Origin of the sequence: Halobacteriovorax sp. YZS-3-1, assembly GCF_047084945.1 — a bacterium.
Lineage (GTDB): Bacteria > Bdellovibrionota > Bacteriovoracia > Bacteriovoracales > Bacteriovoracaceae > Halobacteriovorax_A > Halobacteriovorax_A vibrionivorans.
Genome location: NZ_JBKIYI010000001.1, coordinates 1397225 through 1858597 on the forward strand (window position 1 = coordinate 1397225; position 461373 = coordinate 1858597).

General features: G+C 36.1%; 423 protein-coding genes, 2 tRNA genes, 1 pseudogene and 1 riboswitch (1 of these 427 running past the window's edge). Of the genes and pseudogenes, 221 read left to right on the forward strand and 205 right to left on the reverse strand.

Annotated elements, in window-relative coordinates; all coding sequences use genetic code 11:
* Positions 1–132: 132 nt before the first annotated feature.
* The 4 genes and pseudogenes from ACMAZI_RS06720 to ACMAZI_RS06735 form a co-directional block, all read left to right on the forward strand.
* Positions 133–1578 (forward strand): annotated as a pseudogene (locus ACMAZI_RS06720) (FumA C-terminus/TtdB family hydratase beta subunit); the annotation flags it as partial.
* A 27-nt stretch (positions 1579–1605) separates the two neighbouring features.
* Entirely contained in the window at positions 1606–3534 is a 1929-nt protein-coding gene (locus ACMAZI_RS06725) for an acetoacetate--CoA ligase (RefSeq protein ID WP_412473505.1), read from the forward strand.
* Between the two features lie 107 nt (positions 3535–3641).
* Positions 3642–4343, forward strand: coding sequence for a hypothetical protein (locus ACMAZI_RS06730; protein WP_115363378.1), 702 nt, complete (start codon positions 3642–3644; stop codon positions 4341–4343).
* Positions 4344–4347: 4 nt separating this feature from the next.
* The gene (locus tag ACMAZI_RS06735) at positions 4348–6519 is read left to right on the forward strand and encodes a hypothetical protein (RefSeq protein ID WP_412473504.1); all 2172 of its coding nucleotides are present in this window, start codon (positions 4348–4350) and stop codon (positions 6517–6519) included.
* On the opposite strand, the gene ACMAZI_RS06740 is transcribed toward ACMAZI_RS06735, so the two are convergent.
* The 3 genes from ACMAZI_RS06740 to ACMAZI_RS06750 form a co-directional block, all read right to left on the reverse strand.
* Entirely contained in the window at positions 6514–7083 is a 570-nt protein-coding gene (locus ACMAZI_RS06740; RefSeq protein WP_412473503.1) for a hypothetical protein, read from the reverse strand. The two genes, ACMAZI_RS06735 and ACMAZI_RS06740, sit on opposite strands and share 6 nt — an antisense overlap.
* Positions 7084–7185: 102 nt before the next feature.
* Entirely contained in the window at positions 7186–8313 is a 1128-nt protein-coding gene (locus tag ACMAZI_RS06745) for a hypothetical protein (protein ID WP_115363372.1), read from the reverse strand.
* Positions 8313–8672, reverse strand: coding sequence for a response regulator (locus tag ACMAZI_RS06750; RefSeq protein WP_115363369.1), 360 nt, complete (start codon positions 8670–8672; stop codon positions 8313–8315). The genes ACMAZI_RS06745 and ACMAZI_RS06750 overlap by 1 nt, the downstream gene beginning before the upstream one ends.
* 205 nt (positions 8673–8877) lie before the next feature.
* Between ACMAZI_RS06750 and ACMAZI_RS06755 the strand changes: the two genes are divergently transcribed.
* Genes ACMAZI_RS06755 through ACMAZI_RS06765 form a run of 3 tightly spaced genes read left to right on the forward strand, consistent with a single transcriptional unit; the run spans position 8878 to position 14299 of the window.
* Complete coding sequence (locus ACMAZI_RS06755; RefSeq protein WP_412473502.1) at positions 8878–12987, forward strand: proline dehydrogenase family protein; 4110 nt, start codon at positions 8878–8880, stop codon at positions 12985–12987.
* A complete protein-coding gene (locus ACMAZI_RS06760; protein ID WP_412473501.1) occupies positions 12987–13802 on the forward strand; it encodes a pyrroline-5-carboxylate reductase family protein in 816 nt (271 codons plus the stop codon). The genes ACMAZI_RS06755 and ACMAZI_RS06760 overlap by 1 nt, the downstream gene beginning before the upstream one ends.
* Positions 13802–14299, forward strand: a complete 498-nt coding sequence (locus tag ACMAZI_RS06765) for a PaaI family thioesterase (RefSeq protein ID WP_115363363.1) — start codon at positions 13802–13804, stop codon at positions 14297–14299. The genes ACMAZI_RS06760 and ACMAZI_RS06765 overlap by 1 nt, the downstream gene beginning before the upstream one ends.
* 1 nt (position 14300) lies before the next feature.
* On the opposite strand, the gene ACMAZI_RS06770 is transcribed toward ACMAZI_RS06765, so the two are convergent.
* The 3 genes from ACMAZI_RS06770 to ACMAZI_RS06780 all read right to left on the reverse strand — a co-directional run bounded on the left by ACMAZI_RS06770 (position 14301) and on the right by ACMAZI_RS06780 (position 18786).
* Complete coding sequence (locus ACMAZI_RS06770; RefSeq protein WP_115363361.1) at positions 14301–15068, reverse strand: Nif3-like dinuclear metal center hexameric protein; 768 nt, start codon at positions 15066–15068, stop codon at positions 14301–14303.
* Positions 15069–15089: 21 nt separating this feature from the next.
* Positions 15090–16313 (reverse strand): tetratricopeptide repeat protein, encoded by a 1224-nt coding sequence (locus ACMAZI_RS06775; protein ID WP_120405026.1) that lies wholly within the window; start codon positions 16311–16313, stop codon positions 15090–15092.
* 211 nt (positions 16314–16524) lie between these two features.
* Positions 16525–18786, reverse strand: a complete 2262-nt coding sequence (locus tag ACMAZI_RS06780) for a hypothetical protein (RefSeq protein WP_412473500.1) — start codon at positions 18784–18786, stop codon at positions 16525–16527.
* 234 nt (positions 18787–19020) lie between these two features.
* On the opposite strand from ACMAZI_RS06780, the gene ACMAZI_RS06785 reads away from it, so the two are divergent.
* Positions 19021–19476, forward strand: coding sequence for an acyl-CoA thioesterase (locus tag ACMAZI_RS06785; RefSeq protein WP_115363357.1), 456 nt, complete (start codon positions 19021–19023; stop codon positions 19474–19476).
* A gap of 68 nt (positions 19477–19544) precedes the next feature.
* Positions 19545–19823, forward strand: a complete 279-nt coding sequence (locus tag ACMAZI_RS06790; protein ID WP_115363355.1) for a hypothetical protein — start codon at positions 19545–19547, stop codon at positions 19821–19823.
* Here the strand turns inward: ACMAZI_RS06790 and ACMAZI_RS06795 are convergent.
* Together ACMAZI_RS06795 and ACMAZI_RS06800 are read right to left on the reverse strand one after the other, a co-directional pair.
* Positions 19820–20518 carry a M15 family metallopeptidase gene (locus ACMAZI_RS06795; RefSeq protein ID WP_115363353.1) on the reverse strand — a complete coding sequence of 233 codons (699 nt, stop codon included), beginning with the start codon at positions 20516–20518 and terminating at the stop codon, positions 19820–19822. The two genes, ACMAZI_RS06790 and ACMAZI_RS06795, sit on opposite strands and share 4 nt — an antisense overlap.
* 16 nt (positions 20519–20534) lie before the next feature.
* The gene (locus ACMAZI_RS06800; protein ID WP_115363351.1) at positions 20535–22484 is read right to left on the reverse strand and encodes a hypothetical protein; all 1950 of its coding nucleotides are present in this window, start codon (positions 22482–22484) and stop codon (positions 20535–20537) included.
* Positions 22485–22614: 130 nt separating this feature from the next.
* Between ACMAZI_RS06800 and ACMAZI_RS06805 the strand changes: the two genes are divergently transcribed.
* The gene (locus tag ACMAZI_RS06805; RefSeq protein ID WP_115363349.1) at positions 22615–23208 is read left to right on the forward strand and encodes a YiiX/YebB-like N1pC/P60 family cysteine hydrolase; all 594 of its coding nucleotides are present in this window, start codon (positions 22615–22617) and stop codon (positions 23206–23208) included.
* Positions 23209–23211: 3 nt separating this feature from the next.
* Positions 23212–23844: a class I SAM-dependent methyltransferase gene (locus ACMAZI_RS06810; protein ID WP_115363347.1), complete on the forward strand. Its 633-nt coding sequence runs from the start codon at positions 23212–23214 to the stop codon at positions 23842–23844.
* Here ACMAZI_RS06810 and ACMAZI_RS06815 read toward each other — a convergent pair whose 3' ends face one another.
* From ACMAZI_RS06815 to ACMAZI_RS06830, 4 genes are all read right to left on the reverse strand, one after another.
* On the reverse strand, positions 23845–24213 hold the full coding sequence (locus ACMAZI_RS06815; protein ID WP_115363345.1) for a hypothetical protein: 369 nt from the start codon (positions 24211–24213) through the stop codon (positions 23845–23847).
* Positions 24214–24448: 235 nt separating this feature from the next.
* Positions 24449–24661 (reverse strand): (Na+)-NQR maturation NqrM, encoded by a 213-nt coding sequence (nqrM, locus tag ACMAZI_RS06820; protein WP_115363343.1) that lies wholly within the window; start codon positions 24659–24661, stop codon positions 24449–24451.
* Positions 24662–24683: 22 nt separating this feature from the next.
* Positions 24684–25712, reverse strand: a complete 1029-nt coding sequence (locus ACMAZI_RS06825) for an FAD:protein FMN transferase (protein WP_334678363.1) — start codon at positions 25710–25712, stop codon at positions 24684–24686.
* Positions 25712–26104 carry a nucleoside triphosphate pyrophosphohydrolase family protein gene (locus ACMAZI_RS06830; RefSeq protein ID WP_115363339.1) on the reverse strand — a complete coding sequence of 131 codons (393 nt, stop codon included), beginning with the start codon at positions 26102–26104 and terminating at the stop codon, positions 25712–25714. Before ACMAZI_RS06830 ends, ACMAZI_RS06825 begins: the two co-directional genes overlap by 1 nt.
* A 176-nt stretch (positions 26105–26280) precedes the next feature.
* Here ACMAZI_RS06830 and ACMAZI_RS06835 point away from each other — a divergent pair, with 176 nt between their 5' ends.
* Genes ACMAZI_RS06835 through lpdA form a run of 3 tightly spaced genes read left to right on the forward strand, consistent with a single transcriptional unit; the run spans position 26281 to position 31693 of the window.
* Positions 26281–29007, forward strand: coding sequence for a 2-oxoglutarate dehydrogenase E1 component (locus ACMAZI_RS06835; protein ID WP_412473499.1), 2727 nt, complete (start codon positions 26281–26283; stop codon positions 29005–29007).
* 20 nt (positions 29008–29027) lie between these two features.
* Positions 29028–30260: a 2-oxoglutarate dehydrogenase complex dihydrolipoyllysine-residue succinyltransferase gene (gene odhB, locus ACMAZI_RS06840; protein WP_412473498.1), complete on the forward strand. Its 1233-nt coding sequence runs from the start codon at positions 29028–29030 to the stop codon at positions 30258–30260.
* Between the two features lie 29 nt (positions 30261–30289).
* Positions 30290–31693: a dihydrolipoyl dehydrogenase gene (gene lpdA, locus ACMAZI_RS06845; RefSeq protein ID WP_412473497.1), complete on the forward strand. Its 1404-nt coding sequence runs from the start codon at positions 30290–30292 to the stop codon at positions 31691–31693.
* A gap of 85 nt (positions 31694–31778) precedes the next feature.
* On the opposite strand, the gene ACMAZI_RS06850 is transcribed toward lpdA, so the two are convergent.
* Positions 31779–32753: a hypothetical protein gene (locus ACMAZI_RS06850; protein WP_412473496.1), complete on the reverse strand. Its 975-nt coding sequence runs from the start codon at positions 32751–32753 to the stop codon at positions 31779–31781.
* Between the two features lie 151 nt (positions 32754–32904).
* Between ACMAZI_RS06850 and ACMAZI_RS06855 the strand changes: the two genes are divergently transcribed.
* Positions 32905–34395 carry a PilZ domain-containing protein gene (locus tag ACMAZI_RS06855; RefSeq protein ID WP_158536913.1) on the forward strand — a complete coding sequence of 497 codons (1491 nt, stop codon included), beginning with the start codon at positions 32905–32907 and terminating at the stop codon, positions 34393–34395.
* Positions 34396–34485: 90 nt separating this feature from the next.
* Here ACMAZI_RS06855 and ACMAZI_RS06860 read toward each other — a convergent pair.
* A tRNA-Leu gene (locus tag ACMAZI_RS06860) sits at positions 34486–34572 on the reverse strand.
* Between the two features lie 32 nt (positions 34573–34604).
* Here ACMAZI_RS06860 and ACMAZI_RS06865 point away from each other — a divergent pair.
* Both ACMAZI_RS06865 and ACMAZI_RS06870 read left to right on the forward strand, forming a co-directional pair.
* A complete protein-coding gene (locus tag ACMAZI_RS06865) occupies positions 34605–35948 on the forward strand; it encodes a hypothetical protein (RefSeq protein ID WP_412473495.1) in 1344 nt (447 codons plus the stop codon).
* Between the two features lie 7 nt (positions 35949–35955).
* The gene (locus tag ACMAZI_RS06870; RefSeq protein WP_115363325.1) at positions 35956–37485 is read left to right on the forward strand and encodes an NADH-quinone oxidoreductase subunit C; all 1530 of its coding nucleotides are present in this window, start codon (positions 35956–35958) and stop codon (positions 37483–37485) included.
* 75 nt (positions 37486–37560) lie between these two features.
* Here the strand turns inward: ACMAZI_RS06870 and aat are convergent, their stop codons facing one another.
* From aat to ACMAZI_RS06890, 4 genes are read right to left on the reverse strand one after another with little or no spacing between them, the layout of a single operon-like run.
* Positions 37561–38265, reverse strand: coding sequence for a leucyl/phenylalanyl-tRNA--protein transferase (aat, locus tag ACMAZI_RS06875; RefSeq protein WP_115363323.1), 705 nt, complete (start codon positions 38263–38265; stop codon positions 37561–37563).
* Positions 38252–39352 (reverse strand): arginase family protein, encoded by a 1101-nt coding sequence (locus ACMAZI_RS06880; protein WP_412473494.1) that lies wholly within the window; start codon positions 39350–39352, stop codon positions 38252–38254. Before ACMAZI_RS06880 ends, aat begins: the two co-directional genes overlap by 14 nt.
* Before the next feature lie 14 nt (positions 39353–39366).
* Positions 39367–40320: an NAD(P)-dependent oxidoreductase gene (locus ACMAZI_RS06885; protein WP_412473493.1), complete on the reverse strand. Its 954-nt coding sequence runs from the start codon at positions 40318–40320 to the stop codon at positions 39367–39369.
* Between the two features lie 32 nt (positions 40321–40352).
* Positions 40353–41960 carry a YiiX/YebB-like N1pC/P60 family cysteine hydrolase gene (locus ACMAZI_RS06890; protein ID WP_412473492.1) on the reverse strand — a complete coding sequence of 536 codons (1608 nt, stop codon included), beginning with the start codon at positions 41958–41960 and terminating at the stop codon, positions 40353–40355.
* Between the two features lie 159 nt (positions 41961–42119).
* Here ACMAZI_RS06890 and map point away from each other — a divergent pair, with 159 nt between their 5' ends.
* Together map and ACMAZI_RS06900 are read left to right on the forward strand one after the other, a co-directional pair.
* Positions 42120–42890, forward strand: coding sequence for a type I methionyl aminopeptidase (gene map / locus ACMAZI_RS06895; RefSeq protein WP_115363315.1), 771 nt, complete (start codon positions 42120–42122; stop codon positions 42888–42890).
* 3 nt (positions 42891–42893) lie between these two features.
* Complete coding sequence (locus ACMAZI_RS06900; protein ID WP_412473491.1) at positions 42894–43592, forward strand: (2Fe-2S)-binding protein; 699 nt, start codon at positions 42894–42896, stop codon at positions 43590–43592.
* Here the strand turns inward: ACMAZI_RS06900 and ACMAZI_RS06905 are convergent.
* The gene (locus ACMAZI_RS06905; protein ID WP_412473490.1) at positions 43585–44184 is read right to left on the reverse strand and encodes a hypothetical protein; all 600 of its coding nucleotides are present in this window, start codon (positions 44182–44184) and stop codon (positions 43585–43587) included. The genes ACMAZI_RS06900 and ACMAZI_RS06905 overlap by 8 nt on opposite strands.
* A gap of 82 nt (positions 44185–44266) precedes the next feature.
* Here ACMAZI_RS06905 and tatC point away from each other — a divergent pair, with 82 nt between their 5' ends.
* The 5 genes from tatC (at position 44267) to ACMAZI_RS06930 (ending at position 47665) form a co-directional block, all read left to right on the forward strand.
* The gene (tatC, locus tag ACMAZI_RS06910) at positions 44267–44998 is read left to right on the forward strand and encodes a twin-arginine translocase subunit TatC (RefSeq protein ID WP_233500283.1); all 732 of its coding nucleotides are present in this window, start codon (positions 44267–44269) and stop codon (positions 44996–44998) included.
* A gap of 16 nt (positions 44999–45014) precedes the next feature.
* Positions 45015–45533, forward strand: coding sequence for a DUF4149 domain-containing protein (locus ACMAZI_RS06915; RefSeq protein ID WP_120405008.1), 519 nt, complete (start codon positions 45015–45017; stop codon positions 45531–45533).
* Entirely contained in the window at positions 45530–46510 is a 981-nt protein-coding gene (gene rfaD, locus ACMAZI_RS06920) for an ADP-glyceromanno-heptose 6-epimerase (protein ID WP_120405007.1), read from the forward strand. Before ACMAZI_RS06915 ends, rfaD begins: the two co-directional genes overlap by 4 nt.
* Positions 46500–46925 carry a FliG C-terminal domain-containing protein gene (locus ACMAZI_RS06925; protein WP_412473489.1) on the forward strand — a complete coding sequence of 142 codons (426 nt, stop codon included), beginning with the start codon at positions 46500–46502 and terminating at the stop codon, positions 46923–46925. Before rfaD ends, ACMAZI_RS06925 begins: the two co-directional genes overlap by 11 nt.
* A gap of 236 nt (positions 46926–47161) precedes the next feature.
* On the forward strand, positions 47162–47665 hold the full coding sequence (locus ACMAZI_RS06930; protein WP_120405005.1) for a TraR/DksA family transcriptional regulator: 504 nt from the start codon (positions 47162–47164) through the stop codon (positions 47663–47665).
* A 107-nt stretch (positions 47666–47772) separates the two neighbouring features.
* On the opposite strand, the gene htpG is transcribed toward ACMAZI_RS06930, so the two are convergent.
* On the reverse strand, positions 47773–49698 hold the full coding sequence (htpG, locus tag ACMAZI_RS06935) for a molecular chaperone HtpG (protein ID WP_412473488.1): 1926 nt from the start codon (positions 49696–49698) through the stop codon (positions 47773–47775).
* Between the two features lie 172 nt (positions 49699–49870).
* Here htpG and ACMAZI_RS06940 point away from each other — a divergent pair, with 172 nt between their 5' ends.
* The 6 genes from ACMAZI_RS06940 (at position 49871) to ACMAZI_RS06965 (ending at position 54695) form a co-directional block, all read left to right on the forward strand.
* Positions 49871–50407 (forward strand): asparaginase domain-containing protein, encoded by a 537-nt coding sequence (locus ACMAZI_RS06940; RefSeq protein WP_120405001.1) that lies wholly within the window; start codon positions 49871–49873, stop codon positions 50405–50407.
* A 20-nt stretch (positions 50408–50427) separates the two neighbouring features.
* The gene (locus ACMAZI_RS06945) at positions 50428–51108 is read left to right on the forward strand and encodes a hypothetical protein (RefSeq protein ID WP_115363294.1); all 681 of its coding nucleotides are present in this window, start codon (positions 50428–50430) and stop codon (positions 51106–51108) included.
* A gap of 205 nt (positions 51109–51313) precedes the next feature.
* Positions 51314–53191: a hypothetical protein gene (locus ACMAZI_RS06950; RefSeq protein WP_412473487.1), complete on the forward strand. Its 1878-nt coding sequence runs from the start codon at positions 51314–51316 to the stop codon at positions 53189–53191.
* 59 nt (positions 53192–53250) lie between these two features.
* Entirely contained in the window at positions 53251–53661 is a 411-nt protein-coding gene (gene mce, locus ACMAZI_RS06955; RefSeq protein ID WP_115363290.1) for a methylmalonyl-CoA epimerase, read from the forward strand.
* A gap of 9 nt (positions 53662–53670) precedes the next feature.
* Positions 53671–54408: a rhomboid family intramembrane serine protease gene (locus ACMAZI_RS06960; protein WP_115363288.1), complete on the forward strand. Its 738-nt coding sequence runs from the start codon at positions 53671–53673 to the stop codon at positions 54406–54408.
* A gap of 110 nt (positions 54409–54518) precedes the next feature.
* A complete protein-coding gene (locus ACMAZI_RS06965) occupies positions 54519–54695 on the forward strand; it encodes a hypothetical protein (protein ID WP_162929634.1) in 177 nt (58 codons plus the stop codon).
* Between the two features lie 52 nt (positions 54696–54747).
* On the opposite strand, the gene ACMAZI_RS06970 is transcribed toward ACMAZI_RS06965, so the two are convergent.
* Positions 54748–55650: a LysR family transcriptional regulator gene (locus ACMAZI_RS06970; RefSeq protein WP_412473486.1), complete on the reverse strand. Its 903-nt coding sequence runs from the start codon at positions 55648–55650 to the stop codon at positions 54748–54750.
* A gap of 152 nt (positions 55651–55802) precedes the next feature.
* Here ACMAZI_RS06970 and ACMAZI_RS06975 point away from each other — a divergent pair, with 152 nt between their 5' ends.
* Entirely contained in the window at positions 55803–56225 is a 423-nt protein-coding gene (locus ACMAZI_RS06975) for a Kazal-type serine protease inhibitor family protein (protein ID WP_115363284.1), read from the forward strand.
* 82 nt (positions 56226–56307) lie between these two features.
* On the opposite strand, the gene fliL is transcribed toward ACMAZI_RS06975, so the two are convergent.
* Positions 56308–56778 carry a flagellar basal body-associated protein FliL gene (fliL, locus tag ACMAZI_RS06980; RefSeq protein ID WP_412473485.1) on the reverse strand — a complete coding sequence of 157 codons (471 nt, stop codon included), beginning with the start codon at positions 56776–56778 and terminating at the stop codon, positions 56308–56310.
* 170 nt (positions 56779–56948) lie between these two features.
* On the opposite strand from fliL, the gene ACMAZI_RS06985 reads away from it, so the two are divergent.
* The 3 genes from ACMAZI_RS06985 (at position 56949) to ACMAZI_RS06995 (ending at position 59483) form a co-directional block, all read left to right on the forward strand.
* Positions 56949–57095, forward strand: coding sequence for a hypothetical protein (locus ACMAZI_RS06985; protein WP_158536911.1), 147 nt, complete (start codon positions 56949–56951; stop codon positions 57093–57095).
* A 126-nt stretch (positions 57096–57221) separates the two neighbouring features.
* Entirely contained in the window at positions 57222–58373 is a 1152-nt protein-coding gene (locus ACMAZI_RS06990; protein WP_120404997.1) for a hypothetical protein, read from the forward strand.
* Complete coding sequence (locus ACMAZI_RS06995) at positions 58374–59483, forward strand: lipase family alpha/beta hydrolase (protein WP_120404996.1); 1110 nt, start codon at positions 58374–58376, stop codon at positions 59481–59483.
* Here the strand turns inward: ACMAZI_RS06995 and ACMAZI_RS07000 are convergent.
* Positions 59473–59751 (reverse strand): barstar family protein, encoded by a 279-nt coding sequence (locus tag ACMAZI_RS07000; RefSeq protein WP_115363276.1) that lies wholly within the window; start codon positions 59749–59751, stop codon positions 59473–59475. The genes ACMAZI_RS06995 and ACMAZI_RS07000 overlap by 11 nt on opposite strands.
* 50 nt (positions 59752–59801) lie before the next feature.
* Between ACMAZI_RS07000 and ACMAZI_RS07005 the strand changes: the two genes are divergently transcribed.
* The 5 genes from ACMAZI_RS07005 to ACMAZI_RS07025 all read left to right on the forward strand — a co-directional run bounded on the left by ACMAZI_RS07005 (position 59802) and on the right by ACMAZI_RS07025 (position 66095).
* The gene (locus tag ACMAZI_RS07005) at positions 59802–60161 is read left to right on the forward strand and encodes a hypothetical protein (protein ID WP_115363273.1); all 360 of its coding nucleotides are present in this window, start codon (positions 59802–59804) and stop codon (positions 60159–60161) included.
* A gap of 97 nt (positions 60162–60258) precedes the next feature.
* Entirely contained in the window at positions 60259–61683 is a 1425-nt protein-coding gene (gene gltX / locus ACMAZI_RS07010; RefSeq protein WP_120404994.1) for a glutamate--tRNA ligase, read from the forward strand.
* Positions 61683–62948 carry a tyrosine--tRNA ligase gene (gene tyrS / locus ACMAZI_RS07015; protein ID WP_120404993.1) on the forward strand — a complete coding sequence of 422 codons (1266 nt, stop codon included), beginning with the start codon at positions 61683–61685 and terminating at the stop codon, positions 62946–62948. The genes gltX and tyrS overlap by 1 nt, the downstream gene beginning before the upstream one ends.
* A gap of 20 nt (positions 62949–62968) precedes the next feature.
* A complete protein-coding gene (locus tag ACMAZI_RS07020; RefSeq protein WP_120404992.1) occupies positions 62969–64435 on the forward strand; it encodes a sensor histidine kinase in 1467 nt (488 codons plus the stop codon).
* A 205-nt stretch (positions 64436–64640) separates the two neighbouring features.
* Positions 64641–66095, forward strand: a complete 1455-nt coding sequence (locus tag ACMAZI_RS07025; protein ID WP_120404991.1) for a sensor histidine kinase — start codon at positions 64641–64643, stop codon at positions 66093–66095.
* A gap of 14 nt (positions 66096–66109) precedes the next feature.
* Here the strand turns inward: ACMAZI_RS07025 and ACMAZI_RS07030 are convergent, their stop codons facing one another.
* The 4 genes from ACMAZI_RS07030 to ACMAZI_RS07045 form a co-directional block, all read right to left on the reverse strand.
* On the reverse strand, positions 66110–68278 hold the full coding sequence (locus ACMAZI_RS07030; RefSeq protein ID WP_115363262.1) for an APC family permease: 2169 nt from the start codon (positions 68276–68278) through the stop codon (positions 66110–66112).
* Positions 68279–68357: 79 nt separating this feature from the next.
* Positions 68358–68627, reverse strand: a complete 270-nt coding sequence (locus ACMAZI_RS07035; protein ID WP_115363260.1) for a hypothetical protein — start codon at positions 68625–68627, stop codon at positions 68358–68360.
* A 61-nt stretch (positions 68628–68688) separates the two neighbouring features.
* Entirely contained in the window at positions 68689–69315 is a 627-nt protein-coding gene (locus ACMAZI_RS07040) for a hypothetical protein (protein WP_115363258.1), read from the reverse strand.
* Between the two features lie 40 nt (positions 69316–69355).
* Positions 69356–71110 (reverse strand): NAD+ synthase, encoded by a 1755-nt coding sequence (locus ACMAZI_RS07045; protein ID WP_412473484.1) that lies wholly within the window; start codon positions 71108–71110, stop codon positions 69356–69358.
* Between the two features lie 114 nt (positions 71111–71224).
* On the opposite strand from ACMAZI_RS07045, the gene trmFO reads away from it, so the two are divergent.
* From trmFO to ACMAZI_RS07065, 4 genes are read left to right on the forward strand one after another with little or no spacing between them, the layout of a single operon-like run.
* Positions 71225–72592 (forward strand): methylenetetrahydrofolate--tRNA-(uracil(54)-C(5))-methyltransferase (FADH(2)-oxidizing) TrmFO, encoded by a 1368-nt coding sequence (gene trmFO / locus ACMAZI_RS07050; protein WP_120404989.1) that lies wholly within the window; start codon positions 71225–71227, stop codon positions 72590–72592.
* Positions 72592–73524, forward strand: a complete 933-nt coding sequence (locus ACMAZI_RS07055) for a DMT family transporter (RefSeq protein ID WP_120404988.1) — start codon at positions 72592–72594, stop codon at positions 73522–73524. Before trmFO ends, ACMAZI_RS07055 begins: the two co-directional genes overlap by 1 nt.
* Positions 73525–73543: 19 nt before the next feature.
* Complete coding sequence (locus tag ACMAZI_RS07060) at positions 73544–74509, forward strand: NAD-dependent epimerase/dehydratase family protein (protein ID WP_205570947.1); 966 nt, start codon at positions 73544–73546, stop codon at positions 74507–74509.
* Positions 74510–74520: 11 nt separating this feature from the next.
* Positions 74521–75597 carry a hypothetical protein gene (locus ACMAZI_RS07065; RefSeq protein WP_115363250.1) on the forward strand — a complete coding sequence of 359 codons (1077 nt, stop codon included), beginning with the start codon at positions 74521–74523 and terminating at the stop codon, positions 75595–75597.
* 7 nt (positions 75598–75604) lie between these two features.
* Here ACMAZI_RS07065 and ACMAZI_RS07070 read toward each other — a convergent pair whose 3' ends face one another.
* The gene (locus tag ACMAZI_RS07070; RefSeq protein ID WP_115363248.1) at positions 75605–77392 is read right to left on the reverse strand and encodes a hypothetical protein; all 1788 of its coding nucleotides are present in this window, start codon (positions 77390–77392) and stop codon (positions 75605–75607) included.
* Between the two features lie 184 nt (positions 77393–77576).
* Between ACMAZI_RS07070 and ACMAZI_RS07075 the strand changes: the two genes are divergently transcribed.
* The gene (locus ACMAZI_RS07075) at positions 77577–78200 is read left to right on the forward strand and encodes an alpha-ketoglutarate-dependent dioxygenase AlkB family protein (protein ID WP_412473483.1); all 624 of its coding nucleotides are present in this window, start codon (positions 77577–77579) and stop codon (positions 78198–78200) included.
* Here ACMAZI_RS07075 and ACMAZI_RS07080 read toward each other — a convergent pair.
* Genes ACMAZI_RS07080 through ACMAZI_RS07090 form a run of 3 tightly spaced genes read right to left on the reverse strand, consistent with a single transcriptional unit; the run spans position 78174 to position 79947 of the window.
* The gene (locus ACMAZI_RS07080) at positions 78174–78899 is read right to left on the reverse strand and encodes an arginyltransferase (RefSeq protein ID WP_412473482.1); all 726 of its coding nucleotides are present in this window, start codon (positions 78897–78899) and stop codon (positions 78174–78176) included. The two genes, ACMAZI_RS07075 and ACMAZI_RS07080, sit on opposite strands and share 27 nt — an antisense overlap.
* 13 nt (positions 78900–78912) lie before the next feature.
* Entirely contained in the window at positions 78913–79485 is a 573-nt protein-coding gene (locus tag ACMAZI_RS07085) for a DTW domain-containing protein (protein WP_412473481.1), read from the reverse strand.
* A gap of 6 nt (positions 79486–79491) precedes the next feature.
* Positions 79492–79947, reverse strand: coding sequence for a hypothetical protein (locus ACMAZI_RS07090; RefSeq protein WP_115363240.1), 456 nt, complete (start codon positions 79945–79947; stop codon positions 79492–79494).
* Positions 79948–80135: 188 nt separating this feature from the next.
* On the opposite strand from ACMAZI_RS07090, the gene ACMAZI_RS07095 reads away from it, so the two are divergent.
* Positions 80136–80309, forward strand: a complete 174-nt coding sequence (locus ACMAZI_RS07095; RefSeq protein ID WP_158536910.1) for a hypothetical protein — start codon at positions 80136–80138, stop codon at positions 80307–80309.
* A 14-nt stretch (positions 80310–80323) separates the two neighbouring features.
* Positions 80324–80458 (forward strand): hypothetical protein, encoded by a 135-nt coding sequence (locus ACMAZI_RS07100; protein WP_334678389.1) that lies wholly within the window; start codon positions 80324–80326, stop codon positions 80456–80458.
* 4 nt (positions 80459–80462) lie between these two features.
* Here the strand turns inward: ACMAZI_RS07100 and ACMAZI_RS07105 are convergent, their stop codons facing one another.
* Both ACMAZI_RS07105 and ACMAZI_RS07110 read right to left on the reverse strand, forming a co-directional pair.
* Positions 80463–80855, reverse strand: coding sequence for a hypothetical protein (locus tag ACMAZI_RS07105; RefSeq protein ID WP_412473480.1), 393 nt, complete (start codon positions 80853–80855; stop codon positions 80463–80465).
* A 16-nt stretch (positions 80856–80871) separates the two neighbouring features.
* Positions 80872–81765, reverse strand: coding sequence for an endonuclease I family protein (locus tag ACMAZI_RS07110; RefSeq protein WP_412473479.1), 894 nt, complete (start codon positions 81763–81765; stop codon positions 80872–80874).
* Positions 81766–81983: 218 nt separating this feature from the next.
* Here ACMAZI_RS07110 and ACMAZI_RS07115 point away from each other — a divergent pair, with 218 nt between their 5' ends.
* Positions 81984–83003 carry a 3-oxoacyl-ACP synthase III family protein gene (locus tag ACMAZI_RS07115; protein WP_120404982.1) on the forward strand — a complete coding sequence of 340 codons (1020 nt, stop codon included), beginning with the start codon at positions 81984–81986 and terminating at the stop codon, positions 83001–83003.
* A 53-nt stretch (positions 83004–83056) separates the two neighbouring features.
* On the opposite strand, the gene ACMAZI_RS07120 is transcribed toward ACMAZI_RS07115, so the two are convergent.
* From ACMAZI_RS07120 to ACMAZI_RS07135, 4 genes are all read right to left on the reverse strand, one after another.
* A complete protein-coding gene (locus ACMAZI_RS07120) occupies positions 83057–83614 on the reverse strand; it encodes a hypothetical protein (RefSeq protein ID WP_115363232.1) in 558 nt (185 codons plus the stop codon).
* A 94-nt stretch (positions 83615–83708) separates the two neighbouring features.
* The gene (locus ACMAZI_RS07125) at positions 83709–84320 is read right to left on the reverse strand and encodes a hypothetical protein (RefSeq protein WP_120404981.1); all 612 of its coding nucleotides are present in this window, start codon (positions 84318–84320) and stop codon (positions 83709–83711) included.
* Positions 84321–84406: 86 nt separating this feature from the next.
* Complete coding sequence (locus ACMAZI_RS07130) at positions 84407–85459, reverse strand: aldo/keto reductase (RefSeq protein WP_412473478.1); 1053 nt, start codon at positions 85457–85459, stop codon at positions 84407–84409.
* A gap of 24 nt (positions 85460–85483) precedes the next feature.
* Complete coding sequence (locus ACMAZI_RS07135; protein ID WP_115363226.1) at positions 85484–86188, reverse strand: VC0807 family protein; 705 nt, start codon at positions 86186–86188, stop codon at positions 85484–85486.
* A 195-nt stretch (positions 86189–86383) separates the two neighbouring features.
* Between ACMAZI_RS07135 and ACMAZI_RS07140 the strand changes: the two genes are divergently transcribed.
* Together ACMAZI_RS07140 and ACMAZI_RS07145 are read left to right on the forward strand one after the other, a co-directional pair.
* Positions 86384–87649 (forward strand): S8 family peptidase, encoded by a 1266-nt coding sequence (locus ACMAZI_RS07140; protein WP_412473477.1) that lies wholly within the window; start codon positions 86384–86386, stop codon positions 87647–87649.
* A gap of 59 nt (positions 87650–87708) precedes the next feature.
* Complete coding sequence (locus ACMAZI_RS07145) at positions 87709–88128, forward strand: group II truncated hemoglobin (RefSeq protein WP_120404978.1); 420 nt, start codon at positions 87709–87711, stop codon at positions 88126–88128.
* Here the strand turns inward: ACMAZI_RS07145 and ACMAZI_RS07150 are convergent.
* Positions 88051–88449 carry a DUF309 domain-containing protein gene (locus ACMAZI_RS07150; protein WP_120404977.1) on the reverse strand — a complete coding sequence of 133 codons (399 nt, stop codon included), beginning with the start codon at positions 88447–88449 and terminating at the stop codon, positions 88051–88053. The genes ACMAZI_RS07145 and ACMAZI_RS07150 overlap by 78 nt on opposite strands.
* Positions 88450–88526: 77 nt before the next feature.
* The gene (locus ACMAZI_RS07155) at positions 88527–89297 is read right to left on the reverse strand and encodes a 3'-5' exonuclease (RefSeq protein ID WP_115363218.1); all 771 of its coding nucleotides are present in this window, start codon (positions 89295–89297) and stop codon (positions 88527–88529) included.
* A 110-nt stretch (positions 89298–89407) separates the two neighbouring features.
* On the opposite strand from ACMAZI_RS07155, the gene ACMAZI_RS07160 reads away from it, so the two are divergent.
* The 3 genes from ACMAZI_RS07160 to ACMAZI_RS07170 all read left to right on the forward strand — a co-directional run bounded on the left by ACMAZI_RS07160 (position 89408) and on the right by ACMAZI_RS07170 (position 92626).
* Positions 89408–90988 carry a sensor histidine kinase gene (locus tag ACMAZI_RS07160; RefSeq protein WP_120404976.1) on the forward strand — a complete coding sequence of 527 codons (1581 nt, stop codon included), beginning with the start codon at positions 89408–89410 and terminating at the stop codon, positions 90986–90988.
* The gene (locus tag ACMAZI_RS07165) at positions 90981–91679 is read left to right on the forward strand and encodes a response regulator transcription factor (RefSeq protein ID WP_120404975.1); all 699 of its coding nucleotides are present in this window, start codon (positions 90981–90983) and stop codon (positions 91677–91679) included. The genes ACMAZI_RS07160 and ACMAZI_RS07165 overlap by 8 nt, the downstream gene beginning before the upstream one ends.
* A gap of 131 nt (positions 91680–91810) precedes the next feature.
* On the forward strand, positions 91811–92626 hold the full coding sequence (locus ACMAZI_RS07170; protein ID WP_120404974.1) for a DsbA family protein: 816 nt from the start codon (positions 91811–91813) through the stop codon (positions 92624–92626).
* A gap of 8 nt (positions 92627–92634) precedes the next feature.
* On the opposite strand, the gene ACMAZI_RS07175 is transcribed toward ACMAZI_RS07170, so the two are convergent.
* The 5 genes from ACMAZI_RS07175 to ACMAZI_RS07195 form a co-directional block, all read right to left on the reverse strand.
* Positions 92635–93411: an endonuclease I family protein gene (locus ACMAZI_RS07175; protein WP_412473476.1), complete on the reverse strand. Its 777-nt coding sequence runs from the start codon at positions 93409–93411 to the stop codon at positions 92635–92637.
* A gap of 137 nt (positions 93412–93548) precedes the next feature.
* A complete protein-coding gene (locus tag ACMAZI_RS07180) occupies positions 93549–94304 on the reverse strand; it encodes a PilZ domain-containing protein (protein ID WP_412473475.1) in 756 nt (251 codons plus the stop codon).
* Complete coding sequence (locus ACMAZI_RS07185; RefSeq protein WP_412473474.1) at positions 94279–95490, reverse strand: lytic transglycosylase domain-containing protein; 1212 nt, start codon at positions 95488–95490, stop codon at positions 94279–94281. Before ACMAZI_RS07185 ends, ACMAZI_RS07180 begins: the two co-directional genes overlap by 26 nt.
* A 127-nt stretch (positions 95491–95617) precedes the next feature.
* Entirely contained in the window at positions 95618–96484 is an 867-nt protein-coding gene (locus tag ACMAZI_RS07190; protein ID WP_120404972.1) for a vWA domain-containing protein, read from the reverse strand.
* 8 nt (positions 96485–96492) lie between these two features.
* Positions 96493–97248 carry a MotA/TolQ/ExbB proton channel family protein gene (locus ACMAZI_RS07195; protein WP_115363201.1) on the reverse strand — a complete coding sequence of 252 codons (756 nt, stop codon included), beginning with the start codon at positions 97246–97248 and terminating at the stop codon, positions 96493–96495.
* Positions 97249–97321: 73 nt separating this feature from the next.
* Between ACMAZI_RS07195 and ACMAZI_RS07200 the strand changes: the two genes are divergently transcribed.
* Genes ACMAZI_RS07200 through ACMAZI_RS07220 form a run of 5 tightly spaced genes read left to right on the forward strand, consistent with a single transcriptional unit; the run spans position 97322 to position 101970 of the window.
* The gene (locus tag ACMAZI_RS07200) at positions 97322–97747 is read left to right on the forward strand and encodes an acyl-CoA thioesterase (protein WP_412473473.1); all 426 of its coding nucleotides are present in this window, start codon (positions 97322–97324) and stop codon (positions 97745–97747) included.
* 9 nt (positions 97748–97756) lie between these two features.
* The gene (locus ACMAZI_RS07205) at positions 97757–98485 is read left to right on the forward strand and encodes an ABC transporter ATP-binding protein (RefSeq protein ID WP_334678398.1); all 729 of its coding nucleotides are present in this window, start codon (positions 97757–97759) and stop codon (positions 98483–98485) included.
* On the forward strand, positions 98478–99311 hold the full coding sequence (locus ACMAZI_RS07210) for an ABC transporter permease (protein ID WP_158536909.1): 834 nt from the start codon (positions 98478–98480) through the stop codon (positions 99309–99311). The genes ACMAZI_RS07205 and ACMAZI_RS07210 overlap by 8 nt, the downstream gene beginning before the upstream one ends.
* Positions 99311–100675, forward strand: a complete 1365-nt coding sequence (locus ACMAZI_RS07215) for a hypothetical protein (RefSeq protein ID WP_412473472.1) — start codon at positions 99311–99313, stop codon at positions 100673–100675. The genes ACMAZI_RS07210 and ACMAZI_RS07215 overlap by 1 nt, the downstream gene beginning before the upstream one ends.
* A gap of 23 nt (positions 100676–100698) precedes the next feature.
* Positions 100699–101970 (forward strand): acetyl-CoA C-acetyltransferase, encoded by a 1272-nt coding sequence (locus ACMAZI_RS07220; protein WP_412473471.1) that lies wholly within the window; start codon positions 100699–100701, stop codon positions 101968–101970.
* A 74-nt stretch (positions 101971–102044) separates the two neighbouring features.
* On the opposite strand, the gene ACMAZI_RS07225 is transcribed toward ACMAZI_RS07220, so the two are convergent.
* The 3 genes from ACMAZI_RS07225 to ACMAZI_RS07235 are packed head-to-tail and all read right to left on the reverse strand — an operon-like array spanning position 102045 to position 103477.
* Positions 102045–102320, reverse strand: coding sequence for a hypothetical protein (locus tag ACMAZI_RS07225; protein WP_115363188.1), 276 nt, complete (start codon positions 102318–102320; stop codon positions 102045–102047).
* A 10-nt stretch (positions 102321–102330) separates the two neighbouring features.
* Positions 102331–102678, reverse strand: coding sequence for a hypothetical protein (locus tag ACMAZI_RS07230; protein WP_115363186.1), 348 nt, complete (start codon positions 102676–102678; stop codon positions 102331–102333).
* A gap of 58 nt (positions 102679–102736) precedes the next feature.
* Entirely contained in the window at positions 102737–103477 is a 741-nt protein-coding gene (locus ACMAZI_RS07235) for an NAD-dependent deacylase (protein ID WP_115363184.1), read from the reverse strand.
* Between the two features lie 49 nt (positions 103478–103526).
* On the opposite strand from ACMAZI_RS07235, the gene ACMAZI_RS07240 reads away from it, so the two are divergent.
* Positions 103527–104543, forward strand: a complete 1017-nt coding sequence (locus ACMAZI_RS07240) for a metal-dependent hydrolase (RefSeq protein WP_412473470.1) — start codon at positions 103527–103529, stop codon at positions 104541–104543.
* Here ACMAZI_RS07240 and ACMAZI_RS07245 read toward each other — a convergent pair.
* Positions 104532–105197 carry a hypothetical protein gene (locus tag ACMAZI_RS07245; RefSeq protein ID WP_412473469.1) on the reverse strand — a complete coding sequence of 222 codons (666 nt, stop codon included), beginning with the start codon at positions 105195–105197 and terminating at the stop codon, positions 104532–104534. The genes ACMAZI_RS07240 and ACMAZI_RS07245 overlap by 12 nt on opposite strands.
* A gap of 36 nt (positions 105198–105233) precedes the next feature.
* Here ACMAZI_RS07245 and ACMAZI_RS07250 point away from each other — a divergent pair, with 36 nt between their 5' ends.
* Positions 105234–105506, forward strand: coding sequence for a hypothetical protein (locus ACMAZI_RS07250; protein ID WP_133296971.1), 273 nt, complete (start codon positions 105234–105236; stop codon positions 105504–105506).
* Positions 105507–105517: 11 nt separating this feature from the next.
* Here the strand turns inward: ACMAZI_RS07250 and ACMAZI_RS07255 are convergent, their stop codons facing one another.
* Positions 105518–106231, reverse strand: coding sequence for a diacylglycerol/polyprenol kinase family protein (locus ACMAZI_RS07255; protein WP_115363176.1), 714 nt, complete (start codon positions 106229–106231; stop codon positions 105518–105520).
* 53 nt (positions 106232–106284) lie between these two features.
* A complete protein-coding gene (locus ACMAZI_RS07260; protein WP_115363174.1) occupies positions 106285–107613 on the reverse strand; it encodes a cation:proton antiporter in 1329 nt (442 codons plus the stop codon).
* A gap of 195 nt (positions 107614–107808) precedes the next feature.
* Between ACMAZI_RS07260 and ACMAZI_RS07265 the strand changes: the two genes are divergently transcribed.
* Positions 107809–108276, forward strand: a complete 468-nt coding sequence (locus ACMAZI_RS07265; RefSeq protein WP_412473468.1) for a hypothetical protein — start codon at positions 107809–107811, stop codon at positions 108274–108276.
* A 7-nt stretch (positions 108277–108283) separates the two neighbouring features.
* Here ACMAZI_RS07265 and ACMAZI_RS07270 read toward each other — a convergent pair whose 3' ends face one another.
* The 9 genes from ACMAZI_RS07270 to ACMAZI_RS07310 are packed head-to-tail and all read right to left on the reverse strand — an operon-like array spanning position 108284 to position 116940.
* On the reverse strand, positions 108284–108418 hold the full coding sequence (locus ACMAZI_RS07270) for a hypothetical protein (RefSeq protein WP_255509249.1): 135 nt from the start codon (positions 108416–108418) through the stop codon (positions 108284–108286).
* Positions 108409–109122, reverse strand: coding sequence for a sulfite exporter TauE/SafE family protein (locus ACMAZI_RS07275; RefSeq protein WP_115363171.1), 714 nt, complete (start codon positions 109120–109122; stop codon positions 108409–108411). Before ACMAZI_RS07275 ends, ACMAZI_RS07270 begins: the two co-directional genes overlap by 10 nt.
* Positions 109106–110509, reverse strand: coding sequence for a cytochrome c oxidase accessory protein CcoG (gene ccoG, locus ACMAZI_RS07280; protein ID WP_120404965.1), 1404 nt, complete (start codon positions 110507–110509; stop codon positions 109106–109108). Before ccoG ends, ACMAZI_RS07275 begins: the two co-directional genes overlap by 17 nt.
* 15 nt (positions 110510–110524) lie before the next feature.
* On the reverse strand, positions 110525–111133 hold the full coding sequence (locus tag ACMAZI_RS07285; protein WP_412473467.1) for a cbb3-type cytochrome c oxidase N-terminal domain-containing protein: 609 nt from the start codon (positions 111131–111133) through the stop codon (positions 110525–110527).
* Entirely contained in the window at positions 111126–111326 is a 201-nt protein-coding gene (locus tag ACMAZI_RS07290; RefSeq protein WP_120404963.1) for a cbb3-type cytochrome c oxidase subunit 3, read from the reverse strand. The genes ACMAZI_RS07285 and ACMAZI_RS07290 overlap by 8 nt, the downstream gene beginning before the upstream one ends.
* Positions 111327–111328: 2 nt before the next feature.
* A complete protein-coding gene (gene ccoN / locus ACMAZI_RS07295; protein ID WP_120404962.1) occupies positions 111329–113482 on the reverse strand; it encodes a cytochrome-c oxidase, cbb3-type subunit I in 2154 nt (717 codons plus the stop codon).
* A 2-nt stretch (positions 113483–113484) separates the two neighbouring features.
* Positions 113485–113691 carry a cbb3-type cytochrome oxidase assembly protein CcoS gene (ccoS, locus tag ACMAZI_RS07300; protein ID WP_120404961.1) on the reverse strand — a complete coding sequence of 69 codons (207 nt, stop codon included), beginning with the start codon at positions 113689–113691 and terminating at the stop codon, positions 113485–113487.
* Positions 113691–116174, reverse strand: coding sequence for a heavy metal translocating P-type ATPase (locus ACMAZI_RS07305; RefSeq protein WP_412473466.1), 2484 nt, complete (start codon positions 116172–116174; stop codon positions 113691–113693). The genes ccoS and ACMAZI_RS07305 overlap by 1 nt, the downstream gene beginning before the upstream one ends.
* A gap of 52 nt (positions 116175–116226) precedes the next feature.
* Positions 116227–116940, reverse strand: a complete 714-nt coding sequence (locus ACMAZI_RS07310) for a Crp/Fnr family transcriptional regulator (RefSeq protein ID WP_115363158.1) — start codon at positions 116938–116940, stop codon at positions 116227–116229.
* 222 nt (positions 116941–117162) lie between these two features.
* On the opposite strand from ACMAZI_RS07310, the gene ACMAZI_RS07315 reads away from it, so the two are divergent.
* Together ACMAZI_RS07315 and ACMAZI_RS07320 are read left to right on the forward strand one after the other, a co-directional pair.
* Positions 117163–118920 carry a DUF6178 family protein gene (locus ACMAZI_RS07315; RefSeq protein WP_412473465.1) on the forward strand — a complete coding sequence of 586 codons (1758 nt, stop codon included), beginning with the start codon at positions 117163–117165 and terminating at the stop codon, positions 118918–118920.
* Between the two features lie 129 nt (positions 118921–119049).
* A complete protein-coding gene (locus ACMAZI_RS07320) occupies positions 119050–119547 on the forward strand; it encodes a hypothetical protein (protein ID WP_115363154.1) in 498 nt (165 codons plus the stop codon).
* A 25-nt stretch (positions 119548–119572) separates the two neighbouring features.
* On the opposite strand, the gene ACMAZI_RS07325 is transcribed toward ACMAZI_RS07320, so the two are convergent.
* Both ACMAZI_RS07325 and ACMAZI_RS07330 read right to left on the reverse strand, forming a co-directional pair.
* Positions 119573–120373: a LysR family transcriptional regulator gene (locus ACMAZI_RS07325; protein ID WP_115363153.1), complete on the reverse strand. Its 801-nt coding sequence runs from the start codon at positions 120371–120373 to the stop codon at positions 119573–119575.
* Positions 120374–120394: 21 nt separating this feature from the next.
* Positions 120395–120826, reverse strand: a complete 432-nt coding sequence (locus tag ACMAZI_RS07330; protein WP_115363151.1) for a HesB/IscA family protein — start codon at positions 120824–120826, stop codon at positions 120395–120397.
* 130 nt (positions 120827–120956) lie between these two features.
* On the opposite strand from ACMAZI_RS07330, the gene ACMAZI_RS07335 reads away from it, so the two are divergent.
* On the forward strand, positions 120957–122699 hold the full coding sequence (locus ACMAZI_RS07335) for a M61 family metallopeptidase (protein ID WP_412473464.1): 1743 nt from the start codon (positions 120957–120959) through the stop codon (positions 122697–122699).
* Here ACMAZI_RS07335 and ACMAZI_RS07340 read toward each other — a convergent pair.
* Complete coding sequence (locus tag ACMAZI_RS07340; RefSeq protein ID WP_412473463.1) at positions 122696–123247, reverse strand: 4'-phosphopantetheinyl transferase family protein; 552 nt, start codon at positions 123245–123247, stop codon at positions 122696–122698. The genes ACMAZI_RS07335 and ACMAZI_RS07340 overlap by 4 nt on opposite strands.
* 69 nt (positions 123248–123316) lie before the next feature.
* On the opposite strand from ACMAZI_RS07340, the gene ACMAZI_RS07345 reads away from it, so the two are divergent.
* A complete protein-coding gene (locus ACMAZI_RS07345) occupies positions 123317–123463 on the forward strand; it encodes a hypothetical protein (RefSeq protein ID WP_162929629.1) in 147 nt (48 codons plus the stop codon).
* A gap of 75 nt (positions 123464–123538) precedes the next feature.
* Complete coding sequence (locus ACMAZI_RS07350) at positions 123539–125725, forward strand: glutamine synthetase III (protein ID WP_162929628.1); 2187 nt, start codon at positions 123539–123541, stop codon at positions 125723–125725.
* 38 nt (positions 125726–125763) lie between these two features.
* Here the strand turns inward: ACMAZI_RS07350 and ACMAZI_RS07355 are convergent, their stop codons facing one another.
* Positions 125764–126501: a glutathione peroxidase gene (locus ACMAZI_RS07355; RefSeq protein ID WP_115363143.1), complete on the reverse strand. Its 738-nt coding sequence runs from the start codon at positions 126499–126501 to the stop codon at positions 125764–125766.
* Positions 126502–126831: 330 nt separating this feature from the next.
* Here ACMAZI_RS07355 and ACMAZI_RS07360 point away from each other — a divergent pair, with 330 nt between their 5' ends.
* Positions 126832–128931, forward strand: a complete 2100-nt coding sequence (locus ACMAZI_RS07360) for a hypothetical protein (protein WP_412473462.1) — start codon at positions 126832–126834, stop codon at positions 128929–128931.
* A gap of 75 nt (positions 128932–129006) precedes the next feature.
* The gene (locus ACMAZI_RS07365) at positions 129007–129831 is read left to right on the forward strand and encodes an SAM-dependent methyltransferase (RefSeq protein WP_412473461.1); all 825 of its coding nucleotides are present in this window, start codon (positions 129007–129009) and stop codon (positions 129829–129831) included.
* 24 nt (positions 129832–129855) lie between these two features.
* Here ACMAZI_RS07365 and ACMAZI_RS07370 read toward each other — a convergent pair whose 3' ends face one another.
* Positions 129856–131634 (reverse strand): S41 family peptidase, encoded by a 1779-nt coding sequence (locus ACMAZI_RS07370; RefSeq protein WP_412473460.1) that lies wholly within the window; start codon positions 131632–131634, stop codon positions 129856–129858.
* 341 nt (positions 131635–131975) lie between these two features.
* Between ACMAZI_RS07370 and ACMAZI_RS07375 the strand changes: the two genes are divergently transcribed.
* The 3 genes from ACMAZI_RS07375 to ACMAZI_RS07385 are packed head-to-tail and all read left to right on the forward strand — an operon-like array spanning position 131976 to position 134794.
* Positions 131976–132647: a hypothetical protein gene (locus tag ACMAZI_RS07375; RefSeq protein WP_120404949.1), complete on the forward strand. Its 672-nt coding sequence runs from the start codon at positions 131976–131978 to the stop codon at positions 132645–132647.
* 39 nt (positions 132648–132686) lie between these two features.
* Positions 132687–133772, forward strand: coding sequence for a hypothetical protein (locus ACMAZI_RS07380; protein WP_115363133.1), 1086 nt, complete (start codon positions 132687–132689; stop codon positions 133770–133772).
* Entirely contained in the window at positions 133769–134794 is a 1026-nt protein-coding gene (locus ACMAZI_RS07385) for a hypothetical protein (protein WP_412473459.1), read from the forward strand. The genes ACMAZI_RS07380 and ACMAZI_RS07385 overlap by 4 nt, the downstream gene beginning before the upstream one ends.
* On the opposite strand, the gene ACMAZI_RS07390 is transcribed toward ACMAZI_RS07385, so the two are convergent.
* Entirely contained in the window at positions 134781–139742 is a 4962-nt protein-coding gene (locus tag ACMAZI_RS07390; protein WP_412473458.1) for a hypothetical protein, read from the reverse strand. The two genes, ACMAZI_RS07385 and ACMAZI_RS07390, sit on opposite strands and share 14 nt — an antisense overlap.
* Before the next feature lie 378 nt (positions 139743–140120).
* Here ACMAZI_RS07390 and ACMAZI_RS07395 point away from each other — a divergent pair, with 378 nt between their 5' ends.
* From ACMAZI_RS07395 to ACMAZI_RS07405, 3 genes are read left to right on the forward strand one after another with little or no spacing between them, the layout of a single operon-like run.
* Positions 140121–145442, forward strand: a complete 5322-nt coding sequence (locus tag ACMAZI_RS07395; protein ID WP_412473457.1) for a hypothetical protein — start codon at positions 140121–140123, stop codon at positions 145440–145442.
* A gap of 29 nt (positions 145443–145471) precedes the next feature.
* A complete protein-coding gene (locus ACMAZI_RS07400; protein ID WP_115363125.1) occupies positions 145472–146449 on the forward strand; it encodes a hypothetical protein in 978 nt (325 codons plus the stop codon).
* 40 nt (positions 146450–146489) lie between these two features.
* On the forward strand, positions 146490–146954 hold the full coding sequence (locus ACMAZI_RS07405) for a cyclic nucleotide-binding domain-containing protein (protein WP_115363123.1): 465 nt from the start codon (positions 146490–146492) through the stop codon (positions 146952–146954).
* Positions 146955–147088: 134 nt separating this feature from the next.
* Here the strand turns inward: ACMAZI_RS07405 and ACMAZI_RS07410 are convergent, their stop codons facing one another.
* Positions 147089–148342, reverse strand: a complete 1254-nt coding sequence (locus ACMAZI_RS07410) for a CinA family nicotinamide mononucleotide deamidase-related protein (protein WP_412473456.1) — start codon at positions 148340–148342, stop codon at positions 147089–147091.
* 79 nt (positions 148343–148421) lie between these two features.
* Between ACMAZI_RS07410 and ACMAZI_RS07415 the strand changes: the two genes are divergently transcribed.
* Complete coding sequence (locus tag ACMAZI_RS07415) at positions 148422–149969, forward strand: NAD(P)/FAD-dependent oxidoreductase (RefSeq protein WP_334678426.1); 1548 nt, start codon at positions 148422–148424, stop codon at positions 149967–149969.
* 9 nt (positions 149970–149978) lie between these two features.
* Here ACMAZI_RS07415 and ACMAZI_RS07420 read toward each other — a convergent pair whose 3' ends face one another.
* The 3 genes from ACMAZI_RS07420 to ACMAZI_RS07430 all read right to left on the reverse strand — a co-directional run bounded on the left by ACMAZI_RS07420 (position 149979) and on the right by ACMAZI_RS07430 (position 154483).
* Positions 149979–150809 (reverse strand): S1 family peptidase, encoded by an 831-nt coding sequence (locus ACMAZI_RS07420; protein ID WP_412473455.1) that lies wholly within the window; start codon positions 150807–150809, stop codon positions 149979–149981.
* 7 nt (positions 150810–150816) lie between these two features.
* On the reverse strand, positions 150817–151965 hold the full coding sequence (gene tgt, locus ACMAZI_RS07425) for a tRNA guanosine(34) transglycosylase Tgt (RefSeq protein ID WP_115363116.1): 1149 nt from the start codon (positions 151963–151965) through the stop codon (positions 150817–150819).
* A gap of 304 nt (positions 151966–152269) precedes the next feature.
* On the reverse strand, positions 152270–154483 hold the full coding sequence (locus ACMAZI_RS07430) for a hypothetical protein (RefSeq protein ID WP_412473454.1): 2214 nt from the start codon (positions 154481–154483) through the stop codon (positions 152270–152272).
* Positions 154484–154652: 169 nt separating this feature from the next.
* Here ACMAZI_RS07430 and ACMAZI_RS07435 point away from each other — a divergent pair, with 169 nt between their 5' ends.
* From ACMAZI_RS07435 to ACMAZI_RS07445, 3 genes are all read left to right on the forward strand, one after another.
* Positions 154653–155954: a hypothetical protein gene (locus ACMAZI_RS07435; protein WP_115363112.1), complete on the forward strand. Its 1302-nt coding sequence runs from the start codon at positions 154653–154655 to the stop codon at positions 155952–155954.
* A gap of 110 nt (positions 155955–156064) precedes the next feature.
* A complete protein-coding gene (locus ACMAZI_RS07440) occupies positions 156065–157372 on the forward strand; it encodes a DEAD/DEAH box helicase (protein WP_115363110.1) in 1308 nt (435 codons plus the stop codon).
* 16 nt (positions 157373–157388) lie between these two features.
* Positions 157389–157805, forward strand: coding sequence for a hypothetical protein (locus ACMAZI_RS07445; RefSeq protein ID WP_412473453.1), 417 nt, complete (start codon positions 157389–157391; stop codon positions 157803–157805).
* On the opposite strand, the gene ACMAZI_RS07450 is transcribed toward ACMAZI_RS07445, so the two are convergent.
* Both ACMAZI_RS07450 and ACMAZI_RS07455 read right to left on the reverse strand, forming a co-directional pair.
* Positions 157802–158257, reverse strand: a complete 456-nt coding sequence (locus ACMAZI_RS07450; protein ID WP_412473452.1) for a hypothetical protein — start codon at positions 158255–158257, stop codon at positions 157802–157804. The genes ACMAZI_RS07445 and ACMAZI_RS07450 overlap by 4 nt on opposite strands.
* A 2-nt stretch (positions 158258–158259) precedes the next feature.
* Positions 158260–158658, reverse strand: coding sequence for a hypothetical protein (locus tag ACMAZI_RS07455; RefSeq protein ID WP_120404935.1), 399 nt, complete (start codon positions 158656–158658; stop codon positions 158260–158262).
* 48 nt (positions 158659–158706) lie between these two features.
* Between ACMAZI_RS07455 and ACMAZI_RS07460 the strand changes: the two genes are divergently transcribed.
* Positions 158707–159396, forward strand: coding sequence for a hypothetical protein (locus ACMAZI_RS07460; RefSeq protein ID WP_133296968.1), 690 nt, complete (start codon positions 158707–158709; stop codon positions 159394–159396).
* 29 nt (positions 159397–159425) lie between these two features.
* Here ACMAZI_RS07460 and ACMAZI_RS07465 read toward each other — a convergent pair whose 3' ends face one another.
* The 3 genes from ACMAZI_RS07465 to ACMAZI_RS07475 all read right to left on the reverse strand — a co-directional run bounded on the left by ACMAZI_RS07465 (position 159426) and on the right by ACMAZI_RS07475 (position 160956).
* The gene (locus ACMAZI_RS07465; protein ID WP_115363100.1) at positions 159426–159857 is read right to left on the reverse strand and encodes a TraR/DksA family transcriptional regulator; all 432 of its coding nucleotides are present in this window, start codon (positions 159855–159857) and stop codon (positions 159426–159428) included.
* A gap of 194 nt (positions 159858–160051) precedes the next feature.
* On the reverse strand, positions 160052–160408 hold the full coding sequence (locus tag ACMAZI_RS07470) for a hypothetical protein (RefSeq protein ID WP_115363098.1): 357 nt from the start codon (positions 160406–160408) through the stop codon (positions 160052–160054).
* 17 nt (positions 160409–160425) lie between these two features.
* Positions 160426–160956, reverse strand: a complete 531-nt coding sequence (locus ACMAZI_RS07475; RefSeq protein WP_115363096.1) for a hypothetical protein — start codon at positions 160954–160956, stop codon at positions 160426–160428.
* A gap of 114 nt (positions 160957–161070) precedes the next feature.
* Between ACMAZI_RS07475 and ACMAZI_RS07480 the strand changes: the two genes are divergently transcribed.
* Entirely contained in the window at positions 161071–161772 is a 702-nt protein-coding gene (locus ACMAZI_RS07480) for a 4Fe-4S cluster-binding domain-containing protein (protein ID WP_115363094.1), read from the forward strand.
* A gap of 6 nt (positions 161773–161778) precedes the next feature.
* Here the strand turns inward: ACMAZI_RS07480 and ACMAZI_RS07485 are convergent, their stop codons facing one another.
* From ACMAZI_RS07485 to ACMAZI_RS07510, 6 genes are all read right to left on the reverse strand, one after another.
* Positions 161779–162156 carry a hypothetical protein gene (locus ACMAZI_RS07485; protein ID WP_115363092.1) on the reverse strand — a complete coding sequence of 126 codons (378 nt, stop codon included), beginning with the start codon at positions 162154–162156 and terminating at the stop codon, positions 161779–161781.
* Between the two features lie 89 nt (positions 162157–162245).
* The gene (locus tag ACMAZI_RS07490; RefSeq protein WP_115363090.1) at positions 162246–163340 is read right to left on the reverse strand and encodes a DUF2786 domain-containing protein; all 1095 of its coding nucleotides are present in this window, start codon (positions 163338–163340) and stop codon (positions 162246–162248) included.
* Entirely contained in the window at positions 163340–163924 is a 585-nt protein-coding gene (locus tag ACMAZI_RS07495; protein ID WP_120404931.1) for a redoxin domain-containing protein, read from the reverse strand. Before ACMAZI_RS07495 ends, ACMAZI_RS07490 begins: the two co-directional genes overlap by 1 nt.
* Positions 163925–164065: 141 nt before the next feature.
* The gene (locus ACMAZI_RS07500; protein WP_115363743.1) at positions 164066–164827 is read right to left on the reverse strand and encodes a succinate dehydrogenase/fumarate reductase iron-sulfur subunit; all 762 of its coding nucleotides are present in this window, start codon (positions 164825–164827) and stop codon (positions 164066–164068) included.
* A 29-nt stretch (positions 164828–164856) separates the two neighbouring features.
* A complete protein-coding gene (locus ACMAZI_RS07505) occupies positions 164857–166791 on the reverse strand; it encodes a fumarate reductase/succinate dehydrogenase flavoprotein subunit (RefSeq protein WP_233500273.1) in 1935 nt (644 codons plus the stop codon).
* A complete protein-coding gene (locus tag ACMAZI_RS07510) occupies positions 166791–167462 on the reverse strand; it encodes a succinate dehydrogenase cytochrome b subunit (protein ID WP_115363086.1) in 672 nt (223 codons plus the stop codon). The genes ACMAZI_RS07505 and ACMAZI_RS07510 overlap by 1 nt, the downstream gene beginning before the upstream one ends.
* 147 nt (positions 167463–167609) lie before the next feature.
* Between ACMAZI_RS07510 and ACMAZI_RS07515 the strand changes: the two genes are divergently transcribed.
* Together ACMAZI_RS07515 and mgtE are read left to right on the forward strand one after the other, a co-directional pair.
* Positions 167610–168467: an MBL fold metallo-hydrolase gene (locus ACMAZI_RS07515; protein WP_115363084.1), complete on the forward strand. Its 858-nt coding sequence runs from the start codon at positions 167610–167612 to the stop codon at positions 168465–168467.
* 80 nt (positions 168468–168547) lie between these two features.
* Complete coding sequence (mgtE, locus tag ACMAZI_RS07520) at positions 168548–169882, forward strand: magnesium transporter (RefSeq protein WP_115363082.1); 1335 nt, start codon at positions 168548–168550, stop codon at positions 169880–169882.
* Positions 169883–169916: 34 nt separating this feature from the next.
* Here the strand turns inward: mgtE and ACMAZI_RS07525 are convergent, their stop codons facing one another.
* Positions 169917–170699: a hypothetical protein gene (locus ACMAZI_RS07525; RefSeq protein WP_412473451.1), complete on the reverse strand. Its 783-nt coding sequence runs from the start codon at positions 170697–170699 to the stop codon at positions 169917–169919.
* Positions 170700–170895: 196 nt separating this feature from the next.
* On the opposite strand from ACMAZI_RS07525, the gene ACMAZI_RS07530 reads away from it, so the two are divergent.
* Positions 170896–171348, forward strand: coding sequence for a MerC domain-containing protein (locus tag ACMAZI_RS07530; RefSeq protein WP_115363080.1), 453 nt, complete (start codon positions 170896–170898; stop codon positions 171346–171348).
* A 3-nt stretch (positions 171349–171351) separates the two neighbouring features.
* Here the strand turns inward: ACMAZI_RS07530 and ACMAZI_RS07535 are convergent, their stop codons facing one another.
* Positions 171352–172413: a tRNA dihydrouridine synthase gene (locus ACMAZI_RS07535; RefSeq protein ID WP_412473450.1), complete on the reverse strand. Its 1062-nt coding sequence runs from the start codon at positions 172411–172413 to the stop codon at positions 171352–171354.
* A complete protein-coding gene (locus ACMAZI_RS07540; RefSeq protein ID WP_412473449.1) occupies positions 172368–173081 on the reverse strand; it encodes a TatD family hydrolase in 714 nt (237 codons plus the stop codon). The genes ACMAZI_RS07535 and ACMAZI_RS07540 overlap by 46 nt, the downstream gene beginning before the upstream one ends.
* A gap of 137 nt (positions 173082–173218) precedes the next feature.
* On the opposite strand from ACMAZI_RS07540, the gene rpsP reads away from it, so the two are divergent.
* The 3 genes from rpsP to ACMAZI_RS07555 all read left to right on the forward strand — a co-directional run bounded on the left by rpsP (position 173219) and on the right by ACMAZI_RS07555 (position 174246).
* Positions 173219–173467: a 30S ribosomal protein S16 gene (gene rpsP, locus ACMAZI_RS07545; RefSeq protein ID WP_115363074.1), complete on the forward strand. Its 249-nt coding sequence runs from the start codon at positions 173219–173221 to the stop codon at positions 173465–173467.
* Positions 173468–173524: 57 nt separating this feature from the next.
* The gene (locus ACMAZI_RS07550; RefSeq protein WP_021267274.1) at positions 173525–173764 is read left to right on the forward strand and encodes a KH domain-containing protein; all 240 of its coding nucleotides are present in this window, start codon (positions 173525–173527) and stop codon (positions 173762–173764) included.
* A gap of 113 nt (positions 173765–173877) precedes the next feature.
* Positions 173878–174246, forward strand: coding sequence for a response regulator (locus tag ACMAZI_RS07555; RefSeq protein WP_412473448.1), 369 nt, complete (start codon positions 173878–173880; stop codon positions 174244–174246).
* Between the two features lie 3 nt (positions 174247–174249).
* Here the strand turns inward: ACMAZI_RS07555 and tatA are convergent, their stop codons facing one another.
* Both tatA and queF read right to left on the reverse strand, forming a co-directional pair.
* Positions 174250–174462 carry a twin-arginine translocase TatA/TatE family subunit gene (gene tatA / locus ACMAZI_RS07560; RefSeq protein ID WP_334678441.1) on the reverse strand — a complete coding sequence of 71 codons (213 nt, stop codon included), beginning with the start codon at positions 174460–174462 and terminating at the stop codon, positions 174250–174252.
* 21 nt (positions 174463–174483) lie between these two features.
* A complete protein-coding gene (queF, locus tag ACMAZI_RS07565; RefSeq protein WP_412473447.1) occupies positions 174484–175080 on the reverse strand; it encodes a preQ(1) synthase in 597 nt (198 codons plus the stop codon).
* A gap of 64 nt (positions 175081–175144) precedes the next feature.
* Here queF and hemH point away from each other — a divergent pair, with 64 nt between their 5' ends.
* Positions 175145–177583: a ferrochelatase gene (hemH, locus tag ACMAZI_RS07570; RefSeq protein WP_412473446.1), complete on the forward strand. Its 2439-nt coding sequence runs from the start codon at positions 175145–175147 to the stop codon at positions 177581–177583.
* Positions 177584–177607: 24 nt separating this feature from the next.
* On the opposite strand, the gene bfr is transcribed toward hemH, so the two are convergent.
* From bfr to ACMAZI_RS07585, 3 genes are all read right to left on the reverse strand, one after another.
* Positions 177608–178093 carry a bacterioferritin gene (bfr, locus tag ACMAZI_RS07575; protein WP_115363064.1) on the reverse strand — a complete coding sequence of 162 codons (486 nt, stop codon included), beginning with the start codon at positions 178091–178093 and terminating at the stop codon, positions 177608–177610.
* 72 nt (positions 178094–178165) lie between these two features.
* Positions 178166–178381 (reverse strand): bacterioferritin-associated ferredoxin, encoded by a 216-nt coding sequence (locus ACMAZI_RS07580; protein ID WP_115363062.1) that lies wholly within the window; start codon positions 178379–178381, stop codon positions 178166–178168.
* A 105-nt stretch (positions 178382–178486) separates the two neighbouring features.
* Complete coding sequence (locus tag ACMAZI_RS07585) at positions 178487–179389, reverse strand: hypothetical protein (protein WP_412473445.1); 903 nt, start codon at positions 179387–179389, stop codon at positions 178487–178489.
* An 88-nt stretch (positions 179390–179477) separates the two neighbouring features.
* On the opposite strand from ACMAZI_RS07585, the gene ACMAZI_RS07590 reads away from it, so the two are divergent.
* The 5 genes from ACMAZI_RS07590 to ACMAZI_RS07610 all read left to right on the forward strand — a co-directional run bounded on the left by ACMAZI_RS07590 (position 179478) and on the right by ACMAZI_RS07610 (position 185039).
* Complete coding sequence (locus ACMAZI_RS07590; protein ID WP_120404923.1) at positions 179478–180611, forward strand: M14 family zinc carboxypeptidase; 1134 nt, start codon at positions 179478–179480, stop codon at positions 180609–180611.
* A gap of 18 nt (positions 180612–180629) precedes the next feature.
* On the forward strand, positions 180630–181541 hold the full coding sequence (gene speB, locus ACMAZI_RS07595) for an agmatinase (protein WP_412473444.1): 912 nt from the start codon (positions 180630–180632) through the stop codon (positions 181539–181541).
* Positions 181538–183451: a biosynthetic arginine decarboxylase gene (gene speA, locus ACMAZI_RS07600; protein WP_334678445.1), complete on the forward strand. Its 1914-nt coding sequence runs from the start codon at positions 181538–181540 to the stop codon at positions 183449–183451. The genes speB and speA overlap by 4 nt, the downstream gene beginning before the upstream one ends.
* Before the next feature lie 92 nt (positions 183452–183543).
* Positions 183544–184692, forward strand: a complete 1149-nt coding sequence (locus tag ACMAZI_RS07605) for a hypothetical protein (RefSeq protein WP_412473443.1) — start codon at positions 183544–183546, stop codon at positions 184690–184692.
* Positions 184693–184781: 89 nt separating this feature from the next.
* Positions 184782–185039: a hypothetical protein gene (locus ACMAZI_RS07610; RefSeq protein WP_115363050.1), complete on the forward strand. Its 258-nt coding sequence runs from the start codon at positions 184782–184784 to the stop codon at positions 185037–185039.
* Here the strand turns inward: ACMAZI_RS07610 and ACMAZI_RS07615 are convergent.
* From ACMAZI_RS07615 to ACMAZI_RS07625, 3 genes are read right to left on the reverse strand one after another with little or no spacing between them, the layout of a single operon-like run.
* Positions 185019–185483, reverse strand: coding sequence for an EVE domain-containing protein (locus tag ACMAZI_RS07615; protein ID WP_115363048.1), 465 nt, complete (start codon positions 185481–185483; stop codon positions 185019–185021). The genes ACMAZI_RS07610 and ACMAZI_RS07615 overlap by 21 nt on opposite strands.
* Positions 185484–185495: 12 nt before the next feature.
* Positions 185496–186362, reverse strand: a complete 867-nt coding sequence (gene speE, locus ACMAZI_RS07620; protein ID WP_412473442.1) for a polyamine aminopropyltransferase — start codon at positions 186360–186362, stop codon at positions 185496–185498.
* 16 nt (positions 186363–186378) lie between these two features.
* Complete coding sequence (locus ACMAZI_RS07625; RefSeq protein ID WP_115363045.1) at positions 186379–187311, reverse strand: adenosylmethionine decarboxylase; 933 nt, start codon at positions 187309–187311, stop codon at positions 186379–186381.
* 207 nt (positions 187312–187518) lie between these two features.
* Here ACMAZI_RS07625 and ACMAZI_RS07630 point away from each other — a divergent pair, with 207 nt between their 5' ends.
* Complete coding sequence (locus ACMAZI_RS07630; RefSeq protein WP_115363043.1) at positions 187519–189450, forward strand: sigma 54-interacting transcriptional regulator; 1932 nt, start codon at positions 187519–187521, stop codon at positions 189448–189450.
* Between the two features lie 44 nt (positions 189451–189494).
* Here the strand turns inward: ACMAZI_RS07630 and ACMAZI_RS07635 are convergent, their stop codons facing one another.
* The 5 genes from ACMAZI_RS07635 to fsa form a co-directional block, all read right to left on the reverse strand.
* Positions 189495–191075 (reverse strand): intermembrane transport protein PqiB, encoded by a 1581-nt coding sequence (locus ACMAZI_RS07635; protein ID WP_158536903.1) that lies wholly within the window; start codon positions 191073–191075, stop codon positions 189495–189497.
* A complete protein-coding gene (locus tag ACMAZI_RS07640) occupies positions 191068–191664 on the reverse strand; it encodes a paraquat-inducible protein A (RefSeq protein ID WP_158536902.1) in 597 nt (198 codons plus the stop codon). Before ACMAZI_RS07640 ends, ACMAZI_RS07635 begins: the two co-directional genes overlap by 8 nt.
* Entirely contained in the window at positions 191651–192307 is a 657-nt protein-coding gene (locus ACMAZI_RS07645) for a paraquat-inducible protein A (protein WP_115363038.1), read from the reverse strand. Before ACMAZI_RS07645 ends, ACMAZI_RS07640 begins: the two co-directional genes overlap by 14 nt.
* Before the next feature lie 72 nt (positions 192308–192379).
* Positions 192380–193270 carry a matrixin family metalloprotease gene (locus tag ACMAZI_RS07650; protein ID WP_158536901.1) on the reverse strand — a complete coding sequence of 297 codons (891 nt, stop codon included), beginning with the start codon at positions 193268–193270 and terminating at the stop codon, positions 192380–192382.
* A gap of 193 nt (positions 193271–193463) precedes the next feature.
* On the reverse strand, positions 193464–194108 hold the full coding sequence (fsa, locus tag ACMAZI_RS07655) for a fructose-6-phosphate aldolase (protein ID WP_115363034.1): 645 nt from the start codon (positions 194106–194108) through the stop codon (positions 193464–193466).
* Between the two features lie 101 nt (positions 194109–194209).
* Here fsa and ACMAZI_RS07660 point away from each other — a divergent pair, with 101 nt between their 5' ends.
* On the forward strand, positions 194210–195040 hold the full coding sequence (locus ACMAZI_RS07660) for a hypothetical protein (protein WP_120404916.1): 831 nt from the start codon (positions 194210–194212) through the stop codon (positions 195038–195040).
* Here the strand turns inward: ACMAZI_RS07660 and ACMAZI_RS07665 are convergent.
* The gene (locus ACMAZI_RS07665; protein WP_115363030.1) at positions 195037–196011 is read right to left on the reverse strand and encodes a tyrosine-type recombinase/integrase; all 975 of its coding nucleotides are present in this window, start codon (positions 196009–196011) and stop codon (positions 195037–195039) included. The two genes, ACMAZI_RS07660 and ACMAZI_RS07665, sit on opposite strands and share 4 nt — an antisense overlap.
* 146 nt (positions 196012–196157) lie before the next feature.
* On the opposite strand from ACMAZI_RS07665, the gene rnc reads away from it, so the two are divergent.
* Genes rnc through ACMAZI_RS07680 form a run of 3 tightly spaced genes read left to right on the forward strand, consistent with a single transcriptional unit; the run spans position 196158 to position 199827 of the window.
* Positions 196158–197006 (forward strand): ribonuclease III, encoded by an 849-nt coding sequence (gene rnc, locus ACMAZI_RS07670; RefSeq protein WP_120404915.1) that lies wholly within the window; start codon positions 196158–196160, stop codon positions 197004–197006.
* Between the two features lie 17 nt (positions 197007–197023).
* The gene (era, locus tag ACMAZI_RS07675; protein WP_412473441.1) at positions 197024–197998 is read left to right on the forward strand and encodes a GTPase Era; all 975 of its coding nucleotides are present in this window, start codon (positions 197024–197026) and stop codon (positions 197996–197998) included.
* 32 nt (positions 197999–198030) lie between these two features.
* Positions 198031–199827, forward strand: a complete 1797-nt coding sequence (locus ACMAZI_RS07680) for a GTPase (RefSeq protein ID WP_115363025.1) — start codon at positions 198031–198033, stop codon at positions 199825–199827.
* Positions 199828–199835: 8 nt separating this feature from the next.
* On the opposite strand, the gene ACMAZI_RS07685 is transcribed toward ACMAZI_RS07680, so the two are convergent.
* From ACMAZI_RS07685 to ACMAZI_RS07700, 4 genes are all read right to left on the reverse strand, one after another.
* A complete protein-coding gene (locus ACMAZI_RS07685) occupies positions 199836–200666 on the reverse strand; it encodes an NAD(P)H-hydrate dehydratase (protein WP_412473440.1) in 831 nt (276 codons plus the stop codon).
* Positions 200667–200719: 53 nt separating this feature from the next.
* On the reverse strand, positions 200720–201094 hold the full coding sequence (locus ACMAZI_RS07690) for a DoxX family protein (protein ID WP_115363021.1): 375 nt from the start codon (positions 201092–201094) through the stop codon (positions 200720–200722).
* A gap of 94 nt (positions 201095–201188) precedes the next feature.
* The gene (locus ACMAZI_RS07695) at positions 201189–201944 is read right to left on the reverse strand and encodes a hypothetical protein (protein ID WP_115363019.1); all 756 of its coding nucleotides are present in this window, start codon (positions 201942–201944) and stop codon (positions 201189–201191) included.
* Between the two features lie 32 nt (positions 201945–201976).
* On the reverse strand, positions 201977–202456 hold the full coding sequence (locus tag ACMAZI_RS07700; RefSeq protein WP_412473439.1) for a hypothetical protein: 480 nt from the start codon (positions 202454–202456) through the stop codon (positions 201977–201979).
* Between the two features lie 118 nt (positions 202457–202574).
* On the opposite strand from ACMAZI_RS07700, the gene ACMAZI_RS07705 reads away from it, so the two are divergent.
* From ACMAZI_RS07705 to rplT, 9 genes are all read left to right on the forward strand, one after another.
* Positions 202575–203237, forward strand: a complete 663-nt coding sequence (locus tag ACMAZI_RS07705) for a tetratricopeptide repeat protein (RefSeq protein WP_115363015.1) — start codon at positions 202575–202577, stop codon at positions 203235–203237.
* A 9-nt stretch (positions 203238–203246) separates the two neighbouring features.
* Positions 203247–204377 (forward strand): PQQ-binding-like beta-propeller repeat protein, encoded by a 1131-nt coding sequence (locus tag ACMAZI_RS07710; protein ID WP_412473438.1) that lies wholly within the window; start codon positions 203247–203249, stop codon positions 204375–204377.
* Positions 204378–204465: 88 nt separating this feature from the next.
* Complete coding sequence (locus ACMAZI_RS07715) at positions 204466–205527, forward strand: guanosine monophosphate reductase (RefSeq protein WP_115363011.1); 1062 nt, start codon at positions 204466–204468, stop codon at positions 205525–205527.
* A gap of 11 nt (positions 205528–205538) precedes the next feature.
* Positions 205539–207323, forward strand: a complete 1785-nt coding sequence (locus ACMAZI_RS07720) for a 1-acyl-sn-glycerol-3-phosphate acyltransferase (RefSeq protein WP_115363009.1) — start codon at positions 205539–205541, stop codon at positions 207321–207323.
* A 14-nt stretch (positions 207324–207337) separates the two neighbouring features.
* Positions 207338–208240 (forward strand): cation diffusion facilitator family transporter, encoded by a 903-nt coding sequence (locus ACMAZI_RS07725; protein WP_158536900.1) that lies wholly within the window; start codon positions 207338–207340, stop codon positions 208238–208240.
* A complete protein-coding gene (locus tag ACMAZI_RS07730) occupies positions 208241–208669 on the forward strand; it encodes a hypothetical protein (protein WP_120404911.1) in 429 nt (142 codons plus the stop codon).
* A gap of 91 nt (positions 208670–208760) precedes the next feature.
* Positions 208761–209360 (forward strand): translation initiation factor IF-3, encoded by a 600-nt coding sequence (infC, locus tag ACMAZI_RS07735; RefSeq protein WP_255509247.1) that lies wholly within the window; start codon positions 208761–208763, stop codon positions 209358–209360.
* A gap of 203 nt (positions 209361–209563) precedes the next feature.
* Positions 209564–209770 carry a 50S ribosomal protein L35 gene (rpmI, locus tag ACMAZI_RS07740; RefSeq protein ID WP_115363003.1) on the forward strand — a complete coding sequence of 69 codons (207 nt, stop codon included), beginning with the start codon at positions 209564–209566 and terminating at the stop codon, positions 209768–209770.
* 138 nt (positions 209771–209908) lie between these two features.
* Entirely contained in the window at positions 209909–210253 is a 345-nt protein-coding gene (gene rplT / locus ACMAZI_RS07745) for a 50S ribosomal protein L20 (RefSeq protein ID WP_115363001.1), read from the forward strand.
* A 74-nt stretch (positions 210254–210327) separates the two neighbouring features.
* On the opposite strand, the gene ACMAZI_RS07750 is transcribed toward rplT, so the two are convergent.
* The gene (locus tag ACMAZI_RS07750; protein WP_412473437.1) at positions 210328–210747 is read right to left on the reverse strand and encodes a secondary thiamine-phosphate synthase enzyme YjbQ; all 420 of its coding nucleotides are present in this window, start codon (positions 210745–210747) and stop codon (positions 210328–210330) included.
* 47 nt (positions 210748–210794) lie between these two features.
* Between ACMAZI_RS07750 and cdaA the strand changes: the two genes are divergently transcribed.
* The 7 genes from cdaA (at position 210795) to ACMAZI_RS07785 (ending at position 217220) form a co-directional block, all read left to right on the forward strand.
* Complete coding sequence (gene cdaA, locus ACMAZI_RS07755) at positions 210795–211601, forward strand: diadenylate cyclase CdaA (protein ID WP_115362997.1); 807 nt, start codon at positions 210795–210797, stop codon at positions 211599–211601.
* Between the two features lie 2 nt (positions 211602–211603).
* Positions 211604–212536, forward strand: a complete 933-nt coding sequence (locus ACMAZI_RS07760) for a YbbR-like domain-containing protein (RefSeq protein ID WP_120404909.1) — start codon at positions 211604–211606, stop codon at positions 212534–212536.
* A 1-nt stretch (position 212537) separates the two neighbouring features.
* Entirely contained in the window at positions 212538–213902 is a 1365-nt protein-coding gene (glmM, locus tag ACMAZI_RS07765; RefSeq protein ID WP_115362993.1) for a phosphoglucosamine mutase, read from the forward strand.
* A complete protein-coding gene (locus tag ACMAZI_RS07770) occupies positions 213902–214666 on the forward strand; it encodes a pyridoxine 5'-phosphate synthase (RefSeq protein WP_115362991.1) in 765 nt (254 codons plus the stop codon). The genes glmM and ACMAZI_RS07770 overlap by 1 nt, the downstream gene beginning before the upstream one ends.
* Positions 214667–214742: 76 nt before the next feature.
* Entirely contained in the window at positions 214743–215198 is a 456-nt protein-coding gene (gene tsaE, locus ACMAZI_RS07775; RefSeq protein WP_158536898.1) for a tRNA (adenosine(37)-N6)-threonylcarbamoyltransferase complex ATPase subunit type 1 TsaE, read from the forward strand.
* A gap of 320 nt (positions 215199–215518) precedes the next feature.
* The gene (locus ACMAZI_RS07780; protein WP_115362987.1) at positions 215519–216082 is read left to right on the forward strand and encodes an Rrf2 family transcriptional regulator; all 564 of its coding nucleotides are present in this window, start codon (positions 215519–215521) and stop codon (positions 216080–216082) included.
* Positions 216066–217220, forward strand: coding sequence for a cysteine desulfurase family protein (locus tag ACMAZI_RS07785; protein ID WP_412473436.1), 1155 nt, complete (start codon positions 216066–216068; stop codon positions 217218–217220). Before ACMAZI_RS07780 ends, ACMAZI_RS07785 begins: the two co-directional genes overlap by 17 nt.
* Before the next feature lie 302 nt (positions 217221–217522).
* On the opposite strand, the gene ACMAZI_RS07790 is transcribed toward ACMAZI_RS07785, so the two are convergent.
* The 3 genes from ACMAZI_RS07790 to ACMAZI_RS07800 all read right to left on the reverse strand — a co-directional run bounded on the left by ACMAZI_RS07790 (position 217523) and on the right by ACMAZI_RS07800 (position 220020).
* On the reverse strand, positions 217523–217984 hold the full coding sequence (locus ACMAZI_RS07790) for an ankyrin repeat domain-containing protein (RefSeq protein ID WP_412473435.1): 462 nt from the start codon (positions 217982–217984) through the stop codon (positions 217523–217525).
* Positions 217977–219314: a D-alanyl-D-alanine carboxypeptidase gene (locus ACMAZI_RS07795; protein ID WP_412473434.1), complete on the reverse strand. Its 1338-nt coding sequence runs from the start codon at positions 219312–219314 to the stop codon at positions 217977–217979. The genes ACMAZI_RS07790 and ACMAZI_RS07795 overlap by 8 nt, the downstream gene beginning before the upstream one ends.
* A gap of 70 nt (positions 219315–219384) precedes the next feature.
* Positions 219385–220020: a MarC family protein gene (locus ACMAZI_RS07800; RefSeq protein ID WP_120404904.1), complete on the reverse strand. Its 636-nt coding sequence runs from the start codon at positions 220018–220020 to the stop codon at positions 219385–219387.
* 85 nt (positions 220021–220105) lie between these two features.
* Between ACMAZI_RS07800 and ACMAZI_RS07805 the strand changes: the two genes are divergently transcribed.
* A complete protein-coding gene (locus ACMAZI_RS07805) occupies positions 220106–220606 on the forward strand; it encodes a hypothetical protein (RefSeq protein WP_412473433.1) in 501 nt (166 codons plus the stop codon).
* Between the two features lie 401 nt (positions 220607–221007).
* Here the strand turns inward: ACMAZI_RS07805 and ACMAZI_RS07810 are convergent, their stop codons facing one another.
* Positions 221008–221703 carry a hypothetical protein gene (locus ACMAZI_RS07810; protein WP_120404902.1) on the reverse strand — a complete coding sequence of 232 codons (696 nt, stop codon included), beginning with the start codon at positions 221701–221703 and terminating at the stop codon, positions 221008–221010.
* 255 nt (positions 221704–221958) lie between these two features.
* On the opposite strand from ACMAZI_RS07810, the gene fusA reads away from it, so the two are divergent.
* The 8 genes from fusA (at position 221959) to ACMAZI_RS07850 (ending at position 231623) form a co-directional block, all read left to right on the forward strand.
* Positions 221959–224124, forward strand: coding sequence for an elongation factor G (gene fusA / locus ACMAZI_RS07815; protein WP_115362973.1), 2166 nt, complete (start codon positions 221959–221961; stop codon positions 224122–224124).
* Positions 224125–224607: 483 nt separating this feature from the next.
* Positions 224608–225084, forward strand: coding sequence for a hypothetical protein (locus ACMAZI_RS07820; RefSeq protein ID WP_334678462.1), 477 nt, complete (start codon positions 224608–224610; stop codon positions 225082–225084).
* A 143-nt stretch (positions 225085–225227) separates the two neighbouring features.
* Positions 225228–225743: a hypothetical protein gene (locus ACMAZI_RS07825; protein ID WP_412473432.1), complete on the forward strand. Its 516-nt coding sequence runs from the start codon at positions 225228–225230 to the stop codon at positions 225741–225743.
* Positions 225744–225830: 87 nt separating this feature from the next.
* Positions 225831–226730 (forward strand): LysR family transcriptional regulator, encoded by a 900-nt coding sequence (locus ACMAZI_RS07830; protein WP_115362969.1) that lies wholly within the window; start codon positions 225831–225833, stop codon positions 226728–226730.
* A gap of 2 nt (positions 226731–226732) precedes the next feature.
* Positions 226733–227794 carry a hypothetical protein gene (locus ACMAZI_RS07835; protein WP_412473431.1) on the forward strand — a complete coding sequence of 354 codons (1062 nt, stop codon included), beginning with the start codon at positions 226733–226735 and terminating at the stop codon, positions 227792–227794.
* Between the two features lie 73 nt (positions 227795–227867).
* Positions 227868–228287 (forward strand): hypothetical protein, encoded by a 420-nt coding sequence (locus ACMAZI_RS07840; protein WP_115362965.1) that lies wholly within the window; start codon positions 227868–227870, stop codon positions 228285–228287.
* Between the two features lie 90 nt (positions 228288–228377).
* Positions 228378–230294 (forward strand): hypothetical protein, encoded by a 1917-nt coding sequence (locus tag ACMAZI_RS07845; RefSeq protein ID WP_412473430.1) that lies wholly within the window; start codon positions 228378–228380, stop codon positions 230292–230294.
* A gap of 111 nt (positions 230295–230405) precedes the next feature.
* On the forward strand, positions 230406–231623 hold the full coding sequence (locus ACMAZI_RS07850) for a hypothetical protein (protein ID WP_115362962.1): 1218 nt from the start codon (positions 230406–230408) through the stop codon (positions 231621–231623).
* Positions 231624–231653: 30 nt separating this feature from the next.
* On the opposite strand, the gene ACMAZI_RS07855 is transcribed toward ACMAZI_RS07850, so the two are convergent.
* The 3 genes from ACMAZI_RS07855 to ACMAZI_RS07865 form a co-directional block, all read right to left on the reverse strand.
* Entirely contained in the window at positions 231654–233168 is a 1515-nt protein-coding gene (locus ACMAZI_RS07855; RefSeq protein WP_412473429.1) for a cytochrome c biogenesis protein, read from the reverse strand.
* Positions 233161–234840: a cytochrome c biogenesis protein ResB gene (locus tag ACMAZI_RS07860; protein WP_120404897.1), complete on the reverse strand. Its 1680-nt coding sequence runs from the start codon at positions 234838–234840 to the stop codon at positions 233161–233163. The genes ACMAZI_RS07855 and ACMAZI_RS07860 overlap by 8 nt, the downstream gene beginning before the upstream one ends.
* A gap of 85 nt (positions 234841–234925) precedes the next feature.
* Positions 234926–235618, reverse strand: a complete 693-nt coding sequence (locus tag ACMAZI_RS07865) for a heparan-alpha-glucosaminide N-acetyltransferase (RefSeq protein WP_120404896.1) — start codon at positions 235616–235618, stop codon at positions 234926–234928.
* A gap of 98 nt (positions 235619–235716) precedes the next feature.
* On the opposite strand from ACMAZI_RS07865, the gene ACMAZI_RS07870 reads away from it, so the two are divergent.
* The 3 genes from ACMAZI_RS07870 (at position 235717) to ACMAZI_RS07880 (ending at position 237217) form a co-directional block, all read left to right on the forward strand.
* Complete coding sequence (locus ACMAZI_RS07870) at positions 235717–236331, forward strand: hypothetical protein (protein ID WP_120404895.1); 615 nt, start codon at positions 235717–235719, stop codon at positions 236329–236331.
* Between the two features lie 77 nt (positions 236332–236408).
* Entirely contained in the window at positions 236409–236711 is a 303-nt protein-coding gene (locus ACMAZI_RS07875; protein WP_115362952.1) for a c-type cytochrome, read from the forward strand.
* Positions 236712–236749: 38 nt separating this feature from the next.
* A complete protein-coding gene (locus ACMAZI_RS07880) occupies positions 236750–237217 on the forward strand; it encodes a hypothetical protein (RefSeq protein ID WP_115362950.1) in 468 nt (155 codons plus the stop codon).
* On the opposite strand, the gene ACMAZI_RS07885 is transcribed toward ACMAZI_RS07880, so the two are convergent.
* The 3 genes from ACMAZI_RS07885 to ACMAZI_RS07895 are packed head-to-tail and all read right to left on the reverse strand — an operon-like array spanning position 237207 to position 243362.
* Positions 237207–237719 carry a hypothetical protein gene (locus ACMAZI_RS07885; protein ID WP_334678468.1) on the reverse strand — a complete coding sequence of 171 codons (513 nt, stop codon included), beginning with the start codon at positions 237717–237719 and terminating at the stop codon, positions 237207–237209. The two genes, ACMAZI_RS07880 and ACMAZI_RS07885, sit on opposite strands and share 11 nt — an antisense overlap.
* A gap of 15 nt (positions 237720–237734) precedes the next feature.
* Complete coding sequence (locus ACMAZI_RS07890) at positions 237735–240098, reverse strand: hypothetical protein (RefSeq protein WP_115362946.1); 2364 nt, start codon at positions 240096–240098, stop codon at positions 237735–237737.
* Positions 240099–240128: 30 nt separating this feature from the next.
* Complete coding sequence (locus tag ACMAZI_RS07895; RefSeq protein ID WP_412473428.1) at positions 240129–243362, reverse strand: hypothetical protein; 3234 nt, start codon at positions 243360–243362, stop codon at positions 240129–240131.
* A gap of 552 nt (positions 243363–243914) precedes the next feature.
* Between ACMAZI_RS07895 and ACMAZI_RS07900 the strand changes: the two genes are divergently transcribed.
* Together ACMAZI_RS07900 and ACMAZI_RS07905 are read left to right on the forward strand one after the other, a co-directional pair.
* Positions 243915–245210: a hypothetical protein gene (locus tag ACMAZI_RS07900; RefSeq protein ID WP_412473427.1), complete on the forward strand. Its 1296-nt coding sequence runs from the start codon at positions 243915–243917 to the stop codon at positions 245208–245210.
* Entirely contained in the window at positions 245207–246004 is a 798-nt protein-coding gene (locus tag ACMAZI_RS07905; RefSeq protein ID WP_115362941.1) for an undecaprenyl-diphosphate phosphatase, read from the forward strand. The genes ACMAZI_RS07900 and ACMAZI_RS07905 overlap by 4 nt, the downstream gene beginning before the upstream one ends.
* Here the strand turns inward: ACMAZI_RS07905 and ACMAZI_RS07910 are convergent.
* The 8 genes from ACMAZI_RS07910 to ACMAZI_RS07945 are packed head-to-tail and all read right to left on the reverse strand — an operon-like array spanning position 245981 to position 254120.
* Entirely contained in the window at positions 245981–246958 is a 978-nt protein-coding gene (locus tag ACMAZI_RS07910; protein WP_115362939.1) for an NAD-dependent epimerase/dehydratase family protein, read from the reverse strand. The two genes, ACMAZI_RS07905 and ACMAZI_RS07910, sit on opposite strands and share 24 nt — an antisense overlap.
* A gap of 2 nt (positions 246959–246960) precedes the next feature.
* Positions 246961–248592, reverse strand: a complete 1632-nt coding sequence (locus ACMAZI_RS07915; protein ID WP_120404889.1) for a fatty acid CoA ligase family protein — start codon at positions 248590–248592, stop codon at positions 246961–246963.
* A complete protein-coding gene (locus ACMAZI_RS07920; RefSeq protein WP_412473426.1) occupies positions 248576–249469 on the reverse strand; it encodes an alpha/beta fold hydrolase in 894 nt (297 codons plus the stop codon). The genes ACMAZI_RS07915 and ACMAZI_RS07920 overlap by 17 nt, the downstream gene beginning before the upstream one ends.
* Positions 249469–250497, reverse strand: a complete 1029-nt coding sequence (locus ACMAZI_RS07925) for a 3-oxoacyl-ACP synthase III (RefSeq protein WP_412473425.1) — start codon at positions 250495–250497, stop codon at positions 249469–249471. The genes ACMAZI_RS07920 and ACMAZI_RS07925 overlap by 1 nt, the downstream gene beginning before the upstream one ends.
* 12 nt (positions 250498–250509) lie before the next feature.
* The gene (locus ACMAZI_RS07930; protein WP_412473424.1) at positions 250510–251898 is read right to left on the reverse strand and encodes a phytoene desaturase family protein; all 1389 of its coding nucleotides are present in this window, start codon (positions 251896–251898) and stop codon (positions 250510–250512) included.
* Positions 251899–251945: 47 nt separating this feature from the next.
* The gene (locus ACMAZI_RS07935; protein ID WP_115362930.1) at positions 251946–252191 is read right to left on the reverse strand and encodes an acyl carrier protein; all 246 of its coding nucleotides are present in this window, start codon (positions 252189–252191) and stop codon (positions 251946–251948) included.
* Positions 252192–252222: 31 nt separating this feature from the next.
* Positions 252223–253467 (reverse strand): beta-ketoacyl-[acyl-carrier-protein] synthase family protein, encoded by a 1245-nt coding sequence (locus tag ACMAZI_RS07940; protein ID WP_115362928.1) that lies wholly within the window; start codon positions 253465–253467, stop codon positions 252223–252225.
* On the reverse strand, positions 253464–254120 hold the full coding sequence (locus tag ACMAZI_RS07945; RefSeq protein WP_115362926.1) for a GbsR/MarR family transcriptional regulator: 657 nt from the start codon (positions 254118–254120) through the stop codon (positions 253464–253466). The genes ACMAZI_RS07940 and ACMAZI_RS07945 overlap by 4 nt, the downstream gene beginning before the upstream one ends.
* 348 nt (positions 254121–254468) lie before the next feature.
* Between ACMAZI_RS07945 and ACMAZI_RS07950 the strand changes: the two genes are divergently transcribed.
* The 3 genes from ACMAZI_RS07950 (at position 254469) to ACMAZI_RS07960 (ending at position 261414) form a co-directional block, all read left to right on the forward strand.
* Positions 254469–255317 (forward strand): hypothetical protein, encoded by an 849-nt coding sequence (locus ACMAZI_RS07950; protein ID WP_115362924.1) that lies wholly within the window; start codon positions 254469–254471, stop codon positions 255315–255317.
* Between the two features lie 152 nt (positions 255318–255469).
* Positions 255470–258601: a hypothetical protein gene (locus ACMAZI_RS07955; protein ID WP_412473423.1), complete on the forward strand. Its 3132-nt coding sequence runs from the start codon at positions 255470–255472 to the stop codon at positions 258599–258601.
* Positions 258601–261414, forward strand: a complete 2814-nt coding sequence (locus ACMAZI_RS07960) for a S8 family peptidase (RefSeq protein WP_412473422.1) — start codon at positions 258601–258603, stop codon at positions 261412–261414. The genes ACMAZI_RS07955 and ACMAZI_RS07960 overlap by 1 nt, the downstream gene beginning before the upstream one ends.
* 4 nt (positions 261415–261418) lie before the next feature.
* Here the strand turns inward: ACMAZI_RS07960 and ACMAZI_RS07965 are convergent, their stop codons facing one another.
* Positions 261419–262225 (reverse strand): TIGR02147 family protein, encoded by an 807-nt coding sequence (locus tag ACMAZI_RS07965; RefSeq protein WP_115362918.1) that lies wholly within the window; start codon positions 262223–262225, stop codon positions 261419–261421.
* 155 nt (positions 262226–262380) lie between these two features.
* Between ACMAZI_RS07965 and ACMAZI_RS07970 the strand changes: the two genes are divergently transcribed.
* The gene (locus ACMAZI_RS07970; RefSeq protein WP_412473421.1) at positions 262381–262839 is read left to right on the forward strand and encodes a hypothetical protein; all 459 of its coding nucleotides are present in this window, start codon (positions 262381–262383) and stop codon (positions 262837–262839) included.
* Positions 262840–262871: 32 nt separating this feature from the next.
* On the opposite strand, the gene ACMAZI_RS07975 is transcribed toward ACMAZI_RS07970, so the two are convergent.
* The gene (locus ACMAZI_RS07975) at positions 262872–263720 is read right to left on the reverse strand and encodes a hypothetical protein (RefSeq protein ID WP_115362913.1); all 849 of its coding nucleotides are present in this window, start codon (positions 263718–263720) and stop codon (positions 262872–262874) included.
* A 53-nt stretch (positions 263721–263773) separates the two neighbouring features.
* On the opposite strand from ACMAZI_RS07975, the gene ACMAZI_RS07980 reads away from it, so the two are divergent.
* The gene (locus ACMAZI_RS07980; protein WP_412473420.1) at positions 263774–265072 is read left to right on the forward strand and encodes an inosine/guanosine kinase; all 1299 of its coding nucleotides are present in this window, start codon (positions 263774–263776) and stop codon (positions 265070–265072) included.
* Here the strand turns inward: ACMAZI_RS07980 and pyrF are convergent, their stop codons facing one another.
* Genes pyrF through ACMAZI_RS07995 form a run of 3 tightly spaced genes read right to left on the reverse strand, consistent with a single transcriptional unit; the run spans position 265073 to position 271163 of the window.
* Entirely contained in the window at positions 265073–265750 is a 678-nt protein-coding gene (pyrF, locus tag ACMAZI_RS07985) for an orotidine-5'-phosphate decarboxylase (RefSeq protein WP_412473419.1), read from the reverse strand.
* On the reverse strand, positions 265751–270202 hold the full coding sequence (gene carB, locus ACMAZI_RS07990) for a carbamoyl-phosphate synthase large subunit (protein WP_412473418.1): 4452 nt from the start codon (positions 270200–270202) through the stop codon (positions 265751–265753).
* Complete coding sequence (locus tag ACMAZI_RS07995) at positions 270183–271163, reverse strand: aspartate carbamoyltransferase catalytic subunit (protein WP_334678481.1); 981 nt, start codon at positions 271161–271163, stop codon at positions 270183–270185. The genes carB and ACMAZI_RS07995 overlap by 20 nt, the downstream gene beginning before the upstream one ends.
* A gap of 98 nt (positions 271164–271261) precedes the next feature.
* Here ACMAZI_RS07995 and ACMAZI_RS08000 point away from each other — a divergent pair, with 98 nt between their 5' ends.
* The 6 genes from ACMAZI_RS08000 to ACMAZI_RS08025 are packed head-to-tail and all read left to right on the forward strand — an operon-like array spanning position 271262 to position 275370.
* On the forward strand, positions 271262–272278 hold the full coding sequence (locus tag ACMAZI_RS08000) for a hypothetical protein (protein WP_334678482.1): 1017 nt from the start codon (positions 271262–271264) through the stop codon (positions 272276–272278).
* Between the two features lie 2 nt (positions 272279–272280).
* Entirely contained in the window at positions 272281–273228 is a 948-nt protein-coding gene (locus ACMAZI_RS08005; RefSeq protein WP_412473417.1) for an HAD-IIIA family hydrolase, read from the forward strand.
* A 32-nt stretch (positions 273229–273260) separates the two neighbouring features.
* Positions 273261–273665 carry a hypothetical protein gene (locus tag ACMAZI_RS08010; RefSeq protein ID WP_115362906.1) on the forward strand — a complete coding sequence of 135 codons (405 nt, stop codon included), beginning with the start codon at positions 273261–273263 and terminating at the stop codon, positions 273663–273665.
* Positions 273666–273682: 17 nt separating this feature from the next.
* Entirely contained in the window at positions 273683–274645 is a 963-nt protein-coding gene (locus ACMAZI_RS08015; protein ID WP_233500282.1) for a biotin/lipoate A/B protein ligase family protein, read from the forward strand.
* Positions 274646–274659: 14 nt separating this feature from the next.
* Entirely contained in the window at positions 274660–275007 is a 348-nt protein-coding gene (locus ACMAZI_RS08020) for a Crp/Fnr family transcriptional regulator (RefSeq protein WP_115362904.1), read from the forward strand.
* 3 nt (positions 275008–275010) lie between these two features.
* Entirely contained in the window at positions 275011–275370 is a 360-nt protein-coding gene (locus ACMAZI_RS08025; protein ID WP_115362903.1) for a Crp/Fnr family transcriptional regulator, read from the forward strand.
* Here ACMAZI_RS08025 and ACMAZI_RS08030 read toward each other — a convergent pair.
* The 4 genes from ACMAZI_RS08030 to pgsA all read right to left on the reverse strand — a co-directional run bounded on the left by ACMAZI_RS08030 (position 275367) and on the right by pgsA (position 278299).
* Entirely contained in the window at positions 275367–275930 is a 564-nt protein-coding gene (locus ACMAZI_RS08030; RefSeq protein ID WP_115362901.1) for a leucine-rich repeat domain-containing protein, read from the reverse strand. The genes ACMAZI_RS08025 and ACMAZI_RS08030 overlap by 4 nt on opposite strands.
* Positions 275931–275969: 39 nt before the next feature.
* On the reverse strand, positions 275970–276314 hold the full coding sequence (gene panD / locus ACMAZI_RS08035) for an aspartate 1-decarboxylase (protein WP_120404873.1): 345 nt from the start codon (positions 276312–276314) through the stop codon (positions 275970–275972).
* Between the two features lie 76 nt (positions 276315–276390).
* Positions 276391–277596: a phosphoserine phosphatase SerB gene (gene serB, locus ACMAZI_RS08040; RefSeq protein WP_412473416.1), complete on the reverse strand. Its 1206-nt coding sequence runs from the start codon at positions 277594–277596 to the stop codon at positions 276391–276393.
* 22 nt (positions 277597–277618) lie between these two features.
* On the reverse strand, positions 277619–278299 hold the full coding sequence (gene pgsA, locus ACMAZI_RS08045; protein WP_334678486.1) for a CDP-diacylglycerol--glycerol-3-phosphate 3-phosphatidyltransferase: 681 nt from the start codon (positions 278297–278299) through the stop codon (positions 277619–277621).
* A 114-nt stretch (positions 278300–278413) separates the two neighbouring features.
* Between pgsA and ACMAZI_RS08050 the strand changes: the two genes are divergently transcribed.
* From ACMAZI_RS08050 to ACMAZI_RS08085, 8 genes are all read left to right on the forward strand, one after another.
* Positions 278414–279133: a PilZ domain-containing protein gene (locus ACMAZI_RS08050; RefSeq protein ID WP_412473415.1), complete on the forward strand. Its 720-nt coding sequence runs from the start codon at positions 278414–278416 to the stop codon at positions 279131–279133.
* 106 nt (positions 279134–279239) lie between these two features.
* Positions 279240–280193, forward strand: coding sequence for a class II fructose-bisphosphatase (glpX, locus tag ACMAZI_RS08055; RefSeq protein WP_115362891.1), 954 nt, complete (start codon positions 279240–279242; stop codon positions 280191–280193).
* Positions 280194–280230: 37 nt separating this feature from the next.
* Positions 280231–280659, forward strand: coding sequence for a type II toxin-antitoxin system RatA family toxin (locus ACMAZI_RS08060; RefSeq protein ID WP_120404870.1), 429 nt, complete (start codon positions 280231–280233; stop codon positions 280657–280659).
* Positions 280659–280991 carry a hypothetical protein gene (locus ACMAZI_RS08065; RefSeq protein WP_412473414.1) on the forward strand — a complete coding sequence of 111 codons (333 nt, stop codon included), beginning with the start codon at positions 280659–280661 and terminating at the stop codon, positions 280989–280991. Before ACMAZI_RS08060 ends, ACMAZI_RS08065 begins: the two co-directional genes overlap by 1 nt.
* Positions 280988–281620: a YggS family pyridoxal phosphate-dependent enzyme gene (locus ACMAZI_RS08070; RefSeq protein WP_412473413.1), complete on the forward strand. Its 633-nt coding sequence runs from the start codon at positions 280988–280990 to the stop codon at positions 281618–281620. Before ACMAZI_RS08065 ends, ACMAZI_RS08070 begins: the two co-directional genes overlap by 4 nt.
* A gap of 166 nt (positions 281621–281786) precedes the next feature.
* Entirely contained in the window at positions 281787–282743 is a 957-nt protein-coding gene (locus ACMAZI_RS08075; protein WP_412473412.1) for an isopenicillin N synthase family dioxygenase, read from the forward strand.
* A gap of 205 nt (positions 282744–282948) precedes the next feature.
* Complete coding sequence (locus ACMAZI_RS08080; protein WP_412475116.1) at positions 282949–284739, forward strand: hypothetical protein; 1791 nt, start codon at positions 282949–282951, stop codon at positions 284737–284739.
* Positions 284740–284782: 43 nt separating this feature from the next.
* Positions 284783–287212 (forward strand): hypothetical protein, encoded by a 2430-nt coding sequence (locus tag ACMAZI_RS08085; protein WP_162929620.1) that lies wholly within the window; start codon positions 284783–284785, stop codon positions 287210–287212.
* A 77-nt stretch (positions 287213–287289) separates the two neighbouring features.
* Here ACMAZI_RS08085 and ACMAZI_RS08090 read toward each other — a convergent pair whose 3' ends face one another.
* Positions 287290–288189 (reverse strand): hypothetical protein, encoded by a 900-nt coding sequence (locus tag ACMAZI_RS08090; RefSeq protein WP_115362877.1) that lies wholly within the window; start codon positions 288187–288189, stop codon positions 287290–287292.
* A gap of 234 nt (positions 288190–288423) precedes the next feature.
* Between ACMAZI_RS08090 and ACMAZI_RS08095 the strand changes: the two genes are divergently transcribed.
* The gene (locus ACMAZI_RS08095; protein ID WP_133296964.1) at positions 288424–288909 is read left to right on the forward strand and encodes an Hsp20/alpha crystallin family protein; all 486 of its coding nucleotides are present in this window, start codon (positions 288424–288426) and stop codon (positions 288907–288909) included.
* 8 nt (positions 288910–288917) lie between these two features.
* Here the strand turns inward: ACMAZI_RS08095 and ACMAZI_RS08100 are convergent, their stop codons facing one another.
* Positions 288918–289328 carry a response regulator gene (locus tag ACMAZI_RS08100; RefSeq protein WP_115362873.1) on the reverse strand — a complete coding sequence of 137 codons (411 nt, stop codon included), beginning with the start codon at positions 289326–289328 and terminating at the stop codon, positions 288918–288920.
* A gap of 210 nt (positions 289329–289538) precedes the next feature.
* On the opposite strand from ACMAZI_RS08100, the gene ACMAZI_RS08105 reads away from it, so the two are divergent.
* Together ACMAZI_RS08105 and ACMAZI_RS08110 are read left to right on the forward strand one after the other, a co-directional pair.
* Positions 289539–289982, forward strand: a complete 444-nt coding sequence (locus ACMAZI_RS08105) for a cupredoxin domain-containing protein (protein ID WP_115362871.1) — start codon at positions 289539–289541, stop codon at positions 289980–289982.
* A 42-nt stretch (positions 289983–290024) separates the two neighbouring features.
* Positions 290025–291161, forward strand: a complete 1137-nt coding sequence (locus tag ACMAZI_RS08110) for a CpaF family protein (protein WP_115362869.1) — start codon at positions 290025–290027, stop codon at positions 291159–291161.
* Positions 291162–291168: 7 nt separating this feature from the next.
* Here ACMAZI_RS08110 and ACMAZI_RS08115 read toward each other — a convergent pair whose 3' ends face one another.
* The gene (locus tag ACMAZI_RS08115; protein WP_115362867.1) at positions 291169–291417 is read right to left on the reverse strand and encodes a hypothetical protein; all 249 of its coding nucleotides are present in this window, start codon (positions 291415–291417) and stop codon (positions 291169–291171) included.
* A gap of 208 nt (positions 291418–291625) precedes the next feature.
* Here ACMAZI_RS08115 and ACMAZI_RS08120 point away from each other — a divergent pair, with 208 nt between their 5' ends.
* Positions 291626–292501, forward strand: coding sequence for a hypothetical protein (locus ACMAZI_RS08120; RefSeq protein WP_115362865.1), 876 nt, complete (start codon positions 291626–291628; stop codon positions 292499–292501).
* A 21-nt stretch (positions 292502–292522) separates the two neighbouring features.
* Here the strand turns inward: ACMAZI_RS08120 and ACMAZI_RS08125 are convergent, their stop codons facing one another.
* Positions 292523–293215: a hypothetical protein gene (locus tag ACMAZI_RS08125; protein WP_115362863.1), complete on the reverse strand. Its 693-nt coding sequence runs from the start codon at positions 293213–293215 to the stop codon at positions 292523–292525.
* 143 nt (positions 293216–293358) lie between these two features.
* Here ACMAZI_RS08125 and ACMAZI_RS08130 point away from each other — a divergent pair, with 143 nt between their 5' ends.
* From ACMAZI_RS08130 to ACMAZI_RS08150, 5 genes are all read left to right on the forward strand, one after another.
* On the forward strand, positions 293359–294150 hold the full coding sequence (locus ACMAZI_RS08130; protein ID WP_162929619.1) for a glutamate racemase: 792 nt from the start codon (positions 293359–293361) through the stop codon (positions 294148–294150).
* A gap of 106 nt (positions 294151–294256) precedes the next feature.
* On the forward strand, positions 294257–295537 hold the full coding sequence (gene eno, locus ACMAZI_RS08135) for a phosphopyruvate hydratase (RefSeq protein WP_412474017.1): 1281 nt from the start codon (positions 294257–294259) through the stop codon (positions 295535–295537).
* A 55-nt stretch (positions 295538–295592) separates the two neighbouring features.
* A complete protein-coding gene (locus ACMAZI_RS08140; protein ID WP_120404862.1) occupies positions 295593–296213 on the forward strand; it encodes a hypothetical protein in 621 nt (206 codons plus the stop codon).
* A 56-nt stretch (positions 296214–296269) separates the two neighbouring features.
* The gene (locus tag ACMAZI_RS08145) at positions 296270–297460 is read left to right on the forward strand and encodes a hypothetical protein (protein WP_412473410.1); all 1191 of its coding nucleotides are present in this window, start codon (positions 296270–296272) and stop codon (positions 297458–297460) included.
* An 82-nt stretch (positions 297461–297542) separates the two neighbouring features.
* Positions 297543–298316: a hypothetical protein gene (locus ACMAZI_RS08150; protein ID WP_115362855.1), complete on the forward strand. Its 774-nt coding sequence runs from the start codon at positions 297543–297545 to the stop codon at positions 298314–298316.
* Positions 298317–298351: 35 nt separating this feature from the next.
* On the opposite strand, the gene ACMAZI_RS08155 is transcribed toward ACMAZI_RS08150, so the two are convergent.
* The 4 genes from ACMAZI_RS08155 to lexA all read right to left on the reverse strand — a co-directional run bounded on the left by ACMAZI_RS08155 (position 298352) and on the right by lexA (position 302901).
* Entirely contained in the window at positions 298352–299116 is a 765-nt protein-coding gene (locus ACMAZI_RS08155; protein ID WP_412473409.1) for a trypsin-like serine peptidase, read from the reverse strand.
* A 143-nt stretch (positions 299117–299259) separates the two neighbouring features.
* Positions 299260–300009, reverse strand: coding sequence for a trypsin-like serine peptidase (locus ACMAZI_RS08160; protein WP_115362851.1), 750 nt, complete (start codon positions 300007–300009; stop codon positions 299260–299262).
* Positions 300010–300128: 119 nt separating this feature from the next.
* Positions 300129–302264 (reverse strand): AMP-binding protein, encoded by a 2136-nt coding sequence (locus ACMAZI_RS08165; RefSeq protein ID WP_412473408.1) that lies wholly within the window; start codon positions 302262–302264, stop codon positions 300129–300131.
* Positions 302257–302901 carry a transcriptional repressor LexA gene (lexA, locus tag ACMAZI_RS08170; protein WP_412475117.1) on the reverse strand — a complete coding sequence of 215 codons (645 nt, stop codon included), beginning with the start codon at positions 302899–302901 and terminating at the stop codon, positions 302257–302259. The genes ACMAZI_RS08165 and lexA overlap by 8 nt, the downstream gene beginning before the upstream one ends.
* A gap of 172 nt (positions 302902–303073) precedes the next feature.
* On the opposite strand from lexA, the gene ACMAZI_RS08175 reads away from it, so the two are divergent.
* Positions 303074–303820, forward strand: coding sequence for a hypothetical protein (locus tag ACMAZI_RS08175; RefSeq protein WP_412473406.1), 747 nt, complete (start codon positions 303074–303076; stop codon positions 303818–303820).
* A 57-nt stretch (positions 303821–303877) separates the two neighbouring features.
* Here ACMAZI_RS08175 and ACMAZI_RS08180 read toward each other — a convergent pair whose 3' ends face one another.
* The 3 genes from ACMAZI_RS08180 to ACMAZI_RS08190 all read right to left on the reverse strand — a co-directional run bounded on the left by ACMAZI_RS08180 (position 303878) and on the right by ACMAZI_RS08190 (position 309684).
* Positions 303878–307882, reverse strand: coding sequence for a hypothetical protein (locus ACMAZI_RS08180; RefSeq protein WP_412473405.1), 4005 nt, complete (start codon positions 307880–307882; stop codon positions 303878–303880).
* Between the two features lie 71 nt (positions 307883–307953).
* Positions 307954–308715 carry an N-acetylmuramoyl-L-alanine amidase family protein gene (locus tag ACMAZI_RS08185; RefSeq protein WP_120404856.1) on the reverse strand — a complete coding sequence of 254 codons (762 nt, stop codon included), beginning with the start codon at positions 308713–308715 and terminating at the stop codon, positions 307954–307956.
* A gap of 24 nt (positions 308716–308739) precedes the next feature.
* Positions 308740–309684, reverse strand: coding sequence for a class I SAM-dependent methyltransferase (locus tag ACMAZI_RS08190; protein ID WP_412473404.1), 945 nt, complete (start codon positions 309682–309684; stop codon positions 308740–308742).
* A gap of 152 nt (positions 309685–309836) precedes the next feature.
* Between ACMAZI_RS08190 and ACMAZI_RS08195 the strand changes: the two genes are divergently transcribed.
* Positions 309837–310769: a hypothetical protein gene (locus ACMAZI_RS08195; protein WP_115362834.1), complete on the forward strand. Its 933-nt coding sequence runs from the start codon at positions 309837–309839 to the stop codon at positions 310767–310769.
* Positions 310770–310804: 35 nt separating this feature from the next.
* Entirely contained in the window at positions 310805–313894 is a 3090-nt protein-coding gene (locus ACMAZI_RS08200) for an amidoligase family protein (protein WP_412473403.1), read from the forward strand.
* A 28-nt stretch (positions 313895–313922) separates the two neighbouring features.
* On the opposite strand, the gene ACMAZI_RS08205 is transcribed toward ACMAZI_RS08200, so the two are convergent.
* The 3 genes from ACMAZI_RS08205 to gcvPB all read right to left on the reverse strand — a co-directional run bounded on the left by ACMAZI_RS08205 (position 313923) and on the right by gcvPB (position 319375).
* On the reverse strand, positions 313923–314276 hold the full coding sequence (locus ACMAZI_RS08205; protein WP_115362830.1) for a response regulator: 354 nt from the start codon (positions 314274–314276) through the stop codon (positions 313923–313925).
* Between the two features lie 92 nt (positions 314277–314368).
* The gene (locus tag ACMAZI_RS08210; protein ID WP_115362828.1) at positions 314369–315961 is read right to left on the reverse strand and encodes a peptide chain release factor 3; all 1593 of its coding nucleotides are present in this window, start codon (positions 315959–315961) and stop codon (positions 314369–314371) included.
* 360 nt (positions 315962–316321) lie between these two features.
* Positions 316322–319375 (reverse strand): aminomethyl-transferring glycine dehydrogenase subunit GcvPB, encoded by a 3054-nt coding sequence (gene gcvPB, locus ACMAZI_RS08215; protein WP_412473402.1) that lies wholly within the window; start codon positions 319373–319375, stop codon positions 316322–316324.
* Between the two features lie 86 nt (positions 319376–319461).
* Here gcvPB and ACMAZI_RS08220 point away from each other — a divergent pair, with 86 nt between their 5' ends.
* The 5 genes from ACMAZI_RS08220 to ACMAZI_RS08240 all read left to right on the forward strand — a co-directional run bounded on the left by ACMAZI_RS08220 (position 319462) and on the right by ACMAZI_RS08240 (position 324199).
* The gene (locus ACMAZI_RS08220) at positions 319462–320298 is read left to right on the forward strand and encodes a class I SAM-dependent methyltransferase (protein WP_412473401.1); all 837 of its coding nucleotides are present in this window, start codon (positions 319462–319464) and stop codon (positions 320296–320298) included.
* Positions 320299–320383: 85 nt separating this feature from the next.
* On the forward strand, positions 320384–321160 hold the full coding sequence (gene yaaA, locus ACMAZI_RS08225) for a peroxide stress protein YaaA (protein ID WP_334678497.1): 777 nt from the start codon (positions 320384–320386) through the stop codon (positions 321158–321160).
* Positions 321161–321173: 13 nt separating this feature from the next.
* Positions 321174–322172: an adenosine kinase gene (locus ACMAZI_RS08230; RefSeq protein ID WP_115362820.1), complete on the forward strand. Its 999-nt coding sequence runs from the start codon at positions 321174–321176 to the stop codon at positions 322170–322172.
* Between the two features lie 10 nt (positions 322173–322182).
* Positions 322183–323595, forward strand: coding sequence for an asparagine--tRNA ligase (gene asnS / locus ACMAZI_RS08235; RefSeq protein ID WP_412473400.1), 1413 nt, complete (start codon positions 322183–322185; stop codon positions 323593–323595).
* Positions 323585–324199 carry an alpha/beta hydrolase gene (locus ACMAZI_RS08240; protein WP_115362817.1) on the forward strand — a complete coding sequence of 205 codons (615 nt, stop codon included), beginning with the start codon at positions 323585–323587 and terminating at the stop codon, positions 324197–324199. Before asnS ends, ACMAZI_RS08240 begins: the two co-directional genes overlap by 11 nt.
* On the opposite strand, the gene ACMAZI_RS08245 is transcribed toward ACMAZI_RS08240, so the two are convergent.
* From ACMAZI_RS08245 to ACMAZI_RS08265, 5 genes are all read right to left on the reverse strand, one after another.
* On the reverse strand, positions 324180–325664 hold the full coding sequence (locus ACMAZI_RS08245; protein WP_412473399.1) for a stage 0 sporulation family protein: 1485 nt from the start codon (positions 325662–325664) through the stop codon (positions 324180–324182). The two genes, ACMAZI_RS08240 and ACMAZI_RS08245, sit on opposite strands and share 20 nt — an antisense overlap.
* Positions 325665–325747: 83 nt before the next feature.
* Entirely contained in the window at positions 325748–326599 is an 852-nt protein-coding gene (locus tag ACMAZI_RS08250) for a hypothetical protein (protein ID WP_412473398.1), read from the reverse strand.
* Positions 326571–327260, reverse strand: coding sequence for a dTMP kinase (gene tmk, locus ACMAZI_RS08255; RefSeq protein WP_115362812.1), 690 nt, complete (start codon positions 327258–327260; stop codon positions 326571–326573). The genes ACMAZI_RS08250 and tmk overlap by 29 nt, the downstream gene beginning before the upstream one ends.
* 55 nt (positions 327261–327315) lie before the next feature.
* Positions 327316–328545, reverse strand: a complete 1230-nt coding sequence (locus ACMAZI_RS08260) for a hypothetical protein (RefSeq protein WP_334678502.1) — start codon at positions 328543–328545, stop codon at positions 327316–327318.
* A 139-nt stretch (positions 328546–328684) separates the two neighbouring features.
* On the reverse strand, positions 328685–329563 hold the full coding sequence (locus ACMAZI_RS08265; RefSeq protein WP_334678503.1) for a hypothetical protein: 879 nt from the start codon (positions 329561–329563) through the stop codon (positions 328685–328687).
* A gap of 218 nt (positions 329564–329781) precedes the next feature.
* On the opposite strand from ACMAZI_RS08265, the gene ACMAZI_RS08270 reads away from it, so the two are divergent.
* From ACMAZI_RS08270 to ACMAZI_RS08300, 7 genes are all read left to right on the forward strand, one after another.
* The gene (locus tag ACMAZI_RS08270; protein WP_412473397.1) at positions 329782–331125 is read left to right on the forward strand and encodes a glycosyltransferase N-terminal domain-containing protein; all 1344 of its coding nucleotides are present in this window, start codon (positions 329782–329784) and stop codon (positions 331123–331125) included.
* Between the two features lie 4 nt (positions 331126–331129).
* Positions 331130–332458 carry a hypothetical protein gene (locus tag ACMAZI_RS08275; RefSeq protein WP_412473396.1) on the forward strand — a complete coding sequence of 443 codons (1329 nt, stop codon included), beginning with the start codon at positions 331130–331132 and terminating at the stop codon, positions 332456–332458.
* 14 nt (positions 332459–332472) lie between these two features.
* Complete coding sequence (locus tag ACMAZI_RS08280) at positions 332473–332724, forward strand: hypothetical protein (RefSeq protein WP_115362803.1); 252 nt, start codon at positions 332473–332475, stop codon at positions 332722–332724.
* Between the two features lie 154 nt (positions 332725–332878).
* Positions 332879–333889 carry an OmpH family outer membrane protein gene (locus ACMAZI_RS08285; RefSeq protein ID WP_115362801.1) on the forward strand — a complete coding sequence of 337 codons (1011 nt, stop codon included), beginning with the start codon at positions 332879–332881 and terminating at the stop codon, positions 333887–333889.
* A 133-nt stretch (positions 333890–334022) separates the two neighbouring features.
* Entirely contained in the window at positions 334023–335312 is a 1290-nt protein-coding gene (locus tag ACMAZI_RS08290) for a thiolase family protein (RefSeq protein WP_412473395.1), read from the forward strand.
* A gap of 13 nt (positions 335313–335325) precedes the next feature.
* A complete protein-coding gene (locus ACMAZI_RS08295) occupies positions 335326–337443 on the forward strand; it encodes a 3-hydroxyacyl-CoA dehydrogenase NAD-binding domain-containing protein (RefSeq protein ID WP_412473394.1) in 2118 nt (705 codons plus the stop codon).
* Between the two features lie 83 nt (positions 337444–337526).
* The gene (locus ACMAZI_RS08300; protein ID WP_133296961.1) at positions 337527–338627 is read left to right on the forward strand and encodes an ABC transporter permease; all 1101 of its coding nucleotides are present in this window, start codon (positions 337527–337529) and stop codon (positions 338625–338627) included.
* Between the two features lie 28 nt (positions 338628–338655).
* Here ACMAZI_RS08300 and ACMAZI_RS08305 read toward each other — a convergent pair whose 3' ends face one another.
* Entirely contained in the window at positions 338656–339690 is a 1035-nt protein-coding gene (locus tag ACMAZI_RS08305) for a cytochrome-c peroxidase (protein ID WP_412473393.1), read from the reverse strand.
* A gap of 176 nt (positions 339691–339866) precedes the next feature.
* Between ACMAZI_RS08305 and ACMAZI_RS08310 the strand changes: the two genes are divergently transcribed.
* Entirely contained in the window at positions 339867–340934 is a 1068-nt protein-coding gene (locus ACMAZI_RS08310; protein ID WP_412475118.1) for an MBL fold metallo-hydrolase, read from the forward strand.
* Positions 340935–341046: 112 nt separating this feature from the next.
* Positions 341047–341667, forward strand: coding sequence for a hypothetical protein (locus ACMAZI_RS08315; RefSeq protein ID WP_412473391.1), 621 nt, complete (start codon positions 341047–341049; stop codon positions 341665–341667).
* 581 nt (positions 341668–342248) lie between these two features.
* Here the strand turns inward: ACMAZI_RS08315 and ACMAZI_RS08320 are convergent.
* Positions 342249–344612 carry a Tex family protein gene (locus tag ACMAZI_RS08320; protein WP_115362787.1) on the reverse strand — a complete coding sequence of 788 codons (2364 nt, stop codon included), beginning with the start codon at positions 344610–344612 and terminating at the stop codon, positions 342249–342251.
* A gap of 120 nt (positions 344613–344732) precedes the next feature.
* Here ACMAZI_RS08320 and ACMAZI_RS08325 point away from each other — a divergent pair, with 120 nt between their 5' ends.
* On the forward strand, positions 344733–345671 hold the full coding sequence (locus tag ACMAZI_RS08325) for an FAD-dependent oxidoreductase (RefSeq protein WP_412473390.1): 939 nt from the start codon (positions 344733–344735) through the stop codon (positions 345669–345671).
* Here ACMAZI_RS08325 and ACMAZI_RS08330 read toward each other — a convergent pair.
* Both ACMAZI_RS08330 and ACMAZI_RS08335 read right to left on the reverse strand, forming a co-directional pair.
* Positions 345654–346412, reverse strand: coding sequence for a DUF3050 domain-containing protein (locus ACMAZI_RS08330; protein WP_115362783.1), 759 nt, complete (start codon positions 346410–346412; stop codon positions 345654–345656). The two genes, ACMAZI_RS08325 and ACMAZI_RS08330, sit on opposite strands and share 18 nt — an antisense overlap.
* Before the next feature lie 49 nt (positions 346413–346461).
* On the reverse strand, positions 346462–348096 hold the full coding sequence (locus tag ACMAZI_RS08335; protein ID WP_412473389.1) for a YiiX/YebB-like N1pC/P60 family cysteine hydrolase: 1635 nt from the start codon (positions 348094–348096) through the stop codon (positions 346462–346464).
* Between the two features lie 169 nt (positions 348097–348265).
* Here ACMAZI_RS08335 and ACMAZI_RS08340 point away from each other — a divergent pair, with 169 nt between their 5' ends.
* Entirely contained in the window at positions 348266–348841 is a 576-nt protein-coding gene (locus tag ACMAZI_RS08340; protein WP_115362779.1) for a TetR/AcrR family transcriptional regulator, read from the forward strand.
* A gap of 45 nt (positions 348842–348886) precedes the next feature.
* Here ACMAZI_RS08340 and ACMAZI_RS08345 read toward each other — a convergent pair whose 3' ends face one another.
* The 3 genes from ACMAZI_RS08345 to ACMAZI_RS08355 form a co-directional block, all read right to left on the reverse strand.
* A complete protein-coding gene (locus ACMAZI_RS08345) occupies positions 348887–351742 on the reverse strand; it encodes a hypothetical protein (RefSeq protein WP_115362777.1) in 2856 nt (951 codons plus the stop codon).
* A complete protein-coding gene (locus tag ACMAZI_RS08350) occupies positions 351729–352925 on the reverse strand; it encodes a hypothetical protein (protein WP_115362774.1) in 1197 nt (398 codons plus the stop codon). The genes ACMAZI_RS08345 and ACMAZI_RS08350 overlap by 14 nt, the downstream gene beginning before the upstream one ends.
* 240 nt (positions 352926–353165) lie before the next feature.
* Positions 353166–353242, reverse strand: a tRNA-Met gene (locus ACMAZI_RS08355).
* 93 nt (positions 353243–353335) lie between these two features.
* Between ACMAZI_RS08355 and tilS the strand changes: the two genes are divergently transcribed.
* From tilS to ACMAZI_RS08385, 6 genes are all read left to right on the forward strand, one after another.
* Positions 353336–354484, forward strand: coding sequence for a tRNA lysidine(34) synthetase TilS (gene tilS / locus ACMAZI_RS08360; protein WP_412473388.1), 1149 nt, complete (start codon positions 353336–353338; stop codon positions 354482–354484).
* A 144-nt stretch (positions 354485–354628) separates the two neighbouring features.
* The gene (ftsH, locus tag ACMAZI_RS08365) at positions 354629–356563 is read left to right on the forward strand and encodes an ATP-dependent zinc metalloprotease FtsH (RefSeq protein ID WP_115362770.1); all 1935 of its coding nucleotides are present in this window, start codon (positions 354629–354631) and stop codon (positions 356561–356563) included.
* A gap of 13 nt (positions 356564–356576) precedes the next feature.
* Positions 356577–357410 carry a dihydropteroate synthase gene (locus ACMAZI_RS08370; protein ID WP_412473387.1) on the forward strand — a complete coding sequence of 278 codons (834 nt, stop codon included), beginning with the start codon at positions 356577–356579 and terminating at the stop codon, positions 357408–357410.
* Positions 357411–357467: 57 nt separating this feature from the next.
* The gene (locus ACMAZI_RS08375; protein WP_412473386.1) at positions 357468–358397 is read left to right on the forward strand and encodes a trypsin-like serine peptidase; all 930 of its coding nucleotides are present in this window, start codon (positions 357468–357470) and stop codon (positions 358395–358397) included.
* A 3-nt stretch (positions 358398–358400) separates the two neighbouring features.
* On the forward strand, positions 358401–358790 hold the full coding sequence (locus ACMAZI_RS08380) for a hypothetical protein (RefSeq protein ID WP_115362764.1): 390 nt from the start codon (positions 358401–358403) through the stop codon (positions 358788–358790).
* A gap of 219 nt (positions 358791–359009) precedes the next feature.
* Positions 359010–360413 (forward strand): S8 family peptidase, encoded by a 1404-nt coding sequence (locus tag ACMAZI_RS08385; RefSeq protein WP_412473385.1) that lies wholly within the window; start codon positions 359010–359012, stop codon positions 360411–360413.
* Here the strand turns inward: ACMAZI_RS08385 and ACMAZI_RS08390 are convergent.
* The 3 genes from ACMAZI_RS08390 to ACMAZI_RS08400 all read right to left on the reverse strand — a co-directional run bounded on the left by ACMAZI_RS08390 (position 360400) and on the right by ACMAZI_RS08400 (position 362884).
* Positions 360400–361044 carry a response regulator gene (locus ACMAZI_RS08390; protein ID WP_115362760.1) on the reverse strand — a complete coding sequence of 215 codons (645 nt, stop codon included), beginning with the start codon at positions 361042–361044 and terminating at the stop codon, positions 360400–360402. The two genes, ACMAZI_RS08385 and ACMAZI_RS08390, sit on opposite strands and share 14 nt — an antisense overlap.
* 111 nt (positions 361045–361155) lie before the next feature.
* Positions 361156–361836, reverse strand: coding sequence for a response regulator transcription factor (locus ACMAZI_RS08395; protein WP_158536894.1), 681 nt, complete (start codon positions 361834–361836; stop codon positions 361156–361158).
* Between the two features lie 76 nt (positions 361837–361912).
* Positions 361913–362884: a 2-hydroxyacid dehydrogenase gene (locus tag ACMAZI_RS08400; RefSeq protein WP_412473384.1), complete on the reverse strand. Its 972-nt coding sequence runs from the start codon at positions 362882–362884 to the stop codon at positions 361913–361915.
* Between the two features lie 135 nt (positions 362885–363019).
* On the opposite strand from ACMAZI_RS08400, the gene ACMAZI_RS08405 reads away from it, so the two are divergent.
* Positions 363020–364378 carry a S8 family serine peptidase gene (locus ACMAZI_RS08405; RefSeq protein WP_412473383.1) on the forward strand — a complete coding sequence of 453 codons (1359 nt, stop codon included), beginning with the start codon at positions 363020–363022 and terminating at the stop codon, positions 364376–364378.
* Between the two features lie 32 nt (positions 364379–364410).
* Here the strand turns inward: ACMAZI_RS08405 and ACMAZI_RS08410 are convergent, their stop codons facing one another.
* Together ACMAZI_RS08410 and ACMAZI_RS08415 are read right to left on the reverse strand one after the other, a co-directional pair.
* A complete protein-coding gene (locus ACMAZI_RS08410) occupies positions 364411–365997 on the reverse strand; it encodes a hypothetical protein (RefSeq protein ID WP_412473382.1) in 1587 nt (528 codons plus the stop codon).
* A 70-nt stretch (positions 365998–366067) separates the two neighbouring features.
* Entirely contained in the window at positions 366068–368254 is a 2187-nt protein-coding gene (locus ACMAZI_RS08415) for a penicillin acylase family protein (RefSeq protein WP_412473381.1), read from the reverse strand.
* Between the two features lie 84 nt (positions 368255–368338).
* Here ACMAZI_RS08415 and ACMAZI_RS08420 point away from each other — a divergent pair, with 84 nt between their 5' ends.
* Positions 368339–369670, forward strand: a complete 1332-nt coding sequence (locus ACMAZI_RS08420) for a KamA family radical SAM protein (RefSeq protein ID WP_115362748.1) — start codon at positions 368339–368341, stop codon at positions 369668–369670.
* A gap of 199 nt (positions 369671–369869) precedes the next feature.
* The gene (locus tag ACMAZI_RS08425; RefSeq protein ID WP_412473380.1) at positions 369870–374144 is read left to right on the forward strand and encodes a hypothetical protein; all 4275 of its coding nucleotides are present in this window, start codon (positions 369870–369872) and stop codon (positions 374142–374144) included.
* A 30-nt stretch (positions 374145–374174) separates the two neighbouring features.
* Here the strand turns inward: ACMAZI_RS08425 and ACMAZI_RS08430 are convergent, their stop codons facing one another.
* The 3 genes from ACMAZI_RS08430 to ACMAZI_RS08440 all read right to left on the reverse strand — a co-directional run bounded on the left by ACMAZI_RS08430 (position 374175) and on the right by ACMAZI_RS08440 (position 378346).
* Positions 374175–375530: a TldD/PmbA family protein gene (locus ACMAZI_RS08430; RefSeq protein WP_115362744.1), complete on the reverse strand. Its 1356-nt coding sequence runs from the start codon at positions 375528–375530 to the stop codon at positions 374175–374177.
* Complete coding sequence (locus tag ACMAZI_RS08435) at positions 375531–376916, reverse strand: TldD/PmbA family protein (RefSeq protein ID WP_115362742.1); 1386 nt, start codon at positions 376914–376916, stop codon at positions 375531–375533. It abuts the gene before it with no gap.
* Between the two features lie 89 nt (positions 376917–377005).
* Positions 377006–378346 (reverse strand): cyclic nucleotide-binding domain-containing protein, encoded by a 1341-nt coding sequence (locus ACMAZI_RS08440; RefSeq protein WP_115362740.1) that lies wholly within the window; start codon positions 378344–378346, stop codon positions 377006–377008.
* 205 nt (positions 378347–378551) lie between these two features.
* Between ACMAZI_RS08440 and htpX the strand changes: the two genes are divergently transcribed.
* The gene (gene htpX, locus ACMAZI_RS08445; RefSeq protein WP_412473379.1) at positions 378552–379442 is read left to right on the forward strand and encodes a protease HtpX; all 891 of its coding nucleotides are present in this window, start codon (positions 378552–378554) and stop codon (positions 379440–379442) included.
* Positions 379443–379507: 65 nt separating this feature from the next.
* Positions 379508–380809, forward strand: a complete 1302-nt coding sequence (locus ACMAZI_RS08450; protein ID WP_412473378.1) for a M14 family metallopeptidase — start codon at positions 379508–379510, stop codon at positions 380807–380809.
* On the opposite strand, the gene ACMAZI_RS08455 is transcribed toward ACMAZI_RS08450, so the two are convergent.
* Positions 380799–381902, reverse strand: a complete 1104-nt coding sequence (locus tag ACMAZI_RS08455) for a succinylglutamate desuccinylase/aspartoacylase family protein (RefSeq protein WP_334678535.1) — start codon at positions 381900–381902, stop codon at positions 380799–380801. The two genes, ACMAZI_RS08450 and ACMAZI_RS08455, sit on opposite strands and share 11 nt — an antisense overlap.
* Positions 381903–382085: 183 nt before the next feature.
* Between ACMAZI_RS08455 and ACMAZI_RS08460 the strand changes: the two genes are divergently transcribed.
* Entirely contained in the window at positions 382086–382661 is a 576-nt protein-coding gene (locus tag ACMAZI_RS08460; RefSeq protein ID WP_412473376.1) for a hypothetical protein, read from the forward strand.
* On the forward strand, positions 382658–386056 hold the full coding sequence (locus tag ACMAZI_RS08465) for a hypothetical protein (protein ID WP_412473375.1): 3399 nt from the start codon (positions 382658–382660) through the stop codon (positions 386054–386056). The genes ACMAZI_RS08460 and ACMAZI_RS08465 overlap by 4 nt, the downstream gene beginning before the upstream one ends.
* Positions 386057–386060: 4 nt before the next feature.
* On the opposite strand, the gene ACMAZI_RS08470 is transcribed toward ACMAZI_RS08465, so the two are convergent.
* The 5 genes from ACMAZI_RS08470 to lysC are packed head-to-tail and all read right to left on the reverse strand — an operon-like array spanning position 386061 to position 391017.
* Positions 386061–387269 (reverse strand): PLP-dependent decarboxylase, encoded by a 1209-nt coding sequence (locus ACMAZI_RS08470; protein ID WP_412473374.1) that lies wholly within the window; start codon positions 387267–387269, stop codon positions 386061–386063.
* Between the two features lie 10 nt (positions 387270–387279).
* Positions 387280–388035 (reverse strand): 2,3,4,5-tetrahydropyridine-2,6-dicarboxylate N-succinyltransferase, encoded by a 756-nt coding sequence (locus tag ACMAZI_RS08475; RefSeq protein WP_115362725.1) that lies wholly within the window; start codon positions 388033–388035, stop codon positions 387280–387282.
* 2 nt (positions 388036–388037) lie between these two features.
* On the reverse strand, positions 388038–388943 hold the full coding sequence (gene dapA, locus ACMAZI_RS08480) for a 4-hydroxy-tetrahydrodipicolinate synthase (RefSeq protein ID WP_120404817.1): 906 nt from the start codon (positions 388941–388943) through the stop codon (positions 388038–388040).
* 14 nt (positions 388944–388957) lie between these two features.
* Positions 388958–389659 carry a 4-hydroxy-tetrahydrodipicolinate reductase gene (locus tag ACMAZI_RS08485; RefSeq protein WP_120404816.1) on the reverse strand — a complete coding sequence of 234 codons (702 nt, stop codon included), beginning with the start codon at positions 389657–389659 and terminating at the stop codon, positions 388958–388960.
* Entirely contained in the window at positions 389656–391017 is a 1362-nt protein-coding gene (gene lysC / locus ACMAZI_RS08490; protein WP_120404815.1) for a lysine-sensitive aspartokinase 3, read from the reverse strand. The genes ACMAZI_RS08485 and lysC overlap by 4 nt, the downstream gene beginning before the upstream one ends.
* A gap of 116 nt (positions 391018–391133) precedes the next feature.
* A riboswitch (Lysine riboswitch) is annotated at positions 391134–391346 on the reverse strand.
* Positions 391347–391433: 87 nt separating this feature from the next.
* On the opposite strand from lysC, the gene asd reads away from it, so the two are divergent.
* The 5 genes from asd to ACMAZI_RS08515 all read left to right on the forward strand — a co-directional run bounded on the left by asd (position 391434) and on the right by ACMAZI_RS08515 (position 396061).
* On the forward strand, positions 391434–392531 hold the full coding sequence (gene asd, locus ACMAZI_RS08495; protein WP_115362717.1) for an aspartate-semialdehyde dehydrogenase: 1098 nt from the start codon (positions 391434–391436) through the stop codon (positions 392529–392531).
* Positions 392532–392538: 7 nt separating this feature from the next.
* Positions 392539–393288 carry a phytanoyl-CoA dioxygenase family protein gene (locus ACMAZI_RS08500; protein ID WP_412473373.1) on the forward strand — a complete coding sequence of 250 codons (750 nt, stop codon included), beginning with the start codon at positions 392539–392541 and terminating at the stop codon, positions 393286–393288.
* Between the two features lie 95 nt (positions 393289–393383).
* Positions 393384–394928 (forward strand): DUF1254 domain-containing protein, encoded by a 1545-nt coding sequence (locus ACMAZI_RS08505; RefSeq protein WP_412473372.1) that lies wholly within the window; start codon positions 393384–393386, stop codon positions 394926–394928.
* Between the two features lie 83 nt (positions 394929–395011).
* A complete protein-coding gene (locus tag ACMAZI_RS08510) occupies positions 395012–395809 on the forward strand; it encodes a hypothetical protein (protein WP_412473371.1) in 798 nt (265 codons plus the stop codon).
* Between the two features lie 12 nt (positions 395810–395821).
* On the forward strand, positions 395822–396061 hold the full coding sequence (locus tag ACMAZI_RS08515) for a hypothetical protein (RefSeq protein WP_115362710.1): 240 nt from the start codon (positions 395822–395824) through the stop codon (positions 396059–396061).
* On the opposite strand, the gene ACMAZI_RS08520 is transcribed toward ACMAZI_RS08515, so the two are convergent.
* Positions 396058–397431, reverse strand: a complete 1374-nt coding sequence (locus tag ACMAZI_RS08520) for an alanine/glycine:cation symporter family protein (RefSeq protein WP_115362708.1) — start codon at positions 397429–397431, stop codon at positions 396058–396060. The two genes, ACMAZI_RS08515 and ACMAZI_RS08520, sit on opposite strands and share 4 nt — an antisense overlap.
* 171 nt (positions 397432–397602) lie before the next feature.
* Between ACMAZI_RS08520 and ACMAZI_RS08525 the strand changes: the two genes are divergently transcribed.
* Complete coding sequence (locus ACMAZI_RS08525; protein WP_334678542.1) at positions 397603–400998, forward strand: hypothetical protein; 3396 nt, start codon at positions 397603–397605, stop codon at positions 400996–400998.
* A 7-nt stretch (positions 400999–401005) separates the two neighbouring features.
* Here the strand turns inward: ACMAZI_RS08525 and ACMAZI_RS08530 are convergent, their stop codons facing one another.
* The 3 genes from ACMAZI_RS08530 to ACMAZI_RS08540 form a co-directional block, all read right to left on the reverse strand.
* Entirely contained in the window at positions 401006–401851 is an 846-nt protein-coding gene (locus tag ACMAZI_RS08530) for a MipA/OmpV family protein (RefSeq protein ID WP_412473370.1), read from the reverse strand.
* A complete protein-coding gene (locus tag ACMAZI_RS08535; RefSeq protein WP_412473369.1) occupies positions 401803–402930 on the reverse strand; it encodes a DegT/DnrJ/EryC1/StrS family aminotransferase in 1128 nt (375 codons plus the stop codon). The genes ACMAZI_RS08530 and ACMAZI_RS08535 overlap by 49 nt, the downstream gene beginning before the upstream one ends.
* Before the next feature lie 104 nt (positions 402931–403034).
* Positions 403035–404138 (reverse strand): hypothetical protein, encoded by a 1104-nt coding sequence (locus ACMAZI_RS08540; RefSeq protein WP_412473368.1) that lies wholly within the window; start codon positions 404136–404138, stop codon positions 403035–403037.
* A 120-nt stretch (positions 404139–404258) separates the two neighbouring features.
* Here ACMAZI_RS08540 and ACMAZI_RS08545 point away from each other — a divergent pair, with 120 nt between their 5' ends.
* From ACMAZI_RS08545 to ACMAZI_RS08555, 3 genes are all read left to right on the forward strand, one after another.
* Complete coding sequence (locus ACMAZI_RS08545; protein ID WP_412473367.1) at positions 404259–405194, forward strand: hypothetical protein; 936 nt, start codon at positions 404259–404261, stop codon at positions 405192–405194.
* Positions 405195–405279: 85 nt separating this feature from the next.
* Complete coding sequence (locus ACMAZI_RS08550) at positions 405280–405783, forward strand: hypothetical protein (protein WP_412473366.1); 504 nt, start codon at positions 405280–405282, stop codon at positions 405781–405783.
* A 115-nt stretch (positions 405784–405898) separates the two neighbouring features.
* Positions 405899–406390: a hypothetical protein gene (locus ACMAZI_RS08555; RefSeq protein ID WP_412473365.1), complete on the forward strand. Its 492-nt coding sequence runs from the start codon at positions 405899–405901 to the stop codon at positions 406388–406390.
* A gap of 182 nt (positions 406391–406572) precedes the next feature.
* On the opposite strand, the gene ACMAZI_RS08560 is transcribed toward ACMAZI_RS08555, so the two are convergent.
* From ACMAZI_RS08560 to ACMAZI_RS08590, 7 genes are all read right to left on the reverse strand, one after another.
* A complete protein-coding gene (locus ACMAZI_RS08560) occupies positions 406573–407010 on the reverse strand; it encodes a thioredoxin family protein (RefSeq protein ID WP_412473364.1) in 438 nt (145 codons plus the stop codon).
* Between the two features lie 30 nt (positions 407011–407040).
* Positions 407041–407613, reverse strand: coding sequence for a hypothetical protein (locus ACMAZI_RS08565; RefSeq protein ID WP_412473363.1), 573 nt, complete (start codon positions 407611–407613; stop codon positions 407041–407043).
* A gap of 502 nt (positions 407614–408115) precedes the next feature.
* The gene (locus ACMAZI_RS08570; RefSeq protein WP_412473362.1) at positions 408116–408697 is read right to left on the reverse strand and encodes a hypothetical protein; all 582 of its coding nucleotides are present in this window, start codon (positions 408695–408697) and stop codon (positions 408116–408118) included.
* A 197-nt stretch (positions 408698–408894) separates the two neighbouring features.
* Positions 408895–409446, reverse strand: a complete 552-nt coding sequence (locus ACMAZI_RS08575; RefSeq protein WP_412473361.1) for a hypothetical protein — start codon at positions 409444–409446, stop codon at positions 408895–408897.
* 17 nt (positions 409447–409463) lie between these two features.
* On the reverse strand, positions 409464–410054 hold the full coding sequence (locus ACMAZI_RS08580; RefSeq protein WP_120404798.1) for a hypothetical protein: 591 nt from the start codon (positions 410052–410054) through the stop codon (positions 409464–409466).
* Positions 410055–410126: 72 nt separating this feature from the next.
* The gene (locus ACMAZI_RS08585) at positions 410127–411053 is read right to left on the reverse strand and encodes a hypothetical protein (protein WP_412473360.1); all 927 of its coding nucleotides are present in this window, start codon (positions 411051–411053) and stop codon (positions 410127–410129) included.
* Between the two features lie 76 nt (positions 411054–411129).
* Positions 411130–411546, reverse strand: coding sequence for a hypothetical protein (locus tag ACMAZI_RS08590; RefSeq protein WP_412473359.1), 417 nt, complete (start codon positions 411544–411546; stop codon positions 411130–411132).
* Positions 411547–411649: 103 nt separating this feature from the next.
* Here ACMAZI_RS08590 and ACMAZI_RS08595 point away from each other — a divergent pair, with 103 nt between their 5' ends.
* Entirely contained in the window at positions 411650–412678 is a 1029-nt protein-coding gene (locus tag ACMAZI_RS08595; protein ID WP_412473358.1) for a DUF4056 domain-containing protein, read from the forward strand.
* Here ACMAZI_RS08595 and ACMAZI_RS08600 read toward each other — a convergent pair.
* The 7 genes from ACMAZI_RS08600 to ACMAZI_RS08630 all read right to left on the reverse strand — a co-directional run bounded on the left by ACMAZI_RS08600 (position 412675) and on the right by ACMAZI_RS08630 (position 418696).
* Complete coding sequence (locus ACMAZI_RS08600) at positions 412675–414015, reverse strand: cytochrome P450 (protein ID WP_412473357.1); 1341 nt, start codon at positions 414013–414015, stop codon at positions 412675–412677. The two genes, ACMAZI_RS08595 and ACMAZI_RS08600, sit on opposite strands and share 4 nt — an antisense overlap.
* The gene (locus ACMAZI_RS08605) at positions 414015–414203 is read right to left on the reverse strand and encodes a hypothetical protein (protein WP_115362590.1); all 189 of its coding nucleotides are present in this window, start codon (positions 414201–414203) and stop codon (positions 414015–414017) included. The genes ACMAZI_RS08600 and ACMAZI_RS08605 overlap by 1 nt, the downstream gene beginning before the upstream one ends.
* A gap of 84 nt (positions 414204–414287) precedes the next feature.
* The gene (locus ACMAZI_RS08610; protein ID WP_412473356.1) at positions 414288–414950 is read right to left on the reverse strand and encodes a hypothetical protein; all 663 of its coding nucleotides are present in this window, start codon (positions 414948–414950) and stop codon (positions 414288–414290) included.
* A 22-nt stretch (positions 414951–414972) separates the two neighbouring features.
* Positions 414973–415566, reverse strand: coding sequence for a hypothetical protein (locus ACMAZI_RS08615; protein WP_412473355.1), 594 nt, complete (start codon positions 415564–415566; stop codon positions 414973–414975).
* A gap of 79 nt (positions 415567–415645) precedes the next feature.
* The gene (locus tag ACMAZI_RS08620) at positions 415646–416638 is read right to left on the reverse strand and encodes a hypothetical protein (RefSeq protein WP_412473354.1); all 993 of its coding nucleotides are present in this window, start codon (positions 416636–416638) and stop codon (positions 415646–415648) included.
* A 107-nt stretch (positions 416639–416745) separates the two neighbouring features.
* A complete protein-coding gene (locus tag ACMAZI_RS08625; RefSeq protein WP_115362581.1) occupies positions 416746–417195 on the reverse strand; it encodes a hypothetical protein in 450 nt (149 codons plus the stop codon).
* Between the two features lie 142 nt (positions 417196–417337).
* A complete protein-coding gene (locus tag ACMAZI_RS08630) occupies positions 417338–418696 on the reverse strand; it encodes a hypothetical protein (protein ID WP_412473353.1) in 1359 nt (452 codons plus the stop codon).
* A 76-nt stretch (positions 418697–418772) separates the two neighbouring features.
* On the opposite strand from ACMAZI_RS08630, the gene ACMAZI_RS08635 reads away from it, so the two are divergent.
* Entirely contained in the window at positions 418773–419240 is a 468-nt protein-coding gene (locus ACMAZI_RS08635) for a hypothetical protein (protein WP_412474439.1), read from the forward strand.
* Positions 419237–421603 (forward strand): hypothetical protein, encoded by a 2367-nt coding sequence (locus ACMAZI_RS08640; protein WP_412473352.1) that lies wholly within the window; start codon positions 419237–419239, stop codon positions 421601–421603. Before ACMAZI_RS08635 ends, ACMAZI_RS08640 begins: the two co-directional genes overlap by 4 nt.
* On the opposite strand, the gene ACMAZI_RS08645 is transcribed toward ACMAZI_RS08640, so the two are convergent.
* Both ACMAZI_RS08645 and ACMAZI_RS08650 read right to left on the reverse strand, forming a co-directional pair.
* Positions 421584–423209, reverse strand: a complete 1626-nt coding sequence (locus tag ACMAZI_RS08645) for a S8 family serine peptidase (protein ID WP_412473351.1) — start codon at positions 423207–423209, stop codon at positions 421584–421586. The genes ACMAZI_RS08640 and ACMAZI_RS08645 overlap by 20 nt on opposite strands.
* A gap of 81 nt (positions 423210–423290) precedes the next feature.
* Positions 423291–423566: an acylphosphatase gene (locus ACMAZI_RS08650; RefSeq protein WP_115362572.1), complete on the reverse strand. Its 276-nt coding sequence runs from the start codon at positions 423564–423566 to the stop codon at positions 423291–423293.
* 57 nt (positions 423567–423623) lie between these two features.
* On the opposite strand from ACMAZI_RS08650, the gene ACMAZI_RS08655 reads away from it, so the two are divergent.
* The gene (locus ACMAZI_RS08655) at positions 423624–424355 is read left to right on the forward strand and encodes an SOS response-associated peptidase family protein (RefSeq protein WP_115362570.1); all 732 of its coding nucleotides are present in this window, start codon (positions 423624–423626) and stop codon (positions 424353–424355) included.
* A gap of 3 nt (positions 424356–424358) precedes the next feature.
* Here the strand turns inward: ACMAZI_RS08655 and ACMAZI_RS08660 are convergent, their stop codons facing one another.
* The gene (locus ACMAZI_RS08660) at positions 424359–424835 is read right to left on the reverse strand and encodes a GreA/GreB family elongation factor (protein WP_158536887.1); all 477 of its coding nucleotides are present in this window, start codon (positions 424833–424835) and stop codon (positions 424359–424361) included.
* A gap of 93 nt (positions 424836–424928) precedes the next feature.
* On the opposite strand from ACMAZI_RS08660, the gene ACMAZI_RS08665 reads away from it, so the two are divergent.
* The 3 genes from ACMAZI_RS08665 to ACMAZI_RS08675 all read left to right on the forward strand — a co-directional run bounded on the left by ACMAZI_RS08665 (position 424929) and on the right by ACMAZI_RS08675 (position 427014).
* Entirely contained in the window at positions 424929–425753 is an 825-nt protein-coding gene (locus ACMAZI_RS08665) for a hypothetical protein (protein WP_412473350.1), read from the forward strand.
* A gap of 77 nt (positions 425754–425830) precedes the next feature.
* Positions 425831–426472, forward strand: a complete 642-nt coding sequence (gene trhA / locus ACMAZI_RS08670; RefSeq protein ID WP_115362563.1) for a PAQR family membrane homeostasis protein TrhA — start codon at positions 425831–425833, stop codon at positions 426470–426472.
* A gap of 107 nt (positions 426473–426579) precedes the next feature.
* Positions 426580–427014, forward strand: coding sequence for a Dps family protein (locus ACMAZI_RS08675; RefSeq protein WP_115362561.1), 435 nt, complete (start codon positions 426580–426582; stop codon positions 427012–427014).
* Between the two features lie 23 nt (positions 427015–427037).
* On the opposite strand, the gene ACMAZI_RS08680 is transcribed toward ACMAZI_RS08675, so the two are convergent.
* A complete protein-coding gene (locus ACMAZI_RS08680) occupies positions 427038–427646 on the reverse strand; it encodes a tRNA-uridine aminocarboxypropyltransferase (RefSeq protein WP_412473349.1) in 609 nt (202 codons plus the stop codon).
* An 88-nt stretch (positions 427647–427734) separates the two neighbouring features.
* Between ACMAZI_RS08680 and ACMAZI_RS08685 the strand changes: the two genes are divergently transcribed.
* On the forward strand, positions 427735–429495 hold the full coding sequence (locus tag ACMAZI_RS08685) for an acyl-CoA dehydrogenase family protein (RefSeq protein WP_115362558.1): 1761 nt from the start codon (positions 427735–427737) through the stop codon (positions 429493–429495).
* Positions 429496–429506: 11 nt separating this feature from the next.
* Here the strand turns inward: ACMAZI_RS08685 and ACMAZI_RS08690 are convergent, their stop codons facing one another.
* A complete protein-coding gene (locus ACMAZI_RS08690; protein WP_412473348.1) occupies positions 429507–430202 on the reverse strand; it encodes a hypothetical protein in 696 nt (231 codons plus the stop codon).
* Positions 430203–430278: 76 nt separating this feature from the next.
* Here ACMAZI_RS08690 and mnmD point away from each other — a divergent pair, with 76 nt between their 5' ends.
* From mnmD to ACMAZI_RS08705, 3 genes are all read left to right on the forward strand, one after another.
* A complete protein-coding gene (gene mnmD, locus ACMAZI_RS08695; protein WP_412473347.1) occupies positions 430279–431034 on the forward strand; it encodes a tRNA (5-methylaminomethyl-2-thiouridine)(34)-methyltransferase MnmD in 756 nt (251 codons plus the stop codon).
* Complete coding sequence (locus ACMAZI_RS08700; RefSeq protein ID WP_412473346.1) at positions 431034–431966, forward strand: NAD(P)H-dependent flavin oxidoreductase; 933 nt, start codon at positions 431034–431036, stop codon at positions 431964–431966. Before mnmD ends, ACMAZI_RS08700 begins: the two co-directional genes overlap by 1 nt.
* 221 nt (positions 431967–432187) lie before the next feature.
* Positions 432188–432751: an HNH endonuclease gene (locus ACMAZI_RS08705; protein ID WP_115362550.1), complete on the forward strand. Its 564-nt coding sequence runs from the start codon at positions 432188–432190 to the stop codon at positions 432749–432751.
* A gap of 236 nt (positions 432752–432987) precedes the next feature.
* Here ACMAZI_RS08705 and ACMAZI_RS08710 read toward each other — a convergent pair whose 3' ends face one another.
* From ACMAZI_RS08710 to ACMAZI_RS08720, 3 genes are all read right to left on the reverse strand, one after another.
* Positions 432988–433464, reverse strand: coding sequence for a hypothetical protein (locus ACMAZI_RS08710; RefSeq protein ID WP_412473345.1), 477 nt, complete (start codon positions 433462–433464; stop codon positions 432988–432990).
* Positions 433465–433602: 138 nt separating this feature from the next.
* On the reverse strand, positions 433603–434577 hold the full coding sequence (locus ACMAZI_RS08715) for a helix-turn-helix domain-containing protein (RefSeq protein WP_412473344.1): 975 nt from the start codon (positions 434575–434577) through the stop codon (positions 433603–433605).
* Positions 434577–436121, reverse strand: coding sequence for an FMN-binding glutamate synthase family protein (locus tag ACMAZI_RS08720; protein ID WP_412473343.1), 1545 nt, complete (start codon positions 436119–436121; stop codon positions 434577–434579). Before ACMAZI_RS08720 ends, ACMAZI_RS08715 begins: the two co-directional genes overlap by 1 nt.
* 161 nt (positions 436122–436282) lie before the next feature.
* On the opposite strand from ACMAZI_RS08720, the gene ACMAZI_RS08725 reads away from it, so the two are divergent.
* From ACMAZI_RS08725 to ACMAZI_RS08745, 5 genes are all read left to right on the forward strand, one after another.
* Positions 436283–437149: an acyl-CoA desaturase gene (locus ACMAZI_RS08725; protein WP_115362542.1), complete on the forward strand. Its 867-nt coding sequence runs from the start codon at positions 436283–436285 to the stop codon at positions 437147–437149.
* 87 nt (positions 437150–437236) lie between these two features.
* Positions 437237–438193, forward strand: a complete 957-nt coding sequence (locus ACMAZI_RS08730) for a tyrosine-type recombinase/integrase (protein WP_115362540.1) — start codon at positions 437237–437239, stop codon at positions 438191–438193.
* A gap of 479 nt (positions 438194–438672) precedes the next feature.
* Positions 438673–439644 carry a ribonucleotide-diphosphate reductase subunit beta gene (locus tag ACMAZI_RS08735; protein WP_233500267.1) on the forward strand — a complete coding sequence of 324 codons (972 nt, stop codon included), beginning with the start codon at positions 438673–438675 and terminating at the stop codon, positions 439642–439644.
* Positions 439645–439647: 3 nt separating this feature from the next.
* The gene (locus ACMAZI_RS08740; protein WP_115362536.1) at positions 439648–442017 is read left to right on the forward strand and encodes a ribonucleoside-diphosphate reductase subunit alpha; all 2370 of its coding nucleotides are present in this window, start codon (positions 439648–439650) and stop codon (positions 442015–442017) included.
* 112 nt (positions 442018–442129) lie between these two features.
* Positions 442130–442801, forward strand: a complete 672-nt coding sequence (locus ACMAZI_RS08745; protein WP_412473342.1) for a thiopurine S-methyltransferase — start codon at positions 442130–442132, stop codon at positions 442799–442801.
* 21 nt (positions 442802–442822) lie between these two features.
* On the opposite strand, the gene ACMAZI_RS08750 is transcribed toward ACMAZI_RS08745, so the two are convergent.
* From ACMAZI_RS08750 to ACMAZI_RS08760, 3 genes are all read right to left on the reverse strand, one after another.
* Entirely contained in the window at positions 442823–443143 is a 321-nt protein-coding gene (locus ACMAZI_RS08750; RefSeq protein ID WP_412473341.1) for a hypothetical protein, read from the reverse strand.
* 14 nt (positions 443144–443157) lie between these two features.
* Complete coding sequence (locus ACMAZI_RS08755; RefSeq protein WP_412473340.1) at positions 443158–444531, reverse strand: DUF4105 domain-containing protein; 1374 nt, start codon at positions 444529–444531, stop codon at positions 443158–443160.
* Positions 444532–444744: 213 nt separating this feature from the next.
* The gene (locus tag ACMAZI_RS08760) at positions 444745–445593 is read right to left on the reverse strand and encodes a methyltransferase domain-containing protein (protein ID WP_412473339.1); all 849 of its coding nucleotides are present in this window, start codon (positions 445591–445593) and stop codon (positions 444745–444747) included.
* A 101-nt stretch (positions 445594–445694) separates the two neighbouring features.
* Here ACMAZI_RS08760 and ACMAZI_RS08765 point away from each other — a divergent pair, with 101 nt between their 5' ends.
* Together ACMAZI_RS08765 and ACMAZI_RS08770 are read left to right on the forward strand one after the other, a co-directional pair.
* The gene (locus tag ACMAZI_RS08765; protein WP_412473338.1) at positions 445695–446270 is read left to right on the forward strand and encodes a Maf family protein; all 576 of its coding nucleotides are present in this window, start codon (positions 445695–445697) and stop codon (positions 446268–446270) included.
* 90 nt (positions 446271–446360) lie between these two features.
* A complete protein-coding gene (locus ACMAZI_RS08770; protein ID WP_115362523.1) occupies positions 446361–447974 on the forward strand; it encodes a YiiX/YebB-like N1pC/P60 family cysteine hydrolase in 1614 nt (537 codons plus the stop codon).
* On the opposite strand, the gene ACMAZI_RS08775 is transcribed toward ACMAZI_RS08770, so the two are convergent.
* Positions 447969–448457, reverse strand: a complete 489-nt coding sequence (locus tag ACMAZI_RS08775) for a dihydrofolate reductase (RefSeq protein WP_334678587.1) — start codon at positions 448455–448457, stop codon at positions 447969–447971. The genes ACMAZI_RS08770 and ACMAZI_RS08775 overlap by 6 nt on opposite strands.
* Positions 448454–449251, reverse strand: coding sequence for a thymidylate synthase (locus ACMAZI_RS08780; protein WP_115362521.1), 798 nt, complete (start codon positions 449249–449251; stop codon positions 448454–448456). The genes ACMAZI_RS08775 and ACMAZI_RS08780 overlap by 4 nt, the downstream gene beginning before the upstream one ends.
* A gap of 141 nt (positions 449252–449392) precedes the next feature.
* On the opposite strand from ACMAZI_RS08780, the gene ACMAZI_RS08785 reads away from it, so the two are divergent.
* On the forward strand, positions 449393–450577 hold the full coding sequence (locus tag ACMAZI_RS08785) for an exo-beta-N-acetylmuramidase NamZ domain-containing protein (RefSeq protein ID WP_412473337.1): 1185 nt from the start codon (positions 449393–449395) through the stop codon (positions 450575–450577).
* 29 nt (positions 450578–450606) lie between these two features.
* Here the strand turns inward: ACMAZI_RS08785 and ACMAZI_RS08790 are convergent, their stop codons facing one another.
* Positions 450607–452136, reverse strand: coding sequence for an alanine/glycine:cation symporter family protein (locus ACMAZI_RS08790; RefSeq protein WP_115362517.1), 1530 nt, complete (start codon positions 452134–452136; stop codon positions 450607–450609).
* A 176-nt stretch (positions 452137–452312) separates the two neighbouring features.
* Here ACMAZI_RS08790 and ACMAZI_RS08795 point away from each other — a divergent pair, with 176 nt between their 5' ends.
* Positions 452313–452525 (forward strand): hypothetical protein, encoded by a 213-nt coding sequence (locus tag ACMAZI_RS08795; RefSeq protein WP_115362515.1) that lies wholly within the window; start codon positions 452313–452315, stop codon positions 452523–452525.
* Positions 452526–452679: 154 nt separating this feature from the next.
* The gene (locus ACMAZI_RS08800) at positions 452680–453012 is read left to right on the forward strand and encodes a hypothetical protein (protein WP_412473336.1); all 333 of its coding nucleotides are present in this window, start codon (positions 452680–452682) and stop codon (positions 453010–453012) included.
* Positions 453013–453077: 65 nt separating this feature from the next.
* On the opposite strand, the gene ACMAZI_RS08805 is transcribed toward ACMAZI_RS08800, so the two are convergent.
* Positions 453078–453785 (reverse strand): hypothetical protein, encoded by a 708-nt coding sequence (locus ACMAZI_RS08805; RefSeq protein WP_412473335.1) that lies wholly within the window; start codon positions 453783–453785, stop codon positions 453078–453080.
* Between the two features lie 91 nt (positions 453786–453876).
* Positions 453877–454077: a hypothetical protein gene (locus tag ACMAZI_RS08810; RefSeq protein WP_115362509.1), complete on the reverse strand. Its 201-nt coding sequence runs from the start codon at positions 454075–454077 to the stop codon at positions 453877–453879.
* A gap of 106 nt (positions 454078–454183) precedes the next feature.
* On the opposite strand from ACMAZI_RS08810, the gene lysS reads away from it, so the two are divergent.
* Positions 454184–455761 carry a lysine--tRNA ligase gene (gene lysS / locus ACMAZI_RS08815; RefSeq protein ID WP_115363730.1) on the forward strand — a complete coding sequence of 526 codons (1578 nt, stop codon included), beginning with the start codon at positions 454184–454186 and terminating at the stop codon, positions 455759–455761.
* Positions 455762–455767: 6 nt separating this feature from the next.
* On the opposite strand, the gene ACMAZI_RS08820 is transcribed toward lysS, so the two are convergent.
* Positions 455768–456277 (reverse strand): hypothetical protein, encoded by a 510-nt coding sequence (locus ACMAZI_RS08820; RefSeq protein WP_133296953.1) that lies wholly within the window; start codon positions 456275–456277, stop codon positions 455768–455770.
* A 263-nt stretch (positions 456278–456540) separates the two neighbouring features.
* Here ACMAZI_RS08820 and ACMAZI_RS08825 point away from each other — a divergent pair, with 263 nt between their 5' ends.
* From ACMAZI_RS08825 to ACMAZI_RS08835, 3 genes are all read left to right on the forward strand, one after another.
* The gene (locus ACMAZI_RS08825; RefSeq protein ID WP_115362505.1) at positions 456541–457215 is read left to right on the forward strand and encodes a hypothetical protein; all 675 of its coding nucleotides are present in this window, start codon (positions 456541–456543) and stop codon (positions 457213–457215) included.
* Between the two features lie 164 nt (positions 457216–457379).
* On the forward strand, positions 457380–458714 hold the full coding sequence (locus ACMAZI_RS08830; RefSeq protein ID WP_412473334.1) for an aminopeptidase P N-terminal domain-containing protein: 1335 nt from the start codon (positions 457380–457382) through the stop codon (positions 458712–458714).
* Positions 458714–459853, forward strand: a complete 1140-nt coding sequence (locus ACMAZI_RS08835) for a hypothetical protein (RefSeq protein WP_412473333.1) — start codon at positions 458714–458716, stop codon at positions 459851–459853. Before ACMAZI_RS08830 ends, ACMAZI_RS08835 begins: the two co-directional genes overlap by 1 nt.
* Positions 459854–459862: 9 nt before the next feature.
* On the opposite strand, the gene ACMAZI_RS08840 is transcribed toward ACMAZI_RS08835, so the two are convergent.
* On the reverse strand, positions 459863–460843 hold the full coding sequence (locus ACMAZI_RS08840; RefSeq protein WP_115362499.1) for a polyprenyl synthetase family protein: 981 nt from the start codon (positions 460841–460843) through the stop codon (positions 459863–459865).
* Between the two features lie 114 nt (positions 460844–460957).
* Between ACMAZI_RS08840 and ubiE the strand changes: the two genes are divergently transcribed.
* On the forward strand, positions 460958–461373 hold the 5' portion of the coding sequence (gene ubiE, locus ACMAZI_RS08845) for a bifunctional demethylmenaquinone methyltransferase/2-methoxy-6-polyprenyl-1,4-benzoquinol methylase UbiE (RefSeq protein ID WP_412473332.1). It continues 298 nt past the right edge of the window; only the first 416 of its 714 coding nucleotides appear in the window; it begins with the start codon at positions 460958–460960; its stop codon lies off the right edge, out of view.

Here is a 461373-nt window from a genome sequence, read left to right on the forward strand (position 1 = left end):
AAGAAAGCAACTAAGAAGAAAGTAGCAAAGAAAGCAACTAAGAAGAAAGTAGCAAAGAAAGCAACTAAGAAGAAAGTAGCAAAGAAAGCAACTAAGAAGAAAGTAGTAAAATTACCAAATAAGAATACGGCCCTTTTTGATTCTCTACTTGAGCTAATTCGTGTTACTTCTACAGTCCTGCCAGACGACGTGCAGAAAGTTGTTCTTGAGGCCCTTCATAGAGAAGAAAAGAACACAACTGCTGAGTATGCAATGAATATCATTCAAGCAAATATTAAAATGGCAAAGATGAAGTCTCAGCCTCTATGTCAGGATACTGGAACAATTGTTTTTAAAGTTTCTCATCCTAAAGACTTTGATCAAGCAGCTTTTCGTAAAATCTGCGAGAAGGCTGTTTTAAAAGCAACTGAAATTGGATACCTAAGACAGAATTCTGTTAATTCTCTTACTGGAAAGAATGACTGTATGAATGTCGGTGGTGGCCATCCTGTCATTAAGTTTGAACAACATAAGTCAAAATCACTAAATGTAAAACTAATGCTTAAAGGTGGAGGTTGTGAAAACGTCGGTGCACAATATTCACTTCCTAATACAGAGCTAAATGCTGGACGTGATCTTGATGGTGTAAGAAAGGCGATTCTTGATTGTGTACAAAAGGCACAAGGAAAGGGATGTGGACCAGGTGTTCTAGGTGTTTGTATTGGTGGTGATCGTGGAACAGGTCATGTCGCTGCTAAAGATCAATTCTTAAGAAAGCTTGATGATACAAATGAAAACCCAGAGCTTGCTGCTCTTGAGAAAGATATCGTTGAAACAGCAAATAAATTAGGTATTGGACCAATGGGATTTGGTGGAAAGACAACTCTTCTTGGATGTAAGGTAACAGATCTAAACCGTCTACCAGCATCATTCTTTGTTTCAGTTTCATATATGTGCTGGGCATTTAGAAGACAAGGTGTTGCTCTAAAATCAAATAACGAAATTAAGAACTGGTTATACTAAGAGGTCGAAATGAAAAGACTAGATTATCCTTTTACAAAAGAACAAATAAGAGAACTAAAAGTTGGTGACATGGTTCTTATTTCTGGAAAAATGTTTACTGGGCGTGATGCTGTACATAAGCGTTTACATGAGGGCACAGAGCCTCCTGTTGATTTAAATAATCAAATTATTTATCACTGCGGTCCAGTCGTTCTTGAAAAAGACGATGGTACATATGAAGTAAAAGCAGCAGGGCCTACGACTTCAATTCGTGAAGAACCATATCAATGGGAAGTTATGAGAGATCATGGAATCCTAGGAGTTATCGGTAAAGGTGGAATGGGTCAAAAGACTCTTGATGGTTGTAGAGAATATGGCTGTGTATATTTCCATGGTATTGGTGGTGCAGCTCAGGTTCTAGCTGAAAAGATTAAATCAGTGGATAATGTTTATTGGCGTGATCTTGGTTCACCAGAAGCTATCTGGGAATTAACTGTTGAGGAGTTTCCTGTTGTCGTAACAATGGATGCTCATGGAAACTCTCTCCATGAAAAAGTAGAAGCTGATAGCGCTCAAGCATTAAAAGGACTGCTTTAAATATAATCGAGTACTGAGGAAGAAGAAGTGAGTAATATTTTATACACGCCAAGCAACGTAAGAATTCAGTCATCAAATATGATGGAGTTCATTAAGTATATTAATAAGTCTCAAGGCCTTGATTGCCAGTCTTATCATTCTCTCCATAAGTACTCGGTTGATAATCCAAATAGTTTTTGGAAAGAACTCGTAAAATTCTATGATGTTGATTTTAGCGGAGAGTTAGAGCCTGTATGTACTGATTTAAGTTTTGATACTTATGGTTGGTTTCCAAATATGAAGCTTAACTTCGCAAAGAATATGCTCAAGAAAGGCCGTGATGTAAATATTGCTCTAAGCAGTGTTCGAGAATCTGGTAAAACAATTAAAACGACATTTGAGCAACTGCGAAAAGATGTTTCAGGATTACAAAAAGTCATAAAAGATCATATTTCTAAAGGCGATGTTCTTGCTTGTTATATGCCAAATATCACTGAAACTGCGACATCAATGTTAGCGACAACAGCTCTTGGTGGAGTATTTACTTCGACTTCAAGTGACTTTGGTATCGAAGGTGTTATTGATCGTTTTGGCCAATCAAAACCGAAGGTCCTTGTTACTGTTAACGGATACGAATATGGTGGGAAATACTTTGATCTAACAGAAAAGATAAATGCTGTTGTTTCAAAGATTGATAGTATTGAAAAAGTTATTGTCGTTGATTTCAAGGGCGAGGGGATGGATGTTTCATCAATTCATAAGGCCGTCTCTTGGAGTGATATTGTAAAGCCAAGTGAAGATGAAATCGAATTTATAGAGTGTGATTTTAAAGATCCTCTTTATATCATGTATTCATCGGGGACAACTGGAAAGCCGAAGTGTATTGTTCACTCAATTGGAGGAACATTACTTAACCATATTAAAGAATTAGGCTTACATACAAATCTAAAAGAAGATTCGACAATAATGTATTTCACTACTTGTGGTTGGATGATGTGGAATTGGTTGATCTCTTCACTTTATTTTGGAGCAACTACAGTTCTTTATGAAGGATCACCTGCATATCCAACTTTCGGTGACTTTATTTCCTTAATTGAAAAAGAACAAATTAATATATTTGGAACAAGTCCTAAGTTTTTAAAGGCCCTTGAAGATTCAGGTATCGATCTTTCTAAATATGACTTTTCATCTTTAGAAACAATGCTCTCAACAGGTGCACCGCTACTACCTGAGCAATTTGACTATGTTTATAATAAATTTAAAAAAGATATCCAGCTTTCAAGTATATCTGGTGGAACAGATATTATTGGTTGCTTCTTCTTAGGAAATCCTATTCTTCCAGTTCATCGAGGAGAGTTACAATGTGCAGGCCTTGGAATGGATGTCACTTGTTTTGATTCTCGTGGAAAAGAGGTAAAAGGTGAGGAAGGGGAACTCGTTTGTCTTCAAAGCTTTCCATCTCGACCAATTTATTTCTTAAATGATGATAACGGCGAAAGAATCCATAAAGCCTATTTTGCAGAGTTTAAAGGCGTTTGGCATCATGGTGACTTTATTAAAATCACTGAAACAGGTGGTGCACAAGTTTTAGGGCGATCTGATGCTACTCTTAATCCTGGTGGTGTTAGAATTGGTACCGCAGAAATTTATCGCCAAACTGAAACAATTGACTTCATCGAAGATTCAGTTTGTGTCGGAAAGAATATTGATGGGGATGTCGAAGTATGGCTCTTTGTTGTCACAAAAGATGGCCATGAACTTTCAAAAGAAGATATCAAACTAATTCGCTCGCGTATTCGTGAGAACACAACACCAAGGCATATGCCTAAGAAGGTGATTGCAGTGAAGGGCATCCCATACACACGCTCAGGTAAAAAAATGGAAATGGCCGTAAGTCGTTTAATAAACGGACGCAAGCTCGATAATGTTCAAGCGGTATCAAATCCAGAAAGTCTAGATTATTTTAAAAGCCTCTAAAGACCGACAAGTATAGTCGGTCTGGCCGATCTAAGCTAAATTAAAAAATTATAAGTAATCCCTAAAGTCAGTAACTTAGAAGCCGATTAGCTGACAAAGGATTACTTATGAATAAATTCATTTTACCATTTTTAACATTTCTTTTTGCCTTTCATAGCAGTGCTTTTGTGGGCGTAAGAGCAATTCAAGGTGCAGATGTTGACTGTCTAACTGAGTCAGTTCCACCTATTCTCGATCGTAAAAATGAACTTAACTTTAGAATGATTGCTGATGTAAAATCTTATGGCACAAATACATCCTATCCAAATTATCCGGATAATATTGCTGATATTATGTATCCAAGTCGTAGGGCAGTCTGTGATGCTTATCGTACGCCAAATAAGCTTTTACCTTCATATAAAAAAATTATGCAACATATAGATGAAACATACAAAGAAGGAAATCATAGAGACTTCTTTTTTAAATATATGTTGTCTATGGATTGCTGGGCATTTAGTAAAAACTTTTTTGATCATGTAAGTAGTGGTGGTGATTACTCATACTATCTAGGTTCTATGATGAAGTCTACATATGGGGGCGTTGATCCTAATGCATATATTCGAATTACTAGAGAAGGTAAGTCATTTGAAGGACCCATGTTCTATGTCTTTGAACATCTAGAAAAAAATTATAAAAATTCAAAAAATGCGAAAGAGTACTCAGCTGTAATGAGAAGATTAAGATCTGGTGAACGATTTAACTTAGTCCCAGTGAAGTCTATAAGAGAGATTAAAAGGTCTGAACCAAATATGCCAATAAACCTTAATTAAGGATATGATGAAGATATTAATTACGTTCCTAATGATTCTGGTATCACAATTAGCAACAGCTGAATGTCGCCAAGGGATTGTTTCGATTTTCACAGGTGGAGATAGCTTTGCTGATATTGCGGAACGTATGGGAACTGGCTTTCATTCTAAGGTTGGTAAGACTTGTGTTGAGAGTATAGGCTCTGATGTAAATATAGACTCTTACTGTGAATGTGTCTCTGCAAATGACAAAGCAGACTACAGTCAAAGTCGTAAGATTTTTCGTCAAAGAAATGGAAAGCACCTCAAGGGGAGTATTTTCATGATGGCAAGAAATTTAGTTAAGGCCGTTGATCAGGATTTAGAATTAAATTGTAAGCTCCATAAGACTCTTAATTCACATTGTAGTGAACAAATGATCAATGAGATGTTTCCTGAATATGTAGGTAAAGACTTTGCAAGTGAATTAGGTATTGATTTTCATGAAATTTTTAGTTCAAGTGTTGATAATACAAATAATACTATAAGCAAGTTTAGAACAAATTCTTGTCAGTCTCTAATTAAGAACGATGTTGAAAGCTTGAGTATGGAGCAGTCTGACTTAGATAACTTCTGTGTTGATTTTAATCAGAAGGTTAAGAGCTTTTGCTCAGGTGAATCGATAACTTCTACAGAAAAAGACGATTTTGAATTTGAACTACCATTTTTAGAAAATGTAGATAGTTATAATTACTATTGTAAGATAAAAGATCGACCTAAGAGACAAGACTTATCATTAAATATATTTAGCACTCTTTCAGCCGCCTATAAGAATAATAACGAGGAAGCTAATCCAAGGTGTGAAAAGATATGTAAAGATAAAGCACCTTATTCAATTCATGGCTGTAATGTTGATAAGGAAAAAGCCTTAAGTGAATTTGTAAAGGAAGGATGTACTTCAAAAGAAAATCAAAATTTACCAAATTGTTTATTTTTAAAAGAGGCAATTGGAAACCAACTAATCAAAGATATTAAATCGGGATCTATGAGTGAAGAAGATATCTCTTATTTAGAAGAGTATCTACATAAAGATGATTTTGATGATATTAAGTCTATGGTTGGACATGCAAAGAATGAGACGGCATCACTTAATAAAGGTTCTCTTGTTTCTCAATTCTTTGAGAGTAAAGATGGGGAATCTTTTGATATTGGTGGGACAGATAACGAAAATATCGCACAGGAAGTTGTTGAGAACAAAGGTAACTCAGTTGCCCAAGGAAGTTCTAAAATTAATTCTTCAAATGATTCTAATATTAATAATGTTGTTACGAATGCCCCTGCTCAGCAAACTCAACAGGGTCCAGTTCAACAAAGCAACTTAAACACAAATAATAGCGGAAGATTAACGATGGGATCACGCGGACGTGGTCGCAGAAAAGTCTCAGCTAGAACTAAGCAGATGGTTGAGACGATTAAGACATTACGTGAAGCAGGTAGTTCTTTAAAAGATGCGATTGCAGCGCAAGATCGTCGTATGAAGAAAGAGCGAGAGGAGCTTGCAAGGGCCAATCGTGAAAAGTATCAGCGCTATGATGCTGAGACTTTAGAGCCAATTAGAAGATCTCCTTCAAGTGATGATCGTAGAAGAAGTAATGATAGACAAATTGCAAATGTGGGGAGCCCTACTTCTGGAAGTGGTGGCAGTAATGGGATGAGCTCTGGAGCTGGTGGTTCTGGTGGTACAGGAAGCTCAACTTTCTTGCCTCCTGAAAAGAAGGCCACTGTAGTTGATATTACAGGACGTTCTGCTCCAGAGTTAGATTTAAATAATCTACAAAGCTCAGGTGCAACATTACCAGCATCAATAACAAATCATCCTGATGCATCTGAAATTTCTAAGATGTTTAATGGACTTGAATATAAAAAAGATAGTGGGCGAGGGCCTGCAAGTAAGGATGATGAAATAAAGAAGATAAAAGTTGATTGGTCTGCAAAAAGTATCGATCTTGGATCTCTTCTTATTAATGCTAAGGATATTAAGCCAGGTGAAGAGTTTATTTTATACAAAGGCGATATGGACCAATATGTTCGCCTTGTTCCTTCATATACTTTCCGTAGAGGAAAGAAGGTCTTTATAGGTTATCGTATTGATAATCGTAGTAGCGAAAATGCCGATCTAGCATCTAGTATCTTTGCTAAGAAATTTCTTATTTTATAATTCTTCAGATGGTAGATCATCCGACGGAGGCACATCATTAACTGGTGCTTCTGTTAGACGCTTATAAATTACAATGAGGCGATCCTTTTGCGCATTAAAGAATAGCACAAGGTAGAATTCGTCTGATTGATCATCTCTAAGAGACTCTAGGTTTCCTGATTGTTTAAGAGAATCAGCTTTAGTTGAAGAATAGAAGTCTTCAATTTTCTTTGTGTCTTCATATGAAAAACGACTTGAACCAACATGTTCTGTTGCAAGAGTGTCCATAATGACATTGATTTTTTCGTCTTTTAGTGAAAGTTGTAATCTTCCTTCTCCTTCAAAAGGCAGGGCCGCTTGAAGTTTCTCTTTTAGTTCTTTTGTGAAGTCAGCGTATGAACATTTATTGGAAACGAATACTAGCTCATTTTCAGGCTTACTCTCAAGACCAATTAACTTATCTTGACTAAGCTCGAGGCAGACTTGGTTATCATCTTGCCCATTATCACCAATTGTAGTTTCATCTTGAGCTGGATTTGCAATGATTGCGAATGAAATAAATAATGTTAAAAGTGACTTGATCATAATTAACAGTTCCCTAATATTTATTGTTGTGCTTGATATTCCCACATTTGTGAACATCAGGCAAGGAAATGCTAGGAATTAAGAGGTTTTTACCTGGTCTAACTAGTTGATTTTCTTAGCGCCAGAGTATTTAAGTCGCACAGTGTCGCTCATCCACTTGCCGGCCACTTCTTCGGCCATGAAATCGTCACAATGTAGGGCAGGGTTTCCGCGAGCAAATTTCACTTTTCCACTGTAGAAATTGAGGCACGTTTCACCATAGAAATTTAGGTACTCTGGAAAGTTTTCTGCAAAGCGTTTGATGATGATTTTAGATTTTTCAGCGACTTTTCCATTTTTGCGCTCAAAAATCTCACCACTAAGAGGATATTGCTTTTTAAGATTATCAAATATTTTCATTCTCTTTTTATAGTTGGCTGAAAGCATCTCTATCTGGTTCCAGGCCATATTCATGATTGGCCCCGGTTTAGGTGAAGTTAAAAGATACGTCATGAGATATGTGTCTGAAGTAATATCATCAATCTTCTCAAATGCACGAAACGTTAGGTATATGATTTCACTTGTATAATCTGCTTTGTCTAAAAGAGCATGGATATCTTCTTTTGAGAAACCATTGAGGCAATCAGGATTAAAAATATCTTTGGACTTTTTTACAATTGTATCCTTGGTATCTTCTCTTCCAATTTCATCAACAAGGATTTTGACTAAAGCTTTCTGGCCTTGCTCTTCTTTACAGTAGTAAATTGAATCATTACTTTTTAAAGGAGCTTTAACTAGGTTGTCATAATTTGATTTAATCGAGTTATTAAGGTTTTTATAAATATCGAAATCAATATCTGGATATCTGGCCGAGTGTGAAATGTATCGATCGAGATCCTTAATACAGTTATTGCACTTCTTAAAATAGAGTCTTGCAAATTTAGAATAGGCCAATGTGTAAAATGCGTAGGCTTTTAAATTTTTATTTTCTATATACTTAGTTAAAAGATTGAAATTTTCACGAGTGACTTGTTCTTTCTTTATAAATTCATCAGCTTGGGCCGTGGCCATCTCTCGTGTCATCTTCTTCCACTCAAAATCTCTTTTGGATGGACGTACATCGAGGTGATGCTTCATATATTCATTATATGACTTCTCACTATAGAGGACACGTAAGTCCGCTAGTGTATAAGTCAGTGCAAGCGCTTGCAATGACAGAAGTGATAGAATGAAGCAAAAGCTTTGGCGCATTAAAGAATTTCCTCAATTAAAGATAAAAGTTGTTCTTTCTTAAACGGTTTTCTCATAAAGTGAACTTTTTGAGAGATATCGTCGCTATCTAACTCTTCGTCACCTGAGATAATTATATACTCAAGTTTTCCCGCTTTTGGGCCACTTTCAAAACGTCTTACGACTTCAGGGCCATTGATGACGGGCATATTCTTGTCTGCAATAACGATTTTAAGGTCATCGCTAATATTATGAAAATATTGCTCTACGTCGTGCTCTCCGCTTAGGGCCTTCGTCTCATGACCACCTGCGCTCAATGTCATGGCAAATAGGTCAGCAATATTCTCATCGTCATCAATAAAAACAATTTTTTCTTTCATAGTCTTATCTTCGCAAAGTTAGACTATTATCAAAAGTAATATTTAGTTATTTTTGTGCTCTGTGACACTACGTAAATATGTTTTTTTAATATCTACTTTGTTTTATTATACCCTTTGGAAGTTAAATGACAAAATAAATCGGCTATCTTGATTCTAAGAGAAAGGATCAAGTTGCCAAATTTTTATAATTTTTAAGGGAGTTAATGTGAAGCTACCTGTTATTAAACAGATCAATTTAGATGAGAATTTTAGACTCGATTTTTATGAACATTTCTCATCACTTATTCTCGATGAAGAGAATAATCTAAAAGAAGAAGTAAAAAAAGAATTAATCTTTTGGACTTCTTTTGATAGTTCATTCAAATTTCAAATTGCTCTAGAAGGAACACAATTCCTTTTAGGTGTTGATAATAAAGATAAGGTTCTAAGACTTTGTAATGTTAAGATGGCAAATGAAATTTTTCTTCTTGATAATTTCAACGGAGAAAAGAATAAAGCCTATAAAGCATTTAAGAATCATGTAACGAAGGTTATGAAGGTTCGAATTGGGGACTTCCCTGGTGTTAGTCGTATCATTACAAAACGTTATAATTTAGATACACACGCTCAAATTGATACTGAAGAAGTTTCAAAAATGACTGAGACGATTACTAAAAAGCTTTTAGTATATATCAATGGATATTCTCCTGTCTTTTTTGAAAAAATCTCTGACTTTGCTTTAGGTCTTACGGCCAATTATGCTCTTCTAAGAATTCACTTACTTAAGTTCTTGGCAATTCTTCCTTCTCTTGATCACGATGATGAAGGAACAGAAGTTAAGAGGACTTTAAAAGAAGCGTTAAGACGTCTTATTGTCGATTCTAAGAAAGCTGAAGAACTTGGCCTAAAAGGGGATAGACAACCTCTTCCTTCTCAATTAGTTCTTCTTTTCTACTTTACTTTATTAATTGTAAAAGTCTTTCCAGCAAAACCACTTGCTGCCATTGTTCGATTTAAAGTTCGATTTATGGCAAGAAGATTTATTGCAGGTGAGACAATTGAAACTGCCCAAAAGAATTTCTCGACGATCTTTAAGTCTGGTCGTGATGTAACCTTGGATCAGTTAGGTGAGTTAGTTGTATCAGAAGAAGAAGCTGATAATTATATGAATGAAGTTCTAAAGCTAGTTAATGGTTTTAGTATGCATATCTCTCCAGGTCGTAGAAATAAGGCCGGAATTCTTCGTGCCCACGTATCGATTAAAGTTTCAGCTCTTTGTTCTGACTTTAGGCCAGAAGCTTTTAATTATACATATAGTTTAGTTGCTCCAAGACTTATCAAGATCTTAAAAGCAGGGATGGAGCAACAGGTTTTTATCAATATCGATGCCGAACACTATCACTACCGCGATATAGTTTTTGAGGTTTATAAAAAGGCGCTTCTTGATACTCCTGAGTTAAAAGATTATGCAGATACTGGTATTGTTGTTCAAGCCTACCTTCGTGACTGCTACGAGCATCTACAAGACATTATTGATCTAGCAAAACAGCGTGGACATAATATGCCAATACGTCTTGTAAAAGGTGCTTATTGGGATGCTGAAACAGTTGAGGCCGAAGCTCATGCTCACAACGCTCCTGAATTTTTAAATAAAGAAGAAACAGATATTAACTTTAGACAAATGATCGATGAGACATTTAAGGCCTTTCCACATATTAAATTATGTCTTGCCTCTCACAACTTCTCTGATCACGCTTTTGCAAGTGCTCTTAGAGAGACTAAATATAGTGATATCGATGAAATCGAACACCAGTGTCTACATATGACATATGAGGCCTTGTCTACGGCCATGGCCAAGATGGGATGGGCAGTTAGAAATTATGTACCTATCGGTTCATTAATTGTTGGTATGGCATATCTCGTTCGTCGTATTATGGAGAACTCATCTCAAGTTGGTGTTCTGACAATTATGAGAAGTCATAAGAAGAATGCAAAACTTATGGCACCAAATGATATTTATGCTAAACATCATGAGGAAGGGCTTCTAAATCTTGACTCAACAATCACAAATATTTTCGGTGATTTTTCTAATTGTCCACCACTGAAAACTTATCTCGAAAAAGAATTGAAGTACTTTAGAAGAGACTTTGAAAAGTTTGAATTAGGTAAAGATTATGAAAGTGATTTCAAACTAAGTGGTGAAGTTGAAAATGTACTTTCTCCTTCAGATGGAAAATCTGTCGTAGGTAAAATTACTTTTGCTACACTTGATGATGCGCAAAAAGCGTTAGATACAGTTGATAAATCATTCTATGATGGAGAGTGGTCGAGTTACTCTTGGCAGAAACGTGCAAGTATTATGGCCCATGCTGCTGAGATTATGTATATGCGCAGAAATTACTATTCTGCACTTATTATGCATGAGTCTGGTAAGGCCATTAGTGAGGCACTTGCAGATGTCGATGAAGCAATTGATTTTTTAAATTATTATATTCGCCGTTTACAAGAAGTTGGCCCAAGTCGAGACATCGATGCTCGAGGTCCATTTGCTATTATCGCACCTTGGAATTTTCCAATGGCCATCCCATGTGGAATGACTGCATCAGCACTTCTAACAGGCTCAAGTGTTATCTTAAAGCCTGCAGAACAAACTCCACTTATTACATGTGAGCTAGTTAATCTATTCCATGAAGTAGGTGTTCCAAAAGATGCTCTTATTCACCTTCCTGGTGTTGGTGAGACTGTTGGACAAAAGCTTGTTGAAGATGAGCGTATTGCAGGTGTTATCTTTACTGGTTCAAAACCAGTAGGGGTTCATATCGCAAAAGTTTGTAGCCAACGTTTATATCATAATCGCGAAACGCAAAAGACTTATCCAGTTAAAGTCATCACTGAGATGGGTGGAAAGAATGCTGTAATTGTAACGAATAACGCTGAACTTGATGAAACAGTTGATGGAATTCTCTACTCAGCATTTGCTCACGCTGGACAAAAATGTTCGGCGGCATCACGAGTTCTTGTTGACCGTGAAGTTAAAGATAAACTCATTGCAAGGTTAAAACAGGCTGCACTTGATATTAACGTCGGGCCAGCAACAGACTTTGCAAGTTATATTAATCCACTTGTAAGCCAAGAAGAAAAAGATCGTTTAATCACTCAAGTGAAACAAGCATGTGAAGAAGCTCATAAGTATGGTGGTAAAGTTCACGTAAATCGTAGTGAGGAAGATCTTCCAGGTTATTGCGTTGGACCAACTGTTATTGAACTTCCAAAGTCTCGCGCCTATGATCCTGAAAGCTTTGCATGTCGAGAGTTATTTGCACCAGTCGTACACATTCTTCCTTATGATGATCATGACGATGCATTAGAGTTATTCAATAGCGTTGAATACGGACTAACAGGTGGGATTTTCTCTCAATCTCAAGATGATATTGATTATCTTTCAAAAGAGATGCTTGTGGGGAGTAATTATATCAACCGTGGTATCACTGGTGCTCGTGTTGCGATTGAGCCATTTGGTGGATTTAAAATGTCTGGTACAGGTCCAAAGGCCGGTGGTGAAGACTACTTACGAAGCCTATTTGTAAGGCCAAGTGATGAAGATATTTCTGAATCTTTCTATGAAGAAGGTGGAAACGATTCTCCTGTCATCTCTCGCTCTTCTCGATCAGATCACTTTATTAGACGTGAAAAGATTCTAGGTGCTATTGATGAAATCCTTGGGAATTTTGGTCCTCTCTTTCCTGGAACATTTGGTGGTCAAAGACATAATATTATTGAATTAAAAAAATGGTTTGAAGTAGAATACCTTGAGCTTTTAAATCATGGCCGAAATAACCGCTATATTCCTGGTCAGATTAACTATTCTGTATTTGATGCTAATAAAGACCGCGCACTCTATTTAAGTTTAAATAAAGATATTAATATGCAGACATTCTTTGCTGTTCTAATGTCTTTAGCGGCAGGAACAGGTGTGACAGTTCTTTGCTCTAATAAAGCATCTTATCAATGGTGGAACTTCCTTATTGATATTTTAAAGAAGAATCGTTTCTCTAAGAAGAATATTGATTGTTACTTTGTAAACAAAGATAAAATGCATGAGCTTCTAAAAGAGAATTTTGATGTTGTGATTTGTGATGGAGATGAGGAGAATATTAGAGAGTTCAATAAAATTCAAGGTGAGTATAATGGGCAATCTGTAATGACGACTTTTATCACTCCTCTTGAAGACTTTATCAATTGTTCTTACTTTGATCTCTTCCACCTTTTCTCATGTGAAAGAAGTTACGCTGTAAATATCATGAGGCATGGTGCACCGATGGAGTTAGATCAGTAATGGCCTATCGACATCTTATTTTAGGCGCAGGGAATATGGTCCGTGCGCTTTTACCTAACTTTATTGCAGTTGCTAAAGAAAATGATGAGAGTGAGTTCTTTGTGTTTACTCCTTCTGGGACAAAGGCCAAGAAGTTCGCCGAGGACTTTGATGTAAGCTGGATTGAAAGTTTAGAGGACTTAAGAAATCAACATATCGACTTCATTTGGTGTGGATTTAAGCCACAACAATTAATAGAAGTTGCAAAAGAGGTTGAATTCTTATCTCATCCATACCTTACAATTGTTTCTCTACTTGCGGGTGTTGATAGTGCATCACTAGCTTCTGCTCTTGGAAGTGAGGAGGTTATTAGAATAATGCCTAATACTCCTGCTCAAGTTGGTCTTGGTGTAAATGCTCTTTATAAGTCTAAAAGAGTTCATCAGGATAAATGGAAGTACTTCTGGGATGCCTTTAATACAAAAGGAATCAATACAGTCTTTGAGAAAGAAGATGATATCGATATAATCACTCCTTTTTCTGGTTCTGGTCCTGCATATTTTTTTGAAATAGCTCGTATTCTAATTTCTGATCTTGAAAGAAGAGGAATTGATAAGAAACTTGCACACCAAATGATTGCCGGTACAATAGAAGGTGCTGGGAGAATGCTAGTACAAAATGACGATGCACAAGAACTTCGTGAAAACGTTACATCAAAAAAAGGTGTTACATTTGAAGCCTTGGAATCTTTAAAAGAATCAAATTTAGAAAAAATATTTAATATTGCAATGGAGCGTGCTTATCAAAGAACGCTTGAATTAAAGGGAAATAAGTAATGAAGAAAGTTCTAGATAAGCTTCCCGAAGGCTTAAGAAATACTGCTTTTGTGCGTCTTTTTGGTCTTACAAAAGTTCCAATGATCTTTTGGTTAAGGCCGACTGTAATAGAATTAAGCGAAGAAGTTACTGCCATCAAGATTCCATTATCGAGAAGATCAAAGAACCATCTAAATAGTATGTACTTTGGTGCTCTTGCTTGTGGAGCTGATTTAGCAGGCGGATTTGCAGCAATGAAGAAAACGATGGATAAAGGAAAGAGAGTCTCTCTTGCTTTTAAAGATTTCCATGCGGAATTTCTAAAACGTGCTGAAGGGGATACTGTCTTTACTTGTAAGCAAGGTAAGGAAATCGACGAATTCGTTGATATGGTTCTAGCAAGTGACGAAAGACATAATCTTCCGCTTAAGATCACAGCAACTTGTCCAGATGTTGATGATGAGCCAGTTGCTGAATTTACAATTACTCTCTCTCTTAAAAGAAAGTCTAAGAAATAAGCTAGGCTGGGTTGGGTGAGTCGATGAAGACGCACTCAATCCCGTACTTTTCTTCAATCAAGTCTTTAAGCGCAAGAACACCAAATCTTTCTGTCGCATTATGGCCTCCTGCAAAGAAGTGGATTCCTTCTTCTCTGGATTCATGCCAGTCGTGCTCACTCATTTCTCCCGTAAGATAGGCATCTAACCCTTCGCGAACACAGTAGCGCCAATCTGAGTTAGCTCCACCTGTGATGATTCCCATCGATGAAATCTTTTCATCATTTGGTTCACTATGAATGATATCGTGATTTAATATATTTTTTAGGAGGTCTTTTAGCTCGCTTGGAGAGAGAGGTCTTTCAAACCTTCCTTGAAGACCTGTAGGCATTCCTTTGTGATCCCCATATGGTGCTAAGTCCTTTAGACCAAGCCTCTTTGCTATTCCAGCAGCATTACCATCCTCAAGATGAGCATCAAGAGGTAAGTGGTAACCAAATAGGTTAATATCATTTTTAATAAGAGGTTTAACTCTTTTTGCAAAGCTTCCTGTAACGGTTCTTACTCCATGAAATTTCCAGAATAGTCCATGGTGAACAATCATTGCATTTGCTCCCATTTCAACTGCTTTTTCAATTGAGTCACGTTGTGCTGATACAGCAAATGCAATTTTTGAAATCTCAGAACTACCTTCAATTTGAAGGCCATTTGGTCCATAGTCTTGGTAATCATAAATATTTAAATGATTATTTAAAAACTTTGCTAGCTCACGTGCTGAAACTTTTGCCATAAATGATATCCATACCTTTAATTATTGTGTTGGTTGGTTATCATTATCGCCTTGGTTATCGGAGAAATCAACTTTGAACTTTTGGAAGCCGCGCTTTGTCGTATTATCTTCTTCTTTTAGTACTGAAGCACGAATTTTACTAACAGTGTGGCGAAGTTCTTGATTTTCAGGAACTAATTTAAGAGCAACTTCAAACTCTTCCATTGCTTTGTCGAAGTTATTAAGTTGCATATATGCGCGACCAGCATTGATGTACGGGTATTCGCGATTTGTATATTTAGGGGCCTTCTTAGCAAGTTCATACCATTTGATTGATTCATTGATATGACCTTCATTTAAAAGTAGGGTTCCTAGATCGTTGTATGGAGCACCATATTCAGGATCGATCTCAATGGCCTTTAAGCAAAGAGATTTTGCTTCTTCGTTATTTCCCATTTGAGAGTTTACCCAGGCCATCAGTGTTAAGACTTCTGCCGTCTCTTTATGGCCACGTGCCTTTTCAAATAACTCTAGGGCGCCGGCCAGATCTTTCTTAGATACTAGAACGTGAGCTTGTGAAATATTTTGCTCATATTTCTCTTCTCTTTTTGCATTCATTCCAAGTATTGGCGCAGTCTTAGCATGTGCAAGATTTAAAATTTCTAATGTTTCAAGAAAGTAGAGTGGAGGATTAAGGCTGGCCTCATCTTCAAACTCATCTTCGTCAATCTCATCAACACGTCCGCCTTCAATCAAAGTAAAAGGACCTTTCTTGATAACTGCATGTGGTTTGATGACTTCTTTCTTTTCTTTGATATCAATTGCCTTAAGTAGACCCATACGAGGAGTGGCCACATCAAGTGATGATTTTTCAATAAGAACGAGGTGTAATTCTCTCGTGTACTTATAAACGAGATTAATTAATCTTGTGATTGTACCAACAACTTCTTCATCATTCTTTGGCCCAAGAGCAACAAAGCTTTCAATAAAGTTATTCATTATTCTAAGATTTTCTCTTCCTTGGCGGAAGTTATCTTGGTGAATGAGATTTAGTTCTCCAAAGTGACTTGGAATAATTAGTTCACAAACTAATTTCTCATATTCAGCGCTAAATTCTTGAATAACTACTCTAGCTTTAGGCGTTAGGTGAGTGTCACTCAATTCACATACTGCGTGAAGGATTCTTTCTACGTAACTTCTTGCTTGTGTTAGTTCACTTAACAGGATCTCTTGAACACTTGTCATATCTTCCCTTGATTTTTTCATATCTCAGTCCTTGAAATATGCACTTTCGGCATCATTATGTCTACGTTGCGACGCATCGTGCTCGCTCATTTAGTTACTTTATACACATACACGTTACGTGCCAATTTTCTTCTTTTTAAGTAATTGATTTTATTAGGCTAGAACTAGAATGGGGCCAAATTATCTGGCCCCAGTGTTTAAACTTTTGATGTATTTGTTCGTACTTTAGCTTCTATTCAATTGATTTTGTTTCGTACTTTAAAAGGTTTCCTTTATTATTGGCCTTATCATAGGCAGATGAAATTCTTTGGAAGAGATTTCCTGACTTTGAACCAATGGCCGCCTTACCTTTAAAGTTAAGTGAACTTAGGTTACGGTTCTTATTTTTATCGAACATATTCTTAAATGGATTTGCATCATTCTTTGTGTTCTTTCTTCTACTTGCGATTCCACGTCCACCAACAAAACTTGGTCCACGTCCACCGATATAGCTTAGACCTTTGGTTCCACCTGAAGCTGCTGTCGCTCCGGCTTGTGGTTCACCGCCACCGCCTGCTGAGGAGCCTCCGCCGCCTCCGCCGCCACCAGGGTTACTTCCACCACCACCGGCACCTTGTGCTAGGCCTCCACCTTCTGTAACAGTTGCACCAGAACCAAATCTTCCCTTAAGTCCTCCGCTTGGAGATGACTTTGTTACCGCTGTTGATGTATCAACATTAGCGGCAGTTGGGTCTGAAGTTGTTGAAGCTGCCGAACCAGTTGATTCTGTTGTATCTGTAGGCTGGTAAGCTTGGTTTGTTCCAAAGCCTCCAACATTATAGTCGCCAAAACTTGGGACATTTACAGCTGCACCAAATCCTGTCTGGCAATCTGGGTGAGTCGGGTTTGCTGTACAAAATTGCATATAAACATCTTCATTTTGATAAAAGTCTTCTGGTAGTTCAAGAGTGTTCATCCCTTCGATTTTTCCAATCGCTCCATCAATCATTTTCTTTTGTTTTCCAAGTTGAGAAACGGCCATGGTCTCTGCCGCTACTTCAACACCTGCTTCTGCTGCGATCTTATTCCCAGCTCTCTTTGCATTTCCATTTCTAAAGTAATTAAATCTTGATCCATCCAGTAGATTTCGACAAAGTACTTTTCCCTCGCCAATACCTGTCGTTAATTGACTTACATGTGTATCAAATTTTGAAATTGCACCATCTACTGGATTTTCACAAAATGCTGGATTATCTAAGAAGTCATCAACTGTTGGGATGGCCGCTGAGAAACCAGCGATGGCCGCTAGTCTTGCTGCTTGAATGGCGCGTCTGTTTTCTGCCATATCTTGTTGAGTGGCAAGGTTATCTTTTTGTGTTTTAAGCGCTTCCGTTGTCACATTTGAATTAGGGTCCATATTCATAAGCTTTTGCTGCTGCTCACTACGAAGTGATTGGGCCTCATATTGTTGGAATGTATTATTTGCAGCTGTTCCAATTTCCGCACTATTATGAGCTACGATAAGAGCTGAACACTCGTCATAATCAAGTGTTTCTAGTCCCGTTAGGTTACAAGTGATCTTGCCATCCATTGATGTTAACTTTTCAGGATTAATATATGGATCTTCTTGTTCTCTTCCTTCTTTAAAATTTTCACCAAAGACTGCTGCTAGTTGAGAACAAGCTGCAACTTTCTTTGCTGCTTTTGAAACTGTCACAGAAGGAATTTCCTGACCTCTTTTAGAATCGCCATGAAGACGTACTGTAAAAATTGCTACGGCCTTATTATAGTCTAGATCTGCACTTCCATTAGAGTAGATATCCTTTGAAATATCTTTCCAATCAGTTCCATTTGCAGCCTTTGCAAAGACTGCCTGACACTCTCTTGCAGCACTTGAACCACGATAAGCAACATCATCACTTGAGATATTTGAAATAACTAAATCATCCCAAGCGCTATTTGCGCATTCTTTAAACTTATCAGGGGTTAATGTCTCCCCATTAGCTGTCGAGTAGCATGTATTCCAAACTGTCTTATTATCATCGCTACCTGCCGCTTCTTCTCTTGCCGCTCTTGCTGCTCCTCTTGCAGCACTTTGTCCTGCAGCCTCAGCTGTTCCTGATATATCAAACGCTGTATTACATGAAGCCAATGATCCTGTACAAGTTGTCGTTTCTGTTCTTGTGACTGTCACATTATTATCGTCACCTTGTGGTCCATCTACTACGCCTTCAATAGGTGCTTTGGATGATAGACCTTGTTGTTCAATTTCATCAGGAGTTAAGCGAACTAATACTGTTTCACCAGTACCAGCGAGTGTTGTTCGTGCGAGATTTCCACCGCGTTGCTTGCAACTAGCTTGATTGAATTGTATGGGAGGATCTATTTCAACTTTTTGACCACTATTATTATAACAGTCTATACTGCCTAGATTTGCATATACGGTATTATTCAATAACCAAAGTATTGGCAGTAGATAGAATGATACTTTTGCAGTGTCGAATAGTTTTTTCATGTTCATAGTTATCTCGAAAGTTAAGTTATCCTTACTTAAATTATAAGTTCTAATCGGTTAATTATTGTTAAAAGTTGAGTATTTAAGCATGTTTTGGCCTCTTGAGGGGTGTTGCATTACTTAAGTACTTAAAAACCTGTTCATTTATAGTTGAGCAAGAGGTAAAATAGCCTTTGGCCACTTGCCAAGTTAAATGGCCAATTTTAAGATTTCAGTAAGTTAGAGGTGCTAAATATGAGTGAACAATTTGATGTAAATATTGAAAATTACGATGTGGAAGAATCTGTCTTTGATTTTATTGTGCAAGAGACTCATTTAGATTTTTTAGGGCATATGAATAATGCCACATATTTAGAAATTTATGAGCAGGCACGATGGGAGATGATCACTAAGAATAATTGGGGTGTTGGCCGTATCATGAAAGAAAAACGTGGCCCTGTTATTATTGAGATCAATATCAAATATAAGGCCGAGCTAACATTAAGACAGCCTATAAAGATTCATACGAAGATTATCGAAATTAAAAATCCAAAGGTCTTAACGATTCAGCAAGAAATGCGTGATCATGATGGTAAAGTCTATAATACGATTACTATGGATGTAGGGCTTTTTGATCTTAAGGCAAGAAAGCTTATCGCTGCTAATAGTGAATGGTTAGATGCAATTGGCTTAAAAAAGAAAAGTTTGTAAGTTTTACTCAAAACTCATGCTAGAAGCTCAATTGTGATAAATAGTTTAAAACTATTTAGGGAGCCAGTATGAAGATTTTAGCAGTATTATCAGTTCTATTTATTTCACTTAGTGCACAAGCTTTTTCTGTTCAAGGTGAGCTTAAAGAAGTTAAGGTTGGAATGCTTGGAACAGCGATTCCTATTAAAGTTATCAAGACTCAGGATGAAACTCTTGTTGTAGACTTTAAACAAGGAAATTACCTTGAAGAATGTTCTAACGGAGAATATGAATTAACTCAGGTTACTTCAAATGATGTTGAAGGTTATAATAGCTTCTACGTTGAAGAATTAAATTGCCTTGATTAGGCCAAAAGTTTTTTAAAGAAATGATCATATATATGCTGTGAGTTTGCTTTCACTTCATCTAAGAAAGTAAGCTCACGCATCTTTTCATGCTCTAATAATTCACAGAAAATTTCGTATGTATATTGCTTGTGATATTTTGCGGAAATCTTAGCGTAACTAATATGCCATGCTTCAGGAGCAACTCCTCCAAGATCCTCAAGATATGGCCTATAGTAAGAATAGCTTTTTTGCTCTTCAATTTGCTTATTTAGCCATTGGCCAAATTCATAAAAAGGTCCATCTTTTTCAAATTCAGAAGGTATGAGTTGGATATGATAACCTTGTGGCCAGCTATTTCCATCAACGACATCTAGCTCTGTTCCCCAATGATGACGTGAAGTTCCTGGTAGGGCAGACCAGTTAATAATGCTTTTTACAATTTCATGGGAAGATAATTTCTCAACGTCTAGCTCAACACCTTCACGATTATAGATCGGTCTTTTACCTTCACACTTTTCGTTCCAGATCCTTAATTGATCTTCAAAAGAGCGAAATGAGCTTGTTACATAAAAATCAATTCCATTTTCATGGGCGTATTTCTTAAATTCTTGAAAGTCATTATATGAGTCTTTGTGAAAGTAGCGCTTAATTGATTCATCAAAGATAAGATGATCTTTGGTCATACCAAATAGAACTTCCTTGTTAACATTACTCATAGTTTTCCTAATCTATCTATTCTTCAAATAATTTCTTTAGTCCTGACTGAACATAGCGATGTGAGATAACTTTAAAAATTGAGACGGACTTATCTTTAATAATATCGTTATCACCGTAATCATAGCGCTTCTTTGAATCGCCATCACCAGCTCCTTGTCCATAACTTAAAACTTCAGAGCTTGAGTCATTACTAAACTTCCACTTACTACCAGTGCTTTTCTTATTTGATCGACGCGTATTTTGTTTTCTCACAACAAGAGACTTCTTTGCTGGAGAGTTTTTCTCTACACTAGTTAGCGCATTTTGAAATGATGAATCTGTTGGCCTAAGACGAGCAAATTGTTCACCTGCTCCGGCACCATTAAAGATAGCAACATTATTATTTCCACTTTTTGCAAGGTCTCTAGCTATTTTATCTGCGACTTTATCAAGACTAACACCTGTTGATTTTGCAAAAGGTCCTTCGATTTTCTTCTTTAATGCCTGTATCGTCTTTCCTGCCATAGCAGCTGTTTTATCTGAAGTGCTAGCATTGTATGTTCCACCGTTTCCTTGAAGGGCTTCATTTGCGACTCTTACACCTTCTGAAGCATCAAGTCCTCCAAGTGCTCCACTTAGGGAACCAGGTGATACAGAAACTGTCATACAAGCGTTTTCACCCTTATTATTTTTTAACTTACGACACTGACATTCGCGGTCAAATTTCCCGTCTTTAAAAATACAGCCTTCTGGATTGCTACTTTTTGCAGCTCGACTTGAATCACTTGTTGCCACAAACTTACCAAAGTAACGATTCCAGTATGCTTGACATGTATTAGACTTTTCTCGATTAGGATTTCTATTTCCATCAGAAGTATAACAGTAACAAGGAGGGTTACTTAAATCATCTCTTCCATCTGGACAGAATGAAGCAATGGACTTCGTGTACTTCTCTTTTAAGATCTTTACTTGTTCAACATTTGATTCTGCATCTTGTTTATTCTTCTTTGCCTGTGAAGAGACGAGGAGGGCTGATGGAACAGTCACTGCAGAGCTTACAAGAACTCCACATGGGTTATTAAAAACACCTTTCCATCCCGCTAGGGAATCTAGTTTAGTAAAGGAATCCTTAAATGAGCCACACGCTGCAAAGCCTGTGCTCCACATCTCCATGACAGCTACACCCGCTGCTGCTGTATACCCTAAGGCCAGTGTCTTAAATTGCTTTGCTTGCTTGGCCGAAACTTCAGCAACATATTGCTGCTCTTTTTCTAACATATCGTATGCGGCCATTTGTGCATTCTTCATGGTTTCAGCATTACTAGAGATCTCTTCATATTCAGCTTTCATCTCATCTGTTTTCTTCTTTACATCTTCTTGATTCATTTTCGTTTGATAGAAGCTATAAAGTGAGACACCACTTAGAACGAGACATGACTTACATGTATCATTATTTTCTTCAGTTTGTTCTTGAGTTTCACTTTTATCGGGTGGATTTTGCTGTTCACCTTCTGCAACTTGCTCTGGTTGTTTTGGTTCTTCTACTGGCTTCTTTGTTGAGTCAGCATCTGTTGGTTTGTTATCTTCACTAAACCAATCAGAGTTTGCGATTGCGACAGTCGCAGATGTTACGGCCGTAACAATACCCCAAGCTTCAGAAAAGCCAGTGAGGAAGTTTCCATCTCCAGTGTCTTCTGCTTCACCGCCTGTTACTCTAGCAGAGCCGTCCTCTGCTAATTCTTCAACGGCCTTGGCCTGGCGCTCATCTGCTGCATTCTTCATACACTCTTGTCTTTGGGCCTTGCCTTCGATCTTTTCACATTTCGTGAACTCATCTCGGTTCTTGATTGAGCCTTCTGTGTACATACAGCGATTTAATGTTCGATTGAATGTTTGTCCAGTAGGGCACGACTTTGAGGAAGCAAAGATATCAAAGTGCCCAAGTGCGAAACTTAAAAATATGAACGTTAGAATTATGCCTTTCATTTTTACTTGTCCCTTTTTTTTAGGGTATAAATCTAGTTACTTAAGTAGTATAACAGCAAAGCTTGGTCTTATGATAGTAGGGAAATGAGGAGTACCTACTTTAAGTATCTGAAAAGATAGAGGTTTTGATATGAAGACAGCTGGATTAATACTGATAATGTCGATTTTTGCTAGCCTTAAAACATTGGCACTACCAATGGATGAGCTAAAAACAGGAGATATTCTACTTTTAGATATGGACTGCTTCAGCTGTGAGTTAATTGAGAAACAAACCAATGGGCCATTTTCTCATTCTGGTATTATTTTAAAATATGGAACGAAAGTATATGTGGCCCAATCTCTTGGGATTGTTCATCATCTACCGCTTGCAAAATTTCTTCGCTATACAAATAAGCCAGTTCAAGTTGTAAGACCTAAGTTTATAAACTTCACAAAGAGAAGAGCTCTTTTAGAAAGTTATCAAAATGATTTCTTAAATATGCCATTTGACCATGAATACACTTGGGATGATGATAAGCTTTATTGCTCTGAATTTATCTATAAGCTTTTAAAGAGTGTTTATGCAATTGAGAACTTTGCGCCAAAACCGATGCGCTATGATGTAAATGAAGATGGTTGGCGCCGCTACTTTGGTGGAAATGAGCCTCCACATGGTCAACCTGGACTATCACCAAATGATTTTTATCGCTCAAGTGACTTTGTAGAGATGGGGCCGCTATACTAAGGTGTGGATAAGTTTAATAAGGCCCATTTAGATAGTGACCATTTTCAATTAGCACCTAGCTTGCAAGAGCTTGTGGCAAAGGCCCTTGATTTAAGTTCAATTGATATTCATCGAACTTTAGAAGTAGGCTGTGGTCAAGGTTTACAACTGTCTTCTTTTGAATTCTTTGAAACTTTGGGCATCGACCGATCGCAAGAGGCGATTAAGAAGGCATCTCAAAACTTTCCACAAGGCTCCTTTAAATGTTTATCAAGTCTTTCACTTAATGAATTAGAAGGTGAGTTTGATCTCATTTTAGACTCTCATCATATTCATTATCTTTCATCTAAGGATGATATTTCTCATTACTTAGAAAACGTATTTCAAAAGTTAAGTGTAGGCGGGCTCTTTTGTATGGAGGCCATGGTTTCACATAAGAAGATGTTACTTGAGAATATGGAAGTGACTGTATTAGATTTTATGGAATATGAAAGACTATTTATTAATAAAGGATTTAGAATTCTTTATTTAATGATGCCTACAGGACGTAAAATAATTGCAGATAAAAAAAGAAAGGCCGCTCTTTCGAGCGACCCGGATGTCTTACTGGTCATTGCTACTAAGGAAGACGTAGCAAATTGTATTGAAAATAATTGATTACTCCTCGTCATGTGGTGTTCTTGCGATTTCTAACTTCTTTCCTCTCTTTGGTGCATCTCCACCAAATCTTTCAACATATAGAAATTTGATATCTTGTGCTGTTAAAGTATCACCATTCTTAAGTCTGATCTCGCGACCATCTTTAAGATCTGCTAAGTTTCCAAAAGTCTTGCGGATATTTGAGATTGAGCTGATATCGAGAAATTCTCCTCTGTAAGTCTCAACTGCCATTCCACGATCAAGTTTCTGTACTTGCTCAGGCGTGATTCTCTTCATTGTTCTTGCGTGAACTCTTTCTTGGATTGTTATTGATAACATAACTAATCCTAAAGTGATGTAAAGTGCTCTCCTCATTGTACTTTTCATATTGGCCTCTTTTCCCTAATGGTTCGCTCTTCCTGAAGCCGTCAGCTTTAAACTTCCTGTTTAATAGCTTTGTTGCCAATATAAAAGCATGAACTGTGCCAAGTTTGAACACGTACATTCAACTACTTACGCTGGTGCAAAAGTGCTTAAAGGGTTCCTTTTGGCCCTATAGGATAGTAAAAAGGCCCCAATTTGGAGCCTTTTTGTTATTTGAAATATATTTGAGGAATTTTGATTATGCCTTTAGGCAATCTTGCGCTTCTTCAGGGTGCTCTTTGCATTCTTCTTTCTTTTCACAAAACATGCAATCTTCGCCAATGATTTTTCCAAGTCCACCACAAGAGCCTTGAAGCTTACGATTTGAAAGGATGACACCTACTGCCATTCCCGTAATCGAGATAGCAAGGACAGCAAAAGTAACAAAAAATAACTTAATATTTGAATCCATAATGTCTCCGTATCAGAGTGTTTTACTTGGTTATCTTATCAAATTCCTCTGTCGATGTCTCTAAATACTTTCCTGAACCATCGTCAGAACGATAGATGAAGAACGCTTTCAATTTATTTTTTTTAGCATAGGCAATGGCCTTCTCTTTACCCATTGCCATTAAGGCCGTGGCCCATGCATCTGCATCCATACATGTCTCTGAAACAACGCTCACTGATGCAAGTTGTGATGCAACAGGTGCTCCGGATTTGAAGTTGATCGTATGTTGATAGCGTTTGCCACCTTCTTTAAAAAAGTTTCGGTAATCACCAGAAGTAGCTAGAGCAACGTCTTTCATTGTTACGACACGAACGACGGGATTGCCGTCTTTATTAGAAGGGGACTCGACTCCAATTTTCCACGGTCTTGTAAGGGATTCTCCCATTGTTCGTACTTCGCCTCCCACTTCTACTAGGGCATTTCGTATTCCTTGAGACTTCAATAGTTCAATTAATGCATCAACCCCGTAACCTTTGGCAGAAGCAGATAAGTCTAAGTAGACTCCATCAACAGACTTCGTAAGAGTATTGCCATCTAGTTTGATTTTCTCATAACCAACTTTCTCTTTTGCAGCTAGTACATCAGACTGTGATGGAATCTTTCTCTTCCCATTTGGACCAAAACCCCAAAGGTTTACAAGAGTTCCTATTGTTGGATCGAAAGTACCATCTGTCTTTTTCGCTACATCAAGTGCATGCTCAAGAGTTCTCTTAAAGTCATTGCCTGGGAAGAATTTCTCATCTTTACTCATTTTGTTAAATAATGAGATCTCTGAGTCGCTTATATATGTACTCATGGCCTTGTTGACTTCATCGAGACGAATTTCAACATCTTTTTTTAGCTTTAATTCATTGTATCCCTGTGGTGCAATAAATTTTATGTTGTATATTGTCCCCATAGTTGGGCCAGAAAGGCGATAGAATTGTAGTTTATCGCTCTGACAAGATGAGAAAGTAGTTAAGGCGATTAAAAAGATCGCCAAATTAAATATAAAGATTCTGTTAAGTTTCATTAGTTAAAAGCCTGACCCTCAAGAATTTTTCTTTCGCTTTCAAGATCGCGCTTGTCGGCCTTTTCTTCACTGAACTTTTCACCATAACGCGCCTTAAGTTTTGTGATATTGCGCTCCATTACGTCTTCAAACTTAATTCCTAGCTCATCACCAACAATTGCCATATACCAGAAAAGATCTCCTAGCTCTTCCGCAAGATTAACGCGGTCAAGTTCCTTACCGTAGAATATATGCTTCTTTAGAGCATCAAGGAATTCACCTGCTTCTGTTGAAATACCAATTCCAGCGTGAAGAAGTCTTTTAACTCCATCGTCTAAAAGACGTGTGTTCATCGCATCAAAGTCTCTTGATTCCGTTCTGATTGCATCACTCATATATTTTCTTGAGTCCATAAATTCTCCTGTTATTTTTTGTGTGGTGAAGCCGACTTTATCACTTTAATTTTTATCTAGTCAAAGCTTGCCTGTGCAAAAAGAAAACTTCACGAACTGTTAAGATATAATGTATATTAAGACGCCTAAATTATTAATTTGTAGTAACTGCAAAGCAGTAAAATGGATTTTATCAAATGGAAAAATTCGACTTTTCAACCCTCTCTAGTTCAGACATTTCTTACATCGACTCTCTCTATGAACAATACGAAGCAAACCCTCAAGAAGTTGAGGAGAGCTGGCGTAACTTTTTCCTAGGTTTTGAGTTTGGTGCAGGTAAGGGATCAGCTAGTGGCGGAGATGTCAGCGATGAAAAACTTCGCAAGGAATTCAACGTATTTAGACTTATTCAATCATTTCGTTCACGTGGACACTTACTATCGGATACAAACCCGATTCGTCCAAGAATTGATCGTCATGCCCATATTTCTTTAAAAGATTACGATTTAACTGACTCTGATTTAAAAGAAGTATTTACTTGTGGTGAGTTTGTTGGCCTAGGAGCAACGACTCTTCAAAATATTATGGACCACATGATGAAGCTTTACTGCGGAAAGATCGGTGTTGAGTATATGCACTCAGATGACACTGAAATGAGACGTTGGTTTAGAGAAGAATTTGAAAGCACATATTTAAAGAAAGAATTTACAGTTGATAAGAAGAAACGAATTCTTCACAAACTGAACGAAGCTAATGTTTTTGAAAACTTTCTTCAAACAAAATACACAGGTCAAAAGAGATTCTCACTAGAAGGTGGAGAGTCGACAATTCCTGGACTTGATGCCGTTATCAATGAAGGTGCAAGACTAGGAGCTAAAGAATATATTATTGGAATGGCCCACCGTGGACGTCTAAACGTTCTTGCCAACACTCTTGGTAAAACATATGAGTATATCTTCTCTGAATTTGAAGGAAACTCTGTTGAACAAGCTGAAGGTGAAGGTGATGGTGACGTTAAATACCACATGGGATTTACTTCTGTAACAAAAACAGAAGACGATAAAGAAGTTTATTTAAAACTTCTACCAAATCCATCTCACCTTGAAACAGTATCTCCTGTGGCAACTGGTTATGCTCGTGCACAAATTGATATTGCTTATGAAGGTGATGAAAGTAAGATTATCCCAATTGTCATTCACGGTGATGCGGCCGTAGCTGGTCAAGGGATTGTTTACGAAACATTACAAATGTCGGAACTTCCTGGTTACCGAACAGGTGGGTCGATCCACTTTGTAATTAATAATCAAATTGGTTTCACGACTGACTTTACAGATGCACGTTCATCTCATTACTCAACATCTGTAGCAAAGATGTTAAATATTCCAGTTATTCACGTTAATGGTGACTGCCCTGAAGACGTTGTTTACGCTTGTCAGCTTGCTGTTAAATTCAGACAGAAGTTTAAGCGTGATGTTTTCGTTGATATGGTTTGTTACCGTAAGCACGGTCATAACGAAGGTGATGAGCCGAAATATACTCAACCTGAACTTTACGGGATGATTTCAAAGCATAAGAATCCTCGTGAAATGTATATTGAAGAATTAGCAGCTAGTGGATCAGTTGATCGTGCTGTTGCAAAAGAGATGCAAAAAGAATTTAAAGACCTTCTTTCTGATCGTTTTAATAATGTTAAACAAAACGAAATTCCAAAGAAAGTACCAGGTCCACATAGAGAGTGGGGAGATCTTCGTTTTTCTAAATTAGAAGACTTTTTAAGCTCACCTGAAACTGCTGTTGAAAAGAGCGTTCTAGATAATATTATTTCATCAATAACTTCAACTCCTGAAGGCTTTAAGACTTTAAGAAAAGCTCAAAAGCTTCTTGATCAAAGAAAGGCAAGTTATGAGAATGATGAAATTGATTGGGCACTAGCAGAGCTATTTGCTTACGGTTCAATTCTGACAGAAGGAAATGATGTACGCTTTTCTGGTGAAGACGTTATTCGTGGGACATTCTCACACCGTCACGCAAAAGTTTTTGATGAGAAAACAAATGAAGCATACTGTGGCCTAGAACACCTAACAACTGGTCAAGGTGACTTCTATATCTATAATTCACTTCTATCTGAATATGCTGTACTTGCTTTTGAATATGGTTATTCTCAAGCAACGCCACATGCGCTAAATATTTGGGAAGCACAATTTGGTGATTTCACTAATGGTGCTCAAATTGTTATCGACCAATTCATCTCAGCTGCAGAAAGTAAGTGGAGAAGAATGAGTAACTTAGTTATGCTTCTACCACACGGTTATGAAGGAGCAGGACCTGAGCACTCTTCTTGTCGACCAGAGAGATTCTTACAACAATGTGCTGAAGAAAATATGGTTATTTGTAATATTACAACTCCAGCAAATATGTTCCATGCTCTAAGACGTCAGCTTAAGTGGGAATTTAGAAAACCACTGGTTGTTTTCACTCCAAAATCTCTTTTAAGACACCCGCTTTGTCAGTCTAAAGTAGAAGACTTCACAAGTGGCAAGTTTGAAGAAGTCGTTGATGATTCTTGGGTGAAAGCTAAAGATGTTAAGAAGGTTCTTCTTTGCTCAGGTAAAGTTTATTACGATCTACTTAAGCATCAGCAAGAAAATGACCGTAAAGATGTGGCCATTGTTCGTCTGGAGCAATTATACCCGCTACCAACAACTAAAATTAAGGAAATCCTTGATAAGTATCCTGATGCAACTCACCGTTGGGTCCAAGAAGAACCATCGAATATGGGAGCTTGGATGCATTTAAATCGTTGGCGTGATACTTTTAGAGATATTGATTGTGTATCAAGAAAAGCTTCGGCTTCTCCAGCAACAGGATATGCTTCGGTACACGTTAAAGAACAAGAGACTATAGTAGAAAAAGCTTTTAGCTAAAAAATAAATAAGGATAAAAAATGGCAATCGTAAAAATTACTATTCCACCAATTGGAGAATCAATCACAGAAGTAGCTCTTGGAGAGTGGCTTGTTGCTGATGGAGACTTTGTAAACGAAGGTGACGAACTTGTTGAAGTAGAATCAGACAAGGCGACACTTCCTCTTCCTGCTGAAGAAAGTGGTGTAATCAAGATTATCGCTGAAGAAGGTGCAGAGCTTGAAATTGGTGCCGTAGTTGCTGAGCTTGATACTTCAGCTTCTGCTCCAGAACAAGGTTCAAGTGATGATGCTCCAACTTCAACTGAAGCTCCTACAACTCCAGCCGCAAATGCAGCTGAAGGTGGAGATAAGAATTATCCATCTCCAGCCGCTTCAAAGATCCTTGCTGAAAAAGGAATTGATGCTTCAAGTGTAAATGGAACAGGGAAAGATGGCCGCATAACAAAGAATGATGCAGTAAATGCAAAAGCTTCTAAACCAGCTTCGGCTCCAGCTGCAAAAGCTGCTCCAGCTCCTGAAATTGAAACACAAACACCAATGGGTGGAGCAAGTAGAGGAAAAGAAGAAGTAAAAATGAAGCGTATCCGTAAGACAATCGCTAAGCGTCTTGTGGAAGCTAAGAATACAACGGCAATGCTAACAACTTTTAATGAAGTTGATATGTATAACGTGATGGAGCTTCGTAAGAAGTATAAAGATGCTTTCAAAGATAAGCACGATATCGGACTTGGGTTCATGTCTTTTTTCACAAAAGCATGTACAAAAGCTCTTATGGAAATCAAAGGTGTTAACGCACAGATTGATGGTGAAAATATCATCTATCACGACTATGCAGATGTTGGTATCGCGGTATCAACTCCAAAAGGTCTAGTTGTCCCAGTTATTAGAAATGCTGAAAGCTTAAGTCTTGCCCAAATTGAAAAAGAAGTAAGAAGACTTGCTCTTAAAGGCCGTGATGGGAAGCTTACAGTAGACGAAATGACTGGTGGAACATTTACTATCACTAATGGTGGTGTTTTTGGTTCAATGCTTTCAACACCAATTATTAACGTTCCTCAATCTGCGATTCTAGGAATGCACAATATTGTTGAAAGACCAGTAGCAGTTAACGGTCAGGTTGTTATTCACCCTGTAATGTATCTTGCACTATCTTATGACCACAGAATTATTGATGGTAAGGAATCAGTAACATTCCTTAAGATGGTAAAAGAGATGTTAGAAGATCCTGCTAGAATGCTTCTGGATATCTAATTTAAAATTTAATTTTTTAAGGAATAAATATGAGTAAAGAATTTGATGTTGTTATAATTGGTTCAGGTCCTGGTGGATATATCAGTGCTGTTCGTTGTGCACAACTAGGAATGAAAGTAGCGATCGTTGAAAAATACGATACTCTTGGTGGAACATGCCTAAATGTTGGTTGTATCCCATCAAAAGCATGGCTTGATTCAAGTGAGAAGTATCATGAAGCAGTTCATGAGTTTGAGGCACACGGAATCACAACTGGTAAAGTTAAGGCCGATCTAAAAAAGATGGCAGAACGTGTCGCTGGTGTTGTCGCAGATACTTCAGGTGGTATCACATACCTTATGGGGAAAAATAAAGTTGAAACTTTCCATGGGTTTGGATCATTTGTAGATGCTCACACTCTTAAAGTTGAAGGTGAAAAAGAGGAAACTCTTAAGGCAAAAAACTTTATTATTGCAACAGGTTCAAAGCCTGCAACAATTCCTGGAATCGAGATCGATAAAGAAAGAATCATTACAAGTACAGAAGCTCTTAAGCTTGAAACTCTTCCAAAGCACTTCATCGTAATTGGTGGGGGAGTTATTGGACTTGAGCTTGGTTCAGTTTTCCTAAGACTTGGATCAAAAGTTTCTGTTGTTGAATATGCTGATTCAATTCTTGCAACAATGGATAAAGACTGCTCAAAAGAGATGAGAAAAGTTCTTAAGAAGCAAGGAATGGAATTCTATACAGGTCACGGTGTAACTGAAGTTGTTAGAAAAGGCGCAAAAGTTCACGTTAAGGCCAAAAACAAAAAGAATGAAGAAGAGATTAAACTTGAAGGTGACTACTGCCTAATGGCCGTTGGACGTCGTCCATATACTGACAAGCTAGGTCTTGAAAATGCTGGTGTAAATCTTGATGAGCGTGGACGTGTTGTTACTGATGATCATCTAAGAACTAACGTTTCTCATATTTATGCAATTGGTGACGTTACAACAGGGCCAATGCTTGCGCATAAAGCGGAAGAAGAAGGTGTTGTTTGTGCTGAGATCATTGCTGGTCAAAAGCCACATATCAATTACAACCTTATTCCTGGTGTCGTCTACACTTGGCCAGAGGTTGCTTCAGTTGGTGTAACAGAGCAAGAGCTTAAGTCGAATAAGACTCCTTATAAATCTGGGAAGTTTCCATTTAAAGCAAGTGGACGTGCTCGTGCCTCAAATGAGTCTGATGGTTTCGTAAAGGTTCTAGCTGATAAAGAAACAGATGAGATCCTAGGAGTTCATATCGTAGGTCCACGTGCTGCAGACTTAATTGCTGAAGCTGCAACAGCAATGGAGTTTAGAGCTGCTGCTGAGGATATCGGGCGCATTTGTCATGCACACCCGACTTATTCTGAAGCATTCAAAGAAGCTGCTCTTGATGCCTTTGATAAAAAACCTCTAAATATATAGTGCGGCATCTTAGCGAAGCTAAGATTTGACGCACTATAGGCTCCCCAGCACTTTAGCTAAAAAAATATATTCAACAAGCCGACGTTTATGTCGGCTTTGTTGCCTCTGGAGCTATGGGAAAGTCTCTCTTTCTTATCACCCCACTTGAAAGCTCATAACTCCCATCCACAAAAATCTTACGAATATAGCATCCATCAATTTGCTTACCTTCACGTCGCATGGAAATGATTTGTTGAACGTTAGTATCAAGCTCGCTACTTTTTATTGTTTCTAAGTTGTCACTAAAGTGGATTGTGCGAGGAGGGTTTTGAAGTTCAATGGTAATCTTCTCTTCCTCATCAAAATAAGCTCTTAGGCCTTCTTTGTCTGCAAACCAAGGCTTTCTATCATTTATTATCATAAGGTCGTCAGCGCTTGAGCTGAGGTGGTTTAAAGATACGATAGCTTCACTGTCTCTTCGCTTGCTAAAAAAGTAACTCATTGGATTATGTCTTGGCATAATAAGTTTCGTAAATAATTCTTTATGCTTATATGCGTGGCCTAATCGGTTAATTAGTTGTCCGTGTGCCTCTATGGCGATAATAGGTGAGTCAATAATTTCTAAGATTTCCTCAAGTGCATCACATACAGGAAAGTAGAGAAAGATATAGTCTGGGCGATATTTTTCGACATGAGTCTTTCTAAAGTAGTCGTTTAAAAAGATATGTTTTGATGAATCCAGAATATTGATGGCGTAGTCAATTCTCTCTTTTACTGGCTCGATACTTACTATCGTTATTTTAGGAAAATAGGCCTGGGCCACAAATGCCATTTTGCAATAGGATGCTCCAATATCACAAATGGTAACTTCCTCTCCATTACTTCTGGATTGTACTTCTTTTAAAATCTCATAAAAATCCAATAGAGATGTATTGATCGCCTCTTCTTTTAGGCCTTGAAGGTAGAGGTTATCTTGATCTTGTGAATGGCCATTATTTAGTTGAGACTCGATTTCAGAGACCTTATTTAGGTCAAAACCAACTATTTTTGCCAATTTTATTTCGTTTTCTATATTGTTCATAAATTTTTAAAATAAGTATTTTCAGTCACTTAGTAACTAGTTCTAGGAAAACTTGATAACTATACTAAACAAATTGAATATAAGCCTTTGTTATTATTAAACTTTAATTAATATCTTACCGATATACTAAGAGTAGTAAAAGAGGATGACTTTGAAAAAGATTATTATTGCAGACACATTAACAGATTTTAGGGAAGTTGATCTCAACGATCTCTATGTTGAGGCGTTGTCTGGAGTCGTTTTTTCAAATCAATATGCTTTTGATTCTGGAAAGGGAATATGGAGTCATTTAAGTGAGCACCAGATTCCTGATGTGGTAAGAAAGGCCCTGCAAAAATCTCCTACAGATTTTGATTGTCCTGAAACTTCGCCAGAAGGTATGGCCATCATCCAAAAAGTTGAAGCACCAAGTACAGACCAAAATGAGTTAGTAGCTATTATTTCTAGGCTAATTAAAGAAGAGGTTGGTCAATTACGTGATGAAATGTCTGTAAAGGTGGAAGCAGTTGAAACACGTATTGGTGATGCGATTAAGAATATTCCAAAATCAGCAGCTCGTGAAATAGAAGATAGTGGAGTCGATGCCGTTGAGTACAAGAAAAAGTTTGAAGCATTAAAAGTTAAATATAAGAATCTTTCTGTAGAAAATAAATTGGCCAAGAAGAACCTTTCTAAGGTTATTGCTAAGGCCAAGGCCTTAAATGCTAAACTTGAAGTTGCAGAAAGAGAGCTTGAACACTTCAGAGAATATTCATTAAAAGCTTCTCAAACTCCTACAAATAATGTGGAAGAAGAAGTTTTAGAAGTTACGAATGAAACACAAGAAGTTAATCATCCTGAAGAAGACTTAAAGCCAAAGATTAATATGATCTCTCAAGATGTTCTCATCAGTGACGGCCCAGTTATTGACGAGACTGATGCGAGCGAAGAAGTAACTGGTGAATTTGATATTTCAAGTGGAGGACTAGAGATGGCCTCTTCTAGTCGAGCCCAATCAGATGATGATGAGCTTGAAAGTCTTAATCTAGAAGGCCTTAAAAGTGGTAAGTCTTATGAAATCTCAAATAAGAAGACTTGGTTATATGATACAGGTGCTGGAGTTGTCGGTCCTCTTCGTTTTGATGAGATGCTAGAAGATCTTATCAAAGGAAATATTAAAGGCGACACTCTTGTGAAAAAGAAAGTTGGAGCTTCTTGGGTTCCTTCAAGAGACTGCCTAGAGCTAAATACAAAAGCAGAAAAGATCTTCGATGATCCGCAAAATCCAGAAAATAATAAATACTTAATAGAAAGAACTGAATATCGCGTTGGCCTACAAGAAATTGTTTCGTTCTCTATCCGCGGAGTTCAAAAAGAATTTAAAGGTTATTTAACGAACCTTTCTTTAAGTGGTGGCTTTATTGAAGTGACACAATTTGAAGATGTCTTTACGCAAGATTCAATGGGAACAATCTTTATCTCAGAAGGCCGCTTCGAAAGAGCAATTGCAATTGATTTTACAATTATGCGTACAAGTGCACAAAAGAGACCTAAAGGCCTTGGTATACGTTTTGAAGCAGTTTCAGATACAGTCTTAGAAGTTATTGGTGAGTGTATGCTAGAGATTCTCAATAACGACGATCAAAATAAATCTGCTGCATAAATTTCGCATCGAATAAATCCTGAAATTAATGTTTCTAATAATGAGCTTGATTAAGTTGAATGTTAAGTTGATAATATTAGAATAAAGAAATGGTGGTTCGGGCGGGACTTGAACCCGCACGGGGTTGCCCCCACTGGATTTTAAATCCAGATTGTCTACCAATTCCAACACCGAACCGTTAATTGCGTTTTAAGATTTTGGACTATAATGTGTATATTTGTCAATTCAAAAAAACTACTAAATTCATTTTTCTTTTACTTGCCTTTACTATAATTGGTTGTGCAACAAAAAAAATTGTACTTCCGACGAAAGAAGTTAACCCAAGTTGGTTTGATGCAGGTGAGAAATTTTCCTACAAAAACTATGAAGGTAGAACAATTGGTCATCTATTCTTCGACTTTGCACCACAGATTGATGTAAAAAAACGCCTTGTTGACGTTTTTATTACAACGCCCCGTGATAGTGCCTTCCAATATGACATTGATCTTGTGAGTGGCCGTCTCTACAAAGAAAGAAATTATTGTAAAACTGAAGATATCTGGAAAAATTATTCCTCATCTATTAATAGGCCAAACTTTTCTTGGGCCTATATACCAAGGCTACTTGGAAGCAATGGAAGACCTCAACGAGTTGCAGTATTTGGCGACTTGAAATATCTCGTTGATGGCAAGTTTCCAAATGAAGAAACAATTCAGGTTCAAGTTATAGGTGGTGTTATCCTTAAGAGTTGCTTGAGTGGTTTATGTGACTTGAGAAACCAGTGGGACTCAGAGGTTATTTTGATAGCAAAGAGTATGCTTGATGAAGATCTTACTAAAGCATATGGGCTTAATTCGTTAAAGAAATATGTTGATTGGGATTATTTTAAAGCATTCCTTGAAAATTCAATGGGTCACAATGATATCGGTCGTACATCAAAAGGCGCTTATCGCTTAGAGTCTCCAATTCTACCAACTAGAGCTTTAAAATACGTCATTAACTCAGGACATTTATTTACAAATAAAGAATTAGCAACCCTAAGAAACTCATGCCAAAGTGTTTATGATAAGGCCTTAAGGGTATTTAAGTCTAAAGAGGGAATCGCTAAGAGATTTCAAAATTATCATAAGAATTATTGGAATAAATTTTTAATTTGTCGTAAATATGTCCGCCACTTTAATATTAAGAATCAGATGAAAGAACATTGGTTAATTGAATATTTAAGTGCATTTGAATATGCAACTGATTCTGGTTATTATTACAATTGTCGAAGTCGCTCATGGGTTAGAAATATCAGAGACTCTAAAGGGGAGTTTGTTGTGGATTCAGCAAAGGAGATTAGAGGCTGCAATGATAGGGAAGTAATGGGAGCATTTCCATCTGCTATTAGTTTACTAGCTTCTTTGGCCAATGCAAGTGCTCCACACTATCGTTATATTGAATATGATAGTGGTGCAGACACATTCAATCAAAAGATTTATAATTGGGTATGGTTCAACGGTAAGAAATTGAGTTGTGATAATTCTAAAGTTAAACAAGTCTTTCCAGTTGATGTGAAGTTTAAATTAAATTAGGTTTTAAATGAAATTTATCAATATATTAGATTCTATTCGTATTTTATCAAAGTCTGAGTTTGCTCTTGAAGCATTTAGACTCAAAGACAATGATCATATTGTCTTTAATAGTTTAACTTGTCTTGATTTAATGAATTCGCAGAAAATTAAAGATGAGTTAAATCTCTTTAACGGAAGATTCTTACTTATTTATCAATTTCAAAACTTATTGGAACACAAAAGATACTTCTATGGAATTAGCCTGAGCTATGGGCAAACAATGTCTTCGTATGGACACTTGTTTAATGCACTAACTTGGCATGAAGCTGAAGTAAATCGAAACTTTGGAATTCATTTCTATCAAAAAGAAGATCGTATTCAAGAAGAAATTATCACTCCTCAAAAAAAGTATCGTTTTGAAAAGGATTCAGGCTCTAGTGAATTATGTAATACTTACTTTAAACAGGCTTCTCTTAGAGGAGAAGGTGTTGAAGTAAGCTTACAAAAGTTTTTAAATCCTGCTTCTAAATCAAAGATGATCTTTGATGTGGACTCTGATAAAGTTGAAAACTCTATTTTTAAATTTCACTTTGATAATCATATAAGCTTTGAAAAAAATATTGAAACAATGACTATTGAAAACGCCATCAACTCAATGTTGGGGACAAGCTTTTCAAATCGTCTAATGGCCTCGTTATTACTTTATGAATTTGATGAATATGTAAATCATAAAAATAAGCGCACAGACTTAAATATTCAAAGAATGTTTACGTTTGAAGTTTTTAGCGCATTAGAAAATATTAAATGCCTTGAAAAGACATTTGCAAAGAGTTCTGTGGCCGAACTTAAATGTATATTTAAATCTCAATATAATAAAATTATGCAACTCTTTGCTCCTGAAGGAATTAAAGACCTTGAACAATTAAAGGCCATTTTAGAGATGCAAGATCGTAAATGGCTATATGACATAAGAGACTGCATTCATAATTTTGAAAAAGAATTAGATAATGCCTATCAAGTTGTTGAAGGAAATGAGTTGTTTTTAAAGTATAAAGACTATTTTAACTCAAATCTTTCGGCACTTGATCATTCACTAAAGTCATATCCTCTACAAAGCTTAGGTTATCATTATAATTTAAAGAAATTTGAGAGTTTTTATGAATATGATGATTTAGACACTCAAGAGTTCTTAAGCCTAAACGGCTCTACTTATGAGTTGCTAATTATTCGTATTAAAGAACTGAGAAATACTTATTCGAATATCATTAAGATTTGTGAAGAATATCCTGTTGTGAAATTAAAATACCAAACACCTTCCTCGGATAGTGAAATAAAACCTAAATCTGGGCTTTTCTTAGGTGTTACTCAAGTTTCATCTGGAGAGCTAGGTCTCGTACTAAATTTAAATGATGATGGTAAGTTTGATCGCTTGCACTACATTTCTCCATCTGTGACTAATCTTGAGTACTTCAAAAGACGCATCAAAAAATTTGCATTGCCTCAAATGGCATGTGAATGGAATGTTCTTGGCCTAGATGAAGAGGAGATTGTTAAATGATTTTAAAAAAGTCGATTTATAAAAGAAAGTCTCGTATCTTAATATTTTTAAAAAGATTAGCATTATTTATTAATACTAAAAAGAAAGCTTAATAGCTATATCACTTGCTTTTATTGATGTTGTTGGAAGATTTAAAGTACCTTTGTTAAATAAGGGTGTGATCGCCTTTATGAAATCTATTCGAGGAATCTCAGTTGCTCCAAATGATTCTGTAATAGGTGTAACCATTTGAGTGTCTAAAAATGGTATGCCTTCTTCAATAAGAATACTTAAGATACCTAGGAGTGCAAGCTTTGAAGCATTTGTCTCTTTAAAAAACATGGACTCACCACTTAGGAAATGTCCAATTTTCACTCCGTAGAGTCCTCCTATCAAGTCGCCATTTTCGTTTTTTACTTCTACGCTATAAGCAAGACCTTGGTGGTAGAAGTTGTAATAACCATCAATAATTTCATCTGTTATCCATGTTCCATCATTTGATTTGGCATGTACTTTTTGACATTCTTTGATAACTCCCAAAAAGTCTTGGTTAAAACTTATCTTCCAATTACATTTTTTTACAAACTTTTTTAAACTACGATTAAATCGTATGTTTTCTAGTAAGATAACTCCTCTTTGCGGTGGTGAGAACCAAGCAAGGGGATATTCTTCAGAAATTGGCCAAGGGAAAATACCACTTTGATAGGCAAGCAGTAGAGAGTCGTGATGAAGGTCTCCTCCGATGGCAAGAAGACCCTGTTCATCTGCTATATCGACTGGTGGAAACTCAATTATTGGCATTCGTCATGGCCTCAATCATAAGAGCACTCATTGCGGCACCAACCTCTAATGTTGTTTTGGATCCTTGTTCGCTTAGCCCAACAAGTGGAGCAATTTCAACCATATCAGCACCTGTTAATGAAAATGCATTAGTAAACTCTTTGATCATTATAGCACATTCATGAGGCATAAGACCTTCAGGCTCTGGAGTTCCTGTCGCACTTGCTACGCTCTCATCAAGAGCATCAATATCAAAGCTAATATATATTTCTTCGATGCCTTGTTCTTGTAATTCTTTGATTGATTTAAGAGCAAGCTCTTTTGCTCCTATTTCTTTCACATCTTTTGCCCAGTATTGGTTGATTCCAAATTCTTTTTCCCAATGCTCTTTTGTTTTACCAGTTGAACGAATACCGTATTGGTAACAGTGAGAAGGGCTTTCTAGGTCATCCAGTACATGTGTAAGCCATGAACCAAAACAATAATCAATACCAAGTCTTTCACGTAATAAGTCTGTATGGGCATCAAAATGAATTAGGCCAACTTTTTTACCAAGTGAGCGACGGTTTGTTATCCATGCCTTAACAAGAGGGAAACTTACTGAGTGGTCACCACCAATACTAAAAAGCTTAAGGTTTTGATTGAATTTAAAGACTTCATCAACACTTGCTTTTGCAATACTTAAAGGTGATACACTTAATTCTTTGCCTTTATAGAGTGCATTTTGAGCACTCTTAATTGTTTCGTCATTAAGATATTTATCGTGAAGTAGGTGGGGAATAACTCTGATATCACCAAGATCAAAACATGCCTTGTAGACTTCTTGATGATCTTCTAAGAGTGTATTTCTTAAAAATAATGGTCCCCAATTTGCACCTCTTTGAATTCCGCCACCACAATCAGATGCGACACCTAAAATAGCACATCCATCTTTTTGTGAAAGAGATTCTAAACTTTGTCTCCACTTTTTCTCAATTTCCGAAGTTTCTGTACTTTGGTATAAGGATTGAGTGAGCTTATCTTTTCTTTCTTTTGCAGTATTGACGGTAAAAACGCCAAAGCCGGGAGGACAAAGGTAGTCGTTTAGTAAATTTTCTTTGTTACTCATATCGTTATTCCTATTTAAATTAAGAGATTTCCTTTTAATCGATTCTTCATTTGAGCATTCTCGTACTTACTGAGAGTGTTATCTTGCATGAATTCTCTTATAATATTTTTTTCAAAATTAATTATTGCTTCATTTATTCCATTGTAAACACCTGCAATATGAGAGCTAAGCTTTATATTAGAAAGATGTTTAAAAGTAGCAAACTCGATTGGTTCTTTCTCAAATACATCTATGATGGCAAAGGCCTTACGATTTTTAGTTAGAAAATCATTAAGTTGATCTGCGTCAATAAGCTTTCCTCTTGCGGCATTCATTATAATGATCTCTTCTTTTAAAAGAGAGAATACTTCTTCATTAATTATGTGATGAGAGCTTTCATTTAAAGAACAGGCCATAATAAGGATATCTGTAGTCTTTAAAGCCTGCGCGAAGTATTTTTTGTTATGCGACTTATCTTGGTATGGATCGTAGTAATTGACTCTACTTCCCAGTGTTTCAAGCGTGTGGCCGACTTTACTGCCAATAGGTCCTTTTCCAATTATTAGAACATTCTTTTCGTTTAAGAGGTTTCGTCGAAACCGCCTCGATTCATCCCATTCTTTTGTAATCGGAATCTTACCGAGATGATTTAACAGGGATTGTATGTAAAATTGGGCCACGGCATTTGCTCTTATTTCATTTCCTAGAATAATTGGAAACTGAGCTTCTTTAATGAATTTATAACTGAAATTATCATATCCAGAGTTTGGGTGAATCCAAAGTGAGATATTTGCATGAGAAAGAGATTCTACAATTTCTTCATTCTTTGTGTAGCTTGTGGAAATAACGATAACTTTCTTTCCATCAGGTATCTCTATACTTGTGTCGACGTACTTTATCCCTAGTTTACTAAGGGCATCTCTTTCATTTATACGAAAGCTTTCACCTTGGTAACTCGATATTTCTGGCCGATAGAGATAGTATGTCATGCCTCTAATTTAGCAAGTTTTTTACTACTTTACTACAGGTCGTTGTAGATTAGAGGCTTATCATATGTGGTGCATCGTCTATGGTAACGAGATGCACGATTATTCGCATGGCGATATGTCGTAACTGTTCGACATTTCTTTTCTTTTTTCGTGAAAAGGTCCTCTTGCGCATTGTAATCGATATCAAGATTTGAAGCCATTTCAACTTTAGAGACAAGATTTAATCTACGATCACGTTTTGCCTTAAGTGATAAAATAAAATCGACACCAGAGCCTTTTGTAAAAGCATTTTGAATGATTTCATCTGGTGAAATAGTATGACGTCCCAGAACATAGCTTGTTGGCCATCTCTTATAACCAAATGCATGGTATGGAACTTCTGAACATACAACCTTATCTAATGTTGAGATATCAAAATTAAAGTCATATTCTTTCCATAGCTGCTCAAGTGCTACTTCAGCAGTCATTCTTGCTTGCCATTTATCATTAAGAATGTTTCGGTCGCGAATTATTGTAATCTCATCGATTTCTAGAAAGTCCTCTAGTGAAACCATACGGCTTCCTGGACGAATCGATTCAACAATTGTTTTTCCTTGGCGGATAAGGTGATGATACTTGCGAACAAGAGGTGCATCCCATAAACCGTATTGTTTTAATTGTTCTTCAGTTCCTAAATAGATGGCAATGTGACCAAAGTGTCCTGGAATGAAAAAGTCTGTTGCCGCAAAAGGTGTTTTTTCAGCAATAATATCAAGGGGTCTTAAAATTTTATAAAGTTCATTAACGGCAACTTGATGGTTTTTCATGTAACCATGACGAAAGCGAATTGCTCCAACAAAGTTTCCAAAAAGACCTGATACAAAGTTTGTTGTTCGATTCCAGATTTCAACAAACCATGTTCCAACATTTTGAAGCTTTAATTTTGGGATTGCTCTTCCTAGTATCGTTTGCTCAATATTGTGTTGTTCTAATATTACGACGGCCTTTGTTACTGTCGGATTAAGTAACTTCAAATAGTAGTAGTGATTATCCACAAAACGATTAGCTTCAAATTGCAGGCTTTGTGCAAATTGATCTGTTTGTGGAATCTCTGAGAACTTCTCCATAACAGCTTTCTGTTTTGGATTATTGATCATATTAAAAATTTCAACCGCAACTTTCTTTACCTCGTTATTCTTAAAGAAGATCTCAACTGCTGATCGGTATAATTTAACATAATTAATTTTAACGATTAGACTTGCTAGTCGTTGTTGGGCAGTCGCGACTTCATTAACTTTAGATGATGTTTTGAATGTATTTGTAAATAAACTCGTCTTCTCTAATAAGAGGATAGTTGAGTTCATAAGGGCCCTCATAATCGAGAGATCTTCGCCCTTTATTGGAAGATTATTTACAGCTCTTTTATGGAGAGTATTCGCATATTGTCTTGCTATGGCCTCTAGCTTCTTTGCTTGCTCATTAATCTTCTGATATTGCGCTAATTTTTCATATGCACCAGACTTGTTAAATGTTGTCTGATTTACCTTGTCGTCAATTTCATGGAGGGCCATGATTGTGGACTTCATATTCTGCTCAGCATGAACCTGAGAAGTTAGAAGGATGACTAAACTTAGAAAAATGGTAGTTAAAATATTATTCATGTAATAATTTCCCTAACTTACGTTAACTTGAATCAGCTTATTTATGCCATTTTTAACGCTACATGTCCTCCCGATTGTAAAATTTTTGTAGTATCTATTCTTTCCAAGTATTTTCTATGTTAAAAGGATGTATATTTAAGGACTTACAATAGAGGATAAATAATGATTTCAATTAAATCAAAGCGTGAAATTGAGCTTATGAGAGCAACGTCGAAGCTAGCTTCTTCGACTTTAGAATATATCGAACAATTTATTAAACCTGGTGTAAGTACTGAAGAGTTAAATGATCTTTGTCATGAATATATTATAAAAAATGGTGCGTACCCATCTCCATTAAATTACCACGGGTTTCCAAAGTCTGTTTGTACTTCTCTTAATGAAGTTATCTGTCATGGAATCCCAAATAAGAAAGATGTATTAAAAGACGGTGATATTTTAAATATTGATGTAACAACGTATTTAAATAAATTTCACGGTGACACAAATAAAACATTCCTTGTAGGTAATGTAAGTGAAGAAGCTAAGAAGCTAGTTGACATTACATACCAATGTACAATTGAAGGAATTAAGCAAGTTCGCCCAGGTGGTCATATTGGTGACATCGGTGCGGCCATTATGGAAATAGCTCACGATCACGGTTATTCAGTAGTTGAAGATTATTGTGGCCATGGAATCGGTAGAGAATTCCACGAAGATCCTCAAGTTGTTCACGTTGGAAAACGTGGAAAGGGCGCAGAGATGAAGCCGGGGATGACTTTTACAATTGAGCCTATGATTAATATGGGTGTTAAAGACTGTAAAACTCTCAAAGATGGCTGGACTGTAATCACACGTGATAAGAAATTATCGGCACAATTTGAACATACAATTTTAGTTACAGATTCTGGTTTTGAAGTCTTAACATTAAGAAGTGATGAGGTTCATCCTTAATAAATGAATACTTCACTTATCGCACCTGATTTAAGAACTAAAAGGCCTTGCTTAATTGAATTAAGGTTTTCGAAATTTAATCAGGTTCGCGAATTCTTTATTGATACCGAAAATGATGAACTCAAGAATTATCTTGGTGATCTCTTATCTAGTGTCCAACAAAATAAATCTTCCCTAAGTGAAGTTATCCTAAGCTACCTTCAAAACGATGAGAGATTTAAAGTCGAATTATTTGATTTCTATAAAGAAGTTCTAATGTACTTTAATCCAAATCAAGGGCTTGTTATTGATACAAGTGAAATTCTTTGTCGCTGTTTTGGAATTACTCGTAATGAAGTACAAAACTTAATATCTAATGGTGCAAAGGACTTACTCACTATCACAAACTTAACGAAAGCAGGTGGAGGTTGTGGTAGTTGTGCTGTTGATATTAGGCCAATGCTTAAAGGACAAGGCAGCGAACGTAAGATTCCAGAAGTTACTTTTTTAAATATGAAAAAAGAAAAAGTAGCAGGAAAGAGGCCCGTTGATTTTCTTAGAGAAGATCTCTTTCCTTTTACGGATAAGTTAAATGATATTGATGTCGAAGGATTAGTTGGAAATCATCTCTATGTTGTTGGAGATGAGGAAAGTGAGTCATCTTCAAAGTTAAAAGACTTCTTGGCCCAAAAAGATAAGACGATTAGTTTATTTTTTATTTAACAGCTTTCGCTGGCTTCTTTTGGCACTTCTTTAAGATCTGATCTATATTTTCAAGTGAGTCATAAAGACGTAGAAGGTCTTCTTTTGAACCTTTTAATGCAATTGAATCAATCTCTTCTTCCAAATAGCGAAACCGAGAATAGAATTGAGTAAGGCCTGGAATATTCTTTGTCAGGCAATCAGCGCTTGCTGCTTGCATTTGAATCTTTGACATATATTGCATAAGAACTTTGATGGATTTCTTTCTAAATTCGTCATAGGTTACCATGGCAAATTGCACGCCTGCATCACCCTCATCTTCTTTAAAGTTAAAAAGTCCTTTCTTTCCTAAAGTCATTGCTTTTAAAAGTTTTAAAGAAGGGCTCTGTTCTGGATGGGTACAATATTTCTTGTAATTTCCTGCTGCTAACTCTGGATTACCAACAGATGAAATCTCATTAATCATAATTTGATTTAGATGATACTTTGGGCCAGTGTAGTGTTTCTTTGCATAGAAGCTTTCTTCTTTACCAAGGCAAAGAAGAATTGTCTGAGCACTTGCTTGTGCTGGCATAAATATGAAAAATAGAGTGATAATTAAAAAGTATTTCATTCGCGTTTGTTATGTTAAATTAATACAGTATAATTATTTTACTTTAAGACTAAATTAAAAACTAGGGTAAGTTTTGAAAGAAATGGGTTTGATCGACCATTTAGAAGAATTACGTAGCGCATTGGTAAAGATATTAATTATTATTATGGCCGCCTTTGTCGCTTGTTATGCCTATGGAGACTTAATTCAAGAAATCCTACTAGCACCCCTAAGAGAAGCTTTAGGTGGTGACACTGGTGGAAAGGTTGTCTATTTAGGCCTTCTTGATAAAGTTCTTTCTCAATTTCAAGTTGCTTTCTATTCAAGTGTGATTCTTTCATGCCCACTTTGGTTCTATCAAGTTTGGAAATTTATAGCACCAGGCCTTTATGATCATGAGAAAAAGGCCGTAAAGCCCTTTATCGTTATTGGTCTCTTTCTTTTTGCACTTGGTGTATCTTTTGGTTACTTCATTGTTTTTCCTTTAACTTTCCAAACTCTCATGAGCTTTGGTGTTCAAAATGTTGAAGCAACAATTGCACTTAAAGACTATCTGGTCCTTTCTAGTAAGGTATTAGTGTTCTTAGGTCTTATATTTCAACTTCCAAATGTAATGCTTATTCTAGGCTTTATGGGAATTGTAACAAAGCAATCTTTGGCAAAGATGCGACGCTATGTCTATGTGGGCTTTGCTCTTGTCTCAGCAATGCTAACTCCTCCAGATGTTATTACAATGATGGGGTTATGGGCACCGCTTGTTGTTCTCTTTGAAGCGGGAATTTTGGCCGTTGCGTTAATCGTGCACCCATATCTTGCTCGTCATCACATGAAATAATCGGTATGATTTCTCTATGAAATCATTAATGAAAAAGAAACACGTCTTATTAAGTTTAATTTTTGGTATTTGCTTAGCATGGTTTTTTGCCACAGCATTTATTGACTTTATCGCCGCTCCAAATATTTTTCGAAATGTGAGCTCTCTTAAAGAAGCGGGAACGTTAGGTGGGATTATATTTACATCATTTAATATAATCGAGATGATCTTTGCCATTGCTCTTATCTTTTTTACAATTCTTTATAAGAAGAAAGGATCAAAAGCAACGATCATACTTAAAGTTCTGGCGGCTTCAACTTTAGTTCTAGCAATTGTTTATACGACGACATTATCTCCTGGTATCAGAGATACAAATATTGCTAAATCTAATTACACTCACACTGATGAAGAATATCAAGTTCTTGAAGAAAAACTTAGAACTTATCATAACCTCTATGTAAAACTTGATAGCTATAAATTACTCGCACTTCTTACTATGTGTGGGATAAGCATTACAGGGCTGGCCAGATTAGAAACGAAAGAAGGTGAGGCATGATCTTAGTTACAGGTGGTGCCGGATTTATTGGAAGTGTCTTAGTTGCCAAACTAAATGAAAAAGGCCGTGAAGATATTATTATTGTTGATCGTTTTGATCACAAAGATAAGTGGAAGAACTTAAGGGGACTTAAATACGCTGAGTATTTCCATGCCGATGAATTCTTTGATATCGCTTTAGAAGAAGTACATAAGTCGATTTCTTTCATTTATCACATGGGAGCATGCTCATCGACGACTGAGATGGATATGGACTATCTTATGGTTAATAATGTTGGCCATTCAAAGTACTATTTTGAATTGGCCAGTGATCTAGGAATCCCATTTATCTACGCTTCAAGCGCTGCCACTTATGGTGATGGTGAACTTGGTTATGAAGATAAAGAGGAAGAAATCGGTAAGCTTAGGCCACTAAATCCTTATGGTTATTCAAAGCAGCTATTTGATGAATGGGCCTTAAAGCAGGAGACTAAGCCAAAGCACTGGTTTGGTTTAAAGTTCTTTAATGTATATGGCCCTAATGAATATCATAAAGAAGAAATGCGCTCTCTAGTTCACAAGGCATTTGGACAAATAAATGAGACAGGCCAGGTAAAACTATTTAAGTCTCATAAAGATGGCTATGAAGATGGTAAACAACTTCGTGACTTCGTTTATGTCAAAGATGTTGTCGATGCTATGATTGAATTATCAGATAAAGAAATGGCCAAGCATTCTGGAATTTATAATATTGGAACTGGAAGGGCCGATAGTTTCTTAAATCTTGTAAATGCAACATTCAAGGCAATGGGCCTAGAACCAAAAGTCGAATTCATCGATATGCCTATGCACCTACGTAAGCAATACCAATACTATACTCAAGCTGATATGGAGAAGTTTAGAGGAATTCTTCCTAACTTCGACTTTCGCATTGTAGATGAGGGTGTTGAAGATTACGTTAAGAACCATCTTATGAAGGATAATCCTTATGTCGAATAAGAAGGAGAGTGGATTTAAGTCAATTCTTGAGGCCATCTCTTTAATGAATAAGGAAGAGAAGGATACTCTTATAGGTAACCTTTCTCGAATGGATGCTCAATTGGCCCAAAAACTTAAGGCCAATATGTATCGTCTTAAAGATCTTCTTTATATAACTCCAAAAATGCTAAGTGAATTTCTAAGAGAAGTTAAAACAGAAAGTTTTGGAAATGCTCTTAAGGTAGAAGATGAAGAGGTTCGTAGCGCAATTCTTGCTAAGCTGCCAAAGAGTATTCGCCAAGATGTTGAATTCTACATCGATAAGAAGGTCACAAAATCTCATGCTTTTGAGGCCCATCGTGACGTTATGGCCGTATTCACTCAAATGATCGATGATGAGCGCCTTATTATCTCCAAAGACGATAAAACCGTCTAATCTCAATTAAAATTACCTAGTGGTGCGTTATGACAGGGGCGAATCAGGCCCAAATACGCCAGAATGACACCAAATCTTACATAAATATGACTAAATTTCTAGATTACTAAGACAAAAACTTGGCATGGCCGTTGCATTATACATTGGCAGAGAAAGGAATCTCTCTAAAGTTCTCAGGAAGAAAGCTTTAGTTAAGACGTGATGGACTACTTATTTTTAGATTGGATGGAGATACTATGAACATTGAACAAAAAGAACATTTCAAAAATCTTTTTATTAATCTTAAAAATCAACTGGTCAATTCAACAGGAAGTGTCGAGCAAGTTTTAACTAATCAGGCCAGTGGTGACATCATCGACCAAACTTCTAATGAGAGAGATGCTCAACTAAAATTAAAACTAATGGGAAGGGATAAATTTCTTCTAAATAAAGTAAACCGCGCACTTGATAAAATCGCAGCAGGAACCTTTGGTGAATGTGAAGAGTGTGGTGACAATATCTCAATGAGAAGATTACACGCTCGTCCAATTGCAACTTGTTGTATTGCATGTAAAGAAGAGCTTGAAAGAGAAGAGAACTCTCGTACATACGAAAAACGCTCTCATACAAATGGAAATAAACTGAGCGCACATAACAAAAATGTTGGATTCAATCATGCTGATGGTATGGATGAGAAAACAAATGTTGTCTCAATTGAAACATTTGCAAGAAAGTTCGATGAGAAGAACGCAGCTTTTTAGTAATTAGAAATAAAAGGAATATATAAAAAGGCCAGCTATGAAGCTGGCCTTTTTTTATTTCCAGGAAGGTATGCCTATCGATTTTAGGCAAAAGCCTTAGTCGACATTTACTGACTTAGTTGACTTGATAGTTCACTAATGAGGTCTTGTGATCGTTTTACAAATGAATCACGCTCTTCTGGTTTTAGGCCCTCACTTGAGATACCTGCAAGGTCTTGTACGTGAACACATAACTTCTTAGCAAGTTCTTCATTCTTACCACTTGTGTGAAGTTTATACGCACTTTGAACAAGTGGGTTTGTTGCATTAACAACGAGTGTTTTCTTGATTGGGAATTGTTGTCCTCCACCCATTGACTGAGTCATTTGAGCAAAGCGCTTCATTGATTCATCAACCTTGAAATAAGCTGGAGTTGTGGCACTTGCAATGCGACCAATCTCAAGGCCACGATCACTTGGTGCTTCACCTTCTTTTTCTTCAAGTTTGATATCAAGGAATTTCGCAAACATCTCTTTAACTTTAATATCGTCTTCAGAAGTTGCTTCACTTGCAAGTAGGTTTTCAATTTCACTATCAACACTTACAAATTTGATCTCAACTTCTTCTTCACCTTTTTTGAATTTCTTCATTTCTGAGTGTTGAATAAAGTGTGGATCAATATGATTATCTGTTTCAAGTGCAGTTAATCCAACTTCCTTAAGCTGTGCTAGTAATGATTGATTAGCATTCTCTTTTTCAAAGTAGAGTACTTTTCCTTTCATCTTTTCAGCATAGTCAGCTGGAACAGATTCAAGATACTCATTAAGAGTAACAAACTTGCCTTCATTTGTTTTAAATAGGGCACGCTCACGCATGATCTTGTCAAACTTCTCATCAGAAACACATCCGTACTTAACGAAGAGTCCGATATCTTCCCAGATGCTCTCGTACTTTTCACGGTCTTTCTTATTTAGTACTTTTAGGGCCTCCGCAACTTTTTTCACAATGTAATTTGAAATCTTTCTTACGTTTGGATCACCTTGAAGAGATGAACGTGAAACGTTAAGTGGGATATCGTGTGAGTCAATAGCACCTTTAAGAAGTCCTAGGAATTCAGGGATGATATTCTTTACGTTATCAGATACAAATACCTGACGGCAGTAAAGGCGAATATTCTTATCACCAACTGGCTTCATTGGATTATATTTTGGGAAGAATAAAATACCATTTAAAGTAAATGGGTGATCAACATTTAGGTGAATCCAAAAAAGTGGCTCGCCGTCCATTGGAAAGAGTTTACGGTAAAGACCTTTGTAGTCTTCATCTGTTAATTCTTTTGGATCACGCTTCCAAATTGGATTAGTATCATTTACGATAATTGGCTCAACATCTTTACCCTTGTCTTCGCCGTCTTCAATCTTTTCGTTTACGTCACGAAGTGAGATTTCATAAGGCATGAAATCACAGTGATTAGAAAGAGTTTCATTTAGTTTCCACTTATTTAAGAATTCCTCTGAGTCTTCATTGATGTGAAGAGTGATTGTTGTCCCAACTTCTTTCTTATCAGAGTCTGAGAAAGTATATTCTGTGTCACCTTCACAGGTCCATTTCGTTGCCGTTGCTCCTTCATTCATTGATAGAGAGTCAACTTCTACTTTTCCTGCAACCATAAATGCCGAGTAGAATCCAAGTCCAAACTTTCCAATGATGTCTTTATTTGATTCACCACCAGCATCTTCCATTTTTTTGATAAATTCTTCTGCACCTGAGAAGGCAAGTTGAGCAATGTACTTTTCAACTTCTTCTTCAGTCATTCCGATCCCATTATCAGTAACAGTAATCGTCTTTGCTTCTTTATCAACAGCAACTGCTATCTTTCCTGCTGGAATTTCTAATCCTTTTTGGCGGCCAAGTTCAGCACGCTTTGTAATGGCGTCACTTCCATTGGCAATGAGCTCACGAATGAAGATATCATGCTCAGAGTAAAGCCATTTTTTGATAATTGGGAAAATGTCACTTGTAGCTACGGAAATTTGTCCTGTGCGGTTAGTCATTTGTACTCCTTATATTAATAATCAAATAGATAAGTGTCTTACAGCTATAACATGGTATGCTTTTTATAGGCGTCAAGGGTATTGGCCAAAAAAATTACATAAGATCTTAAAATCACTGATAAAACAATGTATAACTAAGTTCATTATTAGAATTCTTTAAAAAGGGTAGTTCATGGATAACCATGTTCAAAATATTCAGCTGATTTCAACTGGTGGTACCATTGAGAAATCATATAGTGAAAGTGATGGCTCACTTAAGAATCGTGATTCATTCATTCGACAAACTATTATCGATCGCCTTAGGCTTCCATATACGAAGCTTCACATCATGAATATCATCAATAAAGACTCTCTTTATTTTACCGATTACGATCGCCAAGTTCTTCTAAAAACGATTAAGTCTCAACTCGAGAAAAATATTCCTCTTATAATCCTTCATGGTACAGATACTATGGCAAAGTCTGCAAAGTTCGTTTATGAAGCATTAGACGGAGCAAAAGAGCTAAATGTTCCAATTATTTTTACCGGTGCAATGAAGCCGATGGGCTTTGTTGATAGTGATGCCTTTCAAAATGTTACAGAAAGTCTTTATGCTGCTAAAATAGTAGATGCTGGCATTTATATCTCTTTTCATGGACAATTATTTAAAGTCCCTGGTGTGAGAAAGAATCACGCAAAACGTACGTTCGAATATATTGACGACGAATAAAGAAGCATTTGGAGTATGCAATGGATATGCAAGATAACTCAGAAATAGAAACAGTAACATCAAGCCAATATGGAATCATTGAAGCAATGTATGATGCTATTAGTATAATGAAAGAGCGTCTTGGCCCTTATTCTATTCTCTTTGTCTTCTCATTTCTTTTAAAAGCATATGCTATATACAATGCTAACTTAGGGGATATGGCAACTGATATGAAGATCATTGAAGCGGCCATCGTCAATGTTCTCGGTGCTGTTTTTCAATCTGTTTTAATTTTGAATTTCTTCTTCTTTGCTCTCAATGGCCTAGACTTTAAGATTAAGAAAGTCTTATGGGATATACCGACATATGTCTTCTTTGGTTTTTTAATGAGCTTATTAACTGTTTTAGGTTTTGCTCTGTTTGTTATTCCCGGCCTTTATGTCATGTATTTCTACATGGCCCTGCCAATGGTTGCGATTCTCTTTGATCAAGAAGGTGAATCGAATTTTAAGATCACAAAGACAAAGGTATCAAGTCTTGGTGGTACGTACGCAATTTACTTTGTTCTTACGATGATTATCTCTGGTGTTGGCACTATCGTTACAAATTATGCTCCAGGAACAGGAATTCCAATGGGAATTCTCTACATTTCTTGTCTGATTTTGACTCTTGTCCAGGATGTTATGGCCGGCCTTGTTGTCGCCCTCTTCAATAAAGCATAAGTATCTGAATATTGGTGTTTTTCGACGCCTGCTCTCGTTGGCAGGGGCTTCTACGTTACATTTCGTAATTTCAGTAGGTTAACTGATTTTAGGCAGTTTTTTCACGTTAAAGGTTAATATTTACTTAGGGTTAACTTAATTGTCAGTTAACTCGATAAGTTGAGGGAAGACTATCAACTTACAAAAGGTACTTAAGGCCAAAGTGATGATGAAAAAAACGATTACATTTCTATTAATGCTTACTCTCTTTGCTTCATGCATGGAGCAGCCTCGTTCAAGAAGAGCGAGTCTTGACTCACCAACTGATTCAATAGGTGATGGAAGTGGCAATAATGGGTCTTCTGGTGGAAATAATGCCACTGATGGAGATACTGAGGTCATCACAAATATTCCTGAAGATACGGCCGTTGAGATTACGCAAATTATTGATCCAAATACAGGCTCTTTTAAAAAGAAAGTTTCAATACCAAAGGACTTTAGAGGAAAGCTTCATCTTACAGGGCTAAATATTTCTTCACTTAAAAATCGTGTTATTAAAGGTCGCTTCTACTTTGGACGTGAGCGCACACCAATTGAATTAGATGGTGTTGTTGGTCAAGTTCCTGGGGAAGGGATCACTCAATATTCTACTATTAATGTCATTACTTTTGATATGGCAGCTAGAAAATTTTCTGATATTCGTCTTCTATATAGTCTCTTTGACTATAATGACTACGATAGTGATACAGCTGAGGATGTTATAACTGATCCAACAAATGCTGGACTTTACTGTCGCGGCCTTCGTTTAGAAGATGATCCTACTTTTACACCTTCTATTAGCCATCCATATTGTGATCAAGCAGGGGATGTTTGTCTCTATGCATATGCTGGTGTTGGTGATCAAACTCTTTGGCGTGAAGAAAATGTCGATGGAGAAATTGTAGAGAGAACTAATATTCCAACTTATGAACAAATTGATATTGATGGAAATTTACTTTCAGGTGAGCCTCTATCAAATAATCTTTTAAAGTGTCTTCCTGATCGTAATGACAGTTCGATGTTTCAAAGCTTATTTGGTGTAAATCATCCCGCAAATATTGGTACGACTTTAACTCTTGGTGGAAATCAATATGAGTATCGTGGTCCATATCGTATCTTCAATGAAGATGAATGGGAGATTAAAGGCGCCGCAATTTATCAACAAGGATCTGTACCTAGTGGTGTTTTTAAAGCACCTTTGGCCGGAGCAAGTTCATTTTCTAATGTGGCAGCAGGTATGCAGTCATATATGTTTCCAAGGGCCGGAAAGATTAATTATCAAACAACGGGGATTCAATACTTAGGATCAGATTCACCATTTTCTAATCGCTCAGTTCAAACACTTAACTCAGCAGGTGATACAAAGTATATGGATGGTTGTAATATTCGTGCCAAAAATTATAATGCGACAACTGGTGAGACAATTTCAAGTTGTAATGTAACTGGAACAATTGAACTTTTCACAATGGAGAATGGTTCAGAGGTTCAAATTGCAGTTACAAAAGATATTAAACTTCAACTTCTAAAATCGGGCCTAGGAGCTCAAGATGGTTATGATTACAATTCTCTAAAGTCTTGTAATGGAAACCGTGAATGTGGCTCTGGAGAGTGTTGTTTTAATAATCGTTGTTATTCAAGATCGATTGTCGGTCAGTGTAGTGATGATTACGATTCAACAGGAAACCAACCGACTGGTGAAAGTTGTAACTCAGACTTTGACTGTTCATCTCTGTGTTGTAACGGTTCAACTAATACATGCCAAGATCACATAAATAATGACTTTGAACAAGTTCTTTGTTCAAAAGTTCCAAATCAATCATGTGTGTCGAAGGAATTTTGTCGAATTGAATACGTTCGTCAATGTTACTTAATTCGCATCAATGATCCGAATAATTCACTGACATGTGCTAAGCGTTGTTATTCAGTGCCTACATTTGGGGATTGTGTTTCAGGATATTGTAAACCTCCTGTAACGCCTCAAGAACCGGCCGCTCCAACAACACCGGCCGATTGTGCAGGGGATAATGTTCTTGATAATCCACCATTTAATTTAAGTGATTTATAGTCAGCTTGCTAAGGGGGAGTGACTTTCTTATAATGCTTAAAAATTAAGTGGAGAAGATTATGTTTAATAAAGATTGTTTCCTTGATCATATTGCTATTGCAGTAGAGAATCTTGATAATGCAGAAAAAATATATCGTGACTTAGGTTTAACTTTTAACCACCGAGAAGTTGTCGAAGATCAACAAGTAACAACTTCATTTGCTCATATTGATGAAAATGCTCATGTTGAATTGCTAGAGCCAATTGATGGAAAAGGGCCAATTGCTAAGTATCTTGAGAAGAAAGGTCCAGGGATTCACCATATGTGTTACCGTGTTCCTGATGTGACAAAAAAGTCCCAAGAGCTTCGCGATCTAGGTTATAATTTATTATATGAGACACCACGCCAAGGGGCGAATAATTGCTTAGTAAACTTTATTCATCCAAAGTCTACAGGTGGTGTTTTAATTGAAATTGCTCAAAAAATGTAAGGAGAAATAATGCAACAAATGTACTTACCACCGCTAACGAAAGTTAATAAATATCTCATTGGTATTTTAGTGGTTTCATTTGTCTTAGGGGCCGTTTTTGCAAAGGCTTTTGATATTTCTCTTGTGGCCATTCTTGGCCTTGATGTAGCAAGTTTAAAATCTGGTTTAATTTATAAGATGGTGACTTATCCTCTTGTGAGTACAGGTCTTTTTAACGTTGTCTTCACTGGGCTTTTATTTTGGTTTCTTGGTAGTGATCTTGAAGCGCGCTGGGGATCACGACGCTATATTCACTATCTATTAATTGCGACATTTGTAAATGCTTTTGCTTACTCGTTGTTTGCAATTTTTATGGGTGGTGCTTCATTAAATTATCCATTTCATGGTATGGCCTTTTTATCGTCTGCTATGTGTGTGAGTTATGCCGTGATCTACCCAGATCGAATTTTTCAATTCTTTATGATTATCCCAGTTAAGGCCAAATACTTTTGTTTAATCCTGGCCGGGATGAATGTTTATCAAGGTTTCTTCTCTCCTGGAGGAGCTCAGGCATTTGGAAATATTGCTTCAATGATCTTTGGTGCAGCATTTGTTTTTGGTATGAGAGGGCTTGGTTTCTATCTTAGAGATCAAGTTGGTAATCTTAAGAAGAAGCAAGGTAAGGTAAAGAAGAAGCGCAAGGGCCACCTCAGATTAGTGGATGATGAAGAAAAGCCAAATCCAGATGAGCCGCGTTATTGGCAATAAGCTCAAATATCCAGCAAGTTATTGATTACTTTAGACTTTGCAAAGCTTGTAACACATGATATAAAGCTACATTATTACGTTTATAACTCAATTTTACATAAGGAAAATCCATGAGACTTTCAAGAGCTTTAGAAGAAAAAATTCTAGACCTAAGATTAAGAGATAAGCTTATTGCTGAAGGTAAAGTAACACAAGCACAAGTAGATGAGTTTTTAAGCTCTCTAGGTGATGATGAAGCTAACGTGACAACTACTGATGAGTCACAAGCTCCAGGAATGAAAAAGTAATTTTCAATTCATTTTCATATATGAAGGCCACCTTATAGGTGGCCTTTTTTATTTAAATATTTTCTGTCAGATATTCAAATAGACTCAAGGCCACAGGCCCCATTTTTCTAGCATTCAGATAAGCGAGATTTAACTCGTTAATCATATGATCTTTCGTACCATTAAATTGTAATAACTTCTTTGAGTTATCAGATCTTTCAAGAACGTGCAAAGGTAATACTGAGATACCAACACCTGCTAAGGTGAGTCTTAGAACACCTTGAACATCCATTAATTGTGCTTTTGCTTCAGTTTGAAAACTCTTTTTAAAGTGATACTTAAACCAACTTGTAATTACTGGTGCTCCTTCTAGATAGGCGATAAAATCGAGATTATCCGTTTTTTTAAACTTAGTCTCACTAGTTAATCTATGCTCTTTTGCATAGTCATGAGAACAGCAAAGAATGAGCTTTTCTGAAGAAAGATTTTTCGTTGCAATTTGTTTAGGAAAATTAAAACTATCGGTAATAGCGAAGTCGAGTCCACCATTTAATAGCAGCTGACTTTGTCTTGCGGCGTGATCGTAATTAATACGGATAGAAACTTCTGGATGCAGCTTTAACCACTGGCCTATAATTGGTAGAACCCTGTTATTTCCAAACTCAATTGGAAGACCAATATTTAAGATACCCTTAAGCTTATTCTTCTTTGCTGAAACTTCGCTTAAAGCATTCTCTAGCCCTTGAAGTGCTCTCTTGCAATTTTCAAAGAGTAGGTGAGCCTGTTCTGTGGGAAGAACCTTTTTATTTATCCGATCAAAGAGACTTATTTGAAGTAAGCCTTCAAGAGATTTTATATGTTGAGAGACTCCTGGTTGAGTCATGGCAAGGTTTTTTGCCGTCTGAGACATATTCTGGGTTTGATAAACCTCAAGAAAGACTCTTAGTGTCGGAATGGAAATATGATCAATATTCATAATTTCAGCTACTTATTACTAGTTCTTTGTATGAACTATAACATATAATTATGGATATTGATTAGTATATATAATTTTTACTAATTTATATTCTGATCTATAACTCTCTCACAAACAAGATAAGACTTAGATTCTTTTTTAGGGAGAACGTTATGAGCAAATTAATTTCAATTATTCTACTAGCAGTTGTTGCAACAAACATTAGTGCAAAAGAGATTATTCTTAACGGTGACTTAATTGATTCTCAGTCTTTTACTGGAAGAATTTTCAAAGTGATTATCACTGAGGAAAATGAAGAAGTTAAACTTGTTAATGAGTACTTTGAAGCACAAAGTTGTGAAAACGGTGAATTCGCACTTAAAGAAGAGTCTCTTGGAAAATATCGATTAGAAGCAGTTCTTAACTGTAAAAATTGGGTTGATCAACCAGAAGAGACACAGTTTTGCCCAGAGATCTTCTCACCAGTTTGTGGTGCAGTAAGTGGTATTGACGGTGATATGCTAATTAATTATTCAAATTCTTGTGAATTATATAGAGCAAAGGCCATCTTCGTAAAAGAAGGGTCTTGCGAGTAATTTAAAATTCCCTTTTTAAATTCCTTTAAAGTGTTGTTGTCTAAGGCCCGTGTTCCCTCGCGGGCCTATTCATTTAAAAATCTTATTGTACGACAAATTTAGAGTAGAAGACTTCTTTTACAACTCGTTTTTTCACTAGCTCATTAATTCTTTTTTTAATTCGACTTTCAAAAATGAGTTTTCCTGATAGAGAGTTGAGCTCTTCTGGAGAGATGGCCGCAGCAACATCAATTACGATATCGTAGATTTGAGGCTTATATTGATCAAGAATATCACTGTCATCTTGATTAAAGAGTACAAGATTAATTTGTACGTCTAGGAATCTAAGTCTTCGAGTGGCAGATTCTAAATTGAGAGTTATCTTGTCGAGAACATATGTTGAAGGGAAGTTTAACTCGCCAAAGTCTTCCTTTAGTGACGTTAATTCTTTCTGATTACTAGGAAGTTCTTTTTTATAGATCACATTGGTATAAACAAAGACTCCAACTGTCGCAATTGTCGTCAGTAGAGTTAGGGCAATAATGATTTGATCAAGTAGTTTTCTTCCTGTCATAACTCTATAATATCATAGTTATTTTAGTGATTTAACTGCTCATATTATGGGTAGAAAATACTAGGAAATAGATGTTTAAAACCGAGTGAAGCGCTTGGTCTATCATCGACAAGAATTTTAGTTTAAAATATATATTCAATATAAATTTCTCAAGGATGTGGAGAGTTCTCATGGGTAAGTCTCAAAAGAATAAGCGTAAGAAAAAGTACGTAATGAATAAAGAATCTAATAAAGCGAATAAAAGTTCTAAAATGAATACATGGATCTTAGTGGCCATGACAGTTGTAGGCGCAGGTGTTGTCATCTACCTATCGTAATTTTAGATACTTGAAAATTTCTCACTGCATTAACCCTCTTAAATTTTTGTGATTGTGTTTCAATTTTGCTAGCATTTTTCTTCACACACGCAAAATATTGGAAAATAAAAGTTTAAAGAGGGATAAATGTTTAAATTGATTTCACTTCTATCGGCATGTCTAGTTGCTACCACTGCAATGGCCGAGATTTCAGACCTTAATCAAAATCAAATTGAAAGAATTCAACAAGAAAAAGACTACGTTGGAGTCATTAATCCTATGTCACTAGAGTTAGCAAGCTCAAATGATGATATTACATCTGGTGGATTCAACGATCTAATGAAATATGTTGTAGCGACACCTGATCAAGAAGATGCTGGTTCATGTCTTTATATGTCACATACTGGTGTCGTCGAGTGGTGGTATAACAGATTAAATAACTTAACTGGATCTCGTAAGGTGGACTTTGCTGAACGTTACTATATGTCTTTAAAAACTGAAAAAACAAATCAGGAAGAAATTGATAATTGGAGAACTGATAATATTCGCCGAATTAACAAAAGTTCAATCTTCTTTAGTAATAAAGATTACCGTTTTACTAAGGGTTACTATAAAAGAGTTGATGGTAAACGCGTTGTTACTGATAAAGAAGATGAAGATGCGAGCTATGGTACATCATATAATTGGATTAATTTAACTGATGAAATCTCAAAAGATGCAAATGTATTTAAGCTTCCAAAGTTTAAAAGGGAAGTGCTATTTGCAGATGCTGAACGTGACCAGTGGGCCGTAGGTAAGGCGCCAAAAGATATCGTTGAAAGAATCAAGAATGCTCTTCATAAAAGAAATGCACCTGTTCTTGTCATCTACAATCATAAAGGCTTTTGGCATGCAAATTATATCTTCGGCTATAATGACAATGCAGATACAAAGGGATGTCCTTTTACAACTTCTTTTATAACACGTATGCAAGAAAAGTATGACTACTGGATTGAGAAGTCACAAACAACAGAGTCTGATAAATGGCGAAAGAAGTATCTTGGATATGCTGATAAAGCAAAAAGAAGAGAAGCCGCTGTTAAGAACCGCTTAGAAGAAGTTGGTGGTTGTGCAAAAAAAGGTGTCTTCTATGTTAGAGATTCAATTTATGGAACAGATACTATGCCAGAGTATGATTATGACTTCTCTCAAAAAGGTGAAGAAGGGCATTTAAATGCACCTTTAATTGCTCGTGAGTTTGCTTGGGTACAAACGACACTTAATCATGCTATTCAGATTTACCCAGAAGGTATGGAGTAATTGAAAAGAAGTTCTTTAAACTTTTTAATATTATTTTTTTTACTTTTTTCTATCTCTGCTAGTGCCGAATGTGGCACTAGCAAAAATCATATTGTTTTCATTCATGGAATAGCCAGTAACAAAGGAGCCTTTGGTTACTGGGACCAATATGTACAAAAATTTCATAAAGATGAATGTTTAAGTTCACACTTCTTTGAATATGATACTGGAAATAATAGATTATCTTTAAATGACTTTGTTGAATCTTTTGATGAATTCATGCATCAAGAAAGCTTATCTGAAGGTAAGATTAAAATTGTTGCTCATTCTCAAGGAGGGCTGATAACTCTTTATTGGTTAAAGAGAATGCTAGATAATAATGATTCTATTAGATTTCGTGTAAATGGCCTTATGACGATGGCGACACCTTATTACGGTGCTAAAATAGCAAATCTTGGTTACAGTCTTGGAACATTTATTTTGCCGATACTTGGAAAAAAAGAGCTAAAAGATATGAGGATTGGCTCCAAGCAAGTAATGCAAACTTATGAGTTATTTAATAATAAAGATTTTCTTTCTTACCTTAAGGGTCTGAATTTTATTTCTATTTCAGCACTGTTTGCTCCAAATCTCTTTGATGTAGAGGGTGATTTTGCAGTAGCGCCTTATAGTTCAAATCCTAATGTCGTTCTGGGAAATAATATTTCAAAGCACTATAATATTCACGGAGTGCATTTGAGATTTAATCTTCCGCGAACGCCTGCTACCACTTATGTTACAAAGACATGCTTAGAAAAACCCAAGCTTTGTAAAAATTCAAGTCTAGCTATATTTGAAAAAGAGTTTCTTTCACAACAATATGTTTCAATTGATAAAGCCGAAGATATAAATACCTTTGCGGTCTACTTAAAATTTGAAAAAGGCTCTTTACCAAGTGGACCAATATTTGTTGGAAATAAGGGGATTCTTAGAGGTCTTGCTATTAAGTTTCATCATATTCGCGATGGGCTTTATTATTATAAAGGAAGATTGTCCTCTGGTGATTCGAAAGGCTATTTAAGAACATATATTGATGGAAATAAAATTTTAATACCTGTTAAGGCATCTCGAAGTACATTTATCACTCGTTAATATAGAATTTAAACTCACTATGTTGGGAAGCAACTAATTCAAATATTTCTTTTAATCGATCAAAATCATTTCCAAGTTTTAATTGGGCCTCTTTTGCATTTGCCCAATAAACACTTAGATTTTTATCAGTATATGTTTGAAGAAACTCATAGAGTTCATCGAGATTATTTTGGTAAAAAGAAGGGAAGTTAAATAGTCGGCCACATTCAGATAGGTAATCCTCAAGTGTTTCTAGTCCATTTGAATTTAACTCAATTTCTTTTCTCATTTACTTACTTTTTATTTGCTTGATATCTAAATATCGTTAGAATGGTTATAGTGAATAAGTTAATGATTTTTCTATTTACCTGTCAATTATTGTTTTCATCTTCTGTTATTGCGAAAAAGCATATTACTATTAAGCAACAGCAATACCTTAAAGCTAGAAAACAATATCTTCTCGAATACACTACTTTCGGTGTTGATGAGTGCCTAAAGCTTTATAATAATAAGATTACGACAAAGAAGAATGAGTCTGGAAAGATTCTCGTTGGCTCACCCGAGTATTTTAAAATGCTCAGTATGTGTTTTCATAAGATCACTAATAAATGCTACGGTGAGAATTGCATCGTATCACGCTCAATGTCAAAGAGACTCGAGAACGTTAATCATGTGGATTCCATTCTAAAAAGCCTCTAAAATCAAGTATTTTGCCTATTTTCAAAGTGCCATTTCTATTCAAAAACGCTATAATGCATTGATATACGTTTAATTTATTTTTTTTAAAAGGATTTGTATGACTGTTCGCGTTCGTTTTGCACCATCTCCAACTGGATACCTTCACATTGGTGGGGCCCGTACTGCTCTTTATAGCTACCTATTTGCTAAGGCAAATGGTGGTAAATATATTCTAAGAATTGAAGATACTGATCTTGAGAGATCAAAGCGTGAATACGAAGAAGCACAAATTGCTGATCTTAAGTGGATGGGAATTGAACACGATGAAGGACCTGATAAAGGTGGGGACTTTGGCCCTTATCGCCAATCAGAAAGATTACAAATTTATAAAGATATTGCTTGGGACTTCGTTAAGCGCGGACTTGCTTACCCATGTTTTTTAACAAGTATTGAACTTGAGCGCTTAACTGAAAAGGCCACAAGTGAAAATAAAGACCCACATGCTTATCACGGACAATTTCGCGACCTTGATCCAGCGCAAGCTCAAAAGAGAATTGATGCTGGAGAAGAATATGTGATTCGTTTTAAAAACCCTGGAAAGACTTGGGAGTTCACTGACCTTGTTAAAGGACACGTAAAATTTCCAGAAAATATGGTAGGGGATTTTGTTATTTTAAGAGCAAATGGAATGCCTGTTTATAATTTCTGTTGTGTTGTTGATGATGCAAAGATGGAAATGACTCACGTATTCCGTGCAGAAGAGCATTTAAATAATACTTGTCGCCAGCTTATGATCTACGATGCAATGGGTGTAACTCCTCCAAAATTTGGTCACGTTTCACTTTTAATTGGTCACGATCGTCAAAAGCTTTCTAAGCGCCACGGAGCCACTTCTGTTACTCAGTATAAAGATCAAGGCTACTTACCAGCTGCTCTTGCAAATTACTTATGTCTTCTCGGTTGGTCTCATCCAGATGAGACAGATATCTTTGATGTAAATGAGCTTGGAGATAAATTTGGTTATGAGAGATTTTCTAAGTCTTCTGCAATGTATGATATTGCAAAGCTAAACTTCTTCAACGAGCAGTGGCTAAGAAAGTTAGATGATAAAGATATTGCTGCTGGCTTTGATCGCTTTATTCCAGAAGGAAGCGAGTATCATAATCAAGATGAAGCTTGGAAGGTTAAGTTTGCAGGACTTATGAAAGAAAAGGTACAACTTTTTAGTCATATTAACGAACACCTGCCGATTTTCTTTGATGCAGCTGTCGATGCTGATGATCAATATAACGAGGCCATGGGGTGGGAGACAACTCCACAGATTAAAGAATACCTAAAGGCTCAGCTTGCTGATCAGACAACTAACGTAACTGAAGAGCAAGTCGGTGAGTGGATGAATTACTTAAAGAAAGAATTAAAAATAAAAGGGAAGCCACTATTTATGGGAACACGTGTTTGTCTTACTGGACGAGCGCATGGGCCAGATTTAAAAACTGTCGTGGCGCTGACTCCAATTAAAATTATCAAAGAGAGATTAGCTTAATGAATTTTTTTGAAGAATTAGAAGCAAGAGGAATTGTAAATCAATTCTCGCATGATGAATTAAAAGAAATCTTAAATGAAAAGAAAATATCTTTTTACTGTGGGTATGATCCTACAGCAAAGTCCCTACAACTTGGAAACCTTTTTGCTGTTGTGACAATGATGCGACTGCAGAAACAAGGACATAAACCTTACGTTCTTGTTGGTGGTGCTACTGGAATGATTGGAGATCCTTCAGGAAAGAGCGACGAGAGAAATCTTCAAACCCAAGATGATCTTGATAAGAACCTGGCGGGACAAAAAGCACAACTTGAAAAGCTTTTAGACTTTAGTGGTGAAAATGCCGCTACCATGGTTAATAATATCGATTGGATTGGTAAGTTTTCACTTATTGAATTTCTAAGAGATGTTGGAAAGCGTTTTAGAATAGGTGAAATGCTTTCAAAAGATTCAGTAAAATCACGTCTTAATTCAGATGCTGGTATTAGTTTTACAGAATTTACTTATCAAATGATACAAGGTTACGACTTTGCTCACCTTAATAAAGAATATGATGTAAGTCTTCAAATTGGCGGTGCCGATCAGTGGGGAAATATGGTTGCAGGAATGGACCTTACTCGTAAGATGCACTCTAAACCTGCCTTTTGTATGACGATTCCTCTTCTTACTGATTCAAATGGGAAGAAGTTTGGAAAGTCTGAAGGTGGAGCAATCTATCTAGATCCTTCAATGACATCTCCTTATAAGATGTACCAATTCTTACTAAATTCAGATGACTCTTCTGTTATAAAGTATCTTAAAACTTTAACTTTTTTAACTCTTGAAGAGATTGCTGAATATGAAAAGTTAGTAGAAACTGAGCCTCATTTAAGAGCTGCTCAGAAACGCTTGGCCGAGGAAATAGTTACTCTCGTTCATGGCAAAGAAGGGCTTGAGGCTGCCATAAGGGCCACTGACTTCTTCTTTGGTAAGGTCATTGAAAACACGACAGATGAAGAACTTGCTGGAATCTTTGATGATGTTCCTTCAATAGAATTAGATAAAGCTCAATTAGGAGAGCTTTCTTATCTTGATATGCTTGCTCAAACACCTCTTTTTAAATCTAAGGGAGAGGCAAGAAAAATGGTTGGCCAAAATGGTGTGGCCATTAACAATGTAAAGAATAAGGATATCGATCACGTAATCTCAAAAGATGATCTCGCTAGTGAGTCGTGCCTTATCCTTAAAAAAGGTAAGAAGAACTACTGTGTAGTGAAATTTATTTAATTGTTAAACCTTAGGGAAGTATGAACTTAGAGAAGTTTATCGAATTATTAAAATACGGAAATTTTGAAGATCAAAATTCTCGCATTGCTATATTCGATAAAGATGCTCGTTTTGTTTTTGTTTCCACCACTCTTTTTGGCTTCACTGAAAACTATGTGGGCATGACTGTCTATGAATATTATCAAGGTCACCTTGCTGATTCAGAAGTCAAAAAAGTTAAAGACTGCTTTGCTAAGGCCTTAAATGGGGAACCCTCATGTACGCAGGCTATTTTAACGAATCGGTTAAATAAAGAAAAAATCACTTGGGACGTGGACTTTAATTCATTTGTGGATGATAAAGGTGATACCTATGTATTATCGAGGATTCGACCTCATGAAGTTAATCTAACTACAAGTTCTACAAATTTCTTTATTCGTGAAATGGTTGAACAAAGCTCTGATGTTTTCACTGTCTTTGATAAGGACTTTTATATCGTTTATGTTTCAAAGGTTCTTGGAAAGTGGCGTGACGAGTCTGCTTTAGGGCTACATATCTCAGATCTTATTTCTGGTAAAGCTCTTGAAAAATTTTATAAGCGTTATAAAAAAGCAAAAGAAAATCCAGGCGTTGTCATTACTGATATTGTCACTATTGATATGAGTTCTGATGATGAGTCTCGTAATGAGTTAATTCTAGAATCATCAGTTGAATTTCATGATTTTAATCAACTCGGTTGTTATTATCTTGATCGTACTTCTGATGTTACAGAAAAGGTTCTACGAAATCGTGAAATTGAAATTCAAAAAGCAACGATTGATAAAATGTCTAAATGGACAGCTCTTGGTCAAATGGCCGCTAATATTGCACATGAAGTAAATAATCCACTTGCAATTATTGAATTACAAACTCAAGCTCTAGAAAAGAGAGGCAAGGACTTAAAGATTGAACAAGTCCTTGAGAAGGTTCGCTCTATAGCTGAACAAAAGAATCGAATAGCAAATATTGTTAGCTCCCTTCATATATACTCTCAAGATGATCGTTCAAAAAGAGAGTCAGTAAGTCTCTCGTCTCTTATTCATGACTCTATTGCTCTTTTTAAAACTGCTCTTGTTGACGAAGACTTAAAGATCGTTTTCTCGAATGATTCTGATAATGACATCGTAATGGTTAATTCATCCGAGATTATTCAAGTATTTATTAATCTTTTAAATAATGCTCACGATGCAATTCTTGATTTGAAAGATAAATGGATTGAAATTAATTTGGATGATAGTAATCATAAGGTCTATGTTGATATAATCGATAGTGGCCATGGAATTGAGCCTAAGTTAGCCAGTAAGATCTTTAATCGTTTCTATACAACGAAGGGGAAAAAGAAGGGGACTGGCCTGGGATTAAATATCTGCCAAGAGATCATGAATGATCATGGTGGCCATATCTCTTATGTTAAGGATGCCGAGCATACGACTTTCTCATTAACTTTTCCTAGTGTTGAACTAAACTAGAATTTCAAGTTCCCCTTTAAAACTAAACTTTAGTAGCATCGATACCTGAATGCCCTTCTAGTATTCCCTTTGGTAGTCCCTTTGGTAGCCCCTTGGCAGTGTATTACATGGTTTTTTCTGGTGTGTAATAACTACTTATTACTTGTAATCGAATATTGTTTAGAGGTACAAATGGTCAATATTTATTCTTTGGTACGTAGGTAAGATGAAAGTCGATGAGCTTATTGATATTTTTAAATACGGAAATTACGAAGATCAAAATATTCGTATGGCCGTCATTAATTCTGAATCAAAATTTCTCTACATGTCTTCTACATTGGTGAGTTTTTATGAAAATTATAAAGAAATGCCAGTTTATGATTATTACAAGGACCATTTTCCAAGTAGTGAGTTAGATAAAATTATTAACGGTATTAATAATGCCCTTGAAGGTATTTCAACAAGTTCAGTCATTGTACTTAAAGACAGTTTAGATAAAGAAGAAATTAATTGGGATACGACTTTTTTACCTTTTACCTCTGAAGAAGGGGACAGGTTTTGTGTTACTAAGATTCAACCACGAGAAATACAGCTTTCCACTACTTCAACTAATTACTTAATAAGAGAAATTGTAGAAAAAAGTAATGATTATTTTGCCGTTTTTGATGAAGACTTAAATTTCGTCTATATTTCAAAAACTGATCAGGATTGGGATATTAAACCAATTGTAGGTAAGCATATAAGTTCTCTTATTAATGGTAATGTCTTAGAAATATTTAAAGATCGTGTGAAAAAGGCCACTGAAAATCCCGGAGAGGTTATAACTGATATCGTAAAACTTAATGTAGCTAATCGCGGTCTTGTCTATTATGAATCTTCAATGGAGTTTCATGACTTTGGTGCTCTTGGAAAGTATTATTTGGATCGCACAGCAGAGGTAACTGAAAAGGTTTTAAGAAATCGAGAAATAGAATCTCAAAAGTCTGCAATAGAAAAAATGTCAAAGTGGACAGCTCTTGGGCAAATGGCAGCTAATATTACTCATGAAGTAAATAACCCTCTTGCAATTATTGAATTACAGGCGCAGTCAATTTCTAAAAGAGGTGCTGACTTTACGATTGAACAAGTAAGGGAAAAGATCAATTCAATTAAAGAGCAAAAGGATCGTATCTCAAATATTGTAAGTTCTTTAAAAATTTACTCTCATGATGACCGTTCAAAAAGAGAGCATACAAGTCTCTCGTCTATTATCCATGATTCAATTGCTCTTTTTAAAACTGCGACAGTTGATGAATCGTTAAAGATTGTATTCTCTAATGATTCAGATAACGACATGGTAAATATAAACTCTTCTGAAATTATCCAAGTCATTATTAACTTACTTAATAATGCTTTTGACGCTATTGATGAGTTAAGTGATCAATGGATTGAGTTAAATCTCTTTGATCACAGCGGCCTAGTTTATCTAGATGTTATTGATTCTGGTGTTGGAATTGATAAAGAAATAGCAACGAAAATTTTTGATCGCTTCTATACAACAAAAGGCAGAACGAAAGGGACGGGACTTGGTCTAAATATATGCCAAGGAATTATAAATGATCATGGTGGAGCTATCAGTTTTGATACTGAAAGTGAATACACTACATTTAGGATTTGCTTGCCTCAAGTTAATCCTTCTTAGTCATTATTGCTTCTTTATGCTGGTGCTGTATGGATACCTAAAACAGAACAAGAAGCTTGAGCAATAATCTTATCATCTTCAGTACCAAAGACGTTATACCACTTATAATTAGTACTTGTGTTGAATAATAGAAGATCGTATTCAACACTTAGAGATTCAATCTTCTCAATCTTATTTTGATAGTGCTCGATGTGACCAACCGCTCTTACATCAAGTTCATCAGAGAGATCTCTAATGTACTTTTCTAAGTTTGATGTTTCGCTAATATCCAAGTCTTTATTTGTTAAGTATACAAAAGTGAGCTCTGCATTGTTATTTTTTGCAATATGATATGCTGCTTGTGCAAGTACTTCATCATTAGAATTCTCATCAAGGATAATAAGAATTTTTCTTGTGTATCTTACTCCTTTATCTCTGTAAATTGCTAGGTGACAGCTTAGGTGTGAACGCAGCCACGCAACTGGACTTTGAGTTGTAAATGTACCGCGAAGTCTTCCTTTCCACTCCATGAATAACCAATTACAGTGAAGTCGTTGTCCAATTTCAAAAATTGACTTAGAAAGGTCGTGTGTAACAATAGGATCAAAGTTAATAGGTGTTGTTTTTTCAATGGCCATTGCAACAACACGTCGTCTTAATGAACGAAGATTAGGATCTTCATCTGTAAAATCATTCAGGTCTGATTGTTCTGGCGCCTCTGTTAAATGGGCCACCTCTATTTGCTCTCCATCTGCAAGAGAAGTTCCAATATCAATGAGCATCTCTGGAGATTTTTCATTTCCAACCAAGGCAACTACGACATTGGCATCTTGGTCAAGTTCACAACGGCCAAGTGAGTGCATTGTTGGTGAGAAGTTTGGTGTATCATCGAATAGATCCTTTCTCTTTCCACGAATTCCAAGTACTCCTTTGCGGTTAACACGACTTTTTGCATATAAGAAGTATATCAAAATTCCTGGTACTGAAATTGAGACAAGACCAATAATTGCAAGATCTTTCATCATTACTAATAAGTAGAAAGTTGAGATGATTCCAAAAATTTGTATATATGGATAAAATGGTGATTTATAAGTCGGTCTATACCATTGAATATGTGTTTCTCGTAAAGCTATGACAGTTATATTTACAAACATATAAAGCACTAGGATAAATGCAGATGCTAGTTTTGCAATTTTTGCAATATTTAAGAAATAGATAGCACAAGCAATAATAATCCCTGATGCAAGAATACTCCATACAGGTGTTAAGAATTTACGATGAATATGGCCAAAGGACTTTGGAAATAAGTGGTCTCGGCTCATGGCAAAAGGGAAGCGTGATGCTGCAAGAAGCCCAGCATTTGCCATTGAAGTCATAGTAAGGATGGCCAAGATGGCCATGATTGTTGCAAATGTATTACCACCAAATACTTGGGCCAATGTATAAATTGGACGTAAGTTACTTTTTAACTGATCAATAGGTAGAAATTTAGCAAGTGCAAGTGTCGTTACACAATAAAGCACCGTCACAATAAGTAGTGATAAAAGAATTCCTCTTGGGAGGTTCTTCTCAGGTGTTTTAATTTCTTCTGCAATAGCAGCAACTTTAGTCACTCCTGCATAAGAGATAAAAACAAGTCCTGAAGCTAATAAAATGCTATCCATATGTGAGAATGAAAATGGAATCCCCGGTATGACGGTAGCGGTTGAAAGTGTTCCAATATTTAAAATAGTAAGCCCAAGAGTTGATGTAATGACAACAGCAATGAGTAGCCCACTAACTTTACCAACACCAATAATATTTAAAATAGTGATGATAACTGTTAGGAATAACGCTAGGTATTTTAGATCGAAGCTTGTTGTCAATGTACTTAAGTATGCACCAAAACCCATGAGGGCAAATGCCGCTTTTAAAAGTAGGGAGATCCATAGTCCTAAGCCTGCAATTGTTCCGGCCATTGGCCCAAAAGTTCTTTCGATATAAATATAAGTTCCACCTGAGGCAGGCATGGCCGTCGCAAGTTCTGACTTAGACAGTGCTGCAGGTAGAACACATAGTGCTGCAATTAAATATGATATCCAAACATATGGACCTGTTACTTCAAAAGCTAGACCTGGCAGAACAAAAATACCTGATCCGAGCATTGATGCAATACTTATGGAAATGACTGATGATAGCCCTAAATTTCTTTCAAGCTTCTTCAAATAATCCTCTCTAATTAGGGTAATTAAGTGTGCATTATCCCTTAAATAAAGAGGAATGTTAATAAAAATACTACGTTATCTATAATTCTCGCAATATCTCTTCTAGCGCCTTCTTTACACGATCACGCTTTGAGTCAAGATGCTGATCCATCTCAAATGCCTTTAGTGTAGAGCCTATTTGAAGGAAGTTATAACAGGAGAAACTACCGGCCATCTTGTGAAGAACTTCTCTGAGCTCTTTTTCACTCATAGTGGCAACCTTAGGTAATAAATGGTTGATTTCTGTTTTTTTAGACTGTTTAAACTTCGGAAGAAGTTTTTGAATATGTTGATTGAGACTTTTTTCCATGACTGCACCTTATATATGAGGGCAGAGTAGGACTCTGCCCAGGTTTTAATCATTTACAATTTTAAGCTCTTCTTGTTGATTGGCGAGTTGACTTCTTTTTTGAAGTCGAAGATTTGGCTTTTTTCTTTGCTGTCTTCTTTGCTGCTTTCTTGGCTGTTTTCTTTGCTGCTTTCTTTACACCAGTTGCCTTCTTCTTTGAAGTAGCTTTTTTGGCAGCTTTCTTCGCTGTCTTCTTTGTTGTTTTTTTCTTTGCTACTTTCTTTTTAGCAGCTTTCTTTAGGCCTGTTGCTTGCTTGGCCTTTTTCTTTATAGTTGATTCAGCTTCTTTCACTTTTTTTGAAGCTTTTTTCTTAGCTTTTTTCATTTCATCTTTAAGAAATTTATCCAGCTGTTTTTGAAGCTTTTGAACATCTTTAATATGTCCATCTAGGTATTTCTTAGCAGCTTTAACTTCTTTTTGTATTGTTGAATCAACAAGCTTCTCAACTTTTTGACCTTCTTTCTTTAACGTTTTCACTACTCGAGGAATATCTTTATCCATTACATTTTTGGCCTCTTTTTCAACTTGGCCAATAAAGTCTTTTACATTTTTTTCAACTTCTTTAACGGACTTATTTGCCATAACTCCATCAACCATAGACTTAACTTCATCAAATGAGCTAAGAACTCTTTCAAAGGCTTTATTCATTTCATTACTCCTCTTAGTATGCGTATTCGAATCACTATTGTTATTCGAGATTAAAATCAACCTTCTTACATATCGGCACTCGTCGACCAAAACCAAAGCTTTTGTCTTTCAATTTTAGTATAGGACAAAATTGTTGCCTTTTGTACTCACTATTTAATATCAATTTTATCACCCTTTCAACTTCAGTTTTGTTTAACCCTAAATTAAGAAGATCTGGTAAGTCGTAGCGATAAGAAAGGTATGATTCTAATATCATATCCAGTGTTTCATATGGAGGTAAAGAATCTTCATCTTTTTGATCGGCCCTTAGTTCTGCACTTGGTGGCCTTTCAATAACCTCAACTGGAATAATATCATTGAAATTCTTATTGATATGTCTGGCCAGAGCAAAGACTTCACTTTTGTAGAGATCTCCCAATAGGCTAATAGCACCAACAGAGTCTCCATATAGAGTCGAATAACCAACAGCTAACTCTGACTTGTTTGATGTATTTATAACCATGGCACCTGTTTGATTTGAGCGAGCAAATAGTAAGGAGCCTCGTAGTCTCGATTGAATATTTTCATCTGCAAGGCCTTCTAATGGGTCGAGATTATCATTAAAGAGGTTTTGCACAGATGAATGGAGGAATTTGATTGGTAGATTATGTAATTTAATTCCAAGATTCTTGCATAAATTATCACTAATTTCCCAACTTAGTGATGCGGAGAATTTACTTGGCATATAAATGGCCTCAACTTCTTGGCCCGGCTTTAGAAATAACTTCACAAGCGTAAGAACAAGTGCCGAATCAATTCCTCCTGATAGAGCAACCAAGAATTTGTTCATGCCACACTTTCTAGCGTAATCTTGTAAACCTAGGTTTAAAGCACCTAAAATAGCATCAAGTTTGTCATCGCTGAGCTTTTTAAGGCTCATTTTTCCGTTTATCTTTTCGATATGTGGCCCAAATAATGACTCCCAAGAGTTAGCACCAACAGGGGCCACTCCAAGATTCTCAATTTTTGATTTTTTGGCAATCTCAACCTTCATAAGGTCTGATTTAAAGGATTTTGCTTTGGCAATGACTTGTGTTTCATTAACGACAAAACTTGCACCATCAAAGATGATTTCATCTTCTGCACCAACTTTATTCACATAGTAGAATGGTGTCTTAAATACTCGTGATATTTCGCTGGCACGCTTAATTCTCTTTTCTTCTTTATCGATATTCCATGGAGAAGCTGAAAAATTGATTATCCCATTCAACTCTTTGCCATTGGCCTCATCCATTAGCATTTGTAGCGGGTTAACAGCATATTGTTCAGAATGCCACATATCTTCACAAATAAGTAGGCCGAAATCACATCCTGCATGAGACCAGATACATGGGGCACTCCCAGGTGTATAATATTTAGATTCATCAAATATATCGTAATCTGGAAGAAGACATTTTGTGTAAATATCATTGAAATTTGATTTCTTTGTTACTTCGTAAATAACGTTATAGATATTTGAAGGAATATCTGCGTTATCTTTAAATTCGTAGCGTAGCCCACCAATAAGAAGCGCCGTTTTATCTGAAAGCTTTATCTTTGCAAATAAATCTCTCAGGGCCTGTAAAAGCTCATGGTATTGGCGAATAAATGTTTTTTGTAGGACTAAATCCTGAAGAGGATAGCCTGAAAGAAATGTTTCAGGAAAGATATGTATATTATCTTGAAAGTCTTCAGAACTCGTTAGGTTTTCTATGTATTTGTAAATTTGTGTAAAGTTGCCAATTGTGTGATCTGTTTGGTGAATGACTATTTGCATTGCGTCGTCTCTATGTTAATAATAATACTTAAATACTGGTAATTAATGGACTTTATAGCATGTTTGCATATATAAGGTCTATATCATCATATAAGTATATTAAAGAGGTTGAAATTGTCTAACTCACACAAAGTTATAGTAATTGGTGCCGGTATGGCCGGTAGTGAAGCAGCAAACTTTCTAGCAAATCAAGGTGTTAAGGTTGTCTTAGTCGAATCGAAAACTGTTAAGAAGAATCCTGCACAAAAGATTGATGCTTTTGCCGAGTTAGTTTGTACCAATTCTTTAAAATCAATGAATCCAGCTTCTGGCCACGGACTATTGAAATACGAAATGGATGCACTTGGATCAATCATCCTTGATTGTGCTCGCAAGCATGCAGTTCCAGCAGGGGATGCTCTTGCCGTTGAGCGTGATGGATTCTCTGGAGAAGTAACTGATCGCCTTCATAATCATGAAAATATTGAAGTTGTGGCCATGGACGCAAGTGATCCACAAGAGTTAATGGCAAAGTATGAAGCAGATGCATGTGTTATTGCTTCTGGTCCATTAACAACAGAAGGTCTCTCGAATTGGATTGTTAAGAATATCTCTGATGATGACTTTTATTTCTATGATGCTATTGCCCCAGTGGTAGATGGCGATAGTCTGGATTACTCAAAACTATATTATAAAGATCGCCATAAGCCGGTAAGTGAAGAGGAAGGGGAGCAGGCAGATTATCTTAATGCTCCAATGAATAAAGAACAGTATGAAGACTTCATTGCTGAGCTTGTTAAGGCCGAAAAAGTACCAGCTCAAAACTTTGAGGATTATAAATTCTTCGAGTCATGCCTGCCTGTTGATATCATGGCCGAGCGTGGCGTTGATACGGCCCGTTTCTCTTGTATGAAACCAATTGGACTTGAGCTTCCTGATGGTTCTCTACCATATGCTTGTGTACAATTAAGACGTGAAAACTTACTTGGCTCAGCTTTTAATATGGTTGGTTTCCAAACTCGTCTAAAATATCCTGAGCAAAAACGCGTCTTTAGTAAGATCCCTGGTTTTGAAAACGCTAGTTTTCTTCATCTTGGCTCTGTTCATAGAAACTCTTTTATCAATTCAAGAACTCTTCTAGACTTTGATTTAAGTGTTAAGAAGTTCCCAAATATTTACTTTGCAGGTCAAATAACTGGTGTTGAAGGCTACACTGAGTCTGCTTCAATGGGACTTTATGTTGCTTTTCAACTACTTAAGAAATTAAGAGGTGAAGAAGTAAGGCCATTTCCAGTTGAAACAGGAATGGGAGCACTCGTAAACTATGTAATGACTGTGCCAAAGCCTGTGCCATCAAATATTAATTTCGGATTACTACCACCGGTTGCTCTTACAAAGGAGCAAAGACGTGATCGTAAAAATAGAAAGAAAGTAAAAAAACAATTGGCATCAGATCGTGCCAAAGAGTCATTTGATAACTTTATGAAGGAATATAATAAGTAGTGAAAGGATTAATTTTCATTCTAATTGCCTGCTTTATTTGGGCCCTTGATACTCTTATAAGATATCCTCTTCTTTATAAGTATAAGAGTAGTGAAATTATTGTCTTCGGTGAGCATTTGTTTTTAACGATTATTTTCTTACCTGGTCTTTATGCGGCAAGAAAGAAAATCATGAGAATGAAGGCATTTGAACTTCTATGCTTTCTCATAATTGGAGCAATGGGTTCAGCAATTGCTACATTGTCTTTTACAAAGTCTTTCTCACTTATAAACCCTTCTCTTGTTATTTTACTACAGAAGTTACAACCATTTGTGGCCATAAGTCTTGCCTATATAATTCTAAAAGAAAAAATCACTAAACGATTTCTTGTATGGGCGCTCCTAGCTATTTTAGGAGCTATCTTAATTAGTTATTATGATATTGTTAGTGCAATCAACCTCATTAAAACAGGAAAATTGAGCTTTGATCGCTCATCATTGTATGGACTTTGTCTTGCCTTAATTGCAGTCATAAGTTGGGGGAGTGCGACAGTTTTTGGAAAGTATTTAATCAAACAGGGATGGATTGAAAAAGAAGTTATGGCCATTCGTTTTGCCGTTGGTTTCATTGCAATTATTCCATTTATGGCCGCTAATGATGTTGGCCTTGTCTTTCAAATGGAGTTGTGGGCAAAAGTTAGTGTACTCGCTCTAATATCAGGTGTTTTTGGTATGTATTTCTACTACCGAGGTCTAAGCTTGGTAACGGCAAAAGTTTGTACTTTGGCCGAAATGTCATTTCCATTCTTTGCTGTGATTATTAACTGGGTTGCCCTTGATCAAAAGCTGAGCTTTGTTCAGATTACAGGTGGTATACTTTTACTGTTAAGTTCCACAATGCTACAATTGGCCAATCGAAAACAAGAACGTCTTGAAGCACAAACGAATTATTAAAAGTACGGAGAATATATAGATGTTAGAATTACCAATGGATCACAAAGGGAAGAATTTCTTAATTGCAGGTGCAGCCGGATTTGTTCCTTCTACTGTGGCACAATTATATTTAGATAAAGGTGCTACTGTTTATGGTTTAGATAATTTTATTACAGGGTCTAAGTCAAATATTGAATTACTATCTAAATATGAAAACTTCCACTTTACGGAATGTGACATAACTCATGGCCTACCAGATTTCGGAGATATAAAATTCGATTATATTTTATCCCTTGCTTCTCCAGCTTCACCAATTGATTTTAAGGTTATTCCTTTGGAAATTATGACTGTAAATTCGATTGGTACACAAAACTTATTAGAGCTTGCAAAGGATCATGGGGCACGCTTCTTAGAGGCATCAACTTCTGAGGTTTATGGAGACCCAGAGATTCACCCTCAAACCGAGGATTATGTTGGTCATGTAAATCCAATTGGTCCAAGAAGCTGCTATGACGAAGCGAAACGTTATGCTGAAGCATTAACAATGACTTATCGTCGAAAATATAATGTGGATACAAAAATTATTCGTATCTTTAATACATATGGGCCAAGAATGCGTCCTGATGATGGGAGAGTTATTCCAAACTTTATCAATCAAGCCTTAGAAGGACGAGATATTACTGTTTATGGTGATGGAAGTCAGACGAGATCATTTTGTTATGTGACGGATCTTGCTAATGCTATTGATCACGTTTTAATGCTTGGTGATCATATGCCATATAATATTGGAAACCCTGATGAGTACTCAATTAAAGAAACAGGGGAGTTGATTGTTGATGCTCTTGATTCATCTTCAAAATTAACTTATCAAGAATTACCAAAAGATGATCCTAAGCGTAGAAGACCAGATATAAATCGTGTTATGAAATTAGGATATTTACCAAAAGTAACATTTGCTGAAGGGATTGAGAGAACGGCAAAATTCTTTAGAGAATACAAAAAGTAGAAGAGAAATATATGCTAAAAGTTGTTGTAAGTTGTGATGCTGTTGTTGAAAGAGACTTTTATATTGAATGTCTTGAAACAATGATGGGTGTAATTGGTGAAAATGTTGAACTCTATACACTTGTACATAGACAGGGGCAGGTCATTGGGCCAGTTGAGCAACGTAAAATTCATTCAACTTTTTTAAGCAAGATGGTTAAGTCTTGGGATGAACTACTTGATAAGTCTCATCTTATTCATGGAGCTGCCCAGGGACTATTTATACCTTGTAGTGTTGATTTAGTTGTCAATCTCTCTCGAGGTTTTTCACAAGAAATCAAGGTTTGTGATAAGACCCATCTATTTACTTATCTCATTGAAGACATTAATCAAGGTAAGAAAAACCTTTCTCTTTTGAAAAGATTTTTTAGCTCCTTTGTTCGTTCAAAGCAAATGAAGTACTTAAAGAGGGCCGACACTCTTTGGACTAATGAAGAATATATCTTATCTCAATTTCCAAATGCAAAACAGGTAACACCGGCAACATCTCTCAAAGACTATAAAGTATTACCTGAGGGCATGTTTAAAAGGGATTACTTCTTAATAAATTGTGAACCTCTAAGTATTGAAGAAGCACGCCTTTTTATTGAAACTTATAAAGATCATAAATTTAAATTCATTGGTAAAGAAGATCATTTAGGTGAACTTCTTGGCCAGTATCCTCAATTCTTTTTTGGAAATAAGTGCTCAGGCGAGCTAGCTCCTCTTTATGCTGGTGCTAATTATGTCATTGATACTGAAGTGAAGTTCCCACATTTTGCCCTTAAGGCACTAAGTTGTGGACGCCCTGTTTTCACTATTGGAAATAAGTTCTTACCATTTGGTCTTGGTGTTCATAAACTTAACGATGACTTCTTTACACAAACAACTCCAGTGGCCTTAGATGTACCTGAAGAAGATCCTAAAAAGCGTCATGGCATTTCAGCTAATTACGAGATGGTGAAGTTTAAACATATCTTTCATCGAGAATTTCAAAAGATTTGTGATGAGCTAGAGGCAAAGAAAGCTTCACAGGCATCAAAGTCAAATGACTCATGCTGTGAAGCTTAGAATATTTTTAATCTAGAATTTTCTTCAATTTTATTTCGTTATAACGATTTGAAATAATTTTCCATAGAGAGACTCCAGAGTCTTTATGAATCGTCTCTTTTGGGTCTTTATTATTTTGGTTTAATTGATCAACAGCATTGCTATCAACAGTTGGGTCTCCAAAATTACTCATGGCCATAATTCCTGTATCATCAGCTAGGAGCGATTCATAATCTTCAAGTTGGGCCTTGATTTTCTTTAAATAATCTTTTGACGAGCTATCGTAGGCAACGGCCGTTTCTGGTTTTACTTTTGTATTATTTTCTAATTCTTTACTAGCATTTGCACCACCTGCTTTACGGTAATTTAGCGCCATGGCAATAGGGGATGTATTATCTGCTAAAGTATTAGCAAGAAATCTTTGACTATCTTCACTATTAGGATTTAGAAATGCATTTGCCGCAGACTTTGCTTTATCGTCGGCCTTCTTTGATTTTGCGACTAGTTCTAATACCTTTCTTGCTGCTTTTGAAATTTTAGCTGCATTCTTATCGATAGAATCGTTAACATACTTTGTATCACCTTCTTTAACTGTGCGGTTGAAGCCTTCGATTACCTCTGCTCCACCTGTTTCGTTAAGAAAGTTCTGTCCATTCGTTCCAAGTGTACCCATGTTGATATTCATCTCAGGAACTTCCGAAATAACTTCTCCTTGAACATTTCCTGCAGAAGCTTCATTTTGAGATACTGAAGCGTTTTGGAAGTCAGACTGACCGACTGTTCCAGCAGAGCTTGTTGCAATCTTTTGCGTTCTCCCTGCACTGTATTGGTTATTATATCGGCTTTCTAATTTCTTTAAAACCTTCTGCGCTTTTTGACGTGCACTTTGCGCACTCTTCATGGCCTTTTTCGCAATTTGATTAGCTTTCATCTCTAAGACAAAGGCGACAGCACTTAGGCCAAAGGCCCAACCAGAACATGGATTACTTACACTACAACCAGTCCAAGTTAAAGCGATACAAATACCAGCTAAAATCCCAACAATTGATATTAGTGTGGATGTTCTCTGATGGTGCTTCATCTTCTTCTTCGCTGCTTTTTCCATGTCCTTTAACATATCAATTTCAGCTTTTAGTGCTTCTCTTTGAATTCTATGGTTCCAGCCTTTTTCATCAGTTTTCTCTAGGTTCTCAAGACGTTTCTTTGCATTCTTAAAGTCATCCTTATATGTATCTCCCATTAAGCTCATGACTGCTGATGACATAATAATAACTGCTGCTATCTGTAGACCAAAGTCTGTATCACAACCACCGGCTCCAAGGAGTACACATCCATATCCAATATTTGCGGCAACTTTTAGATAACGAAGTACATCGTCTTTGGATTTTACGGAACTAGCATCAGTGGCCTTATGTTCTGTGAACATTTTAGCATCCGCTTTAAGTTCTTCCTGACACTTCTCACTACCACCGCATTTCATATACTCTTGGTTGTAGTTTTCGTTATCTTCATTCGCTACACAACTCTTTAGATGGCAATTATAAACATACTTACTAGGGCAGTCCTTAGCACTACCATCTTCATGGCAGTAATTAGGATTCATACTCGAAGGTGGTGTGCTATTTTGCGTCGTCGACTGTTGTGATGTTTCAGTTTCAGTCTCTGTACCTTCTTGAGGTGCTGAAGTTTCCTGCTGTGTTGGAGTAGTCTCTTGCTGTGCCAAAGCATTTGCTGTTGGTGTAAGTAATAGAGACCATGAAATCACAGTAATTAAGATTTTTTTGAATATGATGAAATTTCGTTGTGCCATATGCATAGCAAACTCCTTACCTTATATAGTAATTTTAGCGAACCTTTGGTTAATCTCTTACTATTATATGAGATTTATAGAGATTTTAGGTACTTAGGCAGGAATTACGCTATTTATGAGCGTGTCCTATTTTTGGCATTTTTAGACTTGTGATTTGAAGAGTTTATGCTCTTAATGCTAATATCTGGCCATGAATCAATTTGATCTCTTTGGAGAAAGTACACAAGAAACTAGTGATGAAGTTGTCTATAATTTAAAAGACGCTAAAATCATTTATTACCCAAATTTCTTTGGACGCACTAAAGTCGATTTTGAGGCTTTGAAGAACTCGTTAAATCTACGCCAAGATCAGATTACGCTTTATGGTAAAACTCACGATATTCCTAGACTTCAGGCATGGTATTCAAGTGACATGGAATATAGTTACTCAGGAATCAAGCTTTTACGAAATGATTGGAATAAAGAATTAAAAACGATTAAAGATGAAATTGAAGCAATAACAGGTGAAAGTTTTAATGGCTGTCTTTGTAATCTCTATCGCGATGGAAGAGACTACGCCTCATGGCATAGTGATGATGAAGAAAGTTTAGGGCGAAACCCAGTCATCGCTTCGGCCTCTTTTGGTGAAACTCGAAAATTTGTCTTAAAGCATCGATTTGATAAATCATGTGAAAAAGTAGAAATCGAGTTAGAGGATAGAAGCTTACTTATTATGAAGGGAGCAACCCAACATTACTGGAAGCACCAGTTAAATAAAACTGCAAGAAAAGTTGGGCCAAGGATAAATTTAACCTTTCGAAGAATTATCCGCTAATTTCCAAGTCTGCTCTTTCCAGTCATATAATTGATGAGGGGTGTAGCGGGATTTATATCTCATGTACTTATTTTCTTCAACCCAGTATCCCAAGTAGTAATATTCAAGGCCTATACTTTTTGCATATAAGATCTCACTTAATGCTCCAAGGTGACCCAAGCTCATTTTCTCGTAGTCTGGATCATAACTAAAATAAACGCTACTAAGAGCACTTTCTGACTGCTCTAAGATACCAAAAGCTATCAATTTACCATCCTCAAAAATTTCACTCAATAATTGGGTTCCAGTAAAGCGATAAAAAGTCTCTTTAAATAATTGCTCATTATCTATAATTGAAGCATCAATACTATTTTGAAATCTCTCGATACCGTGCTTTCTATATATTTCATAATGTCTTTTTCTAAAGATTAGAGGAGTGAACTTAATTTGTAAGTGTTGATGTTTTTTTAGAAACTTTCTTTGATTCTTAGTTGCTTTAAAGCTGGAGAGGTCAACTCTAAGTGGAATACATTTTGTGCAATTTGGACACGTGGGGCGAAAGACGAATTGACCAAATTTTCTCCAACCGTGTTGTAAAAGATAATCAAGTTCATCTAAGGCCAGCTCTCCCGCAAAGAAGAATTCATGTTGTTCCATGTGACCTTCTAAGTAAGGGCATGAGTCAAGTTCACTAAGGCGAGGAGAGACAAGCATCTTCATACAATATATTGTATCATTTTTTGAAAGCTTCTTGTTGTTCAATTAGCTTTTTTAGTGGAGAAATTAATTCCTCATAAGAATTTTCATTGAGTTCCCCAAGTGCTTTTAAAGTCATTCCTATGGCCTCTAAAGTCGATAAATGTTCTTCACCACAGGACTTTCTTATTGAGGAGTAGATCGTTCTTTGATCTTCTTCAAGGTGGTAGCACGGAATCGAACTTAGCTTAGGCCATTTAAAGTAAACACCTTTGGCCTTCTTCCATGTTCCATCTAAGACTATCATCTCTCCCTTTGGAAGATCGCTTTTAGAAATAGGCCTTGAGTGTTCATTCTTAAATAATAGAAACGATTCTTTTGAAGTAAGATCGTCTATTATTTCTTCTGTAATATCATCACTTTTTATAATCCTAATCTTATCACTAGCAAGTGGCCCAAACTTTGCTGTGTTAAATGGGTGCTTTGCCTCATCTTTACTTTGAAGAATAGTAATAGGAGTTTGAATTTCTACTGGTTTTACATGTGCGCATAGACAAGACTTCAAAGGCCTGTGACATTTATCACAATGAGCGCGTTTTTCTTTATTCATAAGAGTCTATATATTGACTTCTTTATTATACTTATCCATTAGAATTGGCTTACGGTAGTACATAATGAAGTAGACGATAGGGTAGATTAAAAGATCAAAGAGAAAGTTTTCTGTTTTATACTTTATATTATCTGTTATTTTAGTCATGCCATTTTCAAGCATACGAATATGATAAGTGTGAATCCAAAGATTAAACGGGAATGGGCACTCTGTGGCCTCTGTTCGAATAATTATACCTTTGTCGGTTCTCTTTGTTTGCATCACTTCAATTATCCAAGACTGGTAGTGACCAAGGATAGAAGTAATCATATGTGTCTGATTAGCATATTCAACTCCATCAAAGCGGGTAACTTCAAGATTGATGAAGGGTGGAGTTGCTTCTTGCATTGTTTTTGCATTGAAATTGCTCAGAATTTCATCCACTGAAGCCTTTAATGTCGTGTTTATCACTAAGCTTTTCATTTATTAAATTATACCCCTTTGCGGTACTTAACTCAATAAGTAGTATCTAACTTCTTAAAACTTAATTAATGGTTTAGAAAAACTTAATTTTATGCACTTTGAAAATCTATAACTCTCTTAAGTTGCTATTGATGCACCACTGTGGCCAAATAGAATATATTTCCCAAAATGTGACCAAGGAGAAATTTATGAACCTGAAGGAAAGACTCAAGCTTGAAGAGAAGGAGTGTAAGAATCTCATTCAAGCTTACTGGCGATTTAGGAAGCGTCCTGATGCGAAGAAGAAAGGTGAAGAGGAAGAACAAGAGTTAATCAATGGAGAAGAGCTGGGAAAGCAGTTGGGGCCAATTCTGGAAAATTAGATAATGTAACAGATTTGTCTTTTAAACGAATTGAAAAGGCAAAACAAAAGGCCCAAGAAAAACAAGACGAGCAAGCCAGAGAGCAACAAAAACAAGCTAAGAAGAATGATGATTCATCAGATGAAAAAAAGAAGAAAACAGCAAATTAAACTTCTATTTTAGAGATTTTTTTACACAGTCAGTTAGTCTTCTGTCTCCGGGATTATATTCTTGGAGACACTTATCAAAAATACGAGTCGATAATTCATCACAATTATCCATACGTTGTTTTATGCAATGGAATGTTAGTAATTGCTCTATTTCAATTCTTTGTCCATGTGGATCAACTGGGATAATTTGTGGCCTCTTTTTCTCTTTTTTCTTTTGGCGCTTAGGCTGAACCGATATTTTCTTATCTCTGTGATATGAAGGAGTCGACTTTTTCTTCTTTGTTATCTCCTGCCACTGGGCAGCTCTTAGACGTTGGTAATATAGAAGTTGACGCTCTCGACGAGTGAGAGGCTTAGTTTTTTCTTTAGTAGGAGTGGCACAAGAAATAATGGCCATTATAAAAATTGAGTATTTAAAAATCTTTAATAGCATTGACTAATTCTTCGTCGTCAATAAATGGGTTACGACTATTTTGAATTTCATAAATTCGATTGTTAATTTGCACTTCAAAATCATCAACTGGATCTTCACGGTGCCATCTTCTTAAGTAGTACTCTTGGGCCTCATCAATTGCTAAGTTGTAGCGAGTAGAGAAGTAGAATAGAGCGCGAGCAATGTTCCCTCTTATCTCTAGTGGCGGTTCAAAAGATGTGGTTAGTTGATTCTCGTAATTAACCTCTCCTATTGAAGAAGATGTACAATTAGAGTTTACAGCTCGTCCAGTTACTTCGCCAAAAGGATGATTGCTTCTTGATGAATTCGCTCGAGAATTTACTGGAAAGAGGTGGTGAAGGTCATTCTTCTGTGTGTTTCGACTTTCGTTAGGGTTAAACTTTGACTGAGGCCAGCTATGTTCACAATTCATGACTCGGTGATTTGGAATTTGCATTGGCCCGATACCATCGTTTTCACCAATTTCTTGGTTACAATAAACATCTTTAACAAAGTACTGACCGCGGCTTTGTCTCAGATAAATATCTCCAAATAGATACTTTCTTGCTTGCTTGTAACTATCAGGAGCTTTTTGCTCGTAGCAATTTTTTAGACCTTTACATGAACTTGTTAAGATATCTTTTTGCCCGGCCTTTCTTATATGTCCTGAGACAATAATATTGCGCAAGGCTTGCTTGAGATTTTGTTTTGAATTGTTTTTTGAATGAGTTTTATTTAGATACTTTTCTATATTCTCAGGATAGTAATTTATTTTACTGAGAGGGGTTGAGGTAAGATTAAAGTGAACATTTGCGTGAACACTGAAACTTATTTGAATGGATAAAAGCACCAAAAGGTGACTAAGCTTAGTCATTTTAATTCCTTCCTTGGAATATAAATATGTTAACAAGAAAAAATATGATGGCCAATAAAAAAACAGGGCAAATACTCGAGCATAAAAGTTATGTCGGGGCAAATTAATAAAGATAAAATTGTAAGGTAGCTATCTATCGCATCTAAGAATATTGTGTTAAATTTGTAAAATATCATTCACCAATTCAAATGTAAGAAGATTTATGAAAAGGAAATACTATGGGTGTATTGGCAAGTAAAATTATTGGTGTGGGCTCTTACGTACCACCAAAAGTTTATAAGAATACTGATATCGAAGAAATGATGAACACTTCTGATGAGTGGATCGTTCAAAGAACGGGAATTGAGCAACGTCATTGGGTTGATTCTAAAACATCAACATCTGATTTGGCCGTAAAAGCAAGTGAAGAAGCAATTTCAAATGCTGGGCTTAATAAAGAAGATATAGATATGATTGTTTTTGCAACTCTTTCTCCTGACTTTGACTTTCCTGGTACAGGTTGCTTTCTTCAGGCAAAACTTGGAATGAGTGAAATTCCTTGTCTAGACTTAAGACAACAATGTTCTGGCTTTCTTTATGCAATGTCTGTTGCAGATAAATTTATTTCCACAGGAACAAATAAAAATATTCTTGTTGTTGGAGCAGAAGTTCATTCAAAAGGCTTAGATCAAACGCCTGATGGAAGAAATGTTGCTGTTCTGTTTGGCGATGGAGCCGGTGCAATTGTTATGAGTGCATCTGAAGTTAACGATAAAAAAACAGAGCCATGTTTCATCGATGCAAGTCTTCATAGTGATGGAAAGTATGCTAAGGAATTATGGATTCCAGCTCCGGGAACAGGATTTGATTCATCTGAAAGAATGTCTCAAGAAATGCTTGACGAAAAATTACATTACCCACAAATGAATGGGCGCACTGTTTTTGTTCACGCAACGAAGAGAATGGCAGAAAGTCTTGGTGCTCTACTTGAAAAGAATAATCTTACAATTGATGATGTGGATGTTTTCTTATTTCACCAAGCAAACCTAAGAATTAATTCTAAGGTTGCTGAAATGATGGGAATCCCAGAAGAAAAAGTATTCAATACAATTCAAAAATATGGAAATACCACAGCGGCAACAATTCCACTTGGAATGCATGATGCCATGAAAGAAGGTGTTTTAAAGCCTGGTATGCTTGTGGCCTCTGCTGCATTTGGTGCAGGCTTTACTTGGGCATCTGCTCTATACCGTGTTTAAAAAAGTATCTAATTGATAGAAAAAAGAAAGCCTCCGAAATGGAGGCTTTTTTATTATTGGCAATAATTATAATCGCGGAAATATCGACTACAGTAGTTAGAAGGGAAGCGGCAGTCATCTAGGTTACTTGACCAGTAACTTGCTTGAGGGCAGTATTTCGTTTCTTGTTTTTCAACATTAACGACAAACTTTCCTGTTGCAACTTCGCGTCCATCTTTTTCAAGCTTATACTCAACTTCATTTTCTCCGTAATAATTTAGGAGAGGTCTTTGAAAAAGTGTATGTATCCAAAGATTGAATCTATTCTTACTTTCACCTTTTTCAGAGTCAAAGCGTGATGATTTTGATTTCGTGCGACCCTTGTGGTCTTTGTAGTAAAGAGTTACTTCATCAGCATCAACTCTTTCACCTTCTCCAAGAACGAATTTTGAGAATTCTGATGGACTTAAGAAGTTTGCGCGGCAATCGACAAAGCGAAAGTCTCTTCCATTACGATCAGAGCATGTAAGACGGATTGTTCCCTCAACAGGGTTTGACGTTAGGTCATTTCCAATTTTAAGCCCAGCACCAAAGGCAGGCAGAAGCAGTAGTAAACTTATGATTACTTTCATTATAAACTCCTTTTTATAATCCTATTAATGATATTAAGGAGTTTTAATTTATGCAATTTAGTAAAGCTTAAAGATAGAACTTGTAAGTTTATCTTTAAAGTTCACGGGCCTTAACTTTGCAATAATTGTAGATCAATTCACGCCAGTATTGGATAAATTCAGGTCCACATAATTTAGCGTAGGCAGGATTACTAGGAATGTAGTCGTAGAGGAAGTACTCCATGGCAAATTGCATTGTTTGCATACCTAGGAATAACTCTGTGAAGAAATTAATATCACCACGTTGATAATAAGAGATGAGTTCGGCAACATCCTGGTGGAATTCACAAGATGAACAACCATTACACATTCCATAATTTTCAACAAAGTTTAAGTGATGCTGTGTTTGAGTTGCGATAATTTGCTCTCTTTCATCAACATCAGCACTAAAGCTATCAATTAAATCAAGTGCGCGCTCTGGATGAGAGGCAATGGCCTGAAAAATTTTTTCATAAAATGTTGCATATAGTGATGTGAAGATAGAGTCTTCAATTAAATAGTAGAAGAAGTCTTCACTCGATTTTGTGCTTTCACGTAGGGACTCATAAGTTGAAAGGGCCATTTTTAAAGGTGCATCTTCAAACTCTTCAAGTTCAAAAAACACTTTCGCTAACTCTTTTTTTCCCTGATCGAATTCATTATTGGTCTTTCTAATTCGATTAAACATGAGTTCCTCCACATCCGTTCATAAATAGATTTTAACAAAATATGTAAAATCAAAAACTTAGTGGAGGACTAGGCAAGAAATTCCAATTAAGGGCAAGGAATCGTGAAGATCTTATGAATATCTTCAATTCTTTGGAGAGTCTCAGTATCTAGTGTAATCTCACTACTTGCTAGGTTCTCTCTTAGTTGCTCAAGATTTGTAGCACCAATAATATTTGATGTTGTAAATTCTCTGTCATTAACAAAGGCCTGAGCTAGAGTGGCCGGTGTAAGTCCAACATCATTTGCTAGTGTTGCATATTCTTTAATTGCATTTGCTGCATGCTCAGATGAATAGCGTGTGAAGTATTCACCAAAGATCGTTAATCTTGCACCTTCTGGCTTAGCACCTCCAAGATACTTTCCACTTAAGGCTCCAAAGGCAAGTGGTGAGTAGGCCAAAAGCCCAACTTTTTCTCTGATGGCCATTTCTGAAAGGCCAACTTCAAAAGAGCGATTTAGAAGAGAGTATGGATTTTGGATAGAAACGGGCGCATCGACACCACATTCTTTTGCAGCATTAAGGTATTGCATCACACCCCAAGGTGTTTCATTTGAAAGACCCCAAGTACGGATTTTTCCTTCTTTTATCAATTCACCAATAGCTTCTACTCGTTCACGAAATGATACTTCTATTTCTGGTGTGAAGTGCTCGTAATTTAGACGGCCAAAGAAGTTAGTTACTCGTGCTGGCCAGTGAATTTGGTAGAGATCTAAATAATCTGTTTTAAGTCTTTTTAATGAAGCTTCACAAGCGGTTTTGATATCGGACTTTGAAAAAGGAGTTTTTCTAATCTCACTTTCTCTTATGTAGCTATCCATGCTCCCCGGGCCTGCAACTTTAGAAGCGAGAACAAATTGATCTCTCTTTGTTTGCATCTTATCCCAAGTACCAATATATTGTTCTGTTTTAGTATATGTTTCTTTTCGTCCTGGCACAGGATACATCTCTGCTGTATCGATGAAGTTGACACCGTATTCGAGGGCCATGTCTAATTGCTCATGGGCCTCTTCTTGTGTGTTTTGTTCACCCCATGTCATTGTCCCTAGACAGATCTTACTTACTTTTATTTGTGAATTTCCTAATTGATTTTGTTGCATCTATCCCTCTCGTTTTCGTTTGGGTTATTGTTGTTTAACCATGGCCTCTAGAGGCAGGTCTGTTTGCTTCTTTATATAATTAACAAGTCCAAAAATAATAAAACCAGTGGCAATAACTGTTGGAATTGAAATTACTGGGAAACTTAGGGCCGTCATTCTACCTAGACTCTCGTTAAATTCAACGCTTCCTGGAGAACCTTTCAATACGATTACAGCAAGTACATAATTTAAAACTGCAGACAGAAAGAATGTGCAAGAGAAGTAAAATCCAGCAATATAGATTTTTTGATCAAAGTCGTCTTTTATATTTTTCTCTTCCATTGCTTGATGGATTTTTTCTAAATCAAAAATTTGCTCTATTAAAGTTTTAACAAGTGGCTTCTTAGTAAATTGTGAAGCTAGAACAAATAAACCAATAACTAGAGGAAGGGCAGTTTCTTTTACAATCATCCAGGTCTTATTAAGTTGGAAAAGTCCAATTCCACCAGTAAGTAAAACACTGATAAGACCAATGGCCGCAATCCAGTTAAACTTTCTTTGAGAAATAAAGTCCCATGCTCCATAGATAAGGGGAAAGGCCAATGCTATGATTAAGGCATTAACTTGTCCTAAATATTCTTCAGATGAAAATTTCGTTAAAATTACTGAAGGAATAACCACATTGCATATTAGATTAATGAATGGGTTCTCTTTTTTTCTTGTTTCGTTATTATTTGGCATATCCGTCATTTGTGATCCTTAGCTAAACGCAATTATCATACCCAATTGTCTAAGCTATTCAAAGTTTTAATCATCCGACATGTAAGGTCGGGTATCGTAACAACTTCTTACACCTTGTAAAGTGAACTTGTCTTAAGAAAATTAATTTGAAATAGTTTTAGAATTGAAAAACTTTTGGTCACGGAAGAACATAAGGATAAAAACATGAAAAAACTATTTCTAGCACTTGGACTAACTTGTGCACTGAGCGCATCAGCTCAAGACTTCAACGGTTACATTGTAAAACTTAAGCCAGGATACGAATCATTTGTTAATACAACGTATGCTGACGCTCAAATGAGAAAGCTTAGCTTTGGTACATTTGCTGTTGTTAAAGAAAAATTTGAAGGGTTAGTTGCTGATCCTGCAGTAGAGTACGTTGAAAAGAACTGGATCATTAACTTAAATGATTTTAGTGCTCCTCAATCTGTAGAAGCTGCTTTAACAGAGAATCGTGATGAGCAATTCTCTAAGCAATGGGGATTACTAAATGATGGACGAAACTCTGGTGGTTGGTTCTCAAATGGTAAAGCTGGAGAAGATATTAATGCTACTCAAGCATGGAATGTTGAAACTGGAAATCGTGATTTAGTAGTAGCGGTAATTGATACAGGTGTTGATTACACTCACTCTGATTTAAAGGCCAATACTTGGAAGAATGAAGGCGAGATTGCAGGTAATGGAATTGATGATGATGGAAACGGATTTGTTGATGACGTTTACGGATATGATTTTGCTAATAAAGATGCAGATCCAATGGATGGTCACTCTCACGGTACTCACTGTGCTGGTGTAATTGGTGCTCGTCATAATGGAACTGGGATCATGGGAGTAATGGCAAATGTTAAGATTATGTCGATTAAATTCCTAAGTGATAGTGGTTCAGGTGAAACAATTGATGCAATTTCTTCAATTGATTATGCCGTTGCTAATGGTGCAAAAATTCTTTCTAACTCTTGGGGTGGAGGAGAATATTCAGAAGCATTAAAAGAGTCAATTGAGAATGCACGTGATAAAGGTGTTCTATTTATTGCAGCTGCAGGAAACTCAAGAATGGATAATGATGCAAGACCAACTTATCCAGCAAATTATGAAGTTGAAAATGTAATTTCAGTAGGTGCAATGGATGGTAAAGGTAATCGTTCATCATTTTCTAACTACGGACAAGAAACAGTTCATGTATTTGCTCCAGGTTCTAATATTCTTTCAACAATACCAGGTGATCGTTATAAGAAAATGTCAGGAACTTCAATGGCAACGCCAATGGTTTCAGGTGTTCTTGGACTTCTATTATCAAAAGAAGATCAGCTTTCATTTTCTGAGATCAAGGAAAGAATTTACAAGACAGCAGTTCCAAATGCTACACTTATTACAAAAGCTAAGTCGGGACGTATCGAAGCATACCGTCTACTTAACAATATCCAAAATTAATTCAAATATCTGAATAATAGTGATATATAAGAGGGAGTCAATTGACTCCCTTTTTTATTATGAAAATTAAACTACCAGAATTTCTCATTCGTAAATTTAAAATGACTCCTTATGAAAAACTAGGTGGCGCAGCTGGCGTCCAAGAACTTGTGGATGACTTCTATGAAGTTATGAATACTGACCCAAGAGCATCAAAGTGTCGTGGGCTTCACGCCACTTCCCTTGAAGGTGCAAATAAGAAATTATTTATGTTCCTATCGGGATGGCTTGGGGGCCCAAGTCTTTACATTGAAAAATATGGCCATCCTCGTATGAGAAAGCGTCATTTCCCATTCAAGATTGGTTTTGCTGAGCGTGATGAATGGCTCTATTGTATGAGAAAAGCTCTTGATAAAAAGCAGCTAAAGCCTAAGTTTGATGATGAGATCTGGTCTGCTTTCCAGCGGTTTGCTGAGCATATGAGAAACCAGAACTTTTAATTCCATAAGTTCGATGCCGCAAAATTCTTCGTAATCTAATTGGTCTAATAATTCAAGGCAGCGCTCAAGGTGAGTGGCGCAAGCGCTTTCTTGGCCCATATCTCTTTTAAGTAAGCCTGCCGCAACTTTAATGATGGCCTTAAAGAGGATGGCATAATCATCAGTTCGGTTATGTTCATTCCAAAGTGATTCAAGATACGCGTGACATTCCCAGTAATAGCCGTGATTAATCAGGTCAATAGCGTATAGATAATCTGAGTTATTTCTAAAGTCTGCACTACTTTTTAGAGCATTTGTTTCTGGTTCACCTGTAAATTCCATATGCCCATCTTTTTTGAGTGGGTGAGGGTTCTTTCCTGGGCGAAACTTATATACAGGTAGCGCTCGATCAGAATATCTTATGAGAGTCTCCAGTCAAAGTCATACATGAGCTTACCTTCATCAATATGAACTTGAGAAACAATCTTAGACCATTCTTTTACATTTGGATCCCATTGAAAGCGAGCACGTGCAACTTTGTGCTTGATAGTATTAAATTTTTCAACTTCTTGTTTATTCTTCCAATTTGGTGCCTTCAGCTCTGCTACGATGCGAACTTTTGGTGCACTTGCAAGCTTTGTCATTCTTGCATAATCATAGTGAGAAGCAATTTTAAGCATTGCTAGAACATCTGTAACCGCACGGTGTGGAAATGGATTAATAAAGCCGTGAGAGTGCTCAAGCATTGCCATGGACTTATGTCTGATTTTACTTGGGTATTCGATATCTTCTTGGGTATCAATCCAAATCTTATTTGGCATATCTACTTCATATCTTTCAAACATGGCCGTTAACATTGGCTTGTCATATTTTGCACCGTTGTGCGCCATAAGATAGTCTGCTTTTTTAATTAATAGAGCTAATCTTTCAAGGGCCATCTTAATTTCGTCACCTCGGCGTCCCCAGTCTTTTAATAATTGCTCATCAATTCCTGTTAATTCGATAACTTCTTGAGTAAGTTTAAGACGATCTTTTTCGTCAATAAGCTCTGAGAAGATTCTCACTGGAGAGTTGATTCGTGTATCCCATAGGACTGCACCAATTTCAGTAACTCTATCGACATTGAGGTTTACGCCTTTCTGTGTAAGATTTTCGTTGATTCCTTCTAAGTCGACACCAAGAATGAGCATGAGATTTCCTTTTGCTTTGTGTTATGGCAGAATTGACAAATTTCTGACTAATCTAGGACAATTATGAGCGATACAACCTCTAATGTAAATGCTGGGATTTTAAAGATTTAATGAAACCATATATTGTACTCATATTCACGGCCCTAATTGTGGCCTTTTTCTCTGGAAGTTTTGTTTTAAAGACTTTTGCACCTCGTTTTGCCAGCCAATATCAAATTGAAGAGATAAACGATATTAAAGAACAGATGAAAAGTCAGATCACGCCTTATGCAATAGTGAACTTCTCATCTCTATATTATTCTGATGAACAATTCCAATTATTGAATCCATCAATGGCAATTGAAGAATTTGATTCAGACCTTTTATCAAGCTCAAAAGGATGCTCAAATATTGAGGTTCTTCAGTCCCAATTAACAGCAAGTCGTAAGAAGGGGATGTGGGAGCTTATTAGATGTGGCCGTATTAGAAGTATTCCAAGATGGTTTGTTAAGACCCCGCCATTTCTACATGACTCTGGTGTTAGTTATGCATATTTACTATTTCAATATCAATTAGCAACAGGACAAGCAGAAAACACATCTTGGGTCAGAAGAAGACTATCTTTTTTCCACGTTTCTGAACTTTCTCAATTACAACGTGAGATTGGGCCACTTGGTGGAATTTATGGACTACTTGCTTCTTTATCTGAAGACACTCTAAGAGATATCATCAATGAGGAAGCTAGGATCTTAGCAAAGAATTATCTACTTTCTAGAATAAAGTATCCACGTCAATACAATGTTCTTGAGTATCGTTTTTACACAATGGACTCTATTGAACGCTATTTGGAGTCGACCCCATATCAAATCTCTCGAGCAAGACCTGGTAAATGGTGTGTTTATACTGAAGGTCCAATTTGTTGGCGTCAAAGTACGAAGCACTTATTGCAAACTGTTTCAACTTCAACCTTAACTTCCTTCATTGGAATTCTCGTCATATTCTTCATTATCTTATGGCTACTCTTTAGCAAGATTAAGTGGGACAAAGTAGAAGAGAATCGTAAGAAAATGGCCTTGCAAGTTTTAACACATGAGTTTAGAACGCCAGTGGCATCTCTTCTTCTAATTATTGATAAACTCAATCGTGATATTGATAAATTTCCTGAAGAGCAGCAAGAGGACTTATTAAGAATCTCCGGTGAAGTTTATCGCCTTCAGAGGTTAACTGAGAAGTCGAAGCATTACTTACAGGGGGCAAATGCAAGAGGAATGCTCTCGTTTACATATCAAGAACTCGAAAATCCTGAGGACTTAATTTATGATACAATAATTCCTATTAAGGATACTTACCTAAAGGAAATTGATATCAATATCGATCTTAAAGGCCCTGTCTTTGTGGATTTTTATTGGTTTCAAATTTTAATAAAAAACTTAGTGGAGAACTCATTTATCCACGGTGAAGAAAAGCATTATATTAATGTTTTTGAGAAAGATAAAAACTTTGTCATTGAAGTTGGTGATGGCGGAGAGTTGAATAAGGATCTAGAGACCTTAACAAGTGAATTTGTTAAAGGATCAAAAAGTTCTGGAACAGGTTTAGGATTAAATATTATTAAAAATATAGTAGATGAATGGGGCGGTAAAATTGAGTTGGTAAAAAAGCCAACGAAGTTTATTATTACGCTACCTAAGAGGAAAAAGCCAAATGGATAAATTATTACTAGTAGAAGATGATGTTTCTTTAGGCAAAGGGATTATGGACTTCCTAAAGATGGAAGGCTTTGATGCAATTTGGGCGCAGACCTTAGAGGATGCAAGAAAGATTGATCTTAAAGATGTCGATCTTATCATTCAGGATTGGATGTTACCTGATGGCCAAGGAATTGATTTTCTAAAAGAGTTACGCTCAAATGGAAACACGACGCCAATGATTATCCTTACTGCAAAAACTGATCTTATCGATAAAGTTGTTGGCCTTGAGTCAGGAGCAAATGATTATATGACAAAGCCTTTTGAGACAAGAGAACTTCTTGCTCGTATTCGTGTTCAGCTAAGAATTGGTGAACAAGGTGGGAATAATAATGGCAATAACGCCGTTGATACAAAAGGAATTCTAACCTTAGGTAAACTTAAGATCGATAATGATACTCGTGAAGTAACTTGGGATGGTGGCCTCGTTGAGTTAACTAAGATGGAGTTTGATTTTTTAAAGCTACTTGTCGAAAATCCAAATCGCGCTCTTTCAAGAGATGAGATTTTAAATAAGGTTTGGGGTTATGAGTGTTATCCTTCAACACGTACTGTGGATACACACGTTCTTCAGCTTCGTCAGAAGTTTAATGAAAACTTAATTGAAACAGTTCGAGGTATCGGTTATAAGCTTCGACCGCAACATGCTCAATAAATAATTGAAAGGGGGGAATCCTTCCCCCTTTAGTATTCACAACTTTTCAAAGAATTGACATAACTCTAACGTAGCTTCGATAAAGCTAGTGCATAATTGTACGATAGGTTGTTAACAACTTAGGAGAAATAATGCTTAGTTCTAACAAAACATTTAACTTTTCAATTCTACTTGTGCTGGTTGCCTTATTCTTAGCATCTTGCTCAAATAAGAACTCCGCGCAAGATATTAGAAAGGCACTAGAAGACGATCCGACAATTCTTACAGATGTTATGAAGAAAAACCCTCAGGTTTTTATGGAAACATTACAACAAATGGCATCTGAAATGAAACAACAGGCATTGGCCGATCGTAACCGAAAAGAAAAAGAGATTCTAGAAGATGCTTTTAAAAATCCTATTCAGGTTCAATCTCACAGTGATGATCTTATTATAGGAAATCCAAATGCCAAGGTTAAGATCTATGAATATTCTGATTTTCAATGTCCATTCTGTTTTAGGGCCCTTGAAACTGTTAAACAGTTAATGGATGAATATGGTAAAGATGTGGCCTTTATTTATCGCCACTTACCAATCGATTCAATTCATCCTCAAGCAAGATTAGCAGCACAGTACTACGAAGCTATTCGTATTAAGCATGGAAAAAAAGCATTTAAGTTTCATGAAACAATCCTTCGTAATCAAGCAAAGATTCGACTAGGGGAGAAGTACTTACTAGAAGTCGTTAAGAAAATGGGGCTTGATACTAAAGAAATTAAGAAGCTAGCTAATTCAAAGCAGGTTGATGATAAGATTGCTTTTGATATTGAAAGTGCAAATAAGCTTGGCTTCAGTGGAACACCAGGATTTGTTGTTGGCGGAGTTCCTGTGAAGGGTGCTTATCCTTATGCTCACTTTAAGAAGATTATCGATCGCTTATTAGAGAATAAGACTGCTGATACTAAGTAAGTCCAAGCCTATAGATTAGGAATTAATTTTATTAATTCAGGGTAGTCGATAAATGGATTACGGTTACCCTGATACTTTTCAACCATTTCATTTCTAAATTTTTCAAAAGAAGAAATAGGGTCAAGTTTGTCCCAAGCTCTTAGAAACTCTTCTTCTCTATCGTCGATTGGAAGCTCATACATTACAGCAAAGTAGAAGAGGCCTCTTGCAATATCACCTTTAACTTCATCAGGTGGCTCAAAGAATTGTACTTGAGGGTATTTAGAGTTTTGTCCCATTTTGGAAGCTTCACATAATTGGCCTTTATTTTCCTGATCGACTTCTCCAAAGAAGTGATCACCACGCTTTTGATTTACTAATGAGTCAGTAGGATAGAGGTGATGCATATCAGATACCATTTCATCATAAGTGTTTTGATGATGAGGTACTTGCGGACCATAATCAAAGAAACGAGACTTTGGCCAAGTGTGTTCTGTATTTAAAACATTACCATCAGGAAGGTCATCGTTATCCATAAAGATATCAACATTATTCTGGTATTCAACTTCACAGTAGATATCTCTTATAAAGTTATTCTCACTTCCTTCTTTATAATAAGCATAGATTTCATTAAATAGATGTAGTCTTGCTTCTTTGTAATAAAGAGTCTTTTTATTCTTCTTCATTAGGACGATTAGCTTTTGTCTTAATTCAAGAGATCGCTCTGGTCCTAGCGGTGCGATTTCGCCAGCAAGTATTGAGGTTGAAAGAATAAATAGACTAATAAGAGTTATAAATCTGCGCATGAGATGTTTTTACGGCCATTTATGAATTCTTGATAGGTTATTGTAGAATTTACGTGTAAATAAAAAGACAGGACCCCGTAAGGTCCTGTTATTATTGAAATCAAGCGCTTGGTTATCAGGCCACTTAAAAACGTGTTTTAAGCAGCTTTATTAAATTGTTGGTACTCTTCATTTTCTTCTTCTACACTGTCTCTAAGACTGTTTAAAAGCTTCTCTAGTTGGATTCTCTCACTAACGCCAAGGTCGATAAATTGTACACCCATTCCTTCTGGGTAACGTCCTACGGCCATAGACTTTCTAACTACCTTTGCCTTAAGTTCTAGCTCCTCACCAATATTAAAAGTGAAAACATCACCACATGAGAAAATATCCTTTTGAGTTGGAACATTATAAGAAATATAGGCTCCAGTTCTAGAGATATCAAAAGTATTACCTAAGTTAATTGGAATATCTGTTGAAGATACTTTTGTTGGTAGAGGTGCCTTATATCTTAGGGCCGTCTTCCACCACTGAGCAGCTGGTGAGTTAATTACATTTGTATCCTGACTTAGAATAAAATATGAAGTCATTAAGATATATGCGAATGTCGATAAAATAACTGTCGCTGCTTCAAAATCATTTCCATAAACGAGAACAATCGAATTATTTAAACAAACAAAGCCAATTGAAAGAGGGAAGCTCCACTTTATATCATTTTGGGCCGTGAATGAGAAGTATGCATTAATACAGCAAGATGCCATGACCATTAAATTAAAGAATGTCATCTTGGACCAGATTGCACCAATATCTGTTGCGTTGTACCCATAGAGGAACATCACTTGGACTGGTATACTTACAGCAATTGCTAAAAATACAAATGCATAAACATTAAAGATTAACGGCTTGATCTTCATGGATTTCTCCTTGTTCTTGATTTTGGCTAAAGTGATAACAGTAGCTATTTACTTTATTAATATAATTCTTTGCTTCTTTAAGACGATCTGATTGACGCCAATTAGTACTTAGTTTTATTAGCTGTGACTTTACTCGAAATGGGCCTGAGTTATAACTTGCTAGTATAAGATCAGTGAATAATTGGCTTTTTTCAAATGATCTCACTGTCTTAATTTTTGGATAAGACTTTTGAATCAGATCAAAATTTCCTCTCCAGTACTTTTTTAGGTAATTAATATATTCAAGGCCACCTATAACAGACTTCTTCTTATTAAGACGCCAGTCATTTTTATAATTAATTTTTCCTGTTCTAACTAAGAATTTAACAACACCATAAGGAAGCTTTTCAATTCTTTTATCAACCTTCCATTTATCATGCTTTTTAATAACATGTTGGCTTGCTGCATCTGTTACTTGTGTAAGGCCTATGGCCTTGGCCGAACTTACTGAGCGATAATTAAAACCAGATTCCTGTGCAATTAGGCCAAGAAGCATAGAAGGGTTTGTCTTTTCCTTATTTGCCTCTTTTTCAACTAATTCAATAAAACTATCTTTTACATTAAAAGGATCGGTAGAAGATATTTTGATCTTCTCTTTAGATGCTTGAAGACATGAAGGTTCTTCATATCGATAAAGAGATCTAATTTCTCCGCGATATTGATATCCAACTTTAATGTCCGTTGTAAGTCTAGCAGGTAGGCTTAATCGATTTATCTTATAGATGATATTCTTTTCATCTTGAAAGATAACTTTATTATTATGTTTAAAACTTGAGGTAACATTTTTTCCATTCCAAAAGATAACGATATTATCTGGATTTAGCTTACCTCTAGTTGAATTTATTTTTACGTATAAGTCATAGATGGAATGACGGTTTTGCTTCTTTGGGAAGAATTCGATTCCGATAGTACTTGTACCAACATTATCAAAGTTAATATGCTCATCTAAGATCTTTGTAAATGCTTGTAAATTCTCAAAATCATCACGATCATTAATAAGAGATAATGTGTCACTTCCAAATGGATTCATAGGACCTGCACATGAACTTAGAAGGACCGTGGCCCCTAGAAGCAATGCTGAGAAACAGGCACGTGTTAAGGCACGGGCCATGTAATTGATAAATGTTTGTTTCTTGGAAGCGTTCATTGACAATATTATGTCAATTTTGTGTAAGTTGCAGTAGGTACGGGGAAGTTAATTGAATGATTACAGAGTCTTAACCTATTTTTTCCATAAAAATTCTAGTTATGAAAAATCGTAAATTTCGCCAACTTTAGAAGCCATAGAAAAAACCGTTATTGGATTTTGTTAAGTTTCTTAGGAATTTGTATAAGTTAGAGGATTTACTGAAGTTTTTGGCCCCTACTCCGATAGCATTAATCTGAACCTTGCGAAGACGGTTCTTAGTCGTGACCTGTTTGACGATATCATCGATATTATCGGGAGATGCTGTTGCTCCTGACTTTGTTGGTGAGCCATCACTTAATAAGACAATATCACTTAGATCAGAATATTGATCGAGGGTGTACATTAAAGCTGCTCTAGTTGGTGTCGTACCATTTGGAGTAAGCCTAGCAAGAAACCCATATACTTCTTCTTTTACTTTTAGATTATGAAGGCTTTGTAAAACACCCCAAAGAGAATAATATGATGAGCGATTAGGACCTGGATAATAAATGATATCAACTTTATAGTCTTTACCCATTGAGGCAATTAACATTTTAAGGCCAGCCTTTACTTCTCCTATACGGTCATCTGTTGCCATTGATCCAGAAACATCAATGACAAAGGCAACATTTTTTCCTTTAAAGTTAAATCCTACATCATTAGTATTTGATGTATCATCTTGCTTCTTAGTGATCTTTTCAACGCTATCTTCTTTCTTAGGTTTTATACTTTCCTTAAGCTTTTGATTTAGTTCTTTTATTAGGTCTTGTTGTTGCGCTACAATTTTTTGACATTGATCTAGTGCCTGTGAGTTATCGACACAGACTTCTTGCTTTTGTGGTGGCTTTTGGGCAACTGGCTTTTCATTTTTTGGAACGACAATAAATAAAATAATGACAGCGCCGAGGGCACCAGAAAGTAGATCAAGAAATGAAATATTAAAGACGTCGATGGACTTTCTTTGGCGGCGCATAGACTTCCTTATACTTCGATTTTATTAACAAGGTTTTCAATGACATATTCCTTTGTTTTCATATGGAATTTGTCTGTTTTCTTTTGTAGGTCATGAAATAACCACATGAGAATAATACTTAAAATTAGTGCAACAAGTGTTGTATCGAATGCTACACCAAGTGTTGCTGTAATGAGATTCATATCTTTTGAATTTGCAATCATTAATGCACTTGAGATACCTAGAACAGTTCCAATAAAACCAAGAGAAGGAATGGCCCACAGTAGATAGCGAATATTTGATTGTTCTGTTTCAGAATTATCGCGATGAAGATCAGTGATAATATTAATAACTTCTAAGACTTCTGAAATACTTTTTGAAGAGCGAAACTTTGCACAAGAATTTTTTATTAATTGAGTAAGTAGAGTTTTTGAGTATTTCTTTTCAAATTCTTTAACATTTCGGCCAATTTCAATGACTTCATTTGCCATCAAAAGGTGACCTTCATTAGTCGGTAAAAGATTTGCTTTAAAATATGATTTTTCAGCTTTAATTTGTGCCTTTAAAGATTTGATCTCTTTATAAGACCAAATAAATGCCATATAAGTTAACCACTGTATATAGCCGCCTTTAATAAAGTCTCCACCTAATAGGATTAAAATCCTTGAGACGATACCATCTTTTGCAAAAATATCCGACAGATATGCTCCGTTTAAAATAACAATAAAAACAGTACTGAAAACAACGGCCTGTCCAATGAGTTGCAATTCTTTCTTTTCTAGCATTGAGCTACCTTTTAAATTATGATGATAAGTATATGTTATTATAATTATATCGAATTTTAAAAGGATATAAATGGTGGGAAAAAATAGTGAAGCTCAAAACGAGCAAGAAAATATTCAACCTGAAGGTGAGCTTTCAGTAAGAACTCTAACAATGCCATGTGATACTAATCATAATGGTGATATTTTTGGAGGTTGGGTTCTTTCTCAAATGGATATTGCAGGTGCAATCTATTCAGGAAAAAGATGTAACGGAAGAACTGCCACAATCGCAATTGAGGCCATGAAGTTTATTCAGCCTGTTGGTGTTGGGGATATTCTTTGTTGTTATTGCTCTACTGTCAAAGAGGGAAATACTTCTTTGTCTGTAAAGGTTGAGGCTTGGGTTGTTCGTAAATTTGAAACAGAACGAGTTAAAGTAACAAGTGGTGTTTTCACATATGTTGCTATTGATGAGGACAAACGTCCAAGAAGTATTAATTCTAAAACAGTTCTAAAATAAAGGTTATCTATGAGTGTTATTGATGTACGAGGTGTATCGAAGAGATATCGTGACCAATTGGCCTTAAGTGATTTTTCTTTAAGTGTTGAAAATGGCGATGTTGTGGCATTGCTAGGGCCAAACGGAGCAGGGAAAACAACATTTGTAAAATGTATGTTGGATTTAATAAGCGCTGATTCAGGTGAGATTACAATATTTGGAAAGTCTTCTAAGGATCCACGCTCGAGAGAAAGTCTCGTTTATCTTCCAGAGAAGTTTAATTTTTATGATTATTTCACAGTAAAAGAAACACTTAAGTTCTTTGCAGAATTTCACGGTGTGGAAAAGTCTCAAGTAAATGGAAGAATTGATGAGGCCTTAAAGAAGTTATCGATTGATAAGTTTGAAAAGAAGAAATTAAAAGAACTTTCTAAGGGACAAATGCAAAGAGTTGGTCTTTGTATTGCTGTCGTTGCCAATAAGGAGCTTATCATTTTAGATGAGCCTTTCTCTGGCCTTGATCCAATTGGAATTAAAGATGTAAAAGATATCTGCCTTGAATTATCTCAACAAGGAAAGACGATTTTAATCAACTCTCATATTCTTTCTGAGGTCGAGAAGTTTGCAACAAAGGTAATTATTCTAAATAACGGTCAAGTCAAAGCTCAAGGTCCTCTAAATGAAGTAAGAGGGGATATCTCATTAGAAGAGCGTTTCTATGATTTAGTTAAAAATGATAGTGGAAGTGAACATGCTTAATTTAATAAATTTTACATTAATTAAAAATACAGTAGAAAAAGAAATAAGAAATAAGTCAGTTATCTTTTTATTTGTTCTAACATTTGTAGTTATGTACTTAGGTGGCGTTTTAACCAATACATTACAAATTGAAATAGAAGAGTCTGGCTTTAGTACATATCTAGCAAATGCTAGTATGACAGTTGTTATTTGGGTCATTAGCTTAAGTGCAAAACTTGTGGCGGCCCTTATCGCTGCAAATATCTTTAAAAGTGACTTAGAGAGTGGAGTTATTTCTCAGATCTTAGCATTACCAATTAAACGTTCTTCATATGTTTTAAACCGTATGCTTGGGGGAGGGATCTTAAGCTTTCTTTATCTTGTGATAATTCTTGTTATTGGTATGATTATTTTAAGTGTAAATAATCTACTTCCTAAGGGAATGGACTTACCAGTCATAAGTATGATTGCTTCACTTATTCCCCATTTTATACAGATTATAATCATTATGTTTGTAAGCTGTTTTTTAAGTTTATACTTTAATAAAATTGGGACTTTATTATTAACTTTATTTTATGTTCTGGCTTCAATCGGAACTTATGCATATATTAGCAGTGGAAACCCTGTTATCACAGGCTTTAATATATCATCTATATTTGGAAGTATCTTTTATGGAATCTTACCACGTATTGGTGAAGTTTCTGCTATTTCTGATATGCTTTCATTTGGGGCCGAGCTTGATGGTGAAAAAGTTAAGAGTATAATATTTGGTCTAATTCATTTAGTTGCAACTTTAAGTGCATGGGGATTTTTATTTAATTATTTATTTAGAAAAAGATCGTTCTAATGAGAAGAATACTTATTATACACTCAGATCAAGGTGTTCAATCTAGCTTGAGAGAATATCTCTCAAATGAATACTCATTTGAAGTTGAGTCGATTAGACATTTTGAAGAGATCAAATCACCAAAAGAGTTATCTACTTTTGACGGTATTCTTTGTGAAAATAAGTATACTGATAAGGAAGGCTTTAATGTTACTTCTGGCCGAAACTTAATTAACTTCTCTATCGATCATTCAATTAAAAAGCCAATCATTATCTTAGGTGAAGTGGAAGTTGACTATGGAAATTATGTCAGTCTACCTTCACGCTTTTCATTAAGAGACGTGAGTCTTCAGTTAATCAAGAGCCTTGGTGTAACTGAAGAAGAGTTAAGGCATCTTAAAATGCCTGATTATATCCAGGTTGAAATATCCAACTTCTATCAATTATCAAATCCTTGTTGTGATATTTATATTAAAATGACTAAAACAGGTGAGGATCACTACGTTAAGCGTATTTATGCTGATGATGTTCTAGATAAGGATATCGTTCGTCGTTATGAAGATAATAATCTAACTCATTTCTATGTTCAAAAGGAAGACTTTGAAAAATTAATGGGACAAATTTTATCTCAATCATTAAGTAAAGTCGTTAAAGCTTTTAAGCAGGGCAGTAAGGTATTAGAAACAAGTTCTGATACTTATGAGATCTCTCAGAATTTATTAAATGATATGGGAATAACTCCTCAGACTGTTAAACTTGCTAAGACTTCAATTGTGGCCATGCAAAAGACTATTGCTGGCTCTAAAAAGTTAATGCCACTTTTAAGAGGATTACTTGAAAATGAAACATCTTATGCCTTTAAAAGAAATTATCTTATAAGTTTATTCTTTTATCAGATTATTCCAAATCTCGGCTGGGGACGTGGTGACCAATTAAAGCAAACTATGGATAAGGTATGTTATATCTGTTTCTTTCACGACATTGTTTTAAGAGATGAGGAGTTACTAAAGATTCACGACTCTGAAGACTTGGCCGCTGCCGATATTACAGCAAATCAAAAGAAGCTTGTATTAGAGCATGCAAATATGTGTACAACACTTCTACAGGAGATCTCAGGGATTCCTAGTGGTATTGATGTTATTGTACGCCAACATCATGGGGCATTAAATGGAATTGGATTCCCTGATGTCTACACATCCAATCTTTCTCCTTTAGCAATTTGTTTTATTGTTATTGAGAAGTATGTCGTTGAAATTCTTAAGTGTCTTGAGAATCGTGAAAAATTAAAGCTTAACTCGATACTATTAGAGCTCGATGACTTTTTTCATTTAAGTAGTTATCGTAAGATAGTTTTCGAATTAAAAAGCCTTATTAATCCTAATTAACATCATAATATAAAGGGAAAGTTATGAATCAAAGAAAAGTATGTATCGTTACAGGTTCGAGAATTCCATTTGCTCGCTCTGGAACAAAGTATCAAGGAGTTTCTAATAAGGAGCTAATGACAGCGGCCCTTAAAGGTCTTGTTGATAAAATGAATTTAAAGGGAAAAGAAGTTGGTGAAGTTGTTCTTGGAGCTGTTAGTAAACATGCTTATGACTTTTCTTTGGCCCGTGAATGTACAATTGAAGCAGGGCTTTCATTTCATACTCCTGCAACAGATATTCAAAAAGCTTGTGGCCTCTCTCTTGAGGCTTCTAATATTATCGCCATGAAAATTGCTACAGGACAAATTGAATGCGGTATTGCAGGTGGTGTTGATACAAATAGTGATATTCCAGTTGAGTTCTCTAAGAATTTCTCAGATGCTATGAGTAAAGCAAATTATGCTCGTTCAACAGGTGATCGTATCAAGGCTTTATTGAGTATTCGTCCAGCGGACTTAAAGCCTTCATTTCCTGCTGTAAAAGAGCCTCGTACAGGTCTTTCGATGGGACAAAGTTGTGAACTTATGGCGCAACGTTGGCAGATTCCAAGAAGGGAGCAAGATCAATTAGCATGGGAGTCTCATCAAAATGCAGATCGTGCATATAATGAAGGCTTCTATAGTGATCTCGTTGTTCCATTTAAGGGATTAGAAAAGGATGGGATTTTAAGAGCGGATACGACAGTTGAAAAAATGGGAAGCTTGAGAACGGCCTTTGAGAAGTCCGATAAGGCGACATTAACTGCTGCAAATTCAACTCCTCTTACTGACGGAGCATCTGCCGTTTTCTTATGTAGTGAAGAATATGCAAAAGAAAATAATCTAGAGGTTCAAGCTTACTTTACAACTTGCCAGTCTGCTGCAGTTGATTTTATTGAAGAAGAAGGGCTTCTTATGGCCCCTGTGTATGCCGTTCCGAAACTTTTAAAAAGAGCAGGCCTTACTCTTCAAGATTTTGATTTCTATGAAATCCATGAGGCCTTTGCTGCTCAAGTTCTTTGTACTTTAAAAGCTTGGGAAGATGAAGAATTCTGTAAAACAAAACTAGGGCTTGATGGGGCTCTTGGATCAATTGATCGCTCGAAGCTAAATGTTAAAGGTGGATCACTTGCTCTTGGACATCCATTTGGTGCTACTGGCGCAAGAATTGTGGCAGGCCTTGCTAAAATGCTTAATGAAAAAGGCGGTGGAAGAGGACTCATCTCAATCTGTACAGCAGGTGGGATGGGAGTCGTTGCCATTGTTGAAAAATAAATAATTCTAAAAATAAAAAAGGGCATCAATGATGCCCTTTTCTTTTTTCAAATATAATCTTTAAATTTTTAAAATTATTTTTCGTTACAAGTTTCGTAACAAAGATTTCTTTGAGCTTCGTCAGCAACAAGTGCACACTCATCGTAACACCATGGCATCGACTTATTTCCTGATGCATAGTACGGCCCGTTTAAACATGAATCCATGATTGCATTATGACATGCCATGAAATCATCTTTATTTGTTATTTCTTTACAAACTTCATTTGCTTGTTTTGCACAAACTTTTAAAACGCTTGCTGAAACATTTACTGATAATACTAAAGTAGCTGCTACTAATAATCCTTTCATATTTTTCCCCTTATAGATCATACACACAAGATGCTTTATTCCCAGTTAGAGACTCTAGCTTTGCTAGTGCCGCTTCGTAGTAATAGGCATCTTCCCCATTAGATTCTTTTAATACATATAATGTTTTGTAATTTGGTAATTCTTTTTCTTTTAAAACTTTAAAATTATCTGAGTATAAGATATTTTCAAGTTCCACAAGTGCGTGGTCTGAGATTCTTGCCCAATTAACGACAATCTTATATTGATGTAACTTTACGTAACCTGTTGCATAATATGCATTTTCACATTGCTCACGTAGCGTCTGCGCATTTGCAAAAAAACTAGTAGCTAGCATTAATATTGCTATTATTTTCTTCATGACCTCTCCAATGTAATTGGCCACTTATAACGAACGCATAACGAAAATAAAAGTTAATTTAAGAGATATGTAATAAGTTCTCAACTATTTTTATGACGCCCTCTGTCGCAGTCTTATCTATTGTGTAGTCAAATAATTGAGCGTTATTAGTTGGATGGGGATTAATTTCAAGACAGTATGCACCAGCGCTTTTGGCCATAGTTACAAAGTTGGCCGCTGGATAGACTAAACCTGACGTTCCAATAGAGATAAATAAGTCACAATCAAGTAAGATCTGTTGGATTTCATCGAGATGATGGGGGACTTCTCCAAACCAGACAATATCTGGCCTAAGATTGCCCTTTGTATGACAACACTCACAGCGACTTTCGCCAGTTAAATCGTCAAGCCATTGATAGACACGACCCGTTTTTATACAGCGGGCCTTTAGAAGTTCTCCGTGCATATGATAGACGTTCTTTGAGCCACCAGATTCATGGAGGTTGTCGACATTTTGCGTAATGATATTAACTGTATACTCACCACTTGCTTCAAGTTCACCAAGCTTTATATGGGCAGCATTGGGAGTTACCTCATCGCTTAAAAGCTGACGTCTTCTTTGATTGTAGAATTCATAAACTAAAGTGGGATTGTTTTTAAAGGCCAAGGGGGAGGCCACTTCATAAATATCATGATTTTCCCAAAGGCCATTCTGATCACGAAAAGTCTTAAGACCTGACTCTTTTGAGATACCTGCACCACTTAAGACACAGATATTTTTTATTGAATGTGAACCTGTAAGCTCTTTTAGAAAATCCATGGGAATATGGTATCATAAGCGAGTGAATTTAAAAATATGAGGTTTATAGGTGGATCCAGTTTCTCAAGCCGTTGTGGGAACAATGGCAGCTCTTGGAAGCATACGTAGAAAGAAAACTAAGACGACCGAAAAGGAGTCTGGCCCAAGCTTTAAGGCCATTGCCTTGTGGGGTGCTCTGGGGGGATTAGCTCCGGATTTAGATGTATTAATTCGCTCAGCTAGTGATCCTCTTTTTCACGTACAATTTCATCGCCATTTTACTCATTCCATTTTCTTTATTCCCATAGGTGCTCTTATCGTCAGTTTATTCTTGCGATTATTTAGAGTGCCAATTAAAAGAAGTTATCTCTATACTTTCCTAGGTTATGCCACTCATGGAACTCTTGATGCTTTTACTAATTACGGGACACAGCTTTTTTGGCCACTCAGTGATATGCGTGTTGCTCTAAATGGTGTTGCAGTCATTGATCCTCTTTGCACAATACCGCTTGTGATTCTTGTCTTAGTCGCTATTAGGCTTAAAGATATACGATTTAATATAGCGGCCATTACTTATCTTTGTTTGTTTATGAGTCTAGGCCTTTACCAAAAGCAGAGGGTGACTGAGTTTTTGATTAGTAAATCGCTAATTAATAATGAAACAACACGCTTTATGGTTAAACCAACAATCTTTAATAATGTCGTATGGAGATCTATTGTTCTAGATCAGTCTCAAGCGAAATTCTATGCTGTAAAAAGTATTCCTTTTGGCGAGATTAAACTTTATCCAAAATATGAGAGCGCAAAGATTGTAAAAGAGGATGAGATTGAAAACTTACTCAAGCATTATGATTCAAAAAAATTCTCTTATGACTATGAACGCTTTAAGCACTTTACTAGTGGCTACCTACATTGGGGAAAGAATAACACTATAGTAGATTCTCGCTATAGCATTCTGCCATATTCTTCTGAGGCCATGTGGTCTGTTCAATTTCATAAGGGCCCAGGCCACGTTCATTTTAATACTGAAAGGGCCGTTGATGTGAATGCTAGAAAAGAATTCTTAAAGCTACTCTTAGATTTCTAAGAGGTAACTTGATAGGTATTTAATATTTTCTTCTTGCAGCTCGTGAGAGTTAATTCTAAAACTCTTGTATTGTGCATTTGAAATGATTGTCTTCAGTTTTTCAAAACTTTTAAAAGAGTTCTCATACTCAACAACAGGGTCTCCCTCATTGTGAACTGAAAGGTGAGTGAAGTCTTTATTTTGCCCTAATTTATCAACCCTAGTATTTGAGTTAATGGCAATAGATGACTTAATCCCGCTTATCGACGAGGCCATAATCGGAGCAAGATACCCTCCTTGAGAATAACCAATCAAACTCACTGTATTCATAGGCACATTCAATGTATTTAAAAAGTTTTCTAAGGCCATAATTGGTGCCTGCATATCAATATGATAACTACCCTTACTATGATCAAAGAAGTACCAACTATAACGATAATGAATAACTTTTGGTCTTATCTTTGGAATGGGAAGGATGCCATTAGGGATAAGGACTCGAAACTTATCTTTAACTTCATCTGCTAATTTATCAACTAATGTCTCTTTTATTTGCTGCGCATTTTGGGCAAAGCCGTGCAAGACAAGTAGAGTTTGCTCGGCGTTCTTATTTCCCATCTCAATATAGTCAATCGGTAAAGTCGTTTGGACATTTATTCGGCTAGTATTATTTTCCATATGTCATATAATAGTAGGGGCGAGGAGATATTAAAAGTGAATTCTAGTAGTGTGGACTTGGCCCGTGAAATTGTTTTAGAAAATATTTCATTCTTTGAATGGATGAATATGGAAAATATTCTTATCTCGATAAAAAAAGAAGATCTCACTCTCTTAGATGAGGTCAATATGGAAGTCCTGGAAGATTACTTAAGTGAATTCTTAAATGAGGATTTAATCGAGAGAAAAATTGAAATAATTAACTCTCGAAAAGAGCCTTATTATCGCCGCAAGCAAATTAAAAAGAAAAAGAGGTTTGGAATCTTCTAAGCTTCTCTCTTCTACATAATCAATGCAAGAAATACCCAAATTGAAGAAGCTGTCACAAGTGGAATTGTGAGATTGTCATCAATTTTAAAGTCTAAGAAGTCAAAACCAGTTACGACAATTGAGCTAAAAACACACACTAATGCGAGTTTCACATCAAAAGTGTAAACACTTGTAAGTACACCAATGTGGATTGCTAGAGTGGCAATAAGAAATGCAACAGTACCTTCAAGAGATCTATTAGGCGCTAACTTTGTCTTACCAAATCGAATTCCAATAATGGCACTTAATGGATCACATACTGCTAGTGTAAAGATGGCCACAAGTGCAATAGTTTTTGGAAATGTTAAAATTGTAAGAAGTAGGCCCATGAGATAAGGCATTGATGCCGATTCTTTAAGCTGCTCCTCTGCCCTTAGAAGATATTTTGATCCAAGTTTTGTTAACTTGTTTTCTGGATAGTTTAAACGAATTTGTTCAAGAATATAGAAAAGACACGTGGCCACCCCTAAGATATGCACGGCCTGGGTGTGAGTAAGAAAGTGCTTATAAATCATTCCTGCAATAACTCCCATCGAGAAATGGAAGATACGACGCGGCATGTGAAGGTCTTTACGAGTTTTTGTTATCTCTTCTTTCTTATCGTTATTCTTATCTGTATTTTCTGTCTCACTTGCTTTCACTTCACAAGTGTCTTGTTCATTAGCAGTCATTGAGGTTGTATCCATGTCCCCATCTTAACTCACAACGTAAATCCTGACAAAGATATTTCAGTATATTCCTACTTTTTAAGGGCGGAAATACTATTATCAATGAAATCTTTCGTAATTTTAAAGAAACTTCGTGTTTGATCTGGGCCGTAACGACTTGCAGCATCGTTCATCATCTCCACTGATATCTCTCCACTTCGCTTCAATGTTTCCTTTAGGATAAGGGGACCAGCTAACTCAAATATGAATATACTAGAGATAATTGTTTGAAAGATTATTTCACTTGTTACATGTGGGATTTCTCCAATAACCATTGCAACCGCTATGGCCGTACCTGCATGTGAATATAGACAGTGGCCAAGATTGTGGTAGTCATTTTCTTTTACACGATAGGCAAAGACTTTATTAGCAAAGTAAATTGAAATTACTCTAACGACTATATACATGAGAACATAGAGGGCGCCCTCTGAGATTATACCTGCAATATTGATATGAGTACCAGCATAGACGAAGAAAATTGCATAGAGGGAGCTTCCCATATCTCTTACGGTAGTATGAATGAGGCGACCTTTGGAAGAAGCCTGAGTGATGGTAAAGCCCATCACTAAGGAAACCAATAGGACGTTCAAATTTAAAAAATAAGTAAGGGTTTGCGCAAATATCAGCATTGTTACAATTGAAAAGAGAAAGTTTCCAATTTTATTTTCAAAATTCTCTAGCCAGGCAAGTAGGATTCCTAGAACAACACCGATAGCAATAGAGCCAAAAATGACCTTGGCCATACTTAAGATGGTCTCGTATGGAGTATCAAAAGATGGCCAAACACCTGTGGCCTCAAAGATAGCAGTAAAGATTAAAGTTCCAATGATTGTAACACCAGTGACAATTCCTAGGTGAATCATGATTGCATCTGTTAATGGCCCATGGCTATTATACTCTTTCATAACAAGAACTGTTGTAGGGGGAGCCGCTTCAACACTTATAACAGCAAGCATAAATGAAATAATAAGGATATTACTAAAAGTGAAGGAAGAAAAAATCAATAGGGTGATGGCAAAGAGAATAAAACTAAAGAAGAACATGAGGGCAACTTTTATATGTGATTCTTTCACAACCTGCTCTGATATACGCCTCAAAAGATACTTATTAAACTCGCCACCTATATTGAATAGAATAAGTCCTAGGGCAAGATCGGAGAGGTAACTTGTTTTTTCTAAGAACTCATGAGTTATCACACCACTTACATATGGCCCAAGTAGTATGCCCAAGATAATGAAACCAGAGACTTTTGGAATCCCAATATTCTTCGAAAACCTGGCCACAATAAGACATAGAAGTAGGCATAATCCCAGAATAGGAATAACGGCCTGAGTGTCTGATGGGTCAATAAAGTTGAACAATTTTTACCTCGAGCGTTTTCTGAGTACCATGAGTAATTTAATGCAGTGAGAAACTTTGACCAACTTAAGAGGTCTTAATTTTTACAAAATTAGTTTTTTGCGGATACAATAGAATAAATGAAGGGTGCCATGCACCTTTTGTTTCGCAATTGCGTAACAAAAGGTGCATGGCACCCACACTAAAGAGGGTGTTCAGTGAAAAAAAAGGTCTATTTTATTGTTTTTATTTTAGTCATTCTAGCAGGTTTACTGGGGTGGGGAATTCTAAATTACCCTAAGTCTGATGGTTATCGTTCAGGAAAACTTGTTCGTATCACAAAGAAAGGTGTTTTTTTTAAAACATATGAGGGAACTCTAGACCTTGGAAGTGGAGACAAATTAACTTGGAATTTCTCCATTCATGATGAGTCCATTGGTGAGCAGTTGTCAGCACAGGCCGGAAGAGATGTAAAACTTAAATACCAAGAACTCTTTTTCAAATTATTCTATGAGACTAATAATGTCGTACAATCGTGGCAAGTTGTGGAGAGTCGTGAAGATAATGTCTTCTTATGTCGACTTGTTCGTATTCTACAAGAAAACTCATCTGTCGTTGAATACTTAAGACCTAAGATTCAAGCACAAGATAGTGAACTACTTCAGCGTATGCGCGACTGTAAGTAAGGTTGCTTTACCAGTACTTCGCAGTTAGGGCGACTAGTAAGCATGGAAAGAGAATGATTACTGTGAAGATCAGAAAGTTGAATGCATAGTAATCAGGGTCACGAAAGAATTTCATAATAATTTTCTTTATATTTAATGACATAGTGGGGCTCCAGCTTGGGGGTTCCACATTGTATATACTCGATATGCAATTGTCACCGTTCCAATGATTAGAAATAAGTATGGGATTCCCATTTGCACCTTGGCCGGGAATTTAATTTTTTGAATAAGTGTTGGGCCAAAAACTAAACCAGGTAAAGTTCCAAGCCAAAAGAAGAAAACAAATAGGGCCGCAAGGGCAGGGGAAGCTGCACTGATGGCAAGAGCTAGCATCGCCCAAAGTAGACCACAAGGAAGTAAGACGCTAATACTTCCAATAGAAAAGTTAAATAGGTAAGGCCTATTTCCAACCTTCTTTGATATTGCAGGCCAAAGCCTTGCGTTCAATTGATGAAGCTTTTGAGAGATCTTTGCAGCAAATTTAAAATTATTAAACTTAAAGACTTTCTTTGCACCCATCCATATAAGAATGAGTCCAATACTTAGACTCGAAAAAAGCATTAAGTAAGGGTTGCCTTTAAAGTCAAGTAGAGTAAAACCTAGAGTTGGTATAATTAGTGCTACTGATAGGTAACCTAGTAGTCTTCCCAATTGGTATGAGAGATTTTGACCGACGTTTCTTGAGACGGCCATTGTTATGCCACCACACATTCCCACACAGTGGAAATTTGCCACAAGTCCCATTGTTAAGCCTGCGCTTATAATGAGATATGGAGAAATGCCTTGGAGACTACTTAGTTGGTCCAACGAGTACCGCCTCTTTTTTTATAACTTTATTCGTATCTAAATCAGTAATGATAAAAGTAAACTTACGACTTCCTTTTTCTAATATACTATTATTGAAGACAATAAATACGTTTTGTCTCTTGTGAGTTGTCGTAAACTCAAAAGGGTTTCTTTGCATTTTTATCTCATAGTTTTCTTTATCAACACCTTCGATAGCAAATTTCACATTATGAGTTTTTATATCACCACTTTGTTCTAAAACAATTTGGAAATGATTTAATGTCTTTGTATCTGACTGTACTCTAAAAGGTGTACCTGGACCTCTGAGGACAGTCGTCGTAATTCCTTGTGACATTGAGACACTGAAAATAAAGCCGATTAAAAGTCCAATTAAGACAATGAGATAAGCGATATTTCTAAATGAAAAAATTTGGCGTCCTTTGCCTTCCATATTACTTTGAGTATCGTAGCGAATTAATCCCTTGGGTCTCTTTGTTTTCACCATGATATCATCACATGCATCAATACAATTTGTACATGCGATACACTCTAGTTGCACCCCTCGGCGTATATCAATTCCTGTCGGGCAAGCTTTTACACATGCATAGCAATTAATGCAGTCACCGTGCTCACTAGGTTTTTGACCTGGTTGGCGCCTTGGTTCCCCACGCTTTTCATCGTAGAGAATTGCCAGTGAATTATCATCCATTATTACTGATTGCATTCGGCCGTAAGGACAAGCAATAATACAAAATTGCTCTCTAAACCAACCAAAGTCGGCCAGTACAATACTGGTAATAATTAGCATTATTGTAAAGAGAGTAAAGTTATCAGATGGATTCTGTAGACTTATATTAAGTAGATTATGGGTACCAACAAAGTATCCTAGAAAAGTATGCGATATATGAAGAGATAGGATGAGGAATAGTATCCATTTTATACTTTTCTTAGTTATCTTTTCAAAGTTCCATGGTGACTCTTGAAGCTTCTTTCTTTGTCTAGGTTTTCCTTCAACTAAACTCTCAATACGTAGAAAAATTGCATCGATAAAGACAGTTTGAGGACAGGCCCAGCCGCACCAGACGCGTCCAAAGATACTTGTTATAAACCCTATGAAAAAGATAAAACCAAGAATGATAAAAATTAATATTGGTGCATTGTGTGCATAGAATTTATATGTAAAGAATGAAAATTCTCTTGCCGGGATATTTAATAGTATGATTTGTTCACCATTTATATATATCCACGGCAAGACTAGATAAATAAATATGAGAAACCAATAGAACAATTTACGCCTATTTCTCCATACACCTTTTACTTCCTCTGGAAAGAGAAAGACTCTGTGCCCATGGTCATCAGTTGTTGCTAAACGTGAATCATGTAGTTCAAAATTTGATTTCTTTGCCATATTTACTCTTTAAATTTATTCTTTAAGTTTGTCGCCTTGTGGGTCTTTCGCCTTTGCAGGAGTTGTTCCATGTAAGTTCATTACATGGGCCGTCACTGCCATTATATCCTCTTTACTTAAGATATCTCCCCAAGCAGGCATTCCCATATCTTCATTTCCATGTACGACAAACTTGTAGAAGTTCTCTGGCTTAAACTCTTTAATATTAATCCAAAAGTCATCAGTTAGGTTTGGCCCGATATCACCACCACCATCTTCTAGGTGACAAGCAGCACAGTTTTCTACAAAGACTGTATGTCCTAGTTCTTTTGCAGAATCTGTTGCTACATATTTATTATAAACTTCAATATCAAAGTTTGCAGTATTTGCAGCTTCTGCTTCGATAATCTTTTGCATCTCCTCCATATCTTTATTGTAGGTCTCTCTAAGAGTTGGCCCATCCATAAGGACATAGTACATAAAATATGGAATACAAAAGATGAAAGAGAGGGCCCAAATCCCACTCCACCATCCAGGTAGAGGGTGGTTGAGCTCTTGAATCCCATCATAGTCATGATCTAGGACTAGGTCTTTTTCATCTTCAAGGACTATATTTTTTTGGTTAGAGTCTTTATTATTACTCATTGTTACTCCCTTTGTTTTCACTGTTGACCTTTTGGCCATCAGAAAGAGCGTTAGCTGTTATTTCCTCATAAAGCTCTTTAGAGCCCGGTCTAAATGACCAGAAAAATGCCCCAAGGAATACAAGCACGAAGATTATTAAGCTAAGTACAGGCATCCATTCCCAAGGCATATTTTGCATAACTTCTGATTTCATTATTAATCTCCTTGTTCCTTAGTATCGATACCAAGTCTTTGGAGGTATGCAATGAGTGCAATAATCTCTTTGTCTTGCATTTTCATTGGTACACCAGACTTATTCAAACCTTTTGTGATTTCATTTGCCTGCTTCATAGCACTGTCTATTGCATTTTCGACTTCCGCTTTTGAATAAGGAGTACCTAATGCAACCATTGCCTTCATTTTCTTTGGAAGCATTTTAAAATTAACCTTCTTTCTTGTTAGCCAATCATAATTAGGCATGATTGAACCAGCTGTTACTTCTCGAGGGTTTATCATATGGCGGTAGTGCCACATATCATTGTACTTTCCACCAACACGAGCAAGATCAGGCCCGATTCTCTTTGATCCCCATTGAAATGGCCTATCATAGACAGACTCTGCAGCAGTCGATGGATTACCATATCTTAACTTTTCGGCAACTGTTGGCCTAATTTGTTGTGAATGACAAACGTAGCATCCCTCGCTTACATAGATATCTCGTCCGATTAGTTCAAGAGGAGTGTAAGGCTTGACTCTCGGGTCTTTTTCCACAAAGCGATCTGAGATTAGTGAAGGAATTATTTCAATAGCACCACCAACTAAAATGGCAACAAGAGTAAGAACGGTAAAGACCATTGGAAGGCCTTCTAGTTTACGGTGACTGTCAGCGTCCTTTTCTTCCGGCTTTGCTGAAAGAGGAGCGGCCTTAAAGATATCTTTTTCGGCTTCTTTTCCTTGATTGGCATACTTTGATTTCTTATAAGTCATCCAAATATTAAAAATCATTAAAAAGAAGGCAACTAAAACAAAGACGCCACCGATACCTCTAACCCAGTACATTGGAATAATTTTAACTACTGTCTCAATGAAGTTTGGATAAACGAGTTTTCCAGTTGCATCTACTGCACGCCACATTAGACCTTGAGTAATACCAGATACCCACATTGACATCATGTATAGTAATAGACCTACTGTTGCTAACCAGAATTGAGTATTTGCAATTTTCTTAGAATAAATCTCAGTTTTCCAAAGCTTTTCAGTACAATAGTACAGAACACCGACGATTAGCATATAATTCCAACCGATAGTACCAGCATGAACATGGCCAACAACCCAGTCAGTGAAGTGACCAATGTAGTTCACTGATTTGATTGAAAGTAGAGGACCTTCAAATGTGGCCATCCCATAAAAAGTAACAGCTGTTGCTAAGTACTTAAGGATTGGCTCAGTTCTTACCTTATCCCAAACACCTCTTAGTGTTAAAAGGAAGTTGATCATACCACCCCAAGATGGCATCCATAGGATTATAGAAAATGTCATCCCTAAAGTTTGAACCCAGTCTGGTACAGATGAATAGAGTAGATGGTGTGGTCCGGCCCAAATATAGATAAAGACTAGTGACCAGTAGTGGATAATCGAAAGTCTATATGAGTAGATTGGTCGATTTGCTGTCTTAGGTAGAAAATAATAAATGATTCCTAAGAACGGAGTAGTTAAGAAGAAAGCAACAGCATTGTGTCCATACCACCATTGAACTATTGCATCTTGTACACCTGCATAAATTGGATATGACTTTAAAAAACTAACTGGTAATGATAGTGAGTTGAAAATGTGTAGTACTGCGATTGTAACGATCGTTGCAATATAGAACCAAAGAGCTACGTACATATGACGTTCACGTCTCTTTATCAGTGTTCCAAAGAAGTTTACAGCAAAGACAATCCACACAACTGCAATAGCAATATCAATTGGCCATTCTAGTTCTGCATACTCTTTACCAGTTGTAATTCCCAGTGGGAGTGTAATGGCCGCAGAAACAATAATTAGCTGCCAACCCCAGAAATTTATCCATGATAAGACATCTGAAAACATTCTCGCTTTACACAACCTCTGTGTCGAATAATATATCCCCAGAAACATTCCGTTACCAACAAATGCAAAGATTGCAGCATTAGTGTGTAGAGGTCTTAGGCGGCCAAAAGTTGTCCACTCTAAGCCAAGGTTCAATTTCCAATAAGCTAGTTGAAATGCAATAAAGACTCCCATAAATAGAGCTACTGCACCCCAGACAATTGTTGCCATTAGGAAAGCTTTCGAAATTTTATCGTCGTACGAAAACTCTTCTAATTGGGCTTCATGATTTGTACTCATAATCACTCTTCCTTTTTGTTTTTAACATCATCATTTATATGATTTTTTTTCTTCTCAGTTTTAATATCTTTATCGTCATCAAATAACATTCTTACTGATGGCGTATCTAAGTCATCATATTGTCCGCTCTTTGCGGCCCATATAAAGAAAACTAGAAACGCCACACCTAGCATTATCGCAAGAGGTAACAAAACAAATATGACTTCCATCAGCTTTTACCCTTTATTTTTAAAATTCTCTTATCAAATCCAATAAGAGGTATTGTACTAGAGAGCAATACAGTTAAAGAGCTTAGTGGCATTAGTATTGCCGCATAAAGAGGAGTAATTATATTGGCCATGGCCAGGCTTATTCCTACGATGTTGTAGCTTACTGCAAAGAAGATATTTCTTCTTAATGTTTCCCTTACATTTGAAGCAACTTGAAATAGAATTTGGATAGGAGAGAGATCATCATTAGCAACGTAGATATCACAGCTTCTCATGGCCATATCTGCTCTTGCTCCTATCGCTATTGACGTATTTGCTTTAACCATAGCTAGAGCGTCATTATCACCGTCACCAATAAATGTAACATTCTTAAGCTTTGCTGCTAATGTTAGCTTTTCTTCAGGCTTTTGTTCGATGTAGATATGTTTTGGATTAATTCCAAGCTTTGTTGCAACATCGTATGCAGAATCAGAATGATCACCAGTTGATAAGTGTATATCGATATCTTTTGCTTTAAGGTGGTTAACGACTTGTATACTTTCTGCTCTCACGCTATCTGATACTTCAAATGTTGCAAGAAGAGTTGAATCTTTAAATAATCCAATAAGATTTTTTTCTTGTTGAGTGATTGCTTTTATTTCATATTGAGCTTTGTTAATGATTGCACTAACTCCGCTTCCTAAAATATTAACAACATCAATAAGTTGGTATTGATTTGCTTCCTCTTTTGTTAACTTCGATTTTGCATATTTCTTTATAGCAATGGCAATTGGATGTTGAATACTTCGCTCAATTCCTAGTGCTATTGCAAGAATCTCATTATCGCTATATTGAGACTTATTAATGAAGTGATTAACGGCAAAGTCACCTTTAGTTAGAGTCCCTGTTTTATCAAAGATTAAATTCTTAGTATTATTTAATTCTTCAAGAGAAGATTCATTTTTAATATAGATACCAATTGATTTTAATTTATTAATTCTTGTTGCAATAACAATTGGTGTAGCAATTGCAAAAGCACATGGGCAGCCTACAATTAAAATGGCCAAGATCTTTTCAAAGCTTGTTGTAAGATTACCTGTATATAGGCCTTGTAATAGAACGATTGTACTTAAGAAGATAATTCCAATAGTGAAGTACTTCGAAATTTTTTGGGCCCATAAATTAGCAGGGTTCTTTTGGATTGAATTTGATTCAATTCTCTCTAGTGTCTTTCCTAGTTGAGTTTGTAGTCCTATTTCTTCAACCTCAAGAGACATACTAGGGCCAATGCAAATTGCTCCGGCCTTAATTTTGTCGCCTTTATTAAGAACTATAGGGTGGCTTTCTCCTGTGTTGATTGTATTGAGAATAATTCCCTTTTCACTCAATAACTTACAATCAAAAATTATGCGCTCATCTTCTTCAACGACAATTGTATCGCCGACTTCAATCTTACTTGAGTAAACCTGTTCTTCTTTTCCATCTTTAACAAGTTTCACACCTGTATTGTAGAAAAGAGAAGAGATACCTTTTGTGGACATTGATTTTTGCGTTAATACCTTAACAGCAAATCGCGATAGTAAGATTAGGAAAACTAAAGTTGTGATTGAATCAAAATATACAGGACCTGATCCAATTAGAAAATTATATGTTGATAGGATAAAGCCAAATGCAATGGCCATAGCAAGTGGGATATCAACACTTGTACTTTTAAGTTTAATAGCGCTTAAACTGCTAATAAAGATAGGTTTTGCGCTAAAGAAAATAACAGGTAGGGCAAAAGCAAGACTAATTCCATCAAATAGACGAGCGTACTCATGAGTTGCTCCTGCATAATTTGAAATCGCATAGATCATAATATTCATCATGGCCGAAGCAGCAACACCGATTCTTAAAATCTCTGTACGATTACTAAGTTTTACACTCTTATTTGATGCTGGATTATAAGCATGAGGAAGATAACCAAGTCCTTCTAATGTAGCGGCCAACTTTGCTATTGAATAAGGCTTCTTAGTGTCGATAGTAAAGCTTGCGACATTATTAGCAATATTAACTTGGCCATGATCGATGAAGTCCAGTAGCTTAGAGATTCTCTCAATTAACCACACACAAGCAAGGCAGTGAATTCCTTCTATTAGAAAGTGTACTCTTAGCTTGTCATTATCAATTGTGATAAAGTCATTTAAGAATTCTTTCTTATCCATAAATTGATACTTATCACTTAACTTTTCGTAACTTTCTTTACTTGTTGTTTGTAAAAGTTTTGGATTCTTAGACTTCTGGACATCTTGATATTGGTAGAATTCTTGTAGGTTATTTGAATGAAGTAGGCCATAGACACTCATACAGCCGTAACAACAAAAGTGATGTTTCTTACCACTCTCATTACCATCACTTTCTGATGTGATAATGTTATTGGCATCAAGAGGTTCACCGCAGTGATGACATATGCCATCTTGAGCTGCGACTAAGTGCTCTTGGGCCTGGGCCCTTTCAAAATCCATTTCTCAATTCTTCGTTATAATAACAATTCTTTAAACTTAATTAAGTAAAATATTAGTGAACCCCGTCGGCTCTTTTTTGTAGCTCTTTGCGATCTTTAATAACGATCAATTTACCATTTTGATCAATAAGGCCATCCTTTCGATATTCAGAGATGATGCGAATTAATGTTTCATTCGCTGTCCCAATCATTGTTGCCATCTCTTCTCTTGTAAGCTTGAGGTTAATTTGAACTTCGCCGTTACCAAGATCAACACCGTGCGAGTCTGAAAGTTCCAGTATAAGCTGTGCAATACGCTCTCTTACATTTTTTTGATGAAAAGAACTTGAGCGCTCTTCAGCAACACCCATATCACGGCTAAGCTTGTTAATTAATTCTAATGCGATTGATGGCTTATCATTGATTAGCTTAAGGACATGATTGCGATCGATAAAACAAACCACGACATCATCAAGGGCCGTAGCTGTTCCGTGAAATTCTTGTGCTGTAAAAAGAGAGCGGTGACCAATAACATCACCATGAGTAACAATTCTAATAATTGTTTCTTTCCCGTCTTGACCAGTTTTTGTAAGTTTTATATTTCCAGATTGAATGCAGTAGATTCCTTCTGGGCTATTTCCCTGAGAGAAAATACTTTGGCCACGTTTAAATTTTAATGTGTGTGTCGTCGATGAAACTTCCATTGCTTCTTGGAAAGTTAGACCACAAAAAATTCCCATATCTTTTGATGGGCAATCTGCACATTGTTTCTTATCTAAAACTGCCATTTTCTACCTACTCGTTCCTTACAAACATAAATTAACACTTATTTAAGTTAAATAATATTTTTGTAAAAAAACATGATCTTCATCATATTAGTTGCATTATTTATAGTCAAATTTTCATATACTTAGCCAATTTAGCCTCTTTTTGTTGATGCAGTGTTTCTAAGTGCTTATCAAACCAATATAAATATTAACATCTTATACCAAATGCCGTAAATTAGGTATATGACTAATGATTTAAAAAATAAGAAAGAAATCAAAGATAATTCTAAGAAAAATCCCGGGAATGCATCGCTTCCTAATACTGATGTTATTAACCTTATTCTTAAAGAATCTAAGGCCTACACTTCGATGGAATTAGTTAATAGCTATATTTCAAAGGGAGAAAGCCTTGAAAAACTACCTGTTCAGCCTCTTTATGTTTCTATTAAGGCCTTGCCAATTGAAGTTAAGACTCATGCTCTAAGCCTTTTATCAAAGGAGCAAAGAGAAACTTTCTACGATATTGATCTTTGGTCAAAAGATGACTTAGACATTAACGAATTCTCATCGTGGGTAAGCTCTGTTGCTAAGAGTCCAGATGATCATATTCGTTACGAGTTTATTGAATCTGATCAATTTATTCTCTTTCTAAAGGGACGCTTCAATGTATGGACTTTTGATGTTGAAGATCCTGAGTACCCTGACCACGATAATTATTTCTTAACTGAAGATAATTTACTACTTTTTGAATTTGATGAAGAAAATGAAATTGTTGATGAAGTAAGACAACTAATTCGTGATCTCTATACAAAAGTTGGAGTCGAAAAGGCCTATCAGCATCTTTTTAAAATGATCTCTGAAGATTATATGATTTATAATGAAAACCAATACCAGGCCAAAAAAGAGAGGCTTAGAGAGTATGGTTTTGTCGATTATTTTGATGCGCTAGAGGTAATGAATGCATTCCCATCAATCAGTCATATTGATTTCTTTATTAAGAAGAGAGAGCCCTTAACTGGAAATATTTCTACTCTTGGCAAGCTTCAAACTCTTCATCAGAACTCAATTATCGCTTTTGAAAAGAACTCTGGAAGTATTCATGAGGAGCTTTCAAAGGTTTCAGATGAAAAGCGTTTTAACTACCTTCATTTTAACTTTATTCGTATGCTCAATGCGAGTATGGAATATTATGGCGTTCTAAAAGATGGCCCAGTGGCCATGACAAGAATTGGAAACCAAAACCGAGAACTTGTCTTACTTGGAATGTCTTATATCAATGAACAAAGATCTTTTGATAATGAAAGTCTTTTTGATTACTTCGATTTTACAGATATATATAAAATTGGAAATTCTCTTATTCGCATCTTACAAAAAGATGTGAAAAAGGCCCTTCGTAATAATCTAATGGAGGACTCAACAGATAACTTCTTAGGTGCATCTTTTGATCTTTTCCTCGATGATTTCTTTAGTGATCTGGTTAAGTATCGTGATGATGATAACAAAATTGTCGTGGTCAATAATGCTGAGGTTTGGCGAAAGCTTCAAAGTAAGTGCAACTTGTTAAGAGAGCTTATGCCTTTTATAAAAGGGTTAAAAGAAACATATCTTTCATTAAAAGATGATGGACTATTATCTGATAATTACTATTTAAATTACGATGTGAATTCAATTGATTTTGAGGCCATTATTCTCTCTACTTTTATTAATTTTAGTTTAGAGAAATTTAAAAAAGATGACTCTCGAAAAATGGGTGTTTCCATTGAAGAATTTAAGGACTTTCTAGGAAAGTCTAAGCTTAGTGAAGGAATTTTTGATAATCCATATATTGAAGAAAAGATTGCTCTTTTTGCTCAAACCTTTGGATTGGATAAGATAGATAATATTCACGCCTATATTATGAAGATTTTACATGATCATTTATCTGGTTATGAATTCGAAAATTTACGAGATGATGAGTTCAAGCACATCGGTGGCCCTATTATTTTCAACACTTTAAGTTAAGGCTAATAGTGCTTATTAGTCTGAGCTAATGCTTATTGGTCTTCAACGAGTGGAGCATGTAATATTTTCTCTCCCAAAAATTACGAAATAATGGCAGTATGCCTTATCAAATTGGAAGGGAGAGTAAATATGAAATTACTTATTCAATTATCGATTGTGGCATTTATAGCAACTAAACTTATGGCCGCACCAGTTAAACTTGTTCACATTACAAATGATGAAGACAAGTCATACTACCATCTTGGTATTAATGTCGATGATGAAACTTTGGAGGTTGAATCTCTTTATAAGAATGAATTCGATCAAAATGGAAAAGTTATCTCAACACAGACATATACCTTACAACAGCTTCTTAAAGGAGTGACTCTGGTTGAGCGCTCTGATCGTCAAGTTGTAAAAATCAAGGCTTCAAACTTAAACCCATCGGATGGTGCCGATATCACAATTGATACTTTGTACTCAGGTATTAACGGTGAAAGAAAGCATTACGATGCCTCTGTTGAAAGAGTTGGTTCAGATTGGAAGTTTAATTTTGAATCGAGAGCTTCATCAAAGCTTCACTTTGTTTCTAATAAGAAATTTCTAATTGGAACAATTGGTATCAAAGACATCAAAAGAGTTAAATAATTATCTAAAAAACAGGCGAGCGTTTCTAGTTCGCCTGTAATATCTTTGAAAATTCTTTTAAAAATGGCGGCATATTCTTATAGCTAAGAGTGGTCATATAAATATTCATATTCTTAAGGCCTGTAATAGGTTCTGTATGAAATTTATGATTCTTAGATAGGGTATGATCTGGTACTACAGCAATACCTACACCGTGCTTAACTAGCGCTTTTATACTTTCAAGAGAGCTAACAACGATCTTTTTTGCGGGAGCCTTCTTTGAAAGCTTGTATAAGTGGTCTAGTTCACTAAAAACAATCCACGTGTACTCGTGAAGCTTCTTCTTGTTAATTTCTTCTTTTGAGATAATAACAAACTTCTCTTCAAATAACTTCAATGACGAAGTTAGGTCTGATTGAAAGCCATCAGTTGAAAAGATCATGTCATAGACACCGTCTTCAATACCTCGTCTAAGGGCCGGAGAGTCTGCTACGTGTACATATATATCGCGTTTATAATTTTGGGCATACTTTGCAAGAATTGGATTAAACCAGTTTACAAGTAGTCCATCCAGGATTCCTATGTGAATTGGCTTATCTTGATTTTTTTCAAAGATTTCACCAACGTCAACTTCAAAGTGCTCTATCGACTTAAGAAGATCTTTTGCTTTTTTCGTAAGAATAACTTTCTTACTAGAGCGAATAATAAGTTCTTCATTCATCGATTCTTCTAATAGCTTTACTTGACGAGATACCGCAGATTGAGCAATTTTTAACTCTGCTGCCGCTTTTGAAAAGCTTAGGTATTTTGCCGTTAGAGTAAATGCCTTTAGATAGCGATAATCCATATTTTATCCTACTGAATTTTGCTATTGAACTTTTGGAGGAATTTTTGACTTATCTTTACGCCAAAATTTTCCTTGGAACTCATCTTGTTGCTTATTAACAACGACAAAACCTTCTTCGTCGTTAATGTAGTTAAATTGATAATCGATCTGCGTTTCACCTAAGTAGAAAGCAGTAAATGGATCAATGGCCACTTCAGTATCCATTTCCTTCACAGGAACTAGAAAGTCATCATCATTTAAGTCGTGGAAACCTATTGAATATTTAAATCCTTCGCATCCTTTACCACTTATAAGAATTCTTAAGTACTTGCCTTGTAGAGTAAAGTCGTTTTCAAGCATAAGATTAAGCTGATCTTGGGCCATTTGAGTAAAACTTAATTTTGGTAGCGTTACTTGAGAGCGGTCGATATTGTACGACGCACTGCTTTGCGCTGATTTTGATTCAGTTTTCATCGGTTGTCTTCCATTAAATTGTGTTGTTAATGGCTTTTAGCAAGTAAACGAACCCTTTTCAAGAGGTTTTTGATGAAATAAATTAGAGTTATCTAACAGTTATAAAGTAAAGATAAAAGGAGCTATAGAAGTGCTTAAATATACGATTGATATTCCAAATCCACACACTCATCTCGTCAATATTAGTTTAGAAGCAGATATCAAATCTCAAGGTGTAGAAGGTGATAATTTTCGTTTCTATATGCCATCTTGGTCACCAGGCTCTTATTTAATGCGTGAGTATGCAAGGCATATTAAAGAGATAAAAGTTGAGGATTCTAAAGGTAATCGACTTTTTCACAAGCAAGTATCTAAGAATGAATGGGAAATTCAACTTGATCATCCTGTTTTCAAGTCAGAAGTGATTAAAGACGATTCAAAGGTTCTTATTCAATATAGTGTCTATTGTCATGACTTAACGGTTAGAACATCTCACGTGGATAATACACATGCCTTCTTACATGGACCAAGTGTCTTTATTGCATTTGAAAATCAGCAAGGCCCTGCTCAAATTGAGATCAAGATTAATCCTCTTTGGACTAAAGTTACAACTGCATTAAAAGATGTATCTCCTGAGAGAACGACTTTCTTATATGAAGCAGAGAATCTTGATGAATTAATGGATTCTCCCTTTGAAATAGGCTGTCATGAAACTAATGGGTTTATGTATAAAGATAAGGAACATCACGTTGCTTTCTATGGAGATTTTGCTTCTCAAAAAGATGTCTTCTCTGGACTAATGGCGGATATGGAAAAGGCCGTTCACGAGACAGCAAAGATTTTCGATGAAGATTTACCTTATGATCATTATTATTTCATCACTCATCTAACTCCTAATGGCTTTGGAGGTCTTGAGCATCTCGATTCTACAGTTCTTCAATTCTGTCCATTTGAATTGGCCAAAGAAAAAGGAAGGAAGCAATTTATTGAATTAGTTGCTCATGAATATTTTCACCTATGGAATGTTAAACGAATTAGGCCAAAAGAGCTTGGACCTTTTGATTATAAGAATGAGAATTATACTCGTATGCACTGGCTTACTGAAGGACTAACTAGTTTTGTGGATCAGTTAGTAACTTATCGTGCAGGTTTTTATTCACCAAGTGAGTATATGGAGTGCATGAAAAAAAATATTAATAATTTTCTTTCAACACCTGGCCGTGGTTATCACTCTTTAGAAGATTCATCTTTTAATGCATGGGTAAAGCTTTATCGCGCAGGGGAGAATTTTAAAAATTCTTCAGTTAGCTATTATTTAAAAGGTGGCCTTGTATTCTTCGTCCTAAATGTTCTTATGAAAGAAGAAGGTAAGGGGATTAATGACCTAGTCCGTGCTCTATGGGCGGATTATAAGCAAAGGCCTGAGACTGGTTTAACTAAAGATGGCTTCTTTAAAATCTTATCTTCTCTTGTTTCTCAGAAAGTATGTGATGAATTTAAACTTCTAGTAGAAGGTGTTGAAGAGATTGACTTTGAATCTCATCTTAAAAAAATGGGTGTTGAGGTTGAATGGACAACTCCTAAACTTGATCTTGGTGTTAATCTTTCGGATGAAAAGGGAAGAATCAATATTAAGTCAGTAAGACAAGGAAGCTGCGGATATAAAAGTGGCCTAAATGCTGGAGATGAAATTATTGCAATTAATGCTTTAAGGGTAGATAAGAAGATCATCGATAAATTAGATGAGATGTATAGTGAAAATGATCAAATCGATCTTTTAATCGCTCGTACAGGTAAGTTGCAGACTGTAACAGTTACTCTTGGTAATGGATTAAGATCAATTAAAGAACTTAAAGTTAATGATGAAGAATTATTTAAAAAGTATTTGAGTTAATATTCCGCGAGGACAAGGATAAATTCTTTGTCCTCTACTTTTTGCTTTGTTAGTGAAAAATCAAAGGTTTCACCGTTTGGGGCCAACAAAGTCGCGTTTTCTTGAATTTCAAAATCAGTTAGAACAAGTGTTTTTTGCGATTGATCGTGAAATGGATGATAGGCCTTAAAGGCCGCTTCTTTTATGCACCAAATCTCTAGGGGAGAATAGAGTTCTAATTCCTCTTCTTTTGAAACAAAGTATTTAAAGCTTCCATCCCTTATTTTTCTTCCAACCCATTCGATATCGATGCCGATAGAACGTACGTCTTTGATGATGCATAGCGCACAGGCTGCTAGCTCCTTGGTGTGACTTATTGATACCAACTTAGTCTCGTCATCTTCCATATGTAAGTGATTGGATATACTTAAGTTCTCTTCTTGGGTCAGCTCTTTTAGGCACCATCTGGATAAGCGGTAATCAAGCTTGTGATCCATAAGATAGTCTTTTGGAACTTCTTTTGGTGTCACATATAAAAATGTACTTCGTTTAAAATTTTTATTGCTCATCAGCATTTCTTTTGCAATTATGCATTTATCTATCAATTATTTTTGTAGCTTAAAGTTTTGGAGTTCGCAATGTTACCACCAGATGCATATGAAGCAATATTAAAAATGGTCTTTGTTTTAATGGCAGGTTGTGTTCTTTGTATGTCTAAAATCAAGGCCGAAACAATTGATTACTCTCAAAATAATCAATTCCAAGAAATTCAAATTTCTCAATAAGATTTTGTTGGCATAAATATTCATCCTTTCCTATAATATTGGTAATAATAACTCACTGCCATGGAGAGGAAGTATATGAGTGTTCAAAGTAGTCTTAATGACACTATCAATCAAGGCTTAAGTTTTTTTCGCCCTAAAGATACAGCTGGAAATTATCATAAGATATCAGATTATTTCGGTGAAAATACATTTGATATTCAAACAGCAGAAGAAATCCCTGATTCTATAAGAGAAGAAATTAACGAAGTCATTAATAGTAACGCTCAAATCACAGAGTCTCAGGCGCAGATTGTGGCAAAGGCCGTAACTGCTTGGGCCCTAAATAAAGGTGCAACTCACTTTTGCCATTGGTTTCAACCTTTAACAGGTGCAACTGCTGAAAAGCATGACGCCTTTCTTGATTACGATTATTCAACAGGCCAGCCAATAGAAGAATTATCAGCGACTCAACTTATTCAAGGTGAGCCGGATGCATCTTCTTTCCCAAATGGGGGAGCGAGATCAACTTTTGAGGCCCGTGGTTATACTGCATGGGATTTAACATCTCCAATGTTCTTAATCGGCTCTGGACAGTCAAAGACGCTTTGTATTCCAACGGCCTTTGTTTCTTATCACGGAGAAGCTCTTGATATTAAGACTCCATTACTAAGATCAAATTCAGCTCTTGGTGAAGTCGCAAAGAAATTCTTGCACTTAACTGGAGAAACTGATGTTAAGCGCGTTATCGCAACTTGTGGGGCAGAACAAGAATATTTCCTAATTGATAAGGCCTATTACTACCAAAGACGCGACCTCGTAATGACAGGACGAACTCTCTTTGGTGCTGCTTCAACAAAGAACCAACAACTAGATGATCACTACTTTGGCGCTATTAATGAAAGAGTTATGGCGTTTATGGAAGAGCTTGATTTTGAACTTCATAAATTAGGGATTCCTGCAAAGACTCGTCACAATGAAGTTGCTCCAGGACAATTTGAAATTGCTCAGATTTTTAGAGATGCAAATATCTCTGCAGATAATAATCACATGGTAATGGCGACAATTGAAAACGTGGCCAAGCGCCATGACTTTGAAGCTCTAATGCATGAAAAACCGTTTGCTGGAATCAATGGATCAGGTAAACACCTAAATTGGTCACTTGCAAGTGATACTGGAATCAACTTATTAAACCCAGGAAAAGAGCCTCACCAAAATTATCGCTTCTTAGCTTTTACTGCTGCCGTAATTACTGCGGTAGATCGCCATGCAAAATTACTAAGAGCTTCTATTGCTTCTCATAGTAACGATCATAGACTTGGTGCAAATGAAGCTCCTCCTTCTATTATTTCAGTTTTTACTGGATCAACAATTGAGAAAATTTTTAAAGCAATTAAAGAAAAATCTGACTTTGCTCCAGAGTCTCAAGAAATACTAGATCTTGGTGCTGGACAACTTGCCAAGCTTCCAAAAGATAATACGGACCGAAATCGTACTTCGCCATTTGCTTTCACTGGAAATAAGTTTGAATTTAGAGCATGTGGTTCTGATCAATCAATTGGGTTTCCACTAACGATTCTCAATGGAGCTGTGACAAGTGTTCTTGAAGAAGTTAATCATAAGCTAGAAAGCAAAATTAATGAAGGAACACCTGTTGATCAAGCCTTATTAGATGTTTGTCATGAGTTATTAAATGAGTCATGGAATGTAATTTTCAATGGTGATGGTTACTCTCAAGAATGGTTAGAAGAAGCTGAGCGTAGGGGACTACCAAATCTTAAAACAACTGCAGATTGTTTAGAGTATTTAGTTAATAAAGACGAGACTTCATTTTTAACTAAGCATGGTATTTATCGCAATTCTGAATTAGAGACTCTTTATAACGTTCACTTAGAAGCTTATATCACTAAGCGTGAGATTGAATTTAATACTCTCATTGGAATGGTTAATCAGCATGTAATCCCTGCAGCGATTCAATATAAAGAAAAACTTACGAATTCAATTCTAGCTAGTAAGTCATGTAAGGTAGAGGCAACTGTGGAAAAAGAGCTTCTAAAAGAGCTACAATTCTCTCTTGAGGGTGCATTTGAGCAAACGCGAAACCTAAAGAATGCCCTAAGTGACTTACATGAGAAAAACTCAGAAGAAGAAGCTGCTAGAAAAATTGCTTATGACTTAATGCCTGTAAGTGAATTGATTGCACAAAACTGTGCTAATCTTGAGCAGATCATTCCTGATGATATGTGGCCAGTTCCAACTTACTTTGAAATGCTTTTTTGTATTTAAGATATGTAGAAGGCCAGCTTAATGCTGGCCTTATTTTTTTACTTTGAAGCGTATAATTCTTCTAATTTATCGCGTCCACCAATCAACTCCCCGTTGATAAAAATCTGAGGAACTTTTGTTTGGCCTGTGATAGCGAATAAGGCCTGATTTGAAGTATCCTTACCAAGGATTATTTCATTATACTTATGGCCTTTTTCTGTTAAAAGCTCTTTTGCACGATGACAGTGAGGACAACCTGGTCTTGTAAATAGAGCAATGGCCTCAGGTGCTTTAGCTTTCGGGTTTAAGTATTTTAACATTGTATCAGCGTCAGATACTTCAAATGGGTCACCTGGTTTATCAGGTTCAATAAATGACTTTTCTACCACACCGTCATTTACCACCATTGAGTAACGCCAAGTACGTGACCCAAAACCAATATCTGATTTATCAACAAGTAGTCCGATACCTTTTGAGAACTCACCATTACCATCAGGTAGGACGTGAATATCTTCTGCGTTTTGATCTTGTATCCAAGCATCCATTACAAAAGCATCGTTTACTGAGAGAACATAGATCTCATCAACACCTTCTTTTTTGATTGCATTGGCCAGTTCATTATAACGAGGTAGGTGTGTTGATGAACATGTTGGCGTATATGCACCAGGTAGTGAGAATACGACAACTCTCTTTCCCTTAAACACATCATCATAACTTAAATCTACCAGGCCACCATCTCTATAAACTTTAAATGATGTCTTAGGTACTTGTTTTCCATCAATACTTTCAAATGCCATGTTTTTTCTCCTAGTTATTTACTCGTTTATTGATTATTAAAACTTCTTAACGTTCAACGAATTTTATCGTTATATTCATTATCGAACGCTTTATAGTATAAATCCAGTAAATTAATATTAAGTCGCATTAGATAATATCTATCACTATTTAGTCGTAAATATATGAAATTAAGCCAGTGTTAATAATGGATAAGAAAAATCTTGCTTCGCGTCGATAAATGAACGAACATCCCTTTTAGGCTAAGAATCTGTATTGCACGTTAGTTTCCGTTTCTTTTCCTACCAAAAGTCCATTGTGGATAGTCCGCAGGGGAAATAGGGGGATGAACCGTGAACACTAAAGGTAATGCAGAGAAGAACTTGAAAACTCTACTTCTCATTTTAACATTCACAACTTTTACTAATCTAAATCTTGCTTTCGCACAGACAGGGCAGGAATCTGTTCAATTTTCTAATTTCAGTGTTGATAAGTATAAGTTAGAAAGTGAGTTTTCCGATACAGATCTGGCCGACATATCGCCAATTTATAAAACGATTTATGATAATTACGAAGCAAATTACCAGTCCATTGGTGATCGACTTAGTAATGAATCAAATGGTTTCTTTGGTGGTGTCAATCTTGTGGGGTGGAGACACGCTGGAAATTTTCATGGTTTTAAAGTTATGTTTAATCGCTCAGCTGCACCTTCTCTTTTTGATGAGGATCAGTATCTTGTAAATGATGAGATGGTGATTGAAATTTCTGCCCGTAATTTCTTAAGCGCTCTTCAAGAAAAGGGGATCATTGATATTGCTCCTGGGGTTTTGAAGTCTTATAGTAATTTATCTCTTAAAAGAACAATTCGCTACAATCACTTTGCTGCAAATGCAACGGATGCTCTTCAGACAAACTTTGATCGTTTATTCTTTATGTATCGTTATTTGAATCCAGAAAATTTTGATAAATTAAGTGATTACGATTTTATCAAAAAAGAAGATGCACTTACTTTTGCAGCTGGAGCGGCAGCAACTGCTTCCTATCAAGGTATTGGTGTTGCAGCTGGTGCACTTGCTAGCTATGAAAGAAAGTCCTCTGTTGAAATACAAAGACTTGGCCCGGCAGATAATGCAAAAGAAAATGAGTTAATACGTCTTACAGCAGAAGATTCTAAGTTAATTTCAGCTGGAGCAAATATCACGCTTATGGCGGACTTTTTAAATATTGTTAAGCTTACATTATTTCGCTATGACTTTAGTTATAGTTTTGAAAAATCATATAAGGCCTATATGTCTATTTATGTTCAGGACTTACATGATAGAGAGAAGTTATCTGAGTTAAAAAATGTAACTCGTTTTGGAAAATTTAATTATTCAAAATTAGCAGATAATATAACTAGCTATGAAAATCGTAAAAAAGAATTAAAAAAGAGTAAGTACTTGGCCTTTATTATAGGTGGGGTCAAAGACTCTCAAACAGAATCGACAGAGGTCGTAAAAGATGGAAAGGTTTATAAATTCTTTTCTCATCGCTATGAACGTCTATCGTATACACAAAACTTTTTTACTAAATTACTTAATATCGTTCTTGGTCAACTAGTTGGCTATGATCAATTAATCTCAAATGATCGAGTTGATTCTAAGGTCGTTGATATCAATTATGAATCAAATGAGGAGCTTATTAAGTCTCGTCGTGATTTTGATATCTTTAGCTCTAATGTCTATACCATGACCCTTGATCAGCAAAGCAAGGTAAATAAGGACTATAAGTGGAGTAAGAATAAAACCGAAAAAAAGATGAGAGGTCTTATTAGAGATCGCACTCAAAGTTATGGTAACTTTGCTTCAGTCTTTGATAACTATACAGTTAAGGCACCTGCTGAGTTTTCATCTACTATGACAATTGATAATTCTAATATGGCAAATTTCTTAAATCGTAATTCATCTGAAGTTTACGATATCTTTAAAGAAGCTTGTGGTGGAAAATCAAAGAACTTTTTTAGACGCCTAAGGTCTTTTTTCAGTGCTTGTCGTCACAAGCTTTATCGTTCATATGGGACATTCTTAAAAGAGTGGTCCGTTGGAAAGTATACTTCTGAAATAAAAAGAAAGTGTGAAAGAAAGTATCGTTGGAAGTATTTCTTTAGGCCTTCAAAGCGCAGAAGAATGGTCGCAGCATGTATGGAAATAGGTTCAAAGCAACTCTATGCAAAGTATAAGCATGAACTACCACTGTGGCGTTTTAAAGATATTGCTTACAATATTAATAATCACGTTGAAAAAGACTATCTCATTCGTCGACTATTTGGTTCTTATTCAAATAAAGGAAGTTTTAGTGCTAATTTAAATGGTTCAATACCTTATAAGAATTATTATTCTGAAGGAGAGAATAAGGAGAATATCTTTACTCAATTTCAGATTGAACAAAATCTTCGTTCACCTGCATCATTATAATTTCAATATACTTGTGTATACGCCCATAAACAATTTATGGGCGCATGTGCATATAAATCATGTTAGGATGGGCCTATGAACGATTTTTACTTATTTTTCTATCATGAAAAGCTAAAGGATCTTCTACTTGAAGAAATTAAGTTAAAGCATCCTAAGCTTAGATTAAGTTTCTCTAATAAAGAATTCATCAGTATGAAAGGCCCTTCTTCATATGAAGAACAACTAACATCAAATCCCTTAATCTTTGCACGCAGACAAGCAGTCTTTAATGAGAAGAGTCAGGAAAAGCCATGTGCTGGAGAGTTTGTCGCAGTCTCAGAGAATCAATTCTGGTCTTATCGTACAATTTCTACTTCGCTCGATACATTTGATATTGAAGAGGTTGAATTAGCGCAGGAAGTACCTGCTCGTGCATATCATAAGATTAACCAAGCATTTACACTATTTAATATAGAGCTATCATCAGATGATCAGGTTATTGAAGTAGGGAGTGCTCCTGGTGGAATTTCATACTATGTATTAGAAAGAGGTGCTAAGCTCGTCTCAATTGATCCTGCTAAGATGGATCCAATTATTAGTGAAAAGTTCGGTAATAGTTTTGAACATATTAAAAAGAGTGTATTTGATATCACTCGAACTCAATTACCAAAACATTGTGATTGGTTGATTTCAGATCTAAATCTAAATGGAGACTTAAATACAAATCAATCTCGACGCATTATGGACTTTTATAAAGATATTAAAGGTGGCTTTCTTACGATTAAAACACCAGTCTTAAGTGATTTAGAAAAGATTGATTTGTGGGTAAAGAACTTCTCGGATAAATATGATGTGACAGTTTTTCATTTACCATCTCATCGCAGAGAGATCGGCTTTATGATAAGGCCGCTTAATAAGTAAGATCTATTAAGCGGCCGAGATCAATTATTGATTTAATACTTCAATTGCTTTTGAAATCCATCCTGACATGTAGTTTTTAGAATCTTCTAATGTCTCTACATATTCAATATCTGCCTTAACAGGTACATTTTCTGAATTTAGTTCATAGGCCGAGTCTAAACCTAGGTCCTGTTTGTAGCTAACTTCAGATTGTCCGTAACCAAATAGCATATTAGGGATCTGAGTAGAGAATACATGAAAACGGTCTTTAAACTGTGTATTGTATTCATCATTTGAGCGATAACCTGCCCCTGTTCCATTAGCATGTGTACCTATTAACTTAGCTCGTTTTGATCCTTTAAGAAGAATACTTGTGATATCACACGCTGAAATACAATTTGGAGAGATAAGAGCGACGATTTTTCCATTGTAACCACCAACTTCTTCATCTGCTTTAATATCTTCATTTTGTACAGCTCTAGAGTATGGACGTTCGTTATATGCTGCTTCAAAGAATGCATCTGATTGTCTTTCCCAATCCATTCCATTGATATCTTTAAATAACTCTCTTACCCCATAGTATTCTATTAATTGGCGCATATAGCGTGTTGTTGCTGTTGCCCAAGTTGCATTTGGATAAGTCTCATTCTCTTGAGTTAGCATTGAAAGTAGTTGTGCAGGGTAACCACCGTTTCCACCACCATTATTTCTTATGTCTAGAATTAGGTCTAGGCCTTGATCTTTAAAATATTTAATGTTTTGTCTTAAAGCATCAAGGAAGCTTTTGCTTTGGCCATTGTTATAAACAGTCGATACCGAAAATGAATTTACAGCAAGGTAAGCATAGGCTTTAGTGTTTTTAAGTATTAAAGCTGAGTGAACAATTGGACTTCCTCCACCATTTGCAGATGTCCAATTCTCTAGTTCAATTGCACCTTTTGGTAGTCCTGAATCGAAGCCTTTTACTTTTAGGCTAGTGTTCTTTACAAATTTTCTTTCTTTATCTGAAAAAGTAAATCTTAACTCTTTAAGCTTTAGGAAACCTTTTTGCTCAAGGTAGTATGAAATATCTTTCTTTCTAATAACTGATGTATCACCAGAGAAATAAAGTGGTAGGCGTACTTTATAAATGCTTCCGTTTTTAGCACTCTTAATTTCTGCATCAAAGAAAGGTCTTGATGGAAAAAGGAAGTATCTTTCTAATAGAAAACGTCCTGCTTGTGACTTTGCAAAACCAACACTTGATGCATCCATATATGGCATAAGGTTTTTCATGGCCTCTTTTACTGGTACACCGTCAACGCTTAGTAGCTCATCTCCAAGTTCTACTTGCTCGATAACTCCTGAGCGGCTTTCTAAAACCGTCTTTTGAATAACTTTCTCATACATTTGTGCAATAACAACTTTATCACTTGCTGGGATGTATTTAGTATTAAAGCCAGATACAATCCAAGGTGCAGGGATATGAGTGTTAAGTCCAAAGTGAGTATCTTGGAAAGTTGCGATGATCTTTTTAGTACGATCGTAGAAATTCATATTGCTTCTTGCTTGTGCAATTGCACCATCGACATCAGCAATTGTTTTTTCTGTTTCGATTGCCTCTTTAAATAACTTATCTCCATCAACACCGATACGCTTTTTCTTAATTTCCCAAAGAGCGTATTCTGCTTTTGTTTGCTTATAAAGATCAGTTAAGATTTCTACACGGTCTGCCTGATCGATATACCAAAATTCTTTGCCAGAAAAGGCCGTTTTATTGATTGCCTGAATATTAAAAGAAATATTGAGGATGGTTAAGATTAAGACATACTTTATCGTATTCATGGGGCTCCTTTTGTGAATGAGGGAATTTACCAATCCTTGATGTACACGTCATGACTCTTTGCGTAAATATCTGAAAGCATTACAAAAATGACTCTTTTCATATGGTGGCATGTTGACACTAATAATTGTTGTAAACAGATCTTTTTTGACGAATATGGCCAAAACTGTTGTTAGATTTTGAATAAGATTTTCATTGGCCCTTTATAAGCACCTATTTTTATAGGTATTATATGTGCACTCAAGGAAAATGGGGAAATCTTAATATTTGGATGAGATTTTACTTTTGGTTACTGCGCTTTCTAAGATGGTCCCCGGTTACATACTCTATGGAGGAGAGAGATATGATTAAGCAATTAGCTGTACTACCTGGTGTTATTGTAGGAACAGGACGCCGCGTAAAGCGTATCTACCGTTCGGAGCTTAGAAATATTACTGAGGTTGATGAACTAAAAGAATTTCAAAGATTGGCCTACCAAAGAATTGGAGTTAAGTTTCCAATCGACTTTCTTGCTAGAAATAAAACATTCGCACTTTTTAATCGTCACGGCGTTATGTGTGGTGGTTTTACTTTTGCACTAGGAAGTGACTCACGTGTTGTTAAAAGTCTTCCAGATGAGGCCTTAGCAAAACTTAAAAAAGATGTACCTGACTTTGAAAATGATCTCTTCGAGGCAACTGCTCTTTGGATGTCTCGATATCAACGTTGTCGTATGCTTGGAGTTTACTTCTGGCTTATGATGTATCTTGAAGCTACTAAGATGAGAAGAAACTTCTATATCTATGCATATTCAAGTTCTAAACCAAAATTAGGTGAAATTTATAATACTATTAGACCTTTTAGACTTTATAAAGGATATACTAAGTTACTTCCAGGGATGACTGAACCAGATGATGAAGTTATCGAGTATGGAACAATGATGAATGTCCACTTTTCATTTGGTCGTATTGTTACTTTCTTATTAAAGAGATTAGTTAGAGCAAGATCAGTAAGAAAAGTTAAATCTTACACTTAGACTTTTTTTAGTCAGATTTAAGTCCTTAAGGAGGCGTCTATGTTGACCTTAGAAGAGGTCATGGAACCATATAGTCATATCAGACTCGCTACAAAATCCGATAATGACGCCATCTTAAACTTCTACAAAGATATACATATGCAAACAGGGACAGAGTCCCTGTCTTTTGATCGTGGTGATAACTTCTTTGAATTTTATGAAAGAAAAGGAAATCACTACTGGAGCTTCGTCTTTTTAAATGATGATGAAACAATTTGTGGAGTAGGGACTATTATTAGGCAAATTCGCCATGTTGATGGAGAGTTTCGACCAGTTGCTTATTTTTGTGACTTACGAGTTTCTCCCGTTGGAGGCAGAAGAGCTAAAGTTCAATGGAGAAAATTGTTCAAAGATATCATTGAGGCCCTGCCAAATTTAAGTGAAGAGTTAAGATGTGAAATGTCTTATACTGCAATTTTATCTGATAATGAGCGTGCCATTAAATCCTTGACGAAAAATGGCCGAGGTTTCAATTACCGTCATATTGATAATTACCATGTTTACTCCGTTGTCTGTCCTCCAGTTTTTAATCCAGCAAGAGGGCGAGTTCAAAAAATAAATTTTAAGAAATTTAATGATTTCTATCGTAGTGAAAACTCTAATCTTGAACTTAGAGAGCAGATCACTGATGAGAAGGACAATAAATACTTTGGTGTATTTGATGGAGCAAAGCTTTGTGCAGTTTTTATGATTACAGACAAGTCATTAGGACGTCGTTATAAATTATATAATATGCAAGCACCTAAGAGGCTATTAACAAAGCTTGTTCAATTAATGGGAAGGCCAGGGGTTAGTAACGGTATCTTACAAACTCTTGAAGTTCTTTATTTATCATTTGAAAGATCATTGAGTAATGAAGCAAAAAAAGAAATGATAATGAGTATTCTAAAATATTTCAGTCTTAATAAGACGATGAATGATTTTCATATTTGCAATTTATATACAGGTCAGGAAAAGTTTAATTTCTCGTACTTTATTGATGGGATAATCGTTGAATCGACAGGGCATATGTTTGAAATTCACGGTGATACAACAGGTCCTCTTTGGCCAGTGAGAAAATTTCGATTTGAAGGAAGTGTTCTGTGATCTTTTCTATTTGGCCATTTAGTATTTTAAAAAACCGTTACCTCTCTAGAGATTGGGTAGGTGTTTGGTATGAGATTCTAAAAGAAAGAGGAGAGAATGATCAATGTGTTATTGGTAGGGCCAAATATATTGATGGTGATATTCATGAGCCTCAGTATTTTGAATACTCACACTCCTTAATGGATGGTAGTGCTTCAATCCCTTTTTATCTTACTAAGCTTGGGGCAAAAAGAGGTCCAATCTTTTCTAATTACAAAAAAGAGATTAGTTTCTTTGATCATATTAAACTTGCTTTTAGAGCAAAGGATATCTCACCAGCACACAAACCTGATTGGAAAATTCAAAGTCAAAAACGACCTAAGAATAATTATGAGTTTGCGCTAAAGGCCTTAAGTGTAGATGAAACAAAAAAGTTTAACGATTACTTGAAAGAGAATAAACTTTCGCAAAATATCGTCATCTTAGAATTATTAAATCGTTTTGTATTTGAGTTGATAAAAGAAGAAAGTCAAAATGAATCATATTCTTGGTTACTTCCAATTAATATTCGAGGCATCGTCAATAAAATTAATCCTTATGAGAATCATACATCATTTGTCCAGATGCGCTTAAATGCTAACTCTACATATGAAAGTATTAGAAAAGTTTTTAGTGCAAAAGTTAAGACTTTAAATCATATAGGACTTTGGTGGGTACATCACATAGGCGTGCTCTTTGGTCGAGGCTATATGGCAAAGTTATCTCGTAAATCAGCAGGTAAAAATTTTTGGCTTGGTACATTTTCAAATGTCGGTTCATGGGATGTGAGAGATGAAACTTATAATAGTTTAGGGGAGCAAGAGGTGTGGTTTGCAACGACTCCTGGTTCAAGAAATTTTCCCATTGGATTAGTGGCCATGGAGTTTAATGCTAAACTTTCTCTTACTTTAAAAGTACATCCTTTCATAAGCGAAAATCATGTTGATACTGCAAAACGTATCTTAGATAAAATCACCACTGAAATAAGATCTAATTACAGTTAAGAACTTGCACTGGTGGTGTAGCGCTTTGAAGTGCGTTCGCTGTTGCTTGTGGAATACAATAAACATTAGAGTTCCACTTCATTCCTTCAAGGAAGTAGTCAACGCGTCCTAATTCATTATCATTATCATAGTTTTGCATGAATCTTTTTACATTACCTGCACCAAGTTGATCAGCGTCCTCAAGAGTCTCTTCAGGAAGTCCGTATTGTCCGTGAACAAGTCCAAAAGCAACAAAACCTTCTGCACACATTTCTCTTTCACATGCAATTACCGCTAGTTTCTCTCGGTCTGTCATCATACCTGTTGTTGCTTCAAACTCTGTGTCTGGTAATGTTTGTAGCTCACTTGAAACATAGCGATTTGTATAGGCCGTTACATTAGTATAATTCTTTAGCTGACATTTATTATTTTGTGGGTTGATGTATCCCGTACAACACATATTAGCATCATCTCCTGCTGCCATTTGAGTTCCTGCTGGCATACAACATGCAAACTCATCGGCCTCAAATACTGTCTTAAAGTCTTGTCCGGCCTGTGTTGTTGTATCAACATCTCTTGTCGCGTTAGTTAGTCCATTTAGAGTATAGAAGTCATCAGTATATTCATCTTGATTAGCATCAGGAGCAGCTCCATTTGAATATTCTGGAGTCGCAGCTGCTGATCTATATATTGGTTTTCTACACATTGGGTAGGAAGCTGATGTATCATGAACAGATTCAATATGATCCTTTATGACAACATTAGGAATACCTGTTAGTTCATAATAACTAAGCCATTTCGTTATATCTAAAGCGATAGGCTCTGGGATATCGAGTAGAGAACATAGATTACCGTTTAGAGCATTATTCCCATCACATGTGGCCTTGTCTTGCTCAGCATAATTATAACATTTGAAATCAGATAGGGTTTGTTGACCATGGGCCTGCATCTTATTAGGGCCCCATTCATGGCCGCCACCATTTTCATCTTTATTAAAACTTCTGACCCAGTTTTCAGAACAACACATCTTCTTACCATATGTTGTTAGTAATTTGTATTGTCTATCAACAGATGGTGTTGTTGGGTCTGAGATATCAACTGTGAGATCATTTCTTTGGATTTCCATTGTATTAAGAGAGTCTGTATTTCTCTCGTACTCTGTTAGAACATTTCCTGAGAAGCGTGTTGCTTCCTTGGCCCCGATTTCTGCTGCAGGAACTCTTTCAAGATCAACAGTGTCTGTTGCTGTAATAGATGAATCTGTAGAGATAGGTGAGCCAGTCGTTTCTAGAGTCGGAAGTTTAAATGTATTTCCAATTTCTGAACAACAGCGATTATTTCTAATATCGTAGTCACTGTCTGTTACTCTGGCCGGTTGAGAACACACAAGTTCTGTTTGCCAGAATGATAATTCATATTGGCTTGTTAGAGTTAAAATATCTTCTAGTGCAACACCTTTAGTGTTGTCGGCCACAAATTTAGAAGCTGAGCAGTCTAGGTCTGTGAAACAAGTTGAACCTGGCGCTCTTAAGCAAGCGTTGACAGGTAGAGATAGACTTTCGATTATACTTGTATCACTTTCATTTAGATCTGTTAGAAGCTCTTCGTTTGTTAGACCATCAAATACTTCTAAGAAGTATGTACTTAAGTTTTGAGAACGTGATAGTAATTGAAGTTCTGTCGTCTTAGTTGTTACATCTTGAAGAGGATCAAATGCTACATAATTTCCATTAGTATCAAAAGTAGGGCAGCTTAAGAACATATTCTCATTAGTATTATTTTGCATATCTGATACTGTATTACCCATATTTCCAATAAAGTCAGGCATGAATTCAGATGGTTCATCCATAGATGTTACGACATCTTCTAAGTTTGCATCACGGCCTGGTAGACAGAGTCCTTTTACATCATTAAGGATAAGATTTCTTCTTGCTTGGTAGTTTGGCTCTTCATCACCTCTATATTTAAAAGGTCTTCCAAGGCTTGGTGCCACTAAACCTACAGTTGAAACCATTTCAGTATCATTGTCAGCTTGCCCATTTTGAAGAGCTAGAGAAGTTGCTTTTCTAGAGATACGATTATTGAAGTATTTGTTGTCTGCTCCTTCAAGAGGTTGACAGTGATTATTAAAAGAGCAACCGTGAAGTTTCTTTGTCCCTACAGCAGTATATGAAATAGATGATGAATTTGTTTCATTATACTCTGGTCGACAAGCAGCACCGCGACCTCTATATACACATCGTTTCACATTACCTGAAAAAGTACCATTTAAAGATAGTAGGCGATCTATATCTAACTCTTGTGGAATCTCATTAGCATTGATATCAAAGTTTGGATATGGAGAAGATACTGTTGATATATTCTCACATACATAATCCCAACCAAGAGATGAAACACATTCATTATCTGTGTTACAAGTATGAACTTGCTGACAAGTGGCACCATCTGTTTCAAAGTCAGTTGTTGGAATACTAATACTTCCATTAATAGTAGAGTCTTGAACAGTTACTGAATAACTATTTTCAACTGTTTGATCTGAAAATTTAGCATTTATTGCAAGAAATAATTTATTCGTTGTGGCCTTGATACGTCTCTTCGTACCTACAGCAAACCATTTTACTCCATCAAATGAACCAATGACTGATCCATAATTGAAACCATACCAATCGCGATCATAACCATTGGCGACCATGAAGTGTTGTGTACGCATACGATTTAATCTCTGCTCTTGCACATCTTCAAAAGTCTGATGGGCCCATCCAATCATTGTTGCTGGAACAAAACAGGCGCGTCCAAAGAGAAAATCATCAGAGCGGTATTTACTTGTCTCACTTCTTGAAGAAGTGGAAAGGTCTGGCTGGTAACCAGCAGGACCATTTTCAAATTCATTAGGGAACATTTTTACAGAAGAAGCGTAGTAGTCATTTCCACAAGATGAACAGCTAGAGTAGTTACCACCTGATACAAAAATATCATACGTTGTACCTTCTTTAACTTGAATCTCTTTAGCTGGTTTTGCTGAACTACTTGTTAAGTCAAAACTTCCGTATATTTCATTAAATCCAACATATCCATCAATATTATTTGGCTTCGCCTTGTCTCCACTAATATAAGCAAAAGCAGATCCTTCTTGAGCAAGTGTAGGGTCGGCGATGACATCTGAAAGAGTTAAGTCTTTCTTTGCTACACCGTTTGAGTCAAAGTATCTTTGAGGTGCAGTCTTAGCAGAAAGATAAAAGTTTTGTTGTAGCGGAGGATCATCTTGTGTTGGTTTTAAATAACACTGATAATCTACAACTGTATCACTCGTGTTTCTAACCTCTTCAAGAGCACATTCTCTTAGTGCACACTTACAATATGATGCGATTTCTGCTTGTGCCTTTTCTTTTGCATCAAGTATTGTTGTGTGATTAGTTAAATCAACATAAAAGATGATCTTTACAGTTTGTGAGTCTTGTACAATATGTGAGCTATTAAAGACAACTTCATTGATTGCACCAACTTCTAAGTTCCAAGATGTATTTTGTGTACGAGTTACATCATCAACTTGTACAACTAATTTATTTCCTAGATTTGCATAGTATGGAATTTGAAAGCGTTGTGTACCAGGGTAGTGGTCTGTGATAAGGCCTTCATTTTGTCCTTGTTTATACACCTTATAACATTGTGCCTGGAAGTTATTGATTCTCTTACATGAAACATCAGTATAAGCGTCTATTTCTAGATTTTTATATTTATTATCTTCATCATATGCTGTGGTAATTGTAAGCTTTGTTGTGTCAGTTAAGTTGTCATTTTCACCTGAGATTGATACTTCTCCAGGTCTAACTGATGAGCCATTTTTATAGATAACTGCATTTTGATATCTTACTTCGTGTACAGAATTTAAAAATGGTTTAGTCCCTTTATAAATATAGTCAAAGTTTGTATCATCGATATTCGTTTCGTAATTTGAAACGAGATCTGTACGCGCACCTTCATAAATAGTTGTACAAATACCTCTTTCTCCATCGATTGGAGTTGTACACTGATATAATTGTTTTAAACGATTAAAGCGAATAGCTGCTTCTTCATCTGGAGTATATTGATCTTCGTTATCTGTAGGTGGAGTGCTTCCTACTGTACAGATATTGTAATAATTTGGATAATTGTAAATAGCAGATGGATTGAGTTCAATTTCATTAAGAATTGAATTTGGTACTGTTTCTGTTTTTTGTGAAAGATCTTGAACACATTGATTATTTAAACAGCAAAAATCACTTCCGTATGTTGCACATGCACTATCGCTACTGCAGAGGTTATTGCTCCCACCACTATTGTCGCCATTGTATGTAAAATAAACTTTAAAGGCCAAGTTGTTTCCAAGATTCGTTGATAGGTCTTTTCCCATTGAGGTGGCAAACTTAAGTGGCCCGGAAGTAACTGAAACATTTGATAAACTTGAAGAAAGGTCTGAGACTTTGTATGTCACTTTAGACCAGTCAAGACCGTTTGCTGTAAAATAAGTTTGTAAGTTACCGCAATAGCTCTGTGATAATCCGGCATCATCCTTACGATAAGTGAAACGTATAAAGTATTCACGTGATGAGTCTTCTACATTTATAGTGTATTGTGGAAAACCAACCACAAGAAGAGGTGTTCCCGAATTAATAGAAGGAAAATTAACAACTGCACAATATGTGTCTGCTAGGTTTTCTTTAACGTAATTGTGTACACCTTCACCTTTAAGTGTAATCTGATCATCAAAGTAATTATCAATTTCAAAGACTGAAGAGTAAGTGCTGCCACCATATTGAATATATGTTGCCGACGACTCAAAGTCTGGTTCGTTGATGTTACTACCAACGTCTTTACTATCTGTACTAGAAGTTAGACGATTATTGGCCGCTTCAGGTACACACGATGACGCCATCACTAGCACTAGTGTACTTACCAGTATGAATTTTAACTTATCCGTGTATTTCTTCATTTACTATCCCAAGTAATTATCGTCTCAATCACGTAACTACTTAAGATTAATATAAAGTAAGGTTAAAAAATGCCGTAGTAATTTTCAACTTTTATGAGCTTTCAGCTAGTTGCACCTGAAATCTGTGGACTTAAACTTGATGGATTAGCTCAGATAGTGGGCATTCATATCTTTTTATTTAAATGAACTCAATGTGACTATTTTAATTGTCAAAATATCACCATATTTAAAAAAGCTGTTTTTGGCCCCTAATATGCTCAGTAGAACTTTATCTATCTGATTTTATTGATCATTACTAAATATATAGCTCTGTATGCCATGAGTATCTTTTATAAGTCACAGAAATCGCTATTCTAGGTGCTATTCGAGGGTAGGATTATGAAAAAAGAAGAAAGAAAAGACGACGGATCAATCTGGAGTTCTTATTCAGATATGTTTACGACAGTTGCTGTCGTTTTCCTAGTTATGTTCGTTTTTGCCATGATCAAGGTCGGGGTAAAGTCACTCCAGCAAGCTCAACAGAAAAAGAAGCATGAAGAGCAGATGCAGGGGATGGTTTCAAAAGAGCAGAAAATCAAAGAAATGAAGGCCAAGAATAAGATTGAGCAATCAATCAATGAGGTCACTGACTATAAGAACGTCATTAATCAAAAGATGGTAGAGCTTTCTAAATTTGTTGAGAAGTTAGAGCAAAACAAGAAAGTTATGCAGGATATGGTTAAGGATCAAATCAAAAAAGAATCAATTGTTGAAAAAGTTGGAAAGCAACTTGATAAAGAGAAATATAAATCATCTAAAATTTCTCGTGAAAACACAAAATTAAAGAAAGAAATTAATGAGAAGTCAGAAGAACTTAAAAAGCGTCTTGAAGAAATTCGTAAAAATAAAGACGATTTAAAGTCAAAAGAATCTCAATTAGACAAGCTATCAAAGATGATGGAGCGTCAGAAGAAAGAAGAGAAAGAGCTTGAAAAGAAGATAAAGAAAATCGTTCAAGAAATGAAACAAAAGTCTAAAGAGAACGAAAAGCTTTCTAAGAATCTTGAAAAAACAAAAGAAGAAGTAAAGAAGAAGGCAGAAGAAGAAGCAAGAATTAAGCAACTTTTAGAATTTAAAGAAAAGTCTCTCGTTAATCTTGAAAAGAAGATTGAAGAACGCGACTCAATGCTTGCAAAGGCAAAAGATAAGGAAAATATTCTTTTCTCTAAAGTCGGTGAATTAGATAAGAAAAAGAAAGAAGTTGAAGAAGAAAAGAAGAAAATTGAAGAGATGCTTGCTTCAGCTAAGAAAGTTAAGTCTCAACAAGAAAAGAAGTTAAAAGAGCTTACAACACAAGTATCTAAGCAAACACAGAATATTAAACAAATTGAAAATGTTAAAACAAAGTTAGAAACAAAACTTAAGCAAGAGCAGCAAAAAGTACAAGAACAAGTTGCAGAAAATAAGCTTGTGAATAATGAAATCGTAAAGGTTCGTTCAAAGTTAGCGAATACTCTTCAGAAATTATCAGAAGATACTAAAAAAATTCAAGAACTTCAGCAAGTAAAGCGTAAGAATGAAGAAATTATTGCTAAAGCTAATCGTGAAATACAAGGTCGAATTATTGCTCAAGAGAAGCTAGAGCAAAAGATTGTTGAACAAAAGAAGGCTCAAGAGCAGGAAGTTCAAAAGTTAAATCAAGATCATACTCTCAAAGTTGAGAGCCTTAATAAGAAGTATGCCAATATTATTTCAACTAAAGAACATGAGATTAAAACTCTAAATGCCCAACACCAGAATAAAGTTGCTGATCTTACTAAGCAATTTGAAAAGAAAGAACAAACTCAAAAAGCAGGCTTTGAAAAGAAGGTTGCAGATTTAAATAAGAGGTATCAAGCAGAACTTGATACGAAGGCCAAACAACTTGCCGGACAAAAGAAAGAGTCACAAGAAACTATTGCTCGTTTAAACTCTGACCACCAAAAGAAAGTTGCTGATTTAACGAAAACTTATCAAAAGCAGCAGCAAGATACGAAAATGGGCTATGAGACGCAAATAGCAAATCTTAATAAGAAGTATCAGTCTGAACTTGATACTAAAGAGAAGCAATTAGCAGGACAAAAGAAAGAGTCTCAAGAGACAATTGCTCGTCTTAATTCTGATCATGCTAAGAAAGTCGATGACCTAACGAAGTCTTACGAGAAAAAGCAGCAAGATACAATGATGGGATATGAATCTCAAATAGCAAATCTTAATAAAAAATATCAAAGTGAGCTTACATCTAAGCAACAACAACTTGATGGTCAAATTAAAAAGTCAAAAGAAACAATCGCAAAACTAAATGCAGATCATGCAAAGAAAGTTGACTCTATTACAAAGTCATATGAGAAAAAGCAACAAGATACAAAAATGGGTTATGAAACTCAAATTGCAAATCTTAATAAGAAGTATCAATCAGAGCTTGATATTAAAGATAAGATGCTTGCTGGTCAAAAGAAGAAGTCTGATGAAACAATTGCTAAGCTCAATGCTGATCACGCAAAGAAAGTGAATGATTTAACTAAGTCATATGAGAAAAAGCAGCAAGATACAAAAATGGGTTATGAAACTCAAATTGCTAACTTAAATAAGAAATTTCAGTCTGAATTAGAGACTAAAGATAAGCAATTAGCAGGAACAATTAAAAAATCTCAAGAAACAATTGCAAAACTTAATTCTGATCATGCTAAGAAGATTAATGATTTAGAAAAAATGCACCAAAGAACAGAAGCAAAGACGAAAGCTGGTTATGAAAGTCGTATTGCTGATTTAAATAAGAAGTATCAGTCTGAGTTAGATACAAAAGAAGCACAACTTGCTGGTCAAATTAAAAAATCAAAAGAGACAATTGCCAAGCTTAATTCTGATCATGCTAAGAAAATTACTGATCTTGAGAAAATGCACAAGAAATCTGAAGCAAAACAAAAAGCAGGTTATGAGTCTAAGATTGCTGATCTTAATAAGAAGTATCAGTCAGAACTTGATACAAAAGAAAAGCAACTTGCAGGTGTTAAGAAGGATGCAAAGTCTCAAATTGCAAAACTTAATGCTGATCATAAACGTGAGCTTACTGACTTAACTAAGCAATTTGAAAAGAGTAAGGCCGATCAAAAAATGGCCTATGATAACCAAATCAAGGATCTTAAAGGAAAACACGCCCAGGCGATGGATTCTCTTACAGCTCAAAAAGATTCTCAAATTAAAAAGCTTAATGCGGATGTTGCCGCTCGTGATGGAAAGATTGCAGGCTTAAATGATGATGTAAAAGGTCTTAAATCAAATCTTGCACGCTCTCAACAAAATAACCAGGGTTTAAAAGGTGATATTAAAAACCTTCAATCAAAGCTAGCTCAAGGAGACGCGAAGAATAAAGGTCTTGCTGGAGAAGTTGATCGTCTAAAGGCGATGGTTGGAAAACTTGAAGGTGATAAGAAGTCTTTAATGGCACAAAATGGTGGACTTAAAGATGCTCTAGGGCAGGCCAAAGGTAAACTTAAGGGAATGGCCGAAGAAAACGGTGGCCTAAAGAAGGCCCTTGGTCAGGCCCAAGGAAAGCTTGCAGGTATGCAAGAAGAAAATGGTGGTCTTAAGAAAGCTCTAGGTGAAGCTAAAGGCAAGATGAAAGGAATGGGCGAAGAGATCGGAGGCTTAAAAAAAGCACTTGGTCAGGCCAAAGGAAAACTTGCTGGTATGTCTGAAGAAAATGGCGGACTCAAGAAAGCTCTAGGTGAAGCTAAAGGCAAGATGAAAGGAATGGGCGAAGAGATCGGTGGTCTTAAGAAGGCCCTTGGTCAGGCAAAAGGCAAGATGGCCGGTATGGGTAAAGAGATCGGTGGACTTAAAGAGGCCCTTGGTCAAGCTAAAGGTAAGATGGCCGGTATGGGTAAGGAAATCGGTGGTCTTAAAGACGCTCTTGGTAAAGCAAAAGGTGAGCTTGCCGGACTTGGAAAAGAAAATGGTGGTTTAAAAGAGGCCCTTGGACAAGCGAAAGGAAAGCTTGCTGGTATGGGTAAAGAAATAGGTGGTCTAAAAGAGGCCCTTGGTCAGGCAAAAGGAAAGATGGCCGGTATGGGTAAAGAGATCGGTGGACTTAAAGAGGCCCTTGGTCAAGCAAAAGGCAAGATGGCCGGTATGGGTAAAGAGATCGGTGGACTTAAAGATGCACTTGGTAAAGCTAAAGGTAAGCTTGCTGGTCTTGGAAAAGAGAATGGTGGTCTAAAAGATGCTCTTGGAAAAGCTCGTGGTAAGATGGCCGGTATGGGTAAAGAGATTGGTGGACTTAAAGATGCACTTGGAAAAGCCAAAGGTAAGATGGCCGGTATGGGTAAAGAGATCGGTGGACTTAAAGATGCACTTGGAAAAGCCAAAGGTGAGCTAGCTGGTCTTGGTAAAGAAAATGGTGGCCTAAAAGAAGCACTTGGAAAAGCAAAAGGTAAACTTGCAGGTATGGGAAAAGAGATCGGTGGACTTAAAGAGGCCCTTGGAAAAGCTAAAGGTGAGTTAGCTGGTCTTGGAAAAGAGAACGGTGGTCTTAAGAAAGCTCTTGGTGAAGCACAAGGAAAACTTGCAGGTCTTGGAAAAGAAAATAAAGGACTTAAAGATCAACTTGGAAAGGCCAAGGGTGATCTCGGTAAGGCAAAAGAGAAGATTGCAACTCTTAATAAAGATAATAACAATCTAAAAGGTAAGGTTGCGGGTCTTGGTAAAGAAGTTAATGATCTTCAAAATGCACTTGCTAATAAGAATGATGAAAATGGTAACTTAGGTCGTAAAATTGCCTCTCTTGGTAATGATCTTAATAACTGTCAGGCAGGTAATGCTGACTTAAGCAAGAAAGTTACAGAACTTGGAAATGGGCTAGATGGAACAACTAAGAAACTTAATTCTTGTTTAACTGAAATTAACGATAAGAAAGACTTAATGAAGCAAGTTAAGAAGATTGCTAAAAAGGTTGATGATCAAAAGCGTAACCTACGTGCCAATATCGCAAAGAATCTTGCTAATAAGTTTAGAGAAAACGATATTGATGCAGCAGTTGATCCGGTTACAGGTAACGTAACTCTACTTATGAATAAGAACTTATTATTTGAGACAGGATCGTCAAGACTTAGTCGCCATGCAAAGACTAAGCTTAAAGGCTTAATCCCTCTATATTCTGAAGTTCTATTTGAAGATGATACTGTTAGAGAACAAATTGATAGCTTCAACGTTGAAGGTCACGCTTCACCACTATTTGCTGGTAAAGCAGTTGATCCAATGATGGCCGAAGCATATTCATATAACTTTAACTTAAACCTTTCGTCACGAAGAGCTCTTGCTATCTCTAACTATATCTATAGTGATGGCATGAACTATCCATATAAGTTCTATATGAGAAATGTGACGAAGTCGATTGGTTACGGGTTCTCAAGACCTGTTCCAATCAAGAAGGTAATTGAGCGCCAGCGCGAATCAATCGCAGCAGAGCTTATCGAGCCGAAAGGATTTATCCTTGAAGACCGTGCTCCTGCAAGTGTGATCGCTGTACCACTTCAAAATGAAGATATGAAGTGTGGTATTTACAGCTGTTCTGAATCACAACGTGTTGAGCTTAGCTTTACGCTTAAGGATGATCCAAAAGCGATGGAGCGTTTAATGAAATTAGATCCAATAGTGAAAAAGGATAACTATACAACCAAATAGTCGAGGATTTGGTAAACAAAGAGGTACGTATGATTGAGTTAGTATTAGGATTTTTCGGTAATTATCTTATCGAATTTATGATGGGGCTACTATGTTGTGCTCTTGTCTTCCGCTACTTGGCCTATCGCCACAGTAAAGATGATGATGCTTATTATTCACGTTTTACAAGAGAATTAGATGCTTGTATCGATGATGATAAGCAAAAGAATATTCCTATTGATGATATCGATTCTTATATGTCTAATTTACTTGGACGTGTAAATGCTGCATTACCTGATAACGCTCTTCGTTTCAGTAATAATGCTAATATTCAAAATCGTCACTATGACGGTAAAGAGGCTATGCAACAAAGGGAAATTGATAAAGAGGCGCAAAGTTCTGATGGAACAAGTATTTCTCTAAATCAATACATTGGTTCTAAGCACGGTCTTATTGCATCCATTCATGGGGAGAGTTCGGTTTTTAAATCAACTGTTCCGCCAAATTATACAGAACTTACTGATCGTATTATGAGTGATGATAGAAATTGGACGAAGCTCTATGGGCATATTCCAATTGATGGTGCTTCTCGTATGATCGATATTCTTCCAAACTTATTCATTGTATTTGGGGTTTTTGGTACCTTCATTGGTATTGCCATGGCACTTCCTGAGATTGCTGCCATTGACTTCAATAATATTGAAAAGTCGTCAGATAATCTTACAAACTTCGTTATTAACGTTGCCTTCTCCATGAAGACATCGATTGCGGGGATTTTCTTCTCTTTAATCTTAACTTTCCTAAACACTCTTTTCCCATTACCGGAGAAGCGTTTTAAGATCTTTAAGAAAGTTGAAACAAGTATGCAAAACCTTTGGTATCACCTGCAAAGAGGTAATGCTAAAGAGCAAATTGCAATGGAAGGTGTTTTAAAAGTTCTTCAAAGTATTGAAAGGTACTTAAAAGAAGATGCACCTTTAAAAGAGCAGCAACACGCAAAGCGTGATGATAAGAAAGATGCTGCTTAATTAAAACTTGTAATACTAATTTTAATAAAGAGAGGAAGATATGAGTGTATTATCAATCGTTAAAGGTTGTCCGCTATTTTTCGACCTTTACGACAACGAAATTATGACTATATGTGAGCGCTGTAAGGTTCTAACTTTAAAGCCTGGTGACTATGTATTTAAGCATGGCGATGTGGGTGAAGAGCTTTTTTTGATTCTTAACGGTTCTGCTAAGGTCTTTAATGTAAATGATAAAGAAATTGCTAAATGTAAAAAAGGAGACCTCTTTGGTGAGATGGTTCTTCTAAAAGAAAATGTCCGCTATGGGACAGTTCAATCAGATAATTATACAGATGTTCTCGTTATGAAGTACTCAGACATATTCGGCCTGTACAAAACCAATCCTCGAATATTTTCACTCTTGATACTCAATCTATCAAGGTTACTGGCCGGACGTTTACAAGGCGCAGGTAAACGGATCTCTAACCTTATCACGGAAATGGAAGAATCTAAAAAAGCTGCCTAAGTTGAAGTACAGATGGGGGGAGGGGCCTGGTCACGAATCTGGCCCCTCTTATTTTTTAAGGCGTCATTTTCCAGGATGGAAAAATGATGCCGCGAAACGCATGGCCACACAGGAAGTGTGGCCAGGTGAAGCAGCTACGAACTTCTAATCTCATTCAATAAAACGATTAATCCTTGCTGACAGAACTTATTCTTCAACCTTTTTCGGTCACCGCGAAACTCATATCTGCTTGCACTTACTCCATTCTTTGTTGCAACACCTATGCATACGGTTCCAACAGGCTTACCTGGAGTAGCTCCGCCTGGACCAGCAATACCGGTATAAGAGATGACAATGTCTGCGCCAAGGGTTTTTCTTGCGCCATTGGCCATCTCACTAGCTGTTTCAATACTTACAGCTCCATTTTCTTTTAAGGTTTCTTCTTTAACGTGAATAATACTCTCTTTGATGGAGTTAGCGTAACTAACTACTGAGCCTAGAAAAACCGCTGATGATCCTGACACATCTGTTATTGTTGAACTTGCAAGACCTCCAGTGCAGCTTTCTGCAAATCCAATTGTTAAGCCTTTTGCACTGGCTTCATGAACAATAACTTCCTCGATATTACGAGGCCCATAAGTCCATATATTATCTTTTAAGGGAGTTTCTTCTAATATTGCTTTTAATCTTTGTCGACTTTCATCGTTTTGATGCTCTGGTCTTAGGTCTACAGTAATATCCACACCAGAGATAATTGGAAGAGAGCTGACTTTTCCAAACTCCTCTAATGTCTCCCACAAGTTGGGGCAAAGTTTAAAGAAGATGGTTTCTTCAGGAATACTGTGAGTTCTACATATGAATAATTCATGACCACTTTGAGCACGATCTTTTAACATTGGAACGATTGTCTCACGAACCATTGCCTGGCATTCTCTTGGAACTCCTGGGGTGCAAAAAACTTCACACTTATCAACTTTAGCGTGAATTCCTGGTGCCATTCCCGCAGGATTGTATAAAGGTAAAGATCCTTCAGGCATCATATGATAGTGACTATTTTCTTTTGACCACTCTCTACCAAAGTTGGCATATTGCTTTATAGCATATTCTCTAGCAAGTTCATTTTCTACTAAAGAGACACCTAAAGCATTAGCGATAATCGACTTCGTAAGATCATCTTTAGTAGGGCCAAGGCCACCAGTGATGATTAAAATATCATTTTCTTTAGATTGTTTTTGTATCTCATTTGTTACTTGATCGAACTTGTCACCTAAGACGGTGCATTTTTTAAAGCTAAATCCTAAAGGTGCGATCTCTTTTGCTAGTATCTGCAAGTTAAGATCGTTGATTTTAGCGTTTAATAGTTCATCTCCAATAATTATCATGGAGACTCTAAGGGAAATTTTAACCATGTTAATCCTTTAACTTTACCAAGATAGGTTATAATATACGCTGATATTTTATCATATAAATTTACAAGAAAGAGATTGAATGAGTAAAATTACAAATTTTAAATTAGACTTTGATCAAGACTTAGAATTCTACTTAAATAAGAACTTTCCAGGTTTTGAGGATTATCGTATTCATAATAAGGCACTTGACGCACGTGGTGCTAACCGTGGAAAAAAGCCAATCTATAATTATAAGATAGAAGTTATTTACCCTGGTGAAAAATTTAGTGCTTATCAAGAGCAATTCAATTTTCTAGGTGAGTTCAAAGAAAAGCCTATTATTGTAGGAGCAGGGCCTGCTGGATTATTCTGTGCTCTAAGACTTGCTGAGTATGGAATAAAGTCAATTGTCATTGAAAGAGGAGATCGTGCCCATAATCGTATGAAGCATATTGCTCGTTTTTGGCGATATAATGAATTTGATAAGGATAATAATGTTTGCTTTGGTGAGGGTGGCGCGGGCCTATTTTCAGATGGTAAACTTATTACTCGTATTAAGTCTCCATATGTTCAATATGTAATGAATAAATTTGTTGATTTTGGTGCTCCTCCTGAAACGGCCTATGTTTCAAATCCACATCTTGGATCAAATAAAATTAGAGGATTAATAAAAAAGATAACAGATCACCTTAAAGAAAAAGGTTGTGAGATCTACTATAACGTGAAGGTTGATGAGGTTCTTTTTGATGAATCTCAAGCTCGTGGTGTAAAGCTTAGTGATGGTAGATTATTAGAAAGTAACAATATTGTTCTAGCAACAGGCCATTCAGCTAAAGAGATGTATCGTCATTTAAAAGAAAAAGAAGTTAAGATGGTACCAAAGGACTTTGCTGTTGGTGTTAGAGTTGAGCATCGTCGTGAGTTAATTGATTTTCTTCAATATGGACGCTTTGTTCACGAAAACCTAGGTGCTGCTCGCTATAAGCTTACATATCACAATAAAGATAATGACAAAGGTACGTATTCTTTTTGTATGTGTCCTGGAGGATATGTTCTTTCATCTGGAACAGATGAAGATGGTATTGTGGTTAATGGAATGAGTAACTTCGCTCGTAATTCACCATGGTCAAATTCGGCCCTTGTTGTTTCTGTTCAAGCTGGTAAAGACTTCTCAACTGATGATGTCTTAAATGGCCATTACTTTCAACGTGATATTGAGAAAAAGGCATATGAAGCTTCTATGGAGCATGCTGAAGGTAAGCAGGTCCCAACCCAAAGACTTAAGGACTTCTTAGAAGGTAAGGTTTCAAAAGATCTTCCTAAGACTTCTTGTCCATCTGGAATCTTTTCTCATTCATTAAACTCTGTTCTACCTGACTTTATTGCAACGGGCTTAAGGGAAGGACTTGAAAGCTTTGATAAGAAAATGCCAGGTTTTATAAATAATGATGCTATTCTAATGGCCCCTGAAACAAGAACCTCTGCTCCTGTAACGATAAAGAGAAGCCGAGCAACTTTTGAGTCAGAATCTCACAAAGGTCTATATCCATGTGGTGAAGGTGCTGGTTATGCAGGTGGGATTACATCTGCTGCTGTCGATGGTGTGAAAGTCGCCATGGCCATGATTCGTAAAGAAAAGAATGTTTAGGTGATGAAGTTATTTTAATTTAATTTTTCTAAGATCAATCGACATTGAAGCATTGGTGTAGAATTCCATATAATCCGTACCTAGATTGTCTTGAATCTCTTTTGATGTGAGAGGATTACTGCGCTTTTGATCGGCAACAGCAAAGAAGAGTCCAATTATATCACCAGTCTCTAAATTCATTACAGCACTTCCAGAGTCTCCTGATTGAGCATCACAGGCAGTGAAGAAAACATCTCTGACTTTATCTTTATTGAAAGTTATATCGATATTTCCATTTAAATAAAGGCAATCGCGATCCATTGATATTTTAGCATCATATCTTCTTAGGTTTGCTTTTCCCGCGCCAAAGCCTACACTCACAAGTCTGTCTCCGATTACCGGATCAGAAAAATCAGTACGAACCTCACTTATTTGAGATAAGAAGTTTAATCTCTCTTCTTTATTTACTTTAAAGTAAATATAATCACTTCCTGACTTGATTGTACCTTCTTGAATAACTCCATCACATGAAGCGTAGCGCTTATTGAATTCAGAATTAATAAGAAGAAGTTTTGAGTCGCGACATTCTCTGTTGCCAGATATGACGTGGTAATTTGTTAGGAAAATATAGTGGTCAGCATTCTCTTTATAAAAGAATGCTGTTCCAACTTTTCTTTTTTTTGTATTTACGACTTTTACAGTTCTTAAGATTAGCTCTTTTATAAACTTGTCTTGCTTTATAAAGAAACTTTTATTTATACGTGGCCTATTCCATTGGTCACCACCTATATACCTCTTTGCATTAGTTGATAATGCGAAAGTAAGAAGAGTCAATAGTAAGCTTAACCTAATCAGTGCCATTGCTTTCCTAGTTATTCTTTGAACCGTCGTCTTTTTTATAACTCTTTAAGAAGTCTTCTTTCCACTGTGAGTAACGATTATCTAGAATTGCTTCACGAGCTTCTTCTGCCATATTCTTATAAAATTCAATATTGTGCATTGTTGCTAGAACTTGTCCTAGAATTTCATTTGAATCAAATAAGTGCTTCACATATGCGCGTGTAAAGTTCTGGCAGCAGTAACACTTACAATTTGGTTCAATAGGAAAGAAGTCACGACGATAATTCTTATGACGTATTCTAATCTTTCCTCTTCTTGTAAAGAGAGTTCCACCGCGAGCAAATTTCGTTGGAATGATACAGTCACTCATATCAATACCGTTTTCCCATATCATACAAAGATCTTCAGGGTTACCAACACCCATTACATAACGAGGCTTATCTTTTGGCATCTTAGGACCTGTGTACTTTACGATCTTCTCCATTAACTCAGGGCCTTCACCAACTGATACTCCACCAATGGCATAGCCTGGTAGATCTCTTTTTACGAGTTCATCGAGACATTCGTCACGGTAGTCATCGTATGTTGATCCTTGAATAATTCCAAAAAGTGCTTGTTTTGGATTTGTCCAAGACTCAATACAGCGGTCTAGCCAACGATGTGTTCGATCAATTGACTTCTTAGTGTATTCGCGTGTTGCAGGGTATGGAATACACTCATCAAAGGCCATCATAATATCTGATCCCAGCTCTTGCTGAATCTCAATTGATGTTTCAGGAGACAGAAGAATTGTCTTACCTTTATGGTCTTTAAATTCTGCTCCTTCTTCTTTGATACTTTTTCTCTGCAAAGAGAATACTTGGAACCCACCAGAATCTGTTAAGATTGGGCGTGGCCAATTCATAAATTTATGAAGGCCTCCTGCTTTCTTAACTAGTTTTGAACCTGGTGATAGGTGAAGGTGATATGTATTTGATAGAATAATTTTTGTATCTAAGTCTTCTAGAAAGTTAGGTGGTAATGCTTTGATGGCACCATGTGTACCAACAGGCATAAATACAGGTGTCGGAATTTCTCCGTGAGGAGTAGTGATGACACCAGCTCTTGCCCCGGACTTTTTGTCTTCGTGGACAACTTTAAATTGAAAATGTTCTTTGACTTGATCTTGAATGCGCATGGACTGCCCTTTGTCGTAACTCGACTTATGTATTCGTTCTAATAACTTTAGTTATTTAAAGTATTTAGAATTAATAAGGCCATTAAGCTTGCTTGTCTATTTAAAACTCTCTTATCTGTAAAAATTAAACAAAAGACGCATACACAGTCAGTGATGAGAGAAATAAGCAAACCATAAAAAATAGGATAAAAAAGTAGTTCATAAGCTCAATTAAACATATCGAGACTATTGTCACCATTGTTATGAAATATTTATAGAGCAGATAAGGCCAAGATTGATTTGCTTGGCCTCATTTTTTGAAGTTTTAGTTACTTAGAATATTTAGATTCAGAATTTGTGTTGCAACTCGATTGGCCGATTCATTACCTGAGGCCTTAAAATATTCCACAAGATATTGAGTGAAGTCTCTAAATGCCTTTCTATTTTCACCATTATCTGTAACGGCAATAATGGATTGAATATCTTTTAATTCTTTTATTAAGAAAGAATCATTTGTTCCTTTGAATGCTTTTTCTACTGCATCAACATATTCAATTCTTACTTTAGGACGTGCAAGGAAAGTAAAACCAGAAAGCTCGCTTGATCGCATCGTGCCAGCGACTTTTGCAAATTGCATTAGCGAGTTATCATTTATGTACAAATAAACATCCTCAACCTTTGAGCGATAAAAAGATGTAAACTTATTTAAGTTGCGATATTCAATATATGGAAACTTAAAATGATTGAATATCTTCTTTGATTGATCAATTGCAAGAAAGTCTAGATACATTAAATCTTCCGTTGCCATTCCTTTAATGATTTCTCCACCCCATAGAATCTTAGAAAAATCTTCTCTTACAAGAAATGATGATTTTTCATCCTTTAAGAAACTACTTAGGTAAGGATAGCGATATTTAAAGAATGGTATAGTTTCTAAAGTCTTTTTAAATGAAGCAAAGAAAGTGGAAGATGTGTTCTTTAAATAGAGTGATCTTCCAGACTTCTTATTAATAATGAAGTAGCTCGGTCGAGTCGCTGGTATTCTTAGAATAATATTTTCTTGTGAGAATTGTTTTGAGATAAGAAGCTCTTTCATTTTTAAAGGCCTCTTTCCTAGGTTCTTAGGAATATTTATTTTTTCTGGAGGATTACTATTAGATAATCCTTGTTCAATAATAGGGTAGCCAACACAAATAAATGTAAATATTGAAAGGGTTACTAGTGGAATATAGCGAAAAGCTCTTAGGCGATAGCTGATAGGGCCCCTCGTTATAATCTCTTTCAAAGATGGAGTATCAAAAATAACTGGTGTTTCAAAAATTGGAAAGAAATGTGCAATAAAGTCAAATGGCGTTCTTAAAATTGCCTTTGCTCTCTTTGTTAGAAAGCTTCCTTTTGTTGTTGCCCCACAAATAAATAGTGTAGGAGAAACACTAAAGAGTAAATTTGAGATAAAAAGAATAATAAATAGGACAATTAGTGACTTTGTAATTTCTGGATTGAAGCTAAAGTCTACAAATTTTTCAATTTGTGTGTTGATGATTTCAGTTCCCTTATTGCTCAAAGAGTTAACTGCTTCATTTTCAACTTGAGCACTAAGTAAGACTGTCACAAACATTAGAGATAAAGCACTTAAGAATCTCGTAAATGGTCCAACTAATTTATGATCATTTAAAAGTTTTGATCTTGATCTTGCTTTCTTCTTTGAATCTCTCTTGGCTCGATTTCCTTTGTAATCACGTGCCGTTGTGATGGCCAATCCTGAGTCTGAGGCATTCTTGCTCTTTTTCTTTCCCGATTTCTTCTTGGCCTTCTTCTTACTCTTTTTCTTTAATGGCCTACTTACATGCTCATCTTCTTTCTTTGATGCTTGCTTTTCATCTTCTTGAAGTCTTGCAACATTTAGGACTTGAGTGATGCTCATTGTACCAGAGTCTTTTTCTTCATCCTCATTTGTATCTTGAGCAAGGTTAGTATCTAATTGAAATGAGTAGCCATTTCCTGAATTCTCGACATCAGACTCATCTTCAGAATCAGGTGAGTCAGTTGAGTCTGGAGTCTCTTTTGATTCAGAGATCTCTTTAGCCTGTTTTTCATTACTTTCGTCATCATCTGCATCTTCAAATTGAATACTATTATGACTTTCTTCATTTTCTAGACTTAACGATGGTGATTGGCCCAAGTCCTCATTGACTGAGTTTGGCGCAATTTCATCATTTTGTGTGATAGTTGGTTCTGGAATAGGTGATGAGGTATCAAGAGTTTTTAATTCATACGTGCTGTCTTTGTATGAAAGCTTTTCTCCGACTTCCATGAAGTAAGTAGAACCCTCTTGGAGGCTTGCTTCTTCTAAAATGGCATGTGGGATTTTTTGTATGACTTTTAAGATTAGGCAATCATCATCAATTTGAGCACGGATACTTCCTCCGTTTTCAGAGATAATGAGTTCATTATTTTCTTCTTTAAAATAAAATTCATGATTAGAGACACTAACTTCCTGTGAGTCCCCCTGATTGCTGTGGGTAAAACCAACCTGCATACTCAACCTTTTCTTACGTAATCTATTAATTTAATTACTATTTTAAGGTGAATATATAAATTTTCCTACTAATTTTTTCTCTCACGCTCATGGTAAAATCAGTTAACAAAAATTTCATGCTTTATTAAGTTCGAAAGATTCGAATAATTATAACAACTAGGGGACGTTGATGTTTAAAATGAAGAAAAAATCAATCCTAACAAAGGCCGCTTTAGCGACTCTTATGGTAGGACAGGTAGCTTACGCAGCAGACGCTGATTACAATGTGCTTGATCGCTTCCGTCTAATGGAAGACAAGTTTCAAACTCAAGAATTCTTAAGAGAGCCAGGACATGACTTTTTAATTGATATGTCAGTCTACGCTAATACTGACATTATGGAGCTTGCTTCAGATGTATCAGATGCTGAAGATTCAACTGCTGCCGCTGAAGTTCTTAGCGAATATGCTGATACAGAACAAAACTTAAGAGTAAATGTTGAGGTCGGAGTTCCTCTTCCTTCATTTAGTGCTTTTAAAGGAACAATTAGCCCAAGTGTAAGACTAGGGGTTAATGTTGGCTCTCTTATTGGTATTGGAGAAGAAGATATTGAAAAAGATACTCTTATTGCGGCCATTCCAGCAGATGCTTCTGCAAAGACAATTCTAGAAGATAAGTTAACACAAGATATTGTTAATGATGTTCTAGCTGGGACTACTAATACTGTTTCTGATTTAGCAACGGCATTAGGACTAAGTGGATCTGAGAGAACTCAATTTGAAACAGAATTAACAGAAGCACTAGGTGGTACAGCTATTCCATTTGCAGGATCTGGACAAACTGCAGCTATTATCGACGCTTATGTAAAAGCTGATGTTACAGCTGGATTAAACTTTGATTATAAGAATGAGAACCACTTTGGTGGACTTTCTCTATATGGGCTATATAGAGCTGACGTAAGACGTGTTCTTGATCAGGATGCAATTGCTGGAGATGGTGATGCTATCGACACTGAAAACCTTGATCAGAATATGACTCTTTATGCTATGGCCGATATTACTTATGGTTTCAATTGGCTAACAAACTTTAGAACAATGTTTAAGATTCAAGATATTGCACTTGCAACAATTATTGAAAGTGATGAAGGATATCTTCCAATTTATGAGCCAGAAGTTGGTTACCGTATGCACACTGACTATAGTTTTGACCTTTCTAACTTAAAACTTCGTCCATTTGTTGGTTTCCATATGAGAGATGGATATGATTTCGCAGATGGTGTTTATGCTGGTACAGATGTTATGCTTCACGTATGGAAGCAAAGAATTGCCTTAACTCTTAGAGGGATGGTTGATTCAGAACACCTGACTCTGACTCCAAGATTTAAGCTAGGATTCATGGATTTCATGTATTCTCTTAAGCAACCAATCACTTCTGAGGTAAAAGGTGTGGAAATTGCAACAATTCACTCTGTAAATTTCAGACTACACTTCTAATACAACTGCCATTGTGTTACATATTGGGGGATCTTTGATCCCCCTTTTTATTTTTACCGTGTAGGCTACGGGGAGCCGCGAGCGGAATTGTCACTTTAGGAGAGTACATAATGGCAAAAGACTCACAAAATTTTATTGATTTAATTAATATGGACCTATTTGCAGGTTTTCTAAAAGAAAATAAACTTGCAGCACCAACTGATGTTCAAGTTCAGTCAATTCCTGTTTTTCTAGATGGAAAAAATATTCAAATTCAGGCCAAAACTGGTAGTGGTAAAACTCTAAGTTATCTTCTTCCACTTTTTCAAATGCTTAAAGAAAGTGAAGCAAATCTTAGTAAGAATGATCAAAAACCTGGTTCTCCACGTGCAATTATACTTCTTCCTATTAAAGAACTTGCAATACAAGTTGCCGATGAGTGTAAGAAGATCTCTCACCATGCAAAGCTTCGAGTTAGACTGGCACTTGGTGGAGAGAAGGGAAAGAAAGTAAGTTCTCTAAAGAGCCAGAACTTTGATATCCTAGTGGGTGGCCCTGGAAGAATTAAGTCTATGATTGAGAAAAAAGAAATTCGTCTAGATAATCTTGAATTTCTTGTTATTGATGAAGCAGACCAACTTCTTGATATGGGATTTATGCGTGAGCTAAAATCCATTAGAAGACATTTAACAAATGATTATCAAGCGGCCCTTGTTTCTGCGACCATGGCCGATGACTTTGACCTATTAAAAGCAGACTTCTTCTCTGGAATGGAATTTGAGACAATCAGCTTAACTGATGCTCACGGTCTATCTCAAACTATTGAAACTTATAATATCGCTCTGGAATATACTGAGAAAAATGCCATGCTTGATGTCTTTATGAAAAATGAGGCCAAAGGCAATGGTATTATTTTTGTGAATCAAAAAGAGAAGGCCGTTGAAGTTTATAATTATATGAAAGAGAAGAAGCTTGCAAAAAAGCTTTTCCTATCTCATGGTGATATCAGCGCAAGAGAGCGAAGTGATAACTTTAAAAACTTTAAGTCTACTGGTGGTGTTCTTATCACAACAGATATGGCCGCTCGTGGAATCGATATTAAAACACTTCAATGGGTTTTAAATTATGATCTTCCATTTGAAGCTGTTTACTATATTCACCGTTCAGGACGAGTTGGACGTGCTGGAAGAAGCGGACGTGTTTATAATTTTGTTACAAAGAAAGATCAAAAGCTCATTGGTCAAATCAATGATGCCATTAAAAATCAGGATACACTCAAAATTGATCCAATCTTTCTTAAATCGACAATGGGGAAGGCGAATAAGGGAGCTTCTAAGAAGAAGGCACCTGCTAGACGTGGGCGTATGCCTAAGAAACCTGTTGTATCTGGACGAAACACGCCCAATAAGTCAAAAAAATCTCGCGGCCGTCGCGGTTAAGTGATAAAATGCTAATATGTCTAAACATATTAGCATTGTCTTTCTATTTACATTATCTCTAATTTTTACGTCTTGTTCTGAAAAGGATATTTACACTCCTTTAGAAATGTTTGATATGGCCTATAAATTTGATAATACAATTGAAGAAGTTCGTATTGCAGCAAAGGATAAGGATCGTCATTTAGAGTGTAGTGATTATCCTCAAGAAGGTTGTCTTAAGGGCTCTCCTAAGCGCTTCAAGGTTCGTCTTGTGGAAATGATAGTTGTTCAATACATGACAACTCGTGATGCTTGTCGTGCGGCCGCAAAAATTGGTCAATGGCATGCTCGTAATTGGCTTCTAGATGATGTGACAGGTGAGCCTGTTCTTGAGGATTTTGTTAAAAAAGTTTATAAGGCCAAAAAACCTAAAACTATCGAAAGTTGTAATTAGCTCTTTATCCAATTTCTGAGTTCTTCATAAATTTCATTAATCTCTTTATTTGACTGAAAAGCATCAGTTGTCATAATTTTTAGTCTCTTAGAGTTATTCAATTTTATTGTAATAAAGTAGTTGCCTGCATTCCCGCTGCCACGTCCTTTATTAAGTTCAATTTCTTCAATCTCATCTAGACCAAAGTTTTCAAACTTCTTTCTTATAAGAGAGCGTGTTTCCAGTCTTCCTGTGTTGCGAGGTTTATTGAGCTCAAGATGACGCTTTTTTAATATTGAAACAGTTGCAATAATTGGGATGAGAAAAATTATAATATCTTTTGTTGCAGGCCTTGGGTCTTTGAAGATAAGCGTTAAGATTAATGCTAGTAAGAAGAAGGTGCAAATTAAGAATATATTTCTAGAAAAGCTATCAATTATGACATATTGAATATTCTTCTCATATTTAATCATGCCTATCCCTCAAAAAAATACTTTTCAAAGCCTACTTTAAAAGTATCAATCTTATGTTCCCAAATATTAATAAATTTTGGATCTTCAGATCGATTTTCCTCTAGTGTTTGTTTAAACAATACGACCCATCGACCTAGCTCTCCCTTTCGAATCTTTAAATATTCGTGGGCCGATAAGAGGTGATGGGCCCCTTTAGGTAGTTTTATTCCAAGTAATTGGGCCTGCCAAAAGGCATTTATTGATTTTAGATGCTCGTTGAAGTCTTCAATATTTGAGATCGGCCCGTTGTTTGAAGTTAATTTACGAAAGTGATAACCAATGAAAACGTCATTTATGGCCTTTTGATAAAAAGACCGAGTAACTTTCTCGATTAACTTAATACTTTCTTCCTGATTTTTCATAACTTAAGTCTACACTAAATATTGCATCATAAATACCGATTCATATGTATGAAGAAAATTTTAGATAGCTCCCGAGTATTCTTATTTATCATGATTGTGACTTCAAGCTCACTATTGGCCGGTCCTTTAACTTCTGTTGGAAATGATACCTGCTGGTATAAAGAAGGTGACTATCGTACAAAAATTGCTTCATTCAATGATCAAATAAGTTTAAATACCTCTCGTGATGATATTTTAGCTCCCGTGGTTAAGTTTTTTCATAAGAAAGGATTTAAAGCTGATCAGATCGATGCCATCCATACTTATGGAATTTGTGGCCCTCGTTTGGCCATCGCATTTCGTGTGACTTACGATGCAGTAGAGTATTGTCTTCGTGCAAATGCCAGTAAAGATGGAGAGTTAGTTTTTGATAAAGGTGAGGATATGTTACCATTGGCCGCTTCACGAAAAGGTGCTTGTGAAGGGATAAATCCACATCGTCTTATAATTTCGATTAAATCTGATCTTGTTGTGGATCTACAAAAATATTTAAATGCCAAAGGGCATATTGTTAAGAAAGCACAACACTTATCTGGCTCAGTTTATGTCTTAGATTTTTCAGTTGAAAGAGATGAGATTAAGAAGATTAAAACTTCGGTCGAGTCTTCTGGTCTTGCCCGTTCTGTGAGCTTCTCGTCTGGCCAATACCATATTGCAGATGAGTTTGAATTACTTAGTCTTAGTTATTTCAGAAAATAAAAAGGCCGCATAAGCGGCCTTTAGTATCTTTATCTTTTTCCAATTTCAGCAATTGTTTTTCCAAGAGATTTCGAACGCTTTAGATAAACATTTGATTTCTCTTCATGCTCAGCTTCTTCTTTACATGCAATACAAAGTTCTGCTGTATTTCTTGCCATAAGGCGATCGTAACCGATTTCAATATCACACTCATCACAAAGGCCATATTCGCCTTTTTCAATTTTTTGAAGTGCTTTATTGATTTTCTTTACGTAGAAGTTCTCACGATTTCTGAAACGAATTTCCTGCGAAGTTTGGACATTTGCTACTGCCTCATCTAGAGGATCAAGTAGTTCATTCTTGTCCATGCAATACTGCTCTTTCTCACTGTTTTTGTTAAGAATTCTTTCTTTGTCAGCAAGTAGTGCATCTTTTAGTGCAGCTATTTGCTTGTCCGATAGATACGAGTTTGCTCTTTTCATTTCGACTCCCTTGTGCCGTGTTTCTTCCAGTGAAACAAGTTGCTTGTAGCTGTAAAATTTCGATTTGGCAAAATTAAAGCTATTTACAACAAATATTGTGTTCGTGTGTTGTAGAAAGAATTTACTGGTCTAGAAAGTGTTAGTAAAAGGTATTTTTCTTACAAAGATTTACTTTAAAACGAGATTTCAGATACTTATCCGTGATTTTTTGGAAACGGTGCTTCACAGTAGGGGCAAAACTTCCAAAATTGCTGATCAATCTGAGTTTTACAACTTGAACAAGTGATTATTGCGCTTAATTCCTCAAATGCTTCGTCATGCATATTTGCAAAAAGATCACTTCGCATTGCGGCGATAGTTGTTGGGTGGGCGCGAAATGTTCCAGGCATACTTTGATTTGGAATAAATTTAGCTGGAGAGACACTCTTATCTGGATAGATTTGAACTTTTACTTCTTGTGAAGGGCGCTTTTCATACATTGCCCGTCCTGCAATATTGCGCTCATTCTTTAACAATTCAAAATTTTCATTAGCATCAAACTTTCTATTCATAGAGCTATTATAACATCTTAGCCCCAGCGACGCTCAAGAAGCTCAATAATTTCCGTGCACGCCTTCTTGTGCTGGTTAAATCGAGCAAAAAAGCCTGGTTTTGCCTTTAAAATGGCCTCTTTAAAGAAGATAGACTGTGAGCCAAGTCCTTCTATTAGTCTTAGATTCCATTCGAATACTTCCGGATTACTATGACCGATAAGGCCCTCAAGTACCTCTAAGAAGTCAAATGGAAGTCTCTCTCCACGCTTGTGGTGCTCATCAATAATCTGCTTTCTTGCAACTCCTAATATTAGAACAAGAACCTCATTATCATCACATTCTTTTATTGCATGGATAATTTGGGGATATAAGTCGTGATCGAGTGTTATCGTATTATCGAGAATACACAGAAGGGGAATTAAGGCCTGCCAGTCTCTCTTGTCATTGAGTCGAATAAATTCATCTTTAAAGACTTTTATATCTTGTTTGGAATAGCTGCAATTTGGTCTTTTCCCACTTTGTAAGTCCTTAATGACAGCTTGAAACTGTTCATTTATATCAATCATAATCATTGCCTTAAGTTATTTCGTGTAGCTTTTACTTGATTTTACATAATTCTATGACATTTTAAAGGCTTATGCTATATAAATAGGCTTAAACATTGGTGTTTAGAAGGTTTCATGGAATTTTTAATTAACGATATTTATCGCGCTACAGAAGGTGAGGGAGTCTTTGTCGGACGCTCACAAGTCTTTGTGCGTTTTCAAGGATGTAATATCGGTTGTGTTAATTGCGACTCTATGGACACCTGGAGTTTTGATATTGAGAGTACTTCTCTTAATACAATCTTTGAAAGAATTCTTGAAGAGAGTTATCAAGGTAAAATTAATTGGATTTCTATTACTGGTGGTGATCCTCTTCATCCTAAACACGTTCCAAGCGTTGTGGAGCTTACAAAGTTTTTAAAATCGAGAGGTTTTAAAATTAATCTTGAGGCCGCTGGAACTCGAGTTGTTGACGAGGTTTTTGATCTTCTTGACTATATCTCTTATGACCTAAAAACTCCTTCAACAGGTGTTAGAACACGTCTGTCACTTATCGAAAAGATGGCACAGCAATATCCTAATCGCTTTCAAATGAAGGCCGTGATTGCTGATCGAAAGGATTTTGAATACACATTAAGCGCTTATCGCGAACTTGAATCAAAGCTTGGTAATATTGAATTTCCTTGGGTTTTGACTCCTTGTTATGAGCCAAGTGAAGAATTTCCTATGCAGCGATTTATCGATATTCAAGAATGGAATCAAATCGAAGGTGGTCCTTTCCGAGTTATTGGACAACAGCATAAGTGGATTTTTGGCGCAGATAAGAAAAGTGTCTAATGGCCTTTAAGAGGCTTGTCTTTGAGCTCTCTGCTTGGCATCGAGCATTTCAACACCGTATTGCTTAATCGTACCTAGAGAAGTGATTGTATACTGGCTGGCCTCTGCTTTTGAACGATCCTCATCGGTAAAATCATTACAGATTACCACTAGGCGAGTGCCTTCTGGAAGTTTCTTGAGAGCTATTTTTATAATACCCTGAACTTTTTCAAGTGAGTTTGTGCAGTAGACGACATACTTCTTATCGTCTTTAGTTACGCTAAAATGCCAAAGATTCTGCTTATTCTTAGATTCAACTACATTGTAGTCGTAGGACTTAAATACTAACGTACATTGAGTAATGAATCCTCTAATAATCTTTTTAGAATTTGCTATTTTTGCCATTTACACTCCAAACTTCACATTAACACATATCGGAAATCCGCTCAAAAGTTTTAGATAATCTTTAAATAAAGCGAATTTTGTTACGGAATTCAGTAAGTTATTAATTTTGTGGAGGCTTTGCCATTAATGCCTTTGCCAATTTTAAATGACTTTCCCGCTTTATTACCTAGGCTCCAGGCCTTTGGATCAAAGCTTGAAGATTGGCTCGATTGAGAGCTAACGCGAGGATAGACACGATTGCGATGGGCCGAAGTTAGGCCATTTAAGTGGACGAGCTCACGAGAGCTAATATGTTGTTGTTGAGATTTCTTTAATTCTTGTAGAAAGGATTTTGTGAAGCTTTTAAAGTACGTATTCTTAGCTCGAACACCTTTAAGGTTAGATGACTTCTTAGCTTGAAGCCAAAGTCCGTTCATGGCCTGTGTAGTGTAGTCATAAATATAATGGGCCGCTTCGACATTTTCCTTTGCGCCGATAACTTCAAGATAGCCACCACCACGGCCACTGCTAAATACAGGTGCAACTGAAAACTCTTTTAGAATATCATAGAGGCAATCATGTAAGAGGTTTCGTCTTTTAAATGAGGCGACTCTTTTAACATAGGTGTCTTCAAGCTCACGCATATCGATCTCATTGCGAGTGAAATTAGTAAGTCTTACTTTTTCTAGATTGTGTTTTGCAATAAGATCATTGGCCTTTCTTGCTGCAAGCTTGGCCTCAAATTCGTTATCAGATTTAGCAAGTTCAAGTAGCTTTTGAATTTTTTGAGTAACTTGGTTACTAGTCTTTGTGTAAGCAGCTAGATTAATCTGTGATTTTGAAAAGTCCTGATTCCATGCATATCTTTTAAAGATATTTCGAAATTCAACGCCATGTGCTTGTTCACTTATGCCACACGTTACGTGTACCATAAAGTGAGCTATTTCGTGCTTTAGAACATTTTCTAAGAGCTCTTCATCATTCATGGTCATAAAGCACTTATTAATTCCAATTTGGTATATAAGTGGATCGTAGAAGCCCAAGACTTTATCTGATTCATTAACCACAAAAGATAGGGGATACATAACACCCTTATAATGCAGGCGACTTCTTTTGAGCTCAAGTCCCATGCCCGCAAAAATATCACGGGCCTTGAGACGAACTTTCTTTATAAATAATTGGGTATTTTCATTATATATAAACATTAGTATTTAACGCTACATCCATATGGTTTAGTTTTTGCCGTTGAGACCTTCTCTCCCTTAGCAATCTCTTTTATAGCTGTTTTAACATAGTTTTCGGCTTTTTGAATATCGCTTTTATCGGCCGATGGGATACTGTCAATCGCGCCCATATAGTCGATTCTTCCCTGCTCATTGATAATGAAAATCTCTGGTGTCGTTTTCGCATTATAGAGTCGACCAGTGACTCCTTTCGTATCAAGTAGAAAGTGTTGCGCTCTAGATCCTTCTGCTTTTAAGCGCTTCTTTGCCGCTTCAGAGTCCTCTATATATCCTTGTTTTCCTACATTTGAAGAATTAATTGTCAGCCATGTGTAGCCATGTCTCAATGCAAACGTTTGAGTCTCTTGCATATTCTTTGAATCATAATGTTTACGAACAAATGGACAACCTTCGTTATACCATTCAAGGACAATTCTTCGGCCTTTTAAGTTCTCAAGTGAGACGAGCTCTCCTTTTTGATTCATTAAAATAAATTCAGGAGCTTTCTCTCCTGGAGAGAGGGCGAAAGTTAGGGATGTGAGTAATATTGCTATAAGTAACTTCATCAAAACTCCTTTTTTTTGTTTTCTACATTTTAGAAGAATTTTTCTTAAGTCCCAATGAAATCAATAAAAGTTTACTAGAAATTAACAAAAAAAGGCCTACTTTCGTAGGCCTCTTAATTATCTTTTAACTGTTAAGCTAAATTATACTTTTGGTGTCGTTTGAGAAACAACAGCAGCTTTTAGAAGCTCTCTGTTCATACGAGCGATATTTGTGATCTCAATTCCTTTTGGACATGATGCTTCACATTCTGCTTCGTTAGTACAGTTACCAAATCCAAGATCATCCATCTTCTTAACCATGTTTTGAACACGTTGAGAAGCTTCTGCTTGTCCTTGTGGAAGAAGTGCCATTTGCGAAACTTTTGCTGAAACGAAAAGCATTGCAGAAGCATTCTTACAAGAAGCAACACATGCACCACAACCGATACAAGCAGCTGCATCCATTGCAAGGTCAGCGTTTTCTTTAGGAACTAGGATAGCATTTGCATCTTGAGCGTTACCAGTATTTACTGAGATAAATCCACCAGCAGCGATGATTTCATCAAATGCACTTCTATCAACCATAAGGTCTTTTTCTACTGGGAAAGCTCTTGCTCTAAATGGCTCGATTACAATCGTATCACCGTCAGAAAACTTTCTCATGTGAAGCTGACAAGTTGTTGTTTCAGCTTCTGGCCCGTGGGCCTGACCGTTAATCATTAGTGAACACATACCACAGATACCTTCACGACAATCGTGGTCGAAAGCTACCGGCTCAATTCCTTGTGGGATTAGTTCTTCGTTAAGTTGATCTAGCATTTCTAGAAAAGAAGCATCTGGAGATACATTCTCTAGTGTGTAATCCGCCATTTGACCTTTGTCTTCACGGTTTTTTTGACGCCAGATCTTTAAATGTAAAGTCATATTATTATTACTACTCATATTAATACCTCTTACTTATAACTTCTTTGCGTTAGTGGAACGTTAGGGAAGTCTAATTCTTCAACGTTTCTAATTGGGTCGCTATCTTGACCAGTGAATTCCCAAACAGCACCATGACAGTAGTTTTCATCATCACGTAAGGCTTCACTTTCTTCAGTTTGAGATTCCTCTCTAAAGTGTCCACCGCATGACTCTGGTCTCTCTAGTGCATCACGTGCCATTAGTTCACCAAGTTCTAAGAAGTCGGCAAGTCTATTTGCTTTTTCAAGCTCAATATTGATTCCATCTGGAGTACCTGTAACTTTAACGTCTTTCCAGAATACTTCACGAAGCTTTTTGATTTTCTCAATACCTTCTTTAAGAGTCTTTTCATTTCTGGCCATACCAACGTGGTTCCACATGATACGTCCAAGTTCTTTGTGAATTGACTCAACAGATCTTGATCCATTGATTGAAAGAAGCTTTGTGAATCTTTCTTTTGAATCAGTTAGTGCTTTGTCGAATTCAGGATGATCTGTACCAACTTTTTTACCCATTAGTCCTTCACTAGCTAGGTAGTTTGGAACTGTGTATGGAGCAACGAAGTAACCATCTGCAAGACCTTGCATAAGTGCAGAAGCACCTAGACGGTTTGCACCGTGGTCAGAGAAGTTTGCTTCACCAAGAGCAAATAGTCCTGGAACTGTTGTTTGAAGGTTGTAATCAACCCATAAACCACCCATTGTGTAGTGAACTGCAGGATAAATTCTCATTGGAACTTTATATGGGTTTTCATCAGTAATTCTTTCATACATATCAAAGAGGTTACCGTAGCGCTCTCTAATTGCATCTTCACCATCGCGCTCAATTGCAGTTGCAAAGTCTAGATAAACAGCTTCTTCACCTTCACGTACTGACTTACCTTGGTCGATTTGTTCTTTTGCATTTCTTGAAGCAACGTCACGAGGAACAAGGTTACCAAAAGATGGATACTTTCTTTCTAGGTAGTAATCTCTTTCTTCTTCTGGAATATCATTTGGAGCTCTATAGTCACCAGCTTTCTTTGGAACCCAAACACGTCCGTCGTTTCTTAGAGACTCTGACATAAGTGTTAGCTTCGACTGGTTTTCACCGTGTCTTGGAATACAAGTTGGGTGAATTTGAGTGAAGCATGGGTTAGCAAACATTGCACCTTTCTTATAGGCCTTCCATGCTGCTGAACCATTTGAAGTCATAGCATTTGTTGATAGGTAGTAAACGTTTCCGTATCCACCAGTACACATTAGAACTGCATCAGCTGCGTGCTTTTCGAATTCACCAGTGATTACATTTCTTGTGATAATACCACGGGCCTTACCTTCAACAACTACTAGCTCAACCATCTCACGACGAGTAAGCATTTCTACTTTTCCACGTCCTACTTCTTTCATTAGAGAAGAGTAAGCACCTAGAAGAAGCTGTTGACCAGTTTGTCCACGAGCATAGAATGTACGTGATACTTGAGCACCACCAAATGAACGGTTAGAAAGTGTCCCACCGTATTCACGAGCAAAAGGAACACCTTGTGCTGCACATTGGTCGATAATATTATTTGAAACTTCAGCAAGACGATAAACGTTAGCTTCACGTGCTCTATAATCTCCACCTTTTACAGTGTCATAGAATAGTCGCCAAATCGAGTCACCATCATTTGGATAACTTTTAGCTGCGTTAACACCACCTTGAGCTGCAATCGAGTGAGCACGTCTTGCAGAATCTTGTAGGCAGAAACATTTAACATTATATCCTTGTTCACCAAGAGTTGCTGCAGCAGATGCTCCAGCAAGACCTGAACCAACAACGATAATATCAAACTTACGTCTGTTGGCAGGGTTAACAAGTTTCATTTTGAATTTATGATCAGTCCAAACTTTTGTGATGTCATTTCCCGCAGGAACTTTTCCATCCATTTTCTTAATATTTGTCATTACATTCCTCCCTTAACGTGACACCAAATAGCGATAGTCGAGTAACCAACAGTTAAGATCACAGCATAAAGCTTAGAAATGAATTGAATTGCTGGCATATACTTAGGGTGGTTAAAGCCAATTGATTGAAATGCTGACCAGAATCCGTGAGATACGTGAATCCCAATTGTAATCATAAATAGTACATAGATTCCAACATTCAGTGGTGAAGCGAAATAATCAATAACAGTCTTGTAAAGATCACGAACTTCCATTCCATTAAGTGTTGTCATGTAAACATCACCGTACTTAAAGTTAATTAAGTGCATAACAAGGAAGAAAAGAATCAACATACCTGTGTAAGGCATAGTTGATGATGCAAATGTCGAACCTCTTCCTGTCGGTTGCTTCATGTAGTACTTAACTGGGCGAGCTGCCTTATTCTCAATCGTAAGCTTAAGCGCCATAAAGATGTGAGATAAGAAGATCACTAAAAGAACTGCTTCTGCTAAGTAGATTAGCGGGTTAGAAGTAAGGGTGTATGCATACTGATTGAATGCATCCTTACCTGCGATTAATAAAAAGTTTCCTAACATGTGTGAAAAAAGGAATCCACATAGAAGTAGTCCCGTCACTCCCATTACCTGTTTCTTAGCAATGGAGTTCGTCAAATAAAAGCGTAATGCTGACATTGATCCATTTCCTTTGTCTGATTTAATAAAGTTTTAAATGTTATTTGATTTGGATTATAATCCTTAAATCACCAAAACTTAAGCGAATTTTTAGTAGTTTTTTTACTGCGTGGTGCAACAAGTTGTTAATGAGAAAAGGAGTTCTAAATGTTGGTTCATTCTATCTTTGATAAGGTCACTAATACAATGACATATATCATTTATTCATCGGTCTCAAAAACGGCCATTGTTGTTGACCCCGTTCTGAACTTCGATTACGCAAGTGGTAGCGTTTCAAGTGAAGATATCCATCAAATAGATTTATTTCTAAAAGAAAATGAATTGAGTTTAAAGTATATATTTGAAACTCATGTTCACGCCGATCATTTGTCAGGAGCATCTAAACTAAAATCGCTTTATCCCACTGCGCAAGTTGTTATTCATAAGAATATTAAGTTGGTTCAGGGTGTATTTAATGCTGTCTTTTCATCAAATGTTAAAGAGGATGGTTCGCAATTTGATATTCTTACACAAGAAGGTGAGAGTTTTGATGTTTGTAGCGATATTAATGTGAAAATTATTGAGACTCCAGGCCATACACCTGCGTGTATGAGTCTTTATGTAAATGAGAAGGCCCTTTTTGTAGGTGATGCGATATTTATGCCTGATATGGGTACCGGACGTTGTGACTTTCCAAAGGGAAGTGCAGATAAGCTATACAATTCAATTCAAAAGATTTACGCACTTGATGATGAATGTGAGATTTATGTTGGCCATGATTATGGACCTGGTGGGCGTGAGATAAAATATAAAACAACAGTAGGTGAGCAAAAGCGTAGCAATATCCAATGTAAAAGCTCGACTTCTAAGGAAGAATTCTTAGAGTTTCGTACTAATCGAGATGCACAGCTTAATGAGCCAAGATTAATTATACCTAGTATCCAATATAATATGAATGGCGGAGAGTTTATATTTACTGAAGCTGATGGTGGCCCTTATATCAAAGTTCCTTTAAAGTTTAAGTAGGAACTTGAGTAATATAACTATCTAATTTTATTTAAGTTTTATTATTCGATGTCGACAAGTAGGATGTTGGAGTAATTATAATGACAAACGAATTTCATTCTGAAATTGAAAAGACAATGCAATTTACTAAAATTGGTATTGCCTTAAAAGACTGGCCGTCTCTTTCGGAGTCGCAGCGTCTTGAGATTTTTAATAGTTTGTCAGAAGAAGAGGCAAGTGACTTCTTTGATTCACTAGATTCGAATTACCAAGCTGACTTATTTGAACAATTTGATCGTGACCTGAAAAGAAGATGGGCCAATGACCTGGCCTATGATGATCTTGCAGATATTCTCCAGCTTCTTGAACCTGAACAAGTTGAAGAAACATTAAGCTTATTAGCAAAACACGCTCGTATCGAAGTCATGGCCCTTATGGCCTACGCAGAAGATGTGGCCGGTGGTTTAATGAATTCGAATTATATTCGACTTCGCGCCAATATGTATGTTGAAGAGGCCATTCGCTATATTCGAACTCAAACTTTAAGTAATGTTGAAACAATTTATTATACTTATGTAATCGATGCCACTCAAAAGCTTCTAGGTGTTGTTTCCCTTCGTGAACTCTTTGGTGCACGAGATGGTCAAAAGGTATCAGATCTGATGACTAGTGGAGATGACCTCATTGCTATTCCTGATAATATGGACCAGGAAGAAATTGGACGCGTCTTCAGTCGTTTTGAACAAGTTGTTCTTCCGGTTATTGATGATGAGTTCAGAATGAAAGGTATCATTACAATTGATGATATTATCAAGGCCGTTGAAGAAGAGACCACGGAAGATATGCAAAAAATTGCGGCCGTCGAATCTCTTGATGCTCCTTATCTTGAAGTAGGCTTCTTTGAGATGACAAAAAAGCGTCTCGGTTGGCTTGTTATACTCTTTATCGGACAAATGTTAACTGCGACGGCCATGACTCATTTTGAAGCGGCCATTGCTCACACAGTAGCATTAGTAACTTTTATTCCTCTTATTATCTCATCTGGTGGGAATTCAGGTGCTCAAGCTTCGACTCTCGTTATTCGTGCGCTTGCCCTAGGTGAAGTTAAAAATAGTGACTCTCTTCGCGTCTTCTTTCGGGAATTAGGCTCAGGTCTTTTTATGGGATTTATTCTTGGAATCTTTGGATTCATGAGAATTTACTTTTGGCCTCATGCTAATGAAGCATACGGTGTGAACTTTGCTCAGATATCTTTAATTGTTGGATGTAGTATTATTTGTATCGTAATGTGGGGGACACTTGTTGGCTCAATGCTGCCATTTCTCTTAAAAAAGTTACGCTTTGACCCTGCTACAGCTTCAACTCCCTTTGTTGCAACGATTTGTGATGTCACGGGAATCATTATTTATTTTTCAATTGCTCACGCACTCTTATAGAAAGGCCCTGAATTTCAGGGCCTAGTATTAGTATTTATTTTGATTTTTTCTTAGCAGCTTTCTTGGCTACTTTTTTCTTGGCCGTTTTTTTTGCAGCTTTCTTGGCCGTTTTCTTGGCTACTTTTTTTGCTGTTTTCTTTGCTACTTTCTTTTTCGCTGTCTTCTTAGCAACCTTTTTCTTCGCAGTTTTCTTTGCAGTCTTTTTGGCTACCTTTTTCTTAGCAGTTTTCTTGGCTGTTTTCTTGGCTGCCTTTTTGGCTGTTTTCTTGGCTGTTTTCTTTGCTGTTTTCTTTGCTGCCTTTTTTGCTGTTTTCTTTGCAGTCTTTTTGGCCGCCTTTTTAACAACTTTCTTCTTTGCAGCTTTCTTTAAGTCACTTGCAACTTTCTTCGTTGTTTTGCGAACCTCTTCAACGGTTTCTTCCATCTCATCAGAAACATCTTTGGCCGCTTTCTTAACGCGATTTATCGCTTTCTTAGTCCCTTTTTTAACATTTTGATATGTTTCCCCATGGCCAAGAGAAGCAATCTCTTTTTCAATCTTCTCTTCATATTGGGCCAAGACTTTCATTGGATCTTTACCAAGACGATCGAGTTCTTCTTTTAATTCTTCATAGAATTTCTCAAGTTTATGCTTTTGCACATTTACTTTGTCGTAACGAAAACGAAAGTGGTAATAGAGTTCATCGTACTTCTCACTACCTTCATCTTGAATTCGCTCTAGTAAATGCTTACACTTTTTTAGAATCTCATCACTTGAAGAAGTTAGGGCGTGTTTTGCCTGTTTATTCTTCTTCTTTAAAAAATCTTCTAAGCTCATTTTTATCCTCGCTATCGATCTTCTTGGTTAAAATCTCAACCGATTCATTCTTGAATGGGTATCAATAATATTACCTTAATACGGTAAACTCATTAGTAAGTATTTTCAACACTTTAATACCCTGAATAATTTAATATTTTCTTGCTTTGGAGTTAAGAATTCTCTATATATACTTATAATAAATAGTTGGACGATTATGGATAATGATATGGAAGAAACAAAAGTAACAAATTTGAACGAATCTGCGGATCGCGCGGGACTTATCGTTTCTGTCCTATGTTGCCTACATTGTATGGCAATCCCTTTATTGGTGATGTTTACGCCTTCAGTGGCAAGTATCTTTGAAAATCCATTAATTCACAGTCTTTCTATCTTCATCGTGGTTCCTGTTGGCCTCTACGCTTTTGTTAAGAATCTTAAGGTTCACTCGGATAAGAGACCTCTTATTATCGGTGTTCTTGGTATGGCGGCCATTTTATTTGGGCATTTTAAGCATCTCTTTCTACTTGCAGAACACGCAGGACATGCACACCATGTTCATACTATCGGCCCAGTTGAAATCGTTGCTTCTATCATTGGTGGACTTGCATTGATTGCTGCCCATATGCTTAATATTAAGCTTTGTCGCTGTCATCACTGCGATCACTAAATATTAATATCTAAGATTTGTTCGAGCTGACATTTTAAGAGAAGAGTTTGACATGAATTGGTCAATGGCCTCTTTGTACTCTTGTAGCGTCTCAAGTTTAAAGAGCTTCTTTGAAAAGCTATGCCCAAAATTAAGCCAGACGTGTCCCACTTTTAGAAAGAAGCGTATTCTCTTTAAAGCATCTTTAAAATCGTAATAACGAAAACAAGCTTCAATATAGGACTTCACAAATTCTCCATATAAGACAGCGTGGGCACTTGGGTCTTTATTTATTATTGCTTCTTGGTATTCATTTAGCTGATGTCCACTTTCGTAAGCATATTGTGTAATAATCCAAGGTTTTGCTGTTAAGGCCCTTCCAAGCATAGCGGCTTGGCAGCCTGTTTCTTCAAGCATGCGAGTGATATCTTGAGCTTCTTGAATATCTCCATTGCCAATAATTGGTATATCGATACTTTCTTGAAGAAGTCTAATTTGTGACCAATCTGCACTTCCTTTTCTTTTTTGCTCTGCTAGGCGAGGGTGGAGGATAAGCCAATCTGCTCCTCCTTCCTTAAGAGCATGGCAGAATTCAAGTAAGAAGCCCTTATCTGATTGAAGTCCGGCCCTTAGCTTCACTGATACTGGAACAGTGGCATATTTCTTTACACAAGAAACAACTTGGGAGGCATATTTAATATCACCCATTAACGAGACCCCGTAATTATGTTTTAAGGCCTTTTTTACTGGGCAACCCATATTTATATCAATTGCTTTTGCTCCCCATTCTTCTAGCTTTGGAATTGAATCTTTAATATATCTTTCTTCGTTACATAGAATTTGGGGATAGAGATTTATATCTTGTTGTGACTTTAGGGTCTCTGGTGTTTCCCCAAGCCTTTGGCCTGGAATTCGACGCGAATTTAGCATCTCTGTTGTCCAAAGTGTTGGTGTATCCTCTGGAAAGTAGGCACGTAGGGCATCTCTTAGGGCCACATGTGAGAGTCCAACCATTGGGGCCAGGAGGGCCTTAAATTGGACTAACTCGTTAAATTTGTGCCAAGAAGGGCCTTCAGGTTTTGCCAAATTCTATCCTTTAAATCATCAATCTCTATTTCTTGTTTTTGAGCAAACTTTTCATAGATTGTTTTGATATTAATATCACCTCGCTCATCTGTCTCAAAGAAAATAAGATTCAAATCAATTTTGTGATCAGAGATTGTATGAGCAATCCTTGCGGTTTGAGATTCATAAAAGCGTGGCCCAAGGCTCATGGCAATGCCTCTTCTTTGGCATTCTTGGATATCGCTAAGGCTTCCATTAAAGTCGTGTAAGACCCAATTCGAGTGATTTGGGTATTGCTTGTGAAGGCGAAAAATTTCGGACAGGCATTTCACATTATGAATGATAAGTGGTTTTTTAAGCTCATTTGCTAGCTGAATATGCCACTTAAAGACTTCTTCTTGTTGCCCTAGGTCACTATCATCCACGATTGAGCGATCAAGCCCTGCTTCTCCAACCATTAGACAATTACTTTCACCACATAATCTCTTTACCTCTTCAAAGCTTGTTCTTGCATCTTCAATCTCCCATGGGTGTACTCCTGCGGAAAAGAATTGGCTCTCTTTAGGTAAGTCATTGATTTTGGGAGAGTAGGAATAAATATATAAGAAGTCTCTATCTTCGCTTTTAGAAGAGCTCTGATGGCCGTGGAGGTCGATAAATTTTGCACTCTGGGATTCTTTGCTTGTCATATGACAGATATTTTAATACATTACCGTTCTAATTAAAAATTTGAAAAAAGATATTGCTTATCTTTTTAAAATCAATTATTTATTTAGAAATATTTAAACTGATTATTATAGCGTTACTATAGATGTAGGAGTACTTAATGTTAACAATTAGATTACAACGCGGTGGTAGAACTCACATGCCTATTTACACAATCGTTGCTGCAGACTCAAGAAATGCAAGAGACGGTAAATTTAGTGAAAAACTAGGTCAATACAATCCACAACTTAAAGAAGGTAACCTTATCGATGTTAAAGCTGAGAGAATTTCTGAGCTACTAGGTAAAGGTGCTACAATTTCTGACACTGTTAGAACACTTCTAAAGAAAAACGAAATTACTCTTAACTAAGAATTTCGATTTTTCTTAAATTAAGCGATAACGGCATTTTTGTAGAAGGAGTTCATGATGAGTGAGTTAAAAGATTTAATCGACACAGTTAGTCGCGCACTAGTTGATATGCCAGAGCAAGTAGAAGTAAACGAAATTGTTGGTGAGCAGACAACAGTTATCGAATTAAAAGTTGATAAGACTGACCTTGGTAAAGTTATCGGTAAGCAAGGTAAAACAGCTCGTGCACTAAGAACAATTCTTAATGCTGCATCAACAAAATTGAAAAAAAGATCTGTTTTAGAAATTATAGAATAATTTACTTGAATCAATAATTTTTATGTTTTAAAAAAGCCTATCGAAAGATAGGTTTTTTTTTGCTCAAAATTGAGCATCTACCAATAAACAAATTTCCAATCCTAGGAGGATGTGTGGAAAGAATTATGAATTCAAAGCGTATTTTACTTGTGGATGATCAGGTTGAGATATTAGAGCTTCTTCAAGATGCACTAATTTCTGAGGGCTATGAAGTTGACGCTTGTGCTGGTGCTAAAGAAGCATTAAACGCTTTAGGAAGTAATCATTATTCTCATATTATTTCAGATTATCAAATGCCTGAGGTGAATGGAATGGAGTTTGCGAGTCAGGCCAGAGGCTTTCTTAAAGAGGATATGCCTTCGTTTATTTTGGCTACAGGTGACTGCACAATAAATGATGATTCTATTAAGGGTATGGGTGTTTCTGGAATTCTTCCAAAGCCTTTTACTCTCAAACAAGTTATTTCAGTGATCCAAGAATAGCTTTTAGCTATTCTTGGTGTCATCTTTCTTGTTTTCACTCTGTTCTGTTATTTTCTTTGCTGTATTTGTTTCTTCGTTTTGCTCTTCTTTTAGTCCTGATTTAAAGCCTGTAATTGCTTTTCCTAGTGATTTACCAAGTTCAGGAAGCTTCTTACCACCAAATAATAGGATGATAATAGCTAAGATGATTAAACTTTCTGTTATTCCAAGACTCATAAAATCCTCTTTTATGCTAAATTAATAAATTTTAGATAAGTCCATTGTATACTTACCTGGGGCATATTCGCTAAACCTTTTTGCTCGAATTTCCTTATAAATCTTCTTATTATTGGAATTTGAGGCATATGGATAGATACAAATACCACCACGAGGTGTGAATTCACCAATAACTTCAATGAACTTTGGCTTCATGAGCTTTGTTAAATCGTCACAAATTTTTTGCACACAATCTTCGTGGAAATCTCCGTGATTTCTGAAGCTGAACAGATATAGTTTTAGTGACTTAGATTCCACCATTTTCTTGTCTGCAATATAGTTGATATAGATTCTTGCAAAATCTGGTTGTGCTGTTTTTGGGCATAGAGAAGTGAACTCTGTACAAACAAATGTTGTCCATGCATCACTGCCTGGATTCTTGTTATCAAATGCTTCTAATACTTCTGGAGCATATGTATCTGGATATTGTGTATTTGCGCTACCAAGGGCAAATGCTGTTAGCTCTTCTACGTTACGACCTTTTTTTGGCGCTTTCTTAGTCGTCTTCTTTGTCGTCTTCTTTGTCGCTGTTTTTTTCTTTGTTGCTTTCTTTTTGATAGATTTCTTCGATGCACTCATTTATCGACTCTCTTGAATTATTTTGATAGGTTATAGTCATCTAATTTAACACTATCAAGGACCAATGACAATGCGTCATGAGCAATTAACTTTTCCAGCATCTAAAAAAAATGCAAAGAAAGTCATTAAAGTCGTTCTCGTTCAACTAGGCTCTCCAAAGAGTCCAAAAGTTTCCGATGTACGATCATATTTAAAAGAGTTTTTAGGGGACCCAAGAGTTGTTGATATTAATCCAACTCTATGGAAGATTATTTTAAATCTCTTTGTCATACCATTTAGGCCTAAACGCTCAGCTGCTTTATATAGCAGGATTTGGGAAGGCAATGAATTTCCTCTTACTCGTATCACACGGGAGTTTACTCATAAGGTAAATGAGTTAACGCCTGAGCATATTGAAGTTGAACACGCTTTTCTACTTTGTGAGCCTAGAGTTGCTGATGTCTATGCGAAGTGGGAAAAAGAATTAGATGAGAGAAGGGATCCTGCCCAAAAACTCATCGTTATACCTATGTTTCCACAGTATTCAGAATCAACAATTGCTAGTGGGATAGACTTCCTAGGTAAGCTATTAGGGACAAAGGTTAGGATTCCTAACTTTGAGGTTATTACTAATTTTCATCGTCTCCAAGCTTTTATTGATAACTCTGCAAGACTAATTAATGAAAAGTTAAAAAGTGAACAGATCGATGATTTAGTTATCTCATTTCATGGTATCCCAAAGAGAAGAGTGATCTATAAAAAAGATCCATACTATCAACATTGCTTTGAAACTTTTGAGTTGATTAAAGATCGCGTTTCAGAAATTGATAGTCATCGCATACATTTTACTTTTCAATCAAGATTCGGAAGTGAAGAGTGGTTAACTCCTTATACTGATGATTATGTTTGTGAGCTTGCTAAAAGTGGAAAGAAGAATATCGCTGTTTATTGTCCTGCATTTGTTGCAGATTGTTTAGAAACAGTTGATGAAATTGGTACTGAGTTACAAGAAGAAGTTGAAGAGTTTGGAACAACAATACATGCAATCCCTTGTTTAAATGATGATCAGAAGTGGTCTGAAGGTTTTGCCAATTATGTAGAAACACTTTGTGACAAACCTAATGAGGTTGCACAATTAGAATATGAAGTTGAAGAGGAAAAGTATATGGATATGCCAAAAGTTAATATGGAATCAGAGCCCTTAAGTGACAATGCTAAGAAGTCTCTAAAAATTGTGTTCTTAACATTATTCTTAGACCTCGTTGGTTTCTCAATTATCTTTCCATTATTTCCGGCCTTGGCGAAATACTACTTAACGGTTGACGCTGATAACTTCTTTTTAAAAGCAATCTTTGGCTCAATTGATACACTCACAAATGTAGGAGGAGCAGGAGAGTTTTCTGCTATCGTTCTCTTTGGTGGTGCCCTTGGTGCCTTATATTCTTTATTGCAATTTGTTGCTGCACCAATTTGGGGAACTATTTCCGATCGAATTGGGCGAAGACCAGTTCTACTTATCTCTGTATTTGGACTCTTTGTAAGTTATGTTCTCTGGGCCGTTGCTGGCAACTTTACTATTCTTATTCTTGCGCGTTTTATCGGTGGAATTATGGGGGGTAATATTTCAACAGCGACAGCAGTTGTTGCTGATGTGACAACTAGAAAGAATCGCTCAAAAGGAATGGCCATCATTGGTATTGCCTTTGCACTTGGATTTATTATAGGCCCTGCAATGGGTGGTATCTTATCTCTATTTGATTTAACAAAAATGTATCCAGCACTAGAGTCTATTGGAATAAATCCTTTCTCTATGGCCGCCATTGTTGCTGGACTACTTTCATTATTTAATCTTGTTAATTTATTTAATAAATTTGATGAGACATTACCTAAGGATAAAAGAGGTAAGCATGAGACTGAAAGAAGTGCTAATCCTTTAAAGTTATTTAAGCCACTTCCATATGAAGGAGTTAACTTAACAAACTTTGGATACTTCTTATTCCTATTAGCATTTTCAGGAATGGAGTTCACTCTAACATTCTTAGCTGCTGAGAGACTAAATTATTCATCAATGGATAATGCTTACATGTTTATCTTTATTGGATTTATTCTCGCAATGGTTCAAGGAGGATATGTTAGAAGAAAAGCTCATCAGGTAGGTGAGAGGAAGATGGCCCTTCAAGGTCTTATTGCAATTATCCCTGGACTTGTTCTAATTGGATTGGCCTCTTCAAGTTGGCTAGTTTATGCAGGTCTTTTCTTCTTAGCAATTGGATCATCATTAGTTGTACCTTGTTTAACTTCTCTTGTTTCAATGTACTCACCATCAAATCATCAAGGTCATGTTATTGGTGTATTTAGATCTCTAGGTGCTCTTGCCCGTGTCTTTGGGCCTATTATTGCATCTCTTATTTATTGGAGATACAACTCTGCAGCACCTTATTTTATTGGAAGTGTATTTTTAATTATTCCTATTATAATGGTGGCGAAGTTACCTAAGCCTAGTGAAGCAAAAGCAGACTCCTAAGAGTCTGCTTTATATTATGCGGCCTTAGTGGCCAGATGATTTCATTTCGATTTGAGATTGCATGTAGTTCTCAACACCAACTTTTTTGATAAGTTCTTGTTGCGTTTCTAGCCAATCAATATGCTCTTCTTCAGAATCAAGAATCTTCGATAGAAGATCACGTGAAACATAGTCTTGCTTCTTTTCACAAAGCTCGATTGCTTCTTTTAATAATGGAATTGTTTCTGCCTCAGTTTCAAGGTCTGACTTGATAATCTCTTCAACATTTTGACCTATTCTGATTCTTTCTAGCTTTTGTAGATTAGGTAAACCCTCAAGGAAGAGAATTCTTTTAATTACTTCATCAGCAAATTTCATCTCATCGATACTTGCTTTGTATTCTAGATGACCGATTTTATCGAGTCCCCAGTCCTCAAGCATGCGTGCGTGAAGGAAGTATTGATTAATTGCTGTAAGCTCTTTTGTGAGAACACCATTTAGTGCTTTTATGACGTCTTGATCACCTTTCATGATTAAACCCTTTCATTAAATTAATAATTGTATGGATTAATGCTATAGAAGAAGTGAATGTGTTTCAAGAAATTATTTTTTTGGTTGAGTTAAGTTTTTCTTTGCCGTCTGTTGACTTGCTTCAGCTTTCTTTTTGGCCGCAAGACCTGAGCTTACTTTTTCAAGTACACAAACACCGCATGAATTACCAATGCCTAACTTATTCATGACTTCTTTTTCGCTCTGACCCTGCTTTATCGCATTGTCTAGCATATCTTGTGTAATGGCGTTACATATACAAATATACATATAAACTATCTCCTGCTTCTATCTTATCGACAAAAGTTTCAATAATCAAACAAAAAGTTGAGTTGCGATATATTTTTTAGAGCTGCCTAATATGATTTCAATACGTTATACAAGTCTATTGAAATCTGATTTTAGGTATTGAAGATAAGTTTCAATAATATTGGTGGAATTTGACTGCTTTTGTAGCAGACTTGATACCCCTTCAAGGCCAGGAGAACTATTGATTTCAAGAAGCTTTATCATAGCGTTCTCATCTTCTAAGAAGTCGATGGTGATAAAGTGAAAATCAAGTTGTGAATTTATGATAATACTTACCAATTCGTTAATAACCTTAGGGACTTGATTGTCTTTGATTAAACTTGGCGAGGAGTTTTCAAAATTTAGAATATAAAATGGAGACTTCTTATCTAATGGTCTTTTTTCAAGATATATTAATTTAGAATGTTTCGAATCTAGGCTTTTAAGAATTAGGACACGAATTTCTCTCGATAGAGGGAAGTAGGGCTGAATAATATAATTATGATCACCTTTGGCCATAAGGTCTTTGGCATCTTTTTCAAGATCGACGCTTGAATGTATCCCTTTGGCTTTTTGTCCTCTTCGTGTTTTTATAATCCACTTTCTTTGTTCTGGAGAGTCGATAAGTGCTTTTTGATATTCTAACAAGCTATAGGTAGCAATTAGGTTTTCATTAGGGATAAGACTTCTTAAATATTCGGCCTGTCGTAATTTATCCCTTAAGGTCCTAGAGCAATTAAGAGAGTTCGTTAAAAGCTGTTTATCTGGCCTAAGTACTTCTTCAATAAGTTCTAAATCCTTATCTGAATAATTTAAGCCAGTGTTTCGATTGATGATAATATCAGCACTTTTTAGTGTATCTATTTCAAGACTTTTAGGTGAACAAATGTTAATTAGATGACCTTCTTTCTCAATATGATTTTTTAACTGCTTAGCAGCATAGACATTGGGGTTTGTGGTGATAATGAGGAAGTTGATGGCCTTGTGCATAAATAGTCTTTTGACTCGATAAAATATTGATAATATTTGTTAATTATATGATATTATAACACTTTAACAATATGCCCTTTTGGTGATTATGAATTTAGTAAGTAAAATCTCTCTTTTTCTTTCCTTAACTTTAACACTTATTAGTTGCTCAGGTGTTGAGATGCTTGAAATCTCTAATGAGAAGAAAGAGGAGTTAAAGGTTGCGCGAAAGAAAGTCGGGCCTCCAAAGACTAAGAAGACTGATAAGAGCAAAGATATTTTAGATGATTCAAAATTTACAGATCATTCTCATAAGAATGAATTTGTTAAAGTTGAAAATACGAAGGCCGTTTCAGACTATTGTAATAAAATAGATGAGAAATTTCGTAAGTATGGTTGGGGTAAATCTCATTGTGATTCTTATAAGTGGATTCACGTAAGAAATAGCCACCTAGGTCAGCCAATAATGTGGACTGTTTTTGGTGATGAAGTTGAACACCGTATCGAGCCAAAGAATATGACTCTCGTTTTTTGTGGTGTACATGGGGATGAGATTACACCAATTAAATTCTGCTTTGATATTTTACATCACCTCTATCATGAAGTCGCTACTGTTGAAGGGCAGAAGAAACTTAAAAATAACTTAGTAGCAGTGGCACCAATTGTTTCACCAGATTCTTTTTTCAAAAGAAGACCTACGAGAACGAATGCTCGTGGAATCGATCCAAATCGCAACTTCCCAACGAAAGATTGGGATAAGAAAGCCTTAAAGCTTTGGAAGACACGCTACCGAGCAGCGAAGAGACGCTATCCTGGAGTTCGTGCAAATTCAGAACAAGAAACGATCTTTCAAGTAAATATCATTGCTAGGTATAACCCAGATAAGATTATTACTGTACATGCTCCTCTTACGATTCTCGACTATGATGGCCCAGTTGTAAGTAATCATGTTCATGATGAAGATGGCCTGGCCCTAAAAGCAGAAGAGTTATTAAATGTTATGAGTGAGAAAGCAAATGGCTATCGTGTTAAAAATTATCCCTTCTTTCCTGGGAGCCTAGGCAACTATGCTGGGAATGAAAGGAAGATACCAACTTATACACTTGAGCTGCCTTCAAGTGATAATCGTAACCATAAGAAATATTGGAAGATGTTTCGTGAATCAATCGATTTCGCTCTCTTTCATGCACCCATGACTCGTCGAGAGTTTGCCGCTAATAGGAATAAAGAAAAGTTAGATTAGACTTTTTGGAGAAGTGCAATGTTAAAACTAAAAGGGCCAATCGCGCCTGAAACTCCATATGATATGTCAATTGCTACTGATGAACTTAGAGACTCATCTGTTTCTCTCATCGGTTTTGGCTTTGATGGTACCGCTTGTTTTCGAAAGGGAACTCGCCTTGGGCCTGATGCCCTAAGAGAAGTCTCTGATGGTATAGAAACATATTCACCATATCTTGACTTAACAACTGAAGATTATACTTTCTATGATCTTGGAAATTTGCCAGTAAAAGATCAAACTGAGGCCAGTTGGCAAGAGGCCACGAAATGTTTCGAGGATAACTTTAGTCAAATTAACTTTAAAGAACATGATATCAAACTTATGACTTTAGGTGGTGAGCATTCCATCTCATATGCTCCGATTAAAAAATATCTGAATGATTTTGATGATCTCGTTCTCATACATTTAGATGCCCATGCGGATCTAAGAGATGGTTACTTAGGCTATCATTATTCACATGCTTCAATCATTAAAAGAAGTCTTGATCACTTCAAAGAAGGGCATGAGCTAATTCAATACGGTATTCGCTCTGGAACAAAAGAGGAATATGAATATATGAATAGTTCTGGATCGATTGCTAAGTCTCGCAAGGAATTTCTTGAGAGAGTATCTAAAATCGACTCTAATAGGCCAATATACTTAACTTTGGATCTCGACTACTTTGATCCAAGCTTCTTTCCTGGAACAGGTACTCCAGAGCCAGGTGGTGAAGATTTTCATTCATTTATTAGTTTTGTTAAGATTCTAACAGAGAAGAATATTGTTGGATGTGATGTGGTTGAGCTTTCTCCTGAAATTGATTTAACAGGAAATAGTTCTGTATTTGCAGCAAAAGTTGTTAGGGAATTAATTCTTCTTCTAACTTCGAAAACAAAAGGGGCCATAAAATGACAAATGGTACTTGGACAATTGATGATTCAGACCGACTCTACAATGTTAGTAAGTGGAGTAATGGTTATTTTAAAATAGATGAAAGTGGAAAGCTTAAGGCAACACCTAATCCAAAAAAAGATGTAGGAATTCTCATTGATGATGTAATCGAGGATGCTAAAGAGCAAGGCCTAAGCCTTCCTCTTGTTATTCGATTCCATGATATTCTTCGCTCTCAAGTAAAGCTTCTCAATCGTACTTTTCAAAAAGTTATTGATGAAGAAGATTACGGTGGAAAGTTCTTTGGGGTTTATCCTGTTAAGGTTAACCAAATGAGAGAAGTTGTTGAAGAAATTGTTGATGCAGGTTCACGATATAATTATGGGCTTGAAGCTGGGTCAAAGCCTGAGCTCTTATCTGCTCTAGCATATAATACAAATATCGATTCACTAACTGTTCTTAATGGTTATAAAGATCGTGATTATTTAAGACTTGCTATTTTAGGAACTAAGATTGGGCGTAAGATCTTTGTTGTTATTGAAAAATTTTCTGAACTTAAGATGCTTGTAGAGCTCTCAAAAGAATATGGTGTTATTCCAAATATTGGAATACGTGGAAGAATGACTGTTAAAGGTCGTGGTAAGTGGGAGTCAAGTGGTGGAGAAAAGGCCAAGTTTGGTCTAACGACATCTGAAATTATTCTAGCAATTGAATATTTAAAAAAGCATAAGAAATTAGGTGCACTTAAATTATTTCACTTCCATATTGGATCTCAAATCACAGATATTCGCTCGATTAAAGAGGCCATTGAAGAAGGCTCTCGTATCTATTGTAAGATGCAAAAAATTGGTGCACCTCTGGAGTATTTTGATGTTGGAGGTGGACTCGGTGTTGATTACGATGGAACAAATTCAACGAATGATTCGTCTATAAATTATTCTATTAGTGATTATATAACAGATATCGTCTACGGCCTTAAAACAGTTTGTGATCTTGAAAATGTTGAGCACCCACATATTATTACTGAAAGTGGCCGTGCTATGACGGCACATCACAGTTGTGTCATTACAAATATTATAGGTGAAATTGATAATACTAAGATTGAATTCTCAACGAAGAAGAAGACAGGAGAGCATCATCTTGTTACTGAGATGAGACAAGTAAAAGAGCTCCTTGATAAAAGTAAAAATTGGCAAGAAGCTTATAATGACTCTGTAAAGATTAAGTCTGATTCAATCCATGCTTTCAAACTTGGTATTTTAGAATTAGAAGAGCGTGCAAAGATCGAGACACTTCACTTACAAATTCTTAAGCAGATCAATAATCTTGTTCCTGATGAAGATTTTCAAACCGAACAAATTGCAGAACTTGAAAATAGCTTAAGTGGCCAGTATCTTTGTAATTTTTCTGTTTTTCAATCTGCATGCGATAGCTGGGCAATTGAACAAGTCTTACCTGTTGTTCCATTAACAAGATTAAATGAAAGGCCAACAAAGCGTTCAACTCTTGCTGATATTACCTGTGATAGTGATGGGAAGATCGACCGCTTTTATGACCCAGATGAAGGCTTTAAGAAAACACTTTCTGTACACGAGTTAAAAGAAGGGGAGCAATATAATATTGGTATTTTTCTAACTGGTGCTTATCAGGATGTAATGGGTGATATGCATAATCTTTTTGGCCGCGTGAATGAAGTACATGTATACGCTGATAAGCATGACCCTAAAGGCTTCTACATTGAAGAGACCGTTCCAGGCTCTTCTGCACGTAATGTTTTATCGACGATGCAGTATAATCCAGAATATATGGCGTTTAAGGTTAAAAGATCAATTGATAAACAAGTCGCTAGGGGAACAATTAGACCTCGTGACGGTGTGTCATTAGTTGATTTCTATGAGAGCTGCTTAAAGAGTTATACCTACCTTTCGTAAAAATATTGGTCCCTGATAATTGACTTACTTACTTTAGTGTCTAATAATTATATTAACATTGAAGTTAAAAGAGTTTATCAGGGATCGATAACATGTCATTAAAGTTTGATCAAAAATTAAAAGAGGCCACTAAATCAGCTTCTGGAAAGAATACAAATCCAAAATCAAAAACAAATTACTTAATTATCTGTGCATTGGCCTTGCTTACGCATGGAGCGTTAATATATAACTGGTTCTTAAATAGAAACCTTCTGAACTTAATTTTTATGGCCTCTGCCATTGCTTTTGCTATCTTGGCAATTATCCCAATGATCAAAGAGTATTATGCAAAAGTAAGAATCCACAATGATAAAGAGTTACTCAGTTTAGAGCTAGAGCGAATCAATGAAGAACTTTCAGAATTAAAAGAAAGTAAGCATTCGCTTCAAATTAAGCTTTCTCAAGAAATCGAAGATTCAAATCGTCTAAAGTCTGATATTGAAAAAATGGAAGCAGATGATCTAGAAGTTATTGCAGCAAGCGATGATATTAACGATCAATTACTTCTCGTTGAAGATACTAGCAAGTCGCTAGATACTGTTGTTAATTCTTTAATTGATGCTCGCAGAGAGCTTATTGATTTTGAAAAAGAAATGTCTGATAGCTTAAAGCATAAGAAAGATAGTGAGCAGACTCAAGAACAGGATGAGATTAAATTTCATGAACTCTTTGATACATTTATGAATGAGTTTAAAGATATGAAAGATCTTATTTTTCAGCTTAAGACTTTAAGTTTTAGAGTTGATGTACAAGCTTCACTTAGTAATGATAGCGAATTAACTCAAAGTAGTGTCGAGCTTGAAGGGCTAAGTCGTAACTTGGCCAAGTTCTTCAATAATACCATTGGGCTTCTTTCTAACCTCGAACAAGAAGTAAGATCTGGACAACAGGATCTAACAGATCGTCTAACTAGTTGCTTAGAGCAATTTAATTTAGAATTAGAGGCCAAGCAAGATCTAAGCTCTCAGTTGATGGACTTGAAAGAACAGCTAGATAGTGTGAATGAAATTTCTTGTGATAAATTAGATCTTGTTAGAGAGATTCTTGTTGACTCTGTCGTTATTGCTGAAGATGATCTCGATGATTCAAATATTGATGCTGATAGTGAGGAAAGCTCTGTAATTACAGATACTAAAGCCTCTACGGGCCTTGTTTCAAGCTCTCAGGACCCATTAGTTGAAACAGCTTCACTAATTCAATAAACCGCCAAAATACTCAAATTTAATTTTTACTTAAATTCTACCGATACTCTATTTAGCTTTAATAAAGTTAAGAGGGTATTGGGGAATTTATGGCAGCAGAAGACTTTGGTAATCAAGAAGGTGGTGGAGCAAAGGTTCATCAGTTTGGTGGTACCCACGGCCATAATGATCTCTCACATCTTTCTCTCTATTATAAGCAGCCAATTAAATCATTGCTTGGACGAACGGGAATCGTAATTTTAAGCTTCTTTACAATTGGCCTAATCTTAAGCTTTGCAACTCTGTTTTTGAGTTATACAAGTTTTGGACGTGAGTTTCTTCAAGGTCTAGTTTTTTACATCTTTTAAAATTAATGTGGCAATCTTTTTAGGGATAGGCATTATAGATAGGCGAGAGCCTTTCTTTACAAGTGGCATCTCATCATATCGTTTATCAGCTTTCATCTCTTTTAAGCTGAGTTGTTTTTCAAACTTTTCTTCAAACTTTATATCAACGAGAAACCATCGCGGTTCTTCTTTTGTTGCCTTAGGGTCATAGTATTTTGAATTTTTATCAAATTGAGTTTTGTCAGGATGTGACTCTTTTACAACTTCTGCTATTCCAACAATCGCTGGCTCTTTACAACTTGAGTGATAAAAAAAGACCTTATCTCCCATCTTGATTTCATCGCGCATGAAGTTTCGTGCTTGATAATTTCTTACCCCATCCCAAGATTCAGTTTGCTTGGGCCTTTTGGCAAGGTCATCAATTGAGAAAGCATCAGGTTCACTTTTAAAGAGCCAGTATTGCATGACGATTCCTTATTATGGATTTTGTATTAGTCCTTCAAGATTCTTCTTCATAAAAGTAGGAAGATAGAATGCAGCTTGATGAAGCCCCTCATTATAATAAGAAAACTCTAGGCCACTTGCTGCCACAGCTTCTTTTCTAAAATCATTGATTGGGTGTATGTCGCCTTTAGTTGCAAATGTAAATGACCAAAGCCCACCTGGATAAGTTAGGTTAGAGAAATTATAGATAAATGTATTCTTAAAAATATCATTTAAAACACCAAGCATGCTCTTTTGAATCTCTGCTTCAAACCAAGGAGATTCTCCTTGAGAGACAACGATACCGTTATCAGCAAGGCACTTATTTACATTTGTGTAGAACTCTGGTCCAAATAGTGGAGCAGCAGGCCCGATTGGATCTGTTGAGTCGATGATAATAACATCAAATTTCTCAGTCGTTTCTTGAACAAATTTAACACCGTCACCGATGATAAGATCTAATTTAGGATGACCTTTTAAAACTTCGGCCGTTTGTGGAATGAATTCCATACAAGCTTCGCAAACAGCACCATCGATTTCTACCATCGTACACTTTTCAACTGAAGAGTGACGTAGAACTTCACGAGCTGTACCACCGTCACCACCACCAATAACAAGAACATTCTTTGGATTTGGATGAACAAATAATGGAACGTGAGCAATCATATCGTGATAAGCGATTTCATCTCTTTCTGTTACCATAACTAGGCCGTCGTTAAGAAGCATCTTTCCATGTCCTTTCGTTTCAACAACGTCTACAGTTTGAAATTCAGTCTTCTTAGAGTAGAGAACATTTTCAACTTTGTATCTCATTCCGTAAAAATCTTTATATCTTTCTTCGATCCATAGATTGCTATGCATGGTAACTCCTATTCATTTAAAGTAATTTATAAGGCTTTAGGCGATTTGGGCGTACTTTATAAAAGTGTGAAAAGTACATTATGTAGCCACATTTTAGATAGCTTTCAACTTGGGTTTTAGCTATATAATCTTCTTTCTTAAGATTTAATCCACAGCTTCCATCTTGATTTGGACAGAACTCGATAAAGTCATATGAAATTGGCTCCATTGCTTCGATTAGAACATCTGCAATTTCTTTCATATTGATATCAGTCTCAAAACTAATATATGGGCACTCTTCCTGAGGTGTAATATGACATGTGAAATAATTATCATCTTTGATGGCATTTAGAGAGTAGCCGTATGGATTAAATACGAAATCATCCAATTCAAAACCAGGTAAGATCTTATCAAGTTTTAAAAGTTGGCGAATTTCATCTTTTGTCACACTCTCATTAGTTAGAATTTCTCTCGCTTTACATGAGATTTCATACATAAGTAACTCATGAGTGTGATCATCTGCACTTGGTGCATATTCTTGATCGAGAAAATAGATGAAGTTATGATGATCATCTATATTTCCAAAGCGTAGTGCTTGTCCTGAAAATTTATTTTCTAATAGCTTCACATCATCTGCAAAAGTTGAGTGTTGCATATGAGAGAAGTACTCATTCTTTCTTTGAAAAATTAATTGTTTGATTACATCTTTACCAAAGCGATCTGTGAAGAAGTCGATGGCCTTGATTAAGGTTGTTTGTCCACATGTGATTATCAGCATGCGATCTTTCCAAACAAAAAGCGAGGATTCTGATAAGAGAAATGCTTTTATATTTTCATTATTAATAGTGGATAAAATTGTTGCTTGTGCTTTTTCGACTAATTGAGACCAAAAGTCGTCTGAGATATCCAATAGATTTAAGTTAGGCCCAACAATTATTTCGGCCTTCTTTTCAGAACCTTCAAAAATCATTTACTCTTCCTGTCACTCTTGCAAGTGTTTAAAATTACGATCTTTTTTTAAGCATCATCATACGCAAAAGCTTAAGTCTAGGCAAGTCGTAAGGAGTTGATTTTCATGTAACGTATAGAAATTATAGCCAATTTTTGTGGGCATTTACCTAAAGTTTAAAGCAAATTTACCGATATGTTCACAGTATAGTTTAATGAGGGGATTAACATGCTCGCTAGTTTTTCAGAATTTAAGTTTTTTCAATCGTTTCGTATTCCTGTTGAGGAAGCCGATAATCTAAGGTTTTTGATACAAAAAGAAGACGACATGGGGAGGCTTTCTTATATCGATGATGCAAAGCTTGTGGACATTTCAGTTACAGGATTCGGTTTTAAAACACATGAAAGAATCTCTGTTGGAACTGAGTTGGAAGTTTCTCTACAATTTAAAAAACGTCACCTTGATCTAACTGGTCGAGTTGTTCGTGCATTTTCAAATGTTTTAGAAGACGAAGAAATTATATATGGAGTTGAACTTGATGTTGAAAAAGGAATTAATAAATTCCTTGAAAGTTACATTATGAGTTTCTCTTCAGAAAGATTAAAAGACTGCCTTATTCAGTCAGCACTTAAGGAGCGATATACAGACCCTAATGAAGGGTTTGAAATGTTTTCTCTACTTCTTTCATTATTTAAAGATATTACACATTTTGGAGATAAAGAAGGATTCCTCGATACAATGCTTGAAGAGGTTATTCGTATCCTAAATGCTCAACGTTCTTCTATCTTTTTAATTAATCCAGATACAAATGAATTAGAAGCAGTTGCTGCTCTAGGTTTGGATAAGACAGGATTAAAGTTTGATTATCGTCTTGGTATTGCTGGGTCTGTTTTTACAACAGGTGTGGCCTTAAATATTTGTACTGAAAGTGATGACTCTCGTTTTAATAACGCATTTGATGAAAAGAATGGATTTGAAACGAAATCAATTATTTGTTATCCGATTCATAATCGTGAAGATAAGATAATTGGTGTAATTGAAGTTATCAATAAAAGAAATGAAGATCGATTTACTATAGAAGATGAAAAGACGATGAAAGTTCTTGCTCTTGTTTTCTCTTCAGTATTTCATAGTTTTAATCCAATTTCGACGACTTCTAAAATTCGCCGCTTCTCAGCGCCTTATGATCGTCAATTTGCAATCATTGGTAACACGCCAGGTGTAAAATCAATGAGAAACTCTATTTCAAAACTTAAAGACTTAGATAGTCCTGTCCTGATCACTGGTGAAAAAGGAGTTGGTAAAAATCTTTTTGCCACTGTTCTTCACTATGAAGGTAAGCGTGGGCTACATGATATTACAACAGTTGATTGTAAGCTAAAAGATCTCAATAGGCTTGAAGCAATGCTTTTTGGCCCTAATGAAGAAGAATGTGTTTTTACTAGCACTCAAGGTGGAACTGTTGTTCTAAGCCATATTGAGCACTTGTCGTTTGAGTGGCAAGAAAGACTATTTGAACTTATCGAAAAGAAAGGCCTAGAAGGTGGAATCGTAAGTTTTGATTGTCGTATTATGGCCACATCAATTAAAGATCTTGCCATAATGACAGATGAAGGAAAGTTCTATCGTGATCTGTTTGAATATATCTCACAGGCCCAGATTAATTTAGATCCACTTCGTCGTCGTGAAGAAGATATTGAAATGCTTGTTGAATATTTCTTAAAAGTTGAATGTAAAAGACAAGGACTTCTATTAAAGAGCTTCTCTAAAAAAGTAATGGATCAAATCAAACAATATGATTGGCCAGGAAATGTTTATGAGCTAAAGAAATGTGTCGAAAGAGCTGTTCTTTATCATCCAAAATCTCATATCATATCTGATATTGAAATTAATGATGGTGTTGCACCTCTAGTTGATATTTCAATGAAGCAAAAGCAATTTGGTCAAATTGATCATGTGACAGACTTCACACTTCCTCTAAAAGAGCGTTTAGCTCTTGTTGAGAGACAAATGATTTTAGAGGAGATTAAGCGTAATTTCGGTAATAAATCAAAAGCTGCTAAGGAGATGGGAATTTCTCGTGAGGCATTACGTAAGAAGTTAATTTATTCTCAAGAGGTTCTTGATTCTCTTGAAGGAAATGAAAAGAAAGCTGCTTAATAAAAGCATAAAAAATATCAAGGCCTCATACGAGGCCTTTTTTATTATAAATTAATTATTGGTGTCCATTCTAGCCATTCTTCCTGCGCTTTCTTATGAACTTGAAAATATTGTTTCTTGCGCATTGAAAACTTCTCTGGGGTTGCAAATTCGACTCCACCAGAAAGAATACTTTCAATTGATTGGGTACTTATTTTTGCACCTGAAAATAGGCCAAACTCTACATCGACACCACTTGTATTCCAAAACTTTGTTTCTTCCTTTACCAGCTTGTGATAAGGAGAGTTGATAAAGATTTCTGTTATAACATTCTTTGCTCGTGTATTAAGTCTAACATCTGTTATAACACCTACTTGAACGCCTCTATAGTAAACTCCCTGGCCTTTTGCTAGTGAATTTCTTCTTGAACTAAATAGGTTTAAATGGGTCCCGTATTTATTGTGAACTTCTTTTAATGGAGCTTGGGCAAGAGCTGTAAAGGTTCCTGCAGGCTTTGATTTCTTAAAATTATAACGACTGATATCAACTGCGATATAGTTGCCAGTTATTGCATCAAGATTATCAATTCCTTTAAGAGAGATTTTTGGTTTAACTTCCCAAAACTTCGCACCTTTAACAATAATATTCTCAAATTCTTTCTTTATCGTCGCTTCTACTAAGAGCTGGGCCTTATTGCGATCAACTTCTGAACCTGTAACAACTCCGATATTAATATTTCTAAACTTAATTGGAGTCTTCTCTTTTGCTACTGCACTTCCTAGAGGAAATATTACTTTTATTTTTTTTCCTGGGACAGTATGAGCATAGCTAGGGTAGAGAGTATATTTCTTTTCAAAGTTAGTTGTTACTTTCTGATTATTCTTATTCTCTTCTGATTCATGATTAACAAATGCAATTCCGCCTTTGATGATTGAAATAAGTGAGTCTGATTGAACCTTTACTCCTGCTAGAGAAGCATCTAATTCAAAGCCGCTAACATTGTAAAAACGCGACGTTGTTAGAAGTAGGTTGCGATAATTTTCTTCAATAAAGATCGTAACTTCAACACCATTGCCATCCATATCGAGATCAAAATTTGTAACCTCTCCAACTTGTACCTTATTAAAATAAATAGGTGAGCCAATTGAAACTGAGTCTAGTTTTTTACTGTGAAGTTTTACATAAAGGCCGTCTTTTCTTAGACCTCTTGGTGGCTCTTCAAAAGCGTTGAATACTTTTACGGCCTTTCCCTTCACTGGAAACATATTGATAAATTTTCCACTTATAATGGTACTTAGCCCTGAGATACCAGATAGATTTACTGTCGGACTTACAAGCCAAAACTTTGTATCTTTAGATAGATAGTTTTTCATTTGTGGAGACATCTCAATATGGACGGCAACACTTGAGAGGTCCTTATTTAATTCAGTATCTTTTACTCTACCGACAATCGTACCTTTGTAGATAACAGTGGTCTTTCCTGGCGTGATACCATCCGCATTTCTAAAGTTTATAGTGATATATGAGCCACGGGCCATAATGCTAGTATATAAAAGCCAAAGTCCAATCGATACAGCAGCAACAGGAAAGAACCATATAGGATTAATTCCTCTTTTGTTTTCTACTTTAGGCGTGGCATTACTCATACTTTTCCTTATCATCCCAGATTAACCTAGTGTCGACTTCATTTGACGCTAGAATGGTCAATATAACAACTGCAGTGAAATATAAGACTGCAGGCTCAGCTCTTATCTCTGATATAAACTCAACCTTGACGAGAATAACTAATAGGGCAATAACGAAAATATCTAACATGGACCATTTACCGACAACATGTACGACTCGATAAAGTCTTGTGAGCATTAGTTTTTTCTTTTCATTTAAGGTGTTTATATTATCTATGATATACCAAAGTGAAACTATTTTAAATATTGGAACAATTATACTAGCTGCAAAAACAATCATGGCAATGGGATACATTTTCAGATTGATCAGATTGACGACACCTCCAACAATTGTACGAGGGATACCATGGTTGAATTTTAAAACCGTCATAATTGGTAGGATATTAGCAGGGATATATAATGCAATTGCTGCAATTAAATAGGCTTTACAGCGTGAGATACCTTCATAGTTTCGAAGTTTGATGGGAGTTCCACAGCGCTGGCAGGTGAGTATTGAATTTACTTTATAGCACTTTGGACAAAGGGCCTTTTGATGATCAATTCCTCTCATATAGCTTCTTCCATAACTCATCATAGTGAGTAACTGATTGTAGTAAGATATTATTAACCATTAATAGGATAAGGCTTAGTGTCCCAATAGTGAGCTCTACTTCAGAACGATCAACCATTTTAGCAACCGTTACAATGATTCCCATAAAATAGACATCAATCATAGACCATTCGTGTGAGGCCCTTAGAAATCTGATGAAAGTTCTTCCAAGGTGATGATTGATAAATTGGTTTTTAAAGACAACAGTTAAGTATGCAACGAGGCGAAAGAGGGGAATTAAGATTGCAAAGAGAACAACACTAATTGCTATTGGCCAATACGCTTTAGTTGTAAAAGCAAATATCGATTCGTAAGTTGAAGTTTCAAGGTTTGCTCCGGCCATCTTTATTTTCAATACTGGTAGGAAGATTGCTGGATAAAAAAGTAGTAGTCCTGAAATCGTTAAGACTTTCACCATCGTTATGGTGCTGTCTCCATTATAAAGAATTTCTCCACAGCGATGGCATTTTGCCCTTTGTCGCTTATTGATCATTTCAAATAGATAGATTTCATCACATTCTGGGCAAAGTAGAAGCTTTGAATTATCCTTCAAAGTTTCTTCATCAATTTGACTTTGATAAATGTTTTCGTAATTGTTGCCCATACTACTATTAGGCCATAAGTTATGGATTTTTTTTAGAGAGCAAAATGGTGCATTCTTAAAATTTGTTAAAAATTAAAAGACTTTATGATCGTGTATTAGGCTTCCATCTTGAAAATGGCGACAATGTCCGTCGGCCCTTAATTCGATATAGCCGTGGATAATCTTCGGTTTTTCTTGGCCATCGTCAGCGTTCTTCATTGATTCGTCTACGCTAGCTGAACTGAATGCTTGGGCCGTCTTAAGTGCTTGAGTATTTGTGTCGTATAGATTTGAAATTGATAGGGAGTCATAGTAACCAAGAGTTCTCTTAACTTCTGTTGAACCAAGTTGTGGGTACATGATTGATTGAACTGTTGATGAGGTTGTATGTTTAAGTCCTAAGAGGTGGCCTAGTTCATGTAAGATGACAGAAGGAAGGTCGTAGTAAGTCGTTGACTCCTGAGTTCTGGCCTTATCAAATGAGAAATAATAATCACGGAAATTTACAATAATATCACCATGAACCATTCTTAAGTGATCTGTTCGTTGTTCTGCAAAATATGAAGTGATTGCCAAAACACCATAACCAATACTTGAAAACCAATTCTCTGTTACATAAATTCCGATTTCTCCATCGTAATAGTCATCTAGGTCAGTATATGGGTCTGCTCCAGCGGCTTGGCCGTGGTCAAGAACAAAGTATTCTCTTGCATCATCAGCATCATTCCATGCCTTTTGCATCTCCTGCATTAAATCGTAATCATCATAGAGGCCATCATCAGCGGCCGCTAATGGAAGATCATCTGATGATCCATCAATTGCATTTAAACTGCTAAAATCTGCATGAACTTTTACTGTTAAAGGAAGTGCACTTTCACGCCATTTTAAAGGCAGGGCCGTAATAGAAACTTTCTCTGGCTCTTCGACACACGATAGAGTCAGCAGAATCACCAAAACTGATAATATGGTTCTATTAATTTTCATCCCAAAAATACCTTGAAAATACATTTACAGGTACAAAGTTGAGCTTAAAGCTCGACTATGACGTGCTTTGCACCATTTTATACGATATCGGTATTTAAGATTTTAAATTTAGAAAAAATAAAGAAACGGGGACTGTAAGCCCCCGTTATTATATAGATATTATTGAATTAGTTAATAAATCGCCTAATTGGTATTATTTTTGCGACTTCTCATAATCGGCCAAAAATTGTGCCAGTCCTTTATCTGTTAAAGGGTGGTTAAAAAGTGACTTGATTACTTTATATGGCATCGTTGCAACGTCTGCACCTACCATCGAGCAGTGCTTTACATGGTCTGCGTGACGTACAGATGCTGCTAGAACTTCTGTATCAAAACCGTAAACATCATACATATGACGGATCTCTTGAATAAGAGTCATACCATCTGCACCGATATCATCGAGACGGCCGATGAATGGAGAGATGTAAGTAGCACCATTTTTTGCTGCTAGTAATGCTTGGTTTGAGCTGAAACAAAGTGTTACGTTCGTTTTAATATCATTGTCACTAAACCACTTACAAGCAGCGATTCCAGCTTCTGTCAGTGGAAGTTTAATAACGACATTCTCGTGAATCTTTGCAAGTTCACTACCTTCTTTGATCATCCCTTCAGTATCTGTTGCAATAACTTCTGCTGAAATTGGTCCATCAACGATTTCGCAAATGTCTTTGATTACTTCTTCTTGAGTACGCCCAGTTTTGGCAATAATTGATGGGTTAGTCGTAACTCCGTCAATTAGGCCCCATTTTACTGCTTCTTTGATTTCTTCAATATCACCTGTATCGATAAAAAATTGCATTCTATTCTCCTAATAAATTTTCTAAAAATTTATCATGAGCACAGGTAATGGACAAGTTTTCTCCCCCTATTGTCTGCTTAGATTTGCGTTATAATGAACGTATGAGAAGATTTTTTCTATTCATTTCATTGAGCTTAATAACGCTGGTCTCTGTTGCAAATAGTGATGGCTTTATTATTAAAAGAGATGAGGTTAGAAATAAAGATATCAAAAATGATTATGATGCCTACGATAATTATATCAAGGATCATGGTTATGATACTTTCTACGATCCTAGCATTGATTATTCAAAGTTCTCTGGCCGAGTTACAGATAAGGACCCATCAAGTACTGTGTTTAAAATTCAAGTCGAATCAAAGAATGTTAAGTTCTTGAAGCCTTCTGATATTGTTTACTTCAATGTGGCGCGACGTATGGATGAAGATAAGTGCAAGGGCCACGTCAGAAATAGTGAAGATATGTATATTACAATCTACGCAAAAGACCTTGAGAATTGTTGGGGGCAAAACTCGACTTTAAGACGAGGAACAATTCTTGTTTTTGAAAGTGATAAGCTAGCATTGAGAATTAAGGAAGCTTCTCGTTACCGTTTAACATTGTTGGCGAAAAAAAGAGATTTCACATTCCAATTAAATGAAGTGAATAAATTTGTCTGGGGCTTTTCACAGAAACAAGTTGAGGTCGCTGCAGAATACGATAAGCAGATTCTTGAGTTACAACGAAAAAAAGATGAGGCCTTAAATTTACTTCTTTCTAAGAAGAACGATCAGGTCAGACTACAATCACAGCTAATCTATAGTTTGGATAAATTAGATAAAGATCTCGACTTCTATCGTATTGAAAAAGATGAGCTTTATACAGATCGTTGGCACCTCGATAAGGATACCGGCCTTCCTGTTTATGATAGGCCAGTTCCAATTAAGCAGCCTTAAATCAATTTATCTTCATTAAGTGCCAATTCAATAAATTGTTGATTATAGAAATGTGAGTCCATATGCTCTTTATAAAGTTTTAAAGAGTATGCTGGCGAGACACCAAGCCATTCCTTTATGGTTGTGTCATTAACCCCGTCGTGGAGCCAAGTAAAGACACAGGCCTGTCTTAAAGTCTTTGGTGTTATTTCAATCATAAGTCTAGAGCGCCAGTCTTCAAAGAGTAGCTCCATCCCACGTGCAGATAGCCCACCTGATAGAATCTTATGAGCATTAGCATTAAAAAGTAAGTGATCAAAAGAGACACCTTGGGCCTTTTTAACCTTCTCTAATAGCTCAACATATTCATAGAAAATACGGCCAAAGATACTTGGAAATGTGACGGTATAGGGGTCTCTTTTTTCATGTGTAATAATGGCCTTGATTTCATCGCGAAATGAGAAGCTTGCAACTTTTATTTTAGATAGTTCTGAGACCTTAAGGCCTCCTAGATAAACGGTTGCAAAGATGATTCCATTTCTCTTGGCCTTAAGTTTTTCAAGATCACTTTGTGCATTTCTTTGATCATTGAGTAATGTGTGCCAAAGACTTTTAATATGTGAAAACGAAGCTGGCCTTGGTATATCTAGGAATTTTGGAGAAGTTGGTATTTTTCGTACTGGATTGACGTTAAAGACACCTTCTTCTACTAGGTGATCAAAGAATATTCTAAGTGCCTGGACACGGCGTCTTCGTGAATTATCTGACTTATATTTTTCTTCTAAGTACTTTCCGTATTCTTGAATCTCTGGAATTGAATACTTTTCAATATCCGTTTGTTTCTTATGTTCTGTTACGTATTGATTAAAGCAAGCAAGGTCAGTGCGATAGTTTTTCAGGGTATTATTTGAACGGCCCTTGGCCGCTATTTTCTTGAAAAATGCATCTTGCCACTTATCTAATTTCTTTTTATTGACTTCTGTTAGTTCCATAAACCACCCTAAGGACTTATAACTACGTATATTACTGTAAGAGATTTTAACGAACCTGTTATTCTTTCACAAGTAGTAATCTTGCACTTGCAAATGATGGGCAGAAGCATTATAAATCGTTTAACAATTTAATATTAGGTGATTACATGCTTGAGACGACCTCACTCAACCCACAAGGGAAGAGTCCTACATTTGCACACGCATTTTATAGGCTAACTATTGCTGATTTTAAGCAATTAGGTGCTGGTAATGGCGTGTCTAAGCATGAAGTCACAGATCTATTTTTTGATCAATCCAATATTCAATCAATTTTCTTAGATAAATTCGACCTAAAATTTAATGACAACTCTCTAGTCATGAGGGCCTTTACTCATAGTTCATATGTTCATGAGGCCAAACTAGAGTTTAAAAGTTATGAGCGCCTAGAGTTCTATGGCGACTCTGTTCTTGGCTCATATGTGACAAAGAACCTCTTTTTAAATTTTGAAGATATGAATGAAGGACAACTTTCAAAATTAAGAAGTGCACTTGTAAATGAAGATAGCCTAAGCTCATTAACTGACTTTTTAGGACTCTCTCAATTTCTAATCGTTGGAAAAGGTGAATTAGACCAAGAAGTAAATAAAGGGATTCGTTGTGATCTTTTTGAATCAATTCTTGGGGCCATTGCCATTGATCAAGGAAATGATAAAGCAAACTCTTATCTCGACCAGGTCATTGCGACTTATGAAAAGGAAAGTGGAGAGATCTTCTTTAATGCTCAAAAACTTGTGGATTTTGATCCAAAGACAAAATTACAAGAGGAGACATTGGCACGATTTAAATGTCTACCTGAGTACCGCACAAAGGCCTTAAATAAAGGTCAAGAGTTTGAAATCGAACTTTATATAAATGGAGAGTTAATATCGAAATTAATCTCCAATAGTAAAAAAATAGGAACAAAAGAAATCGCAAAAGAATGTTTAGAAAATAATCTATTAGACAAAATTAAATAAGGACAACGGAGAAAATTATGTTATTGACTGATCAACACCCAGACAACAAATCCATTATGGCAGCAATCGTTGGTGCACCAAATGTAGGAAAGAGTTCACTTGTAAATTACTTACTAGGAATGGACCTTTCAATTGTAACGAGTAAACCACAAACAACACGTAATAAGTTTCACGCAGTTTTCACAGTTGATCATACTGAAGTTGTTCTAGTTGATACTCCAGGTCTACACACTTCAAGCCAGGAGCTTAATAAGCGTATTAATCAACAGGCCGTTGAAGGTGTTGATGGTGTTGATGTTAACTTACTTCTAATTGACCTAACAAAAGATATTCTTGAGCAAATCAAGGCCTTCAAAGATTTCATTGGTGGAAAAGAGAAAGAGTTATCAAAAACATGGCTTGTTTTCACAAAGTCAGATCGTGTTGAAAATGCAGAAGATATGCCACTAGATAAGGTATTTGAACAAGCAAAAGAAGTTATTCCAGCTCTTGAGCAGTACTTTGTTATCTCAACTAAGTCCGGAGATAATGTACACCTTTTAACAGCAGCTCTTTGTGATAATGCACAGCCAGGTTCACACTTATACCTTGATGGTGCTATCTCGAATAAGAACCAAAGATTCTTTGCTACTGAGTATATTCGTGAGCAGGCATTTGACCTTTTAAAGGATGAGCTACCGTATGAGATGGCCGTCATTATTGATGAATATAAAGATTTTAAAGATAAGACAGGCGCTTTTACTTCTCACATCTCAGCTTCAATTCTTGTTAATCGTCCATCGCAGCGAGCTATCGTTGTTGGTTCTAAAGGCTCGATGATCAAAGAAATTGGAACACGTGCTCGTAAGAAGATTGCAGCAATGACTGATGGTAAGGTTCACTTAAACCTACACGTGAAAGTATCACCAAAGTGGTTTAAGAATAACTTTGTTCTAGAAGAACTAGGACTTCCACGTGCAATTAACTCTGCCCGTGTATGGAAACAAAAATAATTATAAATAATAAACTTAAATAGGATTTTGAAATGCAAAAGCGTTCAATGATTATTTCATTAATTGGTAGGCCAAACGTTGGGAAAAGTTCCATCTTTAACCGCCTAATGAAAAAACAACATAAGGCCATTACTCACGATATGCCAGGTGTAACACGTGATCGCCACTATGGAATTACATCTTTTAATGATAAAGATGAAGACCGTCCATTAGATGCGATTCTTGTTGATACTGGTGGGTTCTATCCAACTCAAGTTGATGAGAGTGGAAAGAATGATCAAGAAGTTAATGCTAATAAGTTCTTCAATATTATGACAGATCATGCTCATCAAGCGATTGAAGAATCTGATCTTGTTCTCTTTGTTGTCGATGTAAGAGAAGGTGTTCTTCCTTTTGATAAGACCATTGCTAATTATATTAGAAAGCAAAAGAAGAAGATGTGGCTTGTTGTTAACAAGTATGATTCTGAGTCTCAAAGTGGAGATGAGTATAGCTTCTATGAACTTGGTGTAAATGATGACGAAATGTTTGTTACTTCTGCCGCTCACGGTAGGGGAATGGAGACATTGCGTGAGAATATTCATGAGGAGATGATGCGTTTTGATGACTCTGCTGATGTTATGAATATTACAGCTCTTCAAAAAGGTGTAACTCCACGTGAGAATGTTGTGGCAAAACTTGCACTAATTGGTGCACCTAATGCTGGTAAATCAACTCTACTAAATCAACTTCTTGGAAGTGAACGTGCTCTAGTTTCTGATATTGCTGGAACTACAGTTGATCCAATTGATGGATACTTTGATATCTACCTTGGAGATGATGCTAGAAAGCTTGATCAAGCAAAAGAGCATTTTAAAAATGATAATCTTCTTCAGTCTCAATACGAAGACTTTAAAAAGAATAATCCTGATCTCTATAACGAACTTGTTTCATCTTATGATGTTGAAGAAGAGTTAGATACTGATAGCTATGAGCTTGAAGGTCTTGAGGATGTAATGCTCGAGCAGGATGAGCAGCTGGATGAAACATCTGCTAATCGTATGGAAGCACAAGTTTTCGGTGAAGAAGCTACTGGTGAAGAAGTCGAGCAAGAATTAGTAGATGATGAGCAAGAAGTTTCTGAAGGAAGTTTCTGGCGCTCAATTCACATCGTAGACACTGCAGGAATTAGAAAGCAAAAGAAAATTGATGACTTTGTTGAGTCACAATCAGTTTATCGCTCACTAAGAAGTATTGCTGATAGTGATATTTGTATCTATATGATTGATGCAACAAAGGGTGTTTCACACCAAGATAAGCGTCTTCTTGATATCGCTATTGAAAAAGGTGCTTCTGTTATTGTTTGTCTAAATAAAGTTGATCTGATGGGTGATAAGTTTAGAGATCAAGAATCACGTAAAGAATGGCTTCTTGATATTCGCGATAAACTTCCATGGCTTAATTATTGCGATATTATTCCAATCTCAGCAAAGCATAAAAGAGGTCTTAAGCGTCTTAAGAAGATTCTTACGAAAACGATTTTCATTAGAAGACAAAATATTGCAACAGGTGCGCTTAACCGTTTCGTATTTGAGCTTATTGAAAGACATCCTATTATCCTTAAAGGTTCTCGTGGTAAGAGATTCCGTGTTAAATACGCTTCTCAAATTAAAGCGAATCCACCAACGTTCTTATTTTACACAAATAAGTCACGTGGAATTCCTGAAAACTACCGACGCTACCTTAAAAACGGTTTAAGAGGGGCCTTCCCGCTTGATAATACGCCGATTCACCTGATCTTTAGAACAGGTACAGATCTTCAAAAGCGTATGAAAAAAGTTTCAAAATAAAATAGATATTAGCCAATGACCTCTTGAATATAAGCAAAGAGGTCAGAGGCTATACTTCCTCGTATTCCTCTTGTATTTTCTCTTAATAAGTCACTGGCCTTGCCATGTACCCAAGTACCAAGACAAGCTGCTTCAGTTAAGCTCAGGCCTTGTCCTAGGAAACTACCGATAATTCCTGCTAGAATATCTCCTGTCCCGGCCATTGCTAAGATGGAATTTCCTGTATCGTTTTCATAGATATCTTGATCATTTGCGATAAGAGAATGGTCTCCTTTTAAGACAACGCATTCACTTATTTGTAGAAGGTTTTTAGCTGCTTCTTTTCTATCTTTTCTAATTTCTTCACTCGTGCAATTTAGAAGACGTGCGGCTTCGCCAAAATGAGGGGTGATTATTGCATTTTGATATCTTTGCTTTTCACTTCTTTGACATAGGTTCCAAAGAGCGTCAGCATCTAAAACTTTTGGTGCCGTGAAATCTTCAATCAATGAACATATATGATTTGCCCATTCGTCTCTTCCAAGGCCAGGGCCAATAACGATAGCATCTGCTTTTTCTAAGATTGGTCTGGCCTGATTGATTCCAGAAGTTTGTGTGTCAAAACCTCGCACCATTAGCTCAGCTCTTGTTGAAACAATTGAAGAAACATTCTCTTGCCTTGTAAGGACAGTAACTAAGCCTGATCCTGAACGTAGAGCTGCTTCGGCACAGAGTTTGACTGCTCCTGCATAACCGACATTCCCACCGATAATTACAACGTGACCAAAACTGTACTTATTTGATTCTTTTGTGAAAGGTGGAAGCTTTTGTAAAAGTTCTCTTGAATCAATTTTTTTCATAATATGATCTTAGTATTTAATGAAAAAAAAAGCTCCCTTGTGGGAGCTTAAGATTATGCTTTAACTGAATATTTACCACCATTAGAGAAAAAGAGTCCGATGTATATAATTGCATACATTATGGCCTTTTCTTTTCCAGAGAATGGATCGCTTGCGTGAACGACAAAAGCCGCTACAAGCATAGTAATTGCTGAAATTGCAGCAAACCATCTCGTTTTAAATCCGATGATAATAAAAATCTGGCAAAACACTTCTGCAAATACTGTTGCAGAAAGTGCAAAAGGTGAACCAAGTCCAATTGGATCTGGGAATTTTGTCATTAGAGTACTAAAGCCTGCAAGTTTTCCCCAACCATGCCCAAGTAGCATCGCTAGTCCAACTGTGATTCTAAGCCATAACCAACCTAAATCTGAGTTTAAACGATTCATAAATACATCCTTTTATTTTATGCAAATTAAGTTTGCGCTTTGCAATCATCATCGAGCTATAGCTCTCTGTGATTATTGTTTCTTCTTTATTGCTCTACCAATTCCAAACATAATTAACTGTTAGAGAGTAAGCAAATCCTGATAAATCAGGCACACCAGGCCCTCCATCCTTAGATGCGTATTTTATCGTACGCACATCTTGTAGAGCTACAGTGTGAAGAAGTGCTTCAATATTCACATATGATTCTTTTATTTTTATTGGAAATTCAAGTCCGCCACCTAGTGCAACACCTGCGCCTCCAAAGCTGTCTTCTTTTTTTTCACCTACAGTTTCAATCTTTTCTTGTTCATACCAATATTCAAATCTCGCCGTTATATAAGGATTTGAGTAAGTTATGGCCGTACCAAGGTTTGAAGTGTCGATATAGTAACGGTATCCAAAGTACATGCGAAGCATTGAAATATCGATTGATGCTGCACTACTGATTCCTTGAGTCGGCTTTGTTAAACTTATATTGTGCTTAGAATATGCAAAACCAATATTCCATGCCGATTGAAAGTCTGAGAAGTATTGAACTGTTAGGTTGAAAGTAGGAGGTAGATCCTCATACATCTTTCCACGATTGCCATCCCAAGTTGTGTAACCAATACCCATTGAGAATGAAAAGAAGCGTCCGTATTTGTAGTAACGTTCATCTTCATAGATTTGTTGTTCTTGTAGGTCTTCATTAAAATCTGAGAAAATATCGCCACCGATATTTAAGTCATCATCTGCACCGATCATCCCATCTTGTGCCTTTGTAAATTGTGGAGACACAATTGCAAATATGAAGACAAGAATGAAGGCCATGTATTTAGATATATGCATTCAATAATTCCAATTTAAAGATAAAAGTGAATACCTGCATTTAAGAAGTTTTCACCCATTGTCGTAACTTCAAAGTCATCCAGATTTTTGAAGCGTACGCCAAATTCAACGCTAAAGCCTAGGCTGTCAATTCCTTGTAGAGAAAACTCTGCTCCAAGTCCTACATCGCCTTGAAATCCTGATTCGCTATCTTGGCCAGGTACTTTTTGGTTGATCAATGTCGCGGCGCCAACCGTATAAAATGTGAGATACGGTTCATCAAAGATATTACGGTAAAGTCGAATTCCTCCGTGCCATCCACCGTCGTCAGCAGTGTTTACTCCAAAAATTGCTGCATATGAGAATGTCGAGCTTCTTTGGACCTTAATTGACAGAGAAGGGATAGAGTCAGAGATAGTATTTGAAAAACCAACTCCTAATCTTCCTACTCTTTCAATGGCAAAAGAGTTAAGTGAAATAAATAAGGTAATTATTAAAAATGAAATCCTTTTCATGGTGCGTAATAATCCTTTATGAAATTAATTAATTTAATTCTAACAATACTCATGTATTTTTGACAACTTTCAATGTTATTTATTAAAATGATAAAAATTTTTAACTAGAGGGTAATGGATGACAACACAAGTAGCGCCAAATGAAGGCCTAAATTCTGAATTAAATTCAACTGAGCTTGGTGCTTTTATCGCTAAGAATAAGGCATTGGTTATTGGATTAATCTTACTTATTATCGGTGCGACTGCAGGTTACGGTATTTTTTCATATGTTAAAAACCAACAAAATGAGAAAGCTGCCCAAACTCTTTATAGCTTTGAAACTGGAAGTTTAGAGAAGTTTAAAAAAGGTGAGATCGACTCTGCCGCAATGGTTTCTGAGCTAAAAACTATTCTTGGTGAGTTTGGTGATAGCTCTGCTGCTATTTCAACAACTTTATTGGCCGTAGATCACTTAACGAATAAAGGTCAAAATCAAGAAGCTTTTGAAATTATTAGTCTAATAAGCGCATCTAATTCATTACAATCATATTTTATCAATGTTCGAAAGGCAGTGATACAGCAAGATTTAAAAGACTACGATGGAGCAATTGCGACACTTAAAGAACTTAAAAGTAATGATCGTGCACTATCAATGGGTCGAATTGAGCTTGAACTTGGGCGTAGCTACCTTGCAAAAGGTGACACTGCTTCGGCCAAAGGACACTTTGAAAGAGTCCTTACTCTAACAACTGAAAATGTATATAAGTCGTTAGCTAAATATCACTTAAATACAATCAAATAAGCGGAATTTATGAAGTTATATCGTAATATTTTAGTGGTCATAGCAATGGCCACTTTGCTTGCCTCTTGTTCAAGCATAAAAAAAGTAACAAGTAAGTTAGAAGGCAAGAAGCTTGAGGTGGACCCTCTAACTCTTACTTGGACTAAGAATCTAGAGCCAAGTTACGAGTCTGGAAATCTTCCGATTTCATTATCTTCACCACTAATTGCTGATGGAATTCTCTATGCTGCTGATGGCCGTGGTAATTTTAATGCTTATAATGTTGAAAATGGCCGCCTAATTTGGACGCACAAGATTAAAGGGCAAATGACAAGTGCTCCAATTATTTTTGAAAATCTATTGATCTTTGGTGATGATACTGGACGTGTTTATGCAAGAGACCTCAATAAGGGCGAGCTCGCTTATGAGTTTGACCTAGATGGTGGAATCGATTCAACTCCTGTTACAGCAAATGGCCGATTATTCATTCATACTCGAAATCATAAATTATTTAGTATTGATGTTTATACTGGTCGCGTTATTTGGTCGTACAAGAGATCTGTTCCATACTATTCAACAGTGCAACGCGCTTCAACACCATTAATACTTGATGGACGCTTATACGCAGGCTTTGCTGATGGATACTTTGTCTGCTTCTCTCTTGAAGAAGGTCAAGTACTTTGGGAAAGAAGGCTAAGCCCTGGGCAGAAATTTGTTGATGTTGATATGCGACCTGTCATTTTTAATGAAAAGATCCTTGTTGGCTCAGTTGATGATCGTACCGAAGTGATCGTGCCGAAGTCTGGTGTTCTTTTTAAAAAATTGAACTTCCGTACAAACCGCGCTGGCCTAGAAATTGGTAACGGCCAAAATATGGTCTTTGGTAGCGTTAATGGTGAACTCATTTATATTGATAAACAATTTCAAGAATATAAGAGAGTGAAGCTTTCAGATGAAGCAGTGTCGTCTCTCGCTCCTTGGAAGGGTGGTGTTGTTGTCACAACAGTTGGTAAAACTGCTTTTTTCATCGACTCTAATGGAATGATCAAACAAGAGTTTGACTTAGGTTCTGCCTACTCGGCCGTATTTGGTCACATGAGCTATGACGATGAGTTTTTAGCTTTTATTTCATCACGTTATCGTCTTTATACTTTCAGATAAAACCTAAAATTCCCTTGTGTGTGTCTTTTCGACAATGATATTATGACGTTGAAATTACACACACGGGATTGTTATTTTAGGGGAGAGTATGGATTTAACATTCAAAGCAAATGGTATTTTAAGTCGTGGAAAAGGTTTAACTTTTGATGACGTTTTATTAATTCCTAGGTATTCAGAGATTTCTTCTCGCAGACACACGAATTTAAAAACAAAAATTACTAAGAACCATTCAATTGATATTCCAATTATTGCTGCAAATATGGATACAGTTACTGGACCAGAGATGGCAATGGAGATGGGACGTCTAGGTGGCGTTGGTATTCTTCATCGTTTCATGTCTCCAGAGCAACAAGTTGAAGATGTAAAAGCAATTCAAAAATATTTCAAAGAACATTCTATCTCTCTTCCAATCGCAGCTTCTGTTGGTGTTAAGGATGAGGGAAAAAAGAGAGCAGACCTACTTGCTGAATTAGGAGTAGAAATTCTAACTGTTGATATCGCTCATGGTGATTCAATTATGATGATGGAAGTTCTCGAGTATATTAAGAAAAATTATCCATCAATTGATGTTATTGCAGGTAATGTTGCAACACCAGATGGTGTAAAGCGTATGATTGATAAAGGTGCTGATGCTGTTAAAGTTGGTATCGGTCCTGGAAGTATGTGTACAACACGTATCATTACAGGTCATGGCGTTCCACAATTAACAGCTGTTGCAATGTGTGTTGCAGAGGCACAGAGAGCAGGGATCCCTGTTATCGCAGATGGTGGACTTAAGAACTCTGGAGACATGGTAAAAGCATTATGTGCTGGAGCTAATTCATGTATGGCCGGATCACTTCTCTCAGGAGCATTAGAAACTCCAGGAGAAGTTAAAGGTGGAATGAAAGAATATCGTGGAATGGCTTCAAAGGCCGCTCAAGTTTCTTGGCGTGGGGAGCTTCCTAAAGGTATGGCCGCAGAAGGTGTTGATACAATGATTCCTTGTAAAGGGCCAGTTGAGAATATTATCAATGAACTTACAGGTGGTATTCGCTCAGGGATGACTTATCTTGGTGTTGATCAACTTGATCAAATGAGTGAAGCCGGATTATTTATGGAAATGTCATCTTCTGGTATGGCAGAGAGTAAACCACACGGAAAACAATAAAAGGCCGCTCTATGCAAACTGATATCCTAGATGACTTATTAAGTTATCCTAAGATCGTAAAACGCATCAGTGATAGTAAAGATCCTGAAGCGACTAGGAAGAAAGTAATTGCAAACTTTAAAGAAATGCGTGCAATTAACTCACCTTCATATATGAAGTCGATGGAAAAGTTCTTTGATGCTACTTTACCAAGACTTTATGATGGTATCAGTTACAAAGAAAATGACACTGATCTTCGAGCTTTGCTTGAAAAAGACAGTGTCGTTCTCGTTCCAAATCATCAATCACATGCCGATTATATTGCTATTAATTACAAATTCTTTAAAGAATACAAACGCATGCTCTATGTTGCAGGTGGTGATAACTTAAATATATTCCCAATTGGTAAAATATTTAGAAAATCTGGATGTTTCTTTATCAGAAGAAGCTTTCAAAACGACATTCTCTATAAATTTACAATGGAGGCCTACCTCTTTGCTTTATTAAAAAGGAAAGAGCCCATTGAATTCTTCTTTGAAGGTGGGCGTACTCGCTCTGGAAAACTTAGGCCACCAAAATACGGCCTATACCAAATGCTACTAGAGGCACATTCACATCTTCCAAATGCAAAAGAGAGAGGATTAGCATTTGTTCCTGTAAGTATTGCTCATGAGTATGTTCCAGAGCAAAAAGCACTGGCAAAAGAGATGATGGGTGGAAAGAAAAAGAAAGAGTCGACAGGACAACTCTTTGGCCTTCTAAAACTTATGGCCTATCAATTTGGTAAAATACATATCAATCTTGGTAAGCCTCAATATGCATATAAATTAGATGATCCAGATGAGAATAAGAAGCATGTAAGAGACCTTGCATTTAAATGTTTTAGAAGTGTTGGTGATCAAATGGTTATAACGCCGACTAACTTACTTGTTCTAATTCTTCTTGATGAGCCAACAGGTGCTCTTAAGTGGACAGATATCATATTAAAAGCTCAGGCAATTTTAGAATATTGTAAGTCATATGATATTCCTTTTACTGATGGTTTAAAAGACTCTCTATTAGAAGACTCTATTGGCCGTGCAATGGACATCCTTATTGGTAATAATAAAGTTGATGTTATTGGGCAAAAAGAAGTTGGATCTTCTCTATTTTATTCAATTAAGAAGGACTCAAGAGGAGAGCTTCTCTTTTTCAAAAATACAATAGTTCATCACTTCATTATACCTTGGACCATATCACTTGCTTGGTTTAATGTTTTTAGTGGTGAGATTGAAAATGCCGATTGTTTAAAACAATTCTTCATTAAGCAAAGAAGCTTATTGAAGATGGAGTTTTATTTACCAACTGTAAAACAATACTATTCAAAGACTCTTAAGATACTAAGTAATGTTGTGGGAAGAGATATTGCTAATTTAAACGAGGCCATTGAGTTCACTAATAAAGATCTCTATGAAGTCGCTTCCAAATTAAGTATCTTTGCTCGCTCTCTTACTTATATAAACGAAGCATACTTTGTATCGGCCTTGACGTTAGAAAGTTTTCAAAAGAATAATGTCTCTTTTAAGACGGCCGATTATATGAAGCGATTTGCGGATGTTTATAATGCAGAAATTCAAACTCAAAGAGTCATCCGTTTTCCAGAAAGCCAAAATGTTGAATTAATGAAAACTGCTTTGCAGTATTTTGAACAAGTCGGTGTTTTAGGCTACGAAGACAATTCTTACTACGTAGCAGATAGAGATAAACTCGCTGATTTTATCGAGTCTACTGAGAAGATTCTATTAGACCAACTCAAACTTAATTTTAAAGTGGTATAACTAAAAGGTTGCCTTTGAAGACTGAATTACTATCAAGAGAAAGTGCGATAAAGAAAGTTTTACTAATAACTTTCTTCCTAAATATTGCAGTCGCTCTAATTAAGCTCTTTGCTGGTATTCAATTTGATTTTCTCTCTCTTAGATCTTCTGGGATTGAATCACTTTTTGATGGCTCTTCAAATATCTTAGGTTTAATCACCATAGCAATCGCTGCAAAGCCAAGTGATCGTAGACATAACTACGGCCATTATAAATTTGAAAACCTTGGAGCACTAATTATTGCTCTAATGTTATTTGGTTCTTCAATTAAATTAGGTATTGATTATCACGACTTTGTTTTTTCAGGGGAGCAGACCAGAGGTTTATTCGGGGCCATCCCAATATTATCAATACTCATCTCAATTGCAGTAAGTGCATTTGTATCAAGTTATGAAGGTCGAAAAGGGCGAGAGTTAAATTCTAAGATTTTAATTGCAGATAGCGGGCACACGTTCGGTGATATGGTCATTAGTATTGGTGTTCTTATCTCAATCGTTTGTGCTAAGTTTGAAATCTTTATTGTCGACTATATTGTTGGTGGACTTATTATCTTCTACCTCTTTTATCTAGCGATTCAAATTACATTAGATAACTTAAATGATCTCCTCGATGTATCACCAGTTATTAAGGATCGTTATCTAAAAGCATTAGAGGATATGCAATATGTCCGTGATATACATGAGTTTAGAGCGCGTGGAAATACGACCTGGATGCAAATAGACTTTCATCTTCTACTTGATCCTAAGCTCTCATTAACTAAGGCCCATGAAATTTCACATGAGGTTGAAGATCGCTTAAGATCACTACTTAAGGATTATTGTCGCGATATTGATATTTTAATCCATATTGAACCAGATGATGAGACTCACGAGGACTAAATGGATTTAGGTAAAGATAAAAATATTAGAAAAATTGGAAATATTCGATTGGTTCACGGGGCCACTCATAAAGAATTAGGCAGCATTTTCTCTGAGGCGGCCCATTTAATGTCTGAAATAGTCCATGGCAATCTCATTCATTTCAAATACGATGAACTCTATCTTCTCGTTAGTAGGGATGAAAAGCAGGACTTAGAGTATATTGTAGGGATTCCTATTATAGGTAATATACAGAATAAGAATCTTATAACTAAGGATCTAAACTCTGGAGATATTGAAAGTGTAGAGATTGGCCTAGAAAAGTTAAGAGAATATAAGAAGATTTCTGAGTTATTTAATGATTTAGGTATAGATGAGGACTATTTTTTACGAATATCTTCACATGAAGGGGATTATCAGGTTTTTTATGAGAAATATCTCCTTCATTAATGTATACTCGAGGAATATTTTTTGTTATGTTTGCAATCACAATTGTAAACTATTAGAATTGTATATGATCAATTCTTGATATTTATTTATTATGAGACCAACCGCTAATAATTGGTCTTATTTCCGGAGGTGTTTTATTAGCAACAATTTTAAAGGTGGAAGGGGTAGAAGAAAAGAGAGAGGCCCTAGAACGAATGACCAAATCAGAATTCCAGAATGTCGTCTAATGAGTGATGAAGAACAGTATGGAGTCGTTTCTATTGATAAGGCACGTGAAATTGCTGAAGAACTTGGCGTAGATCTCATCGAGATCGCACCAACAGCTAAGCCACCTGTTGTAAAGCTAATGGACTACGGTAAGTTTAAGTACGAACAACAGAAAAAAGCTGCTGAAGCAAAGAAGAAGCAAGCTAAGGTTCAACTTAAAGAAATTCAGCTGCGTCCAAATATTGAAGCACATGATCTTGAAACTAAGCTTAAGAAGGCCTACAAATTCCTTGAAAATGGCGACAAAGTAAAATTTGTTATGCAATTTCGTGGACGTGAAATGGCCTATAAAGATATGGGGAAAGAGAAGTTTGAGTCGATTCTTGCAGGAGTTTGCGAAGAAGCCTCAGCTGCTATTGAGTCTCCAATTAAGATGATGGGGAATCGTATTATTACAATCGTTGCCCCTGTTAAAAAGAAATAACTCTTTTTCATATGTAAGTGCCTGATTTTACGTCAGGCACTTCTTCTCATATACTTCCTAAGTGCCTGATATTTTTTTACTAAAAGATGATTATCCTTTGCATTAAGTGTGCAAACCTGCTACAAATATGCACTTATAGTTTTGTTATATTTTGTTGAATTCTCGATCTGTGTTTTAACACAGAAAAATTTAAGGAGTATTTAATGCCAAAAATGAAAACAAGAAGAGCTGCTGCTAAAAGATTTAAGCCAGTAGGTAACGGTAAGTTCAAAAGAAAAAGAGCAAACCTAAGACACATTCTTGAAAAGAAACCAACTGATGCGAAGAAAAGAGCTGGTAAAACAGATTACGTTCACGCTTCAGATACTGGTCGTGTAAAAAGAATGTTACCTTACGCTGCAAAAAACTAAGCGCAAGCAATTCAAAAATTAAGTTGGTCGAAACTATAAATCGACAAAACAATTTGTTTTTTTAACCTGATTTTTGGGAAGTACAAGAGTTGACGATTAATGAGTTAACCCCCAAACGTCAAAAAAATGGAGTAAATTATGTCTAGAGTTAGAAGAGGTTTTAAAGCAAGAGCGAGAAGAAACAAGGTTCTTAAATTAGCGAAAGGTTTTCACTTTTCAAGAAGAACTAAGTACTATCACGCTTCTGAAACAGTAAAAAGAGCATTACACTACAGATATATCGGTAGAAGGCTTCTTAAAAGAGATATGAGAAAGCTTTGGATCGTTAGAATCTCTGCAGCTGCTAAGCTTCTTGGTACTTCTTATTCAAAGTTCATGGGACAGCTTAAGAAGAACAATGTTGAAATCAACAGAAAGATGCTTGCGGAAATCGCTGCTAGAGACTTTGAAGGATTTAAAGCAATCTACGAATCAACAAAGTAATTCATTAAACTATTGATTTAATAAAATAAAAAACAAAACTATATAACAGGGCCTCTTTATGAGGCCTTTGTTATTTATCCCTCTATAAATTTCACTTTTACTTTTCTTTCTTGCTTGTGATCTCGAAACTCACAAAGATAAATTCCCGACCATCTGCCAATATCAAATTCTCCATCTTCAATAATTAGGGTCAGTCCTGTTTGCATAAGAATAGACTTCATGTGTGAAGGTGAGTCATCTGGGCCTTCTGCCGTATGTGTGATGAAGTTTAAGTCTCTTGGAACAAGATGTTTTAAGAAGTTTTCCATATCTTCTTTTGCACTTGGATCAAATGCTTCGTTAACACATAGTGCCGCGCTAGTATGTAGAATTTGTAAAACAAGGATTCCATCACGCTCTTGTGGGTTAAGTTCTTTTGCGCAGTGACGAATTTCTTTTGTAATATTATAAAAGCCTTCCCCTGATGTGTTTACTATCTGCGTTTTTATAGGCATCATTAAACTCCAAACATTTAATATTATTAATAATAAAAGAATTATATATGACTTTATTCTCCACGCTATTAAAGCAGCTCAGTATAAAAGACTTTTTCGATATGGGAATTGTCGCTTTTATGATCTATCAAGTATTAAAGATTGTAAAAGGTACCAGAGCAATTCAAGTATTATTGGGGATGGTTTTTTTGGCCATTCTCTACTTCTTAGGAATTAACTATAATCTCTACACAGTTAATTGGATTCTAGAACACTTTTTTGATTATATCTTCATCATTTTCATCGTTATCTTTCAAGATCAATTAAGAGCAGCACTTGCGACTGTTGGTACTGGACGTAAAATGTTTAACTTCTTCGATCGTTCTCCTGTTAATTACGACCTTGAAGAAGTTATAAAAAGTGTCACGGCATTATCAAAAGAGAGAACTGGTGCACTAATTGTTGTTGAAAGAAAAAATGGACTACAAAATTATATCGACACTGGAACTGTCTTAGATGCTCAGGTTCACTCTGATTTAATTTATTCAATTTTCCAAACGATTTCTCCACTTCATGATGGAGCAATCATTTTACGTGCTGGAAAGATTCTGGCCGCTGGATGTTTTCTTCCTCTATCTAAGAATATTGAAATTGACCGCCACTTTGGTACACGCCACAGGGCCGCTCTTGGTATCTCAGAAGTTTCAGATGCTATTGTAATTATCGTTAGTGAAGAGACTGGAAAAATCAAACTTTGCTATAATGGAGAGTTCTTATATTGTCATAACGAAAACGAATTACGTGTACTTCTTAAGAAAGCTTGGTCAGGTAAAAGGCTTGATTCACAAACTCATCTTACAGGACAGGGAGTTTAGAGATGTTACGTAAAATTGAAAATAGTCGACTATTTGAGTTCTTACAAAATCAATTTCTTATCCTAACAAGTTTAGCGCTGGCCGTTTTTCTATGGTTCTACGTTGTAAACTCAGAGCCAATTGAAACTGAGAGGATCTATAATCTAAGTGTGCTTCCTGCAACAAGTGTTGATGTTACATCTGTTTCTGCAAAAGAGATTCACGTCAAACTAAAAGGTGCGAGGGCCTTTTTAAAGGACTTTCATGGTGATGATCATTTAAAGTTTCAAATTGATTTGAAGAAATTAAAGGTAAAGCGCAATACTAAAAGAATAAAGTATACGATTAAGGATAGTGATCTGGTTGTCCCTTTTGGTGTTGAAGTCGTAGAAATTTCTCCAAAATATGTAACCATAAACCTTGATAAACTCATTTATAAGAATGTCCCAGTAAAATTAAATTATACAAATAATCTCCCGAAGGACTTGAAGCTTATTTCGGCCGATGTTCAGCCTTCTAAAGTTAGAATTGAAGGAGCAAGAGATATTATGCGAGGAGTAGGGCTTGTTAAAACTCGTATGATTGATCTATCTGAGTACACTGGACAAGGTGAGGCCCAAGTTGAACTTGAAGAGCTGCCAGACTTCTTAAGATACGGGGAAAAGAATATCGTAAAGTTTAAATATGATATTAGGCCGCAAAAGGCCAATTTAACATTAAAGAATATTCCTATTCTTTTTGTCGCACCTAATATTAAATTTCGCTCTCGAGTGAGAAAAGTTTCCCTAGATGTATTAAAGACAGGAAATGATAAAATTAAAGAAAGTGATATAAAGATTTATGCAGATATTCCTGCAGATATGGGTAAAAGTGCAAATATTCGTTTAAGGGCAGAGCTCCCTGATGATGTGCACTTATTAAAAATACACCCAGAAGTAATAAAAGTGAGTCGTTAAAATGAGTGAAAGAAAATTATTTGGAACAGATGGAATTAGAGGAAAAGCTAATATTTACCCAATGGTTCCTGAGATCGCAACGGCACTAGGCCGTGCAGTAACATTTTATTTTCAAAAGAAAAATGAAAATAAGAAAGCACCTCTAATTATTATCGGAAAAGATACCCGTTTAAGCTGCTATATGATTGAACAAGCTTTCTCTGCTGGAGTACTTTCTCAAGGTGGACGAGTTATTTTTACGGGACCTCTTCCAACTCCTGGCGTGGCTTTTGTTACGACTTCCATGAGAGCAGATGCTGGAATTATGATCTCGGCATCACATAATGACTTTGATGATAATGGAATTAAAATATTTGATGCTCATGGTTTTAAGCTTCCTGATGAAGTTGAGCTTGAGCTTGAAGAACTAGTATTAAATCCTAAGCTTATCCCGCCAAAGGTTGGTGGTGAAATTGGCCGTGCTAAGAGGTTAGAAGGTGTTGAAGGACGATACGTTGTTCACGTGAAATCAGCAATTGCTGAAGAATGTGACCTTACTGGAATGAGAGTCGTTGTAGATAGTGCCAATGGTGCTAGTTATAAAGTCGCTCCTCTTGTTATGAGTGAGCTTGGAGCAGAAGTTTTTTCAATTGGAGTAAATCCAAACGGTGAAAATATTAATTTAAATTGTGGAAGTCTTCATCCTTCAGAGGCTGCAAATGAAGTTGTAAAGCTTCGTGCTGACATTGGCTTTTGTCTTGATGGTGATGCTGATCGTATTCAGGTGATTGATAAGAACGGTGGACTAATTGATGGTGACCGACTAATTGGAATTTTTGCTAAGTTACTTCTAGATCAAGGTAAACTTAAAAAGGGAGACACTGTTGTTGGTACAATAATGTCGAACTTAGGACTTGAGAATTATCTAAAGAAACTTGGCCTTAACTTTCATCGCACTAAAGTTGGTGATCGCTATATCATGGAATATATGAAGAGCGAAAATGCCCTTTTAGGTGGTGAGCCTTCTGGTCACATCATCTTCCTAGAGCATGCAACGACAGGGGATGGAACACTTGCTGCACTTAAGGCCATTGAAGCAACTTTTTACTTTAAGAAATCAATCAATGAACTCTCTGAAGAAATTGAATTATATCCTCAAATCCTTAAGAATGTTTCAGTTTCTCAAAAGAAAAGCATTGAAGAGATGCCTGGCTTTGAAAAAGAATTAAGAGCTTGTGAGGAAGAGCTTGGAAATGAAGGGCGTGTTATTTTCCGTTATTCAGGAACAGAGCCTCTTGCTCGAGTTATGGTTGAAGGAAAGAGCAGTGCTCTAATTGAAGCGGTATGTGATCGTCTGGTTGCCGCTCTTAAAAAGGAAATAGCGTAATGAGTACAAAGAATATAGCTAGATTAGGTGTTAATATTGATCATGTTGCAACGTTAAGACAACAACGCGATGAAGGTTATCCAAGCGTTGCCGATGCAGCTGCTCATGTATTAAAGGCCGGTGCAGATCAAATTACAATCCACCTAAGAGAAGATCGAAGACATATTCAAGATACTGACTTAACAAGTGTTATGGCCGTAACAAAACGCTATGAAAAACCACTTAATCTAGAAATAGGATGTGCCAAAGAGATTGTTGAGATAGCAGCAGACTTTAGGCCAGAATGGATTTGTCTTGTTCCTGAAAAGAGAGAAGAGAAGACAACTGAAGGTGGTCTTGACCTATTGAGTGATAACTTTTCTAAGGTACAAGATTCAATGAATTATCTTCGCGAAAAGACACCAAATACGAAAATTTCACTCTTTGTAGAAGCTGATACTAAAGTAATGCAAAGATGTATTGACTTGAAAGCTGATGCTGTAGAAATTCACACAGGTGCTTATGCAATCGACTTTTTAAAAGAAGGTGACTTAAATCCTCATTTAGAAAAATATGTTCAATGCTTCAATTATCTTAAAGATAGTGGGGTTTCCTTCCATGCTGGTCATGGCCTTACGATGGAGAGTGTAAAACCTCTTTTAGAGCAGGGTTTATTTGTAGAATATAATATTGGTCACTGGATTGTATCTCAGGCCGTCTTTAGCGGAATAGCTAATGTAACTTCTGATATGCTTAATTTGTTTAGAAACCATCCAATTAAGTAAGGAATGCTTTTCCTTTCGTTGCTTTAAAAATTTTAATCGTTGAAAATATTCTTAAATGAATTTTAAGGAGAAACCGTTGTTTGACTACAAAGACGTTAGACATTGGAAGAAAGTTTACCAAAGCGATATTTCAAATATTATTGTCGAATTAAAAGAATCATTAAAAGAGCCAGCAATCGTTGTTTTAAATGGGCCAGTTGGTGCAGGTAAGACAACTTTTACAAATATTTTTCTTGGTGAAGATAATTCTGGATCTCCAACATATTCTCTAATCAATGATTGCGGAGAAGTTGTCCATGCTGACTTCTATCGTCTTGAAACAGCAGAAGAGATCATGCATTTAGAACTTCCTATGTACTTAGAAGAAAAGAAGTACTTTCTAGTAGAATGGGGAAAAGACTATATTCGTGATATTTATCGTGAACTCTCAGATGATTTCCATTATTTTCAATTAGACATTGAAAGCAATGAAGTTAAAGATGGACACGATGAAGCCTCAAGAAACTACTTTCTGAAAAAAATTATTTTTTAACATCTTCTAACAAGTGGGCAGAAATAACCGAGTAAGTCTGTTTTTAAATAGATTTACTTGCTTCTTTTTCACCTTCAAGTGTCTGAATTTATTAGCTTTCTATAGATATATTAAATGAAAAATATTTTTTCATAATAATTGATTAAATCGAGTTGACTTTAAGTCTGATGGGCTGACATAATATTTAGGAAGAAAGATTTTATAGATAAGGTCTTTCAAGGAAAGGATAGCATGGAAAGCGACTCCTGATTAGCACACACTTGCTTAAAGTATAAAAAACTAATTTTTTATTTAACATTTGGATTTATGGAGGAAGACCAATGAGACTCACTTCGAAAGGACGCTACGCAGTTAGAGCAATGCTTGATCTAACTACAAACAGCAACGGTAACCCTGTTAGACTACAGGAAATTTCAGAAAGACAAAACATTTCACTACACTATCTTGAGCAGCTTTTTAGAAAGCTAAGAAATGGTCAAGCAGTTAAGTCTGTAAGAGGACCAGGTGGTGGTTATGTTCTTGCTCGTTCGATGGAAGAAATTACAATTAAAGATGTTCTTGAATGTGTTGGTGAAAACATCAACCCTGCTAAGGATATTCTTGGAACAGAAGCTGAACAAGCAAATACAGTAGAGTTCCACTTATCAAAGAATTATTTCCAAAACCTTGGTTTCATTATGAGCGAATACCTATCGACAACTTCTTTAGGTGACCTTATTAGAAAATCAGGTGAGGTTGAGTCTGAAGTAAGAGGTAACGAAGAGCGCACTAATGAGCAACCTTCACAAACAGTTGAAGCTCAAACTCAAAGCACATCAACAGAAAGTGCATTTAGCGAGTACGCTTCAGGAATCAGATCAGGCTTAGGTGAAATTAATCAATAATTGTCTTTATCTAGATTATAATGCTACGGCCCCCTTAGTGAAACCAGTTGAAGATTGGCTCGCTAAGGGGGCCGCATGCTTTGGTAATCCGGCCTCTACCCATCAATTAGGTAGAAAGTCGAAATCTCTTATCAATGCAACAATAGATACAATTCAATCCACTTTTAATGCTAAGGAATACGATGTCTTCTTTCACTCAGGTGCAACAGAGGCCATTAATAGTGTTGTAAAAGGCTTTAGCTTCAATTCATTAAAAGCAAAGAGGCCATTTCATGTTCTATGCTTTGACAGTGATCATTCTAGTATGGTCAATCAAAGAGAGCACGTAGAGATATTAGGTGGTACGTTTCAAGTTCTAAATACTAAGGATGGTGACTTCAATAAAGAAGAAGTTATTAAGGCCTTAAAAGGACTTGAGGGTGATAAGCTTATTAATTTCACTTACGTAAATAATGAAAGCGGTGTTGTTTGGGATTTAAATGAAGTGTTGGAGATAAAGAATGAGACAGGTGCAACTGTCCATATTGATTGTGTTCAACTTGTTTCTAAGGTTAAAGATTGGCAAAAGCTTCCTTTAGGTCTTGATTACTATACATTTTCTGGCCACAAATTTGGTGCCATGAAAAGTGTTGGCTTTACCCTTATCTCGACAAAGTCTAATTGGACTCCACTTATACGTGGAGGCGGTCAACAAAAGGCCATGCGTTCGGGAACGGAGAATGCATTTGGTACAAATACTATTAAGCTAGCTCTTGAATACAATCTTGAAAAATTTGATTACGATAAAGTAAATAATGCCAAAGTCGAAATTGAAAAATGGTTATTAGAAAACTTTAATAATGAGATTACGGTAATAGGTGCTAATGCTAAAGGCCGTAATGCCACGACAATCTTCTTTAGTATAGGTGATCGAGATATTAATACTCTTATGATGGCACTTGATATGGCCGGTATCTGCGGATCAAGTGGCTCAGCATGCGCATCTGGTATCATAAAGCCTTCTCGAGTGGCAAAGGCCTATGGATTAGATGATATTTCTTCGACTAATGTTCTACGATTATCTCTTTCTCCGTTCACAGAAAACTCTAGTGAGATCATTCAAAAGCTAGAACCCGTTCTATCTAAATTCCTAAAATAATCTCCGCATGATGCAATGCAATGTGCGCTTTGGCATCAAGGAACTATTTTGAAATGAGTTCATTTTGACCTCAGGACGCATTATGCACCTCGATTAACTATTTGAATTTACTTGAGTGAATCGGTTCAAAAGTTGGCACGTGCATTGCTTTAATTAAAGTATCAATGGTTGGATGGCCTTGGTTCTTTAAAAAGAGTCCCACTTAACACTTCTACCGACCATGCTGAAAAACAAGAATTTGTTTTTTTCTCTTGCTCTAAAATCCTACCTTTTCTTTTAAAGTACAAGCCAAGGCCCCATTTTTATTTTGCACCAGAATCAATAAGAATATTTATACACTCTTCATTTCCATTTCTCTTGGCATAATCAAGTGCACTTTTATTGTGAGTATCTTTCATATTTAAATCGGCCCCCGCTTCAATTAGGGCCATAAGAATTTTAGGGTTACAATTTAAACTCTTATCCATTGCCATGGTAAACTTTCGATTATTAAAGATTATATTTGGATTTGCCCCTGCTTTTAATGCATGAATAACTTCTTCGTCATCCTCCATCGCTAGGCTTGCAATTAAGGCCTCATCAAAGTTTTTATAATTGCTATGATTTCTTATATTAGTGCGCTCTAATTCTTTTCTACTCTCTCTTGAGATTTCAATAGGAACAGGAGACTCGAACGTTGTATTAGCGGCCTTTGTTCCGTTACGAGAAATATAAGTAGCAAGACCTATAAAAAATATGACAAGTGGAATGGTAAGTTTATTCAAGTAGCACTGCCTCTGATAATTTTAGTGGGAAGAATTGTTTTGGCCTTTTGTAGATAAGAGGTTTTGCTCCTCCAAATTCTTCAATTAAATATTCTGTCATAAGATCTTGAACAATTTTTGCATTATATTGTTCGCTTCCATTGGCCTTATATACATGATGAAAGAAGCCAAAGAATATATCTCCTGATTTCGTCTTTAGCTTACCTGCTAGAGACTTTGTATTCATTAGAGTTCCTGTCTTGGCCATTATTGATCCTAGGTTTCGACGTGCATTTAAGCGATTTGCCAATGTTCCTATATCAACTCCAGCAACTGGTAATATATCGCTAAGTCCTTTACCATAGTCTGCTAATTCTAACTCTAATTGTTCATATGCTTTAACTATAATTGCACAAGTTGCGTAATTATCAACACGCTCATCATTGATCTTTGAGTCTAGGCCTGAGCCTGTGTAGAGTAGTGCATGGGGCTCTTGATCTTTAAATCCAATTCGTTTTTGGTAGTAGTCGTTTCCAAATGATTCTTCAGCTAAATTTTCTAGAAACCAGTCTCCATATGATCTTGCGCCAAAGCTTCGATAAGTTATATCTGCAAGCCAATTATGCGACACTGAGTTTTGATACTTAAGATAAGTCAGCAGTTTTGGAGCAGTCAGTGTGAAATTGTAATTATAATCAATCAAAGGAATTCTTGTGCTGTAGAAAACTCTTTTAGTACTCATTTTGTAATCAGAATATCTTGAAGAGATTCCAAGCTCGTTAAGTATTTCAACCGGAGTATTTTTTAGAAATCTTCTTAGTCTCGATTGAATGTCCTTATTAGTATCTAAATTGAAATATTCTTTAAGTTGCTCAATATTATATTCTTTTGAATACCATGCTTCGCTCATACTCATGCGTGAGTATAGGGCAATTGCAAATATTGGAGTGTAGTTATCAAAACTTAAATTATCTAGTTCTGTTATTCCCAAAGCATTTAATCTGCCTATGAGATAGAAGATTTTATCTTCGTTAAACATGCCATCATCAGATCCAATAAGATGTATATTTCTTCCATCGGAAATGACTTCTGTTTGATGCTCATAGTTTGGGCCTTGTGTTTTTAAGGCCATAAGACTTGTTAGAGGTTTTGAAGTGGATGCTAGCCTCGCTTTTAGATGGGCCGTTTTTCCGTATATTTCTCCATTGTAGAGATAGCAAAATCCATGCTCCTTGCTATCAAGGCCAAATTCTTTAGAGAGCTCTAACCATTTATTGGCAATCCCATTGTGGATATTAGCATTTATACTAATGGCAAAAAGGAAAATGGATATAAGTTTGAACGAATTCATGAAGGGGGATTCTAGGTAATTTGGTCTCTTCGGTCAAGAGCTGATGTCTTTATGCGTTATTAAGATTTTCTTAAAGTTGTGCTTTTAGAATTGGTAGAATTGATGCCAATCCATTTGTTATCATTTCAACAGACATGGCCAGGAGAAAGAGCCCCATGACACGTGTTGTTACATTAACACCAAGTTGGCCAACTTTTTCACTAATTGTATTCGCATTGATCAGAGCAATGTAGATACATAGAACGGCAAGAAGTAGGATCGGAATACTTAAGGCCCAGTCAATTGGAGACGTCAGTTTTTGCGCGTAGATGATAGTCGTTGATATGGCCCCTGGTCCAGCAAGAAGTGGAATGGCCAAAGGTACTATTCCAATTTCACGAATTGAATCGTCGTCCATTTCATCTTGCGTAAGTTTAGATTCAACGTCTTTTGCATTGATCATGGAAGTTGCCATGGAGAAAATAAGTATACCTCCTCCTACAGTAAAGGCCCCTATTGATATGCCAAAGAAGCTTAGGATTTTCTTTCCAATGAATAGAGAGATCACAAGAGTAACAAAGACGGCAATGGAACAAACTCGCACCATACTCTTTCTTTGAGTCTTTGAAAGATTCTTTGTTAGTCCCATAAACATTGGGAGTGCTCCAATTGGATTAACAACAGAGAGGAGGGCAACAAAGAATGAGATCATGTGAGCAGTTTTCATATCTAGATTATGACTGCTTTCAATAAATATTCAAGTTAGATTTTTTACGTATGTTATAATTTTATAAACTAATTTTGGGGGAGACGTGATTCTAGACTTTTTAACATTCAGAGGACATGGAGCGCGAAAAGAGTTTCTGATATTTGGGCTTATCTTTCCAGTAGTGATGACTCCAATTGTAATCTTCGGGCCTATTGCTGCTTTTCCTGGTGATAAAGGAGGGCTTTCTATGTCACCGTCTGGAGAGGTCTTGTTTGCTATTTTAATATGCTTTACTTTCTATATTCTAATCAGTTCATTTGTTAGAAGAACTAGAGATATATTCGGTAGATTCATGCCAGAGTATATATTGCTTGCTCATGGAACAATGATGATACCAATTATAGGACAACTTTTCTTGGCCGCATTTCTTGTTCTTTGTCCTGGTTTTATTTCAAGTGAATATACAAGAGTTGCTAAAAATAAGTATGTATTAAAATTCTTCTCCAATCGACTCGTTTCGATTTTAGTTTCTTTTTTTGTTTTTCCTATCGCACCGGTTTTATTTTTTGTCGCTCAGTACTATTACAATTTAAGTAATCTGTAAAAAATAGGTACGTCGATACTTTTCGACATTTCATAATGTTATGTGTTTAAATTTTGTTTTTTTATCATCTGGAAAGCTATTTCTATGTAACAAGAAGCATATTAGTAGGGTCCCTAATACAAAAGTCTAAAAAGAATAACTTTTATTAATATTAGATGCTTTAAAACTAAGCTCAATTGTTACTGTCTTGTGTATGTGATTGAAGTGTCGAAAAGTATCGATGTACCAGTTTGCTAATTTTAGCTGCGCTAAAATATCGCTTAAATTACGTGAGCTTTCCCATTGCTCCAGAGGCAACAAAGCCGGGCTTGAACCCGGCTTGTTGAATTAAGTATATTAGCTAAAGAATGGGGAGCTGTCGACGCGTCCAATAGTCTGCCTTTGGGCAGACAATGCCGCGTCTACTCATCAATTTTATCCCAATCTAGATCATTTGAAATCGTTACACCGGAAATTGTTTTTTGAACATCCTTTTTAATAAAAGGGAAGTTGATTGCAGTCGGGTTAAAAGGCTCTAGAACTCCTTCTTCTAACACTTCATCAAAAGCGATAAAGATTGATTTTGGAGAAGCTTCAACTAAGTGTGAAAAGTAGAAGTCTTCAGGAAGCTCTGGAATATCAATTTTGATATCCTCTTCTTCACGCCCTTCTAAGATTGCTTCATTCATTGCCGCTTCTGCTTGTAGTGCCATGATTTGTTTAACTGGAGACTCTTCAGTCGTGTCACGAACAATAATTGATCCTTTGATATTTGCAGGATTTAGATTCTTCGTTAGGTTCCAGCTAGCAATATTGAAGAAGTCTAAATAGAAAGTAGACTTTCCATATTTGATCTTTCTTGGAATCTGTAATTGCTGTAAGAATTTACGCGTTGATTCATCTTTTGACTTACGAGCAAGCTTTTGCGCCAACTTCGCATCCTGAACTCGAATGATGTAAGCTCCGGCCTCTTTTGTCGATCTAAATAGCATATATTGGAACGCCACACTAAAGAGGGTATATAATTTATGTTGGGCCAAGTGTACTAATTGTGCATCGCTTTCAACTAGTGTTTTTACTGATTCGTACAGATCTTGTTTGCTTAACTGTGAAGACATACGTTTATTCCTTAATTTTAGTGTGAAAATTTTTTTAAGAACTACGTCATTTTTTGTCAACCGCTTTTATCAAAAATAAATACTTAAATATTCTTTGTTTTGGCCGTAAAAAAGCCTTATAACTCGTTGACTTGAATGGCTTTTTTCTCTAATATGCAACACTGATTATTTTGTATTTAAGGTATCTGTAAATTTGGACATCCATATTTATTTGGACTCTTTTAAAATATTAACAACCTCAAAACGGAGTTAAGAATGGTTAACAACAAATTGATGGCGAAAACGAGAAACATTGGTATCTCGGCTCACATCGACTCTGGTAAGACAACTCTTACAGAGCGTATCCTTTTCTATTGTGACATGATCCACAAAATCGAAGATGTTCGTGGTGGTGGTGCTGGTGCAACTATGGACCACATGGAACTTGAGAAGGAAAAAGGTATTACAATTACATCTGCTGCAACGACAGTTCACTGGAAAGGTATCGAAGGTAAAGGTACGACATTTGCTGATGGTATCGATAAAGATACTCGTGTAAATATCATTGATACTCCGGGTCACGTTGACTTCACAGTTGAGGTTGAAAGATCACTACGTGTTCTTGATGGTGCTATCCTTGTTCTTTGTTCTGTTTCTGGTGTTCAGTCACAGTCAATTACAGTTGATAGACAGATGAAAAGATATAACGTTCCTAGAATGGCTTTCTTAAACAAGATGGACCGTATGGGAGCGAATGCATTCAATGGTAGAGATGCTCTTAAAGAAAAACTAAACCACAATGCTGTACTTATGCAATGTCCAATCGGTGCAGAAGACGAATTCGTTGGTGCTGTAGACCTAATTACAAGAAAAGCATGGTACTACGACGGTGATAACGGTGAAAAAGTTAGAATCGAAGACTGTCCAGCTGATCTAGTGGATAAAGTAGAAGAGCTTAGATCTGAAATGGTTGACGCTGTTGCTGAATTTGATGATGACGTAATGGAAGCATACCTAGAAGGTAATGAGCCAACTGAAGAACAACTTCACCTATGTATCAAAAAAGGTGTTCAATCTCTTCAACTTACTCCAGTTTACATGGGGTCAGCTTTCAAGAACAAAGGTGTACAAGCACTTCTTGAAGCAGTTGCTAGATACCTTCCTTCACCACTTACTTGTGCTCTTCCAACAGCTGTTGATTCAGAAACTGAAGAAACTGTTACGATCACTCCAGATCCAGAACAAGATCTACTTGCGATGGCATTCAAGATCACTGATGAGCAATTCGGTCAGCTGACTTATACAAGAATCTATAGAGGTACACTAAATAAAGGTGATACTGTTTACAATACAAGAACAGGTAAGAAAGTTCGTATCGGACGTATGGTTCGTATGAACTCTAACGATAGAGAGAATATCGATTCAGCTCACGCTGGTGACATCATCGCTATCGTTGGTATCGACTGTGCATCAGGGGATACTTTCGTTGGTAACGACGATAATATGAACCTATCACTAGAAGGTATTCACGTTCCAATCCCAGTTATCGAGCTATCGATTTCTTGTAAGGATAAGAACGAGCAAGCTAAAATGTCTAAAGGTCTTGCTAAATTCCTTAAAGAAGACCCGACTTTCCACGTATACACTGATGAAGAATCAGGTGAAACACGTATCGCTGGTATGGGTGAGCTACACCTTGAGATCTACGTAGAGAGACTTAAGCGTGAGTTCGGTGCTAACGTTGAAGTTGGTGCTCCACAGGTTAACTACCGTGAAACAATCAGAACTGAAGCAGCTTTTGATTACACTCACAAGAAGCAAACTGGTGGTTCTGGTCAATTCGGTCAAGTTGTTGGTCTACTTAAGCCACTTGCTGAAGAAGATAAGGATAAAGAAGATCAAGTATTTAAGTTCAATAACGAAATTAAAGGTGGATCAATTCCTAACGAATTTATTGGTGCCTGTGAAAAAGGTTTCCAAGACGTTATGGACAAAGGTCCTCTTGCTGCATTCCCAGTTATTAACTGTGAAATCTTCCTAAGAGACGGTAAGTCACACGACGTTGACTCTTCTGATATGGCCTTCCGTATTGCTTCTAGACAAGCGATGAGACAAGCTATCAACAAAGCACAACCAGTTCTTCTAGAGCCAGTTATGAAAGTTGAAGTTACAACTCCAGATGAATTCCAAGGTTCTGTAATTGGTGACCTTTCTTCAAGAAGAGGGATGATCCAAGGTTCAGAAACTGATCCAGGTGGAGAAGTTATCATCAATGCTGAGGTACCACTTTCAGAAATGTTTGGTTACTCAAATGACCTAAGATCTATGTCTCAAGGTAAAGCATCATACACAATGGAATTTTCTCGTTACCTAGATTGTCCATCTAACATCCAAGAGGAAGTTATGAAGGCACGTAAAGAGAAACTTGCTAATGAGGATTAAAAATTAATATGCCCAAAGGCATATTGAATTTTTAATCTGCTCCCAGAGCTTGAAATTCAGATTTTCAATAAAGACGGCCGGTTTATACCGGCCGTTCTTTTTTCAGGAGCAATGGGAAGCATCCGCAAAATTGGCCGCCCAAAGGCGGGCTATTGTTTGCGGTGCTAGGCCCCTAGTCTTTAGCTAGTAGGTTTGTCGAGAGGTGTGCGTTTATGCACACCGGTTCGTCTCAAGGCCAATGGGAAGGCCATCGAATAATAGTAGCGACACTTTAGCTCTGCTAAAGTTAGCAAGTAAATCTATCTAAAATAACCGAATCACGCGATGTTTTCAGGAGCAATGGGAGAGTTATTGTAATTAATAACAATTTCTTTAATGACTTGAAATTGTTTTAACAAAATAGTATTAATTTTATCTCCCAATCCATCCCCAAAAAAATAAGTAACAAAACTCAGATGATGAGTTCATTAATAAGGGGGATCTATGAAAAAAATTATTTTATTCTTACTACTATTTATTCAATCAGTTCTAGCTTCAAGTGACATTCAATCCATGACTTATCACTATGAGACAATTCACACACAAGAAGAGGCAAATCTTTGTTATAGAAGAGGAGAGATTCTTGATAATAAATTAGAAGCAATGAATATTGATGGATTATTTGCTCACACTTCAGTTAATCGAAATTCGACAATGGCCGGAGGAAATCTGCACTTTTATACGACATGTGTAACTGTCATTTATTTAAATAGTTACTCATATATACTTGTGAACAAAGAATTTAAAAAGAAGCTTAAAGGTAAGTATTCGCAGGTTCGTAATGAATGTATAAGAATTCGAAATGAGTTTGCTCAATCAATAGATAATATTATTGAAGTAAAATATAAGCTCAGCGGTGGTGGCCTTTTTGGATTATCTAAAAAGTATAAATGTAAAATAGATGCTCTTTACGTTGAGTAGGTAATTGCTAGGTGGCCGAATTTGTATTCTGCCACCACAAGGTCCTTCGTTTGCCTAATTATTGAACAGTGCCCATTGTGTAGACTACCTATCTAGTTATAAATCCGTTAAATTTCTGGCACTCGGATTGCACCTATATAAGTGTGAAGAAACTTATCGCTACACTCATTCTTGCAAGCCTAAATGCTAGCGCCTTAGATATGACCTACATATTTGGTGGCATCACACCTCATATCCAGCGTCCAACAGGTGCTAATGCTAGGCCTCTGTGTAATGAGTTATCTCAAGGCAGCGGCGTTATTTATAATGAGCTCCATTCACTACGAATCAATTATGACTATGACTGGTCCACTGGACTACTTGTAGGTGAGAATTCGTATTGTGAGCCTATTTGGGGAGTGACACAAAGTTATAATCTCTATCGCAATCGTTATCTTGAATTTAATGCTACTGTCGGTTTCTATCACTTTGATGAAGATGGTTTTGATTTTAGTGAAGGTGCCTATTTTTCAAGAATTGGCTCGTTCTACTTTGTTCCTATCGCAGGAGTAGAGGCCAATATAAGTCTTTACAAGTCGAGGGACTTTCAAATATCCTTCATGAATCTCATTACACCTGTAATTACCAATCACGCAATCGGTGTAACTTTCAATTATTAGATATTTACATTATGGAGACAGAGATTTTGTTTACAAAACTCGTGTTTTGGTATAAGCTTCAACTTATACTTAAGATAAGGTTAAATTATGCTTGAAACTAGTCAATTACAAACTTTAGTGGCCGTAGCTCGTGCTGAAAGCTTTTCTCGCGCAGCAGAGGACTTGAATGTAACGCAATCAGCAATTTCTCAATCTGTTAAGAATTTAGAGAATAAAATTGGTGTGAAGGCCTTTAAAAGAACAGGAAAGAAAGTCGTTCTTACTCAAGAAGGGGAGAGACTCTATGAGCTTGCTCAAAACTTTCTGGGTGAAATGGATGAGGCCTTAACTGAAATTAAAGATAATAAAGACGAAATGAAAGGACGTATTCGCATTGGTACCTTAACAGGTGTTGGTAAGTCTTGGCTTGCGCAAGAATTACTGAACTTTGCACTTAAAGAAGATGGACTTTCAATTCATATTTCTCTTGGATTCCAAGAAGACTTAATTAGAAGTTTTGAAGAAAATAAGATCGACTTCCTAGTACTTCCTGAAGGGGCCGTACCGAAGTCTGGTGAAAAACTTCTTCTAAGTGAAGAGGCAGTAACTCTAGTTTTTCCAAAGGGAAATCCTTTTAATATTACAAAGAACACGTCACTAGAAGAGCTTACTAGAATGCCTACTGTATTATTTGAACAAGGTGATAAGCTCTATCAAAATTGGTGTCTTGCTAAGTATGGAAAAAAGCCTAAGAAAGTAAATACTCGTTTTTCTGTTAACTCACATGGAAATATGCTCCAGGCCGTAAAAAATGGACTAGGAGTTGCTGTGGTTCCAAATCACGTTCTAAAGCGTTGGCATTATAAAGATGATATCGAAACATTGGGAAAGGCCTTTGAAGTGTCCCATGACCGTTTCTATATTGTATATCACAAGGATGCTACTGACCTTGTTAGAATCAGAAAGACAATAGAGATGCTAACAAAAGAACAGAATCCATTTCTTTAATCATGAAAGAATTTGATGTTAATAATATTCCAGCATCAATAAGAGAGTTCATTAAAGAGAATTATCGCAAAGGTTTTCGCTTCTGCTTAGTAGGTGGTTTTGTTAGAGACTGGGCCATTGGTAAGGAGAGTCTCGATTTTGATTTTGAAATAAGACATATTAATAATATGCACGGTGAGGAGTGGATTGATTTCTTGAAATCCAGCTTTCCTTCGGCCGAGTATATCGGCATGGGTGTCATTAGAATAAAACTTCCTGAATATGAAATTGAATTGTCTTCACCTCGAACTGAAGAGTTTGATGGTGGACTATCTCATAAGAATTTTACACCTCACTTTGATTCAACACTAAGTTATCTTGAATCTTTTAAAAGACGTGACCTTCGTATCAATGCTATTGGACTAGAGTTTAATTTAGAAGAGGAATTAAGCGCAACGATTGTGGATCCGTATAATGGCCTTGATGAAATTTCAAATAAGGTATGTTCACATATAAATGATGATTTCTTTAAAGATCCAGTAAGGCTTCTTCGTGCAATTCGTTTCAGTGTAAACACTGGTTTTAAATTACAGTTAAGTGATTCATATAAACGCTTTAATCTATCAAAACTTACGCAATATTATTTTGAGTATGAGATAAGAAAGTGTAAGTCATCAGCGACTTTTGTCGATAATCTCGTCAAAGTTGTTTCTACTTACAATATCGCTCTTGTTAGTGAGCTTGTGCCAATTAAAGACTTTAAAAATCAATCGTTGCTATCAGAGACAAAATCTTATGAAGAGGTTCTGCTTTTTGACTTAGGCTTAGTAGAAGAAGGGCCATTTAAGTTTCTTTCTATGAAAAGATCTCGTTATGCAAATCTCTGCCGCTTAAAGAAGGCCATCTTAGAAAAGGATGCTCTAGAATTCTTAGAGGCCCTTTCTAAAATTAAAGTGGATGATCGCTTTAAGTATTATGACTTAAAAGTTGAACTAGATAAGAGCTTAGATTCTGCTAGGTCAAAAGATGAACGAATTAGTACATTTAAGAGCTATTCGTCTAAGGTTTCGGCACTTTTTGCCTAAATAAGATACCACTAGATTTTCAATCTTAATATATGAGATAATAGAAGAAGGAAAATACTTCGGTGGGGGTAATATGGTTGACATTCATTCAATTATTGCAACTCATAAGAATCGAGATGTAAATGAGACGAAGCTTGATGCGAATTCGTTTCCTGTTCCTACGTTTTCTGATATTCCAGAAGTTTTCTTTGACGATATTCTTGTAAATTACCGTTTATCACGAGTTGAGATTGTGATCCTCATGTATTTATACCGCAAGGTTTGGTCAAAGACTAATCCATATCGTCTTCATGGTATCTCACAACTTATGTCTATGTCTGAAGTTGTTGAAAAGCTAAATATTTCACTTGATGAAATTCACCAGTCAATATTGAAGCTGGAAAATTTTGGCTTTATTTCAACAATTCGTGTTGGCCAATACTTTGTTCGTAGGTTCTTTACTAAGGAATTTGACGAGTATTATGGTCAGGATTATGACGACTTTGAAGTGTAGGTAATTTAACTTTCAACAATTTCAAATATTTAACATAGATAAATGAATTTATGCTAAAATAGACTAAATAAGTCTTTGTTGGAGTTATAAATGTCTAAAAAAATCGCTTACTTTGGCCATGATTTAGGTTACTGGGATGACCTAAAGAAGCGATTTATCAATACTTACCACAAAGAGCAATTTGATTTTATCGATCTAAAAGTCGATGAAACTACAGTCAATCACTCAATTTATGAACTTTTCAAATTTGCTCCAAATGTCGTCTATATTGATATCAAAGAAAATGACAAGGCAAGTATAGATCTTGCTAGGCTCTTAAAAAAAATCAATTTCTTTTCAATGGTTCCAGTTGTTGCTCTCGTAACTAATGTTAAAGAAGTTATGAATCTCATATCAGATCATCTTGATTTTGTTTTTGTTAAAGGTGTTGAAACTCACGATATTGTGTATCACCCTTTTATGTTTAAATTTCCAGAAATAGCAGAGTCTGAAGAGTTTGCCATGGGTGCCTTGGAAAAGCCTGCTCCAATTAAATTGAAAGAAATTGCTCGAGTTGGTTATTATGGCCTTAGTTCAATGCACGTTGAAACGGCAAATAAGATTGAATCCGGAAAGCTCATCGAAGTGGAACATCATCTACCTTCAGATCATATGGCAACGAAGTATTTTTCTGTTTTAAAATCTGGTAGTGAAGATATCTACTATGGTTCTAGATACTGGCTTGATCTAGAGTATTTATATGTCGATCCAGCAAAGAAAGAAGATGGAAGCTTCAGCTTAAATGTCGAAGATCTTAGTGAAGATGAACTCAATAAGAAATTAAAACTTGGTAAGAGCCTAAAGAAATGGGTAAATGAAAATGCCTCTTATGGATCAAGAAAAAGAACCAAGCTTCTTATGGTTGATCCTGATATGAGTTATTTTGAAGACAATAAGAAGCATCCAGATACTTATGATTTTGTATTTAGAATAAATGAAAAGTTTGATTCTGAATTTAAAAATATAACGCGTATAATGCCTGATATTATCGTTTACTCTTTTCCAACTTTTAATGAAGATACATTTGTCGATACAGAAGATGAAGACGATAAAAAGAAAAATAGCAACCCTCTTAGTTTAGACGAGCCTGGTAAGACTGTTGATGTCGAAGGGCTTTCAGAGTCCGCTAAAAAGCTTGAAGCTTTCCAGAGAAGGCAAGATGCTATCTTTTCAGAATTAATTACAAGGCTAAAAAGTTTTGGTGCTGATGCTCCTTATTTAATTATTCTAAATTGTACAAAATATACATCTAAATCATTTCAAGATAAGTACTCATATCAATATGCTCTAGTAAACCCGAATAAAATTGGTATGAACGTCTTGGCGCAAATGATTCATCAATTAGAAGAGAAAAGACTTCAAAAAGAAGAGCAAGATATTAATGCTAAAATTGCGGCATTAAGAAAGAAAGATCCTATGAAGTATGCAAAAGTTAATAAGACATACTTTGATCCACCAAAATACTTTGTTAGTAAAAAAGATGAAATGAGCCATGCGCTTATTATTCGTGATGCGAGCCTGGTAGAGATATCAGAATCCACTTGTTTTTTTACTACTAAAGAAGAAATTGGATATGGAAATTATTATTTAACTCATCCTTTTAACTTCGCCGTTAAGATTGTCCCTCAAGAAGGAAAACTGTGCGTTAAAGAAGGTGATACCTATAAGTATCATGGGTTAATTCATGCAATTGGTGAAAAAGAAAAAATGCGTCTTCGTCAATTTGTAAATGATGTTTATACTCAACACAAAAAAGACGAAAGAGAAAAAGAAGCTCAAGAGCAACAAGAGGCAAATAAGCGATTTATTGAAGAAAAAGAGAAGGCCCGCTTAGAAGCTGAGGCGGCAGCATCTGCCGATAGCGAATCAGATGGGGAGAAATCATCTGCTCAAGAAACAAAAGAAAAAGAGCTAACAGAAGATGAAAAACTTATGCAAAGCCTTGAAGATACTGCCAGTAAAAAATAAAACCTTCCTTATTACTATACTAATTTAGAAACATTCTCTTCTTTTCTTACATCTTATGATTTATTTTCCGAGTGCCTTTAAAATAAAAGGATATTTTCATGGAGGAAGATAATGAGAAATCTAATATTAGCATTGATGCTATTTTTATCTAGTAATGTTCTAGCAGCAAATCTGCAAAAGTTTCATGACAGATTTTCATTTGAAAGAGATGACCAAGGTAAGATCGTTGCCGTAAGGGATCTTTCGATACGCAAAAAATTTCGTTTTCAAGACTATATTGATTACGTTAAGAACTCTATTCTTAACGAACAGGCCTTAATGGCACAATCTGGTCTTACTGGAAATTATGAAGCAGAAGTCGAAGGACTATTTGTAACAGGTAATGGTTTTCTAGGAAATGATTTTCAAACTCAAAAGAATGTAAAGAGAGTTGTACGCTCAATGAGAGCATTTGAAGGAATCAATTTTCAAGAAATTTTTGCAAACCCAAAATTTAAAGAATTAATGGAAGAGTTCCAAGCAAAGCTTAAGGATGCATTTTATTACATTGATCCAACAATTATTGCTAAGCCAGATAATTCTACATTCTTCTATCGTAAGAATGTAACTTATAAAGTTGTTTCATGGGCCTTAAATCAAGCGAGAAAGAGACTATCTAGTGTTCCTGCGCTTAATACTGCTTTTTATGTAATTACTGAAGCAGAAAAGCTTTTTCGTACAAGAAGACACTACCATCAAAACTTAATGCTTCATTACTTAGAATTTGCTGATGCAAGTGCACTAGGACTAACTAAGGAAGAAGTTGATCTGATTTATTCTTCAATTTATGAGTCTCGAATCGATTGGATCGCATTTTGGGAATCAAGTAGTGCTAAGCTTAACTGGCCAAGATATGGTACTTCAAACTTTTATTCACAGTTTAGAATGGCAACAAACCGTTTCAGACAATATAATTCAAAATACTCAGAAGTAGGTGAGAGATTGAATTACAGCTTCCAAGAAGTAACTCTTGATGGTGAGCGTGTAATTGTAAACCTATTCGATGGAAATCATACTTTTGATAGGTCTCCAGCTGTTGCCTACTCATATGATAGACCTGGACGTGTGAAAAGACTTAGAGCTGTTCTAACGCTTGCTGGCCTTGGACTTAGCTTTGTTCCATTACCGGCCATTATTAAAGATAATGTGGATGCATTTATTAAGTCTTACTATAAGACTCAACAAATCACTGAAGGTGCTTTAGTTGGTTACTTTGAAATGAATGATAATGCATTTATGAAAGAAGAATTAAAGTCTCAATACATCAATCCATTTTCATCTAGTTTATAAAAAATAAAGGCCCACTTTGTGGGCCTTTTCTTATGCTGATTTATTCGAGTGAATCTTTATATTAGTAAAAATTAAAATTAATGTCTGAATTGTAAAGAATGTTCCAAGGAAGTAGGCTCCTCCTTGAGAGAATCCATATGAATGAAGGCCTGTTGCTAGGATATAGTTAACTCCAAACCACGCCATCATAACACTCATAAACGCTCCTGCTACGAGAGTTCCAAAGCGATTATTATTAATCCAGTTTGTGTATTTTCCATGAAGTATTGCCATATAAATACACAGAACGATCAGTGACCATGTCTCCTTAGGGTCCCAGCCCCAAAAACGTCCCCAAGAATAATCGGCCCATACACCACCGAGAATAATTCCTGCTGCTAACATGATCACACCATACTTAAGTGTTGTGTAAATTAAGTCATTGTAATAAGTTTCATCTTTTGAAGAGAACTCACCAAAGGCCTTTCTAAATAGAATTGTATTGGCCAAAATCCAACTTAATGCTAGTGCCCCGTAAGACATAATAATAGTTGTAACGTGTGTACTTAACCAGAAATTGTCTCTTAGTACTGGTACAAGTGGACTAATCGATGGTGAAACCATATTCGTCGCAAATGTGATCATCATAAGCGTACATAGATTATAAGCAAGCCCCATATATAAATATGTTTTTTCTTTTTTAAGGTGCCCGATGATCATTGAAAGAAGTAGCCCACCATAGCCCGAGAAGATAACTGTTTCGTACATATTAGTAATCGGTGCACGTCCAGAAATATAAACTCTTAGGCTTAAGTAAATTGTTTGTATAATGATTGTTACTGTAGCAAGACTTAAGGCCACGCCAAACTTTTTAAATAAAACGAGTGCCGCAAGAGCAATAAGTGTTAAAGCAAATGCAATCTTTGTTAACTGCATTTTATCAAAAGTATACTCAACCATGTACTTGTCACCTTTTAGGTTCACATAGTCTTTCTTTGCTTGAGCAAATGCGTCTTTAAATGGCGTACTAGAAGTTTGTGCTATGGCATCAATCTTTTCTTTAGTTAGAAAGTCAGTAAGAGGTGTCCAATTTATTTCTGCACCTACTTTCACTGGGAGTTGCCAATTTGTTCCCCCGACAATGTCATTGTAGAGGCCAATTTTGTTTAATAACTTGTTTAGCTCTTTCTTATAACCTGACTCTACCTTTTCTTTTTGGTATGCCATTCTAATTGTCGTGCTATGAGTGATGAGTTCATCAAATCCCATCTCTCCATCGCTATCTAAAAGTTTTTTCGTGTCTTTATGCTCAATTTTTGTTTTAAGCTTAAATGGTACTTCAAGTCCAAATGCTTTCGCACTTAAATGACAGAAAGTTTCTACACTTGTGTATCCTTTAGCTTTCTTCTTGCCCGTTAAGTGATCAATAACTTCTTTAGCATGAACCGTTAAAGGCTTAACTCTTCCGTCCTGCCTAATTGGCATTTTTTCAAGTTCACTTTGGCAAAAATTAACATTTGCATAAACGTTTGTTAGTACAAAAAAGCTTAGTAGTAGTTTAAGCATTTAGGTCTCCTGTTTCTTCATCAAGTCCAAGTAGGTCCTTATTCTTCTTCTTTGGCCTATAATTTAGGTAATAATGCCAAGAGCAACCAAAAACAAGAAGAAGTGAACCAAGATACTTAATCCAACGTCCTTGGTCTAAGTTCACTGAAAGAGTTGAACTATATTGACCAGTTTGTGGATCTTGTGAATATGAAGCTTGGTAGAATGTGAATCCATCATATTTTAATGGATTATTCATATAGACATGATATGGGGTAGTATTTCCGTTTGTGAATAGGTTTACAAAACTCTCATAACTTGCAGGACGATTCGTCCCTGGGTCTTTATCCATTTTGAAACGAGTTAACGTAAACTCAAATGGAAGCATAAATGATCGCTTTGTTAAAAAGATATTTGTTTTAACACCATCAATTAGAACTGTTACGGGCTTATCATCAGTTAGCCAGTACTCTTTGTCTCTAACTTTTACTCTGGCCGCTCTAGTGGCACCTTTTACAAGAGAACCATTTTGCTGAATTGGTAATGTCGAGTGAGGTACCATTGTCGGTACAAGATTATCTTCATGGCGTATTAGTTTTAATGTGAAGCCCATCCAAGGTAGAGTCATCTCACCATTGTTATCGAATTCTTGGCTAACCCATTTTTCTTCGTACTTGTCCCAGAATGAAGCCTGGCGGCCAAATAGGAAGAGGTTCGGTTTTTCTTTAAATAAATTCATTGAAAAAACACGAATTGGTGCATCCATAATCGGTTGTTTCTTTTGAATATCAAATGCCCATGGGCTGATGTCAGGAAAGAAAGAGTAAACTTTGTCTCCATCTTTTATAGCAAAGAATCTCTTTGGCTCGTCAGTTTCTGTTAGAATGACTTTCAGTCCACGCTCTTCTGCTGTAAAACATGTTGAGTCTCTAGAGTCCCATAGTATAAGGCCGCTTTTTCCTGGCCTTTTTATACAAGGGGCCAAGGTTTTGGGAAGATATGTGATATTTAAAAGGCCCATTGATAGAGATGCTTCAAAGTCATATGCTTCTGGATGAAGACTTAGTGTGAAGTCTTGAGCAACGTTATCGTTTGAAATAATGTAACTTGAAGAATGAGTATTCTCACTATTTTCAGATTCATCAAGAGCTGGTAGCCACTCCATTTGTTTTTCAGCAAATGGCATATAACGTCCAATTTCAACGTCTTTATATTTGACATCAATATTCTTATCAAATGCTGTATATGGAAGAGGAAGAACGGCCCTTGTATTTTCATCAGGGCGAGTGATCTCGATTACATCTTCATTTAAAACAACTTGTCTTGAAGGAGTCATTGGACGAAGGTGAATCGTCCCATCAATACCAGCGATATAGGTAACGAATGAGCCTATTCCAATTACGATTAGACCTGTGTGAATTGTATAAAATCCATAGAGACGCTTTTTAGGAGGGAGTCTTACAAAGGCTGCAAATAGGATACTCAGACACATGAAGAATTGGATGGCCATAAACCACCAAGTCTTATAGATCAAGCGCCCTACAAAATCAGTTCCGTAATAGCTTTCAACAAATGTTCCCACAGTCATTGCTAATGAAAATAAAGCGATAATAATAACTGCAAACTTCATTGAGCCGATTGTGCGCTCAAGATACTTATAATTTATCTTATTCGTTAATTTTTCTGTAATCATTGATACTTGGCCTTTCCTTCTTTGCTACTTTGAATAGCATTTTCCCTGAAGTCAGGCCATTTATTTTGCTTAATTTACAAAGAACTTACAATTGAGAGATCCATTTTGTGAACTGGTATACGACATATACAATTGAGTAAAGTATCACTTGATGCGTAACGTAAATAAGGAATGAATGCTTTCCAAGAAATTGTATTTTTCTCAATGGATAAAGTTGAGGGTAGTTAATACGGTGTAGGCCGAGGTGAAAAAAAGTGATTCCAAGTAGTGAAACGGCCACCCATGGAAATATCGCAATATAATCTAGAGATGCATGATCCATTTGTGGAAAAGGAATTGCATACTTTGTTTGTTCAAGGACAAGGATTATGACGGCAAGAATTGCACTAAGCCATGGCCTATTGCGTAGTGGCGTGATCAAAATAGTCGCAAAGAATATGCAGTGGAGAGTTCCAAAGTATATCCAATTCTTAGGAAACATGAAGTAAGTTGAGATACTTATGATTAAGGCCGCAATTCCAATTTTTGCAAGGCGGATATTATAGGATCTCATGTGTATTTTTCCGGGGTGGGCCATACAGATGGAGACACCAACTGAAAACATAAATAAAGTAACAATAAGTCTTGGTAGGTAATACCAGAAACCAGGCCTAAAGAACTCGACATCAACATATCCAAATATATCCAGATCATAGGTAAAGTGGAAGATAATCATTAGAATCACGGCAATGCCGCGAATCAAATCAATTAAATGAAAGCGTTTAGAATTTTCACTCATGTGATTATGATAACATAAAAGATTACTGCGCTAGCTAGTGGTCAAAATGTAACATTATTGATAATTTGCAGATCTCATACTTTAACAAAAAGATAAAAATGAATATATCTAACCAGGCCCATTCTCTCTTAGAAAACTATTCCGGAAGTGAATTTGGGCAATACTTATCACCAACATTCTTTGACGAGCACTTTATGTCTACGGAAGAGAATGCTGAGGCAAAAAAAGCTTTAGTGGTAAGTGCTCTAAATATAATTAGTAAAATTGGACCTCGAGGACTGTTTATGGCGAGTTTTCGCGAGGCAGAAAGCTTCTTGCGTGATGATCCTACAAAAAGTGCCTGGGAAGGTGTTTTAGAGCTAAAAAAGTGGTTTGAAATGATTCTCTTGGATATCCAAAAGGACTATTTTGATTCTCAATTGATGAGCAATAAGGTTGAAATGAGGCAATGGGAAAGTCTTTCTCTGAGACAGAGAATTGATTCTGTTAGTAATTTTGTTGAAAATACTAATTCTTGTTTAGACCAGTTTGAAATTGGTGAAATTCAGTTGTTTAGCATAGAAGAGAATGAAGTTTGCCTTGATGATAGAATCATATTTAGTGGACTTCGTGGCCCGCAGGCCAATAAATTGAAAGAGGTATTATTTGATAGTATTGCTAGATATTTGAATTTCTCATATCAGAGTACAAAGATAAAATTGGTTGCGCAGTAATATATAAACAGTTAATATTAGATAGCTATAGGTAAATAAATATTAAAAATTTTTGAGTATATAAAAGAGGAAGTAGAATGAAGTTAACGGCCCTAGCACTTATCACACTTGGTATTTTTTCAATGAATAGTGTTCAAGCACAGAGCGCTGCTAATGGTAAGACATTATATAATCGTTGTGTTTCTTGTCACGGTGAAAATGGTGAAGGTAAGAAGTCAATGAAGGCTCCACGTATTGCTGGCCAATATGATTGGTATATTTACTCGTCACTTGTTCAATTTAAAACAGGTGAAAGAAAGAACCCAGATATGTTACCATTTATTAAGAATCTGAAAGACTCAGATTTCAAAGATCTTGCTGCGTATATCTCAACTCTTTAAGATCAATTTTTATATTTAAATTTTACTAGGAAGGAATCATGGTAAAGGCCATTAATGTCGGCGATCTCAAATTTGAATCAGTAACATCTCAGAAGAATGTAAAAGATGTGTATGACTACAATGTTGAAGCATTCTCTGATAGTCCAGATTTTAAGTGGACTCTTGATGATATTAAAAAAGAGATGAGTGATGGTTGGCAATTATTTTCAGTAAAGCTATCAGATGAAATCATTGCAGCTGCTTTCGTAAAGAAAGAAGATAGCAAATTGCTTTGTAAAAATACTTCAATCAAAATGCAACATAGTGGGAGTGGTTACTCTCACAGAATAATGGACTTCTTTGAAGAAGCCGCGAAAGAATTTAATGTCGATGAGATTGTTCATTATTGTTCAATTGATAACTTCAGACAATATTCTTTAAATGAAAGCCACGGCTACCATAAAACTCCTCGTAAGCTTGGCCTAAACGGTCATACGACTGAGTGGGTAAAGCAAGTTAGTAAGTAGTTGCTGGGTAGTGTCTTGTTGCTTGGGGCATTTCATATCGTGTTTTGCCCCAGCTCTTCTCAATTCGACCACTCTTATTATCAATTAGAGCTGTAAATGATTGCGGTAATCCATTAAATGTCTGATTAACGATATAAATCGACTTATTAGAGATTCTTAGCCTTTTTACAATTTCAAATTCACTATCTGCAAGGGCAGGGATATTGCTTTTAACCTTGTTGATAACTTCAATATCAGATTCAGTTAATTCTTTCTTTATTCGTCCAAATTGTGGTGTTTCCGTTTCTACTTTATGCGGATTCTTATTTAGTGATGTATCCAAAGATGCAATAGAGCGAGACTTTACTTTCTTATTATGGTGATGCTTATGTGTGTTTTTTGTTATAGCTTTATCTGCTTGAACTTTTGACTTTGTGACAATATTTGATTCTTCATTTTGATAAGAAGAGATAATGAATAACCCTGCAACAAAGAAACTTCCAATTACTAATGCTTTTTTCATGATTTCCCTTATGGCCTATTGTCCAATCTTAAAATTAATATTTAAAATATTAAAAGGTTTCTCACCTGCAAATTCAAAATCACTGAAGTCGTCATATGAAGATTGACTATCATGATAGCAATCATCACAATTTGAAAATGTCGTACGTAGGCGACATGTTACTTCTGTTCCAATTGGTATATTTTTGTTAATTTCAAAAAACATTAAATTTGAGTCAGTGAATATTGGCTGTCCTTGTTCATCTTGCATTGTTTCTTGCCAGTTTGAGTTAGGTAGCATGAATGGTATATTCTGTGTGTTAGCACTTGGTATGGCCTTTACGAAACAGTTATTTAAATCATCTTGTGTTCTTTCTTCTCCTTGTCCAAGACAATCTTGTTCAAGTAGTCCAATATCTGATTTCATCTTTTTTAAGAATTCATGTTGATTTAAAATCTTTGTGCTTGAGCCATCATTATATGTAAGCATGCAAACTGGCATGATACGTCCTGAATCATCATAGTTATCTTTTGTTAATTGGTCACATGTTGTTCCACCCTGAGCTAGGGAAGGAAAGTTGTCACTTAAATCTGTACATGGAAGGCCATCTTGCATATGTGCCCAGTCTGAAGCGAGCACTCTTGTTCCTGCCATAATCGAATTGGACTTATTAAAGACATTAGCAAAGATTCCAACGATTTCTCCAGGTGAAACCTGGCCGTTACCATTATTGTATCTTGCATCAGTTGTTGTGACTTCTTCGATCTTCATTTGGTTTCTAATTGTTTGATAGATCGTAGATCTTATATCGAAAACACTAATATCCGAATATGTCGATCTTGTGTCTTCTATTAAAAGATTTTTACTTATTAGTTCAGATTTTTTTCTATTAAGTTGATTAACAGTTACGTTACCAGATGTACCTGTAAAGTTATAATTAGTATTATATGTTCTAAATAGGAGTAGGCCATAAGAGTCGAGTAATTGCTCAAGATCATCTTTTGAGAATGAATTGAGAGGGCATAGGCTTGTGCTTTGTATAGTCATTTTTAAAACATTTCTAGCAAATGCCTGTGAGAAGTTTCTAAAATTAACAGGCTTTACTGATTTAAGCCATTCGTGTGCATAGTTAATATCCAGATTTATCTGGTCGACAAAACTGTCCTTTGCCTTTGCTGTTAAGTCACCAAGTTCTGCCAGTGTTTCGGCCAAAGTGTAGAATACTAATTTCTTAGCTTGTGTGTGAGTGCCAGTACATTTATTTTGAAATTCTTTTGTAAGAGCAACTAAGAAGTGACTGATTATTTGTCCATCTAAGTGGATATCATCAATTCTTTTTTCAGGTGAATATACATTATATCCTAGGTATTCTGGATATCTTAAGCGTGAATCACTATCACTTGATATTCCTGCAATGTGAAGACTATCATCTTCTGAAAGTGGGCGAGAGGCATTTTTAAATTTACCAAGTCCCCATTCTCCCATATGTTCACGACTATTAACGAAGTACGAGAAATAATCTGATAGACCTTCGTTGATTGATAAAGCATCATCGTGAGCAAAGTATCCTAGTTGACTTTCACCACTACATACTTCGTATTCATCATTTCCAAGGCAATTATTTACTGCGTAAGAGCGATTACGATGGTTCATTAGACGCTCAACAACAGTATGACCGAACTCATGGTAGATAACTGAAGGGTCTTGTGCCATTTTTAAATTTGTATAACCAGATAGATAACCTAGCCTTATTTTGAAATTACTTGGGCTAAAGCTTGCATTATCTTTAAGTGAAGAATCCGCTTCTACAATAAGTTTTGAACTTGAGTTTGTTAAGCTTTTCCAAAATGACTTATGCTGATCGGAATCACTTGGAATTGTACTTGAGAAGGGACGTGATCCAGTATTTGGATAAACGATATTATAGTAATTTTGCATGTCCGATAGGTATGTATCCATGATCTTTGACATGTGGTAGTAAGCATTAATTTGTAGAAATTCAGTTGATGTAACTGGAAATGCCCATTGACTTGTTTCATTGTAGAAAGGAGAAATTCCTGTATCTTCTGTAACCTCAAGGCAGTTTGCAACCATGGTACAATCTTTAATTAGATATTGATTATTTGTGATTGGTACTGGAGAGCGTGTGATAAGAGTTGATAGATCTGTATCTTCATCAGCACTATAATCACTTAAGATCAGTGGATTAGCAGCAAGTACTCGTCCATAACCTGCAGAGACTGTATCTTGTGTATTCTTTAGGGCCTTTCCCCCAGAACCTGTACGATTTTGAGCGGGATCTACTAAGCATGAAGTTGTAAGAAGCCCTAAGCACAAATAAAAGGTGAGTGCTTTTAATTCTCTTTGTTTTTTTCTAAGCTTACGTACCGCTATATTCAATTAGGCCTCCTATGCCTTAATTAATTTTCCTTATTGGATCATCCCATCCTCTGAAGCTATATCGCGATTGATCTTCTCCATAAGTCCTGGGATAAGTCCTTTTTGCCCGAGTTGTGATCCGTTGATGGCCGCACATGCTGTACCACTGTATTTTTCACCAATGCTTTTCCATGCATCTTGTAATCCTGGGTTCATAGTTCTCTTAAGTGTGATAGAAACATCATCAACACCAAGAGCCTCGGCTAGACCGTCCTTATAATTATCATCTTCTCTGTCAATACAGCGCTCATAAGCACTTTTTCCACCATCAGATTCATCACTTTCACCCTCACATTGGGCCTTAGAGTAAGCTGTTTTTGATTTCTTTATTGCACGACAAATGTCTTCACCTAGCTTATTGTTATTCTTTAAATTATAATTTGATTGTTCAAATCCTAAATACGTTTGAACTGAAGTTACTGTTGATGAGTTGAGCTTCTCATGAAGGGCATCATTCATATTGTCGTAAGTCTCTCCAGCTTCAATTTTTGCAAGAGCCTCGCTAATATAAGACTTTAAATCATCTTCACTGTTCTTTTCTTCATCAGTCATATTATCAAAAACAATATCTTTAAGTTTTTTTGCTAAGTTTCTTGTCCCATTCGCTCTAGCACATGCTTTTTTCAAATCATCTGTAGGGTTAGCACTTTCACCATCTTCTGATAGAAGGCCTTCACGTCCTGCTTCATCACAGAATCTATTATATTCATTGATTTGTTCAAAGATGAGAGTACTATTACCACCTGGGTTAAGTATGCTTGCTGGTCCTCGTTGAGGTTGTTGTGCTTGAAGAACTGAAGCAATTTCTACTGCATCAGAGTAGAGATCCTTTGCTGAGTGATCACCGCTACAACCTGGTCCATAGCCTTGCTCTTGTAGACCTCTCATCTTTTGACAAAATTCCATTTGTTTTTTTGAATTATCTGCAGCTTGTTTTCTAGCTTCTTCTAGTTGTGAGGCTATCTTGTTATTTCTTTCTTGAATTGCTCCATTACAGTCTGAAACAAAGTTTTGCCACTTTGTGATCTCATCATTTAAGCTTTGTCCAATTGTGCCTTTTTGTTCAGCAATATGATTCATTTGCTCTTTTTTCCAGTTTTCAAGACTTCCTTTCATTTTAGAAATATTTCCAACCATCTGATCCATTAATGCTTTCTTAAACTTTTCTGGATCTTTTTCAAGAAAGATACCAGCTATTTGTTGATCACTTTTTGGAACATCAATAGCAGTAAGTCCACCTTCAAATGTTAGACCGTTCATTGATGATAATCCAAAAGCTTTTGCTGCAGCTGGTGTTAGGTTAGGGAACATTCCCTTATACATTTTGTCTGCAACATTTGACATGTGTGACTGCATTTGAGTCACAAGGGCCTTGGCCCTTTCTTCTTGTTGCATCATTTGTGCATTATAAAGGTCAGCTTGTTGCTTTAGTTCTTGTGTCTTTTGTTGCACTAAGTTCTCTGTGAATGCACTACATTGTGCAAGGTTTTCAGAACAAGATGCTGCCTGAGTTACACAGAAGCTTGAGCTTGATGTATTATAAGTATCTTTAGAACTACAGCTACTTAGTTCAATAGAGCGTCCATTACAATTGTATAATGCTTCATCGATAAGAGCAGAAATACTTCCTTCTCCTCCTGAAGCGATACTTCTACTTGTATCTTCTTGTAGCTTCTTAGCTTCACTTACTAGTTCTTGAACTTCTGCACGATATGTTTCAAGTTTTGCAGCATCACCAGCTGGCTTTAGGTCACCATTATAGATTGCTGTACATTCATTCTTTAGATCATTGTAGTATTGACCAACTGATTTTGTTACATCACGACCGCTACTATTAGTAACAGTAATTCTGATATTTCCATCTTCGATTGAGTTAACTGTACGATCAAGTGCTGATAGAGAAGTTGGAGAGCTAAATGCATCAGAAGCAACTCTTTTAAAACGGCTTAAGGCATCACCACTATTTCCTAGCTTTACGTGGTCGAAGCTCTTTAGTGATTGTGCTAGAGGAGTTGAGTATGCAGCTCTATTTGAACCTGACATACACTCTAAGACAAACTTTTCTTGATATGAAGCAGTACTCTTTGCAGCAAGACGTTCTACTTTTGCACTAAAGCTTGGATCTAATGGATCCTTTGGTACGTCTGCATCACTTACACCAAGTTTACTCATAAGATTATTGATCTTAGCAGCTCTTGTTCCAAGGTCTGCTCTTAGGTTACCTTTTCCGATATCATTAAATAGTTTCCCAAATCTTAGGCCACTATAAGTACTATTTCTTGTAAGGGCACCTAGTCCGTCTTTTTTAAGAGCAGCAATAACTTTTTTCTTATCACTTGCTATTTTTGCATTTAATTCAGCAAGAGAGTGTCCTCTAAATCCTTTTGCTTCTCTTTCATCATTTGTCATTTTATCTTTTAGGCCAACAAGTCCACCACCTCTAGGGCTTTTGATGATCTTGTTAACATCATATGCATCGACGCAGTTTTCTGGTAGTAGTTTATTAAAGTCAGTATTTTTAAAGTCCTGACTTACTTTATTTCCGCCACCATTTAGTAATGCGTTTAATTCATCGACTTTGATTTTATTCTTCTTTTGAATTTCAATTGTTTGATTTAATTGAGCTTCAAATTGAGCAATCATCTCTTCATATTTAGATGTCATTGATTGGTAATTGTCTTCAATACTCTTTAGCCCCTCTGTAAGACATTGTTCCCCGATATAAGGAGGAACATTGCGAGGTTTTTTAAAGCTCATATATTCATTTAGAATCTTTTGTCCAAATTCAAGCGCTTGCTCTGGAATTTTCATTTGTCCACCAACACTACAGGCACCATTTGGAGCAAGGATTGGTTCAGGAGCAAGAGGGCAGTTAAAGGCAGGGTGAAAACGACGAGCAGACATCTTCTGTTGTGCATCTGCTTGTGCTTTATTGAATGAATGCAGGCCTTGGATTTCTTGTTGTGAAAGTTGTCCTTGGTTATACATCTGCTTAGACATATTACCGACAAGGTTTAGGGCACCCATAATTGTTTTAGCACCAGAGCCAGAAGTGTATTGAGACCATGTCTCTCCATCTTTTTTTACAAAAGCTTGAGCACTTAATGGTAGAGATGAATGAATAAGAGTTAGTGCAAGTACGCTAACCTTAACTTTTTTTAAAGAAGAATTTTCACCTTCTTTATTCAAGCTCTTTGTTTCTTTGGCCTTTGTTAATCTTTTCACTTTAGTTCCCCTGTCAATTCAATGCCTTATACTTATCGACAAATTATCTATTTTCTTTATTTTATTAAGGTTTTCAATTCTGACCTAGTAAGTTGGGTAATTTATTGTTTCGACAAGAAAATAAGTCCTTGAAATTATGAATTGGATCACGTCATTTCATAGTGTTAAAATATATCTAAATTTCAAAATTTCTAAAAATATAGTGCCAAATTTTGTGGCCGTTTGAAGAAATAACTATTATTTGGAAGCAAAATCTCTATGTTTTTTACACCGAAACGATATTTAAAGATTACGGCCACTATAATCGACTTATGCCTATGTTTGTTTTTAAGCTACGGATTATTGTCAAATGAATTCGTGTTGGCACTGGCCAACTCTGTTTTTCATATTTCAAAGGATTCTCTCTCGATCCAGCATCTCTTTGTTTTTGTCGTGACTTATTTCTTCTATTATTTCTATTGCGCACTGTTGTTCAGTTTAACTTTTGGGCAATTAATATGTGGTGTAAGAATTATGGCCCCTAGCTTCTTTTTGCGAAGATTGGCCGCCATTATGCGATTAATACTTTTACCAATTCGTGTTGTACTTGACCTATTTTCTAGAGAAATTGAGCATCCTTGGAGTTCTAAATTAACAGCATCTCGCTTAGTATATCGTTCAAAAGTAATCTCTTACTTCTTTGCTACGTTAATCTGTCTCATAGCAGTCGCCTTAACACCTTTTAGTCCTTTGATGTATAAGCAACAACTTCTAGGACAGCAACAAGTTGATTATGGCCTAAAGAGTTTTGTGGAAGGGGATATTAAGGACTTTGAATCTTTTCAAGAAATTGGTTCAAAAACTTTGGGATTTTCTAGTTTCACAAACTTGGCAGATGGGCGTTTTGAGCTTATTCCAAGTTATGAAATTAGAAAGGTTTCCTCAAAAACAATCTTTCGTCCTTTAGTCTCTCTATGGGATAAGAAACTTTCAATTAAGGGCAGTTTTAAAATAGCTTCACGTTTTGATCTCTATGAGCTTGTTAAAGTCGCAAAAAATAATCTTTGGTTTTTTAGCCTTTACTATCCCGAACTTGATAAATCGTTGGAGTTATCAATTAAAGATGACAAGGACTACTTCTATATTAATCAACGAGCATCACTAGAGCTGTTTCAATTAATATCAAATGCTTTTCTTGTTGATTATAAAAATATTCCTAAATTAATAATGAAAGGACATTTCCAATTCCTACCATACCTTCAAATGAAACTAGAGCTATCTAAGTTACTTGAATTAACACACGATAATTATGTGGACTTCATTAAAAGTGGAGACACTATATTTGTACGTAAAAAAGATTATTCTGGTGAGAATATTATATACCGTGAAACTTTTTTTAGTCTCTCTCAGTTGAGACCTATTGTTTATAAAAGTGTTTGGGACAGACATCTTGATAATGATAAGTCACAGGCCGCTTTATCTAACGCACTTTTTTTCAAAGCTAGATGGGGAAAGAAAGTTGAGGAGAGATATGATATTTGGATTAAGGAGAGCTTGTTTAATCCTTTATTTGCCTTTGATTTTTTAAATGAAGCTGATCAGAGTAAAGATTATCGACGAAACTTTGAAAGATATATTTTAGGAGTTTACGTTGAGTCTGCTTTATCTGCCCTAGAGTCTAATCAGCAAGATTATATCGATACTGTTCGTTCAGCTTTGCAGCGTTATTCTTTAGTTTTTAAAATGGCATTAGAAAGAAAAGACATATTTTATTCTAAAGCGACAATTAAGGGTTTCAATGACATTCTTCTTGGCCTAAAATTAAAAGATAGAAAGCCAATTTTAGAAGTTAAGGAAAAGTTGAAATGACATTATGGATGGCCATTGTTTATGGAATAATTCAAGGATTAACAGAGTTTCTACCTGTTTCAAGCTCTGGTCATTTGGCCTTACTTCCATTCATATATGAGTTTAAAGACCCAGGAATATTCTTTGATTTAGCTATGCATGTGGGAACAGCTTTGGCCGTAGGTATCTACTTCCATAAAGATGTCTTAAGAATTTCAAAGAATGCAATTTTCTTTATTCTACCTGGAAAAACATGTGATGATTTCACTAAGAACTTTATGATCGCAACTTTTTTTACAGGCTTTTTTGCATTAATCTTAAAACCAGTTGCTGAAGCTTATGGAAGAAATGAAGTCTTTATTGCATTCAACTTAGCATTCTTTGGTATCTTATTGTTCATATCAGATCGCATAAGTAAAACAAATAAGAATATGGAAGGGTTTCGTGCCTCATCGTCTATTGTAATTGGACTATCTCAAGTACTGGCGATTTTCCCAGGTGTATCACGTTCAGGTATTACAATTACTGCGGCAAGATTCTTAGGGCTTTCTAAAGCTGACGCTTCTTCATTTTCATTCTTATTATCTCTGCCTCTTATTTTTGCAGCCTTTATGCTCAAAAGTTATAACTTAATGTCTAAACCACAAGGTGTGCAATTTGAGCTCTTTAATTGTGCAATAGGCATGTTGGTTTCATTCTTTGTGGGCCTTGCTACTATTCACTATTTTATGAAACTTATAAAGAGAATCCAATTTGGTTACTTTTTAGTTTATCGCTTGATTTTAAGTGCGCTAGTTTTTTATCTTCTCAAGTGATTCTTCAATTGTTATTTTAGGTGAATAACCAAAATCAACTCTTGCATTATCATGCTTGAAATAATGAGAAGTTCCCATTTGTAGGGCCACAAAACGTGTCATTGGTGGTTGATCGTCATACTTTCCTAGAAGCTTATAAACTAATTCGAAAATAAGGCCAATAAAGTATACGATCTTAAGAGAAACTTTACTACTAATAGGCTTTTCACCTTTGGCCTCTAGTATTTTATTAATGAAGTCCCATAGGTTGACGGGTTTCTCTTGGCCAATAAAATATGCTTTTCCTTGATTCTTGGCCTCTGTAGATAGCTCTTTTAGGGCCATGACATGTGCATGTGAAGCATTCTCTACGTAGTTAATATCAACTAAATTCTGGCCATCACCAATAATTTTTAAACGGCCACTTTTTGCCCTTTGAATAAGTCTTGGGATGATATTCTTATCGCGTTCTCCATAAATTAAGTGAGGCCTAATTGAAGTTGTTAGTATTCCATGGCCATTTGACTCTAGGACAAATCGTTCTGCAATAGATTTGGATTTTGCGTATTCATTAAGATATTTTTTTGGATAGGGAAGTGACTCGTCTCCATTTTTAATTTCGTCTTTTCCAAAGACTACGCTTGGTGTACTTGTGTAGATTAAATATTTTGCACCTTGCTCCTTCATAGCATTTACAAGGTTCTTTGTTCCATCAACATTAATGCGATGAAAGTCTTTACTCTTTCCCCACATTCCAACTTTTCCTGCAGCATGGAATACTGCATCGATATCTCTTAAGGCATTTTTAATATCTTCATAATTAGTTAGGTCGCCTTTTATTGTTTCGATACCGAGCTCGTCAACTTCTGAGGTGTGTCGACGAGAGAAGTTGATTACTTCATGTCCATCTTTTAATAAGTCTTTTGCAATATGATAGCCTAAGAAGCCAGTAACACCTGTAACTAAGACTCTCATGACTACCTCAGCTTCCCTGCTTGTGCTAGTTTTGATAAGGCCTTGCGATCAATTTTTATATTGTGGCGAATATCAACTGGAAATTTTGAGCAGATATAAATCTCATCGATATCCTTTGTGTGTGAGTGTTGATTGGCCATGATCTTTAACTCTTGTTTTAAACGAGATTTATTCATGACAAATGAATTTGGTTCAACACTTAAAGCAGGTCTAATGCGATTATTTTTTAGAATCCATATCAAAGCGGATTTCTCAACTAATGGATGTTTATTAAATATTGCTTCTATTGAGATTGGATAATATGTCGTGGCATGGGCCTTTACTTGATGGGCCTTGCGTCCATAAAACCAGAGTCTACCTTCGTTATCAATTCTTCCAATATCACCCATGCGGTGCCAGAATGTATCACCGTCATAGATTTTTGCTTCTCGTGTTTTGTCTTCTAATTCATGATAAGCGGCAGTAGCTGTTTTCGTTCGCACAATAATTTCACCAATCATTCCGCTAGGAAGCTGCCTTGTATCTTTTATATCTTTAATTACACCGTCTACATCTTTAATAATTCTAATTTCAACGCCTGGACAAGGTAGACCAATACAAGTACCAGAACCCTTAGCAGTTTCAAATTGTGTTTTGGTAAGAACTTCTTTTCCGTTAAAACAGCTAACTGGCAAACATTCAGTTGCTCCATATGGTGTATATGTGTCCGCATCTTCACGAGTCAGTCTTGAAAGTAGTCTTTCATGTACTTCATTGCGAACAGGAGCACCAAACATAACAATGTATTTTACAGTATCGAGTGTTTGATTCGTCTTTTCTAGATGACGTCCAACTCTATCCCATATAGCAGGTGAGCCAGCAACAAATGTTGCCTTATTATCATTGATATTTTTAATGAGTGCTTCGGGATCACATTTTGCTGGTTTACTCGGGTTCATGTCTGGGATTACGCTAGTCATTCCCATTGACATGGTAAAAAATGAAAATAGAGGAAACCCTGGAACATCAATATCTTCAGCAGTTAGATTGAATAATTCCTGTAGCACATCAGTTTGTCTGTTAAATATTTCATGTGTGTATTCAACACCTTTTGGCCTACCAGTTCCACCGGAAGTAAAGAGAATGGCCGCTAAGTCTTGAGGGGCAACTTCTTGTGTACTAAAGTCCCTATGTTCTTTATTTCTGAGTGAACTAATTGTTGTTAAAGAAGAAAGTATTTTACTTTCTGTAGTGAAATACTTCTTAATTGTTTTAAAGCTATCTTTTTTAAATAGCCTAAGAATATGCACAATATTAACTGCGATTAGATAGTCAGGTTTTGCATCTTTGATTGCTTTAAAAAGGTTCTTAAGGCCCATTCCTGGATCGATTAGAATAGGGATGGCCCCTAGTTTAAAGAGAGCAAAAGTAAGGGCAGGGAAGTCAAATGATGGTTTTACAAAAAGTAATACCTTGTCTCCTTTTTGGATACCTTCTTCATTTAAACAGGCCGCATAGTGAGAACTTAAGTCATTAAACGCTTTAAAACTTAATTGGTCATACTTATATCCACTGCCTGTTTTAACTGGAAACTTAAGACAAGTCTTGTCTGGAGTTTGTTGTGCCCAGTTCTCAATTCTAAGAGCTATATTCATTCAGAAAGCCTTTTATTTCTTTAAGACAATTTTCTCTTTCGTCTTCAATCACATAGTGACCAGCATTTTCATATACGACATACTTAGTCTTTGAGTCATCTTGGGGATAAAACTCTTTCCATCTCTTTAAGAACTTCATATTAAAACAGAAGTCCTTAGCGCCCCAGAGAAACATTTTTGGACATTTTACATTCTTTAGTCCATTTTCAATCTCTTCTAATCTTCCATAACTTGGATGGGACTTTGTTAGTGGAATATCTTTTACAAATCGAGCTGTAGCAATTCGATTCTTGTAGCTATTATATGGGTGAAGATAACCTTCTTTAATATGTTTAGCTAGAGGCTTTGTTGTGGTCATAAATGTTGCAGGCCAAGCAAAAGCATTAAACGTGCGAACCATTGGCTCTCCAATAAGAGGAAGCTTACAAAGAGCAATTCTTTTTGGGATATCAAGAGACTTAAATGCAGCTGTATTAAGTAGAATAACACCTGTTACACTTTCTGGTCTTGATGTTGCAACACCCATTCCAATAGCTCCACCCCAATCGTGAACTAGAAGTTTAAACTTCTTTATTTGGAGTTGATCAATAAGCATTAGGACGTTATTGATGTGATTTTCTAATGTATACTCATAGTCTTGTGGCTTATCTGATAGGCCACATCCAAAGTGATCAGGAACAATGCAACGATAATCTTCTTGTAATTCTTTTACAATATTTCTGTAATAGAATGACCACGTTGGATTTCCGTGAAGCATGATAACAACTTCACCTTCAGGATTACCTTCATCGAGATAGTGGTATTTATTGCCATTGATTTCAAGAAAATTATTTCTAAATGGGTATTCGTGTTGCCAAGTATCGATTGTCATATCCATTACCAAGTTACTCCTAGTACAGAACAAGAAAGACCAGAACCAATTCCTACAAGAGCAACTTTCTTACCTTTTTCAATTCCCTGTTCATCATTCATTTTTGCAAGTGTAATAGGAAGCGCTGCTGATCCTGTATTTCCTAAAGTATCAAATGTATCAAATGTCTGATGTTTATTTAGTCCTAGCTCTGTTAGAACGACTTCTTTATGTGCCTTACCAACTTGATGGCCGATAACGATATCAATTTCATTCGCTTTTAATTGAGACTCTTCAAAAGTTTTCTTTGCTAATGCCTTTCCGTATTTTAGTAATTCTTCAGAGTCTGTTTCCATGACAAGAGTCTCTGGGTTACCATCGCCTTGGCATAGCTTATTTGCTGTCGAGTCACTTCTGTTAATTATTGAAGTAATTTGAGGTGCATTAGGGGCCTCGCTCTTATGAGCTAGACAATATGCTACACCAGCAGATCCAATTGTTAAGTTTGCAAAAAACTTTTTAACGCTTTTTCTTGTAATCGTTTGATCTTCATTAAGTGTTTTAATTGTGTTTTCTAAAAGGGGAGCGCTATTTTCACCAGATAGAATAATTGCACGCTTTATAGCACCTGTTTCAATCATGTTGGCGACAACTTCCCATCCACTAATCATTCCTAAACAAGCATTTGAGATATCAAATAGGCTACAGCTTTGTGGCATTTCTAAATTAGAGTGAATAACCGAAGCCGTTGAGGGCTCTAAGAAGTCACGACATACACTGGAATTAATTAGCAGGTTGATATCTCTTTTTTGAATTCCTTTTTTAGAAAGCTTTTCTAAGAGTTTTTCTCCTGCCTGAGTTGCAATTGAACTTGGCCTAGTTGAATTTGGCCAAAAACCTCGTGACCTAATTCCCGTCATAAGCTCTAGTCTGCCATGAGGAAGTTTTAATCTTGTATATATAGGTTCAAGTAATTCCTCAAGTTTATCACTTGTTAAAACTTCTGGAGGATCTATATATGAGTAGTCTTCTATTACGACATTATTATACTTCATTTCTTTCCTTTCTTATTCCATTAGGCCATGTAAGTTTGCCATCGAAATTCCACTTAGCATTGAGCCTATGATTCCTAGGAATCCCTGATCTGTTCCACATAAGAACAGTCCATTAACTGGTGTTCTACCATCGCGTAGCTTCTGAGTTGAGCCGTAAACACATCCACGCATATGGCCTGTGTAGCGTTCAATTGTATGAGGTGTGAAAACATCTTTGAATTTCACATCAAGCTTCGCATTTGGATATATTGTTTTAAGAGTTTTTAATGATTGCTCGTATATTTCATTTTTCTTAGCTAAATAGGCTTTGCGATCAGTATTGACTAGTTCTTTCCACTTTTCGTAATTTGCCATGTAAGTAAGTCTAATTAGGCCTTCATTATTATCATCGTCTGCAAAATTATTTGGGAAACAAATGACTGCACTTTTGTCGTCGATAAAGTCGCTTGGAGCTCGATATTGATAATCTTCTTTTTCATTGTAAAAGAGAATAGTGTCATTCATATCAAAGTCTTTAGGTCTTTCATCTAAACACAGGATAGTCTCACAAAAGGTCATCGGGCCTACTTCTATCTTTTGAGATGTTTGGCCTTGAGTGATTGACATTGTTTCAGGGTGTCCTATACTTGAGATTACTTTTTCACATTCAAGGACTTCACCGTTTTCTAGTGTAACACTTGTTACTTTATCATTTTGTGTATTGATCGATTGGACACCTGCGCGAAAACGAAGTTCTCCACCTAGATCTTTATATTTATCAAGTAGGAGATTGATAATCTTTCGAACACCTCCATCTGGTCTAGCAAAACCCTCAAGATAAATACTTTTAAACATGATTACAAACTGAGAGAAATCCATGTCGTCTTCCCATGCAGATCCATAAATCAACAAAGGTGCAAAGATCATTGAGATAAGCTTTTCATTTTTTATATATTTTCTGGCAACATCTTTTGCCATAAATGTTTCATTAGTTAGGGCGACTTCATTGAAGTCTTTTATGTGTTCCACAAATAAATTGAATTCATCAATATGAGTAGGGAACTTTTCTGCAATGTCTTGAACTAAAGTAGCAAAGTCATTGTTGAAAGTAAGAGTTGTATCGGGAAAGATAATTTTTGATTGTTTTTGTTCAATTAATTCTAGCTCTTTCCATGGAATACGTAGTTGTTTTAAGAGTTTTGTAAGAGGTTTTCCTCTTTCTCCTCTTTGTGCAAAGTTAGTTAGAGCGTGTAGACCTACATCAAAATTTCTTTTACCTCGACGGTAGTATGAATTCAGTCCTCCCGAGATAGAATGCTTTTCTAGGCAGACAACTTTCTTACCAAACATCGCAAGCCTAATACTTGCAGCAAGTCCACTCATCCCAGCGCCAATAACAATTACATCATATTTTTGTGTCATATCGTTTCTTTTTAAAAATTGGCCACCTTTGGTGGCCATGTATCAATTTATTGAAATTTTGGTGTTAGATAAGCAACACAAGAGTTCATTGAAGCAAGCTCTGGGTAGTCTTCTTGAGGTACTTCTACAGCGTGTTGTTTCTTAAGCTCCATAACGATGTCTAGAAAGTCCATTGAGTCTAGATCTAGTTGGTCTCTTAGTGGAGTTGCATCATCGATTGTTGTTACATCATCATCAACTGCAATGTCTGCAATAATATCTACAACGATTTGTCTTACTTGTTCTGGTGTCATTTTCTTCTCCTGTAATTCTTTTTACTTTAAATTAAGCCTTAGCTTCGTATTTTTTTATAATTAGCGTTGAGTTAATACCTAACATTCCAAATGAATTGTTTAGGATATACTTCACATCTTTTTTTAGTGGCTTTTCTAAAACGAGTTGATCCATTGCACATTCAGGATCGATCTCATCAATTTTGTGACAAGGATGAACCATTCCATCTTCAAAGCTTGGAAGGTTTCCTGCTAGCTCTAATGCACCAGCAGCACCCATTGCGTGACCAATAAGGCCTTTTGTACAATTAACAGCAACTTCTGGAGCATCCTTAAATGCTTCTTTAATTCCTGAAACTTCTTGGATGTCGCCCATTTTTGTTCCTGTCGCATGAAGGTTTACAATATCGATATCCTTAATTGTAAGTCCTGCTTTCTCAATTGCTTTATGTACACATTGCATTTGACGCTCTGGATTTGGTAATACGAAATCTGAGGCATCACTATTTGTATGATAGCCAACGATTTCACCGTAAATTTTTGCACCACGAGCTAGTGCATCTTCTAGTCTTTCAAGTGTATATACACATCCACCTTCAGAGATAACGATTCCATTTCTATTGTTATCAAGTGGACGACTTGCTCTAGTCTGATCTTCTGGGAAGTCTGCTAGTGCACCTTGCGCCTTAAATGAAACATGGTTTCCAAATGAATTTGCCGATTCTGATACACCACCTGCAAGAGCAAGATCAACTTCTCCAAGTTGTAACATTTGTACCGCTTGGATTAGTCCCATATTCCCGGCCGCGCATGCAGCACCTATTGTATAGTGAGGCCCTGTAATTCCTAGATTTAGTGAAACTTCACCAGCAGGAGCATTGGCAACTGTTCTTGGATTGTGGTGATGAGTCCAAAGTGAATTATCTTCATTGTTATTCTTGTAGAATTGGAATAATTCTTCTTCTGTCTCTACTGGCCCATGCTCAGTAATTCCAAGATAGATCCCAATTCGAGACTTATCCATTTCATCGATATTGAGATTAGCGTCTTCTAGTGCTTCTTTAGAACAATAAACAGAGATGCTTCCTACGCGTGTCCCACGTTTTCTCATCTTTCCTTTTTGGTGCTTCTTTACATCAAAGTCACATTTTCCAACTGGAATTTCTCCCATAAATCGAACTTCTTCGTAAGTGATTCCTGACTTTTGTTCAAGAAGTGCTGAGCGGAATTCTCTTAAATTATTTCCATTTGGTGCTGTTAGTCCAACACCTGTAATCACAACGCGTGATAGATTCATTTACCTGCTCCATTATGTTTTTCATTTTCAATTTTTGATACAATATTTAGAAATGAGTTTCTTAAACCAGTCTTAAGTCCTGATTTAAGTTGATTAATATCTGTCATAGAGTTTTTTAATACTTTCGTCACAACTGGGAACTTCTCAATGGCCATATAAGGATTATCTAATTCTTTGCTAATAGAGATGATGAATTCGCTCAATGATTTTGCAAATCGAGTTGTCGTTAAAATATTTGTTAGTCGTGTTTTTCTTTTCTCATCTTTTATAAGGTTTAAAGACTCTGAAGTGATATTTTCAAATTCTTCGATGATTTCAAGTTCACGTTTCTTTACAATATTGGAAACGATGTTGATGGCATCATCATTGGCCTCATGGATTTTCATTCGTTTAATTTCAGGATGATCCTTAGTTAGAACCATCTTATATGTTGAAAGTGTTTTTAAGGCACTCGAAACTGCTGGTTGCGATAGACCTAAGATCTTTTCAATCTCATCAGAGGCAAGGGCCCTTGGAGAATAAACGAGTACACCAAAGACAGCGCCTTCAATGCGCTTAAAGCCGACTTTTGAAAAGAAAGCTTCATAATGAGGTAGATAGTCTAGAAGACTTGCCTCAATAATCTCAATTTCCATATTTTCAGTTACTTTCATCTTGAAATTCTTTACTCAAAAAACACGTTAATATTTCAAATATAAAATATAAGTAATATTGTCTAAGTGGTCAATCTTAAAAGGATCTTGCGCGTTTAAGAAGAGCATAGCGTTAAATGATGTGCTGCAAGGTGCATTCTGGTCCTAAAATAATATCTAGTTACATTAAGCACCTGTTAATTTTTCAACTTGGGGCCAGTATGCTACTAAAAACGTCAATTATGTGGTGTAAAAGTTGGCATGAATCTTGAACTAGTTTCACTATTCAATTTTAAATCAAGAAGATTTAACTTTAACACTATCGGCAGCGAGGGGTGTCGAGTTTTTGAAACGTAGGGAGAAAATTACATGAAAAACTTATTGGTTATTGCAGCGCTAGCAACTTTATTCGCATCTTGTGGACGTTCAGGTGGAGGAAGCAGTTCTTCTTCGACTTACGGTACTTACACGTCACCTTATGTTACAGCAAATGGATTTGTATCAGCTCTAAATAGTGTTGATCCTTATTACTATGACCTTAATACACTTGAAAAAGATGAATATGACTCTCTTAGAGAAGACTTCTTTGTTTACTGGGATGCTAAATATAATGAATTTGTAGCTATTGATATTACATACCTTAGAACTCTTGCTTATTGGGACTACTACTCAAATAACCAAGGTCTAGCAGATGAGTTCCGTGATGTTCAAAGTGATGATGCTTGGGACTATGGAATTATCGGTGACGGTTGGGGTGATGATTACGAAATCGTTGATCACGTAGGTTACGATGTATTTGGTGATCCAGTATTTGAAGGTTTTGATACTGGTTACTACTATGAAGATGAAGAAGAAACAATGGATACAGGTCTTATGGCCGCTAATGATGAAGAGTTAGAAATGTTTAATAAAGCTTCTCTTTATTCTCAAGCATTTAAACTTCCTTCAGATAAAGCTCTTTCTCTAGTAACGATGGAAAAAGAAGTTTCAAGAATGCTAGAAAATGCTAAAAATGGTGAACTTCTTGAAGAAGACCAAAAAGCAATTGCAAATAATATCAAGCACTTTACAGGTAAGTCGATTGAGGAATTCATGGCCGCAAAGAATGATCTAAATGCACGTGAACAAATCATTGATGATGTAGCTGGCCACTTAGGAACGACAACTCAGAATATCGAAGATGTTATCCTTCCAGAACTACTATCAATTGAATTATAAGTTGTTGATAAGACAAAAAATACCACACCGTAGAAGGGGCCTAAATTGGCCCCTTTGTTTTTAGAGAACTAATTACTGTTCACATTATTTACATACTTGAATTTGTTTCAATTTCTCCTTATTTCGTTCCATATGTTGATAGAGTTAGGGCAATGAATTTATTTAAAGCAGCTATATTATTTATTGTCTTAGTAAGTATGTCTTATAAGACATTTGCTTCCACTGGTTTGGTTGCTATTAAAGGTGAGTCTTTACCTGCTGCTGATCTCTATAGTCCTAAATATGGTGCTATCGACTCTGAACAAGCCTTCGAATTACAACAAGAAGGAGTGGATTTATCCAAGCTTTCACCTGTACTTTCAAGTCTTTGGAACGGACACAATAACTTCGCTGATCATGAGCGTGATGACAAAGAATTACCAATTTATAAAGGCCATGAATTAGATTTCAAGGGAACAATCAGCTCTCCTGCAAGTATCTTAAGATTTAATGCTTCAAATAATGAAGGTAATTTCCAGGTACACCTTTCAAAAAGTCTACATACAATACTTCTTCGTAAGCATTTTCTAAGAAGGCTTGGCTATATTATCCCAGCTTCAAAATATTTAGAAGAAGTGCGTATCAATTTTAAAAATGAAAGACAAAAAGACTTCTTTAAAGACGTTGATCTAGTAACTCAATTAGGAGCATCATATAAGAATTGGTTAGTTGAAGAAGGTACTAATTATCTAGTCCTAAAAGATATCTTTGTTCGTATGCCACAAGAAAGTGATTTCTATGATGTTGCTCTGACATCTTTAAATGACTCAAAAGACTTGAGATCCCTTAGAAGCTTAATTGTGATCTATTCTTATCTTAATTTAAATGAATCAATTAATAAATTCTCATATAATTTCTTAAAAATAAAAAATGAACATCTCGTTTTTGATTATCCAACAACTTCAGATTTTGATGCAACATATGATGATGTGCTTTGGATGGCAAGACTTGTCGCCGAGCTTGATCGTGAAGATATAACGGCATTAGTAAAGGCCTCTCACTATCCTGCAATCGTTGAAAAGATTCTCATCGAAAAATTAATTGCTAGACGAAATAATTTGGTTGAAGTTTTAAAGCTTCAGGCCAAGCAATATGACTTTAAAAAAGAAATAAAACACGAATTAGTGAAAGATGGACACTTAAAGCCTCATAAGTTTGAGGGATACGCTGGACAATTCAGTTTTGGAGCATCTCAAGGTCCTCTTGATCATCTACCATCTTTTCTCTTTGGAGAAGCTCAATCAGCAGCTTTTTCTGGAATTATGGGTAAAGTGAGTGAAAATTTAAAGCTATTTAATATTTCGGATGCAAAAATAAAATGGCTGCAAGAAGACTTTGAAGGAAATAAAGAATTTGCTTTAGATTATTTTGAAGAACATGGACAATTTCCACCACTTCCTTTTTCAAGCTGGAAGTCTCCAGTTGTAAGTGGAAATATTTTATTTGGTAGAGATGTTGTCGTAGGTCAAAACTTTGGTACAGATAACTTTGTTCAATTAGCAGATACGATTGGTTTTACAACAAATTTAGGACTCTTTATTGGGCTTGAAAGGTTTATCTCTCAAACAACTAGTGGATCGTTATTTCCTAATATTGGTATTCATACAAGCTATACTCATGTAAGGCCTGTCGAAGATCTTAAGCAAGCAATTAAAACACCTTATAAGAATATGCTTGTAGGTAAAACACTTAAAGTTTTACAAAAGAATCTTACTCAGTATTTATCTGCTTCAAATGATGAGGAAGATAAAAAAGAAAAGCTATTTGATATATACCGCTCAATTTCAGAAAACTTCGGGGTTGGAGAGTCGATTATTATATCAACTTCTGTAGTTCCTGATATTACACTTTCGTTAAATGCTCCACTGTTTGATGTTGCTAACGGTTATGGAAGTGTAAGTAAGAAGTATAAAGAGTTATCTCGTATTCATATTACTAGAAAATCAAAATACAACTTTCATGTCTATTATGATGATGCACGTGTAAATGAGCTTAGGATTCGAGGTGGATTATCATATCTTATTCCAATCGTTATGTTTGAAGGCAAAAAGATTGATTCAAAACTTGATATGAAGTTATACCAGATCACTCTTGATCCAGAACAGGATGAATTAGATTTTTCTAAGAACGTTGCTAAGTTTATCTCTTTATTAAGAGATCGTACAAACGATGCGATGGGAGAAGAAGATATTCAAGTTTATAATAATTCAAACGATAGCCTCTTTAACTTTAACTTCTTGTTTCTTGTTAAAAAGTCTCTTAATACATTTAGTGAAATTCTGGTTAAAATCAAGAATCGCCTTGATATAAAATTAGTTTCTGCTAGTCATGGTGAACTTGATGGTGTCAATTATAGTAAGTTTCTTCGCAACATGGGTGGCTACCTTTTAAAGAGATATATAAGTGAAATTGGCTCAAGTTTTGATGTCGATGATCTTCCATTTTTGTCTGAAGCCAAACATTATTATAAGAATCCAGGAAAGAATCTCTTTGGAGCAGCTACTACACATGAGACAACTTTAGAGTCAAAGCTTATTGATGACGAAGGAAAAGTTGAAATCAGCAATATGAAAGAACTCTATATGAGTTATCGTAAAACATATGAAAGAGCTGTAATTAAAGAAAAAGTTGTTAGAAAGAAACTTAAAAAGGAAAACGAGGACTTTAATTTAAAGCTATATACAAAATCAGATGCATCTGATGCCGGAGATATGCACTTTGCACGACTTGAGACAAAGATTCATTTCTTTGATGGAGCAGTTAAGAGAATTCTTAATATCTCAGATAGAGAATTAGATGAATTATCAAGTAAGATGATTATTAGAAATTGTCATCAGAGACATCGTCGTCACGACCGCAATACTTCAGGGCAAACACGCTCTCAACGTCTTCGTTGTGGGGATCTTGATGTAATATCTAATAAATTATATTGGTGTAGGAAGTATTTACGAAAAGATAAAGCTCAAAAAGGTTTAAAGTGCCTCTCTCATGTCGGTCATTATTTTGCTCGCTACATTGATGCACGTACTCTTTTAGACTTCTTTGGTGAAAGAAACTTATACGTTGAATCTAAGCTTTCAGGATATCGCGTTGATCATGAATTAATGTTAGCTCCTATTGAAGGTAACTCATATGGAAAGATCAATACGAGAAGCTTTGGTGGGCCTATTGGTAAGTTAATATCTGTTCTTAATCTAATTAAAGCAGAAGTTAAAGGCCTCTGGTATAGGGAGGATCTTAATTAATGAGAACTCACTTGTTAAAAACATTAATGCTTTCTGCTGTATATTTAGTTGTGAATGCTAATAGTATCGATTTAGTTTCTAGACAATGGTCTATAGATAATAATTCACAATCGTATTCAAGAAAAGTATCAGAATTAGAATTTAAAGAAATCAAAGGCGTTGATGGTGTCGATATTAATTACTTTTCTGACGAGGACTTAAAAAGTATTGATGATAAAAAGTCTTTAGTTGCTATTATTGATACTGGTGTCGATATCGATCATCCTGAATTAAAAGATAATATCTGGCTCTATCCTGAATGTATTGGTAAGAGTGAAGAAGAAAAGAAAGAATTACCATGTCGTGGTTATAATGTTTTAGATGGTAATGCTGACGTTTCAGATAATGAAGGACATGGTACATTTGTTGCAGGTCTTTTATCCGCTAAGAAAGATGGCGTAGGTATCGATGGGCTATTGCCTAAAAACATCAAAATTATGCCTATTAAGGCCATCACAAACTTTCAAGGTTTTACTTATAAAGGTAAGGTCGTTTCAAGTTATATAGCTCGTGCTATAGCTTTTGCTGTTAATAATGGTGCTGATGTTATTAATCTCTCTCTTGGTATTCCAAAAGTAATCGAAACTCCACAGTTGATTAGTGCAATTGATTACGCCCTAGAAAAAGATGTGATTGTTGTTGCTGCTGCCGGAAATAATAATAAGAAAAAGAATATCTTTCCTTGTAATTATGATGGAGTTATTTGTGTTGGTGGGATTGATATTCAAGGTGAAAAAGTTGCATCCTCTAACTTTGGTCAGGTTGTTGATATCTATGCTCCTGGAGAGAAGCTAATTAGTACGATTCCAACAAATATGGAATCAAAAGTTCTTCGTATTGGTCAATATGATCTTAAAAGTGGAACTTCTTACGCTATTGCTCATGTGACAGCACTTGCAGCTGCCTTAAAGTTAAAAGGAATTGTTAAAAATAGCTATGAATTCTTATCTGTCTTGAATCAATCAAGCACAAGTTATTCTAAAGACTCTTGGCTTCCTAGTGTTGATTACAAGAGATCTCTTCTAGTTAAGAATCTTTATCCTGTTCTTCTTACTAAGAAGATGGATACATTAGAAGTATCTCCTCGTGGAGATATTGTATTTGAATTTGAAGTATATAATCCAAATGAATCAATTTCAGCTCATAAAGTATGTCTAACATCTGATAGTGACATACTTATTAAAGATACTTGCTTTGACAAAAAAATAGTAGCTGGACGCAATGTGATAAAGCTTAAGTCAAAAATTAAATCTTTTGATATTGAGTCTTGGCAAAATTTTAATATTAAATTAATCACTTCATCTGATGAGGTTCTTGTTTCTAAAAAGGCAAGTCTACAGCTTGTTAAGCCAATTAAGTTAGACGAGGCCAAGGTGATCACTAAGATTGCAGCAGGTGCTCTGTTAAGAATTGCACCTAATATTAAAAGTTCTGCTCTGTTAAAAGTAATCGATTTCACTGCTAATAAAGCAACACAGGATTATTATGTATTAAATAATCGTTCATTAAGAAGTATTTTCTATCTAAATGAAGCAAGAAAAGAATATTCACCAATGCAAATTAAATTTGCAACAGATATCAATGTCATTAGTGTTTTAAAAGCTGATATGAATCTAGATGGTACAAAAGATATTCTTGTGTATGGAACTTCTAAAGATAAGAGAAAATATATCCTCGCTTCATATGATGTAGCTGGAAAACCACTATTTGGTGAAAAATCAACATGGAAACTAAATGCTACACAATTTGGTGGATTGAATTTTAATCGAGGAAGGCCTTATTTTAATTTTATTAAAACCACATCTAAATCTCTTGGTGATGTCTTAGTACCGCTTGTTTCAAGAGTTTTTGACTTGCCTCAAATTGATAATAATCAAGATCCAATCGATTATTTAAATAACGTTAAAAAGAAACGTCCATACTATCTTCTACCTGAGGTTGTTGACGAAGAAGTTAAGTTACAAATTAGAACATTAGAGTCTTATGATTTTGACTCTAAGTTAAGAGAACAGCTAGATCTTGGTTTTTATGAAAATCTACAATTTGTATCACTCCTTGAGCAAGATAATAAATCTCTAATGAAGGGGAGTGTGAAGTTAATTTTTGCAGTAGGAGAGGTCAGTTTTAATAATTACTATGTGATTAATTTTGATGATACAACTAATTTTAATATCGTTAAAAAGAATCGATCGTTACAAATTCATAAATCTAATATTACAACGATTAGATCTACTGTTGATGGTGAGTTCACTCAAAACTATCTCATCACAAGACAGCAAGAACGTAACAAACTTGCATTTAAATTCTCCGATTCATCTAAGACCTTAAGGTTTGAGAGTGAGTGGGAAGATCCTCTTTCTTCAATTCTTGCAGCTTTTGATGAAGGTCAAGGTGAGTATTCAATATACGTTGAAGGAAGATATAATATTCACTTATTAAAAATTGTAGATAATAAGATCGTGAATCACTCTAAGCGTTCTATTAATAGAGAGTCTAGTTTCCCAGGTGCTAACTTTTCTCAAATCTTTCAAATGTCACAAATTGATACTTCTAAAGGTGCAATCTATACCGATATGCAAAGATTATTTGGAAATAACATAAGCGTTATAACAAAAAATGGTAATGAATTATCAACGAAACTCAAGTATCATTACTCAATACCTGCGCAATGTGCACTAATTGGTCATGCTCAAATTGATAAAAATATGCAGATCAGGCTACATTGTATGGGACCTGGAAAGCTAAGTTCTGTCTACATTCATAATGTTAAATAAGTTTCTATTTTGTAAATGGAAAGAATAGTGTGGTTAAATTAAAAATTTGATGATCATCAGAGCTACCATCTTCTCTATCAAACTCATCTGTAAATTCTTGGATGAATTCATATAGTTTTTTTCTTGCCTTAGTTAAGTCTTCTTTTTTTACATTGATAAGGACGTGCTCAAGAATTCTTTGCTCTTTTGGCATATAGTAACTATCATCTGATAGATCACATATTTCTTGATGGAGAGGGACAAATTGTGACATCTCAAGTTTGTATTGAGGTTCGTAATCTGGATTAAGACTAATTTTTTTCTTTTCTTCTTTGATTATCGTTGAACTTTTCATTTGTTCGATAATTTCTTGATAACCTTCATTTGATTGAAAAATAATTGGTAGCGAGCTTAAGTCCTTAGTTGTATTAAAGTTCTTCCACTTTAACATCTCTCTAATTAGGGCCATCTCCCATTTAAATTCAACTTGCCTTTCTTTTTTGGAGATATCCGTCACACGCTTTTGAGCAATAACTTGAAATACTTCTTCATCTCCTTTTGCATTCTTTTTTGCTTGAACAAGAGATGTAAAGAAGTCTGCTTCTTTTTCATTTAATTTGAGATTCTCTATTAATTTCTTAATTAGCTTAGGGCCAGGATGTCTTTGCCCTTTTAAGATCATAGTTAGACCTGAAACACTTGAGATACCAAGCTCTTTTGCCCACTTTCCAAAAGTGTACTTGCGATCAAGTTTTTTTCGCTCACTAAAGACATCTTCTAAATAAAGTCGATAATCAATATAGCTAAATAGGTCTATACCTCTAATATCCATAACTTACGTTTCGTCTCTTTTTTCAAATAAATTTAGCAAAATCTGTGAAATATTTGAAAATTTACTAATTTATACAATGAACTAAAGATATTACACACATGGTTGAGTAAATGACGCCAATATAGGATAAATAGGCATTAAAAGGAATACACTATATGCTTAAAACTATTTATCTCACACTCATTATCTCTTTAAACACAAGTGCAATGTTTTCTACTGTCGTATTCGATGAACTCTTACCAAATGTATCTGATGTTCTTGGAAAGACTGGTTGGGGTGCTAAAACTGGCTGGGGTGCACGTGAAATTGAAGACAAAATCCGTGATGTTCTTTTAAACGACTATCGAAATGTATGTCTTGATGGACAGAAAAATTCTGCTCGCACAGATGAAGATATAGAAATTAGATTATATAATCTTAGAGCAGAAGGTGATAAGGCATTCAATGGAAATACAATTAGCTATAATGCAATCGTAAGCCTTAAAAATTCAATTTTTATTCAAGAAAGCTTTGATCAGTATTATATTACAGTTAATTATGATGAAAAGCTTGATGAAATTTTCATTGAATATGTAAATGAATCTGGAGAAAATGCTTCAATAAATTGTTTCTAAATATACAGGCCTAGCTTTTTGCTAGGCTTTTTTTATAGTCGATAACTAATACCAACACCTAAAGATACACCACCTACAGAAGAAACAGTCTCAGTAACGATTTCATCCATTGAATAAGAATTATAAGATACTATTGCTGCTTGAGCATAGAATCCTAGGGCCGAAAAAGGTGCAATCCTTACTCTTCCTCCTGCATTATATCCCCAAGCGCCTCCAGCTGACTTCTCACCAAAGTTTTCTTGTGTAAAGTCTCCAGTTATAATGAGTCCTGCATAGGCCTCAAGTGCAAAACTTGATCGATTGATAATGCGAAATTGATATTGAAAATCCCCGTAGATACTAGTGATTTTTGTATTTTCACTTGAACCAAAGAGATAACCCAGTCCAAGCTTAAAGCCGTTTCTCGACTTTGGGTCTCGGTATTCAATAGCAAGGTTGATTCGATTAAAGGCCGGGGCATCTGTATTGCTATATTTTTCATGAAAGTCTTGCCAGTCACTGCCTGGTGAAACTCGCATGTAATCAAGACTTAAGTAGCTATTTTCTTTTAGTTTCTCAGCATCACTTTTGAAAATTTTATCAATTTCATGCTCAGTTAGCTCTGGAGTTCTATGCTCAAGTTTTGAGCCAGAGATTGTAAAGCTGATATCACTTGTTTTAACATAGGCTATTTTTCCAGAAACGATTAAAGGGACAATGCTACCTTGTTTTAAGCTCGTATCTCCAACCTTAAGCTTTCTACCACTTCTGATATATCCAATAGGGGCCGCGAGGTCGACATCAGCATAAACAACTGTTTGTCTTGCCTTTGTTATGGCAAAACGATAAGCATGCCCTGTTAAATGGAAAAGAATACAAAATAATACTAAAATTTTTTTCATATATACATTATAATCAATTTAAAATTTTTGACTACAATAGTTTAGGAACTACCATGAGATTTCCAGGTAAGAGACGCTCCAAGCACTACTTTCCGGTAAGTGCTAAAGGCAGACTTTCATTTGAAACAGATTTCAACAGTAAGGAAAATGTATATATTGTTGGAATCGATCAATTATTAGTTGATATCGAGATAGATGCCCCAACAGATCTATTAAAGCGCTATAAGCTTTCACCAGGTGAATCTTATATCTTACCTGATCACATCGTTGAAGAGCTTTATCAAGACTGTTTAGAAAACGATAAAATTCTTGGCCAATATGCTGGTGGTGCGGTTGGGAATACCCTTCATAACTACTCGGTTTTATCAGATGATCAATCATTTGCTCTGGGAACTATTTGTGAGAATATAAAAGTAGGGGATTATGCTTTTAAGTATATTTGCAGTACTTCATCTAAAGTAGATTTTAGCTATTTACAGCCTTGTAAAGGGCAAATGGCCAGAGCAATTTGTATGATCACTCCTGATAAGGAGCGTACATTTGCTATTGGAAAAGGAATAATGAATCAATTAGATGAATCATTCATTCCTTATGAATTAATAAAAAACTCAAGTGCCCTCTTAGTTACTGCATTCTTGTTAAGGGATCATAGCGCTCCGTTGTTCAAAGCTACCCTTAAGGCCGTAAGCATAGCCAAGAAATATAAAGTTCCAGTTGTATTTGCTCTTGGAACAAGTTCACTTATTGAAGAGAATCGCGACTTCTTTTATGACTTTGTAAAAGAGAACGTAAATGTCTTGGCCATGAATCGCCAGGAAGCTCATGCTCTTTTAGGAATTGATGATCCACTATTAATTGGACAGGCCGTTTTAGATATTACTGATCTTGCTCTTATTACAGATGGCGACCAGGGCCTTTATATGGCCTCTTGGGCATGTAAGCAAAAGGCCAGAGAAACTAAAGATAAGCTGCATTCAAAATCAATTGAAAACTATAATCAATTTGAATATTCTCGTGGACAACTAAAAGAACATTGTAAAGAGCCTATAAAGATTTACTCTCATATTAATCCTTTTATGGGAGGACCTGAGAGTATTGAAAATACTAATGGTGCTGGAGATGCTGCACTTGCAGCTATTTTGCATGATATCTCTGCTAATGTTTATCACCGTAAACTCTTACCGCATTCAATTAAGCATGATGGTACCTACTTAACTTATTCTTCGATTCACCAATTATGTAAATATGCAAATAGAACTAGTTACGAGGTTCTTAAGCAAAAGTCGCCAAGACTATCGCGCAATTTGCCAGTAAAAGAGCAGAGCTTAGAAGAAAGTTACTGGGATATGTAATTAAGGGTAGTGACCTTCTAAAATCGAATTGGGGTTTTTAGTTATAGAGCGCCCAACGACAAGAAAGTTACTTCCGGCCTTAATTGCATCTTCAGGTGTCATGATCCTTGTTTGATCATCACTTTCATCATTCTTTAGCCGAATCCCTGGTGTCACTTTTGTAAAGCTTAAGTTTGTTTCATTTTCTTGTGCGCTAATAATGGACAGGTCTTGGGCAGAGCATACAAGGCCTGTGATTTGTGCTTTTGTAATCTCATTAAGTAATGCGTTTAAACTCTCTTTATATTCTCTTCCCCATATATCTTTAATTTCTCGTGTTGTATGAGAAGTTAGAATTGTAACGGCAAGAAGTTGGCAGTTTGGAAGATTTACTTGTGCACTTTCATATGCTGCTTCTAACATTTTTCTTCCACCACTTGCATGAATCGTTAAGAAGCTAATTGGTAGGCCTTTTAGCGCTGAAATTGCCTTTGTAACAGTTGAAGGGATGTCATGTAGTTTTAAATCGAGAAAGATTTCAACGTTAAAGTCATTTGCAATTTCATTAACTATCGAATTGCCATACTTTAAATAGAGTTCAAGTCCAATTTTAACTTTTTTGATTTGAGGATAGTCACTTAGAAGCTGTCTAACTTGATCCTTATCCATATTATCTAGCGCTACAAAGGTCTTTTCCATTTATACCTCTCCACTCATCTCTTGAAGGCTTACTGGTTCAAGTTCTGTGGTATATGATTTAATAATGGAACTTGTTACTGCTTTAATATTTTCTATTCTAGTAAAGCATGGGACAGCATATTGGATGGCGGCATTTCTAATAAATTCTCCATCGGATTGTGAGCGTCCCTGATTTAATGGTGTGTTTAGTACGAAGGCCATATCATCTTTCTTGATAGCATCAAGCATTGAAAGGTTGTCACCTTTATCTGCTAATTTATTAATTAAAGTCGCATCTACATTGCATTCTTCTTTTAAGAATTTATGTGTCCCTTTAGTCGCATAGAAATTAAGTCCAAGTTCTGATAGCTTTTGGATATTTTCAATTAACTTTGGATCGTCTTTTTTTGCTAGAGATACAAGAACTGACTTCTTATTTGTTATGTCTGGATAATTTCCTAAGTACGACTTTAACATTGCAAGATCTGTGTCTTTATCAATACCAAGTGTTTCTCCAGTAGAGCGCATTTTTGGGCCAAGGATAATTGAATCTTGTACAAATCGATCAAAAGGAAATGTCGACTGCTTAATGATATGATAATCACCTTTGATATTACTTATTGTTTCAATTTCTTTTCCAAGTAATGCTTTTGTTGCAATGGCCGCAAGATTTATATCGTAGGCCTTTGATAGGAAAGGAATCGTTCGAGAGCCTCTTGGGTTCGCTTCAATACAATAGATATCTTCACCCTTAAGAGCAAATTGGAAGTTTACTGGCCCAGTAATCTTCATAATATCTGCCATCTGGCAGGCAAGTCCTCTCATTTTGTTGATGGTATTATCATTTGCTTTGGCAGGAGGAGATATCATACCAGAATCACCGGAATGAACTCCTGCATATTCAATATGCTCACATACTGTAAAAACAGTATTACCGTTTTTATCTCTTATTAAGTCAACATCATACTCCAGTGCACCAGAAATATAATTTTCGACCTGGAAAACTATCGAGTTTTCATGAAGGCTTTTTAAAATTTGATCAGGCAGATTTTCGATATCCTCTGGGCCTTCAAAGATAAACATACTTTCACCACCAATAACATAACTTGGTCTAATGATGACTGGGAAGCCTACCTCTGTAATAGCGTTAATGAAGTTTTTATAACCTCTAACTTCTTTTGAAGTTGTATGCGATAGAGGAATTTCCTTTGTTAGGCTATCAAAGCGTTTTCTATCCTCAACCGTATCGAGTAATTCAAGTGAAGGTCCTAAAAAGTTAAATTCTTGATGCTTCTTTCTAAATGGTGCCTCAAGATGAGAGCGAATATTAATTCCTGTTTGACCACTAAATGAAGTGATAATTTGTTCAGGAGATTCAAAACTTAGGATCTCAAAAAGGTCTTCTGAAAATAGAGGAGTAAGATAGAGTCTATCTGAGCTATCATAATCTGTTGAAACTGTTTCTGGATTTGAGTTAAGAAGAATAGACTTTACTCCTTGCTCTTTTAATTCCATACAACTTTTTACGCATGAGTAGTCAAATTCAATTCCTTGTCCAATACGATTTGGACCAGAACCAAATATTGCACAGCTTTCTTCTGATATAGGTTTTACGTCACTAAATTGTGTGTATGTAGAGTAAAAATAAGGTGTCAGAGCGTTAAACTCACCTGAGCATGTATCGACGGCCTTAAAGACTGGTCTTATGTTATTTGCTATTCTTTGGTCAAGAATTACTTCAAGGCTTTTTCCAGTTAATAAGGCCAAGTACTTATCTGAGAAACCATTCTTTTTTAGATTAAAAAGAGACTCTTTGTCTTTAATTAAATCTGGAGAGTTTTTAAGGGCAACTTCATCTCGATGGAATAAGGCCATTTGATTAACAAACCAAGGAGTGATGGAGCTTATTTCGTAAATCTCTTGTGTCGTAAATCCTTGTCTTAAAGCTTCAAGGGCCGTTAGTAGAGATAGCTCTCTTTGATTTGTTAAGCGCTCTTTAAGATATTCTTTTGTTAATGGATAAGGGGTCGTTTTTAATTGCTCAAGTGAAGGTACCTCAAGTCCTTGTTCTGTAGCACGAAGGGCCTTCATAAAAGCTTCATTAAAATTTCCACCGAGTGCAAGAACTTCTCCCACAGATCTCATTTGAGGGCATAGAACCTGTGAGCTTGAAGGGAATTTATTAAAAGGAAAAATTGGTATCTTTACTGCAACATAATCTAGAGTCGGCTCAAATGCTACTGGAGAGATACGTGTGATATCGTTCAAAATTTCAAATAATGTTAGACCTACAGCTAGGCCAGCGGAGATTTTTGCAATAGGATAACCTGTGGCCTTGGAAGCTAGCGCCGATGATCTTGAAACTCTTGGATTCATCTCGATAACAACAATATCATCTTCATCTAGTGGATTTACTGCAAATTGCACATTTGCACCACCGGCTACGACATTCATATGTTTAGCAATTGTTAGAGACATGGTTCTTAGTTGTTGGTAGCAACGATCAGAGATTGTTTGAGCAGGAGCAACTGTAATGGAATCACCTGTGTGAATTCCACATGGGTCGACATTTTCAATAGAGCAAATGACAACACCACAGCGATTTTTATCAACCATTACTTCTAGTTCAAGTTCTTTCCATCCTAGAAGAGATTTTTCCATGGTAATTGGAAACTTTACATCACTTGATGATAAGGTCTCTTCTAGCTCTTTTAGATTGTGAACTAAAGCGGCACCTTTTCCTCCAAGAGCAAAGTCACGTCTAATAATTAAAGGAAACTTTACTTCATTGTCAGCAAGTTCTAGTGCGTGTTCAAAACTCTTTGCACTAAATCTCTTACCCGATTTATAGCCAAGCTTATCTAGTTCTTTTGCAAATAATTCACGGTCTTCTGTTCTTTCAATTGTATCTGTATTTGCACCCAATAGAGCAACACCGTTGTCCTTTAGAAAATTTTCTTTTTCTAGTTCTATGCACATATTAAGTGCTGTTTGACCACCCATTGTGGATAAGACTGCATCGACATTCTCTTTTAGGATAATTTTTTTAATAGTTTCTTTGGTAATAGGTTCAATATATGTTCGATGACTCATCTCTTTATCAGTCATTATAGTTGCTGGATTTGAATTTAGTAGTATTACTTCAAATCCAAGCTCTCTAAGTGATTTTAAGGCCTGTGTCCCACTATAATCAAACTCAGATGCTTGACCTATTTTGATTGGCCCAGAGCCAATTAAGAGAATTTTCTTATAAGGTGACTCCATTTGGCCTTGGTGATATTCTGGAATCTCTTTAATATCTTCAGGATTATATTTTTTAATATCGCCATTTAAAAATTCTCTAATTTCTTCAAAGAAAACGAAGGCGTCTTTAGGGCCAGGATTTGATTCTGGGTGAAATTGAACACTTCGGATTCTTGAATCGTAACTTCTTAAACCTTCAAGTGAGCGATCAAATAGGGAAGTGAACTCACAAAAAAGTTTTAGATTAAATTCGTTTTCAAGTCTTTTTGAATTAAAAGATTCTGCATCAATTGCATAACCATGATTTTGACTTGTGATAAGTAGGGATTCATCTCCATGATTGTAGACTGGGTGGTTTGCCCCTCTTTGTCCAAATGGAAGTTTTATTGTTTCCATTTCACACGCAAGACCAATTAGTTGATGTCCTAGACAGATTCCCCTAACCGGAATATCTGATTTTAGAATTTCTTTTACTTGTGAAATTTCTTCTTTATATTCTTTTGGATCTCCTGGCCCATTTGATAAAAAGACCATCCTTGGTCTAAATTCCATAACTTCCTGTGCAGGCGTATTGTTAGGAACAACCACTAGGGGATGTCCAAGATCTTTTAAATAATTTACGATTGATTTTTTTATCCCATAATCCATAACGACAATCGGATTTTTACCTTCAATTATCCACTTCTTTTCTTTTATTGAGACTCTAGATAATTCATTACAAATCAATTTGTGATTATTAAAATTTGGTGCTTCTTCACTTGTTGTTATAAGACAGCGGTGATCTTTTGATTCACATGATAAGTATTTTGTAAGAGCTCTTGTATCGACGTCACTTATTAGTGGAGTATCACAATTTTCTAAGAATTCATTATATGAGAAATTTCGAGCTATTAAACTTTGGGCCAATGGCTTTTGTGAAATAAGACTTTGAGAAACTTTCTCATTGTATTCGTAATTTCCTACATGGGCCGTTGTGAAAATGATATGTTGACCAAGGAAGGATGGATCGGTAGCTGTTTCTTGGTATCCGCTCATTCCTGTTGTAAAAGCCGCTTCACCAAAGATACCATCTTTTAGTCGAGAGTCGTTATTAGGGAGATTAATATATGCTTGAAATTTTGTATGATCTGGAAAATGAAGAAAAATAGGAGTTTGTTTAAGAGAGGTTTGAAAATTAAGTTCCGACTGTTGTGATGATGTCAATTGACCATCAGACTTTGTTTTCTTCATTTGTCGTTAATCCTTTATCAAAGTTAATTGTGTTATATTTTGCACCAATATTTGTATCGCCATTAGTAACCATTGCCTCAATGATTGCCATACGTACATATACTGAGTTTTCTACTTGCTTGTGGGCCATCCATAGGTTTGAATCTACTAATTCTTGATCCACTTCAATACCTATATTTGCTGGTCCTGGATGAAAGACTGGAATCTTGCGGCCTACCTGACGAATTAAATCTAAGTTTAGTCCCCATTTCTCATTGTAAGTGGACATATCAAATTGATTCTCATGTCTTTCAGCTTGAATTCTTAACAGATAAACAGCATCTGTTTCTTTTAATGCTTCTTCTAGACTTGCATTTGTTTTAATACCTGCAGGTATTTCTTTCGGTAAGAACTCTTTTGGCCCACATAGGGTAATTTCAATACCAAATTGTGGCAGAAGCTTCATAAGAGAATGGGTAACACGAGAATGAGTACAGTCTCCAGCAATACAAACTTTCTTTCCTGCTAACTCGCCATTAAATAATTCATTTAAAGTATAGAGATCGAGCAGGGCCTGAGTTGGATGCTCATTTGTTCCATCTCCACCGTTAATCATTTTTATAGGTGGCCTTTGTTTAAATTGAGATAAGAGCTTCGTTTCCTTTGTTCGAACGATGCATATATCAAAACCTTGATAGTTAAGAGTCAGAAGTGTTTGCTCTAGACTTTCACCTTTTTTAAGTGAAGACTTCTCTGCCTCAAAATCAATGTGAATACCTTTAAGTAGGTTTATGGCCATTATGAATGAAAGTTTTGTACGTGTTGAATTCTCTAGGAAAGAGGTTGCAACTGAAATTTTTCTTTTTAGGGGAAGTCTAGCAGGGGAACCAATTTTTAGTTCCTTTGTGCGAGCGAGGAGTTTCTCAACTTGCTCTCGATTTAAGTCTTCTATTCCTTCCAGAATAGATGGAAATCCAATCATGACATTCCAATAGTGTTGAGCTAGTATGGTTTTTAAAAAGAATAATAAAGTCAAAGCTTTATGGCCACAAAAAACTTCACTTTTTTTAAATAGGGAATATGGTTACCAAGAACTTTAAAGAAATACATAATAATACTCAATTAGAAGCACTTAAAAATGAAGTGAAGGGTAATCTTTTTGAGTTTCTAGTGGCCCGTCAAATTGCTATTGTCAGTAAAGTAGAGTCTCTATTCTTGAAGAATGTGGATAGTGAGCTTTTAACTATGATGAGAGAGTATGAAAGTTGGTTAAGGCAATATGATCGTAACCTATTGGCAAAACTTCCTCTTCTGGCAATTGAGATGGCCAAGGATTTAAGCTCAAATATTGAAGGTGAAATTAAAAACGTTACCGTCGTCGGTAAGAGACACGATCATATTATTAAAGAACGCCTACATGAAGCAGATATAGTTGTACAAGTTCAAGATATAAAAAGCGGTGATTTGAAGATTGTTCCAATTAGCTTAAAGCTTGTTAAAAGTGGTGCCAATATCACAACTAAGTCTGCTGGTGCGAAGAGTATTTTTGAAAAGTACTTTAGATCCTATGACTCAATTGGCTTCGTTCAAAATACTTTAAATGAATTTATTGATAAGGAATTTGATCGTTTCGCTAGCTCTCTTTATAATAGACATGGACTTGAATATAGTGGACGATTTGACTCCCTTTGGACAAAGACTCAACTGCCAGGAGAGCTTAAGGATGCAGACCGTGATGACCTCTATATTCTCTATCGTCATTTAATTAAGCATTATCACGAAATATTTACTAAATTACTCAGTCAAGATAAGGCCAAATTTATTGAATCCTTACTTCCTTTAATGGGGCTTGGAAATAAGGATGTTGTCCAAGGGATTTGTTTTTATAAGCATAAAAGTTATGACTTAGATTATTGTCATGTCGTAAATTACACAGAAGTTGAAGAGATAAGAATTCACGAGTTAAATCCCGAGATCTCTTCATTTAATATCTCCATTGGTGGAGATAACCTTCAAGTAAGGGTTAAGCCTATGAATAAGTTTACGGCACCTTCTTACAAAATTAACTGCTCAATGAAGTTTAAGCGCAAGGATTAAATATGTTTGATATTGTTCTCTGTCAACGTGACTATAAAGAGATAAAAGAACTAGAGTGTGATCTTTTTCAAGTTTTAGAGTTTGAAGACGATGGCCAACTAAAGGATCTAGTGAATGAAGGTAATAAGGTTTTGTTCATCACTTATAAAAGTAGTGTGAAGCCAGACCTATTTAATATTTATGACTTACCTAAGAATGGTAATTGTGAGTACTACTATTTATCAAAACTAAATCTCAATGGTGAAGAGTTGGAAAATAATGAAAAAATCTTTCCTGAAGTAATGGATATCACTCTTTGCTCTGAATATTACGCTGCTAGTGGTGTGTTCTATGTTGATGCTGTTGATCCAGTTGGGATGCCTCATTTTGAGAAAGCAGTGATGCCAATAGTTAAGTCTTACCATAAGAAGCAGGATTATCGACCTGCTGTATTTCTTGATCGCGATGGTGTTTTAAACGTTGATCATTCATATGTGCATAAGGTTGATGATTTAGAGCTTAAAGAGGGGGCATATGAATTCCTCTTAAATGAGTTCAATATTGAACGTCTTAAAATCGTTTTAACTAATCAATCTGGTGTATCAAAAGGAATGTTTGAATATGAAGATGTTGTTCATTTTAATAATGCATTAAATGATTCATTACAAAATCTCATCGATGCTTTTTATATTGCACCATTTGAATTCTTAAAAGGTGTCGGCCAGTATAAATTTCACTCTCTTTGTCGTAAGCCTCATCCAGGAATGCTATTAGAGGCGTGTTATGACTTTCCGATTAAGCTTTCTGATTCGTATATGGTAGGTGATAAAATGAGTGATGATCTCGATTTTCCTCTTGTTGAAACAATTCATTTACGTGGAAAGTATGAATTGGATAGTGACGTCACAATTGCTGATAACTTTCGCGAAGTAATAAATTTTGCCACTGCATTGCCAAAGAAGACAAAATAAGTCAAAATTTCTGTATGTAAAAGGAATTACATATGAAACTTAACTTAAAAACCTCATCTATATTAATCATTATTGGTTTTTGTATCAATATTGTGAACGTGTCAGCTCGTCGTTTAACTCATAAAGAACAGGAGATCGCCTCCTCTTTAAATGAGTTAACTCGTTTAAATAGTGAATACCTCTCTAAGATAAACGCATCTGTAAAAATTGAAGAGCTTCCCTTATCAAAATATCTTTCTCTCTTGGTCCTTAAAAACGGTTGTGCGCCATTTAAGCAAACACTTGAGAAGATAGAGATGGCAGATGAGTCTTTTCCTGATCAAAGCCATGGGCTTGTTGAAAAACTAAGTATTTGTAAACGATCAACTAATGGCCTAAAGGAGTTTGATATTTTTGCTAAAGTAGAAGAAGATATGGATCTTCTATCTGATGAGTAGCTTCTCCTGTGGCCGATATGACATCTTCTAAACTAAAACTATATCTTCTTGAGTCTCTTAATCCATTTGTTAATCTTGCCTATGAGAATCATTTACTTCGCTCTCACAGTGAAAATGAAAGTCAAGATCAGATCATTCTACTTTGGAAGAGTTCCCCTAGTATCGTAATGGGGAAGTTTCAAAATCCATGGGTTGAATGTCGTGTAAAAGAAATACGAGATCGAGGAATAAATCTTGTACGAAGACAAAGTGGTGGTGGTTGTGTCTATCATGATCCTGGAAATTTGAATTACTCTTTTATAGGCCCCCGCTCACATTATGATAAATCTGCTAATGCTGGCATTATAGTTGATGCCCTTAGAAGTTTAGGGATTAGAGCATTTGAAAATCAACGTCATGACTTAAGAGTCGATCATGAAGGTGAAGATTATAAGATATCGGGGTGCGCTTTTAAAGAGATAAGAAATAGTGCTCTACACCATGGAACACTCCTTATGAATGCAGATTTAGATATCTTGAATAAATTATTACGTTCTAAATTTGAGGCCAGTACGGCACTTGGAGTAAAGTCAGTAAGATCTAATGTTATAAATCTATTTGATATTTCTAACAGTCTTTCAGAAGAGAAAATTAAAACATCTATTCAAGACTCTTTTGGTAAGTACTATAAAACGGATGTCGAAGTTTTACATATTACAGAACAAGATATCTGTATGCTTCCAGATATGATCTCAAAGATATCTGACACTTCTAGTTGGCAACATATCTATGGTGGAACTCCTAAATTTAGCTTTAAGTTAAATAATATCGAAGTTATTTCTAAATATGCTAGAATAATACAAGTAAGTAATGACGATAAAGACCTTTTGGATCTCGTTATTGATAAAACTTATTATGAAGAAAATATTCTAGAGAAAGATAAGCTATCACAAAAGCAGCATGACTTTATTAATGCATGTCATGAGGTTCTTTTTCTTTAAATTTAAGGCCTAAGATGAGAGAAAAAATTAACTTAGTTCAAGGTGAAGTTTTGATTGAAGAAGGTGGCGCAAGTGATTGTATGTATCTTCTAAAAGAAGGAACTCTTGCTGTTTTTAAACAAACAACAGATGGACAAAAGCAGATTGGAACCATTTATCCTGGAGAGTTTGTTGGAGAAGTAAGTTTTCTTGATAATAGGCCTCGATGTGCAACCGTAAAGTCTATTGGTGAAAGTGAAGTTGAGGTATTTGATGCTCACAAATTCCAAGCTTTCTTAGATTCACAACCAAAGTGGCTTCAAACTATGATGAGAACCCTTGCAGATCGTTTAAGAACTACTAATGAAAAGATAAAGGTGTAATTTATGGCATCTCCTACAACGGTATTTGTAAATAAAGATCAATATTTAATTCGTGAAGGTGAAGAGAGTAACGAAGTATATATCGTGGAAGAGGGAAGTCTTGGTGTCTTCAAAGTAAAAAATAGCCAAGAAGTAAAAATAGGCACTATCTTTGAAGGAGAGTTAGTTGGGGAAATGAGCTTCTTTGATAATTCTCCAAGATGTGCAACAATTAAGGCCTTAACTGATTCACGTCTTCTTGTAATCCCTTCATCGAAATTTGAGATGTATGTTAATAAGCAACCAAAATGGTTTCGAACTTTATTAGAAACACTAATCGATCGCATACGAAAGGCATCAAATCGTGTTAAACCTGAGGTTTAACTGTTTAAAAGTTGTAAGAAGTCTCTTAATTTCTGTTGACCTATCTCATTAGCATCACATGAAAGATGGTTAAGTTCACAAAGGTTCGCAAGGACTCTTGGAACATCTTGAAATAGGTTATTGTCCAAATTTAATCTCTTGAGGTTTTTGAGCCATTCAAATTCAATTGGAAGATCAGTTAATTTATTTCTTTGTAATTCTAGTGTTTCGATTTTAGTGAGCTTGTAGAGCCAACTAGGAATCGCATGTAGATTGCACTCAGTTAATTGTAGTATCTTAATAGGTGAGCTCTCATGAATATGTATATCATGACAATTCTTAACACCTCTCATTTTGAGAATTTCTAAAGGAGCCTTGCCTATTAGATTTAGGCTACATTCACCGTCAGCATAAATATAAAACTTCTTAAGGTTTGTTAAAGTATCGAGGTTTAAGTGGACTTCACATTTATGCTTAACCATTAGCTCTAATGTGTTTATACTTGTTAATGACTCATCTTTTTCTTCAAAGAAGTCATTAATATCAAAGTTACTATATCTTTTTGATACCTTTATAAGCATAAAGAAATTGTAACATATATGATTGTCTGTTGAGTTAAATTATAGATATTGGACGAATTTGTTATTCTTATCGACTAAGATTTGCTTTGGCCTAATGTCTTTCTTATCTGTCATCTGAAAGCCGATTATAATAACTTCGTGGCCTTCGTTAATTAGGTGTGCAGCGGCACCATTTAAGCATATCTCACCACTACCGCGCTCTCCCTTAATAACGTAAGTCTCAAGTCTTGCACCGTTAGTATTGGAAACAATGAGTACTTTCTGACCAGGCCATAAGTCTACGAGATCAAGTAGTTCCTCATCAATAGTAATTGAGCCTATATAGTTAAGATCGGCCTGAGTAACGACGGCCTTATGTATTTTTGATTGTAACATTTCGCGCATGAAACTTATTTATCAAATTCTTAGGTGAGAACGCAACAAAAATGAAGATTTTATTAACGTAATAAGTGCTTTCTATTTATATTTCTGCTTCAGGACCTGGAATACCTAGAAAGTATAAAATAGATGTCATTGGGCCGTGACTCATGTGGTTTTGTGCGTTTTTGCGCACTATGTCTTTTGCATGAAAAGCGATACCAAGGCCTGCTTGAGCTAGCATCGGTAAGTCATTGGCCCCGTCACCGATTGCCACAACTTGTTCTAGAGAAATACCTTCTTGTTGAGAGATTAAGTTTACAAGTACGGCCTTCTGGTCTGCGTTGATAATTGTACCTTTTACCTTGCCTGTAAGTTCACCATTTTCAAATTCAAGCTCGTTTGCAAACGCATAGTCTAATTCAAGTTTGTTCTTTAAGTAATTTGCAAAGTATGTAAAACCACCTGAAATTAATGCAACTTTATACCCATATTTTTTTACTGTTTTTATGAATTCTTCAACACCCTCTGTTAAGGGAAGGTTTTGACAGATATCTTCTAGCGTTGATTCTTTAAGGCCTTTTAAGTGCGAGACTCTTTCAATAAGTGACTGATTAAAGTCGAGTTCTCCATTCATGGCCCTTTCTGTAATCGCGCTAACTTTTGCGCCAATACCATGTACTTTTGCAAGTTCGTCAATGACTTCTGCTTGAATTAAAGTTGAGTCCATATCAAAGACAATTAGTCTCTTTGATCTTCTGTAAACATCGTCTCTAATAAAGGCTATATCTGTACTATGTGTATTACTGATAGCAAGTAGATCCTCTTTAACCTTGTTTAAATCTACTTGCTCAGGAACGTCAGTTAAAACTTCTAGAGAGTTAAAGCCTTCTTTAGATACATTATCAATTCGATATATATTGATTCCATTTGAGGCGATATTTTGTGACATATCAGCAATGAAGCTTGCAGATATTTTCTTAGGGGCCACACAATTTACTATAAAACTATTGTAAGGAGACTTGTATTTAACGTCTTCTTTAATAATTGAGTATTCTAACTTTAATCCCATCTCATGGGCCGCAAAAAGTAGCTCTTTTAGAACGTTTTGATCATGATCCTTGTCACTACTGATATTTAAGACAAATGAAAGAGAAAGTAGGTTGTGAGTAATGGCCTGATTGATATCAGTAATATCGGAATTATTATCACTAATTACTTTCATTAATTTTGCCGTAATCCCCGGTCTGTCGGCACCAGATACTGTGATAATGATTTCTTTAGAGTTGTTATTTGATTTATCTTCCATGAGCTCAACCTAGTATGTATTTTTAAATTTTTGCTTTCTTTGCTTGCCTTACTTCAGTGATTCTCTTTGCAAGTCCAAATGTATAAACTAGCGCAGACAATACAGAGAAGAAAAATGATAAATAAATCAATATCGTACCAACAAGTGGGAATGAGAAACCAAATGGTTTATCCCAGGCCATAAGCATTGGAATGGCCATCATTTGAAATGTTGTTTTCCATTTACCTAGTTGATTGACACTTACTTTTAGGCCTTTCTCCATTGCAAGTAATCTCAATGCCGTCATATACATTTCTCTAATAACTAATACGATAACCACTAGTACATTTACACGATTAAGTGATTGAAGAAGAATGAGAGAAGAAACAACTAAGAATTTATCAGCAATAGGATCTAAGAAAGAGCCAAAAACTGTGACAATATTTCTTTTTCTAGCAATATATCCATCTAAGAAGTCAGTAAAAGAAGCCGCTACAAATGTCCAAGCAGCAATATAACCAAGAGTTTTTTGCGTGGCCTTAAAGATATTTTCTTCAAATAAACATAGATAAAGAGTCAGGCAAATAACAGGAATTAAAGCTACACGAAAAATAGTTAAGCGATTAGGTAGATTATCGATCTCCCATTCACTTAATAACTCTCTGTCAGTCATTGTATTCGTTGCGCTCTTTTTATTATCATTATTTTTATTGTTATCTGACATATCTACTCAATGAAGAATTTTCCTATTAATTAAACTTTAAACCTTAAGGCCATAAACGTCTATAATAATTAACATAAATTAGATAAAACAAAAAAAACAAGGATATCAGAAGCTATGAAAAAGCATCTCAATTTAATCAAAACTGGTCATCAATCTATTGAAAAGCGTGTTTTTCCACGTTTTCCATTTAGCTACTTGGTCTTTAAAAGAGATGATAATTCTGTAAATTACCAAGTAAAAGATATTTCATATGGCGGTATGAGTCTCGCTCTAAAAGATGGTGTTGTTAGTGCTAAATTAGATGATGAGTTCTCAGGAGAGATCCACTGGTATGACCAGAAAGTAAATGTAAAATGTATTGTAAGAAGAGTTGAAGAAGATAATATCGGAGTTGAATTTGTAAAAAGTGATATCTTTGATAAATCACTTCTAAACTTTCTATCTGTTTCTAATGTTTCAAAGAATTTAAGACCAATTCATGAATATGATGAACAAATGGATCTTCCTATCGGTCTTAAGACATGGTTGCGTTGTGATGGCCCATTTGAAATTTTTGTTTGGCACCATCGCGATGGTGAAATTTCTAAAATTCAAATTCTTATGATGGACTCAATTCTCGAATGGACTGATGGAGAAGGTATTCAGACTGGAAAAGTCTTAAGTGTACGTCCTTCAGACAAACCACTAACTCATGAAGAAGAAATTGAATTTCTAATTGACTCACCAATTGATCAAGACAAGCTTGAATTCGCTAATGAACTTGTGCAGCATATCCCTGAATCTTTGATTTCAGAAGGAGATCTTAAGTTTTTAACGCGTAAGATTAGTGGATAATTCTTAAAACACCTCGAGATTCTTCATTTGATTTGAAACAAGGCTTTTCATTTGGAAATTAACTTCCTAAAATATAGCTAAATATTTCAAATTAAAAGGATTACCAATGAATAGAAACCTCGCTTTAGAATTTGTAAGAGTAACAGAAATGGCCGCTATTAGCAGTGCTAGGCTTATGGGACGCGGTGATGAAAAAGCTGCAGACCAAGCAGCAGTTGATGCTATGAGAACAATGCTTGACTCTGTTGAGTGTAATGCAACGGTTGTTATCGGTGAAGGTGAGCGAGACGAAGCTCCAATGCTCTACATTGGTGAGAAGGTAGGCTCTGGTAATGGACCTGAACTTGATATTGCTCTTGATCCATTAGAGGGGACAACAGTTTGTGCAAATGGTGGTTGGAATTCAATTGCTGTTATGGCCATTGCTGAAAAGGGTAATTTCTTAAATGCTCCTGATACATACATGGAAAAAATCGCAGTTGGCCCTGAAGGTAAGGGCCTAATCAATATTGACGATACTCCTGCTGAAAATTTAAAGAGACTTGCAGAGGCCAAGAAGTGTCGAATCCAAGATTTAACGGCAGTTATTCTAGATCGTCCACGTCATGAAGAATTAATTAGACAAGTAAGAGATGCAGGAGCTCGTATCCAATTAATTGGAGATGGTGATGTATCTGCTGCTATTGCTTGTAGTGAGCCTGATAGCGGTATTGATATTCTCTTTGGAATTGGTGGTGCTCCTGAAGGTGTTATCGCTGCAGCAGCACTTCGTTGTATTGGTGGAGACTTTCAAGGAAGACTTAAGCCAAGAAATGATGAGGAAATTGAGCGCGCTAAGACAATGGGAATAGATGATATTAATAAGATCTATAATATCGATGAACTAGCGGCCGGAAACGTAATGTTTTGTGCAACTGGTGTAACGGATGGAAGTTTCTTAAACGGTGTTAAGTTTAAGTCTTGGGGTGCTGTTACTGAGTCGATTGTTATGAGAAGCCAGTCAGGGACAATTAGAAGAATTGTTGCTGAACATCGCTTTGATACAAAACCACGCTATTAAAATAAGTTACTTTATTGATTAAACAGGGAAGTTGATTATGGCAAAGGCAAGCCGAACTGAAGTATTTGATATTGATATTAACAAATTATACGACGTTATTGTCGACTTTGAGTCTTATCCTGACTTTGTACTTGGTGTTAATGATATTAAAGTTCATGACATGACTGAGACAAGTGGTGTTGTGGAGTATTCAATTGATATGATTAAAAAACTTAATTATCAATTGGATATGGAAATGAGTCGTCCTAATAAAGTAGCTTGGACTTTTAAGAAAGGTGACCTCTTTAAAATCAACGATGGTGGTTGGGATCTTAAAGATCTTGGTGATGGTAAGACTGAAGTCACTTATAGCTTAGAGATTGAAGTAAAAGGATTTATTCCTGGTGCTAAAATGATTGTTAATAAATTAACTGAAACATCTCTTCCGTCAATGATGAAGAGTTTTTATGAGAGAGCTAAATCTTAATGGCTGATTCAAAAGACAATAAGAAAGAATATCATAAAGAAGGCCTACTTGGTGATACCATCAAGAAGGTAGTTTCAATAGGAATAGGCGCAGCCTTTATGACTGAAGAAGCAGTCAAGAAAGTGATTGATGATTTGCCTCTTCCAAATGATGTCGTTAATGGACTTCTTGCTAATGCAAAAAAGTCGAAGCAGGACTTTATCGATTCTGTTCAAGAGGAATTAAGACATTATTTAAAAAATGTTGATCCAAAAACACTTTTAGAGTCGATACTTGATGATTATGAAGTCGTAGTACGATTTAAAAAAAGAGATGATAAGAAAACTAAGTGATCACTAAAAATTATCAAAAAATTCTAGATGAAATCGGTGATAAGAATAAACTTATGGCCGTCACAAAATATAGTGAATTTGATGATATTAAAGAAGTTTACGATCTAGGCCATCGAGACTTTGGAGAGAATCGAATTGAATCCCTCTTGCCTAAAGCACTTAAAGCTCAAGAATTAGGCTTATCTGATATAAGGTGGCACTTTATTGGTCACATCCAGTCAAAGAAAATATCTAAGATTGCACAAGTTCCAAATTTAAAGTCAGTACAATCACTTGATTCAATAAAGCATATGAAAATCTTTGATGAAAAATTAGCTAGGCCATTAGATTTCTATATTCAGGTTAATACGAGCGCAGAAGAACAAAAAGGTGGCCTGTGGGATAGCTCAACTGTTCAAGAGTTTTATAATGCAGCAAAAGAATTGAAAAATATCAATATCGTAGGACTCATGACAATGGCCGCTGCCAGTGGCCTTCCTCCTAGAGAATCATTCCAAAAACTAGTAGATATTAGAAATGAGATTGATCCTAATCTAAAACTTTCAATGGGCATGAGCGGTGATATGAAGGTGGCCTTGGAACTTGGAAGTGACTGCATTAGGGTCGGAAGTGCCATATTTAAGTCCTAATTATTGTATTCTTACTATCTAATTTCTAAAATTACCCCTCTAAGTCGTTAAAAATACAGCAGATATAAGTTTGAACTAATTCTAGGTATTATTGACTTTAATTTATGCGCACTGTAATAAATTTTTATCAACTAATTTAATTCGACTTTAAAAACGGAGAGTCATTATGAGTAATGCCAATAATAATGAAAGAAAAGTACCAGAATTAAGTCTTACTTCTTACACTAAGGGAAGCCCTGAAGAGCAAGTACAATTTGTCGATACTTTAATGTTTGGACTTAAGGAATATGGATTCGTTATTCTTAATGATCACACTGTTGACCAGAAAAAAGTTGATGAAGCATATGCAATGGTAAAGCAATTCTTCGCTCTACCTGCCCAGAAGAAGAATGAATACAAAGGTGAGAATGGTGGACAGCGCGGTTATACACCATTTGGTATGGAGCACGCTAAAGATAGCGAACATCCTGACCTTAAAGAGTTTTGGCACGTTGGACGCGAATTGGCAGCTGATTCTCAATATAAGGGTATTTACCCTGAAAATATTTGGCCAGCTGAAGTTCCTGGTTTTAAAGAGAAATTCCTTGATCTTTATGAATCAATGGATGCTACAGCTAATGTTCTTTTAGAGGCCATTGGTAAAGGTCTAGACGTTCCTGAGAACTTCTTTGCAGATATGGTAAAGGATGGAAACTCAATCTTAAGAACGATTCACTATCCACCAACTGATGGACACGATACTACTAACTCAATCAGAGCGGGTGCACACGAAGATATTAATTTAATTACAATGCTTGTGGGTGCGACTTCATCTGGTTTACAACTTCTAGATCGTGATGGAACTTGGCTAGATGTTAACTCAAAGCCTGGTCAATTAGTGGTTGACTCTGGGGATATGATGGCAAGATTAACTAATAATGTTCTTCCTGCAACAACTCACAGAGTTATTAACCCAGATAACTCTGGTGAAGAGAGATATTCTATGCCATACTTCGTGCATCCACACTCTAAAGCGTCACTTGCTTGCCTTGATAGCTGTGTAGGTGAAGGCAAGAAATGGGAAGATATCACTGCTGGTGACTTCTTAAATCAGAGGCTTAGAGAGATTGGTCTAATCAAATAATTCAAATACTGGGAAACCAGAACAACAACACTACGAATAATAAGAGGCCTCCTTCACGGAGGCCTTTTTTGTTCAATCTTTGAAGAAATGTTTAAAAAATGAACACTTTTTAAATATTAAGTGCTTAATATTTAGACTTCGCCTGTGGCATATGAATTGCACTTACTTTCGTATGCAAAACTTAAAACAAAGCTCTAGGTCTCTAGTGGCCACATTTTATTTAATAATAACAATCCTCGTTTTATCAATGAGTACAAACGCAAATGCAAATACTGCAATAAAGCGTGAGATTCTTGAATCAAAGCGAGCCTCTTCTAAGATTTTATCTCGCTTAAGACAAGTGGCCCGTCACAATAAAGGTTTCCTACATGAAGAGGAAACGCAAGAAGCTTATCATTTTTATTGGAATATCCATTCAAAAATTAAAAACCTTCATAAGAGAGTTCTTAAAAAAGGAGAGCTTGGAAAAGATGATGATGGAAATTATTCAGATGAATTGGCCTATAAAGAATTAGATGACTTTATTCAATATGTTGGCAAGTACATCATCACATTCTCAGAATTAGAAGGATATAAAAGACTTCCTTCTTCACGTAAGCTTCTTGTTTCACAAATTGCAAACTCTGTTGAAACATTAATTCAATACTTAAAAGAAGATGGTTATAACATATCAATACCGGCAGATATCCTAGAAGGCCTAAAGAAACTTGGCAAAATCTATAAGAAACAAGAAGAGTTCTTGGCACTAAAAGAAGAATTACTAGGTGATTACTTTGAGGCCTTAGACCTTTTAGAAGAAGAACTTTATAAACTTGAAGACAATCTGAAGCAATTTATTAAAAGAGCGATTGGACCTAGACGTGAAAGACGTCATCGTATTTATACAGATGAGTCATATCCATATTTAAAATTTAAAAGGTTAGCAGATAGTATTGCTGATGATCTAGAAGACTTTGATATCAATGACCTTGGTGAGTATGAAGAAATTTCAAAGCAGGTGTTAGATTTACAACACTTAGTAAAACTTACAAAGGCAAATAACAAAAACACAAAAGTACTCTTAAATCGTGTAAATATCCTGTTCAATAGATTTTCTTTGGAGGCGGCTAAAGTAAATAGCAAATTAAGGCCAACGAAAATTGAAACAGACTTAGGAATTAAGTCAGTTGAATATAAGTATTATCGAGCAACACAGGTGTGTTCACTACTAGGTGGGCCTGGGAATATTCTACTTAGAAAGTCGATTGAAAGTGATATTGACCTCTTTGAAGACTTTAGCCCAAGAACAAGTGGTGCCATTAAATTAGTTGAATTTTTAAAATTTAATGATCGTCAGCTGGACTTTAGACATGCTGAGATTATTACAGATATTGAAAGAGATACAAGAATTACATCAATGGGATTCTATCCTTTAAGTTTTAACTGGGGAAAAGATGAAGAAGATAAGATGCCTCCATTTTTAGAAATTAAGAAGGGGTATCGTCGATGTGATTCTAGTGGTTGCGATACATATAACGATTATCGAACAAATTTTGCATGGATGAGTGTTAACGCAAGTTCAGCAAAGAAGGTAACAAAGAGAAAAGAGAAAGCCTTAAAGAAGGTAGATAAGAAAGAGAAATATTCAAAATTGGGTGTTTGTTCTGACTTTGTTAACTGGGCCTTTGGAAATGTTATCTCTTCTAATTGGAACCAAATTCCAATTATTAGAAACCTAATACAGATTGTATATCCTCCAGAAGGGTTACAGACACCAGATAATCTGTATGAATCATATATGACAGACGTTGTATGTGAAGTAGAAAAAAGAAAGCTTAAGTATCCACAATATGTGAATGCTCACAATTTAAAAGAGCAGATACTAAGAGATATGAATTCATCAAATGAAGCAATTAGTGTGCATGCGAAGAATTCACTTAATGAATTAGTAAAAAAAGGAATTATAGATAAAGACTTAAATTTAAAATATGACGTTATTGAATTTGAAACAAAATAAACAACAAGAAGAATTAATTTATGTTTCTAAAAGGAGAGAAGGAATGAAACAAAAACAACAAAACACAAGGAGCAGGTTACTAGTAGCTGCTTTCTTAATGACTCAGGCGCCGGCCGTAATAGCTGGTTATTACAACTCATCAATCGATGGGATTTCTCTTGATGGTATTTATACGCCAGAAAATTTAAGTAATATCTCAAAAACAGTGTGTAAGAAAGTTTACGATGATGCAAATATGGACAAAGAGCATACGCAAATGTGTGAGCGTGGTGTTCAGTCTGCTCAACGTATGGCCGCTGTATATGCTGCTGGTGAAGGTACACACCTAGGTTGTGTTGATGGTTACCAACAAGGACTATATAGAGGATTCAATATGACGTCTAACCCGTCTATTGAGATTCTAAAAGAGGAGCAGCGTGCTCTTAAGGGTGTAACACTTGAAAATGCAGTTGCACGTGGTAAAGCAAAAGCATCAAAGGACTCACGTTACTCAACTGAGAGTGAGATCATTGCTCGTTTTAGAGACAATGTAAGAGATAGTGAAAATCAACAAATTACAGCTCCAAGCTCTGACTATTCAGATGTACTTAAAGTACCTCGTTTTGAAGGTTTTGGAGATGGTTATGCAGCTGATGGAAAAGGTGGATCTTTTAAAGATGTAATTAATGCAGGTTGGGTTTCATCATCAAGTGCAATTGGAAAAAGAATCCAAGCACGTGCTGTTGCAAGACAATTTGGTATTAAAGCAAATTTAGCAGATAAGTGTTCTTCGACACCAATTCTATTTGATCGTGGACTACATACGATCTCTCTTTGGGACCTATTCTCTGCATATGGAGAGTATAACTTCAAAGATTATGGTTGGAAGTCGACAACTAGAGCATGGAATAAGTTCAAAGCTTCAGAAGAACAAGAAGCAATTGCATACAGAAATATTCAAGATGTAAAAGAAGCTTACCAAGCTAAAATTGGTTACCACAAGAAAAGTGTTGCAGTTGAAGTTGATGAATTAGATGCTAATGGTCAACCAACTGGTAGAAAAGTTGTAAAAAGAGATGCAAATGGAAATATCGTTTATAAGCAAGTAGACGATACATCACGTCCTATTTTTGAAACTCGCTACCGTACAGTTCAAGGTAAGTCAGCGCAAGATCTTAAGGCCGTTTATGAAGATGCATTCTTTGAATCTTATAGAAACCTTGCAAAAGAGCACTTTGGAAAAGCTTTCGTATCAACTCACAATATGGCACGTAACCTAGGTGAAGATGCTGGTAAAGCGGTAGGTGCAATCGTTGCACGCGATGTAGCAAAGCAAGAAGCATATGATGGTGTTTATAAAGCACAATCAGCAACTTCATTTGCTAAAGAATATGAAAACCTATTCGTTACTTCTTGGAATAAGAATTATGATTACTTTGCAAATAATCCTATGGTTGAGATCACTGGTTTTGACCTTTCAGGTGATGGAAATGGAATCTTTACAAGAGGTGAGTCTTTAAAGTCTGTTTTAGGACTTAGAAACTTAGGTCTTAAGTCTGGTGCTGTAAAAGTATCACTTAATTCATCATCTTTTGAAGCTGGAAGTGCCCGCTCTGAATACGTTACAGCACCTGCTTCACTAAACTTTACGCATAAGTCACAAAGTGCTCAAGGTAAATTAAGTAATAATCTTGAAGTATTTGATACAGCTTATTTAACAGTAAGTATTGATGGAAGTGATATTAAAAAGGTATATGAGCTTAAAAGTACTGATTCAAAGAGAATTGAGATCTTAGATGTTGCTCCTGTGTATAAAGCAGATACTAAAATTAATTCTGTCGTAGCTGGTGATGCAACAGTTTATGTAACTGTTAAGAACCCATCAAACTCTGAGACTTCAGCATCTGTTGATATTTCGGTAGCGATGAATGATGGAAATACTTATACTGCATCGACGACTGCGCTAAAAGCAGGTGAGTCAAAGCGTGTACCAGTACGTGTAACAGGACTAGACCCACTATTTATCATCAACAATGGTGTAAGTGGTAAAGCAACTTCTAAAGTTGGTGGAAGAATTATGAACTCTCGTAGTGCTTCTGGTGACAGTGTTGATTATGACAGAGCAGTAGCAGATTACTTCAATTCAATTCTTACAAACTCAACGACTAACTATGGTAGCGATGGGTACAAAGAAGACCGTGTTGAGACATTAATCACAATGATCCTTAACAGAACTGAAGCTCAAATCGATACTGATTGGGATAACAATGCTAGAGTTGCAAATACTTTAATCGGTGCACTTCAAAAAGAATACAAGGCTTCAGCAGCAGCTGGAAAGCTAAATGAAGAAGCTAAGCAAACATATGTTGTACTAGCTCAAGAACTTGAAGCTCTTTACGATGATGTATTTGGATATAAGGATTATGTAAATCAACTTAAGGTATTCAATGGTGATCTTGAAACTCGTAAGAAGAAAGATCGTAAGAAAGACTAATTGGTAGATACCGAATAAATAAAAAGAAAGGCCCTCATCTTGAGGGCCTTTTTTATTTCTTTAATTTAATTTTTTAATTAAAGTTGAGCTTGTCCTTCAACAATTTGCTCACCTGGCTTGAACCAACATAGTGGTCTTAGACCATTTGTGAAGTTCTCATCTCTGTTACAAGCACCTGTGTTTACATCTGAATCTGAAAGATCAGTGTAAGCATCGATTGTACAAAGAGCACCTTGGTAGTAAGTATCTAGACGACACTGTGGTGCTGGGTGATTGTGGTTAGTTCTAGAAACAACATTTGAATCTGGAGTATCAAACTTAAGATCAGTTGTTAGGTTTCTTAGAGCTCTAAAAAGGTTAGCTAGTGACATACCTGCCATTGAACCTCTTAAACACATTGCATATTCGTTCTCGTTAACAAAGTTCTTTGCACAAGACTCTTTAGCGATTGCTGGAACTTCAACTTCGTTCATCATTTTGATGTTGTTGTCGTTTTCCATGTACTTTCTTAGACACTTAGAAGTTGCGAAGTAATCAGCTTGACCTTCGTTTGATGCCCAAGATGATCCCCACCAGCTTGATTTCTTTGGTGCTCCACCTAGGTGGTGACCAAGTTCGTGACATACAACTGTTGCGAATCCGTCACCTGTTATTGTTTCGTGTCTTGCAAGACCACCAAACATACTTACTTTCCAAGTGTTTCCTACTTGTTGTGCGTAAGCATTAACAGTTCCGTCTTCCCACTTTCTTTCGATTTCAAGAGTTTTACCTTTTGCTTCAATAATAGGAGCATAGATAGCTTCAATTTTATCGATGATTGAGTTGAACTCACCTTCTGTAATTGTGTTGATACCTTTAACATTTGATGGAATCCATAGGTTGTTGTCTTCTACGATTCCAGTTTTTCCGTGCTCATCACATGCGTATGAAAAAGAAGCCACACAAGTGATCAATAGAGCTAAAATTCCTTTTTTCAATTCAGTCCTCCCTGAAAGTATGTTGTCTGATTTGCTTTATTAACTTGACTAATACAATTTGTTTTAGCGTAGGTTTGATTTTTCTAAAAAGTTCACGGTATGTCTAAGGGTTTTTGCCCAAAGTAACTAAATGTAAGTTTTTGTTGGTTTCTTTGTTGTCTGATGCGTCATTTTGCTGGTATAATTTTTTGTCGAATATTGCCTAACTATCTAGAATTATGATAGAATTCTCGTATGAAATCATTATTTTTGTTTACATTGTTAACATTCAATTTTCTTGCATTCTCACAATCAAATGATCCAGTGATGGAACAATTGAATCGAATGAGGGAAGAAATGATGAAGCAGATGCAGGCAACTGATAGTTTTGACAGTGAAATTCAAAAGATGTTTCAAAGAATGCAGAAGATGGGACAAATCCAAGGCCTTCCCGATCGCTTTAATACGAATGTTCAAGCAATAGAATATTTTTGGAAAGACTCAAAAACCCTTGTTGTTAAGGTAAATAAGGACGATGAGGTTAATATCGATGTAAAAGAGGGGATGGTTGTACTAAGTGGGATGAAGGTCTCTAAGTCGAAGAACTCATTTTCAAAATTTAACTTCTCACAAAGTATTCCTATTAAGTCGAGCCTCGATACTACTAGTGTCGATATGAAGATGGATGATGGTAATATTGTCTTATCTTTTAAAGAAAAGCTTCCTAAAAATTCTATTTAATATAAAGACTAAGCCGCAATAATCTCACCATTGAGATTTTCAAGAATTGCATATAGCTTATGATTAAAGTCTTTTGCGCTAAATGGCTTTGTTAGAACCTGCTCCACATTTATCTGAGATGCATTATCAATTTTGCCTAAATCGAGGTCCCCAGAAATAAGCATAATATGAGGGTAGTTCTCCTTATTTCTTTCTTCTAGATGATAAAGTCTTTCAATATATTGTAAGACTTCTTTTCCTCCCATCTCAGGTAGGTTTAAGTCTAGAACAATCAGATCATAGCGATCCTTTTTAATTTCCTCACAGGCATCAATCCCATTAGTTACTGTCGATACATTAGAGAAGTAGCCACTTTGTGAAATAAGTAGTTTTAAAGATTCTGATATTCTTTTGCGGTCATCAATAATTAGGGCCTTCATGTTGATATCCTCATTGATTATTGGGCGTTAAGCTCTATTAGTTGTCTAGACTCATCTTAGATCTAACTATCAATAATTCTTAGTTAAAAAACTTTAAGATTTATTAATAAATATAACTAGCTGGAATTACGATAATATGTCTGATCTTTTTTTGGGCCAAATTTGAGCAAGAAGCTAAAGTATGGGGCATAAAATGCCGATAAAACAGTTATGAAAAGCTTCGTTATGACTCTATTTGCGCTCTTCTTATCAATTGATTCTTTTGGAATTGAAGAAGACTATTTCAAAAAAACATCCTTTGATGTTCCAAGAAGAAGCATTTCTGTAATAGCAAGTGAGAAGGGTTTCTATCCTGAAAATATCACTGCATTTGTAGGGGAAAGAGTTAGCTTATTTGTAACGGCCGCTACTGATCGTCCAAGCTGTTTTATTATGAAAGAGCATGATGTTTATGTCGAGGCCAAAAAGGGAGAAGTTCGTGAGGCCACGATCTTTCTCGATTCTCCAGGGCGCTTTAAGTTCTATTGCCCATCAGGAGAGATTAGCGGAAGCTTTACAGTTATTGATCACCCGAAGGATCAAAAGAAGAAAAAGAGGGATTTAGCTTCTACTCGACGTGATAACGTTAGAGTATGGCAACCTAAGGAAGAGTAGGAATTTTACTTAAGCTTAGGAATAATTAGCATGTGAGGGATTATGTCTTCTGTATTTACGGATGCAATTAAAAATTTACTTTCACCTATTGGGGATCTTTTAGAAGATGAAGGTGTTTCTGAGGTCATGATTAATGGGCCACATGAAATCTTTGTCGAAAAGAAAGGATTAGTTTTTAAAGTTCCTAATGAATTTGAAGATGAGGGTACATTGATTTCAGCAATGCGTGCCATTGCTCAATCTGTAAATCGTACAATTGATGAAGATAATCCACGTCTGGATGCAAGATTACCAGATGGCTCTCGTATCCACGTTGTCCTTCCTCCAATGGCAAAGAATGGTACCACTGTTGCCATTCGTAAGTTTTCAAAAGATAGCTTAACTTTAAAGGATCTCATTGAGTTTGGTTCGATGTCAGATGTTGCCGCAAGGTTCTTAGATATTTGTGTTTATTTAGGTAAGAATATTTTGGTATCAGGTGGTACTGGTTCTGGTAAGACCACTATGCTTAACGTTCTTGGTGGGCGTATTCCTAAAACTCAAAGATTAATAATTATTGAAGATGCGGCCGAGCTACAAGTCGATGCTGAGCACGTTGTAAATTTTGAAACACGTAAGGCCGATGAATTAAAAGGTCTAGGTGAAATTACTATTAGAGATCTTGTTATCTCGGCCATGAGACTACGTCCTGATCGTATTATTGTAGGAGAGGTTCGTGGGGATGAAGCGCTTGATCTTGTTCAGGTTATGAATACTGGTCACGATGGTTCAATGGGGACAGTTCACGCAAATAATCCTGTGGATGCTTGTACTCGTTTAGAAACTCTTTGCCTTATGGGTGAGACTAAAATACCACCGGATGCGATTCGTAAAATGGTTGGAAGTGCACTGCAAATCATTGTTCAATGTAGTCGCTATCATGATGGTGGTAGACGTACATCACATATCTCAGAAGTACTTGGTGTTGATAATAATGGGAATTATATAACTCGCGATATTTTTAGATGGGTTCAAACAGGTAAGGATCCTGAGACTGGAAAGTATATCGGTGAAATGGTTCCTTGTAATTATGTTCCTACATTCTTTGAAGATATTGTGGTTCACAAACTACCTTTTCCAAAACAGAATTTTCTTGCTCCAGACTGGGCAAGACCACTTGTTAAGAAGAAAGCTGCTTAGGAATTATCTAAATATCGACTTCAATACCGTCTTCGTAGATTTCCACGATAAAGCGCTCTTGCTCTAGCTCTTTGGTCTTATCAATTATGTCATCAATGTCATCAGGACTGAGCTCTGGCTCAAGCTCCATATCGGCACTGAAGACTTTAATAATGGCAATGGCCATCTTAGAGTCTGTTAAGTCGTTGAATTCACTAAGAGGGAAAGTAAGCTTATAACCCCCTGAAAACTTGTCAATATCTACATCAATCTTCATATAATTAATTGTAATTACAATAAAATAAAAAGCAATTATTTTGTACTACGCAGATTCCTGCAAGTGTCTGTAATCTTTGACTAAATTTTAGTGACAAATTTTTTAACATGGCCTTTCATATTTTCAACGAGCAAGAAAATAGTCTTTTGAATTGATAGAATGAATATGGAAAAAGAACACACACATTAGGACGAGAGGATAGAAATAAATGAAATTAAGTGCTTTCAGTAGAAACATTCTGAAGTTGGCCCTAGTCACTTATGCAGGGTTAACATTTGCCACAGATGCAAATATTAAAGACGATATTAGCTCTATTTCAGTTAGATTAAAATCAAAGCAAATTTTTACGATGAAAAATCACGGTAATGGTGAGTTTAAAGAGCTTGCATTTACTCGAATTGAAAGGCCATCGTTAGAAGTTGAGATTAAAGATAAGAAGAAGCAAGTTGAGAGTGTTGAAGTGGCAGTTGATGAGTCGATTTTCACAACGAAGACAAGTCTAATTAATCTCGATATTTCGAAAGAAAAAATAGTAAAAATCAATTCAAATAAGGCCACTACAATGGCAAAGCTTTCTCATGGTGGATTAACATTGGAGAGTAAGCAAGCAGCTAAGGTTCTTAAAAATGATATTACTTCAAACCTTAATCGTTTAATGTCTAGAATCGGATTTAAAGATCAGACAACTGTTAAGTATGAAATTAAAAAGTTAAAATTTGAATGTCCGAAACTTTCTGGGCGAATCACTAATTGTCGTGCAAGTTATGAAGTTGTAGCAACACTTAATAATACTCAAAAGAAAGATAAGGGATTAGTTTCTATCTTTAAAGAGGCCAAGAATAAAATGCTAGGTCTTGGTGAAGAGATTCAAATTAATACATATATTGGTGAGCTTAAGGCAATTAATAAACAACTTGAGGGCCTTGCTAAGTCAAATACAGATAAGAAAAAGCTACAAAATATATATGTGCTTAAAAAAGATGTTCAGTCTGAAATTTTAGATTCGTATCAATACACTGCAATCTCTAATACTTCAGCGGTAGCATTCGTCGATAAACTTGATAAGAAAGTAATTAGAAAATAAAAATATATAGGCCGCAGTCTCTTACTGCGGTCGATTTCTCACTTCTTTTAATTTAATAAATACATTTATTATTTCATTTAATACTTCATTGTGAAGTTGTTTAAATGAAGCTTGATATAGCTTTGCATTCTCATCAAAGTCTTGACGGTTTTCTTTATTTCTAACTTCTAGAAGAAGCTCATTCTGAGAAAAGGCCAACTTAATATCAAGATTATAAATCATGAAGCGTAGAATAGGATTTTCTTCCCATTCACCAAAGTATATCTTGTAGCTTTGTATCGTTGTTTGATGATCGATTTTATCAAGAGACTTCTTTAACGTTAGAAGAGTAACTTTAAGCCATTCAAGTGATTTGTCTTCGTTGTTAAAGGTTGCTTGTGGAGTTATTTTTGTCAGTTCTTTAATGGCATTATCAATAATGAACTTTGTGGTCTTATCTTCGATTTGTGCAATATCAAATTCGGCCATCTCTTTTTGGTATTCAATATAGCCATCTTTAACAAGGTGCAAAGTTGAATCCTGATCGAGATGAATAATGTGACCAGCTTGTTTTCCTGACTCTAAGTTGTAGTCGAAACTTAGGTATGTATCATGTAGGTTTTTTCGCAAATCTTTTATGGCCACTTTTTCAAATGTATTATGGGCCAGGCAGATCCTTAAATTATTAATATGATCTTCATTCTTCTTATTTAGAAGATCATTAATATTTTCCAAAAGAATCTCCTTCGTGGATTCTTTTTCTAATCGCTTTCTTTGACTTAACGTCATAAAGTTCTTTAATATTTTAAATAATGCCATAGAGGTAAAATAATCTTTTTTGGCAGGATGTCTAGTTTAATTTTTCAAGGTGTAAGTATTTGAAGATTGGAATTTTTGATTCAGGAATTGGCGGATTAAGTGTCCTTAAGGAAGTGGCCCATTACATGGATCGTTATGATATTTACTATCTTGCAGATCGTCTAAATGCACCTTATGGAAATAAGACTAAGCAAGAGGTTTACTCTTATTGTGAAGCTATTGTTAATGAATTTCTAAGTATTGATATTGATACCATTCTAATTGCATGTAACTCTGCTACAGCAATGGCAATTGATGAATTAAGAAGTAACTTTCCTCAAATTCGCTTTTTTGGAATTGAGCCATTTATCAACGTCATAAATTTAAGGCCTGAACTTATTAGTAAAAGGGGAGTATGTTTAACAACTCAGTTAACGGCCGACTCAAATCGCTTTAAGTACCTTCAGCAAAAATACGATGCGAATCATACACTTGAGTACCGAACATCAAAGATGCTTGCTAAGCTAATTGAAGAAGCTTTTGATTCAGGACGCCTCGATACACATAAAATTGAAGAAGAGATTAAGAGTTCTGTTTTTACAAAATCTACTAAGGACAGTTTTGATTACATTATTTTAGGTTGTACACATTATCCATTTGTAAGTGAGGTTTTTGAAAAAGTGTTAGGGACTACTTCCATTTCTCCTTGTGCTCATGTGGCCAAGCATATGGCCTCTTGCCTTGTTAATAAGCTTGATGAAACACAGGAAATCAGAGACCACTTCTATTTTCGAGATACTTCAAAAGCTGCGACTAAAGAGCAATGGCGCATTGTCAAAAAAGAAAACCTTAAAGGATTTCCGTTTTTTTAGGTTAAAAAAGTGACGATCCTTGAATTTTAACGATACAATATCGGCCAGCTTTGTATAAAGATAATGATATTTAGATAAAACTAAGGATTTGGATATGTCTGAAAAAATCGCAAAAATTAAATCAATTACTCCCCGTCAAATACTGGACTCAAGAGGTAATCCAACTGTTGAAGTTGATCTTGTGACTGAAAATGGGTTTATGGCCCGTGCCGCTGTTCCTTCTGGAGCATCAACTGGTTCAAAAGAAGCACTTGAGCTTAGAGATGGTGACAAGTCTTATTATCTTGGAAAGTCTGTTAAGAAGGCCCTTTCAAATATTACTGAATATATTGCACCAAAGTTGATTGGGATGAATGTATTTGATTTGAAGGCAATTGATGAGCTTATGCTTGAAATTGATGGTACAGAGAATAAGGAAAAACTTGGGGCCAATGCAATCTTAGCGGTTTCAATGTGTGTTGCACGCGCTGGTGCTCTCGAATTAGGTAAACCTCTTTGGCAATACTTAAGAGAAGACCTTAAGGTACCAACTGCAAGTAATAAAACACGTCTTCCAGCACCTCTAATGAATATTATCAATGGTGGTGAACACGCTTCAAATAATCTCGATATTCAAGAGTTTATGATCGTTCCTCATATGGATAAGTCATTTAGTGAAAACTTAAGAGCTGGTGTTGAAACATTTCATTCGCTAAAGAAAGTATTAACTGAGAAAAATTATTCAACAAATGTTGGTGACGAAGGTGGATTTGCACCAAGCCTTTCTTCACACGAAGAGGCGCTAGACCTTATTCTAGTGGCCATTGAGAAGGCCGGTTATACACCAGGTAAGGACATTAGTATCAGCCTTGATTCGGCCGCTAGTGAGTTCTACAAAGATGGTAAGTATAAAATGCAAGGAAAAGAGTTATCAAGCTCTGATATGGTTGATTATTACTCAAATTTAGTCTCAAAGTATCCGATATATTCAATTGAAGATGGCCTTGATGAAGCTGATTATGATGGTTGGGTAAGTCTGACTGAAAAGCTTGGTGAAAAGATTCTTCTAGTAGGGGATGACTTATTTGTAACAAATAAGAAAATTCTTGCTGAAGGAATTGAGAAGAAACAGGCCAACTCAATCTTAGTTAAGATCAACCAAATTGGTTCTCTTACTGAGACATTTGAAACACTAAAGCTTGCTTTTGATAATAATTTCCAAGCGATTATTTCACATCGCTCTGGTGAAACAAGTGATGCATTTATTGCAGATCTTGCTGTTGCAACTTCAAGTGGGTTAATCAAGACTGGATCAGCTTCAAGAAGTGACCGTCTTGCAAAATACAATCAATTATTAAGAATTGAAGAGGCCCTTGGCAGTAATGCCGCCTTTGATGGTTTAATCTAAATCTTTCAATACAAGGCCTCTCCTACTTTGTAAAATATGAAGAGAGGCCTTTTATATGTCGAAGAAAATACCAGAAAATGAAGCCATTCACTTCTTACATGATCTTCTCAATCACACTCATGGCCTTAAATTATTTCTCGAAGCAAGAGAGAATGATGTTGAAGGAATGGGCAAAGAATCCTTGGCCCTGATTTACCAAGAGATTCAGGCCCTGGAAAATCAAATAGCCTCGCAATTTGATAAGCTTACGGCAAAAGCAAAAACGTTAACGGTTGAACAACTTACAACGTATATTTCTGAGCAATTTAAACTTTATAACTTAGAATTCTCAATTAAGCTCGATAAGGACTTAAGTGATAGCACTCTTGATCTTGATATCGCCCTTTTTGAACGAATGATAAAAAACATCGTAAAAAATATCTTTCTCTGGTCGAATAAGAAGGATTTAAAAGTATTTATCACATCTATTGATGAATCAATTGAGCTAATCTTTGAGAATACGATTTCACAAGACTTCAGTGAACAGGATCCATCAAATAGTGTAGGCCTTCATTCTTTGGCCTCATTAGCTAAAAAGCAAGATATCAGCTTTAAGTCTTGGGCCAAGAATCACAAATGGTATACCTCTATTCGTATAAAAAAACTCGGTTACTCACAGTATAAGTTGGTTAGCTAGGTAAAAGAATACTACTTCTATAAAAGAATAAAAATGTACGTTATTCTATTAAACGTATGGAAATCATTAAGTTATTCGTTTTTTCTTTAGTAGTTATACTATCATTATTTGCTAAAAATAATTCCTATGCCAATGATCGAATCTATCGATCTGAAGCAAAGCTCTTATCCAAAGGTGCTTCTTGGGTTGATCTTTCGTTTGATCTCTCATCGACTCTTTCTCAGCATGATGTTGATGGAAATGAAGTAATCTATAATGATGAAGTAAGTTACTTTCTATTTGATGCCAATATTGATTATCAATATGCAATCATGAATAACTTTCAACTCTTGGCCGGGTTAAAGGCCCGCTACGTTAGTAGTGGAGACTCTGTGGAGACGATTACTAATGCAGGTCTTGAATCATTTTATGCTGGTGTTATTTACGGGCTTGGTAAGAAGAGAGGACGCGACTTTGCAATAAGTGCTTTGTATCGATTTAGGCCCTACTCTGTTGATACCTATGCAAATGCAGCTCCTAGTGATGAAGTTATTCTCGGAGATGGCGGAAACGATATTGAGTTTAATTTCCTTGCAAAATTTGATTCTACTAAATGGACCTCATATGATTTTAAAATTGGTTATCGAATCCCTGGGGCCCCTATTTCTTCAGAAATCCCATTTGAAGCCAGATGGGTTAAGCACTATGTCGATTGGGCATTTTGGCTTTCAGCAAACGGAGTCTATAGTTTAGGTGGAGATGAGTATACTGATTCACCACAGACAAAACCAGCTGTATCAAGTGGCTATACATCAAGATGGAATTCTATCAATCGTCAATTCTTGGCCCTTGATGCTACCGCTCAAACCATCATTAAAAATAAATATTTAATATATGGAAAAGTCGGCTCAACTGTACTTGCGACTTCTACAGATAAGGATATCTATGCTTCACTAGGTGTTCAATGGACAACTGGTGGGGTTAGCGCTCAACAAAAATTTGAAGAAAGCTTTAAAGAATACACCATTGAAGCAAATGTTATTAAAGTTTCTCCACGAGGTGTCTTTATTAAGATTGATCACGGAAGCCTAGATGATATTCAAAAAGGTAATATTGTGGATATTTATAAAACTGACTACTTTGGTGGAAATATTTTAGTGGCAAAGGGAATGGTGTATGAAGTTGCAAGTGCCTCTTCAATTGTGAAGATTGTTACTCGTTATAGAAAGATGCCAATTCAAAAAGGCTTTGCGGCCAGAATTAAGTAGTTGATATTAGGAAATATTTAACCTTTGATATAATTTTAAGTTAAGATAAAATATTGAATATAAACACAAAAAGGATTTATTGATGATAAAGCATATTCTGATTGCTTTCTACTTATTGGCCGCTTCAAGTATCGTTGCCAAACCTTATACATCTAATTTCTTGGAATTTGAGCTACCTAATGGTTGGGAATGTGCAATTGAAGGAAGTGAATATGTTTGTCAGTCGACAAATGATCGAAGAAAGAAAGAGGCCATTATTATTTTTGCTGCCAAACATCGTGGTAAGCAAGATGATCTTATTCAATACAAGGCTTACTTAGAACAAGCAAAAACTTTTAAACTACCAGGTGGTAAGAGTCAGATCTCTGAGCCTTCATATACAAGAATGAAAAAGATTCAAGGCCAAGGTCACACATGGGTTGATTCTCTTCACTTATCAAGTGAGGTACCAGGCTTCTATACTCGTTATATGGCAACAGTTAAGGGAGAACTTGGTGTTGCGGTAACATTCTCTGTAGCAAAAGAGCACTACCAAACTTATAAGCCAATTTTTGATAAAATTATTGAAACGATGCAGGTATTCTCACGTATTAAGAGTAATGCTGACGGATTAAAACTTGCAGGAAATAAAGGTGAAGCTGTACCAGGAGCATCAGGTGACTTCCTAGATAGTGAAACAGGTCTTCAGGATATTGGAGTTGGCGGACAACGCAAGCAAGGTAAAGGCTCTGGTGGCGATGATATGACTTTATATATTATCTTGGCCCTTATGGTTGGAGCAGGTGTCTTTATTGCAAAAAATCGTAAGAAGAAAGGTAAGAAGAAAAAGAAAGGTAAGAAGAAAAAGAAATCATAATTTAAAAGCCTCTCGAAAGAGAGGCTTTTTTATTTCTAATCTTCTTCTTTTTCTGAATCAAGACACTCTTTAACGGCCTTATTAAACTCTTCATTTAGAATGATACTTGTACCCTTATTCATTGTATTCGAGTAGTGACTCATATTACATCCGCCGTGTGAGTGAACTCCAATGACTTGATTATTCTTTGCTTCAACAATACTTGAGCCAGAGTTTCCACCCATCGTATCAACTTTATGTGAAATTAAGCCTGGCAGGTTTCTATAGCGCTCCTGTGCACCATATGATTTTAATTCTCCAATATTAGTTTGTTGAGCAAAGTTTTTCTCAAACTCATCGTCGTATCCATAGCCTGTGATCTTTATAAAAGCACCTGGTTCAGGCATCTCACTTGCTACTTTGTAATGGCCTTGTACTTCTCCAGGGGCATAGTTCGTGAATTCGTTATTTTCAACTTTCATAACTGCCCAGTCATCTCCTGGCCCATTATTCTTATAAACTAAGCTTTCTTGATTAACGTAGTATATATCCATTGGAGAAGGATGCTGAATACCTTCTTTAGTTGACTCTGGTGTGTTGAATTCAATAATCTTGAGGTCTTTTTTACAGTGGCCAACAGAGATAGCGCACGAGTTAGAGATCATCGTTACAGTACAGCCATGTCTGGACGTTAGCGACTTTAATGCACGAGCTACTTTTGGGTTTTTTGATGGTACACGATCGTCAAATCCACAAATGGACTTATTATTTGCTAATGTCGTTATAGGTAATACAAATAGTAAGATGAATAATGTTTTCAAAGTCTTCCCCGCATTTAATTAATATTTGAATGATTCAAAATAACGCACGGCGAGAGTAGAATCTATATTTTTGAATCTTTTATAGACAAAAAAAGCCTCCAAACTGGAGGCTTTCTATAGATTTAAATTTTATTTATTTGATATTATTCAGATGCTAGACAGCTTTCAACTGCTGCTTTGAATTCTGGGTGAAGTTGAAGAACTGTTCCTGCATTCTTGCTGTCATCACTTGTGTAACATCCACCATGAGAGTGAACACCAATGATTTCACCAGTTTCAAGATTGATAATACTTGAACCAGAGTTACCACCCATTGTATCAACTCTATGCTCTAGAAGGGCAGGTCTGTGTCCACCATTCCAAATTGATCCACCAACAGTTTTTAGCGGTCCAAAATTATTTTGTTGAGCGAAGTGTCTTTCATATTCACCGCGGTCACTTCCATATCCTGTAATTGAAAGCATTGTTCCAATTGGTGGAACTTCTTTAGCGATTGGGTAATAACCTTGTGCTTGACCTGGTAGAAGTCCAGTGTGCTCATTTGGTAGTGCTTTCACAACTGCCCAATCATCACCTTGTCCATTGCTCTTATATTTAAGTGTTGTTCTATCTGCGCGATAGATATCTTTTGGACCTGGGTGTCTGATACCTCTTCTTGTTGAAGTAGGTGTATTGAACTCTAGGTAGTTTAGAGTTGCAGCACAGTGTCCGACTGAAATTACACATGAGTTTGAAATTAGAGTTACAGTACAACCTGCTTTATCTCTTTTATTTTCTAGTGAACGCCCAACCTTAGGGTCACTTGATGGTACACGTTCATCCATTCCACATATAGACTTGTCCATTGCAAAGACGGTAAGTGGCAATAATGTCACAAGTATTAACTTTTTCACTACGATCTCCCTTTGTTTGTGAACAAAAAGTCTATGACCTCAGTCACACTCCTGCAAATTTCGAGAGCTTATAGTAAGAAGTTGTAAGAAGTTAATCTCTTCTGACACAAAAATAAGCATTATTTCAGTATTTTATGAAGAACTTTTAAGTAATCTTGTGGGGACATGAGGTGAGTGTTGTGTGAAGCATCTGCTATTTCATAGGTGAATGCACCATGGGCCTTGAGTTGCTGGGCGTATTGAGAATATTTTGTATCAAGTCTGCCGTGTATATAGTGATACTTCATTCCTTTAGGCAGTTTTGTAATGTCCAAAAGGTTTTTTTGGTTTGCTACAGATAAAGTCGTAGCAGCTTTTTGCCAATAAGTGATCATAGAAGGAAGTTGTGCAGACTTCGTTTCAATCATGTTTTGATATTCACTATGTTCATTTACTTTTGTAAAAACACTCTGCTCGTACCAGTTTTTGTAAAACTCTCTTGCATCTTGATTTGAATTATATGTATCAAAGATTCGGCCATCATGGGCCATGCGTTTTTTTCGAGAGTCCTCATCTGTTAAGAAGCCTGGTGATCCAGACTCATTAATAAAGTTATCAATATTTTGGATCTTAGAAAGTCGTTTATCAAAAAGAATTTCCTGGAATATACGGGCCGACATTGAATAAGTTAGGAAGTTTATTTTACGATCCTTATTATTGGCATTTTTTATGAAATTAATGATCTCATTTTTAAACTCTTCTAAGTTTTCTAATTTGCAATTGCTCCCATGGCCTGGAAGATCGATAAAGATAATTAAATACTTCTCTTTAAGATCCTGAATCAAGTTTTCAATCTCTAGGGCCTCACCCATAAATCCATGAGAGATGATAAGGATATCGCCACTAGGCCTACCACAAGCGTTTAGATAGAGCTTCTCACTGAAGCCATCGTGTAGCTCATTTAATGTTGAGGCAATCTGCTTGCGACTAATTTTAATTCCTTTCTGGTAAGAGCTTATATCGTCACATTGATAAATGAGATGTGGCCTTTCAAAAGGTATTAGGGAGTCATTAATAATTTTATTTACTTTCTTAAGAGTTTCTCTCTTATCAAAAATTAAACTGATAAGGTTTTCATATCGATTATTATCAATAGGGACGACATAACAATTTGTTTCTAAATCTACGTTTATTTTTGCTTCAATATTTTCTGGGTTTATATTTTCAGCTGCTTTTTGAAAGGTGTTATCGCTTCTTCCTATAATTGTAATATTATTATTGGCATCATAAGTGGCCTTGTCATTTGTCATTAGTCTTGAATTAAAGTTTTCTCCATTAAGGTAACCTAGCGCAATACTGTCACCTTCTAAAATGAGGTGATCATTTTCGATAAAGACATGGCCATTCATTGGACTTCCAACACTCATAAGCGTTTGCAGATCATTGGTAAATGGTGTTGCTAAGAATTGAGCACAACTCTCTGTTGCTCCATATGAATTTGAAAGCTTTAAGTTCTTTGAGATTGCCTTTTTCATTAACGTTGGATCTACTTTTGATCCCCCAAGAACGACTCCCTTAAGCTTTTTAAAATCATCCATGCTCGCAATATTAACAATTCGTTCAAGTTGCAATTGTACAAGTGAGGCCATTGTAACTTTCTTACTATTAATGATTGTTTCTTGCACATTATCAGGGCGTGATAGAGTCGTGCTAGCGCCTGCCATCAGGCATCGCCATAAGATCATAAGTCCACCTATGTGATATAGGGGAAGTGAGAGTGCCCAGTTATCTTCTGATGTAATTTGATAATGCTCAATAGTTGCTTTTGCACTAGAGATTAAATTTTTAAGTGAGATACGTACACCCTTTGGTGTACCTGTTGTTCCTGAAGTGTAGAGTATTGTTGCACAGTCTTCATATCTTTCAATTATATGAATTTGATTTTTTTGAAATGATTCAAAGACATCTTTTATGTCATAGTCACCAGGAGAGTTTTGTAATCTTCTTTCATCAACAAGGATGGGAATAATGCCAAAGTTTATTAATTGAAAATAGCGACAAATAAACTCTTTATTATTTTCCGTCCATTTTAAGAATGTATAAGATTTATCACTTTGCTTTAATTGGTCTAGCTGATCTAAGTTAGGCCTTTTACTGATTGCTTCTAATAATTCTTGGTATGTTAATTGGACTTTGTCATCTTTATAAAGAAGGGGAGAATCCAATCTAATATTAAGATTGTTAATTATATGAGAAATGAAGTTCTTGTTATTCATAACTTCTTAGAAGGCCTACGACGATACCAGCTATACGAAAATCATTTTGCCCCGTAATAATAAAAGGTGAGAGTCGATCATTGGCCGGGTGTAATTCAATAGAATTCTTTTTCTTGTAGAAGTTCTTTACAGTGGCCTCATTGTCCACAACAGCAATAACGGTTTGACCTTGGTTTGCATTTTCTTGTGCTCGGCAAACAAGAATATCTCCTTCAAATATACCGTCATTAATCATTGAATCACCCTGTACATTTAAAGCAAAGTATCGGCCTGGTTTGGCCACCATGTGATTTGGAACCATTGTGTGCTCTGATGGGTTTTCAATGGCCTCAATGGGATTACCGGCGGCGACATCACCAAGCAGTGGGACCTCACTAAATTGTGCCTGAGGTGTTGTTACCATGGCCGGTGAGGCAGTGATTTCTTCAAGTAACTTTATTCCACGTCTCGCATTCCAATCGATTTCGATTTTTCCTGCTTCTTGAAGATAGTGCATGTACTTATTGACTGAACCAAAGGACTTAAGCCCAAAGTGTTCTTTGATTTCTTTTTGAGTTGGGGCATAGCCCTCTTTATCAAAATACTCTTTAATATATAAATAAACTTGATTCTGTTTTTTAGTTAACGCCATATTCATATGTTATGCGTAAGTACTGCGTAAGTCAACTTGTTAAAAATTCACAAAATTAGTGAAAAATGTTCACGGTTTTTGTGAAAAAAACTTACAATGGCAGATATCTCCCTTGTTTTATTGACGAGTCTCCTTTGAAAAGGATAGTTATGTCTTAACAAATCATTGGGAGGGTTAAATGAAATCATCAAACTCATTTTTAGGTTTATTTGTTACCGTTGTAACTATTGTTATCGGATTCAATTCGTTCGCTCAGGTTCCTGAGGTAGGGACAAGAGAGTCTTTCTTAAAACTAGATAACGTTGATCAAGAACAATATTTACATATTGTATCAAGAGAGGTTGAAGAAGTCGCTCCTGATTATGAAGCTGTCTATGAAGGTTTAGTCGAAAAGTCTGGTGCCGCTTCATTGGGTCAAGTATTTATGACAATTGATAAATTCATTGCCTTGGGACAAAAGATTTGGAAGATTGTTGAAGCTGGTAAGCCAGTTAGTAATTCAAGTTTTGCTAAGGCCATTAGCGTAATCCCAAATATGGATGATCCAAACTCAACGTTTAGTTCAATGTCAAATTGGAAGATGCCAATTGTTCGCTCATTTAAAGTAACTTATAAAAATGGCTTTGGCTCAGAGGTTATCTCTTTTGTTTATACTGTAGCATTTCAATACGGTGGTAAATATGAAGGCAAGGGTGCTTATTTAACAGGATTATTTGTTACAGCAAGTAATATTAGTGTTTCTTGGGGATTTAACTTTAATGCTTCTAGTGAAGTAATCTCAATTGCTAACCAAGGAAGTCTTGATAGCCCAATTGCTTCCGCTATGATTAAAGTTAATTATAAGGCTTCATCTGTTCTACGATCAATTGATGAAAACGATTTATTCTTCGTAAATGGGCAGGGAATGCTTCAGAGAATGAGATAATTTAAATTAAATTCTATATAATAAAAGGCCTCTTATGAAAGAGGCCTTTTTTATTTCTTAATCATTAGCTTCTTTAAGTGCCTGAGTGATCATTTCAGTAAGCTTTCCAAGTCGCTCTTCTTGTTGATTTGGATATTTTCTGTCACTGCTCTCAAGTGCGCTTAAGTCTTCACCTTTAATTGAAGGGGCGAGTATTTCTTTAATCATATACTCACGTGCTCTTTGTCCAGAGCGTGTCTTTGTTAGGATATCCCATTTGAAGTCTTTACGATCAATAATATTAAGAATGTCACCAAACTTCACTTTGAACTCTCTAAATAGTCCTCCAAAGCCACTTGATCTTCTTCTCATCTTATTTAATTGTATTTGAACTAGGCCTTCAGCAAGTCCATCTCCAAATGATCCTTCTCCAGTATCTTTTGTTAGGGCCTCGGCCAATAACTCTCTAAGTTTTGTGTCTTCGGCCAGATTATCTAATTCACCCTTTTCAATTTTATCAAATATATATGATTTTAATTGCCTACCTTCAGGCGTTGCTAAAATATCAGTTAACATGCGATTATTTGTAATCTCGTCAATCTTTCTATTAAGAAGGTTAGAGCTATCATTATATTCGTTTAACTCTTTTTTAAAGGTTTCATTAAGAGTCATTCCTATTTGAGAAGCGATGACGTTGTCCATGATAGGGCTATTCATAAAAGCTTGCGTATTTTCTTGTGTTGTAGCATTTGGATTATTTTGAAAATGCCTTGTGAGTGATATCTTTGCGTTATAAATATGCTGTTGACAGACAGCTGTATTATTGTCGCAAGAATATTTCATCGTTTCCCCAAGAAGCTCAAGTGTTGAAATCAATTCACTATTAGGAGTTCCTGAAGTCTCTTCATTACTTTTATATTCTTGTGCTTTATCTTCTCCTGGAATTTGTAGGATAAGATCGATAACTTCATTAATTTCTCTTGGGTTGTTTTGGCCATAAACATGGACAAATCTCTTTTGTAATTCAGTTTTAGCGCCTCTTTCAAGATCTTTTATACAATCATTCATATTCTCAGTAGCCTCGCTAAGTGAAGGAGACTCAAGACGTATAAGACACTTTTCAAATTCTTGGTAGCTATTAGAAGCGAGTAATGATGGTTGTCTTCCATCTTTATTTGCAAAACTATTAAGATCTCCTAATAGTTGAGATGCAATTGTTGTTGCAATTTGTGGTAATTCATCAATAACACATTTTTCAGCATTAGCTTGTGCGTTTTCATCATCTTTAATTCTTGCAAGACAAGGCATGACATTTCTCTTTGCACGATTTGTTAAGTCTAGAACTTTTTGTGGCTCTGAATTAAATAGAGGTGCGATCGACTCTTCTATTATAGTTGGTGCTAATGTAATAAAGGCATCCTTAGCTGTAACAGAGATACAAATATTTGATGCATCAGTAGCATTAAAAGAATTATCTTTTTCATTTTCAGACATAACCTTATCAAGGCATGTATTTAATTGGTCTTGAATTTGACCACGCTTTGTCTCATATTCTTCTTTTGTCATTGTTGACTTAAAGTCACTTACTGTTCCCTCGATGGCCTCAGATGCGACATTTCTAATCAATAGAGGAGTTAGAGTATCAATTCTTTCATCCATATCTAGTGGAGTACTTGCATTGATATGACTAGAGATTAATTGTCTAACTTCATTAGTCTTATTCTCGCTTAGACCAAAGTCTCCAATTTTATCTGAGGCCATCTCTTGTGCGATTGATTCAATAACTGTTTTTTGCGTTCTAAAGGTACAGTTTTCAATCTCTTTATTGAGGTTTTCTTGGTAAGTACTCATTGTTTCATACTTTCCTAGGCCCTCATCAAAACATTTTTTAATCTCTGTTTTTAGTCTTTCTAGTTTTTGACGGTCAACTGCTCGGGATACGAGAGACACATCGATATCTTTTTCTGCTGTTGCCTTATTTATACTGTCTTCTAAGATACTACTAGATAGCTTTTTAATGGCACCTGTTAAGCAGTTGTTTACTAACTTTTCATTTGGCTCTTTCGTTAAGTCTTTGTAGTATTCTTCTTTTGTACGTTGTGCACAAGCTTGATATTGTTCGATTATTTCATCTGTTAATTCATCTCTTCTTTGTTGTGGTAGGTTTAAGTCTTCAAATTGAGATTCAAACTCATTTCTTAAAATTGATTCCGCAGCTGTTAGTGTTGCCATGGCCGTAACGAATTTTGCACATTCATTTCCATCACTCGTCTTACGTGCCTCCATACATGCTCTTAGATGAATATCTTTTAGTTCTTGAGACAATAGTTGCGCTTCATCTGCACTTAAGTTTTCTACGATTTGTTGATTTGTTCTAACGGCAATTTCAACAACATCACCAGCTGCTACTCTTTGTAATCCATCGATGCAGTCTTTTATTTCATTAGTAAAGCTATCAGTGCTCATTTGAGCTAAAGCAAGGTAGTCTCTGTCATTGTGTTCTGCTTTGTTTATCACAGGTGCAAATCGACATGTATTTGTCTTTGAAAGAATGGAAGTTACAATCTCTCTATTATCATCTCTTCCAGTGTATGACTTTAGGGTATCGTTTAAGCGAGTTCTTCTTGTTTCTTGATAACTTGCTATCATTCCCTGGTAAACACATCCTTTAACAGTTGCAGTGGCATCAATTATTTTTTCAAATTTACCTAAGTTTTTATCAAGGCAACCTAGATATTTATTCTTTGCTTTAAGTTTTAAAGAAGAGAGGTCATCTTCAGGTGAAAAATTTAGTCCAATTTGGCGATCTAATTCAACTTCACCAATGGCCGTTGAAATATTATTAGTGAAAGTATTTGCACATTCTTTAACTTGGGAAGAGTTTATTGTTTTTGAAAGGCATACTTTGAAATCATCCATATACGGTTTTAGAAAATCGTTTTTTTCTTGTGCCGTTTCAAAAGTTCCCATTTCATCAAGAACCTTATGAACTACTGTTTCAGAGTAGGCGAGGGCCAATTCTCTAATTTTTTCAAAGTTAGATAGATCAAGCTGATTAACTTTATCAAATGTTGCTTTGATCTCTGCTTCACTTAAGTTCTGTGCAATTGCTTCAGTGTTTTTAAATTGACTTAGTAAGAAGTCTTCATCATCAAATGGGTTAACGCTTTCAATGGCCCTAAAGACACCAATAACACCTTTTTCTAAAGCACCCATTGCTTTATCACCCATTCCGGCGTCATTATCTGTATTGTAATCGATTCTTGTTTTAACATTTGTTCGGTGACATTTTGCTTCAAGTTCTTGAAAATCTCGTGCAAGTTGCTCTCGCTCTTGTTCTATTTGTTTGTTTGAAAAGCGCTTTAATATTTCATCTAAGTCTTTATTAAGCTGATTTACATCTTCAATTAATTCACTTACACACTGATAAGCACCATGACATATTTCTGATATTGAATCTTGTTCGTAATTACTTGTATCTAAATTTACCTTAAAGTCAGATTCAATTGAGAACTCATTATTTAAACTATCAATGTCCTTGAAATGACCATTCTCATCTAATGTACCCATGAGCACAACTTCGTCATCATTCGTACTCTTACAATAGACAGGAGCATTACTTAAATCTTTTTGAAAATTTAAATTTCTTGTATCTTCTTTGAGCCTGTTACTTCTTAAAGGAACTTGTCTTTTGTGGGTTTCAATAAAACAATTTGCTAATGTTGAATTATCGACTTGATTAGAATGCTTTGTCGGGATGAAAGGAAGCTCATCTTCAAATGTGAATAATGTGGAACTTCTTTTAGGACGAAAAGTGTTTATTCTTGGAAGTTTAAATGTCGTTAATCCATTGGCACAGCTTACGATATATCTTTGATTTCTTCTACTTCTAGGGTTTACGCCGCCCTGGCAAGAAGGATCAAATAGAATATTGTGTTGATCAATTAAGGTTGCACTGCATATGTCTCGAACACTATTGCTCACTGTTGATTCTTTTTGAACCACACATGTTGAAGTCTGCGCACCGTAGGCGAAGTTCAAATGTAGAATGAATGTTAAAACAATAATGATATATCGATACATTTCGTTAAACTTTTCGGCTATGTACAGGTAATACTTGAGTATTTAACGAAAGTTTTTTTGAGAAAAATAAATTAAAAGAGGTTAGGGCCTGATATGGAGTCTAAGTAGCTGATAATACCTTTTGCAGCGTACTTTGCATAAAGGTGGTGAAACCAGTTATCCAATACCAAACTAGCTTCAGAGTTATTTGTTAAAAAGCCTGCTTCCAAGAGAATTGAAGGCCTTTTTGAAAGGGCCAAGACATAGAAGAGACCTGGTTTTAAACCTCGGTCTTTCATTTTATAATTCTTTGTTAAGAGTTTACTTAGTTCTCCGTGAACATTATCTCCAAGCTTCTTTGACTCTGGAGCAACTCTTTCAACAACAAGGTCTGTAAGAATATTATTGATAACAACTTCTTTGCCGTGAAGATCTCGGTTTTCGACATTTTCAATCTTTGTTATTGCCGCATCCTTATGATTATTTAAATAATAAGTTTCAAAGCCATTTGAGCTCTTATCTGTTGCTGCATTTAAGTGAATTGAAATGAAAATATCGGCCTTGATAATGTCGGCCATATCGGCCCTTTTTTGTAGGGTGATTGTAGTATCGAGAGTTCTTGTTAAATAGGCTCGATGCCTTTTTGTTTCATTGATAAACTTTTTGAGTTTTTTTGCAATTTTTAGTGCGATATCTTTTTCACAAACTACCTTTAGCTTTTTCTTCTTCCACACTTTTGCTTTGGCACCACAGTCTTCACCCCCATGTCCTGGATCTATTAAGACCGTCGCTGCCATTATATTGGTGCAAATAATTAATGTTGTAATCAATTGAAAGAGAAGTTTTAAACTCATGTATTACCATTATATGGACAAAATCTAGCAGTGCAAATTTATTTTATACAGCTTGTGTATTTTTGCATCGTGAAAGTCTTGTGGAATACTCCATTTGGTGAGGTCTTTGACGTTAAATGATTCTTGAACACTCTCATCAAGTTTAAAGCTGCGTAAATTATTTGAAAAATAGAGGGTCCCATCTTTCTTTAAAAGCTTTGCACAATTATTTATAAGCTCAATATGATCACTTTGAATATCAAAGAGCTTCTCCATTTTCTTTGACTTAGACATTGATGGAGGATCGAGAATGATGAGATCGTATTTTTCTTCTTCTTTTAAAATCTTTTGAGCGTTATGTGCTAAATACTTTAAGACATCTTCTCTTATAAATTTGTGTTTGTTTGGATCGATATCATTTAATTTAAAATTATCTTCTGCCCAATTAAGATAGGTGTTAGACATGTCAACACTGGTAACGATTGCACCAGCGTGGGCCGAGGCAACAGAGAGGCTTCCTGTATAGCAAAATAGATTTAAGACGTTTTTATCTTCTAGCTGTTCATTTGCTAGTTTCTGTCTAAGGGGCCTATGATCTAAAAAGAGACCAGTATCAATATAGCGATTAAGAATTAACTTAAACTGTATTTCACCTTCTTTTGAGTTAAAGACAAGATCTTGGTGTGTGCTCTCTTTTGTGTATTGAAAGGTTTCGTCTTGAACTTTTCTTTCTTTGATAACGATATTCTTTTCACTGTACTCACATTCATTGATCAAGGCGTCAATGAGTAGTGGGAGATGATTTTTCTTCTCATCAATTCGATCAATCTCTCTTCGATAAATCACGCAATATGGGCCATGACAATCGACAATAAATGGGAAGTCAGGAATATCTCGATCGTAGAGTCGATAGGAATCGATTTGATTTTTTCTGGCCCACTTTTTCTTATGTCGATAGAGTTTTTTTATTCGACCATGTATTGCACTCATTTCTGTCCTTGGTAACTAATCAGATTTACGTAAATTATGCTCTAATTTGAAAAAAAAGCAATTACTGGACTCAAGTTATCAGTTAATTCACCCGTTAAGTTGAATGATATTTTAGCTATTTATCAAATTTATTGATAAGTGAGGAGAGATTAATGAAATTATTTGGCAAAAGTGCGCTACTTTTCTGCGCTTCAGTTGCAATAACGTTATCGGCCAATGCCAGTGTTTTTACTTTAGGTGAAATGCTTTTAAAGCCTATTTCAATTAAATCAAAAATTGTAAAAGAAGGTGTTTCAGGGGCATCGGTAACGACATTAAAGGATTCTATTCGTACAAGTGTTGTTTCCTTAAAGCATGGTTATCCTGACTTAAGTACCGCACTGGCCGATATTAAAAATCGTGCAAATAGAGAAGACCAAGCAAAGATTGGTCGTGTTATGGCAGCATTGAAGATGTCTCATAAAGATGTAGAAGGTGAGACTTTTAGAGATGTTGTAAATGATCTCGCTTATATTGCTTCAGTATATGGTGAACAATCTGCAAAAGTTCTTAACTGTTCGTATTGTAAAGCAGATGAACTCGCAACATTAGGTTTTAGTAACAATCTTGTGAAAGTTGCTGATTCAAACTTAATGAGAGTTGTTCAAAGAGTACCTAAAACTCCTGCAGGAGTTACAAGATACATTTCTAGATTATCACGAAACAATAATATCAAAGATGCTTCTCGCTATCTAAATAGTAGTGAAAGAAGATCATATGCAATTTTCTTAAGCTTCTCTGAGCAAAGAGCTAAGAAGGAGTATCGTGAATTCTTTAATGCCGTTGCAAAATTTAGCAAAGGTAATTCTAGAGAAGTAACAATGGTCGGGCCAAGAGCTAAAAATTCATTTTGGAAGATTATTGATGGAAAGTTTTCACCTGAAAGAGCTGCAAAGCTTGCAAAGGCCATTGATGAAGCGGCCAATAAGCCTGTTTCACAAAGGGAAGATGCGTTCTTTAAAGAACTATACAAGGTGAGTGATAAGACTCCTGAGACTCTTTCAAGTATAGAAGAGCTTAAGTCTAAGAAATGTTTTTTTAAGTAATTAATTTTTATAAAATATACAAAAAGGTATGACCTATGAGTAAAACAAACAAAAAATTTAAAGATCTCTATTTGCCAGTTCTTGGAACTGTTGCGATTGGAACCGCTGCTTGGTTTGGTATTTCCCACGTTAAAAATAGTGATTATCGTACGCCATCATCAGATGGTAACTATAAAACGGCCTATGAAGCCTGGGCAGACCTCCAGTATTCTGGGGCAAGCTATAGCGCAAAAGCAGCACTTGTCGATGGTCAGACTCTTCCTGGAATGCTTGGTGGGGTAACTTTTGGTGCAGAAAAAGAAGCATCTTCAAGTTTACTTACACGTGTAATGACGCCACCAACTTCTTATATTAAAACAAAAATTGGAAATTTAAGTGCTGAAAAGCAAGAAGAGTTCTATCGTGACTTTCTTTCTAATTACGCCAAAGATGCTAATGGTTATCGTACATATAAAGATATGTTTACAGGAAAGAAAATCGATCTTGCTTCAGATGTTGTAGATTTAGAGGGGAACCCTAAGGTACTTGATCTTACAGAGCTTAAGGCAACAAATATTGAAGAGGCAAATTTAGATACTTTAAAAACAGTTTTTAATAACCTCTTTGATCAAATGGGGGATAAGCCTCTTTCATTTATTAAACCTACTGTAAGAATGAAAATGTTTAATGGAAATCTACCTGGCCTTCCAGATAAATTTCTTAAACAAAGATATGATTATTCTCAGTGGACTTCTGTTTTTGGAAAGGCGGAAAAGTTTATTAATGATGCCCACGCACACGGTGGTGGACAAGGTGGTGGTTGGGAAATCAACTTTCACGCTCAAAACACATATGGTGAGTTTGAGGAAATGGTCGCTTGGTTTAGAGAGTCACTAGCACAGGTTATTCGTGACCCTCAAACACTAGAGAAAAAAATCAAGCTATTCCAAGCTCCTGGCCACCAACGTATTGTATTTGCAAAACATCCTGAATTAGAAACAGGAAAACTTTCTGAGTTCTATCGTATGGTCCAGTCTTATATTGTTCTTAACGGAATTAAAGGGAACTCTGGAATTGAATTTGCGAATTATAAAAGTGTTCAATCTGAAGCAAACTTAAGTAATCTCTATCATGGTGGCCGCGGTGTAATTAGACCTGATGATCAGTGGAAACCTTGGGTTAGAAATACTGGCGGACTTGGTATTGAATTTAGAGCGGGGACAAAGAATCTTGCACCGGCTCGTTTTTATCAAACAACACTTGCAGCTAGAATTGCAGCTAATGACTTTAGTGGAATTGCAGACATTGCTGATTATAATTTAAATAGTTCATCGTTTCAGACTGCACAGAGTATTTCAGAGCGTTTTGGTATTGAACAAGACGTTGTTAAGCAGGCCCTTGATAATATGAATAAAGCCGGAATCAAAGACTCTTATCGAGTCATGTATTGGGGATGGACTGAGCCAGGTGTTGCTTTCATCGGTGATACAAAAAGAGAGATTATTAAAAACTTAGTTAAGGATTATACGCAAAAGGTTGCTCTAATGGACCCAAATATGGATCCTTCGCAATTGAAAAATGAAATTCGTGAAATGAATCGTACATGGGTTTCAGCTTCTAAGCTTATTGATGATCTTGAAAACTATATGCGTCCTAAAGATATGGACTATAACGAATTAACAATGGACTTTAAGGCCAAGGTTGATGCTCCTAATCGAGTTAATAATCCAGTTGACGTTAATGATATCGATCTAGGGGTTGAGTATTCAGGTAAGTTCCCATTAAGACTTAAGTCAATCACTTCTAAAGAGAGACTTGAAGATGGAAAACGTGCATGGGTACAAACGATTATTGATCTATCTTCACAAGAAAGAGAAGCAATTATTAAGAGAGTTGCTAAGGACCTTTACGATCAGATTGGCGGTGAAGAAGGTGAGCCACCTGTTAAGCTAGAGGTTGATGGGCACGGCCACGGTTTAGATGTAGCCTATGCTATTCGCGACTCGAAAGGTCGTAAGTGGCAAGTTGAGTGGGACGGTATTGGACGTTCGTATACTCCTGAAGGTGAAATCATCGCAGATTCTCCACGTGGTGGAACGATAGAGCTTATTACACCAAAGTTCACACCAACAATTGAAGAAGTAAGTGCAGTTTATAAAGCATTTGAGAAAAATAATGTTCTACCGTCTATTATGGCCGGTGGTGGTCACGTGAATATTGACCTAGCTGCATTTGATAATAACCCTAAGGCCCTTGCAAGATTTTTAACGATCTTCCATGAGCACAGAGGGATTATTTCACTTATGTTCCAGCATATTAATCGTACTCACACTTCTGAACAAATAGAGATTAGTGATACCCTTAAGAATGCGCTAAAAGACTTTAACGGAACAGAGGAAGAGCTTAAAAAACTTCTTTATAATGAAAGATACTTTAACACTCGTTTTGGACGTAAGACACGTTACCTACAACTTGATGTTTCAGCTTATTTCCAAGATGTAATTCCTGAAGAGTTTGTAACAGATGATTTCGATATTTCAAATCCTACAACAGACTGGAGAAGAACATTTAGAGTTGACCCGAAAATTAGAAAAGCTGAGTTTAGAATGTTTAATGCGCCAAGAGATGCTGCTGAATCAGCAATGCAAATTAAGCTAGTTCGTGCAATGCTTGATAAGGCAATTAATTCAACTGAGCCTTTAGATGGCGAAGTTGATAATACAACTCACTTAGATTATGTAAAATCTCCAGCTACTGTTGAAGATGACTTAAAGAAACTTTGTGATGACTTAGGTCTTGATGTAAATCAATTTAGAACTGCTGCAATGGAAGGATTATCAACTTCACAAATTGAGAGTCAGAAGGTCTTCTTTAGAGATATTGAAGAGAAAATGGCGATTCATCCACATCAACGAGGCTGGGGACAGGCCGTTGATGCTAGAAGTGAAGAGAATGCTTTAAACTCTACTGGCCGTCAGTGGACACCAGGTCCTGCAGATGAGCTAAATACAATGAATAATGATCATCGTATTAGAGCTGCTATGGCCGCTCAAGAAATGAGACAAGAAATTGTACCAGCTCGTGAGCTACCTGGAGAGTTTGTTCGAACCAATAGTTGTGACGAATTAATCAATGAAATTCTATAAATAAAAAGGGCCCGTGGAGGGCCCTTTTTTATGCTTGTAAATCTTGAATATAATCCATGAAAACTTGATGTCTTATTGGTTTATAGAGTATGTCGTGTGCTCCCATCTCCTTAACCTCATCTAGTGAGACCTCTTGATGGGCCGTAACGAAAACAAACTTCTTGAAGTTGAGACCTTCTGAAATAAGATTCTTTAGAAAATCAATTCCATTCATTTTCGGCATACGAATATCAGAGAAAATAAAATCGAATTGACCATTCTTCACTTTTTCAAGTGCTTCTTCGCCATTATAAGCGACTTCATAGTCTAGGCCGATTCGATCAAACATATATTGATATAATTCGACTAACTCTACTTCATCTTCTACAAATAAAAATTTCAATTTCTTAACCTTTTTTTTTGTTCAATAAGGTGAAGATAATAATAGTTAATTTTTATTTGATTTACAAGACATATTTAGTTTAGTTTAGTTAACTATTTAAAATCATTAGTCTTGAAAAATTCCACTTCTTCAAATTTTTCTTGGGCCAGCTTTAAATCCCACTCCGTGCGATAGATAAAGCATATACGCCCTTTTATATCGTAGGCGATATTAGCAGAATAACGCGACACAAATTCATCTTTCATCTTCTCTGTTGGAATTTTAACCCAGCGAATACCTGTATAAGGGAAACCTTCATATTCTCCTTTTACATTGTACTCATCCTCAAGTCTTCTTTGTACAACTTCAAATTGGAGAACACCTACGGCACCAAGAATCTTTTCAGTTGAATTATGTCTTTTAAACAATTGAACAGAGCCTTCTTCTGAAAGTTGTTGAAGTCCTTTATCAAGCTGCTTTCCTTTCATTGGATCTTTTAATAAAACTCTTTTAAAGATCTCTGGGGCAAAGCTTGGAATTCCTGTAAATTGGATAATTTCACCTTCAGTGAATGTATCACCAATCTGTAATTTTCCAGAGTCGTGGATTCCAATTATATCTCCAGGAATTGCATACTCTGTGATCTCTCTATCTTGTGCTTGAAACATAAGAGGAGTTGCAATCTTTATCTCTTTACCAGTTCTTGCAAGAGTAACTTTTTGTCCTCTTGTGAATCGCCCAGAGCATACTCTAATGAATGCAACACGATCACGGTGCTTCTTATCCATATTTGCTTGAATCTTGAAGACAAATCCAGTGAACTTCTTTTCACTTGGATCAACCATACGTGTTTCTTCTTTTTCAAATGGGGCCTTAAGAACTTCACGCTCTCCAGGGCCTGGAGCAAATTTTGAAAAAGTATCAAGAACTTCTTTAACTCCAAAGTTATTAAGGGCAGATCCAAAATACATTGGAGTCATGATACCTGCTAAAAATTCTTCTTCGTTAAATTCTGGCATTAATTCTTCAATCATCATTAGGTCTTCTTCAAGTTTTTCTAGAAGAGTTTCACCTACAAATTCTTTAATGTGATCCGCTTTTAAATCGCTTGCATCGATAATATTTGGGCTAAACGGATCTTTAGCATCTTTAAAACTCATAATAGTTTTATTGCGAAGATCGTATACACCTTTGAACTCAACACCTGAGCCGATTGGCCAAGTCATTGGAACACATTGAATTGAGCAAGTTTTCTCCACATCGTCGATTAGCTCAAACGGGTCAAGAGCATCACGATCAAACTTATTACAAAAAGATACAATAGGAGTGTCTCTCATACGACAGACTTCCATTAACTTCTTTGTCTGTGCCTCAACCCCTTTCGCTGAATCAATCATCATAAGAACACTTTCAACAGCTGTAAGAGTTCGATAAGTATCTTCTGAGAAGTCCTTGTGACCAGGAGTATCGAGTAGGTGCATGGCCCTTTCATTATATGGGAATGACATAACTGAAGAAGTAATAGAGATTCCACGCTCTTTTTCCATCTCCATCCAGTCAGATTTAGCATAATTACCTTGCTTACTTTTTACCATCCCAGCGCTTCTTACAACTTGACCAAACCATAATAGCTTTTCTGTCATTGTTGTCTTACCGGCATCCGGGTGAGAGATGATTGCAAATGTTGCTCTTTTTAAATCTTCCATAGTTACTTCTTTCTTGTCTTTTCAGTTAGTATTTTATTTAATTTCTTTCGCTTCTATAAGGGCCACTTATATCTGAATTAAGCTTTGTTAATAACAAGGCTTAACAGTTCAAGACCCCTTTGTAATATTTACACGTGCAAAAATGATAGGTTGTAACTTCCAAAATCACATCGTATAAATCACAGACATATGTAGCAGGGATTGATGAATAAACATATCGATAAAGTTGTGTTGTTGTTCTTTGTTCCCCAAATTCGTGTTAATTTTCGTGTTGTTGTTTATTCTCGAATTATTCGTATGTTTTTCAATTCCTGCTACTTCAATATATAAACGCCAGTCACTGACTGGCGTTTTTTATTTCTATGCTTCTTTTATTTCTCTGTGTTTTTTTCTAATCATTTCAACTACTTCGATTGCATCATTTAGCCTTAATTGCTTAGGCGAAACTTCGTCACTTGGTAGCTCCCACAATTCTTTAAGCTCTGTGTAGAATTTTAGATTCTTATTGGCCCATACCTCATCTACTTTCTTTATTGGTGTAAAGTGCGGTGCTGTTTGAAGAACTTCTGGAGAATCGCTTAAAACATTCTTGATTGCAATGAGTACATCACAGAATTCATCTAGTTCTTTTTTAGTAAATGATTCAGTTGGCTCGATCATTAAACCAAAAACTTCAGGGAAGGCAACTGTTGGAGCATGAAGTCCAAAGTCTAAAAATAGCTTTCCAACCTTTGCAATGATTTGATTCTTTGGTGTCCCAGATTTTTCAATATGAGCAAACATATCATCACTTAATGTAATAATAAACTCATGCATTCTCGGTGTATTGTCTGCACCAAGAGGTAGCATTGGATATACATCTTTAAGTTTATTAAATAAGTACCTTGCACTTAAAACTGCAATTTGTGACATCGTAACAACGCCGTCTTGACCGAGGGCCTTAAGGTAAGTGTATGCACGAACTTTGTGGGCAACATTTCCATCGTGACGGTGAAAGTCTCCGATGCATTTTTTTGCACGTACTTTTTTAAAGCTTCCATCTGAAAGTTTTTCAACTTGAGTACCTGGTATATAATCAACGAGTTTGTCACTTACTGCTACAATAGCATCTCCTGGTCCACCTCCACCATGTGGAATAGTCCAAGTTTTATGTAGGTTATTATGGCAAGCATCAACACCAAGCTTTTCTAAAGAGACAATACCAGCAATTGCATTCATATTGGCCCCATCCATATAGACAAGCCCATCTACTGAGTGAATTAGGTCTGCAACTTCTTTGAAGTTTTCTTCAAAAACACCTGCTGTATTTGGATTTGTAACCATGATACCGGCAATGCGATCACCATCTGTTTTAATAATCTCTTTTAATTGCTCAAGATCAATTTGACCTCTTTGGTCAGCATCAAGAGTGATAATTCCGACTTGTTTTCCATCCACTTTACCAGGAACAAATCCTGCCACTGCAGCAGTTGCTGGGTTAGTTCCATGCGCTGATTTTGGTATTAAGATAACATTCTTAGTTTGCGCATTTCCTTTATCAGCATGGTATGCTTGAAACATTTTAATACCAACAAGCTCTCCTTGAGCTCCTGCAACTGCTTGAGTTACAACACCTGGTAGTCCTGTGATGGCCTTAAAGTCTTCTTGAATATTATAAAGGAGCTCAAGAGTTCCTTGAGTGTATTTATCATCTAGGTCTGGATGGGCCATTGTGAAGCCTTTTAGACCTGCTGCCCAGTCATTTACGTATGGGTTATACTTCATTGTACATGAACCTAGTGGATAGATCGCATCATCAGGAGACACATTTAGCTCTCCACATTTATCATAGAAGGCCTTTACTTCTTCTAATGTAAATTGAGCTATCCCTGGTGCGTCTGTACGTAGGAACTTTTCTGGTAAATCAGGCATGAATACATCTGCATTTTCATCACCTGTGAAATTATTTTTAAATACGCTAATAAGCTTGTCGATATCTTCTTGTGAATGAAGATCACCAAATGAAATCTTTAATAGATTTCCTTCTAGCCCGTGGCGTCCAGTGATATCTTTTCCTATAACAATATCATCATTAGAGTTGATGAAGTCTTTTACTGGCTTATTGATTTTTAAAACGACTTCATTGAAATAAGGCGCATTAAAAGCTAATTCAACACCATCAAGGTGTAAAATATTAGCAAGGAAGTATTGTGTGTTTTGTCTTGAGATCCCAAGCTTCGTTTCTAGCCCTTGATCACCGTGAGCAAGAAGGGCGGCTCCTGCAATTGTTGCTACAAAAGATTGGTTAGAACAAATATTACTCGTTGCCTTCTCTCGACGAATATGTTGTTCACGAGTCGATAGAACCATTGCTAGACATTGTTTATTATTCATATCAACTGCATTACCAACATAGCGGCCAGCAGTTTGACGGATTTGATTCTTGTTCTTTTCGTTAAATCGAATACCGAAAATACCAAGACCAGGTCCTCCGTAATTTGCATCAAGACATAAGTGTTGGCCTTCACCAACAATCATTGTGACACCTGACTTGTCACTTCCGTACTCACTTGGTTTTTTAAGTCCTTTGTTTGCAAGAAGAATTGGATCAATAATTGCAATAGATGACACGTCATTTTCTTGGCATAAATCTGTTAGAGCATCGACATCTTCTAAAAGTCCAAGAGAGTTTACTTGTCCAAAGGCAAATGCAGCGATGTCTTTATTTGTAGTAAGGATCTCTTTTGTAATTTCGAAATCAATAAGTCCGCTTTCTTTATTAATAGGTGCCCATAAGATTTCTAATCCAGTATGTGCAGCATTTGTTTCAATTACACTTCTGTCTTGTGGGTAAATTGCCTCACTTACAAGAACCTTTGTTTTTTTTCTAGCTAAACGAACACCTGTTTTAAGTGCTTCAAATAAGCAAGTTGATCTTTCATAAAGAGAAGAGTTAATTGCTTCAAAACCAGTTAGTGCAGTTATTGCACTTGAATAGATCCAAAGAGTGTTTAGTGTTCCCTGAGACCTTTCTGGTTGATATGGAGTATAGGCAGTAGTAAGTCCGCGGATATTACATACGTAAGGAACAATATCGTGAATCTTATACTGTGGTAGTCCATCTCCTAAGTAATTAGTAGGGATGTTATTTTTCTTAGAGAGTGTATCTAAATTAGCTACTAGCTCGTCGTAGTTAAGGCCTTTTTCTAAAGCGATCTTTTCAGAGAATTTAACGTCATCTTTGATATGTGAAAAAAGCTCATCAAGAGATTTAAGACCTAGCTCTTTTAACATTGATTCTATGTCGTTATCACTAGCGCTAATATAATTCTTTGCTAGCTCACGGTTTATATCCTGAGAGTTTACCTTCAAACTTCTAGGATCAAATCCTAATTTATCGATTGTTGCATTAGAAACGTCTTGTGTGTGTGACATCCATTCTCCAATTGTGTTATAAATTGTGTCTCAATTAAGAATGATTTTATAACATAGAAACAACAGGCCATCTACTTGATTTTAATATGAAAAATGACGTAAAACTAACACCTATTCAAATTCTTGTTCATGGCATTGATATTAATATGAAATCATTAGAATCTCAGAACGATGCACTAGGTCTTTGGGCCAAACAGTTAAGAGATTTTGGTGTCGAATTTGAGATTTGTTCAAGCTTAACAGATGAGGTTTCTTATTATTTAGATTTTAATGGTGAACAGTTAAGTTTAATTGATTTGAAAAAATCATCTAAGCTAACACTGGATTGGGCCAAAGAATTAAAGTCACATCTCAAAAAACGCTATGCAGTTACTAAAGAGCCTCTTTTTCGAGCTCTAAAACTCAAGGGTGATGATTTAGCACATAATCTAATTATTGATGCAACAATGGGGACAGGAAAAGATGCTTGTTTATTATTAAGTTTTAAATGCAAGTTAATTTGTTTTGAAAGAAACCCATATGTCTTTGCGTTAGGATTATGGGCCTATTTGCAGGCCTGTGCTAGTGACGACGAAATGATTGCTCAAACCTTTAAAAATCAGATGAGGCTAGAATATGGCCAGGCCTATTCTAGTGAAATTCCCGCTGACTACGATCGCTGCTTTTATGATCCGATGTACGAATCAGGTAAGTCCAAAACAAAGAGCGCCCTTAGCCGTAAGGAAATGGAAACATTCAAAGAACTTGTTGGAAGTGACGAAGACCAAGCTACTATTTTATCTGAATTATGTAAGAAATTTAAGTTGGTTTGTTTTAAGAGGCCATTGAAAGCACCTAATTTAGAACTACCGGATGATTCTAGGTGTCAGAAAGTTGTCTATACAGGTAAATCCACACGTTATGAACGTTATTTTATCCCTTAAATACTCCTAAGAAATCATAGTCTTTTGATAAAGTTATTGTTATCATTTCAAGCGTTTAGTTACGAATTTTATTCAAAGGATATTCATGGATATTGTTATCTCACCTGCGAAAAAACTTAATTTTGACCACTCAGAAATTGAGCTTGCAAATAATGTCGAATTACAAACGCCTGCATTCATCGATGAGGCCAGTGAGTTGGCAAAGAAAATGGCAAAATTTGATAGTAGTGATCTTTCTAAAATGATGAAGCTCTCTGATAATCTTGCAAATTTAAATGTGGAGCGTTTTAAAAAGTTTAAGAAGACAAATGATCTTGGTGCGGCCGTCTTTAGCTTTGCTGGCGATACATACCAGGGACTAAATGCAAGTGAATTCAAAAAAAGTGAGTTGAATTACGCCCAAAAGCATTTAAAAATCTTATCTGGTCTATATGGTGTTTTAGCACCACTTGATGAGTTAAGAGCTTACCGACTTGAGATGGGAACACGTATCAACGCAGAAGGATTAACAAATCTCTATAACTTCTGGGGCGATAAAATTGTTGAAAAAATCAATGAAGACGCTAAGAAGAATAAGTCTAAGTACCTTGTGAACCTCGCTTCAGAAGAGTATTTCAAAAGTGTGAAGAAAGATAAGCTAGTTCCCGAATTAGTAAATATACGCTTTCTTGATTGGAAGAATGGTAAATATAAAGTGATCTCATTCAATGCTAAAAGAGCACGTGGAATGATGGCCCGTTATATTATCGAAAATAAAGTCAAAGATATTGAAGGTCTCAAGAAGTTTAATGTGGCCGGATATCAATATGATGGATTTGATGAAGCTAGTAACGAATTAATATTTAAAAGAAGAGAAGAATAATAAAGGAATTTATATGAAGAAGTACGATATTTATGGAATGGGAAATGCCCTTGTTGATATGGAATTTAAAGTTAGTGATGAATTCTTAACTGATCACTTAATAGAAAAAGGTCTTATGACTCTTGTTGAAAAGGAAAGACAAGATCATCTTCTTAAAGCTTTAAGTGGTAATAACGTTGGTCATTCCAGAGCATGTGGTGGTTCTGCTGCAAATACAATTATTGGTGCGACTCAGCTTGGAGCAAAGACTTTCTACTCTTGTAAAGTTGCAGATGATGAGACAGGAGAGTTCTACAAGAATGATCTTCTTGCTAATGGTGTAAAGTCTAATATTGAGCAAGGCCTATATGATGGTGAAACAGGTAAGTGTCTCGTTATGATTTCAGATGATGCTGAAAGAACAATGAATACTTTCCTTGGAACAACTGCAACTTATTCAGATGATCAACTGGATCTTGCTAGTCTTGGTGAAAGTAAGTGGCTATATATGGAAGGCTACCTTGTTACTGGAGCTGCAGGCATTGCTGCTTGCGAAACGGCAAGAGATTATGCACGCAAAAATGATGTTAAAGTTGCATTAACTTTTTCTGATCCAGGTATTGTTGGATTCTTTAAGGATGGTTTTAAGAAAATGATCGGAAGTGAAAAACTTGATCTTCTATTTTGTAATGAAGAAGAAGCGAAGTCGTTCACAGGATTAGATAATATAGATGATGCCTTCAATGCTCTTAAAGAAGTTTCTCATACATTTGCTATTACTGCAGGGGCCAAAGGTGCTTACTTATTCGATGGAAATGAGCGTCTAAACGTTTCATCTCCAAAAGTAACAGCTATGGATACAAATGGTGCAGGTGACTTATTTGCTGGAGCATTCCTTTATGGGATTACTAATGGCCTAAATTACGCTCAAGCTGGAACACTTGCTTGTTCTTGCTCAGCAAAACTTGTGACTCAATATGGTCCAAGACTAGAAAAAGAAACAACTCAGAGTATTTTAAAAGAAGTTTTATAGAAGGTATTAAATGACAGATTTAAAGCGTATTGAATTAAAGAAATTATTTGATCGTTCAAGTGATTTTATCGGTAATGAAGTAGTGGTTAAAGGTTGGGTTCGCTCAGTTAGAAAGTCTAAGAAGTTTTCATTCATTGTTCTTAATGATGGATCTTCTCAAGATCTACTCCAAATTGTAGCAGATGCTGATATTGAAAATTATGAAGCTCTATCAACGATGCTAACAGGAACATGTGTTTCAATCACAGGTAAGGTTGTTGAGTCTCAAGGAAAGAATCAAACAATTGAGATGCAAGCAGTTACTGGTGAAATTATTGGTGCAGTTGATGAATCATATCCTCTTCAAAAGAAAGGAACTTCTCTTGAACACTTAAGAGATATTGCTCACTTAAGAGTTAGAACAAATCTCTTTGGCGCAGTTTTTCGTGTACGTCACGCACTTGCAATGGCCACTCATAATTTCTTTAATGAAAAAGGCTTCTTCTATTTAAATTCGCCAATTATTACTGCAGTAGATGGTGAAGGTGCTGGTGAGATGTTTAATGTATCAACTCTTGATAAGCAAAACCCGGCCAAAAATGATAAAGGTGAAGTTGATTTTACTAAGGACTACTTTGGTAAAGATGTTTCACTATGTGTTACAGGTCAGCTTGAAGGTGAGTGCCACGCTCTTGGTCTTGGTAAGGTTTATACATTTGGGCCGACATTTCGATCTGAAAACTCTAATACAAAACGTCACTTAGCAGAGTTTTGGATGATTGAGCCAGAGGTTGCTTTTGCTGATCTTGATGATGTTGCTGATCTTGCTGCTGATTATATAAAGTATATGATTGATTATGCTTTCACTAATTGTCGCAAAGAACTTGAGTTCTTATATAAGATGCCATTTACAGATGTTGATGCGTCTCATTTTGAAACTTTAGCTGCCGTTCGTGATGGAGAGTTCAAAAAGATTACTTACACAGAAGCAATTGATATATTAAATGCTTCTGGCCAAAAATTTGAATTCCGAACGAATTGGGGAGATGAGCTACAAACTGAACATGAGAAATATTTAACAGATGTTCATTTCAAGTCGCCTGTTACAGTTACAGACTACCCGAAAACATGTAAGGCCTTCTATATGAAGCAAAATGACGATGGTAAAACTGTTCGTGCCATGGATGTTCTTGTTCCTGGTATTGGTGAGCTCATTGGTGGATCACAACGTGAAGAAGACCTTGATAAGCTTACAAAGCGTATGGATGAGATGGGAATGGAGAAAGAAGGTTACTGGTGGTACCTTGAGCTTCGTAAGTTCGGTTCTGCTCCTCACTCTGGCTTTGGCCTTGGGTTTGAAAGAGCAATTATGTATATTACTGGTATGAGTAATATTCGCGATGTAATTGCTTTCCCTCGTACTCCGGGAAATTGTGACTTCTAATCAAAAAAACTATCCAAATATAGTATTCTTTCCGGGGCTCAATCAGGCCCCGGGATCTTTTATTTTTTCAAATCCAAATGTTAAGTATATTTCACTTTCTTTTAATAAGAAGGCCAGGCCAAATCTTAAAGAAGATTGTGAGCGTATTAAAGAGGTATTTAAAACAAATCCTACCGCTCATATTGTGGCCCACTCTTTAAGTGCTCTATTAATAGAATGGCTAATACAACACGATGTGATTGAAGTAGGGGATCGTAAGATTACTTACGTTGCTCCTGCATTTATACCTCGTAATAAATTAGCAAAGCTTGTTGGTAAGGTTGCTAAAGGCCCTGCCGCAATCCTTCCAATACCATCTCTTGCCCCAATAAAGACTCGCGTTCGTTCATATGTAAGCCTTGGTGTTTATCGTGAAATTATTTTGTTAAACGAGAAGATTGAGCTAAAGAAATGTCTTCGTAAGGTTGTTGTTGATAAGAAAGATGAAATGTTAAATGTGAAGTTTCTTGGAAAGTTACCAAATATTGAGATGGTAAGAGAAAATCGTTTCCCTCACCATCGCGCTTATGATTCATTAAAAAGAATTATTGATCAGACTTCTTAGGGGAGTTGGCCCCTTTGTTTTCAGACTTTTCACCTGATGGTTTACGGAAGTTTCCACCGCCTTTACCTTTTGGTGGACGGTTGCGATTATTTCTCCCACGAGACTTCTTTTCACCATCTTTATTATCTGATTTGTCATTTCTAGGGCCGCGATTGCGATTATTATTTGATCGTCTCTTTGGCCTATTATTGTTATGACGCTTCTTTTCGACATTTTCTTTTGGAATATTGTCATTTTCATCTTCAGTTGAATCAAGAGGAAGCTTTTCAATTTCCTCATCATCTGAAGTCGATTCTTCATCATCCATTAACTCATGAGCATCTTCGTCTTGATCATCATCTTCATCGTGAAGGCTCTTTAGAAATGCTTGCTTTCTTAGGCGTAGCTCTTCTTCTAGTTCTTCAATTCCAATAACAACAGAGTTTTCTTTTGTGATTGATCTAAACTCTGTCGGGAATTTCCAATCTTTTGGTGGACGACAACGTTTGCGGTCGAATTGATTCTTGTAGTAGCGGCGGATATAGCCACGGTCTGTAAGCATTTCAAATTGTTCAAGGAGAATATGAAGCTTTAGGACCTTTCCAATATCGCCATTTTTAGTGCGAATATATGATCCTTCACCTGGAAGGAATTCTCTCTTATTTGTATAAACATCATCTTCATACTTAATACAGCATTTAACTTGTCCACAAACACCATTAATCTTGGCCGGGATAAGGGCAAGATTTTGATTCTTTGCCATTTTTATCGATGTATTACCGTAGTTTGTTAGAAAGTATGAACAACACGTTTGTAGTCCACAAGCACCGGTTGCACCAAGTGCCGCAGCACGGTCTCTTACTGAAATTTGACGAAGTTCAATACGCATCTTTATTTCAGAAACAAGGTCTTTGACGAGGTTTCTAAAGTCAACACGCTCTGGAGCTGTGAAGTAGAAAACGGCCTTTTTCCCAAATTGAATAAATTCAACGTGAGTTAGGTTCATATTGAGATTATGTTTTTCAATGAGGCGAATACATGTGACTTCTGCCTCATTTTCCTTTTTCATATAGCTTTTTTGTTCGTCAATATCTTCTTGAGTGGCAACTTTTGAGATGGAGCGGATTGGTAGCATTGATTTATCAAATTCAACTTCATATGGAAAAGAGTTGATATAACCTACAGTCATTCCGCGGTCACTCATGGCAATAACTTTTTGGCCATAAGTAAACTTTCTCTTACCAAGTAAAAAAGGCTGAGATTTAGCATTACCAGGAAATCTAACACGGACCATCGTTAGGGTCTGTCCTTCTTCGAACTTTCCCTCTTGCTCTTTAGCAAGTTTGTCATCGTGCTTGCTGAACTTATTTGCTTTTTTCTTTTGCTCTTTATTGGATTCTCGATGAGAGTCCTTTGCTTGTTTTGTCTCTGTATTTTTAGCAGCTTCTGATTGCTCAGAGTCCTGCGTCGTATTATTATCAGTCATTTAATTACCAAATTTATTTTTGAACAGATCTTATTGTCCTCTTTATACTGCTTTATGTCTAGCCTTTATGCATCGTAAATTTCTTAAATAACGAACTGCAAAAGGCGTGAAAGACGTGATTTCACAGCACCATTAAATGGAATTTCTTCAGTTGAATTCTTTATCGCTTCTAGACACTTCATTTGATCCCTAATATCAAATTTATCGTTTTGATTAATATAGGCAGCTATTAAGTGGTGGAGGTTTAATTCTCTGGCAGGCTTATCTTTTATAAGGCCTTGGATTGCATCTAATTTTAGATTGCCATCTCTTATCTCTACTAAGATGTCTTTAAGTTCAGTATCTTTACAGCTTCTATCTAGAAAGCTATGAAAATCGAGATTATGAATCTTATCAATATTATCATTAGAGTCATTAGTAATGTGAATATTAATAGTTCTTGAATCGATTGTTGCTAGTGACTTCTCATTTGAAGATTTTAGAAAAATAAATAAATGACCTGCAGGAGGCTCTTCAAGTGTTTTTAATAATTTATTTGCCAGTATTGGTGATATCTTTTGAGAATCTTTAAATATAGTAATGCAGTATTTTAATTTTGATGGCCTAAATCGAATAAAGTCGAAAAATTCTTCAATTTTCTTATCACTTACTTTATAGCTTTTCTCTTCTGTCTCGATAATTAGTATGTCTTCATGGCCTAGAGTTAAGGATTCGCTTGCATGGTCATGATCCCAATTATTTTCAAACATGAGAATATTTTCAAGGAAGTTAGTTGTCCAATTACTTAAGATTTTAGATTTCTCATCAACTTCTAATTGCCCTGCTGTGTGTAGGGTATAGAAATGCGCCATCTGAGAAGATTTGTATCTTTCAAAGAGGGCCTTAAAGGCGAGATCTTGTTCTTGATTATTCTTTTGCATTAATAATTTGGTCAATGTTATTTATTAATTCGTTTGTAACATCATCCATGCTCTGTGAACCATCTATTACTGATACGCGATCAGAGAAAATACTTGCACAATAATCATATCCTTCAATGAGGTTTTGATGAAAGCTATTATCTCTTGATTCAAAATAGTCTTTAGGCATATTTCTTAGTCGCTGTCTCTCTAATGACTTTTGTAAATCAATTCTTAAGTAGAATGTTTTATGAGGAACGATATTAAGAGGGAAACTAGAGTGAATATTTAAAATATATTCTGGCCCTAAACCTCTTGCTACACCTTGGTAGGCTATTGAGCTATCTAGAAAACGGTCACAGATAACAACAGTATTAGGTGTTTCAAGCTCTGGAAGAATTAATGATGAAAGATTCTGCGCTCTTGCTGAAGCAAATAAGTGTGCTTCCGCTGCTGGGTGAAGTTCTTGTGTAGACGTCAGAATTGCTTGTCTAAGCTTTTCCCCAAATGCAGTTCCACCTGGTTCTCTAATGACAATTACGTTGAAACCTTTTGTTTCTAGATAGTCTTTAATCTTTACGATTTGAGTTGATTTTCCAGATCCTTCGATACCTTCGAAACTGAAAAAATATGAGCCAGGGAAAGCGGCCTTTCTAAAGTATTGTGTTAAATTCGTGATTTCATTTGTGTTTTCCATACTTAAAAATAACACAAATATTTAATTTTTGACTACTTATTCTTTAAAATTTTGCTTAATACTCACTACCTTCAATAGCATCTTCAGGGACAAATTCATCTTCATAGAACTCTTCTTGTCCTCCTGCAGCAGGTGAGCGCTCAAGATAATCATCGACAATTTCACGGGCCGCATCAAGTTCGTCATAATTTTCTAACTCTTCTTGTTGTGGATCAAAAGTTTCTTTTGATATTCTCTCTCTGATCGGATCAAGCTCTAATGCTTCAGAGTTATCATCAAAAATAACTTCAGGAGGCAGGTCTCTTGGATCCATTTGTCCATCAGTCATCTCTCTAGTGTCACTTAGAAAACTTCCTTTATTAAGAGGTCTATCGCTTCTTGTAATCTCTCTTTTAGGGGCCTCTTTCTTCTTTTTAATTCTCGTTGTAGGCTTCTTTGTAGGCTTTGGCCTTTCTTGAACTTTTGGTTGAGTTCTCTTCTTAGCAGCTGGAGTACGTTGCGTTCTTTGCACTTTTGGTTTTTTCGCTACTGGCTCAGGGCTTCCTGAAAAGTTTGAAAAAGTAAAAAATACTGCAGCTACAACGATAAAGCTAAAAGCAAAAGCAGCTAGTCTAAACATTGCAGTATTATCTGTTTGTTCTTTTTGTTCAAAATCATCAATTTGTGGTTTATTCGGATTTAGCTTTTGGTTTCCAATATAAGCAAGATCATAAATAAATTCGCGATCGCCTTGATCTTTTTTAGATACGGCCATCGCACGATCCGCATCAAGCATAGAGTTTTGAAAAACATGACCTTGCGGTGATTCAGGCAAACTTTGATTATCTCTAGTACGACGATCAAATACTTCAAATTCGTAAATAGTTCCCCAACTGATCCCATTATCAACAGATACAAGATCAGTGTGAAGCACCTCTAATTTATCAAGCTTTGCATTGACCTCATTGCTTGTAAAAGGTCCATCTTTCTTACCATTTTTTAGTAAGAAGAATTGATCATCTTCATCAATTTTAAATTCTTTTACAATTTCAGGTCTTCGTCTTTGGAATAATGGGTGAGAAGTTACTGGTGTCCAATCTGAGTCGTTTAAGCTCTTAGCGAGAACATTTTGATTAAGAAGTCCATAGTCATCAATAAACTCTTTTAAATCTTCCTGCCAGAATGGTCCAAGTTCTTTTCCACTGTCTTTAATGTAGTAGACTTCATTTGGCTCATAGAGGCCAGCTGAGATCTGCTTCTTAGTCAGTAGATATTCTGTAACTTTCTTCTTTGTATTTGAACTCATAAATCCTCAAACCCTGATAAGTTTAATCACTTTCTTACTAGAGTTATCGGAAAATATTGCCTGATGTTTAATAAAGCTTTAAAAATAAAGGCCGACTTATAAAGTCGGCCTAGTAAGTATCTGTAATGTAATTATGAAATTATAGGATTGAGAAATAGGCCGACACTACTAGTCTGGCATTCTTAAGTGTTTCATCAACAAAATCAGGATCTTCACCTCTAAAGTCTACTGGCTCAAGAGCTAGTGATGCTGAAAGAGAAACAAATGGGAAGCTGTATCCAATTTCTGGAGAAACTGAAAGAGTCTCAGATTCTGTACTTCCAGATTTTCTTTGTTGTCTATAGTAGTCAATTGTAAGTGATGTATATAGCTTATCACTTATATAATATGTAGGAGCAACTGCTGCGTAGTAATTTGCTAAAAGAGATGATTTACCAGAGTTTCTAATATAACTTTCGTAAAATGCATAAGTACCGATTCTTAATTTATCATTAATTGTCTTTCCACCAATTAGGTAAAAGCGTTGTTTTGCATCATATCCAGACTTTCTTGTGGCGGCCGGGTAGTGGTATAGACGGTATTGAAGATAAAGGTCGTAACCATTTTCTTTATCAGTTAAAAGTTTCTTAACATAAAGTCTTGCTTGAGTTGCACCGTATTGTTGATGAATTGTACGGCTTCCATCTTTATTTTCTTGTTTTTCTGAGAAGTCTGTTTGCCAATAAGGAACAACTTTTACAGCAAATCTGTCGTTGATATTGTAACCTAGATATAGGTAGTTATAGAAACTGTATCCATTAATTGACTCTTTAAAACCATTTGAGCCTTCCACTAAATATTGGGCATTGAATGGTGATTTCTTTAATTTTTGCCAAATTGTGTTTTCTTCTGGATTTGGTGTCGCTGCTGTTTGTTGAGTTGTCGTTGTAGCTGGTACTGAAGGCATTGATGCCGTTGATGTAGCACCAAGTGCGCTGGTAACCATGAATGCGAGTATCGCTCCCCTAAATAATCCCATTTTTTTCTCCCTCTTTTTATACAATAGCCAATAATCGAAGTTTTTTTATTGTATGGCAATCCAGAATTTCGTTAAGGTACAAAATTAAAGTTATATGTAAGATTTTTTAAGAAAATGACACTCGTTTTTTATAATTTTATGTAAAATGTATCCACTAGGTGTCATCTCGACCACATTTTTAGCTTCTATTCTCTTAGATGTATCTTTATACTATTTGTATGTTGTTGATTTTTCTTATTCAGGCGATTCTTCGAATAGTGGCCTATCCATTTTTTCTATTTTTCTACTTATTAAGAATAGGGCCATTTTATCGTCGAGTAAGTTTTGAATCCAAAAATTATCTGGATGAAGGCACGAGGGCATTTTCTCGTGTAGGCAAGAAGGCCCACTGCTTATTTCATTTCTCAAGTGAAGGGGAGTTCGAGCAAATTAGGCCTATTATTGATGAGCTAATTTCACATGGTAAAAATGTTGAATTGCTTTTCACTTCTCCTAGTGTGGAGCACAAGGTCGTTGAATATTATCAGGCCCATCGTGAGAGAGTTCGTTATCTAAGGTTGCCCCTCATCACATACTTTCCACTTTTAAAAAGACAAAATATTATTGCTTGGTCTAGTGCCTCAAAGATGATGATGGTTAGATATGACTTTTTTCCTGAGCTTATTTATCTTGGATCAAAGATGAGTGAGTTTATCTTATTTTCCGCTACTTCAAAAAGCTCAAAAGCAAGGTATAATAAAGATGGTAAACCTATCATCTCTTGGATTAAGAAGTTTATCTACGCTCAATTTAGTGAGGTTATAGCAGCAACTATTGAAGATCAGAAGGTATTTGAAAGTGCGCAGTTAGGCACTCAGATCGTTGCCCCAATTGAACTTCGTATGCTTCAGATTAACTCTCGTCAAAAGAGTTTTAGAAAGCATAAACACTATGAGTTCTTAAGTCAGATTTTAGGACTCTATCTTTATCAAGATAGAATTTGTCTTGCTCAAATGTGGATAAATGAATTCACTTTCTTTAATGATACAAATTTATTAAATGATATAGCAGATAAGAAGAAATTTGTATTTCTAGCTCCCCATTTATTAAAAGAAGATAAAGTGGAGGAGATGTTATCAGAGATCAAAAAACTCTCTCCTAAGCTTAAGATACATATTCTAGATGAATCTAAATTAACACTTGAATCTTTTCAGTCTTTTCTGAAAGAGATTACAATGAGTCCTGGACTAATCTTATGTACAGTGAAGGGAATCCTTTGTGAAATCTATCCATACTTTCATAAGGTGTACGTTGGTGGTGGCCACGGTAAAGGTGTTCACTCATTATTGGAGCCATTTGTTGCTGGTTCAAGGATCTTCTGTGGCCCTAATATTCATCGCTCGACAGAATACGATATGATTATCTCATCAAATTTTAATATAAAGATTATTGAAGACTGTCATGAGATTTACCATATAATGAGTCAAGAAAATGAAGACTCTATGAAACCTGAGGTCATCTCTGCTATGATTGAAGAAAGCGAATTGGCCAAGAGAAAATTAATTAACTTATTAACAAAGTAAAATTATGAATAAAAATATTGATACATTAATTATAGGTAATAATATAACGAGTTTTTTAACCTCGTCTCAAATTTTAAAAAGCGGGCATGATGCCGTATATTTAAAAGATCAAAGAATAAAGTCTAACGATCCTTACTTTAAATTCTATGGGCCTATTGATTTAGCTTTCATTAAAACATGGATATCAGATATTGATGAAGAGTCATCTATTTTTAAGAAATCAAATTTTGAGCTCGCTCCATTTTGCTTATTAGTTAACTCTAAAAGATATGAATTTGCTTCACCTAGGCCTTATCTGAATTATTCACAGGTAACAAGGCAATTTCCAAACTTACATGCGCAATTGCAGCAGATACTTGCTTCTGAACAAAAAGAGATAAGTGATTTTGAAGAGGACTTCCTAACAGCTGTAAGTCGTCTTGGAGAGTCATTATGTCGTTACAAGACGATTCACCAAGTTTCTGTTGCTACTTTTAAAAGTGCACTTCCTGATTATATTTATGATTGTTACTCTTCATTTAGACGAGAGTTTAAAAATAATAGTGAATTACAAAAGCTAATGAGTTCTTTGCGCTGTATTTATACACAATCAATAGAGCTTACATTTTCTGATCTTGAGTTAATTTACTTCTTCATTGTTTTATTATCTCCAAGATATCGCTTTATTTGGAGTCTCGCCCTAGAGGCCCAGGCCAAGGATGCCATCGAAAAGCTTGGAGGAGTAACTTTAGAAGATACGATTGAAGAATTTAGTTTTTCAAACGCAAGACCTTGGGCCACTCAACTTGCTTCTTATAGTGGAGTTGTAGCACCATCAAAAATGGCCATCTTCAGCTCTAACGTTGAAAGGTTGGGAATTGGCCATGATTTAAGTAGCGTATATGGCTGTATCAAGCTTAATTATAAAATGTCTGATAATTTATTATCTGGAGAGTATTATCATTTTGATGCTCATAGCTTTGGTAGCGACGTTGCCTTTATTCGTAAAAAAATAGGTGGTGATGGCGTTTGTGAAGTGAAGGTGTATTGGCGCTTTGAAGACTGTTTCAAAGTAGACTTTGTTCAAGATATGTTTCACAAACTACTAATTGAAAATGAGATAATCGATTCACAAGACGTTTTATTAAATTGTGTTGCCATAGATGAAGTTTGTCTTTTAAGAAATCATGGACTTTTAAATGCTAGAGAAAATGTAAAACTCAAGTTTAGAACAGGAAGTCGTGGTAAACTTGAAAGTGTAAAGGGCGTGTATTATCACGGGCCTTTAAAGAAAAATAACCTTGGAATAACTCAAACTCTATTAGAGGCAAGAGACTATAAAACTTTTGTCTAGAATTAGGGACTATAATGATAGAAAGTAAAAAGCATAATGAGTTAAATAATGATAAAGGACAGACTGTTGTCGAGTATCTGCTTTTAATTACTGCAATTGTATCCATTATGTTTGCTGCTTTTCAAACTCTTGATGCCAGATTCAAGGCCGATCCCGGTGCTTGTGATCGAGGCAGCATAAACCCTCTATGTTTCCTTGATACCATAGGTCTTGATAGCTCAACTGATGTCAGGGCCGATAAATTTCGATATTACAACCTTCGTTAGACAGTCTAAGTGCTTGATTTTTAAGTGTTTTTCCTTCTCCATGAAATAATTTCATCAACGTTCACCTTTTGCAGAGAATAATCTCGCTACGTGTTATAAACAAGTATAAAACTCTTATTTAGTACAAAGAACTACAAAGAACAGGGAGTACAGAATGAAAACAACAAAGTTTAATTGCGCCGTGATGGCAGCATTGATCTTTTCTAGTGCAGCTTCATTTGCACAAGAAGACCCACTATTAAGTGAGACAGATCAAGTCGTTCATACAGATGAAATTAATCTGGATGGATTTTACAAAAAGAAAAAGAAGAAATCTGCGGCAGACAAGATTCAAAAGCTTCGTCGTGAGCTCGAGGAAAAGCACGAGCAAATGATGAGAAAGAATGTTGAGGATATGCGTCTTAAAGAAGAGAGAAGAATCGCTAAGAAGATTCAAAAGGCTCTAGAAGGTCAAATTAAGGCCATGGACGAGATCAATAGCATTCAATCAGCTCCAGCTAGATCTGAGGTCGTAGCTCCAGTTGTACCTCAAGGGCCACAATTGGATAATAAAGTTTCTGTTCAAACAGGATTTAAAACAATCACTGGTGATCAGAAAGAGTGGACAGCAGGACTTAATTTTGATGCGGTAGTAGAAACTAAGGTTTCTGATCGCGTTGATGTAGGTATTAGTGTTGGCTATATGGGAATGACTATTGGTGACCAAGACTTAGCTAGTAATAGAGGATACTCATGTAGTTATTCTGGTTGTTACAGCACTGGTTATTACCACTCAGCAAATGATGAAATTTCATATAATGAGTTTAATTTCGGTGGACACGCTAAGTTCTACTTTTCTCGTGCTGCGAAAATTAAGCCATTCTTAAGCCTTGGGACTAAAGTTCACTTTGGTAACTTTAAAATTGAAAACCCAAGAGATAGCTTTAATAATACTGAATTATCTTATCGCTATGTTTCAGGTGGAGCGACTTTAGGTGCAGAAGTTAATTTTGCTAAAGAATTTGGAGTTCAGCTAGCGCTAAACTACGATAAGAATATCTTTAGAATGGGTGAAGAAGATGAATATGCTGGTTCAGCAAATGATTATGTTCTAAATAATCAAGCTAAGAACCTTGAAGGTGCAGATTCATTCACTTTAGGTCTTGGACTGTCATACCTATTCTAATCAATTGTTTAAATAAGAAATTTATCCTGTTCTAATAAGAAGGCTCCCAAAGTGGAGCCTTTTTTTGTTTGCATAACCTGTCAAAATCCCTACAATAGTGTCAAAACAATTAATCAGAAGAAAGGAATCATAGATGAAACCAGTCTACATTGTTGAGGCCGTAAGAACTCCACAGGCCAAATCCGGTACAATTATTAAAGATATTCAAGCGCCATACCTTGGAGCTTACCTTGTACGTCATATTATGGATGGGACAAGTATTGAAGATGATGCTGTTGATGAGGTTATTTTTGGTAACACAGGGACACCAGCTAAATATCCAAATATTGGACGAGTTATCGCTCTTGAAGCAGGACTACATAAGAAAACTTCAGGTTACTCTGTTCACCGCAATTGTGCCTCTGGTTTAGAAGCTGCTTCACAAGGCTTTTTAAAAGTAGCATCTGGCCGCAGCGAGATCGTTGTTGCTGGTGGTGTTGAGTCGATGTCAAATATGCCTCTTATCTATGGAAAGCAGATGACTGAGCTTTTTGCAAAGCTTATGAAGGCAAAAACAACAGGTGATAAGCTAAAAGTTTTATCAAGCTTTAAGCCGGCCTATCTTTCTCCTATTGTTGCTATTGAGCAAGGTCTAACAGATCCTTTTTGTGGGTTAAATATGGGACAAACAGCAGAACTTCTTGCACGTGAGTTAGGAATTACACGTGAGCAGCAAGATGAGTATGCAAATGAGTCACACCACAAGGCCATTAAGGCCATTGAAGAAGGACGTTTTGCAGATGAAATTGTCCCTTTAATATACGGTGCAAAATTAGATAAATTATTAATGAATGATCACGGTCCACGTAAAGAATCTTCTGTTGAAGGTCTTGCTAAGATGAAGCCTTACTTTGATCGTAAATCAGGTACAGTTACAGTTGGAAATAGTTGTCCAATTACTGATGGTGGATCAGCAATCCTTTTCTGCTCTGAAGAAGCAGTGAAAAAATACAACTTAGAGCCAATGGCGCGAGTTGTTGACTACCACTTCCACGGTCTAGAGCCTGAGCGTATGGGAATGGGACCTCTGTTAGCAATGGATGGTGTTTTTAGAAGAACAGGTCTAACTTTAGAACAGATGGATCTTATTGAAATTAACGAAGCATTTGCTGCTCAAATTATTGCTGTTAAGAAAGCTTTTACTGATCAAAAAGTTGCAGACAAATTTGGTGTTGATAAGCTTTGGGGAGAAATTCCTGATGAGAAACTTAATGTAAACGGTGGGGCAATTGCACTTGGACACCCTGTTGGTTCAACTGGATCACGTCTTGTTGTTACACTTGCACATGAGCTTAAAAAGCGTAAGGCCGGTTACGGAATTGCTTCCCTTTGTATTGGTGGTGGCCAAGGTGGTGCCATGATTATTGAGAACCTTCAAAAATAAGTAGGATACAGATATGACATATAAAAGATTAAGTTTTGAAATTAAGGATAAGAAAGCGTTTGTTGGGTTTGGTTACAATTGTGACAAGGCAATGACGGTTTTAGATGAAGAAACATTAAAAGAGCTTCAAGATATTGTTGAAGATCTTCACTCAAAAGAAAAAGAATTAGATGGTGCCATCTTCTTTTCACACAAAGATAGATGCTTCTTAGCTGGTGCTGATATCAATCTATTCGATACAATGCATACAGCTGCTGATGGCCAGGCTGGAGCTGAGGCAGGGCAGACAATTTTTAATCGTCTTGAAGACCTTAAAATGCCGACTGTGGCCTGTGTAAACGGTGTATGTCTTGGTGGTGGACTTGAGTTTGCTCTATCATGTAAGTCTATTATAGTGAGTGATGATAAGTCCACTGGACTTGGACTTCCTGAAGTTAAACTTGGACTAATTCCAGGCTTTGGAGGAACTTATCGCCTGCCAAAGAAAGTGGGTCTTCCAACTGCTTTAGATATGATCCTTACTGGTAAGAACTTAAATGCAAAGAAAGCAAAGAAAGTTGGAATTGCTGATGAGATTTATGCAAAAGAGCGCCTTCTTGATCTTGCTCCAAAGCATTTTAAGAAAAAAGCAGATAAGCGTAGCATGATGGATAAAGTACAAGATGCTGCTACTGATAACGTATTTACAAAGAAAATTATTTTTCAAAAGGCCCGCGAGTCAGTTTTAAAGAAAACAAAAGGCTTCTATCAGGCCCCTCTTAAAATACTCGATGTTATGGAAGGTGGAGTGATGAAAGGTCGCGCATCTTACTTAACAACAGAAGCACAAGCTTTTGGAGAGTTATGTATTGGTGAACAATCAAAGAACCTACGTCATATTTTCTTCTTAATGGAAGGGTCTAAGAAAATGGATGATGCTAAAGGTGTAGGACGTTCATTAAAGCGTGGAGCTTGTCTTGGTGCCGGTACAATGGGTGGTGGAATCGCATGGCTTATGGCCAAAAATGATATGTTTCCAATCATGAAAGATCTAAACCAACACGGACTAGAGCTTGGTTTAAAACAGGCTTCAAGTAACTTTTCAGGTGCTGTAAAAAGAAAACGTATGTCTAAAGATGATTTTGAGCGCAAGATGAGATCAATTAGTGCTCAAACAGATTATCGTGGTTTTGAACATACTGACCTTGTAATTGAGGCCGTTGTTGAAAATATGGATATTAAAAAGAAAGTATTTGCTGAGACAGAAACAAAAGTTCGTCCAGATACAATTCTTACGTCAAATACTTCATCTCTATCAATTCAAGAGATGTCTAAGGCATTAGAAGATAGTTCTCGTTTTGCTGGACTTCACTTCTTTAACCCTGTTCATATGATGCCTTTAGTAGAGATTATTAAGCATGATAACGTTTCAGACGAAACTGTTGAATCTCTTTATAATTGGGTTGTAAAAACTAAGAAGACTCCTGTTGTTGTTAATGATGGGCCAGGATTCCTAGTTAATAGAATTCTTATGCCATATATGAATGAAGCAGGATTCTTATTAGAAGAAGGTGTTTCAATTAAAGATATCGATGATGCTTGTCTAAACTTTGGTATGCCAATGGGGCCATTTAGGCTTTTAGATGAAGTTGGAATCGATGTAGGTGATAAAGTTTCTAAGATTATTTTCGATGGCCTTGGAGCACGTCTTGCTTCTAATGGAATTGGAAAGCAGATGCTTGAAAAAGAATTCTTAGGTAAGAAGAACTCTAAAGGCTTCTACCTTTACGATGAGAAAGGAAAAGTTACAGGACCTAATGATGAAGCATGGAAAATGCTTCCAAAAGCATCTAAAAAGATGAGTGAAACTGAAATTCAAATGCGAATATTCTTACCAATGATTAACGAAGCTGCAACGACTCTTGAAGATAAGATTGTTGCAAAAGCAAAAGATGTTGATCTTGGTCTAATTTTTGGTATCGGATTCCCTCCATTTAGAGGAGGACTTCTAAGATATACTGATACTCAAGGTATTGCGAGATTAAAAGAAGAGATGCTTAAATTTGCAGATAGCGTTGATAAAGATCGCTACACTCCTTGTGAGTTAATTAATAAACTAGCAAGTGATAATGGAAAGTTCTACGAATTATAGAACTAAGAATAATGTTTTTTAGTTTCTTTAAATTCTTTTTAAGTTATTTATTTAAAGCGAAGACTCGCCAAAGGCTACTTATTATGGCCTTGGCGAGTCTTGTTATATCTAGCTTTTCTCTGCTTACTGTTCAATCAGTTTTAAAAGGGCTGCAAAGCAATCGTATTGAACGTGGTAAACAAACATTAGGTCGCTATATTATTGACCTTGAAAAAGACTTCAATTTTAAAAAGGCCACTTCTTATCTCAATGATAATAATTATAAGTATACATTAGAGTATGAAATTGAAGGCCTGATAAGATTAGAAGGTTATTTAGCACCAGTCATTTTTCACGGGATTATAGAAGATACAAGTTCAATACTTCCAAAGGCCATTGATCATTGGCCTAAGAGAAATGAGATCTTAATGTCGCCATATTTAGCGCGTAAGGTTTATGCAGGACTTGATGATCGTGTGCAATTGATCTCACCGGCCCATACAGATACATTCTTTGGCGAATTACCACGTTTTAAGTCTCTTGATGTTGAGGCCTTTACCGATTCTATGGACCCTGATATTGATGAATTTCACGCTTGGGGACACGCTTATAGTGCATTCTCTATTGCTAAGTCTCGTCATTATAATAAGCTTAGAGTCTTCTCAAACTTAACGAAAATACAAGAAGAACAACTTAAGTCGAAGTTTGCAGGGGATGGAGCACGTTTTCATACTTGGGAAGAATTAAATCAAAACCTCGTATTTGCTCTGGCCTTAGAAAATAATGTCGTTCTTTTTCTATTTCTAGCAACTATTGTTCTTGTTACATTTTCAATTATTTCTGGTCTTTCAATTTTCTATGCACGTGTTAGAAATGACTTTGCTTCATTTTGGATTCTTGGCATGAGCATGGGCCATATAAAGAAATACGGTGGTTTAAATATTGCAATCATAACTGCAAGTGCAATTGCAGTTGGAAATATCTTAAGCTTTATTGTTTTAAAATTGTTAGTTCAGTTTTCACCTACAATCATGCCGGCCATGTTTGTTGATCGTTCATTACCAGTACGTTTTGAGGCATCATCATTTTTCTATTCATTCATTGTTCCCGTTATTATCACTGTCGTCTTTACGTTGTTATCTAATTGGCGATTCTTTAAAGACAATGGCAATTTCATGACCTTCGTAAAAAAGGTTGGTACTTAACCTGTGTTCGATTAGTTTCAAAGCTTCACTACGGAAGATCAGGAATCCTTGTTAGCTCTTTTAAATGCTCCTCTTTTGTTTCAAGCGTTTTTAGAAATTCAATAATTAGTTTTCGATCTTCTTTTGGAATCTCCACTCCAAGTTGAACTCGCCCCATTATATCAATTGCTTCATCAAGTGAGGCCACACTACCGTCATGAAAGTAGGGAGATGTCTTTGTTACATTTCTAAGTGGAGGGACTTTAAAATACTCTTTATCATCTTCATCCTTTGTATGTGTGTAGCGGCCTAAGTCACGATTCTTACTCTTTGTGTACTTATAGGGATCTTCAACGATTCCAAATTTCTGATACATTCCTCCACCGACAAGATTACCATTATGACAGCCGATGCATCCGTATTGGGTAAATTTCTTGAGTCCACTTTTTTGTTCTAAATTAAGAACGTCATCTTTCCCCTCAAGGTAATCATCAAAAATAGCTGGACCGACGAGAGTTCTTTCAAAGGCGCCAATTGATTTTGCACTCAATTCTAAAATGTCGTTTTCATTAGATGTGATAAGCTCAGTGTTAAAAGCCTTTTTAAATGCTTCATTATAATTATTTTCCACTAGTTTTTTCTTTAAATGACTACTGTCTTTAAGATCATAGGCTCCCTTAAAGAAGAAAGCTTTCTTTGCTTGCTCTTCGACGTCATTTCTATTTCCGTTCCAATGTTGTGAAATTTGAGCTGCTGTATTGATTAGTGTTTGAGCATTACGATGTGAAAGACGATATTTTGCACCAATGGATTTTGGAAGAGCATCACTGAAGCTTAATTGTGGTAAGTGACATTTTGAACAACTTACCGTTTTATCATTACTTAACCTAGTGTCGTAAAATAACATTCTTCCAAGTTCGATGACTTCTTCTTTTGGACGATTTTCCCCAAAGTATCTTATTGAGTTTAGTCCATTACCAAATAATTCTCGCCTTTCTTCTAAAGATTTCTTATCGGTATTATTCTCTTTTCCTGTGCAAGAAAGGAGAAGTAGCATAGAAATAGTGTATACAGTTAACTTCATTTATTACTCCATTGGTTTTATTCTTTCATTCGTATGCTAATTCAAATTTGTGACAATTTTTTGTAAGAAATATTTAATTTAAGGATTTAGATAAAGCTTTATAGTAGAATGAAACAATGAAATTGCAGAAGTTAATATTGTTAATTATTTTAATAAATTTTTCAGGGTGTTCGGCCGTGACAAAAGTTGCTTCAGTATTTATGTCTTCTATGGGCTCACACCCAGATAAGGAAGAATTAGAGACTTTCACTAAATCTAGTCAGTTTAACAAGGAGAAGATGAGGTTTGTAAATCGCAGACCTAATATAACTAGTGAACAGCCAATAAAGAAAGATGGCTTTGGTTTTTCTAACTTCATAGAATTCTTGGGTAAGGGCAATGGCCGCTATCCAGATAAACCACTTCCAATGTTAAAACCCGATATGGATAAATTTCTAGAGAAGTCTGATGTTGTAAAATCGATTTGGTTTGGTCATTCAACAGTCTTATTTAATATCGACACTAAGATTGTTCTAATTGATCCAATCTTTTCAGATTCTTCATCTCCTGTACCAATATTTGTTAAACGTTTTGGACCTACTGTATTAACACTTAAAGAATTACCAAAGATTGACTATATATTAATCTCTCATGACCACTATGATCATTTAGATATGAGAACCATAAAATTCTTTGTGGATAAGGATGTTAAATTCATCACTCCTTTAGGAGTTGGCTCACACTTAAAACGCTGGGGTATTGATCGTAAACGTGTCACAGAACTTGATTGGTGGCAGAACGTTGAATTTGATGGGATAAAATTTACGGCAACACCTGCTCAGCATTTTTCTGGCCGCGACCAAGCACACGAAAATACAACTCTATGGGCATCTTGGGCCGTAAAAACTCGTAATAATAATCTCTATTTTAGTGGTGACTCTGGTTACGATACTCATTTTAAAGAAATCGGACAACGTCTAGGTCCTTTTGATGTAGCATTTATGGAGTCAGGTCAATATAACCCAGATTGGTTTGCTGTCCACCTCTTGCCAGATGAATGGCCAAAGGCCTATGAAGACATCAATGCAAATTACTACTTTCCAATTCACTGGGGTGCATTTTCTTTAGCATTTCACACGTGGGATGATCCTATAATAAAGCTCAATGAGTTTTCACAGCAAGGAAAGCTAAAGTTAATGGCCCCTAAGATGGGAGAAATTGTAAGCTTTGATCACCAGGAATACGTTACAAAAAAATGGTGGTAATAGGTATAAGAATTTTTTATCACAGTGATCTAATATAGGTATTTTATTTATCTAATTTAATTCGTTAGTTTTCTCTTAATCAATGAGCATAATGCTCATTAAGGAGATATTAATGAAAAAGATATTTGTTATTCTATTAGGTTTATTATCAATTAATTCACTTGCTAGTGAAATTAAGTCTCTAAAATATGTAAGTCCATGGAATTATCAAATGCCAGCAGTTGAAGTTTTAAATAACTCTACTGAGCATATTGAAATTATCATAAAAGGTGCTCTTCTACAGTATCCTGATTTTGGGTTTAATTTTGAGCTTTCAGATCGATTAAGCGATGTTTTTGAATTAAATAATTTAAATGCTCTAATTGTTAAATTTCCAAAGTCTGCTTGTAAGGCAGAGATGGCAAAGGATCATTTAAATATTCAGCTAATTAGTTGTAAAAATGTCCTTACTTTTAACCAGCAAGACTATAGTGACCAATCTCAGCGCATGACTCAAGTTAAAGGTGCAGTTGTTGGCTTTGATGGAAATATTATCGAAGAAAGTGATTTAGTATTTAATGGCTTCTTAAGCTTTCATATAAAAGAAGTTACTGAAAGAACTGTAGGACACGAGCTTAATATGATTCAGGCACAAGTAAACGGTACAATTCCATTTGCAGGCCCTAATCGTCGATCTTTAAGAATCGATCTGCAAAAGAGCCAGCTTGCTCTAGGGCCTAATAACGGGCTTTAAAAACTGTGTGAAGTATATCTATCATACGTAAAGATTGCTAATCCTCTCAATAAACCCTCAGGTTAAATCATGTAATAAATAATATATTTGCGATTAATCTGGGGGATTATGAAAACCTTATTTCTCTCATTTTTGAAATTGAATTGTTGCTCAGTTTTTTTGCTAATTTTAGCTGCGCTAAAATGTCGCTTGAGTTGCGAGGCCTGTGTGATTAGTTTTTTGAGAAAGATTTTTTCGCTAATTTTAGCTGCGCTAAAATGTCGCTTAAATTGCGAAGACTTGCTCATTGCTCCTGAGGCACATCATGCGGCAAAAGTGTCCCAAAGGACAGTTTTGAAGCATAGATGGATGTGATTCAAGAATCAAAGAGCGTAGCTCGCGTGATTCGGTTATATGAGAAAGATTTTTTCGCTAATTTTAGCTGCGCTAAAATGTCGCTTGAATTGCGAAGACTTGTTTATTGCTCCTGAGACAACAAAGCCGGGCTTGAACCCGGCTTGTTGAATATCATTTTTCTAGCTAAAGTGAAGGGGAGCTATAGGTGCGTCCAATAGTCTGCCTTTGGGCAGACAATGCCGCACCTATTTAACCTTAAATCCCTTAAGAGCAGCGAATGCATTATTCTTTAACGGTGCATCGTTTTGCTTTGGCATCTTAGGTTTTCCACCACGAGGATTGCTCTTACGTGGGCCACCTGTTGGACGCTCGTAAGTTTTTGCTTCTTCAGCTCCGTCAGATTTTAGAGATAGAGCAATACGCTTTCTATCCATATCAACGTCAAGAACAACGGCAGAAACTTCTTGCCCAACTTTTAGAACATCAAGGGCATTCTCAACAAAGTGATCGGCCATCTGACTTACGTGAACTAAACCATTTTCTTTAATTCCAATATCAACAAAGGCACCAAATTGAGTGATGTTTTTTACAATACCTGGATATCTCTCACCAATTTTTACATCTTTGATTTCACGTACATCTTTTCTAAACTCTGTTGTCTTAAATTCTGTACGAGGATCCTGTGAAGGTGCAGTTAGTGACTTATAAATATCATTAACAGTAAATTCACCAAGTTTTGCAATAAGGTCCTTATCTGACTTTAGTTTATTTGCAACTGCATTATCTGTTGTTAACTGCTCAAGCGTGTATCCATTCTTGTGTGCCCATTCTTCTAACATATCGTAGTTTTCTGGGTGAATAAATGTCGCATCAAGTGGATTCTTCCCATTATAAACTCTTAAGAATCCTGCTGCTTGTTGGAAAACTTTTTCAGAAAAACGTGAAACCTTTAGGATTTCGCTTCGATCTGAAAATAGCCCATTCTTATCTCTATGCTTTACGATATTTCCCGCAACTGTTGGCCCAATTCCGGAAATGAATGAAAGTAGTGGGGCCGATGCCGTATTGATATCAACACCAACAAAGTTAACACAGCTTTCAACCACGCCATTTAGTGATTTTTTTAGACGAACCTGGTTTACATCGTGTTGATACTGGCCAACACCAATAGACTTAGGATCGATCTTTACAAGCTCTGCTAGAGGGTCTTGGAAGCGGCGGCCAATTGAGATGGCGCCTCTTACTGTTGCATCTTTATCTGGGAATTCTTTCTTTGCAATTGGAGAAGCAGAATAAATTGAAGCACCATCTTCTGAAATCATTGTTGCTTTAACTTTTCCGTCTTTAACCGCAGTAATATTATCTTCAACAAATTGGAGAGTCTCTCGACCAAAAGTTCCGTTTCCAATTGCTATATATTCAACATTAAATTGCTCAATCATGGCATTTAAAATTGTCGCAGACTCACGTACCTGATTTCTTGGTGGGTGAGGGTAGACAACTGTATCAACAACAAATTTACCCGTATTATCTACAACAACTGTCTTACAACCAGTCACTACTCCTGGATCAAGCGCAAGAACTGTTTTAGAACCAAGGTAAGGTTGTAATAGAAGGTTCTTAAGGTTTATACCAAAAACATCAATTGCTGATTCATCTGAGAGCTTCTTAAGTTCACCCTTGATTTCTAAATCAAGAGAAGAGTGAATATAATTCTTATAGGCCTTTGATGCACAATCGACTAATGCCTTGTAACTTGTGACTGTAGTGTCTGGGAAGTTCTTTGATAGAATAAGATTATTTGCATATTCTTCATCAAAAATAATTTCAACTTTTAGGATCTTCTCAGTTTGTGCACGACGAATCGCTAGGAATCTGTGAGCGGCTTTTGGATCTTTTAGATCACTAACTTTTTGCTCATATTCAAAGTAGTCTTTGTACTTTTGCCAGTCTTTTACTTCTTCATAACCTTTACGAGGAGTTGACTTAATCATTGCCTGTGCCCAGTAATCGTTACGTAATTGCTCTTTAAGTTCCGTGTCGTGAGCAATTTCTTCGATGATAATGTCACAAGCACCTTTTAATACATCTTCAAAAGTTGCGATTTTCTTTTCTTTATTAATATACTTAAGTGCTTCTTTTGCAAGTTCTGGCATAGGAAGCTTTGACTCTTTCATTAGAATTGAGAATGGCCCAAGCCCTGCTTCTTTTGCGATTTGCGCCTTTGTCTTTCTCTTTGATTTAAATGGCGCATAGATATCTTCAAGCTGGTTAATATTTGTTGCCGCTTTAATTTTCTTTTCAATCTCTGGAGTCATCATCTCTTGTTTAGTGATGGCCTCTAGAATGAATTCACGTCTCTTTTCACGCTCGATATATTCGTCATACTTTTCTTGAATGAGGCGAATTTGTTCTTCGTCTAATCCACCAGTTTTGTCTTTACGATAACGAGTGATAAATGGAACTGTACAATCTTCTACAAGTAGCATTGCCAGTACGGCCATGATTTGTTTTGCTGTGATATCTGTGTTGTCTACACAAAATAAGACGGCATTTTGATCGATAACGTCCATAGGGTTTTTTGTCGACTTCGTTGTCTCTTCTGACATAATTCATACTCCATTAACTAAATTTGAGTTAAAATTGTATAGGGATTGAATTTGGTATGACAATAAAAACTTGAGTAAATTCCACTGGTTAACTTAAAAATATTGATGTAAGAGTTTATTATGACAAAAGATTTTGATTATATTGTAATTGGAGATGGCGTGGCCGCGCGCAGTATTCTCTATTTTTTAACAAGAAAGTACCCTGATTCACGTATTTGTCAGTTATTTGATAATGATGCTTTTCCACCTTGCTCTATTAATACAACTAGCGTTGTTTCGATGGGACTATTTGCTGAAGGCCTTTCAAAGCTCGGTGACATCTTATTTCATGCACATGAATTCATTGATACTTTCTTTAAGCAAGAGGGGATACAGGGGGTTCACCCAGCTACTCAATACTACTTACCTCCAGATATAAAAGAAGTTCCATTAAAGTTTAAGCAATTTGAAGCACGTTATGGAACAAATTTTGAAAACTTTAAAGGTTTGCAAACGGTTGCTAAGGATGCCTACTTAATTAATCCACAAGTTTTTCTGGGCTGGCTTAAGGCGCAGTACGAAGATAAAATTATAAGTCGAGTTCAAAGAGTTACTGAGCTTCCTAAAACCAATGCAAAGGTTATCTTGGCCACCTCGGCCTATACATCACTTTTTTATAAGAATAAGAATCTTCCTGAAGGCAAACCTGTTAAGGGGACATTTTTTAGCTGGAATAATTTTAAAGCTGATAAATCATTTGTCCTAAGTCGTGGCCACTATAACCTTGTTTATCGAAAAGAAGATGAGATCTTATTATTTGGCGCAAATTCAATTGAGGGACTTTGCCAACTTCATTCACCAAAAGAAGTCTATGAAAAGCTAACAATATTTGAAGGTGATCTTCCTGAACTTAAGCAGCTTGGTTCACCGCAGATACACACAGGTATTCGCCACAAGGGTAAAAGGCGTACTCCCTTTTGTGGAGAGGTTGAAGAGGGCGTTTATGCACTCACAGGCCTTTATAAAAATGGCTGGAGTGCAGGAATTAGTTTAGCAAAAGAGCTAGTTGATATGCTCTAAGCTTTCACGACTAGCAAGAATTTCTTCAAGGACATAGTCCCAAAGTTTGTATCTTAAATCGAGAGAATCAAGAGCAATTTGAGTTGCTTGTCTCTGTTTATCTTCACTGTCACAAAGTTGAGCAAGTAATTTGCCTGCAAGCTCTCCATGCTCATCTCCATCTAATTCGATATGACGCTCAAGATAGTGTTTAAAGTACGGTGCATGTATTTTCTTTTCTTCAAGAACTTTTACAAAAGGTGTAAAGAGGTCAGGAATAAGATTCTCACGTCCCCAGAAGAAGGCCGATGCCATTAGGTGAGGGTTTTGAGTATTAGTGCATAGGTTTAGATTAAATGCACTAAACTTTGCTACAGGCATAGGAATGCCATCAAATGAAAATGTTTCTAAGAATTTTTTAATATCACTTGTTTCGCTTCCAACTTCATTCATGGCATTTAGATACATTGTAAAATGATCAATATGGCCACCATTTAAGTCTTCGTCACTTTCTTCACCAAGAACAATTTCATTAATAAATCGAACACATTCTTTATCGTACTTAGATGGAATCCAAGGTGTTTCAACACATGTAACTTCTCTTTGAAGACCTTTAAGTAGAGACATGAAGTCCCATACAGCAAAGACATGCCATCGCATGAGAATTTTTACATCTTCAATACTTTCAATATTTGAATAAAGTGGGTGATTACAAAGCTTATTATGGGCCGCATGAATGAGTGTGAGATTTTCTTTTTTCATGCGGCCAATATAGCCTAAATTTTATAAGTCTTAAAGTAGACTTTACGTATTATGAACTGTGAAAGAGGTGATGAAAGTCTGGGCGTGTAAGTTTTCTACGCCTTCTAACACCATTTCTGCGACTACCACCATGCATTTGCTTTTGATTAAATTTCTTATCTTTTAAGTATTGGCCGTATACCTTTTCATCTTGTACTCTGTAATTTTCAAGAACTTCAAACATTTCTTTAAATGATAAGATCTTTCCTTTCTCTTTTTCTGCAATTTCTATTTTCTTATATAGTTGTTCTCCAACTTCATCTAAGACAACAAAAAGATCAATTTGTTTGGAACCTAAGTTTAGGGGAAATTTTTCTTCAAGATCAACACCAGCTACAAATTTAATTAATCCTCTGGTAACAATTGAGCGTCTTGCAAGCCAAGCAAAATCATTTCCAAGTTTTGTACCTAGGCCTGGATCAAAGGCATAATTCTTATTTTCCATCCACTCAAATATCTTTGTTAGTACTGCATCTTTATAACGTGTATCTTTTAATTTATTTGGGTTTCTCCATTCCGCAACTAAGTCAAAACGCGAATCAAATTGAATCTCTCCTGGCCCAAATGTTTTAAAGCTAGAGATATTTTCACTTGTTACCTTTAGACCAAAGTCTTGAAGGAAGCTTAGTAGAGCTGGATTAAATGTTGTTTTATATTCAGGTATATCCATTGATTTACTAGATAGTTGCTCCGAGGCTTTCTTGTAACCATGATAAATTACTTCAGAACAAAAGACTTCTGATTCGTCGTGATAATCCATTGCAAAATCATAAGGTACATTTTTCTTTTTCTCTTTTGAATATTTAGAGAAGCGCTCATGCATTATTTTACCTGCTAGGTGAGCAAGCTTTTCGTCCTTGTGTCTAAAGACAACTGTTCGAGAGTTTCTCTGATCAAGATGAACTTGAAATGGGGCAACCACATTTCCAACTTCAATATGGGCCTCTGATGTGTAGAGCTTATTTGTTTTCTCATCACGATACACTAAAGTTAAGTGAGAGAACTGATGATCATCATCACCAATTCTTGCAATGGCAGCACTAGAGTAGGCATTACCTCTGGATAAGATAATGTCTCCAGATTTTAGATCTTCAACACCTTCAAATGAGTAATCTGGATTTACCATAAAGTGAACAGGAAGATCTTTTATTTTGTTATTTGAATAATCAAGTGTATTAAAGTCGATTGGTTTTGAACCCTTCTGTCTTGAAGCATAGTAAGATTCGATAAAATAGTCTTCGAGATAGCGAAGGGCCCTAAAAATTGTTTTTACACCTTTTAAACACGCAAGCTCTTCTTGTGTTAATTCGTCGTTACTATTTAGCGCCTTTAGTTTTTCTTTCAGATCAAGACGTATACTAAAAGATGCCATTGTAAAATCCTGCATCTGATACTTAGAGAATTCAGAAAAGTCGATATCATCGGATTCTATTTCAAAGAGTTTTCCATAATAATATTGAGTCTTTTGAGCGCATTCTTTAGGCGACTTTACACCTTTTGAAACAGATTCATGCATCTCATGGATTAGCGAATCGAAGTTCGAGTTTTTAAGGGAGCTAGGGGTACGGTAAGATTTCTGCTGACATCCAATTGGAATAGTAAGTGAAAGTAGGCAAAGTCCACTTGTAAGTAACCGTTTTTTCATCAAATCTCCCCCATAACTAGATAAAAAATACTATCGACAATAATTTTAATCGAACACGTGCTAATAAATTTTTATCGGATTTTACCTTTTAAAACTTAAGTATTATTATCGGGTATAGAAAGGTAATATTGGGAAGACACTTAAATATTAAACATTTAGACATTGATTTATGACAATTATGACAGATTCAACAAACTTACAAACAAATGATGAAGGCGATAACAAGCCTCTAAGAACAGTAAAACCTAAAAAGAATGAGGAAGTGCACTTTCGTATCCTCAACGCTGTAACTAAGTTAGAAGTGGCCAAAGGGCACCTTAATTGGAAGATCGCTGAAGTTGCTAAAGAGGCAGACGTTACACGTTCTCTTATTTACTATTACTTAGGTAAGGAAAAGGATGTTATTTTAAAAGAGGCCGTGAAGTACATGATTAGTACGGTCTTCAATCTTACTCAAGAACATTCTGTAGGTATTAGAGAAAGGATTAAGATTGTAAGAGATCAAATAATCCAAATGCCTTATTTACTTGCTCTTTATATGATTAACAAAGGTGCAGGTAATGATCTTTCAGATATTATTGCTGAAGCAGAAGTAGAGCTCTTTGAGATTCTAAGCAAGAAGCATCCAAACCTCGATCACCGCGAGCATTTAAGAATTTATTTTATGCAGCTAGGGATTTGTCTGTATCGCGATGTCGATGATGACACTCTTGATTATCTTTTTTCACAATACGATAGAAAATAAAAAAGGCCGCAATAGCGGCCTTTTCTTTTATCTTGTTTTTAATTCTTAACAAAAGTCAATTGAAGCATGGTTGTAATTGTCTTTTGGTAATTCACAACTATCTTCTGAGAAGTTATGGTCACCACCGTTTTTAATTGGATCAAACTTTTCAACCGTTCCAGGTATCGCTTGATCATCAATTAAATCATGATCACTATCAAATGCTTCTTTATATGACTTATATACATCTAGCATATATACATCAGGTGATTGGTTCTTTCTTTCCTTGATGTTAAACATGCTCGTTGAAGCTTTGCTTAAGAAGTCCATAAACTTGTAAAGTGTTTTACGTCCTCTAAACATCATCGTGTACATATTTTCAGTCATACCAAGACGGTCACGAAGAATTGAGTTGAATTGGAAACCTTCTCCTGTGAAGTACCAAGTCTCTTCAAGTCTTTCTTTACCTGATACGCCTTTACATACTTTATACCTCATTGGGTTATTTTCTGCTACGTACTTAAGACTTCCGCCTAGTCCATAGTTAGATGGTAGGTGGTTATCAACCCAAACGGCCTTCCATTTTGACGTCCCTTCTACCATGAAACACTGCTTAGTGATTGCTTCAAAGTTAAGTGTAATTGACTCAGCATATAGGTCGATTCCTTGGCTGTTGTCAGTTCTGTTGTTGTTTCCGTTTGAGCGATCAAGTGACCATGATGTTGACCAGTCATATGATGCTGATACTCCAACTCCTCCGCCAACAGGTGATTTGTCACCAAATGGAAGTTTGAAGTCAAGTTTTGCACCTACACCAGTTTTATAACCATGTGACCATCCAACTCTATTACTTTCTGTAAAGTAGTCTCCAGTTCCAGTCGACTTCGAGATACGAATTGTATTCGAGTGACTTACTTTTGGTTTAGAGATTACTTCTTGTACGTGTGATACAGGTGTAATCATCATAAAGTCCCATGGTCTCTCAATACACTTTTTCATATTGTAGTCCAGGTACGTCTTCCAAAAGATTCCTGTCTTTTTCTGATCAAAGAATGCACCACAAAGTTTTTTCAAAGTGTTTGCATTGTAGTTATCTTCATAGATTCCATTAATCTCAGCTTGTGAAAGTTTGTTTTCAGCAATTAGCTTATCGTTTAATGCTCTATCAGTTAAGTTGATCGTCTTATCAAAAAGATCGTGCTTATCTAGCTCTTCAGTAAAAAGCTTTTCAGCACTCTTTGTATAACGTGGAGCAAGTTTTGCTTTAATGATATCTGCTTTAGTCACGCCTTGGATGTTCTTAGACATCGACTCAAGGTAGTTTTCAAGTTGAATCATTTCGTTCATACTTTCTTTAATCTTGTTGTTCTGATAATCCGCTTCAGAGAACTTATCTGTAACTTGTAGTTGCGTATGAAGTACAGAGTTAAAAGTTTTTGATGAAGCGTGGAATGTACCTGCTGCCCATGCTGGACGAGGTGCAGTCCTTGGATCATCACCTTCACGTAAAATTGGTGAAAGCTTAACGGCCGCAAAAGTTCTCGTATGTACATATGGCATGTCTACAAACTTAATTGGCATATCAATTCTTGCTTTTAGTAAGTTATTTTCTACTTCTACTTCACGTGACGCTACTGAGATAAGTTTAAACTTATGCTTATTCTCATTTGTAAGGTCGATATCACCTTGTAGTGGAGCTAAGAAGTATACTTCTAGCTTCAGCTTACCTTGATAGAACGGCTCAATTGGGTTCATGTGGTGAGCGTAGTTACCGTAGTGTACCTTTGGGTACATTTTTACGATAAATGACTTCTCAACAACAAGATCAAGGTTGTTATTAAGGTGAAAACCATTATTGTTATCGTGTCCTAAGAAGCTGTAGCTTACTTGGTCAACAAATAAACGAGCTCTTTGGTTATTGTTATCTTCTTCACATTTTCCTGATCTTGAAACTTCTGCAAAGATCCATCCACTGTTTGACCATGGATATAGACAAAGCCCTCTTGTAACTTTTGCGTTCTTAAGAGTTTTGTTTTGTACTTCGATTTCAAGATTAAATGGAATACGTCTCGTATTCGTATATCTTTCGTGTTCTAAGTAGAACTTAACTTCAGCACATCCTGATTCATCAAGTTGCCCATCTGTTAGGTCATACATTTGTGTAACAGCATTTTCTTCACCATTTTCTTGTTTTTCAAGATTAACAAGCTTGGCCTTGATAAACTCATTTGAAAGTGATGAACCATTTGTTTTTAAGTTTAAACAAGCAGATACAACAACCTTCTTATCAATGATTAAGTTATCATTTCTTGGGTCAACTAGTCCGTAACCTTTAGGTGTGATCTTAATGTTTTTTACATTAATAATTTCGTCGTTTGATAAACGATCCTTATTAAGACCTTGTGATAGGTGATAGTTGTTACCGTGAATCATACTGTTAGCATACTGGTTAACAGCAAGCTTAAGGTCGTAAGAAATATTTGCACTTGAAGAAAGTATAATCTTACGACTCATTGGTAAGTATGTATTTGGTAGAGAGTAGTCCATTTCAACTGGCTCATCCCAACGGATACAGCTTGACTCATCTGCTTCTCTTTCAATTGTTTGGAAGTTGTCTCCAGTTACAAAGAATTTACGATATTGAAGACTCTTTCCAATCTTTGATGATAGGCAGGCCTTAACGTGAAATGTCTTGTGATAAGCAATACGTGATTTAACGTTTGCTTTATCTTCAGACACACCTTCAACACTAAAGCGTGAAACAGTAATTACTGAACTTTCATTTGCTTGTGCCTTAAGCTGTCTTGCAAGCTTTTGTTTTTCATCGTTAGACGTATCACTACCACAGCTAACAAGAGTTGTTAGCATAAGCATAGACATGCTTAAGAGAGTAATGTTTTTAAATGTCTTACAAAATGTCATATTCTTTCCTTAGGGAGATTGTGTAAACTTGTTCATCACTGTATCCATCAATTAAATAGACAGAGTCAGTGTTTCCTAGAACAGTTCGATTCATATAATTTATTTCTGTTTTAAATCCTTTCTTATTCTCTAATTTGATTCCTACCTGATAGCCTTTGTAGTCATTTGCTAACTGCGTACCACGATAAAATGCTGGAGCAGTGTCGGCCTGGTTTTCAAATCCTAGGGCCTCAAATGTTACTTTCTTATCTGAAATCTTTGTTTCATAAGCGGCTACATAAGCGAAACCTGTGTTCTTATCATCTGGTACTGCGCTTTCTGTATTCTTAACGTAAGCACCTTTTAGTCTAATTCGATCATTTCCAATTCCAAATTCAATACCTGCATTTGCATACATTCCTGTAAAGTCATATAGGTAAAGACTTTGGTCTGGTGTTGCCCCTTTACTTACAGAGTTACCCCAGAAGTAATCATTATCAGCAATATCAGCAGATAGGTTCTTATAACGGTAAGTACCTGCTGCACCATAAACTTTGAAACCTCTTGTTAAATAAGTGATGTCAACAGACTCGTTAAAGAATTGTGGATCACCATTATCATCGATATTAAAAGTTTCTCTTAGTAAAGCGTTCTGTGGCTGGGCCTGAGTCGCTTGTAATCTAAAGTAGAAGTTTCCAACTTTAGTTAGTAGCATCTCTCTTACACCTAGAAATGAATTACCACCGTTAACAAATGGTGAGATGTAAGTTGAGTTTGTACTATTCTTAAGTGCACCTGCACTTATTTTTGCAAAGTTAAACATCTTATAAGAGAAATATCCGTGCTTATAAGAGAACTTCGGCTTATATGTTCTAATTCTTCCAGTTTCTTGAGTTGATGAATTACCTGTTTGGTATTTAAATCCACCATCAAAATTAAAATCAACATGCTCAAATACTTCTGCTTCAAGTTCAACGTTCATATTTGTTTCATAAACAGTTCCCTTGTCAGTACGTGAATCAAGAGAGCCAAGTTTTGCACCAATCGTTAAGCTTAACTCATCAATACCTGCGTTCTTTAAAGTTGACTCAAGACCTGAGTTAAAAACATCGGCCTTTGAGGCACCACTTTGTGCAAGTACTGGTGATGAAAGTACGAAACCTAGTAAAATTAAATGTTTGTTCAATAGCTTCTTATTTTGCATGTCATTCCTATTTGATACGATGTTATTAGAGTTGCAGGAATGATGCCATGTTCCATGAAACAAGTTCACGGGTGTAAAAACTTTAAACTACTGAAAACTGGTGTAAGTATCGGAATTTAGTTTAGTAAGTTACTGTGTAGTGGTTAAACAGTGTAAAAAAAATGAACGGTAGCTCGAGTTTATTTGTTTAAACTTTGTTTACCTTGTTAACGAATTTTTGGGAGCTTAGATAGAAAAGAATGGTGCGAAAGGGCAGATTTGAACTGCCGACCTACGGGATATGAATCCGTCGCTCTAACCAACTGAGCTACATTCGCACATACATTCAAAAGAATGATAGGATATTAGTGACTTGCGAGTTAATTGTCAATATTATATTTAAGTTAATATTAAGGAATTTGTAAATTATCATGTCGTTAAGAGAGATTAAACAAAAACAGTTGCCACAAAAGGCCAAGCAAATGCTTGCTCATTTCATCCGTTTCAACAAAGAGATGAACTTTGATTTTTCGGCCCCTATAGTCGTGGCATGTAGTGGTGGGCTTGATTCTATTGCCTTAACGCATTTACTTCTAATGGCCGGGGCCAACGTTAGGCTTATACACGTTGACCATGGGACAAGAGAAGAGATTAGGGCAGAAAGGCATCTTGTAAGAAATTTTGCTCATAAGTATCAGATCCCGATGAAGTCTCTCAAAGTAGAGCTAAGTCTTAATGATGGAAACTTTGAAGCACAGGCCAGAAAATTGCGCTATGACATTTTAAAGAATGATTTAGAAAATGATGAGTTACTCGTTACGGGCCATCACTTAGATGATTGCTTTGAGTGGTCTCTACTGCAGCAATTTAAGTCTCAAGGAAAAGATATTGATCTAGGCATCCCATACCGCAACGGGAGAGTGTATAGGCCACTTTTTGCTTTTTCAAAAAAACATATTCTAAAATACGCCAAATTGGTCAAGCTCACTTGGCTAGAAGATTATTCAAATGAAGATATACGCTTTGAGCGAAATCATATTAGAAAGATTGTAAAAGAATCAATCTCATCTCGTTGGCCTGGCTACCTTAAGCATTATTGCGAGCGCATGAATCGCATGAAAAAAATAAAGCAAGGGCTTGAGGACAAGAATTATAAGATCATTAAAAGAAAGTGGGGGATCCTTATTAAACACCACGGGTGTGTTGATGAGAATTTGAAAAGAACTATTTTATCTCAAGCTTCAACAACACGAGGAAAGACTTACAAACAATTTAATGAATTAGAGGGACTAATTAATAGTCCAAGGCTTGGGCCATTAGATTTTTCTGGTGGAATTAGGGTCTATGCTTTTGGTCCTTATTTGGCCGTTGTTAAAAAGGGTTGTAAATTAGAATTCTTAAATCATGAAACTACGCAGATTCCTGAAGGTGTTCCATTCTTATCAAATAATACTAATGCAAAGCATAGTCTCAAGAAAACTCCACTAGAGAACTCAACTTTAAGAAAAATTTTTTCAGAAATTAAACAACCAGTTCATTACTCATGGCGTAAAGCCGGTAAAGTTTTAGTGTGGCTTTAAATAACTAGGCTTGACACTCACTAAAATGATACCATTTTAGTAACTATGAGGTTACAATATAGCTTTATTTTTTAGAAACAGTATTGTGAACAAATAGTAAGTATTTAAATAATTTATGAGTAAAGTAAATTAAAAAGGATTTTAATGAAAGGACAAAACAAAACGTTACTTCTTTGGATCATCTTAATCCTCATGTTTGCGGCAATCGCAAAGATCTCTTCAGAGAGCAGACAGACTTATAAGCCAGTGACTTATCCTGATTTCGTTAGCGCAATCAAGAGTAAGCACGTTGAGAAAGTCGTTCTTAAGGGAAAGGATAAGATTCTTGGTAAATTCAAAGATGGTTATGAGCAAGGTGCTTGGTTTGAAACAACAGGGACAACAGGTACAGAAACTTTTAAAATTTTAGAGTCACACGGAATCTATCCAGAGTATGAAGCGGAAGAAAAACAAAATGTCTTCACGACTTTCTTACTACACTGGGGACCAATGATTTTCTTATTCCTCATTGTGATCTTCTTCTTACGTCAGCTACAAGCTGGTGGTGGAAAGGCCATGAGTTTCGGGAAATCAAAAGCACGTCTCTTATCACCACATGATAAGAAGGTTACATTCAAAGATGTTTCAGGTGTTGAAGAGGCCAAAGAAGAATTGGCCGAAGTTGTGGACTTCTTAAAAGATCCAAAGAAATATACTAACCTTGGCGGGAAAATCCCTAAAGGTGTTTTATTAGTAGGTCCTCCAGGGACAGGGAAAACACTTATGGCCCGTGCCGTTGCTGGTGAAGCAGGTGTTCCATTCTTTTCAATTTCAGGTTCTGATTTTGTTGAGATGTTCGTTGGTGTTGGTGCCTCTCGTGTACGTGACCTTTTTGAACAAGGTAAGAAGAATGCTCCATGTATCATCTTTATCGATGAGATTGATGCTGTTGGACGCCACCGTGGACACGGTATGGGTGGTGGACACGATGAGCGTGAACAAACACTAAACCAACTTCTTGTTGAAATGGATGGTTTTGAGTCCAATGAAGGTGTTATTCTAATTGCTGCGACAAATAGAATTGATGTTCTTGATAAGGCCTTACTACGTCCTGGTCGTTTTGATCGTCGTGTAACAGTTGGACCTCCTGATGTTCGTGGACGTCTTGGAATCCTTAAAGTTCACACAAGAAAGACACCTCTTGATACAAATGTTGATCTTGAAGTTATTGCAAAGGGTACTCCAGGCTTTACTGGTGCAGACCTTGCAAACCTTGTTAATGAGGCCGCTTTATTTGCCGCTCGTTATGGTAAGAAAGTTCTTCAAATGATTGATTTTGAACAAGCTAAAGATAAAGTCCTTATGGGGCCTGAAAGAAAGTCGATGGTACTTTCTGATTTTGAGAAGAAAGTTACAGCATATCACGAAGCTGGTCACACTCTTGTGGGACTTAATCTTCCTAAAGCAGATCCAATTCACAAGGTATCAATTATGCCTCGTGGTGGAGCTCTAGGTGTTACACAAACTCTTCCAGATGAAGATATGCACAACCTGACATTAGAAAAATCTGAAAACTATATTGCCTTCCTAATGGGTGGACGTGTAGCAGAAGAGATCGTATTTAACGAAATTTCTAATGGTGCTTCAAATGATATCGAAAGAGCAACACAACTTGCTTCTAGCATGGTTTGTTCTTGGGGGATGAGTGAGAAGATGGGACCGAGAAACTTCTCTCAACCAGGCGCATCTCCATTTGGTTCAACTGCACCAAGTGAAGGTGTAGGTTACTCAGAAGCAACAGCTAAGGATATTGATGAAGAAATTCACCGCTTCCTAGATGAGAATTATAAGCTTGCAAAGAAGATTCTAACTGATAATCGTGATGCCTTAAACCGCTTAGCTGAAGGGCTTGTTGTTTGGGAAACGCTTGATATCAATCAGATCAATGATCTTGTTGCCGGTAAGGATATTGGTGTTCCAGTTATTGATGAAGAGTCTTCAAAGTCTTCTTCAACACTTTCTGGAGAAAAAGAAGAAGCTTCAGAAGAAAAGAAGTCTGATGCTGTCAATAAACCTATCGATGATCCAAAACTAGCATAGTTTATTTTCAAATATGACAAATATTTTATTTTTAGGGGTAGTTAACGCTACCCCTAATTCATTCTCTGACGGCCATAGAAATCTCGATAATGATTTTCAAATCGGCCAACTTGAAAAATTCCAACAAGCAAAATATGGCCTTGATATTGGCGCTGAAAGTACGGCCCCTTTTAATGAGGCCATCTCTTTTAAGCAAGAATGGCAAAGACTTGATGAGTATATCTCACAGCACTTAGATCGTCTTAAGGCCTTTAAAACCATATCGATTGATACTTATAAAGTTGAAACAATGGAAGAGTTTATGCACTCGTATGGCCATCATTTTAGTGAAGTCATTTGGAATGATGTTTCTGGGGCCATTGATAAGGAAGGGCTGGCCCTCTTTAAAAAGTATCCTAAGATGCGCTATATACTTTGTCATAATCTCGCACCTAAGAGAAATTTAGCAAATTCTCACATGGATTATCTCAACGAGAACCTAGACTTTAATTCTATAAGAGAATTTTTCAATCTTAAGATTGCTTTCTTAAGCGAGCATAATTTCGATATGGATCGCTTAATTCTGGATCCATGCTTTGGGTTTTCTAAAACTTTAAATCAGAACTTAGAATTATTAGAAAATATCCACAAGATCCAAGATATTCATGAAAATTGGCTTATTGGCATCTCTAAAAAATCATTTCTGCAACATCTTGTAAGGCTTGAAGGCAATGAAGATGAAATGACGGATATACACACTGCTAGCGAAAAGTTTCATTGGAAATATCTAAAACGTCTTAAAACACGCCTAAATGGTGTAAAACAGCTGTATTTTCGTGTACATGAGGCTGGAAATATTACAGATTAGATAGTTTTTGAACCAAATTTGTCCTATAACTGGTCTACGATTATTTTAAGGGCGGTTATGAGATTATCTAATTACATTTTCACAGCTTTACTTTGTTTTTCAACTCTTAATTCAAATGCATCTGTTGCTAATGGTGCTGCTTCGTTTTTTAAGCATCTAGATAAGGCCATTTACGGTGAGCTAGATATTGCTGATACGACAGGTGAGTTATCTCAGGACGTAAAGAATGGTGCTCATGCGACAGCTCTTATGGTTAATCGCTTCAGTTTAAATGAAGTCCTAGATGGTAAATTATATAGTGCTAAGGGACAGAATTTCTTTAAAAAGGCTAAAATGTGTGAAGGTGAAAACGAGTTTCTAAATGACTTGGCCTATGGTGGGTGCAGTTCTGTACTAGTTGGACCTAAAACTGTCTTAACAGCAGCTCATTGTATTCAAAATTATCAATTAGCATGTGATCGAAAAAGCTTTGTCTTTGATGCAAGGGCCGATTTAGGATCTAAAAATAAGGTTCAATACTTTGTTAAAAGCCAAGTCTATCACTGTAGTAAGATCTTAGCGTATCATCAAACAAGAGATAAGACCTTTGATTACGCACTTATCGAATTAGATCGTAATGTAGAAGGTGGGCGTAGGCCAGTTAAGATAAAAAAAGACCTACTTCAAAATGGTGATGAAGTCTATATGATTGGACACCCTAATGGTTTCCTATCTCGTTATTCAACTAATGGTTTTGTTCGCTATGATGATGAGCTGTTCTACAATACAAATCTTGATGCGTTTGGTGGCAATAGTGGTGGCCCTGTCTTTGATAAGAAAACACATGAGATGGTAGGGCTTTTAATTCGTGGCCATGATGATCTTATTTGGGACACTGAGAAGCAATGTAATCGTGTTGTTTATTGTGAAGAAGATGGTTGTGATGGAGAGTCAGTTTTAAAAATTGGTGCCATTATTGACGATATCGAAAGTCGCCGTAATAATTAAAGAATGAAACTCGGTCAGGTCATTTTATTCAGTTCAAATGCACATCTTACATCATCTTTTTTAAGTGATGTATTTGACTTAGAAATAGAAAATGCATCTGACTCTATTGTTCTCTATAACGATCAAATACGCTTTCTCGTCATTGAAAGGCCAAAGCTTGCTCAAGTTGGAAATAATATTGTCTTTGATTTTATCGTTAGCACTCAAGATGAATTAATCGAGCTTCAAAAGAAGGTGGAGTTTGTAAATTACCGTCTTGAAAGCTCAGGTGAAGATCTAAATATATTATCGAGTGAGCGCTCACCAGAAATTCTTGTCCATGAAGGAATCCAGTTTTTCTTTCTTACAGATCCTGACAATCGCAGGTGGAAAGTCACTCTTATCGAATCCTAATTAACCTTTATTATCCAAATTTAATTTTATTTAAGTCACAAAGATGACACCTTTGTGTAAGCACATTGGCCCTAATGTGGTTCATTTTGACAGCATATCTTTGTATGTAGTGGATATCTTAAAATGAACAATTGGCACGGTTCGTGCTTATATATAAGCATGTCACCGGCAGGATGCTAGTGATAGTCGAATGACCGACACAAAGACTCAAGGATGAGTATGCGCTTTTTAATACTTGCTCTGGCCGCGAGTTTCGCGGCCAATCTTTCGGCCAATTATATTGTTAAATATAAAGATGGCTCAAGCGAAACATCAATCGCAAATCCTACAACAAGCTTTGCAAGCTTTTCTATTTCAGGCGATATTGAATATGTGGAAGAGGATAGGAGACTATTTGCTCACTACGGAGAGTATAATGATACCTATTATTCTAACCAATGGTACTTCAATAATTATCTTTCAAATTCATTCTATCATGCTCGTGAATATGCATTGGCCGACGGTGGACCAAATGTAACAGTGGCCATTATTGATACTGGTATCACATCACATTTTGAACTAAATCAAAATGTTGTGGGAGGCTATGACATGATCTCCGATGGTGCCAATTCTCGCGACGGTGGAGGCCGTGATAGTGATCCAAGTGATGAAGGGGACTTCGGTGATAATTCTGGCACTTGTAGTGCAGGCTCAAGTTCTTCAACATGGCATGGGACTCATATCGCAGGAATCGTTGCTGCTCGCTCTGATAATAACTACGGTATTGTTGGTGCCGCAAAAGGAATCAATCTTCTTCCGGTAAGAGTTTTAGGTGCATGTGGTGGGTTAACATCTGATATTGCAGATGCTGTACGCTGGGCCGCTGGTGGAAGTGTGAGAGGAGCTGGCCAAAATCCAAATCCTGCAAAAGTTATTAATATGTCTTTAGGGGCCCGCGGAAGTTGTAGTCGTTATATGCAAGAGTCGATTGACTTTGCGAAGTCACAAGGTGCAGTAGTGGTTGTTGCAACAGGAAACTCAAATGCAGATGCAACATTTTATACCCCTGCAAATTGTCGAGGTGTTTTAAGAGTCGGTGCTGTTAATCAATCAAGAAGTCGTTCAACATATTCAAACTTTGGTAGCATTGTTGATATTGCTGCCCCAGGGGATGGGATTTTATCAACAGTAAATAGTGGTCAGACCACACCAAGTACTGAGTCATTTGCTAGTATGAATGGAACATCAATGGCCGCAGGTTTTATCTCTGCAACAGCTGCAATGATTTACCAAGCAAATCCAGGCCTATATCCAGATCAAGTTCGACAAATTATTACTCAAACAGCTGTTTCATATTATTGTGACAAAGAGAGTTGTTCTAAAGGTGCTGTGGATCCATATGAAGCTGTCTCCCTTGCTTATAACACAACTCCTAATGCTAACTTTAGTTATAAAGATCCGGTCCTTGTGGGTGGTACAGCTGCCTTAAATGATGGATTTTCTTCTGGTAACAAAAGTGGTGGAGCATGTGGGACTATTGAAGATGTAAGCAGTGGCCAAGGCGGTAATGGAACACTTGTTGGCCTTTTCTTTATCATGGCCGTTGTTATTTTTCATCGATACAAGTTTACTAAGCAGCTCTAAGATGTCTTGCCGGTGCCTCTGAGGTAAGTAGTGAGCAGTCAACTTCAATTTTATCATTAACTATCTTGCAGCTATTAACTCGGTAGATATCATTATCGTTTGAACCTGTACCTATCTTTATAATCGCATTACGAGGGATTTCTTCTTTTGTGATTAATTTCAAATGCCCAAAGCCTTTTTCAACGATCTTAAAACCTCGTACTATATCGGTGACTTCAAATACCTCAATCAATTCATGGCCAAGAGTGCTGTCGTCGTTAATGATCTTATTTATCTGATTAATAATAACGTCAAAACCCTGTTGTTTTAATAGAAAGAGGTCGATTCCTTTTCTTGCTGCCTCTTCAATCACCTGGCTATCATTTTCATTCGTTAAGAGGATAAAGCTGATATTCTTATCCAGAATTGAAATCTCATCATATAATTCAATACCATCCATTTGAGGCATCATGTAATCACAGATGATATAGAGTTTATCATCACCAAGTAATGCTAGAGTTTTAATATCCTCAATGGCCTTGAATGGGTTAGTATGATACTTGACATGAAAGCTAAATGTGTTTTGCAGGCTAGTGGCAAGGAGCTTGGCGGTTTCGTAGCAGTCGTCAATAACCATGATGTGCTTTTTCATACACTCAGTATAATTGAGTCATGAGTCAAATTTAGGATAAGTAGTCTAAATTTTAATTAAATTTCTTTAAACAGGCTTTTGTATTAGTTAGTTAGAAATGAAATCTCTGCACTATGCAGAGATTTCTTGAATCTTGTAACCCTCGCCATAAACACTGCGAATAATATAATTAGAATCCTTAATCTTTTTTCTGATGGAACTAATATACGTGTCAATCATGCGGTCATTCACTTTATGATTGTCTGGTGCAATATGGTTTAGGATTTTTTCTCTTGCGAGAACATTTTGTTCATTCTTAAGTAGAAGATGAATGATCTTAAATTCAGAAGACGTAAAATGAATACGATGGCCTTTGATCTTAACTTCTTGAGAAGGTACATTTAGAGCGATGTCACGATAGTTTATAACTTCCATGGCATTTTCATTATTGACCGACTTTAGTGTCGTATTAATAATACTCTTAACTTCAGAAGGCTCAAACGGCTTGCTGATGAAGTTTATGCCTCCTAGTTGATACCCAGTAACTCTTGTGTTGACATTATTCTTTGAAGAAATAAAGACAATTGGAACATCTTTTAATTCCTCATTCATTTTCAATTGTGAGCAAATCTCAAATCCTGATTCATTTTGTAATAAGATATCCAAGAGTATTAAGTCTGGTTTTTCTTGCCAAGCAATTGCTATGGCCTCATCCTGATTGCTGGCATCAATAATATTATAATTACTTTCCAGCAATGCACGCAGTAGGTCTCGAATTTCTTGATCATCATCTATGATTAATATTTTTTTCATGAATAGCTCCTTTATATTCATGAATATAATGTATAAATTTATCAAGAAATCTTCAGCTTAATTTTAGTAAACAAAACTAAACTCTTGTTTTTAATTCTTCATCTTTACTGAACGCAGAAATATTGTCGTAAATTAATTGGGCCATATTTAAGCGTGCCTCGTCGTTGGCGGATCCAATATGGGGGAGGATGAACACATTGTCTAACTTACGCAAGGGAGAGTCAGCTTTTAATGGCTCGTTACACACAACATCAAGACCGGCCTTTGCTTCTTTGTGCTTTTCAAAGAATGAGAAGAGCTCTTCTTCATCGATGATCTCTCCACGTGCTGTATTTATGAGAATAACGTTATTTTTAAAAAGAGCGAATATCTTTTTATCAATTAGCTTATGGGTTTCTTCATTATATGGACAATGAATTGAGATGATATCGCATTCTTGTGCCAATTCTTCTAAACTTAAATATTTAGCATCGCAGCTGGATTCAATTTCATCTTTTCGATTTGGGCCAGTGTAGTAAATTTCTTGATCAAAGGCGCCCTTACACATTTTTGCCAATTGAGTTCCTATTCTTCCTGCTCCAATGATTCCATGTTTCTTCTTAAATAGAGAATTTCCAATAAAGCCTGAAGGCTCCCATGTTTCCCATTCCTTATTAAGAACATTCTTTCTTGCAGCTTCTAAATTTCTTGCAACGGCCAGCATAAGTGCCATTGCTAATTCGGCCGTTGCTTCAGTTAAAACATTTGGCGTATTACAAATAATGATTTCTTTAGAGTGAGCATATTTAATATCAATATTATTAAAGCCAACAGCATATTGAGTGATAAGTTTTAGCTTAGGTAGCTGGGCCAATATATAGGCATCGATTGTATTGCTAAGCATTGAAATTATCACTTCAGAGTCATTAGCATTTTCTATCATTTTCTCACTTGTGAGAGGGCCATCTTCTTTGCGATCCCAAACTGTAAGTTTATGACCATCTTTCTTAAGCCTCTCATAAAGGGGACCTTGGATTATATCTGTGGCGAAAATATTAAATTTTTTCATTTGTATACCTTTGTTTGTGCACCGTTTAAACGTTGTGTTGTCAGATCTTTTGCTAAAGCGGCTTTACATCATAGAATATACTTTTAAAATATAGATTAGACTATATTTATGCAAAAATACTCAATGGAGGAGATTTTGAAATACTTATCAAAGATAATGGCAGCGGCCATTGTAACATCTCAAATTTCAGCAGCAACTATCGCTATTATTGACTCAGGTACAGATATGCAACACGAAGTGATTGCTCCAAAGGCCTGGATTAATCAATTAGAGATTCCTGGTAACCAAAGAGACGAAGATCGTAATGGATACCAAGATGATGTTTATGGTTGGAACTTTGCTGAATCTAATAATCAGGTAATTGATTACAAATATCTTGGAACGTTAAATGACGATATGGTTAAGTTCTTCGAGTTACAAGAAAAGTCGATGCGTGGGACGATTACTCCTGAAGAATTAGACTGGATGAGGTCAATCATTAAAAATGAAGACTTTATTAAGCGTATGACTGTTTACGGTAACTTTATGCACGGAACTCACGTAGCGGGAATTAGTGCTACAAAGTCTGATGATGCAAAAATCTTAGCTGTAAAACTTATTCCAACAGAAGTAAAACTTCCAGGACAAGAAATTGCTTCACTTAACCAAGATAAGGGAATTATTGATTTTCTTGTAAAAAGAGCAATCGATGCTCTTGCTAAAGCTCAGACTGGTACTTTCAATGAAATTGCTTACTATGTATCTGATCACGGAGCTAAGGTTGCTAACGGATCATTTGGTACGGGATTTCCACAAGCAAAAATGATTGTTGAAACTGTTATGAAGACTGTTTCTAAAAAAGAACCAAATCCTGAGACAGTAGAGCATTATGCTAAATACTTTGTTAATGCTTTAGTTGATAATTCACAATCAATGCTAAAAGCAGCACCAAATACTTTATTTGTTTTTGCTGCCGGTAATGATGGACTTAACAATGATGAGTACCCAACATCACCAACTAATATTCAAGGTGATAATGAATTATCAGTAGCGGCAACTATTGATTATTCATCACTTGCACCTTTTTCTAATTATGGTGAGAAGATGGTTGATGTAGCAGCTCCAGGCGTTGGTATTCTTTCAAGTGCTCCAGGTAATAAGTACATTAAAGTTTCTGGAACTTCACAGGCCGCTCCTTATGTAGCTGGTGTTGCTGGAAAGATTCTTGATATCAATCCAAGTTTAAAGCCTGTTGATGTTAAAAAGATCATTATGGAAACAGTTGATACGAAGTCATTTCTAGCTGGTAAAGTTAAGACTGGTGGTGTTGTAAATTCTGAACGTGCACAGCGTGCAGCAATACTTTCTTTAGATATTTCTCTATCAAAGGCCATTGCTTCAGCTAAAGAAGATGTTGCTGATATGGAAGTAGAAGTAAGAGAGAAGTCTCGTCGTGCTCCGATCTATATCAAAGGATCTGTTTTACCACTTCCTTCAAATTTCGTTTTAAAATAACAAATAAAAAAGGCCGCTCATGCGGCCTTTTCTTATAAGGTATCCTTTAGTTCTTTTATTGTTCCTCTTTTGGCCGTTCCAAATTCTGGCTCCTTTAATGAACGCTTAATTTCTTTCTTTTTTAGACCTTTCATAAATAGCACTAAACTAAGCTGTTTTGGACGATTCTTATCTTCTTCTTGATTGATAAACGTTTGCACAAGATCAAATCCGTACATTGCAGGTCGCCCCATGACAATATTTACATCCCAATCAATACCTTCTTTATCCTCATGTGGATTTGATTCATACGAGTATTGAATTAGCTCAGTACATACAAATCGAGAATATGAATTTCCATTAAATGAATAATCATACTTTTTACCAATGCTTGAAAATGTTCTCTCAAGTGCTAGGGCCTTATCCTTCTTTTTTAAATTTGGCCTTAAGATAACTAGGTTATCCCATGCCATCGAAGGATCTAATTCCATAAAGACAACCCCAGGCTTTAGGCCTTCAAGTGTTACATATGGATTACCGTCTTCTTCACTTTTCTTATATTCCTTCATTGAATCAGGAAACTTCGCATGTAAGTAACTAAGATAATTTTTGCAATTAAGTCCTTGGTCGATACACTTTTGTGCATATAATTCGTTGGTTTCTTCATCCGCATTAAAGTAATTTGAAAACTTCGAGTATTCACCGATGTAAATTAGGCCGTGGGTCCAATTTCCTTTAAATACTAAATTTGATAGTTTCCCATATCGTTGAATCGCTCCGATATCACCTGGTTGAAATTCTCTTTCAGATACCTTTTGAAGCTCTTCTTCTTTTATTGCATGCTTCATCGGTAGGGCAACGTAGCTTAAACTTTTTAATATAAACTCTTTAATACCGTAGAATATTGTATATCTTCCAGCATTCCATTCAGTTTCTTTCTTTAACGTTTTAAAGGCCTTGATTTCACCTTGAAATTCTTCAATCCCGTCAAATATCTTTTCAACAATTTCTTTATCTTTCGTATTCTTTGCAAGTGAGCTTATTTCATCTTTCAACTCATTAAAGTCAAATATTGTAGGATTTCTAAGGTTTCTTAGTTCATATTTATCAAAGCCTGTATGTGAATGGCGGTCATTACGTCTTTGTTTGTAATAACGAGAGTTATACTGCATTTGTTTTTTTACTGACTTAAATAGTTTTTCAAATGCTTTTGAATCATAATTTATATCTTCAAAGTCATCAGATAGAGCTGCAATAAAGTTATCTCCACTCATCATCAAATAATTCATTAAGTTAATTGCAGTATTATATTTTTGAATCTTATAATCAATGGCCTTTAGCGCCTTAAGGTAATTCTTCTTTTTTACGTACTTTCTAATTTGTTCAATCTCATGATCTCTAGAAGTCAACGTTCTTTCTAGCTCACGATATTCTTCAACAATTTTGACTCTCTCATGGTACTTCAATACGTAGCGTGGAGTGAATGTTGTTCTATATGAAATCTCTTCAGTATCTGTTGTAAAAGACTTTAATTCGCTCTCTAGCATATTCTTATAAGTGTCACTTGCTAGAGTGAAAGTATTAACTAGGATAAGTAGTATTGGCCCAACAATATATCGATTTTGCTTTGATGATTTCATAGAGTCATTTATAGCAAATAAAGAAAATTGTAGGCCTAAGTTTGTAAAGCTTACATATTAGGTTTAGATTTTAAACAATTGAATTCTGTCGATATCTTCCATGAATCCAGTTACTTAGGTCGCTTTTATAGTTCTTTGAAAATCTGCGATCACTTAGTCCTCCTGGTAGAACTGTATAGACATCGTGATTGCGATGATCTGTTACCATTTTCCATGAAGGGACAAATGACGTTGTTCTTCCATGAGCTTCATAGACAGCACCCTGAGTAATTGTCGATCGATTTCCTGGGATTTCAATATTATCAACATCAAAACCTAGAAAAGACGGTAGTTTTCCGTCAAAGAGAATATGCTTCATTTTGTAGCGATTGATATCTCCCCAGCGGGTATCAGCTTGCCTTTGCTCACATTCTTTAAGGGCCTTGGCAATATATGTATCCTTGTCTGCTGTATCCTTAAACCAAATATGGTCAATATCGTTTGTTAGAAAAATACGATCAAATAAACCATAGAAGTCTGCAATAATCGATGTCTCATCCATACAATATGTCGTTACTTGCTTTCCAAGTAAGTGATCACTAAAGAACGTTTTTAGAAGTGTTTTATAAAACGATTCAAAAATAGGCGCAACTTTATTATCTACATCATAATGACGGTTCCAGTTAATTAATTTTCTTCCAAGATCTGATTCCTCAAATACACTTTTAAAAACATTAATATAAAGGTCGGCCTGTCTTGAAAAAGTATCACCTTGCATCTGTTTAAAAAGATCTGTTGAATGTTTTTGATTTTCTACTAAAAGCTCAGTTACTCTATCTTTACGATATGAGGCCATTGGTGCATTTATCGCAGTAGGGAAGTGTTCATCTTGAATCCTATTATTGGCCGTTGCAATAATTTTTTCATTAGGGTTTTTAAAATGATAAAGCTGATGACCCTCGTAATAGCCTTGCCAAATATTTTGTTTAAAATATCCTTCAATTGGATACAGTCCTGAAAAGTTTCTCTTAGGTAGGACTCCTGATTGATGGTAGCCAATATTACCTTCAGAGTCTGATAGAAGCCAGTTACAACTTATTGCTACATCTGAAACGCACTTAAATAAATCATCAACATTTTTTGCATGAAAGATATCCAGAACTGCCTTAAGAGTTTTTGCGCCACCTCTTTTTCGACATGACCATGCCATTGATAAATAGTGGCCATCTTTGATATTTTTTATTTCACTATCTGCCTCTAGAAAGCCAGCGTGTGTTTCTTTAATATAAATTTCCACATCTTTTTTATTCTTTCTTTTAATAATATCTCTTCGAACTTTAAAATCAAAAAAGTTCGTTTCAAAGCGATACTTTCCATCGCGTACTTCTTCGATAAAATGATCCACCATATCCATGAAACCATAAGTAAAAGAAAAAGCAGTATCATCACTTCTTCCCATAACAAACCCTGGGACACCAGGCATAGTAATACCAAAGAAATTACCAACATTTTGGATATTTGCTTTCATTTCATACCAAATGGCCGGTAGGCGATTGCATTCTAAGTGAGGATCACATGCATGTATTGCGTGGCCCATTTTATTTGATACCCAATTATTAGATGCTTGAATTTTAGGGATAAATTTTAAAAACTCATAACTTTCAGGAATTAGGGGATTATATACTTTTACTTTTTGTAAAAGATTGATCTCACTATCACTAATAGTATCAAGAGCGCCCTTAGCAAGGGACTTTACTCTTTCTATTTTAATATCTTGTGTTTGCTTATCTTGGTGATTTGTATTTTGAAGAAGCTGTATAATAAGCTTTTCAAGATCTTGTTGACCTTGGGCCAGGCCGAGGAAGCTCATGGCCTTGATTGTTAGTATTGTGTCACTAATTTGCCAAGTTTGAGGCGTGTGTGAGAGAAGCTTAAACTCAAATGGTAGGCCCTCGCTCATGGCCTTGTTTACTCCATTAACATAATAGCTGAGTAGATTAGACGTTTTCTCGTCAAGATTGTCTATCTCTTGTCTCGCAAAATAGTCTATTCCTAATTCACGCATATATTTATCAATAGCAAATGTTTCCTCTGTATCTTTTAAACACTCACATAGGCGACCTTGTGCAATTAGTCTAAGCATTTCCATTTGCATGAAGCGATCTTTTCCATGATAGTAGCCTTGGGCGTGAAGAAAGCTTTTGACGTCTTTTGTCGATATCTGTCTAGTTACATTATCTAAAATGTTTGTCTTGAAGTCTAAATTAGGTTTTTCCATATATTTATAATGACACGATTAGCGTTTCCTAAAAAGCAATATTTTGAGATATAATATTACAAATTACATTCAAGGATTTTTTATATGACTAATATTGATCATTCAAAGATACCAGATCTTGAACATCGCAATTTTAGAAATGATGATTTCTGGCAAAAGATTCCTGCATGGGCAGGAGTTACAAGAGGAGAGTTTTCTGACCACTTATGGCAGCTGAAAAACTCAATTCGTAAAATTGACCAAGTCAAAAAAGTACTAGGTGATAAAATTTCAAAAGAGTTTTTTGAAGACCTACAAAAAGGCCAACAAATAACTCCAATGAATATTAGAATCACACCTTACGTTTTTGCACTTATTAATTGGGACGATCCTGAGAATTGTCCTCTAAGAAAACAATTCTTACCAATCGGCTCTCAGTTCTTAGAAGATCACCCTATGCATATGGCAGACTCTCTTAGTGAAGATGTTGACTCGCCAGTGCCGATGCTGACACATCGTTACCCTGATAAGGTACTCTTTCTTCCGCTAACGATTTGTCCAGTATATTGTTCTTACTGTACACGATCACGTGTTATTGGTGGCTCTACAGAGTCTGTTGAAAAAGAGTCTTATGGAGCAAATCAAAAGCATTGGGATAATGTATTTGCATATCTTGCTCAACATCCAAAAGTTGAAGACGTTGTTATCTCTGGTGGTGATGCTTTCATGCTCAACCCAAAACAAATCCAATACATTGGTGAGAATTTATTAAAGATACCTCATATTAGACGTATTCGTTATGCTACTAAGGGAATTGCAATTTTCCCTCAAAAGATTCTTACAGATGATAAGTGGATGGAAGCATTAGTTAAGGTTCATAAGCTTGCTATTGGCTTTGGAAAACAAATGGTAATTCATACGCACTTCTCTTCACCGCTTGAAATTACGAAGTGGTCTCAAATGGCCATGGACCGTCTCTTTAGTGAAGGAATCTTAGTTCGTAACCAAGCAGTTCTTCAAGAAGGTGTAAATAACCATGTTGATGAGATGGTACTTCTAACTCGTAAACTTGGTTATATGAATATTCAACCATACTATGTTTATATGCACGATATGGTGCCAGGATGTGAACACTTCAGAACAACTCTTGGCGAAGGTGAAGAACTGGAAAAAGCAGTTCGTGGTACAACAGCTGGATTTAATACTCCAACTTTTGTCTGTGACCTACCTGGTGGTGGTGGAAAGCGTCACGTTGCTTCTTATGAATACTACGATCAAGAAAATGGTATCTCTGTTTGGCGTGCACCATACGTTAAACCAGATAAAGTTTTCACTTATTTTGATCCAATTCATAAATTGGCCCCTGATGCACAGGATCGCTGGAAAGATGCAGCAACTCGCAAGGCCATGATTGATGAGGCCATCAAAAAAGTTTAATACCTTTCTAAGTTATTGATTATATGCTTATGTGTGTCATTAAGTTGGCACACATAAGCTATTAAAATCTCGAAAATCTTACCTAATTTCAATATCCTACAATACACTTGAGTAATGAACTCATTCTTCCGATAAAATAAGTATATGAAATAATGATGCCTCTTAATAAAAATTAATGAGAGGCCACTAGAGGAAACTTATGCTTCGCTCAAAATTCAATAATATTTTTACTATACTTCTTAGCCTCATTCTTGTTTCACAAGTCAGTGTCTATGGAAATAATTTTAAATCAATTCAAAAAAGTGAAATCCCTAAGATTAAACAATTACTAGGTTCATCAAAGAAGCTAGATAAAAAAGCAGTTATTGAATATATTAAGCAAGGACTGCCTGAATCAAGTACTGAATTTCAAAATCTTATTTATTCTAAATTAGAAAAAGAACCTGAGAACAAAAGAGCACACAAACTTTCTGAGTATATGTATTCTGAAAAGAAGTATCTTAATGCTGGGGATGCTTGTTACTCGGCGACTAATCAATGTAGTGGTAAATTGGTATGCGATTTCCCAATTAAGTTAGATGTGAAAGATCAGTCGCAGCGTCCTTATGAAAAGTGCCTTGTTCCTAAGAATAAGAATCAACACTGTTCTATTTTTTCAGATTATTGTCTAGAGGGCTCATGCAAGAGAATGATAAGGGTTACTGATATCAATACTTGCCAAACTTATAAAGAAAGCTGTCGTCGTGACTCTGAATGCTGCTCTAATAGTTGTGATAAAGAAACAAAAACGTGTAAAGCAAATTATAAATGCTCTTCATGTATTGGTATTGGAAGTCGACCAGGAAAGAATCAAGAATGTTGTGAGTCTTTATTTAAAAACTCAAACGGAGTTTGTGCTCCAATTATTCCGTCTTTTTCAGCAATTCCTGCTTTCTTAATGGAGTTATTAATTCCAAGTGTACAAGCTGCTGAAGTTGAAAGGAGTGAACAATTAAAAACATCAGTTGTCAGCGCAAAAGCAAATATGAAAAAGCTATTAACTGACAATGGTGTTAACAATTCGAAAATTAATACTTATATGAATCAATTAGAGTCACAAATTAGTAATTGTGATTCTAAGCCAGTTAAAATAAGAGATCGCGATAGTGGTTTTTCTTATGAATACCCAAGACAGGAATGTTTTAAAGAATTATCAGATAAAATTACAATTGAGGCCAATCACCAAAGTGCAGTTGCTCGCAAAAAGGCTGAGGCAACTAAGATCTTAGATGATTTTAGAAACCAAACTAAGACTAATCCAAAACACCCTCAACATAGTGAGAGTGCCTTTGAATCGTTTCAAGCACCTTATATAAGTGCTTTAAATAGCTGTATTGATAAGAATACGCAACTTGGAGACCCTAATACCTCGAGAAGAAAATCTAGGATTGATAATTGTGTAAATAATATTAAAGTTAATATTAATGATGGTGTTATTGAAGCTGATTATATCTCAATGTTAAGAGGTGGTGATTCAACAGATCCTGACTATAAATTATATTCAGGTATGGATGACAGCTCTCCCTTATTTAAAGATATATCAATTTCAGATATGAAGTCATGTCGTGTAAATCTCTTCGGTGATTTTCTATCAAAGCAGTCAGATAGTTATTTTGAAATGATGATGATGATGTTTGCTATGGATTATACAACTGGTGGTAAAGATGAAGGAGATTTCTTTCATATTAAATCCCAGTATAATACTGCTGAAGCAGCTAGAGGAAACTTAACTGGTACCAGTAACATCGAATATAATTGGAATGTTCAAGTAAACTCAATGCGAGGCTATAATCTTGATCTCTTTGATCCATCGATGGTTGGCAAAGGAAAACCTCTTTGGGATGAATTTGATCAAAGTGTGGGTGAGGCAGCTTTAAAAGAAATTCAAAACTATCTAAATAATCTTCCTGATAAAGAAGAAAAGATCTTTCTTCATTTATTCTATAATGGAAAGATTACTGCTGATGCTCAAAATAACATTATTAATTATTATATGAGAAAAGATCCTAAATATCTTGCTGGTTTTGATGGTAATAACCCTAAGGATAGAAATGGACGTTATAATATTAGAGATGTTGTTAGGTTTGAGGCCGTAAAATATAAGCATTCGCTTTATAAACTTTATTCCACGCTAAAGAAAAGATCTCTTGAAATGATGTGTCGCTGTGTTGATACAGTCGGCCCAATGAGTCCTACGGATTGGTTACAACCTGATGTTGAGGCCAATTACATTGCTAATTGTAATGGGCTCGGGATGTATGATTCATATGTCATTAATAGTGAAAAAACGGTGTGTGATGAAAATGAAGAAAATTGTAACCAAGTAGGTTCTAAAGATTATCTTGATACAGTTCACAAAAAAGAAGTCGAGTCCGTGGAAGAGGCCGGTGGTAGCGAGAGTATTGTTGAAAACTCTGTTGGGACAAAAATTGTTAAAAATGAAGGCTATAATGTTGCCAAAAGAGAAAATGATTATTTTGTACAAACTCTTGATAAAGTAACGGCATGTATTGGAAGTGGTGAGTGTGATAAGACTTCTCGCTATGATGAATTTGTCTCACAAGGAAAAGTTTCTTTTGAAGCCGTAAGAAAAGAGACCGCCAAAGGGCACGGTGAGGATTTCACTTTATTCTTAAGAGATATGGCCCTTATGAAAATTAAGGCCATCGAAGATGCAAGTCTACAAAATCTATCACATGGTACAGCTCTCTTTGAATATACTGTGCAATGGTTAAAAGAATATAATTGGAACTACATTAAATATAATGGTCAAAAATATACTTTATCGCGAAAATGTCTTTATCCTGTTTGTTGGATTATGCAACTTATGAAGTTTTTAGGTCTTCATAAGAATTCATTATTTAATCGCATCGTAAATGTCTCCATGACAGGGGTGATGGGAATCTTAAGTGATGCTGACATGGACCTTGATCCTGAACGAGGGCCGGAGAATATTTGCGGGCCACGAACAAAGAGTAGCTGGAAAATTGCTAGAGTCACTGTTGGGAAAAAGTACAAAATTAAATGTATGAAATTCTTATCGCGAAAAAATGATGTCTGTAATCAGGAGATGGCCGTAGGTGTTTGCTCGAGAAATACATACGTCAAACGAGAAGGTGGAGTCGCACTTAGGATAATTGATCCTTTCTTACCTGATATGAGCTCAAATTATAATACGAGCTATCGCTCTTCAAGTCCGATACGTTTTAATGCTCAAAAAGAGAAGACATTAAATTATTTTCCGCTTGATGATAAGGTCACAAATTACTATCGTGATCATGCAAAGGGATATTTCTTATCAACTTTAATATCTGAAGATAATGGCTTTGAGAGTGAAAATACGGATCGTAAGCGTATGGCACAGGAATTTGCTCAATATGCATATCGTTATCACTTCTATGCTCCTAAGGTAACAAAGCTTGATTATTATATCACACCAGGACTCATTCCGTACTTTGAGCTTCTTATAGCTAAGATGAATAATTACATGGGACAAACTCTTGCTAACCTCTCGTCCACAGCTGCGTACGCACTTAAAATGCATAATTATTGGTATACTGTTAAAGAAGGTCTTACTGATAATACAAAACTTGATAGAAAGCAAACTCAGCAGCCATGGGATCAGATACAGCTTAATAATGGATTTGGTGAGTTTACCAATTGGCTTTCAGGTTTTAGTACCGCCACAAATAATTTTAAAGATGCTATGACTAATAAGAAGGGGGCCAACTCTTCTATTCGTGGCCGTCTTGAAGCAGGTAAGGGCTCAAGCAATAAGGCCATTTCAGATCTAAGTAGAGGAGTTTCAAGACAGATCTCTAATAACGATCGTCGTCGTAAGGATCTAGGTTTAATGAGGGATGCCCTAAAGAAGCGAGGGAAATCTTCTGAATTTGATAATTTACAAAAATTAGCAGATGAAAGACGTTCCGAGCATGATAGTGTTTTATCTTCTCTTTCTGATTCATTTAGAGATGGAACATTTGGTAGCGGTAGCAGTCAGCGTTCTAGAGGATCACGCTTAGGAATGCAAGGTGAAGATACATCGTCAAATGGCGAACAAGAAGGATATTCTCAAGAAGCAATAAATCCGGATGCTTTAAAGAATGGTAAGTCTCGTAAGGGTGGTGTTGGCACTTCTTCTAATACTAAAGTGGGTTCAAATGCACTAAACGAGGATAGCTTAATAGACTTTAGTAACTTAGAAGATACTGAAGGCCTTTTTGAAATGGATGATGACGCTGTTGTTACGATTGGTAACTCTAAAATGACGGCAGGACAATTAAAAGATCATCTTAGAAATCTAAAAGAAAAAGATAGTCGCAGGGCACAGCTTTCTAAGCAAGATAAAGAGTGGGAAAGAGATGGTGTCTCTTTATTCCAAATCATCTCGCAACGCTATCAATTATATGTTTTTCCAAAGGTATTAGAATAAAAAAAGGCCACTTTCGTGGCCTTAATATTTTTATGATCCTGCAATCATTAAATTACTAAATAGAATTTTAGGAGTGAAAAGTGAGTGATCACTTGATGCTTCAACTTTATCACTTATGAGATCAATTTCACTTAGCATCTTAAAGAAGTTTCCACTTACAGTTACATCCTTAAAGTAAGTTTCTATTTCACCGTTATTCCAAATACGTCCACTTACTCCCAGTGAAAACTCACCAGAGATTGGTTTAATACCACTGTGAAGCCCTTGTGCCGTTAGAATTTCCACATATCGACGTGAGTTGAACTCATCTTGTGTATTTGTTCCTGCTTCAATTAGAAAATTTGATGTCGTGGCACTAAGAGGACTCTTTGCTCCACGAGTTGCACAGAAGTTATTTTCTAGTCCAAGCTCTCTTGCTGTAGCGCTATTGTGAAGAAATTGCACAAGTTTTCCATTTTCTAGTAGGGTATTGGTTTGTTTCTTCTTTCCTTCACCATCAAATGGACAAACACTGTGGCCTGCCTTAAAGAAAGGATCATCTTTAAAAGTTAGTCTTGAATCAGCTACCATTTCTCCTAGTTTCTCACGCCATGGATTTGATTTATCAATTGCTGCCTTCGCACTAAAAAGTAGCATGAAACTTGAAATGATATTATCAAAGAGATCAACTTCAAATGTAACATCATAATCACCAGTTTTGATTTGGGATGCATCGATGAAGTTATTGGCCACTTCAAGAGATCCGTTAATTACTTTATCGTAATCTAGTTCTCTAAAGTCTCTTTTTGAGTCAAATAGGTAGTGCATAGCATTCTTATCACCCTTTTTTACAAGAGCAGATGTGTATGCAGTATATGATTTTGACTGATGTGTACAAAGAACACCTTTTGAGTTTCCAATGGCAAAATTTGAAATACCTTCGGCCATTCCATTATAAGGTGCAGACTCACAATTGCTATCACGCTTTCTAACTTCTTCTTCTAAAAAAAGTGCTTTTTCAATCATCTCATTAGCATCAGGTGAGTACTCAATATTTGCCACAGGGTTAATATCATCAACTTGTGTACCTTCTTCTATTAATTGGTATTCATCAACTTTTGAAAATTTCGAATTTTGTGCTGCATTTTCAAGAATAGTCTTAATTGCATCATCACCTAGATCTTCAGTGAAGCTTAGACCTACCTTTTGATCCTTAATAACACGTACACCAAGGGCACCTGTATTGGCCTTCTTATACTCACTTAATTCACCACTGTCTGCTTTTAGTGAGAAAGATTCAGAGCCTGAGATGATAACGTCAACGTCATTTAATCCCATGTCTTTTGCCATATTAAGGGTTTTATTAATTATTTCTTTTTGTGTTTGTTGTTTTGTCTTCGTGCTCATTTACTTACCTCCACCAACTAGGATCTCGTCAACTTTAAGTGCTGGCTGACCTACGGTCGTATTAACACCACCTGAAATTGAACCACATACACCAGCGGCAAAATCGAGGTTATCAGCAACCATGGAAACCTTTGTTAGGGTATCAGGTCCTGTTCCAATTAGAGTTGCGCCTTTTACAGCATCTCCAATCTTTCCATTCTTGATTTCATATCCTTCAATTACCGAAAAGTTAAACTCTCCTGTTCCTGGACTAACTGATCCACCGCCCATTTGAGCGCAGTAAATTCCGTGATCAATTGAAGAGATCATATCTTCAAACTTATCATTTCCTGCTTCAATATAAGTATTTCTCATACGTGAAGTAGGAGCATATTTATAAGACTCACGTCTTGCACTACCAGTTCTTGGGTGACCTGTTTTTTGAGCGCCCATTCTATCGGCCATAAAGTTTGTAAGGATTCCATCTTTAATTAGTTGTGTTTTCTGAGTGGCCATACCTTCGTCGTCGATATTAATCGATCCCCAATAGTTCTGGTTTGTTCCATCATCAACAGCACTAACGACACTAGAAGCAATTTGTTCGCCTTTCTTATCCCAGAATACTGATGCTTTCTTGGCAACAGAAGTTGTTTCTAATAGGTGACCACAAGCTTCGTGAAAGATTACTCCACCAAATCCGTTATCAATTACAACTGGCATTTTTCCAGCTGGACATGGCTTGGCCTTAAGCTTTGTTAGAACTTCCTTTGCCATTTTTTCAGAAATATACTTTGGGTCTTGTCCAAGAATGAATTCCCAACCAAGCATTGCCCCTGGAGAGTATCCTGCGCTATCTTGAATCGTTCCATCACTTGCAATACAAGATGCTCTTAGGCGAATATAATTTCTCTCATCTGTAATGTGTAAACCTTCAGAATTGAAAATTTCAATTTCTTGCATTCTTTGAGTTGTTCCAATTGGAACTTGCGTGATTTTATCAGTCTGCTTACGAGTCATTTCATCAATGGCCATAAGTAGAGGTATTTTCTGATCAAGTGAGATATTATTTTTTAGACCTGTTTGCACGAAGTGTGCTTGATTAATTTTTTCAAAATTAAAATTTGTCGCAGTCGTAATTGGATCTCTTAAGTCTTTTGCACTAAGAGAAGAAACAATATCTAAAAGATCTTCTTTCTTTTTCGAATTAGTATATCCATAAAGTACTTTCGTTCCATAGAAGAGACGAATTCCGATACCAAAATTAATTCCATTTTCAATATTGTCGACTTTTGAGCTCTTAATTGAGATTGATTCAAAAGTTTGGCGATCAATAAAGATCTCTGCGAAGTCAGCACCACGCAACATTGCATAGTCAATAACTTCTTTTGCGATTTGATTATCTAACATAGTATATCCTCCAAAAGTGAGAATATTCTAACAAATGAACATGTTTAAAGGAAGGTAATTCATTCTAATGAGGCAATAGATTATCTTTATTACGCAGCTTCTTCTTGTTCTTTAAGCTTTTGCTGAATGCGTTTCACGCTTGAAGAATGACGCTCTGAGCGATCACCTGAGCGACGAGAGGTTAGAGATGAGATTCGATCAATTAATTCATCATGACGTGTTGTGATTTCATCAAATTGTTCTTTGTCGAGTCGGTATAATTCACAATATCCAAGAGCGCGAACATTAGCATTTCTCTTAGTGTCGTGTAGGAGAGCACTTTCACCAAAGATTTGACCTTCGTGAAGAGTTGCTACAACGTTTCCATCGCTTAGAATTACTTCAACACTACCATGGCCAATGATATACATCTCACTTCCTGTCTCACCGATATTGATAATAGTTTGCCCAGGTCCGTAGTATTTTTGCTCAAGGGCACCAGCAACCTCTTTAAGGCAGCTTGAAGTTAAATTCTTAAAGAATGGCAGATTTCGAATTAACTTCATATTCATGTAAACTGAAAGCTCACTTTGAAGGGCCTGAGGTAATTCATTAATAATTTTATTATCGTTTTCTGTAAGTCTCTTTGTTACAAGGTGATTGTAGTAACTGAAAACATTTTGTTGAAGTCTCTCTGGAACATTATAATGCTTCATAAAACTTGCTAGATCATGCATCTTCTCACGGTTTTGTTGCTTGTAGCGCTCACCATCTTGAACCATTTTTGTTACAGTACCAATGACAAAACCATAAACACCAACTCCTAAGATCATGATCACCATCGTAAAGAGGCGACCTTGATTTGTCGTAGGAGTAATATCTCCATAACCAATTGTTGTAAGAGTAGTTACCGTCCAATACATGGCCGTTATATAATGTGAAGTTCGGTCAATGACTTGCGCCTGATCTATTGGAGCAATCATAATCCAGCACAAGCTAATCCAGTGAACTGCAACTGAGAAGACAGTTAAAATGGCCGTAAATTTAATGGCCTTTGGCACAAAGGCAAGATGTGAGACTATTTCAAATAATCTTACAACTCGTACTAAGCGAAATAATCTAAAGTAAGTAAAAGCGTGAAAGCCTAGCGCGTAACTTAAGATGTCATAAGGAATCGAAGCAATTAAGTCGACGCTCATAAGTGTCATCCACTTTAAGCGATGGCCTTTAGATGTGAACTTCATATTTTGTTCACGTTTCTTTTGAAAACGAAAAATCAGATCACCTACAAAAAGTCCTGAAATAATAAGATCACTTACTAATTGCCACTTTTGAATCTTGGTTTGAAAAATGAACGAAAAAGGGGCCTCAATAGCAGTAAAGATTACAGCAACAAATATGATTGCGTTCCAGATAATCTCATTCTTTGTGAGGACCTTGTTATTAAACATTTAACCCGACTTATTGACTCAATATTGAGAAGTTTTATAACTTCATTAATTAACTTCGGCTAAATCCCTTAATTCTTTAGTATTTTTTATTGGGCCAGGAGAATTTTTGTAAATTTTTTGTCAAGCAATACGGTTGTTATTGACCGCATAGAGCTTTCAGGCATAATTATGTCGATATTATTATTTTTTAATGGAGTAAAATACAATGTTAAGAGTCGGACTCTTTATTCTCACTAATATCTTAGTTGTCGCAACAGTTGGAATTATCCTTAGTCTATTAGGGATTCCAATGCATATGAATCAAGGTGGATATAGCTTTGAAATGCTTATCATCTTCTGTTCTGTATGGGGATTTGCTGGATCATTTATTTCTTTGGCCATGTCAAAATTCTTGGCCAAGAGAATGTACCCAATGACTGAAATTAGTGAAAACGATCCTAATTACGGATGGGTTGCTCAATCTGTATCAAATTACGCTAAATTAAGTGGAATTAAGAAGCCAGAAGTCTATATTTACAACTCAAATGAAGTTAATGCATTTGCTACAGGCCCAAGTCGAAATAATTCCATGGTAGCAGTCTCTGCTGGACTTATTCATACCATGAGTCGTGATGAAGCAGAAGGTGTAATTGGACATGAAGTTGCCCATATTGCCAATGGTGACATGGTAACAATGGCACTTGTACAAGGTGTGGTAAACGCCTTTGTTATGATTTTATCTCGTTTAGCTGCCATGGCAATCTCAAATGCTATGCGTTCTGAAGACGATGAAGGACCTGGTCTTGGCTACTTTGCTCAAACAATGCTCGTTGTTGTTTTAGATATTGTCTTTGGACTACTGGCAATGCCAATAACAATGTGGTTTTCACGCTTTCGCGAATATAGGGCCGATGCAGGAAGTGCGCGCCTTGCTGGACGTGAGAAAATGATTGCTGCTCTTAGAAAGCTGCAACAAAGTACTAAAATGGTTGATAATAGCAACCCTAATATGAGTGCTTTTAAAATCTCTAGTGGCACAACAATGGCCGAGATTTTTAGTTCTCACCCTACATTAGAAAAGAGAATACACGCTCTTCAAAGCCGTTCTAACATTTAATAACACTATTTGTGCAAAATCTCCTCATGGCGGATAATTATATAATTAACACATGAGGAGTTATAATGAAGAAGTTAATCTTGGCAGCATGGATGCTGTCTCAACTGACTAGCTATGCCCATAGCAGTTCTACGAAAGCATCAAAAGTACTTACCATCAACGCTAAATCAAATTACGCTAAAACTCTTAAAAGCCTGCAAGAAAATGGTTTTGATGTTCTTGGTGTGGATATTAAAAATAAGCTAATTGATGTGGCCCTAACGAAAGATGAATTCATTGAATTTAAAAAATATAATTTCAAAATCAACGAATCTCGAAATGAGCTTCTTACAAGCTCTATTGATGAGCGCTATTTAAACTCTGTAGAAGTTGAAGCGCTTATGACTGAGTATGCTGAAAAATACCCCGCAATTGCAAAGAAAATCAAGATTGGAGAGACTCTAGAAGGACGCTCGATTTATGCAATGAAGATTTCAGATAATGTAGATGAAGATGAGGTTAGTGAGCCTTCTGTTTTATTTAATGGTATGCACCACTCACGTGAGATTATGACAGCAGAAGTAACGACAGACATTATTAAAGAGCTTTTAACGAAGTATAATAAAGATCAAAAAATTACTCATTGGGTAGATTCGAATGAGATTTATGTTCTTCCTATTGTGAATATTGATGGAAATATCAAAGTATGGGAAGGTGAGAATATGTGGCGCAAGAATGCGAGAGGTGGCTACGGTGTAGATATCAACCGAAACTATCCAACTAATTGGAATGCTTGTCGTGGTTCAAGTGGATGGAAATTCTCACAAACATATCGCGGAAGTGAGGCCGCAAGTGAGCCTGAAACTAATGTTCTTATGAACTTTGTCTCACAGATAAAACCAGTATTTAATATTTCTTATCACGCCTATTCAGAACTTGTTATTTACCCATATGGTTGCCGTGGCCAAAGAACTCTTAATCGTGAGGTTGTAGAGGGAATTGGAAAGGAGCTTGGACGTGTTTTAAATTATACTCCAGGGACTGCTTGGGAAACTCTGTATTCAGTAGACGGATCAGATATTGATTGGATGTATGAAGAAGAGCAAGTCATCCCTTATGTTATTGAGGTTAGTCCACGCTCTGATGGCTTTCAACCATCTTATGATAAAAGAGATCCAACAGTTGCCCATAATCGTCTGGGTTGGCAGCTTCTCCTAGATCGTCTAGATGGCCCAATGGTTAGAGGAATTAATAAGAATGCAACAACGATAAAAGTTGAAAATGAAGATTTCTCAACAGAGTATCGTATTAATCCTGACGGAAGCTACTTTATTGTTCTGCCAGAAGGTAGTAAGGCTTCAGACTTTAAGCTTAGCTTTAAGAAGTAAAATTTGTAAAGGCCTCTAATATATTCATGCCCCTTTTCACATTTGAACTTGGGGCATGATTTATGACGATCCCATCAACTGGGGCCAAAATAGGGGTTATGACCTCTTCTGGCCTCTCCATCTTATCAAAGTGGTATAGACTCATAATCTTTTCACCTTTTTTAAAGAATTCACCAGGTGACTTATGGTATTCCACAAACCCTGACTTTGGTGCAAAGAATGATTTGTAGTCTTTAAGTAAACAAAATGTTGCTTCATTTTTTGGACATTCTATTTCTTTATCTTCGATGACACCTTTTTTAACTAGGTAGTTAAATATATTGATCGCATCGGCCTTGCCTGCTTTAGAATCGATGATCTCTTCACTTCCTAATTCGAGAGTGTAGGATTCAAATGTATTTTCACTCTTATGAATTTCATGAAATTTTACCCATGGATAAAAAGTTGCCTCATCCATGGCCCCGCCAAATTCTGGAGGAATAACTAGGTTAAATGGAAAGTTTAATTCTTTCATTTGTTCTTTCAAGTAATCTGGGCCATAGACATAACGACATCCAACACCGGCCGTGTGAAGATCTAGGACAATGTCGGCATCACTGGCAAGTTCCTGGAGAGTGATAAAGAGATTCTTATTCTCATTTATTCCATACTCTTGGTGATAGCGACGATACTCATTAACTTTATTTTTTATAAGAATTTTATAATCTTGTTTTGATTTGCACTCCTTGATTTCATCATCACTTATAAGGCCTTGTCCTTGTGACTGTGAGAAGAAGTCCAAATACATGCGATTCCAATTATCACCGGTAATAGGGTTGAATCGTCCATAAGTGTAGGTTCCCATTTTAACAGAAGTCGCATAAGGATTGGCATTTGGAATTAGGGTGATCTTACTATTAATCTTCTTGTCTTCTAAGAGATTTAAAAGCTTTAATATGGCCATATTCCCTTGAAGTTCTGCACCGTGAACATTTGCTTGTATATAGACTGTCGGTGCATTTTCATTAATATTTTCTGGTGTTAATTCATAGATATTGAGTGCGTATTGCCCTTGATTGGTTTCATCAATAATTTGAGATCTTTTCGTTAACATCATCTTTCCTTTTTACTCATAGCCAATTATTTAAGCCGCTGTTTTCACACCCTAATTAGTATAAGTTATTGAATACAGAAGAGGGGATTTCCTAAAATTTAGTACTATTATAACATACTAATAATATTAATATCTTCAGTAATATTTATTAAGTATTAAGAAGAAATTACCGATAAAACTACTATGAGAAAGCCTTGCCTTAAAAGCGTCATTCATCTTGTTTTTTGTACTGTTGTGTATTTAACGGCAAGTAGTGCGTTTGCAAGTAATTTCGTTGTTAAAAATAAAACAAAGAAGGCCGTCATTACAGGAGATGTTCCTAAGGACTGGCGTTTTGAAGAAAATGTCTTAGGCTTCCCATATGTTCTAATGTCAAAGAAGCATGCAAGTGGCCATCGAAGTATCATTTCATTTACACCAACTAAAATTAAAAGCAAAAGTCTTGATCGCCAGATGATTAAATCTCAAGTTAACGATTATAAGAAAGGAAGACTGAGTTGGGTTGAGAAATATGAAGGTGAAAGCGTAAAGTTTTTAAAATTTCGTGAGAATTCTATACCTAAAATAAGCTCATTTTCTGTCGGTCATCAATACATTGTTTCTAAAAAACATTTTGAAGAAAAGAGTATTTATGCCAATTGTAGTGGAGAAGTATTCCACATAAAGTATTTAATGAATATGACTGATGAAAAATCAGATCGTCAAATAATTAATAGTGTCCTTCAAAGTCTATCGTGTAGACGTGGAGGAGAGTCTTGATTAGAAACTCAGTTAAAACAATATTCACTAGTTTATTATTACAACTTACCTTAATTGTTAATTCATATTCATTTGCGCAATTATCACTACAAGCTGAAAACTCAGTGCCAGATGAAGTCGTTGTTGAAATCACTCAATTGTACTTAGCTTCCGCTAAGTCTCTCTGTACAGATGCATCTGGCCGTTGGCGCTCTGATGCTGTTGCACTACCATCTAGCATTGTTGAAAGTATTGAGAGTTCATCTGAGCGTAAATTGGGTGACGATGAAAAAGCGATAAATTGTCCTGATTTTCTAGCACTTGAAGTCGCATCAATAAAAGATGGCGCTCAAGGTTTAGAGGCAGAAGAGTTTTATGCTTGTGCTACTCAAGACTGGAACGTGATGGATCAGCTAACTCTTGCAAGAGATATGGATCTCGTTTTAGAAGAGATTTATGAGTGTAAGGGTAAGTCACAACCAACTTCAGAATGTGTAAACGATCTAATTTGTAACGCTGCAAGTACTGTTTCATTTGGTCTTGGCGACGTTATAACTGAAAAGCTTGGAATGGAATGTCCAAAGTCTACTGATACAAACTGCCTTTCGACTGCATGGAATGGCCTTGTTAAAAACTTAATAGGTACAGCGGAATTCTTTTGGGATGTCGCTGCTGGTGGTTTCAGTTGGCTTGGCAATAAAATAGGGAATTTCTTTAGTGGGTCTGAGGAAGCTGAAGATGCAGCTTCAGACAAGCTCCACTTACTTTCTTCTGCTGATGAATCATTTGTTGATAAACTCTTAGATGATCCAGTGAATACATTAAAAGATGGTTTTGCCAATTTAATGACTGGTATTGGAAATTATATTACTGAAAGTATTTATGATAATTTTGCATGTGCAAAATTTGAAAAAGATGCAAATGGTGAAGATACTTGCGTCGAACCAGTGACAAGTTTTGAATGTGCAACTTGTGGCCAAAAATTAAATATGGCATGTGGTATTGTCGGCGTTGTAGGTGGCGAAGTCCTAATTGGTTTATTAACTGCTGGTACGATCAATGCTGCAAAAGTTGCAGGTAAAGGTATTATGGTCGGAGCAAGGGCCGTATCAAAGTCACGTTTATTTTCTCCAATGGGTAAGGCGATTAAGATTGCTGGTGTTGCCGGGGCCAAAATCGTTCAAACAGGTAAGGGATTCGCAGTTAAAATAGGCCCGCGCGTAGTTAATCTACAAAAAAATAAATTAGTAAAAGCCTTCTCTATGGCCGCTAAATTAACAGGTAAAACTGCGATGTATGGTGGTAAAAAAGTAGCACAAGCTGTTCAAGCATATGGTTGGGCCGCTGATAAACTTACTGCTATGACAATGAGAGGTGTGGCAAATCAACTTGATAATATTCCAACGGCCTTTAATGGCTACCTTGGTAAGACTCTTGATTTTGCGACAAAAAGACGAGCTTCAACTGCACTGGCCACTTCTTCAGATGCACTAAGACGAGGAGCTAATTACTTTGATGGTGCCTCTAGCGTATCTTCTCAAGCCTCAAAAGCAAGTGATACAACTGATAACACTGCAAGCGCTTCACGAAATATAGATGATTCTCCAAAACAAGGGGAATTATTTGATGAGAATGGTAAGGCAACAGCACAGGCCGATAATGGTGGAGTACAAGCAAAAGAACCAGAGCAAGGTTCATTATTTGATGAGCATGGTAACGTTACAATGGAAGCTGATAATCGTCTCTCAAGACAATCATCTAATACATCTAGTTCTAGGCCAATAAGTGAAAATTTCAATGGTGTCGACGACTTTAGAACAATGGTATCACGCGATGATGTTGTTAATCCAAATATTGACTTTCATTTCACTGATGATTTTCCAATGGATATGATGGCCGTTAAGGATGTCCGTTATACTGCTGATGGATCAGGTATTATGATTAGTAAATCATCACATCCTGAGCATTATAAATTATTAGAAGAAAAAGGCTTAAGTCCAAACCTAAACGGTGATATTGTTCTTAAGTTTGGCGATGATATTGATAGTTCAATTGTCCGTCATCAAAGTACACCTGGAGCGGCCAAAGATAATGCAAGAATACAAAGGGCGTACCAATTTAATAAACCAGATAAGAGTATTATCGAACGATTAGATGAAACACAACCGACAATGGCAAAGCCTGTTCAAGATCGAGCAAGATTGGATTCTGTTTTAAGTGATATTGATAATATGACACAACGAGAGCTTAATGCATTTTATGCTCGTGTTGATAATAAGATTCAAAATGGTGTTCGCCTAAGCGATTATGAAGCGGCCGGAGCTCTTTTTAGAGCAGACTTAATAAATCCTAGCGTAAGATTTAATGGAGCGGCCGGTAACCGCATTTCTCCACAAGCATATGATAGTGCATTAGATGTTATTAGAAATAGATCACAATCTTCTTTAACGGCCGATGAAATTGCTCGTGGACCAAGTGGTAAATCTCAATCAAGAAGGGCCGCTATTGAAGAAATAATGGATAACGATAGAAGAAGTGCAACTGTTGCTGCTACAGATAGTGTTCCCAATACAAACCCTCAGCCTTCTCCTACTGAACAAATTGGATTATTCGATGATGTAGATGATGCTGTTAAGCAAAGTGATAATGCAACTCCTGCTTCCACAAATACGAATAACCCGCCACGACAACTTGATATGTTTGAAGATGGTACAGATGCATTAAGACAATCAGATAATAGCGCTACTAATGGAAGTGTTGGCCTTTCAAGAAATCGAAACACTCCTCAAGCTTCAACTACTAGAACTAGGGGGCCTGAAGATAATATTAGGGCAACAGTTGTGGCCGCACCTGCTATCAGTGTAAATACAACAGCATCTAATAATGATAACGTTTCAGTCGTAGATCCTCAGCCTGAACCAGTAGGGCCAACAGTACCAGATGAGAATCCGCCTCAAGATGATGATGTTGAATTCAATATTAAAATTGAATATAGCGACAATATTATAAAAGTAACACATGTTGAACCTGTTACGGCCTGTCGACTTCAAAAGAATATTCCAGCATCAGTTGATGATGATGGTGAGGAAGTTGATGCTAAAACAACAACTCTTGGTGCTGTTGAAAATGGCGAAGAAATGGAAGTCGCTAAAGAAAGATTTAATTTTACAGTAAGCGTTGAATGTAAAACTGATGGTGATTACAAACTTGCAACGACAGCTTCATCAAACTTTCCAGATCTAAAGATAAGTGGAGAAGCGAGAATTCCTATCTATAAATGTGATGGAGATGAGTGTAAAACGGAAACTGATGCGAGTGGGAACCCATTCCAGCTAAGACTTAATCCAGCACCTTTAAGACAATTTGCTCCACCACAAGGAAATATTCCAGGGGCCCCTGTTTTAAATACACTATAAGTACTTATTCAATCCAGTCTGCACTAGTTTTAATAGTACGTGGGATCATGATATCACCTTTGTACTTAACAACTTCTGCAGGTAGGTTATGGCATAGGAAAAATGGCATACTTTCAGTAAAACCGTATGCTCCGCATTGGGAGAACACTAACCAATTTCCGTAATCGCAATCTTTTGGAAGATCAAAGACACCAAGCTTATCTAGAGATGTACACAATGGCCCGTGAACATGAAATTCTTGATTCTGCTTAGATTCACATTCTTCAAGAACTTCGCAGGGAAAGGCCTGATTTGTGAGTGCGGCCCTTGCAATATGATTTATTCCACCATCAAGTACGAGAATTTCTTGTCCTCTAACGTTTTTGCGATCAATAACTTGGCTTAGGTATAGTCCACACTCACCAACGGCGTAGCGGCCAAGCTCCATCCAGATCTTTTCAAGCTTATGCTTTTTCTTAAGGCGCACTAGAGCTGCATTAATATCCTTGAAATCAATTCGCTCACTTTCGTTTTGGTAAGGGATACCAAGTCCTCCGCCGAGATCAATAACTTGAGGTCTTACTCCCATGTCTTGAGCTAGTTTATTAATTCGAGCACATGTGTGATCCCAAATTTCTTCAAGCTTTGATGCACTTAAAATATTTCCCCATTGGAAGACGTGGTAGCCAATCACTTCCACATTTTCATACTCGCTTAGATCTACTGATTTCCATCCTTTTTCATCTAGGCCAAATGCGGTGATGTCATCTCCACCAAGAACAGATTTTTCCTTGCTATCCCACTCTAGTTGAACTCTTAATAGAGCGCGTGCCTTTATTCCCATCTCACTGGCCTGTTCATTTAGCCATTTTAATTGATAGATACTTTCAACCACAACGCAATTGATTTCGTGTTCTAAGAGAGTTCTTATATAGCCGCGAGATTTGCTTGGGCCTGTTGAGATAATATCACTAGATTTAACTCCACTTGCAACAACTTGAGTTAATTCACCCTTAGATGCCACATCAATTCCAATTCCTAAATTTCTAATGAGCTTTAAGATAGATGATAGGGGATTTGCTTTACATGCATAGTAAAGCTTAATGCTCTCATCTTTGTTCTCTACGATGTAGCGTAAGTGATCTTCAAGTTTGTCTAAGTCATAGAAGTAAAACGAAGAGTCGATTCTCTTCGTTAACTTCTTTAATTCTTTTGTGATATTTTTATCTAACATTATAATTTATCTATCTTAAAAATGATTCGAGTTCTAGTGATGCATCTGATTTCTCATCACGGTATTTGATAATCATGGCACAATTCATTGAAAGGCCCTGATCCTTTGCCCAGGCAAGTTTATCGTTTACCGGTCTTGTTCCCGGTACAACAACTGCACCTTCTGGAATAGGCTCACCTGGTTCAAGTCTTCTCTCATTTACACAGTCATAAATAGGTACACCCTTTGAAAGGATAACACCTGGTGCGATTACTGCGCGTTTTAAAACTTGAATACCTTCAACGATAACAGCACCTGCTCCAATAAAAGCATCGTCTTCAATAATAACCGGAGCTAGTCCAATAGGCTCTAGTACGCCACCAATTTGTACTCCAGCACTTAAATGGACGTTCTTTCCAATTTGAGCACATGAGCCAACGAGAGCATGTGAATCAACCATTGTACCTTCGTCAACATAAGCTCCAATATTGATGTATGCAGGAGGCATGATAATAACGCCTTTTGAAACATAAGCTCCTCGGCGAACACTTGAGCCACCTGGAACGATTCTTACACCGCGATCAGTATCAAATTTTTGAGCTGGAATATTGTGTTTGTCAACAAATCCTTCATAACCAAATTTTGATTGTTCAACATTCTTTCCGGCCTTAAAGACCTCAAGAATCATTTGCTTAACTTCTGTATTTGCTTGCCACTTACCATCAACTTTTTGTGCTGATCTAAGTGTTCCACTTTCTAGGCCTAGTAGTATTTCATCAACTGTCATTTTTATTTTCTCCAATTCTTAATTTTATCATTTGCTGATTTTACGATTGATTCTTTTGTCATATCTTTTAGTGATAGTGGTGGCCTAAGAACGGCCGTCTCAATTTGTCCCTGCTCTTTCATGAGCCACTTTGCCGGCACAGGATTTGAACAAACAAACATCGTGTTACTTGCTTCAATCCACATTTGAGCATCGCTTTCATTTAATTCACCATTTAGGCAGTCTCTTACATATTTATTAGTCTCAGCTGGCCATGGGTTTGCTGCTACAGAAACTAATCCCTTTGCACCTAAAGGCGTAAAGGCCGGCAGCATTGCATCGTCACCACTATAGACTCGTCCACCATTTGCGGCCTCAACATATTTGGCAAACATCTCAACTGAGCCACTGGCCTCTTTTATTGCCCAAAATGCACGGTGCCCATTAAGTCTTTTAACTGCCTCCAGAGACAGTCCGATACCTGCACGAGATGGAACATTATAGAGCATAACCGGCTTATTTGAGACATCCATTAGTGTTTTAAACCAGTGATATTGTCCCTCATCACCAGGCTTTGCATATAAAGGTGTAACAAGAAGGTAAGCATCGATATCAAGGCCATCAAGATAAGAGACCCATTCACATGTCTCGTTTAGATTGATACCACCAACACCACACATAAGTGGAACCTTAAGGTCTAGATCGATTGTGAAACTTAGGATATTCTTTCTTTCTTCTAAATTTAGATTAAGGGCCTCTCCCGTTGAACCTAGAATAAGTATCCCATTTCCGGCTTCTTCTTGAGCTCTTAAAATACGTTCTAATGAGTCCAAATCAACTGTTTGATCTTCATGTAAAGGCGTAATTACGGCCGTCCATAGGGGAGTTGAGTTTAAAAATTCAAGATCTTTCTCATTTATATTATTCATTTAATCTCCAGTTATTATTCATTTTCTTTCATTACTTGAAGGGCAACTTCACTAAAATCATAGAGTCCTGGCCCAAGAGTTTGCATTTGCTTTACTGCCCACAATGCTCCAGCGGCAAATATTCTTCGATCTTTAGCTTCATGTTTAATTGTAACAATTTCGTTAGGGGTATCAATAGTTAATTCATGAATTCCCACGATATCTCCAGTTCGCTCAGAGCTGATCTCGGCGTCACGATCTAACCATTCTTTCCATGAGAGGGCAGTACCACTAGGAGCATCAAGTTTCTTTGTATGGTGAATATCGTTGATGTGGAAGCTTAGTTGTTCTTCACTAAAAAGAGAATTAGCTTTGGAGGCAATCTTAATCATCTCTTTGACCAGATTCATTCCAAGACTAAAGTTCGTGGCCTTTATCCAGGTTCCACCACCGGCCTTTATTTTATCTAGCATTTCTGGTTTCCATTCAAATCCAGTTGAACCACAAACTACGCAGATTCCTGAAGTACTCAATAAATCAAAATAGTGCTCTAAAAAAGTATCCCCATTTAAAAAAGAGAGAACCATATCAAATCTGTTAAGGTCATCTTTCTTTAAAGGATTTTTTGAATCAAAAACACTTAATTCAATATCACTATATTCGCCATTTTTATTTTCTTCACAAAGCTCAATAACTTTAGAACCTGTTTTTCCTTTTCCTAGTAATGCTAATTTCATTGAATGAATTCCTGATGTAATTTTTGAATTGCTGAATCCGCTTGATTCTTATTCACTAAGAAGCAAAAGTTATGCTTACTGGCCCCTAGACAAATCATTCTAACGTTGATTCCTTCTACAGAGTTAAAAATTCGTTTAGCAATATCTGGTGTATGGTTGATCTCATTTCCGATTAGACTTACTAGTGTTAAGTCAGTTTCAACTTTTACGCTACATAACTCCGATAACCGACTAATTATCTTCTTATTTAATAGGGCGCTATCATCTAATGTAAGTGCTACTGAAATCTCAGACGTTGTAATTGAATCAATACTTACTTTAAAGTCATTAAATATTTTAAAAATCTCAAATAAGAAACCATGTGCATGAAGCATTTTTGGCGTTGATAATGTCACAAGGCTTTGTTCTCGACGTAAGGCCATTGCTCTAATTAATGGTGCTGAATCAGTCTTATCAACAATCCAAGTCCCTGGAGCATCAGGCTCATAGCTCGATCCAACAAAGACCTTAATACCTGCACGTAATGCAGGTGTTAAGGTCGTTGGATGAAGTATTTTTGCACCAAAAGTTGCCAGCTCGGCCGCTTCAGAAAATGTTATTTCATTTAATAATTTCGCTTCTTTTACAATACGTGGATCTGTTGTGGCGATACCTGCGACATCTGTCCAGATTTGAAGTGTGTCAGCACCCATGGCCTCTGCAACAAGTGCAGCGGAGTAATCTGAACCTCCACGCCCTAGTGTTGTGGTTAAGCCTTCAGAGGTCGATCCCATAAAGCCTTGTGAGACATATACGACATCTCCATATTTTGCGTTAACTAGATGTTGCTGGGCCTTTTCCTTTGTTGCCACAAGATCAGGTGAAGCTTTTGTAAATTGATCATCAGTTTTAAGAACTTGTCTAATATCAAATAACTCAACATTCTTCTTCTGATGGATTCCTGCTAGAACTTGGCTGAAAATTAATGAAGACATTCTTTCACCAAGACTTACAAGTGAATCGTATGCTCGGTCTGAACATTCTCTTAATAGGAGCATTCCATTGGCAATCATATTAACTTCTGAAAGAAGCTCAGAAACATCTTCTTTTAGTTCTTCTGTTGCATTCATATCAATTAGTATTTGATTATGTTTATCAGCAATTTCTTCAACTAGTGCTTCTACCTTTTCACCTTCACCAAGTGGTGCCTGTTTAGATATTTCCACTAAGAGATTTGTAACACCGTAAACGGCCGATACGATAACCATATTAGCGTTCTTGGCAGCACTGATTTGAGCACTTCGAGTCATGGCCTCTAGGTTTGCCATAGATGAGCCGCCAAATTTTGCAACAATGATTTCTGAATTTTCATTACCCATACTTAAAATCCTATATGTGATTCAAATAAATAAGGTAATTGTATGAAGGAGTGTGTTTAAATGCAAAAAAGAATTGTGAAACATAACCGACTTAAACAGTTGTATAACATAGGATTTGCATTCGAAGCTCTCCACATAACAAAACAAACTTATTTGAAGTTAATAATTTGTTAAGCGACAGTCCTAAGGCTTCTCCCTTAGTGACCAATAGTAAGGCTTGCGCTAAACCAAACTATTTCGGCAATGCTTCCATCGTAGTGATTCGTAACGGACTTATTCGTTGCGCACCCTGACCACTAGTTACTAAGCAATGCTCCTCTTCGTAATCTTACAAGGAATATTCTAGTGGATAGACACATTGATGTCTATACTTTTATAATTTGTGTGAATTTAAAATTACATCCTAGGGGTATAAAATGAAAAAAGTTGGAATTATCGGTTGGCGTGGAATGGTCGGATCTGTTCTTTTAGAAAGAATGGAAATGGAAGGAGACTTTGCAAAAATTGATCCATACTTCTTTTCAACTTCTCAAGCTGGGCAAAATGGCCCATTAATTTATAATAAAACACATACCTTAAGAGATGCTAATGATGTAAATGAACTTGCTGATATGGATATTATAATCTCATGTCAAGGTGGTGATTATACAAAGAAGGTTAGACCGGCGCTAGATGAAGTGAGCTGGCAAGGGTATTGGATTGATGCGGCTTCCGCAAAACGAATGGATGATGACTCACTTATAATCCTAGATCCTGTTAATAAAGATATTATTGATAAAGCACTTAATGATGGAGTTAAAAACTTTATTGGTGGTAATTGTACCGTTAGCCTTATGCTTATGGGGATTGGAAGTTTATTTCAAGAAAACTTAGTAGAGTGGATGACATCGATGTCATATCAGGCGGCTTCTGGTGGTGGTGCTCGTCATATGAAGGAGCTTCTAACGCAAATGAAGGTCATTGGCGATGTGGCCAATCCGATAATGGAAGGGCCGATTCTTCAGCTTGATACAGATATTTCTAATTTACTTAAAAGCGAAAAACTTAATGCTGATTGTTTTGGTGTTCCGTTGGCACTTAATTTGATTCCTTGGATTGATAGCGCTGTTGAAAAGGGGCAAACTCGTGAAGAGTGGAAGGCCTTTAGTGAGACAAATAAAATTCTTGGCAGAAAAGACAATCCAATACCTATTGATGGTACTTGTGTAAGGGTTGGTGCACTGAGATCTCATTCACAGGCATTAACGATTAAATTGAATAAGTCTGTCGACATTAAAACGATTGAAGACATGATTAAGAACTTTTCAGAATTTACTGAATTTGTTGAAAATACTCCTGAGGCCACACGAGAAAAACTTAATCCACGTTATGTGTCTGGTACCCTCAAAACAACAGTCGGACGTGTTAGAAAAATGAATCTAGGTGATGAATATTTAAATATTTTCACATCAGGTGATCAACTTCTTTGGGGAGCTGCAGAACCTCTTCGTCGCATGTTAAATATTGTGTTATAGTCATTATATGGAATTAGATTACGATAAATTAGTAAACGATTTTTATCAACAAGGCTATTGTGTAGTCGAAGGACTCTTTGATCCCAAAGATCTTAAGAATATTGAAAAGTCTTTTGATAATTTATATCAAGCAAGTCTCTCTCTTGATGAAACACAAATGTTAAAGCTAGCTCAATTTGTCTTTAATGAAGATGCACTAAATCGCATTGTTTGGTGTGGTGGTTACGATGAATTTCTTCTTGATGTAGGTGCTGATAAACGAATACTGAATATCGTATCAAGAATCCTTGAATCTAATGAGATGGTTCAATTAATTAATCAGGCCCACTTTAAACTACCTGGTCAAAAAGTAGAATTCAAATGGCACCAAGATAGTGAACACCGTCGATATGGTACACATATGTGGGAAGATGTTGATGGCCGTGGAAGTTACGTTCAAACTCTTCTTGCTATTGATGATATGAATGCAGACAATGGCCCTCTTAAATTTATCCCTAATTCCAATCAAGAAGGTCACCTTAATTATAAAGAAGATCCTAGTATTATCGATGAGATGCTTGAGAAATATGAGGCAGTTGATGTGATGCTAAAAGCAGGTGACGTCGCTTTTTTTGGGCCATATGTTTTTCACTCTTCGAGCTTAAATAAAACAGATTCTCCTCGTCGTGTCCTCATTAATGGTTACGCTCAGCCAGGTGCTAATAAAAGAGAGTATCCAGGTGTAGGCCTTGGAAGACACTTGAAACTAAACTCTTAAGAGAGTTTCTTTACCTTTATTCACGATATTTAAGAACATGTCTTTGATAGATCCTCTAAAATTAATGCATATAGTCGTTAGTCGAGGAAGATTCTATGTCACAAAAAAAGAAAGCAAATTATGGAAAGTATCGCTATCCAGCTGTTGCAGTAGCGGTATTACTAACATGGGTTTTTACTGTAACCTATCTTGTTCAAAGTAATACTCCTGAGGGACAAGTTACAAGGCTTCCTGCTTCTGCTACTCAAAAAGATGGTGTTTCTAGAGGTGTTGCTTCAATTGCTCCTGCTGACGATCCTCTTTTAAAAGAAACATATGCGTTAGGTATAAATGCATATTTATGGGGGTCGACATTAGTTCGAATGGAGCAAGTTTCAAGGCAATACACAGAAGTTTCTCAAAGTGAAAAAGATACAAGTTATCGTGCACCTGTTGGAGAGTTTGGTCATGCAAGAAGACTTCCTGGCCCAGAAGATGCTGATATGCCTACACCTAATCAAGACACTTTGTACTCAAGTGCTATTCTTGATCTTTCGCAGTCTCCGATGGTGTTATCTGTTCCGGCGGTGAAGGATCGATACTATGTTATTAATGTATTTGATATGTGGCATAACCTTATCCAATATGTTGGTACGAGAGTTACTGGTACAGATGCACAAAATTTTCTTATTGTTCCACCAAATTGGAATGGACGAAGTAGCGAGAAGTTAAAAGGCCTTAAAGTTGTTCGTTCACCAACAACAAAAGTTTGGCTCTGGGGCCGTACTGAAGTATTAAAAAAGACAGAGCAAGATCTAAAAAAAGTCCATGAAATACAAGATCAATATAAGTTAACTCCATTAGCAGAATACACTGATGGTAAGAAAGTACAATTATTTGGTTTATCAAATCGCCCAGGAGATGAGAAAGATCCATTGAGGTTTTTTACTGAACTTAATGAATATCTCTTAGATAATGTTTTAAATGATATCGATAAAGCGCAAATGCAACAATTAGAAAAGATAGGAATTACATCTGAAGGCTTTAAAAAAGAGATGCTAACTCCCGCTCAACAAGACATTTTAAAACAAGTTCTAAAAGATGGCGTTGAAATCGCTAATGCTCAAATTTATAATCCCGCACATACAAAAATAGTAAATGGCTGGAGCTATGTATTTGGTTTAGATAATTTTGGACAGGATTATGCATTAAGATCAATGGTTGCTCATCCCTATTTGGGAGGCCAAGGAGAGAAAGAGGCCATATATCCAATTCGTTATAAAGATTCTAAGGGTAATACACTTGTTGGAAGTAAGCAGTATCGTATGAAGTTTAATTCAAATCCACCTAATGATGGTTTTTGGTCAATAACAGTTTATGATGCTGAGACTAAGCTTCTTGTATACAATGCCTTAAAACGTTATTCTCTTGGCGGTGAAAGTGATTTAATGAAGAATCCAGATGGATCATTTGAAATTACTTTTTCTAATCAAATGCCATCAGACTCAAAAAAGCGTGCTAACTGGCTGGCCGCACCTGTTGGAGCATTTTACATCATTACTAGGATATACATTCCCCATGAGGATGTATTAAGCCTTAAGTGGAAGCTGCCAGAAGTGGAACCAGTTGAAACTAAAGTCCTTTCAATGGTTTCAAAATAAATAGTCTGTTCTAACTTTTTACACCTTTTGAATCTTTACAATAGGGGCCTAGAAATAGGCCCTTTTTTGTTACATTGATAGGTATGAAATATCTTATCTTTCTCATATTTATCGCAATAATTGGCAATCATTCTGTTAATGCACAGGAATATGGTTTTCTAAATATTGCTGATGGAAAGGTTTCATATAAAAAAATTGAGAATTACCTTCGTCCATTTAAAACAGATGGCTGCTCTAGTGTTTCACCAGATGGAACGATTGGCAGGCCTACCCTATGGCAACATTGTTGTGTTGAGCACGATATTGCTTATTGGTATGGTGGAACTCTCCAAGATAAGAAAGATGCAGATAGTGCTTTAAATCAATGTGTTTCAGATGTTTTTTCTGGAATCTTTGGAAGAGCAATGGAAGTGGCCGTTTATATTGGAGGTGGCCCTGATCTTCATACTGGTTATGCTTGGGGCTATGGTTGGAATCATATCCGAGGCTATCATGAATTATCACAACAAGATCAAGATGAAATTCAAAGAATGATGCCAGCAGATCCTCATGGACAAAAAATAGAAGAAATTGAGTTTGATAAAGAAGTAATTCCATCTAGAAATAAAAATATTTGTTTAGATGAGATACAAGATCATCTCGAAAAGTCTTTTAAAGAAGATGATGTTGAAATCTTGAGATCAGCTGAAGCATTAAGTTTCTTAAATCGTGTTTATGTTGTTGAAACTAGCTCATGTGAAGGACAAATTAAAGTAACGTTGAATAATTTTGTCAGCTTTAATGATTGTGAAGAGCTTCCTTATAAGAATGAGTGGGAGCAAAAAATAAAGAAAGTTGAAGCTTTCGGTGAGTGTGCCGATAAGTTTGAGAGTAAGGAATAAGAGAGGTAAGGCATGAATAGAGTATTTATCCTAAGTGGAGCATTTCTTGTATTAGCAGCAATTCTGTCTCTTAATGTTGAGCATGACGATCTTAAAAGCCTCAAACTTCAACATAAGAAAGCTCGTTTAAGTCGAAATACATGTGGAATGCAGGATCTAAGTTGCCACCGCCACTATTTAAACCTTATTAAAAGACTCGAGGGGCGTATTGATCTACTTGAGAAAAAAGTCATTAATACGAAAGAGGGCTAAGCTGCACTCTTTCGAATATACTTCTCATAATATTCATCAAATTTATGCTTAACCTTAGGCGCTAGTGCAATAGTGGCAATCATATTTGGTATGGCCATCAAAGCAAATCCGATATCCATTGCATTTACCATGTCTGTAGGAGCAGATACGGCCCCTAGTAGTACTGTCGAAGCATAGAATAGAGCAAAGGTAAGCCTTGCTCCCATTATTGGTACGCCACCAAATAAGAAGTCCCAACATTTCTCACAGTAGTTAGCAGATCCAATGACAGTGGATAAGGCAAAAAGAATAATTGAAATTCCTAGAAGATGCGATCCGGCCATTCCAAAGTTTTTCATAAAGGCCATTTGAGTAATCAGTACACCATTTGATTCTTGTAGCTCAGCAGGAGAAAGTGAACTTAAAATTACTATTGAAGTCATTGTACAAACGATAATTGTGTCAATGAAAGGGCCAACCATAGCAACTAGACCTTCGGCCACGGGTTCACTTGTTTTTGCGTTTCCATGGGCCATTGGAGCAGAACCGACACCTGCTTCATTAGAATATGTTGCTCGTTTGATTCCTGTTTTAAAGATATGGATTACCGCTAGACCAGAGACTCCACCCACTGCAGCTCGCCCAGCGAATGCTTCTTTGAAAATTAAAGCAAATACATCGGCAACGTTACCAAAATTCATAATGATAATAATAAGAGCACATCCAATATAAAGAGTACACATTGCCGGCACTAGTTTAGAAGTGGCCTCTCCAATTCTTTTAACACCACCCATTAGAATATAGACAAGAAGAACGGCCGCCAATATACCTGTGATATGTGTAGGAATGCTATAATTAGAGGCCATGAATGTTGCCATTTGATTTGTATTAAAGACACCTAATGAACCTATTAAGCCTGCTCCAGCAAAGAAATAAGCAAGAAAGTGCATATACTTTGGTAGCGCTTCGATAATCGTATACATAGGGCCACCTTGAATTTCTCCGTGGTGATCATTGCGTCGATACATAACGGCCAGAGTACACTCGAAAAACTTCGTATTCATCCCAATTAGGGCCCCAACCCACATCCAAAAAATAGCACCTGGTCCACCTTGTGATATTGCAACTGCAACACCTGCAACATTTCCCATTCCTACGGTAGAGGAGAGGGCATTTGTTAAGGCCTTAAAGTGAGAGATCTGTCCCTTACTTTCATTGTCGTTCTTGTGATGGAATTTACCTGAAATGAGTCGAAAAGCGTGAAAGAAACCTGCTAATGTTTTTAAACGTGAAATGGCAACGAGATATATCCCACCACCAAGTAATAAGATAATAAGTGGCAGGCCCCAGACGATCTCGACGGCTTCCGCAAGAAATGCAGAGAAATTCATGTAAATCCTTTGTAATTAATTGAATTATCAATAATTTTTCCATAGCTTCGTCGAAATTACAACAAGGTGCGCTTTGAATATTCTTATAGACAATAATTGGCATTTAGATTGCAACCTATATCTACAACATACAAATGAGAGAGGTATAAAGTGCTTAAATCAAGGATTCTGTTGGCCATATTTTTGACACTGTCGATATTTTCGACACAAGTTCACGTCTACGCTAAGCGTACACACAGCGGGGCTATCTATAAAGCTGCCGATGAGGAATTTGGAAATGAAGAGGCCCTTGTTTCACTAAAGTTTCCTTTAAAGTTTTTAAGACAAGACCTTCAAGATGTTCTAGTTAAGCCAGAAGATTCTTACTTTAAAGAGATCAGCAAGATTGATTTAAATCCTATTGATCGCACTCTTCATTTAGATGCCACTATAATCATGCCAGATTCGATGCTTTTGAGTATGGAAGATAAGGCCGGTGATAAATTATTAAACGAGCACACAATCTCTCTAGTGCTTGGTTTTCCTTCGTATGTTCGCGGCCAGTATATTGAATTAGAAATTAAGAAATTTGTCCTTGATGACGTTGATTATACAAATGGTATGCACATGGTAACTAATGTTACAGCTGCACTATTAAAAAACCGAAGCCTATTGAATTATTTTCTAGCAGATCATAAAGCTCCAACTGATTATTCTGATGAAGACTTATCAAAAATGATTCGTGAATTATTCGACAATCAAGATATTGTGATTAAAGACAACCGCATACGTGCGCGTTTTAACTTTACAAAAATTACTGGATTCACTCGTTATAGTGACTTAGAAGATCTACAGATTTGGTATATTGGACCAAAGAAAATGAAGGGAACAGCTCAAGGTGCTGCCTTTATGGTGGAGGCCGGAATTGGTAATCCATCAATTAGCTATATTAAAGGGATTCGTGATGCTGGAAAAGTTGCCGCTAATGAATTGCTTAAATTAAGAGAACAAGAATATATTACTTATGGTTTTAATAAAGACGTTGAAACGAGATTAACAAAGCTTCACTCACGCTTGATGGAAGCAACAGGTATTTTTAATTGGAACGTGCGTGAAGAGAGAATTATTGATGAAATCCGCTCAACTCTTATCTCAAAAGCTCGCAAGGCCCTTTCTAAAGACGACTTGTACTTTATTGATGAGCCACAAAAAGCAAATATTAACTTCTTTGTCGCAGCTGAAGAGTTTTTAAGAGTATCCATTGCTGACTTGAAACTTAGACATGTTATTGACATGGAAAATAGAAATGGTGGAAGCAAGGCCAAGACAATGCCATTTGTTGAAACTCGTGTTTCTCAAAATGCTGTATCACAATTCACAAACTTTTTTAGAGATTTTAAATTAATCGAAAAAGAACCATTGTTTAAAGAATTAAATGTTGTGTTAGCACCACACTTACCAGGTGTTGTTTTAAAAGGGAGAGTTAATCTAGAGTTAAATTCTCTTTTTGAGATGGGACTTGAAGGTGAAGGAATTGATTTTAATAATCCAGATATAAGACTTGATAGTAAGACATATGGGGACTCTGTTCCATTTGAATTATCACTATATGTATATATGAGAGATAATGGTGTCTTAGAGCTTGATATTAAAGAGGCCGTACTAGGTGAAGGAAGCCAAGGCCGAGTTCATTTAACACCTAAGACAGATAAAGGATACTTTCTAGAAGAGTTCACAAAACTTGCAACTGCAAATATCTTAAAAACATATTTAATTAGTGATCCTCTTGCATCAAAAGAAGGTGATGAGCAAAAAACTGATCCAAAAGAGATTAAAGAAGATCTAATTAGAAAACTTGAAAGCTTTAAAAATAACTTTGCTTCTATTAACTCTGTAAAAACAGTTGATAAACTAATTGAAGTTAAAAAACTTGATCTACAAGGGCCGTTTACGTCGATTCCTGAAGAAATGACTGAAGAGAATCTTGTTGAATTCTTTAACAATATCTTAGGTATCGATCGTCATACAGGACGTTTACAAATTAACCTTGATCCAAAGATATTGAGTGAGAAGATCCTCTATGCTCAAAACAATATTCAGGTTTGGAATATTGAGCCAATATTCGACAAGTTAATGGATAAGACATACCTAGATCTAGCGATAGGTAATGGAGTACGTAGTAAGGAATTTTTAAATACAATTTATAATCGCCAAGAAAAGAAAGATAGTCTGACTTTTGTTGGAACAAGCGGAAATGTTAAGAATGAAGGCCCTGTTGATTATTCTTTTAAAATTAAATTAAGAGAGTTTGAATCAATGGTTAATTCGATTTTAACAGCTTCAATAGCGCCACAAGTTAGAGATGCAAAAGCACAACTTGCAACACTTGAGGAAGGTAGCGTTAATATTCTTGAAGACCTGACTGTAAGAACACAAGGAGATAACCAACTTTATCTATCGATTGCATTAAACCAGATTGAAAAGAAGAAGAATTGGTTTGGCCGTAGAGTATTTGACAGTATTTTTAATCGAGATGCTAAGAATTATAAAATTATTAATAATCGTTCATCAATTACAGCACGTATTAAATTGCATGCTGTTGCCTTAGATGAGCACAAGAAGGAGCTTCTTGAAAAGAATGCAGATGAAATCTTTCTAGGAAATACTCTACTAAAGATTGAACTTGAGTCTATTGGACGATCGGTTAAGAATCCAGGACTGTTTGGGTCTATTCTTAACGCTATGATAGGGGATGTTAATCTTAAGAATGGACTAATAGGTTCAAACTTAAAGAAGCTTGTATTGAAAATTGCAGGGCCAAAGCTAAATCCTGTTGGTAGAGAAAACGGAAGTGCAACTCTTGCTGGTTTCGCTCTTAATAATTATTTAAAAGTATTTACAACTAAGAATGATATCTTACTTCAACTTAACCCACGTCTTGCTGGACCTGTCTGGGATTTACTACTTGTTAAAGACCAAAACTTTAAGGGAAGAAAAGTTGGTGTAGGAATTGATTACACAAAGAAAACAATTAACTTTGATTTTAAAATGGTATTTAACCCATCTACAGTTGATAAGCATGAGCTATTTTTAATTATGAATGAGGCCAATGCAATCGTTAAAGATGTAAAAGCTGGAAACGTTAAGACAATAAAAGATTTTATCACAGTTTATGATCGCTTATATTACAATAGCGATGTAACGAAGAGATCATTAGTTCACCGCTTAAAGAAAGTTGTAACAAATTATGACTCTCTTGCACTATTAAATGAGAATAAGTCTCATTATGATAATTACTCAACAACAGGTGCAGAAATTATGCAAATTGCGACAGCTGCTAAAGTCATTGCTGATGCAATTGATGCGGTTGCAGCTCTTAAGCAGCCTAGTGGTGTAAATTATAAGCAACGTGCTAAGCAAATCGTAAACGAGCTTAATGAAGCATATATTGGTCCGTTCTCACGCTATTATGCAAAGAGATACCACACAAATAATTTAAAGATTATTAATGGTGAAATTAGTGATTGGACTTTATATATTCTACCAGATGCTCTTTTTGCTCATAAAGCATACGAGTTCTTAAAGTAATCTCTTACTATCTGGTAGACTTGCCTAAAATATAATTTAATCCAAAAAATATACTTGAACGATAGCCTCTTTTAGTTAAGGGGCTATCTTCTACGGCCGAAGAAAATACCGTATAAGAATAAAATGTATTTAAAACATATTTTTCAGTAATAGGGTAGTTACCTATCAATCGCAATGTCCATTGATGAGAATCTTCAGGTGTATACTTCGGTCGGTCTGCCCTTGCTTCAGTGTCAGTAACTCCAAAATAATAACGACTCCACTCCTTAGAGTGTTGAGAATATGAAATACCTGGCAGCAGGCTAATCTTTTCACCTTTCCAAGGTTCAAATTGGAAGGCCTTAGAAACTGAGACACTGTATTTATTTGCTTCTGAGCGACCACTGATATCTCTTTCATAAGAAAATCTTGTCATAAACCACTTAGAAGGCAGTAAGAAACTCAGACCTAGATCAAGTGAGCGATTTCTCTCTCTTAGTCCTTCATTATAAGTGCCTTTTTCGGCCTCTACTTTATTAAAGTCTGGCTTTAGAGTAAGTCTTGTTAGAGGAAGTAGCTTAAAACTTGCGGCAACTCCACGAAAAGAGAAGCGTTTGTAATTATAAGTGATTGAAGGAACAACTGGAATATCGAAACTATCACCAACCTTATATAGAGATGTCGATATACTTGAGCCCAGACCTATCTGATTAGTTGGCTCAGGCCTTTTTGCTCGTTGCTTTTCAAGATTATCGATGCGATCAGTGCGACCATTGGAAAAGACTAAGGCCTGTCCAAAGAGAGCAGGCCCTATAATCAATAATTTTATGAATTTGAAAAGTGGTTCTTTACTACTTGGCAAACGTATTCGCATTCTTCTTCCGTGATATAAGCGTAACAAGGTAGGTTTAGTACGGCCTTACTTATATAGTCCGCATTTCCATTATCAATTGATCCGGCCATATACTTTGGAGCAGCTTCTTGCTTACTCATTGCACCTGGATAGATTGTTCCAAAACCGACATTGGCCGCCTTTAGTGATTCAATTAATGGTCCTCTAAGATCTGGATCAATTAAGGCCACACTACAATATCCATTCTCTTCAACGTGAGAAGGAACTTCTTGTATTTTTAAAGGTAGGCCTTGTAAGTTTTCTTGATAGTATTTAACTGCTTTTCGTCTTGAGTCTAGTCTTGCATCAATGTGCTCAAGAGACATATTTAGAAATAGTGACTCGTAAGCACCAATTCTAGAGTTCCAGCCAATAAGTCCATGTGAGTAATGGCTTGTACGACCATGATTGATTAGAGTACGACAAGTATTAATAATTTGCTCATCTGTTGAAAAGATTGCTCCCGCATCACCTGAAGCTCCCAGGACCTTTGCAGGATAGAAACTTGTTGTTGCAACTTTTGCGCTTCCTAGTAGAGACTCGCCATGAACTTTAGTTCCAAAGCACTGAGCACCGTCTTCGATTAGACTAACTCCGTTATCTTCAGCAATTTTTCTAATTTCCATCGTGTCTGGACAACCCCATCCATATAGGTGAACAAGAATAGCTGCCTTTGGTTTAAATTTTTCAACAGCTTCTTTAAAAGTTTCTTTATCCCAGTGAAGTGTCTCACGACTTACGTCAACTGTAACAGGTTTGGCATTAACATTAACAACAGCTTCAAATGTTGCCCAAAAAGTCATATCTGGAATTAGAACAACATCATCTTTATCAATGCCAACACCACGTAATGCAATTTGAATTGCATCTGTACCGTTAGCGCAACCAACGACATGTTTTGCTTCTGTTTTCTCTTTTAGTTTTTCTTCAAGTTTTGCAACTTGAGGTCCACCAATAAATTGTGTGTTATCAAATAGAGTTTCTACTCCAGCTAAGAATTCTTCACGAAAGCCATTTTCGAAACGATTTAGGGTAATAAATGGTACGCCGTTAATTGACATATTTCCTCGCAATTTTATGTGTTTAGCACATTATATGACAAAGAATATGACTTAGGAATAGCGTAAATGGTATTTTTTGAGCAATAGGGGAGCGTTAGACTCTCCTATTGCTTAATATCAAATGTCCAGGGTACTGAGACTAACTTTTTAAAGCTTACTTTTATTTGCGCAGGTACATCATCGTCATCTAAATTTATTGTTGCTCGACGTGGTGTAATTCGTAAATTTCCAATAACAGGGAAGTTCCCTTCGACTTTAATCCCGTCGATTTCTACTTTCTTATATCGTCCAATATCACCATCAGATTTTTCATATATAAGTGTTGCTCCATCTTCAATTTCTGCATAGTGGAGAGTTTCCGCAAGGGCCTCTCGTTGCTTTTGTGTATTCATTGGTATATCTTCTGATCTGATTTTTATATCACCATTGAAAGTATTCAATTTAACGACAGTATTTCCCTTGCGATCTTTTTTAAATTCTATATTATCGATTTGGTTAACAATATCTTCTAAGAGCTCAAGCTCCTTTGGTTTTAATTGGTCTTGAAAAGTTCCAACTAAGTAGGCGAGTTGTGTATTTGAAATCTTCTCGACTCCCATAAGAGATATTTTCTCTAATAAGATCAGTGGTAGGGCCATTGAATTTGCCTGGGATCTTTGCGGGTTCATATTGGCAAACATATCAAGCATAGCTCCTTGAAAGATAGCAATCTGCTCATCATTGAATCCGGCCATATGCTCAAGAATATCCCCAACTTCATTCATTGTTGGAAGCATAAACATAGTAGGTGTACTTGTGTTAGTTACATCACAAATACAGCCATCATTCTTATCACTCTTTATACTAGAAATGGCTTCTTCAGATGAAAGGTATACCTGGCTCGTTCCTCTATTTGCACTGATTAAGGCACAGGCATATCCACCTAATTCGATATCAAAATAACGATGCTTGCTTTGTGATGCCCATAAAAGCATCTCTTTAATTGACTCTTGTGTTGGTGTTAATTGTTGTGCATTATTAAAGACTAGTCCTGACTTGTCTCTAAGGTTCTCAAATCCAATATAAAGCTTCCCTTCATGCTCTTGAACGTAATTAACTCTAGCATTATTGATATGGCAGCTTGATCCAAATGAAGCGAGACTATTAGCAGGTGAAAAAATAAATAGAATAATTGAAAAACCTAGTAGTAGCTTGATGTTGTTTAACATTTGGTCGACTCCTGTCGTTTTATTAGACAAAATGGCCATAATTTGGCCTTATAAACGTTTTATACTGTTATATTTGCAAGCTACATACCAAAGAGGGGATTTTGGTGATAAAAAGCATTTATGAAAACACTTATTCTTATGCTTTTAATTCTGCCACTTAGTATCCAAGCTCAAATCTCTCAAGGAGAGTTTGCACAAACAATTAATAAATTAATTGAAATCTATGATAAGGATCTTCCAACTCAAAGAGTTGTGGATATTAACTGGGAATCAGAAACTGAAAATGCCTCTGTCTCATACAAAAATGGTAAAGCACAATTTAGCTTTCACGGTGGCTTTGTTCGTAATTTAAACTTAAGTTCGGATGCTTTGGCCCTTGTTACTTGTCATGAGATCGGACACCTAATAGGTGGATACCCAAAAGTAATGCCAACACAAAAGTACACAAGTGAAGGCCAGTCAGACTATTTTGCTACAAGAACCTGCTTAAAGAAATACTTTATAGAAACTGATGATAACAATTATTCACTAAATCACATCAAGCAAGAGTTAATTGATAAATGTGATAATAATAGATTTTGTCTAAGAGGCTTAGCGGCCATAAGAGATGCATCTGTAATCTATTCAGAAAATGCTCATATCAATCATAAGACGGCCCATATAAGTCCATATACGATCTTTAATGATTATCCAAAAGGGCAGTGCCGTGTGGATACGTTAAGGGCCGGCCTATTTAATGAAAAAAGGCCTTCATGCTGGTTTAAAGACTTTCAAAGTGATCGATACGAATACGATGAAGAATATATTTATGAAGAAGCACAGGCCGTTGCTGATATCACGGAAGTGACAATGACTAGCTTCGGTTGTCATGTACGCACAGCATATCCAAATGTATGGATGGGAAGTTACTTCAATCCATTATCTGAGTCTGAATTAATGATGAAAGGAGTAAATGTTGTCGGTGCTTGTCCATATAAGAAGGGACAGGTTATTAGCGGCTCAATGACGTTATTTCGAGGATCTCTATACTTAAACTTAAGAAATACAGATAAATAAAGAAGAATTTTTACTTTTTTTTAAGTGTTAAGTCTCTCCTATTTCCGATAAAAATTGTTAAATAATTTTTATAGTTGGGGGAGTTATGAGAAATCTTACAAAGTTTGGGATATTTGTTTCTATTTGTCTTTTAAGTGCAACAGCTTATACAGCAACAATCGATTTTGGAACGACAAATTATATCTCGTTTCGTTGCCAAGTAGATATCTTTGAGAAAAAAGTAAATCCAGTCACGTATCGTGCGTATGCTGGGCGTCTTTTAAATACAGTATTTCATGAGCAATACAATGCCGTATATGGCCCTGATATAAAGTTATTAATTGATTTAGACAATGATCGCTCATTGTTTTCAAACGTCTTTATTGGTGGCAATGGATACCTGAAATGGTCGGCCGTTGAAACAGATCACGATCCAACTACAATTGATGATGCCACATGGCCTGTCACACCACGAGTTATCTATAGTCCAAGAGCATATGATAACGCTAATAATAGAAAAACATTTGGAGAGTCAGATCATTACTTATTTCGTATCGAATGTTTTGAAGTTAAAGAATTTAGCGATGATTATTACTATAATAAGAAATAATCAGATTTGATGAAAAATTTTGTAAATTTTAGCCGTAGTACCCACGGGGCAAAATTACATGATATGTAGTAAAAATTCACTATGATAGTAATTTTTCAAATTCTGGGGGGAACTTATGAAAAATCATCTAAAACTTGCCGTAGTTAGCACGCTAATTTTATCAAATTCGGTTATAGCATCTAATTATCGTTATACATGTAGCATCTGGCATAGCGCTGAAAAGGTAGAAAAAACCTTTCTTAAGAGATGGGATCAAGTTAACTATGTATCCACAGATACTTGTTGGCTTGGAGAAATTGATCTATATGTGCCAGAAATGAACCAAGAAAGAAATATCATATGTGGCAACACGTTTGATGGTGAAAATTTCCAGCTTAAAATTAATGCTAAAAGATATGATAATAATGCAATGATGATTTCTTATGAGATTGGCCGCAACGACTATAGTGGAATTGTAAACCTGGCCAAGCAAGAAGTGTCATTAGATGCTGATTATTTTCAATATAATTCTGCAGCAGATGATAGTTTTGCAAACTATGTACTAAGTAACTCTAAAAAGCATGAATCTAGAGTTACTGCTGTAAGCTTGGTTTGTGACAAGATTTAGCATTTCAACACGTTAATATATGCCTTACCCGATATAACTGATATTATATCGCATGAAATATTTTCCCTTTCCCTCTAGTTGCCGTGTAATTTAGTTTTGTTTTCGTCATCTTCAAATACATTATACCCATAAATTATTAGGTGTTTAATTATTCACTTGGCATTTAAATCGCAATTCAATTTCTACCCAGCAAAAAATATAGCCAAACTAAAGACTACGACCAAGCTAATGACGATTACTTCATAGAAGTAGCTCTTTTTTGTTTCTGGTGCTTTGAACTCACCAGTTAAGCGAAAGTGTGAATCATTGATATTGTTAATCACGTATTGAATCTTTCCTAGGGGTGTAAGTCCTGTGAAGTCATAAAGAACTTCCCTATTTTCACAAATGGCCGTGTATGGTACGCCACGCACTCCAAATTGATCTGCAATTTCAGGACTCTCCATGGTATTTACTTCATATACATTTATATCTGGATTATTGTTATTTAAGGCTTCAAAGACAGGTGCCATTGTTTTACATGGGCCACATGTATCAGAATAAAATTTGATAACAAAAACACCCTTTTCACTAGAGACAACAGATTCAAAGTTTTCATTATTTATTTTCTTTATATTCATTCAAGACACCATACTAAAAATAACGAATATTCATGCACTCATCTTCTTATCTTTATCATTATTATCATACACTTCATCTTTTGAATATAACTCAATACAATTGTCTGGGTTAAATTGAGTAACATTATCCCCTAGTGGCATCCTTAAAGCTTTGGGCCTTGGAAACATAATGAGCATTAAGGCAAGACTTGAACCATAAGAAAAGTAGAATTGTGTTGAGCTAATTCCATGAGTGATAACACCAAGAACTCCAAGCATTGTTATGGTGCTTGCCAGCGCCCAGGCGTTAGTCCACATTGCTACAACTTCAAATCGAGCGATTTCCTCGCAATTGAGTTTGTCATGAGTCTTTATGAATTTATCTGATGAGATCCTTTTTCGAATCTTACTCTGCGATCCTAAGACAAAGAAGAATATTAAGGACATAGCTATAGGAACAACCCCAAGCGATTGTATGATGGCACCGTCAAACGCATTTGCCACTTTAGGCCCATATTTCTTTATAAAATAATCATTCCATACCAAGTAACATAGAAATGACTGCAAGAATACGAAGAGGCCATATAAATATCCTGCAAATATCTTCCCCATTTCCAAATTCATTTAATCTCCAAAGCGTCCCTATCGATTTGTTGATTGGTAATTATCTCTTAGTTTACGTTCTAAATGACCTCAAATATGGGCGAACATATTCATATTGAGATTAAGCCAATGATTTCAAAGTATTATGCATAAGAAATATTGAGATTATTCTAAGTTTTTAAGAAGAAGGGATTTTCTAAATTTGAATATTTCTGAGAAAATGGCAGATTTAATTGCCAAAAAGACAACTGTATAGGCTTCTAGGGCCAAGAGTTGATTAATAGTACAAGGGCGCGGGTACCAATGGAACTTTCAATAAGTTAGATAGGCTTTTCGAGCTAAAATAAGAATATATCCCCAGAAAATGATAGATAGTATTAATCTAGGGTAATTAAATTACGTTTTTTGATTATTTTTTACTTTTTTTATTAAATTTTTACAGTATATCCTCAATTAGCTACTTATAAGTAGCTGAAAGTTCCATCGGTACCCGCGCCCCTTTAAGACTAAATGAAATAGGCGTCTAAGTTGTGCTTATATTTTCACTGTTGATTACTTCTATCTCTCCAGTTCCATCAGGACGTGTGTCATAAAGCCACATATATCGAACTGCCACTACAATAAAGCTTAAACGATAGAAACAATGTAGAAGGATAAGTGGCATATAAGCACGATTACCAATTGATGTTAACGATGATAGATTCATAAGAGTGAACAACATTGAAAAAATGATTCCTGCTATCAAGGACTTCTTAGGTGTTTCATTGATTACAAGAAGAGTGCCGATAGTGAGATAAATAATTACATTTAATCCCCCTATTATGGTTATCATTGTTAGTCCTGCACCTTGGGCCAATAGCAGAATATTTCCTAAGAGAATCCAAATAGCATGACCTATAAGAATAGAAGCACTAACTATCTTCCAGCTCTTAAGCGTATTCTTATCTGGATTATATGATTTCATTAAAATCGCACAAGTGATGGCCATTATAGACAAGGGAACAAAGGGAACAATTCCCATATATTTTCCTGCGATAAAGCCAAGTACACCACCCAGAATAGTCGCTAATCTTGTCTTTATTGATACATCTTGATTTTCTTTCATAAGAAAGCCCCCTCTTAAAAAATTACAGCTTTAATTATGAAGGAAGTAACGATTTACGACACAAAGATTTCTTTTGAAAAAATATGTGGTTTATTTTAGGCAATGAGATTTTTACATGTTATCAAGCTTCATTTAATTTATGCTCAAGAATTAACTTCACAAGCACATTATTGAATTTAATAATTATTGCCAATAATTTAAGCAATGAGACCAATCTTCCTCTCAACACTTCGATCATGTAAAAAGAATTTCACTTGGCTTTGGTAGAATTCCATAATGGTCTTCTCCATATTTGAATAAACATTCTTTTTTAAATAAGACTCTAACTCTCCTATTTGGATCTGCATATCTTGGTTGTCTTGGACATATTTAAAATAGATCGTGTCTTTGACTTTTTTATAGCTGATATCAAATTTGATATTTTCTGCTGGCTGCATATTCTTATTTCCATCAATATGGAGCCTAAGTAAAATCGAAAAGATCCAATAACCGTTGTCGGCCAATTTAACGGCACCATGAGGAGTGTAAGAAATATCCTCATCTATTGGTGAGAAATATTCCTCTTCCTCATCAGGTTCAAGTTGCAAGGTTGGAACAAGCTTTATGAGATCATATTCGTTCTTACCAAGGCCTAAGTACGAACGAAAACCATTGAACACAGTCGTTGCAAACTCTGTAGCATCATCGTGAGTCTTAAAGAAGAGCTCTCTTGATTTCTTATATTCATTACATAGATCAGTATATGACATTATTTACTCCATATTCATTAGATATCTTTACCATTGTTAATCGATAGGACACCTGACTCAAATGGATTAACAGTGTTGATAAAATAGTAGCACCTCGAATTATCGATCACAAAACCACCAGGTCTCCTAGAAGACATTTGCACCCTCCAGCCACGGGCAAGTAGTGGCACATCAACTTTAACAAGTTCGCTATCGTGATTATAGTAGAAGTTTATAAGAGTTACTTTTAGTAATCGATAATCTCTTACTTGTTCGCTACTATGAAGAATATTTAAAGCGTAAACAATCCCATCTTCTTGGGTTCCACGAATGGCCTCGTTATGTTCAGGTATAGCATGAAAGAAGAAGCTTCTTTCAAAGTCTTTAATACACAAGTCCTGGAGAGTTCTCTTATCCTTAATGCGCTCGATATTGTCTTTGGCAACCATTCCCCTATCATGCCAATCCTGATCAAGCTCCTGATATTCTTGTTCAACCTTGCCTTCCACAGAACTGAGTGAGCGTGTATTTGCTTTTGTATCACTTTGCTCTTTATTACTGGAACAAGAAAAAGCGCAACTTAATAAGTAGATGAGAAATAATGTAGGAAATGATATTTTTCTTTGCATAAGTAACACATCGACATGTTACATGTGCCACACAAGTCGATGTATCTTGTTTTAAGAAATCTTAAGCTTTAATTAACGACAGTCCTTATACAGCAGATACTTTGAATACTTTTCATACTTATCTCCCAAGGCCTCACAGCGATCTGGCTCCACAGGACATTCCATACCAATATTATCCAAATGCTTCTTAATTCGTTTTCTCATAAAGCCATTTGTATATGAATTACAATTTAGGCCTTCATCCATTCCATCATCAACATAGTCGATAAAACTTATCTCTTTAACTTTCTTAAATTCACCTTGGACACATTTTATAACGGCCAGGCCTTCATAACTTTCGCCAGTTAAAGGATCAACTCCCTTACCAAAGAGCTTCATAAAGAAGCGTAGCCCTTGAAAATTTGCCACAAGATCACCATTAGAGATGATTCCATTAAAGAAACCTCCCCAGGTAATGGACTCAGACCTCTTACCATATTTGAGTATTTCTTTAACACTTTGTCCGTGACGGATATGTTTTAGATAATATAGATATCCAATATTAAACATATGACTAAATTTGTCGCTTCCAATATATGCGTTATTAGTCAAAATGAGTGGTGAATAAGGGGTAAGCTTCAGTATAGGTTTATAAATAAGAGGAATATATTGGTATACCGACTCACTCTTTTTTGTCTCAACAGAGTATCCATCTCCTAATTTCCCCTTATCAATATAGACCTGTAAGGGATTAGCAACAAATAAACCTCTAAGAGAGGCAACTAAGTTCTTCTTCACTTTTCTTCGTAATGTCCCTTTGTGACAAATATTGCCAAAGATATCATCAGCGTGATTAGCTTCCTTTATAGCATCCTCCAAGGCCTTATTAAGGTAGATATCAAGCTTATCTAAAGAGTCTAGTAAAGGCACATGTCGATGGGTAAAACTATCAACCTCTAGAGCGAAAGAAGATAATTGAAAGCTGGCAAATAGCATTGTTAAGATATATTTCGATTTCATAAACAATACTCTACATTTTACTCTCACATAGAAGAAAATTAAGAAAGCTAAAATGCTGGTAAAGAAAGTTAACTGACTATGGAATTTTAGGAGAAAGTTTAGAATCTGTTTGTTGAAGTGGATTTATATAATTATAAAAATCAATTTCATAGCTTCCGTTATGATCCTTGTCGACTTGAGTCCTTATTTGAATTTTTCCAGCATTCTTATTATTTGGTGACTCTTTAACTTTCTTAAAGGTTTTAATACGATCATACTTGCCATCAAAGTTTGTATCTTGACGTACTTGCTTTGAAAACGTGGCACTCTTATGTATTGTAATAACGTCTATTTTCCCATCTTGGTTTCTATCTTCTCTGACTTCGATAAGTTCTTTGTCTTCATAGATTTCAATTCGGTCGATCTTGCCATCGGCATTGATATCAACTTTTTTCTCCACACGAGATGCACTAAGAACATTGAGGCATAGAAATATAGGAATAATCAACTTCATTACTCCATTTTAGCATAGCTTGGCCCCTATATAGAAAATGAACATAGAGTATAAATATTTCCTCTTTTGCCCATTAAACACCTTGAAAATGGTAGAAAAAGCTATGAAGAACCGAATTCTCTATCCTATTTTAATCGCGCTATTATCAACTCAGGCCTTTGGTTTGGACCTTACACAAGAGCAGGCCCAGACAGAGCCTCAAATGCGTATTGGGGCCCTTCCTTTTCCTTTCTTTATCTACTCAAGAGCTGATGATGATCTTGGTCAACACAGCTATCTCGAAAGTAAGAAGGAAGAAGACCGAGGATTGGTTTACACATGTCGTGGTGGATTTATTGATATCGCTCACTTAAGAACAGGAAGTGACTATACTGCTTTCTACGTGAGTAAAATAAAAGAGGCCATTAAAAATGGTTCAAAGGAAATGGCGCTAAAAGCACAAGGGCCAAGCTCTATTATCGCAAAATTGCCACACTTAAATCTGAATGAAGATGAAATTATAGAAACGGCCCAGTATATGGCCCATAATATTCTTACTTGGCATGAGTTTACGACTTGGTATGGATGGTCTGCATTAAAGATTAAAAATGCTGAGAAAATGTCAGGTTTCTCATATGAGGATATCTATTCTCACTTAATTGGTATTGAAGCCGCAGGCAGGGCCTTAAAGAATAAGAAGCTAAGCTATGACCAGGCCATGACTGTTGAGCTAGACAAGATGTTAAATCAGGAAAATGGAGAACTTGAGCGAGTATCGAGGAAGCTTACTAAGAAAATAACAAAAAGTGTAAAAGGAGAGTTCTATAAAAGACGATCGATCTTTACATACTTTCTTTATAAGCAAACAAATATAGGTAAGAAATCAGATACCTTATCACCTCTTCTTGTAACTAACGATAGTGTATCAGGCTGTCAGTCGACACAAGAGCGCAAAGCACATTTCTTTGGTGAAAACAAAGGTCTCGTATCTATTGAAATCAAACCTAAAATTAAGCAGTCCAAAAAGATCCTAAAAGATGCCGGATCAACCGATGGCAAAATCGTAATTGAGCGCGATTACGAGACACTAATTGAAGCGGTAGAAAGAGATATCTTAAATTACTACGACAGAAATGCTCTTTTACAGTATTAACGTCTAGTAAATTCTAAATCAATTGCTCGGTCGCTACTAAAAACAAATTTCTGCTTTGGCTTAACTAGACTTAGATCACATGCTGGCGTGACAACGAAGTTCTTTATGATATGGGCCAAGATAATTTTGACCTCAATATTTGCCATCTCACGCCCAAGGCATGTCCTAGTACCTGTAGAGTAAGGAATATAAGACTTCTTTTGTTCATTTGTTAGATTATTGAATCGTTGTGGATTAAATTCATTATGGTCACTTCCCCATACTTTCTTATTATTTAGGATCTTACCTAATAACGTAAATACAATCGTACCTTTTTTAACATCGATAACTTTCTCATCTTGGTTAATTTGAGCATCTTCACAGGCCTCTCTAAAAAGAATTGGAAATGCTGGCCTTAACCTTAAAGTTTCATCCACATATGATTGAAGTAATTCATTATCAATAAAGGATTTCGTATCTTTTAAATCATAATTCTTAAGATCTTCATACAAATCCTGTTGAAGCTTTGGGTTTTGCGCTAGAAAGTACAGTGCCCAAGTTAGTGATACAGCTGTTGACTCAAATGAAGCGCCGACAAGGCCATATATCTGACCAATGATAGATTCTGTATCAACCCATTGATCTTTGAGATAGGTAATCAAGGTATAATTCTCTGTTCCTTTTTCAACTTTTTGTCTAACAAAGTCTTTTCCCTCTTTGATGAATTTGGAAAAACGTAAATTACTAATTGTTGGAAGATACTTCCACAATGGGCCATAATTCATTCTCTTAGTTAATTCAGCAATGAGAAATTTTTGAAAATAATAAAAGCTGTCACATTCTGCTTTTGGATTAGTTATTTCTTCTTTTGATATTTTAAAATCATGCTCGATAAAGAATTCACTTGTAATTGATAAGGCCAATTTTCCCATGAGAACTTCTACATCTCTTACACAGGCCTTCTCACCAAATAGAGGAAGTTGTTTTTCAAGTCTATTATTTGCTATTGAATATAGTCCCTCAAGAATCTTCGGTGTGAAGAATTGGATTAACTCTGCTCTTAACTTCTGCCAGCTTTCGCCATCAGCATCTAATATGGATGGCCTACCTTTATTAATATGCTTTATTTCATTAAGAGTGCTACCCTTTAAGAATGTATTTCTCTTTTTTACAATAACTTCTTTAAAGCTCTCAAGCTCAGAAACAACTAAGACATCTTTATGGAATAATTTAAAGCGAAATGAGTCCCCAAGATCATATGTTCGATCTGTTAGTTGCTCAAAGAGACACTCTTTGAAGTTTAACTCTCCAACACTTCCAATAATAGGATAAGCCTTTAAGCTTGGGATTCTTGTCACTACTTATCTCTCCCCTTTACACGAATAACTTTCTTTCCGGTGTCTGCGACATCTCGGCCAGCTTTCTCTTTCGTTTTTGGGAGTTCATACTTAGTACTATCCATTGCTTGATCAGCAATTGAAAAAGCAGCACTTGCACTTATATGCATAAGTCCCACAAGAGCAAAAATCGATAACGTCTTCTTCATAAGATAGTCTCCAAATACGTCTAAGCAGCAATCATTTGTCTAATAAATGAACACTGTCTAGGGCAATATCACTAGTGAATTGCGCTAATTAAGTTGTAATGGAGTATTAATTTGCAAGTGAGGTGCCAATGGGTCGAGTTCTGACCAAACGCCGTCCCACATATTCTCACGAGTTAGAAGAGTCGGGCCAAGAATGGCCTGATTGAGATCGTTTGAAGATATTTTTTCTCTCTTATCTTTAATTAATAGATATAGGTCAGGATGAGTTCTATTAAGCCTTTTAAGAATTACTGTAAAATCAGAACGAATTTCATGTCCATTCTTTAAAATTCCTTTTAATAGTACAGTAATATACGAATCTATTCTACAGCTACTTTTTATAAGTGATTTAAGCACACTTCTATGCTGATCTAGTTTTTCAACAATTGAGCCTAAGTTTACACTTGTGTTACTTTCCAGCGAAATTTTGAAATTATTTTTTAAAGTATATGGACGAAAATGCTCATTCTTATCAAAACGATTATAATAGGATTGATGACAATTTTCTTTAGAGAATCTCGTAAAAGGCCCATCCTTTGTTACTGTGACTATTTGTCCTCTGGCCTCAATAATCTCTTTAATATGATAGCGATTAACAAAGGTTTCGTAGTATTCGAAATTAATAGAGAGATCCCTGTCATCTGTATTAGAATATGAGTTTGATGCTAGAAAGCACAGTAAATATAGAATAAGAGCTCTTATGATCATATCAATGAGATATATTTACCACTTAGTAATTTGATTGTGGATTTCCAACAGCAGGATCAAGATCGGCCCATCGTTTTTGCCAATTTTTTCCATAAAATACGGTTGGTATAAGATCTATTACAAGCGTTTCTGAGGCCTTTAGTTCAACTTGATATGAGCTTGCTGCCATTACTACTTTATTGTCCTTGAAGTAGACTGTGAAGTCAGAATGCGCTTCTGATCCATCCTCAAGCTCTGAAACGACAAGGCCAGAAAGATACACATCAGTACTACAACCTAGTTTTAGATCAGATTGAAGTTCGTCTTTAAACTTATTAAATAGTGGAATTAATTTAGCGAATTTTATTGTTGTTTCTTGTGTCTCGAAAGTTAGATTTTGACTTATGAAATATGGATTCTTTTGTGGAGCGTATGGGAAGTTTGACTCATAATCCTTATAACAATAACGAAGGACTCCACCTTTACTTGTGGCCATTACTTGAAAACGCGCTTCTTTAATCTTTGCAATTTTATAATCATTTGAATAAGTTGAAAGTTGCTTAAAATTAACTGAATAATCAGCCGCTTGCGTTCCAAAAGCTAGAAAGATAGCAAATGCTGCTACTAGTGTTTTCATCGGGGAAACTCCTGTTTTGTAGTTAATAGGATTTACCATGGTGAAACAAGCAGACAAGGTGTTAATAGAATTTATGTAATTATTGCATATTTTTATTGAGCAGATCTTTGACCATATCAGTAATAATACGTACTTGCTGGCCAGTGCGAACAGAGTAATCCATACCTGAGTATCCCCACCAGTCCCAGCACGAGTTAGGATTTTGAAAGTCTGATAATGACTTTTTGGCCTGAGGGAAAAGAACGACAAGTCCAAGCTCTTCAGAGGCTTCTATAAAACCAGACTTATCAATATAGTCAGTTCCAATATCATCTAGCGACTGCTTACAACCGTGAAAGGCAATATGAAGTTCGCATTGATGATCTTTACAATACTTTGGGATATACATATATGCATCTTCCATAAGAAGTGGCCTATATAGTCCAATGTCAAAAGAAGAGAAGTATTTTCGCTGACTAACTTTAGTAAGTGTACCGCCTAAGACATTGTTTTCTTTTCGTCTATCTGGATAAAGAGTACGTAGTGATTCTAGCGCACCATTATAATTACAATTTCCGATAAAAGGCGTCTGCGATTTAGTACATTCTCCACCTTGGTCTAAAGTTGGAAGCGTGTGAGCAACCTGAAGATCCTTTACGTATTTAAGCTCTTTAACACCTAGTAATTCATAGAGACTATTTAACTCATTTGTCACTTCTTGATGAACCACTTTATCTAGAACTCCAGAGAATAAGAAAACCTTGTCATCCTTAAGATTAAAGGTAGGATCAATGAGCCCACTAAACTGGAGAGTATTTATATATTGGTATGAAAATAAAGAAGTGCCACTAACAAGTTTACCTTCCATACAGGTTTTCATTGCTGTAATTGCATTTCCTCTAGCACAATAAAAAGGGCCAGCTGCAAAGATAGCTGCGCCATTTACAAGTCCACTATTGATTATATGAAATTGATGGGCAAAATAGCCACCTGAAGAGATACCAGAAACGGTAACATTCTTACCTAAATTTAGGTTATTAGAGGCAAGTCCATATTGGAGAAGTGTAAGTATTATTAGTGAGATATATTTCATTAAATGAATTTATAGAATAAATTTAAAGAAATGCAAAAGGAATTAGAAAAATTATAGGAAAACAGCAGTCTCCTCACAAAACCACTGTCTTCCTTTATGCGCGCTGATTACTCAACAACGATAAAATTAAATTCACATACGTGCTTTTTCTTCTTTAAGAATCCACCTTCTTTATAGAAGTCTACATCACCAAATACGTATCCTAGAGTTGTATTAATGATTCTATTTCTCATTTTCATGCATTCTGTATAAGACTTGTCATAATCAGTTGTAAGCTTCTGCTTAAGAGTCTTTTTTGCTAATACTTGGTCATAGCTATCTAGAGTTGCTCTTACTCGACAGTCCCAGCTCTTTTTACTTTGAGCAATAATAAATTCAAAAGCAAGGCCATCAACCTTTATGTCTTTAAGTTCATCATATTCCACTTCTGCCATTAGGCACGATTCCTTAGCTTTATCCTCTGTATCAAATGAATCGATAATAACGCTTGATTGTTGCATCTTCCCAAATGCCGTTAGTGAAAATAGTGCACATGTAATTAAAACTAAGTTCTTCATAAATTCTCCCTTTATCCTCAATTGTTAAAAAAGTTGTAATTTTATTGAACAATCTTATATCGAGGGAAAATGAAGAGGTCAGTTTAAGAAAGGTTAAAAATAGAGTTGTACTAAATTAAGAAAATCAGATCATTGCATTAACTCATTTCGATGTCATGCGCTCTCTTGTGAAAGAAAATGTAAAAAGGATCAAACCTAGGCAAAAGATTAAAAAGAACGTTGTTTTTGTGGACCTTAGCTGATCTCTAAAAAGTGACACCTTAGCTTCACGGGCCTTAGAGTCCAGGTTATTTAATCTAATATAATAGTCTAGAATCTCTACGAGATCACCTTTTTCTAAAGTATATTCCTTCCCATTTAATTTCAATTTCGCTTTGTTACCACTTAGCTCTTGGAGATTAATGCTAAAAGGTAGTTTATAGCTTTTATATTGAAAGCTCATATCGTGAAAATCGCCGGCCACATCAATGATCTCTTGATCTTGACCTGGTTTAATAAAACGTACATGCTTTGGACTTTGCTTTTCAATATATTTAATAACATCAGTCCTATCAAGGCCAAGGTCTCGTTTATAGTGATAATCCTCTTCTAGCTGCTTGTCAGTATAGTACTTAACAAGGGAGACGATCTTATCATCGATAATTAAGCGATCCATTACTTCATTTAATCGACATGAATCGGCAAGAGAGATGAATCCACTTTTAGTGATAAGATAATTGCCCTCTTTGCATAAATCATTCTTTAGATCATTTAATGATCGCCTCCTTAGCATAACGATACATGAAGGATTAATATTACTTAGGTTCAATAAACAATTTAACTTCTCTTGATTATAAAGAAAGATCTCTCGATTATTTGAAACAAAGAAGTTCTCATAATCATAATTATTTGTAGATAGTAGATGTTTCTTAGTTTCTCTAGACTTCTTATCTAGGACTTCAATAATGGCACTTACCTCTCCCTGGGCATCACGTAGATTATAGGTCCTTTGACTAAATGGAAGATAAGTCAGTAGATATGTCGGCCCAAAATCAAGATTTAAGCCTTGTGGGCGAAGGGAGTAATTAATATCGACAAAAACTTTCTCTTTTGTATTTCTATTTAGAATGGAGATTTCAAATTTTTCAAGCTTCGCTTCGTTAGTAGATTCACCAGTTTTAAGTTTTAAGCTTGCTTGAATATTCTTATATGGACCTTCAATATTTGAGATAGAACTGACTGTGAACAATCCAATTAGTCCAATATGTACAAGTAAACTAGGCCAAGAAAATTCTTTTCTTATAAGTTTTCTAATTAAATTTAATAATAAGGATAAACTGACTGCAGTAAGTAAGAACAAATAAAAAGGTCCACTTAGCACAAGAGACTGCGATACTTTAGGGCCATAGAGATATTCAACAGCTTGACCTATTAATAAATAGGAAATAACAACGATAAATAGCGATAAAGGCTTGAAAATACTACGAATAGAACTTGAAACCTTTTTGATGGCCTGACTCATATCAATAGAATATATCGGCATCAAGTCTGCGTCTAGAAAATTAAATTTTTCTTAATAAAAAGCCGATAAATTTCATATGGTTATGAGATTTTTACTAATTAAGATATTTATACTTTTTCAATTTCAACTATATGCAAATGGCAGTTGGGTGAAAGACCTCTCTTTTGACAATATTGATATTTGGAAAAATGGATCAAAACGAATAAGCGTTGAAGTCAAAAATAATAAAAATAAGCTAGAAAACTACAACAAAGAAAAAGTTCAAGAATATCTTGCACGTAGAAATAAGATTTTAAAATATGCAGATTTCTCAAACTTTCAAACATCATCCCTTAAGTTTCAAAAGGATAAAGATGAAATTAGAATTGATAATAATGGAAGCTATCTTAATTCAAGAAGTGTAAAAACATTCTTTAAAGAGATTCACATCTTATCAAAGAATAAGTCCATCATCACGATGATTACATCTCAAAAAAAACTAACCAAAGAAGATATTAACGATTTCAAGAAAAAGCTAAATTATATTGAGGAGACAAATAAATGAGAATCAAACTCACTATTGTATCCTCTTTAATTATAGCTCTATTGGCGCAATCAACACTCGCCTTTGTTCCTACAAGTAACTATGAGCTAGACCTAAATGTAATTGAAACTCGCTGTCTTGAATTTGGTGACCTTGATATACTTGACCAAACTAACGAAAGAGCACTTTGTGAGATCGTTACAAGCTCCCCTGCATGTGAAAATATAGAGGCAGAAAGAAAAAGGCAATGTGACCCTAGTTTAATTGTAGACACAAATGCAGGGGTTGAATTTATCTCATGCTTAAAAGGTCTATGGGGATCTGCTGTTGAATTCATGAAGTTTATCGGCTCTGTTATTGAATACGCTATTGACTCTGAAACTAGACAAGAAAAAAATGAAGAACTTGTTAATACAATGGAAAGTGCAAAGCATTTTCTTGCTATGGAATGGTCTCGCTCTTTAAGTGAAACAGATGGCTGGGGACCAATTCATTATATGAATGCCGCTAAACACTTTTCCGGCACAATGGGAAAAGTCATTTATAATATGCTAGAAGAAATGTATTTTTCTATGCAAGAAAATTACGCATGTTTAAACCCTGCTGCAAGAACACAGGCCCTTTGCCAATTTGCAGGCTCTGTTTTAATACCGCCAGCTATCGTTATGGCCAAGGTTGCAAAATTTCTTATTAATCGAGGTAGAACGATTTCTTCAATATCAAAAAGATCGGATAATTCTCATAATGAAGAGCTAGATAGTACACTATTATCAAAAAATGAATTAGACGATAATAAATCAGAATTTAATAATTATGATGAAGAAACGGCCAATACGACAATGCCTTTTAAGCATGAGGCAAACCTACTCTCTCGTCTTGAACTAACATATGCTCGACGTGTTGAGCAGAATCCAAAAGATATTAATCGACTCTCAAATAATGCTGTTTCCGTAATTGAAGGTGTGACAAGAAAGCTTGGTATACCAACTCGAAAAGATACGATCACTATTGATGGAAAAAACTCAGACAGACTAGTGGTTACAAAAGATGACCTCTTAAAATCAAGTACTCCTGCTGCTAAGCAATTATTAAAGCTACTTGAAGAATCCAAGCTAAGTAACTTAATCATCGCACCTGAAGCAATGATGAGAATGAAGAAAGTTCTTTATCGAAGTGAAAAAGGCCCTGAAAATATGTTCTTATCTGCAAAAGGCCTACAAAGTGCACTTCTAAAAATTGGTAATGAGAAAAGACAGTCACTACCTACGACTCCATATTTGCAAAGAGCGATGAAAAGTCCTGGAGATAAAGAGATTGAAGATCTTGCTTCTAAATTAAATGAAGAAGGTTTTGCTGTAAGAGTAATTACTTTAAAGAGAAAAGTTAAAGATGAGAAAACAAATGAAGAGCGCGAAATAAGAACAAAGGCCCTTCAATTTAATCAATATGCAGCAGATCGCAATCATCCAGGTGTTTTAAAGCTTCAACGTTTTAGAAATGATGACTTTAGACAAAAAATCCTATTCTACCCTGATACATATGTTGGAGCCGCTGGACAATCAAATAGAGGAACAAGGGCCGTATCATTCAATTTTTCAAACCTAGATGAACTTTTACAAGGTCACCATCAAAACACTGTTCCGCATGAATTTAGACATGCAAAATTTGAGTATAACCGTTCAAAAGGTAGAGAGTCTGTTTATGATCTTCGAGTAAAACACGCAAAAGAAGATGGAAAGCTTCATGATGGTAAGGCATATACTAATTATTTTTCTATGGAAGAAGTTTATAATCATTCACAAGATATCTATCATGTAGCAAGAAGTATAACTCGTAATGCTGACCCCGAATCGGCACTAAAGCAGATATCAGGGAAAACAAATGTGATCTCAAGTATCACAAGAGGATTTCGCGCGCAAAACGATTCTCTAAATATGAATATGGCATTTGATATTGAGAGTGCTCCATTAAAATTTCCAGAAAAAAATAAAGGTTTTACAGTTCAAATTGGTAATGACAGTGCAATTACTGCAATAAAAGATAATAATGGCTATTACTCAGTTGTTGTGAAAGATGCTGATGTCTATCATACGATACCAATGGTATCGCCAGAATCACAACAGGTACTTAATCGATTTATAAATCAGACAATTGCAGCAAAGTCGAAAAATGATTTTAATGGTCTTCGCCAAGAGCTAAAGACTATTTTTGGCCATGTGAAAGAAAAAAATGAAAAACGACGAGATTTATTAAATAAGCTTGAACCTAAGGCAAAGGAATTAAGAGAACTCATTGCCTCAGGTGATATAAATGATCTAAAGATTGCACAAATCAAAGAGCTATCACGCCAAATTGCTCAAATATCTAAAGGTCGCGCGCCTTAAGGACGGCCTTATAGAAAGCATCGGGATTAACAATCCCACCACTTTCACATGGAAGCCTTCCACTCTTTGGTATGTAGGCCGTTTTTAATAACAACTCTTTAAGCTCTAGTGGTGAAAGGCTTGGATTTAATTGATGGGCCTTTAAAAGAATATTTGTCACAAAAGGTGCGGCCATAGAAGTTCCATTTAACGGTATTGTACCGCCACCGGATTGCGCAGATACAACACCTTGGCCAGGAGCAAATATTTGAACTTTTGTTTTACCATACTTTGAAAAGCTTGCTGGTTTATAGCTGTCCATTTTATCTTTTTCTAATTTAGAAGTATTTAACGCTCCAACCTTAATCATATTTTCATAATCATAACTTGCTGGATAATTATCATTACCTTTTAAATCTAAATCAAGACTTCCTCGTCCATTTCCGGCTGCAACAACGAATAACGTCTCAGGGTTATCGACAAAGATTTTCTCTAGGAAATGAAATGAATCACGAAGTGCAGACATTGGTGCACCAGGAAAGCCTATAGCAAAACTCATATTTACAAATTTAACATTCTTATCTGTTATATACTCACCGGCCATTTGCAAATGATCGCTAATTGCCACATCACCAGCAAATCCCACTAGTCCGTAATTATCGAGGTCTTTTAATGCAAGGGCCGCAACATGTGTACCGTGAGATACAGGATATGGAGTATGGACGAGAGAATGTGTTTCTCTAATATTATTATCATCACGTAAAAGACTTAGGCCTGCATCGTCTTGTCTTTGCCATCCCCATGAGTCGTCAACTCTTCCGTTGCCATCATTATCAACACCATCCCCAACAATATCATATGGTGAATTATATAATTTATGAGTTAATGAAGGGTGCATAATATCAAAGCCTGTATCAATAATAACGACTGGTTCACGAGTCTTATCATTAAATACGTTTAATCTTCTTTCATATTCATTCTTTGATAAATTGAACTTCTTTAATTGCTTTGCAACACTAAACTCTCCATCTTCTCTGTAACTTCCAACAAGATTGCCATTAGGTGTATATGCCTTAAACTCACTTACCAGATTAGCAAGGGGCGCTTTCATATTATAAGTAACTTCATAATACTTTGTTACTTCACCCTGCTTGTTTAAAACATCGATACGATACGGCTTATATTCGAGTTCATGATAGTGTCTTATTCCCTGTTGGCGATATGAGGATTGAGTAATGACCCAGTCCTTAACTAAAGTAGGATCTTGTGGATCACCAGTGTACTCAGCTTTTTCTTTTATTTTATTTGTGATTTTATCATCTTCAATTACATAAACTGATTTTACAAAATTTCCATTTTCTAAATAATTATGAGTCGAATGATATGTATATATTCCATCTGTACTCCATGAATCACTTGATGTCTCTCTACCCAATTCATCATAGGTTTTCTGACCTGTACGGGCGCCAGTTTTCATATATATTTCATAAGAAGAAATAAGAGATCCATTATTGCATTGATAAATCGTTTTCCAGCTACCATCAATAACTTCTTTTGGACTTGGGCACTCAACAGCTAATGTATTGATATTAAATAAGACAATAAGGGGAAATAAGCATTTTTTCATATATGCTTTATATCATTATCAGAGATTCATGCTATTTGATTGTAGAGATTACTGTGAAAGATAAATTTTTAGACAGCTTTCTCAGCCAACTTGAAAGTCTTTGAAATTTGCAACAGCTGGCTGTTCAATCAATGTTACTTTCTCAACCTCTGCAGTCTCAGGGCCTTCTTTTAGGAAAGCTTCTAAATTATTAATATCCTCTAGATCACCACAGGCCAAAACTTCAACACTGCCATCTTTAAGGTTTTTAACATAACCAGTAATATTAGGCGTATGGTGGTTAACATATTCAAGAGTACTTTTTCGAAAGAATACCCCTTGAACCTTACCTTCAATTCTATATCTTCTATTTATCATGAACAAAGTATATCATATCCACTTCGACGAATAATTTAAATATGTTAAAGTTTATCTATGTGTTTTTCTATCCAAGCGGCAAGTGACTTAAAAAGAGTTTCATCGACGATGAATGCGGATTTTGATCGCTTATCCTACAACCAATTTAAGGCCATGCAAGAGCTTGAATCAAAGCTTGGGGCAGATGAAATTAAGAAACAATTAAACTTAAAAAGAAAACCAAGTGGAAGCTACTTTAAGGGCCCAGATGAACTTGGTCGCATCTACCCGAATTATTTTACGAGTGTTATAACGGCACAAGAAAAGAAGCGATTAATCTCTCCTATGCGCTACCGTATAAGGCCAAATGGTTCTTCAGAAGAGATCCCAACTAAATTTAATGTCTTTAACGCCAGAGTCGACTCACTTGAAAAGAGAAAGACATGGTCACCTCTATTTATGAGAAATCATGGCATTGTTTGTTTTGATGCATTCTATGAATGGGTATTAAAAGATAATAAGAAAACACTAATAAAGTTTAAACCTACAAATAATGAATTCATGTGGGCGCCATGCTTGTGGGATGAATGGCAGTCTACAGATGGAAGCGTTAAATTTAAGTCCTTTGCTATAATTACAACAGATCCACCAAATGAAGTTGAAATAATGGGACACGATCGTTGTCCTATATTTCTAAATCATGAATATATAGATGATTGGCTAAATCCAAGAGACTTAAACCCAAGTGATGCATATGAGATCTTGGCCGCTCAAGAAAACGAAAAGTTTAGCTATGAATGGCCAAGTTAAAGATTAATTTACAGAGATAACTTCGTATTCTCGGGTAATATCACCCGTTTCAACATCAAAAATATCGCCAGCTTCAAGATCAAGAACTTCGTTTCCAATCGGAGAAAAAACCGAGATAACAAGAAGTCCATTACCGTCAACATTTAACATGGTTCCACCTGCCGTTGGTGTAATGAAATAATGACGAGTTTGATTATTAAATTTTAACTCAACGAGAGAGCCTATCTGAACCTTCTTACCTTGAGGAAGCTCTTCTATTAGCTCCTCAATCATTTTAACGTCAATTTCAAGCTCATCGACACGCTTTTTTAAGGCTCCTGCTAAATAACCGGCCTCAATGGCGCGAGTATCATACTTACCTTCTTGGGCCATATCAGCTTCTTGCGAAGCTCCACGTGAGTTTTCATAAACTTCTTGAGCCTTTTCAAACTCATCCTTTAAATGACCTAGTAAGGCCTGTGCTACTGTTTCTTTTTTCATATCCAACATATTATCTAATATTTATCATATTAAAAAGACTGTATTATTTTCAATTATTTATGCCTTGGTAAAGATTGAAAGTATAAGGCAGGTATGAAGTTTATCATTCTCTTATCAATTCTTCTGGTTTCCTCGTTCTCTGATGCCTCAATAAAGAGCAAAGAACGAAATTCTCATGAATATCAGATACTAGCTCATGAGGATTTGGGCTCGGAGATAAAGCAACAAGACTTTTACTTCATTGTAAGTACAGTCACTCAGCTATATCAAACAGAAGCTCGTCGCCAAGGGCGAACGATGGTTATTGCAACATTGGATTGGGAGACTCCTTATTTTAGTGCGTGGGCCAAATACGAAGAAAAGAATAACACTTATCAAGTAAACTTCTGGGGTGGCTTTGCAAGACTGCCTGATATGACCAAAAGGGCCTTTGTCTTTACAGCATGTCATGAGGTTGGGCATTTACTAGGAGAATATCCCCGCATTAAAATTAAGGGAATGCAACATATGAGTACGGAAGGCCAATCAGACTTCTTTGCGGCCAATAGTTGTTATAAGAAATTTGTTACCAAGTATCCTAAATACTTCGATGCACCTCTAGAGCTTGATCCATATGCCGCATCTCTTTGTGAAGAAAAGTTTCTAGAAGATAAATTAAATAAAAGACTTTGTTTTGAGACAATGCAAGTTGCTCGTGATTTCACCTTGGCCATCAATTATGTAAATAACGATGTACTTCCACAATTTCATACACCTGATAACCTCGTGGTGAAAGAGACAAAAGATAGTTATCCTAGTATGCAATGTCGTATGGATATTATCGTTAATAGTGCCTTAATGCCTTATGAAAGTGGAAAAATTGGCGAAAATGCCCTTTCCAAGAGGCTTCCATGCTGGTTTGCAAATACAGACACTTAGACACTTTTACTTAAGAAAATGTTAAGTGAATAAATAACCTACCTATAGAATTTCTTAACTTCTGCTATAATTTTAATATGCACGAGAGAGACGGAGAACTCTATTCAAAATTTGAAGAAATTATTAATTCTTCAACCCATTGCCTTGGTATAATCCTTGGTGTCGTTGGTACTGTCATGATGATCATGAAGGCCCAAACAGGTCTACATACTTTTGCCTATAGCGTATTTGGACTGTCCATCACTTTTCTTTATAGTATGTCGACTCTCTATCATGGCCTTGACAGCAAAAGAAGTCGTAGACTTAAAGAAATATTTCGTCGCATGGATCATATTGGTATCTATTTACTAATTGCTGGCTCGTATACACCATTTCTAATGCTGGCCATTCGCGGTGAAACCGGAATGTGGATGATGATCAATATTTGGGCCTTGGCCTTTATCGGGATTCTCATTAAATTATTTGCATTTAACAAATCTGAAGTTTTAACAATTGTTCTTTGTCTTGCTATGGGCTGGATGGTTCTTGTAATTCGAAATGAACTTCAATCAAACTTAAGTTTTGACTGCTTAAAATGGATCGTTATTGGTGGAGCGTGTTACATGAGTGGAGTTCTCTTCTACTTGCGTGAAAGCCTTTATCTCGGTCATGCAATATGGCATATTTGTGTTCTTCTAGGGACTACATCGCACTTTTACGCGGTGTATGCATACGTTTAATAAACCTAAATTTCAATAGATTTTGACTATTACATGACATATATTCTTTATTGGATTCATATAATTCTTATTGTTATACTGATCACGTTAACAAAAAAGGAGAACGTATGAATACAATTAATCAATTAAAACTTATTCAAGCAGATGCCCAAGTATATTTCATGAAGCTACATAATATTCACTGGAATGTTACGGGGATGATGTTTCTTCCAATCCACGAGTTAACAGAGACTCTATACAATGAGTTCGCCGTTATCTTTGATGACCTTGCAGAAAGACAATTACAACTTGGTGAAAAACCAGTTCTAACAATGGCCAATGCATTAGAGATTAGTCGTATTAAAGAAACTAATGAGTCTTCATTTACTAGTAAAGAGTCATTAGAAATTATTTTAAAAGATAATGACTACTTCCTAAATGCATTTAAAGAATTATCAAGAACTGCTGACGAAGCGGGAGATGCTTCAACAGTAGCATATGCTGATGACAAAGTTGCTTGGCTAGAAAAGCAAAACTGGCAACTTAAAGCAATGCTCGAATAGTATTACTACGACATCCTATTTTTTCAATCGAGCCGGAAATCACCTTTCCGGCTTTTTTTTACTCTTTCCACAAAGACCTTAAATATATTCATCATATGATCTTTTACTTCACTTCCCTCTAAGACACTTAATGCGTGTGCAATTGCTTCATAAGTACATAAGAAGTTCTCTCCTGGAGACTTTCTTAATTCATAGATACTCTCACCAACATCAATTAAATGAAATTTTGGCATTTTTGCTAGAACATCTTCCCTTTTATGAAATTTCTTTGCTTTTGACCAAGATCCGTCCGGAACAACCAAACAAGTCTTTCGATGATCGGCCACGAACTCATTTAAAGGCAGTGAGTCTTGTGTCGGAAATAAGTAGATATAATTATTTTCTTCGAAGTCAAAGGCGTTTGGATCAAAGGGGTCATACATATTCCCCCTTTCCATAATTTTACATTTATTAAGTACAAGGGTTGCAAAATATGCAGTATTACTCGTTAGCCATCGCTCAGTATAATGCATTGGGATAATGACATCAGTGTTATTGTGAAAACTACTCAAATGCTCACAAAAGCACCAATGTGTATTGATGCGACAAGTTGGGCAACGTGATTCACGTGTATTTCGGCGTGGTTTTGACATGCTGTTTAACTATCATAGAATTGACACATTTACTCGAAAAATGTCTTAATATTAGTTAATAGTTAAATTATAAAAGGATCAATCTTTAATGAATTATTTTAGCGATGAAAAAGAATGGCAATGGATGTTAAAGAACGCAGTGGACTGGAAGGCCATAATCCCTCTTTATTATAAAGAGTTCCCAACTGCAGATGGATTTAACAATCAAGAAGAAGTGATAAGTTTTATTGAAGAACTTATGACACAAACTGGAAGCTGGGCAGCTGATGCTGTTTACAATCGCGCAGAGGCCATTGATGTCAATGGCGCTGGTGTTGTTAAGGATGGTCGCACTATTCCAGGAAAAGAACTAAGTGAGTTCTATCGAGAAGCAACTGAACTTGGTGCTTTTGGCCTATGTGTTCCGACAGAATTTGGTGGTATGGGACTACCAGCTGTTGCCCTAATGATTCTCTTAGAGCAATTATCACGTGCATGTAATTCACAATGTACGCAACTTGCATTCTTTACCTCTATCGCAGATATGGTTCACCGCTTCTGTGACCATGAAACGGCCGAAAGACTTATACCTAAGATTGTTGCTGGTGAATTATCGGGATCAATGAACTTAACAGAGCCAGGTTGTGGATCTGATCTTGGTATGATTAAAACAAGCGCAACACCAGTTGGTGATGGCACATATAAATTAAATGGTTCAAAAATATTCATCACTAATGGTGGTGGTGGAATTGGTTTTGTTCTAGCACGTATTAAAGGTGCACCAGAAGGACTTGAAGGTATTTCAATGTTTATCTGTGAACAAGATGATCCAACTGTAGAAGGCCTTAATTATACGGTTGCTAAGAATGAACACAAGATGGGAATGCACGGATCTTTCACATGCGAAATCGTATATGAAAACTCTGTTGCACGTCTTATTGGAGAAGAAGGAAAAGGTTTCAGATATATGCTTCACCTTATGAATGAGGCGCGTATTGCTGTAGGAATGCAGGCCTTAGGTGGAATTGAAGGATGTATCGGTTATGCAAAGAACTATGCTCAAGAGCGCGTTCAATTTGATAAACCAATATCTGAATTACCACTTATGAAAAGAAATTTAGAAGATTTTGAAACAGAAAGAGATGCTCTTAGAGCTCTTTTAGTTGATACAATTTCTTCATATGATATCTTCCAAAAACTTGATCTTAAAAAGAATGAAGTTGGAGAACTAACAAAAGAAGAAGAGGCCATCTTTAAGAATGCTTCAATTTGGACAAGAAAGAGAACTCCACTTGTGAAATACTATGCATGTGAAGCTTATACACAGCTTTCTACTAAGGCCATTCAAGTTCTAGGTGGTTATGGCTTCATGGAAGAGTATCCAGTAAGTCGTTATCACAGAGACTCATTTGGGCCACTACTTTATGAAGGAACAAGTCAAATTCAGGCCCTTATGGCCCTTAAGGATATGATTAAATATGTTGCAAAAAATCCGCAAAAATACTTCTCAAATCTCTTTATCAAGCACCCTGCATTTGCATGGGTAGCAAGTGATAACTTAGGCCAACGAGAGCTTTCAGGTAGTCAATATACTTTTAAGAAGAATCTTATTAAGTTGATTATGAAATGCCTTAAACCAGAAAAGCTATCAGACTTAACTAATCCTAAAGCATGGATGAATGAAGATAATGTCGACAAACTCATGCTTCATGCTGAAACAATATGTCAGGGACTTTCATATCTTGAAACTTTAAGAGTGTTAGCAAACCATTCTTCAATGGATAAGGAGCGCTATGACTTATTTAAGCGCTATCATACACTTGTTACACCTAGGCTTACTGGAATTTATAAAGATTGGGAAATTAGATAAGAAGAAATATTCTAAGGTCGGTATTCATTTAGTTTTTGGATATCGACCTTTGTATTCTTATTAGCACATTGAGACTGGTATTCGATTCTTTCAACTAAAACATTCTTATCAGCAATAGAATTTTCTTCGATAATATAAGTTTGCTTCTCAACTAATACTTTATTTTGAGAATTATCAATGACAACACTTCTAATGAAAGTATTAGTATTTGGGAATGAATATACAATTCCCTGATTTGCATAGTTTTGATAGACAGCATTGACATCACTATTGCTTGCAAAGGCGCTACAAAAATCTGCCACCACACCATTTAAATCAGTTTGAACTTGTGATTCTAAAAGAGTACCTGGAACATCAAATTGGTTAGTCTTTACAGATAGAGTTGCTGTTCCATTATAATTTGCATTTAATTCAGCAACAACATCACGAACACTATCACCACTCATACAAGAGCCAAACTTAACATTAAACACAACACTTTCAATATCAGTAATCGTTTGGAGATCCATTCTCATGGCCCTAAGACGTGAACAAATTGAACGAATATTGCTAGTACCAATTTCATCTAGAGATGATTGCACCTCAACATTATCACCGACATTTCGATTGGCCAAAGACGCAACTCCGCCACCATATTCTCCACATGAGCTTAAGAGTAAAATGAGAGAAATAATGAATGTTGGAAGCTTAAAGCCGATACTTTTCATCAGATATCTTATCGTCGAAAATTAAGAAAACTTAATGGGAATAGACCTTGAATCACTGAAATGTTAAGTTTTACCTATGAAATTCAAAACAAAATTTAGCGAATATCAAGCAGTTACAACAGATGATGGTTATATAACATTACACAGTGGCCATTTTGATGAAAATTGCCACTCAACAGCAGGTGCTCTGGAAGAAACACTCTATAATTACGTTGAAGGCTGTAGTGTGCTAGAGAGGGCCCAAGCTTCTAACATTACGATCTTAGAGATAGGTCTTGGAGTAGGCCTTGGAATACTAGCAACATTTGAGAGCACTAAAGATATAGCTAATAAGATTAAATTTATTACAACGGAAATTGATCCCGAATTGGCAAATTGGGTAATTTCTCAAGCTTCAATTGGTAAGCATATAAGCAATCTAGAAAAGAATAAAGAATTCATAAGCTTTAATCTAAGTGAGAATTTTCAAGTAAAGATCCTACTTGGTGATGCTAGAGAAACTATAAAGAAATTAGACTTAGAAGATATTAAGATAGATTGTATTTTTCAGGATGCTTTCTCGCCTACTAAAAATCCTACTTTGTGGACAAAAGAATGGTTCAGGAATCTGCGTAGTTTATGCAATAAAGATTCTGTTATGACAACATATTCGGCCTCAGTTAAAATACGTAAGGCGATGTTAGAGGCAGGCTTTATCGTCACGAATATGAAAGGCTTTGGAAATAAGAGAAATGCCACAAGGGCCTATACTCTTGAGTCTTATCGAGATGAAAAATTAGAAAAAGAATTAATAAGGTCAAAGACCCCTGCTTTTAGCGATAAGGATATTTAATGAATTTTAAAGACTGTGGAAAAGATATCTGTGAATTATTTAATATCGACTATCCTATTATTCAAGGTGGAATGGTTTGGGTTTCTGGATCAAAATTAGCGGCCGCTGTTAGCAACGCTGGAGGGCTAGGTCTAATTGGTGCAGGCTCAATGAAGCCAGAGCTTTTAAAAGAGCATTTAAAGAAAGCACATGACCTATTAGAAGATGGCAAGCATATCGGTGTAAACGTTCCACTACTCTATCGTTTGGCCGAAGAACAAATACAAGTGTGTCTTGATGCGGGGATAAAAATCTTTTTTACTTCAGCTGGCTCTCCAAAGAAATATACAAAATTTCTAAAAGACCAAGGATGCACTGTCGTTCACGTTACCTCAAGCCCACTACTTGCGAAAAAATGTGAAGACGCTGGCGTTGATGCTATTGTTGCAGAAGGATTTGAGGCAGGAGGCCACAATGGGCGTGATGAGATCACAACCATGTGTCTTATTCCACAAGTATGTGACACAGTTAAAATCCCTGTTATTGCAGCTGGTGGTATTTTTGATACGAGAACAATAAAGGCCGCACTTTGTCTTGGAGCAAGTGGCGTACAACTTGGTACACGTTTTCTTATGACCAAAGAAAGTAGTGCCCATCAAAATTACAAAGACAAAATCATTGCTGCAGGCCCTGGAGACACTCGTCTTCAAATGAAACCCCATGTACCAGTTAGACTTCTAAAAAATAAATTTGCAACCGAATCTCTTAAGTTAGAACTTGAATGCGCACCAGTTGAAAAACTCATTGAACACCTTGGTAAAGGACGCGCAAAACTTGGTATGCTTGATGGTGATACAGACGAAGGTGAATTAGAAGTAGGCCAAGCCTCAGGTGCAATAAAGGATCTACCAAGCGTGAGTGAGCTCATGAAAGATTTCAGCACAATATTCTAATTTTGTGGCGCCGCTCTGATCCTGACTAAAATGAACAGTTACTTTTTATCTCCATAAATCATAATTTTTAGATGATAACCATCTAAAATTGTTATCTTTTTTGGCACATCCTTTGCAACTTATCTATGTGAGGAGGTCGAAGAAGTCCTAATAGGCACACAACACACATACACACAAAAAAACACACAGAGTAAAAAGACATTTAGACGGAGGTAAACGCAATGAATGCAATCGCGATGAATGGATTATCATTTAACTTCTATCGTGAACTGGCCATGACACTAGTATGGTACATAGGCTCTCTCTCGTTGATGTTATCGCTATTTGTTTTCGTTATCAGGCCAAAAATCGCAATACCTGAGATGGAAAAAGCTGATTTTCGTACGCAAATTGAAATTGCGAAGTTTATTCACACTAGAAAGTCCCAAGTTGCGTTTGGGAATGAAAAAAATTGGAAGTACCTACGCAAACAGGTATTTCGCATCCAAGGAAAGAAATGCTTAAAGTGCGGTATTGAACACGAAAATATGCATATCGACCACATTAAACCAAAGTCGATTCATCCTCACTTAGAGTTTATGATCGACAACTTACAAGTGCTTTGCCCAACTTGTAATAAAGAAAAGTCTAACAAAGAAGAGACTGACTACAGAAAAAGTCATCACTTAATGGCACTAGTAAACACAATTAAAGAAAATAAGCTTTTAAGAGAACGTTATACGTATGACTTTGAAAAACTAACTAGAATCACAAAAGAAAAAATGAAGTTTGAACTTGCCGCATAACCTAAATCAAAGGAGGGCCATACAAGGTCCTCCTACTTAACCTAACAGGAGGAAGATAAATTAATGAGAAGAACAATCCCTATGAGAATTCAAAACAAAAGACAAATGATCATTCCCGTGGAACTCTACTCGATAAAGAGCATTAAAAAATTAAATGGGATTTCACTCTATGATATTTTATTTAATTTGTTTGAAAATCTCAGATAAAAAAGGGAGCTAAGCTCCCTATCACTATTTTAATCAAGATAATAAACATCACTTATATTAAGAATTAAAGCATCGTCATTGTCAGTGTTAACAATTGTCTCTTGCGTCCCAAGCTTTGGCGCTCTGTCGTAGTAATAGAACTCAAGCATGCCTGCGCCAAGAACCTTATATTCTTTTCCCATTTTTTTTAGCAAAGTTGAAACTAAACCATTAGCTCCACTTAAGTAATACTTAGAGTAAGCAACATTTTTTTGGTAACTATAACCAATCACGCCATTTACACCTTTAATAAGAAAGACTTCAGAACTCTTTAAGTTTTCACATTTAAAAACATTAACTGCAGACTCCCATTGAAGAACCTGTCTTACTTCACAATTTATATCGGCGATATACTCTCCTGTCATCATGCTTTGAAGAGTGAAATTAAGTTGAAATCGAGCAACTGATTCTGCAAAAGTAAAAGATGTAAGCATCATCAGAAATAGTGCAAAGATTATTTTTTTCATATCGTATCCCCTTATATTTGTTTTTAAATCAAATTATGTGAGGATAAACAAATTGGATAGAACCCTTGGGTATGACAGATAAAAAACTATCTGTCATTTTGAAATATCATTTACAAAATCAGACACTTTTATGAAATATCAGTCATTTATATCGTCATCACCAGGGTTTATAAGGTTAAAATTTAGAATAAGAGGAATAAGGTCTTCATCCTTATCTTCCATGACAATCTTTTTAAAGTCTTCAAAAAAACGTAAGTAAAGGCCAATAATATCTTTTCGAGCACTTTGACTAGCAGTGAAAACCATCGAGCCATAGGCGTCTAATTCAGTTTTATCACTCATATTTGAAATGGCCTTCTCTAGCCAAAATTTTCGAGTATTAAGCATCTGATCTCTAGATCCGCGATCACTTACACGAATGCTTCCTGATTGATAGAGGCCATTTTTCATCTCAATTAATTCATTGGCCTCACAAAGACTAAGTATCTCGTTTACTTCTTTAAGAGGAATACCTGATGCTTTTGAAATAAAACTATCTTGATGAAAAGAAAGCTTCTTATAAGCATTAAGATCAAGACATATAAGGACTAAGCCTATATTTGGATTACTAAAATAATGTTTTGTAATCTCAATGCGCTTCTTATTTCTTTCGTCTAAAAGTGGTATTGAATTATTAGCGGCCAAGTCATAGACCAAGGCCATGGACTCCATATCATCAAAACCAAAAATAATTTGTAGAAAATCATTTAAGCTAAGGTTTGTTTCTCCATTTTTTAATCGACGAAGCTTTGATGCTGTTAACCCACAAGACTTAGACACATCATTTAAACTCTTATTACTAAAGAGAAAAGAAAGTAATTCTTTAACCTCATGAACTTCACCCTGAAAGCGTAAATATGAAACGAAGATAAACTTCATATCAATTCTAAAAACTTCACAGAATTTTAAAAAGTCCTCCCATGAAGCCTTTGCATGTCCCTTCTCCCATCGATGAACGATATTTGAAGTTGACCCAAGCCTTTGATTTACCCATTCCTGACTTTTATCTGCACGAATTGAGCGGATTAATTGCTGGGCAAGCAAATCATAATCAAGTTCTTTAGCTAAACCCATTAGACTTCAACCTTGTATGTGGGGTAGATATCCTCGTAAGAGTGAACACCATGATTACTATCACGCTTAAAGATATCTTTTCGTTTTAGACCTGTAACACAATCATAGCCAGCTGCTGCAACAATTTCTCTTACGGCCTCTAGTGTTGCATGATGAAAGTTAGCGACACGTTTGGCCTTTTGCTCAACATTAATTCCTTTTACTAGATCTGGATTTTGAGTAGTAATACCAACAGGACATTTATTTGAATTACAAGTTAATGCCTGTATACAACCAATTGCAAGCATCATTGAACGTGCCCCATAACAGGCATCGGCACCTAAAGCGATGGCCTTGACAATATCAAAGCCAGTAAATAATTTACCCGCTGCTATTATTTTAATTTCATCTTTTAGGCCATACTCCTTTAAGATATTATAAGAATTAGTTAGTCCTTCCACTAGAGGTGTTCCAATAGAATCTGAAAACTCAAGTGGTGCTGCACCAGTTCCACCCTCAGCGCCATCAATTGCAATATAGTCCGGATAATTATCAAGTTCTTTAAATGTCTTTACCATATCAACGAACTCACTTCGTTTTCCAAAACACATTTTTATTCCAACAGGCTTTCCTCCACTCAACTTTCTTAAGCGTTCAATGAACTCAACCATCTCTTTTGCATTGCTAAACTCTTTATGAGATGGTGGAGAGTCGACCTCTGTCCCAACTTTTACACCACGAATCTTTGCAATTTCCGCAGTATTCTTCTTTGCTGGTAAAATCCCACCGTGGCCAGGCTTAGCTCCTTGAGAAAGCTTTAATTCAATCATTTTAACTTGCTCTAAAGTTGCTCTCTTCTTATAGTTTTCATCACTAAAATTACCATCTTCGTTTCTAGCACCAAAATACCCAGTACCAATTTGCCATATTAAATCACCGCCACCACTTTGATGGTAATCACTTATTCCACCTTCACCAGTATTATGGGCAAAGTTATTAAGTTTAGCACCGCGATTTAAAGCTTCAACGGCCCTAGAACTTAAAGACCCAAAGCTCATGGCCGAAATATTAAAAATTGATAAACTATAAGGCTTAGTACAATGCTTACTTCCTACTTCAACACGTAGGTCTTTTTGAACTTCACTAAATTCTTTAGGATACATTGAATGATTTATCCACTCATAACCAGTTTGATAAACATTCTTCTGAGTTCCAAATGGTTTAGTACTTAGAGCAAGCTTGGCCCTTTGATAAATAACATTACGAATTGTTCTTGGAATCGGCGTTCCATCTTCATCAGATTCAATAAAGTATTGATAGATCTTAGGTCTTAGATCTTCCATTACATAACGAAACCTTCCAACAACAGGATAGTTACTTTTTAGTGTATGTTCACTTTGAAATAGATCATAAAAACCTAAAAGGTATATTGGAACTAATACTAAGTATTGATAATAGAAGAATTCATTAAAGAACTCTCCCGCAAAAACTGTTGCTATATTTGTAACAAAAAAGAACCACCAAAATAATTTTCTAGGGCTAATACCGCGACCTAAGTAAGCCATTTTTGACCTCTACATTTACTATAAGAAATAGTTTTTATTTTATATTTACATATTATAGCTAACTTATCGTCAACATTTACATTAGTTTTACAATGAATCTGTTTGCCTCTTGTTAAAATAAATTAAGAAGAAGTACCACACGCAAATCAAGGATAACGCCAATGTGCACGAAAACTTATTCATTTAAGAACTTAAACAAAACAAATACAATCTTTCTCCTATTGACGCCTATTGTAGCTATTGCAGGAACTATTGCATGGCTTAAAGTTGACGGTTTTGATTGGAGAATTATGGCCCTTTCTTTGGCCTTTTATATTGCAACAGGACTAGGTATTACAGCAGGCTATCATAGACTCTTTGCCCACAGATCTTATCAAGCAAGTTGGCCTGTTAGGCTTCTCTTATTGATTTTTGGTGCAGCTGCTGTACAAAACTCGGCCTTAAAGTGGTGTAATGATCACCGAGTTCATCATGGAAAGGTAGATACAGACCATGATCCATATAATATCAATGAAGGCTTTTTCTACGCTCATATGGGCTGGATTCTTCTCTTAGAAGATGCAGATGAATACAAATTCTCAAAAGACTTATTAAAAGACCCAATGGTTATGTTTCAACATAAGTTCTATTTGGCATTTGTTATTATCTTTAGTTTCCTCTTACCGGCCTTTCTTGGTCACCTAATAGCGGGCTCATGGCTTGGAGGATTATTTGTTGCTGGTGTTGCAAGAATCGTCTTTGTTCACCACTGCACATTCTTTATTAATTCACTATGCCATGTTGTTGGAACAAGGCCATATGATAAGAAACAAACGGCACGTGATAGTTGGATTATGGCACTATTCACATATGGTGAAGGATATCATAATTTCCACCACACTTTTCAAGCTGATTATCGCAACGGTATTAAATGGTACCACTTTGATCCAACAAAATGGTTAATTCGTGGCCTAAACTTCCTTGGCCTAACTTGGAACTTAAAACGTACAAAAGCAGAACTTATCAAATCGCGCCTTCAAGCGCAGTAATACCTGATACGCGTTATGATTATGAAGGTCATAGCGCGTATATTTTTCCCTCTTCTTACCCGATATAAAACAACTTAAGATAGAAATATGTTCAGTCTTAAACAGGTCGACCCTGGCCACAACTTTGATCTTGATGAAGAGTTTTTTGAAAACTTCACTTCATCACATACAAGAAAATCATATTTAAACGACATTAATCAATTCCTTTGCTGGATAAGTGATTATTTTAAAATTGAAAACTTTGAAAGTATTGAAAGAATCCATGTCATTAAATATCGAAACTACTTATCAGAATTTGGCGGCCATAATCAGAATCCTTCAACTCCTAAGACGATCAATCGAAAGCTAGCAAGTCTAAGTGTGTTTTTTAAATACCTCGTTGAAAAAAATTCAATTAAAGCAAATCCTGTTTCAAGTGTCAGAAGACCACGTAGTGAAGTAAAGTCCCCTACTAATGCCCTTACAAAAGATCAGGTATTAGAACTCTTTGCTCTTATGGGTCAAAATAAGAATTCAAAATATCTTCATGTTGCTCTATTTGTTACTTTCTTTACAACAGGACTTAGAAAGAGCGAGGTCTTAAATCTCAAGTTTAAAGACTATCAAACTCAAGGGGACAATAAGGTCCTTCAATACCGCGCAAAGGGTGGAAAGCTTGGAAAGAAGGTCTTAAACCCTTTAGCAATAAAGGCCATCGAAGAATATATTGATTGGATGAATGAGTGTGAGAGAGAAACGGGAGATAACGACTGGCTCTTTCAACCAACACGAAACCCAAGTAATCCAGAATTTCTTAATAAACCACTTCATCCAAGTACTATTAATGAGCTTCTTGATCGCTATGCAAAACAAGCAGGGATTGGCGTAAAGATTACACCACACTCAGCTAGAGCAACATTCATTGGAGAACTCCTAGAAATTGGTGTCGATATTTACACAATTGCAATTGAAGTTGGGCACGCTTCAGTGAAAACAACCGGTGAATACGATAAGAGAAGAAATAAGATCAAAGAAGCACCGACTTTAAAACTTAATTGGGATTAAATTTGTAATTTTAATTACAACGCATCCCAATGTTCGTATATTTTCACAAGATGTAGTAGTGTCAAAAATCCTACGGCCACAAGATATAGTATAAGCACATAGCGTTAACACACACCTTCACCTCTAAAAATTAGATGACAGACTTTTTTAGACACGATTTTTTTTCTGTAAAAAGAACTTGCAAAATCTCGTCAAGCCCATATTTAATAGGTATTAAAAGCTCTACAATAGTGATCAAGAATAAAAATTAGAGGCGCAAAAAGCATATGTCAAAATCTTGGCCCATTGTATATTGATAAGAAGTACTCCATCGGCCTAAACTAGAATAGAACATACAGCACGATCTTATTAAATTAATTTTAAAAGATTTGATATTTTTTACTAATTTTTAAGTTACATGTAAGACGCACACACAAGATTTTAATGCCTCGCACATCAGCATTACTGTCCGTGTTTTTTACAAAGTTAAGGAGGAACTTGTGACTTCACCAATTCTAGCAGAAAACGATGACAGATTTGTTCTTTTTCCAATTGAGTACAATTCAATTTGGGAAATGTACAAGAGACACATGGCAGTATTTTGGACTGCTGAAGAAATTGACTTAGAACAGGACCTTGCGGACTGGGAAAAGTTAAATGACAATGAGAGGCACTTTATTACTCACGTGCTTGCATTCTTTGCAGCAAGTGACGGTATCGTTAATGAAAACCTTGCGGTTCGTTTTTACAACGACGTACAAAACCCAGAAGCGAGATGTTTCTACGGTTTCCAAATCGCAATGGAAAACATTCACTCAGAAACTTACTCACTACTAATTGATACGTATGTTAAAGACGCTAAAGAAAAAGATCGTCTTTTCCACGCCGTTGATCACTTTGAGCCAGTTAAGAAAAAAGCTGACTGGGCCATGAAGTGGTTACGTGCAAAGAATACATTCGCAGAAAGACTTGTCGCTTTTGCAGCTATTGAAGGTATCTTCTTCTCTGGATCATTCTGTTCAATTTTCTGGTTAAAGAAAAGAGGACTTATGCCAGGTCTATGTACTTCTAATGAGTTTATTTCTCGCGATGAAGGACTTCACTGTGAATTCGCTGTCCTTCTACACTCTTTACTAGACAAAGATGAGCAGTGTTCAAAAGAGACAATTAAATCGATCATTACTGAAGCAGTAGAAATTGAAAAAGAGTTTATCTCTGAAGCAATTCCTGTTTCTCTAATCGGTATGAACCAAGACCTTATGAAGCAATATATCGAATTCGTAGCAGACTTCTGGATGCAGCAATTTGGTCTAGAAAGTCATTACGGTTCAGATAATCCATTTGATTGGATGGAGCTAATCTCTCTAGAAGGGAAAACAAACTTCTTTGAAAAGAGAGTATCTGAATACCAAAGACCGGGTATTTTATCAGAAAAGTCTGATAACACTTTCACTTTAGACGCGGAGTTTTAAGAAATGTACGTACAAACAAGAAGTGGCGAAAGAGAGCCAATTAAATTTGATAAAATTACAGATAGAATCAATACACTTGCTTTTGGTTTAGAAGATAACGTTGATCCAACAATGATTACGCAAAAAGTAATTGAAGGGATCTACGACGGTATTACAACTTCTGAGCTTGATAATCTTGCAGCTGAAACTGCAGCTTATCTAGCGACTAAGCACCCTGATTACAATATCCTTGCAGGACGTGTTGCAGTTTCAAACCTTCACAAAGAAACAAAAGGTTGTTTCTCTGAGAATGTTAAGGAAATGTATCACTATGTAAATAAAGCAACTGGTGAGCACGCACCACTAGTTTCAAAAGAATTATATGAAACAGTAATGGAGAATGCTGAACTTCTAGATAAAACTCTAGTTGATAAGCGTGACTTCAATTACGACTACTTTGGTTTTAAAACGCTTGAAAGATCTTACCTTCTAAAAATGGATGGGAAGATTGTTGAAAGACCAGGTCAAATGCTTCTTAGAGTTTCTGTTGGTATGCACATGAATGACATGGAAGCAGCTATTGAAACATACAATCTAATGAGTCAGAAGTTCTTTACACACGCAACTCCTACTCTATTTAACTCGGGAACAAATAAGCCACAAATGTCTTCTTGTTTCCTACTTACGATGAAAGATGATTCGATTGATGGTATCTACGATACTCTTAAGCAAACTGCATTAATCTCTCAGTCAGCTGGAGGTATTGGACTTTCAATCCACAATATCCGCGCAAAAGGTTCATTCATCAAGGGAACTAATGGTACGTCGAACGGAATCGTTCCAATGCTAAAAGTTTTCAATGATACAGCTCGCTACGTTGATCAAGGTGGTGGAAAGCGTAAAGGTTCATTTGCAATCTATCTTGAGCCATGGCACGCAGATATCTTTGAATTCCTAGAAATGAAAAAGAATACTGGTAAAGATGAGCAAAGAGCGCGTGACCTTTTCTACGCACTTTGGACTCCTGACTTATTCATGAAAAGAGTTGAAGAAGATGGACAGTGGTCACTATTTTGCCCACACGAGTGTCCAGGTCTAGCTGACTGCTATGGTGCTGAGTTTGAAGCGCTATACACTAAATACGAAAAAGCAGGTAAGGCCAAGAAAACAATCAGAGCACAAGACCTATGGTTTGCTGTTCTTGAGTCTCAAACTGAAACTGGTTCTCCTTATATGCTATATAAAGATGCAGCTAACGAGAAATCAAATCAGAAGAACCTTGGAACAATTAAGTCTTCTAACCTTTGTACAGAAATCCTTGAGTACACAGCTCCAGATGAAGTAGCTGTTTGTAACCTTGCTTCAGTTGCTCTTAACAAATTTGTAAAGATCGACGACCAAGGTAAAGCAACTTACGATCACGACCACCTATATAAAGTTGTTTATCGTATGACAAAGAATCTTAACAGAGTAATTGATGTAAACTACTACCCTGTTGAAGAAGCTAAGAACTCAAATATGAGACACCGTCCAATCGGTCTAGGTGTGCAAGGTCTTCAAGATACTTTCTTTATGATGAGACTTCCATTTGAGTCTGAAGAAGCACTTAAGCTTAATAACGATATTTTTGAAACGATCTACTTTGCAGCTGTTACAGCTTCAAAAGATACAGCAAAAATTGATGGGCCTTACTCAACATATGAAGGTTCTCCAATGTCACAAGGACAATTCCAATTTGATATGTGGGGACACTCAGCACACTCTGGCCGTTGGGACTGGGATGCACTGAAGAAAGAAGTAAAAGAGCACGGAGTAAGAAACTCACTACTAGTAGCTCCAATGCCAACTGCTTCAACTTCTCAAATCCTAGGAAATAACGAGTGTTTTGAGCCAATTACTTCAAATATCTATGTAAGACGTGTTCTTTCTGGTGAATTTGCAGTTGTTAACAAGTACCTTGTTCGTGATCTAATCGATCTTGGACTTTGGGATGATACAATGAGAAATGAGATCATTGCTAACAATGGTTCAATTCAATCAATTGAAAGAATTCCAGAAGCAACAAAAGAGCTCTACAAAACAGTATGGGAAGTTAAGCAAAAAGCAGTTATCGACATGTCTGCGGGACGTGGGCCATATATTGACCAAGGTCAATCACTAAATATCCACATGGAAAACCCTAACTTCGGTAAGCTTTCTTCAATGCACTTCTATGCTTGGAAAAAAGGTCTTAAGACAGGTATGTACTACCTTCGTTCACGTGCTGCAGTTAACGCTGTTCAGTTCACTGTTAAGAACGAAACAAAGAAGACTCCTGAGCAATTAGAGCAAGAAGCAGCAGCAATGGTTTGTTCAATTGAGAACCCAGAAGACTGCGAGATGTGCGGAAGCTAGATTGCATATTTAAATTTCTAATTTAATTTGGTTTGTCACTAAATTAAACTGCTAGAATACGGGGGGCCAAGGGATTTGGCCCCCTATTCATTTTAAGATATAGGAACTTTTAATGCCTGATCAAAGAGATATCAAAAAAAATCAAATTGAAGATAACACAGGTTTTTGGCAAGAAGGCTGGGACAAAGGCTTTACTGGTTTTCATCAATCAGAATTCAACCCTGTAATGGAAAACTACTTTAACGAAAAAGATATAAGTGGAAAGAATATTCTAGTTCCCCTTTGTGGTAAGAGTTTAGATATGCTCTACCTTGCAAACAAAGGAGCTAATGTAATTGGTGTTGAAGTGGTTAAAGAGCCGGTAGAGGACTTCTTTCGTGAAAATGAAATTCCTAATATGACTCAAGAAGATGGAATATACCGCTGCCAATTGGATAAGGGAAGTATCACTATTTATAATAAGGACTTCTTTGCATTAGAGAATCTTGGGAATATTGACTATCTCTATGACAGAGCTTCAAATATTGCGCTTCCACCTTCTATGAGAAAAGAGAAGTACTACCCAACGATAAAACGATTAATTAATAATGAAACAAAAATACTCCTACTAACGATGGATCATAATGGGCCACAAGACTTCGGACCTCCATTTGCGATTAAAAAATCTGAAACAACAGAATTTTATCCAGATATAAATCTTGATAGAGAATTAAGTATAAAGGCAATGGATCGTTTCCAAGAAGCAGGAATAAAGAAAATCAAAAGACTAATCTGGACCAATTAAATAATTGGCCCAGATTAAATACTAGTCGTCGTAACGAGCAATTTCTTTCAGGCAATCTAGTTCATTATAACCGAAGTCATTTCCAAATGTTTCTAAACATTCATCAAGACGAACTAAAAGTTCAACAGACATTTCATCTCTTTCCTGATCAGTAACAACACCATCAGCTGCGATTTGACCTGCTTCTTCGTACTCATTTTGAGTAAGCGCGTCTACAGTAGCATCAGTTGTTAAGTAAAATGGTGCAATAGTGATAATAGTTGAAAGCTCTCTTTCAGAAATATCATTTGCCTGTGTGTTTAAGCTTAATAGTGCAATTGTAAGTAGTAATAATTTTTTCATAATACTCTCCTTAATTATTTAAAACTTTTCTTAGCTTTAAGTATATTATTTGCCATAACAGCGATATTAGTTACTTCATCTTTATAGTGCGTAAGGTAGAATTGATTCATCTCACCTATGACATCACTCTTTATAGGAGAAAGGCCATGCCTTGCTCTTTTCTTATTTTCTCTTGCCCAGTCCTTATAACGATTTGCTAATCCTTCAAATTTAACTCTAAGGCCCTTATCACCGGACTTAAGGGCCAATGTCGCTAGGTTTTCTTGCAATCTTGTTAGGGCCATTTTCTCAAGGAATATATAAGATGCTTTGGTAAAACGCATATCTTCTTTTGAGATATTTGCCGCTATTTGATAGCGTTGCTCCACAGGAAGCTCATAATAATCTTCAAAACTTTTAAAACCAAGATGGGCCAAATAACCGTTTACCTTCTTAGACTTTTCTTTAAATTGTCTTGTCATCTCATCACGGACTAAATCATCTTCTTTCAAGTCTTTTAACAGTCCTTTTGGCGTCAAAGGCTTACTACGCAATTTACTTGGATCAATTGTAGCTCTTAAGATTTTATAAGATTCAGTAGCGCAATTAGCTGAAAAGAATTTATAGTCTCCCATGTCCTTTTCTTCATAAAGCCTTAAAGCGTGAGAAGTAAAGCGATGGATTTCTCTTTGAGTTAGCTTTAAATCGTATTGGTCAAGATCTCTAAACTCGTCGTAATTGTATTTTTGCTTAACTTGGGCCAATGTCATGAAGTCAATCTTAGTTGCATATCCACCAAAAATTCCCTTAAGTAGTCCCGGTGCTAAATCATCAACATCAGCAACAACACCAAGGATGAACTCCGTCTGATATTTGAGTGGGCAATTATCAATATTTTTCTTACAAGCACGTACATAGAACATACTATGGCCAAAGCGACTCATGGCACTTTCACCATTAGAGGCCATCAGATATGAGATCTTTAAAACTCTATTTTTATAAAAACTAATTTCTTTATAACCAGTAGCAACTGATATGAAAGTAGAGAAATGATTATCGCAAACCTGTGATTCAAATGTTCTCTCACCCGTAATATCAACAATGAATTCATAGGCAGCTAAGTTGTTGCATTTGAAATTACTATTTTGATAAAATTCACTGACAAAAGAATTGAACTCTTCTTTAGGACTTTCATACTTATTATTTTCTCTTAAAGAGCGATAGTAAACCTTTCTTCTTAGATCACCATTTACACGCATCATACGAGCATATCTCTTCCAATTGGTAAGTGCTAAGAACTGATCTCTCTCATTGCGATCTAAGTGCTTAAAAGCAATATCGGCCCCTATAGTGACCTGTGACACTAAAAGAAGACAGATAAATATTCGCACAGAGGTAATAAATTGCATGGATTAGTTTTATAATGAAAACGAAAAGAATTGTTTGAAAGAGAAATAATGATATAGGGTGTTCATTTAGTAGACATAAGATAAGACGTTATAAGTATCTGTAAATAGGAAGATAAAAAGATAAATAAGATTTTACTCTTTATACAAGAAGAGAAATTTATTTAAGGTTTTTTTGAAAGAAAGAGAGGCCGTCAAATAAACTGACGGCCATTATTAACTAGCGTTTGCGCTTGCTTGTACAAAACTATAATAGAAAACAGCATTTGGATCATTTGAAACTTTCCTAAGCTCAACTCGCATAAGATCAACCGTTTCTTGATCTACTCTTCCCTCTTTTACAAGTTGAGGTGCAGCCGACAAGAGCAATTCACACCAATAATCGATAAATTCTTTTCTCTTATCAGGACGTCGATTATCTAAATGCCATGTCTTAGACTCTACTTTTATATTTTGAAAACCTTGTTGCATAAGAAGGTTTCCAAGTTTTGCTCCAATAAATGGATCTCCACCCATATCGTATTGGTAATCATTAAATGCCTGCCAATACTTCCAAGTGTTAGGAGAATAAGGATCAAGTAAGAAACTTGAATTCATAACTTCAGATATATATATTCGGCCACCAGGGCGAAGAACTCTTCTGGCCTCTGACAAAACTTTTGCGGGCTCAGGCACATGCTCTAAAATCCAACAAAGAAAAGCTCCATCAAATTTGCGGGAACTAAATTGTAAATCCGTTGCATCCATTTGATGAAGATCGAATCGATCTTTTAAGGCCCCATTTAGAGTAGACTCTAAAAACTCCTTAGCAGATGCAAGCTGGTGCTCACTACGATCAACACAAGTAATATGCATATCAGGAAAACGTCTAAGTAGAATCTCCGTTTGCGCACCAACACCACTACCTATTTCAATAAGTTCTTTAACTCGAGAAAGGTTGATATTCTTATAAACTGTTTGCTCTGCAAATCTGGCCTGTGCTCTTAGTCGATCTTGTTCGGCCTTATCAAAGCCGTGAAGATATGGAAATTCACTCTTCTTTTTATCATCTTTAATATCTGTCATATTTACCTCAATAAGTTTTGCTCATTATAACATGCTTAGACTTTAAGGGGGATTTTTGCTAAGCTTGGCCACATAAGTTCTTTATAACACAGGAAATTACTATGCAATTGATATTAGGATCTTCATCACAATTTCGACAGAACCAGTTAAAACAATTAGGCTTAGACTTTACATGTGTATCCCCTAATATTGATGAAGAAGCGATAAAAAATGATGGTATCTCACCCCTTGAAGTCTCTAGACAGCTTTCACTGCAAAAGGCGCAAGAAGTTTTGAAGAATAATCCAGAAGCGATCATTATTGGTGGAGATCAGGTATTAAACTTCAATGGTGACATATTTAATAAGCCTGAAACAATTGAAAATGCTATCTCTCATCTAAAAAAGCTACGAGGTAAGACTCATGAGCTTATAACGAGTATTGCTGTTATTTCAAAAGATAAACAAGTAGTCGAAACAGTTGTCTCTAAAATGACAATGAAGGAGCTAAGTGATGAGCAAATTGAGCGATACGTCGTATCTGATGAGCCATTATGGAGCTGTGGAGCTTACAAGCTAGAGACCCAAGGCATAGCACTCTTTGATCAAATTGAATGTCCTGATCATTCGTCTATCATAGGACTTCCACTAATTGCTCTGTCTAAAATCCTTCCAGAGTTTGGAATTGATGTCCTCTAAGTCCCCAATATAAGTAGAAAACATCATTTCCGACTAAATAACTCCACAAAGATTTCCGATAAGACCTATTGAAATCTTTGTGGGGGAATCATGTTTAAAAAGAAAACAATCGCTGTTGTCTTAAGCTCGCTCTTATTAATGGCAAGTTGTACCAGTAAACACGAAAAATATAATAATCGTGTTATCTCTTCGGTAAACCTCTATGGCCCGGAGCTTGAAACCTATTATGATCATGAGCATCTTGAAAACTTTCAAAACCGTGTTGAAGAAATTCTGGTTTGGCGACACAAGGCCATTGATTTCATCATTGAACTTGAAGAGCAAAAAGTATTAAAAAGTAATCAGATCACAAAGATTCATGAAGAAGGGACTGAAACTTATAAGAGTTTCCGTGATGCTGTTTGGCCTAATGTGGAAAATGCAAAATGGATCACAGATAAGTATAACGAGATCAATATTATTGAACAAGGCCGCTCTGAAATTCTTGATAAGAGAAAGAAAGTTAAAAAGCCAGGGCCAAGAAATAAAGACCGTCATGATGATTACCGCTGGGTTAGATACAAAGAAATTAATATCAACCCACAAGATGAACTTGGAAAGAGTTTAATCTATGATATTAAAACTGCCATCGCTACTTCATTAGTTATGTATGATAATTATATGATCGTTTTATCTCAAATTCAGGAGATGAAGAAAATCAGACATCTTGTAAACTATGACAATGCTGATCTTAAAAACCAATTAGCAAAGATTACCTATAGCTTTAATAAATACGATAATTACAACCGTATTGAACGCGGGCTAAAACTTTATGATGATCTAGTAAATTACTATATTAAGCATGATGTAATACCAGATAGAGCAAATTACTATCTAGACTCACTAATTCAATCTTCACAATCTTTTGTTAAATTAGATAAAGAATTTAAAAGTGGAATTTTTGGAAGAAAAGTATCAATGATATGGCGTTATATTACTGACTACTTTAAAGAAAGTAAGAATAACGTTACTCACGTTGTCTCTCAAGGCTTTGGAAATACAGCAGGCCTTGTCCAAACAAGAAAAGGAAAATTATACGACCCTTCACCACAAAGAGTTGCAGAACTTGAAGCGCAGTTAGAACCGCTGGATATTCTTTTAGAAAAGACTCCTTTTAGACTTACGGATAAATTTATTCCTGGTCACTGGGGACACGTGGCGATATGGACCGGTAATAAACAACAGCTACAGGAACTTGGTATCTGGGATCATCCAGAAGTTGTTCCTTTTCATGATGAGATTGAAAACAAAGGCAAGAGAATCATTGAAGCTTTAAGGCCAGGTGTTCAATATAATACTCTCCACCACTTTATGGATATTGATGATCTTGCGGCCGTAAGGCATCAGATAAACCTCACTCGTGAAGAAAAGCAGGATTATCTAATCAATGCCTTTAGACAGATCGGAAAAGTATACGATTTTAATTTTGATGTTGAAACAGATGAAAGAATTGTTTGTTCAGAGCTTGCTTATGTAACTTTTGATGATATGGACTGGCCAATTGCAAAAGCAGCAGGCCGCTATACAATCTCACCTGATAACGTGGGTGAAAAAGTAGGGCCAGGCCTTGAGTTTAAAACTGTTCTACTTATACATGATGGAAAAGAAGTCGGTGGCGACCTCGACTCCAGCTTTAGAAAATTAATGAAAGATAGTACTTTATAATCGATTCAAAACGCAGAACTTCCACGCCGGTGAGTTCTGCGTTTTTTCAAATACCTTCTCTTCACTTACACTAAATTCACTTCGATCAAATTTTGGAAAATACACATCGGCATCTCCTTCAAAATCAACCTCTGTTAAATAGATGCGATCAACCTTAGGAAGATAGTATTCATAAATATAAGAACCACCTATAACAACGGCTTCCTCAACGCCAGAGGATTTAAGATCTTTTAGGACTTCTTCAGGATCAGTAAAGACATCGCATCCTTCAATTTTTAATGAAGGATCACGAGAGATGACAATATTACGTCTCTTAGGAAGAGGTCTTCCGATAGATTCATAGGTTTTTCTCCCCATGATAATCGGCTTGCCACTTGTTATTTTTTTAAAGTTCTTTAGGTCTTCGCTAATATGCCAGAGCAAATCATTGCCCTTTCCTATTTCTCGATTCTTACCTATTCCAACAATAAGAGAGAGAATCAAACTGAAACCTCGGCCTTAATATGTGGATGGGCCTCATAGTCTTCAAGCTTGAAGTCCTCATAAGTAAATTCAAAAATAGAATTAATCTCAGGGTTAACCCACATTTTTGGAAGAGGATGTGGCTCGCGAGTAAGTTGGAGCTTGGCCTGCTCAATATGATTTAAATAAAGGTGAGCATCCCCCATTGTATGGACGAACTCTCCAAGTTTTAAACCTGTAACTTGAGCTAGCATCATAGTGAATAATGCATACGAAGCAATATTAAATGGTACACCTAAGAAAATATCAGCTGATCTTTGATAGAGCTGACAAGATAATTTCATATCAGGTGAAACGTAGAATTGGATAAAAGAATGACATGGAGGCAAGGCCATATTATCAACATCGGCCGGATTCCAAGCAGTTAAAATATGACGACGAGAAAAAGGATTCTCACGTAGACCTTTGACTAAATTTGCAACTTGATCAACCTCATCACCATTTGGAGTTTTCCAGTGACGCCACTGATAACCATAAACGGGACCAAGATCTCCATTCTCATCTGCCCATTCATCCCAAATACGAACCTTATTTTCTTTTAAATATGCAATATTCGTATCACCTTTTAAAAACCAAAGTAGTTCGTGAATAATTGAACGAAGGTGACATTTCTTTGTAGTAACTAAAGGGAAACCTTCCTCTAGATTATAGCGGGCCTGATAACCAAATACAGAAATCGTACCAGTACCTGTGCGATCCTCTTTCTTTTGACCATTTTCAAGCACGTGCTTCATTAAGTCTAAGTATTGTCTCATCCTTGTGTCTCCCTATGTATAAGTATGTTTGTGTGTTTTGCTGTGTTAAATTTTGTGTTGTTTGTCTAAAGTTTATTATAACCAAATATGCACAACTTTAATAGCTTGCAACTCGTCAAAAAGGCCCATAAAATATTACACATGATAAAAATAGGACTCGATAGATTAAGAGATGACGCATCTCTACAAAATAAGATTACTGGTAATATTGCTCTTTTGTGTCACAGCGCAAGCGTGGACTCAAACTTGAAAGTTGCCCCAATACTATTCAAGGAAATTTTTGGAGATCGATTTAAAAAACTCTTTGGCCCACAACATGGTTTCGTTAGTGATGTTCAAGACAATATGGTTGAAACTGATCACTATACACACCCATTCTTCCAAGTTCCAGTTTACTCTTTATATAGCGAGACAAGAAAACCCACAAAAGAAATGTTAGAAGGAATTGATACTTTTGTGGTAGACCTTCAAGATGTTGGAACACGTGTCTATACTTATATAACAACTGTAACCTACCTCTTAGAAGAGTGTTCTAAACAGGAAATTAAAGTTGTTATTCTCGATCGCCCTAATCCAGTAGGCCTTGAAAAAATTGAAGGTAATATTTTAGAAACAGAATTTAGATCTTTTGTAGGGGCCTTAGAGATCCCACAAAGACATGCACTTTCCATGGGCGAATATGCAAAGTACGCTAAAAAGAAACTAGGTTTTAGTGTTGAATTAGAAGTCATTGAAGTACAAGGCCTAACAAGATCAATGTTCTGGCAAGACACAGGACTTGAATGGATAAACCCTTCTCCTAACCTACCAACTCCACAAGGTGCTCATACATTTTGCGGCACAGTTCTTTATGAAGGAACAAATCTTAGCGAAGGTCGTGGAACAACACGAGCACTTGAAGTCATAGGTCATCCAGCAATAGAAGCCTATTCCTTTGTTGAGGGGCTAAGCGATACACTACATGAAATTGATAATAATAGCTTTATTCTACGTCCAGTTAATTTCATGCCTACTTTTAACAAGCATGCAGGTGTAGCTTGTGGCGGCGTTCATATTCATGTAACTGATCCAGCTAAATTTAATTCATGGCATGTTTCTCAATACCTTTGTCGAGAATTTAAACGTGTTTTAGGTGACAAGTTTGAGTGGGACAAAAAGGACTATGAGTACGCATTTGGAAATCTTGCAATCGATCTCATTAATGGAAGTCTCTTTGTCAAAGAATGGGTAGAAAGATTAGGTTCAATGGATGAGCTTATAAGTTTCGAAAAGAAAGGTCACAAACAATACTTAGAAGAAATTAAAGATATAAAAATCTACAAATAAAAAAGGGGCCTTAGTGGCCCCTTTCTTTTTTAGAAGTATTCTTTCATTTGACCTGATTTAAATCGATCAAGATAATCTTGGGCCTTGGCCTTCAAGATTCCTGAGAAACAAACCATACCAATGATATTCGGGAATGCAATTGACAGTAGCATTAAGTCAGCAAATCCAAGTACATTACCAATACTTAGTACTGGACCGAGAATAATAATAAATACATATGCAAATCGGTAGAATCGAACAGCATTATAACCTAAGCGTTTTTCAAATAGATAAACAGTTGCTCTCTCACCATAGTATGACCAAGAAATAACTGTTGAATATGCAAATACACAAATTGCAACTAATAAGAAATAAGGCATCCAGCTTCCTAAATGAGAAAATGCTAGGGCCGTCATCTCAACACCTTGTTTTGCAACTTCTGGATCTTTATAAGCACCAGTGATTAAAAGTGTTAAGGCCGTAATTGTACAAACAACATGTGTATCAATTACTGGTCCAATCATAGCAACAACACCTTCACGCACAGGCTCTTTTGTTTTAGCTGCTGCGTGAGCAATTGCAGAAGAACCAAGACCGGCTTCATTTGAAAATGATGCTCGTTGAACACCTGTTAACATAACAGCAAAGAATCCACCAAATGCCGCATCTGGATTAAAAGCTTCTTTGAAGATTTGCACGAACATATCTGGAATCATACTTGCGTTTGAGAAGATAATTGCCAGACAAGAAAGTACATAGAAGACACACATGAAAGGAACAAGCTTAGAAGTTACACTTCCAATCTTTTTAATCCCACCAATAAGAACGGCACCAGCAAGGAAGGCTAGAACAATACCAACAATCCATGGATTTGCATCAGGGTGTTGATTAGCGATAATCTTATATGTTTGGTTTGCTTGGAAAAGGTTTCCACCACCAAGTGAAGCACCAATAGTCATAACAGCATAGAAACAACCCATGATCTTACCTAGCATCGGCCAATTATGATTTTTAAACATTTCGCTTAAATAAACCATTGGTCCACCTAAGATATCTCCTTTCATAGTCTTTTGCTTATAAAGTTGAGCAAAAGTTGAAGAAGCAAATTTTAGTGACATACCAAAGAAGGCAATAATCCAAATCCAAAAAATAACACCTGGTCCACCGCGGCCAATTGCAAGGGCAACACCAGCGATATTTCCAAGACCAACAGTCGCAGATAATGCTGACGTTAGGGCCTGAAAGTGAGTAATATCACCTTCATCTTCAGGGTTATCATACTTTCCACGGATAACATCAATTGAATGCTTAAAAAGACGTACATTGATAAATCCGAGACGAATAGTAAAGAAGAGTCCACCAAATACCATCACTAATAAAATTAGTGGCATCGTGATAACTTCACCCCAATAGAAAACTGGAACAGGGAAAAATAGGAATTTTTCATAATGTTCATTGAATGTTCCGAAAATTTTGTTTACTTGTTCTTGGAGCTTAAGCTCATCTTGAGCAAAAACGCTCAAGCTGGTAAGCGCGGAAAATAGCGCTAATAAAACGCGAGTACTTGCGAGTTTAATCATTTAAACAATCCTTTGTTTCTAGTTTCTCTCTCAAAATTCGTATTAGAATTTGTGTGTAATTTAATACTTTCTTAAATTTTAAAGAAAGTTTATCGAACTTGTCACCTTTTTTATTTTCGTAGCGTTAAAATTCGGTTATCCTTAATTCATTAATTAGAATTAAAAGGAGTTACTAAGTGAGCAAATTGCCAACATTAGAAGAGGCCATTGAAATCGTACGCCCACTAGTTAAATATTCGGTTGTAGAAAACCAAAAGCATATCGACCTATCTGTTGCCACAGCAGATAAGCGTATGATCTCTCAACAGGCTCTAATGGTTATCAAGAACTCAATTGATAAAGGTCTAGTGGATCAAAAAGAAATCAATACTAAGCTTGGTTTAGACTAATTATTTCAGACACTTAGATCTGAGCACACAAGAATTACAAGAAGCCGTCAGGAATCTGCGCAGCTTGTACTTCAAATATGTTCATTTATTGAACGTCTATGTAAGCCTTACAAAATCGATGAGGCAATAACATGCCAAATGCTAAGATATAAGCATGAAAGCAATACTACTTAGCCTAATTATCTCTTTTCAGTCTTATGCGGCCATCCCACATAACGGCGATGACGAGCGATCAATTAGAAATCCCATTGCTTTAATGAAGCAATCAAATGAGATTCGCGAAATTACAAAGAAAATGAATCTTGTTCTTTTAAACTCTGTCAGAGTTCGTGGGTTGGATAATGAATTAGGTCGTGAGATCAATGAATTGGCCCATGAGATTCAATTTTTGAATGAATCACAAGTTGATTACGATCAGCAGTATTTAGAACTTTTAGAAGAAGAAGTTGAATTATATAAACAAGAAATTGAATTCCTTACAAAGTAATGTAAGTGAACCCTCCCCCCCTCTTTTATACAAAAAACCGAAGTAATGCTTCGGTTTTTTTATTTCTAATCAGCTCTTTCAAACTTTTGATATAAAACAGAGTAATCACTTCCGCGGTAATCCCTTATAAATATCTCACTTTGTTCAATTGCCATACCGTAGTAACGAGAATTTTTATTAATATCAAAGCGATATTCATAAGAACGATAAAGATAGTAATTACCATTACTATTTTTCGTATAAATACCAACAGCTACGCCATCGTCAGAGAAGACATTGAAGACATGATAATTACCACCTACTTTCTCTTGAACTTTAGGCTTAGTTCCTACGTTATTTAATGTGTAGTCACAGATCTTAGCGAGGTAGAGGTTATTCTCAGTAGGAATATCAGTAATAAAGTTCTTTGCTGCTCCTCGAGTTCCTTTAAAGACAGGAGTTGAGTCGTAATCATTTGGCGCTTCAATATAGACACCTAAATTTGTAATATCTCTTGTATTTGGATCTCCGTAGACCTTTTGTCTGCGAGAAAAGATGAAATCTTCAGAAAAAACATTTCTTAAAATATTATCGTGATGCTCCTCAAGGGCCTCACATATTCTTGTCATACGATTTAAGCTATTGTCGCCTAATTCGGTATTAACAATCTCTAAAGCTTGACCAGCTCTAATTATTCCACGATCACTTTCGCCTTCCTTGCCGTAGTCTTCACAACCCGCAAGAGAGAAAAGTCCAAGAATCACAAGACAATACTTTAAAAGATTAAATGACATTTAAAACTCCATTTTTAAATATAAGATACTTCTATTCTAACAGAATATTTTTAAAGTAGATAATTTCAGTCTTGAAAAGTCTTACAAAAGCTTAATCGATAACACGATAATCTGCTTCAATAACATCTTCATCTTTGAATTGACCTTGAGGTCTTTGGCGTTGAGAGTGATTTGTAGAAAACGGGTTTGCCTTAGGCTTCTTATCGGCCAGGACTCCGCTTGATCTTAGAAGTCTTCGGATCATAATAAAGACCCAATAGAAAATGGCCGCTTTTACTAATGCTGCAAACATGCTTTAAATCTAGCATAAAAGTGGCCAAAATATAATGAAAATTCTTAACTACGCGAAATTATTTTGCTATAGTGGCCTAAATAAAAATAAAACTAGTGAGTACTATATGTCAGAAAAACTAAATCTTGTTCACTGGGCCGACATGACGGCCGATCGCATCATTCGCCAACACGGCGACAAAGATGATTATGTTGTGGCCAGTGGGATCACTCCATCAGGAGTTGTTCATTTTGGTAACTTTAGAGAGGTTATCACAACAGACCTTGTAGCACGCGGACTTCGTGCCCGTGGTAAGAATGTTCGCTTCATCTTTTCATGGGATGATTACGATACGTTTAGAAAGATTCCAGGTAATCTTCCAAAACAAGATGAATTAGCACAATATCTTTTCCAACCAATTGTTGATACTCCAGATCCATTTGGTGAACATGAAAGCTATGCTGCTCATCATGAACACAACTTTGAAGAACAACTTAAGAAAGTTGGTGTTGAAGTTGAACCAATTTATCAGGCAAAGAAATACCGTGCTGGTGATTATAAAGAACAGATTAAATTAGCACTTAATAAGAGATTTGAAATTCGTGATATTTTAAATCAATACAGAAAAGAGCCATATGGTGATGACTATTACCCGGTATCTGTTTACTGTGAAAAGTATAAAACTGATAAAACGACAATTCTTTCATGGGACGGTGAAAGCAAGTTACGCTACAAGCATAACGAGCACGACTATGAAGGAGAAATCGATATTAATACAACAAGCCTAGTGAAGCTTCCATGGCGAGTTGACTGGCCAATGAGATGGGCATTTGAAAAAGTTGACTTTGAGCCAGGTGGAAAAGATCACTCTTCTCAGGGTGGATCATTTACGACAGCAAAAGACATTGTAAAAGTTTTTGACTGGCAGGCACCGATCTATCTTCAATACGACTTTGTCTCAATTAAAGGCCTTGGCGGAAAAATGAGTTCCTCAAAAGGGAACCTTGTTACTGTTAATGATATCCTAAAGGTATATGAGCCAGAAATGGTTCGTTGGATCTTTGCTTCATATAAGACAAATGTTGATTTTGCGATCTCATTTGACCTTGATGTTTTAAAAACATATGAAGACTATGATCGCCAAGAAAGACTTGCTTTTGGCCTTGAAAAAGGTAACGAGAAGAAAGTTGCGATGGCAAAGAGAGTAATTGAACTATCTCAAATTGGAGAGCACCCTACTGAGTGTCCTTTCCAACCTTCTTTTAGACACCTGTGCAATGTTCTACAAATTAATGATGGAGACATTGAAGCAGCACGCTCTTACTACGCTGATCAAATCAAGACTGATAGAGACGAAAGGCGCTTTAGAGAAAGAAGTGCATGTGCTCTTCACTGGCTACAAGAGAATGCTCCAGAGGAATTTAAATTTGCTATCAATAAAGAAGCTGTTGATATGCCTCTAGAAGATAAGGTTCGCACATACCTTGATAAGCTTGTTGCACTTTGCGAAGAGCAGTGGGATACGATTGAAAGTGATAAGGAATTTAACGATAAGATGTATGAAGTGATGCATGAGCTAGAACTTAAGCCAGCGGATATTTTTGCACCAATTTATCAAAAGTTAATTTCACGTGAAAAAGGTCCAAAGCTTGCAGGATTTATCCGCACTATTGGAAAAGATCGTGTCATAAAACTTCTTAAATAAGAAATCTTAAAAGACTTTTTTAAATACTAGGCCATCCTTTGCGATGGCCTTTATTTCAATAGGATAATTTCTAAATTGTTTTAATCTCTTTGCCACCTGAAGATCACTTTCTGACAACATACAAAACTTCAGGTTCTTTTTATCAATTCGACATTCACTGAGATGAGTATGAGCGATCTCGGCCTTTAGAATCTTAAGTCCGTACTTACGAGATAAGCTTTCTAGCTCCAGCATTGTATTCATAATACTTTTGTAATCAGAAACACTCTTATAACGGCCCTTAAAAATTTTAGATTCAATAACCTGATTAGACTCTAAGTGGAATCGGATTTGAAGAACTTCTCTTTTAATGAGTCCATATAGAGCAAAGGAATGTCTAAGTAGCTTCTTGTCCCACCTACTTGGAGCAGTTATGCTTTGTCCCATGTAGACGACTTCTTGGCCATCTAAGCTTAAACGACTAAAGTCGGATTCCATTGCATGTATTTTAACTCTTTCATAGAGACTTAATTCCATACAATAATTATCGGAATGAAGATTTTGAATTATGAAGAAATCTTAACAACTAATGAATTTGGGAAAATTTTGTACATTTAGGGACAATAAGAAACCATTAAATTAGGATATTTGTAAGAATTTCACATTCAAAATGTTATTTTTCTTGAATTTTCTTACAATTCGGCATTTTTTTAGTCCCGTAAGTAATTGAAATTGTCAGCTTAAACGTCAACTCATAAAACTAAGTTAACAAAATAAAAAAAACGAGAGGGGTTTTATTTATGAAAAAGTTTTTAGTTGCTGCTGCTTTATTTGTTACTTCAATGGCCACACAATCAGCGATGGCCCAAGATTGTACTGCTGAACTTGTTGCCAGGAATGGCAGGGTTTTAGATACTTTCTTTGCTTATGACTACAATTACAATCAAGCTTGCCGTGAAGCACTTTCAAGATGTCACTTTGAGCAAAACAGAAGATCTTATGATCGTGTTGTAAGAAATGCTAGTTGCCAAGTTGCTTACACAAGACCTGATCCAAGGCCAAGAAAAGAAACTTGTTCATTTAACCTAGTTAATACAAATAACGGGCGTATTGTTGATACATTCACAGCACAAGGAAACACTCAAATGAGAGCTTGTGAAAAAGCAGATAATAAGTGTTTTGATGCTCGTTACGAAAAGAATAATCCATGGAAATTTACTTGTGAAAAGATACGTGGTGGGCGTCCAGGACCAGGTCCAGGGCCAAGACCAACGCCAATCGTAACAAAGTTTTGTTCATTTGATCGCATAGCAAATGGAAGATTTGGTGGAAGAGTTGTTCAAACATATACTTCTTCGGCCAGAGGGCCAAGAGGAACTGGTGTACAAGCTCGTGCATGTTCTGAAGCAAGATCACAATGTGCAAGAGATGCTCGTATCAGCGGACGTCGTGATACTTGTATGAAGAGATTTTAATTAAGAGAAGAACCTATTTTCTTCATTAGGTTTTTTGGTTGTCTGGGGGGAGCTTTACGGCTCCCCCTTTATATTTAGTCGTTATTTATCCCAATTTGAAAGTTCCTAATTTGCCTTTTGTCCTTATTTTGATATGATTCCCATCAAATAAAAGTGAGGTATAAATGACTGAAAATATATATAACACACGTCGTAAAAAGCTATTAGAAATGATGGATGATGGAATTGCCGTTATCGCATCTGCTGTCTATCAGCACAAGAGCAATGATACAGAGTTTCCATTTCGTCAAAATTCAAATTTTCGTTATTTAACAGGACTAACTGAAGCCGATAGTGCTCTCGTACTTAGTAAGAAGAATGGCAAGACAAAGCAAATTCTCTTTGTAAGACCAAAAGATCCTATTGCAGAAATGTGGGCAGGTAAAAGACTTGGTCCAGATAAAGCAGCAGAACTGACAGAAGTTGATGAAGGTTATTCAATCAATGACCTGGAAGAGAAATTAGAAGAGCTACTTCCAGGACATGAGAATCTTTATGTTCACCTAAGTGAGCGAACTGATATTGCAGATATGGCAAGAAAGATAAGTGCATCTTTATTCCATAAGAAAAGAGCTCAAAAAGAGCTTCCTCCTGCAACGATTAAAAATGTAGGTGCTCTTGTTGAGAGAATGAGACTTATTAAAGATGAAACTGAAATCGCACAAATGCGCGAGGCCATGATTGTTACGGATAAGGCCCACCGTGCAGCAATGGCACTAGCAAAACCAGGTGTAACAGAACAAGAAGTTAATGCTTTAATGATGTATCTTTTTTCAAAAGGTCCTTCTCAAGGCAGTGCATATGACAATATTGTAGCTGGTGGTAATAATGCTTGTATTCTTCACTATATTAAAAATGATGAGCCACTAAATAGTGGAGACTTACTTCTAATTGATGCCGGTAGTGAACTTAACGGTTACGCAACTGACATCACAAGAACATTTCCAGTAAGTGGTACATTCACAGGAATTCAAAAAGAAGTTTATAATATTATTTTAGACTCTCAAATTGCTGCAATTGAATTATCAAAACCAGGAAATAACTCAAAAATGCTACACGCTAAAGTTAGTGAAATCCTGACTCAAGGACTAATTGATCTTAAAGTCTTAAGTGGAAGCGTAGAAGAAAATATTGAAAAAGATAATCATCGTAAATTCTTCCCACATGGAACAGGCCACTGGCTTGGACTTGATGTACACGACCAAAACCCTTACCTAGTGGAGGGAACAAACGAGCCAACACCATTTGAAAAAGGTGTTATCTTTACAATCGAGCCAGGCCTTTACTTCCCTAAGGAACTTGATAATATTCCAGAGGAATTAAAAGGAATTGGTATAAGAACTGAAGACAATATTCTTATTACAGCAGATGGACATGAAAATTTATCACATATGATTCCAAAAACTGTGGAAGAAATTGAAGAAGCTTGTAAGCAAGACGTAAAGGATTTTCTATTCTAATGAAAGCACTTAACTTTGTTATTGTATTTGTACTTCTACTATCATGTTCTTCAAAACAGACACGTGATGATGAGATCAAACTTGTTCATTGGAATATTAAAGAGCTTGAAAACAACAAGCTTAGAAAAAAGAATGATCAATTAACGAGTGTAAAAAATATTTTAACAAAGTTAGACTTTAATGCCTTAAGCATTAACGAGATACAATACGACTCTCGCGGAGAGAATATGGAGCTTCTTTTAAGCCAATTAAAAGAAGATACTGATCAATTTGCAGTGAGTTTTGCCAAAGCAAATACTGGAAAGAATGCAAAAAAGGTTAAAGGTAAGTACACAAAAGATCGCAAGAATGCAGATCAGGTTAACTACGGCCTCTTTCCTGGCCAGTACTCAACAGGTTTTGCTTCCAAGCATCCTATTAAAGAAGAAAGAATTATTTCTGATATAACTTGGAAAGAATTTAATCCTGCTATAGACCTTTCAAAGTACAAAACAGCAAATGGTAAGCCTCTACCAAAAGATATGGAGCTCTTTGATAAGAGTTTTACTCACCTAGTGATAGAAGCCAATGATACTGAAGTACATATAGTACTACTTCATGCTGTACCAAGTTATCACTTTGGAAATCGCAACACTCCAAACTATGAGAGAAACCGCGATCAACTACGCTTTCTAGAATGGTATGTAACTGGAGCAACAAATTTTAATGTTGTGATGCCAGAGCGCTACAAGAAACTAAGACCAATTCACAAAGATGATCGCGTGATTGTCATGGGCGATCTCAATACATCAATCTATATGAATAACCCAGGCTCAGTCGTTCTTAGAAGGCTCTTTAATCACCTCTCACCTTGGCTAAAAAATCCAGGGCCAACAAATGAGCGACAAACATTTGCGGCCAATCGCAACCCACTAACTCTAGACTATATTGCTTATCGTGGACTTAAACTCATGGATGCAGGAATCTATAATCCAGAAACACTTGTGGAGAAAACAAATGTCTTTTGTACACCACCAAGTGAACTTCCAAAGTTTATGACAAAGGGATTAGATAAGCGCGTAACTTGTATTGATGATGATGCTATAGAGCTTAAGCAAGCAAGTGACCACTTCCCTATCTGGGCAACATTTAGACTTTAAGACTAATAATTAAGACTTACGATTAAGAATGAAGCCACCAATTAACTCTAGTGGTTTAATCGTTTCACTAAGGCGCTCTTCATTAAATCCACGCTCAAGTAAGCTTGTGCGAATCTCATGTAGAATATCATTAGCTTCTTCGATTAGAGCATTTGCTTCGCTTTTTATATTTTCGACATTTGGATGAACTTGATCAAGTTCAACAATATCCTTGAGATCTTCACCTTTTTGGTAAGCATCCATTTTAAGAGGATTCTTATCAAGATAGTCATAGATTACAGAATTTACGAGGTTGGCCTCAAGATCAAGATGGGCATCTTTAAGGCTTTCGCCATCACTAAAGTCCAGAGTATCATCAATCATTTGAAAAGCTATACCAATAAGATGTCCAAAGCGTGCGGCCTTATTAGCGATCTCTTCATCTTCTAGGCCAACATATGCGCCAGACCAGCAACACCATCCCATAACTGAGGCGGTTTTGTGAAAAGCAATCTTCTCAATAACTTCTTTTGAATAGATTCGACTCTCGAGTGCATCAGACTGTATCCACTCGCCAATTGCAAGCTCTTGAATGACCTGAGACATCGTTTGTAGAATCTTAACAGAGCCAATTTGTGATAGGCTTAGAATCACATCTGCTAGTAAGTAGTCACCAGCTAACACGGCCTTCTTATTAGATGCTTCCACATTAATTGAAGGATTTCCACGCCTTTGCGTTGCATTATCAATGACATCATCGTGAGCAAGAGAGGCTGCATGAACCATTTCAATTGCACGGGCACAGATTGTTACATCATTCTTATCGTGGGCGTTAAAAAAGTCCGCCATTAAATAAGTAAGCATTGGACGAAGACGTTTACCGCCAGAAAGTACTGTTTTTTCTAGGGCATCTTTCACTGCTTCTAAGCAATTAGAAGACTTTATCTCGAGGTCAATATTAACTGACTTATCCAAGATTTGTGGAGGAATGGATTCTAAAAATTCGTTCATTGTTTTTTCCGTTTTAATATAATTACCACTTGTCGATATAGGCCGTAAATGATTAATATAACGCAAATACTATTAAAATATCATGCATTGCAAAAACGCAGAGGTTAAAACAATATGAGTAATAAAGAACTCGCAAACAGAAAGACTAAATCGTTTGAAATTTTCGACAAAATTGCAGGAACATATGATCTCTTAAATCATATCCTCTCTTTTGGCGTTGATATTTATTGGAGAAAGATTGTTATCGCAAATCTTCCAAAGAAAGAAAAACTACAATGCCTAGATCTTGCATGCGGTACGGGTGACCTAACCATTGCATTAGCGCGAGCAAAGAATGTAGAAAGTGTTACTGGTATTGATCTGTCAAAAGGCATGATTGAAATTGGTAAGAAGAAGATTACAAATAAGAAATTAGATAATGTCGCAAAAATGCAAATTGGTGATGGAGTAGAAATTCCAGCTGCTGATGAAACATTTGATGTAACAAGCGTAAGTTTTGGAATCAGAAACTTTCCAGACTACAAGGCTTC

What these genes read in the sequence shown, in the direction of transcription:
- ACMAZI_RS06730 (WP_115363378.1), top strand. Translation starts at nt 3,642, where the DNA reads ATGAATAAATTCATTTTACCATTTTTAACATTTCTTTTTGCCTTTCAT.
- ACMAZI_RS06735 (WP_412473504.1), top strand. Translation starts at nt 4,348, where the DNA reads ATGATGAAGATATTAATTACGTTCCTAATGATTCTGGTATCACAATTA.
- ACMAZI_RS06740 (WP_412473503.1), bottom strand. Translation starts at nt 7,083, where the DNA reads ATGATCAAGTCACTTTTAACATTATTTATTTCATTCGCAATCATTGCA.
- ACMAZI_RS06745 (WP_115363372.1), bottom strand. Translation starts at nt 8,313, where the DNA reads ATGCGCCAAAGCTTTTGCTTCATTCTATCACTTCTGTCATTGCAAGCG.
- ACMAZI_RS06750 (WP_115363369.1), bottom strand. Translation starts at nt 8,672, where the DNA reads ATGAAAGAAAAAATTGTTTTTATTGATGACGATGAGAATATTGCTGAC.
- ACMAZI_RS06760 (WP_412473501.1), top strand. Translation starts at nt 12,987, where the DNA reads ATGGCCTATCGACATCTTATTTTAGGCGCAGGGAATATGGTCCGTGCG.
- ACMAZI_RS06765 (WP_115363363.1), top strand. Translation starts at nt 13,802, where the DNA reads ATGAAGAAAGTTCTAGATAAGCTTCCCGAAGGCTTAAGAAATACTGCT.
- ACMAZI_RS06770 (WP_115363361.1), bottom strand. Translation starts at nt 15,068, where the DNA reads ATGGCAAAAGTTTCAGCACGTGAGCTAGCAAAGTTTTTAAATAATCAT.
- ACMAZI_RS06775 (WP_120405026.1), bottom strand. Translation starts at nt 16,313, where the DNA reads ATGAAAAAATCAAGGGAAGATATGACAAGTGTTCAAGAGATCCTGTTA.
- ACMAZI_RS06780 (WP_412473500.1), bottom strand. Translation starts at nt 18,786, where the DNA reads ATGAAAAAACTATTCGACACTGCAAAAGTATCATTCTATCTACTGCCA.
- ACMAZI_RS06785 (WP_115363357.1), top strand. Translation starts at nt 19,021, where the DNA reads ATGAGTGAACAATTTGATGTAAATATTGAAAATTACGATGTGGAAGAA.
- ACMAZI_RS06790 (WP_115363355.1), top strand. Translation starts at nt 19,545, where the DNA reads ATGAAGATTTTAGCAGTATTATCAGTTCTATTTATTTCACTTAGTGCA.
- ACMAZI_RS06795 (WP_115363353.1), bottom strand. Translation starts at nt 20,518, where the DNA reads ATGAGTAATGTTAACAAGGAAGTTCTATTTGGTATGACCAAAGATCAT.
- ACMAZI_RS06800 (WP_115363351.1), bottom strand. Translation starts at nt 22,484, where the DNA reads ATGAAAGGCATAATTCTAACGTTCATATTTTTAAGTTTCGCACTTGGG.
- ACMAZI_RS06805 (WP_115363349.1), top strand. Translation starts at nt 22,615, where the DNA reads ATGAAGACAGCTGGATTAATACTGATAATGTCGATTTTTGCTAGCCTT.
- ACMAZI_RS06815 (WP_115363345.1), bottom strand. Translation starts at nt 24,213, where the DNA reads ATGAAAAGTACAATGAGGAGAGCACTTTACATCACTTTAGGATTAGTT.
- nqrM (WP_115363343.1), bottom strand. Translation starts at nt 24,661, where the DNA reads ATGGATTCAAATATTAAGTTATTTTTTGTTACTTTTGCTGTCCTTGCT.
- ACMAZI_RS06825 (WP_334678363.1), bottom strand. Translation starts at nt 25,712, where the DNA reads ATGAAACTTAACAGAATCTTTATATTTAATTTGGCGATCTTTTTAATC.
- ACMAZI_RS06830 (WP_115363339.1), bottom strand. Translation starts at nt 26,104, where the DNA reads ATGGACTCAAGAAAATATATGAGTGATGCAATCAGAACGGAATCAAGA.
- ACMAZI_RS06835 (WP_412473499.1), top strand. Translation starts at nt 26,281, where the DNA reads ATGGAAAAATTCGACTTTTCAACCCTCTCTAGTTCAGACATTTCTTAC.
- odhB (WP_412473498.1), top strand. Translation starts at nt 29,028, where the DNA reads ATGGCAATCGTAAAAATTACTATTCCACCAATTGGAGAATCAATCACA.
- lpdA (WP_412473497.1), top strand. Translation starts at nt 30,290, where the DNA reads ATGAGTAAAGAATTTGATGTTGTTATAATTGGTTCAGGTCCTGGTGGA.
- ACMAZI_RS06850 (WP_412473496.1), bottom strand. Translation starts at nt 32,753, where the DNA reads ATGAACAATATAGAAAACGAAATAAAATTGGCAAAAATAGTTGGTTTT.
- ACMAZI_RS06870 (WP_115363325.1), top strand. Translation starts at nt 35,956, where the DNA reads ATGAAATTTATCAATATATTAGATTCTATTCGTATTTTATCAAAGTCT.
- aat (WP_115363323.1), bottom strand. Translation starts at nt 38,265, where the DNA reads ATGCCAATAATTGAGTTTCCACCAGTCGATATAGCAGATGAACAGGGT.
- ACMAZI_RS06880 (WP_412473494.1), bottom strand. Translation starts at nt 39,352, where the DNA reads ATGAGTAACAAAGAAAATTTACTAAACGACTACCTTTGTCCTCCCGGC.
- ACMAZI_RS06885 (WP_412473493.1), bottom strand. Translation starts at nt 40,320, where the DNA reads ATGACATACTATCTCTATCGGCCAGAAATATCGAGTTACCAAGGTGAA.
- ACMAZI_RS06890 (WP_412473492.1), bottom strand. Translation starts at nt 41,960, where the DNA reads ATGAATAATATTTTAACTACCATTTTTCTAAGTTTAGTCATCCTTCTA.
- ACMAZI_RS06900 (WP_412473491.1), top strand. Translation starts at nt 42,894, where the DNA reads ATGAATACTTCACTTATCGCACCTGATTTAAGAACTAAAAGGCCTTGC.
- ACMAZI_RS06905 (WP_412473490.1), bottom strand. Translation starts at nt 44,184, where the DNA reads ATGAAATACTTTTTAATTATCACTCTATTTTTCATATTTATGCCAGCA.
- tatC (WP_233500283.1), top strand. Translation starts at nt 44,267, where the DNA reads ATGGGTTTGATCGACCATTTAGAAGAATTACGTAGCGCATTGGTAAAG.
- ACMAZI_RS06915 (WP_120405008.1), top strand. Translation starts at nt 45,015, where the DNA reads ATGAAATCATTAATGAAAAAGAAACACGTCTTATTAAGTTTAATTTTT.
- rfaD (WP_120405007.1), top strand. Translation starts at nt 45,530, where the DNA reads ATGATCTTAGTTACAGGTGGTGCCGGATTTATTGGAAGTGTCTTAGTT.
- ACMAZI_RS06925 (WP_412473489.1), top strand. Translation starts at nt 46,500, where the DNA reads ATGTCGAATAAGAAGGAGAGTGGATTTAAGTCAATTCTTGAGGCCATC.
- ACMAZI_RS06930 (WP_120405005.1), top strand. Translation starts at nt 47,162, where the DNA reads ATGAACATTGAACAAAAAGAACATTTCAAAAATCTTTTTATTAATCTT.
- htpG (WP_412473488.1), bottom strand. Translation starts at nt 49,698, where the DNA reads ATGACTAACCGCACAGGACAAATTTCCGTAGCTACAAGTGACATTTTC.
- ACMAZI_RS06940 (WP_120405001.1), top strand. Translation starts at nt 49,871, where the DNA reads ATGGATAACCATGTTCAAAATATTCAGCTGATTTCAACTGGTGGTACC.
- ACMAZI_RS06945 (WP_115363294.1), top strand. Translation starts at nt 50,428, where the DNA reads ATGGATATGCAAGATAACTCAGAAATAGAAACAGTAACATCAAGCCAA.
- ACMAZI_RS06950 (WP_412473487.1), top strand. Translation starts at nt 51,314, where the DNA reads ATGATGAAAAAAACGATTACATTTCTATTAATGCTTACTCTCTTTGCT.
- mce (WP_115363290.1), top strand. Translation starts at nt 53,251, where the DNA reads ATGTTTAATAAAGATTGTTTCCTTGATCATATTGCTATTGCAGTAGAG.
- ACMAZI_RS06960 (WP_115363288.1), top strand. Translation starts at nt 53,671, where the DNA reads ATGCAACAAATGTACTTACCACCGCTAACGAAAGTTAATAAATATCTC.
- ACMAZI_RS06965 (WP_162929634.1), top strand. Translation starts at nt 54,519, where the DNA reads ATGAGACTTTCAAGAGCTTTAGAAGAAAAAATTCTAGACCTAAGATTA.
- ACMAZI_RS06970 (WP_412473486.1), bottom strand. Translation starts at nt 55,650, where the DNA reads ATGAATATTGATCATATTTCCATTCCGACACTAAGAGTCTTTCTTGAG.
- ACMAZI_RS06975 (WP_115363284.1), top strand. Translation starts at nt 55,803, where the DNA reads ATGAGCAAATTAATTTCAATTATTCTACTAGCAGTTGTTGCAACAAAC.
- fliL (WP_412473485.1), bottom strand. Translation starts at nt 56,778, where the DNA reads ATGACAGGAAGAAAACTACTTGATCAAATCATTATTGCCCTAACTCTA.
- ACMAZI_RS06985 (WP_158536911.1), top strand. Translation starts at nt 56,949, where the DNA reads ATGGGTAAGTCTCAAAAGAATAAGCGTAAGAAAAAGTACGTAATGAAT.
- ACMAZI_RS06990 (WP_120404997.1), top strand. Translation starts at nt 57,222, where the DNA reads ATGTTTAAATTGATTTCACTTCTATCGGCATGTCTAGTTGCTACCACT.
- ACMAZI_RS07000 (WP_115363276.1), bottom strand. Translation starts at nt 59,751, where the DNA reads ATGAGAAAAGAAATTGAGTTAAATTCAAATGGACTAGAAACACTTGAG.
- gltX (WP_120404994.1), top strand. Translation starts at nt 60,259, where the DNA reads ATGACTGTTCGCGTTCGTTTTGCACCATCTCCAACTGGATACCTTCAC.
- tyrS (WP_120404993.1), top strand. Translation starts at nt 61,683, where the DNA reads ATGAATTTTTTTGAAGAATTAGAAGCAAGAGGAATTGTAAATCAATTC.
- ACMAZI_RS07020 (WP_120404992.1), top strand. Translation starts at nt 62,969, where the DNA reads ATGAACTTAGAGAAGTTTATCGAATTATTAAAATACGGAAATTTTGAA.
- ACMAZI_RS07025 (WP_120404991.1), top strand. Translation starts at nt 64,641, where the DNA reads ATGAAAGTCGATGAGCTTATTGATATTTTTAAATACGGAAATTACGAA.
- ACMAZI_RS07035 (WP_115363260.1), bottom strand. Translation starts at nt 68,627, where the DNA reads ATGGAAAAAAGTCTCAATCAACATATTCAAAAACTTCTTCCGAAGTTT.
- ACMAZI_RS07040 (WP_115363258.1), bottom strand. Translation starts at nt 69,315, where the DNA reads ATGAATAAAGCCTTTGAAAGAGTTCTTAGCTCATTTGATGAAGTTAAG.
- ACMAZI_RS07045 (WP_412473484.1), bottom strand. Translation starts at nt 71,110, where the DNA reads ATGCAAATAGTCATTCACCAAACAGATCACACAATTGGCAACTTTACA.
- ACMAZI_RS07060 (WP_205570947.1), top strand. Translation starts at nt 73,544, where the DNA reads ATGTTAGAATTACCAATGGATCACAAAGGGAAGAATTTCTTAATTGCA.
- ACMAZI_RS07065 (WP_115363250.1), top strand. Translation starts at nt 74,521, where the DNA reads ATGCTAAAAGTTGTTGTAAGTTGTGATGCTGTTGTTGAAAGAGACTTT.
- ACMAZI_RS07070 (WP_115363248.1), bottom strand. Translation starts at nt 77,392, where the DNA reads ATGCATATGGCACAACGAAATTTCATCATATTCAAAAAAATCTTAATT.
- ACMAZI_RS07075 (WP_412473483.1), top strand. Translation starts at nt 77,577, where the DNA reads ATGAATCAATTTGATCTCTTTGGAGAAAGTACACAAGAAACTAGTGAT.
- ACMAZI_RS07080 (WP_412473482.1), bottom strand. Translation starts at nt 78,899, where the DNA reads ATGAAGATGCTTGTCTCTCCTCGCCTTAGTGAACTTGACTCATGCCCT.
- ACMAZI_RS07085 (WP_412473481.1), bottom strand. Translation starts at nt 79,485, where the DNA reads ATGAATAAAGAAAAACGCGCTCATTGTGATAAATGTCACAGGCCTTTG.
- ACMAZI_RS07090 (WP_115363240.1), bottom strand. Translation starts at nt 79,947, where the DNA reads ATGAAAAGCTTAGTGATAAACACGACATTAAAGGCTTCAGTGGATGAA.
- ACMAZI_RS07095 (WP_158536910.1), top strand. Translation starts at nt 80,136, where the DNA reads ATGAACCTGAAGGAAAGACTCAAGCTTGAAGAGAAGGAGTGTAAGAAT.
- ACMAZI_RS07105 (WP_412473480.1), bottom strand. Translation starts at nt 80,855, where the DNA reads ATGGCCATTATTTCTTGTGCCACTCCTACTAAAGAAAAAACTAAGCCT.
- ACMAZI_RS07110 (WP_412473479.1), bottom strand. Translation starts at nt 81,765, where the DNA reads ATGACTAAGCTTAGTCACCTTTTGGTGCTTTTATCCATTCAAATAAGT.
- ACMAZI_RS07115 (WP_120404982.1), top strand. Translation starts at nt 81,984, where the DNA reads ATGGGTGTATTGGCAAGTAAAATTATTGGTGTGGGCTCTTACGTACCA.
- ACMAZI_RS07120 (WP_115363232.1), bottom strand. Translation starts at nt 83,614, where the DNA reads ATGAAAGTAATCATAAGTTTACTACTGCTTCTGCCTGCCTTTGGTGCT.
- ACMAZI_RS07125 (WP_120404981.1), bottom strand. Translation starts at nt 84,320, where the DNA reads ATGTTTAATCGAATTAGAAAGACCAATAATGAATTCGATCAGGGAAAA.
- ACMAZI_RS07130 (WP_412473478.1), bottom strand. Translation starts at nt 85,459, where the DNA reads ATGCAACAAAATCAATTAGGAAATTCACAAATAAAAGTAAGTAAGATC.
- ACMAZI_RS07135 (WP_115363226.1), bottom strand. Translation starts at nt 86,188, where the DNA reads ATGACGGATATGCCAAATAATAACGAAACAAGAAAAAAAGAGAACCCA.
- ACMAZI_RS07140 (WP_412473477.1), top strand. Translation starts at nt 86,384, where the DNA reads ATGAAAAAACTATTTCTAGCACTTGGACTAACTTGTGCACTGAGCGCA.
- ACMAZI_RS07145 (WP_120404978.1), top strand. Translation starts at nt 87,709, where the DNA reads ATGAAAATTAAACTACCAGAATTTCTCATTCGTAAATTTAAAATGACT.
- ACMAZI_RS07150 (WP_120404977.1), bottom strand. Translation starts at nt 88,449, where the DNA reads ATGGAATTTACAGGTGAACCAGAAACAAATGCTCTAAAAAGTAGTGCA.
- ACMAZI_RS07155 (WP_115363218.1), bottom strand. Translation starts at nt 89,297, where the DNA reads ATGCTCATTCTTGGTGTCGACTTAGAAGGAATCAACGAAAATCTTACA.
- ACMAZI_RS07160 (WP_120404976.1), top strand. Translation starts at nt 89,408, where the DNA reads ATGAAACCATATATTGTACTCATATTCACGGCCCTAATTGTGGCCTTT.
- ACMAZI_RS07165 (WP_120404975.1), top strand. Translation starts at nt 90,981, where the DNA reads ATGGATAAATTATTACTAGTAGAAGATGATGTTTCTTTAGGCAAAGGG.
- ACMAZI_RS07170 (WP_120404974.1), top strand. Translation starts at nt 91,811, where the DNA reads ATGCTTAGTTCTAACAAAACATTTAACTTTTCAATTCTACTTGTGCTG.
- ACMAZI_RS07175 (WP_412473476.1), bottom strand. Translation starts at nt 93,411, where the DNA reads ATGCGCAGATTTATAACTCTTATTAGTCTATTTATTCTTTCAACCTCA.
- ACMAZI_RS07180 (WP_412473475.1), bottom strand. Translation starts at nt 94,304, where the DNA reads ATGAAGATCAAGCCGTTAATCTTTAATGTTTATGCATTTGTATTTTTA.
- ACMAZI_RS07185 (WP_412473474.1), bottom strand. Translation starts at nt 95,490, where the DNA reads ATGAACGCTTCCAAGAAACAAACATTTATCAATTACATGGCCCGTGCC.
- ACMAZI_RS07190 (WP_120404972.1), bottom strand. Translation starts at nt 96,484, where the DNA reads ATGCGCCGCCAAAGAAAGTCCATCGACGTCTTTAATATTTCATTTCTT.
- ACMAZI_RS07195 (WP_115363201.1), bottom strand. Translation starts at nt 97,248, where the DNA reads ATGCTAGAAAAGAAAGAATTGCAACTCATTGGACAGGCCGTTGTTTTC.
- ACMAZI_RS07205 (WP_334678398.1), top strand. Translation starts at nt 97,757, where the DNA reads ATGAGTGTTATTGATGTACGAGGTGTATCGAAGAGATATCGTGACCAA.
- ACMAZI_RS07210 (WP_158536909.1), top strand. Translation starts at nt 98,478, where the DNA reads ATGCTTAATTTAATAAATTTTACATTAATTAAAAATACAGTAGAAAAA.
- ACMAZI_RS07215 (WP_412473472.1), top strand. Translation starts at nt 99,311, where the DNA reads ATGAGAAGAATACTTATTATACACTCAGATCAAGGTGTTCAATCTAGC.
- ACMAZI_RS07220 (WP_412473471.1), top strand. Translation starts at nt 100,699, where the DNA reads ATGAATCAAAGAAAAGTATGTATCGTTACAGGTTCGAGAATTCCATTT.
- ACMAZI_RS07225 (WP_115363188.1), bottom strand. Translation starts at nt 102,320, where the DNA reads ATGAAAGGATTATTAGTAGCAGCTACTTTAGTATTATCAGTAAATGTT.
- ACMAZI_RS07230 (WP_115363186.1), bottom strand. Translation starts at nt 102,678, where the DNA reads ATGAAGAAAATAATAGCAATATTAATGCTAGCTACTAGTTTTTTTGCA.
- ACMAZI_RS07235 (WP_115363184.1), bottom strand. Translation starts at nt 103,477, where the DNA reads ATGGATTTTCTAAAAGAGCTTACAGGTTCACATTCAATAAAAAATATC.
- ACMAZI_RS07245 (WP_412473469.1), bottom strand. Translation starts at nt 105,197, where the DNA reads ATGGAAAATAATACTAGCCGAATAAATGTCCAAACGACTTTACCGATT.
- ACMAZI_RS07255 (WP_115363176.1), bottom strand. Translation starts at nt 106,231, where the DNA reads ATGGATACAACCTCAATGACTGCTAATGAACAAGACACTTGTGAAGTG.
- ACMAZI_RS07270 (WP_255509249.1), bottom strand. Translation starts at nt 108,418, where the DNA reads ATGTCATTAAATATAAAGAAAATTATTATGAAATTCTTTCGTGACCCT.
- ccoG (WP_120404965.1), bottom strand. Translation starts at nt 110,509, where the DNA reads ATGGCAAAGAAATCAAATTTTGAACTACATGATTCACGTTTAGCAACA.
- ACMAZI_RS07285 (WP_412473467.1), bottom strand. Translation starts at nt 111,133, where the DNA reads ATGAGTAATAATAAAGACTCTAACCAAAAAAATATAGTCCTTGAAGAT.
- ACMAZI_RS07290 (WP_120404963.1), bottom strand. Translation starts at nt 111,326, where the DNA reads ATGAAATCAGAAGTTATGCAAAATATGCCTTGGGAATGGATGCCTGTA.
- ccoN (WP_120404962.1), bottom strand. Translation starts at nt 113,482, where the DNA reads ATGAGTACAAATCATGAAGCCCAATTAGAAGAGTTTTCGTACGACGAT.
- ccoS (WP_120404961.1), bottom strand. Translation starts at nt 113,691, where the DNA reads ATGGAAGTCATATTTGTTTTGTTACCTCTTGCGATAATGCTAGGTGTG.
- ACMAZI_RS07305 (WP_412473466.1), bottom strand. Translation starts at nt 116,174, where the DNA reads ATGGATTTTGAAAGGGCCCAGGCCCAAGAGCACTTAGTCGCAGCTCAA.
- ACMAZI_RS07310 (WP_115363158.1), bottom strand. Translation starts at nt 116,940, where the DNA reads ATGGCAGTTTTAGATAAGAAACAATGTGCAGATTGCCCATCAAAAGAT.
- ACMAZI_RS07315 (WP_412473465.1), top strand. Translation starts at nt 117,163, where the DNA reads ATGACTAATGATTTAAAAAATAAGAAAGAAATCAAAGATAATTCTAAG.
- ACMAZI_RS07320 (WP_115363154.1), top strand. Translation starts at nt 119,050, where the DNA reads ATGAAATTACTTATTCAATTATCGATTGTGGCATTTATAGCAACTAAA.
- ACMAZI_RS07325 (WP_115363153.1), bottom strand. Translation starts at nt 120,373, where the DNA reads ATGGATTATCGCTATCTAAAGGCATTTACTCTAACGGCAAAATACCTA.
- ACMAZI_RS07330 (WP_115363151.1), bottom strand. Translation starts at nt 120,826, where the DNA reads ATGAAAACTGAATCAAAATCAGCGCAAAGCAGTGCGTCGTACAATATC.
- ACMAZI_RS07340 (WP_412473463.1), bottom strand. Translation starts at nt 123,247, where the DNA reads ATGAGCAATAAAAATTTTAAACGAAGTACATTTTTATATGTGACACCA.
- ACMAZI_RS07345 (WP_162929629.1), top strand. Translation starts at nt 123,317, where the DNA reads ATGTTACCACCAGATGCATATGAAGCAATATTAAAAATGGTCTTTGTT.
- ACMAZI_RS07350 (WP_162929628.1), top strand. Translation starts at nt 123,539, where the DNA reads ATGAGTGTTCAAAGTAGTCTTAATGACACTATCAATCAAGGCTTAAGT.
- ACMAZI_RS07355 (WP_115363143.1), bottom strand. Translation starts at nt 126,501, where the DNA reads ATGGCATTTGAAAGTATTGATGGAAAACAAGTACCTAAGACATCATTT.
- ACMAZI_RS07365 (WP_412473461.1), top strand. Translation starts at nt 129,007, where the DNA reads ATGAACGATTTTTACTTATTTTTCTATCATGAAAAGCTAAAGGATCTT.
- ACMAZI_RS07370 (WP_412473460.1), bottom strand. Translation starts at nt 131,634, where the DNA reads ATGAATACGATAAAGTATGTCTTAATCTTAACCATCCTCAATATTTCT.
- ACMAZI_RS07375 (WP_120404949.1), top strand. Translation starts at nt 131,976, where the DNA reads ATGATTAAGCAATTAGCTGTACTACCTGGTGTTATTGTAGGAACAGGA.
- ACMAZI_RS07380 (WP_115363133.1), top strand. Translation starts at nt 132,687, where the DNA reads ATGTTGACCTTAGAAGAGGTCATGGAACCATATAGTCATATCAGACTC.
- ACMAZI_RS07390 (WP_412473458.1), bottom strand. Translation starts at nt 139,742, where the DNA reads ATGAAGAAATACACGGATAAGTTAAAATTCATACTGGTAAGTACACTA.
- ACMAZI_RS07395 (WP_412473457.1), top strand. Translation starts at nt 140,121, where the DNA reads ATGAAAAAAGAAGAAAGAAAAGACGACGGATCAATCTGGAGTTCTTAT.
- ACMAZI_RS07400 (WP_115363125.1), top strand. Translation starts at nt 145,472, where the DNA reads ATGATTGAGTTAGTATTAGGATTTTTCGGTAATTATCTTATCGAATTT.
- ACMAZI_RS07405 (WP_115363123.1), top strand. Translation starts at nt 146,490, where the DNA reads ATGAGTGTATTATCAATCGTTAAAGGTTGTCCGCTATTTTTCGACCTT.
- ACMAZI_RS07410 (WP_412473456.1), bottom strand. Translation starts at nt 148,342, where the DNA reads ATGGTTAAAATTTCCCTTAGAGTCTCCATGATAATTATTGGAGATGAA.
- ACMAZI_RS07415 (WP_334678426.1), top strand. Translation starts at nt 148,422, where the DNA reads ATGAGTAAAATTACAAATTTTAAATTAGACTTTGATCAAGACTTAGAA.
- ACMAZI_RS07420 (WP_412473455.1), bottom strand. Translation starts at nt 150,809, where the DNA reads ATGGCACTGATTAGGTTAAGCTTACTATTGACTCTTCTTACTTTCGCA.
- tgt (WP_115363116.1), bottom strand. Translation starts at nt 151,965, where the DNA reads ATGCGCATTCAAGATCAAGTCAAAGAACATTTTCAATTTAAAGTTGTC.
- ACMAZI_RS07430 (WP_412473454.1), bottom strand. Translation starts at nt 154,483, where the DNA reads ATGCAGGTTGGTTTTACCCACAGCAATCAGGGGGACTCACAGGAAGTT.
- ACMAZI_RS07435 (WP_115363112.1), top strand. Translation starts at nt 154,653, where the DNA reads ATGTTTAAAATGAAGAAAAAATCAATCCTAACAAAGGCCGCTTTAGCG.
- ACMAZI_RS07440 (WP_115363110.1), top strand. Translation starts at nt 156,065, where the DNA reads ATGGCAAAAGACTCACAAAATTTTATTGATTTAATTAATATGGACCTA.
- ACMAZI_RS07445 (WP_412473453.1), top strand. Translation starts at nt 157,389, where the DNA reads ATGTCTAAACATATTAGCATTGTCTTTCTATTTACATTATCTCTAATT.
- ACMAZI_RS07450 (WP_412473452.1), bottom strand. Translation starts at nt 158,257, where the DNA reads ATGATTAAATATGAGAAGAATATTCAATATGTCATAATTGATAGCTTT.
- ACMAZI_RS07455 (WP_120404935.1), bottom strand. Translation starts at nt 158,658, where the DNA reads ATGAAAAATCAGGAAGAAAGTATTAAGTTAATCGAGAAAGTTACTCGG.
- ACMAZI_RS07460 (WP_133296968.1), top strand. Translation starts at nt 158,707, where the DNA reads ATGAAGAAAATTTTAGATAGCTCCCGAGTATTCTTATTTATCATGATT.
- ACMAZI_RS07465 (WP_115363100.1), bottom strand. Translation starts at nt 159,857, where the DNA reads ATGAAAAGAGCAAACTCGTATCTATCGGACAAGCAAATAGCTGCACTA.
- ACMAZI_RS07470 (WP_115363098.1), bottom strand. Translation starts at nt 160,408, where the DNA reads ATGAATAGAAAGTTTGATGCTAATGAAAATTTTGAATTGTTAAAGAAT.
- ACMAZI_RS07475 (WP_115363096.1), bottom strand. Translation starts at nt 160,956, where the DNA reads ATGATTGATATAAATGAACAGTTTCAAGCTGTCATTAAGGACTTACAA.
- ACMAZI_RS07480 (WP_115363094.1), top strand. Translation starts at nt 161,071, where the DNA reads ATGGAATTTTTAATTAACGATATTTATCGCGCTACAGAAGGTGAGGGA.
- ACMAZI_RS07485 (WP_115363092.1), bottom strand. Translation starts at nt 162,156, where the DNA reads ATGGCAAAAATAGCAAATTCTAAAAAGATTATTAGAGGATTCATTACT.
- ACMAZI_RS07490 (WP_115363090.1), bottom strand. Translation starts at nt 163,340, where the DNA reads ATGTTTATATATAATGAAAATACCCAATTATTTATAAAGAAAGTTCGT.
- ACMAZI_RS07495 (WP_120404931.1), bottom strand. Translation starts at nt 163,924, where the DNA reads ATGAAGTTACTTATAGCAATATTACTCACATCCCTAACTTTCGCCCTC.
- ACMAZI_RS07500 (WP_115363743.1), bottom strand. Translation starts at nt 164,827, where the DNA reads ATGACTTTACATTTAAAGATCTGGCGTCAAAAAAACCGTGAAGACAAA.
- ACMAZI_RS07505 (WP_233500273.1), bottom strand. Translation starts at nt 166,791, where the DNA reads ATGACAAATATTAAGAAAATGGATGGAAAAGTTCCTGCGGGAAATGAC.
- ACMAZI_RS07510 (WP_115363086.1), bottom strand. Translation starts at nt 167,462, where the DNA reads ATGTCAGCATTACGCTTTTATTTGACGAACTCCATTGCTAAGAAACAG.
- ACMAZI_RS07515 (WP_115363084.1), top strand. Translation starts at nt 167,610, where the DNA reads ATGTTGGTTCATTCTATCTTTGATAAGGTCACTAATACAATGACATAT.
- mgtE (WP_115363082.1), top strand. Translation starts at nt 168,548, where the DNA reads ATGACAAACGAATTTCATTCTGAAATTGAAAAGACAATGCAATTTACT.
- ACMAZI_RS07525 (WP_412473451.1), bottom strand. Translation starts at nt 170,699, where the DNA reads ATGAGCTTAGAAGATTTTTTAAAGAAGAAGAATAAACAGGCAAAACAC.
- ACMAZI_RS07530 (WP_115363080.1), top strand. Translation starts at nt 170,896, where the DNA reads ATGGATAATGATATGGAAGAAACAAAAGTAACAAATTTGAACGAATCT.
- ACMAZI_RS07540 (WP_412473449.1), bottom strand. Translation starts at nt 173,081, where the DNA reads ATGACAAGCAAAGAATCCCAGAGTGCAAAATTTATCGACCTCCACGGC.
- rpsP (WP_115363074.1), top strand. Translation starts at nt 173,219, where the DNA reads ATGTTAACAATTAGATTACAACGCGGTGGTAGAACTCACATGCCTATT.
- ACMAZI_RS07550 (WP_021267274.1), top strand. Translation starts at nt 173,525, where the DNA reads ATGAGTGAGTTAAAAGATTTAATCGACACAGTTAGTCGCGCACTAGTT.
- tatA (WP_334678441.1), bottom strand. Translation starts at nt 174,462, where the DNA reads ATGAGTCTTGGAATAACAGAAAGTTTAATCATCTTAGCTATTATCATC.
- queF (WP_412473447.1), bottom strand. Translation starts at nt 175,080, where the DNA reads ATGAGTGCATCGAAGAAATCTATCAAAAAGAAAGCAACAAAGAAAAAA.
- hemH (WP_412473446.1), top strand. Translation starts at nt 175,145, where the DNA reads ATGACAATGCGTCATGAGCAATTAACTTTTCCAGCATCTAAAAAAAAT.
- bfr (WP_115363064.1), bottom strand. Translation starts at nt 178,093, where the DNA reads ATGAAAGGTGATCAAGACGTCATAAAAGCACTAAATGGTGTTCTCACA.
- ACMAZI_RS07580 (WP_115363062.1), bottom strand. Translation starts at nt 178,381, where the DNA reads ATGTATATTTGTATATGTAACGCCATTACACAAGATATGCTAGACAAT.
- ACMAZI_RS07585 (WP_412473445.1), bottom strand. Translation starts at nt 179,389, where the DNA reads ATGCACAAGGCCATCAACTTCCTCATTATCACCACAAACCCCAATGTC.
- ACMAZI_RS07590 (WP_120404923.1), top strand. Translation starts at nt 179,478, where the DNA reads ATGAATTTAGTAAGTAAAATCTCTCTTTTTCTTTCCTTAACTTTAACA.
- speB (WP_412473444.1), top strand. Translation starts at nt 180,630, where the DNA reads ATGTTAAAACTAAAAGGGCCAATCGCGCCTGAAACTCCATATGATATG.
- speA (WP_334678445.1), top strand. Translation starts at nt 181,538, where the DNA reads ATGACAAATGGTACTTGGACAATTGATGATTCAGACCGACTCTACAAT.
- ACMAZI_RS07605 (WP_412473443.1), top strand. Translation starts at nt 183,544, where the DNA reads ATGTCATTAAAGTTTGATCAAAAATTAAAAGAGGCCACTAAATCAGCT.
- ACMAZI_RS07610 (WP_115363050.1), top strand. Translation starts at nt 184,782, where the DNA reads ATGGCAGCAGAAGACTTTGGTAATCAAGAAGGTGGTGGAGCAAAGGTT.
- ACMAZI_RS07615 (WP_115363048.1), bottom strand. Translation starts at nt 185,483, where the DNA reads ATGCAATACTGGCTCTTTAAAAGTGAACCTGATGCTTTCTCAATTGAT.
- speE (WP_412473442.1), bottom strand. Translation starts at nt 186,362, where the DNA reads ATGCATAGCAATCTATGGATCGAAGAAAGATATAAAGATTTTTACGGA.
- ACMAZI_RS07625 (WP_115363045.1), bottom strand. Translation starts at nt 187,311, where the DNA reads ATGATTTTTGAAGGTTCTGAAAAGAAGGCCGAAATAATTGTTGGGCCT.
- ACMAZI_RS07630 (WP_115363043.1), top strand. Translation starts at nt 187,519, where the DNA reads ATGCTCGCTAGTTTTTCAGAATTTAAGTTTTTTCAATCGTTTCGTATT.
- ACMAZI_RS07635 (WP_158536903.1), bottom strand. Translation starts at nt 191,075, where the DNA reads ATGAGTAATGCCACGCCTAAAGTAGAAAACAAAAGAGGAATTAATCCT.
- ACMAZI_RS07640 (WP_158536902.1), bottom strand. Translation starts at nt 191,664, where the DNA reads ATGAGAGGAATTGATCATCAAAAGGCCCTTTGTCCAAAGTGCTATAAA.
- ACMAZI_RS07645 (WP_115363038.1), bottom strand. Translation starts at nt 192,307, where the DNA reads ATGGGCAACAATTACGAAAACATTTATCAAAGTCAAATTGATGAAGAA.
- ACMAZI_RS07650 (WP_158536901.1), bottom strand. Translation starts at nt 193,270, where the DNA reads ATGAAAATTAATAGAACCATATTATCAGTTTTGGTGATTCTGCTGACT.
- fsa (WP_115363034.1), bottom strand. Translation starts at nt 194,108, where the DNA reads ATGCAATTTTTTATCGATACAGGTGATATTGAAGAAATCAAAGAAGCA.
- ACMAZI_RS07660 (WP_120404916.1), top strand. Translation starts at nt 194,210, where the DNA reads ATGAGAAGATTTTTTCTATTCATTTCATTGAGCTTAATAACGCTGGTC.
- ACMAZI_RS07665 (WP_115363030.1), bottom strand. Translation starts at nt 196,011, where the DNA reads ATGGAACTAACAGAAGTCAATAAAAAGAAATTAGATAAGTGGCAAGAT.
- rnc (WP_120404915.1), top strand. Translation starts at nt 196,158, where the DNA reads ATGCTTGAGACGACCTCACTCAACCCACAAGGGAAGAGTCCTACATTT.
- era (WP_412473441.1), top strand. Translation starts at nt 197,024, where the DNA reads ATGTTATTGACTGATCAACACCCAGACAACAAATCCATTATGGCAGCA.
- ACMAZI_RS07680 (WP_115363025.1), top strand. Translation starts at nt 198,031, where the DNA reads ATGCAAAAGCGTTCAATGATTATTTCATTAATTGGTAGGCCAAACGTT.
- ACMAZI_RS07685 (WP_412473440.1), bottom strand. Translation starts at nt 200,666, where the DNA reads ATGAAAAAAATTGATTCAAGAGAACTTTTACAAAAGCTTCCACCTTTC.
- ACMAZI_RS07690 (WP_115363021.1), bottom strand. Translation starts at nt 201,094, where the DNA reads ATGAATCGTTTAAACTCAGATTTAGGTTGGTTATGGCTTAGAATCACA.
- ACMAZI_RS07695 (WP_115363019.1), bottom strand. Translation starts at nt 201,944, where the DNA reads ATGGCCTTCATTCTTGTCTTCATATTTGCAATTGTGTCTCCACAATTT.
- ACMAZI_RS07700 (WP_412473439.1), bottom strand. Translation starts at nt 202,456, where the DNA reads ATGAAAAGGATTTCATTTTTAATAATTACCTTATTTATTTCACTTAAC.
- ACMAZI_RS07705 (WP_115363015.1), top strand. Translation starts at nt 202,575, where the DNA reads ATGACAACACAAGTAGCGCCAAATGAAGGCCTAAATTCTGAATTAAAT.
- ACMAZI_RS07710 (WP_412473438.1), top strand. Translation starts at nt 203,247, where the DNA reads ATGAAGTTATATCGTAATATTTTAGTGGTCATAGCAATGGCCACTTTG.
- ACMAZI_RS07715 (WP_115363011.1), top strand. Translation starts at nt 204,466, where the DNA reads ATGGATTTAACATTCAAAGCAAATGGTATTTTAAGTCGTGGAAAAGGT.
- ACMAZI_RS07720 (WP_115363009.1), top strand. Translation starts at nt 205,539, where the DNA reads ATGCAAACTGATATCCTAGATGACTTATTAAGTTATCCTAAGATCGTA.
- ACMAZI_RS07730 (WP_120404911.1), top strand. Translation starts at nt 208,241, where the DNA reads ATGGATTTAGGTAAAGATAAAAATATTAGAAAAATTGGAAATATTCGA.
- infC (WP_255509247.1), top strand. Translation starts at nt 208,761, where the DNA reads ATGAGACCAACCGCTAATAATTGGTCTTATTTCCGGAGGTGTTTTATT.
- rpmI (WP_115363003.1), top strand. Translation starts at nt 209,564, where the DNA reads ATGCCAAAAATGAAAACAAGAAGAGCTGCTGCTAAAAGATTTAAGCCA.
- rplT (WP_115363001.1), top strand. Translation starts at nt 209,909, where the DNA reads ATGTCTAGAGTTAGAAGAGGTTTTAAAGCAAGAGCGAGAAGAAACAAG.
- ACMAZI_RS07750 (WP_412473437.1), bottom strand. Translation starts at nt 210,747, where the DNA reads ATGCCTATAAAAACGCAGATAGTAAACACATCAGGGGAAGGCTTTTAT.
- cdaA (WP_115362997.1), top strand. Translation starts at nt 210,795, where the DNA reads ATGACTTTATTCTCCACGCTATTAAAGCAGCTCAGTATAAAAGACTTT.
- ACMAZI_RS07760 (WP_120404909.1), top strand. Translation starts at nt 211,604, where the DNA reads ATGTTACGTAAAATTGAAAATAGTCGACTATTTGAGTTCTTACAAAAT.
- glmM (WP_115362993.1), top strand. Translation starts at nt 212,538, where the DNA reads ATGAGTGAAAGAAAATTATTTGGAACAGATGGAATTAGAGGAAAAGCT.
- ACMAZI_RS07770 (WP_115362991.1), top strand. Translation starts at nt 213,902, where the DNA reads ATGAGTACAAAGAATATAGCTAGATTAGGTGTTAATATTGATCATGTT.
- ACMAZI_RS07780 (WP_115362987.1), top strand. Translation starts at nt 215,519, where the DNA reads ATGAGACTCACTTCGAAAGGACGCTACGCAGTTAGAGCAATGCTTGAT.
- ACMAZI_RS07795 (WP_412473434.1), bottom strand. Translation starts at nt 219,314, where the DNA reads ATGAATTCGTTCAAACTTATATCCATTTTCCTTTTTGCCATTAGTATA.
- ACMAZI_RS07800 (WP_120404904.1), bottom strand. Translation starts at nt 220,020, where the DNA reads ATGAAAACTGCTCACATGATCTCATTCTTTGTTGCCCTCCTCTCTGTT.
- ACMAZI_RS07810 (WP_120404902.1), bottom strand. Translation starts at nt 221,703, where the DNA reads ATGTCTTCACAGTTAAGCAAACAAGATCTGTACGAATCAGTAAAAACA.
- fusA (WP_115362973.1), top strand. Translation starts at nt 221,959, where the DNA reads ATGGTTAACAACAAATTGATGGCGAAAACGAGAAACATTGGTATCTCG.
- ACMAZI_RS07820 (WP_334678462.1), top strand. Translation starts at nt 224,608, where the DNA reads ATGAAAAAAATTATTTTATTCTTACTACTATTTATTCAATCAGTTCTA.
- ACMAZI_RS07830 (WP_115362969.1), top strand. Translation starts at nt 225,831, where the DNA reads ATGCTTGAAACTAGTCAATTACAAACTTTAGTGGCCGTAGCTCGTGCT.
- ACMAZI_RS07835 (WP_412473431.1), top strand. Translation starts at nt 226,733, where the DNA reads ATGAAAGAATTTGATGTTAATAATATTCCAGCATCAATAAGAGAGTTC.
- ACMAZI_RS07840 (WP_115362965.1), top strand. Translation starts at nt 227,868, where the DNA reads ATGGTTGACATTCATTCAATTATTGCAACTCATAAGAATCGAGATGTA.
- ACMAZI_RS07845 (WP_412473430.1), top strand. Translation starts at nt 228,378, where the DNA reads ATGTCTAAAAAAATCGCTTACTTTGGCCATGATTTAGGTTACTGGGAT.
- ACMAZI_RS07850 (WP_115362962.1), top strand. Translation starts at nt 230,406, where the DNA reads ATGAGAAATCTAATATTAGCATTGATGCTATTTTTATCTAGTAATGTT.
- ACMAZI_RS07855 (WP_412473429.1), bottom strand. Translation starts at nt 233,168, where the DNA reads ATGCTTAAACTACTACTAAGCTTTTTTGTACTAACAAACGTTTATGCA.
- ACMAZI_RS07860 (WP_120404897.1), bottom strand. Translation starts at nt 234,840, where the DNA reads ATGATTACAGAAAAATTAACGAATAAGATAAATTATAAGTATCTTGAG.
- ACMAZI_RS07865 (WP_120404896.1), bottom strand. Translation starts at nt 235,618, where the DNA reads ATGAGTGAAAATTCTAAACGCTTTCATTTAATTGATTTGATTCGCGGC.
- ACMAZI_RS07870 (WP_120404895.1), top strand. Translation starts at nt 235,717, where the DNA reads ATGAATATATCTAACCAGGCCCATTCTCTCTTAGAAAACTATTCCGGA.
- ACMAZI_RS07875 (WP_115362952.1), top strand. Translation starts at nt 236,409, where the DNA reads ATGAAGTTAACGGCCCTAGCACTTATCACACTTGGTATTTTTTCAATG.
- ACMAZI_RS07880 (WP_115362950.1), top strand. Translation starts at nt 236,750, where the DNA reads ATGGTAAAGGCCATTAATGTCGGCGATCTCAAATTTGAATCAGTAACA.
- ACMAZI_RS07885 (WP_334678468.1), bottom strand. Translation starts at nt 237,719, where the DNA reads ATGAAAAAAGCATTAGTAATTGGAAGTTTCTTTGTTGCAGGGTTATTC.
- ACMAZI_RS07900 (WP_412473427.1), top strand. Translation starts at nt 243,915, where the DNA reads ATGCGATTAATACTTTTACCAATTCGTGTTGTACTTGACCTATTTTCT.
- ACMAZI_RS07905 (WP_115362941.1), top strand. Translation starts at nt 245,207, where the DNA reads ATGACATTATGGATGGCCATTGTTTATGGAATAATTCAAGGATTAACA.
- ACMAZI_RS07910 (WP_115362939.1), bottom strand. Translation starts at nt 246,958, where the DNA reads ATGAGAGTCTTAGTTACAGGTGTTACTGGCTTCTTAGGCTATCATATT.
- ACMAZI_RS07915 (WP_120404889.1), bottom strand. Translation starts at nt 248,592, where the DNA reads ATGAATATAGCTCTTAGAATTGAGAACTGGGCACAACAAACTCCAGAC.
- ACMAZI_RS07920 (WP_412473426.1), bottom strand. Translation starts at nt 249,469, where the DNA reads ATGGATATGACAATCGATACTTGGCAACACGAATACCCATTTAGAAAT.
- ACMAZI_RS07925 (WP_412473425.1), bottom strand. Translation starts at nt 250,497, where the DNA reads ATGAAGTATAATAATGTCGTAATAGAAGACTACTCATATATAGATCCT.
- ACMAZI_RS07930 (WP_412473424.1), bottom strand. Translation starts at nt 251,898, where the DNA reads ATGACACAAAAATATGATGTAATTGTTATTGGCGCTGGGATGAGTGGA.
- ACMAZI_RS07935 (WP_115362930.1), bottom strand. Translation starts at nt 252,191, where the DNA reads ATGACACCAGAACAAGTAAGACAAATCGTTGTAGATATTATTGCAGAC.
- ACMAZI_RS07940 (WP_115362928.1), bottom strand. Translation starts at nt 253,467, where the DNA reads ATGAATCTATCACGCGTTGTGATTACAGGTGTTGGACTAACAGCACCA.
- ACMAZI_RS07945 (WP_115362926.1), bottom strand. Translation starts at nt 254,120, where the DNA reads ATGAAAGTAACTGAAAATATGGAAATTGAGATTATTGAGGCAAGTCTT.
- ACMAZI_RS07950 (WP_115362924.1), top strand. Translation starts at nt 254,469, where the DNA reads ATGAAAAACTTATTGGTTATTGCAGCGCTAGCAACTTTATTCGCATCT.
- ACMAZI_RS07955 (WP_412473423.1), top strand. Translation starts at nt 255,470, where the DNA reads ATGAATTTATTTAAAGCAGCTATATTATTTATTGTCTTAGTAAGTATG.
- ACMAZI_RS07960 (WP_412473422.1), top strand. Translation starts at nt 258,601, where the DNA reads ATGAGAACTCACTTGTTAAAAACATTAATGCTTTCTGCTGTATATTTA.
- ACMAZI_RS07965 (WP_115362918.1), bottom strand. Translation starts at nt 262,225, where the DNA reads ATGGATATTAGAGGTATAGACCTATTTAGCTATATTGATTATCGACTT.
- ACMAZI_RS07970 (WP_412473421.1), top strand. Translation starts at nt 262,381, where the DNA reads ATGCTTAAAACTATTTATCTCACACTCATTATCTCTTTAAACACAAGT.
- ACMAZI_RS07975 (WP_115362913.1), bottom strand. Translation starts at nt 263,720, where the DNA reads ATGAAAAAAATTTTAGTATTATTTTGTATTCTTTTCCATTTAACAGGG.
- ACMAZI_RS07980 (WP_412473420.1), top strand. Translation starts at nt 263,774, where the DNA reads ATGAGATTTCCAGGTAAGAGACGCTCCAAGCACTACTTTCCGGTAAGT.
- pyrF (WP_412473419.1), bottom strand. Translation starts at nt 265,750, where the DNA reads ATGGAAAAGACCTTTGTAGCGCTAGATAATATGGATAAGGATCAAGTT.
- carB (WP_412473418.1), bottom strand. Translation starts at nt 270,202, where the DNA reads ATGAAGAAAACAAAGTCTGATGGTCAATTGACATCATCACAACAGTCG.
- ACMAZI_RS07995 (WP_334678481.1), bottom strand. Translation starts at nt 271,163, where the DNA reads ATGATTGGATTTCCATCTATTCTGGAAGGAATAGAAGACTTAAATCGA.
- ACMAZI_RS08000 (WP_334678482.1), top strand. Translation starts at nt 271,262, where the DNA reads ATGGTTACCAAGAACTTTAAAGAAATACATAATAATACTCAATTAGAA.
- ACMAZI_RS08005 (WP_412473417.1), top strand. Translation starts at nt 272,281, where the DNA reads ATGTTTGATATTGTTCTCTGTCAACGTGACTATAAAGAGATAAAAGAA.
- ACMAZI_RS08010 (WP_115362906.1), top strand. Translation starts at nt 273,261, where the DNA reads ATGAAACTTAACTTAAAAACCTCATCTATATTAATCATTATTGGTTTT.
- ACMAZI_RS08015 (WP_233500282.1), top strand. Translation starts at nt 273,683, where the DNA reads ATGACATCTTCTAAACTAAAACTATATCTTCTTGAGTCTCTTAATCCA.
- ACMAZI_RS08020 (WP_115362904.1), top strand. Translation starts at nt 274,660, where the DNA reads ATGAGAGAAAAAATTAACTTAGTTCAAGGTGAAGTTTTGATTGAAGAA.
- ACMAZI_RS08025 (WP_115362903.1), top strand. Translation starts at nt 275,011, where the DNA reads ATGGCATCTCCTACAACGGTATTTGTAAATAAAGATCAATATTTAATT.
- ACMAZI_RS08030 (WP_115362901.1), bottom strand. Translation starts at nt 275,930, where the DNA reads ATGCTTATAAAGGTATCAAAAAGATATAGTAACTTTGATATTAATGAC.
- panD (WP_120404873.1), bottom strand. Translation starts at nt 276,314, where the DNA reads ATGCGCGAAATGTTACAATCAAAAATACATAAGGCCGTCGTTACTCAG.
- serB (WP_412473416.1), bottom strand. Translation starts at nt 277,596, where the DNA reads ATGGAAGATAAATCAAATAACAACTCTAAAGAAATCATTATCACAGTA.
- pgsA (WP_334678486.1), bottom strand. Translation starts at nt 278,299, where the DNA reads ATGTCAGATAACAATAAAAATAATGATAATAAAAAGAGCGCAACGAAT.
- ACMAZI_RS08050 (WP_412473415.1), top strand. Translation starts at nt 278,414, where the DNA reads ATGAAAAAGCATCTCAATTTAATCAAAACTGGTCATCAATCTATTGAA.
- glpX (WP_115362891.1), top strand. Translation starts at nt 279,240, where the DNA reads ATGAATAGAAACCTCGCTTTAGAATTTGTAAGAGTAACAGAAATGGCC.
- ACMAZI_RS08060 (WP_120404870.1), top strand. Translation starts at nt 280,231, where the DNA reads ATGGCAAAGGCAAGCCGAACTGAAGTATTTGATATTGATATTAACAAA.
- ACMAZI_RS08065 (WP_412473414.1), top strand. Translation starts at nt 280,659, where the DNA reads ATGGCTGATTCAAAAGACAATAAGAAAGAATATCATAAAGAAGGCCTA.
- ACMAZI_RS08075 (WP_412473412.1), top strand. Translation starts at nt 281,787, where the DNA reads ATGAGTAATGCCAATAATAATGAAAGAAAAGTACCAGAATTAAGTCTT.
- ACMAZI_RS08085 (WP_162929620.1), top strand. Translation starts at nt 284,783, where the DNA reads ATGAAACAAAAACAACAAAACACAAGGAGCAGGTTACTAGTAGCTGCT.
- ACMAZI_RS08095 (WP_133296964.1), top strand. Translation starts at nt 288,424, where the DNA reads ATGAAATCATTATTTTTGTTTACATTGTTAACATTCAATTTTCTTGCA.
- ACMAZI_RS08100 (WP_115362873.1), bottom strand. Translation starts at nt 289,328, where the DNA reads ATGAAGGCCCTAATTATTGATGACCGCAAAAGAATATCAGAATCTTTA.
- ACMAZI_RS08105 (WP_115362871.1), top strand. Translation starts at nt 289,539, where the DNA reads ATGAAAAGCTTCGTTATGACTCTATTTGCGCTCTTCTTATCAATTGAT.
- ACMAZI_RS08110 (WP_115362869.1), top strand. Translation starts at nt 290,025, where the DNA reads ATGTCTTCTGTATTTACGGATGCAATTAAAAATTTACTTTCACCTATT.
- ACMAZI_RS08115 (WP_115362867.1), bottom strand. Translation starts at nt 291,417, where the DNA reads ATGAAGATTGATGTAGATATTGACAAGTTTTCAGGGGGTTATAAGCTT.
- ACMAZI_RS08120 (WP_115362865.1), top strand. Translation starts at nt 291,626, where the DNA reads ATGAAATTAAGTGCTTTCAGTAGAAACATTCTGAAGTTGGCCCTAGTC.
- ACMAZI_RS08140 (WP_120404862.1), top strand. Translation starts at nt 295,593, where the DNA reads ATGTCGAAGAAAATACCAGAAAATGAAGCCATTCACTTCTTACATGAT.
- ACMAZI_RS08145 (WP_412473410.1), top strand. Translation starts at nt 296,270, where the DNA reads ATGGAAATCATTAAGTTATTCGTTTTTTCTTTAGTAGTTATACTATCA.
- ACMAZI_RS08150 (WP_115362855.1), top strand. Translation starts at nt 297,543, where the DNA reads ATGATAAAGCATATTCTGATTGCTTTCTACTTATTGGCCGCTTCAAGT.
- ACMAZI_RS08165 (WP_412473408.1), bottom strand. Translation starts at nt 302,264, where the DNA reads ATGAATAACAAGAACTTCATTTCTCATATAATTAACAATCTTAATATT.
- lexA (WP_412475117.1), bottom strand. Translation starts at nt 302,901, where the DNA reads ATGAATATGGCGTTAACTAAAAAACAGAATCAAGTTTATTTATATATT.
- ACMAZI_RS08175 (WP_412473406.1), top strand. Translation starts at nt 303,074, where the DNA reads ATGAAATCATCAAACTCATTTTTAGGTTTATTTGTTACCGTTGTAACT.
- ACMAZI_RS08180 (WP_412473405.1), bottom strand. Translation starts at nt 307,882, where the DNA reads ATGTATCGATATATCATTATTGTTTTAACATTCATTCTACATTTGAAC.
- ACMAZI_RS08185 (WP_120404856.1), bottom strand. Translation starts at nt 308,715, where the DNA reads ATGAGTTTAAAACTTCTCTTTCAATTGATTACAACATTAATTATTTGC.
- ACMAZI_RS08190 (WP_412473404.1), bottom strand. Translation starts at nt 309,684, where the DNA reads ATGAGTGCAATACATGGTCGAATAAAAAAACTCTATCGACATAAGAAA.
- ACMAZI_RS08195 (WP_115362834.1), top strand. Translation starts at nt 309,837, where the DNA reads ATGAAATTATTTGGCAAAAGTGCGCTACTTTTCTGCGCTTCAGTTGCA.
- ACMAZI_RS08200 (WP_412473403.1), top strand. Translation starts at nt 310,805, where the DNA reads ATGAGTAAAACAAACAAAAAATTTAAAGATCTCTATTTGCCAGTTCTT.
- ACMAZI_RS08210 (WP_115362828.1), bottom strand. Translation starts at nt 315,961, where the DNA reads ATGGAAGATTTAAAAAGAGCAACATTTGCAATCATCTCTCACCCGGAT.
- gcvPB (WP_412473402.1), bottom strand. Translation starts at nt 319,375, where the DNA reads ATGTCACACACACAAGACGTTTCTAATGCAACAATCGATAAATTAGGA.
- ACMAZI_RS08220 (WP_412473401.1), top strand. Translation starts at nt 319,462, where the DNA reads ATGAAAAATGACGTAAAACTAACACCTATTCAAATTCTTGTTCATGGC.
- yaaA (WP_334678497.1), top strand. Translation starts at nt 320,384, where the DNA reads ATGGATATTGTTATCTCACCTGCGAAAAAACTTAATTTTGACCACTCA.
- ACMAZI_RS08230 (WP_115362820.1), top strand. Translation starts at nt 321,174, where the DNA reads ATGAAGAAGTACGATATTTATGGAATGGGAAATGCCCTTGTTGATATG.
- asnS (WP_412473400.1), top strand. Translation starts at nt 322,183, where the DNA reads ATGACAGATTTAAAGCGTATTGAATTAAAGAAATTATTTGATCGTTCA.
- ACMAZI_RS08245 (WP_412473399.1), bottom strand. Translation starts at nt 325,664, where the DNA reads ATGACTGATAATAATACGACGCAGGACTCTGAGCAATCAGAAGCTGCT.
- tmk (WP_115362812.1), bottom strand. Translation starts at nt 327,260, where the DNA reads ATGGAAAACACAAATGAAATCACGAATTTAACACAATACTTTAGAAAG.
- ACMAZI_RS08260 (WP_334678502.1), bottom strand. Translation starts at nt 328,545, where the DNA reads ATGAGTTCAAATACAAAGAAGAAAGTTACAGAATATCTACTGACTAAG.
- ACMAZI_RS08265 (WP_334678503.1), bottom strand. Translation starts at nt 329,563, where the DNA reads ATGGGATTATTTAGGGGAGCGATACTCGCATTCATGGTTACCAGCGCA.
- ACMAZI_RS08270 (WP_412473397.1), top strand. Translation starts at nt 329,782, where the DNA reads ATGTTGTTGATTTTTCTTATTCAGGCGATTCTTCGAATAGTGGCCTAT.
- ACMAZI_RS08275 (WP_412473396.1), top strand. Translation starts at nt 331,130, where the DNA reads ATGAATAAAAATATTGATACATTAATTATAGGTAATAATATAACGAGT.
- ACMAZI_RS08280 (WP_115362803.1), top strand. Translation starts at nt 332,473, where the DNA reads ATGATAGAAAGTAAAAAGCATAATGAGTTAAATAATGATAAAGGACAG.
- ACMAZI_RS08285 (WP_115362801.1), top strand. Translation starts at nt 332,879, where the DNA reads ATGAAAACAACAAAGTTTAATTGCGCCGTGATGGCAGCATTGATCTTT.
- ACMAZI_RS08290 (WP_412473395.1), top strand. Translation starts at nt 334,023, where the DNA reads ATGAAACCAGTCTACATTGTTGAGGCCGTAAGAACTCCACAGGCCAAA.
- ACMAZI_RS08295 (WP_412473394.1), top strand. Translation starts at nt 335,326, where the DNA reads ATGACATATAAAAGATTAAGTTTTGAAATTAAGGATAAGAAAGCGTTT.
- ACMAZI_RS08300 (WP_133296961.1), top strand. Translation starts at nt 337,527, where the DNA reads ATGGCCTTGGCGAGTCTTGTTATATCTAGCTTTTCTCTGCTTACTGTT.
- ACMAZI_RS08305 (WP_412473393.1), bottom strand. Translation starts at nt 339,690, where the DNA reads ATGAAGTTAACTGTATACACTATTTCTATGCTACTTCTCCTTTCTTGC.
- ACMAZI_RS08315 (WP_412473391.1), top strand. Translation starts at nt 341,047, where the DNA reads ATGAAAAAGATATTTGTTATTCTATTAGGTTTATTATCAATTAATTCA.
- ACMAZI_RS08320 (WP_115362787.1), bottom strand. Translation starts at nt 344,612, where the DNA reads ATGTCAGAAGAGACAACGAAGTCGACAAAAAACCCTATGGACGTTATC.
- ACMAZI_RS08325 (WP_412473390.1), top strand. Translation starts at nt 344,733, where the DNA reads ATGACAAAAGATTTTGATTATATTGTAATTGGAGATGGCGTGGCCGCG.
- ACMAZI_RS08330 (WP_115362783.1), bottom strand. Translation starts at nt 346,412, where the DNA reads ATGAAAAAAGAAAATCTCACACTCATTCATGCGGCCCATAATAAGCTT.
- ACMAZI_RS08335 (WP_412473389.1), bottom strand. Translation starts at nt 348,096, where the DNA reads ATGAAAAAACGGTTACTTACAAGTGGACTTTGCCTACTTTCACTTACT.
- ACMAZI_RS08340 (WP_115362779.1), top strand. Translation starts at nt 348,266, where the DNA reads ATGACAATTATGACAGATTCAACAAACTTACAAACAAATGATGAAGGC.
- ACMAZI_RS08345 (WP_115362777.1), bottom strand. Translation starts at nt 351,742, where the DNA reads ATGACATTTTGTAAGACATTTAAAAACATTACTCTCTTAAGCATGTCT.
- ACMAZI_RS08350 (WP_115362774.1), bottom strand. Translation starts at nt 352,925, where the DNA reads ATGCAAAATAAGAAGCTATTGAACAAACATTTAATTTTACTAGGTTTC.
- tilS (WP_412473388.1), top strand. Translation starts at nt 353,336, where the DNA reads ATGTCGTTAAGAGAGATTAAACAAAAACAGTTGCCACAAAAGGCCAAG.
- ftsH (WP_115362770.1), top strand. Translation starts at nt 354,629, where the DNA reads ATGAAAGGACAAAACAAAACGTTACTTCTTTGGATCATCTTAATCCTC.
- ACMAZI_RS08370 (WP_412473387.1), top strand. Translation starts at nt 356,577, where the DNA reads ATGACAAATATTTTATTTTTAGGGGTAGTTAACGCTACCCCTAATTCA.
- ACMAZI_RS08375 (WP_412473386.1), top strand. Translation starts at nt 357,468, where the DNA reads ATGAGATTATCTAATTACATTTTCACAGCTTTACTTTGTTTTTCAACT.
- ACMAZI_RS08380 (WP_115362764.1), top strand. Translation starts at nt 358,401, where the DNA reads ATGAAACTCGGTCAGGTCATTTTATTCAGTTCAAATGCACATCTTACA.
- ACMAZI_RS08385 (WP_412473385.1), top strand. Translation starts at nt 359,010, where the DNA reads ATGCGCTTTTTAATACTTGCTCTGGCCGCGAGTTTCGCGGCCAATCTT.
- ACMAZI_RS08390 (WP_115362760.1), bottom strand. Translation starts at nt 361,044, where the DNA reads ATGAAAAAGCACATCATGGTTATTGACGACTGCTACGAAACCGCCAAG.
- ACMAZI_RS08395 (WP_158536894.1), bottom strand. Translation starts at nt 361,836, where the DNA reads ATGAAAAAAATATTAATCATAGATGATGATCAAGAAATTCGAGACCTA.
- ACMAZI_RS08400 (WP_412473384.1), bottom strand. Translation starts at nt 362,884, where the DNA reads ATGAAAAAATTTAATATTTTCGCCACAGATATAATCCAAGGTCCCCTT.
- ACMAZI_RS08410 (WP_412473382.1), bottom strand. Translation starts at nt 365,997, where the DNA reads ATGAAATCATCAAAGCAAAATCGATATATTGTTGGGCCAATACTACTT.
- ACMAZI_RS08415 (WP_412473381.1), bottom strand. Translation starts at nt 368,254, where the DNA reads ATGGAAAAACCTAATTTAGACTTCAAGACAAACATTTTAGATAATGTA.
- ACMAZI_RS08420 (WP_115362748.1), top strand. Translation starts at nt 368,339, where the DNA reads ATGACTAATATTGATCATTCAAAGATACCAGATCTTGAACATCGCAAT.
- ACMAZI_RS08425 (WP_412473380.1), top strand. Translation starts at nt 369,870, where the DNA reads ATGCTTCGCTCAAAATTCAATAATATTTTTACTATACTTCTTAGCCTC.
- ACMAZI_RS08430 (WP_115362744.1), bottom strand. Translation starts at nt 375,530, where the DNA reads ATGAGCACGAAGACAAAACAACAAACACAAAAAGAAATAATTAATAAA.
- ACMAZI_RS08435 (WP_115362742.1), bottom strand. Translation starts at nt 376,916, where the DNA reads ATGTTAGATAATCAAATCGCAAAAGAAGTTATTGACTATGCAATGTTG.
- ACMAZI_RS08440 (WP_115362740.1), bottom strand. Translation starts at nt 378,346, where the DNA reads ATGTTTAATAACAAGGTCCTCACAAAGAATGAGATTATCTGGAACGCA.
- htpX (WP_412473379.1), top strand. Translation starts at nt 378,552, where the DNA reads ATGTTAAGAGTCGGACTCTTTATTCTCACTAATATCTTAGTTGTCGCA.
- ACMAZI_RS08450 (WP_412473378.1), top strand. Translation starts at nt 379,508, where the DNA reads ATGAAGAAGTTAATCTTGGCAGCATGGATGCTGTCTCAACTGACTAGC.
- ACMAZI_RS08455 (WP_334678535.1), bottom strand. Translation starts at nt 381,902, where the DNA reads ATGTTAACGAAAAGATCTCAAATTATTGATGAAACCAATCAAGGGCAA.
- ACMAZI_RS08460 (WP_412473376.1), top strand. Translation starts at nt 382,086, where the DNA reads ATGAGAAAGCCTTGCCTTAAAAGCGTCATTCATCTTGTTTTTTGTACT.
- ACMAZI_RS08470 (WP_412473374.1), bottom strand. Translation starts at nt 387,269, where the DNA reads ATGTTAGATAAAAATATCACAAAAGAATTAAAGAAGTTAACGAAGAGA.
- ACMAZI_RS08475 (WP_115362725.1), bottom strand. Translation starts at nt 388,035, where the DNA reads ATGACAGTTGATGAAATACTACTAGGCCTAGAAAGTGGAACACTTAGA.
- dapA (WP_120404817.1), bottom strand. Translation starts at nt 388,943, where the DNA reads ATGAATAATATAAATGAGAAAGATCTTGAATTTTTAAACTCAACTCCC.
- ACMAZI_RS08485 (WP_120404816.1), bottom strand. Translation starts at nt 389,659, where the DNA reads ATGAAATTAGCATTACTAGGAAAAGGAAAAACAGGTTCTAAAGTTATT.
- lysC (WP_120404815.1), bottom strand. Translation starts at nt 391,017, where the DNA reads ATGGGTAATGAAAATTCAGAAATCATTGTTGCAAAATTTGGCGGCTCA.
- asd (WP_115362717.1), top strand. Translation starts at nt 391,434, where the DNA reads ATGAAAAAAGTTGGAATTATCGGTTGGCGTGGAATGGTCGGATCTGTT.
- ACMAZI_RS08500 (WP_412473373.1), top strand. Translation starts at nt 392,539, where the DNA reads ATGGAATTAGATTACGATAAATTAGTAAACGATTTTTATCAACAAGGC.
- ACMAZI_RS08505 (WP_412473372.1), top strand. Translation starts at nt 393,384, where the DNA reads ATGTCACAAAAAAAGAAAGCAAATTATGGAAAGTATCGCTATCCAGCT.
- ACMAZI_RS08510 (WP_412473371.1), top strand. Translation starts at nt 395,012, where the DNA reads ATGAAATATCTTATCTTTCTCATATTTATCGCAATAATTGGCAATCAT.
- ACMAZI_RS08515 (WP_115362710.1), top strand. Translation starts at nt 395,822, where the DNA reads ATGAATAGAGTATTTATCCTAAGTGGAGCATTTCTTGTATTAGCAGCA.
- ACMAZI_RS08520 (WP_115362708.1), bottom strand. Translation starts at nt 397,431, where the DNA reads ATGAATTTCTCTGCATTTCTTGCGGAAGCCGTCGAGATCGTCTGGGGC.
- ACMAZI_RS08530 (WP_412473370.1), bottom strand. Translation starts at nt 401,851, where the DNA reads ATGCGAATACGTTTGCCAAGTAGTAAAGAACCACTTTTCAAATTCATA.
- ACMAZI_RS08535 (WP_412473369.1), bottom strand. Translation starts at nt 402,930, where the DNA reads ATGTCAATTAACGGCGTACCATTTATTACCCTAAATCGTTTCGAAAAT.
- ACMAZI_RS08540 (WP_412473368.1), bottom strand. Translation starts at nt 404,138, where the DNA reads ATGTTAAACAACATCAAGCTACTACTAGGTTTTTCAATTATTCTATTT.
- ACMAZI_RS08545 (WP_412473367.1), top strand. Translation starts at nt 404,259, where the DNA reads ATGAAAACACTTATTCTTATGCTTTTAATTCTGCCACTTAGTATCCAA.
- ACMAZI_RS08550 (WP_412473366.1), top strand. Translation starts at nt 405,280, where the DNA reads ATGAGAAATCTTACAAAGTTTGGGATATTTGTTTCTATTTGTCTTTTA.
- ACMAZI_RS08555 (WP_412473365.1), top strand. Translation starts at nt 405,899, where the DNA reads ATGAAAAATCATCTAAAACTTGCCGTAGTTAGCACGCTAATTTTATCA.
- ACMAZI_RS08560 (WP_412473364.1), bottom strand. Translation starts at nt 407,010, where the DNA reads ATGAATATAAAGAAAATAAATAATGAAAACTTTGAATCTGTTGTCTCT.
- ACMAZI_RS08565 (WP_412473363.1), bottom strand. Translation starts at nt 407,613, where the DNA reads ATGAATTTGGAAATGGGGAAGATATTTGCAGGATATTTATATGGCCTC.
- ACMAZI_RS08570 (WP_412473362.1), bottom strand. Translation starts at nt 408,697, where the DNA reads ATGAAAGAAAATCAAGATGTATCAATAAAGACAAGATTAGCGACTATT.
- ACMAZI_RS08575 (WP_412473361.1), bottom strand. Translation starts at nt 409,446, where the DNA reads ATGTCATATACTGATCTATGTAATGAATATAAGAAATCAAGAGAGCTC.
- ACMAZI_RS08580 (WP_120404798.1), bottom strand. Translation starts at nt 410,054, where the DNA reads ATGCAAAGAAAAATATCATTTCCTACATTATTTCTCATCTACTTATTA.
- ACMAZI_RS08585 (WP_412473360.1), bottom strand. Translation starts at nt 411,053, where the DNA reads ATGAAATCGAAATATATCTTAACAATGCTATTTGCCAGCTTTCAATTA.
- ACMAZI_RS08590 (WP_412473359.1), bottom strand. Translation starts at nt 411,546, where the DNA reads ATGAAGTTGATTATTCCTATATTTCTATGCCTCAATGTTCTTAGTGCA.
- ACMAZI_RS08595 (WP_412473358.1), top strand. Translation starts at nt 411,650, where the DNA reads ATGAAGAACCGAATTCTCTATCCTATTTTAATCGCGCTATTATCAACT.
- ACMAZI_RS08605 (WP_115362590.1), bottom strand. Translation starts at nt 414,203, where the DNA reads ATGAAGAAGACGTTATCGATTTTTGCTCTTGTGGGACTTATGCATATA.
- ACMAZI_RS08610 (WP_412473356.1), bottom strand. Translation starts at nt 414,950, where the DNA reads ATGATCATAAGAGCTCTTATTCTATATTTACTGTGCTTTCTAGCATCA.
- ACMAZI_RS08615 (WP_412473355.1), bottom strand. Translation starts at nt 415,566, where the DNA reads ATGAAAACACTAGTAGCAGCATTTGCTATCTTTCTAGCTTTTGGAACG.
- ACMAZI_RS08620 (WP_412473354.1), bottom strand. Translation starts at nt 416,638, where the DNA reads ATGAAATATATCTCACTAATAATACTTACACTTCTCCAATATGGACTT.
- ACMAZI_RS08625 (WP_115362581.1), bottom strand. Translation starts at nt 417,195, where the DNA reads ATGAAGAACTTAGTTTTAATTACATGTGCACTATTTTCACTAACGGCA.
- ACMAZI_RS08630 (WP_412473353.1), bottom strand. Translation starts at nt 418,696, where the DNA reads ATGAGTCAGGCCATCAAAAAGGTTTCAAGTTCTATTCGTAGTATTTTC.
- ACMAZI_RS08635 (WP_412474439.1), top strand. Translation starts at nt 418,773, where the DNA reads ATGGTTATGAGATTTTTACTAATTAAGATATTTATACTTTTTCAATTT.
- ACMAZI_RS08640 (WP_412473352.1), top strand. Translation starts at nt 419,237, where the DNA reads ATGAGAATCAAACTCACTATTGTATCCTCTTTAATTATAGCTCTATTG.
- ACMAZI_RS08645 (WP_412473351.1), bottom strand. Translation starts at nt 423,209, where the DNA reads ATGAAAAAATGCTTATTTCCCCTTATTGTCTTATTTAATATCAATACA.
- ACMAZI_RS08650 (WP_115362572.1), bottom strand. Translation starts at nt 423,566, where the DNA reads ATGATAAATAGAAGATATAGAATTGAAGGTAAGGTTCAAGGGGTATTC.
- ACMAZI_RS08655 (WP_115362570.1), top strand. Translation starts at nt 423,624, where the DNA reads ATGTGTTTTTCTATCCAAGCGGCAAGTGACTTAAAAAGAGTTTCATCG.
- ACMAZI_RS08660 (WP_158536887.1), bottom strand. Translation starts at nt 424,835, where the DNA reads ATGAAAAAAGAAACAGTAGCACAGGCCTTACTAGGTCATTTAAAGGAT.
- ACMAZI_RS08665 (WP_412473350.1), top strand. Translation starts at nt 424,929, where the DNA reads ATGAAGTTTATCATTCTCTTATCAATTCTTCTGGTTTCCTCGTTCTCT.
- trhA (WP_115362563.1), top strand. Translation starts at nt 425,831, where the DNA reads ATGCACGAGAGAGACGGAGAACTCTATTCAAAATTTGAAGAAATTATT.
- ACMAZI_RS08675 (WP_115362561.1), top strand. Translation starts at nt 426,580, where the DNA reads ATGAATACAATTAATCAATTAAAACTTATTCAAGCAGATGCCCAAGTA.
- ACMAZI_RS08680 (WP_412473349.1), bottom strand. Translation starts at nt 427,646, where the DNA reads ATGTCAAAACCACGCCGAAATACACGTGAATCACGTTGCCCAACTTGT.
- ACMAZI_RS08685 (WP_115362558.1), top strand. Translation starts at nt 427,735, where the DNA reads ATGAATTATTTTAGCGATGAAAAAGAATGGCAATGGATGTTAAAGAAC.
- ACMAZI_RS08690 (WP_412473348.1), bottom strand. Translation starts at nt 430,202, where the DNA reads ATGAAAAGTATCGGCTTTAAGCTTCCAACATTCATTATTTCTCTCATT.
- mnmD (WP_412473347.1), top strand. Translation starts at nt 430,279, where the DNA reads ATGAAATTCAAAACAAAATTTAGCGAATATCAAGCAGTTACAACAGAT.
- ACMAZI_RS08700 (WP_412473346.1), top strand. Translation starts at nt 431,034, where the DNA reads ATGAATTTTAAAGACTGTGGAAAAGATATCTGTGAATTATTTAATATC.
- ACMAZI_RS08705 (WP_115362550.1), top strand. Translation starts at nt 432,188, where the DNA reads ATGAATGCAATCGCGATGAATGGATTATCATTTAACTTCTATCGTGAA.
- ACMAZI_RS08710 (WP_412473345.1), bottom strand. Translation starts at nt 433,464, where the DNA reads ATGAAAAAAATAATCTTTGCACTATTTCTGATGATGCTTACATCTTTT.
- ACMAZI_RS08715 (WP_412473344.1), bottom strand. Translation starts at nt 434,577, where the DNA reads ATGGGTTTAGCTAAAGAACTTGATTATGATTTGCTTGCCCAGCAATTA.
- ACMAZI_RS08720 (WP_412473343.1), bottom strand. Translation starts at nt 436,121, where the DNA reads ATGGCTTACTTAGGTCGCGGTATTAGCCCTAGAAAATTATTTTGGTGG.
- ACMAZI_RS08725 (WP_115362542.1), top strand. Translation starts at nt 436,283, where the DNA reads ATGTGCACGAAAACTTATTCATTTAAGAACTTAAACAAAACAAATACA.
- ACMAZI_RS08730 (WP_115362540.1), top strand. Translation starts at nt 437,237, where the DNA reads ATGTTCAGTCTTAAACAGGTCGACCCTGGCCACAACTTTGATCTTGAT.
- ACMAZI_RS08740 (WP_115362536.1), top strand. Translation starts at nt 439,648, where the DNA reads ATGTACGTACAAACAAGAAGTGGCGAAAGAGAGCCAATTAAATTTGAT.
- ACMAZI_RS08745 (WP_412473342.1), top strand. Translation starts at nt 442,130, where the DNA reads ATGCCTGATCAAAGAGATATCAAAAAAAATCAAATTGAAGATAACACA.
- ACMAZI_RS08750 (WP_412473341.1), bottom strand. Translation starts at nt 443,143, where the DNA reads ATGAAAAAATTATTACTACTTACAATTGCACTATTAAGCTTAAACACA.
- ACMAZI_RS08755 (WP_412473340.1), bottom strand. Translation starts at nt 444,531, where the DNA reads ATGCAATTTATTACCTCTGTGCGAATATTTATCTGTCTTCTTTTAGTG.
- ACMAZI_RS08760 (WP_412473339.1), bottom strand. Translation starts at nt 445,593, where the DNA reads ATGACAGATATTAAAGATGATAAAAAGAAGAGTGAATTTCCATATCTT.
- ACMAZI_RS08765 (WP_412473338.1), top strand. Translation starts at nt 445,695, where the DNA reads ATGCAATTGATATTAGGATCTTCATCACAATTTCGACAGAACCAGTTA.
- ACMAZI_RS08770 (WP_115362523.1), top strand. Translation starts at nt 446,361, where the DNA reads ATGTTTAAAAAGAAAACAATCGCTGTTGTCTTAAGCTCGCTCTTATTA.
- ACMAZI_RS08780 (WP_115362521.1), bottom strand. Translation starts at nt 449,251, where the DNA reads ATGAGACAATACTTAGACTTAATGAAGCACGTGCTTGAAAATGGTCAA.
- ACMAZI_RS08785 (WP_412473337.1), top strand. Translation starts at nt 449,393, where the DNA reads ATGATAAAAATAGGACTCGATAGATTAAGAGATGACGCATCTCTACAA.
- ACMAZI_RS08790 (WP_115362517.1), bottom strand. Translation starts at nt 452,136, where the DNA reads ATGATTAAACTCGCAAGTACTCGCGTTTTATTAGCGCTATTTTCCGCG.
- ACMAZI_RS08800 (WP_412473336.1), top strand. Translation starts at nt 452,680, where the DNA reads ATGAAAGCAATACTACTTAGCCTAATTATCTCTTTTCAGTCTTATGCG.
- ACMAZI_RS08805 (WP_412473335.1), bottom strand. Translation starts at nt 453,785, where the DNA reads ATGTCATTTAATCTTTTAAAGTATTGTCTTGTGATTCTTGGACTTTTC.
- ACMAZI_RS08810 (WP_115362509.1), bottom strand. Translation starts at nt 454,077, where the DNA reads ATGTTTGCAGCATTAGTAAAAGCGGCCATTTTCTATTGGGTCTTTATT.
- lysS (WP_115363730.1), top strand. Translation starts at nt 454,184, where the DNA reads ATGTCAGAAAAACTAAATCTTGTTCACTGGGCCGACATGACGGCCGAT.
- ACMAZI_RS08820 (WP_133296953.1), bottom strand. Translation starts at nt 456,277, where the DNA reads ATGGAATTAAGTCTCTATGAAAGAGTTAAAATACATGCAATGGAATCC.
- ACMAZI_RS08825 (WP_115362505.1), top strand. Translation starts at nt 456,541, where the DNA reads ATGAAAAAGTTTTTAGTTGCTGCTGCTTTATTTGTTACTTCAATGGCC.
- ACMAZI_RS08830 (WP_412473334.1), top strand. Translation starts at nt 457,380, where the DNA reads ATGACTGAAAATATATATAACACACGTCGTAAAAAGCTATTAGAAATG.
- ACMAZI_RS08835 (WP_412473333.1), top strand. Translation starts at nt 458,714, where the DNA reads ATGAAAGCACTTAACTTTGTTATTGTATTTGTACTTCTACTATCATGT.
- ACMAZI_RS08840 (WP_115362499.1), bottom strand. Translation starts at nt 460,843, where the DNA reads ATGAACGAATTTTTAGAATCCATTCCTCCACAAATCTTGGATAAGTCA.